The sequence below is a fragment of the Pseudomonas sp. Ost2 genome, assembly GCF_018326065.1.
In the GTDB taxonomy this organism is placed as follows: Bacteria; Pseudomonadota; Gammaproteobacteria; order Pseudomonadales; family Pseudomonadaceae; genus Aquipseudomonas; species Aquipseudomonas gingeri.
Map to the genome: position 1 here is coordinate 3,858,398 of NZ_AP021904.1, position 457,192 is coordinate 4,315,589.

General features: G+C 62.3%; 419 protein-coding genes and 8 pseudogenes (2 of these 427 cut by a window edge). 183 read left to right on the top strand and 244 right to left on the bottom strand.

What is annotated here, in order from left to right; all coding sequences use genetic code 11:
* Positions 1-1,605: the 5' portion of an efflux RND transporter permease subunit gene (locus KI243_RS16815; RefSeq protein WP_177082697.1), read on the bottom strand. 1,584 nt of this gene lie to the left of the window's left edge; the window shows 1,605 of its 3,189 coding nt (coding positions 1-1,605); its start codon is at positions 1,603-1,605; its stop codon lies beyond the left edge, outside the window.
* Positions 1,606-1,990: 385 nt separating this feature from the next.
* Between KI243_RS16815 and KI243_RS16820 the strand changes: the two genes are divergently transcribed.
* Complete coding sequence (locus KI243_RS16820; protein ID WP_017128522.1) at positions 1,991-2,464, top strand: MarR family winged helix-turn-helix transcriptional regulator; 474 nt, start codon at positions 1,991-1,993, stop codon at positions 2,462-2,464.
* A gap of 14 nt (positions 2,465-2,478) precedes the next feature.
* On the opposite strand, the gene KI243_RS16825 is transcribed toward KI243_RS16820, so the two are convergent.
* Together KI243_RS16825 and KI243_RS16830 are read right to left on the bottom strand one after the other, a co-directional pair.
* Positions 2,479-3,261, bottom strand: a complete 783-nt coding sequence (locus KI243_RS16825; protein ID WP_017128523.1) for an SDR family oxidoreductase — start codon at positions 3,259-3,261, stop codon at positions 2,479-2,481.
* A gap of 113 nt (positions 3,262-3,374) precedes the next feature.
* Positions 3,375-4,298 carry a LysR family transcriptional regulator gene (locus KI243_RS16830; protein WP_103032494.1) on the bottom strand — a complete coding sequence of 308 codons (924 nt, stop codon included), beginning with the start codon at positions 4,296-4,298 and terminating at the stop codon, positions 3,375-3,377.
* A 145-nt stretch (positions 4,299-4,443) separates the two neighbouring features.
* On the opposite strand from KI243_RS16830, the gene KI243_RS16835 reads away from it, so the two are divergent.
* Positions 4,444-5,349, top strand: coding sequence for an NAD-dependent epimerase/dehydratase family protein (locus KI243_RS16835; protein ID WP_042936587.1), 906 nt, complete (start codon positions 4,444-4,446; stop codon positions 5,347-5,349).
* Positions 5,350-5,407: 58 nt separating this feature from the next.
* On the opposite strand, the gene KI243_RS16840 is transcribed toward KI243_RS16835, so the two are convergent.
* The 8 genes from KI243_RS16840 to KI243_RS16875 all read right to left on the bottom strand — a co-directional run bounded on the left by KI243_RS16840 (position 5,408) and on the right by KI243_RS16875 (position 13,580).
* Positions 5,408-6,388: a transketolase C-terminal domain-containing protein gene (locus KI243_RS16840; protein WP_017128526.1), complete on the bottom strand. Its 981-nt coding sequence runs from the start codon at positions 6,386-6,388 to the stop codon at positions 5,408-5,410.
* A gap of 3 nt (positions 6,389-6,391) precedes the next feature.
* A complete protein-coding gene (locus tag KI243_RS16845) occupies positions 6,392-7,297 on the bottom strand; it encodes a transketolase (protein WP_103032493.1) in 906 nt (301 codons plus the stop codon).
* Between the two features lie 82 nt (positions 7,298-7,379).
* Positions 7,380-8,483: an LLM class flavin-dependent oxidoreductase gene (locus tag KI243_RS16850; protein ID WP_017128528.1), complete on the bottom strand. Its 1,104-nt coding sequence runs from the start codon at positions 8,481-8,483 to the stop codon at positions 7,380-7,382.
* Positions 8,484-8,671: 188 nt separating this feature from the next.
* Positions 8,672-9,469 (bottom strand): SDR family oxidoreductase, encoded by a 798-nt coding sequence (locus KI243_RS16855; protein WP_017128529.1) that lies wholly within the window; start codon positions 9,467-9,469, stop codon positions 8,672-8,674.
* Between the two features lie 13 nt (positions 9,470-9,482).
* On the bottom strand, positions 9,483-10,994 hold the full coding sequence (locus tag KI243_RS16860; RefSeq protein WP_177117944.1) for a sugar ABC transporter ATP-binding protein: 1,512 nt from the start codon (positions 10,992-10,994) through the stop codon (positions 9,483-9,485).
* A 21-nt stretch (positions 10,995-11,015) separates the two neighbouring features.
* The gene (locus KI243_RS16865; RefSeq protein WP_177131481.1) at positions 11,016-11,966 is read right to left on the bottom strand and encodes a sugar ABC transporter substrate-binding protein; all 951 of its coding nucleotides are present in this window, start codon (positions 11,964-11,966) and stop codon (positions 11,016-11,018) included.
* 58 nt (positions 11,967-12,024) lie between these two features.
* Entirely contained in the window at positions 12,025-13,011 is a 987-nt protein-coding gene (locus KI243_RS16870) for an ABC transporter permease (RefSeq protein ID WP_017128532.1), read from the bottom strand.
* Between the two features lie 53 nt (positions 13,012-13,064).
* On the bottom strand, positions 13,065-13,580 hold the full coding sequence (locus KI243_RS16875) for a flavin reductase family protein (protein WP_017128533.1): 516 nt from the start codon (positions 13,578-13,580) through the stop codon (positions 13,065-13,067).
* A gap of 289 nt (positions 13,581-13,869) precedes the next feature.
* Here KI243_RS16875 and KI243_RS16880 point away from each other — a divergent pair, with 289 nt between their 5' ends.
* Entirely contained in the window at positions 13,870-14,829 is a 960-nt protein-coding gene (locus KI243_RS16880; protein ID WP_017128534.1) for a LysR family transcriptional regulator, read from the top strand.
* 25 nt (positions 14,830-14,854) lie between these two features.
* On the opposite strand, the gene KI243_RS16885 is transcribed toward KI243_RS16880, so the two are convergent.
* The gene (locus KI243_RS16885) at positions 14,855-15,817 is read right to left on the bottom strand and encodes a LysR family transcriptional regulator (protein WP_042936491.1); all 963 of its coding nucleotides are present in this window, start codon (positions 15,815-15,817) and stop codon (positions 14,855-14,857) included.
* Between the two features lie 180 nt (positions 15,818-15,997).
* On the opposite strand from KI243_RS16885, the gene KI243_RS16890 reads away from it, so the two are divergent.
* Positions 15,998-17,536 (top strand): MFS transporter, encoded by a 1,539-nt coding sequence (locus KI243_RS16890; RefSeq protein WP_212809403.1) that lies wholly within the window; start codon positions 15,998-16,000, stop codon positions 17,534-17,536.
* 34 nt (positions 17,537-17,570) lie between these two features.
* Here the strand turns inward: KI243_RS16890 and KI243_RS16895 are convergent, their stop codons facing one another.
* A complete protein-coding gene (locus KI243_RS16895; RefSeq protein ID WP_177063900.1) occupies positions 17,571-18,023 on the bottom strand; it encodes an Lrp/AsnC family transcriptional regulator in 453 nt (150 codons plus the stop codon).
* Positions 18,024-18,279: 256 nt separating this feature from the next.
* Here KI243_RS16895 and KI243_RS16900 point away from each other — a divergent pair, with 256 nt between their 5' ends.
* Positions 18,280-18,897, top strand: a complete 618-nt coding sequence (locus tag KI243_RS16900; protein ID WP_017128539.1) for a LysE family translocator — start codon at positions 18,280-18,282, stop codon at positions 18,895-18,897.
* Positions 18,898-18,902: 5 nt separating this feature from the next.
* On the opposite strand, the gene KI243_RS16905 is transcribed toward KI243_RS16900, so the two are convergent.
* The gene (locus KI243_RS16905) at positions 18,903-19,535 is read right to left on the bottom strand and encodes a TetR family transcriptional regulator (RefSeq protein ID WP_177108234.1); all 633 of its coding nucleotides are present in this window, start codon (positions 19,533-19,535) and stop codon (positions 18,903-18,905) included.
* 81 nt (positions 19,536-19,616) lie between these two features.
* Between KI243_RS16905 and KI243_RS16910 the strand changes: the two genes are divergently transcribed.
* A complete protein-coding gene (locus KI243_RS16910; protein ID WP_177082713.1) occupies positions 19,617-20,276 on the top strand; it encodes an O-methyltransferase in 660 nt (219 codons plus the stop codon).
* A 70-nt stretch (positions 20,277-20,346) separates the two neighbouring features.
* Here the strand turns inward: KI243_RS16910 and KI243_RS16915 are convergent, their stop codons facing one another.
* The 9 genes from KI243_RS16915 to KI243_RS16955 all read right to left on the bottom strand — a co-directional run bounded on the left by KI243_RS16915 (position 20,347) and on the right by KI243_RS16955 (position 29,213).
* A complete protein-coding gene (locus KI243_RS16915) occupies positions 20,347-20,955 on the bottom strand; it encodes an ANTAR domain-containing protein (RefSeq protein ID WP_212809405.1) in 609 nt (202 codons plus the stop codon).
* 4 nt (positions 20,956-20,959) lie between these two features.
* Positions 20,960-22,111 carry a transporter substrate-binding domain-containing protein gene (locus tag KI243_RS16920; RefSeq protein ID WP_280529430.1) on the bottom strand — a complete coding sequence of 384 codons (1,152 nt, stop codon included), beginning with the start codon at positions 22,109-22,111 and terminating at the stop codon, positions 20,960-20,962.
* Between the two features lie 9 nt (positions 22,112-22,120).
* A complete protein-coding gene (locus tag KI243_RS16925; RefSeq protein WP_212809409.1) occupies positions 22,121-23,122 on the bottom strand; it encodes an asparaginase in 1,002 nt (333 codons plus the stop codon).
* Between the two features lie 5 nt (positions 23,123-23,127).
* Positions 23,128-23,835 (bottom strand): ABC transporter ATP-binding protein, encoded by a 708-nt coding sequence (locus KI243_RS16930; protein ID WP_177107978.1) that lies wholly within the window; start codon positions 23,833-23,835, stop codon positions 23,128-23,130.
* Complete coding sequence (locus KI243_RS16935) at positions 23,832-25,643, bottom strand: branched-chain amino acid ABC transporter ATP-binding protein/permease (protein WP_212809411.1); 1,812 nt, start codon at positions 25,641-25,643, stop codon at positions 23,832-23,834. Before KI243_RS16935 ends, KI243_RS16930 begins: the two co-directional genes overlap by 4 nt.
* Entirely contained in the window at positions 25,636-26,469 is an 834-nt protein-coding gene (locus KI243_RS16940; protein WP_042936495.1) for a branched-chain amino acid ABC transporter permease, read from the bottom strand. Before KI243_RS16940 ends, KI243_RS16935 begins: the two co-directional genes overlap by 8 nt.
* Positions 26,470-26,527: 58 nt before the next feature.
* Positions 26,528-27,691, bottom strand: coding sequence for a substrate-binding protein (locus KI243_RS16945; RefSeq protein ID WP_017128548.1), 1,164 nt, complete (start codon positions 27,689-27,691; stop codon positions 26,528-26,530).
* Positions 27,692-27,728: 37 nt separating this feature from the next.
* Positions 27,729-28,625, bottom strand: a complete 897-nt coding sequence (locus KI243_RS16950; RefSeq protein ID WP_212809413.1) for a nitrilase family protein — start codon at positions 28,623-28,625, stop codon at positions 27,729-27,731.
* A 243-nt stretch (positions 28,626-28,868) separates the two neighbouring features.
* Positions 28,869-29,213 (bottom strand): helix-turn-helix domain-containing protein, encoded by a 345-nt coding sequence (locus tag KI243_RS16955; protein ID WP_042936497.1) that lies wholly within the window; start codon positions 29,211-29,213, stop codon positions 28,869-28,871.
* A 94-nt stretch (positions 29,214-29,307) separates the two neighbouring features.
* Here KI243_RS16955 and KI243_RS16960 point away from each other — a divergent pair, with 94 nt between their 5' ends.
* On the top strand, positions 29,308-30,057 hold the full coding sequence (locus KI243_RS16960; protein ID WP_212809415.1) for an SDR family oxidoreductase: 750 nt from the start codon (positions 29,308-29,310) through the stop codon (positions 30,055-30,057).
* A 52-nt stretch (positions 30,058-30,109) separates the two neighbouring features.
* On the opposite strand, the gene KI243_RS16965 is transcribed toward KI243_RS16960, so the two are convergent.
* Positions 30,110-30,556 carry a GFA family protein gene (locus tag KI243_RS16965; RefSeq protein ID WP_212809417.1) on the bottom strand — a complete coding sequence of 149 codons (447 nt, stop codon included), beginning with the start codon at positions 30,554-30,556 and terminating at the stop codon, positions 30,110-30,112.
* A 192-nt stretch (positions 30,557-30,748) separates the two neighbouring features.
* A complete protein-coding gene (locus KI243_RS16970; protein ID WP_244861723.1) occupies positions 30,749-31,978 on the bottom strand; it encodes an MFS transporter in 1,230 nt (409 codons plus the stop codon).
* Positions 31,979-32,056: 78 nt separating this feature from the next.
* On the opposite strand from KI243_RS16970, the gene KI243_RS16975 reads away from it, so the two are divergent.
* Positions 32,057-32,872 carry a helix-turn-helix transcriptional regulator gene (locus KI243_RS16975; RefSeq protein WP_212809421.1) on the top strand — a complete coding sequence of 272 codons (816 nt, stop codon included), beginning with the start codon at positions 32,057-32,059 and terminating at the stop codon, positions 32,870-32,872.
* 29 nt (positions 32,873-32,901) lie between these two features.
* Here the strand turns inward: KI243_RS16975 and pip are convergent, their stop codons facing one another.
* The 5 genes from pip to KI243_RS17000 all read right to left on the bottom strand — a co-directional run bounded on the left by pip (position 32,902) and on the right by KI243_RS17000 (position 38,701).
* Positions 32,902-33,846, bottom strand: a complete 945-nt coding sequence (pip, locus tag KI243_RS16980; protein ID WP_177082732.1) for a prolyl aminopeptidase — start codon at positions 33,844-33,846, stop codon at positions 32,902-32,904.
* Positions 33,847-33,989: 143 nt separating this feature from the next.
* Positions 33,990-35,576 (bottom strand): GMC family oxidoreductase N-terminal domain-containing protein, encoded by a 1,587-nt coding sequence (locus KI243_RS16985; RefSeq protein WP_212809423.1) that lies wholly within the window; start codon positions 35,574-35,576, stop codon positions 33,990-33,992.
* Positions 35,577-35,639: 63 nt separating this feature from the next.
* Positions 35,640-36,521 carry a sugar phosphate isomerase/epimerase family protein gene (locus tag KI243_RS16990; RefSeq protein WP_212809425.1) on the bottom strand — a complete coding sequence of 294 codons (882 nt, stop codon included), beginning with the start codon at positions 36,519-36,521 and terminating at the stop codon, positions 35,640-35,642.
* A gap of 109 nt (positions 36,522-36,630) precedes the next feature.
* Positions 36,631-37,653 (bottom strand): glycoside hydrolase family 3 N-terminal domain-containing protein, encoded by a 1,023-nt coding sequence (locus KI243_RS16995; RefSeq protein ID WP_212809427.1) that lies wholly within the window; start codon positions 37,651-37,653, stop codon positions 36,631-36,633.
* A complete protein-coding gene (locus KI243_RS17000) occupies positions 37,640-38,701 on the bottom strand; it encodes a glycoside hydrolase family 3 protein (RefSeq protein ID WP_212809429.1) in 1,062 nt (353 codons plus the stop codon). The genes KI243_RS16995 and KI243_RS17000 overlap by 14 nt, the downstream gene beginning before the upstream one ends.
* A 476-nt stretch (positions 38,702-39,177) precedes the next feature.
* Here KI243_RS17000 and KI243_RS17005 point away from each other — a divergent pair, with 476 nt between their 5' ends.
* Positions 39,178-40,044 (top strand): helix-turn-helix transcriptional regulator, encoded by an 867-nt coding sequence (locus KI243_RS17005; protein WP_017128560.1) that lies wholly within the window; start codon positions 39,178-39,180, stop codon positions 40,042-40,044.
* Here KI243_RS17005 and KI243_RS17010 read toward each other — a convergent pair.
* Positions 40,035-41,135 (bottom strand): thiamine pyrophosphate-dependent enzyme, encoded by a 1,101-nt coding sequence (locus KI243_RS17010; protein WP_212809431.1) that lies wholly within the window; start codon positions 41,133-41,135, stop codon positions 40,035-40,037. The genes KI243_RS17005 and KI243_RS17010 overlap by 10 nt on opposite strands.
* A 560-nt stretch (positions 41,136-41,695) precedes the next feature.
* Here KI243_RS17010 and KI243_RS17015 point away from each other — a divergent pair.
* The 4 genes from KI243_RS17015 (at position 41,696) to KI243_RS17030 (ending at position 45,793) form a co-directional block, all read left to right on the top strand.
* Positions 41,696-42,856: an extracellular solute-binding protein gene (locus KI243_RS17015; RefSeq protein ID WP_017128562.1), complete on the top strand. Its 1,161-nt coding sequence runs from the start codon at positions 41,696-41,698 to the stop codon at positions 42,854-42,856.
* Positions 42,857-42,952: 96 nt separating this feature from the next.
* Positions 42,953-43,888 (top strand): ABC transporter permease, encoded by a 936-nt coding sequence (locus KI243_RS17020; RefSeq protein WP_017128563.1) that lies wholly within the window; start codon positions 42,953-42,955, stop codon positions 43,886-43,888.
* A gap of 28 nt (positions 43,889-43,916) precedes the next feature.
* A complete protein-coding gene (locus tag KI243_RS17025) occupies positions 43,917-44,708 on the top strand; it encodes an ABC transporter permease (protein WP_017128564.1) in 792 nt (263 codons plus the stop codon).
* Positions 44,709-44,713: 5 nt separating this feature from the next.
* Positions 44,714-45,793 carry an ABC transporter ATP-binding protein gene (locus tag KI243_RS17030; RefSeq protein WP_177082747.1) on the top strand — a complete coding sequence of 360 codons (1,080 nt, stop codon included), beginning with the start codon at positions 44,714-44,716 and terminating at the stop codon, positions 45,791-45,793.
* A gap of 168 nt (positions 45,794-45,961) precedes the next feature.
* Here the strand turns inward: KI243_RS17030 and hisD are convergent, their stop codons facing one another.
* The gene (gene hisD / locus KI243_RS17035) at positions 45,962-47,245 is read right to left on the bottom strand and encodes a histidinol dehydrogenase (protein WP_177082749.1); all 1,284 of its coding nucleotides are present in this window, start codon (positions 47,243-47,245) and stop codon (positions 45,962-45,964) included.
* A gap of 391 nt (positions 47,246-47,636) precedes the next feature.
* Between hisD and KI243_RS17040 the strand changes: the two genes are divergently transcribed.
* The 3 genes from KI243_RS17040 to KI243_RS17050 are packed head-to-tail and all read left to right on the top strand — an operon-like array spanning position 47,637 to position 51,762.
* On the top strand, positions 47,637-48,362 hold the full coding sequence (locus KI243_RS17040) for a ThuA domain-containing protein (RefSeq protein ID WP_042936501.1): 726 nt from the start codon (positions 47,637-47,639) through the stop codon (positions 48,360-48,362).
* Positions 48,359-50,146, top strand: coding sequence for a thiamine pyrophosphate-binding protein (locus KI243_RS17045; protein WP_177082751.1), 1,788 nt, complete (start codon positions 48,359-48,361; stop codon positions 50,144-50,146). The genes KI243_RS17040 and KI243_RS17045 overlap by 4 nt, the downstream gene beginning before the upstream one ends.
* A 17-nt stretch (positions 50,147-50,163) precedes the next feature.
* On the top strand, positions 50,164-51,762 hold the full coding sequence (locus tag KI243_RS17050; RefSeq protein ID WP_212809433.1) for a GMC family oxidoreductase: 1,599 nt from the start codon (positions 50,164-50,166) through the stop codon (positions 51,760-51,762).
* 39 nt (positions 51,763-51,801) lie between these two features.
* On the opposite strand, the gene KI243_RS17055 is transcribed toward KI243_RS17050, so the two are convergent.
* Positions 51,802-52,902, bottom strand: coding sequence for a LacI family DNA-binding transcriptional regulator (locus tag KI243_RS17055; protein WP_212809436.1), 1,101 nt, complete (start codon positions 52,900-52,902; stop codon positions 51,802-51,804).
* A 58-nt stretch (positions 52,903-52,960) separates the two neighbouring features.
* Complete coding sequence (locus KI243_RS17060; protein ID WP_212811217.1) at positions 52,961-54,088, bottom strand: MFS transporter; 1,128 nt, start codon at positions 54,086-54,088, stop codon at positions 52,961-52,963.
* Positions 54,089-54,346: 258 nt separating this feature from the next.
* On the opposite strand from KI243_RS17060, the gene KI243_RS17065 reads away from it, so the two are divergent.
* Complete coding sequence (locus KI243_RS17065; protein WP_212811218.1) at positions 54,347-55,606, top strand: MFS transporter; 1,260 nt, start codon at positions 54,347-54,349, stop codon at positions 55,604-55,606.
* Positions 55,607-55,608: 2 nt separating this feature from the next.
* Here the strand turns inward: KI243_RS17065 and KI243_RS17070 are convergent, their stop codons facing one another.
* The 4 genes from KI243_RS17070 to KI243_RS17085 all read right to left on the bottom strand — a co-directional run bounded on the left by KI243_RS17070 (position 55,609) and on the right by KI243_RS17085 (position 59,582).
* Positions 55,609-56,283 (bottom strand): GntR family transcriptional regulator, encoded by a 675-nt coding sequence (locus KI243_RS17070; protein WP_212809438.1) that lies wholly within the window; start codon positions 56,281-56,283, stop codon positions 55,609-55,611.
* 134 nt (positions 56,284-56,417) lie between these two features.
* Entirely contained in the window at positions 56,418-57,701 is a 1,284-nt protein-coding gene (locus KI243_RS17075) for an aspartate aminotransferase family protein (protein WP_178990651.1), read from the bottom strand.
* Entirely contained in the window at positions 57,691-58,701 is a 1,011-nt protein-coding gene (locus tag KI243_RS17080) for a transketolase C-terminal domain-containing protein (protein WP_212809440.1), read from the bottom strand. The genes KI243_RS17075 and KI243_RS17080 overlap by 11 nt, the downstream gene beginning before the upstream one ends.
* Positions 58,698-59,582 (bottom strand): transketolase, encoded by an 885-nt coding sequence (locus tag KI243_RS17085; protein WP_042936505.1) that lies wholly within the window; start codon positions 59,580-59,582, stop codon positions 58,698-58,700. The genes KI243_RS17080 and KI243_RS17085 overlap by 4 nt, the downstream gene beginning before the upstream one ends.
* A 187-nt stretch (positions 59,583-59,769) precedes the next feature.
* Here KI243_RS17085 and KI243_RS17090 point away from each other — a divergent pair, with 187 nt between their 5' ends.
* From KI243_RS17090 to KI243_RS17115, 6 genes are all read left to right on the top strand, one after another.
* On the top strand, positions 59,770-61,161 hold the full coding sequence (locus KI243_RS17090; protein WP_244861726.1) for an aminotransferase: 1,392 nt from the start codon (positions 59,770-59,772) through the stop codon (positions 61,159-61,161).
* The gene (locus KI243_RS17095; RefSeq protein WP_017128578.1) at positions 61,161-62,267 is read left to right on the top strand and encodes an ABC transporter ATP-binding protein; all 1,107 of its coding nucleotides are present in this window, start codon (positions 61,161-61,163) and stop codon (positions 62,265-62,267) included. The genes KI243_RS17090 and KI243_RS17095 overlap by 1 nt, the downstream gene beginning before the upstream one ends.
* A gap of 149 nt (positions 62,268-62,416) precedes the next feature.
* Positions 62,417-63,469: an ABC transporter substrate-binding protein gene (locus KI243_RS17100; RefSeq protein WP_177082763.1), complete on the top strand. Its 1,053-nt coding sequence runs from the start codon at positions 62,417-62,419 to the stop codon at positions 63,467-63,469.
* A 146-nt stretch (positions 63,470-63,615) separates the two neighbouring features.
* Complete coding sequence (locus KI243_RS17105; protein WP_244861727.1) at positions 63,616-64,794, top strand: ABC transporter permease; 1,179 nt, start codon at positions 63,616-63,618, stop codon at positions 64,792-64,794.
* A gap of 13 nt (positions 64,795-64,807) precedes the next feature.
* Positions 64,808-65,626, top strand: a complete 819-nt coding sequence (locus tag KI243_RS17110; RefSeq protein WP_212809444.1) for an ABC transporter permease — start codon at positions 64,808-64,810, stop codon at positions 65,624-65,626.
* A gap of 30 nt (positions 65,627-65,656) precedes the next feature.
* Positions 65,657-66,391 carry an SDR family oxidoreductase gene (locus KI243_RS17115; RefSeq protein WP_177108003.1) on the top strand — a complete coding sequence of 245 codons (735 nt, stop codon included), beginning with the start codon at positions 65,657-65,659 and terminating at the stop codon, positions 66,389-66,391.
* Positions 66,392-66,528: 137 nt separating this feature from the next.
* Here the strand turns inward: KI243_RS17115 and KI243_RS17120 are convergent, their stop codons facing one another.
* The 3 genes from KI243_RS17120 to KI243_RS17130 are packed head-to-tail and all read right to left on the bottom strand — an operon-like array spanning position 66,529 to position 71,356.
* Positions 66,529-68,376 carry a hypothetical protein gene (locus tag KI243_RS17120; protein WP_212809446.1) on the bottom strand — a complete coding sequence of 616 codons (1,848 nt, stop codon included), beginning with the start codon at positions 68,374-68,376 and terminating at the stop codon, positions 66,529-66,531.
* 2 nt (positions 68,377-68,378) lie between these two features.
* Entirely contained in the window at positions 68,379-70,520 is a 2,142-nt protein-coding gene (locus KI243_RS17125; protein ID WP_212809448.1) for a S8 family serine peptidase, read from the bottom strand.
* Complete coding sequence (locus tag KI243_RS17130; protein WP_177108006.1) at positions 70,499-71,356, bottom strand: trypsin-like serine protease; 858 nt, start codon at positions 71,354-71,356, stop codon at positions 70,499-70,501. Before KI243_RS17130 ends, KI243_RS17125 begins: the two co-directional genes overlap by 22 nt.
* Before the next feature lie 372 nt (positions 71,357-71,728).
* Here KI243_RS17130 and KI243_RS17135 point away from each other — a divergent pair, with 372 nt between their 5' ends.
* The 3 genes from KI243_RS17135 to KI243_RS17145 all read left to right on the top strand — a co-directional run bounded on the left by KI243_RS17135 (position 71,729) and on the right by KI243_RS17145 (position 74,269).
* The gene (locus KI243_RS17135) at positions 71,729-72,166 is read left to right on the top strand and encodes a DUF305 domain-containing protein (protein ID WP_177108007.1); all 438 of its coding nucleotides are present in this window, start codon (positions 71,729-71,731) and stop codon (positions 72,164-72,166) included.
* A gap of 40 nt (positions 72,167-72,206) precedes the next feature.
* Complete coding sequence (locus KI243_RS17140; protein WP_212809450.1) at positions 72,207-73,664, top strand: YncE family protein; 1,458 nt, start codon at positions 72,207-72,209, stop codon at positions 73,662-73,664.
* A gap of 107 nt (positions 73,665-73,771) precedes the next feature.
* The gene (locus KI243_RS17145) at positions 73,772-74,269 is read left to right on the top strand and encodes a GNAT family N-acetyltransferase (protein ID WP_212809452.1); all 498 of its coding nucleotides are present in this window, start codon (positions 73,772-73,774) and stop codon (positions 74,267-74,269) included.
* 69 nt (positions 74,270-74,338) lie between these two features.
* On the opposite strand, the gene KI243_RS17150 is transcribed toward KI243_RS17145, so the two are convergent.
* The 3 genes from KI243_RS17150 to KI243_RS17160 form a co-directional block, all read right to left on the bottom strand.
* Positions 74,339-74,560, bottom strand: coding sequence for a hypothetical protein (locus tag KI243_RS17150; RefSeq protein WP_244861728.1), 222 nt, complete (start codon positions 74,558-74,560; stop codon positions 74,339-74,341).
* A 409-nt stretch (positions 74,561-74,969) separates the two neighbouring features.
* Positions 74,970-75,164 carry a hypothetical protein gene (locus KI243_RS17155; RefSeq protein ID WP_177057164.1) on the bottom strand — a complete coding sequence of 65 codons (195 nt, stop codon included), beginning with the start codon at positions 75,162-75,164 and terminating at the stop codon, positions 74,970-74,972.
* A gap of 1 nt (position 75,165) precedes the next feature.
* On the bottom strand, positions 75,166-82,539 hold the full coding sequence (locus tag KI243_RS17160) for a DUF637 domain-containing protein (RefSeq protein ID WP_212809456.1): 7,374 nt from the start codon (positions 82,537-82,539) through the stop codon (positions 75,166-75,168).
* On the opposite strand from KI243_RS17160, the gene KI243_RS17165 reads away from it, so the two are divergent.
* From KI243_RS17165 to KI243_RS17190, 6 genes are all read left to right on the top strand, one after another.
* Positions 82,525-82,920, top strand: a complete 396-nt coding sequence (locus tag KI243_RS17165; protein WP_212809458.1) for a hypothetical protein — start codon at positions 82,525-82,527, stop codon at positions 82,918-82,920. The two genes, KI243_RS17160 and KI243_RS17165, sit on opposite strands and share 15 nt — an antisense overlap.
* A 787-nt stretch (positions 82,921-83,707) precedes the next feature.
* Positions 83,708-84,184: a hemerythrin domain-containing protein gene (locus KI243_RS17170; protein ID WP_212809460.1), complete on the top strand. Its 477-nt coding sequence runs from the start codon at positions 83,708-83,710 to the stop codon at positions 84,182-84,184.
* A gap of 151 nt (positions 84,185-84,335) precedes the next feature.
* The gene (locus KI243_RS17175; RefSeq protein WP_177082780.1) at positions 84,336-84,767 is read left to right on the top strand and encodes a low affinity iron permease family protein; all 432 of its coding nucleotides are present in this window, start codon (positions 84,336-84,338) and stop codon (positions 84,765-84,767) included.
* Positions 84,768-85,167: 400 nt separating this feature from the next.
* Positions 85,168-85,446 carry a DUF3077 domain-containing protein gene (locus KI243_RS17180; protein WP_177082782.1) on the top strand — a complete coding sequence of 93 codons (279 nt, stop codon included), beginning with the start codon at positions 85,168-85,170 and terminating at the stop codon, positions 85,444-85,446.
* Positions 85,447-85,606: 160 nt separating this feature from the next.
* Positions 85,607-86,980: an IS1182 family transposase gene (locus KI243_RS17185; RefSeq protein WP_212809462.1), complete on the top strand. Its 1,374-nt coding sequence runs from the start codon at positions 85,607-85,609 to the stop codon at positions 86,978-86,980.
* A gap of 383 nt (positions 86,981-87,363) precedes the next feature.
* On the top strand, positions 87,364-89,037 hold the full coding sequence (locus KI243_RS17190; RefSeq protein ID WP_212809464.1) for a methyl-accepting chemotaxis protein: 1,674 nt from the start codon (positions 87,364-87,366) through the stop codon (positions 89,035-89,037).
* A 21-nt stretch (positions 89,038-89,058) separates the two neighbouring features.
* Here KI243_RS17190 and KI243_RS17195 read toward each other — a convergent pair whose 3' ends face one another.
* The gene (locus KI243_RS17195) at positions 89,059-89,520 is read right to left on the bottom strand and encodes a tautomerase (protein WP_212809466.1); all 462 of its coding nucleotides are present in this window, start codon (positions 89,518-89,520) and stop codon (positions 89,059-89,061) included.
* Positions 89,521-89,614: 94 nt separating this feature from the next.
* Between KI243_RS17195 and KI243_RS17200 the strand changes: the two genes are divergently transcribed.
* From KI243_RS17200 to KI243_RS17210, 3 genes are all read left to right on the top strand, one after another.
* Positions 89,615-90,646, top strand: coding sequence for a helix-turn-helix domain-containing protein (locus tag KI243_RS17200; protein ID WP_212809468.1), 1,032 nt, complete (start codon positions 89,615-89,617; stop codon positions 90,644-90,646).
* Positions 90,647-90,739: 93 nt separating this feature from the next.
* Positions 90,740-90,934, top strand: a complete 195-nt coding sequence (locus KI243_RS17205) for a hypothetical protein (protein ID WP_177107655.1) — start codon at positions 90,740-90,742, stop codon at positions 90,932-90,934.
* Complete coding sequence (locus KI243_RS17210) at positions 90,931-91,425, top strand: DUF2878 domain-containing protein (protein WP_212809470.1); 495 nt, start codon at positions 90,931-90,933, stop codon at positions 91,423-91,425. The genes KI243_RS17205 and KI243_RS17210 overlap by 4 nt, the downstream gene beginning before the upstream one ends.
* A 19-nt stretch (positions 91,426-91,444) precedes the next feature.
* Here KI243_RS17210 and KI243_RS17215 read toward each other — a convergent pair whose 3' ends face one another.
* From KI243_RS17215 to KI243_RS17235, 5 genes are read right to left on the bottom strand one after another with little or no spacing between them, the layout of a single operon-like run.
* Positions 91,445-92,398, bottom strand: a complete 954-nt coding sequence (locus KI243_RS17215) for a PDR/VanB family oxidoreductase (protein ID WP_212809472.1) — start codon at positions 92,396-92,398, stop codon at positions 91,445-91,447.
* Between the two features lie 51 nt (positions 92,399-92,449).
* Positions 92,450-93,967 (bottom strand): histidine ammonia-lyase, encoded by a 1,518-nt coding sequence (gene hutH / locus KI243_RS17220; RefSeq protein WP_212809475.1) that lies wholly within the window; start codon positions 93,965-93,967, stop codon positions 92,450-92,452.
* Positions 93,964-95,004, bottom strand: a complete 1,041-nt coding sequence (locus KI243_RS17225; protein ID WP_178990116.1) for an Ldh family oxidoreductase — start codon at positions 95,002-95,004, stop codon at positions 93,964-93,966. The genes hutH and KI243_RS17225 overlap by 4 nt, the downstream gene beginning before the upstream one ends.
* Positions 95,001-96,260 carry an aromatic ring-hydroxylating dioxygenase subunit alpha gene (locus KI243_RS17230; RefSeq protein ID WP_017128602.1) on the bottom strand — a complete coding sequence of 420 codons (1,260 nt, stop codon included), beginning with the start codon at positions 96,258-96,260 and terminating at the stop codon, positions 95,001-95,003. Before KI243_RS17230 ends, KI243_RS17225 begins: the two co-directional genes overlap by 4 nt.
* Before the next feature lie 21 nt (positions 96,261-96,281).
* Positions 96,282-97,484: a mandelate racemase/muconate lactonizing enzyme family protein gene (locus tag KI243_RS17235; protein ID WP_017128603.1), complete on the bottom strand. Its 1,203-nt coding sequence runs from the start codon at positions 97,482-97,484 to the stop codon at positions 96,282-96,284.
* Positions 97,485-97,640: 156 nt separating this feature from the next.
* Here KI243_RS17235 and KI243_RS17240 point away from each other — a divergent pair, with 156 nt between their 5' ends.
* Entirely contained in the window at positions 97,641-98,570 is a 930-nt protein-coding gene (locus tag KI243_RS17240; protein WP_244861729.1) for a LysR substrate-binding domain-containing protein, read from the top strand.
* A gap of 64 nt (positions 98,571-98,634) precedes the next feature.
* Here KI243_RS17240 and KI243_RS17245 read toward each other — a convergent pair whose 3' ends face one another.
* A complete protein-coding gene (locus KI243_RS17245; RefSeq protein WP_177117988.1) occupies positions 98,635-99,630 on the bottom strand; it encodes an aldo/keto reductase in 996 nt (331 codons plus the stop codon).
* A 48-nt stretch (positions 99,631-99,678) separates the two neighbouring features.
* Positions 99,679-99,972 (bottom strand): hypothetical protein, encoded by a 294-nt coding sequence (locus KI243_RS17250; RefSeq protein ID WP_177082808.1) that lies wholly within the window; start codon positions 99,970-99,972, stop codon positions 99,679-99,681.
* 105 nt (positions 99,973-100,077) lie between these two features.
* Between KI243_RS17250 and KI243_RS17255 the strand changes: the two genes are divergently transcribed.
* From KI243_RS17255 to KI243_RS17265, 3 genes are all read left to right on the top strand, one after another.
* The gene (locus KI243_RS17255) at positions 100,078-100,968 is read left to right on the top strand and encodes a LysR family transcriptional regulator (RefSeq protein ID WP_212809477.1); all 891 of its coding nucleotides are present in this window, start codon (positions 100,078-100,080) and stop codon (positions 100,966-100,968) included.
* Positions 100,969-101,195: 227 nt separating this feature from the next.
* Positions 101,196-109,877, top strand: coding sequence for a glycoside hydrolase family 94 protein (locus KI243_RS17260; protein WP_244861730.1), 8,682 nt, complete (start codon positions 101,196-101,198; stop codon positions 109,875-109,877).
* 48 nt (positions 109,878-109,925) lie between these two features.
* Complete coding sequence (locus KI243_RS17265; protein ID WP_177082814.1) at positions 109,926-110,654, top strand: Crp/Fnr family transcriptional regulator; 729 nt, start codon at positions 109,926-109,928, stop codon at positions 110,652-110,654.
* 837 nt (positions 110,655-111,491) lie between these two features.
* On the opposite strand, the gene KI243_RS17275 is transcribed toward KI243_RS17265, so the two are convergent.
* Complete coding sequence (locus KI243_RS17275; protein WP_177082816.1) at positions 111,492-112,502, bottom strand: NAD(P)-dependent alcohol dehydrogenase; 1,011 nt, start codon at positions 112,500-112,502, stop codon at positions 111,492-111,494.
* Positions 112,503-112,667: 165 nt separating this feature from the next.
* Here KI243_RS17275 and KI243_RS17280 point away from each other — a divergent pair, with 165 nt between their 5' ends.
* Entirely contained in the window at positions 112,668-113,582 is a 915-nt protein-coding gene (locus KI243_RS17280; RefSeq protein ID WP_212811219.1) for a LysR family transcriptional regulator, read from the top strand.
* Between the two features lie 72 nt (positions 113,583-113,654).
* Here the strand turns inward: KI243_RS17280 and KI243_RS17285 are convergent, their stop codons facing one another.
* The 5 genes from KI243_RS17285 to KI243_RS17305 all read right to left on the bottom strand — a co-directional run bounded on the left by KI243_RS17285 (position 113,655) and on the right by KI243_RS17305 (position 119,381).
* Positions 113,655-114,722 carry a Rieske 2Fe-2S domain-containing protein gene (locus KI243_RS17285; protein ID WP_177082821.1) on the bottom strand — a complete coding sequence of 356 codons (1,068 nt, stop codon included), beginning with the start codon at positions 114,720-114,722 and terminating at the stop codon, positions 113,655-113,657.
* 39 nt (positions 114,723-114,761) lie between these two features.
* Positions 114,762-115,871, bottom strand: a complete 1,110-nt coding sequence (locus KI243_RS17290) for a terpene synthase family protein (RefSeq protein WP_177082823.1) — start codon at positions 115,869-115,871, stop codon at positions 114,762-114,764.
* Between the two features lie 51 nt (positions 115,872-115,922).
* Positions 115,923-116,861 (bottom strand): class I SAM-dependent methyltransferase, encoded by a 939-nt coding sequence (locus KI243_RS17295; protein WP_177082825.1) that lies wholly within the window; start codon positions 116,859-116,861, stop codon positions 115,923-115,925.
* A 682-nt stretch (positions 116,862-117,543) separates the two neighbouring features.
* Positions 117,544-118,491, bottom strand: a complete 948-nt coding sequence (locus KI243_RS17300; RefSeq protein WP_212809480.1) for an alpha/beta fold hydrolase — start codon at positions 118,489-118,491, stop codon at positions 117,544-117,546.
* Between the two features lie 20 nt (positions 118,492-118,511).
* A complete protein-coding gene (locus tag KI243_RS17305) occupies positions 118,512-119,381 on the bottom strand; it encodes an MBL fold metallo-hydrolase (protein WP_017128614.1) in 870 nt (289 codons plus the stop codon).
* 100 nt (positions 119,382-119,481) lie between these two features.
* On the opposite strand from KI243_RS17305, the gene KI243_RS17310 reads away from it, so the two are divergent.
* A complete protein-coding gene (locus KI243_RS17310) occupies positions 119,482-120,387 on the top strand; it encodes a LysR family transcriptional regulator (protein ID WP_177082827.1) in 906 nt (301 codons plus the stop codon).
* Positions 120,388-120,403: 16 nt separating this feature from the next.
* Here KI243_RS17310 and KI243_RS17315 read toward each other — a convergent pair whose 3' ends face one another.
* The 4 genes from KI243_RS17315 to KI243_RS17330 form a co-directional block, all read right to left on the bottom strand.
* The gene (locus KI243_RS17315; protein ID WP_017128616.1) at positions 120,404-120,748 is read right to left on the bottom strand and encodes a cupin domain-containing protein; all 345 of its coding nucleotides are present in this window, start codon (positions 120,746-120,748) and stop codon (positions 120,404-120,406) included.
* 176 nt (positions 120,749-120,924) lie between these two features.
* Entirely contained in the window at positions 120,925-122,676 is a 1,752-nt protein-coding gene (locus tag KI243_RS17320; protein WP_212809482.1) for a DUF4263 domain-containing protein, read from the bottom strand.
* 64 nt (positions 122,677-122,740) lie between these two features.
* Positions 122,741-123,295, bottom strand: a complete 555-nt coding sequence (locus tag KI243_RS17325; RefSeq protein ID WP_178990108.1) for a hypothetical protein — start codon at positions 123,293-123,295, stop codon at positions 122,741-122,743.
* Positions 123,296-123,420: 125 nt separating this feature from the next.
* Complete coding sequence (locus KI243_RS17330; protein WP_017128619.1) at positions 123,421-123,921, bottom strand: Lrp/AsnC family transcriptional regulator; 501 nt, start codon at positions 123,919-123,921, stop codon at positions 123,421-123,423.
* A gap of 119 nt (positions 123,922-124,040) precedes the next feature.
* Between KI243_RS17330 and KI243_RS17335 the strand changes: the two genes are divergently transcribed.
* The 3 genes from KI243_RS17335 to KI243_RS17345 all read left to right on the top strand — a co-directional run bounded on the left by KI243_RS17335 (position 124,041) and on the right by KI243_RS17345 (position 127,745).
* The gene (locus KI243_RS17335) at positions 124,041-125,075 is read left to right on the top strand and encodes a histone deacetylase family protein (protein ID WP_212809483.1); all 1,035 of its coding nucleotides are present in this window, start codon (positions 124,041-124,043) and stop codon (positions 125,073-125,075) included.
* A 50-nt stretch (positions 125,076-125,125) separates the two neighbouring features.
* Positions 125,126-126,178: an ornithine cyclodeaminase gene (locus KI243_RS17340; protein ID WP_212809485.1), complete on the top strand. Its 1,053-nt coding sequence runs from the start codon at positions 125,126-125,128 to the stop codon at positions 126,176-126,178.
* A gap of 151 nt (positions 126,179-126,329) precedes the next feature.
* Positions 126,330-127,745 (top strand): amino acid permease, encoded by a 1,416-nt coding sequence (locus KI243_RS17345; protein ID WP_017128622.1) that lies wholly within the window; start codon positions 126,330-126,332, stop codon positions 127,743-127,745.
* A gap of 656 nt (positions 127,746-128,401) precedes the next feature.
* Here KI243_RS17345 and KI243_RS17350 read toward each other — a convergent pair.
* The gene (locus tag KI243_RS17350) at positions 128,402-128,596 is read right to left on the bottom strand and encodes a hypothetical protein (protein ID WP_017128623.1); all 195 of its coding nucleotides are present in this window, start codon (positions 128,594-128,596) and stop codon (positions 128,402-128,404) included.
* A gap of 260 nt (positions 128,597-128,856) precedes the next feature.
* Between KI243_RS17350 and KI243_RS17355 the strand changes: the two genes are divergently transcribed.
* The 5 genes from KI243_RS17355 to KI243_RS17375 all read left to right on the top strand — a co-directional run bounded on the left by KI243_RS17355 (position 128,857) and on the right by KI243_RS17375 (position 133,012).
* Entirely contained in the window at positions 128,857-130,746 is a 1,890-nt protein-coding gene (locus KI243_RS17355; RefSeq protein ID WP_177082840.1) for an MAC/perforin domain-containing protein, read from the top strand.
* Between the two features lie 24 nt (positions 130,747-130,770).
* On the top strand, positions 130,771-130,971 hold the full coding sequence (locus KI243_RS17360) for a hypothetical protein (RefSeq protein ID WP_017128625.1): 201 nt from the start codon (positions 130,771-130,773) through the stop codon (positions 130,969-130,971).
* Positions 130,972-131,208: 237 nt separating this feature from the next.
* Positions 131,209-131,634, top strand: a complete 426-nt coding sequence (locus tag KI243_RS17365) for a MarR family winged helix-turn-helix transcriptional regulator (protein ID WP_244861731.1) — start codon at positions 131,209-131,211, stop codon at positions 131,632-131,634.
* A 63-nt stretch (positions 131,635-131,697) separates the two neighbouring features.
* Positions 131,698-132,246, top strand: a complete 549-nt coding sequence (locus KI243_RS17370; RefSeq protein ID WP_177131592.1) for a nuclear transport factor 2 family protein — start codon at positions 131,698-131,700, stop codon at positions 132,244-132,246.
* Positions 132,247-132,298: 52 nt separating this feature from the next.
* On the top strand, positions 132,299-133,012 hold the full coding sequence (locus tag KI243_RS17375) for an SDR family oxidoreductase (RefSeq protein ID WP_212809489.1): 714 nt from the start codon (positions 132,299-132,301) through the stop codon (positions 133,010-133,012).
* 32 nt (positions 133,013-133,044) lie between these two features.
* Here the strand turns inward: KI243_RS17375 and KI243_RS32895 are convergent.
* The 16 genes and pseudogenes from KI243_RS32895 to KI243_RS17450 form a co-directional block, all read right to left on the bottom strand.
* A pseudogene (locus KI243_RS32895) lies at positions 133,045-133,173 on the bottom strand (metallophosphoesterase); the annotation flags it as partial.
* Positions 133,174-133,200: 27 nt separating this feature from the next.
* On the bottom strand, positions 133,201-133,623 hold the full coding sequence (locus KI243_RS17380; RefSeq protein WP_017128630.1) for a RidA family protein: 423 nt from the start codon (positions 133,621-133,623) through the stop codon (positions 133,201-133,203).
* A 24-nt stretch (positions 133,624-133,647) separates the two neighbouring features.
* Entirely contained in the window at positions 133,648-134,838 is a 1,191-nt protein-coding gene (locus tag KI243_RS17385) for a DUF1116 domain-containing protein (RefSeq protein ID WP_212809491.1), read from the bottom strand.
* Entirely contained in the window at positions 134,831-135,631 is an 801-nt protein-coding gene (locus tag KI243_RS17390) for an amino acid ABC transporter ATP-binding protein (RefSeq protein ID WP_042936517.1), read from the bottom strand. The genes KI243_RS17385 and KI243_RS17390 overlap by 8 nt, the downstream gene beginning before the upstream one ends.
* The gene (locus KI243_RS17395; protein ID WP_212809492.1) at positions 135,628-136,287 is read right to left on the bottom strand and encodes an amino acid ABC transporter permease; all 660 of its coding nucleotides are present in this window, start codon (positions 136,285-136,287) and stop codon (positions 135,628-135,630) included. Before KI243_RS17395 ends, KI243_RS17390 begins: the two co-directional genes overlap by 4 nt.
* A complete protein-coding gene (locus tag KI243_RS17400) occupies positions 136,284-136,937 on the bottom strand; it encodes an amino acid ABC transporter permease (protein WP_212809496.1) in 654 nt (217 codons plus the stop codon). Before KI243_RS17400 ends, KI243_RS17395 begins: the two co-directional genes overlap by 4 nt.
* Positions 136,938-136,947: 10 nt before the next feature.
* Positions 136,948-137,748 (bottom strand): transporter substrate-binding domain-containing protein, encoded by an 801-nt coding sequence (locus KI243_RS17405; protein WP_177107259.1) that lies wholly within the window; start codon positions 137,746-137,748, stop codon positions 136,948-136,950.
* 345 nt (positions 137,749-138,093) lie between these two features.
* A complete protein-coding gene (locus KI243_RS17410; RefSeq protein WP_017128636.1) occupies positions 138,094-138,696 on the bottom strand; it encodes a hypothetical protein in 603 nt (200 codons plus the stop codon).
* Positions 138,697-138,969: 273 nt separating this feature from the next.
* A complete protein-coding gene (locus tag KI243_RS17415) occupies positions 138,970-139,323 on the bottom strand; it encodes a copper-binding protein (RefSeq protein ID WP_017128637.1) in 354 nt (117 codons plus the stop codon).
* A gap of 129 nt (positions 139,324-139,452) precedes the next feature.
* On the bottom strand, positions 139,453-139,797 hold the full coding sequence (locus KI243_RS17420) for a hypothetical protein (RefSeq protein WP_017128638.1): 345 nt from the start codon (positions 139,795-139,797) through the stop codon (positions 139,453-139,455).
* 173 nt (positions 139,798-139,970) lie between these two features.
* The gene (locus KI243_RS17425; RefSeq protein WP_017128639.1) at positions 139,971-140,882 is read right to left on the bottom strand and encodes a LysR family transcriptional regulator; all 912 of its coding nucleotides are present in this window, start codon (positions 140,880-140,882) and stop codon (positions 139,971-139,973) included.
* Between the two features lie 36 nt (positions 140,883-140,918).
* Positions 140,919-141,644, bottom strand: a complete 726-nt coding sequence (locus KI243_RS17430; protein WP_017128640.1) for an SDR family NAD(P)-dependent oxidoreductase — start codon at positions 141,642-141,644, stop codon at positions 140,919-140,921.
* A gap of 23 nt (positions 141,645-141,667) precedes the next feature.
* Positions 141,668-142,591, bottom strand: a complete 924-nt coding sequence (locus tag KI243_RS17435) for an NAD(P)-dependent oxidoreductase (RefSeq protein ID WP_017128641.1) — start codon at positions 142,589-142,591, stop codon at positions 141,668-141,670.
* A gap of 9 nt (positions 142,592-142,600) precedes the next feature.
* Positions 142,601-143,431 (bottom strand): polysaccharide deacetylase, encoded by an 831-nt coding sequence (locus KI243_RS17440; RefSeq protein ID WP_017128642.1) that lies wholly within the window; start codon positions 143,429-143,431, stop codon positions 142,601-142,603.
* Positions 143,432-143,445: 14 nt separating this feature from the next.
* Positions 143,446-144,402, bottom strand: a complete 957-nt coding sequence (speB, locus tag KI243_RS17445; protein WP_017128643.1) for an agmatinase — start codon at positions 144,400-144,402, stop codon at positions 143,446-143,448.
* 65 nt (positions 144,403-144,467) lie between these two features.
* Positions 144,468-145,892, bottom strand: a complete 1,425-nt coding sequence (locus tag KI243_RS17450) for an APC family permease (RefSeq protein ID WP_212809498.1) — start codon at positions 145,890-145,892, stop codon at positions 144,468-144,470.
* A 154-nt stretch (positions 145,893-146,046) separates the two neighbouring features.
* Here KI243_RS17450 and KI243_RS17455 point away from each other — a divergent pair, with 154 nt between their 5' ends.
* A complete protein-coding gene (locus tag KI243_RS17455; RefSeq protein ID WP_212809500.1) occupies positions 146,047-146,196 on the top strand; it encodes a hypothetical protein in 150 nt (49 codons plus the stop codon).
* Here KI243_RS17455 and KI243_RS17460 read toward each other — a convergent pair.
* Entirely contained in the window at positions 146,174-147,064 is an 891-nt protein-coding gene (locus KI243_RS17460) for a LysR substrate-binding domain-containing protein (RefSeq protein ID WP_177082867.1), read from the bottom strand. The genes KI243_RS17455 and KI243_RS17460 overlap by 23 nt on opposite strands.
* A gap of 119 nt (positions 147,065-147,183) precedes the next feature.
* Here KI243_RS17460 and speB (KI243_RS17465) point away from each other — a divergent pair, with 119 nt between their 5' ends.
* Positions 147,184-148,134 carry an agmatinase gene (gene speB, locus KI243_RS17465; RefSeq protein WP_212809502.1) on the top strand — a complete coding sequence of 317 codons (951 nt, stop codon included), beginning with the start codon at positions 147,184-147,186 and terminating at the stop codon, positions 148,132-148,134.
* A 98-nt stretch (positions 148,135-148,232) separates the two neighbouring features.
* On the opposite strand, the gene KI243_RS17470 is transcribed toward speB (KI243_RS17465), so the two are convergent.
* Positions 148,233-149,372 carry an extracellular solute-binding protein gene (locus KI243_RS17470; RefSeq protein WP_212809503.1) on the bottom strand — a complete coding sequence of 380 codons (1,140 nt, stop codon included), beginning with the start codon at positions 149,370-149,372 and terminating at the stop codon, positions 148,233-148,235.
* Positions 149,373-149,759: 387 nt separating this feature from the next.
* Between KI243_RS17470 and KI243_RS17475 the strand changes: the two genes are divergently transcribed.
* The 3 genes from KI243_RS17475 to KI243_RS17485 all read left to right on the top strand — a co-directional run bounded on the left by KI243_RS17475 (position 149,760) and on the right by KI243_RS17485 (position 152,165).
* Positions 149,760-150,479, top strand: a complete 720-nt coding sequence (locus KI243_RS17475) for an IclR family transcriptional regulator (RefSeq protein ID WP_212809505.1) — start codon at positions 149,760-149,762, stop codon at positions 150,477-150,479.
* An 85-nt stretch (positions 150,480-150,564) separates the two neighbouring features.
* Complete coding sequence (locus tag KI243_RS17480) at positions 150,565-150,957, top strand: heme-binding protein (protein WP_177082875.1); 393 nt, start codon at positions 150,565-150,567, stop codon at positions 150,955-150,957.
* The gene (locus KI243_RS17485; RefSeq protein ID WP_212809507.1) at positions 150,954-152,165 is read left to right on the top strand and encodes an MFS transporter; all 1,212 of its coding nucleotides are present in this window, start codon (positions 150,954-150,956) and stop codon (positions 152,163-152,165) included. The genes KI243_RS17480 and KI243_RS17485 overlap by 4 nt, the downstream gene beginning before the upstream one ends.
* A gap of 186 nt (positions 152,166-152,351) precedes the next feature.
* On the opposite strand, the gene KI243_RS17490 is transcribed toward KI243_RS17485, so the two are convergent.
* Both KI243_RS17490 and KI243_RS32900 read right to left on the bottom strand, forming a co-directional pair.
* Positions 152,352-152,975 (bottom strand): hypothetical protein, encoded by a 624-nt coding sequence (locus tag KI243_RS17490; RefSeq protein ID WP_212809509.1) that lies wholly within the window; start codon positions 152,973-152,975, stop codon positions 152,352-152,354.
* 54 nt (positions 152,976-153,029) lie between these two features.
* Positions 153,030-153,223, bottom strand: a pseudogene (locus KI243_RS32900) (hypothetical protein).
* Between the two features lie 226 nt (positions 153,224-153,449).
* On the opposite strand from KI243_RS32900, the gene KI243_RS17495 reads away from it, so the two are divergent.
* Together KI243_RS17495 and KI243_RS17500 are read left to right on the top strand one after the other, a co-directional pair.
* Positions 153,450-153,836 carry a hypothetical protein gene (locus KI243_RS17495; protein ID WP_212809511.1) on the top strand — a complete coding sequence of 129 codons (387 nt, stop codon included), beginning with the start codon at positions 153,450-153,452 and terminating at the stop codon, positions 153,834-153,836.
* Position 153,837: 1 nt separating this feature from the next.
* Complete coding sequence (locus tag KI243_RS17500; RefSeq protein WP_212809513.1) at positions 153,838-155,355, top strand: conjugal transfer protein TraG N-terminal domain-containing protein; 1,518 nt, start codon at positions 153,838-153,840, stop codon at positions 155,353-155,355.
* Between the two features lie 5 nt (positions 155,356-155,360).
* On the opposite strand, the gene KI243_RS17505 is transcribed toward KI243_RS17500, so the two are convergent.
* Complete coding sequence (locus KI243_RS17505) at positions 155,361-155,726, bottom strand: DUF3742 family protein (protein WP_212809515.1); 366 nt, start codon at positions 155,724-155,726, stop codon at positions 155,361-155,363.
* Positions 155,727-155,865: 139 nt separating this feature from the next.
* Here KI243_RS17505 and KI243_RS17510 point away from each other — a divergent pair, with 139 nt between their 5' ends.
* Positions 155,866-156,138 carry a hypothetical protein gene (locus KI243_RS17510; RefSeq protein WP_244861732.1) on the top strand — a complete coding sequence of 91 codons (273 nt, stop codon included), beginning with the start codon at positions 155,866-155,868 and terminating at the stop codon, positions 156,136-156,138.
* 135 nt (positions 156,139-156,273) lie between these two features.
* Here the strand turns inward: KI243_RS17510 and KI243_RS17515 are convergent, their stop codons facing one another.
* Complete coding sequence (locus KI243_RS17515; RefSeq protein ID WP_212809517.1) at positions 156,274-156,852, bottom strand: hypothetical protein; 579 nt, start codon at positions 156,850-156,852, stop codon at positions 156,274-156,276.
* A 251-nt stretch (positions 156,853-157,103) separates the two neighbouring features.
* Between KI243_RS17515 and KI243_RS17520 the strand changes: the two genes are divergently transcribed.
* Positions 157,104-158,738, top strand: a complete 1,635-nt coding sequence (locus KI243_RS17520) for a hypothetical protein (RefSeq protein ID WP_212809519.1) — start codon at positions 157,104-157,106, stop codon at positions 158,736-158,738.
* Between the two features lie 16 nt (positions 158,739-158,754).
* Here KI243_RS17520 and KI243_RS33085 read toward each other — a convergent pair.
* Positions 158,755-159,018 (bottom strand): annotated as a pseudogene (locus tag KI243_RS33085) (ATP-binding protein); the annotation flags it as partial.
* 108 nt (positions 159,019-159,126) lie between these two features.
* Here KI243_RS33085 and KI243_RS17530 point away from each other — a divergent pair.
* Both KI243_RS17530 and KI243_RS17535 read left to right on the top strand, forming a co-directional pair.
* On the top strand, positions 159,127-160,023 hold the full coding sequence (locus KI243_RS17530; RefSeq protein ID WP_177131619.1) for a DUF6216 family protein: 897 nt from the start codon (positions 159,127-159,129) through the stop codon (positions 160,021-160,023).
* Positions 160,024-160,245: 222 nt separating this feature from the next.
* Positions 160,246-160,449, top strand: coding sequence for a hypothetical protein (locus tag KI243_RS17535; RefSeq protein WP_244861733.1), 204 nt, complete (start codon positions 160,246-160,248; stop codon positions 160,447-160,449).
* A 156-nt stretch (positions 160,450-160,605) separates the two neighbouring features.
* On the opposite strand, the gene KI243_RS17540 is transcribed toward KI243_RS17535, so the two are convergent.
* The 3 genes from KI243_RS17540 to KI243_RS17550 form a co-directional block, all read right to left on the bottom strand.
* Positions 160,606-161,631: a hypothetical protein gene (locus KI243_RS17540; RefSeq protein ID WP_212809521.1), complete on the bottom strand. Its 1,026-nt coding sequence runs from the start codon at positions 161,629-161,631 to the stop codon at positions 160,606-160,608.
* 78 nt (positions 161,632-161,709) lie between these two features.
* The gene (locus KI243_RS17545; RefSeq protein WP_212809523.1) at positions 161,710-162,066 is read right to left on the bottom strand and encodes a TfoX/Sxy family protein; all 357 of its coding nucleotides are present in this window, start codon (positions 162,064-162,066) and stop codon (positions 161,710-161,712) included.
* A 20-nt stretch (positions 162,067-162,086) separates the two neighbouring features.
* Positions 162,087-162,776 (bottom strand): YafY family protein, encoded by a 690-nt coding sequence (locus tag KI243_RS17550; protein ID WP_212809525.1) that lies wholly within the window; start codon positions 162,774-162,776, stop codon positions 162,087-162,089.
* A 131-nt stretch (positions 162,777-162,907) separates the two neighbouring features.
* On the opposite strand from KI243_RS17550, the gene KI243_RS17555 reads away from it, so the two are divergent.
* Positions 162,908-164,413, top strand: a complete 1,506-nt coding sequence (locus tag KI243_RS17555; protein ID WP_212809527.1) for a DUF1214 domain-containing protein — start codon at positions 162,908-162,910, stop codon at positions 164,411-164,413.
* Positions 164,414-164,439: 26 nt separating this feature from the next.
* On the opposite strand, the pseudogene KI243_RS17560 reads toward KI243_RS17555, so the two are convergent.
* A pseudogene (locus KI243_RS17560) lies at positions 164,440-164,541 on the bottom strand (transposase); the annotation flags it as partial.
* Positions 164,542-164,644: 103 nt separating this feature from the next.
* Complete coding sequence (locus tag KI243_RS17565; protein WP_212809529.1) at positions 164,645-165,571, bottom strand: LysR family transcriptional regulator; 927 nt, start codon at positions 165,569-165,571, stop codon at positions 164,645-164,647.
* A gap of 116 nt (positions 165,572-165,687) precedes the next feature.
* Between KI243_RS17565 and KI243_RS17570 the strand changes: the two genes are divergently transcribed.
* Entirely contained in the window at positions 165,688-166,083 is a 396-nt protein-coding gene (locus KI243_RS17570; protein ID WP_212809531.1) for a RidA family protein, read from the top strand.
* Between the two features lie 32 nt (positions 166,084-166,115).
* Here KI243_RS17570 and KI243_RS17575 read toward each other — a convergent pair.
* Positions 166,116-166,285 (bottom strand): annotated as a pseudogene (locus tag KI243_RS17575) (transposase domain-containing protein); the annotation flags it as partial.
* A gap of 310 nt (positions 166,286-166,595) precedes the next feature.
* Here KI243_RS17575 and KI243_RS17580 point away from each other — a divergent pair.
* Entirely contained in the window at positions 166,596-166,799 is a 204-nt protein-coding gene (locus tag KI243_RS17580) for a hypothetical protein (protein WP_244861734.1), read from the top strand.
* Positions 166,800-167,068: 269 nt separating this feature from the next.
* Here KI243_RS17580 and KI243_RS17585 read toward each other — a convergent pair.
* Both KI243_RS17585 and KI243_RS17590 read right to left on the bottom strand, forming a co-directional pair.
* Positions 167,069-167,209 (bottom strand): annotated as a pseudogene (locus tag KI243_RS17585) (IS5/IS1182 family transposase); the annotation flags it as partial.
* Positions 167,210-167,218: 9 nt separating this feature from the next.
* The gene (locus tag KI243_RS17590; RefSeq protein ID WP_017125934.1) at positions 167,219-167,611 is read right to left on the bottom strand and encodes a tautomerase family protein; all 393 of its coding nucleotides are present in this window, start codon (positions 167,609-167,611) and stop codon (positions 167,219-167,221) included.
* Between the two features lie 107 nt (positions 167,612-167,718).
* Between KI243_RS17590 and KI243_RS17595 the strand changes: the two genes are divergently transcribed.
* Positions 167,719-168,582: a LysR family transcriptional regulator gene (locus KI243_RS17595; protein WP_177062968.1), complete on the top strand. Its 864-nt coding sequence runs from the start codon at positions 167,719-167,721 to the stop codon at positions 168,580-168,582.
* A gap of 90 nt (positions 168,583-168,672) precedes the next feature.
* On the opposite strand, the gene KI243_RS17600 is transcribed toward KI243_RS17595, so the two are convergent.
* Positions 168,673-168,891, bottom strand: coding sequence for a transposase (locus KI243_RS17600; RefSeq protein ID WP_212809533.1), 219 nt, complete (start codon positions 168,889-168,891; stop codon positions 168,673-168,675).
* Positions 168,870-169,766, bottom strand: a complete 897-nt coding sequence (locus KI243_RS17605) for a glycine betaine ABC transporter substrate-binding protein (RefSeq protein ID WP_212809535.1) — start codon at positions 169,764-169,766, stop codon at positions 168,870-168,872. Before KI243_RS17605 ends, KI243_RS17600 begins: the two co-directional genes overlap by 22 nt.
* 430 nt (positions 169,767-170,196) lie before the next feature.
* Between KI243_RS17605 and KI243_RS17610 the strand changes: the two genes are divergently transcribed.
* The gene (locus KI243_RS17610) at positions 170,197-170,601 is read left to right on the top strand and encodes a helix-turn-helix transcriptional regulator (protein ID WP_177082969.1); all 405 of its coding nucleotides are present in this window, start codon (positions 170,197-170,199) and stop codon (positions 170,599-170,601) included.
* A gap of 101 nt (positions 170,602-170,702) precedes the next feature.
* Here KI243_RS17610 and KI243_RS17615 read toward each other — a convergent pair whose 3' ends face one another.
* Entirely contained in the window at positions 170,703-171,314 is a 612-nt protein-coding gene (locus KI243_RS17615) for a hypothetical protein (protein WP_177082971.1), read from the bottom strand.
* A gap of 545 nt (positions 171,315-171,859) precedes the next feature.
* Here KI243_RS17615 and KI243_RS17620 point away from each other — a divergent pair.
* Entirely contained in the window at positions 171,860-173,047 is a 1,188-nt protein-coding gene (locus KI243_RS17620) for a hypothetical protein (RefSeq protein WP_212809537.1), read from the top strand.
* 55 nt (positions 173,048-173,102) lie between these two features.
* Here the strand turns inward: KI243_RS17620 and KI243_RS17625 are convergent, their stop codons facing one another.
* Complete coding sequence (locus tag KI243_RS17625) at positions 173,103-173,972, bottom strand: AraC family transcriptional regulator (protein ID WP_212809539.1); 870 nt, start codon at positions 173,970-173,972, stop codon at positions 173,103-173,105.
* Positions 173,973-174,293: 321 nt separating this feature from the next.
* Here KI243_RS17625 and KI243_RS17630 point away from each other — a divergent pair, with 321 nt between their 5' ends.
* Together KI243_RS17630 and KI243_RS17635 are read left to right on the top strand one after the other, a co-directional pair.
* The gene (locus KI243_RS17630) at positions 174,294-175,058 is read left to right on the top strand and encodes an SDR family oxidoreductase (protein WP_177082977.1); all 765 of its coding nucleotides are present in this window, start codon (positions 174,294-174,296) and stop codon (positions 175,056-175,058) included.
* Between the two features lie 163 nt (positions 175,059-175,221).
* Positions 175,222-175,536 carry a hypothetical protein gene (locus KI243_RS17635; RefSeq protein WP_177064010.1) on the top strand — a complete coding sequence of 105 codons (315 nt, stop codon included), beginning with the start codon at positions 175,222-175,224 and terminating at the stop codon, positions 175,534-175,536.
* A 9-nt stretch (positions 175,537-175,545) separates the two neighbouring features.
* Here the strand turns inward: KI243_RS17635 and KI243_RS17640 are convergent, their stop codons facing one another.
* Positions 175,546-176,151: a TetR/AcrR family transcriptional regulator gene (locus KI243_RS17640; RefSeq protein ID WP_212809541.1), complete on the bottom strand. Its 606-nt coding sequence runs from the start codon at positions 176,149-176,151 to the stop codon at positions 175,546-175,548.
* 109 nt (positions 176,152-176,260) lie between these two features.
* On the opposite strand from KI243_RS17640, the gene KI243_RS17645 reads away from it, so the two are divergent.
* From KI243_RS17645 to KI243_RS17670, 6 genes are all read left to right on the top strand, one after another.
* Entirely contained in the window at positions 176,261-177,373 is a 1,113-nt protein-coding gene (locus KI243_RS17645; RefSeq protein WP_212809543.1) for an AbrB family transcriptional regulator, read from the top strand.
* Between the two features lie 40 nt (positions 177,374-177,413).
* Positions 177,414-177,722: a hypothetical protein gene (locus KI243_RS17650; RefSeq protein WP_017125946.1), complete on the top strand. Its 309-nt coding sequence runs from the start codon at positions 177,414-177,416 to the stop codon at positions 177,720-177,722.
* 306 nt (positions 177,723-178,028) lie between these two features.
* On the top strand, positions 178,029-178,778 hold the full coding sequence (locus tag KI243_RS17655; protein ID WP_212809545.1) for a DJ-1/PfpI family protein: 750 nt from the start codon (positions 178,029-178,031) through the stop codon (positions 178,776-178,778).
* Positions 178,779-178,890: 112 nt separating this feature from the next.
* Positions 178,891-181,089, top strand: coding sequence for a multicopper oxidase domain-containing protein (locus tag KI243_RS17660; RefSeq protein WP_212809547.1), 2,199 nt, complete (start codon positions 178,891-178,893; stop codon positions 181,087-181,089).
* 22 nt (positions 181,090-181,111) lie between these two features.
* Positions 181,112-181,534, top strand: a complete 423-nt coding sequence (locus KI243_RS17665; protein ID WP_017125949.1) for a hypothetical protein — start codon at positions 181,112-181,114, stop codon at positions 181,532-181,534.
* A gap of 99 nt (positions 181,535-181,633) precedes the next feature.
* Positions 181,634-183,169, top strand: coding sequence for a tyrosinase family protein (locus KI243_RS17670; RefSeq protein ID WP_212809549.1), 1,536 nt, complete (start codon positions 181,634-181,636; stop codon positions 183,167-183,169).
* A gap of 53 nt (positions 183,170-183,222) precedes the next feature.
* Here KI243_RS17670 and KI243_RS17675 read toward each other — a convergent pair whose 3' ends face one another.
* Together KI243_RS17675 and KI243_RS17680 are read right to left on the bottom strand one after the other, a co-directional pair.
* Positions 183,223-183,603 (bottom strand): hypothetical protein, encoded by a 381-nt coding sequence (locus KI243_RS17675; RefSeq protein WP_017125951.1) that lies wholly within the window; start codon positions 183,601-183,603, stop codon positions 183,223-183,225.
* A 109-nt stretch (positions 183,604-183,712) separates the two neighbouring features.
* A complete protein-coding gene (locus KI243_RS17680) occupies positions 183,713-184,453 on the bottom strand; it encodes a GntR family transcriptional regulator (RefSeq protein WP_017125952.1) in 741 nt (246 codons plus the stop codon).
* A 105-nt stretch (positions 184,454-184,558) separates the two neighbouring features.
* Here KI243_RS17680 and KI243_RS17685 point away from each other — a divergent pair, with 105 nt between their 5' ends.
* The 3 genes from KI243_RS17685 (at position 184,559) to KI243_RS17695 (ending at position 188,744) form a co-directional block, all read left to right on the top strand.
* Positions 184,559-185,914: an adenylosuccinate lyase family protein gene (locus tag KI243_RS17685; protein WP_212809551.1), complete on the top strand. Its 1,356-nt coding sequence runs from the start codon at positions 184,559-184,561 to the stop codon at positions 185,912-185,914.
* A 68-nt stretch (positions 185,915-185,982) separates the two neighbouring features.
* Positions 185,983-187,284: a cation:dicarboxylase symporter family transporter gene (locus tag KI243_RS17690; protein WP_212809553.1), complete on the top strand. Its 1,302-nt coding sequence runs from the start codon at positions 185,983-185,985 to the stop codon at positions 187,282-187,284.
* Between the two features lie 68 nt (positions 187,285-187,352).
* A complete protein-coding gene (locus tag KI243_RS17695; RefSeq protein ID WP_212809555.1) occupies positions 187,353-188,744 on the top strand; it encodes a class II fumarate hydratase in 1,392 nt (463 codons plus the stop codon).
* A 97-nt stretch (positions 188,745-188,841) separates the two neighbouring features.
* On the opposite strand, the pseudogene KI243_RS17700 reads toward KI243_RS17695, so the two are convergent.
* Positions 188,842-189,773 (bottom strand): annotated as a pseudogene (locus tag KI243_RS17700) (alpha/beta fold hydrolase).
* Positions 189,774-189,969: 196 nt separating this feature from the next.
* Between KI243_RS17700 and KI243_RS17705 the strand changes: the two are divergent.
* A complete protein-coding gene (locus tag KI243_RS17705) occupies positions 189,970-190,404 on the top strand; it encodes a GNAT family N-acetyltransferase (RefSeq protein WP_017125957.1) in 435 nt (144 codons plus the stop codon).
* Between the two features lie 15 nt (positions 190,405-190,419).
* Here the strand turns inward: KI243_RS17705 and KI243_RS17710 are convergent, their stop codons facing one another.
* Together KI243_RS17710 and KI243_RS17715 are read right to left on the bottom strand one after the other, a co-directional pair.
* Positions 190,420-191,316, bottom strand: a complete 897-nt coding sequence (locus tag KI243_RS17710) for a LysR family transcriptional regulator (protein ID WP_212809557.1) — start codon at positions 191,314-191,316, stop codon at positions 190,420-190,422.
* A gap of 53 nt (positions 191,317-191,369) precedes the next feature.
* On the bottom strand, positions 191,370-192,245 hold the full coding sequence (locus tag KI243_RS17715) for a DNA/RNA non-specific endonuclease (protein ID WP_177108597.1): 876 nt from the start codon (positions 192,243-192,245) through the stop codon (positions 191,370-191,372).
* Between the two features lie 171 nt (positions 192,246-192,416).
* Between KI243_RS17715 and KI243_RS17720 the strand changes: the two genes are divergently transcribed.
* The 3 genes from KI243_RS17720 to KI243_RS17730 all read left to right on the top strand — a co-directional run bounded on the left by KI243_RS17720 (position 192,417) and on the right by KI243_RS17730 (position 198,730).
* Entirely contained in the window at positions 192,417-193,379 is a 963-nt protein-coding gene (locus tag KI243_RS17720) for a class I SAM-dependent methyltransferase (protein ID WP_212809559.1), read from the top strand.
* 117 nt (positions 193,380-193,496) lie between these two features.
* Entirely contained in the window at positions 193,497-194,381 is an 885-nt protein-coding gene (gene rarD / locus KI243_RS17725; RefSeq protein WP_042935272.1) for an EamA family transporter RarD, read from the top strand.
* A gap of 266 nt (positions 194,382-194,647) precedes the next feature.
* Positions 194,648-198,730, top strand: a complete 4,083-nt coding sequence (locus tag KI243_RS17730; protein ID WP_212809561.1) for an Ig-like domain-containing protein — start codon at positions 194,648-194,650, stop codon at positions 198,728-198,730.
* Positions 198,731-198,954: 224 nt separating this feature from the next.
* On the opposite strand, the gene metC is transcribed toward KI243_RS17730, so the two are convergent.
* From metC to KI243_RS17780, 10 genes are all read right to left on the bottom strand, one after another.
* Positions 198,955-201,696, bottom strand: a complete 2,742-nt coding sequence (gene metC / locus KI243_RS17735) for a cystathionine beta-lyase (protein WP_212809563.1) — start codon at positions 201,694-201,696, stop codon at positions 198,955-198,957.
* A gap of 26 nt (positions 201,697-201,722) precedes the next feature.
* Entirely contained in the window at positions 201,723-202,379 is a 657-nt protein-coding gene (locus KI243_RS17740; protein ID WP_017125983.1) for a glutathione binding-like protein, read from the bottom strand.
* On the bottom strand, positions 202,376-202,972 hold the full coding sequence (locus KI243_RS17745) for a cysteine dioxygenase (RefSeq protein ID WP_177083015.1): 597 nt from the start codon (positions 202,970-202,972) through the stop codon (positions 202,376-202,378). Before KI243_RS17745 ends, KI243_RS17740 begins: the two co-directional genes overlap by 4 nt.
* A 29-nt stretch (positions 202,973-203,001) precedes the next feature.
* Positions 203,002-203,823, bottom strand: coding sequence for an amino acid ABC transporter ATP-binding protein (locus tag KI243_RS17750; RefSeq protein ID WP_017125985.1), 822 nt, complete (start codon positions 203,821-203,823; stop codon positions 203,002-203,004).
* On the bottom strand, positions 203,810-204,499 hold the full coding sequence (locus KI243_RS17755; RefSeq protein WP_017125986.1) for an amino acid ABC transporter permease: 690 nt from the start codon (positions 204,497-204,499) through the stop codon (positions 203,810-203,812). The genes KI243_RS17750 and KI243_RS17755 overlap by 14 nt, the downstream gene beginning before the upstream one ends.
* On the bottom strand, positions 204,489-205,211 hold the full coding sequence (locus KI243_RS17760) for an amino acid ABC transporter permease (protein WP_017125987.1): 723 nt from the start codon (positions 205,209-205,211) through the stop codon (positions 204,489-204,491). Before KI243_RS17760 ends, KI243_RS17755 begins: the two co-directional genes overlap by 11 nt.
* Positions 205,211-206,425 carry an aminotransferase class I/II-fold pyridoxal phosphate-dependent enzyme gene (locus tag KI243_RS17765; protein ID WP_017125988.1) on the bottom strand — a complete coding sequence of 405 codons (1,215 nt, stop codon included), beginning with the start codon at positions 206,423-206,425 and terminating at the stop codon, positions 205,211-205,213. The genes KI243_RS17760 and KI243_RS17765 overlap by 1 nt, the downstream gene beginning before the upstream one ends.
* Complete coding sequence (locus KI243_RS17770) at positions 206,422-207,831, bottom strand: FAD-binding oxidoreductase (protein WP_103032686.1); 1,410 nt, start codon at positions 207,829-207,831, stop codon at positions 206,422-206,424. Before KI243_RS17770 ends, KI243_RS17765 begins: the two co-directional genes overlap by 4 nt.
* Positions 207,828-208,649, bottom strand: a complete 822-nt coding sequence (locus KI243_RS17775; protein ID WP_017125991.1) for a transporter substrate-binding domain-containing protein — start codon at positions 208,647-208,649, stop codon at positions 207,828-207,830. Before KI243_RS17775 ends, KI243_RS17770 begins: the two co-directional genes overlap by 4 nt.
* A gap of 138 nt (positions 208,650-208,787) precedes the next feature.
* A complete protein-coding gene (locus tag KI243_RS17780; protein ID WP_017125993.1) occupies positions 208,788-209,621 on the bottom strand; it encodes a transporter substrate-binding domain-containing protein in 834 nt (277 codons plus the stop codon).
* Positions 209,622-209,863: 242 nt separating this feature from the next.
* Between KI243_RS17780 and KI243_RS17785 the strand changes: the two genes are divergently transcribed.
* On the top strand, positions 209,864-210,721 hold the full coding sequence (locus KI243_RS17785; protein WP_017125994.1) for a LysR substrate-binding domain-containing protein: 858 nt from the start codon (positions 209,864-209,866) through the stop codon (positions 210,719-210,721).
* Between the two features lie 321 nt (positions 210,722-211,042).
* On the opposite strand, the gene KI243_RS17790 is transcribed toward KI243_RS17785, so the two are convergent.
* Together KI243_RS17790 and KI243_RS17795 are read right to left on the bottom strand one after the other, a co-directional pair.
* Entirely contained in the window at positions 211,043-212,341 is a 1,299-nt protein-coding gene (locus KI243_RS17790; RefSeq protein ID WP_017125995.1) for an ATP-binding protein, read from the bottom strand.
* 4 nt (positions 212,342-212,345) lie between these two features.
* A complete protein-coding gene (locus KI243_RS17795) occupies positions 212,346-213,047 on the bottom strand; it encodes a response regulator transcription factor (protein ID WP_177063752.1) in 702 nt (233 codons plus the stop codon).
* A 155-nt stretch (positions 213,048-213,202) separates the two neighbouring features.
* On the opposite strand from KI243_RS17795, the gene KI243_RS17800 reads away from it, so the two are divergent.
* Both KI243_RS17800 and KI243_RS17805 read left to right on the top strand, forming a co-directional pair.
* Positions 213,203-214,360, top strand: coding sequence for an efflux RND transporter periplasmic adaptor subunit (locus KI243_RS17800; RefSeq protein WP_017125997.1), 1,158 nt, complete (start codon positions 213,203-213,205; stop codon positions 214,358-214,360).
* A 2-nt stretch (positions 214,361-214,362) separates the two neighbouring features.
* Complete coding sequence (locus KI243_RS17805; protein ID WP_017125998.1) at positions 214,363-217,455, top strand: efflux RND transporter permease subunit; 3,093 nt, start codon at positions 214,363-214,365, stop codon at positions 217,453-217,455.
* A gap of 219 nt (positions 217,456-217,674) precedes the next feature.
* Here KI243_RS17805 and gspF read toward each other — a convergent pair whose 3' ends face one another.
* The 7 genes from gspF to gspG all read right to left on the bottom strand — a co-directional run bounded on the left by gspF (position 217,675) and on the right by gspG (position 225,943).
* On the bottom strand, positions 217,675-218,886 hold the full coding sequence (gspF, locus tag KI243_RS17810) for a type II secretion system inner membrane protein GspF (RefSeq protein ID WP_103032685.1): 1,212 nt from the start codon (positions 218,884-218,886) through the stop codon (positions 217,675-217,677).
* On the bottom strand, positions 218,886-220,292 hold the full coding sequence (gene gspE / locus KI243_RS17815; RefSeq protein WP_177118032.1) for a type II secretion system ATPase GspE: 1,407 nt from the start codon (positions 220,290-220,292) through the stop codon (positions 218,886-218,888). Before gspE ends, gspF begins: the two co-directional genes overlap by 1 nt.
* Positions 220,293-220,404: 112 nt before the next feature.
* Positions 220,405-222,810, bottom strand: a complete 2,406-nt coding sequence (gene gspD, locus KI243_RS17820) for a type II secretion system secretin GspD (RefSeq protein WP_212809565.1) — start codon at positions 222,808-222,810, stop codon at positions 220,405-220,407.
* A complete protein-coding gene (gene gspM / locus KI243_RS17825; RefSeq protein ID WP_177106864.1) occupies positions 222,807-223,349 on the bottom strand; it encodes a type II secretion system protein GspM in 543 nt (180 codons plus the stop codon). Before gspM ends, gspD begins: the two co-directional genes overlap by 4 nt.
* Positions 223,342-224,502 carry a type II secretion system protein GspL gene (gspL, locus tag KI243_RS17830; RefSeq protein WP_017126003.1) on the bottom strand — a complete coding sequence of 387 codons (1,161 nt, stop codon included), beginning with the start codon at positions 224,500-224,502 and terminating at the stop codon, positions 223,342-223,344. The genes gspM and gspL overlap by 8 nt, the downstream gene beginning before the upstream one ends.
* Entirely contained in the window at positions 224,499-225,485 is a 987-nt protein-coding gene (gene gspK, locus KI243_RS17835) for a type II secretion system minor pseudopilin GspK (RefSeq protein WP_177106866.1), read from the bottom strand. The genes gspL and gspK overlap by 4 nt, the downstream gene beginning before the upstream one ends.
* Before the next feature lie 8 nt (positions 225,486-225,493).
* On the bottom strand, positions 225,494-225,943 hold the full coding sequence (gene gspG, locus KI243_RS17840; RefSeq protein ID WP_212809568.1) for a type II secretion system major pseudopilin GspG: 450 nt from the start codon (positions 225,941-225,943) through the stop codon (positions 225,494-225,496).
* A 369-nt stretch (positions 225,944-226,312) separates the two neighbouring features.
* Between gspG and gspI the strand changes: the two genes are divergently transcribed.
* Positions 226,313-226,738 (top strand): type II secretion system minor pseudopilin GspI, encoded by a 426-nt coding sequence (gspI, locus tag KI243_RS17845; protein ID WP_212809571.1) that lies wholly within the window; start codon positions 226,313-226,315, stop codon positions 226,736-226,738.
* Here gspI and KI243_RS17850 read toward each other — a convergent pair.
* On the bottom strand, positions 226,698-227,129 hold the full coding sequence (locus tag KI243_RS17850; RefSeq protein ID WP_017126007.1) for a hypothetical protein: 432 nt from the start codon (positions 227,127-227,129) through the stop codon (positions 226,698-226,700). The two genes, gspI and KI243_RS17850, sit on opposite strands and share 41 nt — an antisense overlap.
* A 128-nt stretch (positions 227,130-227,257) precedes the next feature.
* On the opposite strand from KI243_RS17850, the gene gspH reads away from it, so the two are divergent.
* Both gspH and KI243_RS17860 read left to right on the top strand, forming a co-directional pair.
* Positions 227,258-227,713: a type II secretion system minor pseudopilin GspH gene (gene gspH, locus KI243_RS17855; protein WP_177083039.1), complete on the top strand. Its 456-nt coding sequence runs from the start codon at positions 227,258-227,260 to the stop codon at positions 227,711-227,713.
* Entirely contained in the window at positions 227,710-228,318 is a 609-nt protein-coding gene (locus KI243_RS17860) for a prepilin-type N-terminal cleavage/methylation domain-containing protein (protein ID WP_017126009.1), read from the top strand. The genes gspH and KI243_RS17860 overlap by 4 nt, the downstream gene beginning before the upstream one ends.
* A gap of 168 nt (positions 228,319-228,486) precedes the next feature.
* On the opposite strand, the gene KI243_RS17865 is transcribed toward KI243_RS17860, so the two are convergent.
* From KI243_RS17865 to KI243_RS17880, 4 genes are all read right to left on the bottom strand, one after another.
* The gene (locus KI243_RS17865; protein WP_177083041.1) at positions 228,487-229,437 is read right to left on the bottom strand and encodes a FecR family protein; all 951 of its coding nucleotides are present in this window, start codon (positions 229,435-229,437) and stop codon (positions 228,487-228,489) included.
* Positions 229,438-229,474: 37 nt separating this feature from the next.
* Positions 229,475-230,020: a sigma-70 family RNA polymerase sigma factor gene (locus tag KI243_RS17870; RefSeq protein ID WP_103032684.1), complete on the bottom strand. Its 546-nt coding sequence runs from the start codon at positions 230,018-230,020 to the stop codon at positions 229,475-229,477.
* Entirely contained in the window at positions 230,017-230,727 is a 711-nt protein-coding gene (locus KI243_RS17875; RefSeq protein WP_244861735.1) for a TonB-dependent outer membrane receptor, read from the bottom strand. Before KI243_RS17875 ends, KI243_RS17870 begins: the two co-directional genes overlap by 4 nt.
* Before the next feature lie 173 nt (positions 230,728-230,900).
* Entirely contained in the window at positions 230,901-231,365 is a 465-nt protein-coding gene (locus KI243_RS17880) for a hypothetical protein (protein ID WP_212809576.1), read from the bottom strand.
* Positions 231,366-231,683: 318 nt separating this feature from the next.
* Between KI243_RS17880 and KI243_RS17885 the strand changes: the two genes are divergently transcribed.
* On the top strand, positions 231,684-232,010 hold the full coding sequence (locus KI243_RS17885) for a hypothetical protein (protein WP_017126014.1): 327 nt from the start codon (positions 231,684-231,686) through the stop codon (positions 232,008-232,010).
* A 14-nt stretch (positions 232,011-232,024) separates the two neighbouring features.
* On the opposite strand, the gene KI243_RS17890 is transcribed toward KI243_RS17885, so the two are convergent.
* Both KI243_RS17890 and KI243_RS17895 read right to left on the bottom strand, forming a co-directional pair.
* Positions 232,025-232,660, bottom strand: coding sequence for an NAD(P)H-dependent oxidoreductase (locus KI243_RS17890; RefSeq protein WP_017126015.1), 636 nt, complete (start codon positions 232,658-232,660; stop codon positions 232,025-232,027).
* A gap of 44 nt (positions 232,661-232,704) precedes the next feature.
* On the bottom strand, positions 232,705-233,145 hold the full coding sequence (locus tag KI243_RS17895; RefSeq protein WP_177061674.1) for a carboxymuconolactone decarboxylase family protein: 441 nt from the start codon (positions 233,143-233,145) through the stop codon (positions 232,705-232,707).
* A gap of 228 nt (positions 233,146-233,373) precedes the next feature.
* Here KI243_RS17895 and KI243_RS17900 point away from each other — a divergent pair, with 228 nt between their 5' ends.
* From KI243_RS17900 to KI243_RS17910, 3 genes are all read left to right on the top strand, one after another.
* Positions 233,374-233,649, top strand: a complete 276-nt coding sequence (locus tag KI243_RS17900) for a putative quinol monooxygenase (protein ID WP_178989715.1) — start codon at positions 233,374-233,376, stop codon at positions 233,647-233,649.
* Positions 233,650-233,730: 81 nt separating this feature from the next.
* Positions 233,731-234,150, top strand: coding sequence for a cupin domain-containing protein (locus KI243_RS17905; protein WP_017126018.1), 420 nt, complete (start codon positions 233,731-233,733; stop codon positions 234,148-234,150).
* A 137-nt stretch (positions 234,151-234,287) separates the two neighbouring features.
* Complete coding sequence (locus KI243_RS17910) at positions 234,288-235,214, top strand: transglycosylase SLT domain-containing protein (protein WP_083875316.1); 927 nt, start codon at positions 234,288-234,290, stop codon at positions 235,212-235,214.
* A gap of 67 nt (positions 235,215-235,281) precedes the next feature.
* Here the strand turns inward: KI243_RS17910 and KI243_RS17915 are convergent, their stop codons facing one another.
* From KI243_RS17915 to KI243_RS17925, 3 genes are all read right to left on the bottom strand, one after another.
* The gene (locus KI243_RS17915) at positions 235,282-236,439 is read right to left on the bottom strand and encodes an NnrS family protein (RefSeq protein WP_212809578.1); all 1,158 of its coding nucleotides are present in this window, start codon (positions 236,437-236,439) and stop codon (positions 235,282-235,284) included.
* A complete protein-coding gene (locus KI243_RS17920) occupies positions 236,436-236,687 on the bottom strand; it encodes a transmembrane sensor/regulator PpyR (protein WP_177127486.1) in 252 nt (83 codons plus the stop codon). Before KI243_RS17920 ends, KI243_RS17915 begins: the two co-directional genes overlap by 4 nt.
* A 191-nt stretch (positions 236,688-236,878) precedes the next feature.
* Positions 236,879-237,973, bottom strand: coding sequence for an NmrA family NAD(P)-binding protein (locus tag KI243_RS17925; RefSeq protein WP_212809580.1), 1,095 nt, complete (start codon positions 237,971-237,973; stop codon positions 236,879-236,881).
* Between the two features lie 244 nt (positions 237,974-238,217).
* Between KI243_RS17925 and KI243_RS17930 the strand changes: the two genes are divergently transcribed.
* Together KI243_RS17930 and KI243_RS17935 are read left to right on the top strand one after the other, a co-directional pair.
* Positions 238,218-238,748, top strand: coding sequence for a helix-turn-helix domain-containing protein (locus KI243_RS17930; protein WP_212809582.1), 531 nt, complete (start codon positions 238,218-238,220; stop codon positions 238,746-238,748).
* A 183-nt stretch (positions 238,749-238,931) separates the two neighbouring features.
* Positions 238,932-239,369 (top strand): hypothetical protein, encoded by a 438-nt coding sequence (locus KI243_RS17935; protein ID WP_017126025.1) that lies wholly within the window; start codon positions 238,932-238,934, stop codon positions 239,367-239,369.
* A gap of 138 nt (positions 239,370-239,507) precedes the next feature.
* On the opposite strand, the gene dctM is transcribed toward KI243_RS17935, so the two are convergent.
* From dctM to KI243_RS17975, 8 genes are all read right to left on the bottom strand, one after another.
* Positions 239,508-240,791, bottom strand: a complete 1,284-nt coding sequence (dctM, locus tag KI243_RS17940) for a C4-dicarboxylate TRAP transporter large permease protein DctM (protein WP_017126026.1) — start codon at positions 240,789-240,791, stop codon at positions 239,508-239,510.
* On the bottom strand, positions 240,791-241,429 hold the full coding sequence (locus tag KI243_RS17945) for a TRAP transporter small permease (RefSeq protein WP_017126027.1): 639 nt from the start codon (positions 241,427-241,429) through the stop codon (positions 240,791-240,793). The genes dctM and KI243_RS17945 overlap by 1 nt, the downstream gene beginning before the upstream one ends.
* 189 nt (positions 241,430-241,618) lie before the next feature.
* On the bottom strand, positions 241,619-242,605 hold the full coding sequence (locus KI243_RS17950) for a TRAP transporter substrate-binding protein (RefSeq protein WP_177106875.1): 987 nt from the start codon (positions 242,603-242,605) through the stop codon (positions 241,619-241,621).
* Positions 242,606-242,695: 90 nt separating this feature from the next.
* A complete protein-coding gene (locus tag KI243_RS17955) occupies positions 242,696-243,508 on the bottom strand; it encodes a CoA ester lyase (RefSeq protein WP_017126029.1) in 813 nt (270 codons plus the stop codon).
* A 172-nt stretch (positions 243,509-243,680) separates the two neighbouring features.
* Complete coding sequence (locus tag KI243_RS17960) at positions 243,681-244,895, bottom strand: CaiB/BaiF CoA-transferase family protein (protein ID WP_177118046.1); 1,215 nt, start codon at positions 244,893-244,895, stop codon at positions 243,681-243,683.
* Complete coding sequence (locus KI243_RS17965) at positions 244,895-246,244, bottom strand: MmgE/PrpD family protein (protein ID WP_212809585.1); 1,350 nt, start codon at positions 246,242-246,244, stop codon at positions 244,895-244,897. The genes KI243_RS17960 and KI243_RS17965 overlap by 1 nt, the downstream gene beginning before the upstream one ends.
* A 10-nt stretch (positions 246,245-246,254) precedes the next feature.
* Positions 246,255-247,418, bottom strand: coding sequence for an acyl-CoA dehydrogenase family protein (locus KI243_RS17970; protein ID WP_177108543.1), 1,164 nt, complete (start codon positions 247,416-247,418; stop codon positions 246,255-246,257).
* A 21-nt stretch (positions 247,419-247,439) separates the two neighbouring features.
* Positions 247,440-248,267, bottom strand: a complete 828-nt coding sequence (locus tag KI243_RS17975; RefSeq protein ID WP_212809587.1) for a MaoC family dehydratase N-terminal domain-containing protein — start codon at positions 248,265-248,267, stop codon at positions 247,440-247,442.
* Between the two features lie 129 nt (positions 248,268-248,396).
* On the opposite strand from KI243_RS17975, the gene KI243_RS17980 reads away from it, so the two are divergent.
* From KI243_RS17980 to KI243_RS17990, 3 genes are all read left to right on the top strand, one after another.
* Positions 248,397-249,290, top strand: a complete 894-nt coding sequence (locus KI243_RS17980; RefSeq protein WP_017126034.1) for a LysR family transcriptional regulator — start codon at positions 248,397-248,399, stop codon at positions 249,288-249,290.
* Positions 249,291-249,421: 131 nt separating this feature from the next.
* A complete protein-coding gene (gene tal / locus KI243_RS17985; protein ID WP_017126035.1) occupies positions 249,422-250,342 on the top strand; it encodes a transaldolase in 921 nt (306 codons plus the stop codon).
* Between the two features lie 230 nt (positions 250,343-250,572).
* The gene (locus KI243_RS17990) at positions 250,573-251,505 is read left to right on the top strand and encodes an LLM class oxidoreductase (protein WP_212809589.1); all 933 of its coding nucleotides are present in this window, start codon (positions 250,573-250,575) and stop codon (positions 251,503-251,505) included.
* 16 nt (positions 251,506-251,521) lie between these two features.
* Here the strand turns inward: KI243_RS17990 and KI243_RS17995 are convergent, their stop codons facing one another.
* Entirely contained in the window at positions 251,522-252,376 is an 855-nt protein-coding gene (locus KI243_RS17995; protein WP_212809591.1) for a LysR substrate-binding domain-containing protein, read from the bottom strand.
* A 97-nt stretch (positions 252,377-252,473) separates the two neighbouring features.
* On the opposite strand from KI243_RS17995, the gene KI243_RS18000 reads away from it, so the two are divergent.
* Positions 252,474-253,121: an NAD(P)H-dependent oxidoreductase gene (locus tag KI243_RS18000; protein ID WP_177083065.1), complete on the top strand. Its 648-nt coding sequence runs from the start codon at positions 252,474-252,476 to the stop codon at positions 253,119-253,121.
* A 161-nt stretch (positions 253,122-253,282) separates the two neighbouring features.
* Positions 253,283-254,743, top strand: coding sequence for a DHA2 family efflux MFS transporter permease subunit (locus KI243_RS18005; RefSeq protein ID WP_177083066.1), 1,461 nt, complete (start codon positions 253,283-253,285; stop codon positions 254,741-254,743).
* Here KI243_RS18005 and KI243_RS18010 read toward each other — a convergent pair.
* Together KI243_RS18010 and rpiB are read right to left on the bottom strand one after the other, a co-directional pair.
* Complete coding sequence (locus KI243_RS18010) at positions 254,740-256,824, bottom strand: EAL domain-containing protein (protein ID WP_177083068.1); 2,085 nt, start codon at positions 256,822-256,824, stop codon at positions 254,740-254,742. The two genes, KI243_RS18005 and KI243_RS18010, sit on opposite strands and share 4 nt — an antisense overlap.
* Positions 256,825-256,972: 148 nt before the next feature.
* Positions 256,973-257,434, bottom strand: coding sequence for a ribose 5-phosphate isomerase B (rpiB, locus tag KI243_RS18015; RefSeq protein ID WP_017126041.1), 462 nt, complete (start codon positions 257,432-257,434; stop codon positions 256,973-256,975).
* Between the two features lie 338 nt (positions 257,435-257,772).
* On the opposite strand from rpiB, the gene KI243_RS18020 reads away from it, so the two are divergent.
* Positions 257,773-258,783: a substrate-binding domain-containing protein gene (locus KI243_RS18020; protein ID WP_017126042.1), complete on the top strand. Its 1,011-nt coding sequence runs from the start codon at positions 257,773-257,775 to the stop codon at positions 258,781-258,783.
* A gap of 150 nt (positions 258,784-258,933) precedes the next feature.
* The gene (locus KI243_RS18025; RefSeq protein WP_017126043.1) at positions 258,934-260,049 is read left to right on the top strand and encodes an alcohol dehydrogenase catalytic domain-containing protein; all 1,116 of its coding nucleotides are present in this window, start codon (positions 258,934-258,936) and stop codon (positions 260,047-260,049) included.
* A gap of 64 nt (positions 260,050-260,113) precedes the next feature.
* Here KI243_RS18025 and KI243_RS18030 read toward each other — a convergent pair whose 3' ends face one another.
* The 7 genes from KI243_RS18030 to KI243_RS18060 form a co-directional block, all read right to left on the bottom strand.
* Positions 260,114-261,445: a dicarboxylate/amino acid:cation symporter gene (locus KI243_RS18030; RefSeq protein ID WP_017126044.1), complete on the bottom strand. Its 1,332-nt coding sequence runs from the start codon at positions 261,443-261,445 to the stop codon at positions 260,114-260,116.
* A 116-nt stretch (positions 261,446-261,561) separates the two neighbouring features.
* A complete protein-coding gene (locus tag KI243_RS18035) occupies positions 261,562-262,503 on the bottom strand; it encodes a D-2-hydroxyacid dehydrogenase (protein WP_017126045.1) in 942 nt (313 codons plus the stop codon).
* Complete coding sequence (locus KI243_RS18040; protein ID WP_017126046.1) at positions 262,500-262,895, bottom strand: VOC family protein; 396 nt, start codon at positions 262,893-262,895, stop codon at positions 262,500-262,502. Before KI243_RS18040 ends, KI243_RS18035 begins: the two co-directional genes overlap by 4 nt.
* Entirely contained in the window at positions 262,892-263,866 is a 975-nt protein-coding gene (locus KI243_RS18045) for a hydroxymethylglutaryl-CoA lyase (RefSeq protein WP_017126047.1), read from the bottom strand. The genes KI243_RS18040 and KI243_RS18045 overlap by 4 nt, the downstream gene beginning before the upstream one ends.
* Before the next feature lie 19 nt (positions 263,867-263,885).
* The gene (locus KI243_RS18050; protein WP_177083074.1) at positions 263,886-265,076 is read right to left on the bottom strand and encodes a CoA transferase; all 1,191 of its coding nucleotides are present in this window, start codon (positions 265,074-265,076) and stop codon (positions 263,886-263,888) included.
* A gap of 120 nt (positions 265,077-265,196) precedes the next feature.
* Entirely contained in the window at positions 265,197-266,096 is a 900-nt protein-coding gene (locus KI243_RS18055) for a LysR family transcriptional regulator (RefSeq protein ID WP_177118052.1), read from the bottom strand.
* The gene (locus KI243_RS18060) at positions 266,089-266,976 is read right to left on the bottom strand and encodes a LysR family transcriptional regulator (protein ID WP_212809594.1); all 888 of its coding nucleotides are present in this window, start codon (positions 266,974-266,976) and stop codon (positions 266,089-266,091) included. Before KI243_RS18060 ends, KI243_RS18055 begins: the two co-directional genes overlap by 8 nt.
* 269 nt (positions 266,977-267,245) lie before the next feature.
* On the opposite strand from KI243_RS18060, the gene KI243_RS18065 reads away from it, so the two are divergent.
* A complete protein-coding gene (locus KI243_RS18065) occupies positions 267,246-268,784 on the top strand; it encodes an MFS transporter (protein WP_212809596.1) in 1,539 nt (512 codons plus the stop codon).
* Between the two features lie 36 nt (positions 268,785-268,820).
* Here KI243_RS18065 and KI243_RS18070 read toward each other — a convergent pair whose 3' ends face one another.
* Entirely contained in the window at positions 268,821-269,261 is a 441-nt protein-coding gene (locus KI243_RS18070; protein WP_017126052.1) for a MerR family transcriptional regulator, read from the bottom strand.
* A gap of 78 nt (positions 269,262-269,339) precedes the next feature.
* Between KI243_RS18070 and KI243_RS18075 the strand changes: the two genes are divergently transcribed.
* Complete coding sequence (locus KI243_RS18075; RefSeq protein WP_212809598.1) at positions 269,340-270,572, top strand: NADH:flavin oxidoreductase/NADH oxidase family protein; 1,233 nt, start codon at positions 269,340-269,342, stop codon at positions 270,570-270,572.
* A 520-nt stretch (positions 270,573-271,092) separates the two neighbouring features.
* Here the strand turns inward: KI243_RS18075 and KI243_RS18080 are convergent.
* Both KI243_RS18080 and KI243_RS18085 read right to left on the bottom strand, forming a co-directional pair.
* Positions 271,093-272,739, bottom strand: coding sequence for a phospholipase D-like domain-containing protein (locus KI243_RS18080; protein WP_212809600.1), 1,647 nt, complete (start codon positions 272,737-272,739; stop codon positions 271,093-271,095).
* A gap of 66 nt (positions 272,740-272,805) precedes the next feature.
* The gene (locus KI243_RS18085) at positions 272,806-273,456 is read right to left on the bottom strand and encodes an HD domain-containing protein (protein ID WP_177083087.1); all 651 of its coding nucleotides are present in this window, start codon (positions 273,454-273,456) and stop codon (positions 272,806-272,808) included.
* Between the two features lie 130 nt (positions 273,457-273,586).
* Here KI243_RS18085 and KI243_RS18090 point away from each other — a divergent pair, with 130 nt between their 5' ends.
* The 4 genes from KI243_RS18090 (at position 273,587) to KI243_RS18105 (ending at position 280,078) form a co-directional block, all read left to right on the top strand.
* Positions 273,587-274,285 carry a YoaK family protein gene (locus tag KI243_RS18090; protein WP_212809602.1) on the top strand — a complete coding sequence of 233 codons (699 nt, stop codon included), beginning with the start codon at positions 273,587-273,589 and terminating at the stop codon, positions 274,283-274,285.
* A 197-nt stretch (positions 274,286-274,482) separates the two neighbouring features.
* Positions 274,483-276,240 (top strand): FAD-dependent oxidoreductase, encoded by a 1,758-nt coding sequence (locus KI243_RS18095; protein WP_017126058.1) that lies wholly within the window; start codon positions 274,483-274,485, stop codon positions 276,238-276,240.
* A complete protein-coding gene (locus KI243_RS18100; protein ID WP_212809604.1) occupies positions 276,227-277,909 on the top strand; it encodes a thiamine pyrophosphate-binding protein in 1,683 nt (560 codons plus the stop codon). Before KI243_RS18095 ends, KI243_RS18100 begins: the two co-directional genes overlap by 14 nt.
* A gap of 153 nt (positions 277,910-278,062) precedes the next feature.
* Positions 278,063-280,078: a hypothetical protein gene (locus KI243_RS18105; RefSeq protein WP_017126061.1), complete on the top strand. Its 2,016-nt coding sequence runs from the start codon at positions 278,063-278,065 to the stop codon at positions 280,076-280,078.
* Here the strand turns inward: KI243_RS18105 and KI243_RS18110 are convergent, their stop codons facing one another.
* The 5 genes from KI243_RS18110 to KI243_RS18130 form a co-directional block, all read right to left on the bottom strand.
* Positions 280,079-280,411, bottom strand: coding sequence for a hypothetical protein (locus KI243_RS18110; protein WP_103032978.1), 333 nt, complete (start codon positions 280,409-280,411; stop codon positions 280,079-280,081). It abuts the gene before it with no gap.
* A 59-nt stretch (positions 280,412-280,470) separates the two neighbouring features.
* Positions 280,471-281,178, bottom strand: coding sequence for a DUF2182 domain-containing protein (locus KI243_RS18115; RefSeq protein ID WP_177083093.1), 708 nt, complete (start codon positions 281,176-281,178; stop codon positions 280,471-280,473).
* Positions 281,179-281,234: 56 nt separating this feature from the next.
* The gene (locus KI243_RS18120; RefSeq protein WP_158683231.1) at positions 281,235-282,719 is read right to left on the bottom strand and encodes a tyrosinase family protein; all 1,485 of its coding nucleotides are present in this window, start codon (positions 282,717-282,719) and stop codon (positions 281,235-281,237) included.
* 193 nt (positions 282,720-282,912) lie between these two features.
* Positions 282,913-283,323, bottom strand: coding sequence for a hypothetical protein (locus KI243_RS18125; protein WP_017126065.1), 411 nt, complete (start codon positions 283,321-283,323; stop codon positions 282,913-282,915).
* A gap of 31 nt (positions 283,324-283,354) precedes the next feature.
* On the bottom strand, positions 283,355-283,759 hold the full coding sequence (locus tag KI243_RS18130) for a hypothetical protein (RefSeq protein ID WP_017126066.1): 405 nt from the start codon (positions 283,757-283,759) through the stop codon (positions 283,355-283,357).
* A 220-nt stretch (positions 283,760-283,979) separates the two neighbouring features.
* On the opposite strand from KI243_RS18130, the gene KI243_RS18135 reads away from it, so the two are divergent.
* From KI243_RS18135 to KI243_RS18145, 3 genes are read left to right on the top strand one after another with little or no spacing between them, the layout of a single operon-like run.
* Positions 283,980-287,198: an efflux RND transporter permease subunit gene (locus KI243_RS18135; RefSeq protein ID WP_212809606.1), complete on the top strand. Its 3,219-nt coding sequence runs from the start codon at positions 283,980-283,982 to the stop codon at positions 287,196-287,198.
* Positions 287,191-288,354, top strand: coding sequence for an efflux RND transporter periplasmic adaptor subunit (locus tag KI243_RS18140; protein ID WP_177083099.1), 1,164 nt, complete (start codon positions 287,191-287,193; stop codon positions 288,352-288,354). The genes KI243_RS18135 and KI243_RS18140 overlap by 8 nt, the downstream gene beginning before the upstream one ends.
* On the top strand, positions 288,338-289,759 hold the full coding sequence (locus KI243_RS18145) for an efflux transporter outer membrane subunit (protein ID WP_103032472.1): 1,422 nt from the start codon (positions 288,338-288,340) through the stop codon (positions 289,757-289,759). The genes KI243_RS18140 and KI243_RS18145 overlap by 17 nt, the downstream gene beginning before the upstream one ends.
* Positions 289,760-289,849: 90 nt before the next feature.
* On the opposite strand, the gene KI243_RS18150 is transcribed toward KI243_RS18145, so the two are convergent.
* The gene (locus KI243_RS18150) at positions 289,850-290,284 is read right to left on the bottom strand and encodes a rhodanese-like domain-containing protein (RefSeq protein ID WP_017126068.1); all 435 of its coding nucleotides are present in this window, start codon (positions 290,282-290,284) and stop codon (positions 289,850-289,852) included.
* A gap of 100 nt (positions 290,285-290,384) precedes the next feature.
* Between KI243_RS18150 and ftrA the strand changes: the two genes are divergently transcribed.
* The gene (ftrA, locus tag KI243_RS18155; RefSeq protein WP_212809608.1) at positions 290,385-291,353 is read left to right on the top strand and encodes a transcriptional regulator FtrA; all 969 of its coding nucleotides are present in this window, start codon (positions 290,385-290,387) and stop codon (positions 291,351-291,353) included.
* A gap of 22 nt (positions 291,354-291,375) precedes the next feature.
* Positions 291,376-292,017: a LysE family transporter gene (locus tag KI243_RS18160; protein WP_177083103.1), complete on the top strand. Its 642-nt coding sequence runs from the start codon at positions 291,376-291,378 to the stop codon at positions 292,015-292,017.
* Position 292,018: 1 nt separating this feature from the next.
* Here KI243_RS18160 and KI243_RS18165 read toward each other — a convergent pair whose 3' ends face one another.
* Together KI243_RS18165 and KI243_RS18170 are read right to left on the bottom strand one after the other, a co-directional pair.
* Complete coding sequence (locus KI243_RS18165; RefSeq protein ID WP_177083105.1) at positions 292,019-292,618, bottom strand: flavin reductase family protein; 600 nt, start codon at positions 292,616-292,618, stop codon at positions 292,019-292,021.
* 140 nt (positions 292,619-292,758) lie between these two features.
* Positions 292,759-293,277 (bottom strand): RICIN domain-containing protein, encoded by a 519-nt coding sequence (locus KI243_RS18170; protein ID WP_177083107.1) that lies wholly within the window; start codon positions 293,275-293,277, stop codon positions 292,759-292,761.
* Between the two features lie 233 nt (positions 293,278-293,510).
* Between KI243_RS18170 and KI243_RS18175 the strand changes: the two genes are divergently transcribed.
* The 3 genes from KI243_RS18175 (at position 293,511) to KI243_RS18185 (ending at position 296,471) form a co-directional block, all read left to right on the top strand.
* The gene (locus tag KI243_RS18175) at positions 293,511-294,212 is read left to right on the top strand and encodes a 2OG-Fe(II) oxygenase (RefSeq protein WP_177083109.1); all 702 of its coding nucleotides are present in this window, start codon (positions 293,511-293,513) and stop codon (positions 294,210-294,212) included.
* Positions 294,213-294,317: 105 nt separating this feature from the next.
* The gene (gene ada, locus KI243_RS18180) at positions 294,318-295,382 is read left to right on the top strand and encodes a bifunctional DNA-binding transcriptional regulator/O6-methylguanine-DNA methyltransferase Ada (RefSeq protein ID WP_212809610.1); all 1,065 of its coding nucleotides are present in this window, start codon (positions 294,318-294,320) and stop codon (positions 295,380-295,382) included.
* 159 nt (positions 295,383-295,541) lie between these two features.
* Positions 295,542-296,471 (top strand): AEC family transporter, encoded by a 930-nt coding sequence (locus tag KI243_RS18185; RefSeq protein ID WP_177118061.1) that lies wholly within the window; start codon positions 295,542-295,544, stop codon positions 296,469-296,471.
* A gap of 40 nt (positions 296,472-296,511) precedes the next feature.
* Here the strand turns inward: KI243_RS18185 and KI243_RS18190 are convergent, their stop codons facing one another.
* Positions 296,512-297,453 (bottom strand): LysR substrate-binding domain-containing protein, encoded by a 942-nt coding sequence (locus KI243_RS18190; RefSeq protein ID WP_177127456.1) that lies wholly within the window; start codon positions 297,451-297,453, stop codon positions 296,512-296,514.
* Between the two features lie 97 nt (positions 297,454-297,550).
* Here KI243_RS18190 and KI243_RS18195 point away from each other — a divergent pair, with 97 nt between their 5' ends.
* The 3 genes from KI243_RS18195 (at position 297,551) to KI243_RS18205 (ending at position 300,430) form a co-directional block, all read left to right on the top strand.
* A complete protein-coding gene (locus KI243_RS18195) occupies positions 297,551-297,952 on the top strand; it encodes a hypothetical protein (RefSeq protein WP_017126076.1) in 402 nt (133 codons plus the stop codon).
* Between the two features lie 103 nt (positions 297,953-298,055).
* Entirely contained in the window at positions 298,056-299,366 is a 1,311-nt protein-coding gene (locus KI243_RS18200; RefSeq protein ID WP_244861736.1) for an MFS transporter, read from the top strand.
* Between the two features lie 35 nt (positions 299,367-299,401).
* Positions 299,402-300,430: a polysaccharide deacetylase family protein gene (locus tag KI243_RS18205; RefSeq protein ID WP_212809614.1), complete on the top strand. Its 1,029-nt coding sequence runs from the start codon at positions 299,402-299,404 to the stop codon at positions 300,428-300,430.
* 29 nt (positions 300,431-300,459) lie between these two features.
* Here KI243_RS18205 and KI243_RS18210 read toward each other — a convergent pair whose 3' ends face one another.
* Positions 300,460-301,371, bottom strand: coding sequence for a LysR substrate-binding domain-containing protein (locus KI243_RS18210; RefSeq protein WP_103032468.1), 912 nt, complete (start codon positions 301,369-301,371; stop codon positions 300,460-300,462).
* A gap of 281 nt (positions 301,372-301,652) precedes the next feature.
* Between KI243_RS18210 and KI243_RS18215 the strand changes: the two genes are divergently transcribed.
* A complete protein-coding gene (locus tag KI243_RS18215; protein WP_017126080.1) occupies positions 301,653-302,939 on the top strand; it encodes a dicarboxylate/amino acid:cation symporter in 1,287 nt (428 codons plus the stop codon).
* An 11-nt stretch (positions 302,940-302,950) separates the two neighbouring features.
* Positions 302,951-304,426, top strand: coding sequence for an amino acid racemase (locus KI243_RS18220; protein ID WP_017126081.1), 1,476 nt, complete (start codon positions 302,951-302,953; stop codon positions 304,424-304,426).
* Positions 304,427-304,430: 4 nt separating this feature from the next.
* On the opposite strand, the gene KI243_RS18225 is transcribed toward KI243_RS18220, so the two are convergent.
* Positions 304,431-304,985 (bottom strand): TetR/AcrR family transcriptional regulator, encoded by a 555-nt coding sequence (locus KI243_RS18225; protein ID WP_103032467.1) that lies wholly within the window; start codon positions 304,983-304,985, stop codon positions 304,431-304,433.
* Between the two features lie 102 nt (positions 304,986-305,087).
* Between KI243_RS18225 and KI243_RS18230 the strand changes: the two genes are divergently transcribed.
* A complete protein-coding gene (locus KI243_RS18230; protein ID WP_017126082.1) occupies positions 305,088-305,870 on the top strand; it encodes an SDR family oxidoreductase in 783 nt (260 codons plus the stop codon).
* A 142-nt stretch (positions 305,871-306,012) separates the two neighbouring features.
* Here the strand turns inward: KI243_RS18230 and KI243_RS18235 are convergent, their stop codons facing one another.
* Positions 306,013-306,909 carry a DMT family transporter gene (locus tag KI243_RS18235; RefSeq protein WP_212809616.1) on the bottom strand — a complete coding sequence of 299 codons (897 nt, stop codon included), beginning with the start codon at positions 306,907-306,909 and terminating at the stop codon, positions 306,013-306,015.
* Between the two features lie 132 nt (positions 306,910-307,041).
* On the opposite strand from KI243_RS18235, the gene KI243_RS18240 reads away from it, so the two are divergent.
* Both KI243_RS18240 and KI243_RS18245 read left to right on the top strand, forming a co-directional pair.
* Positions 307,042-307,479 carry an Lrp/AsnC family transcriptional regulator gene (locus tag KI243_RS18240; protein WP_017126084.1) on the top strand — a complete coding sequence of 146 codons (438 nt, stop codon included), beginning with the start codon at positions 307,042-307,044 and terminating at the stop codon, positions 307,477-307,479.
* Between the two features lie 218 nt (positions 307,480-307,697).
* On the top strand, positions 307,698-308,753 hold the full coding sequence (locus tag KI243_RS18245; RefSeq protein ID WP_212809618.1) for a permease: 1,056 nt from the start codon (positions 307,698-307,700) through the stop codon (positions 308,751-308,753).
* A 138-nt stretch (positions 308,754-308,891) separates the two neighbouring features.
* On the opposite strand, the gene mnmH is transcribed toward KI243_RS18245, so the two are convergent.
* Both mnmH and selD read right to left on the bottom strand, forming a co-directional pair.
* On the bottom strand, positions 308,892-309,986 hold the full coding sequence (gene mnmH, locus KI243_RS18250) for a tRNA 2-selenouridine(34) synthase MnmH (RefSeq protein ID WP_212809620.1): 1,095 nt from the start codon (positions 309,984-309,986) through the stop codon (positions 308,892-308,894).
* Positions 309,986-311,020 (bottom strand): selenide, water dikinase SelD, encoded by a 1,035-nt coding sequence (gene selD / locus KI243_RS18255; RefSeq protein WP_017126087.1) that lies wholly within the window; start codon positions 311,018-311,020, stop codon positions 309,986-309,988. The genes mnmH and selD overlap by 1 nt, the downstream gene beginning before the upstream one ends.
* 225 nt (positions 311,021-311,245) lie before the next feature.
* On the opposite strand from selD, the gene gltP reads away from it, so the two are divergent.
* The 6 genes from gltP to KI243_RS18285 all read left to right on the top strand — a co-directional run bounded on the left by gltP (position 311,246) and on the right by KI243_RS18285 (position 316,586).
* The gene (gene gltP, locus KI243_RS18260) at positions 311,246-312,571 is read left to right on the top strand and encodes a glutamate/aspartate:proton symporter GltP (RefSeq protein WP_212809622.1); all 1,326 of its coding nucleotides are present in this window, start codon (positions 311,246-311,248) and stop codon (positions 312,569-312,571) included.
* Between the two features lie 260 nt (positions 312,572-312,831).
* Positions 312,832-313,671 (top strand): helix-turn-helix domain-containing protein, encoded by an 840-nt coding sequence (locus KI243_RS18265; RefSeq protein ID WP_177107962.1) that lies wholly within the window; start codon positions 312,832-312,834, stop codon positions 313,669-313,671.
* 99 nt (positions 313,672-313,770) lie between these two features.
* Positions 313,771-314,679: a PhzF family phenazine biosynthesis protein gene (locus KI243_RS18270; RefSeq protein ID WP_212809624.1), complete on the top strand. Its 909-nt coding sequence runs from the start codon at positions 313,771-313,773 to the stop codon at positions 314,677-314,679.
* A complete protein-coding gene (locus KI243_RS18275) occupies positions 314,669-315,181 on the top strand; it encodes a RidA family protein (RefSeq protein WP_212809626.1) in 513 nt (170 codons plus the stop codon). Before KI243_RS18270 ends, KI243_RS18275 begins: the two co-directional genes overlap by 11 nt.
* A 120-nt stretch (positions 315,182-315,301) precedes the next feature.
* Entirely contained in the window at positions 315,302-316,129 is an 828-nt protein-coding gene (locus KI243_RS18280) for an AraC family transcriptional regulator (protein WP_212809628.1), read from the top strand.
* A 79-nt stretch (positions 316,130-316,208) separates the two neighbouring features.
* Positions 316,209-316,586: a cupin domain-containing protein gene (locus KI243_RS18285; RefSeq protein WP_212809629.1), complete on the top strand. Its 378-nt coding sequence runs from the start codon at positions 316,209-316,211 to the stop codon at positions 316,584-316,586.
* A 63-nt stretch (positions 316,587-316,649) separates the two neighbouring features.
* On the opposite strand, the gene fabV is transcribed toward KI243_RS18285, so the two are convergent.
* Positions 316,650-317,846: an enoyl-ACP reductase FabV gene (fabV, locus tag KI243_RS18290; RefSeq protein ID WP_212809631.1), complete on the bottom strand. Its 1,197-nt coding sequence runs from the start codon at positions 317,844-317,846 to the stop codon at positions 316,650-316,652.
* 217 nt (positions 317,847-318,063) lie between these two features.
* Here fabV and KI243_RS18295 point away from each other — a divergent pair, with 217 nt between their 5' ends.
* Positions 318,064-319,008: a sensor domain-containing diguanylate cyclase gene (locus KI243_RS18295; RefSeq protein WP_017126095.1), complete on the top strand. Its 945-nt coding sequence runs from the start codon at positions 318,064-318,066 to the stop codon at positions 319,006-319,008.
* Between the two features lie 150 nt (positions 319,009-319,158).
* Here KI243_RS18295 and KI243_RS18300 read toward each other — a convergent pair whose 3' ends face one another.
* The gene (locus KI243_RS18300) at positions 319,159-320,487 is read right to left on the bottom strand and encodes an OprD family porin (protein ID WP_212811223.1); all 1,329 of its coding nucleotides are present in this window, start codon (positions 320,485-320,487) and stop codon (positions 319,159-319,161) included.
* Positions 320,488-320,743: 256 nt separating this feature from the next.
* Between KI243_RS18300 and KI243_RS18305 the strand changes: the two genes are divergently transcribed.
* Positions 320,744-320,938, top strand: coding sequence for a hypothetical protein (locus KI243_RS18305; RefSeq protein WP_146049170.1), 195 nt, complete (start codon positions 320,744-320,746; stop codon positions 320,936-320,938).
* A 78-nt stretch (positions 320,939-321,016) separates the two neighbouring features.
* Here KI243_RS18305 and KI243_RS18310 read toward each other — a convergent pair whose 3' ends face one another.
* From KI243_RS18310 to KI243_RS18325, 4 genes are all read right to left on the bottom strand, one after another.
* Positions 321,017-321,784 carry an ABC transporter permease subunit gene (locus KI243_RS18310; RefSeq protein ID WP_177118072.1) on the bottom strand — a complete coding sequence of 256 codons (768 nt, stop codon included), beginning with the start codon at positions 321,782-321,784 and terminating at the stop codon, positions 321,017-321,019.
* 2 nt (positions 321,785-321,786) lie between these two features.
* Positions 321,787-322,713, bottom strand: a complete 927-nt coding sequence (locus KI243_RS18315; protein WP_177118073.1) for an extracellular solute-binding protein — start codon at positions 322,711-322,713, stop codon at positions 321,787-321,789.
* A gap of 189 nt (positions 322,714-322,902) precedes the next feature.
* Complete coding sequence (locus KI243_RS18320; protein ID WP_212809633.1) at positions 322,903-323,127, bottom strand: hypothetical protein; 225 nt, start codon at positions 323,125-323,127, stop codon at positions 322,903-322,905.
* 62 nt (positions 323,128-323,189) lie between these two features.
* A complete protein-coding gene (locus KI243_RS18325; protein ID WP_212809635.1) occupies positions 323,190-323,453 on the bottom strand; it encodes a DUF2790 domain-containing protein in 264 nt (87 codons plus the stop codon).
* 257 nt (positions 323,454-323,710) lie between these two features.
* Here KI243_RS18325 and KI243_RS18330 point away from each other — a divergent pair, with 257 nt between their 5' ends.
* The 7 genes and pseudogenes from KI243_RS18330 (at position 323,711) to KI243_RS18360 (ending at position 329,638) form a co-directional block, all read left to right on the top strand.
* On the top strand, positions 323,711-324,682 hold the full coding sequence (locus KI243_RS18330) for an MBL fold metallo-hydrolase (protein WP_177118076.1): 972 nt from the start codon (positions 323,711-323,713) through the stop codon (positions 324,680-324,682).
* Between the two features lie 126 nt (positions 324,683-324,808).
* Entirely contained in the window at positions 324,809-325,549 is a 741-nt protein-coding gene (locus KI243_RS18335) for a response regulator (protein WP_017126102.1), read from the top strand.
* Positions 325,546-326,858, top strand: a pseudogene (locus KI243_RS18340) (HAMP domain-containing sensor histidine kinase). The gene KI243_RS18335 and the pseudogene KI243_RS18340 overlap by 4 nt, the downstream one beginning before the upstream one ends.
* 112 nt (positions 326,859-326,970) lie before the next feature.
* Complete coding sequence (locus KI243_RS18345; protein WP_017126104.1) at positions 326,971-327,369, top strand: RidA family protein; 399 nt, start codon at positions 326,971-326,973, stop codon at positions 327,367-327,369.
* A gap of 103 nt (positions 327,370-327,472) precedes the next feature.
* The gene (ppnN, locus tag KI243_RS18350) at positions 327,473-328,846 is read left to right on the top strand and encodes a nucleotide 5'-monophosphate nucleosidase PpnN (RefSeq protein ID WP_017126105.1); all 1,374 of its coding nucleotides are present in this window, start codon (positions 327,473-327,475) and stop codon (positions 328,844-328,846) included.
* A 202-nt stretch (positions 328,847-329,048) separates the two neighbouring features.
* On the top strand, positions 329,049-329,300 hold the full coding sequence (locus tag KI243_RS18355) for a type II toxin-antitoxin system HicA family toxin (RefSeq protein ID WP_017126106.1): 252 nt from the start codon (positions 329,049-329,051) through the stop codon (positions 329,298-329,300).
* Complete coding sequence (locus KI243_RS18360; RefSeq protein ID WP_212809636.1) at positions 329,297-329,638, top strand: type II toxin-antitoxin system HicB family antitoxin; 342 nt, start codon at positions 329,297-329,299, stop codon at positions 329,636-329,638. Before KI243_RS18355 ends, KI243_RS18360 begins: the two co-directional genes overlap by 4 nt.
* A 1-nt stretch (position 329,639) precedes the next feature.
* On the opposite strand, the gene KI243_RS18365 is transcribed toward KI243_RS18360, so the two are convergent.
* The 4 genes from KI243_RS18365 to tam form a co-directional block, all read right to left on the bottom strand.
* A complete protein-coding gene (locus KI243_RS18365) occupies positions 329,640-330,275 on the bottom strand; it encodes a DNA-3-methyladenine glycosylase I (protein WP_177083157.1) in 636 nt (211 codons plus the stop codon).
* A gap of 129 nt (positions 330,276-330,404) precedes the next feature.
* Positions 330,405-331,193 carry an outer membrane protein gene (locus KI243_RS18370; RefSeq protein ID WP_017126109.1) on the bottom strand — a complete coding sequence of 263 codons (789 nt, stop codon included), beginning with the start codon at positions 331,191-331,193 and terminating at the stop codon, positions 330,405-330,407.
* Positions 331,194-331,342: 149 nt separating this feature from the next.
* Entirely contained in the window at positions 331,343-331,897 is a 555-nt protein-coding gene (locus KI243_RS18375; RefSeq protein WP_017126110.1) for a DUF3455 domain-containing protein, read from the bottom strand.
* Positions 331,898-332,000: 103 nt separating this feature from the next.
* Positions 332,001-332,765, bottom strand: coding sequence for a trans-aconitate 2-methyltransferase (tam, locus tag KI243_RS18380; protein WP_212809638.1), 765 nt, complete (start codon positions 332,763-332,765; stop codon positions 332,001-332,003).
* A 101-nt stretch (positions 332,766-332,866) separates the two neighbouring features.
* On the opposite strand from tam, the gene KI243_RS18385 reads away from it, so the two are divergent.
* Positions 332,867-333,775, top strand: coding sequence for a LysR family transcriptional regulator (locus tag KI243_RS18385; protein ID WP_212809640.1), 909 nt, complete (start codon positions 332,867-332,869; stop codon positions 333,773-333,775).
* Positions 333,776-333,894: 119 nt separating this feature from the next.
* Here the strand turns inward: KI243_RS18385 and KI243_RS18390 are convergent, their stop codons facing one another.
* A complete protein-coding gene (locus tag KI243_RS18390; RefSeq protein WP_177083159.1) occupies positions 333,895-334,269 on the bottom strand; it encodes a tautomerase family protein in 375 nt (124 codons plus the stop codon).
* A gap of 110 nt (positions 334,270-334,379) precedes the next feature.
* Here KI243_RS18390 and KI243_RS18395 point away from each other — a divergent pair, with 110 nt between their 5' ends.
* On the top strand, positions 334,380-335,282 hold the full coding sequence (locus tag KI243_RS18395; RefSeq protein WP_212809642.1) for a LysR substrate-binding domain-containing protein: 903 nt from the start codon (positions 334,380-334,382) through the stop codon (positions 335,280-335,282).
* A gap of 73 nt (positions 335,283-335,355) precedes the next feature.
* Here KI243_RS18395 and KI243_RS18400 read toward each other — a convergent pair whose 3' ends face one another.
* Positions 335,356-335,793, bottom strand: a complete 438-nt coding sequence (locus tag KI243_RS18400) for a MarR family transcriptional regulator (protein WP_017126115.1) — start codon at positions 335,791-335,793, stop codon at positions 335,356-335,358.
* Between the two features lie 77 nt (positions 335,794-335,870).
* Between KI243_RS18400 and KI243_RS18405 the strand changes: the two genes are divergently transcribed.
* The 4 genes from KI243_RS18405 (at position 335,871) to KI243_RS18420 (ending at position 340,123) form a co-directional block, all read left to right on the top strand.
* A complete protein-coding gene (locus KI243_RS18405) occupies positions 335,871-337,019 on the top strand; it encodes an NAD(P)/FAD-dependent oxidoreductase (RefSeq protein ID WP_177109747.1) in 1,149 nt (382 codons plus the stop codon).
* Between the two features lie 262 nt (positions 337,020-337,281).
* Positions 337,282-338,157, top strand: a complete 876-nt coding sequence (gene dapA / locus KI243_RS18410; RefSeq protein WP_212809643.1) for a 4-hydroxy-tetrahydrodipicolinate synthase — start codon at positions 337,282-337,284, stop codon at positions 338,155-338,157.
* Positions 338,158-338,222: 65 nt separating this feature from the next.
* Entirely contained in the window at positions 338,223-338,597 is a 375-nt protein-coding gene (locus tag KI243_RS18415) for a DUF2784 domain-containing protein (RefSeq protein WP_103032773.1), read from the top strand.
* A gap of 278 nt (positions 338,598-338,875) precedes the next feature.
* Positions 338,876-340,123, top strand: a complete 1,248-nt coding sequence (locus tag KI243_RS18420) for a ribonucleotide-diphosphate reductase subunit beta (protein ID WP_212809649.1) — start codon at positions 338,876-338,878, stop codon at positions 340,121-340,123.
* A gap of 312 nt (positions 340,124-340,435) precedes the next feature.
* On the opposite strand, the gene KI243_RS18425 is transcribed toward KI243_RS18420, so the two are convergent.
* Positions 340,436-340,696, bottom strand: a complete 261-nt coding sequence (locus KI243_RS18425; protein WP_212809651.1) for a type II toxin-antitoxin system RelB/DinJ family antitoxin — start codon at positions 340,694-340,696, stop codon at positions 340,436-340,438.
* Positions 340,697-340,891: 195 nt separating this feature from the next.
* On the opposite strand from KI243_RS18425, the gene KI243_RS18430 reads away from it, so the two are divergent.
* The 3 genes from KI243_RS18430 to KI243_RS18440 all read left to right on the top strand — a co-directional run bounded on the left by KI243_RS18430 (position 340,892) and on the right by KI243_RS18440 (position 343,525).
* A complete protein-coding gene (locus KI243_RS18430; protein ID WP_212809653.1) occupies positions 340,892-341,080 on the top strand; it encodes a hypothetical protein in 189 nt (62 codons plus the stop codon).
* Positions 341,081-341,217: 137 nt separating this feature from the next.
* Positions 341,218-343,014, top strand: a complete 1,797-nt coding sequence (locus KI243_RS18435; protein WP_212809655.1) for a hypothetical protein — start codon at positions 341,218-341,220, stop codon at positions 343,012-343,014.
* A gap of 319 nt (positions 343,015-343,333) precedes the next feature.
* Positions 343,334-343,525: a hypothetical protein gene (locus KI243_RS18440; protein ID WP_177119526.1), complete on the top strand. Its 192-nt coding sequence runs from the start codon at positions 343,334-343,336 to the stop codon at positions 343,523-343,525.
* A gap of 311 nt (positions 343,526-343,836) precedes the next feature.
* Here KI243_RS18440 and KI243_RS18445 read toward each other — a convergent pair whose 3' ends face one another.
* On the bottom strand, positions 343,837-344,334 hold the full coding sequence (locus KI243_RS18445; protein WP_177119525.1) for a helix-turn-helix domain-containing protein: 498 nt from the start codon (positions 344,332-344,334) through the stop codon (positions 343,837-343,839).
* A gap of 99 nt (positions 344,335-344,433) precedes the next feature.
* On the opposite strand from KI243_RS18445, the gene KI243_RS18450 reads away from it, so the two are divergent.
* Entirely contained in the window at positions 344,434-345,060 is a 627-nt protein-coding gene (locus KI243_RS18450; RefSeq protein ID WP_212809657.1) for an isochorismatase family cysteine hydrolase, read from the top strand.
* The gene (locus tag KI243_RS18455) at positions 345,061-346,626 is read left to right on the top strand and encodes an aldehyde dehydrogenase (NADP(+)) (protein WP_212809659.1); all 1,566 of its coding nucleotides are present in this window, start codon (positions 345,061-345,063) and stop codon (positions 346,624-346,626) included.
* A gap of 50 nt (positions 346,627-346,676) precedes the next feature.
* Here the strand turns inward: KI243_RS18455 and KI243_RS18460 are convergent, their stop codons facing one another.
* Both KI243_RS18460 and KI243_RS18465 read right to left on the bottom strand, forming a co-directional pair.
* On the bottom strand, positions 346,677-347,009 hold the full coding sequence (locus KI243_RS18460) for a hypothetical protein (RefSeq protein ID WP_017126625.1): 333 nt from the start codon (positions 347,007-347,009) through the stop codon (positions 346,677-346,679).
* Between the two features lie 125 nt (positions 347,010-347,134).
* The gene (locus tag KI243_RS18465) at positions 347,135-348,916 is read right to left on the bottom strand and encodes a helix-turn-helix domain-containing protein (protein WP_244861737.1); all 1,782 of its coding nucleotides are present in this window, start codon (positions 348,914-348,916) and stop codon (positions 347,135-347,137) included.
* Between the two features lie 167 nt (positions 348,917-349,083).
* On the opposite strand from KI243_RS18465, the gene KI243_RS18470 reads away from it, so the two are divergent.
* The 12 genes from KI243_RS18470 (at position 349,084) to KI243_RS18525 (ending at position 361,802) form a co-directional block, all read left to right on the top strand.
* Complete coding sequence (locus KI243_RS18470) at positions 349,084-349,683, top strand: amino acid synthesis family protein (RefSeq protein WP_017126627.1); 600 nt, start codon at positions 349,084-349,086, stop codon at positions 349,681-349,683.
* A gap of 127 nt (positions 349,684-349,810) precedes the next feature.
* Complete coding sequence (locus KI243_RS18475) at positions 349,811-350,773, top strand: flavin reductase (RefSeq protein ID WP_017126628.1); 963 nt, start codon at positions 349,811-349,813, stop codon at positions 350,771-350,773.
* Between the two features lie 22 nt (positions 350,774-350,795).
* Complete coding sequence (locus KI243_RS18480; protein WP_212809661.1) at positions 350,796-352,307, top strand: aldehyde dehydrogenase; 1,512 nt, start codon at positions 350,796-350,798, stop codon at positions 352,305-352,307.
* Positions 352,308-352,325: 18 nt separating this feature from the next.
* Positions 352,326-353,402: an LLM class flavin-dependent oxidoreductase gene (locus tag KI243_RS18485; RefSeq protein ID WP_177119521.1), complete on the top strand. Its 1,077-nt coding sequence runs from the start codon at positions 352,326-352,328 to the stop codon at positions 353,400-353,402.
* 5 nt (positions 353,403-353,407) lie between these two features.
* Entirely contained in the window at positions 353,408-354,220 is an 813-nt protein-coding gene (locus KI243_RS18490; RefSeq protein ID WP_212809663.1) for an alpha/beta hydrolase, read from the top strand.
* The gene (locus KI243_RS18495; protein WP_017126632.1) at positions 354,213-354,608 is read left to right on the top strand and encodes a carboxymuconolactone decarboxylase family protein; all 396 of its coding nucleotides are present in this window, start codon (positions 354,213-354,215) and stop codon (positions 354,606-354,608) included. The genes KI243_RS18490 and KI243_RS18495 overlap by 8 nt, the downstream gene beginning before the upstream one ends.
* 180 nt (positions 354,609-354,788) lie before the next feature.
* Positions 354,789-355,985: a glycine betaine/L-proline ABC transporter ATP-binding protein gene (locus KI243_RS18500; protein ID WP_244861738.1), complete on the top strand. Its 1,197-nt coding sequence runs from the start codon at positions 354,789-354,791 to the stop codon at positions 355,983-355,985.
* Positions 355,978-356,874, top strand: coding sequence for a proline/glycine betaine ABC transporter permease (locus KI243_RS18505; RefSeq protein WP_042935489.1), 897 nt, complete (start codon positions 355,978-355,980; stop codon positions 356,872-356,874). The genes KI243_RS18500 and KI243_RS18505 overlap by 8 nt, the downstream gene beginning before the upstream one ends.
* A 91-nt stretch (positions 356,875-356,965) precedes the next feature.
* On the top strand, positions 356,966-358,000 hold the full coding sequence (gene proX, locus KI243_RS18510; protein ID WP_017126635.1) for a glycine betaine/L-proline ABC transporter substrate-binding protein ProX: 1,035 nt from the start codon (positions 356,966-356,968) through the stop codon (positions 357,998-358,000).
* A gap of 305 nt (positions 358,001-358,305) precedes the next feature.
* Positions 358,306-359,772: an NAD-dependent succinate-semialdehyde dehydrogenase gene (locus KI243_RS18515; protein ID WP_017126636.1), complete on the top strand. Its 1,467-nt coding sequence runs from the start codon at positions 358,306-358,308 to the stop codon at positions 359,770-359,772.
* A 17-nt stretch (positions 359,773-359,789) separates the two neighbouring features.
* Positions 359,790-361,175: an aspartate aminotransferase family protein gene (locus KI243_RS18520; protein ID WP_017126637.1), complete on the top strand. Its 1,386-nt coding sequence runs from the start codon at positions 359,790-359,792 to the stop codon at positions 361,173-361,175.
* A gap of 135 nt (positions 361,176-361,310) precedes the next feature.
* A complete protein-coding gene (locus tag KI243_RS18525) occupies positions 361,311-361,802 on the top strand; it encodes an Lrp/AsnC family transcriptional regulator (protein WP_017126638.1) in 492 nt (163 codons plus the stop codon).
* Here KI243_RS18525 and KI243_RS18530 read toward each other — a convergent pair.
* Positions 361,799-362,650: a PFL_4669 family integrating conjugative element protein gene (locus tag KI243_RS18530; RefSeq protein ID WP_244861739.1), complete on the bottom strand. Its 852-nt coding sequence runs from the start codon at positions 362,648-362,650 to the stop codon at positions 361,799-361,801. The two genes, KI243_RS18525 and KI243_RS18530, sit on opposite strands and share 4 nt — an antisense overlap.
* A 114-nt stretch (positions 362,651-362,764) precedes the next feature.
* On the opposite strand from KI243_RS18530, the gene KI243_RS18535 reads away from it, so the two are divergent.
* Complete coding sequence (locus KI243_RS18535; protein ID WP_017126640.1) at positions 362,765-362,965, top strand: hypothetical protein; 201 nt, start codon at positions 362,765-362,767, stop codon at positions 362,963-362,965.
* A 4-nt stretch (positions 362,966-362,969) separates the two neighbouring features.
* Here KI243_RS18535 and KI243_RS18540 read toward each other — a convergent pair whose 3' ends face one another.
* Both KI243_RS18540 and KI243_RS18545 read right to left on the bottom strand, forming a co-directional pair.
* The gene (locus tag KI243_RS18540) at positions 362,970-363,377 is read right to left on the bottom strand and encodes a VOC family protein (protein WP_177119322.1); all 408 of its coding nucleotides are present in this window, start codon (positions 363,375-363,377) and stop codon (positions 362,970-362,972) included.
* Positions 363,378-363,400: 23 nt separating this feature from the next.
* Positions 363,401-363,826, bottom strand: coding sequence for a YciI family protein (locus KI243_RS18545; protein WP_177119323.1), 426 nt, complete (start codon positions 363,824-363,826; stop codon positions 363,401-363,403).
* A gap of 240 nt (positions 363,827-364,066) precedes the next feature.
* Between KI243_RS18545 and KI243_RS18550 the strand changes: the two genes are divergently transcribed.
* Positions 364,067-364,822 (top strand): thioredoxin family protein, encoded by a 756-nt coding sequence (locus KI243_RS18550; RefSeq protein WP_017126643.1) that lies wholly within the window; start codon positions 364,067-364,069, stop codon positions 364,820-364,822.
* 221 nt (positions 364,823-365,043) lie between these two features.
* The gene (locus tag KI243_RS18555) at positions 365,044-366,174 is read left to right on the top strand and encodes a patatin-like phospholipase family protein (protein WP_212809665.1); all 1,131 of its coding nucleotides are present in this window, start codon (positions 365,044-365,046) and stop codon (positions 366,172-366,174) included.
* Positions 366,175-366,180: 6 nt separating this feature from the next.
* On the opposite strand, the gene KI243_RS18560 is transcribed toward KI243_RS18555, so the two are convergent.
* A complete protein-coding gene (locus tag KI243_RS18560) occupies positions 366,181-367,062 on the bottom strand; it encodes an EamA family transporter (RefSeq protein ID WP_177109458.1) in 882 nt (293 codons plus the stop codon).
* Positions 367,063-367,156: 94 nt separating this feature from the next.
* On the opposite strand from KI243_RS18560, the gene KI243_RS18565 reads away from it, so the two are divergent.
* Complete coding sequence (locus KI243_RS18565; protein WP_017126646.1) at positions 367,157-368,080, top strand: LysR substrate-binding domain-containing protein; 924 nt, start codon at positions 367,157-367,159, stop codon at positions 368,078-368,080.
* Between the two features lie 70 nt (positions 368,081-368,150).
* On the top strand, positions 368,151-368,738 hold the full coding sequence (locus KI243_RS18570) for a TetR family transcriptional regulator (RefSeq protein ID WP_017126647.1): 588 nt from the start codon (positions 368,151-368,153) through the stop codon (positions 368,736-368,738).
* A gap of 1 nt (position 368,739) precedes the next feature.
* Here the strand turns inward: KI243_RS18570 and KI243_RS18575 are convergent, their stop codons facing one another.
* Entirely contained in the window at positions 368,740-370,203 is a 1,464-nt protein-coding gene (locus tag KI243_RS18575) for a HAMP domain-containing sensor histidine kinase (RefSeq protein ID WP_017126648.1), read from the bottom strand.
* Positions 370,200-370,916: a response regulator transcription factor gene (locus KI243_RS18580; RefSeq protein ID WP_017126649.1), complete on the bottom strand. Its 717-nt coding sequence runs from the start codon at positions 370,914-370,916 to the stop codon at positions 370,200-370,202. Before KI243_RS18580 ends, KI243_RS18575 begins: the two co-directional genes overlap by 4 nt.
* 170 nt (positions 370,917-371,086) lie before the next feature.
* On the opposite strand from KI243_RS18580, the gene msrB reads away from it, so the two are divergent.
* The 3 genes from msrB to msrA all read left to right on the top strand — a co-directional run bounded on the left by msrB (position 371,087) and on the right by msrA (position 374,196).
* The gene (msrB, locus tag KI243_RS18585; protein WP_177088048.1) at positions 371,087-371,605 is read left to right on the top strand and encodes a peptide-methionine (R)-S-oxide reductase MsrB; all 519 of its coding nucleotides are present in this window, start codon (positions 371,087-371,089) and stop codon (positions 371,603-371,605) included.
* Between the two features lie 36 nt (positions 371,606-371,641).
* Positions 371,642-373,450: a cytochrome c biogenesis protein DipZ gene (locus KI243_RS18590; protein ID WP_017126651.1), complete on the top strand. Its 1,809-nt coding sequence runs from the start codon at positions 371,642-371,644 to the stop codon at positions 373,448-373,450.
* Positions 373,451-373,515: 65 nt separating this feature from the next.
* Positions 373,516-374,196, top strand: a complete 681-nt coding sequence (msrA, locus tag KI243_RS18595) for a peptide-methionine (S)-S-oxide reductase MsrA (protein WP_244861904.1) — start codon at positions 373,516-373,518, stop codon at positions 374,194-374,196.
* Positions 374,197-374,325: 129 nt separating this feature from the next.
* Here the strand turns inward: msrA and KI243_RS18600 are convergent, their stop codons facing one another.
* Positions 374,326-375,945 carry a glucan biosynthesis protein D gene (locus KI243_RS18600; protein WP_212809667.1) on the bottom strand — a complete coding sequence of 540 codons (1,620 nt, stop codon included), beginning with the start codon at positions 375,943-375,945 and terminating at the stop codon, positions 374,326-374,328.
* 322 nt (positions 375,946-376,267) lie between these two features.
* Between KI243_RS18600 and KI243_RS18605 the strand changes: the two genes are divergently transcribed.
* Positions 376,268-376,951, top strand: a complete 684-nt coding sequence (locus KI243_RS18605; protein WP_017126654.1) for a response regulator transcription factor — start codon at positions 376,268-376,270, stop codon at positions 376,949-376,951.
* Positions 376,929-378,323: a HAMP domain-containing sensor histidine kinase gene (locus tag KI243_RS18610; protein WP_177066085.1), complete on the top strand. Its 1,395-nt coding sequence runs from the start codon at positions 376,929-376,931 to the stop codon at positions 378,321-378,323. The genes KI243_RS18605 and KI243_RS18610 overlap by 23 nt, the downstream gene beginning before the upstream one ends.
* Positions 378,324-378,381: 58 nt before the next feature.
* Here the strand turns inward: KI243_RS18610 and KI243_RS18615 are convergent, their stop codons facing one another.
* The 3 genes from KI243_RS18615 to KI243_RS18625 all read right to left on the bottom strand — a co-directional run bounded on the left by KI243_RS18615 (position 378,382) and on the right by KI243_RS18625 (position 379,873).
* Positions 378,382-378,543, bottom strand: a complete 162-nt coding sequence (locus KI243_RS18615; RefSeq protein ID WP_017126656.1) for a DUF2986 domain-containing protein — start codon at positions 378,541-378,543, stop codon at positions 378,382-378,384.
* A 106-nt stretch (positions 378,544-378,649) separates the two neighbouring features.
* Positions 378,650-379,159 carry a transporter suffix domain-containing protein gene (locus KI243_RS18620; protein ID WP_212809669.1) on the bottom strand — a complete coding sequence of 170 codons (510 nt, stop codon included), beginning with the start codon at positions 379,157-379,159 and terminating at the stop codon, positions 378,650-378,652.
* A 123-nt stretch (positions 379,160-379,282) separates the two neighbouring features.
* The gene (locus KI243_RS18625) at positions 379,283-379,873 is read right to left on the bottom strand and encodes a hypothetical protein (RefSeq protein WP_244861740.1); all 591 of its coding nucleotides are present in this window, start codon (positions 379,871-379,873) and stop codon (positions 379,283-379,285) included.
* A 769-nt stretch (positions 379,874-380,642) separates the two neighbouring features.
* Between KI243_RS18625 and KI243_RS18630 the strand changes: the two genes are divergently transcribed.
* Both KI243_RS18630 and KI243_RS18635 read left to right on the top strand, forming a co-directional pair.
* A complete protein-coding gene (locus tag KI243_RS18630; protein ID WP_212809671.1) occupies positions 380,643-383,684 on the top strand; it encodes an SIR2 family protein in 3,042 nt (1,013 codons plus the stop codon).
* A 540-nt stretch (positions 383,685-384,224) separates the two neighbouring features.
* Positions 384,225-384,569 carry a hypothetical protein gene (locus KI243_RS18635; protein ID WP_212809673.1) on the top strand — a complete coding sequence of 115 codons (345 nt, stop codon included), beginning with the start codon at positions 384,225-384,227 and terminating at the stop codon, positions 384,567-384,569.
* Positions 384,570-384,964: 395 nt separating this feature from the next.
* Here KI243_RS18635 and KI243_RS18640 read toward each other — a convergent pair whose 3' ends face one another.
* The 8 genes from KI243_RS18640 to KI243_RS18675 all read right to left on the bottom strand — a co-directional run bounded on the left by KI243_RS18640 (position 384,965) and on the right by KI243_RS18675 (position 394,749).
* A complete protein-coding gene (locus KI243_RS18640; protein WP_042935759.1) occupies positions 384,965-385,429 on the bottom strand; it encodes a hypothetical protein in 465 nt (154 codons plus the stop codon).
* Between the two features lie 176 nt (positions 385,430-385,605).
* Positions 385,606-387,810, bottom strand: a complete 2,205-nt coding sequence (locus tag KI243_RS18645; RefSeq protein ID WP_212809675.1) for an OsmC domain/YcaO domain-containing protein — start codon at positions 387,808-387,810, stop codon at positions 385,606-385,608.
* 122 nt (positions 387,811-387,932) lie between these two features.
* The gene (locus tag KI243_RS18650; protein WP_042935755.1) at positions 387,933-389,012 is read right to left on the bottom strand and encodes a lipocalin-like domain-containing protein; all 1,080 of its coding nucleotides are present in this window, start codon (positions 389,010-389,012) and stop codon (positions 387,933-387,935) included.
* The gene (locus KI243_RS18655; RefSeq protein ID WP_212809677.1) at positions 389,002-391,491 is read right to left on the bottom strand and encodes an FtsX-like permease family protein; all 2,490 of its coding nucleotides are present in this window, start codon (positions 391,489-391,491) and stop codon (positions 389,002-389,004) included. Before KI243_RS18655 ends, KI243_RS18650 begins: the two co-directional genes overlap by 11 nt.
* Positions 391,488-392,156 carry an ABC transporter ATP-binding protein gene (locus tag KI243_RS18660; RefSeq protein WP_212809679.1) on the bottom strand — a complete coding sequence of 223 codons (669 nt, stop codon included), beginning with the start codon at positions 392,154-392,156 and terminating at the stop codon, positions 391,488-391,490. Before KI243_RS18660 ends, KI243_RS18655 begins: the two co-directional genes overlap by 4 nt.
* Before the next feature lie 100 nt (positions 392,157-392,256).
* On the bottom strand, positions 392,257-392,673 hold the full coding sequence (locus tag KI243_RS18665; RefSeq protein WP_212809681.1) for an SRPBCC family protein: 417 nt from the start codon (positions 392,671-392,673) through the stop codon (positions 392,257-392,259).
* Positions 392,674-392,693: 20 nt separating this feature from the next.
* Positions 392,694-393,491, bottom strand: coding sequence for an SDR family oxidoreductase (locus tag KI243_RS18670; protein ID WP_017127189.1), 798 nt, complete (start codon positions 393,489-393,491; stop codon positions 392,694-392,696).
* A gap of 247 nt (positions 393,492-393,738) precedes the next feature.
* Positions 393,739-394,749, bottom strand: a complete 1,011-nt coding sequence (locus tag KI243_RS18675; protein ID WP_177108027.1) for an aldo/keto reductase — start codon at positions 394,747-394,749, stop codon at positions 393,739-393,741.
* A gap of 167 nt (positions 394,750-394,916) precedes the next feature.
* On the opposite strand from KI243_RS18675, the gene KI243_RS18680 reads away from it, so the two are divergent.
* Positions 394,917-395,861 (top strand): LysR substrate-binding domain-containing protein, encoded by a 945-nt coding sequence (locus tag KI243_RS18680; protein ID WP_212809683.1) that lies wholly within the window; start codon positions 394,917-394,919, stop codon positions 395,859-395,861.
* Here KI243_RS18680 and phnP read toward each other — a convergent pair.
* From phnP to KI243_RS18760, 16 genes are all read right to left on the bottom strand, one after another.
* On the bottom strand, positions 395,804-396,553 hold the full coding sequence (gene phnP / locus KI243_RS18685; protein ID WP_103032875.1) for a phosphonate metabolism protein PhnP: 750 nt from the start codon (positions 396,551-396,553) through the stop codon (positions 395,804-395,806). The two genes, KI243_RS18680 and phnP, sit on opposite strands and share 58 nt — an antisense overlap.
* Positions 396,554-396,555: 2 nt before the next feature.
* Complete coding sequence (gene phnN / locus KI243_RS18690) at positions 396,556-397,119, bottom strand: phosphonate metabolism protein/1,5-bisphosphokinase (PRPP-forming) PhnN (RefSeq protein WP_017127185.1); 564 nt, start codon at positions 397,117-397,119, stop codon at positions 396,556-396,558.
* The gene (locus tag KI243_RS18695) at positions 397,119-398,264 is read right to left on the bottom strand and encodes an alpha-D-ribose 1-methylphosphonate 5-triphosphate diphosphatase (protein WP_212809685.1); all 1,146 of its coding nucleotides are present in this window, start codon (positions 398,262-398,264) and stop codon (positions 397,119-397,121) included. The genes phnN and KI243_RS18695 overlap by 1 nt, the downstream gene beginning before the upstream one ends.
* Complete coding sequence (gene phnL / locus KI243_RS18700; protein ID WP_103032876.1) at positions 398,258-398,974, bottom strand: phosphonate C-P lyase system protein PhnL; 717 nt, start codon at positions 398,972-398,974, stop codon at positions 398,258-398,260. Before phnL ends, KI243_RS18695 begins: the two co-directional genes overlap by 7 nt.
* 26 nt (positions 398,975-399,000) lie before the next feature.
* The gene (phnK, locus tag KI243_RS18705; RefSeq protein WP_017127182.1) at positions 399,001-399,822 is read right to left on the bottom strand and encodes a phosphonate C-P lyase system protein PhnK; all 822 of its coding nucleotides are present in this window, start codon (positions 399,820-399,822) and stop codon (positions 399,001-399,003) included.
* On the bottom strand, positions 399,819-400,685 hold the full coding sequence (locus tag KI243_RS18710) for an alpha-D-ribose 1-methylphosphonate 5-phosphate C-P-lyase PhnJ (RefSeq protein ID WP_017127181.1): 867 nt from the start codon (positions 400,683-400,685) through the stop codon (positions 399,819-399,821). Before KI243_RS18710 ends, phnK begins: the two co-directional genes overlap by 4 nt.
* Positions 400,685-401,752 (bottom strand): carbon-phosphorus lyase complex subunit PhnI, encoded by a 1,068-nt coding sequence (locus KI243_RS18715; protein WP_212809687.1) that lies wholly within the window; start codon positions 401,750-401,752, stop codon positions 400,685-400,687. Before KI243_RS18715 ends, KI243_RS18710 begins: the two co-directional genes overlap by 1 nt.
* Positions 401,752-402,351, bottom strand: a complete 600-nt coding sequence (gene phnH, locus KI243_RS18720; RefSeq protein ID WP_212809689.1) for a phosphonate C-P lyase system protein PhnH — start codon at positions 402,349-402,351, stop codon at positions 401,752-401,754. Before phnH ends, KI243_RS18715 begins: the two co-directional genes overlap by 1 nt.
* The gene (gene phnG / locus KI243_RS18725; RefSeq protein ID WP_177088015.1) at positions 402,351-402,800 is read right to left on the bottom strand and encodes a phosphonate C-P lyase system protein PhnG; all 450 of its coding nucleotides are present in this window, start codon (positions 402,798-402,800) and stop codon (positions 402,351-402,353) included. The genes phnH and phnG overlap by 1 nt, the downstream gene beginning before the upstream one ends.
* 14 nt (positions 402,801-402,814) lie before the next feature.
* Entirely contained in the window at positions 402,815-403,519 is a 705-nt protein-coding gene (gene phnF, locus KI243_RS18730) for a phosphonate metabolism transcriptional regulator PhnF (RefSeq protein ID WP_017127178.1), read from the bottom strand.
* Positions 403,520-403,553: 34 nt separating this feature from the next.
* On the bottom strand, positions 403,554-404,342 hold the full coding sequence (gene phnE / locus KI243_RS18735) for a phosphonate ABC transporter, permease protein PhnE (RefSeq protein WP_017127177.1): 789 nt from the start codon (positions 404,340-404,342) through the stop codon (positions 403,554-403,556).
* 70 nt (positions 404,343-404,412) lie between these two features.
* Positions 404,413-405,417 (bottom strand): phosphonate ABC transporter substrate-binding protein, encoded by a 1,005-nt coding sequence (gene phnD / locus KI243_RS18740; protein ID WP_177063608.1) that lies wholly within the window; start codon positions 405,415-405,417, stop codon positions 404,413-404,415.
* A 48-nt stretch (positions 405,418-405,465) separates the two neighbouring features.
* Complete coding sequence (gene phnC, locus KI243_RS18745; protein WP_017127175.1) at positions 405,466-406,293, bottom strand: phosphonate ABC transporter ATP-binding protein; 828 nt, start codon at positions 406,291-406,293, stop codon at positions 405,466-405,468.
* Positions 406,294-406,480: 187 nt separating this feature from the next.
* Positions 406,481-407,656, bottom strand: a complete 1,176-nt coding sequence (locus KI243_RS18750) for an MFS transporter (RefSeq protein WP_042935777.1) — start codon at positions 407,654-407,656, stop codon at positions 406,481-406,483.
* 79 nt (positions 407,657-407,735) lie between these two features.
* Positions 407,736-408,521 carry an aldolase gene (locus KI243_RS18755; RefSeq protein WP_212809691.1) on the bottom strand — a complete coding sequence of 262 codons (786 nt, stop codon included), beginning with the start codon at positions 408,519-408,521 and terminating at the stop codon, positions 407,736-407,738.
* Between the two features lie 4 nt (positions 408,522-408,525).
* Complete coding sequence (locus KI243_RS18760; protein ID WP_212809693.1) at positions 408,526-409,233, bottom strand: HAD family hydrolase; 708 nt, start codon at positions 409,231-409,233, stop codon at positions 408,526-408,528.
* Positions 409,234-409,336: 103 nt separating this feature from the next.
* Between KI243_RS18760 and KI243_RS18765 the strand changes: the two genes are divergently transcribed.
* Positions 409,337-410,185 (top strand): LysR family transcriptional regulator, encoded by an 849-nt coding sequence (locus tag KI243_RS18765; protein ID WP_212809695.1) that lies wholly within the window; start codon positions 409,337-409,339, stop codon positions 410,183-410,185.
* Positions 410,186-410,367: 182 nt separating this feature from the next.
* Here the strand turns inward: KI243_RS18765 and KI243_RS18770 are convergent, their stop codons facing one another.
* A complete protein-coding gene (locus KI243_RS18770; protein WP_017127170.1) occupies positions 410,368-411,681 on the bottom strand; it encodes an MFS transporter in 1,314 nt (437 codons plus the stop codon).
* Between the two features lie 244 nt (positions 411,682-411,925).
* Here KI243_RS18770 and KI243_RS18775 point away from each other — a divergent pair, with 244 nt between their 5' ends.
* Positions 411,926-412,804 carry a LysR family transcriptional regulator gene (locus tag KI243_RS18775; protein WP_212809697.1) on the top strand — a complete coding sequence of 293 codons (879 nt, stop codon included), beginning with the start codon at positions 411,926-411,928 and terminating at the stop codon, positions 412,802-412,804.
* A 264-nt stretch (positions 412,805-413,068) separates the two neighbouring features.
* On the opposite strand, the gene KI243_RS18780 is transcribed toward KI243_RS18775, so the two are convergent.
* The 12 genes from KI243_RS18780 to KI243_RS18840 form a co-directional block, all read right to left on the bottom strand.
* On the bottom strand, positions 413,069-413,695 hold the full coding sequence (locus KI243_RS18780; RefSeq protein ID WP_212809699.1) for a hypothetical protein: 627 nt from the start codon (positions 413,693-413,695) through the stop codon (positions 413,069-413,071).
* A 10-nt stretch (positions 413,696-413,705) separates the two neighbouring features.
* Entirely contained in the window at positions 413,706-425,666 is an 11,961-nt protein-coding gene (locus KI243_RS32905) for a filamentous hemagglutinin N-terminal domain-containing protein (protein WP_244861741.1), read from the bottom strand.
* 464 nt (positions 425,667-426,130) lie between these two features.
* Positions 426,131-427,483, bottom strand: coding sequence for an OprD family porin (locus KI243_RS18795; RefSeq protein WP_177118411.1), 1,353 nt, complete (start codon positions 427,481-427,483; stop codon positions 426,131-426,133).
* A gap of 180 nt (positions 427,484-427,663) precedes the next feature.
* Entirely contained in the window at positions 427,664-429,016 is a 1,353-nt protein-coding gene (locus KI243_RS18800) for an aromatic acid/H+ symport family MFS transporter (RefSeq protein WP_103032878.1), read from the bottom strand.
* 54 nt (positions 429,017-429,070) lie between these two features.
* The gene (dmpG, locus tag KI243_RS18805; RefSeq protein ID WP_017125324.1) at positions 429,071-430,108 is read right to left on the bottom strand and encodes a 4-hydroxy-2-oxovalerate aldolase; all 1,038 of its coding nucleotides are present in this window, start codon (positions 430,106-430,108) and stop codon (positions 429,071-429,073) included.
* 10 nt (positions 430,109-430,118) lie between these two features.
* Positions 430,119-431,057, bottom strand: coding sequence for an acetaldehyde dehydrogenase (acetylating) (locus tag KI243_RS18810; RefSeq protein ID WP_017125323.1), 939 nt, complete (start codon positions 431,055-431,057; stop codon positions 430,119-430,121).
* Between the two features lie 16 nt (positions 431,058-431,073).
* Positions 431,074-431,265, bottom strand: a complete 192-nt coding sequence (locus tag KI243_RS18815) for a 2-hydroxymuconate tautomerase (RefSeq protein ID WP_103032879.1) — start codon at positions 431,263-431,265, stop codon at positions 431,074-431,076.
* An 11-nt stretch (positions 431,266-431,276) separates the two neighbouring features.
* On the bottom strand, positions 431,277-432,077 hold the full coding sequence (dmpH, locus tag KI243_RS18820; protein ID WP_017125321.1) for a 2-oxo-3-hexenedioate decarboxylase: 801 nt from the start codon (positions 432,075-432,077) through the stop codon (positions 431,277-431,279).
* A gap of 10 nt (positions 432,078-432,087) precedes the next feature.
* The gene (dmpE, locus tag KI243_RS18825; RefSeq protein ID WP_017125320.1) at positions 432,088-432,870 is read right to left on the bottom strand and encodes a 2-oxopent-4-enoate hydratase; all 783 of its coding nucleotides are present in this window, start codon (positions 432,868-432,870) and stop codon (positions 432,088-432,090) included.
* A gap of 8 nt (positions 432,871-432,878) precedes the next feature.
* Positions 432,879-434,333, bottom strand: a complete 1,455-nt coding sequence (locus tag KI243_RS18830; protein WP_244861905.1) for a 2-hydroxymuconic semialdehyde dehydrogenase — start codon at positions 434,331-434,333, stop codon at positions 432,879-432,881.
* A 17-nt stretch (positions 434,334-434,350) separates the two neighbouring features.
* Positions 434,351-435,070: a class II aldolase/adducin family protein gene (locus KI243_RS18835; protein WP_017125318.1), complete on the bottom strand. Its 720-nt coding sequence runs from the start codon at positions 435,068-435,070 to the stop codon at positions 434,351-434,353.
* Entirely contained in the window at positions 435,067-435,930 is an 864-nt protein-coding gene (locus KI243_RS18840) for a VOC family protein (RefSeq protein WP_017125317.1), read from the bottom strand. The genes KI243_RS18835 and KI243_RS18840 overlap by 4 nt, the downstream gene beginning before the upstream one ends.
* Positions 435,931-436,036: 106 nt before the next feature.
* Between KI243_RS18840 and KI243_RS18845 the strand changes: the two genes are divergently transcribed.
* The 3 genes from KI243_RS18845 (at position 436,037) to KI243_RS18855 (ending at position 439,219) form a co-directional block, all read left to right on the top strand.
* The gene (locus tag KI243_RS18845) at positions 436,037-436,939 is read left to right on the top strand and encodes a LysR family transcriptional regulator (protein ID WP_017125316.1); all 903 of its coding nucleotides are present in this window, start codon (positions 436,037-436,039) and stop codon (positions 436,937-436,939) included.
* A 164-nt stretch (positions 436,940-437,103) separates the two neighbouring features.
* Entirely contained in the window at positions 437,104-438,402 is a 1,299-nt protein-coding gene (locus KI243_RS18850) for an MFS transporter (RefSeq protein ID WP_017125315.1), read from the top strand.
* A 46-nt stretch (positions 438,403-438,448) separates the two neighbouring features.
* A complete protein-coding gene (locus KI243_RS18855) occupies positions 438,449-439,219 on the top strand; it encodes a substrate-binding domain-containing protein (RefSeq protein WP_212809703.1) in 771 nt (256 codons plus the stop codon).
* Positions 439,220-439,244: 25 nt separating this feature from the next.
* On the opposite strand, the gene KI243_RS18860 is transcribed toward KI243_RS18855, so the two are convergent.
* The 6 genes from KI243_RS18860 to KI243_RS18885 all read right to left on the bottom strand — a co-directional run bounded on the left by KI243_RS18860 (position 439,245) and on the right by KI243_RS18885 (position 445,636).
* Positions 439,245-440,150, bottom strand: coding sequence for a LysR family transcriptional regulator (locus KI243_RS18860; protein WP_017125313.1), 906 nt, complete (start codon positions 440,148-440,150; stop codon positions 439,245-439,247).
* Between the two features lie 188 nt (positions 440,151-440,338).
* The gene (locus KI243_RS18865) at positions 440,339-440,845 is read right to left on the bottom strand and encodes a GNAT family N-acetyltransferase (protein WP_212809705.1); all 507 of its coding nucleotides are present in this window, start codon (positions 440,843-440,845) and stop codon (positions 440,339-440,341) included.
* Complete coding sequence (locus KI243_RS18870) at positions 440,842-442,755, bottom strand: M48 family metallopeptidase (protein WP_212809707.1); 1,914 nt, start codon at positions 442,753-442,755, stop codon at positions 440,842-440,844. Before KI243_RS18870 ends, KI243_RS18865 begins: the two co-directional genes overlap by 4 nt.
* Positions 442,756-442,779: 24 nt before the next feature.
* Positions 442,780-443,373, bottom strand: a complete 594-nt coding sequence (locus KI243_RS18875; protein ID WP_017125311.1) for a LemA family protein — start codon at positions 443,371-443,373, stop codon at positions 442,780-442,782.
* A 210-nt stretch (positions 443,374-443,583) separates the two neighbouring features.
* Positions 443,584-444,603 carry a branched-chain amino acid aminotransferase gene (locus tag KI243_RS18880; RefSeq protein ID WP_177118405.1) on the bottom strand — a complete coding sequence of 340 codons (1,020 nt, stop codon included), beginning with the start codon at positions 444,601-444,603 and terminating at the stop codon, positions 443,584-443,586.
* 127 nt (positions 444,604-444,730) lie between these two features.
* Positions 444,731-445,636, bottom strand: coding sequence for an NAD(P)/FAD-dependent oxidoreductase (locus KI243_RS18885; RefSeq protein ID WP_212809709.1), 906 nt, complete (start codon positions 445,634-445,636; stop codon positions 444,731-444,733).
* A gap of 141 nt (positions 445,637-445,777) precedes the next feature.
* On the opposite strand from KI243_RS18885, the gene KI243_RS18890 reads away from it, so the two are divergent.
* Together KI243_RS18890 and KI243_RS18895 are read left to right on the top strand one after the other, a co-directional pair.
* Positions 445,778-446,263, top strand: a complete 486-nt coding sequence (locus KI243_RS18890) for an Rrf2 family transcriptional regulator (RefSeq protein WP_017125308.1) — start codon at positions 445,778-445,780, stop codon at positions 446,261-446,263.
* A complete protein-coding gene (locus KI243_RS18895) occupies positions 446,260-446,604 on the top strand; it encodes an FKBP-type peptidyl-prolyl cis-trans isomerase (RefSeq protein ID WP_017125307.1) in 345 nt (114 codons plus the stop codon). The genes KI243_RS18890 and KI243_RS18895 overlap by 4 nt, the downstream gene beginning before the upstream one ends.
* Positions 446,605-446,615: 11 nt before the next feature.
* Here the strand turns inward: KI243_RS18895 and KI243_RS18900 are convergent, their stop codons facing one another.
* Entirely contained in the window at positions 446,616-447,074 is a 459-nt protein-coding gene (locus tag KI243_RS18900; protein ID WP_178991380.1) for a GNAT family N-acetyltransferase, read from the bottom strand.
* A 189-nt stretch (positions 447,075-447,263) separates the two neighbouring features.
* Here KI243_RS18900 and KI243_RS18905 point away from each other — a divergent pair, with 189 nt between their 5' ends.
* On the top strand, positions 447,264-448,103 hold the full coding sequence (locus KI243_RS18905; RefSeq protein ID WP_017125305.1) for an NAD-dependent protein deacetylase: 840 nt from the start codon (positions 447,264-447,266) through the stop codon (positions 448,101-448,103).
* Here KI243_RS18905 and KI243_RS18910 read toward each other — a convergent pair whose 3' ends face one another.
* Together KI243_RS18910 and KI243_RS18915 are read right to left on the bottom strand one after the other, a co-directional pair.
* Positions 448,104-448,691, bottom strand: coding sequence for a hydrolase (locus tag KI243_RS18910; RefSeq protein ID WP_212809711.1), 588 nt, complete (start codon positions 448,689-448,691; stop codon positions 448,104-448,106).
* 212 nt (positions 448,692-448,903) lie between these two features.
* The gene (locus KI243_RS18915) at positions 448,904-449,602 is read right to left on the bottom strand and encodes a glutathione S-transferase N-terminal domain-containing protein (RefSeq protein WP_017125303.1); all 699 of its coding nucleotides are present in this window, start codon (positions 449,600-449,602) and stop codon (positions 448,904-448,906) included.
* 158 nt (positions 449,603-449,760) lie between these two features.
* On the opposite strand from KI243_RS18915, the gene KI243_RS18920 reads away from it, so the two are divergent.
* Positions 449,761-449,985: a YgdI/YgdR family lipoprotein gene (locus tag KI243_RS18920; protein ID WP_017125301.1), complete on the top strand. Its 225-nt coding sequence runs from the start codon at positions 449,761-449,763 to the stop codon at positions 449,983-449,985.
* 16 nt (positions 449,986-450,001) lie between these two features.
* Here the strand turns inward: KI243_RS18920 and KI243_RS18925 are convergent, their stop codons facing one another.
* The 4 genes from KI243_RS18925 to lexA are packed head-to-tail and all read right to left on the bottom strand — an operon-like array spanning position 450,002 to position 455,742.
* A complete protein-coding gene (locus tag KI243_RS18925; protein ID WP_212809713.1) occupies positions 450,002-453,082 on the bottom strand; it encodes an error-prone DNA polymerase in 3,081 nt (1,026 codons plus the stop codon).
* Positions 453,079-454,497 (bottom strand): DNA polymerase Y family protein, encoded by a 1,419-nt coding sequence (locus KI243_RS18930; protein WP_212809715.1) that lies wholly within the window; start codon positions 454,495-454,497, stop codon positions 453,079-453,081. The genes KI243_RS18925 and KI243_RS18930 overlap by 4 nt, the downstream gene beginning before the upstream one ends.
* 7 nt (positions 454,498-454,504) lie before the next feature.
* Entirely contained in the window at positions 454,505-455,122 is a 618-nt protein-coding gene (gene imuA, locus KI243_RS18935; protein ID WP_177128834.1) for a translesion DNA synthesis-associated protein ImuA, read from the bottom strand.
* Positions 455,122-455,742 carry a transcriptional repressor LexA gene (gene lexA, locus KI243_RS18940; RefSeq protein ID WP_212809717.1) on the bottom strand — a complete coding sequence of 207 codons (621 nt, stop codon included), beginning with the start codon at positions 455,740-455,742 and terminating at the stop codon, positions 455,122-455,124. The genes imuA and lexA overlap by 1 nt, the downstream gene beginning before the upstream one ends.
* Before the next feature lie 382 nt (positions 455,743-456,124).
* Between lexA and KI243_RS18945 the strand changes: the two genes are divergently transcribed.
* On the top strand, positions 456,125-457,192 hold the 5' portion of the coding sequence (locus KI243_RS18945; protein WP_212809719.1) for an HEXXH motif-containing putative peptide modification protein. Its footprint extends 69 nt past the window's final position; only the first 1,068 of its 1,137 coding nucleotides appear in the window; it begins with the start codon at positions 456,125-456,127; its stop codon lies off the right edge, out of view.

The following is a 457,192-nucleotide window of genomic DNA, read 5'->3' on the forward strand; positions in this document are numbered from 1 at the left end:
GCTGTCCAGTACGCCGTGGTAATGCCCGCGCAGGGTTTCGAAACACGCCTCGAAGCCGCGCTGGAAACGCACCAGCGGATTGTTCGAGGGGGCCACGTGCGGCTGCCCGTCATCCCCGTGGACATGGGGCTTGAGCAGGTAGTTGGCCATGGTCGGCACCAGGGTCCGCGACAGGATGAACGAGGCGATCATGGCAAAGATCACCGCCTCGGCCATCGGCACGAAGAGGAACCGTGCGACACCGTCGAGGAAGAACATCGGCACGAACACGATGCAGATACACAGCAGCGAGACAAAGGCCGGCGTGACGATCTGCGCGGCCCCGTCGAGTATCGCCTGCTCCACCGGCTTGCCCTGCTCCAGGTGCCAGTTGATGTTCTCGATGGTCACCGTGGCATCGTCCACCAGGATCCCCACCGCCAGCGCCAGGCCGCCCAGGGTCATGATGTTCAGGGTCTCGCCGAGCACCGACAAGGTGACAATCGACGACAGGATCGCCAGTGGAATCGACACCGCGATAATCACCGTCGAGCGCCAGCTGCCGAGGAACAGCAGGATCATCAGGCTGGTCAGCGCCGCCGCGATCAGGCCCTCGCGGGCCACGCCGCTGATGGCCGAACGGACGAACAGCGACTGGTCGCCGATCAGGTCGATATTCAGGTTCGGCGGCAAGGCGGCCTTGTTGTCGGCCAGCTTGTCCTTGATCCCGGCGATCACCCCGAGGGTCGAGGCCGAACCGGTCTTGAGCACCGGAATCAGCACCGACCGGTTGCCGTTGACGTGGACGATGTTGCTCTGCGGCGGGTTGCCGTCACGCACCGTCGCCACGTCACGAATCAGCACCGTGGTGCCATCGGCGGTCTTGATCGGCAGGTTCTCCAGATCATGGAAATCCGTGGGCGAGTTGTTCAGTTGCAGCGTGTATTCATAGCTGCCGATCTTCTGCGTGCCCACCGGGGTGATCACGTTCTGCGTCGCCAGGGCCGTGGCGACATCCTGCGCCGAAAGCCCCCGCGCCTGCATCCGCGCCGAGTCCAGGTCGATCTGCACCTGGCGGCTCTTGCCGCCGAACGGGTAAGGCACGGCCGCGCCGGGAACCGTGGTCAGCATCAATCGCACGGTGTTGAGGCCCAGGTCGCCCAGTTTCTGCTCGCTGAAACCATTGCCCGACAGCGCCAATTGCACGATCGGCACCGTCGAGGCGCTGTAGTTGAGGATCAGCGGCGGCACCGTGCCCGGCGGCAGGTTGCGCAGGATGGCCTGGGACACCGAAGTCAGTTGCGCGTTGGCGGTACTGATATTGACCCCGGGCTGGAAGAACACCTTGACGATCCCGTAGCCGGTCATCGACTGCGCCTCGATATGGCGGATGTCGTTGACCGTGGTGGTCAGCACCCGTTCGAAAGGCGAAGTGATCCGACCGGCCATCTGGTCCGGCGGCAAGCCGGTGTACTGCCAGATCACGGCGATCACCGGTATGCGGATTTCCGGAAAGATATCGGTGGGCGTGCGCCAGGCCGCGAGCGGTCCGACGATCAGGATGAGGATTGCCAGTACAACAAAGGTATAGGGGCGCCGCAAAGCAATGCGCACAAGGCTCAGCATGGAGGTGATCCAGACAAGGGGTTGGACAGTGAAGAAGGCGCATGACGCAGGCTCGCGGGGCGCTTCATACGGCGCTCTACTCCCGTCCCGCGCCCTCCTCAACCCGGGCAAACAGCACTGACATCCTGGTCATAAAGAGGCATATGCCACGATATAGATTTTAGTGGCATACGCAAGTATATTTCTTGCAGAACGCAGTCGAAGATCCAGTGTCAGAGGTGAAGGAGCCCTTCCGTCATCTGTGCAGTGATCTTTAAGCATCCATGGATTATGGAATCATTACGTGATCGGCCAGATCGCCGCCTCGGGAATGAAAGACCTTGTTCTCGAGACGGTCGCAGGCATAATTACCCCATCGACCCAGCCTTAAGAGAGTGATCAGCCCTTGAAATGTGCACCACCCGGTCCCGACAGCCCACAGGCCAGCAGTTGCGCGAACGGTGCCGTACGCCGCGCGTCCCGGCGCCTGGGGCAAATCTACGACGAGGCGTTCGCACCCTGCGGCCTGAAAGCCACCCAGTACTCCCTGCTGTCGCATATCGCCCGCTCCGACGAACCGCGCATGCGCGATCTGGCCCAGTCCCTGGTCATGGACCTGTCGGCGCTGGGTCATACCCTCAAGCCGCTGGTGCGCGACGGCTTGGTGCTGTTGCAGGTGGATGAACTCGACCGCCGCGGTCGTCGCGTGCTGCTGACCGAGGAAGGCCGACGCAAGTACGAAGAGGCGCTGCTGGTCTCCCGGCAGATGTCGAGCCGCTTCGAACAGGCCTTCGGCGCGGAGGAAACCCTCCAGTTGCGCAAGACCATGGACTTCATTTCCTCGGACGACTTCGCCCAGGCCCTGCTCGGCAGAGCCTGAACCCCGCGCGACCGTCAGAGAATCGAGCGAATGGTCCCGCCTTCCACGCGCATCGCCATGCCATTGAGCGCCGGCGAGGCCGCCAGGTGCAGAACGCTGCGGGCGACTTCCTCGGGCTCGATCATCCGCCGGATCAGCGACGTCGGCTCGGTTTCGTCGAAGTAGTCGGCCACCACCTGTTGCGGGCTGATCCCCTTCTCTTCGGCAATCTCCCGGTGATAACGACGCACCGCCTCGGTGGCGGTCGGGCCCGGTAATATCGAATTGACCCGCACCGCCGTGCCCCTGGTCAGTTCGGCCAGGGCCCGGGACAAGCCCAGCAGGCAGGCTTTCATCGCGCCGTAGTGAACCATCCAGGGTTGCGGCTTGACCGCCGACTCACTGCTGATGAACACCACCGAACCCTCGCCGCGGCTGAGCATGTCGTTCATCACCAGGCGGCTCATGCGCACGCCGCTCATGACATTGACGTTGAAGTAGTGCAGCCAGCGGGCATCATCGGTGTCGAAAAAATCCCGTACCTCGAAGATACCGACGTTGTTGATCAGGAAGTCGATGGGCCCGAACTCCCGGGCCAGGGCCACCAGTCGCTCGGGCACGCCGGCCTGGGTCAGGTCGCCGGCCAGCCCCTTGCTGCGCGGCCCCAGTTCTTCGAGGGCCTGGGTGACCTCTTCTTCCAGCAGACCGCTGATGACTACGTTGGCCCCTTCAAGCAGGAAGCCGTGGGCGATGGCCTTGCCGATCCCCGTGGCGCCGCCGGTGATCAGCGCCGTCTTGCCGGTCAGTTGATAATCCATGAAATCCGCCTGGGTTGTTCTTGTGCGGATCATCATGCCCCAGGCCCGGGCGAAGGATTTTCAAGAATTGTCGAAGACTGAATTAAGCCTTTTTGCAAAACCGCGTTGCCCGCTCAGTCCTGGGACAGGCGCGGGGCGATCCGTTCCAGCAGGAAGTCGATAAACACCCGCACCCGATGGGGCAGTTGCCGTCCGGGGCCGATGAAGACCGCGTGGATCGCCTCGCTTTCCCCGCTGTCCCAGGTTTCCAGTAACGGCACCAGGCGCCCGGCCTCGATATCGGCGCCGATATGGAAGTTGGCCAGCCGGGCGATACCCAGTCCGGCCAGTGCCGACTGGCGCATGCTCTCGCCGTCGCTGAGGAGGATATTGCCCTGGGGCTCGATCTCGATGCGCTGGCCCTCGTCGCCGCGAAACACCCAGGCCTGGGAGTAGCGGTGGAAACCGAAGCTGAGGCGGTTGTGCCCATGCAACGCCTCCAGTGACTCGGGCTTGCCGAAACGGGCGATATAGCTCGGCGCCGCCACGGTGATCAGACGGCTTTCGCCGAGCCGGCGCTGGACCAGGCTCGACTCCTTCATCGGTCCGGTGCGGATCGCCACATCCGCGCGACGTTCTAGCAGGTCGACCACGGTATCGGTCAGTTCGACATTGAGGGTGATGTCCGGATAGGCGGCGAGGAAGTCCGGCAGCAACGGCAACAGGCAATGCAGGCCGAACGGCAGGTTGGCGTTGACCTGGATCAGCCCGCTGGGCCGGGTGACATTCGCCACGTCGCGCTCGGCGTTATCGATCTGCTCGAGAATGCGCAGGCACTCGCTGTTGAAACGCTCGCCCTCGGCGGTGAGCTCCAGGCGCCGGGTCGAGCGATGCAGCAGGCGCGCGCCGAGCCGTTGCTCCAGGCGGGCGATCAACTTGCTCACCGCCGAAGGCGACATGTCCAGCTGGCGGGCTGCCTCGGAAAAGGTGCCGGCCGCAACCACCCGGGTGAACACTTCCATTTCGCCGGAGCGATTGATGTCTTTGATATTGAGCATGAATCGAGTTCACAGATGATTGGAGTTTCAGCAGTCTAGCTCATACCTGGGGTGGATCGTATCGTGAATGGATTCCAGCACCTGGAATACCTGCGCCTGCGCTTTTTTCCCGCGCCAGGCCCCACGACAAGAAGAGGACATCTCAGTGAAAATTTTCGTTACCGGCGCGACCGGCTATATCGGCGGCTCGGTGGCCAGCTACCTGGTCAAGGCCGGCCATCAGGTCAGCGGGCTGCTGCGCAATCCGGATCAGCGCAACGCCCTGCTGGAACTCGGTATCACCCCCGTGCTCGGCACCCTGGACGATGCCTTTATCCTCACCGAGCAGGCGCGTGCCGCCGATGTGGTGGTCAACGCCGCCAACTCCGACCACCTGGGGTCGGTACAGACCTTTATCGACGCCCTGCGCGGCAGCGGCAAGGTCCTGCTGCACACCTCGGGTTCCAGCGTGGTGGGTGACGATGCCCGGGGCGCCTACGAGCGCGCCGAGATTTTTACCGATGAAACACCGTTCACGCCGATGGACATCCGCAAGGACCGGGTCGAAATCAACCAGTTGGTACGGCGCGCCGGCGTCGAGGACGGTATTCGCAGCATCGTGTTCTGCCCGACCATGATCTATGGCGAGTCCCTCGGGCTGCCGGTCAAGAGCGACCAGTTGCCCAAGCTCTATGCCAAGTCCCGTGAATATGGTGCCGGCGCCTACATGGGCGCCGGGCTGCATCGCTGGTCCAACGTGCATATCGAGGACCTGGCCGAGCTCTATCGCCTGGCGATCGAAAAGGCACCCTCGGCTTCGCTGTTCTTCGCGGAAAACGGCGAGGCCTCGTTTATCGAGATCGCCACGGCCATCAGCAAGGCCCTGGGTTATGGCGGACGGATCCAGAGCTGGCCGGCCGACGAGGCCATTGCCCAACTGGGTGACTGGGCGCGCTTCGCCATCGGTTCCAACAGTCGTGTGCGGGCGGTGAATGCGCGGGTATTGCTCGGCTGGCAGCCCAAGCGCGAATCGATCCTGGAGTGGATCGAAAGCACGGACGTGCAGTGGTAAACCCCCGGCCGTATTGAGGTGATCGTTCCCACGCCGCGGCGTGGGAACGATCGGATGATCAGCCCAGCACTTCCCGCGCCACGCTCTCGATACCCGCCGCGTCCAGGCGATAGTGCCGGTACAGGTGCGTCGGCGGCGCGATCAGGCTGTACTCGTCGTAGATCCCGTGACGGCGCACCTTGACGCCGATGCCCTCCTCGGCAATCACCTCGCACACCGCCCCACCCAGCCCGCCGATGATGTTGTGTTCCTCGACGGTGAGAATTGCCCGGCTGTTGCGCGCCGCGGTCAATACCGCCTCGCGGTCCAGCGGCTTGATGGTGGTCATGTCGATCACGCCAACCGAACGCCCCGCCGTATTCAGTGCCCGCGCCGCTTCCAGCGCCGGGTGCACGGTGGAACCGGTGGCGATGATGGTCAGCTCGGCACCGGTGAGGTGCACCGTGGCCTTGCCGAAGACGAACGCAGGCACTTCTTCGTACACCACGGGGTCGCGCCCGCGCTGGATGCGGAAGTAGATCGGCTGCGGATGATGCACCGAGGCCAGGATTGCCGCCTTGAGCTGGTTGCCATCGGCTGGCGCGACGATAGTGAGATCGGCGATCGCACGCATGATCGCCAGGTCTTCGGTGGCGTGGTGGGAGGTGCCATAGAAGCCCAGGGAAATCCCCGCATGGTGGCCGATCAGGCGCACCGGCAGCGCCGAATAGGCGACGTCCATGCGAATCTGCTCGCAGCACAGCAACGGCAGGAACGAAGCGAAGGTGGCGACAAACGGCTGCATGCCGACCGCTGCCATCCCCGCCGCCGCCGAGACCATGTTCTGCTCGGAAATGCCGAACTGGACGAAACGTTCGGGGTGCAGTCCGGCGAATTTCGACAAGCCGTTGGAGTACTGCAGGTCGGCGGTACCGGCGACCACCGGATGGCCCTGATCGAGCAGTTCGATCAGCGCATCGGACAAGGCATTGAGGCTGGGGGTCTGCTCGTTGAGTTCACGGTACTGCCAGGAGTTGCTCGACTGAGGTGCGTTGTTCATGGCTTAGATGACCTTGCTTTTGATTTCTTCGACGGCACGTTGTGCATCTTCGGGATCGAGATAGCCCAGGTGCCAGCCCGGCTCGGTTTCCATGTAGGACACGCCCTTGCCCTTGACCGTATTGGCGATGATGCATACCGGTCGGGTACGCTGGGTGTCGGCTTTCAGCCGGCGCAACAGCGGGGTCAGGGTCGCCAGGTCATGGCCGTCCACCACATGGGTTTCCCAGCCGAAGGCGATCCACTTGTCCGCCAGCGGCTCGATGCCGATCACGTCGTCGACGCTGCCGTCGAGCTGGAAGCCGTTGCGGTCGATGATCGCGAACAGGTTGTGGACCTTGTGGTGGGCCGCGCCCAGGGCCGCCTCCCAGACCTGCCCTTCCTGCATCTCGCCGTCGCCGAGCATGACGAAGGTGTTGAACGACTGGCCCAGCATGCGCCCGGCCAGGGCCATGCCCAGGCCACCGGACAAGGCATGGCCGATGGAACCGGAAGAAAAATCCACGCCCGGCACCTTGCGCATGTCCGGGTGGTCGCCCAGGGGATTGCCCAGGCGGGTGTAGTTATCGAGGATCGACTTGTCGAAGAAGCCCCACTCCACCAGCACCGGGAACAGCCCGACGGCGGCGTGGCCCTTGCCCATCATGAAGCGGTCGCGATCCGGCCATTTCGGTTCGCCATGGCGCAGGTCCATCACGTCGTAATACAGCGCGGCGAACAGCTCGGCGGCGGAAAACACCGAGGTGTAGTGGCCGACCTTGGCGATCTCGATCAGGCGGATGGTTTCCAGGCGAATGAATTGCGCCTTGTCCCGCAAGCGGGCCAGTTCCTGCGCGGTCAGTTGGAAAGCCGCGTCGTCCTGCACGGACGATGGCCGCGGGTCGAGGCCTTGTCTTGTCAAATCAGTCATGGGTAGTGTCCAGACATATCACGGAAAAATCGGCCGCGGCGCTCAGGCGCGCGGCCGCACACGGACTCCGGCAGCCGGCCGGTTACTGCGCTTTCAGGCGCGGGGTCATGTAGTCGTTCAGGCGCTGCATGACCTGCTGCGCCGTCAGTTCCATCGAGCGCCGCCACAGCGCCTCGTCATCCCACTCGTGGAAAGTGGTCATCAAGGTGCCGAACGGCCCGGTCTGCTCGCTGAACGCCACCAGTTGCTCGGTGACCGAGTTCACGTCGCCGTAGATCACCATCTCGCGGATGCAGTGATCCACCGTCACTTCCTCGTCGGTCATGTCCGGGCGGGTCTTGAAGATCTTCGTGTAGTTGTTGCTCGACAGGTTATCGATCATGTAGTCGAAGTAGCGGCGCAGGGTGCAGCTGTCCTGGGCCAGGTAGTCTTCGGCCTGGGCCTGGGAGTCGGCGACGAACACCGAGCGCGCCACCCGCCAGTTGTTGGCATCGGCCTTGACCCCGGCCTCCTCGGCCCCCTTGCAGTAGGCCTGCCAATGCGAAGCGACGGTGGCCGTGGGGTTGAAGTTGGCCGACATCAGGTCCCAGTCCTTGCTTCCGGCCAGCTTCGCGGTGCTGGAGAACGGGCTCATGGCGGTAGTGGCGACCCGCGGGAAGGGCTTCTGGAATGGCGTCGGCATGTAACCGATTTCCAGTTCATGGTTCACCGAATCCTTGAGGCTGACCTGGAAGTGTTCGCCGGTAAACGCATATGGCGCGTTGCTGCCCCAGATGGCCCGGATCATCTCGTAGCATTCGACCATCATCTGCCCACGGTCCTTGCCGTTGCTGCCGAAGACCTCGAAGTCCGAGGCCAGGCCGCCCGGGCCGATGCCCATGATGAAACGCCCCTTGGCCATGTGGTCGAACATCGCGGCATCAGCAGCGATGCGTGCCGGGAAGTGATGCGGCAGATTCAGCACGCCGGTGCACAGCTTCATGCGCCGGGTCAGCGGAATCAGGGTGGAAAGGAACTGCAGGGCGTTGGTCACCGGCTCCGTGCGCTGCGAGGTGTGCTCGCCCACCCACAGCTCGTCGAAACCGACGGCGTCGGCATGCACGGCGCAGGCGATATCCTGGTCGTACATCTCGTGATAGTCCCAGCCCTTGTGGTGTAGCGGCTGCATGAACATGGCAAGTTTCATGTCGTTCTCCTGCGGTTTTCAATGAGCGCCACGGGACGAACCGGGGTTCGCGCCATGACGTTTTTCACACCGGGACGGTTTTGCGGGCATGCAAAGCCCCGCACCGCCCGGCGCGGTGTTCAAGCAATGAAGCGAATCGGGGCTGGCGCGACGGCCTCAGGTGTCGCACCGCCATGCTTGCGGGGCGGTCAACTGCCGTGCAGCAGCCACCCGCCGTCGACCAGCAGGTCGACTCCGGTCAGGTACGACGCCATGGGCGACGCGAGGAACAGCGCCGCATTGGCGATCTCGAAAGGCTCGGCCGGACGCCCCAGGGGAATGTTCCCCAGGACGTTGTTCTGCCGATGCTGTTCCAGCAGTTCCGGCTCCAGGTTGCCAGGCGTGGCGGTCAGCCCCGGCGACAATGAATTGACCCGGATGCCGAACGCACTGAGGTCCTTCGCCAGGCTGCGGGTCATGGCCAGTACCGCGCCCTTGGACGTGTCATAGGCGCAGTGATTGGCCATGGGTCGATGGCCGCAGATCGAGGACAGGTTGATGATGCTGCCGCCCCTCGCCTGCTTGCGCATCTGCCGCTGTGCCGCCTGCGCGCCCTGGAACACCGCACGGGTATTGATCGCCTGCAACTGGTCCCAGAAGGTCACGTCGATCTCGTCGATGTTCCTGAGCGGGTAGATACCGGCGTTGTTCACCCAGATATCCAGGCTGCCGTAGCGCTCGACCGCGGCATCGGCCAGGCGCTGGATATCGTGCGGGTAGCGCACGTCGCAGGCCATGAACGACACCGCCAGGCCCGCCTCCGTCAGCTCTTCGCTGCGCTCGGGCGCCAGGCTGCCGATCAGCACGCTGGCCCCGGCTTCGGCCAGGCGCCGGCTGATGGCAAAGCCGATACCGTTGCTGCCGCCAGTGACCACCGCGGTCTTGCCGCGCAGATCGAGCAGCTCGGCGAAGGGCGGGTAAGGCAAGGCTTGATAAGGATGGGACATGCTGAAACCTCCTCTAGGCGGTGGCCAGGGTCATGATGCGGTCGGGGGCGATCTGTCGGCCCTGCAGGACACCCTGGGCACGCCCGCGGGCCATGACCATGACCCGATGGGACAGGCCGATCACTTCGTCCAGGTCGGAACTGACCACGATCACCGACACGCCGGTTCTCGCCAGTGCGACGATCAGTTCATAGATCGCCGCGCGGGCGCCCATGTCGATGCCCCGGGTCGGCTCGTCGAGAATGATCACCTTCGGACCCCGCGCCACCCACTTGGCGATCACCACCTTCTGCTGGTTGCCGCCCGAGAGTTTGTCCAGGGTCTGCCGTGCCTGGCCCTTTATACCCAGGGCGGCAATTCGCTCCAGGGCAAAGGCCATGACCCGACCGTTGTCCATGACCCCACAGGCACTGAGGCGGTCCAGGTTGCAGTAGGCCAGGTTCTCGGCGATGGTCTGGCCAAGCACCACGCCTTCGGCCTTGCGGTCCTCGGGAATCAGCACCACCCCGGCGCGGATTGCCGCCGCCACATCGTTGCCCGGCAAGACCTGCTCAGCGACCCGGACACTGCCGGCGGCCAGTGGGCTCAGTCCGGCAATCGCCTGGACCACCTCCGTGCGCCCGGCCCCGACGATACCGGCAATCCCGAAGATCTCCCCGGCACGTACCGCGAACGAAATATCGGCGAAGCGCCCTGCCCGGTCCGACAGCCGCTCGACCCGCAGCACCAGCTCTTCCGTCGGCTCGGGCAGCGCCGGAAACAGCCGCTCGATGGAACGCCCGACCATCTGCGAGACCAGCAGGCCGACATCCGCCGCGCCGCTGTCATGACGGGCGATCAGGCAGCCGTCGCGCATGACCACCACCTTGTCGGCGATCCGGGCGATTTCATCCATGCGGTGGCTGATATAGATAAACGACACGCCCTGGCCCTTGAGCGTCTCGATCTGCCGGAACAGCAGGTCGGTTTCCTCCTTGCCCAGGGCCGCGGTCGGCTCGTCGAGAATCAGCAGGCGCGAGTTCAAGGTCAGCGCCCGGGCGATTTCCACCAGTTGCTGCGCGGCAATCTTCAGCTGGCCGACCAGGGTATCCGGGGAAATATCCAGGCCCAGGCGTTGCAGCTGCTTTTCCGTCTCGCGGTACATGTGCCCACGGTCGACCAGCCCGCCACGGGTCGGCAGGTGGCCGAGAAACACGTTCTCCGCCACGCTGAGTTCCGGCAACAGGTGGATCTCCTGGTGGATCATATTGACCCCCAGCGCCATGGCCTCGGCCGGCCCACCCGGGGCATAGGGTTGGCCAGCGAGGAACATGCTGCCCTTCGACGGTCCCTGGGCGCCGGCGACGATGGAGGAAAAGGTCGATTTGCCGGCCCCGTTCTCCCCCAGCAGAGCGACCACTTCGCCGTAACCGATAGCGAGGCTGATGTCTTCCAGCACCCGCACCCCATGAAATGACTTGCCGATGTTGCAGGCCCTGAACAGCGGCTCCTGAACGGCTTGGCCCGAAGGCTCGATCGCGTGCATCACAAGCTCTCCTCCGGCAGTTCAAGGGTGCTTTTCAAGAAAGGCGGCCGCGTTTTCACGGGTGGTGACAAAGGCCGGCAGCAACTGGGTTTTCTCCACGCTCTTGCCCTGCTGCAGATCCACGGCGGTGCGCAGCGCGGTGCGCCCCATCTCCACCGCCTGCTGGGTGATGGTCAGGTCCATCTTGCCGTCGCGCACCGCTTCCAGGGCCGAAGGCAGGCCGTCATAACCGAACACCCAGATCTTGTGATCGATATTGGCGACCTTGACCGCCTGGGCGGCGCCGAGGGCCGGGGCATCGGAACGGCCGAGGAACACGTCGATCCGTGGATTCTTCTGCAACATGTCCTGGGCCACCTTGAAGCCGTTGTCCTGCAGCCAGTCGGTGGGCTTGCTGTCGACGATCTTCATCTGCGGCGCCTGCGTCAGCACCGCGTCGAGGCCCTTGGCACGGGTGACTTCGGTGGAGTCGCCGAGGGTGCCCTGGAGCAGGCCGATCTGTGCCTTGCCACCGGTGAGCTTGATCATCTGCCGGGCCAGTTCGCCGGACGCCGCGAGGTTGTCGGTGGAGATATAGGCATCGCACTCGACGTTTTTCGGAAAGTTGTCGACGCACACCACCGGCACGCCCTGTTGCCGCGCCAGGCGTACCGGTACGGCCGAGGCGGCGCTGCCGGTGGCGGTGTACAGCAGCACATCGATACCCTTGCTGAGCATGTCCTGGATCTGGCTGACCTGCCGCGCCGGATCGGCCTGGGCATCGGAGACCAGCACCTTCTTGATCCCCATACCGCTGGCCTGCTCCATCACGCCGTCACGCACCATCAGGTAGAACACCCATTGCAGGCTCGGGATCGACATCCCCACGGTGATCTGGTCCACGGCCTTGCCCTGGGCGTGAGCGCCACTGGACAGCAGGCAGGCGAACAGCGGCAACCACAGGGAACGCAGCACAAACGCGGAACGATTCATGTCTTTATCCTTCTTGTTATCGGCTCTGGAGAAAATCGGGAAGAGCGGCGACATCGCCTCAATCGCCCTTGCGCTTGAGCAGGTCGAGCATCACCGCGAAGGCGATCACCGCGCCGATCACCACCTGCTGCACAAAGGGTGAAATGCCCGCCAGGTTCAGGCCGTTGCGCAGCACGCCGATGATCAGCACCCCGACCAGGGTCCCGACCACGCTGCCCGCGCCGCCCTTGAGGCTGCCGCCGCCGATCACCACGGCGGCGATCACGTCCAGCTCATAGCCGACGCCCGCACCGGCGCCGGCAGTGTCCAGGCGCGAGGTCATGATGATTCCGCCCAGTGCCGCGCAGATGCCGGAGAGGATGTACACGGCGCTGGTGTAGCCCTTGACCCGGATGCCCGCGAGTCGCGCCACCTTGGCGCTGCCGCCGATGGCGTAGAGGCTGCGGCCGGCCACGGTGAAACGCAGCACGAACCAGAACAACAGGGCCAGCAGCAGGAAACACAGCACCGTCAGCGACAGCACGCCGCCATAGCGGATCACCGAGAGATTGCTGAACCATTCGGGAAAACCACTGACCTGGGCGCCATCGGTGACCATATAGGCCAGGCCGCGGGCCACCGACATCATCGCCAGCGTCGCGATAAACGACGGCAGCCCGGCTCTTACCACCAGCAACGCGGTGGTGGCGCCGCAAGCCGCGCCGACCACCAGGGCCGCGAGCATCGCCAGCCACATCGGCACGCCGAGAGCCTGGCCGAGCCAGCTCATGACCATGATCGCCACCGCCAGCACCGCGCCCACCGACAGGTCGATACCGCCGATGAGGATCACCAGGGTCATGCCCAGGGCCATGATGCCGAGCACCGTGACCTGGTCCAGTACATTGAGCAGGTTGCTCACACTCAGGAAGTTGTCTGTGAAGACCGTCAACACCACGCATAACAACAACAGTCCGAGCAAGGGGCCGGCGACACTGCTGTCCACACCGATCCACTTGGGCAGCACACCGCCAAGGCGTGTTTTCGCCAGCAACTGATTATTCATACCCACATCCGCTTATTATTTGATTGTTATAAGATCGAGCATCATTCTGACAACTAACCGCGCAACTCCCGATAGCGTCCGCCCATATACAGCAGCGGTTGTTCCAATGGCTGGGTCATGACATCGATGACATTGCCGATCATCACCGTATGAGTGCCGTGTTCGATTTCCCGCACCACTTCGCAGAAGATCGCCGCCTGGGCGTCGGCCAGATAGCGGATACCATGGATACCGGTCTTCCATTCACCCTCGACAAAGCGCCGTTCGCGCAAGTCGGGCTGGCTGAAGATCCGGCAGATCGGTTCATGCTGGCTTTGCAGCATGTTCACGCAGAACAGCCCGGAACGCTTGATGATCGGCGAGGCACTGGCGTTGCGATTGACACAGATCAGCGCCGAGGCCGGATCCATGGACACCGAGGAAAACGCCGTGGCGGCGAGGCCGTGGGGCAGCCCTTCGGCATCGATCGTGGTGACCAGGGTGATCGACGCGGCGAAGCGCCCCATGGCCGATTTGAACTCGCCCGCCAGGTTGGCCGAATGGGCGACTTCCTGATAATGCACACGCATACATAAACCCTCTTTCTTATGTTTTTGTCATCAGCCCGGGTCTCCATTATTAACAATCAGCCGTGCTTTTCTATTCATCTTTGAAAAATTGACTTTTCAACTTCAGCGAAAGGTGAAGCCAACAAAAAACACATTTGAATTACATTCACCAATGCCCAGACAGCCCATTTCACGGGGCCGCGCAACAAATACGATTTATTCGGACAACATAAAGACAATAGCGTCACTTGAATAAACAGCCGATACTTCATCCACAACAAGAAACATTCATCGAGCAGTGGATTCAGTCATGGTTGATCGCTTGCAGGACATGCGACTGTTTCGCCTGGTGGTGCAGACAGGCTCCCTTTCCACCGCGGGTCGGCAGATGGGCCTGTCGCCTGCCGCCATGAGCGGTCGACTCAAGGCCATGGAAGAGTTTTATGGGCTGCGCCTGCTCAAGCGCAATACCCGTTGCCTGAGCCCCACGCCCGAGGGGCAGCTCCTGTTCGAGAATGCGCTGAAGATCCTCGAAGAGGTCGATGCCCTCGACAGCATCATCAAGAGCGGCCATAGCGACCTGCTGGGCACCATCGGCCTGACCTGCCCCACCGACCTGGGCCGCCAGCGGATCAGCCAGTTGGTCGACGCCTTTATCGGCGAGAACCCCAATGTCAGCATTCGCCTGTTCTTCACCGACCGGCTGCTGGACTTTGTCGAGTCGGGCTCGGATATCGCCATTCGCTTCGGCGACCTGCCGGACAGCTCGCTGATCGCCCGCCCCCTGGGGTTCGACCGGCAGATGGTCTGTTGCTCTCCGGCGTACCTGGCGCGTTTCGGCACCCCGCGTACTCCCGAGGACCTGCTGGAACACAATTGCCTAGTGCAACTGCGCGCCGACTTCGCCCTGGATCGCTGGCGCTTCTTCGAGAAAGGCGCCGCCACCACGGTGCAGGTCAAGGGCAATCGCCTGGCCAATGACGGCTTCACCCTGCGCCAGTGGGCGGTGCAAGGCCTGGGCGTCATCTGGAAGTCGGCCTGGGAAGTGGCCGAGGATATCCAGTCAAACCGCCTGGTGGCGGTGCTGGAGGATTACCAGTGTCCGACCACCGAGTTCCACCTGCTCACCGAAGGCGGCAAGAAGCTCCCGCGCCGGGTGAAGTTGTTCGTCGATTTCGCCGTGGACTACTTCAAGCACCTGGACACTCCGGCCCGGCACCTGCTCACTCCGCCCGTCCATGGACGCCCGATGCCCGTCTGCCTGTCCTGACGTGGCGCGCAGGTACGCATCGGCCCTAACGGGCCAGCTCGCTGGCGCTCCTGAGCGAGTAAAGACATTCCTGCTCGATGGTCGCCCGTAACTGTGCAGCCTCCTGTTCCAGGCGCTCGCACATGAAGTCGACAAACACGCGAATCTTGCGCGACAACTGGCGGCTCGAGGGCCAGACGATGTTCATGGTGTCCGGTGGGATCAGATAACCATGCAGCAGGCAGCGCAGCGAGCCATCAGCCAATGCTTCGCGGGCCAGGAAGTCGGGGATGGTCCCCAGGCCGAAGCCTTTGAGCAGCGCCCCCCGGACCATTTCCATGTTGTTGCTGACCATCACCGTGCGGGTCCGCGGCTCGCGCGTGCCTTCCTCGCGCAGCAGGGGGAAATCCAGCAGCTTGCCATTCTTGAAGTAGCGGAAACGCACCGCCAGGTGATCGTCCAGGTCAGCCGGTGTCAGTGGCGTGCCGTGACGCTCCAGGTAGGACGGCGCGGCGCACAGCACCGGTTGCACGCCGGGCAAGGTGCGGCGCATCAAACGCGAGTCCGGCAGTTCGCCGCTGCGAATGGCGATGTCCACGCCTTCCTCGATCAGGTCCACCAGCTTGTCGCTGAAGTCGAGGTCCAGTTCGATATCGGGATACAGTTCCATGAACGCGATCAGCACCGATTCGAACAACGCATAGCTGGCCGCCGGCATGCTGATCCGCAAGCGCCCGCGGGGAACCTCCGTGGACTGCGACAGGGTCGCCTGGGCGTCGTCCAGGTCATCGAGAATGCGCCGGCAACGCTCCTGGAACACCCGCCCCTCGTCGGTCAGGCTGAGGCTGCGGGTCGAGCGCTGGAACAGCCGCACACCCAATTGTTGCTCGAGCCGGGTCACCCCCTTGCCGACCGCCGACGCCGACAGTCCCAGCGCCCTGCCCGCGGCAACGAAACTGCCCAACTCTGCCGTTCGGATAAAGGGCATCAAGCCACTGAGTCGATCCACCTGCGTCTCCCATTCGATCCTTTTATTCCGATATAGGCGGAATATTTACCGTTTTTAACTCGATTACTCGCTCTTTAAGATCCTTGCATGTTCTGCCGGCCCCGGTAAACCACCGGATCGTCGGCGCTGTCACGCTCACTTCCCGGGTGCGGTACTCGCCCGACGCAAGGATCTCGACCGATGTCCACTCCGCTTCTGCAACAACGCCTGATCTTGCTGGCCGTGTGCATCACGGCCATCACCATGCCCTTCAACTTCACCGCTGCCGCCGTGGCCCTGCCGGCCATAGGCCGGGCCTTCGGCGGCTCGCCCATGGAACTGAGCTGGGTCACCAACGCCTTCATGCTGACCTTCGGCAGTTGCCTGATGCTCGCCGGCGCCCTGGCCGACAGCTATGGCCGCAAGAAGGTCTTTATCGGCGGCGCCAGCGCCTTTGCCGTGCTCGCGGCGGCACTGCCCTTCGCCCCCGACCTGGTGGTGTTCGACATACTGCGGGCAGCCCAGGGCCTGGCCGCGGCGGCCGCTTTCTCCGGCGGCATGTCGGCGCTGGCGCAGGTGTTCGACGGGCCGGGACGCATCCGGGCCTTCAGTTTCGTCGGTGCCAGCTTCGGTATCGGCCTGGCCTTCGGCCCTGTGCTGGCCGGGGCGATCATCGAGGCCTTCGACTGGCACCTGATCTTCCTGCTGATCACTGTGCTGGCAGCCATCTCGCTGGTCCTGGCCGCGCGCTGCATGCAAGAGTCACGCAATCCAGAGGCCGCCGGGATCGATTGGCCGGGGGCGATAACCTTCACCTGGGCGCTGGGCATCTTCACCTTCGCCATCCTCAAGGTGCCGGAAAGCGGCTGGACCGACCCGCTGTCACTGGGCCTGTTCGTCGTCGCGTTGCTGTCCTTTGTCGCCTTTGTGCTGATCGAGCAGCGTGTCGCGCAACCGATGCTCGACCTGTCGCTGTTCCGTTTCCCGCGTTTTGTCGGCGTGCAACTGCTGGCGGCGGCCCCGGCCTACTCCTTTGTGGTGCTGCTGATCCTGCTGCCGATCCGCTTCGTCGGCATCGAAGGCATGAGCGAAATCGCCGCCGGCTGGTTGCTGATCGCCCTGTCGGCGCCACTGCTGGTGTTGCCGATTGTCGCCGGTTACCTGACCCGCTGGCTGTCGCCCTCCACCTTGTGCGGCAGCGGCTTGCTGGTCTGTGCGGCGGGACTGTATTGGCTGAGTCACGTCCCGGTGGGCAGCGGCGCCTGGCAGTTGGCCTGGCCGATGCTGGTGATCGGTGTCGGCATCAGCCTGCCCTGGGGCTTGATGGATGGCATGGCGGTCAGTGTGGTGCCCAAGGAACGCGCAGGCATGGCCACCGGCATTTTCAGCACCACACGCGTGGCCGGTGAAGGCGTGGCGATTGCCGTGGTGACCGCATTGCTCTCGGCCTTCACGGCCGGCAACCTGGCCGCGCTGCCTGCCGACGCCCTGCCGAATATCGTCGCCGCCGCGCAACACCTGGCGACCGGCGACCTGAGCGGCGCCGAACACCTGCTGCCCGCCGCCGGACGCACCGCATTGGCCCAGGGCTACAGTGCCGCTTTCAGTACCCTGCTGCTGGTATTGACCGCCATCACCGTACTGACGGCCGCCGTGGTATTCCTGTTCCTCGATCGCGGCTCGGTCGAGGACGATAGCGATGATGAGGTGTGTGAGAGGACTTTGGACCAGGCAGCCTGAGAAGAACGAATCCGGCCACAATGCGAGTGGCCGGTTACAAAGGCAACGAGCGATCCTGAATCACGTTCTTCATCACCAGGGTCGATGTCAGGCGCTGGACATTCGGAAGCCTCGACAGGCGCTCGTCATAAAGCACCTGGAATGCCGGCAGGTCCCGGGTGATGACATGGAGCAGAAAGTCCGGCTCGCCAAACAGCCGTTGCGCTTCGACGATCTGCGGTATCTGGGTCAACGCCTGTTCGAAGGCCTCCACTGCCCGGTGGTCGCCTTCACGCAGGGTCACGAAGACCATCGCCGAGAAATTCAGGCCCAGCGCGCGTGGATCCAGCTGCGCGCGATACCCCAGGATCACCCCCGACTCCTCCAGGGCCCGCACCCGCCGATGACACGGCGACAGGCTCAGGCCAACCCGATCGGCCAACTCGGTCACCGACAGGCGCCCGTCCATTTGCAGCTCGGCAAGAATCTTCTGGTCAATCCTGTCCACTCGGAAAAATCTCCCCAAAACCGTCAGGCACATTGGAATAATAGAGAAAATATTCTAACCGACTTTAATTATTCTTTTCGTGGGTTTCAGAGCTTCCCGGCCACCCGCGCGGGTTGAATCAGACGAGCTGCCTTCCCGCCATCCACGAGAAAGAACCATGCGAATCCCCCCTGAAAGTGCCTGCAACAATGGCTTGAAAACACTGCCCGACTGTCATCGGCAATCCACCCCACGCAATTCTCACAGGTAGGCGAACATGACTCCCAGTGTTCTGGCCGCCTTCTGGGCGGTGTCGTTTCTGTTCGTGGTCACCCCGGGGGCGGATTGGGCCTATGCGATATCGGCGGGGTTGTTCGGTCGTGTGGTGATGCCCGCCGTGGCCGGTCTGTTGATCGGGCATCTGCTGGCGACGCTGATCGTGGCCGCCGGTGTCGGAGGGCTGGTGGCCAACCATCCTGTCGCCCTGTCCGTGCTGACCGTCGCCGGAGCCGGTTATCTGCTCTGGCTGGGCATCAACATGCTCCTGCATCCTTCCGTGCCCAGTGCCGCAGAGGGCCAGGTGTCGGGCTCCTGGGCGCGCTGGACCGTCAAGGGCGCCTGCGTCAGCGGCCTCAATCCCAAGGTCTTCCTGCTGTTCCTGGCCTTGCTGCCGCAATTCACCGATCCGAGCGCCGCCTGGCCGGTGCCGCTGCAGATCATGGCGCTGGGGCTGCTGCACACCTTCAGTTGCGCGGTGATCTATCTGCTGGTGGGATTCGGCTCCCGCGTGGTGCTGCAGGCACGTCCCGTCGCCGCCAGGAGGGTCAGCCGCCTGTCGGGGGCGATCATGGTCCTGATCGCCGTGATCCTGTTGATGGAGCAACTGTCGCGCTGAGGGCTTCAGGCACCCTCGAGTCGATCGAGATAGGCACAAAACATATCCGCCATGGCCTCGGCATAAGCCTCGATTTCAGCGCCGGTGCGCGGGGTTTCCGAAAAGGACTTGCCCACCGAGCTGAGGGTCGTGGTGATCAGGTCGCAAGCCAACGCCCGTGTCGTCGGCGAGGCACCGGGCAGCACCTCGTGCATGAAAACCTGGAAAATACCGCGCCCGCGGGCCCTGACCTCCCGGGCCTCGGGTGCATCGCGATACAGCGGCGCCGCATCATTGAGGGCGACACGGACCTCGGCCTCGTCGCACTCGGACTGGATGAACACATGGACCAGCCTGCGCAGCCTCGCCAATGGCGGGTGCCGCGAATCTTCAAGAATGCTGCCCAGCATATCGCTGGTCTGGCGCCATTCATCGCTCTGCAGGCGAAAGAGGATCGCCGCCTTGTTCGGAAAATACTGGTACACCGAACCGACACTGACGCCGGCCCGCTCGGCCACCCGCGTAGTGGTAAAACGGCGCATGCCCTCCTTCGCCAAAACCTGAACAGCCGCCTCCAGAATGGCCGTGACCAGGTCATTGGAACGAACCTGCCGTGGCTGTTTACGTGAGGCAATCTGCGGGGTTGGGCGCTCGGTCATGGGCAAGGCTCGCAATGCGAATAGAAAACATGAAGGTTTGTTCGCATTATAACCCCTCACCGACTTGCCAAGGAAACCCCCATGACCACCCTGACCCGCGCGCCTCTCGCGCCCCTGCTGGATCGCCTGTTCGCCCAGACGCAGTCGCCGATGACCAGCAGCGTCTTCTCGGATATCTCGAATGAAGAGCGCACGCGCCTGATGCGCAGCAAGACCGAATACCTGGACCTCTATACGCAACTGAAGGAATTCCCGCTGGCCGTTTCCCGGGAGACCGGCACCCTGCTCTACATGCTGGCCCGCGGTTGCAATGCCCGGAACATCGTCGAATTCGGCACCTCGTTCGGTATCTCCACCCTGCACCTGGCCGCGGCACTGCGCGACAACGGCGGTGGTCGGCTGATCACCAGCGAGTTCGAACCGTCCAAGGTGGAGCGAGCGCGCGCGAACCTGGAGGCCGGCGAGTTGCTCGACCTGGTGGAGATTCGCGTGGGGGACGCCCTGCAGACCCTGGCCAGGGACCTTCCCGACAGCATCGACCTGGTCCTGCTCGATGGCGCCAAGGCGCTGTATCCGGACATCCTGAACCTGCTGGAGAGCCGCCTGAAACCCGGGGCGTTGATCATTGCCGATAACGCCGACTACAGCCCCGAGTACCTGGAGCGGGTGCGTGCGCCTGGGGCGGGGTATCTGTCCGTGCCGTTCGCCGAGGATGTCGAGCTGTCCATGCGCCTGGGTTGAACGACTGGCAGCATCTATCCGTATTGCCCTGACCGCCGGCTGTTGCCGGCGGTGCCGCAACGTCCCCTGGTCAAGGCTTCAATCCCAGCCGCTCCATGGCCTCATGGGCCTCGATGATCATCCCGGAGACCTCGGCGACCGTGACATGCAGGCTGGTGGCCCGTGAGCGCATATGTTCGTAGGCCTGTGTCTCGGTCAGATTCTGGCGTTCGACCAGCACCCGAATGGCCTTTTCAATCTGCCGACGCGACTTGATCGTCAGTTCAAGCTTGTCGATCTTGCCCTGCAACTTTTCCTGGTAGCTGTACGAAGCCCTCGCCAGCACCAGCGTGCTGAGAATCCCGGATGAACGAAAGGGTTTCGAAATCACCCCGTGAGCACGGGTATCGAGGAGCAACTTGAGGATGGTCGGGCTTTCGTAGTCGCTGAGGGCGATCAGCGCCGCATTGACCGAGGCGCCCGACCAGATCCGGTTGCCTTCCAGCTCCTGCATGATCTGAAAGAGAATGACATCGACGTCCGCGGGCGGCTCCGAGGGAAATGGCCATACGACCTTGACCCGGCAACCAATGCGTTTCAACTGCTGCATGACAATATCGCGGTCGTCCCCGGGCGGATAGACGAGGGCAACGCAGATACTGCGCAGATCTTCATAGAGACGGCGAAGACTGGAACTCATGGCGTTACCTCAACCAAAACTCGGAGAAGCCGAAAGTGGAGAGGTAAGGATCGGGTTTCACCGGGCCTGAACCTTCCCATACGACGTCGAACTGTCCGTCACTGCGACAGATACCGATCCGGGGAGTCAGGGCGCAATGGTTGTTTTCAGCATCAATGGTGATCGGTCCTTCCGGGGAGGCGAACTTGACCTTGTGCACGGCATCGACCAGTTTGCGCCGGTCCAGGCTGCCGGCGCGCTCCAGGGCCCGTGCAAACAAGTGGACCTGAGAATACGCCATTTCCGACCAGGTGCTGGTCGGGCGGTCGCCGAAGCGCTGGCGCCACAGTTCGATGAAGCGTTGATTACTGTCGTTGGGCAACGAACCGAAATAGGTCGCCGCCGTGATGTGGCCCTCGCACAACGGCGGGCCGATCAGGCGGATTTCTTCCTCGGCCATGGACAGGCTGGCGATGGGGATCTTCTTCGGATCCAGTCCATGCTCGCCATAGTGCTGGTAGAAAGAACGGGCCGACTGCCCGACCAGGGTCGAGAACACCACATCCGGCTGCGCGTCGCGGATTTCGTTGAGGACGTCCTTGAGCTGCTCCAGCCCCGCGTCGATGGGCAGGTAGACCTCATCGACGATTTCACCGCCGTATTGTTCAACCACGTCCCTCATGATGCGATTGGATTCGCGCGGATAGATATAGTCTGCGCCCACCAGAAAGAACCGGGTGCCCTTGTTCTGCAACAGGTAGGCGGCGAGCTGGATGCTGTTCTGATTGGGCACGGCGCCGGTGTAGATGATGTTCGGCGAGTATTCGAAGCCTTCATAGAAGGAGCAATACCAGAGCAATGCATTATGGCGCTCGACCAGCGGCAACACGGCCTTGCGGCTGGAGGAACGGGAGCAGCCGAAAATGACGTTGATCTCGTCTTCGATGAGCAGTTTGCCCGTCAGGCGCCGGTACTCCTCCGGTGATCCCTTGGGGTCATACGCGGTGGGGATCAACGGCAGATTCAGCACGCCACCGAGCGCATTGATTTCCTCGATGGCCAGCGCGGTGCCGAAAAAATGCTCGGATTCGGTGACCGCGGTAGCCCCCGAGCGCGAGTACAAGATGCCAACCGGCCATCCCTGATCCCTGGTGACTGCTGTCCTGGTGCTGGGCATGGCGCTCACCTATCGATCAAAAATGGCTTGTAGTTCGGTCGAAGACCGGGGGACCTGCATAGCCAGCATCAACAGGATCCTGGCTTTCTGCGGGCTGAGGTCATTGGCGAAGATCACACCGGCCTCTTTCAGCGTCACACCGCCCCCTGTAAAGCCATATATGGGCCTTACCCGCCCGCGCGGCACACGGCTGGCGATGATAACCGCGATGCCCGCTGCGATGGCTTCGAGAATGGCGGCATACATCGCGGCATTCACATTGCCCGCCCCCAGGGCCTGGATGACCAGGCCCCGGGCACCCGCCTGCACGGCGGCGCCGAGCAGCGCCCCGTCCGCGCCGGCGTACATCGGCACGATATCGACCCGCGGCAGCTCGGCATCCCCCAGCGGCAGAGACTGCCGGCGGCAGGAGGTGCGATAAAAGGTGACACGATCGCCGTCCACCCTTCCGAGCAGGCCGGCGTCGCCGGAATTGAATGACTCGACGTCCGAGGTGTGGGTCTTGCTGACCTCCCGGGCGGCATTGATCTGATCGTTGAGGACGACCATCACGCCCTTGCCCGTTGATTCAGGCGCAATGCATACCCGTGTGCCGCTCTTCAGGTTGCGCGGTCCGTCGAAGTCGGCCTCGGAGGCATTGCGCTGGGCACCGATAAGCACCACCGGCTTGTCGGACGTCAAGGTCAGGTCGAGAAACCAGGCGGTCTCTTCCAGGGTATCGGTGCCATGGGATACCAGTACCCCGACGATCGCCTCGCGCGCCAGCGCGGCCTCGATCTCCCGATGCAGCCGCCGCCAACGCAGCGGCCCCATTTCGACTGACGGCACATTGGACAGGTTGTTGACTTCCAGTCGCGCCATCGTCGCCAGCTCAGGCACCGCCTTGAGCAAGTCGCTGCCTGACAACGCCGGAATGGGCGCCGACGTCGAAGGGTCGACTTGCATGGCGATGGTGCCGCCCGTGGCGATGAACAGGCACGCCGGCAGCTCGCCAGAACTTGACAGGACCATGAGCGTCACACCCTCAGATGGTTGAAAATGGCTTCGGTGGCACCCGGCGCATTGGCATCGCCCTCCTCCTCGATTTCACCTTGCTTGAGTACAAGGTAGCGATCCGCGACCTTCAAGGCGAACGGCACATTCTGCTCGATCAGCAGCAGGGTCGTGCCATGAGCCTCTCGCTCGTGCACCAGGGCCACGGCAATCCGCTCAATCACCGAAGGCTGCAGGCCCTCGGTGATTTCGTCCAGCAAAATAATCGCGGGACGCATCATCAGGGCCCGCGCCACCAGGAGCATTTTCTGCTCGCCGCCCGACAGTGTGCCGGCGTACTGCTTCAAGCGGTCCTTGAACACCGGGAACACCGGCTCGATCGCCGCGAAGCGCTCATCGAACAACGAATCCTTGTCGAGCCCCATGCGCAGGTTGTCGCGGATGCTCAGTTCGGTGAACAGGGCCTTTTCCTGGGCGGCATAGGCCACGCCGACCCGGGCGACATGATGCGGCGACAACCCGGTGATGTCGCCATCATTGATCCGCACGGTGCCCTGCTGCTTCGGCAGGTAGCCCATGATGGTCTTGAGCAATGTCGTCTTGCCCATGCCGTTCTTGCCGAGCAAGGCCACAGCTTCGCCGGCGCGGACCTTGAACGACAAATCGCGGATGACCACCGAAGCCCTGTAGCCACTGGTGACCGCATCGAGTTCCAACGTAGCACCGTTCATACGACCTCCCGTGGGACGATTGCGGATCCGGCATAGATCGTCTTGACCAGCTCGGAGTTGACGACTTCCTCGAAAGTCCCCTGCATGACCATCCTCCCCTGGTGCAAGACCACGATCCGGGTAGCGATCTGTTCGACGAAATCCAGGTCGTGTTCAACCAGCAGGCAACACAACTTGTAGCGGTTGGCGAGCAAGGACAGCACGACACCGATTTGCGTGCGCTCGGTCTTCGTCAGTCCCGCGGTCGGCTCGTCGAGAAGCACGATGCGCGGCTCAAGGGCCAGCACCATGGCCAGCTCCAGCGCCTGCTGCTCGCCGTGGGACAAATCGCGCGCGACCACGTCGAGCAGGGTATCCAGCCCGGTGACCCGCAGGACATCGAGGGCATAGGACGGCAAGGCCAGGGTATCGGCCCGACGGAACAACAAGGGGCGCCCGTGAAGGAGGCTCGCCATGCGCAGGCACTCGGCCACGGTCAGCGACTCGAAGATATTGGCATTCTGGAACTTGCGCCCGAGGCCGAAACGGACGCAGGCCTCGGCCGGAAGCCGGCGGATATCGTTGCCACACAGATGCACCGTCCCCGAAGTACGATCGGCGCCGTCGCTCATGCAACGCATCAGGGTGGTCTTGCCGGCACCATTGGGTCCGATCAGGCCGACCAGGTCACCGGCCTGCGCCGTGAGATTGATGCCTTGCAATACCTTGAGCGAACCATAGCTCTTGGTGACTTCGTCCATGACCAGGGCGGGAGCACCGCCCGACCCGGGCGCCTCTCGGGTGGCGCGCTCGACCAGCGTGGGGGCCTGCCGCGCACGAGCGCCGAAGCCGAAGGGCTTGAGCAATACCGGGACGATGCCCTGCGGGAGCAGGACGATCACCAGCACAAAGGACAGGCCGAGGATCAACTGCCACAGGAACGGCATCCGACTGCCCAGGTAGGCCGTGGCGACGTTGATCAGGATCGCCCCCGCCATGGGTCCCCACAATGTCCCGCGCCCGCCCAGCGCGACCCAGATGATCAGCTCGGTGCCCAGGACGAAACCGGATAACTCGGGGGCCACCACGCCGCTGAAGGCGCCGTAGCCAAAGCCGGCGATCCCGCTGATCGCAGCCGTCACGATCAGCAGAACGATCTTGATGGACGGGACATTGATGCCCAGGTACGCACACCTGGATTCGTTGTCACGTATCGACGCCAGCACCCGCCCCGCGTCACTGCGCACGAAGAGCCAGGCGACGATACCGGTCAGCGCGGCACCGCCACCGGCGATCCAGTACCAGGCCGGCAGCGACAGATCGAAGGTGTCATAGCCGGTCAGCCCCGAACTGGAACCGGTCCACTCGCCGCCGGAAAGCAGCAACTGCGTCATGACGATGGGCAACACCAGGGAAATCACCGTGGCAAAGAACGGCGATGCCCCCCGGTAGAACGACAACCAGCCGACCAGGCCGGCCACCGCCATGGGGACGACAATCGCCAGCCCGATGGCGATGGCAATGGTGCCGGGCGAAAAACCGAAGTGCGTGAACACCAGCCCCGCGGCATAGGCCCCGATGCCGAAGAATGCCGACTGGCCGAAGGTCAGGTAGCCGGTATAGCCCCACAGCACATCCACCGTGATGACCACGATCGCAAACAGAAAGGCCTTGATCAGCAGGTTGAGGACGTAGCTGTCGAAAATCCAGGGACCCACGGCCAGCAATACGAGACCGACCAGGGCCAATGCACCTGAGCGTCCCCATGCCCCCTGGCGAACGGATCGCGTGGATGGGCGATTCGCCGCCTGCAACGTGGTGTTAGTCATGTGCGAACCCCTTTGGACGAATACGCAAGGTCAAGGCCGCCAGTACGGCAATCGTCAGCCCGCCGAGTACCGGGCTGGCGTAGGTGCTGACGATGACCTGGCACGCCCCGAAGACCGCACAGGTAGCAATCAGGCTGAGCATCGAATGCCCGGAGACCATGACCAGCATGAAGGCGGACACCAGCCAGGTGATGCCCATGCCCGGATCGATGCTCGACAGCGGACTGATCAGGGCACCGGCCAGGGTACCCAGGCCCGCCCCCAGGCTGAACGTGATGAAACGTATGCGCCCGGCGTGAATGCCCAGGCCACTGGCCAGTTCCTCGTTCATGATCACTGCCCGGGTCTTGACCCCGAAACGCGTGCCGTTGAGCAGCGCCGTCAGCAGTGCGCACAAACCCAGTGCCAGGGGAATCAGCAGCAACCGATACGAGGAGTATTGCGTGCCACCGAACGACCAGGTGCCTGTCAGCGGCACGTCCGCGAATTTCACATCCCGACCGAAGCCGATGATGATCAATTGACCGATGACGATACCCAGGCCCCAGGTTGCCAGGATGGCGTCCAGGGGCCGCTTGTACAGTGGCCGGACAATCAGGTATTCGATGACCGCGCCGACCAGCATCCCGGTCGCCAGGGCCAACGGCCAACCCAGCCAGGGGCTCCAGCCCAGTTGAGTGACGACAAAAGCCGCATAGCCGCCCATGGTCAGTAACGCACCGTGGGCAAAATTGACGATTTTCATGATGCCGAAAATCATCATCAGGCCGGCTGTCACAATGAACAGCATGGCGATAGTTGTTGTTATATCGAGCATCAGAACCATGACGTCTCCCTCCGGGGAGAATGCAACGCGAAGCAATGCCTGGTGATCAGGCCCTTGATCATTTCAGGCCCGGACATTGGTCACCCGGACTGACACCCTCCTGGGTTGCCAGGATGCGAATCGAGCCATCGGCCTGGATCTGGCCCAGGCGCATCGCCAGCGGGGTATGACGGCTGGCGTTCATCCGCACGACGCCACGGGGCCCGACCACCGATACCTCCTTCAGCGCCTCGACGACCGCGGCGGAGTCGGTGGAACCGGCTTTCTCAACCGCGGCCTTGTAGAGGAAAAACGCTTCGTATTGCGGTTCGGAAAGCTCGTTGGGCGTCGACAGGTTGCCGGCGAATTTCTGCCCCAGGTCCGCGAGGAATTTCTTGTTTTCCGGCGTGTCGATACTGGTCAGGTACGAGGCCGACATATACATGCCCGTCGCGACGTCGCCCATGGTCTTGCCCGTGCCTTCGTCGATGGCCAGGTTGCCGTAGGGCAGCGTCAAGGCAGCCGCCTTGAGCTGTTTGGCCAGCGACACGTTCGGCGCGCCACCGGCCGTGGCACTGATCAGGGCATCAGGTTGCAGCGAGCGGATCTTGGAAATGACCGCGGTCCAGTCACTGCCATCCATCGGCAGGTATTCTTCGCCGATGACCTTGCCACCGTGCTGCTCGATATAGGCCTTGGTGAACTTGAGCATGCCGCGGCCGAAGGCGTAGTCATTGCCCACCAGGAAGTAGTTTTTCGCGCCGAGCTTCTGGCTGAAGTAATCCACCACCGGCGCTACCTGCTGCTCCGGCACCCAGCCGTTGACATACATCCACTTGTTGCAGGAACGCCCCTCATAGAACGAGGTGTAGATGTATGGCACGCGACCGCGGGAAACGATCGGCAACGCGGCATTGCGCGCAGCGCTATTTTCCATCGCGATGATTGCGTCGACTTTCTTTTCCAGGACCAGCGTATCGAAAGCCTTCTGCGCCCCGATGGCACCGGACGCATCATCGACAATCTCCAATTGCACGGGACGGCCGAGTATTCCTCCGCTGGCATTGATCTGCTCAACGGCGAGCTGCGAGGACTGCACGACGGCAGGCGCCACGACGCTGTTGGCGCCTGACAGCCCGACTGCCACACCTATCTTGACAGGCTCTGCGGCCTGGCCCTGGGCTGTCAGCAACGCAGTGGCGGCCAGAACAGCGATGCGGATGAGCGACTGAGTGGATTTCATCTGAATATCCTCGGTTGATTTTTATTGTAGGTAGGGGTTAGTAGCGAGGGAGTTGCCAGCCCGTGCCGAGCATGGGGTCGTAGATGTCGCTGCGTCGGTCACGCAGGACCGTGTTGAACAGGGTCAGGTGCCGGGATTGGCGGGACGCCTTGAGATTGATCTCGGCGTAGAGTATTTGCTGCTGGTCCGCACTGCCCGGGTCGGTCAATGGCCAACCGTCGGCCCCGACGATGAGACTGTTGCCGATAAAGCGCTGGCCCCGTTCGGTGCCCACGCGGTTGGCGCAGATAATGTTCAGGCTGTTGGCGTGAGCATTGGCCATGGCCAGGGTATTGGCCATGATCATGGCGTCATCGCGCTGCCCCGCCATGGGCACCCAGTTGGTGGGCATGCAGACGATATCCGCGCCTTGCATGGCCAGCAGTCGATAGACTTCGGGGAACCAGCCGTCATAACAGATGATCATCGCCAGGCGGCCAAAGGGCGTATGGAAAACCGGCAGGCCAAGATCCCCGGCCTCGAAGTACAGGTGTTCGTCGCCCCACAGATGGAGCTTGCGATAAGTGCCGACGTAACCTTGCGGCCCGACCATCACGGCGGAGTTGTAGAGTTTGTTGCCCAAGCGTTCCACAAGGCCGGCGATCACGTAGATATCGCGTTGCCGGGCGATGTCTGCCCAGGCCTGGGTGCTGGCTCCTGCCGGTACCGGCTCCGCCAGGTCGAACGCTTCTTCGCGACTGGAAAAGACGTAACCGCTGCTGGCCAGTTCAGGCAAGACAACGACCCGCGCACCGGCGCTCGCCGCCTCATCGATCAGGCGCAATGACACTTCCAGGTTGTGCGCCTTGCAGCCCACGCGGGGCTCCATTTGCACGGCGGCCACGCTGAGGCCGGGAAATTCCTGGGGTGAATCGGAGGGTTGCAAGGTCGACATATAAAATTTTTCCAAAAAAAAAAGCCCCCGAATGCGCTGTTAACGCAAATCAGGGGCTTCTATAGCCGGTATGTACTCAGCACTATTGCTGAGGGTCTGCGATCTCTTGAAAAGAAAAGGCGACCTGTGAAATCAAATTACACAGGTCCATCGAATACTGTCAACGCATTTCAATCGACGGCCATCAAGCCCGCGAAGTACCCGTCGACAGCGTCGGCACCTGCGTGTCACGGACGGAACCCTTCAGGGAAGAACGCTATCGAGTAATTCACGGACTCTTGCGCGATTGGCACTGCCCCACTCACACAACGGCACCAACGCCGCCGCCAGGGATTGACCAAACGCCGTCATCTCGTAATCCACTCTGGGCGGAACCTCCTGATAGTCACGACGCACAATGATCCCGTCGCGAGCCAGTTCGCGCAGTTGTTGAATCAGCACCTTTTCGCTGATCCCGGTCACCAGTCGCTTCAACTCGCCATAGCGTCGAGGCCCACCGTTCAGGTGGAACAACACGATCGGCTTCCACTTGCCACCGATCACAGCCAGGGCCACTTCCAACCCGCAATCACGTTCAGTCGTGCTCATGAATTTTTCTGCCTACGCACCTTTTGGTAGGTACTACCATATCAGAATGTATCCATGCACACTCATCCCGAACCTACCCACCGGGAGAAAAAACATGAGCAAGCTCGCAGGAAAAGTCGCGGTCATCACCGGCGCCAACAGCGGTATCGGCCTGGCCAGCGCCAAGCGTTTTGCGGCAGAAGGCGCGACGGTATTCATGTGTGGCCGTCGGCAGAAAGAACTGGATGCGGCGGTCGCGCAAGTCGGCGCAAATGCCCGGGGTATCCAGGCTGACGTATCGAGCCTTGCCGACCTGGATCGCCTTTTCGACATCGTCAAACAGGAAGCCGGGTTGATCGATATCCTGTTCGCCAATGCTGGCGGTGGTAGTTTCGCCCCCCTGGGTGAGATCACCGAAGCACAGTTCGATGCCACCTTCGCCACCAACGTCAAAGGCACCCTGTTCACCGTGCAAAAGGCCCTGCCGCTACTCAAGGATGGCGCTTCGGTCATCCTCACGGGCTCAACCACGCAAATCACCGGCACGCCTGCGTTCAGTGTCTACAGCGCCTCCAAGGCAGCCATCCGCAACTTCGCCCGTAGTTGGATACTGGACCTGGCGCCACGCAAGATCCGCGTCAACGTGCTGGTGCCCGGCGCTACCTCGACTCCCGGCTGGCACGCACTGGCAGACAATGACGAAGCGCATCGGGAAATGGTCCGATTTGTCGAAACCACCACCCCCCTGGGGCGCCTGGCGGAAGCCGAAGAGTCCGCGAACGCGGCACTGTTCCTGGCCTCGGACGAAAGCTCGTACGTCAACGGTAGCGAGCTGTTCGTCGATGGCGGTGCGGCGCAGGTCTAGATATCCAGGGCCGGTATGGGGAGACGCGAGGGTGGCGCAGCCTGCCGCCAGCTCAATGCTGACTGTATTTTTCGGCCAACGCCGCGTACTCATGGGGCTCGGGAAATCGCTCGAAACTGTGAGCCGCCCCGGTGGCGGCCCACGACAGTTTTTCGCTCGTCCAGGTTTCCATGAATGGCCTGAAGCGCTCGGGGTTTTCCAGCAAGGTACTGCGCACACCGATCACCGCATCGTTGCCGTCGGGGCGGGTGAACACCCAGGTCAGGCAATCGGGGCAAAACAGATGTCGTGTCGCGCCTCGCAAACCGCCGGTCACCGGGGTGCCCCGGGTGAGCACAAAATGCTCCGCCAACACCAGCGCAGTGAGGGAGAACGCGCTGGCCGTCATCTTCTGGCAGCCCGTGCAATGACAGGCAGTGGTAATGATCGGCTCGGCGCGCAGTTCGAAAGCGACTGCCCCGCAACGGCAACTGCCTGTGGTGGTGATTGACTGGGTCATGCTGTCTCCGATTCGTGATGCTGCCAACGCCTGCGGATGAGTCCCTCCTCCCGGCACCTGCAAACAGCATGGCGCAGATACTCAGACAAGCCTATTGGACAAAACTGACCTGCTGCTCGTCAGGAATGTATGAGCCTCTCCCAACCCAGGCGAAGGAACCACCCCTCAGCTCTGCGAAGCCGCGTCAGATCCCTACTGCGTGCGAAGCACTGCGCCCTGACGACTGTTCGCCTCCTGTGCGCGTGGTTTGAGCATGGGTGTCAGGAGCAGCAGCGCCAGGGACGCGGCCACGAGCACGCCATAGGAGGCTTCGAAGGTGCCTGTCCGGTCACGCAGGAAGCCAAAGGCAAAGGGCCCCAGCGCTGCCGTGAGGTAGCCGACAAACAGCATGAAGGCCGTCCACTGGCTGGCCTCTTCCTGGGAAGTGGTGTTGTCCAGCGGCAGCGTCATGGCCAGGGAGAAACACGTGCCCTGCCCCAACGCGATGACCATCACCGGTATCGCACCCAGTGCGTGCGGTGACAGCCAGAGCAACGCCGCCCCCACCGTGGACAGGACCGCGGCCCCGGTCAGCCACCCGCGACGATCCGGCGTGTTGCGGGTCATGATCCCCGACACGAGGCTGCTGGCCGCGACAATGGCGGTGAACAGGCCCAGGTTGCTACCGGGGCCCAGGCTGTTGATCGCCAGCTCCCGACTGCTTTCACCCACCCAGGCAAAGCAGGCGTAGCACACAAACTGGCTCAAGCCGAAGTACACCGCGATCAACCAGGCCCGACCAGTACGGGCCGGAGACTGGCTGACAACGGCTGTCGAAGCGCGTTCAGCGTGAGGCCGGGAGGGAAAGATCGAGGCCAGCCGTTGCCAACTGACAATGGCGAACACACAGAGGATCGCCCAGACACCCGCCGCCAGGCGCCAGCCACCCTCGGCGAGCGCCACGTACTCGCTGCCTACGGCCGCCATCGTGGCACCGACACCCAGCCCGGCGGCATAGATGCCCATCAGCAATGCTGCCCGGCTCGCAAAGTGGCTCTTGATCCAGCCACCGATAAGCGGTCCCGAGATAGCGACCCCGACGCCCACCAGGAAGGTCGACAGCAGGAGACTGCTCGACGAGCCCGCCAGTGCCCGCAGCACCAGCGCCAATCCGAGCAGTACCAGGGAGAAAAGAATCACGCGATCGTTGCCGAAGCGACGACCGATGCGCGGGATAAAGATCGCGAAGAACCCCATGCACACATCCGGTATCGCGGTGAGCAACGCCGCCTGGGCATGACGCAGGGCAAACTCGACCTGAATGGCGTGAACCAGCGGACCGACCGAGACAATACCTGGCCGCAGGGCCAGGGCCATGATGAACAGGCCCAGGCCCGCTACCGATGCAACGGCCTTCGATTTTCGATTGACTTGGACTGACACGTGATACCCCCGGGGCTCTTTCGCTGAGTGCATTTGTGTGGCAAATACTAAGCTCGCCCCAGGACTGGACGGTTTTTCATGAATGCCAAGATTCGTCGCCAAAGTGACACCCTCAACGCACACGGCAAAAGCGACGACTACAACGACTACCAAGACGTGCCACGGCTGATCACCGCCTTCTCCCGAGACCAGAAGGCGGGCAGCTACAACGCGCCGCACAGCCACCCGAGGGGGCAGTTTCTCTACGCGAGCGAAGGTTTGATGCGGGTCGCCAGCGGCAATGGCATCTGGTCCATTCCACCGCAGCGGGGGTTATGGATTCCGGCGGGTATCGTGCATGACCAGATCATGCTCACCGACACGCGGATGCGCACCCTCTACATCGAACGCAGCCAGGCCGACCAATTGGGTACGCGGGTCAAGGTGATCGAGGTCGATACGCTGTTGCGCGAGCTGATACTGGCGCTGGCCGAGCAACCCATGGTTTATCCGGACGATGTGCACAACACAAGCCTGGTCGCGCTGATCCTGCACAAGCTCGAACACTCGCGAACCGTCCCGCTGGAAATTCCCTGGCCGCAGGACCGCCGCCTGGTCTCGATCTGCCAGCAGATCCTCGAGTCCCCGGCCATGCCCCAAACCATCGAGCAATGGTCCGAAGTGGTCGGGGCGAGCACTCGAACCCTGATCCGACTCTTCATCAAGGAAACCGGGATCACCTACCGCCAATGGGTACAGCAAGTGCGCCTGGCCCAGGCCCTCATCATGCTCGAGGCCGGCGAGCCCATCAATCGCATCGCCGACAGCCTGGGGTTTGCCAGCCCGAGCGCTTTCTCGGCCATGTTCAAGCGCATACTGGGCGAGTCGCCACGGGACTATCTGGATCGGGGCTGAGCGCACGGCAGGTGCTGCTCGCCCCTGAATCAGACCGGCTGGCTGTCCATCGCCTCGATCAGCGCGGACCTTATCTCCGGATCATTCGCGGTATGTCCGGCCTGTACGATCCTCAACTGCGCCTGCGGCCATGCGCAGGCCAGGTCATAGGCACTCTTCACCGGGCATATGAGATCGTATCGACCATGCACGATCACCGCCGGGATGTGCCTGATGCGGTCGACGTTGGCGAGTAACTGACCAGGCTCCAAAAAGAACCGGTTGCGGAAATAATGCGCCTCGGCCCGGGCGATGCTGATGGCTATCTCGGGTGTCTCGAACAACCCCGCGCCGTCGGGCTCGTGCACCAGGGTCATGATGCCGCCTTCCCAGTTCCCCCACGCCAGGGCAGCTTCCAGGCGCACCGCCGCGTCCGGGCTGTCCAGCCGACGCCAGTAGGCCTCGACCATATTGCCCCGCTCCTGCGCAGGGATGAAATCCCGGTATCGCGCCCAGCGCTCGGGAAATACCCAGGCAGCACCGGAATCCATTTCATTCAACCAGTTCACTTCCTCCTGCCGCGCCAGGAAAATGCCGCGCAACACCAGGCTGGCGACTCGCTCGGGGTGCGTCTGCGCATAGGTCAGCGCCAGGGTCGAACCCCAGGAACCGCCAAAGACAATCCAGCGCTCAATCCCCAGATGCGTGCGCAGGGCCTCGATGTCGGCGACCAGGTGCCAGGTCGTGTTATCGGTCAACTCCGCGGGCGGCAACGACTGACCTGCACCGCGCTGATCGAAGAGGATGACCCGGTAGCGCTCGGGGTCGAAAAAACGCCGGGCCGTCGGCGCCACACCTGCTCCCGGACCGCCATGCAAAAACACGACAGGCTGTCCGTCGGGGTTACCGACTTCTTCGACATAGAGCCGATGCAGGGCATCCACGGGCAGGTGATAGCTTTTGTAGGGAGTAATTTCGGGATAAAAATCACGCATGGGCGACCTCGCGATGGGCTGGAAAGCATGGCTTGACCAATATGTCGACGGCCATGGCTGCGCATGCATCATACTGCGCGCAAGCCATTGGCCGTCGATAAAGCCATATCAGGCCGCTATCACCACCAGCGCAACGGGATGACCTAGCGGGCACCTCTGATCAGGTCCGCCGCTTTTTCGCCGATCATGATGCACACCGAGTTGGGGTTGCCCGAGATCAGCGTCGGCATGATCGACGCATCGGCTACCCGCAGCCCGTCGATGCCATGCACCTTGAGGTCGGGCCCGACCACAGCCAGCTCATCCACGCCCATGCGGCAGGTCCCCGAAGGGTGTAGCGCGGCGTGGGCTTCCCGATGGCAGAACTGCTTCATGGCTTCGCGCGAACGGATGCCGGAGTCCGGCACATGACGCCGGGCCACATAGGGCTTGAAGGCCGCCTGGGCCATGATCTCGTCGCCCACGAGACAGCCATCCACCAGGCTTTCAATGTCGTAGGGGTCGGAAAAATAGTTGGGCACGATGCGCGGTGGCGACATCGGATCGGCCGAATACAGCCCGACATGACCTCTGGACCGTGGCCGGATCTGCCCCAGGTTGAGGGTGCAACCATTGCCGCCGGGCACGGACTCCACCCCCTCCTCGATGCCGGCGCCCACCACCATGAAGTACTGGATATCGGGATGGCTGGCGGCCTTGTCGCCCCACCAGAAGGCCCCGCCCTCGATCAGGTTGGAGGCGGCCGGGCCCTGCCTGAACAGCGCGTACTGCAACCCCGCGAGCATTTTCCAGAACGGCTTCTTGTACTTGTCATAGCTGTGGGGACCGGTCAGTTCATAGACCAGCGACACTTCGATATGGTCCTGCAGGTTCTGCCCCACGCCAGGCAAATCCTGGATTACCTGGATGCCATGCTCTTGCAACTGCGCCGCGGGCCCGATACCGGACAACATCAACAACCGCGGAGAGTTGATCGCGCCGGAGGACAGCACGATCTCCTTGTCGGCATGCATCACCTGGCGCACGCCCTTCTCGATGTACTCGACGCCGACGGCCTTGTTGCCCTGCATCAGAATGCGGATCACCCGGCAACCGGTCTTGACCGTGAGATTCCCCCGCCGCCTGGCCGGTGCCAGGTAGGCCACCGCCGCGCTGCTGCGAAAACCGTTTTTGGCGGTGATCTGGTACAACCCGCAGCCCTCGGGCGTGCCCGAGTTGAAATCTTCGTTGTAGGGCAGCCCGTACTGCTGGCAGGCCCGCAGCCAGACTTTGGTCAGCGGGTGGATATTGATCGGATCGGACACCCCCAGCGGCCCGCCGACGCCATGCACGTCATTGCAGAAACGCTCGTTGTCCTCGGCCTTCTTGAAGTAAGGCAGCACGTCGTTGTAAGACCAGCCGGCAGCGCCCTGCTCCGCCCAGCCATCATAGTCGGCGGGCACGCCGCGGATATAGATCATGGCGTTGACCGAACTGCCTCCACCCAGCACGCTGGCCTGGACCATGGTCGGCGTTTCGCTGCGCTGCTGGTCCGCGGTGGGCTCCCAGGCATAGCGTTTGAGCAACGGGCCCTGGGCGGTCTTGTAGTAGGCCCCGGGAATATGGATATAGGGGCTGCGATCGCGAGGCCCCTCCTCGAAAAGGACAACGGATGCCGCCGCGTCCTCGCTCAGACGCGATGCGATCGTGCAGCCCGTGGAGCCGCCCCCGATTACGATGAAATCCACCATGACGACCTCAGATCTTTTTAGTATTGAGCCGAATGTTGAAACCTGACCGATCAACCCGTCCGATCAAAGCACCAGGCGGGTCAGCAGCGCCTTCAGCTCCCGGGCGACGGCATAGCTGTTCTGTTGCTGCTGCTTCTTGCAGAACAACTCACAGCTCCACCAGCCGACGTAACCGGTGGCCTTGACCGCCGAGGTCCATTCGGCCAGATCCAGGACCCCGCTGCCCGTGGGAACATCCCTGAGGACTTCTTCATTGGGAATGCCGCCCTCGAAGGGCAACGAATCGCAGACATGCACGCCGTAGATCACGTCCTTGTTCATCCTGGCGACGTCATTGGGGGTGACGCCCGAGGTAAAGCAATGCCAGTAGTCGATCACCATCCTGACGTTGCCGCGCCCGGTGCGATCAATCAGCCGCAGTTGATGCTCCAGGCTGTTGAGAGGCGTCCAGGACAAGGCTTCCAGGTAGAGCAGCAGATTGTATTGCCCGGCCAGGTCGGCCAGGGCGGCGAGGTTTTTCGCGGTCAAGGCGTACTGCTCGGCCTGATCGAATCCCAGCAGGCCCGAGTAATGGGCGCTCTTGCCAAACCGCTGGAAATCAAGCACCGCCTGGACATTGATGGGACCGGTAAGCACCTGCACGCCCTTGGCCCCCGCCAGGTTGGCCAGTTGAAACAGCCGCTCAGCTTCCTTCATCAGTTCATCGCGCTCGGCGCCCTGGCGTTCGATATCGCGCAGGTAACCGATGCCGGGCACCCGGACGTGCCTGAGTACTTCCTGAAGCTGCGACTCGGTATAACCGGCCTGCAGATACGCTTCCAGTTTGCTGCTGTTGATTTCCAGCGCGTCGAAACCCACCGTCTGTGCGATGTCGATATCCATGGCCAGGGTCGAGTGTTTCGCGACGGTGGAATGCAGGGTCAGGATGTTGTTCTGGGTTGTCATATGACACTCCTACCATTGCCGTTGATTGTAGGGAGATGAGGTCCACCTGGAGATTTCGCAGTCCCGCCAAATACGCCGCAACCTGACGCAGAAGCTGCGTCAGGCAGGATCATCTGGCGCCGAGCGGCAGGCGATTGGCCAAGCCGGAGACTGTCCGCGCCGCGGCATCCAGGCGCTCCTGCGACAAGGAGCCGTCGGCGACGGCCGCGACAATCGTCCGCACGACCTGCGCCATCTGCGGCATCGCCCCGGCGGAAATCAGCAGCAGGTCCGCCCCGGCCTTCAACGCCGCCACGGCCACCTCGCCGAGGGACAACTGCCCCTGGGTGGAGCGATGGTCCAGGTCGATGGTCATGACCAGCCCCTTGAAACCCAACTCCTGGCGCAACACACCGATCAGTTCGGGTGAAACCGATGCGGCCACCGGCGGGGTGCAGGCGGCAAATATCGCCGGCCCCATCATCACCGCATCCGCCCCGGCGTCGATCCCGGCCTGAAAGGCCGGCCAGTAACGACGCAGTTGCGCCATGGACTCGCCGACCAGCGCTTCTTCCGTCGCCGGCTGCCGCAACAACACCGGATGCCCGGGAAAGTGCTTGAGCGTGCTCGCCAGCCCGGCCCGGCGCACACCCCGGACATAGGCCGCCACCATCGCCGCGGCCTGCGGGACATCGTCGGATAACGTACGGCCCGCCAGCCAGACATTGGTACCGCCGACCACATCGGCGGTCGGTGACAGCAGCAGGTTCACGCCGGTATTGCGCACCGCCGTCGCGACCTGAAAGCAAGCCTCCTCCAGCTCGGCGCTGTCCATGGCCCGAGCCACGTCCGGCTCGGGCAACGCCGGGGTGATCCCCTGCAAGCGGTGAACAGCGGAGATATCGGCATCGGCGGCCAGCAGCAGTGGCCCAGCCAGCTCGGTGGCCGTGCCGGTGAAGCGCTGCCATTTATCCAGGGTTTCCGACTGCAGGCGGTCCGCGCTCATTTTTCCGCTGACATACTCCTGGGCAGTCTCGCCAAACAACAGGCTACGCCCGCCCTCGCCGAGAAAGCGGCGCACGTCATCCGTCATCCGCAGATCCAGTACTACCGGAAACAGGACGCCGTAGGCCTTGCGTTCATTGCTGTTCATGGCCCGCTCCGTCGCTGTCAGCATCGCGGGTGTCGGCAGCGTGAGTGGCGATGGCCAGTTGGCGAACCCTGGCGGCAGCGTCCAGCAACACCTGGCGCTCCAGCGTGCCCTCATGCACGGCGGCAACAATGGCCTCGGCGATGGCTTCCAGGCCCGACTCACTGGAGACGAGCAGCAAATGCGCCCCGGCCAGCAGCGACGCGACGGCGGTCTCGGTGATGCCGTTGCCCCGCAGGATGGACACCGCGTCCAGGTCGTCGGAAATGATCAGGCCCTTGAAGCCGAGGGTATCGCGCAGCACCGCGATCACCCTGGACGAGGTCGAGGCGGAGTGATCGGGGTCGATGGACGGGATCACTGCCGGCCCGGGCATAACGGCTTTCACGCCACTGGCGATGACCGTCTTGAAGACGTCGAGGTTGTCATGGAGCAATTCCAGCGGTCCCGGCACCGTGGCCTCGGCAATGGCCGGGTCCTGCTCGGTGACAGGGTGTCCGGGAAAATGCTTGGCCGTGGCAATGACACCTGCCCGTTGCACGCCACGGATAAAGGCACAGGACACCCGGCTGACCTCAACCGGATCGGCTCCCAGGTGTCGGTTGAGCAACCACGGGTTGGCCCCGGTGACCACATCGACGATGGGCGCCAGGAACAGATTGACGCCCAGGTCGCGGGCCGCGCTGGCCATCTCGAAACAGCGCTGCTCGATTTCCCCGGCAGCGAGGCTCCGCAGCTGTGCCCGGGAAGCGACGGCGGGCACCAATTGGTGCAGGCGTTCGATGCCGCCCAGTTCCTGGTCCACCGCGATCAGTAGCGGCGCACCGGCAATTGCCGTGGCCTCCCGCACGATATCGATAAAATCGGCACGGGACTCGCTGGCCTTGCGCTCCGCGCTCATGTCGCGGCCGACATATTCTTCCCGGGTTTCACCCAACAACAGGGAGACACCGCCCCGGCTCAGGTACCGGCGCAGATTGTCGTCCAGTCGCAGATCCCCGAATGCGGGAAGCAGCACCGAATACGCGGCGCGATGCAGTTCGCTTGACATTGTTTTTCCTCAGCAGCGTTAGGGAGAGCCTGCCACCGAGTATCACGGGGGGTGTTTTCTTTCTCCATTTCGCACCCGATCGATACCTGACGCGAACTGAAGCACCCCGCGCCGCCAAGCAGTGTTACCCGCGCAAATTCAATGTGTTACCCACTCACCTCAGGCGTAACCCAATCATCAATAAATAAAAGTTTTTTCGCCCTGGCGCGGCAACTTCGCGCAGATTGCCAATGCCGCAGGACGATACAAACCGCTTACAATCTGACGCAGGCATTTATTCATGAAGCGCCCCGTTTCAATCGAACAAAGCGGCATGGAACATGCTTTATCCAATACCAGGACATTCAAATGCTTGAAGAGGTTATGTCGGTTAAGCAAAAGGTTATTCGATAACTGAGCTATAACTTTCATAACTTGCGTCTTAACCGAGCCGACCCGTCGAGAGAATCATGCCCAGTCGAGGAGAGACCCCCACCATGTCGTTAGCGGCCGCCACTTCGCACCCTGAGCGCCAGCAGGTACGCAGCGACTTGCAAGCCAATGTGCAAAAGAACCTGAGTACGCTCGTCGAGTCCTGCCGGTCGGTTGCCGATATGTGTCGAAAAGTTGATGTGAACCGCCAGCAGTTCAATAAGTACCTGGTGGGCCAGCACGTGCCTTCACAGAAGATCCTGCAGAAGATCGGCCGTTATTTCATGATGGAAGCGGAAGATCTTTTTCGCCCGCCCGCCGAGTTCAAGAAGTTCTATGAAGGTTATGAAAACGAATTGCCGACGGACTTGCGCGCCTCGGAGCAGTTCAATCATTTCCTGCCGCTGGCCAAGCAGTCGGCGGACTTGCTCGAAGACTATCTGGGCGTCTATTACCGCTACCACAACTCATCGATCTACAAGGGCCGGATCCTGCGTTCGGTCACCTGCCTGTATCGCGCCGACTCGATGGTGCAATATGTCACGATCGAACGTTTTCCGTTGCGCGATGGCAGCGGCAAGATCGGCTACTCCTTCACCTACCACGGGTTTTGCCTGCTGCTTGGCGACCGCCTGTTCATGGTCGACTTCGAGGGCAAGCAACGCAACGAGATGACCTTCTCGATCCTGACGCCCCAGCATCGCCGGCCGATCCGCTTCCTCTACGGGCTGGTCACCGGCGTGGCCTCGTCCTCGTTCCGCCAGCCCTTCTCCACCCGCATGGCCTTGGGGCTCGTGGACAAGGGCAAGATCCGCAAGCATCACTTGCGCAACGCTACCGTGGTGCTGCCCAGCGACCAGTCGATTCCCCTGGAGGTGCGCGAATACATGACCGGCGACAACGCCACCATCGTCTGGGGCGGTCAGGACTGAGCCGGCAGGGGCGCGTCGTGGCCCTCGCGCACCACCATCACCTCGACCAGCGAGGGCCCCTTGCTGTTCAGTGCCTTGACCAGGGTGGGATTGAGCTGTGAAGCGTGCTCGACCCGCCAGGCTTCAAGGCCGAAGTTGCGGGCGATGCCGGCGAAATCCGGGGCGTATGGCTTGCCGTCCGGCAAGTTGAACTCACCGGCCCGATGCTGCTCGACAGGCGAGGCCTGCCTGCCGCCCACGGGACCGTCGGCACTGTTGTTGAAGACCAGGAACACCACCGGAATGCTGTGCATCACACACACGGCCATCTCCTGCATCGACTGCAACAGATCGCCATTGCCCACCGCGCACACTACCTGGCGGGCCGGCATGGCGAGCTTCGCCCCGATCGCTGCGGGGACGGCCCAGCCCAGGGTGCCCAGGGGACCGGCGCACAAGTGACTGTGGGGATAGTGGACCGGGAACATCGCGCCGACCCGGGCCTGGATACGCCCTGCCCCGACCACCAGGATCGCGTCTTTTTCCAGGACCGAACGCGACGTTCGCTCATCGCGCAACACGGCTTTCCTGCGTGGGATCACCGGCGGTTCCGCGCGCAGGGTGGCCGGCGGCAGGCTGGCATCGATCGCGGCGTTCTGCACGGCGTTTTCAATCGCCAGACTGACCGGGCCGACGCGCCCGCTGAACATGGTATCGAAGGCCTGGCGCAGGGCCTGGGGCAGTTGCTCGATCGCGGACACCGCCACCTGCTCCCGGGTGACGCCGCCCGTCACCGCTTCGCCACGGCCACCACTGATCACCAGCAGCGCCGAGGACTGCTCGCGCGCGGCCGCCACGGCGCCCAGGGCCTTGGAAATACCCAGCGCGCCGGCCAGCACCACGGCCATGGGCCGCCCGCACGCGCGAAAGTAACCGTCGGCAAGGTGCACCGCGCTGTGCTCCTGCATGACGTGGATGAACGGAATATCCGTCCCCGGCGCCAGCAAGGCTTCCACCAGCGCCCATGAACCGTCGCCCGGTATCCCGGCCACATAGTCGACACCGTTCGCTTTCAACGCTTTCGCAACAATCTGGCCACCAGTGAGCTTCACGCAATACTCCAGTCAAACAGGCGCGGGCGTCGGCGCGAATGCGCCGCGCCTCGCCCGAGGATCACCCCTGGAGTATTCGCCCAGCCAGGGCCCGGCTCAATTTCGCAGCGCACGCAAAAGAGACGCAGGTTGACGCAAATGATCGCCCCCGGCGCCGGCCAGGGTGAGAACTATCCTCAAGAGAGCCGCCTGCGCCGATTAGGTCACTTTGATGCGTCAGAGTGCGTCGCTTTTAAAAGGGCTGCGAAATTGAGTGCCTTGCCTGCCCGGCCAATACTCGATCCATGAAAACAAAAAGCCGAGTCTATCAAGCGCTGGGCGCGCCGCCTCCAGGCCTTATCCCGTAAACCGGGAAAAGCGCGCGTCGCCCAGCCAGGGAAGAGTCAATCGGTCCAGTAGAGGCCTTACCAACCTCTCCAGCTGCAGGGAATCAATGCTGGTCATAACACTGCCGATCCAACTGACTGCAGGAAAAGGGAGACGTCCGGCGACCACCGCCGGGCGCTCGCCTTGCCAGTCGCTCAACGTTTGCACACAACCACCCTAGGCAGGAACTCGAAATGAAAAAAGAAACAGAGACGGGTTATGGTTTGACCGGCATTGACCTCAACTCCATCAGCTTGAAACGGCGCTCGTTCCTGCTGGGCGCCGCCGCCTCTGCCGCGGGCTTGTATATCGGATCGTTCGTGCCCAGCGCCTTCGCCGCGAGCACAGGCCACCTGGAAATCCTCGGCTGGGAAGGTGAAACCGGCGAAGCGGAACTGGCCGATTGGCGCAAGCAGCGTGGCGTCACCGTCCGCTCCAGCTACGCCAGCAACCAGGACGACATTACCGCACGGCTGGCCGGCACCGATCCGGTGCAGCTCGACCTGACCATGTACGCACTGGGCTACGAGAAGATCTACAAGGAGATGGGCCTGCTCAAGGCCATCGACACCGCGAAGATCCCCAACTACTCGGCCGACAATACCCTGCCACTGTTCTACAAGGGCAGCCGCTGGTACTGGGATGGCAAGCAGTGGGGCATCCCGCTGCTGTGGGGGATGAACACCATCGTCTACAACCCCGGGAAAGTGAGCAAACCTGCCGAGTACAAGGATCTGCTGGACCCGAAACTCAAGGGCCGGCTGACCTTCGTCGACGACGGCACCTCGAACTGGTCCCTGATCGCAGCCATTGGCGGCTACGCCGACAAATACCCGAACCTGACCCATGCCGAGTTCAACGACGCCTTCGAGAAACTCAAGCCTTACCGTGATCAGTGCCGCGTGTTCGCCGCCTCCTCGGGCGACGCCGTGTCCCTGCTGGTCTCGGGCGAAGTGGACGTCGTGTTCTCGGCCTCTGCCAACACCCCGAGTGAAACCATCAAGCGTGGCATCACCACCGCCCTCTCCGTCCCCCAGGAAGGCGCTGCGCTCTGGTGCGACGCCCTGTTCATTCCCAAGACCGCCAAGGACATACCCCTGGCCCTGGAGTTCATCAACAAGACCCTGGAAGCTGAAACCCAGGCCAAGATGGCGACCACCATGTTCTCCGGCGTGGTCAACCCCAAGGCCATTCCCCTGCTGCCCAGCGACTTGAGGAACACCTTCGACTACGAGCACCTGGATAGCTTCTTCGAGAAATCCAAACTCTACGGCCAACCGCCGCTGAGTTCCGACCAGTACGTGACCTACGCCGAATGGATCGACCAGTGGGCGAACTTCAAAGGCTCGTTCTAAAGCGTTTGGCAAGCCGTCGCAGGGGGGCGTGTCCACGAACACGCGCTCTCTGACCCAAGCGCCACGTCATCGAAAAAAAAGCACAGGCAACTCATCATGACCGTAGTCAACAACAGCGAGCCCATCACCCTGGACGACCGGGATGCGAAAGCTGGCAAACGCGTGAAAATCGACCGGAAAACCCTCAGCGGATACTGGCTGGCATCGCCTCCGCTGTTCTTCCTGGTGGTGTTCTTTCTCATTCCATCGGTGCTGCTGCTGATCGCCAGCTTCTGGACGGCCAAGACCTTCAGCATGGAACCCGCCGCCACCCTGGCCAACTATGCCAAGGCGCTGAATGCCAGCGGCTTCTATGAATCACTCTGGATCGCCCTGCAAAACGGCTTCTGGACCGCCCTGCTGTCGACGGTGATCAGTGCGCCGGTGGCCTACTACATCGTCTACCGCACACGCTCCAACGCCGTGCTGTACCTGGCCCTGGTGTCGTGGTTCTCCAGCTACCTGGTGCGGGTCTATGCCTGGCGCTCGATCCTGGGCACCAACGGCGTGATCAACTCCACCCTGCAGCACTTCGGCCTGATCGACCAGCCACTGGAATGGCTGGTGTTCAGCAAGTTCTCGGTGGTGCTGACCCTGGTGCACATCATGCTGCCCTTTACCCTGTTGTTGCTGGTATCGGGCCTGCGCGACATCAAGCGCGACTACCTGGAAGCCGCCGCCGACCTGGGCGCCGGCGGCACCACCATCCTGTGGCGGGTGATCATGCCGATGGCGCACAAGAGCATCGTCAGCTCGTTCATGTTCACCTTCGTCCTGGCCGCCAGTGACTACGTCACCCCGCAATTGCTCGGGGGCCGGGATGCGATGACCACCGGCCTGGTGATCGCCAACCAGTTCCGCTCGGTCGGCAACTGGCCGCTGGGGGCGGCGATGGCCTATCTGCTGCTGATCGTCTTCATGCTGGTGTACGCGCTGTTGCTGGGCGTATTGCGCGCTGCAAACCTGGCACCCGGCAAGCGCTACCACGACTGATGGCCGTCCACAAAAAAGGTAACCTGCCATGATCCGGCTATTCACTTACGTCTACATGTTGTTTCTCTACGCCCCCATCGCGATTATCGCGTTGTTCAGCTTTCACTCGTCCGCATCGCTGTCGTTCCCGTTCGAAGGCTTCTCCACCCAATGGTACGAGGCGCTGTTCAACAGTTCGGACTTCATGACGGCCCTGACCAACAGCGCCATCGTGGCCGCCGGTTCGGCCATCCTCACCACGTTGCTGGGCACGTTCTCGGCACTGGCGCTGATGCGCATGAAAGGGCGCGTGAAGGCCGTGTTCGCCTTCATGAACTTCGCCCCCATCGCCCTGCCCGGTTTGTTCCTGGGCATTGCCCTGGTGATTTTCTTCTCGCTGGTCGGCCTGCCCCGTTCACTGCTGACGGTGATCATCGGCCACACGCTGTTCACCTTTCCGTTTTTCGTCGAGTCGGTGCGTTCGCGACTGGAGTACTTCGACCTGTCGTTCGAAGAGGCCGCGCGCGACCTCGGTGCCTCGCCCCTCAAGGCATTCTGGCTGGTGACGCTGCCGATCATCGGTCCGACCATCGCCGGTGCCGCGATCCTGGCCGTGGCCCTGTCCATGGACGAGTTCCTGATCACCGTCTTCGTCACCGGCAGCGACACCACCCTGCCGCTGATGATTCTTTCGATGATGCGTCGCGCAGTCAGCCCCACCATCAATGCCGCCTCGGTGTTCATGCTGGTCGTGACCATCGCCATCATCGCCATCGCCGGCCTGGTCATGACCCTGCGTCGTCGCCGCCTTGAACTTGAACGTGCTGAAATTGCAGAGTAATCGCCATGACCAACAGTATTGAACTGACCGGAATCTCCAAGAGCTACGGCAACCTGACCGCCCTGGGCAAAGTCGACCTGACGGTCAAGCGCAATGAAATCCTGACCCTGCTCGGCCCCAGCGGCTGCGGCAAGACCACCCTGATGCGCATCATCGCCGGCTTCGAGGAACCGACCACCGGCAAGGTGGTGATCGATGGCAAGGATTCCACGGCCCTGGCACCCGAACATCGTCCGGTGAACATGGTGTTCCAGAAATATGCGCTGTTCCCGCACCTGGATGTATTCGACAACGTGGCCTTCGGCCTGCGCCTGAAGAAGAAGCCCAAGGACGAAATCAAGCGTGAAGTGACCAAGGCCCTGGAGCTGGTGCAACTGGACAGCTTCAAGAACCGCTGGATCTCCGAACTCAGCGGCGGGCAGGCGCAGCGCGTGGCCCTGGCCCGCGCCCTGGTGAATCGTCCGGCGGTACTGCTGCTGGACGAACCGCTGGCGGCCCTGGACCTGAAGATTCGCCACCATATGCTCAACGAGATCAAGCGGATCCACGAAGAGACCTCGACCACTTTTGTCTATGTCACCCACGATCAGGACGAAGCGATGATCCTGTCCGACCGCGTGGTGCTGCTGAACAAGGGCGGTATCGAACAGATCGGCGGGCCGCAGGAGATGTACTGGTCGCCCCGTACGTTGTTCGCCGCGAAGTTCTTCGGCGATACCAATATCATCAATGGCACCTACGGCCTCGGCGACAGCCGTGACGGCTATGTGGAGCTGCCGTTCGGGCGCTACGCCCATGCGGCCAAGAGCGGCGTGGGGGCCGGACCGGTGAATGTCTCGATCCGTCCGGAAACCATCGGCCTGGAGCCGGCGCTGGGTGAGGCCCTGGCCAACGGTGCCTTCGCCGGCAAGGTCAAGGACACCTCCTTCATCGGCAACCGGGTGATCTACCGCGTCGCGGTGGCCGGCGGCACCCTGGACCTCAAGTGCCAGCAACTGCCGACACCCGGCAGCCATGCCCTGCCGCCGGGCACGGATGTGGCACTGACCTGCAAACCCGAGAGCTTCGTGGTGATCCCGGCCTGAATGACCAGGCGCTGAACGACAAGTTTGCGAACCTCTCCCTGACGCTGGCTCATGACCTCTTTGATGAGAGCATGATCCGGCGTTTTTTTGCGCCGGCGTTTCGTGTATTCCCGAAGGCAAAAAAAAGCTCCCCGAAGTGGGGAGCCTGGTGCTACCGAGTGACAAGCCTCAAGCGGGTTTCCGGTAGCGACGAATGCGGATATCGGCCTGCTCCTTGTGCCCGGCGAAACCTTCCATGCCGCACAGGCGCGAGCAGTACTCGCCCACCAGCACCGAAGCTTCATCCGTCAGCACACGCTGATAGGTGCAGGTCTTGATGAACTTGCCGACCCACAGGCCGCCGGTGTAGCGCGCGGTTCCGGTGGTGGGCAGGGTGTGGTTGGTGCCGATGACCTTGTCGCCGTAGGAGACGTTGGTACGCTCGCCGAGGAACAGCGCGCCGTAGTTGGTCATGTGCTCGAGGAAGTACAACGGGTCCTCGGTCATCACCTGCACATGCTCGGAGGCTATGCGGTCGGCTTCCTGCACCAGCTCGTCGACGGTGTCGCAGAGAATGATCTCGCCGTAGTCACGCCAGGCGACCGAGGCCACGGGCGCAGTGGACAGGAGGGTCAGTTGGCGTTCGATTTCCGCCGGCAGGGTTTCCGCCAGCCCGGCGCTGTTGGTGAGAAACACCGCGGGCGAGTTGATACCGTGCTCGGCCTGGCCCAGCAGGTCGGCGGCGATGATTTCGACATCGCTGCTGTCATCGGCGATCACCAGGGTCTCGGTAGGGCCGGCGATCAGGTCGATGCCGATCTTGCCGAACAGTTGCCGCTTGGCTTCGGCGACATAGGCGTTGCCCGGGCCGACGATCATGTCCACCGGTTTGAAGGTGTCGGTGCCCAGGGCAAACGCGGCAATCGCCTGTACACCGCCCACGCAATAGATTTCATCGGCACCGGCCAGGTACATGGCGGTCACGATGGCCGGATGGGGCTTGCCATCGAAGGGCGGCGCCGCGGCAACCACGCGCTTCACCCCCGCCACCTTGGCCGTCAGCACGCTCATATGCGCCGACGCCAGCAACGGATACTTGCCGCCCGGGATATAGCAGGCCACCGAGTTCACCGGAATATTGCGGTGCCCGAGGATCACACCTGGCAGGGTTTCGACCTCGACATCATGCATGGATGCCTTCTGCACTTCGGCAAAACGGCGTACCTGGGCCTGGGCAAAGGTGATATCGCCGATTTCCTGTTCGGACAGACTCGCTACACACGCCGCGATTTCTTCGTCGGTCAATCGAAAGGACACCGGCGACCACTTATCGAACTTGCGCGAGTACTCACGCACGGCGGCGTCACCGTTGCGGGCGACGTCGGCGATGATCTGCTCAACGGTATCGCGGACTTGGGCGGCGATCTCGGCTTGGGCTTCGACCGGTTTGCTTTTTTTCAGATAGCGAATCATCAACGTACTCCAGGTGGTTCTGAGTGCATGCCAGACGCACTCGGCGTCAGCGATCATCTTTTCCCACCCCCCTGCCCCGGGCAATTTCGCAGCGCTCTTATTGATGACGCAACCTGACGCAGCACAGACGCACAGTTGAAGCACATCCAATGACCAATAAGTTATTCGTATAACTTTTTCTTTTAAAAACGCCAGGCTCCCCATGCCAGCGGCATGATCCCCCGCCCTTATTTAGTGCTAAACCCCAGCAAACAGGGCTATTCGTAGCACAGAACGGTGCCTTCACGAAAAATATGCAAGAGCCATTGACTTAGAAATTCGGAGTGATAGTTTAAATAAACAGTTATACGTATAACCTAATAATCACACCCACTTGAAGAGGTGACCAACCGTGAGTCGAGTCTTGTATTTGTTCGGTGGCTGGCCCGGCCATTACCCCTATGAAATCGCGGCATGGGCACGGACCGTTTTCCAGGAGCTGGATTTCGAGGTCGAGGAGTCGACCGATATCTTCACCCTGGACAGGGACTTGACCGGTTATGACCTGATCGTGATCGGCTGGAACAACGCCGTCACCACCGAGACGCTGACCGCCTCCCAGGAAAACCGCCTGCTCCAGGCGATCGAGAGCGGCACCGGGCTGGTGGGTTGGCACGGTGCGGGCGCGGCCTTTCGCGCCAGCCTCAAGTACCACTGGGTCCTGGGCGGCTCGTTTCTCGAGCATCCGATGGGCGAAGGCTTTCCCCATCCGTACCAGGTCAACTTCATCGATCGCAGCCATGAGGTCACTCAAGGCGTCGAGGACTTCGAGGTGCGTTCCGAGCAGTACTACATGCAGGTCGATCCGAACATCCACGTGCTAGCCGAAACCACCTTCGACGGCAACCCGTTCCCCTGGCTGGAGGGCCACCGCAGCCCCGTGGCCTGGGTGCGCCAGTGGGGCGAAGGCCGGGTGTTCTATCACTCCATCGGGCACGACACCAGCAACCTGGCCGACCCGAATATCCGCCGCCTGACCAAGCAGGGCCTGAACTGGGCGACCCGCGGACGCGCCGCCGGCACTGACATCCCCAATGCATCCCACCCGACTTCATCAACCCAAGGAGTCCTGTCATGACCAAATTGACCGGCAGCCAGATCGTGGCGCAAACCCTGAAAAACTATGGTGTCGAATACGTCGCCGGTATCCCTGGCCACGGTATCTGGACCCTCACCGATGCCTTCCTCGAGGAAGACTCGAAGCTCAAGTTCATCCAGGTCTTCCATGAACAGAGCGCGGTACACCTCGCCGACGGCTACTACCGGGTGTGCGGCAAGCCGATGGCGGCCGTCACCTCCATCGGTGCCGGTGCGGCCAACACAGTGATCGGCATGGCCACGGCGTTCACCGACTCCACCAGCCTGATGCTGATCACCGGCGGGCCACCCACCCACATGCGCGGCCACGGTTTGCTGCAGGAGCTGGAGCGCTACACCGATAACGACTTCCCGAAAATCGCCGAAGCCGTGACCAAGCGCCATTGGGTGGCGACCCGCGTCGAAGAACTGCCGTTCATGATGCACCGGGCCTGGAGCGCGATGGTCACCGGCCGTCCCGGTCCGGTCCATCTGGAAATCCCGATGGATGTCCAGGCCGAGGCCGCGGAGGTGACCCTCCACGCCCTGGAAGAGCGTACTCCCATCGGCAAATGCTTCCCCGACCCGGCCGCCACGGCACGGGCGGTGCAAGAGCTGCAGGCCTGCCAGCGCCCGGTACTGGTCATCGGTGGTGGTGTCATCACCGGCGAAGCCAGCGCCGAAGTGTTCGCCCTTGCCGAAGCCTGGAAAATCCCGGTGGTCACCACCTGGAACGGCAAGAGCGGCTTCCCGGAAGATCATCCGTTGTTCGCCGGCAGCGTCGGCCAGACCGGCACCCTGTGCGGCAACAAGGTCGCCTCCACCGCCGATGTGATCATCGCCGTGGGCTGTCGCTTCACCGACTGGTCGTCGTCCAGTTATGCCAAGGGCGTGACCTTTGCCATTCCGCCGTCGAAGCTGATCCACATCGACATCGACCCCCACGAAATCGGCAAGAACTACCCGGTGACCGTCGGTATCTGCGCCGATGCCAGGTATGCCCTGGCCGCTATCGTCGAAGGCCTGAAAGGCCAGACCGTCGAACGCGAGGCGTACCTGAGCGATCTGCGTGGCTACCAGGACGAATGGGAAACCAAGCTGGCGGGCCGACGCGATTCCGAGCGTTTCCCGTTTACCTCGCAACGCCCGCTGGGCGCGCTGCGCAAGGTCTTCCCCCGCGACACCATCGTGGTCGTCGGTTCCGGCAACACCCAGGGCGCGGTCAAGCAGACCTTCCCGGTGTACACCCCGCGCACGCACCTGACTTCCGGCGGTTTCTCCTCCATGGGCTGGGCCGTGCCCGCCGCCATCGGCGCCAAGCTGGCCGCGCCGGATCAGCCGGTGGTGTGCATCCTGGGCGACGGTGACTTCCTGATGACTTCCCAGGAAATCGCGATCTGCGTGACCAACAACATCCCGGTGGTGTTCATGATCCAGAACAACGCCGGCTACATGTCGATCCGCGGTGGCCAGCGCAAGCAGACCAGTCGCCATATCGGCACCGAGTTCAACCACCCGGACGGTACGCCCTACAGCCCGGACTTCAAGGCGGTGGGCGAAGCCTTCGGCCTCAAGTCCTACCGTGTGGAGCGCCCGGAAGACCTCGAGCCGATCCTGCAGGAAGCCCTGGACCTCAACGTGCCCGTGCTGATCGAAGTCCCGACCGACCGCGATGCCGCAGGCCCTTGGGTGCCCGGCTGGTGGGACTTCCCGATTCCGGAGTACATCACCGACGAACGCCAGGATGAATACTGGGAAATCCGCAACTCCGAACAACACCTGTAAGCGCTGGAGCGGCTCAAATGAGTGATGCATTGATTTCGCATCATGCAGAGCTGAAGCCACAAACGAGGGCGCCCCGCGCCCTCGACGTGGTGACACCTGATGCAGATGGCACGGTCAATTGTGATGTGGTGATTATCGGCTCGGGCATGGGCGGTTCGACGTTCGCCCATGCCCTGCGCGATAGCGGGCTGGACGTCGTGGTGGTCGAGCGAGGTGACTTCCTGCCCCGCGAGATCCAAAACTGGAGCGCCGAATCGGTGTTCGGCCAAGGCCGTTACCGCAACGCCGAGCCCTGGCTGGACCGGGACAACCAGGCATTTTCGCCGGGCGTGTTCTACTACGTCGGCGGCAATACCAAGTTCTACGGCGCCATGCTGCCGCGATTTCGCGAGGCGGACTTTGGCGAAATCCAGCACGCCGAGGGCGTGTCCCCGGCATGGCCCATCAGTTACGCCGAGTTCGAACCCTGGTACGCCGAAGCGGAAAGGCTTTACCGCGTCCACGGCCAGGCCGGCATCGACCCCAGCGAACCCTGGCGTTCGGGCCCCTACCCGCAACCGGCGCTGCGACACGACCCGGCCCTGCTCGCGCTGGAGCAGAGCATGCGGCGCTCGGGGCTCAAGCCCTTCGTGATGCCAGCGGCGGTGGACCATGGCGATGGCGGTGGCTGCGTGCTGTGCTCCACCTGCGACGGCTACCCCTGCCTGGTGGAGGCCAAGGCCGATGCCGAAGTGTCGGCCCTGAGGCCCGCGTTAGCGGGTGCAAGCATCCGACTGATGACGCGCACCACGATCAGGCAGTTGAATACCAGCGCCGATGGCCGGACCGTCACCGAGGCACAAGGGGTGATGGATGGCCGCGAGGTGACCTTGCGCGCCAGGCGCTTTGTCCTGGCGTGCGGTGCGGTGAACAGTGCCGCGCTGTTGTTCAAGTCGGCCAACGCCAGGCATCCGGATGGCCTGGGCAACAGCTCCGGGCAACTGGGCCGCAACTACATGGTCCACAACAGCACCTTCATGCTCGCGGTGGACCCGCGGCGCAAGAACAAGGTGACCTTCCAGAAGACCCTGGCCATCAACGACTGGTACAGCGCCAGCCCTCACAATGCGTTCCCCCTGGGTAACGTGCAGATGCTGGGGAAGATCCGCGAGCCGATGATCACCGCGATGCGCCCCTGGCTGCCCAGGTTCGCCTCACGCTACATCACCGACCACAGCGTCGACCTGTACCTGACCTCGGAGGATCTGCCGACCCCGGACAACCGCGTCACCTACGACAAGGCGCGCGGCGCGATCAAGGTCCACTGGACGCCGAACAACCTGCTGGCGCATGAAGGCCTGGTCGACAAGACCAGCAAGATCATGCGCGCGGCGGGTTACCCGGTGATCCTGAAGGCACGCATGGGCATCGCCACCAACTCGCACCAATGCGGCACCGCCGTCATGGGCCGCGACCCGGCCACCAGCGTACTGGACCTGAACTGCAAGTTGCATGACCTGGACAACGCCTGGGTGGTGGACAGCTCGTTCTTCCCGTCATCCGCGGCGGTCAACCCGGCGCTGACCATCGCCGCCAATGCCCTGAGGGTGGCGGCGCATTTCAAGACAGGGCAATAGGAAAAGGCGGTGTGAACTTCACACCGCCGCTTTCAGGGCTCAGGCGCCGGACGGCTGCACGCTGAGGGTCGACGTGCGCACCACCAGGCGGGTGGCGAATATCTTCTGCTGCGGTTGCAGCGGTGCATCGGCCGGCGCATTCAATTGCTCGGTCAACAGCCGGGCGGCGTGGAGGCCCTTCTCCACCATGGGCTGGGCGATGGTGGTCAGGCCAAGCTGCACCGCTTCGGGAATATCGTCGAAACCGATCACCGAAAGCGTCTGCGGGACCGGCCGATTGAGGGCGTGGGCCGTCTTCATGCAGGCGATCGCCATGACATCCGAACAGGCGACCACCGCGGTGACGTCGTTGGACGTCAGCAGCGTGAAGGCCGCCGTCTGCCCCGATGTCGAATCCAGCCCACCGGCCTCGATCACGCTCAGGTCCTCGAAAGCCAGCCCGGCGGCGCTGGCTGCCTCCACATAACCGGTGAGACGTTCGCGGACAATACGCTCGCTGGCGCTCTTGAAGCGTTGCCGATCGATAGGGCCGCGATAACCGTCCGGATTGAGGCGATCGATGATGACGCCGATCTTGCGATGGCCCAGGTCCAGCAGGTGTTGCATCTGAGTGCGGGCCGCGCCGCGATCGTCGATGCCGACAAAAAACGAATTCTCCACCAGCGGCGAGTCGATCACCACGAACGGAATACTCTGCTTCACCACCGCCAGCACCGCCGGATGATCATCGGGCAGGGTCGAGATGATCAGCCCGTCCACCAGACCGCGCAGCGCCAGGCTGCTGTGACTGGCGGCCTGGGCACGCCCGACCAGGCGGTTGTTGTTGAGGGGGAACAACGTCAGCGCGACGTTCTCCAGCTCCCCCACTTCGCTGATACCCCGCAACAGGGCGATGGTGCACGGGTCGGCAAACGCCAGGGACAACTTGTCCATCATCATCAGCCCGATGGCCCCGATCTTGCCCGAGCGCAGGCTGCGCCCGAGGACATTCGGGCCCGGGTAGCCGAGTGACGCGGCGACCTGGAGGATGTGCTCGCGTTGCGCCGGGGACAACTTCGAGGGGCGATTGTAGGCGTAGGACACCGCAGGCTGGGACACCCCTGCCGCCAGTGCTACGTCTTTCATTGAAACGGCTGCCATCGCTTGCTTCCCACTCTCTCTGAATACCTCTGACGAGGTCCTTGAACTGTAACTGCGCTCAGTGTAACCGCTGCGGGGAACCCTTCGGAACCAGTCGCGTGGCACTGCCCATGATAGCGAACATCAACGAGGCCACGGCCAGCAGCGCCCAGGACAGGTTGGTCGCGTGGGCGAACAGGCCGATGACCGCCGGCCCCATGAGGATGCCGAGGTAGCCGAGGCTGGTGGCGGCGGCAATGGCCAACTCGCCCGGCATCGTCCGTTGCGCGCCGGCCAGGGACAGGTAGACCGGCGCGATGTTGGCAAGGCCGGTGCCGATGACCGCGAACCCCACCAGGTTGACCAGCCAGTTCGGCGCCAGCACCACCACCAGGAACCCGAGGATCACGATCAGGCCGCCGCCGACCAGCACCGTCCGCGGACCGAGCCTGAGCAGGATGCGGTCACCATTCAAGCGCCCCAGTGCCATCATCACGGCAAAGACCGCGTAGCCGAGGCCGCCAATGGAATGTTCGACGCCGCGCACCTGGGTGAGAAACACCGCGCTCCAGTCGAGAATCGCGCCCTCCGCCAGAAAGGCGAACAGGCACAACACCCCCAGCACCAGGACTTTCGCGCTGGGCCTGAGAAAAGCCGGACCGCCCTCGTCGCCACTGTGCCCGAGCATTTGCCGCCCGCAGGTCAGGACAAAGGCCGCCAGTGCCGCCATCACTGCGGCGCTGGCCTGCAATGGCGTGGCGCCCAGCCAGAGCAAGGCGGTGATTCCCGCCGCACTGACAATCGTGCCCAGGCTGAACAAGCCATGAAAGCCCGACATCAAAGTGCGACCAGTGGCGCGCTCGACCATCACTCCCTGGACATTCATTGTCACGTCGACCGCGCCACAGCCGGCACCGAACACTGTCAGGGCGAACATCAGGCCGACGAATGAATCGATCGTGGCGAGGATGGGCAACGTCAGCAGCACCAGGGCGATGCCGACGTGCATGGTGAAGCGGCAACCCCTGCGTGCGTTGAGGATGCCGGCCAGCGGCATCATCACCAGCGAGCCCAGGCCCAGGCACAGCAACAGGATGCCCAGCGCGCCATCATCGACCCCGGCGCGGCTGCGCGCATAGGGCACCAGTGGCGCCCAGGCGCCCATGCACAGACCCGATATCAGAAACGTCAGCCGGTAGGCCGACATATGCGGCGTGGCGCACGGGACAACCAATTCTTGAGATGACACGCAACCCCCTGCGCTTGAACGACTTGAGTTATACGTATAACTCAAAACGATTCATTAGGCCAATAGCCCAGTGCAGAGGTTATGCAGGCCGTCCAAAAAGCGTTGACAGGTCATGATCCACACGTTTTACTTTTCGAAAGGTTATTCGTATAACTTTAATGACAAACCTGCAATCGCATCATCACCCAACAACAATAAAAGGGACCCTGCAGCGTGATAAACCGTATCCAGAAGACCGCCGTTCCCCCGCGTATCCGCAAGGCACGTATCGCCACGTTTCTCGGTTTCATGATGATCGGCGCCATGATGTACATCTGGTCCACGGGCGTGAGCGTATTCCGGGCCCAGCTGGGGCTCACCGGGGAACTGGGTGACAGCGACTTCGGCCTGATCGCCCTGGGCGTCGGCGTCGGTTCCGCGGCCGGCGCCCTGCTGGTGGGCCGCCTGCTCGACACCTTTGGCGCCAAACCGGTCATCACCGTGGGCGCCCTGGCCTATCCCCTTTCGATCATCCCGCTGGGGTATGTCAACGGCTTCTGGTTCGCCCTGTGTTTCGGCACGCTGCTCGGGCTGTTGCGAGGCGCCCTGGACACCGCCCTGAATGCCCATGGCGTGCAGGTCGAGCGGTTTTACCAACGCTCGATCATGTCCGGTTTCCACGCGTTCTATTCATTGGGCGGCTTCCTGCTGGGCATGGCCTGCAGTGGGTTGACCGGTTTCTACACCGACAGCGTACAAGTCCCCTACACCTTGCTGGGCATCGCCATGCTGGTGCTGGGATGTGTATTGAGTCGCTGGCTGCTGGGCAAGCATGATGTGCCCGACCCGCAGGCCGCCGAATGGCACAACGCCGGGGTGGCCGATGAGTCCGGCAAAGGGCCCTCGACCAGGACCCTGCTGGTCATGATCGCCCTCGGCACGCTGCTGCTGGGCAGCATGATGGGCGAGAACGCCATTGCCGACTGGGGTCAGGAATACATTCGCCGCGAGTTCTCGACGACCACTTCCACGGCGGGCATGGCTGTCTCCATCTTCGTCGGCGCCGCCTTTGTCGGGCGTCTTTTCGGTGACCGGCTGGCGGCGGCGTTCGGCAATGCGCAAGTGGTTTTCGCCTGCGGAACGCTGTGCGTCCTCGGCATGATCATCACCCTCGTCGGCGGCAGCGCCACGACCGGCATTATCGGCTTCGCCCTGTTTGGCCTGGGTCTTTCCTGCATTGCCCCGCTGATGATCTCCGCCGCCGGGCGCAGGGATCCCCAGCATGCCGGGCGCAACATCGGCATCGTCAACTGCATCGGCTTTTCCGGGATGCTGGTGGGGCCTGCGGTGATCACCCTGATCGTCAGCCATCTTGGCCTGGGTCGGTTGATGTTCTTCCCGTTGATCATGCTCGGCCTGCTGGCGACATTCGGCCCGCTGCTGATGCGCAAGCCGAAAGCCGTCGCCTGTGCAAAGGCGCAAACCAATGCCTTGTAAGGTCAGGCCGGTCTTTTTTCCTTTTCATCAATGAACTTCAAGATGCTGACCCCGCCCCGCAAGATGTCATCGGCAATGGCCTTGCGGGCCTTGGCCGGTTTCTTGTCCCGCAGCGCTTCCATCAGCACCAGGTGCTCGTCGGCACCGATGTAGGAGTTGTGGCCGAAGATGTAGAACAGATTCAGTATCGGCCCCATGGAAACCCACAGCCCTTCGATCTGGGCGGTGAGCATGTCCATTCCGGACAGGCGATACAGGGTGAAGTGGAACTCGCGGTTGTGATGCATCGCCGCGAGACCGTCGTTCTTGCGGTCGGCCTCTTCGAACAGACTGTGCAGTTGCGCGAGCTTCTGCAGGTCGGCCTCGGTGACATGCTGGGTGGCCATTTCCGCCGCCAGCCCTTCCAGGGCGATACGGATGGTACGCACTTCCAGGTAGCGCTCGCGAGTCAGCGCCGGCACTGTCGCGAACCGGCCGGAGCGTAGTTCCAGGCCGCGCTCGCTGACCAGGCGCAGGCAGGCTTCCCTGACGGGCGTGACACTGGTACCCAGTCGCTCGGCCAGGTCCTGCATGACCAACCGTTCCCCCGGTTGGAAATTTCCGGCGATCAAGCCTTCACGTAGCGAGTAGTAGGCCCGGGCTGAAAGATTGCCTTGCTCCAAGGGTTGAATCTGCACACTTGACTCCTGATAGCTGCGGTCTTGGGTCGCGATAAGACACCACTTATAACATATAAGCCATGCAGTCCTGCCAGAGACGAGGCAACAAATGCGCCGTGTTTCGCGCACGTGCCGCCTCGCCGAAGCAACGGTCAGGCCAACGAGGCCAGGACACTCTCGATCACATCCAGCGACTCATCGAGGATCTCGCGGGTGTGTGCCGTCGAGAGATACAGGCGCTTGAGTTGCAGCGGCTGAAAGATGTGGTGCCGCTCGATCAGGCGCCGACGAAACGCCATGTCGCGCCTGTCGTCGTTGCGCAGCAGGTCGGTGTACTGACTGTAGGGCCCTTCGAAAAAATACAGCAGCCAGGCCGAACCATAACCGGCGCTCTGCGCGGGAATGCCCAGCCGTTGCACGATGGCGTTCAACTGCGCGCGCATGTAGTCGCCCAGGGCAAACAGCTTTTCATAGGTTCCCGGACGCGCCAACTCCTCGAGGGTCGCTTGGACCGCGGCCAGCGTCGATGGCGTGCCGTTGCAGGTGCCGCCCATGAACACGCCCCTGGCGCCGCTCTCGCCGATCAGGTGCATCAGTTCGCGCTTGCCGGCGATAAAGCCGACCGGATACCCCGACGAGGCGGCTTTGCCAAAGGTCGCCAGGTCGGGCGTGACCCCGACGATCGACTGATAACCGCCCAGCGCATGACGAAAACCGGTGATGACCTCGTCGAAAACGAGGACCACGCCATGATCCGTGGTCAGCCTGCGCAGATCCTTGAGGAAGGCGTCCGTGGCCGCTACCGAGCCCATGTTGTGAGCGATAGGCTCGACGATGATGGCGGCCACCTCCCCGGGGTGGGCCTTGAGAAACCGCTCGACCGCCTCGGCGTCGTTGTACGGCAGGACCGTGGTGAAGTCGGCGGCGGCCTGCAGGATCCCGTCGGACATGGGATCGAACTGGCCGATCCGTTCCCTGGCGGTCTGGCCGTTCATCGCCACGTAGTCGTGCCAGCCGTGATAACCGCCCTGGAACTTGATGATGCGCTTTCTGCCCGTGGCCGCTCGCGCAAGCCGCAAAGCATGGTAGGTCGCCTCGGAACCGCTGTTGCAGAAGGCAATCTGTTCGGCGCAGGGGATGTAGCGGACCAGGGCCTCGGCCACCTCGACTTCAAGGTCGGTGATCCCCGCGCCGATCAGGTCGATACGCTGCGTGACCTCATACACACGCTCGCGAATCGCCGGGTGCCCATGCCCGAGAACGTGGGCACCGAACCCGCAGTGGAAATCGGTATGGCGCTGGCCGTCGGCGTCAAACAGATAGGCACCTTCGGCCCGCACAAATGCATAGGGCTGGCCCAGCTTGCGGCTTGGACTCAGATGCCCTCCGGGCAGCACTTTTTCCGCACGGGCATACAACGATTGATTAACCGACATGACGGCCCCCTGCGCTCTTCACTTTCGCCAGCGCTTCACGCGCGACGCCCTCGATGCCGGTGGCGTCCAGGCGGTAGTGCCGATAAAGGTGCGTCGGCGGTGCGATCAAACTGTATTCGTCATAAATACCGTGGCGCACCAGACGGACCCCGGCCCCTTCCTCCGTCAGCACTTCCGCGACAGCACCACCCAATCCGCCGATCACATTGTGTTCCTCGACCGTGATCAGCAGGTTCGAGCCTTCGGCAGCGCTCAAGATGGCGTCCCGGTCGATCGGCTTGAGCGTGTGCATGTCGATGACCCCGACGGAAACGCCACTCGCCGTCAGCGCCTTGGCGGCCTGCAGCGTGGGGTGAAGCATGGAGCCGGTGGCAATCAGGGTCACGTCGCGACCGGTGGAATGAACGATGGCTTTGCCGAACTCGAAAGTGACATCGTCCGGATAGACGTTGGGTTCCTGACCACGGCCTATGCGGAAATAGATCGGCTGCGGATGATCAATCGAGGCACGGATCGCCGCGGCCAACTGCGGGCCATCGGCCGGCGCGACCACCGTCAGGTCGGCGATGCTGCGCATGATCGCGATGTCTTCCGTCGCGTGGTGCGAGGTGCCGTAGAAACCGAGGCTGATGCCGGCGTGGTGACCGATCAGGCGCACCGGCAGGGCCGAATAAGCGACATCCATGCGGATCTGCTCGCAGCACAACAACGCCAGGAACGACGCGAAGGTGGCCACGAACGGCATGGTGTCGGTGGTGGCGATCCCCGCCGCGGCGGACACCATGTTCTGCTCGGCGATACCGAACTGGATGAACAGTTCCGGGTGCTTCTCGACAAACCGGTTGAGGCCGTTGGAGTACTGGAGATCCGCCGTGCCGACGGCAATCGCATGCCCTTGGGCAACCAGATCGATCAGGCCTTCGGAAAGGTAGTTGAGCCCCGGATTGATTGCGTTCAGTTGGCGGTATTGCCAACTGTTGGGGTTGATGGGCGCACTCATTGGACACCTCCTTTGGCTTTGATTTCTTCGATGGCAAGCGCTTCATCTTCTGGCGCGAGCCAGCCCAGGTGCCATCCGGGTTCGGTTTCCATGTACTCCACGCCTTTGCCCTTGGATGTCAGCGCGATCACGCAGACGGGGCGCTCGCGTTCAGGCTCGGCCTTCAGTTCGCGCAACAGCAGGGCAACGGCGGCGACGTCATGGCCGTCCACCTCGCGCACGTCCCAGCCAAACGCCCGCCATTTGTCGGCGAGCGGTTCGATGCCGACCACGTCATCGACCTTGCCATCGAGCTGATAGCCGTTGCGGTCGACAATGGCGATCAGGTTGCCGGTCTTGTGGTGCGCGGCGGCCAGGGCGGCCTCCCAGACCTGCCCCTCCTGCATCTCGCCGTCGCCCAGCAACACATAGACATCGAATGCCCTGCCCCGCAGCCGTCCACCCAGGGCCATGCCCAGACCGCCAGACAAGGCGTGACCGATGGAGCCGGAACTGAAATCCACGCCCGGCACCTTGCGCATGTCCGGGTGATCTCCCAGCGGACTGCCCAGCCGGGTGTAGTCATCGAGCCAGGACTTGTCGAAGAAATCCCAGTCGGCCAGCAACGGGTAGAGCCCCACGGCAGCGTGGCCCTTGCCCATCAGGAAGCGGTCCCGCTCAGGCCATTTCGGCTCGCCGCGCTTGAGGCGCATGGCGTCGTAGTACAGCGCGGAAAAAATCTCGGCACAGGAAAACACCGAGGTGTAGTGGCCGACCTTGGCGATGGAAATCAGCCGCACCGTTTCCAGGCGCACGAACAATGCGCGCTCCTTCAAGTGAGCAATCTGCTCGGGCGTCAACGGCGTTACGGGATCACGAACCGCAAGATTTGCAGCGGGCATGAGGGCACTCCTGAGTGGGTTGATCGAGGCCTGAAATGGCCTTCTTCTTACAACTTATAAGTTATATTTTGTAGAATCAACCACCGCCTGGCGTTTTTATTTTTTCTCGCCGAGGGCTTGCGCGACATCCATTTCAGTGCCAATCATATAAGTTATAAGTGATCAGTAACGCCAAACGAGGCTTGTCATGATGCAGGAAACCACCCTCCCCCTAACCGAACTGGCCCGCACGGACGTGCGCTTCCACCTGCATTCGCAGACCAATCTGCGGGCGCATCAGCAACAAGGCCCACTGGTTATCGAGCGTGGATCAGGGATTCATGTGATCGATGAACAGGGCCGCGACTACATCGAAGGGATGTCGGGACTCTGGTGTGCCGGGCTTGGATTCTCCAATGCGCGGCTGGTGCGGGCGGCACAGCGACAGATGGAAGTCCTGCCCTACTACCACACCTTCAACCACCGGGTGCCGAACGTGGTCGCGCAGCTGGCCGAACGTATCGCCGGCCTGGTTCCCTTCGAACAGCCCAAGGTGTTCTTTGCCTGTTCGGGCTCGGAAGCCAACGACTCGATGATCAAGCTGGCCTGGGCCTACCACCGCGCACGGGGCAATAGCCGCAAGCGCCTGATCATTGCCCATCAAAAGGGTTTCCACGGATCGACGGTCATGGGGGCCAGCCTGTCCGGGCTGCCCAACATGCACGCAGCCTTCGGCCTGCCCCTGGAAAACAGCGTGCTGCACGTGCAGTGCCCGCATTTCTATCGCCACGGGGTCGAGGGTGAAAGCGAAGCGCAGTTCACCCAACGCTTGCTGCTGGAACTGGAACAGCGCATCGAAGCCGCTGGCCCGGAAAACATTGCCGCCTTCATTTCCGAGCCGGTCATGGGCGCCGGCGGAGTGATCGTGCCGCCACCCGGTTATTTCGCCGGCGTGCAGGCCCTGCTGAAAAAGCACGACATCCTGTTCCTGGCCGACGAAATCATCTGCGGCTTCGGGCGTACGGGGCAGTGGTTCGGCCATCAGACCCTGGGGTTCGCCCCCGACATGATGGCCTGTGCCAAAAGCCTGTCGTCCGGTTATCAGCCCATCTCCTGCGTCGTCGTCGCGGGCCACGTCTACCAGGCCGTCGAGGAACAGAGCCAGCAACTGGGCGGCTTCGGCCATGGTTTCACCTATTCCGGGCACCCGGTGGCAGCGGCAGTAGCCCTGGAAACCCTGACGATCTATCAGGAAATGGACCTGCCGCAGCACACCCGGGAGATGGGGCGCGTCCTGCACCAGCAGTTGGCACCGCTGCTACAGCACCCGCTGATCGGTGAAATCCGTGGAATCGGCCTGGTGGCCGGGCTGGAACTGGTCGCCGACCAACACACCCGCGCCTCCTTCGCCGCCTCCGTCAACATAGGCGCCCAGGTCGAACGGGCCACCCGCGAACAGGGACTGATCGTGCGCAACATGGGCGACTCGATTGCCCTGGCCCCGCCCTTCATCATCGAAGCCGAGGAAATTGTCGAACTGGTGGCACGCCTGACCCGCGCGCTGGATGTCGTCGCTGTCGCCAACGGGTTGTCGCTGTGATGAACGCCAAGGCCGATGTACCTCATACCACCGAACCGCTGATCGAATTCAAGGGCGTGCAGAAAAGCTATGACGGCAAGTCCCTGGTCATCAAGGACCTCAACCTGGGCATCAGTCGTGGCGAGTTCCTGACCTTGCTGGGCGCCTCGGGCTCCGGCAAGACCACGACGCTGATGATGCTCGCCGGTTTCGAAACCCCGACCCGTGGCGAAATCCGCATGGGCGGCACGCCGATCCAGAAAAAGCCGGCCCATCAACGCGGCATGGGCATGGTGTTCCAGAACTACGCCCTGTTCCCCCATATGAGCGTCGAAGAAAACCTGGCCTACCCGCTGAGGATGCGCGGCCTGAACCGCAGCGACCTGCAAGCCAAGGTCAAGCGCGCCATCGACATGGTGCAACTGCATGGCATGCAGCAGCGGCGCATCACCGAACTCTCCGGCGGCCAGCAACAACGCGTGGCGCTGGCCAGGGCCATGGTCTTCGAACCGGAAATCATCCTGATGGACGAACCCCTCGGCGCCCTGGACAAGAACCTGCGCGAGCACATGCAGTACGAGATCAAGCAACTGCACAAGTCCCTGGGCGTCACCATCGTCTACGTGACCCACGACCAGAGCGAAGCGCTGACCATGTCGGATCGGGTGGCCGTCTTCCACCAGGGCGATATCGCGCAGATCGGCTCGCCGACCGCCCTGTACGAACATCCGGAAAACGCCTATGTCGCCAACTTCATCGGCGAAAACAACGTCCTGGTCGGAACCGCCCGCAGCCTCGACAACCAGGTCTGCCAGGTGACCCTGGAGAACGGCCTGCAGGTCAGCGGCTCGGCGAAAGCCCTGAACGGTCGCCGGCCGGAGCGCGTGGAACTGGTCATCCGCCCCGAGAACATCCGCCTGGGCCCCGCCGCGGCCATGCCCTGGCAAGCCACCGTGACCGACAGCGTCTATCTGGGCGATCACCTGCGGGTGCATCTGCGCCTGGACAACCAGCAGCCGCTGATTGTGAAAGTCGCCAACAATCTCGCTTCCAAACAACTGCAACCCGGCCAGATCACTGGCTTTGACTGGAGTACCGAAGACGCCCATCTATTCGAACTGACCTGATCCCGCGCACGCCCCCAAACCCAAAGTCTCGAAAATAACAATGACCCGAGAGGCAACCATGCAAACCACTTCCGACACCGTTTAGTTCGCTACTGCCCCGTTTGAACCTGGCTAATCCCTTACATCCTCAAACAGCAGGAGGGACAGACATGTCCTCGATATTCAGCCGTACCGTCCTTGTATGTTCGATTTGCGCCGCGACCTTTCTCACCAGCGAGGCCACCCTGGCCCGCGACCTGACGGTGGTGGGATTCGGCGGTGCCACCCAGGAAGCCTTCGACAAGGCCTATTTCAAGCCCTATGCCGCGCAAAGCGGCAAGCCTGTGGTGCAGGACACCTACGACGGCGGCATCGCCAAACAGAAAGCCATGGTCCAGGCCGGCAACCCGACGTGGGACGTGGTGCAGATGGACGAAAACGAGATGGCCCTGGCCTGTGAGCAAGGCCTGCTGGAGCCCCTCGACCAGAGCAAGCTGAGCAGCGCGGCGGATATCCCGCCGGACAAGTTCGCGCCCTGCGGCGTGGGCGCTATCGTCTGGTCGGAAGTCATGACCTATGACAACCGGAAATTCGCCAGCGACGGTCCGCAAACCTGGGCGGATTTCTGGAACGTGAAGAAATGGCCAGGCAAGCGTGGCCTGCGCAAACAGGCACGGATGACCCTGGAAATCGCCCTGATGGCCGATGGCGTCAAGCCTGCCGAGGTCTACAGCGTACTGGCCACCAAGGCCGGGCAGGATCGCGCATTCGCCAAGCTGGATGAGATCAAGCCCTACATCCAATGGTGGGAAACCGGCGCCCAGCCGCTTGAATGGCTGTCATCCGGCAGTGTCGCGGTGACCGCCGCCTACAACGGCCGGATCGCCATCGCCAACCAGCAGGGCGCGCACTTCCCGCTGATCTGGAACCAGCAGCTCTACAGCATGGATTACTGGACGATCATCAAGGGCACGCCCAACCTCAAGGAGAGCTACTCGATACTCGACTACATGCTCAGTCCCAAGGCGCAGGGCGCCTTTGCCCAGGCCATTCCGTACGGCATCGTCAACGACAAGGCCCAGGCGGCACTGGACAAGCAGACCCTGGGCAGCCTGCCCACCGCCCCGGCCAACCTGGAACACGCGTTGTTGCTCAATACCCCGTTCTGGGTCAATTACGAAGAAGACCTGATGGCCCGCTTCACCAACTGGGCGGCGAAGTAAGTCACCCCCTGCTTGAACGGCGGCTTCGTGCGTGACGAAGCCGCCGACAGAGAATTTCGAGGTCTGTCGATATGTCCGCCATGGCGCTGGATTCACTTGCAAGCGCGCATCAGAAGTCGAGTCGGCAAAAACGACTGGTTTCCGTGATGCTGCTTTTACCCCTACTGATCTACACCGCGGTGTTCTTTGTCCTGCCCATCGGGATGATGCTCTATCGCGCGGTCAGCAATCCCGAGATGGTCCAGGCCTTTCCCCGGACCGTACAGGCGCTGGACCAGGAAAAACGCAGCGACCCCCTGAGCGTACCCGGTGACGCCGTGTTTGCGGCCCTGGAACAGGATCTTGTCCATGTCGAGAACCTGGGTGCGGTCGGCGAAGCCGCCCGGCGCATGAACTACGAAAACAGCGGTTATCGTTTTCTCATCACCACCACCGCCCGCCGCTACCAGTGGCCGGCCAATCAACAGCCCGTCGCCGGCGACTCCGCACGTGCCCGCCTGACCGCCATCGACCCGCGTTGGGCCACGCCCGAACTGTGGGATGCCTTCGAACGGGCCTCCCCGGCCTATACCGCCTACTACTTGCTCAGCGCCCTGGATCTGGAGCGCACCGCCCACGGTATCCAGCGGGTCGAGCCGGACAAGCGGGTGTACCTGGACCTCACCTTCAAGACACTGAAGATCGCCTTCGTGGTCTCGCTGTTGTGCCTGGTGCTGGGGTTTCCATTTGCCGTGCTGCTGGTCAAGGCATCGCGGCCCTTCCAGATGGTGCTGATCCTGGCGGTCATGCTGCCGTTCTGGACGTCCCTGCTGGCCAGGACCACCGCCTGGATTGTGGTGCTGCAAGAGAAAGGCATCGTCAACACCTTCCTGATGAACCTGGGCCTGATCGATCATCCGCTACCGATGATCTTCGACGCGCTGGGGGTCTACATCGTGATGGTGCATATCCTGCTGCCCTTCACCGTACTGCCGCTGTACAGCGTGATGAAAGGCATTCCGGCGCACTACATGCGCGCCTCGGGCTCCCTGGGGGCTCATCCGGTGCGGGGCTTCTTCCACGTCTACCTGCCCATGACGCTGACCGGAATCGGCTCCGGCACCCTGCTGACCTTTATCGTCGCGGCGGGCTACTACGTCACGCCGACCCTGGTCGGCAGCGCGCGCGAACAGATGCTGGGCTACTTCATCGCCTTCTATACCAACACCACCGTGAACTGGGGGATGGCCTCGGCGCTGGGCCTGGTGTTGATACTCTGTGTAATGGCTATCTATCTGCTCGCGGCCCGACTGGTGGGTATCCGCCAGATCGCCGGGATCAGGTAATCGGGGAACGTCCATGAATCATTTCACCCTCTGTTTCATCAGCCGCAACCTGCTGCGCCTCTTCGGCATCGCCATGATCGTGTTCATGATCATGCCCTTGCTGGCGGTGGTGCCCATTTCCTTCAGCAGCGGCACGTTCCTGTCTTATCCGCTGCCGGGCCTGTCCCTGCGCTGGTACGAAAAAGTCTTCAGTGCCGGACCGTGGATGCAGGCGCTGCGCAACAGCCTGGTCGTCGGAGTCGCCGCGACCGCGCTGGCGACCCTGCTGGGGACATTGGCTGCGCTCGCGTTCGCCCGTCGCAACCTGCCGGGCGCGACCAACCTGCTGGTGCTGCTGATTTCCCCCATGATCATTCCACCGGTGATTTCCGGCCTGGGCATGTACTTCCTGTTCGGCCAACTGGGCCTGACCGGCACCCTCAGCGGAATGATCCTCGCCCATACCGTGCTCGCCACGCCCTTTGTCCTGATCAACGTCGCCGCCAGCCTGCAGGGCCTGGACATGAGCCTGCTGCGCGCGGCGGCGATGTCGGGCGCGGCGCCGGTTCGGGCGTTCGTCACCATCGCCTTGCCGATCATTGCCCCCGGCGTGGTCTCCGGCGCCCTCTTCGCCTTCATGACCTCGTTCGATGAAATCGTCGTCGTGCTGTTTATCGGCGGCCCCGGCCAACGCACCTTGCCACGGCAGATGTTCGACGGCATTCGTGACACCATCGATCCGTCGATTGTCGCGATGTCATCGTTCCTGCTGGTAGTCGGCCTCGCAGGTTTGCTGACCACCACCTGGCTTTCCCTGCGTTCGAGCAGAACCCTCAAACAACCGGCGGCGTAACCCAGCCCCATCCAGAACAGGAGCAACCCTATGTATATCGTCACAGGCGGGACCCAAGGCATCGGCGCCGCGACCGTGGCCAAACTCGCCGGCCTCGGCCATCCGGTGGTCTTCAGCGGGCGCGACCAGGCATCCGGCGAGCAACTGGCCGCCAGCCTGCCCGGCTGTACCTTCGTGGCCGGGGATGTGCTGAGCGAAAGCGATTGCCAGAACGTCGTCGCCACCGCCCTGCAACTGAGTGACGGAAAGCTCTCCGGGCTGGTCAACAATGCCGGCATGTCCGGACGCAAGGCCTTTGTCGAAACCACGCAGCAGGAGTGGGACACGCTGTTCGCGGTCAACACCCGTTCGGTATTCTTCTACACCAAGCATGCGCTGCCGGGGCTGATAGCAGGCAAAGGCGCGGTGGTGAACGTTTCCTCGATCGCCGGCAAGACCGGCGAACAAGGGTTGGCCACCTACTGTGCGAGCAAGGCCGCCCTCCTCGGGCTGACCCAGGCCCTGGCCCTGGAATATGGCGGGCAGGTACGCTTCAACGCCGTCTGCCCGGGCCAGATCGCCACCCGCATGATGGACAAGGTGGTCAACGACGCCCCGCGGCTGGCCGCCCTGACAGCCCGAATCCCCGAGGGGCGCCTCGCCAGTCCGCAAGAGGTGGCCGAGGCCATCTACTGGCTGCTGTCACCCGCTTCCAGCTACGTGAACGGCACGACACTCACCGTGGACGGTGGGGAGACGGCAGGATTGTTGACTCCCCGGTCCTAGTCTTCGGTGGGCCTGGTGCTTGCCGCGGCGCTTGATGGATTCGTATTGGCTCAACAAGTGACTGTGGTCGGCCCAGGTAATGATGCCGCCGCCAATACTGCCTTTAACGCGGGCGTAGGCGAAGGATGGTGGTTCCCCTATGACCCATCATCCACGACTGATTCGTTCAGAGCATCCAATTCCGCCTGTTTCTTGCGCAATTGAATCTGTGCATCAATCAACGCACTTTGTGCCTTGACCAGACCGGCCTGGTTTTCAAGCGAGGTTATTTCTCTTGGCTGCACAAGGGCTTTCTGTGAGTTGAGCAGAGCAACCTGCGCATCGTTGAGTGCCTTTTGATCCCCCAGATCCCGCAGCTCTTTTCCATTCGAATAGAGCTTCAGTGCAGTCAATGAGTCGATTCCGGCATTGATTGTTTCACCGAGAGCAACCGCTTCGGCACGCGGTTTTTTGTACCCCATTTTAATCAAGGTACCGTCCTCGCTGAACGACGCCGAAAGCTCGTTGTTGGTGAAGGGACCATTACGCAAGCCCAACGACGCCAGATGCCCCAACTGTGGAATAGAACGCTCATCAGTAAACAACACCGCGGGATCACTGCTACTCAGGCCATGACATTGCTCAGGGTTGGCAATATCTTCCCCTTCCGAGATGAAGCGACAGATGCGTAACCGACCCGGCATCTTGGTCCTATAGAGAATTCCGCATTGCCGATCCCCCGTGGCAACGCACTGCTCACTAGCCCCGGGAATGATCGATGTATGCGCAGGAGACAGTGAATGAGTCGTTACAAGAACTCCGGTCACTTGTAGACGCTTGGTGGTCTCCTCGATCTCCTTCAGAGCATTTCCATAGCCTGCCGCCCAGGTCGCCCTGGCACTGGCGATGGCATCTTCGACATCTTCACTCTTCGGTTTCCCGTTGGCATCACTCCAGCGTGCCTTGCTTACGATTGAATCATCACAATCGAGCATCAGATCAGGACCCAGGGTGTGAATCAACCAGCGACCGTTCTGATTTTTATCGATGTGGAGGGCGCGTAATTGCACAATCGACTCAGGTGACGTCGTCCCCACGACCTCATCCGCAAGGCTGCTATAGATACCGTTGACCTCTGGCTCGACCGGTGGCGGACTTTTGGGTTGTCCTGCACATGCCTGAAACCTCGCCTTGCGCTGAGAGGCCAAAACGTTCTGACCGGGCGAACTCTGTCCCGGGACATAGGTGAACCGGGATATAACGGTGATCTCGCTCAGGCTCTTGGCAAGCTCTTCGTTTGCAGCTTCCAGGGCCTCCTGGGCTTGCAACTTGCTGCGTCTATATGCCGCTGCCTGTGCCTCCACGCCGGCCTCTCGTGGCGACTCGGGGTGGGCCGCCTCGAAATCGGCAAGCGCTTTAGTTGCCTTTTTCAGCTCGGCGTCCTGACTTCTGACGGATTTACGCAGATCCGGTATAGCCCCCAGTGTGTCTCTGGCCTCAGCACTGCATGCCAGGAAATAATAAGTAGGGGCCCCGCCTTCCGATACCCCGCTAAAATTCGGCAAACCAATCGCAATCTTGCCCACACTGACGATGGCCTTGAATGCTTGCTGGGCGACATCGGCTGTCCGATCATCCACCGTAGCGTTGAACGACTTGAGAATACCGCTGGGATATCGCTCCAGGCTGAAATCGGTGGTTTTGGTGAACGCCGAGAGTGACTCATAATCGATCACCACTTCCGGACCGGCGACGGTGCGTGGTGTAGCCGTCGCACTGACCTGAAACTCGATCTTCCCGGCCGGCTGGGGATGGTGCTGATCCGGAAGTTCAGGACATCGGGTCAGGGTACGCTTGACCTCGACATCGTAATGAAGCTCAGGCAAGTGATAGATCGCACCTTGCGTGATACCCGTCTCGGCGGGTTTGCGCGATTGAAGAAACGTAGTGCAACCGGCGGTCACGATGCATGCCGCAACAGCTATGACAGTACTGAGATGGCGCATTATTATTGTTCCCCCTGGATCTCTTGCATGTATGTATCCGAGCGAATGAACTCCTGCAGCTCATCAAGTGCGACCGCAACAGTTTGTCCCTTCACGTAAACAGGTGCTTCGCCAGTCGCCGAAGTGAGTTCATCCTGGATTTCGAGAACCATCTGGAAGTCATCACCGGGTGATGCCAAGTAAGGTTTGAGTTCATCGTGGGGGAAGCACCAGAGCCCTCCCGAAGCACTGCGTTTGAGCGCGAACACATGCTGCCCATCCGTTGGAGCACTGCATTCGATGGCGCCCTGTACTTGCAGGTTGCCTAACAGCTCCACCATTCTGCGCGGTGAACCAACCTTGTCGCTGTCCTTGGCCAGGATGCGCACATAGTCTTTATGAAACAGCAGCGACTTTTCGATATTGATCCGGGACCGCGAATAGATCTGCAAGGATTGCTTGTCACTCATGCCGAGCGCTTGCAGTTTTCCCTGATTGAGCGAGAGCATTCCTTCAAGAATGTCTCCGCTGGTGAGCAAACGACGCTTTATGCTGATTGCGTCCAGTCCGTAACGCGCCAACAAGGTCGCGACAAAACTCACCATGCCGGTTGCCTGCGATGTGCCACTGAGCAGGTCCACCTGTTCACCGTCCAGCCAGGAGGCAACATTACAGCCCAGAGCAGCGATATCGACCCGTGTGGCGCTGTAGTTGCTGAATGGGGTCAGGTAGCCGCTACCATTCTCGGCGGCCACGGAAATCACGTTCTCGTTGCTATTTCCACCCAAGCTGGCGGGCATGAGTGTGCGTTCATTGCCCCGCCTCCCGATAACGTCACGGGCATCGTTACCCGCAGCCACAATAAACAGAATGTCCGGGTTATCGGTAATGACTCGTGTCAGTTTCAAGTCCAGGCCCAATCCGTAACGAACACTCATGTTGACTATCTCAGGACGACTCAGCCCCACCCGAAGCATGGCCTCGTTAACAGCCATGCGGGAAATCCGTTTCCTGCCGGCGGACAAGGGAATAATTCGCAGGTGAAGCCAGCTTTGTTCGTCATCGACTGCAAAAAGTGAAAGCGCCGGATCCATCCATTGTCCGCCCATGATGGTTCCAACCACGTGCGTACCGTGTCCCGCGATGTAGCGCGGCTCTTGAACCGTATCCAAGCTGATCAACGGCTCCAGGGATACGCTATCGGAAATGAACACAGGGCTTTCCAGAGCCTCTTCCTGTCCAGGCTTGCTGCTTAATTTGAATAGCTGCTTGGGAAATTTGCTGGCGAAGGAGAGTTGGCCGTGCTCCATGTGCGCGGCGCTGAAGCCGTTGTCCAGAACCATGACCGTCACCTCTTTCCGGGTACTTTTGTAGTCCCGGCGCAACATCGATAGCACGTGGCGAATACGAGCAGCATCGAAAGGCGCGGAGAAATTCCCAAGACAATCAGGGGGCGTTTCCCCTGAATCATTCACAGCCGTAACGATCTCATCGAAAACCTGGGGTTTAGCGCCGACCATCAATGCGGCCGTCTTTGTGACTCCGTTTGGCTTGACCGCCAGAGCAGCAACCTTAAGGTCGAAAACAGCCTTATCGACCGTGGGGGTGAATGTCACGGGCTGAGTAGCGAACGACAAGGGCACTTTGCGCCCCGGCTTTACGTCATTCACGTTGCTCAGTTGGAAATATTCTCGCATTTCGGCCTCAGTACCTGCCCGGCCTGTCTGTTCGAGAAACGTCTTGCCGAGAGGAAGGTCAGGCTTGACGGTGAATTCACCTGCCCCTTCACTGATGTAGAAACAAGCAGGCCAGCTCAGCCCATACACTTTCTCCCCAATAGGCCTGCTCATGTCGAACGTATTCGCCAAGTGATTCTGCTTTCGCCAGACAGCCTCATATTCGGCCTGACTTTTGCCACAAATCATCTCAATGATGCTCTGTGCGCTGACGTGGTGGGCAGCCGGGTAGGTCGCGCGATCCAGTTGCCTGGGTTGGGCATGAGTCGCGACATAGTTGATCAGCGCTTCAGGCAACTCCAGACGGGTTGCCCGAAACGTCGAGGAGGCTTCTGCCGGATCGACTGACGGTGAATTCGCTTGAGTCCCTGACGAAACAGTTAGCATCATCAAGGTATAGAGGGCTGTCACCAAGTGCCGGCAGCGCATGCCTGGCCCTCCAGAGGTTTTCCGTCAGACGTCTGAATCATCAGATACGCATCCGGATTGTCCCCTTTCCAGCACGTCAGGAACCGACGAAAACGGGATGTCGACAGCGACGCGAAATGCGAGACCACTTTGTTATCTTCTACGACTTTTCTAGAGGCAATACCGCGGATGGTGCGCGCACCATCCGGGTTCATGACACTCACGCCATTGAACGCGGGTCCGCCGGAATCACCAGAACACAACGCGCTCTGGGTCTTACCATCCGACTCACTGGAGAATGAGTCCTCCTCCAGATCGGCCACCTTGAAATCACCGACGACCAGCTTTTTTTCGACCGGATGAACGGTGATGTTTCCTGTAGAGGGGTTAAACGTCCATGAAACACAACCGAAGCCGGCGACCAGCAATCGATCGTTCCTGGCAACCGCTCGTAGATCCAGGGAATCCCAGCGCAAGTGCTTGAAGTCGGACGGTGTCGGGCCTGAATAAGGCTCGGCAACGCAAAGGGCATAGTCCGCAGGATGACGAACGCTGGACAAAATTGTCGTCGACAGATAAGCCCGATCCACAGTGCATCGGTATTTGAAGGGGCCAATGGTAATGGGCGAGGCAAAATTATTTGCGCCTACTACTACACAATGTGCGGCTGTCAGCAGCACATGCTGCCCGATAAAGGTCGCGGTACAGGTTGACTTTACGCCCGCGTTGTCGGTTTGACTGATCGCGATAGAGCGCCAGTCTCCCTTCTGGGCCGGCGCACCATGGAAAATCTGAATGTCATCGTTTTTAAGTGTCTGGGACGGTAGTGTGAAAGTGACCGGTTTGTCTTTATCCACTGCACCGACAAGGTCGGAACCGTGTTCAGCAAATGCAGGCAGGCTCCCGCAAACAGTTAGAAAGGCTGCACAGAACAGGGCTCCAGGCCACCGGTCATGAAGACGGCACCTCAGACGCAATCCACATTTACGAGAACCATATCCATCCATGCCGGCGGCCTGTGATTGCGTCCTGACATCATGAATATAGATGCCCTTTCATCTAAGTCAACAAACGCCTGTGTGCCGTGGCGCACATCGGCGTAGTTCCCGTATTCCCCCACGGATCAGTCTCTCCAACTGAAGCCTCACCGCGAAATTAAATACCGGTCCCAATGGAATAACCCCTCTCACCAAGCGTCCTGCCTGTGGGTCCAACCACAGGAAACGCTCATGCCGATATTCACGCCTCACCCGCTACGCGACCTCGCGATGCTTGCCCTGATTGCCGTGACGTCTTCAGCCATGGCCCACGACGGCCAGGACCATACGGGAATGTCCGGCCCATCCAGCGCCGAAGCGCCCTTCCTCAGCGAAAACGATGCCGCCATGGCCAAGATGATGGCTGGCATGGACACCAAGCCCACCGGCGACATCGACCGCGACTTTGTCGCCATGATGAGTCCCCACCATCAGGGTGCCATTGACATGGCCATGACCCTGCTCAAGTACGGCCACAACGAGCAGCTCAAGCGCCTGGCCCAGGAAATCATCGTCGAACAGCAGCAGGAAATCGCCGCCATGCAACTGGCCATCGGCGCCCCGCTACCGCCCTCCACCGCCGCACCCACACAGATCCCCGCGCAGATTTCCAGCGCAACCCAACCCTGATCGACACACGCCTGACTTTACAAAAAGAAGGATGCATTTCATGAAGATAACAACATTCCCCCTGACCCTGCTGACCCTGGCCCTGTTGTCTGGTAGCGCCGCCAGCTTCGCCGGGCAGATTCCCGGCAAGGCCTCGGCCAAGGACATTCCCATCTCGCACCAGGACCGCCTGTATGCGGCGGAACAGTTTTCCAACACCGTGTCGGTGACCGATCCGGTCGACAACAAGCTGCTCGGGGTGATTGCCCTGGGCGACCCGCAACCGGGCAACCTGAGCCCGCTGTACCGTGGTGAAGTGCTGGTGCATGGCCTGGGCTTCTCGCCGGATCACAAGACCCTGGCGGCGGTGTCCATCGGCACCAACTCGGTGTCCTTCATCGATACCGAAACCAACACCGTCAAGCACAAGACCTACGTCGGTCGCGCGCCCCACGAAGCCTTCTTCACGCCCAACGGCAAGGAAGTCTGGGTGACCGTGCGTGGCGAAGACTATGTCTCGGTGATCGATGCCCATACCTACCAGGAAAAAACCCGCATCAAGACCCCGGCAGGCCCGGGCATGCAGATCTTTTCCCCGGACGGCAAGTACGGCTACGTCTGCTCCTCGTTCAATCCGGAAACCGTGGTGATTTCCGTGGCCGACCACAAGATCGTCGGCCATGTCGCGCAAGCCAGTCCGTTCTGCCCGAACATCGCCGCCTCCGCCGATGGCAAGCAGGTCTGGTTCACCCTGAAGGACGTGGGCAAGGCCCAGGTGTTCGAGGCCACGCCGCCGTTCAAGCTGCTCAAGACCCTGGACATCGGCCCGATCGCCAACCACGTCAACCTGGTCAACAACGCCAACGGCTCGTTTGCCTATATCACCGTCGGCGGCTTGAACCAGGTGCAGGTCTATCGTACCGACACCTTCGAGAAGGTCGCGACGATTGCCGTCGGCAACCTGCCCCACGGCATCTGGCCGTCCGGTGATGGCAGCCGGGTCTACGTCGGCCTGGAGAATGCCGACGCCTTCGCGGTGATCGACACCCTGAGCAACCAGGTCATCGCCACCATCCCCATCGGCCAGGCACCACAGGCCATCGCCTACGTACCCAACGCGGTCACCCAGGGTCCGGGCACCGACAACCTCAAGCCCCTGGGCGTGGCCGGGCAAGCGGTCCACCTGACCCTGCAGGCCACCGGTAAATCGGTCGATCCGGCACCGACCAGCGTGACGCTGTTCAACCAGGGCCTGACGCAGGTGCTGCAAGCCGCCGTGACCGGGTTGGAAGCGAAGCAGCCCTACCTGCTGGCCTTGGCCGACAAACCCGATGGCAGCGGCACCTTGCAACCCCTGGCGGCCTTTATGAGCAACCCGGCGGGCTCGGCCATCGTCAATGCAATCGGGCCTATCCGCCAGATCGTGCAGAACGATGCACCGGAGCAGAATCGCTACCTGGTGATCGCGGCCGGCAAGCCTGACCAGCCTGGCGTCGTGGTCCAGACCCAGGCGAAGTAAGCCTCACCCGAGTGTGCAGCGGACCTCGCTGCGCACTCGGCGCTTGCAGACACCCCATCAGGAGGGATACAAAACCAGGATATTTTGCAGTCAGGGAGAGATATCCAGTGAAACCGTTCAGCGTTCGCAAACTGGAGAGCACGGACGTTGAAGCCTTGCTGGCATTCGAATCGCGCAACCGTGAATGGTTCGAATCGCAGATTGAACCCCGCGCCCCTTCGTTTTACTCCTTGCAGGGTGTCGCCGATCATATCGAATCCTACTTGTCCGGTTTCGCCGCCGGGACCTGGCATCCCTTTGTCATCGAAGACGCCAGCGCGAGAATCGTCGGTCGGGCGAACCTGAAAAGCATCCACTCACCCAAGGGCTCGGCAGAGGTCGGCTATCGGATCGATCAGCAGGCGTGCGGACAAGGCCTGGCCACCCTGGCGCTGAAGCATCTGATCCATGTGGCACAGACCCATTGGCAACTGACGCAGTTGGTGGCCACGGTGTACAAGGAAAACATCGGCTCGCAAAAAGTCCTGGCGCGCTGTGGGTTTCTGGCTGAAGGTGTTTCGGTGAAAGACCGGGAAGAGGAATATCGGCTCGCTCTTCCGGTCTAAACAAAGTGCGCGAGTCTCACGCGATGACCGCAGAACACTTTCGAGAAATCAAACATTTCGGGTGTTCTTCTATGTCAGCCTTTCGACCAAAACTGTTGTGACCTCAATAGCCATGTCCCCAAAATACCCCTCAAGGAACAAAACATTATCAACAATGCTTATGCCTTCGAGCTCAGCGAACATGCTGGAGTTTTGAACGTGAGACGCACCAGGTCGGATCGCCAGTTCAGCCACCTCGGCGTTCCATGCCATCAGCATGTAGCGTGGCTGGTCATCCAGACTGACAACCATATCAAGTATCAGAAAGTACTTTGCGCAGATCATCCGTCAGGATTCTGGAAAAATTTTTAGCATCAGACTCTGTTGCAATCAATTCCTTTTCTCGATTCAGGAGTGCAAGCATTTTTTGTGCAGGCAGAAGATTACCCCCCCAATATTTTAACGATAGCAGACGAACTCCCGAAAACAACTCATGAAAGACGGAGGCAGCCAGGTGCCCGAATCAATAAAAACTGAAAGCATCAAAAATCGGTGAGTATTTCAGACCCTTCCCAAGAATTCCCATCAGGCGGACATTTAACTCCCAGGCTTTCGGGTAGGGTACGAGCCGTTTTTTCCATAGGCCTGTACCCCCCAAAGCTTACCCAATAAAAATTCAGAAAAAACCGATGAAGACTCCTTCCATGCCTCAAAACACAGATTACTCTTCGCAGTTCAACAATACACAAACCCCGTCCGAACGAATAACGAGGCTTATCGGTTTTTGTGTGTCACCACCGTCAACAGATATTTCAACAGGAATGTCCAGATCATCAAATGTCTGAAGCTCCTCAATCAACTCACGGATTGTTTTCCCACGAGTGACCCAACTTGGGTTTTTCTCCACATCATCCATTTCAATCACCAATTTTCCTCAAACTAGCATCAAAAGTGCCGGCACGACCAGTCTTCGATGCAAGATCCTCAATAGACTTCGCCATTTTCCAAGCCCCACCAATATGCCCATCTACATCTCGAGTGATGTAGAAATTACCCTTTTTGAAAACAGTTTGTCCATGAACTGTCTCATTAACCTTCCTGAAGCCTAGAGCCTTTGCTGCTTGTGCTGCTTCTGAGTTAGTCTTATAGACCGGCTCAGCAAGCTTCCTTCCCGAATTAGCCAGAGCCTCGCCGAACTTCTTATCAAGATGTTCAAGCGCTTCCTTGGTGAGTTTCTCACCAGCAGTGGCGGCCCCCTTGACAGCATTTGCCTTGCCTGCGGGAGAGGGGAAGAAAATCTCAATTCCGAGCATTGCCAACCGTTCTTTTTCGGTCGGCTCGAAAAAGGTGTCACGCAGCATGGCGGGAGGGTACTCGTTCAGGAACTGAACGACACGCGGATTCAGCTTCGATGGGTCTTTTTCGCCATCCACGATTTTCTGTAGATCAACCAGAACATCTTCCGGTTGCACGTCAAGGTATCGACCTTCCGCATGAATGCTATCGAGGCCCCTAGCCAACCGTTCGGAAGCCTCACGATGCAGTCGGGCGTTATACCTCTCGGCATTGCCCGCCACCCAGGACGCGATATCAGGGTCGCCATTACCCGCAGCAGCGGCCATGATGCCAATGACCTGCGCGGTCGCGACTTTGAAGTCGTCCTCAGTCGCGAATCTGGAGTCCAGGTACTTGCCCAGGTTCTCCGTGGCAATCGCCGTCAGGCCTTCAGCGGCAGCCCCTGCCAACGCGCCCGTGTTGAAGTCCCCTCCTCTGGCGACCGAAAGCGCACCACCCAAAATGGCATGCATCAGAATCTTCTGAGCAGACCCTGGACTCACGTTCAGGTAGTCAGCCAGATCACCGATCTTTTTGTTTCCGTAGGCCGCCGTCATGTCAAAGCCTTCAGAGACGAGGGCCGATCCAAGGTTATCTTTCAGGCTGCCGCCGTTGATGGCGGTGGAGATCCCACTGCTGATGACCGCATGTGTACCGCCACGCAGCACCGTCTGCTGGGCTTTATCCCAACTCAACAGCTCTTCAGAGTAACCAGGGTTCTGGACAGGCCCGGCCTTGGTTACCTGACCGCTGCTACCGCTGGCCGAGGTCGGGCCCTGGAACCAGTTATGATCGACATAACTCAATGCGCCGGCGGTAAAGCCGCCAATGGCCGCATTTTTCAAACTGTTGCTGCTAAAAGTGTCCTTGAAAGTCGAGCCCAGGTTGCCTTTGTTATTGATCAGGCTGACTGCGCCCGTACTTGCTATCGACGTGACGGCCGCCGTGGCCATGGCATTACCCCAGCCTGCGGCCACGTATTGAGCCCCGGCTGCAACAGCCTCGGTGGTGGTCGCCGCCGCCATGGCCGAAGTCGCCCCCGTGCCCGCGGTCGCGCCCGCCGCAGAGCCGATCGCCGCGCTGGCCGCGCCTGCCGTCAATACCGTCACAATGATGATGATTGCCAGCATCGCCCCCTGGCCGAGGCTGGAGTTGCTGTACTTGAAGGAGTCATGCACCTCCTTCACTTGCCGCCAGTCCACGTCGCCACGTTGCTCGGCGTCTTTGAGCCAGGCGAGTTGTGGGTCGGCCTTCACCATGGCATCGATGGTCTGGCTGACCGATTGCTGGTTGACCTGTTTGACGTCGATCTTAAGGCCATCAACGGCCTTGATGATGATCTCGCCAGAGGCTGCCATCTGAGTCTGACGCAAGGTTTCGTCGGTATGCCCTTTGCCCTTCATCGAGTTCCAGGCCAGGCTGCTCTTGCTCTTCTCGTGACTCTCCTGTTCGAGATCCTTCACCCCTTCAAAGGTGATGGCGCCACCGCTATCCAGGATCAGGTCACGTCCACTGTTGAGCTTGGCCACCTGATAACGCTGATCGTCACCACTCTTGAGTATCAGGTCTCCACCGGTTGTGATCTCACTCCCGACATGGGTGACTTTTGTCACCTCGTCGCGCTTGGTCGCCTTGCTGCCCCAACTCCCCTTTTTCTTCATGTCGTGCAGGGAGTAATCTCGGTCCTGCTCGGCCAGCAGGCTCAACTGATTACCCGCGACCAGATAAGCCTCATTCCCGGCAGCAATCTTGCTGGAGATCATCGCCAGATCGTGGGACGCAGAGATATAGACATCGCCGCCCGCTTTGAGGGTCGTTGCTTGCTGCCGGACGTGCTCCTCTTCGTTGCTGACCTTCTTACCGCTACGTTTGTAGCGATATTCGCTGGCTTCCTCGTTGGCTGCGGACATGAGGGTCACGTCCTTGCCCAAGAGATCGATATCCCCTTTGGCTTCCAGATGACTGGCGACAATGGTCAGGTCATTCGCGGCCGTGACCGCCAGATCACCGCCCACCTTGATCTCGCTGGCATGTTGAACGGTCTGGCTCTGTTCCCAGAAATGGCGCTTGTCCTGGCGCATCGAGCCATTTTCTTCACGAGCGGCGGAGATGACGATGTCCTTTCCCGCGCTCAAATCGGCATGCTTGCCGGCGGTCATCACGGCGCCGACGTTCAGCAAGTCGCCTGCAGCGTGCACCGTCAGGTTATTGCCAGCCTCGATACGGGCTGCGCTGTCGACAATCGAGGTCTTCGAGCTGAATCCCTTCCCGCTGGTTTCCACGACCGAGACCGTCCGCTCGTTACGGATATCACCCAGCAAGGTGGTCAACTCAACGTCGTTACCCTTGAGAATACCGCCCTGCACATTGATCAGGTCTTTGCCCGCCACCGCGCTGAGCTTCTGCCCCGCCTCAACCAGACGACGGTTGACCAGATCACCTCCCGCCATCATTCCAAGCCCTTCGCTGGCTCGTAACGTCCCGGAGTTCTTCAGGTCGGCCCCCGAAATAAGCGTGACATCCTTGCCCTGGATCAGCGCTCCATCGGCCATCAGGCGGTTATTGGCCTGGGCCAGATACAGCACCGGCACCAGCACCTGCTCACCGTTGATGATCTGGTCTTCCATCCACACGATGTCATGGGTCAGCGCAGCGACCTGCTGCGGAGTCAGCGTTACACCAACAGACAGATTCAACTGATCCTTGCTGGCGATGGCGTTGTTCATAAGGTACTTGAACATGCCCTCATCCGTGGTCTGGCCGCCGAGAAAACGTTGGCCGGTACGTGCGACCACAGCCTGCTGAATCAGACGCTGCTCGTACAAACCGTCGCCAAGTCGCTTCCAACTGGTATCAGGGTCATAGCCCAGATTGCCCAACAGGTAGTCCGAACTCATGAACTGCTTGAGATCGGTCAGCACGGGATTGGTTTCGATCAGGTACTTGGGCCCCACGATGACCCGGCTGGCTCCAGAACCCTGAACGTTAGCCTGACTCTGGTCATGGCTACCCTGTGCCGCGCCAGCGCTGTCGACCACCCGGAACAAGCCGTTCTGCCCACTGGGCAACGTGAAACCGGGCATGGTAGTCGGGTTGACCTGCTGCTGCGCCAGATCCGGCGGCAGTTGCGGGTTGAGCACGACGACGGCCGGCCGAGCGCCAGCCACAACTCCCGTTCCGGTTGTTTTTTCAGCTCCTGGCATCGGGGGCATAAACTGCACAATGCTGCTGTTTTCCAGCTGCCGCGTGGCCTGGATGCTGATATTTCCACCGGCCTGAAGCACCGCCGCTGCCATGGGAGCGCCTGGCGTCACGGTCGTGATGTCGCCGATCAGATTGAACGAGTTGAGCGCCCCGACAGGCAGTACCTTCGGGTTGGGCTGGGCGTTGTAGGGATAGATGTAGTTGGCCCGGAAACGCTCATCCGTGCCGTCAGTCACTCGGCCGGTGTTCCAGGTGCGGGTCCGTACGCTGGAGCCGGACGAGGCTCCCTTGTTGGTGAAGCTGTCCGCCACGATCAGCAGATCGGCACCCGAAGCCATCACGCTGTACTGGTTGGCAACGGTGGAGCCTTCGATTCTCAGCTTGCCCCCACTCTGAATGGAACCCGCCGCCGAATCCGCCAACACGACACTCTTGTAGGACTCCTGGGCAACGTAATCGACGTTGTGGTGGTCACCACTGCAGTCGTGACAGGTCACGCTGATCGATCCCGACACCAACTCATCGGTGGTACGGAAGACATCCTTGCGGTTGATCAGGACGTCGCTGCGCAGCGACATATCGGTGGCGGACTCGATCGTGCCGGAGATGTTCTCCAGCACCACGCTACGGGCAATGCCATCGCGTGCGCTCAGGCTCAACCCACCCAGGCTATAGATGTCCGCGTAGTAGTTGGTCAGGCTCTTGAAACGCAACGCCATGTCCGCGCCGCTGAAGATCAGACCGCGATCATTGCGCGCATCGTCAGCCATCAATTCGACGGATCCGGCACCGCCGAGCGTGCCGGTGTTGTTCAGACTGGCAGCCGCCAGGGAGAACTTGCCAGCACCGGTGATGCGTCCGGCATTGTTCAAGGTACCGAGGCTGGTCACGGTCGTCGCGCCACCACCCGTCAATCGGGAGTCGCTCGAGACCACAATGCTGGCAGCGCTCAAGTCGAATTGACCGACACTACCAACCCGGCTGCTTGCGCTCCCGACGTAGGCTCCGTCCAGTTTCATCTCAAGAGCGCCGTCGCTACTGATTGTGCCTGCGTTGGTCCAGGTGCCGCCCTTGGCAATCAGGTTCTGGGCTGCAACCAGTTTGCCATTGGCGGTCTGGCTCAGGCGCGCAACGTTCAGATTCAGGATATCCGCCTGAATATCCGAGCTGTTGTCCCAGTTGGCTCCATCCACGGTCAATGTGCCTGAAGTCATCAGGCTGCCCGCGACATTGCTGAATTTCGCCAGCTCGACATCGAAGGTGCCAGCACCGACGTGGCGAACATTACCGTCAGCGTTCCTGAAGCTGGCCATGCGCAGGGAGACGTCGTGGTTGGCGGCTTCGATGGTCCCGCGCTGGTTGTCCAGCAGTTGATCAATGGTCAGCGTCGCAAAACCCAGCGTGCCCAGAGAGCGCAACTTGCCACCCTGGTTATCAATGGACGTCGCTCGAATCAACAGGCCATTGCTGCCCTCCACCAGACCGGTCTGGTTGTTAAGAGCCCCAGTGAGCCCGAAGTCGATAATGTCAGCAGCAACCCGCCCACGGCTGTTATCCAGGCCTTGGGAATGAACAGTCAGGCTCTGCTTGGCGAGCAAGGAGCCGTTGCGGTTTTCAAGGGTGGTGGTGGTAATCGCGACATCGCCCGACAAGGCTGAAACTTGCCCGCCGTTGTTCAGTACCTGCTGTTCGGCCCCGAGGTTGATGGACTGCGCCTGAATCAGGCCTTCCTCGCCGCTGCCGCTGAGTGACGTACCGTTGTCCAGTACGGCGCCCAGCGTGGCTTTCAGCCATCCGCCCACGCTCGCCAGCACACCCCCACGGTTATCGAGATGACGCGATTCGACTTCAAGATTTCCCGCCTGGGTGATGATGCTGCCGTCCTGGTTGATCAGGTCGTCATTGAGTGTGACCGAAAGACCGGTCTGACTGATCAGGCTACCCGTCGAGTTATCGAGGCCGCCGCCGTTGATCGTCAGGCCTTCCTGCGTACTGATCAGGCCTTTCTCGGTATTGATCAGGCGCTGATAGACAGTCAGGCTCATGGCATTGGCCGAAGCCATGTAGCCGTCGCGGCTGTTATCGATATTGTCCGCCGTAAGGGTCAACTTTCCCTGGCCGACCAGCTTGCCGCCCTGTTGCTTGAAGGTATTTGCCGTGACAACGATGTCGCTCTGGCTGGTGATTTGTCCCTTGCCGTTTTCGACGTTATTGCCCTTCAGGGTCAGCGCACCGTCGGAAGCAATCTTCCCGCTCTGATTATCGAGGCCGGCCACTTCCAGCTTGAGGCTGTTTTTGCTGCTGATAACACCGTCGGTATTCTTCAGGCTTGCCGCCGCCAACGTCTGCTTGGCATCACTGGCAATCGTACCTTTTTCACGATTGTCGAGCGTTGCCGCGACAACCGCTTTCAACTCACCCTCGCTGGCGACGATACCGGCACGGTTATCCAGGTCCTGGGCCGTGAGGGTCAGGGTGTTCTTCGCCGTCAACGTTCCGGAGCGGTTATCCAGCGTCTGGCTGGTGGTGACTGTCAGGTCACGACTGGCAATCACGCTCTGCCCACGGTTGTCGATACTCCCGGCGGTCAGCGACACGTCGCCTTCCTGGTTGCGGGTATTATCGGCGTTGACCCCGGCGGCGATGATGCCGAGGTTATTGAGCTGGCCGTCGGTCGTCAGCACCACGCTGTCGCGCGCAGCAATGGAACGCTGGTTGGTGATCGGCCCCTTGATCGTTGCCTCGGCATGGGTTCCAGCGTACACAGCACCTTGAGCATCCAGGCTCTCGGCTTTGACGGCAACCGCCCCCGCCGCCGTGGTTTGCGCCAAGCTCAAATGGCCGTTGGCATCGAGCTGGATATCGCCACCGCTGGCGACCATCTTGCCGTCGAGCTTGACCCCGACACCGGCTTCGGTGCCCACCAGCTTGATCGCCCCGGCGTACATGCCGCCCAGCGCCGAGGAATCGATCGCCAGTTGCGGGGCATTGGCGGGATTGGCCGTGCGGGCGGTGGCCTTGAGGGTCTTGGCATCGACATCGTTGGCGCCGGCAATGATCGCCAGGTTCTTCGCCTGGATCTCGGCATTGAGCCGGGCCGAACGGGTGATGATTTCGAACTGGTCGATATTGTTGGCGTTGAGCCCGGCGCCTTCGATAGAGACGCTGCCCTGATCGACCTGATAACCCGACACCTGGCCGTTGGTGATCACCGGTTTACCGGTGGTGAGCGTTGCCTGCGGCGTGTTGATAAAGCCGCAGCCGCTGCAACTGATGCCATAGGGGTTGGCGACGATCACATGGGCCGACTGCCCCGCCACTTCGGTGTAGCCACGCAGTTGGCTGGGGCTGCCGCCGTTGACTTCGTTGAGGATGGTGGTGGCGGCACGGCCGTTGAGGTTGCTGTTGCCGAGGATGATCCCGCCCAGTTGCGTGGACTCGGTCCGATTCGTCGAGTTGTTGAGGATGACCCCGTTGGCGCCAACGTTGTAGTCCTTGAACTGGTTGTGCGACAGGCCACTGCCGTTGGGCGCGGCGATATTGACGATGGGCACGCCATTGCCCGCCTGGCCCAGGGTCGTCCCCGGCGCGCTGACCACGATCCCGTCCGCCTGCGCCCACAACGGCTGCCAGAACATCACGTTCGCCAACAGGAACGCCAGGCCACGCTTGGGCAGTCCCAGGAAGTGCCCGCGGGTTTTCAGGGCAGCAGAAGGTTGGCGCGCAAGGAAGGCGAAGTGGCGAACGTCCATGTCAGAAAATCTCGAATCAGATGCAGCGGAAAATTAAAGAAAGAAATCCAGGAAAAAACAGATCGGCACTTCACACTCGATGATCGTGCCCGGTCTTTCCCGGGAATGGGCGAAAGTAACGGTGGCAGCCTTATGCTGTCCGCGAGCAAACAACTCTCCAGAGTCGCAGGTTATGCGCCCTGGCTGTTTGACGTTATCGTCGAGACGACGGTGTTGTTCTTCGAGGAAGCGATTCTGGTGATCGCGAATAAGAGCGCAGATACCAGGGTTATCAAGGGAAGCAGCTTGAACGACACTCAGGAAAAAACAGACCACAACACAAGCCGTAATCTCGCTCCAAAGGCGAGCGGAGACATGTTCAATCCCTCGAGATCCAGCTAATGCCAAAATGATGGCGCAATATAATTTGACACTATCCCAGCGTCAACCCAGTCGGTATGACTGAAAGACAAGGTTCATGGCGAAAGATGCAGGAGAACGGGGGCCAATAGGGAGTATGGAAACATTTTGTATAAAACTACCCATTCAAATGCAATTTGAATCGTGGATGCTTTTCCAACCCACTGCTTGATGGCAGCTGTGTACACTACTCGGTCCAAGCAATTCTTGAAACGGCATTCAGCCACTGCTATCAAGAACCCACGTGATTTCAAGATCCCTCTCAACAAGCTCTGTTGAGACAGTTGAAAGTGCCTGTTATTCAACCCTCCACTTATTGAAACCGCGAGTAAATCCAGGGCCTGACTTATCGATCCGTGCTTACAAGGACGAACTGCTTCTCATGAAGCCATACAGGGAAGTGACGATATGGGTACGCCACAGACGAGAGCGCCAGCATCCGGAACCCCCGGAATACAGGCCGCCACCCGGGATGACTTCAACATCTATAAAGAGGGCCGCTATCGTGTGGATGCGGATTCCTGCTTGAAACGCCCTCCTCGCCGGACAGGGCCGCAGACGCGTATCGACTTGCTGATTTGCAATGCCTGGTGACGCAGGCCGTGCAGTCTGCATGACATCTTCCATCCACGTCTTTTTCAGACCCTTGATAAACAAGGTAAATCTCGGCCCGATGGCCTGGCACGAGTAGTGCTGCCTTCAACGGGAGAACACAGCGGCGCAGCCATCGAGCTGCCCGTGCCCTTCCGTGACAGCAGAGGCAATAACAATGAACGCCATCGACCTTCTGAAATCCGATCACGAACGTGTAAAAGCCATTCTGGCGCAACTGAGTGAGTCCACCGACCGGGCCTTGAAAAAGCGCATGGACCTGGTAGCAAAGCTCGAAATGGAAATCTCCATCCATACCCGCCTGGAAGAAGAAATCCTCTATCCGGCGTTCAAGAAAGCCGGTGGCAAAGAGCAGGATGAAATGTATTACGAAGCCAAGGAAGAGCATCGTACGGTTGACTCGCTGGTACTGCCCGACCTCAAGACCACTGACCCCAGCAGCCCCGAGTTCGCCGGCCGGGCCAAGGTGGTCAAGGAATTGCTGGAGCACCATATTGAAGAGGAGGAAACCGAGATGTTTCCCCAAGCGAAAAAACTGCTGGGCAAGAAAACCCTGGATGCCCTGGGCGAGCAGATGGAGGCCATGAAGGCGCAGCACAAGAAAGAGCTGAATGCCGCACAGATAGCCGCCTGATGCGTGCAACCCACCGAGAGCCCGGCCGCGTGCCGAGCTCTCGGTACCCATCGGACAAGCGCCAGAAAATGACCGCACGCGGCAGGATGTAACAAAGAATTTCACGAATGAGTTGATGTCCATATCTGGACACACAACAAGGAATCCCATCATGAAATTCGCCAAGTTTTGCCAACAGCTTTCAAAATGGGCGGGGAACTCGAAGACCTTCATGATCGCCGTGGTGCTGATCATCATCTGGGCCGCCACGGGCCCCTATTTCCACTACAACGATACGTGGCAGCTGATCATCAACACCTCGACCACCATCATCACCTTTCTGATGGTTTTCCTGATCCAGAACACCCAGAACCGTGACAATGACATTCTGCATATCAAGATAGATGAGCTGCTGCGAGTGACCAAGGACGCGCAAAACGCCGCCTTGTGCCTCGACAAACTGGAGAACCGCGAGCTGCGTGAGTTGCGCAAGGAGTACAGCGAAATCGGTTCCGGTGAAGAGGCGGATCAGACGCTGCTCCCTAATCCGGTTTCCTCTTCGTCCGCGGAGGAAATGGCGGAAAAAAAGCCATCTGACTCATAGCGCCAGGATGCTTTACGCCAATGAAATTCTGTCGCCACAATCGGTAATAATCCTGGCCTTGTCGCTGTTCAGCCTGGGCACTAGGCTTCGGATGTCGCTGCTCATTCAGCGACCGGGCCTGGAAACCCGGCAAGAAATCAGGCGCTCGACGCCTCCATAGATTACGATTGCAGGCGTTTTTTTGTGCCCGCTAATCTGTCATGGCGGCTGTGCGCGGGAGGCCTTCGGGTCTGCCGGGGTCCTGATTTCCCGGTTTCCAGCCCGCGTACAGCTGCCACCCTTCGCCTGGAAACGAACTGTTGCAGCTCCTTGAAATCAGGAGTCATGCCATGGAAGTTTGTATTTTCTCGTTGTTTCGCACCAATGCTCGTTCTGCCTCCACCACTTCTGGAGGCTTCCAATGACCGACCATCCTCCCATCAAGACCCTCGGCGTCATTACCTTTGCCTCCTGCGGCGCGGGTGATCAGCAGTTGTTTCGGGTCAACGCCGATATCCCGATCAAGGACGCCATGGAGCACGCCTCCAACCTGTTTTACTGCGCCAAGCATCTGGCCCTGGACGCTGCCATGGAAAAAGATGGAGAGCGTTATGCCTGGGCGTCTCATTACCTTTGCGAAATGGGTAAGGCGGTGGTTGATGATCTGAATCAGAGAATATTGTCCGGCCAAAAGGTCTAGCCTAGGCAGTTACGGGCCGGCCGCAATGGCTGGCCCATACAAAACAGGTGCTGTGGAGCATCCCTTCCAGCGGCAGCAACCGGCCGATTCTGTTGAAAAAGTAGCTCCCCTGGCTGGCCTCCGGCAAAATCTCAGCATTGGCCGGAGGGGATCACACAGCATGATGGGACAGTTATCGAGTGGGCAGGAGCGACTGTTTTACTCGTTCAACCTTGAAGACCACATCCCAAAAAATCATCTTCTGCGCAGCATTGATCGGTGTCTCGATCTGAGCGACCTGCGCCACTACCTCTCCGATTTCTATAGCCCAATTGGACGTCCGTCGATTGATCCTGAACTGATGATCCGCATGCTGATCGTCGGCTACTGCTACGGCATCCGCTCCGAACGGCGGTTGTGCGAAGAGGCCCATTTGAACTTGGCATATCGCTGGTTCTGCCGGTTGAGCCTTGAAGATGAAGTCCCCAACCACTCAACCTTTTCGAAAAATCGACACGGCCGTTTTCGAGAGAGTGATCTGTTTCGCTGGTTGTTCAATGAAGTGCTGCGTCGCTGCATGGACGCCGGCCTGGTCAAGGGCGAAGGCTTTGCCGTGGACGCCAGCATCATCAAAGCGGATGCGAGTCGGCAGCGCGGCGTACCGGGTGATGAACCGGTCAACTGGAGCGATCCGGCCCTGAGCACCCGCGCCGTGCGTGAGTACCTTGAAGGCCTCGATGAAGAGGCTTTGGCCGAAACGCTACCGAAGCGCCTGTCGCTGACGGATCCTCAAGCCCGCTGGACCGCTGCGCCAGGCGGCCCAGCTTTCTACGCTTACTCCACGAATTATCTGATCGATACCGACCACGGCGTGATCATGGATGTGGAACCCACACCCGCTCATCGAACCGCAGAAGTCGAGAGCACCAAGACCATGATCGATCGGGTCGAAGCGCAATTCGACATCAAGCCGGAGCGTCTCATTGGCGACACCGCTTACGGTACCGCGCCGATGCTGGCCTGGATGGTGGAGGAAAAAGACATCGAACCGCATGTGCCGGTGTGGGACAAAACCGAGCGCAAGAACGACAGTTTTTCGAGCAACGATTTCCACTGGAATGAAGAGGCTGAGGAATACCGCTGCCCGGCCGGAAACCCATTGCGCAGCGAATGGCGAGCCTTCAAGAATGAGCGTTCACATGTCACCAAAGCCAACACCATCATCTTCCGATCCCGGCAGACCGACTGCGCTACGTGTCCGATGAAAGCCAAGTGCTGCCCAAACACAGCGTTCCGCAAGATCGCTCGCAGCGTCCATGAAGCCGCTCGCGATGTGGCTCGGCGCATTGCAGCAACGCCGGCATATCAGCGGTCTCGCCACAAACGTAAAAAGGTCGAAATGTTGTTTGCCCACCTCAAGCGCATCCTGAAATTGGATCGGCTGCGGCTACGTGGCATGAGTGGCGCGACGGATGAATTCACGCTGGCCGCTGCGGTGCAGAACCTGCGACGGCTTGCCAAATTTTCATCTCAAGGGCCACCAGTCACGGGATAGGTGCGCCTGCACCAAGCAAAAAACCTCAAATTAACCCAATAACAGAGCGGCAAAGGTCATCGAAGGACCGAAAAACCACTCAATGTGGTGAGTAGGTTCTCCAGTGGTGGTCGTGCCTGAGTTCAGGCCGTTTGAAAATCCGACTTTTTCAACAGAATCGGCCGAAAGCAGACCTTTGCCCAATGCCTTCGCCAGACTGAATCGCCCGCTCGGCTGGACACAGCCCCCTGCCACCGACTCCCAACAACACTAGCCCTCCCCCCAGCCATGGCACTCATTACCAGACACCAAACATTAAATTTTCTACATCCACATTAATGACATAAAGCCATCACGCAGCCCTGCTACAACCGCTGGCGTAGTTCTCATAAGAGCCCGCGCCCGTGAACCTTCGTTTTTCCTTTCTCCGCAAGCCGTCCCACCGCCCCGCCCTGCTGCGTCGCCTGAGCATCGGCAAGCGCCTGCTGGCCAGTTTCGGCCTGTGCGCCCTGTTGCTGGCCGCCATCGGCGGATTGTGCCTGGTGGCGATGCAGCATATTCGCCATGAGGGCGAGTTGATCGAGCAAGGACCGCTGTCGAGTATCGCCCAGGCCGACGCCATCGCCATCGACCTGGCCAAGATGCGCACCGAGGCCGCGCTGTTGCTGGTGTATGCCAACGACCCGGCCGAACTGGTCAACCGCAAGATCAACCTGCAACAGCTCAGCGCCGAGGTGGATCAGGGGTTCACCGAGTACCTGGCCAAGGTCCCGGAAGGCACGGAGCGGGACTCGATCAAGTTGCTGCAGGACGCCGCGCAGCAGTTTGTCACGCTGTTCAGGCAGGCCGTCGATCTGGTCGAACAGAAGAAGATCAGCGAGGCCACCACCCTCTCCAACAACGACCTGTCCAACCAGGGTTCGCTGATGGACATGCAGGTGCAGTTGCTCCGTGAACTGAACAAGCAGACCACCGCCCAGGCCCTGGAAAGCACCGCCAGCACCTTCCATCAGGTGCAGTTGTTGCTGCCCATCGTCATTGGCGTGGCGCTGGCCCTGATGCTGTTGCAGGCCTGGCGACTGAGCGTGAGCATCACCCGGCCGCTCCGCCAGGCCTTGCAGGTAGCCAAGACCGTCGCCGCCGGCGATCTCAGTCAGGTGGTGGTCGCCCATGGCCAGGACGAAGTGGCGCAACTGCTGCAGATGCTCGGGCATATGCGCGACCAGCTGCACGCGGTGATCCAGCAGATCGGTGGCGCCGTTGGCCGCCTGAATGCGGCAACCCAGGAGATGGGCGCGATCATGCATGACAGCGCCCAGGACTTGCAGCAGCAATGCGGCGAGATCGAACAGGCCGCCACGGCGGTCACGCAGATGAGCCAGGTGGTCGAGGAAGTGGCCCGCAACGCCCTGGAAACCTCCACCGAGTCGCGCGACTCAAGCACCGCCGTGCGCGAGGGCCAGCAACAACTGGACGAAACCATGACCGACATCGGCGCCCTGGCCGATCAGGTCGAACAGGCCAGCCTGCGTGCCCAGGCCCTGGCGACGGAGACCCAGGGCATCAGCAAGGTGCTGGAGGTAATCCGCAGCGTGGCCGCGCAGACCAACCTGCTGGCCCTCAATGCCGCCATCGAAGCGGCCCGGGCCGGTGACGCGGGGCGCGGTTTTGCCGTGGTGGCCGATGAAGTGCGCGGCCTGGCGCACCGTACCGATGCCTCGACGCGGGAGATCGAGCAGATGATGGACGGTATTCACCTGGGCACCGGCCAGACCGTCCAGGCCCTGGCCGAAAGCGCCGCCCAGGCAGGCCGCACGCGTGAACGGGCGCAGGTGGCGAAGGACGTGCTGGGGAGCATTTCCCGCTCGGTGGCCGGCATTGACGAGCGCAACCAGGTGATCGCCACCGCTGCCGAGCAGCAGGCCCAGGTGGCCCGTGAAGTGGACCGCAACCTGGTGCTGATTCGTGATCTGTCCATGCAGACGGCCAGCGGCGCCGCCCAGACCAGCACCGCCAGCCAGGAACTGGGGCGTCTGGCGGCGGAGCTGGATGGGATGCTGGCGCGCTTTTCGCTGTAACGCCCGGGTTTTCCTGCTGCGTCAGCCCTGCCCCGTCACCAGGTGCTGCAGGTGCTCGAAACCTGCCGCCCTGGCGAAGGCCGGCAGGTTCCAGATCGCGCCGTTGGCGCCCCAGGCTCCGTCGGCCACCTCGTGCAGCATCACCGACGTCATCAGTCGTCGCGGATCATCGGCGGGCTGTGCCGCGATGAAAGCCTGCTGTATCAACTCAACATAACGGCCCCTCGACGTTTCGTCGAGGACGCCGGCCGGCACATGAACCCTGGCAATGCACGGTACCAACTGCGCGGTCATGTCGACCGAGCCGCAGGTCCAGTTGCCCGGCTCGACCTCCTCGATAACGATCCAGCACAAGAAACGCTTGGCGGGATCCGCCGGAATCCGTTCGGCAATGGCGGCGGCTTCGTTGATGCCACGCACCAGGTTGGTACGGGCTGCGCCGGGAAAAGCGCCCTTGGGGATTTTCAACAGGATATTAGGCATGGACGGCTCCAGTGGATGAGAGGCCATGCATTAGGCGGCGCAAACCTGTAGGCTGCCAGTGTCCGTTATGACACCTTTACGGCGGTTTATGACAATGCATGATTTCACCCTCCTGGTCCTGCCCGGCAGCTACGCCAGCAGCGTGGCGGCCACCCTGGATATCCTCGGTGCCGCGGTTGCAGTGGCGCCGCGCCTGAAGGCGGCGCGTCCCACCTGGCGCATCGTTTCCCCCGACGGGAAGTCGGTGGCCTTGAGTGGCGGCCTGAGCCTCGAAACCACAATGCTGCCCGACAGCACCGCCGACGATCAGTCCACCTGGATCATTCCGGGCCTGGGGCTTGAGAGCTCCGGGGACATCGACGCAAGAATGGCGAGCGCCGATGCGCAACAGGCGATCCAGGCCATTCGGGCCCACGGCGCGCACGGGGGTTCGTTCGCGGCATCGTGCACCGGGGTGTTCCTGCTGCAGGCGGCCCAGTTGCTGGCCGGGCGTCGGGCGACAACCTCCTGGTGGCTGGCCGGCGAGTTGCGCCGACTGGAGTCGCACTGTGTGGTCGACGCCGACCGCATGGTGTGCACCGACGGCCCGGTGACCACGGCGGGCGCGGCCTTTGCACAGACAGACCTGATGCTCCACCTGCTGCGCTCGCGGTTTGGTGCGCCGCTGGCCGATGAGGTGAGTCGGCTGCTGCTGATCGACGGGCGCCAGGCCCAGTCGCCATTTATCGTCCCGATGATGCTGTCCAACGGCAATGACCTGGTGACCCGCCTGACACAGCGCATCGAATCGGCCCTGCCGGACCTGCCCAGCGTGGTGGAGCTGGCGGATGAACTGGCGATGTCCACGCGCACCCTCTCCCGCCACGTCCAGGCCGCCACGGGCAAGAGCACCCTGGCGCTCCTGCAGAGCGTACGACTCAACCGCGCCCGGCAATTGATCGAGAGCAGCCGGATGACCATCGAGCAAGTCGCGGCGCACGTGGGTTATGAAGACGCGACTGCCTTGCGGCGGTTGATGCTGAGAGTGTTTGGGGCCAATCCGAGCCGGTTTCGGGCATCGCGGCCGAAAGCACCGCCAACACCCTCGGATGATGGGTATGGCAAAGCATCGCCTGCTCCGGCATAAAACCACTACCGCCTCGAGTCGAGTCATCTTATGCCGCACCATCCTGAAGAATGCCCACGCTGTGGATCTGCCCAACACGTCCGGGAGAAGAAAATGCTGATCGGCGCGGCCAGCCCCAGGAAGCGTTTCAACGGCGAGGAGAAGGCAGGCTTTCGACGTGTGGATCAGTTGGCTGTTGATGAGTGCAAACCAGAGCTGCTGAAAGAGCCCCCATTGCAACAACTGGTGGAGGGCTTTTACTGCGATCACTGCGGCATCGGCTTTGTAGCCCGCGGTCTTTCGGTGTGAGCAAGCAGGGGCGGCTGTTGCTGAACGCCGGATTGTTCCAGCTCGGCTGGTTTGCCTGCGTGCTGGGCGCGCAACGGCCGTGGCTGCTTTTGATTGCCATGGCCTGCCTGGCTGCCCATCTGCTGTGGATTGCCGACGACCGCAACGAGTGGCGCCTGTTGTTGCAAGTGGCGACCTGCGGCTGGGTCCTGGACAGCGCCCTGCTGCACCTTGGGCTGTTTGATTTCCCCGGTTCCCAGGTGGTGCTACCCCTCTGGTTGGCCATCCTTTGGCTGCTGTTTGCCAGTACCTTGCGTCACAGCCTGAGGTGGACCGCCCGCCCCTGGTGGCTGGGCAGCCTGTTGGGCGCCTGTGCCGGGCCGCTGTCCTATCTGGCTGGCGCCAAACTGGCAGGCATCGGCCTGCCGTTCGGGGTGTGGCCCAGTGCGATGCTGCTGGCCTTGATATGGGCGATCTTGTTGCCGTTACTCCACCGGCTGGCCGGACGCTAGGCCGCAGAACGTCGGCCTGCTAAAGCGCCAGCACCAGTCGTGGGGTTTTCGAGCGCGAACAACACGGCGTGAACTGGTCGTTCAACGCATGCTCCTTATCGCTCATGAAGACATCCCGGTGATCCGGAACGCCGTCAATGACCGGTGTCATGCAGGCACCGCAGACCCCTTGCCGGCACGAAGCAGGCAATTCGATGCCAGAGGCACACAGCACTTCAAGCACGCTCTTGTCCGCCGGCACCTGGAGCACCAACCCCGATTCCGCCAGCTCGACTTCGAAGGCCTGATCGACAGCGTGCGCCACGACCGGCGCCGCAAAATACTCCCGGTGAATCTGCTCGGTCGGCCAACCCAGGCGGTGCGCGGTGTTTATCACATGGTCCATGAAACCCTTCGGTCCGCAGACGTACAGGTGCGTATCAGCCTGGGGCGCAGCCAGCACCTGGTTGACGTCCAGCCATTGATCCCGCTCACCACTGTCGAAGTGCAGATGCACGCTTCTGGCAAAAGCGGACGCGGCAATCTGCTGCAGGAATGCCGCGCGTCGAGGCTCACGTACGCAGTAATGCAGTTCGAACTCAGCCTCCAGATGGGCAAGCTGAAATGCCATCGCCAGCATCGGCGTAATGCCGATACCACCGCCCAGCAGCACTGATTTACGCGCGCCCGCGGTGAGCGGGAAGTGGTTTCTCGGCGCACTGATCGACAGCCGATCCCCCACGCCAATCCCCTCGTGCATGCCACGCGATCCGCCTCGTGACATCGGTTCATGCAACACACCGATCAAATAGCGATCACGCTCCAACGGGCTGTTGCACAGGGAGTACTGGCGGGTGATCCCGGCACTCACGCACACATCGATGTGCGCGCCCGCCGTGAAGTCTGGCAAGGGCTGCCCGTCTTCACGACGCAACTCGAAACTGCAAACACCTTCGGCCTCCTGGCGTTTTTCTACGACGATGACTTCAAACATCAATGCCCTCTCCTATCGGCTTGGCCTTCTGCGGGGTTCTCTGACCCGTGTTCATTGCACCCGGCAAAGAAACAGCGTGTCGTCGGGGCTGTAGCGGGCAATGAGTCGACTGATCGTGGCAACGTCTTCGCCCAGCGGACGGTCATCGGCGTAGCGCGTCACGCGTGTGCGCACCGCCTGATAAATGGCCAGCGTCGCGGGCGCCGGTTTCAGGTCTGGCTCCAGGAGGTCATAGCTTTGGCAGGCCGCCAGCAGTTCAATGGCCAACAGGCTTTCGAGGTTGTCGAGGATCTTGTGGGCTTTCAGCGCGGCCGGCGTCGGGTGGCACAGGATGTCTTCCTGCAATCCGGAAGTGACACCCCCATCGAGACTGGCCGGGGCGGCAAGGCGGCGATTCTGGGCCACCAGCGACGCGGCGGTGTATTGCGCGATCATGAACCCCGATTCCTCTCCGCTGCTGCCCGCCAGGAAAGGCGACAGGCCGCTCACCAGCGGATTCACCATGCGATCGATCCGCCGCTCGCAGATGGCCCCCAGTTGCGCCGCCGCAATGGCGATCTGGTCCATGGCCAGGCCAATGCCCGCCCCCACGGCATGGGCCTGGGAGTAGATCTCGGGTGCTTCGGGGCTGCCGCAAACCACCGGATTGTCGGTGACGCTGGCCAATTCACGCTCGACCACCGTCAGCGCCTGGGCCCACACGTCATGCACCGCGCCATGGACGTGCGGAATGCTGCGCAGGCTCAAGGGGTCCTGCGTCTTGCGTCCGGTGGCGGCCAGCAGAATGCCCGAACCGGCGAGCAAGGTGGTCAGCCGCTGGCTGACCTGCATCAGTCCCGGCGATTGGCGCAAGGCCATGGATACAGGGTGCAAGGCGCGGATCTGGCAACGCTGGGTCTCGAAGCTGAGCGCGGCCACGGTATCCGCCCAGGTCAACAGTCGACGCGTGCGCTCCAACAGCAAACTGCCCAATCCCGTGACACAGGGCGAACCGTTCACCAGACACAAGCCCTCCTTCGCTTCCAGTACCAGGGGCTTGACCCCCAGTCGATCGAGCGCGACCGCGGCGGACATCCGCGCACCATCCAGCACGCATTGGCCCTGACCGATCAACAGCAAGCCGATATGCGCCATGTGACTGATGTAGCCGACCGAGCCGTGACGCGGTACTTGCGGGGTGCAACCGGCGTTGAGCAGCAGGACCAGACGCTCGACCACCGCCAGCCGCAAGCCGGAATATCCGTGCGCATAGTTGTTGATGGCGGCGACCATGATCGCCCGTGTTTCACTGACACCCAGTGGCCTGCCAACCCCCACGGCGTGACTCATCAGGATATTGCGCGACAAGGCCTTCTGCTGCGCGGGCGGCACCACCGTATCGGACAGTGCACCGACGCCGGTATTGACCCCGTAGGCCCGCAGGTTGTTGTTCACCACGCTGCGCACGATGGCATGGGCGTTGTCGATACGCGTTCTGGCGGCATTCGACAACTCCAGTACCGCTTGCCGGGTGGCAATCTCGGCCACCTGCGCGACGCTCAAGGGCTGGTCAAGCAGAACCAGGCTCATCGGGCACCTCCTGCACGCGCAACGGGCGATCCCTGGTCGGCATACCGGCCGATCAATTCCCAGAGTTCAACAGGCACTTCGATGCCATTTTCGTTGTGTTGGCGAGCTTGCAGTCGACGCTCACCGGGCAGGCGTACCTGGGGTTCGGCCTGCAGCGCACTGAACAGGGCTTCGGTACGCGCCACGAAAGCCGCCCCACCGAAGACCGCGGGATCAAAAGCGATCACCAGTTGCCCGGTGCGTGGCGGCCCACCGTCGCAATCACCGAAAGAAGACGCCTCGAAGGAAAAGTTGGAACCGCTCAATCCACCGGCCAGGATGTCGATCAGCAAGGCCAGGCTGGCGCCTTTGTACCCGCCGATCGGGCTCAGGCTACCGGCCATTGCCGCCGCCGCATCGGTGGTCGGTCGCCCCTCGGCATCCAATGCCCAGCCAGCCGGCAACGCGACACCCCGGCGGTGCGCATCAATCACCGCCACCTTGGCCACCACACTTGAGGATTGATCGATCACCAGTGGCGGGCGCCCTTCCCGCGGGGTCGCAAAGGCCAACGGGTTGGTCCCGAAAAATGCGCGCTTGCCGCCATGGGGGGCAATCGACGGCGAGGCGTTGGCAACCATCAGGGCGACCAGCCCCTGCTCGGCCAATGCTTCGACAAAATAACCCAGCGAACCGCAGGCGTAGGACTGCCCTACCGCCAGCGCCGCGATACCCTGGCGCCGTGCGGACTCGACTAGCAAGGGCATACCCGCCGCCAACGCCGGGTGGGCGAAACCGGTGCGGGCATCGACGCGAATCAGCGAGGGCGTCAGCGCCTCGACACTCGGTAGCGCACTGCCATCAACCTTGCCGCACGCGGCGTGGTCGCAATAGGTAGGCAGGTAGGACAAGCCGACTATCTGCTGCCCGTCACGCTCGGCAAAGGCAATCGAGCGCGCCACCGCCCGCGCATTGCCGGGGCTGACATGGCTGGCAACCAGCGCGGCGGTGGCACGGTTTTCGATATCAGCCAGGCTGACAATCAACGTAGGGGTCATGCTGCACTCTCCCGATGAATAAGTTGCGTTTGAGCCAGCGGTGCCAGCTCGGCCAGGAACTGCTCGGCGTACCAGCGGATGAAGTCGCGTGTACCGCCTTCGATCAACTCGGAGTACGGACCGGGGCGATAGGCACTGCCACGAATCCCCAGGTGGTTGTTTTCGGCCAGAAGACGGTCCTGGTCATTGGTCACGGCCCAGATTTCCCTGAGCCGATCGACCTGATAATCCACGCCCTCGCGGGCATCCTTGTGCACCAGCCAGTGAGTGGTCACCAAGGTTTCTTCCGGGCCGATCGGCAGCACGCGGAAGGTCACGGCGTGGTCTGCCTGGATATGGTTCCAGGTGTTGGGCAGGCTCATCAGGCGCACCGAGCCCAGGTCAGGGTCGGTCAGGTCGCCCAGCAGGCGCGAGCATCCCGGTTTGCCGTCGGCCGTCATCGACACACGACCATCGGTGAAAGGCAGGCGCACGGCGCGGTAGCGGTCGTTACCCTGGGTATGGGCATGAGCAATACCCAGGCGGTCCCAGTCCGCCGCCTTGCGCTCGACCAACGCCTTGTATTCGGGCCTGATGCGCGGGTCGTTCGGATCGTCGAACTCGGTGATGATGTGCATCAGCTCCGGGTGTGAACCGACACAGTGGTAGCACTCGCGGTTGTTCTCGATCACCAGCTTCCAGTTGGCCTTTTCCACCAGTGTCTGGGTGCAGGCCACCTTGGCATCGTCCAGGCCGTGCGGCAGCAGGTAGGGTTCGACGTCCTGGCGAAACGGCTCGAAGTCGCTCGGCTCATCCGCGAAATTGATGAAGATGTAGCCACCGGCAACGCCCACCGCCACCGGCGCCAGCTGGAAGTCGCCACGGTCGAAATCATCGCCCATCAGGCGCGTGCCGATCAGTTGCCCGTCCAGGTCGTAGGACCATTGGTGATAGGGGCAGACCAGTCGCTTGGTACTGCCGCGCTCCTCCAGGCATATCCGTGAACCACGATGGCGGCAGGTGTTATGAAATGCCTTCACCTCGCCGTCCTTGCCCCGAATGACAATCACCGAGTCACGCCCCACTTCCACCCGCAGCCAGTCACCCGGCCTGGGGATCTCGCAGGTCATGGCCGCGAACAGCCACTGGCGACGGAAAAACACCTGCATTTCCAGTTCGAAGAAATCCCGGTCCACATAGAAAGGCTGCTCCAGCCCCCAGTCAGGGCGACGCTCGGACAGCAGCGCATAAGCACGATCAATCACATTCTGATGCATGGCGATACCTCGCAAAAAAGATCAAACGAGCGGCAGGCGGCGGAAGGTGCCGGGCTTTTCCGGGTCGTGGTATTTGTTCATCGGACCGTGTTCGAGGAAATGTTTATGGCCGTGCGCCAGGCGCTCCTGGGACAGCGTCACACCCAGCCCATGGCCTTCTGGCACGCGTACGGTGTTGTTGCGTGGCACGAACGGCCCCTCTTCGATCACGTCGGTCACCTGCATGCGGAACAGCGACTGATTCGGCTCGCGAATCCAGCCCAATGCGGCGCACAGATGCAGGTACACCGCGCTGCCCACCCCCGAATCGCCGCTGTAGCACCAGAAGTCGATGCCGGCGTGCTCGCAGGCGCCGATGAAGCGCAGCAGTCGGCCGATACCACCAAGGACCGCCGGGTTGCCGACAATCGCATCGGGCACCTTGTGCACCATCGCCCGGGCGATGTCGGTGTTATGGGTGGAAAACGGAATCGAGCAATGGCGGCGCAGCTCGATCATTTCGTCGAGGGTCGAGACCGGGTCCTCCCAGTTGCGCACGCCCAGTTCTTCCAGGGGACGGATCAGCCGGCGCGCCGTGGCCAGCGAGTAGGCCTGGTTCGAATCGATGCGCAGCATCACGTCATCCCCCAGGCGCTGACGAATCAGCTCCAGCATGCGCAGGGAGACTTTCGGGTCATGGGTGGAGAACTTGCCCTCGAAAAACGTCGTGCCGTAGGTCTCGTTGAGCATCACGCAGTAGTCGGCCACCGCCTCCGGGGTCTGCTCGCCGCGCACCCGGCTTCCATCCCTTTGCAACGGGCCATCGTTGCGCAGGGAGAAGTAGTCGGTGAAGGGAATGTCCTTGCGCACCGCACCGCCCAGCAACTGGTACAGCGGCTGCTTCCAGGCCTTGCCGCGCAGGTCCCACAGGGCCATTTCCACGGCACCGAAGGCAGTGATCCGGGCGTTGTCGTTGATGCTCTGGACACCCGCGAAGTAAGGCAGGCAGAGGAACTCGGCACCGGCGATATCAAAGGCATCATGACCCATCAGTTTCGGTGCGATCTGATCGCGAATGATCGCCGCGGCCTGCCAGGAAGGTGCCTCGCCCAGACCGACCAGGCCGTCTTCGGTTTCGACTTCGACAATGGTCGTGGAAAAGCCTGGCAGCTCACCGAAAACCCAGACGTAGGGTGCGTCCAGCGGCAGGTTGATGGGCGTGGCCTTGATGCTTTTGATCTTCATCGCGTAGCGGCTCCAGGGAATGAAAAGAGAAGCGGACTCACCAGGCTATCCATGCGATAAACAGCGTTATGTGAGTCGACCCAACTAAGCTAAGCTGCGCAGATACAAGAGTAAACGCGGTAAATTCTCATGCGATCCATGCTTTCAGATCATGTATTGGACAGTCCCGTCTTCAACCGTCGCCTGCCGCCCATGCACGCCCTGGAAGTGTTTGCCGCGGCAGCTCGTTGCGGCACCTTCAGTCGCGCCGCCAAGGCGCTGTTCGTCACCCAGAGTGCGATCAGCCGCCAGGTGCAACAGCTCGAGGAACACCTGGGCGTCGTGCTGTTCATCCGCCACAAGACCGGCCTGCGGCTGACGCCTGAAGCCGAAGCGCTGCTGCCCGTGGTCGAAGACGCCTTCGCGCGCCTGACCACCCTGTGCAACAGCCTGCGCAACGCCGGCCAGGTACTGACCCTGCGAATGCCGCCCACCCTGGCGACGCGCTGGTTCCTTCCCCTCTTGCCGGGGTTGCGCGCGGTGATGCCGGACATGGATGTGCGGGTGACGACCTACGATGCGTGGGAGCCGCGGTTCGAGGACAGCGACGTGGATGCCGCGATCATTCAGGGTCGCGGGGATTGGCAGGATGTCGAGGCCATCCCCTTGATGCCAGAGCGCCTGACGCCGGTCTGCTCGGCGGAACTGGGCAAACGCCTGGCCGTGCCCGCCGACCTGAAGCACTTGCCGCTGCTGCATTGCTTTCCCGTCCAGGGGTGGAGTCGCTGGCTGGAAGCGGCTGGCGTGGAGGGCGTGGCGGCCCATCGGGGGCAATCGTTCGACACCCTGGATCTTGCGCTGTCGGCCGCGACGCGGGGACACGGCGTGGCACTGGGGGATCTGAATCTGGTGCGCGAAAGCCTGAACGATGGCGTACTGGTCGCGCCGTTCGATATCGAGCTCAACCAGGGTATTTCCTACTTCTTGATTTACCCGGCGCACCGGGCGCAGTTGCCTAAGATTCGTGCACTGCGAGAGTGGCTGCAAGCGGCGGCGACCGGCAGCACTCCGACGTTGCATGAGCCGTTCGTTGCCCCGATGACGTAACGAAAGTCATCTGCCATCAGGGGGTATGAGCGCCGGAGTGCCGTGCAAGGACGCTATCGTTTTCTCAAACGAACCCGGTCACCGCATGAGGAACGTAGAAGTGCTCCATTCGCGCCCTCTCCTCTTGCGACAGCACGATATCGAGCGCCGCCACCGCATCGTCGATCTGGGCGGCCTTCGACGCGCCCACGATGGGGGTGGGTGCCCCGCGATGGCCCAGTACCCAGGCCATGGCGATCTGGGCCATCGACACCCCGCGCTCCCGGGCAATCTCCTGCACGACGCCGATGACTTTGCTGTCGACCAGGTCGGTCTTGTCCAGCACTGACTTGCCAAAGACGTCGGTTCTGCTCCGTTCGGTCTCTTGCCCATGAGGCCGGGTCAGTCGCCCTCGTGCCAGCGGGCTCCAGGGCATCAGGGCAATCCCCTGATCCATGCAAAGCGGGATCATCTCCCGCTCCTCTTCCCGATAAATCAGGTTGAGATAGTTCTGCATGGAGACGAACCGGCTCCAGTTGTTGCGCCTGGCAACCTCCTGGGCCTTGGCGAACTGCCAGGCAAACATGGACGAGGCGCCGATGTAGCGGGCCTTGCCGGCTTTCACCACATCGTGCAGCGCCTCCATGGTCTCTTCGATCGGCGTGGTGTAATCCCAGCGATGGATCTGATAGAGATCCACGTAGTCCAACCCCAGGCGGGTCAAGCTCGCGTCAATACTCGACAGGATCGCCTTGCGGGAAAGGCCCTTGTCGTTGGGTCTGTCCGAGCCCTGGCCCATGTTGGGCGGGTAGAACACCTTGGTCGCGACAACGGTTTCATCGCGACGGGTGAACGCCTTGAGCAGCTTGCCGACGATGATTTCCGAGGTTCCCGCCGAATAGCTGTTTGCCGTATCGAAGAAGTTGATGCCCCGGTCCACGGCATGTTTGAAGATGGGCCGGCTCGCCCCTTCGTCCAGTGTCCAGGAATGGGTGCCGGACCCGGCATCGCCGAAGGTCATGCAACCAAGACAAATGCGCGATACATCCAGTCCTGTCTTACCTAGTTTGACGAATTGCATCGAGTGCCTCCTCGGGCTTGGTACGAACTAATATCGGGCGAAGAGCGGTTACCGGGTTCTCGGGCCAAATCCCGCGTAGGGCTTCAACGGTACGACCGACATGACTTCCAGCATCCCGGAATTGACCAGCGGCAGGGTTGCCAGCTTTTCCCGAACGGCGGCTTCGTTCTCGGCTTCCACCAACAGGCAAGCGCCGCCCATATCGCCACGGTGCCAGATGGTGCGGATGAAACCCTCCAGATACAGCGCCCGGGCCTGCTGTGCTTCGGCCTCGAGATGGGGGGCGAAGTCCGCATCGGAAAAACGTTCCGAGACACGGCGTGACAGCGTGATGAACTGCATGTCTGTTTCCTTCAAGATGTCGGTGGTTTAAATCGCTCACCGATAGTTGCAAAAAACATTACTCTGGTCCAAGACGCGTTCTGCATGACTTGAGACAAGATTTACATGACCCTGGATATTCGTTTACTGACTGCTTTTATCGCTGTCGCGGAAACCGAAAATGTCGGGCAGGCCGCCAGTCACCTGCATATCTCGCAGTCGCCGTTGAGTCGGCAAATCATGCAGTTGGAAGCACAGTTGGGCCTGAAATTGTTCGAACGCACGCGCCAGCGAATGCGCCTGACCGACGAAGGACGGCTTTTCCTGCAAGAGGCCTACAGCCTGGTCGCCCATGCCTCTGAAGTCGAAGCGACGGCACGCAGAATTGCCCTTGGCCAGACCGGCCATATCGCCGTGGGCTATGTTGAGGCCGCCATGCACTCCAGTGTATTGCCGCAGGCCCTGGCCGGCCTGCAATCAGGCCACCCTGGCGCCACCTTCGAACTCCATCCCCTGAGCTCCGCGGAGCAGGCCGAGGCCCTGCTGGGCCGAACCCTCGATTTCGGATTGGTGTATTCAGTGCCTGAGCGCGCGGACATAGCGTCGATGGCGATCTCGACCGAAGCCTTGTTGCTGGCCCTGGGCAAACGACACCCGTTGGCCGCGCAAGCGAACCTCGAACCCCAGGACTTGAACGGCCAGCGCTGGGTGGCCTTGGCCGGCGCGAAAAACCCGGCGGCCCGCCAGCGTTTTCTCGAGAACTGCTCGGCGTGCGGTTTCTTGCCCGACATCCAGGTCGAAGCCGATGACCTGCTGGCCGCCTTGCGGCTGGTGGCCTCGGGGTTGGGCATTACCTTTGTCCAGGCGAGTCTCAGGGATTGCCTGGTCGACAGCGTCATCTTTCGCGAACTGCCCTGGTACCCGTCACAGGTCAGGGTCCATGCCATCTGGCGCAAGGACGACCCCAAGCCACTGGTGGCGATGTTCCGGCGAGCGCTCATGGCCGTCGAGCGTTAATTCGGCCTCTGAATCGTCCTGACGGCCCTGCGGACGCTGAGCTCTTATGTTCGCTAGCGCACAGACATCCGCCTGCCTCAACGACGACACTTGAAGCCTGCGCCCAAGCCCATCATTGAGAGCTTTCGCCTGACCACCCCATGGCCGGCGATGCCTGCCTGCCCTTGGCTAATCAGCATTTGTCTAGGGCATGTCATGCCAAGGAAATCATGGACAGTCATTGGCCCATGCGACTGCTTCAGTTGTGGCGCTTCCCTGCCGTTCGCCTGCAACACTGGATCGAGTCCCGCCGTACCTTCGCCTACGAGCCACTGTTGCGCTCGGAGCTGTTCAGCGCCGAACAGATGGCCAGTCATGGCACCCTGCTCGCCCAACAACACCATCTCAACCGGCGTTCATCGAAAGACGCCCTGCTCGCTCGACTGGCCGACAACGAAGCCACCCTGGCCAGCAGTTGCCGAGCACTCACCACGGCCCCCGCATCCACTCGCAGAGCCACACCGGCGGCAGAATGGTTGCTGGACAATTACTACCTGGTGGAAGAGCAGATACGCACCACCAAGACTCACCTGCCGCGCGGTTACAGCCGCGAGCTGCCGTGCCTGGCCGCGGGCCCGTCGGCCGGCCTGCCACGGGTCTACGATATCGCCCTGGAAACCATCTCCCACGGCGACGGGCGTGTCGATGCCGAGAGCCTGAGCCGGTTCGTCGGCTGTTATCAGCAGGTCACCCCCCTGACCCTCGGCGAACTCTGGGCCATCCCGATCATGCTGCGCCTGGCACTGATCGAAAACCTGCGACGGGTGGCTTCACGGCTGATGGCCAACTGGGTGGACCGCAACCTGGCCAATGACTGGGCCGATCACCTGATCGAGACTGCCGAGCGCGATGCCAAGAGTGTCGTGCTGACCGTGGCGGACATGGCCCGTTCCGCCCCGCCCATGACGTCTCCCTTCGTTGCCGAACTGGCACGCCGCCTACAGGGGCAGAACGCTGCGCTGATCCTGCCATTGGCCTGGGTCGAGCAGATGCTCGGCGAGTCGGGACTTAACATTGAGCGCCAGGTGCAGGTCGATGCCCAGCAACAGGCAGCGGACCAGGTGTCGATCAGCAACAGCATCACCAGCTTGCGATTGCTCGCCGCGACCGATTGGAAGGCATTCGTCGAAAGCCTGAGTCATGTGGAGCAGCACCTGCTCACTGACCCTTGCGGTGTGTATCCGCAAATGGATTTCCCGACCCGCGACCACTACCGGCATGTCATCGAACGCCTGGCCAAAAGGGCTGACCAGACACAGGAAAGTATTGCCCAGGCGGCCATCGCCCTGACCCGCGAACGTGCCTTGCCGCCGCTTCAGGATGACGTCGCCGGCCATGTGGGGTACTACCTGGTCGGGCCGGGGCTCGAGACTCTGGAGCGGCACATCGGCGCCAGCATGCCTTGGAGCGTGCGCTGCCAACGATGGCTGCTCAGTGCACCGCTGACCTTTTTCCTCGGACCGGTCGCCGCGGTGAGCGCACTGTTGGCCTGGCCGTTCTTCACGGAGCTGTATCGCGATCACCTGCCCGGTTACGCACTGGCGTTGCTGGCCCTGCCCGTCCTGCTGATCTGCAGTCGACTGGCAATCGACCTGGTCAACGCCTGGATCACACTCACCTTGCGCCCCAGCGTTCTGCCCCGGCTGGACTACAGCACGGGTATTCCTGCACGGGCACGTACGTTGGTGGTCATTCCCACCCTGATAGCCAGCGCCGGCGATATCGACGAACTGGTGGACAACCTGGAGGTGCGCTTCCTGGCCAACCGCGACGCCCATCTGCATTTTGCGCTGCTGACAGACTTCATGGATTGCACGACGCAGACAACCCCCCAGGACGATGCGCTCCTCGACCAGGCCCAGGGCTTGATCGAGGCGCTGAACCGCAAATACCCGCATCCCGATGAAGACAGGTTCTTTCTGCTCCACCGCCCCAGGCGCTGGAACAGCGTCGATCAGGTCTGGATGGGACACGAGCGCAAGCGCGGCAAACTCGCGGAACTCAATGCTTTGCTGCGCGGCCATGGTCGCGACCGGTTTTCCCTGATCGTCGGTGATATCCAGGTCCTGCAATCGGTACGCTACGTGATCACGCTCGATACCGACACCCAGCTGCCTCGTGATGTCGCCCGCCAATGCGTCGGTGCGATGGAGCATCCGCTGAACCATCCGCGGTTCGACTCGCGGGACGGACACATTGTCAGTGGTTATGCGATTCTCCAGCCTCGGGTCGGCATCAGCCTGCCGAGTACCGCCCGTTCCCCCTATGCCCGCCTGTTCGGCAGCGAAGCCGGGGTCGATCCCTATACCCGTGCGGTTTCAGACGTCTATCAGGACCTCTTTCTGCACGGTTCATTCATCGGCAAAGGCATCTATGCCGTCGATGCTTTCGAGCATGCGCTGCAGGATCGCTTCCCGGATAACCATATCCTCAGCCACGACTTGATCGAGGGGTGTTATGCCCGCTCGGGATTGCTCAGTGATGTGCAACTGTTCGAGGAGTACCCGGCCCGTTACACCGCCGACGTCAAACGCCGCCATCGCTGGATTCGCGGCGACTGGCAATTGTTGCCCTGGCTGATGCCCTGGACCCCGAAGGCCCCCGGTGGGAACGAGCGCAATCGCCTGTGTGCGGTAGCGCGCTGGAAGATCTTTGACAACCTGCGGCGCAGCCTGGAGCCGGCCGCCTTACTCACCCTGCTGCTATGGGGCTGGTCCGGCTCGACTCAACCGCTGTCCTGGACACTGGCCCTGTTGATGCTTGTTCTGATTCAACCGCTGTCGAGTTCGCTGCGAGAGCTGATCAATAAAACCGTCGATGTGCCAGTGGAACAGCATCTGATAGCGGCCATGAGGCTCTGCGGCCAACATCTGACCCGAGCCCTGCTACCCCTGCTCTGGCTGCCCTTCGAGGCTTTCTACAGCCTGGATGCCGTGGCGCGCACCCTATGGCGCATGACCGTCAGCCAACGCAGGCTGTTGCAATGGCAGCCATCCCGCGAGGTCGAGCGCAACGGTCAAAACCGCTTGCAGGATCTTTATCGGGAAATGTGGATTGCGCCGGTGTTCGCGATCGGACTCCTGGTCTTCTTGCTGATGACGCCGACGACACTCGCCCTGGCGGCGCCCTTTATCCTCGCCTGGCTAGCAGGTCCGGCCGTGGCCTGGTGGATCAGCCGCCCGTCGTCCCGTGCACAGCTGCAACCTTCGCATCAGCAGTTGCGCCTGCTACGTGCTTTGGCCCGCAGAACCTGGGCGTTCTTCGATCAATACGTCGGTCCGGCGGACAACTGGCTGCCACCTGACAACATTCAGGAGGCGCCACGTTTTCTCATTGCCCACCGCACCTCACCAACGAACATGGGCATGGCGTTGCTGTCCCATCTGGCGGCCCACGACTTCGGCTACCTGAGCTGCACCCGACTGCTTGAGCGGCTGGAGCAGTCACTGAGCACCATGAGCGGCCTGGAGCGTTATCAGCGGCACTTCTACAACTGGTACGACACCCAGACATTGAAGCCCCTGCCAGCGCTGTACGTCTCGACCGTCGATAGCGGCAACCTGGCAGCACTGCTGCTGACGCTACGCCCGGGGTTGTTGGAACTGCTCGGTGCGCCGCTGCTTCACCAGCGGCTGTTCAATGGCCTGAACGATACCCTGGAGGTACTGCAAGACACCCTGGTCAACGCCGGACTCGATGATCCTTCGGTCAACACCCTGAGGGAACACACCCTGTTGACCATGGCGCGGGCGACGGCCCATCCAGAGCAGTTACGCAGCCTGCTGCAGGAAACGCTGGAACAGATCATCGAGGTGGTTGCCACACCGCGCTCGGTGACCACCGATGAGTGCGAGTTCTGGTATGAGGCGACGCTCGCCCAATGCGTGGACCTGCTCGCCGAGAGTCGGCGCTTCGAGCTTCCCGACACCCAGGCAAATGACTGCCTGGCGAAGAACAGCCTGGACGAACTGGCCCAACTCGACGTGACGCGGTGGCTACCCGAACAGCGCAATCAGGTCGGCGCGGTACGCTCTCTGGCGGCGGCACGTATCGCCACGTTGACACGGCTGGCCGAGAGCGCCGCGCAGATGGCGGACATGGACTTCCGTTTCCTCTACGACACGCGCCGTGATCTGTTCGTCATCGGCTACAACGTCGATGAACACAGGCTCGATACGGGCTATTACGACTTGCTGGCCTCGGAAGTACGGCTGACCAATTTCGTTGCCATCGCCCAAGGGCAGATCCCACAAGAAGGCTGGTTTACCCTGGGTCGCCTGCTCACCAGCAACGGTGGCGTACCCGTGCTCCTGTCCTGGTCCGGGTCGATGTTCGAGTATTTGATGCCCATGCTGGTGATGCCCAATTATGAGGGCACGCTACTCGACCAGACCTGCCGTGCAGCAGTGGCCTTGCAGATCCAGCACGGCCATCACCAGGGCATTCCCTGGGGCGTATCCGAGTCGGGCTACAACACGCTCGACGCTCATTTCAACTACCAGTACCGGGCCTTCGGGGTGCCGGGACTGGGACTCAAGCGCGGCCTGGGTGAAGATTCGGTGGTTGCCCCCTATGCCACGGTGCTGGCGTTGATGGTCGACCCCATCGCGGCCTGCCGGAACCTGCAACGGCTCACCGAACTGGGCCTGACCGGACGCTTTGGCCTGCATGAGGCGGTCGACTTCACCGAAGCACGCCTGCCACGCGGACAGGACTTTGCTATCGTCCAGTCCTTCATGGCCCACCATCAGGGCATGAGCCTGCTGGCCTTGACCAGTGTGTTGCTCGATAGACCCATGCAGCGCCGCTTTGAATCCGATCCACAGTTCCAGGCCACGGCCCTGCTCCTTCAGGAACGGGTACCGAAAACCGCCGCCCAGTACCTGCACGCTTCCAATGCGCCGGCGGCCGATGAAGCGGCACGCATCAATGAAACCAAGCTGCGGGTCTTCACCGACCTCGATCGCAAGCGCCCAGCCGTGCAGTTGCTGTCCAACGGCCGCTACCATGTGATGGTCAGCAGTGGCGGCGGCGGTTACAGCCGATGCAACGAGCTGTCCATTACCCGTTGGCACGAGGATGTGACCTGTGACAACTGGGGGATGTTCTGTTACCTGCGCAATGTCGAGAATAACGTGTTCTGGTCGGCGGCCCATCAGCCGAGCCTGAGCAGGACACAGAGCCAGGAAGCGATTTTCACCGATGCCCGCGCCGAATTCAGGGTGCGTGAGCAGGACTTCGACAGCCATACCGAAATCGTCGTGTCACCCGAGGACGATATCGAGTTGCGGCGACTGCACATCACCAACCGTGCACGGGTACGTCGCAGCATCGAGCTCACCAGCTATGCCGAGGTGGTGCTGGCACCCGCCATCAGTGATGCCGTGCATCCGGCCTTCAGCAACCTGTTCGTGCAGACAGAACTGTTGCAACCGCTACAGGCCATCCTGTGTACGCGCCGCCCACGCTCCACCCAGGAATCCACCCCCTGGATGTGCCATCTGCTGGCAGCCCATGGCGCGGACATCGATGAGATTTCCTACGAAACCGACCGTGCCCGCTTTATCGGCCGAGGCCGGTCGGTGGTTCGGCCCGCGGTCATGGAGCCCGCGGTGCCGCAGCTTTCCGGCACGGCCGGATCGGTGCTCGATCCCATCGTCGCCATTCGCTGTCGCATCAGCCTGGAACCGGGCCAGACCGCAACCATCGATCTGGTGACCGGGGTGGCCGACAGCCGCGAGCACTGTGTGCAGTTGATCAACAAATACCGTGACCGGCACCTGGCGGATCGGGTCTTTGACCTGGCCTGGACCCACAGCCAGGTGCTGTTGCGACAGTTGAATGCCACCCTTGCCGATGCTCGCCTGTTCGAGCAGATGGCCGCGTCGGTCATTTACGCCAGCCCTTCGTTGCGGGCGCAAAGCACGGTACTGCTCGCCAATCGCCGGAGTCAGTCCGGGCTGTGGGGGCAAGCCATTTCCGGCGACCTGCCGATTGTCCTGCTGCAGATCTCGGAATTGGCCAACATCGAGCTGGTACACCAGTTGATCAAGGCGCACGCCTATTGGCGGCAGAAAGGCCTGGCAGTAGACCTGGTGATATGGAATGAAGACCAGGTGGGGTACCGTCAGCAACTGCAGGACCTGATCATGGGGCTGGTGACCTCCGGCAGCGAAGCGAGCCTGGTTGATCGCCCTGGGGGAGTTTTCGTGCGACCGGCTCAACAGTTGTCCAGCGAAGACCGCACCTTGATGCTCTCGGTTGCCCGGCTGGTGCTGAACGACGACAAGGGCAGCCTGGTCGAACAGGTCCAGCGCCGCCACGCAGATCCCCTGCTGCCTCAACTCGAGCCTCGGCTGCCACGGATCGCGCCCCCACCTTCAGCCGAGGCGGATCCGACAGACGATTCGTTGATCCTGCGCACGCCCTACGGCGGGTTCTCCCCCGAAGGAAATGAGTACGTGATGACGTTGCTGCCCGGCAAACCGACACCCGCCCCCTGGGCCAACGTGTTGGCCAACAGTCAGTTCGGCACGGTGATCTCCGAAAGTGGCAGCGCCTACACCTGGAGCGAAAACGCCCACGAATATCGCCTGACTCCCTGGAACAACGACCCGGTCACCGACGCCAGCGGCGAAGCCCTCTACCTGCGCGACGAAGAAACCGGGCACTTCTGGTCGGCGACGTCACTGCCCTGCCCCGGCCGAGGCGCTTATCGCACCCGGCACGGCTTTGGCTACAGCGTTTTCGAACACGAGGAAGACGGCATCTGCTCCGAGTTGTGGGTCTATGTGGCGCTGGATGCACCGATAAAGTTCTCGCGACTGAAAATTCGCAACACCAGTGGCCGGCCACGCAGGATATCGGCGACGTGTTACGTGGAATGGGTGCTCGGGGACCTGCGCAGCAAGTCGGCGATGCACGTAGCGACCGAAATGGATCCTTTCAGCGGTGCCCTTCTTGCCCGCAACGCTTATTCCATCGATTTTTCCAGTCGAGTGGCGTTTCTTGACTGCGATTCGCCACAGAGCAGTTTTACTGCCGACCGCGCGGAGTTTATTGGACGCAACGGCACACTGAGCGCACCTGCCGGCTTGAAACGGGCGCGCCTGTCCGGACGCTGTGGCGGTGGTTTTGATCCCTGCGGGGCGATTCAGGCAGGGTTGGCGTTGGCGGACGGGGAAACCCAGGAGGTGGTCTTCCGCCTGGGAGCCGAACAGGACGAAAAGTCGGCCTCCCGACTGGTGCAGAAGTACCGTGGCCTGAGGGCTGCGGTCAACGAACTGGACGCCGTGATCACGCATTGGCGCAAGACCCTGGAGGTCATCCAGATCCAGACACCGGATCCGGGCATCGATGTCCTGGTCAACGGGTGGCTGATGTACCAAGTGATCGCCTGCCGGTTTCAGGCACGCAGTGGTTACTACCAGTCCGGCGGCGCCATCGGCTTTCGCGACCAGTTGCAGGACAGTATGGCGATGATCCATGCGGACCCGGCGGCGGCACGCCGGCATCTGCTGCTCTGCGCCGCTCATCAATACCCCGAAGGCGATGTTCAGCACTGGTGGCACCCACCGCACAATCGCGGGGTACGCACGGCCTGCTCCGACGATTTCCTGTGGCTGGCACTGGCAACCAGTCGTTATGTCCTGATCACCGGGGACAACGGTGTGCTTGATGAGAGCATCGGCTACCTCGAAGGCCGGGCACTGAATCCTGGTGAAGAGTCCTACTACGATTTGCCAGGCAGCTCTCCACTCAGGGGGAGCCTCTACCAGCACTGTGTGCAAGCCATCGAAAAGAGCCTCGGACGTGGCGCTCACGGCCTGCCCCTGATCGGCACAGGCGACTGGAACGACGGCCTCAATCGTGTCGGGGAAAAAGGCTTGGGGGAAAGTGTCTGGCTGGGGTTCTTCTGTTGCGAGGTGCTGCAGCAATTTGCCGAGACGGCACGGATCCACGAGGATGCCGATTTTTCCCGTCGTTGCCGGGAGCATGCGGCCATTCTCGCGGCGAACCTGGACAGTCAGGGCTGGGATGGCGCCTGGTACCGTCGCGCGTACTTCGACGATGGCCAGGTCCTGGGTTCGAGCAGCAATGACGAATGCCGGATCGACTCCATCGCCCAAAGCTGGTCGGTGCTCTGCGGTGCCACCGACACGTCTCGGCAACACGCGGCGATTGCCGCCCTCAACCACTATCTGGTCAAACGTGACACGGGGGTGGTGCTGTTGCTGGACCCTCCCTTCGACAAGGGCGGGCTCGACCCCGGATACATCAAGGGCTACGTTCCCGGGATCCGCGAGAACGGCGGCCAATACACGCACGCTGCGGTGTGGGCTAGCATGGCCTTTGCACGCCTGGGAGACGCCGGCAAGGCCTGGGAGTTGCTGGGCATGATCAACCCGGTCAACCGCCGAAGCGCCGCTCAAATCAACACCTACAAGGTCGAACCCTATGTGATGGCCGCTGATGTCTATGGCACCGCCCCCCATGTCGGTCGAGGTGGATGGAGCTGGTATACTGGTGCGGCGGGCTGGATGTACCGGCTGATCGTCGAGTCACTGCTGGGACTGGTGCGCACAAGCCAGCAATTGCGTATCGAGCCTGTACTGCCGTCGGCATGGCCCGGCTACACCTTGCAGTACCGGTTCGGCACGACGCTCTACCACATTGAGGTCCGCAGGCAGGACACCGGGGCAAGCAGCCTCAGCCTCAACGGCCAAACACAGGCCGATGCCAGGCTGGCGTTGCAGGACGACGGTGGCGAACACCAGGTCCTGGTCCAGTTTTGCAGTCCCGCAGTGTATGTTCCCCCGCGAGTTGAGCGGCCCGTTCTGAGCGATCACGTACGGAACGAGCCTTTCTAAACTATGCTCGTCGGACGTTGGTTCATTCAGTCGATGGTGGCTTTTTAAATGGTCGTTGTACCCAAGCCACAACATAACCTTCTGCTGGCAGCGCTCTCCGAGGCCGTCCAGAATCGCCTTGTACCCGATCTTGAGCCGGTGCATCTCCCTCTCGGAGAGGTGCTCTATGAGTCGGGAGACACCTTGCGTCACGTCTATTTCCCCATCGACAGCATCGTTTCGCTGCTCTACGTCATGGAAAGCGGCGCTTCGGCGGAAATCTCGGTGGTGGGCAATGAAGGCCTGGTCGGTGTTGCCGTCTTCATGGGCGGTGAAAGCACACCAAGCCGGGCCGTTGTGCAAAGTGCCGGAAACGCGTTTCGTCTTCCCGGACAGCGACTCAAGGACGAATTCAATCGTCACGGCGAGTTGCTGTTGCTGATGCTGCGCTACACCCAGTCGCTGATTACCCAGATGGCCCAGACCGCTGTGTGTAACCGACATCATTCGATCGATCAACAGCTCTGCCGCTGGTTATTGCTGTCGTTGGACCGCCTGCCCGGTAACACACTGACCATGACCCAGGAGTTGATCGCCAACATGCTGGGCGTGCGTCGCGAAGGTGTCACCGAGGCCGCCGGCAAATTGCAGCGCCAGGGAGTCATTGAATACAGCCGTGGGCACATCAAGGTGATCGATCGTCCCAAGCTCGAGCAACTGAGTTGCGAATGCTATGCGGTGGTCAGGCAGGAAACCGATCGTCTGCTGCCCTACCTGCCCCAGCACAGGCATGAGTGAGCACGGTCCCTGCGGTTCTATACTGCAACATGCCAGTTCGGCCTGTTTACCCGAACTCGAATCCATCCTACCCCTCCCTGAACGCCGCTCCGGCCTCCTGTATCAATCTACGCCACTCATCGCTGCTAATGAGCTGCGCAAGTTCCATCGCGTCGGCCGCTCGTAGTAATGCGTCATAACGCTCTTCGGCATTCATAAGAGCTCGGGGTTGTGTCAATAACCTTCGCCAATTTGCCATCGCCTGCTGTCGTTGCTCATCGCTCATACAGAATCAGTACCGTTAGACTTTATATATTCAGGGCAAAGATCAGCCCGCTCGTGAGTCAATCTCAAATCTTCCTTGATTTCCTCAACCAGCTTTCCGATTTCTCTCACACCAATGAGCTCAGCCACGAACCCCACACTGACCAACAACTCAATCCGACCGGAATCAGGGTCGACTATTCTCACGGTCAGAGACCGGGAAGAGTCGATCTGGCATCGGCAAGAAAGAGGGAGGAAAGAGGGAGGAAAGAAGACTCAACAAGATGACGTAGCTGAATATCCGAAAGCATTTCGACTCCTGAAAAACAGGAGTCAGCCAAAATACTCATGCAAAATGTGATGATCAGAGAATAAAGAAATAGCCTGACCGCTTGATCTCAAAACACTTGGCGAGATGTCGGCACATATAATTATACTCCACATATAAGAGCGCCTAAGATCGTTTTGAACTAGGGGAGTGAGCATCTTCAGCTGCTTGCCGATGGGCCTCTTCCTGACGCCCCTCTGGCTTGACCGAGGCGCGTGATCATTTCACGCCCTCGGGCATTACCAGCACCCTGCTATTGTTTTTCGCTACGAAACCTTGATGACCACCTTGCCGAATGCGCCCTTGCCCAGGTGCTCATAGGCCTGGCGTGCCTCTTCGAATGAATAGACATGGTCAATGACAGGACGAATCCGGTTTTTCTCGAGGAACGCATTCATGCGATCAAAGGATGAGCGCGGAGCCACGGCGATACCCCGCAGAGTCGTCTGACGGAAGATCAGGGGCATCAGGCTCAACGCTGTCGTTTGTCCGGTCAGAAAGCCGATCTGGGCGATCTTGCCGGCGGCTTTCGTTGCGGCGATCGACTGGTTGAGACCATTGCCGCCGGCGACATCCAGAAGCAGATCCACGCCCTTGCCGTCCGTGAGTTTCAGGACTTCTTCCGCCCATTTTTCGTGGGTTCGGTAGTTCACACCCGCGACCGCACCGAGCTTCTTCACGGCCTCCAGGTTTTCATCGCGGCTCGACGTGACGATGACCTTGGCACCCAGCGCCGTGGCGAGTTGCACGGCGAAGATCGAGACGCCGCCGGTGCCCTGCACGAGCACGCTTTCACCCGGCTTGATCTGCCCGAAATCCACCAGCGAGTACCAGGCCGTCAGTGCCGCGATAGGCAGTGTCGAAGCCTCTTCGTCGGACAGGTTGTCAGGCGCGCGCACGGCGCTTTCCTGATGGATGATCATGTACTCGGCAAGGCCACCGGGCAGCGGCGAGCCGAAGCAATAGTCGGGTTCGTCCGGGCCTGGCGCACCGTCCAGCCACCGCGAATAGAGATGCGAGTTGACGCGGTCGCCGATCTTGAATCGGTCGACGCCTTCGCCTACCGCCACGACGCTGCCCGCTACGTCGCTCACGGGTATCAGCGGTTTCGGCACCTTGTGCGGCTCGTAGATGCCATCGACGATTGCCTTGTCACGGAAGTTCAGCGAAACCGCACCGACCTTCACCAGCAGCTCCCCGGCCTGGGGTACTGGTGCGGGGGTTTCGCCGAGGATCAGGTTGTCGAGTCCGAAATCGTTGAGAAGCCAGGCTTTCATTGTGTTTCTCCGAAGGACACCAGGGATCTGGTGGAATGCCGCCATTGTTTACCCACTACCGGACTCGATAAATGCGTCGGCCATGACGAGACTGTTATGCTATTGAGCAACAATCATCTTCGGATGGAGATGATGATTGGCAACAAGCAACCCGTCCGAGGCGCCATGGAACTGTTCCAGTCAATGCAGGTATTTGCCCGGGTAGCCGAGCTGGGCAGTTTCACCAAAGCGGCGGATTCCATTCAGTTGGGGCGGCCCCAGGTCACCAGGGCCATTCAGGAACTGGAGGCCTCGCTGGGCGTCAGGCTTTTCCAGCGCACGACGCGGCGAGTGAGGTTGACCACCGAGGGGGAACAGTTCTACGAGCGGGTGAAAGACATCCTTGGCAATGTCGCCGCCGCCACCTCCATGTTCGATCTGACCGGCGCCTCCATGCGCGGCAAGTTGCGCGTCGACATTCCCAGCGCCTTTTCCCGGCCCGCCTTCATCGCCAGCTTGCAGGAGTTCACCCACCGCCATCCGGATATCGAAATGACCCTGGGTGTCACCGACAGAACCGTGGACCTGGTGGCCGAAGGCGTGGATTGTGTGCTGCGTATCGGCGAACTTCCGGATTCAAGCCTGATCGCGCGGCGCATAGGCTTGGCCACCATGGTGACGTGTGCCGCACCTTCCTACCTGCAGGCGTTTGGCAGCCCACAGACACCGGATGACTTGGGTGCTCACCGCGGTGTCAGTTTTCTCTCCGGACAAAACCATCGACCGCTGCCGTGGCATTTCCTGCAGGAGGGAACCGAAAGGAGCTACGTCAATCGACGCGGCATCATCGTCAACGAGTCCAACGCCTACGTCCAATCCGGCGTCGCGGGATTCGGTATCCTGCAGGCGCCCGGCATCACGCTGGACAGCTGTCTGGCCGATGGGTCACTGGTCGAAGTGCTCAAGTCATTCAGGCCACGGCCACGCCCCGTGTCGCTGCTGTATCCAAGCCGCTCGCATCTTGCCCCCCAAGTGCAGGCGTTTATCGACTGGGTCAGCCGGAAATTCCCGAGTCTTTATGCCGATTGGCTGGAGCAATGAACGGCCCCTGACTCAATACGGGGCGCGCTCATCAAGGAGCGCCTGCACGGCCCCGATCACCTGCCATAGGGTTCAATTACCGATGCGTTGGTTACCGCAATGGATATTCGCATCAGAGATATCCGCTCCGAATCTTCCGGCTTCAGGGCTGGCGGAACGTTTACTTTTTTCCACCGGATAGAATTGTGCCGCCCAACGACGATATGTGAGTAGCGGCGCATCGGTAGCTGATGGCTTCGGGTATAGGGGGTAATTTCGTTTTTCCCAGATATCCATGTCTTGTTTCAGCTGTGGGAGATACCAAAGATGGAAAAGAGCAACAGAGAACACTCCGTATACAAGTTTCTGTAAAAACGCCGGCCATTTCACAAGCCAAGCGATACGCAGCCTCATGCTTTCCCGATATGTCCATTTCAAAGGACCAATCTGGGCGGGCACCACCAGGAATGTAGCGCGCACGTCGGCACGCTTCAGGCTCATTTCCACACGCATCAAGCCGAGGCCGTACAACTTGAAATCCAGGATGACCGGAAGCCCTCTTGCGGTTAAGCGAGTAAGCATATCCATGCGATGGCCATTGGCTGTCGGCTGTTGCGACACGGTGTTGCTCTCCCAGCGATGCAGCGTGTGCTGGTGAGCAGTGTCAAAGGCATTTTCGGTCGCATTCTGAAGACTGCCGGGGTGGGTACGCAGGCCTTTTATCGCCGGGCCGTAACCCGTCCAGTCGAACTCTGGTAGTTCCCACTCCGGAGGCAGCCCGTGTGCACTTTGCCAAACAGCAATGAAGCCATTCCAATCCCTTACGTGTCTGTTCTCCAACCGGGCTTGTGGGGGCTTGTCGCCGCAGCCAGTACGCACGCAGCGACCATCGGGCGCAAAGGCGAATTTATGATAAGGGCAAACAATATCCTCGCCTTCTACCTTGCCATCGCCGAGATGCGCACCCAGATGAGGGCAATAGGGGCCAACAGCGCACAAGACACCAGAATTTGTTCTATAGAGCACAACATCCCGCCCCATGAAAGGTTTGGTAATGACTGCACCAGGCTTGAGCTCATCAGTGGTGGCAATCACAAACCAGCCGTCTGGATAAGGAAATGATGAGAGATCGGTTTCGTTGGTGTGATCCGGAGCGTACATGACATCTACCCTCGAGGTTGATAGCAGTCCTGGTGACAATCACTTCATGCGGCCGGCCTGCTTTTCTGCAATATCCGCAGCGGCGATCTCATCGGTAGAGGGCAATGGTTTGATGGTCACTTCCCCGCAGATAAATCGTTTACCTTTGAAATCACTTCCGTGGTAACGCGTGCTGACCGCATGGAACTCCGCATTTCCCGAGCAGAGATGTTCCAGTTCCGTAAGGTATTCACGTACGTCGTTGCGCTCTCCGAGCGGTCCGGCAAGGACCTTGTCGCGAGAGGCAATAAGTTTCTTCTCATTTTCCAGTACGATGCCGGCTAATTTATCGAGTGCTTGCTGGAGAGTGATCCCTTCCAAGCGCATAAACAGCCAGACGGAGTTGACAGAATCGGCGATGTGTATTTCTTTTCGAAACGAATAAGGATCGTTCACCAACGTGATCGAGTCGATAGCAGCTGTTCTTACGGCAACGAGCGACTCATCGGCAGCCAAGGTGTCAGTCATATCCACATCAATCGCATATTCAGTCATCATGGCAGCCCACTCTCCATAATTATCCACGCGCCGTAGCTCCAGGTAGCGCTCAAAGGTCAGCGTGTCCATTTCCAAAGCCAGGGAGTTGGTTTGCCTGGCGATCAAGGTGTTCAATGACTCTTCCAATCGCCTCCATACTCGTGGCGTCGAAGACAGTTGCTGCTTGATGGGAAGCAAACCCTCATACAATAGCTGGGCAATTGGGAACGCTTCAGGAGGCCTGATACCTGCTATCGCATCGCAATAGTGCTGGCGAAGCTCGGCCTGCCGCTGTTGATCTGCGAGTATTCCGGGATTTGTAGTGGTGTCATCAATGAGCGTCGTGATGCTCATCATTCTTTCCAAGTTATAGATCCTGTCCTTTTTAGTGTGTGGATAGGCGAGGCCGCCATAGGCAGTCATCTCCATGGATAAATAATGGTCAACTGCCTTCTGGCTACCATAGTGAGCCAGGATATAGGGGCTGTCAGTGAGCGCGACCTGCCTGTTCGTCTCCTCGTGATCCGGATGCCACATAGGCTGTAGCGTCAAATTGAAATCAGGGTGATATATTTTATCTCCAGGCTTTGGCAGATTGGTTAGAGCATGCACAAAATTAGATGAATCACTCATGGACTTATCCCTCACGACAATCACACTTTCCTGGATGACTGATACAACAACTCAGCAACGCTTCAATATTGCGCTATAAACAGAAAATTTATTCTTGACTATCGCGACCGCCAAGCTTTCGCACATTACACGTAACTCTTCCAGCGCACCGGTGACACCGCTCGGAAAATTTCTTTCTATATTCGACCTTATGGCAAGCAACCAACGTATTGCGTCGGCATTGCTCGGCAAGACACGCATGTCCTGGGTGGAAAATCCGCTTTGCTTTATTACACTTAAAAAATATTCAGGAGTTTTCCGGTATTTACAGGCCAGTCTGTCAATGGTATCAGGGATGTCGGATGTATACCTTTCAAGCTCTCCACTGTAGAGATTTTCAGAAATAACAATCGTGCCACCTGTGGCGACGCGCCGCCATAGTTTTTCCATTACTGTTTTATACAAATCATCAGGAAAGTGTGATATCACCCCGCGTATGACTACCAAATCATAGGGCTCATCTGCCGCGGGCAACAAGTCAATATCTTGGGCATTGCACTGGTACAAGTTAATACGATCTGACAGGCCGTGCTCCATATGGAGTTTTGCTGCGTGCTCCAGCTGACGCCCGCTGATATTGATGCCATCCAGATGTGGGCAATCAGGAAAATATTCGGCCAGATACTTCAGGACCGAACCCCAGCCACAGCCAACATCGAGAATACGCTTGATTTCTTGGTTGCCGCCTTGTTCAAGGCCAGCCAGTTTCAGTTGCCTTTCGAAGTAACGAATACCAGATTCATCAAGTGTGACCGGCTGCGCAGAGCGTGGGTCATCATAGACACCGAACTGGAACCATAAGGCGTTGCCAATTGCTTTTCGCCAATTTTCAGGACTATCGCTATAGGCACATACAACTCTTTCCTGGTAGGGATTGATGTTCGCCCCCTGTATGACTCTATAAGGCGGGTGAAACTCATCGACGAGTGTTCTTGCAGTCTGTTTGTTCACTGGATTATTTCCTCATGGGTATTCTGCTCAGGTTCGTGTCCGGACTGAAGCGTTACCCGCCACGGCGCCGGGGACGCAGGCGGCCGCAACAGGCGTTGATCCACAAACCTTGAGAAGGGTATTTGCCAAAGGAGCGTTGTTGCAGAAACAAACGACCTGCGCCTTCGAGAATGCAGTTCGAAAACGCTCGATGCGACTGGCCTTTTGGTGGGGCACTGTTTTTTTGAGGAGGCGGCGCAGCTTTTTTGCGGGCGGATTGGGCCCCGAACAAGTAACCCTGCCATAATGAAGACTCCATCCGTTGTGTCTTCGCTACTTGGTTACTGCTGACCAGACGACGTAGGAAAAATCAGACATTTACATTGCCAAGGCGAAAATCTAGTTGGCAACTTCAGGGTTTTCAAGTTTTTAATAGAATCAATTTTATGTTTTTTTTGCTGATTAATACTGAAAGGCTATATATTGGCCTGTCCCGCTGCGCAGGCTTGAGCAGCGACAGCGGGACTTACCCCAGCCTGACGATATCCACCGAGATCTCCACCGCGATGACGGTTCCACGGTTTTCGAGCCAGTGTGGGCTACTCGGGCTACAGCCACGAAGTCGGCACAGACCACGGCGAAGGCTACAACCTGAATTATCCGCTGCCCAGAAACACCACCTGGGCAATGAACGGCCCCTGACTCAATACGGGGCGCGCTCATCAAGGAACCCCTGCACGGCCCCGATCACTTGCCAGCGGTTGCGTTCCATGAACACGCTGTGCGTACCCTCGCCGATCTCCACCCAGCGTCGGTAGGCGGCATTGGTCAGCTTCGAAAACACCGCACGAGACAGCTCCAGCGGGCAGTCACGATCGCCGTCTGCGTGCACGATAAGCACCGGTACACGGATCAGTGAAGGATCATAAAGGGACCGGCCGGCCGCCCAGAATTCCCGGGTGTCCTGCACGGTGCCATTGGGTGCATCGAGTTGGCTTTCACCTGGCCCGAATGTCGCGTCGGCCCAGGCTTCGAACCAGGCCTCGGGCAGCACCGCTGTCTGTCGTTCGGCCGGTACGCCATTGAGCCAGCGGGCCTTGGCATCGGTGCGTTTCACTACGCGGTAGGCGCCCAGCGTGCCGCCGCTGTCTGCCAGGCTCGGCGTATCACGAGTCCACTGTGGCGCGACCAATACCAACTTGACCACGGCATCATTGTGCTCGGCGGTGTACCTCGCCATCAGCGATGTGCCCCACGACCAGCCGATCAGGTTGATGCGACTGACGCCGCGACGCTGGCGCACGAATGCCGCGGCAGTGGCCACATCGCGGGTGGCGACGGGAGCACGCACCACCGGCGGATTGTGCTCTGCCGGCTGCAACATTTCCGGCGGTTTGCTTGAGCGGCCATACCCGCGGACATCGACCAGATAGGTGTCATAACCCTGTTGGGCCAGTTGGTCCATCCATGACAGGCCGTCAAGCGGCAGGTCAAAGGTGCTGGAGGCCGGGTAAGTCGAGCCGGCCACGAACAGCACGGTTTTCTCACCCGTCCAGGTCTCCCTGTCCGCTCGATGTTTATTGCGTACATACAGCTCGATCCCGGGCGTATCGCTGGGAATCCTGAATTCGCTGCAGATGATGGTGGACATTCAAAAGCTCTCCCGTGGATTCAGATAAACCGCCAGTCAAACTGACCGCCCGCCTCGCTCACAAGACCGGCGGAGGTGTGGGCGAAGTGGCTGGTGAACACCGTCAAGCCACGTTCTGCCGCCTGTTCCAGCAGCCAGCGGCGTGAGGCCCGGGCCTGTTCCGGGTGGCTGCAAAAGCAGCTGTTCCACTCGGGCCGAAACACCTGCAGGGGCTGGTGCATGATGTCGCCGCTGAACAGCCCGCCCTGGGTGTGATGCAACAACTCGATGGCCAGGTGGCCGACGCTGTGTCCCGGCGTCGGGTGAATCAGCAACGTGTCGCTGATCAGGCCTTCGTTATCGACGATCAGCGCCTGGCCCTTGCCTATCACGGGTAGCACGCTGTCTTCGAACACATTCGCGTTGAAGCCCTCCTGGCCTATCTGGTTGAGCCAGTATTCATGTTCGGCCCTGGAAAAAACGTACTTCGCATTGGGGAAGGTCGGCACCCAGCGTCCGTCCACCAGCCGGGTATTCCAGCCGCAGTGGTCGGCGTGCAGGTGGGTGCACATCACGTAATCCACCGACTCGGGCGTCACGCCGGCTTCGGCCAGTCGCTCCAGGAACGGCAGTTCCTGCTGATGAAAGCGCGGCATGCCGGGCCGCTCCTTGTGGTTGCCGGCACAGCTGTCGATCAGGATCGTGTGGTGTGGTGTCTTGACCACCCAGGTGTGAATACTGGCGATAAAGCGGTTCAACACGGGATCGAAGCAGTCCGGCACCATCAAGGTTCGGTGCCGTTCCAGCTCCAGGGAGTCCCAGTCGGGGTACAACACCTGTGGCGTAAATCCGGGGCCACGCTGCTCGGTCACCCGAGTCACCGAAACGTTGCCAAATGGGTAGGTATGCATGCGGTTGATTCTCCAAGCCGTTACCGGTCGATTGGGGAAAATGTTATATAGCCGCCCCTTGTTGGTGAAATCGACTCTCAGGATACGAGGCATAAGCACGATGAATATCACCGGTCATAACCTGGCGTTGCTGGCCTCCCTCAGTACCCTGCTGGACGAACGCAATGTCACTCGCGCGGCGGCTCGCCTGGCCATCAGCCAACCGGCGCTCTCGGCCCAACTGTCGCGACTGCGCGACCTGTTTGGCGACCCCCTGCTCACCCCGGCGCTCTCGGGCAAAGGCATGATCCTCACCCCTCATGGCGCCCGCTTGCAGGAGCCTTTGCGCCTGGCGTTACAAGCGCTGGAAGACGTGATCAACCATACGCCCGAGTTCGATCCCCACACCGCGCAGCGGACATTTTCGATTGCCGCCAACGACAATGCCGGCGCCATCATCGGTCCGCGCTTGATCCAGTTGACCCGTGAGGCGGGTTGTGCGGACATTCGTTTTGCGTTTCGCGGCCTCGACAAGAGCAAGCTGGCCGAACAACTGGAAAACGGAGAAATCGACGTGGCCCTGACCTCCAGGGACGCCGTCGCCAAAGCCTCTCAGCAATCGTTGCTGGAAGAGGAATTCCGGATGGCGCAACGCATCGGTCACTCCCGTGGCACCCACCCGCCGTCGCTGGCGGAATACACGCAGCTCGAACACGTGATCGTGTCGGGCGACGGTGGCGGCTTTCACGGATTCGTGGATGACGCGCTGTCGGAACAAGGCCTCAGCCGGCGTGTGGGCGTTTCCGTGCAGTACTACAGCCTGGTGCCGGTGATGTTGCAGGCGACCGACCTGGTCTGCACCTTGCCAGCACAGTTCCTGGCACGCTATGCCGAAACCCTGGAGTCATTCCCCCTGCCCGTGCAGGTGCGGCGCTACAACCTGTATGCCACCTGGCACTCACGCTTCGACAAGGACGCTGCCCACTGCTGGCTGCGCAAGATGCTGGGGGCCGCTGCACAGGCTTGAGCAGCGGCAGCAGGACTTACCCCAGCCTGACGATATCTACCGAGATCTCCACCGCAGTGACGGTTCCGCGGTTTTCGAGCCAGTGCGTGGTGTGCCTGTCCTCGGGCCAACCCACGCCCGGGCCGTAGTCCGTGGCGATGCCATCGCGATGATCGGTGAGCGTGCCTTGCAGGATGTAGACGGTGCCGGGCCGGTCCTTGTGATCATGGACGGGCCCGAAGACTCCTCCCGGCTCGATGGTCACCTTGCGCATGCGCAACTGGCGCCCGTCCATGCCTTCGATCTCGGGCCCCAGGTCAACCATTGTCAGTAACTCCACCGTGACGCCGCGCGTCGCGGGTATCGCCTGCTCATTGTTCATCGTCGTCTGCTCGCCGTGAGGGCAGCGTCTGATCGTGAGGGGGAAAGCCGGGCGCTGTCTCTATCAGTGAAGCCCCACTTTTGCACTCGGGACAGCGATACATCACTTGTCAGGCCCGGAAGCGACAAAAGGTCGGGCCGGTAAGGCTCAACCTGCCGGTACGGCGATCCGGCACCTCAGCAAGACGTCTTTGCTTTATCAGCATAACGCTGCAAGTTTTCCGCATCCATTTTAAATAGCGCAGTCAGTGCAAAGCTATAATGATCTGGATAGCGATCATAAAGATGGCGCATTGCCGCATCACCAAACAGACTGGGAAACCACCATGAATTCCCTTTGACATCCTGCAAAAGCCTGATCTGCTTCATCCGCAGAAGTTGCTGATAATCGGGAAGGGTTTCATGTTGAGCGTGTAGATAACGGCTCCCACGAAAATTGGAAATATAGATATCATGGCTACGAAGCACATAGGGTAGCCAATCATTAATAATATTCAGCAGTGTATTCCGCGCCCGATACTCTAGCGAAGGCAATAAGCATATCAACGTTTCGATATCACGCCGCATATGAGTATCAGGATGCCCGACCAAACCCATTGCTTGCGATATTTCCTGAGTGCAGCCCAACGTCTCATTAAGCTCAAACTGGTTCCATAGCTGGTCTACAGCATGATCGTAACGTGGCGCCAAATTGATGCAAGCCTCGTAGCCATGAGGTGTTTTTGGGCTTGTCAGAGGTGATTTGGCAATAAATTCAGCATGTGTCCTGCAGAGCAGGCCGGTATTATTCTCGGTGAACAGCAAAGCCAGGTCTTTACCACAGTGTGCATTGTAGAAGCTGCGCATCACTAGAGAATTATTATCCTTCGGATCATATCTTTCATCACAACCCGGGTACTCGCAACGGGCTCGTGCTCGCTGAAACACACCAAGTCGACGCAACGGATGGACGATGAATTGCGTGCAGTCCTGGTTAACGAATTTATGACCCAAACCACCCAGTTTTATCCCATGAGGATCAAAAGCCTGCGCTTGCATCGGATCAAAAACATCCACCAGAGCCGGCAGCTTGGCCTGCAACATAGCAGGCGCATGCAAACTTAAAGCCTCGACCTTTCGAAGGGTGATCTTGAGAGTATTTTTTTGTCTAGGATTACCCTCCACCTGCTCGATCATCATTGGATAGGTCAATAAAATAATTCCATGCTCAGCGTAAACCCTATCAATCAATTGCCAATGCTGTTCGTGCAAGGGCATCTCGTTGCCAACCACCAGCAAATAGTCGACATCAAAAACAATGCAGTCACGCACATCACCGTTATTATCAAATACCTGCAGGGGGTATTTTTCAAACAGCGGACTGAGCAGTGCCAATAGAGCCTTGCGCGCATGGACGCTCGCCAGATAGGTTTTCCATTCCAGCACTTGATCGAGGGCTTTCTGCGCGCCGGCCTTCAGTCTGGAGCGCTGAGAAAAACTATTGCCAAACACACTGTGTGAAGACCGTTCTATCTCAACCAGTGTCAATTTCAGGGTGTTACCTGAGCAGGTCAGGTACATAAAGTCTGGAATAAGGCCGTTGGGCAATGGTCGCTGGCTGATGATGGAGTCAAGAAATACCCCACCCAGATAAAGCTTCGGAGTGTGCAGCAATACAGGGTCATCTTCTATGATCTGCTGCAACACTCGCTCATGAGGCAGTTCATCGAAACGGGCAAACCCGCGAGGTTTTTTCTTCTCGGTCGGTGCACCCACAGCCTTGCCTTTTTTGAAGCTCGCGCCTTGCACTTTATATTTGTTGGTAACGACAGGTTCACTCCCAACTGCGGTGTCAGCGAGTACCCGCTTCAAGCTTTGGCTATCCTTACTGATAGCTTGGCGAAATAGATCGACAAGATCTTCGAACTGAGCGCCGCTGGAATGGTCCATCAAGAAATCCCTGTACGATGAAGAAGTTCGTGCCTGGTGGTAATAGGATCGATGTAGCCTCGGCCTAGGCCCAGCGCGTACCTGGCACATCCCACGCCAGGGCTCGCTGTTCGCGCAGCAACTGCCAGGTACCGTCGTGCAGGCGATGCATGGACATGCCCTTGAAGAATCGCTTGCTAGTGCCCTCGAACTCAACCAGCGATACCAGCAACGGCACGTCTGCTTGCCAGTGTCCTGAAATGTAGTCCAACTGTCTTTCGATAGTCCCCGTCGGCGCATAGCTGAACAGGAAACAGAACCGGGGGTTTTCTGTCATGGCGGCGTCGGAGAGTTTCTTCGGCTCATTGATTCTATTTTCACAGGGGCTCAACCACTCCCACTCGGCAAAAACCACAGCGGCTCGCAGTGTGTCGCGTATCACCGCATCGGTGCGGTTGCTGGACTCGAAGTGAGCGAAATACCCCATCAGATCAGCGACTCGCCGCACGGTATAGCCGGTATGGATATTCCAATCAGAAGTCGAGCCCATGTCGCGGCTATAGCCATCCATGGGAAAGTCGCGGTACCAGCTGTAGGCAAACAAAGTTGCGAAATCGTTCAACAGACTCGTGTCAGGCATGCCTTGTATGATCCATGGTGAGTGAGACGCTGAAAGGCCCCATCACTGTCTGGCACCCGTGTGCAGGCAGTGGCCCCCTCCCACCATGATACCGCTCTGGCGGTTCATCAGCATCGCCCTGCCCCTCAGTCCTTGCCTGGCGTGGGTATCGCAATACGGCTGCTGGCCTTGACCTCGCGCAGGGCCAGGCTGGACTGGATGGATGCAATGCCCATCTGGCGCCTGAGCACCTGCTCGATAAAGTCACTGTAACTATCAAGATCCTCTGCCAACACTTGCAGCACATAATCGGCATCCCCGGTGATCTTGTGGCAGGACAACACTTCGGGCAACTGCGCGATCACCGCCTCGAAGGCGTCCGGAGCATGATCGGCGTGGGTGGAGAAGCGGATGTGCACGAACGCCATGATATCCAACCCCAGCATGCGTCGATCGAGGTTGGCCTGGTAGCCCTTGATGACGCCCGCCTCTTCCATTCTCTTACGCCGCCGCCAGCAAGGCGTCAGGCTCAACGACAAGCGCTCGCTGAGCTCGGCGTTGGAAATGCTCGCATCCTCCTGCAGCAACGTGAGTATCGCCAGGTCGGTCTCGTCGAGACTGATACGCCTGGATATTTTTTTCTGCATTGCACCACTCCTGGGTAAAAAAGCCCGAAAAACCTGGAAAACCACGAACATAAAGCAAAGAAATCGCACCCGGACCGGAACAAAATATTTGCACCGGCCTACATTAACGGATGCGCAGAATGTTTACAGTTTTCAGTGATTCACACCGCTTGCATCACGGCACCGAATTGAAGGATGGCGCGCTCAAGCCGTCGTTCGAACAGCCCAGCCGCGCCGACACTGTCCATGACCGAGTCAAGCAGGTAGGCCTTGGTCAGATCGTCGAGCCGCGTGCGTTCGACCGCGCGTGTTATGTCAACGCGCACAGCGAGCGCTACGTCAGCTTTCTGGAAAGCGCCTGGACAGAATGGTGTGCCATCGGCCGGACTCATGACGCCCTGCCACTGGTTTGGCCAGTGCGGGATCTGGCCAACGAGCAGGTGCCGACGTTCATCGACGGCAAGCTCGGTTTCTATGCCATGGACGCCGGCTCGCCCATTACCGCCACGACGTGGCAAGCGGTAAAAACCAGTGCCGATATCGCCCTCACCGGCCTGGCCCTGATCGATGAAGGCCACGACAGCGCCTTCGCCCTGTGCCGCCCGCCCGGTCATCACGCCGCGCGTGAATACATGGGCGGCTACTGCTACCTGAACAACGCCGCCATTGCCGCACAGCAGGCCATTACCCGAGGCGCCCGGCGTGTCGCGGTACTGGACGTCGACTTTCATCATGGCAACGGCACGCAGAACATTTTCTACGGACGCAGCGACGTCATGTTTGTCTCGCTGCACGGTGAACCGTCAGTGTCCTATCCGTACTACTCGGGCTACAGCCACGAAGTCGGCACAGGCCACGGCGAAGGTTACAACCTGAACTATCCGTTGCCCAGGAACACCACCTGGGAAAGCTACCGCGACGCCTTGCTCCACGCCTGCAAGAAACTCCAGCAATTCGCCCCTGAAGTGCTGGTCATTTCACTGGGCGTCGACACGTTCAAGGACGACCCCATCAGCCACTTCCTGCTGGAAAGCGACGACTTCATCGGTATCGGCGAACTGATAGCGGGTGTGGGCTGCCCCACCCTGTTCGTGATGGAAGGCGGCTACATGGTCGATGAGATCGGGATCAACGCGGTCAACGTGCTGCATGGCTACGAAAGCAAGCGCGCCTGAGCCATCGCCTGAGTCGCAGCGTTTCACCCCCTGAACCGGAGAATAAGAACATGACTCTTTTTATCGATGTCGATCATGCCGCGCGCCTGTTCGCCAGCGTCGGAATCCGCCGGGCCATCCGCGAGATGGCCACCTATATCCACGCCGACTACTCACGCTGGGCGCAGTTTGATAAGTCGCCTCGCACCGCCAATCATTCGGCCAACGGCGTGATTGAGTTGATGCCGACCGACGATGGTCGGCAATACTCGTTCAAGTACGTGAACGGTCACCCGGACAACGGTCAAAGCGACCTGCTGACGGTCATGGCCTTCGGTGTCCTGGCCGATGTCCACAGTGGCTATCCCACCCTGCTCAGCGAACTGACCCTGACCACGGCCTTACGCACCGCGGCGACCTCCGCCCTGGTCGCACAGTCCCTGGCGCGGCCGGGGGCCAGCACCATGGCAATCATCGGCAATGGTGCCCAGAGCGAATTTCAGGCCCTCGCCTTCCATGAAATGCTCTCCATCAGGGAGATCCGCATTTTCGATATCGATCGTGACGCTTCACTCAAGCTCAAGCACAACCTGTCGGCATTCCCGGCCATCGAGGTGATCCTGGCCGACTCGGTACAGGAAGCGGTCAAGGGCGCGCACATCGTCACCACGGTCACGGCGGACAAGGCCTATGCGACGATTCTGACGCCCGAGATGATCGAGCCCGGCATGCACATCAACGCCGTCGGCGGTGACTGCCCGGGGAAAACCGAACTGCATGCCGACATCCTGCGCAAGGCCCGGGTCATCGTCGAATTTGAATCTCAAACCCGGATTGAAGGCGATATTCAACAACTGGAGCCCGACTCTCCCGTCGTCGAGTTCTTCCGGATTGTTCAGGGCGAAGTCCCGGGCCGCGAAAACGACGCTCAGGTCACCGTTTTCGATTCGGTGGGGTTTGCCCTGGAAGACTTTTCGTCACTGCGCTACGTACACGACCTGGCGCGCGAGCATGCCATCGGTGAGCGCATCCATCTGGTGCCGACGCCGGCCAACATCAAAAACCTCTACCAGTTGCTCGACCAGCACCCCGAGGTTCCTTCACGCCTGCGCACCGTCAGTTGATCGCCACCGGTGAGAGCTTCCGAGCCCAGCGCCGAGGGGCGGCTCGCCGTGCAGCAACCATCACCGTCAGTAGCCGTTGCATCTCTGACAAGAACGCTGGACATCCACTTTTCTGCCAAAACTCGAAAACATAAAATCAAGAGGGTTTGCAATGAAATCGACTTCTTCCGGGCGGGTTGAACAGCCCGCGCTGCAGCGCACGCTCAGCAATCGTCACATTCAGTTGATGGCCATCGGAGGCGCCATCGGCACCGGTCTGTTCATGGGTTCCGGGAAGATCATCGCCCTCTCCGGCACGTCGATCATCCTCATCTACATGATCATCGGTCTGTTCGTCTACTTCGTCATGCGGGCCATGGGCGAACTGTTGCTCTCCAATTTGAACTTCAAAAGCTTCGCGGATTTTGCCGGTGCCTACCTCGGCCCAAGAGCGGCATTTTTCCTCGGCTGGTCGTACTGGCTGAGCTGGAGCGTCGCCGTGGTGGGCGATGCGGTGGTGGTCGGTGGATTCTTCCAGTACTGGTTCCCCGATGTACCCGCCTGGATCCCGGCCATCGCGATGCTCCTGACGCTGTTCGCCTTGAACGTGCTGACCGTCAGGCTTTTCGGTGAAGTGGAATTCTGGTTCGCGATCATCAAGATCATCGCGGTCGTCACCCTGATCGGCGTCAGCATGGTGCTGATTGCCAGTTCCTTCGTCTCCCCCAGCGGCGTCACTGCATCCCTGAACCACCTGCTGGATAAACAGGCAGCCTTCCCCAACGGTCTGTTCGGTTTCTTTGCCGGTTTCCAGATGGCCATCTTCTCCTTTGCCGGCACCGAACTGATCGGCACCGCAGCCGCCGAGACCCGCGCCCCCGAGAAGACCCTGCCCAAAGCCATCAACTCGATTCCGCTGAGAATCATCCTGTTTTATGTACTGGCACTGGCCTGCATCATTGCCGTGACGTCTTGGCAACAGGTGTCGCCCAGCAAGAGCCCCTTCGTCGAACTGTTCCTGGTTGCCGGGTTTCCCGCGGCTGCCGGTATCGTCAACTTTGTGGTGCTGACATCTGCCGCCTCATCGGCCAACAGTGGCGTCTTTTCCTCCAGCCGCATGCTGTTCGGACTGGCCAGCCACAACAATGCGCCGGGGGCTTTTCGGCGACTGTCGGGAAATAGCGTGCCTCTGCTGAGCCTGGGGTTCACTACGTTGTTGATGCTGGTGGGCGTGCTGTTGCTGTTCATCGTTCCGGAAGTCATGACCGCGTTCACCATCGTATCTACCGTGTCGGCGATCCTGGTGATCTTCACGTGGTCGACCATCCTCGCGTCGTACATCGCCTATCGCAAACGCCGGCCCGACCTGCATGCGCAATCGACCTACAAGATGCCGGGTGGCGTGCCGATGGCCTGGTTCTCCCTGGCGTTCCTGGGTTTTGTCCTGTGCCTGCTGGCGTTGAGACCTGACACCCGTATTGCCTTGATGGTCATGCCGGGGTGGTTCATCTGGCTGGCAATTGCGTTCCAGATCACCCGCGCCAGGATGCCCGAACTCGCTGGCGGTTCGACCGGCCAATACAGCTGATCCAGAACAGCGCCTGTCAGTGGCCAGCGAGACTGAATGCAGTATCGCGGTCCTGTGGATGCGGCAACGCCACGGAGGGCGTGCATGCCCCTGATGGCGCACCAGAAAAATATCGAGCTTTGTGCTGTGGACTACTTACCCAGATTTTGATTCATCAGATTATCCAGGACAGGGAATTCGTTGGCGGCCTGCCATTCATGCAAATGCTTGCAACCTTCAGCATTGACTTCTGCGAGGTTGCTGCGCCGGTCACATACCGTCGACCATTTTTGTCGCAGAGACGGGTACTTTATGAAGTCTTCCCGAGTAGGCGGTTGGTAGCCGGATAAACGCAGGACTGACAACACCAAAAGTGCGGACGCCCCAACGCCAATAGAGCACTTTTTATAATTCATATATCGGCTTTCCGTGAAGTGGGAACTCCTGGCACCTTGAGTGGCAATCACAACCGCCACTCACTGCTCAGGACACAGAGCGACTATATGAGTTGAATGGATCGACAAGAAGATCCACTTCCGATGCATTTCATGGAGCCATTTACCCTGGCTCGATGTCCGGAACAGAAACGCCCATCTGTTTCGGCTGCCCGTCTTTTCCTCGGATGACTGCAGCTGTCACTCATCCAGGAATATCCCCGGGTCAAGCAGCGAGCGCTTTCAGTCCTGGAGGTTTTCAGCCAGGAAGGCCACCAGTTCCATGGGGCTGCGGCTGTTGATCACGTTGTAGATCAGGTCGCGCTTGCCCCGCGGCAGTTTCTTCACACAGCTCTTGGCGGAGGCCCGCACGGCTTCGTCCGTACCGTGGATACGGGCGGCCAGCAGCAGGATGAGGACAGCGTCGGTGAGGTTCATGAATCAGTGGCTCGGTCGATCTGGACGAGAGTGTATCGGCACCTCGATGGTTTTCTCCAGGCGCGGGCCGGGATTGTCACAGCGCCTCCCCGGGCCAGCAGATCGGCGCGAAACCTCTGATACCGAACTGATCCCGAACTGATACCCCTGTGGCCTGTCGCCATCAGCGACGCAGCCCCATATTGGCTCGCCCCGATAAGGCCAAGAACACACTCAATAACGCAATTATCTACCCACCCACTATTGGGCAGGAGCAAACCATGAATGGCGAAATGGACATAACCCACGTCATCAAATCCGCGGACCACAACGGCGATCTCGGCTACGGTCGAAACCGCCTCAGCGCAGCCCGGGCACCGGATGAGCGCGTTTTTGACCCTGCCTCCGGCACAGGCATCCAGCGGCACGCGGATACACGACGCGAAGATTACTCATCGTTCTTCAGATCGATTCTGGATTATCGCCACACCACAAAGGCCGAATTCAATACCACGGCCAGCTATGGTGAGTTCTCCGCCGAATTTCACCTCAACTTCGAAAAGAAATACACCTCCCATCAAGACAACACGGCCGCCGTACGGACCCTGCGTCTGGTCTTCGGCGGCGCGAAGCTCGATGCGGTTTCGGCCGCGGTGCTCTCGCCCAAGTTCAACGCAGAAGTCGAACGCCTGCCCACGGCGTTCAGCCACGAGGAGGCGCATAAGTTCTATCGGTTCTTCGACCTGTTCGGCACCGATGTGGTGACCTCGATCACCCTGGGCGGCAATCTGTACTTCCAGACCCTGGTGCAGAAATCCAAGGTGACGGAGCTCGAAAAGATCAAGATCGAACTGGAGGCCGAGTACGGCACCTTCTTCACGGCTGACGGTTCGATCGATGATACGGTCGAGCGCAAGCAGTACATGGAAAGCCGCGACGCCTCGGTCACCACCGAGGGCGGCGACAACAACATCTTCTCCGGCGTCATCTTCACAAAGCCGAAGAAATATGACGACAAGACCAACCAGTGGATCACCTCCGTCGGGAAAAAGCCGGTCGTCGTGGGGCGCGAATTCAAGCCTGTCCACGCCTTCATTGCCGACGACAAACGACGCATCGCCGCGCAGACGGCCCTCGATCATTACATGGGCCGCTATCTGAACGTCCATTCGACCTGGGTCCACAGCAGCCTCGTCGTTGGCAACACGGCACGGCGAGAGCTGAAAAGCGATGCCGCCGGCGGGCCCGGTATCAAGGTGCGCGTGATTGACCGCAAGACGCTGGAAGGACGCGAAGAGCATTTCCCGGCCCCCGCTATCGGTAGTGCCGCCGCCGACATCAGCCAGTTCTGGAACGGGTTCAAGTCAGGTGTCGAAGCCATGGGACTCGAACGCGCCATCGTACTGCTGGCGACGGAGTTCTGGCCGCGGGAAAGCCGCTACAGCCCGCCGGATCACATCATCGCATTCCTGAAGAACAAATGCGGCGGCTCGGAGGCGACACTGCATCGCTGGCGCGATGATTCCCTGCGCTGCGTGCCGTGCCCCTATGCCGGCGTCAGCTACGGGCTGATCGGCTACGGCAGCGGCACCTCACAGGACAAGGGTGGGGATGTCTACGTGATCGGCTTCGGCGATCCGCAGCGCACGCTGCGGCCAGAGCTCGAGATTTTCGCTGACATCTACACCACTGAAGACGGCACGGCGAAGTTCACTTGCAATGACATCTTCAAGGGGGAAGCCATCCCCTTCCTGAAGTTCCGCAGCCATCACTGGAACACCTGGCAGATGGCCGCCGATCCCCGTGTCCCGGAGCGCGTGATACTCGAGGACGATAGCGCGGGCGATGCCGCCAAGGCGCTGTGGTACGCGCAGCCGGCGGGGCCAAAATACGACATGCACCCCTCCTATTTGATCAACGCCCAGACCTGCGGCGTCCTGCAATGGGACAGCGGCGGCTCGGCCCTGGAGAGGGAAGCCGTGCTGCGGCCCTACGCTCCCAATCTCGACATCAACCTGTGGGACCTGCGCTACCCCTACATTTTGTGCCTGTCTTACAACCCCAACTGGGACCTGCGCGCCTTTGAAGATCGGCGCGTGAAAGTGGCGGAGTACCGTTCCAGGGACACGGAAATGCGCTGGTCGCCCATTAACGTCAGCCGTGTGATCTGACCCCTATCCGAAAGGAGTATTGAAATGCCCAAGGGATACCAATCGTTTCTGCAGAAATCGACCCGCATGACCTTCTGCAGCAAAGAGAAACTCGCCAATCACGACCTCTCCGCAGCCTGGGTTGCCAGTGCGTTGAGCCACTTCAAAATAGAGGCCTCGGACACCAAGGACTACAAATACCCTCTCGACCGCCAGCCGGCCCGGGCCAGGATCTGGCCGGAGTGACTGCAAGCGTTCCAGGCGCCTGAAACAGCACCTCGTCGCCAGACGGGGACGTAAAGAACCTGGTGGTCCATGCCGGTCAACCTGACTGGCATGGGCCGACGCGATACCGCATTTCCCTCCTCGCCCATGTGCAGGTTCAGCATCGGCAGGTTATCGAGGTGCTGAATCCTGCTGCGGGACGCAGAAAAAAATCAAAGATCGATTGACTGATGTGCATATACACATATTATGTTCGTCATGAATAAAATTACCGGCCCAGATCTTTGCCATTGCCTTGCCGCACGGCGCAATGCGAGATACCTCACTCGTCTCTACGACCGACACATGGCGGCGGCGCATCTGTCGGTGTCGCAATTTTCGCTGCTTGCAATGCTGGCCGAACATCCGGACATCTCAATCTCGGAGCTCACCGAAATCATGGTGATGGAGCGAACCACGTTGGTAAGGGCACTCAAGCCACTCCAGACCGCAGACTTCATACACAGTCGCGCAGAGGGGCCACGCTCGGCATTACGGTTATCGCTCTCTTCCGAGGGGCAAGCCAGACTCAAGGAAGCGGAACCCTACTGGCATTTGGCTCAGCAAGAGCTTGAGGCGCAGGTCGGAGCGGATCGGGCCATATCCATTCGAGCGTCGTTGTTGGCGGTCATACCTGACACCTGAGGTTTTTTTTCAATCAATGTGTGTAATTGCACACATGATCATCTGTTACTGAGGAGACTGAAGATGAAGGCTTTTCCAAGAGTTGGGACGGGTGCGGGTGTTGACCCCGCCGATAGAATCAGCGCCATCGATTTTGTGAACCGGGTGAACTGGTGGTTCGAAACCTGGGACGTGGAGTCCATGCTCGATGCGTTTCTGCCTGATGCAGTGGCTTATCATTTTCATGGCACGATCAGCGGGCATGAGGAAATGAGGCATTTCTTCGCCCATGACTACCCCTACCTGATCCCTGGAGTGAGTCGTCATGCCACCAACCACATCGTCGATCAGGACGAGGACGGCGTGGTGGTGCGCTATCAGAACCTGCTGGTGCGCTACGCCTCCCCCGAGTCCGCTGCCGCGCTTCAAGCTGGCCATGTCATGAACAGTCCCGACGATCTGCCCGCCATCTGGCTCTACTCGCCCATGATGGACCGCCTGCGCCGTACTCACGACGGCTGGAAAATCACGGAACGCTACATCGGTGGCTCGACAACCAATACCCGCCTGGATCCTCCAGTCAAATCCGCGAACGAGATCGCTCCCTACCTTCCACGGGTCGCGAGCATTTAGCCCTTCCGGTCGGGGCAAATGCCACGACCTTTCTGAAACAAAGGAGCATTCAATGAATATCGCAGGATCCGTTGTTTTTGTGACCGGCGCCAGCCGCGGACTCGGCCTGGCCTTTGCCAAGGTCGCGTTGGCTCAAGGTGCGTCCAAAGTCTATGCCGGCGTTCGCAACGTCGAAGGATTCAATGTCCCCGGTATTGTTCCAGTGCAGATCGATGTCACCGATGAAGCGTCGGTCCTTGCCGCTGCCGAGCGATGCCAGGACACGACCGTACTGATCAACAACGCCGGCATCGCCATCCTTCAGGACGGTGCGTTGGGGGCGAACATGATCGAACTATCCCGACACCTGATGGATACCAACACCTTCGGCATCGTTCGCACCGCGCAAGCCTTCGCCCCGATTCTGTCGAGCAATGGCGGCGGTGCAATGATCAATGTGTTGTCGGATGTCACCTGGTTGAGCCCGCCGATGCTGGCGGCCTATGCGGCGTCCAAGTCGGCGGCGTGGAGCGTGACCAACGCATTGCGTCTGGAGCTGAGTGCGCAAAATACCCAGGTCGTCGCCGTGCATGTGGGCTTCGTGGACACGGATCTGACAAAAGGCTTCGACGTACCGAAAACCGATCCGCAAGTGGTCGCGCAGGTCGTGTTCGACGGCCTGAACAATGGTTCGCTCGAAGTCCTGGTGGACGAAGGCACCCGGTTCATCAAGTCCACCCTGTCGCAGGCCGATGCGGCCTATTTCAATCCACCACAGTCCGCCTGAGGCGCATGAGCGACGGTCCTGATGGGCCGCTGTCACGGGACCAAGAGGATCAGGCGAGGCTCGAGGGCAGTTTCAAGCACCTCGAGCAACGCCAGTGTGACCGGCAACTTGAAGCGACGCGGGCCGGCGCTGCCGGGATTCAGGTACAAAAGCTCATAACGGACAGCGCTTGCGAACTGTAGCCCAGGTCAAACCGTCTTGTGCTTGCGGTTGAAACACACCAGATCAATCTCTACCAGCGCCTTGCGTCCCAACCGGGTGACACCCACGGTGGTGCGTGACGGTAGTTTTTGCGGATTATTGAAATGCTCCACGTACACCCGGTTGAACGCCGCGAAGTCGTTGTCGTAGTCGCTCAGGTAGATGCGCACGAACAGCGTGTCATCCAGGCTGTAACCGGCATGATCGACGATGCGGCGCAGGTTCTCGAAACACAGTTGCGCCTGCGCCTCGATCCCCTCTCGCAGCTCGGCGGTGGGGTCGTCAGGGTCGGTGGGCAATTGCCCGGTGACGTACAGCCAGCCGTCGGCCTGGACCGCATGGGAATACATCGCCGAGGGCGGCGGTGGGCTGGCATTGGGCACAAAGTGGTGCAGCGTGTCCTGGGTCATTCGTAGGGTCCTCAAGCAAAAAAGTCAGAGCGCCTCTAGCGCGGCCTGAAAGCATTCCACCGGCGCCAGTGCCACGCCGATGCCAATCCAGCCCGTTACGCCGTCGCGGTGGGCGATGCCGGTATGAATCCGGATGGGCTCCGCCGCCGCGACCACCGCCCGGGCATCCAGCCCCGTCCCCACGCCCTCAGGACCGGCCAGCGCCGGGGCTAGCAGTGGGTGCTGGCCGACAAACAGCTGGCGCATGCGTCGCCCGCAGTCCCGGGCCTGTACCCAGTCCTGGCCCATCAAGCGCGCCAGTTCGGGGGCGGCATGGGCGATGGTACCGCCCAGTCCGTAGGCTTCGACGATGGCGCTGTCGCCCAGGTCGGGCTGGCCGTCGCGGGGCCGGTGCGGTGGAAAAAAATACCCCTGCGGCTCGCTGGCTGCATGGGTGAACCAGCGCTGCCCTGCCCCGGCGATGCGCACGCCACAGTGCACGCCATTTCGCGCAATCGCCGTGATGATCGACGAACCCGCGATGCCGCTGGCCCGGTCCAGGGCCAGCTTGGCTGCCGCCATGGCATAGTTCAGAAAGTGCTGCGGGTTGCCCAGCAGCCATTGCCGGCTTTCGGCTTCGAGGCCCGGCAACTGAGCCGCGAAGGCGTACATCGCGCCGACATTGCGTTGATGGGTGTCATCCCCCAATGCGATGCCCTGGGCAATCAGCGGCAACAGCGATAATCCTCCAGCGGGCAACGCCTTGATGATACTCGGACCGATCACCCGATCCAGGTAATCGAGTTGCTCGGCGACCACGCCATCGTAGCAACCAAAGCGCAACGCCCGGCGCCCGGACTCGGCGAGGGTGGCATGCACCACCTCGCTGCCCGCGCGGTTCTCGATGCGCATCAGCAACTGACCGGGACGCACCACGCCGGCCATGGGCGAAACGGTGCCGAGATCGTGGTTGGCATGCAGGGTGATTTCGCCGTCGAGAATCAGCCGCCTGGCGCTATCGACGTCACCCGCCCAGCCCTCGTGCAAGGTCGCACCGGCCAGGGCGTTGAGCACCACCGCCGGAATCTCCCCGGCATGTGCAAACGGTGGGCCGGCATGCCCCAGGTGGCCGGTTTCGAGACCCAGGGCCGAGGATGCCGGTTCAGACCCGACCAGCACCGGCTCGGTGGCGAGAATACGTTGCACGGCCAACGCATTGGCGTGAGCTTCAGACATGTTGGGCAACCGCCTCCGGGCGATGCTGGTGGGACAGAAACTCCTGCGCCCGACGGGTTTGTGGCGCACTGAAAAACGCGTCCGGGGTAGCGGTCTCGACAATCCGTCCATGGTCCATGAACACGATACGATCGGCGCTGCGCCGGGCGAATTCCATTTCATGGGTGACCACGATCATGGTCATGCCCGCCTGGGCCAGGGACTGCATGATCGCCAGCACCTCGCTGACGCGCTCGGGGTCGAGGGCGCTGGTGGGCTCGTCGAACAACAGCAATTGCGGGCGACTGGCCAATGCACGGGCTATCCCCACCCGCTGTTTCTGCCCCCCGGACAGGGTGGCCGGGTAGACATCCGCCTTGTCGCTCAGGCCGACCCTGGCCAGCAGTTCGAGGGCTTCGGCCTGTACTTCCAGCCTGGGACGGCGCTGTACGTGCAGCGGTGCCTCCATGATGTTCTGCAGCACCGTCAAGTGCGGCCACAGGGCAAAATTCTGGAACACCATGCCGGTTCGGGTGCGGATACTGGCGATATTGCGTTCCGACATCTTGCTGCCGTCTTCATTGAAGCCAATGCGCTGGCCGGCGACATGGATGCTGCCGTTATCGGGCACCTCCAGCCAGTTCAGGCAGCGCAGCAGGGTCGATTTGCCGGCACCGGAAGGACCGAGCAGGCATACGGTCTCACCCACCGCCACGTGCAGGTCGATGCCCTGCAGTACCGGGCGCCCAGCGAAGCTTTTGTTCAGCCCCGCCACCTGCAAGGCAACGGGAGTGGGGTTATTCAAGGAAGTCATTGATAACGCTCCGCCTTGCGCCGCAGCATCGAAACGCCCAGCTCGATGACAACGCAGATCAACCAGTAGAAAAACACCGCCGAGAACAACGCGGCGAAGGGAATGTAGTAGTTCGATTGCAGGCTGTTGGCCGCCGAGGTCAGCTCGGGCACGGCGATGATGGTCAGGAACGAGGTGTCCTTGACCACCTGGATCATCTGGTTGCCCAGGGCCGGCGCACTGCTGGTCCACAGGTTCGGCAGGATCAGCCGCCGCGCCAGCAGCACACCGCGAAAGCCGAACGCCAACCCGGCCTCGATCTCTTCACGGGGTCGCGCCAGCCAGCCGGCGCGCAGAATCTCGGCGATATAGGCGCTGTGGTACAGCAACAACGCCAGCAACCCGGACTGGATGTTGCCCAGGCGCAGCCCGAAGGATGGCAGGCCGTAGTAAACCAGGTACGCCAGCAACAGGAACGGCGTGCAGCGCATCAACTCGATAAAGCCGCGCAACACCGACGCCAGCCAATGCTGACGGCCCATCAGCAGCAAGGTCAGGCCACAGCCGGCCAGCAACGACAAGGCCCCCGCCACTACTGACAACGCCACCGTCAGTCCGGCCCCTTCGAGCAAGTCGCCCAGGTGCTCCCAGACCACCGCAAACTCATGGGCGATCATGCGAGGCGCGCCTTGTAGTGACGTTCAAGATAACGCTGCGCCGCCACCACCAGCCAGATGATCACGATGTACAGCAGCAGCGCCGCAATCAAGGGAGGCAACGGCCGGTAGGTATTGGCACCGATGCGTACCGCAGTGCGGGTCAGCTCGACAATGCCGATCACCGCCACCGCGGGGCTGTTCTTGATCAGGATCGTCATCTCGTTCACCAGCAGCGGCAACACCTGGCGTCCGACCTGTGGCAGCACGATGCGCCGAAGACGCAATGCCGCACCCATGCCACCGGCCTTGGCGGCATCGAGTTGATCGCGGGGAAACTGCGCAAAGCCACCGCGCCAGATTTCGCAGTTGAACGCCGAGGTGTTGAGGGTCATGGCAAGGACCGCTGCCGCCGGTGCCGAGATGTCATACCCCAACGCCGGGGTGATGAAGAACACGGCCAGCGCCAGGGTCAGCAACGGTGTGGCGCGCAGCACGCTGATATACGCCGCCAGCAGCGGACCGAGCAACGGCCATCGCTGGCGCCGCAACAGCGCCAGAACCAGGCCGACCACCTGGCCGAGGGCGATCGATACCGCCGTCAGTCCCAGGGTCACCAGCGCCCCCATCAACAAGGGGCCTGGCTCCAGGCCCCATTGAGTGAAGTTCATGTGGACTCAATCAGTATTCGGAGACGAAATGCGCTGGCGGTTCAGGGAATACCGTGCCAAACCACTTCTGCTGGAGTTGCGCGATATCGCCGTTCTTGCGTTCCTGGTCGAGGAAGTTGTTGAGGTAGTCGAGCACGCTCTGATTACCCTTGGCCACACCCCAGGCCACGTAGGTCTTGCTCGACACCGCCTGGCCCAGTTCGAACACACCAGGCTTTTCCTTGAGCAAGGCGTTCAGGCCCACGATGTTGTTGACCACGTAGTCGGTACGGCCCAACGCGAGGTCCTGGTACGCCTCGGGGTACGAGGTGTACTGCACGATCTTGCCCAGTTTGCCACCGCTGGCCGCCAGCAGTTTTTCCAGCTCCGGCAAGCGCTGATACATCGCACTGCCCGCCTGGATGCCCAAGGTCAGGCCATTGAGATCGGCGACGCTTTTGATCCGGTCATCGCCCTGGCGCTTGAGGTAAAACACCGTGGCTTCGGCAATCGGCGTGGTGAAATCCAGCGACTGCTGGCGTTCACGGGTGATCAGCAAACCGGTGATGGCGGCGTCGTACTTGCCACTGACCACACCCGCCAGCAGCCCGGTGAACGGCATGATCTGCTGGTGTACATCCAGCGGCCCGGCGGCCTTGAGCTTTTGCACCAGTTCGTTATCGAAGCCTGTGGGCTTGCCGTTGTCCACAAACTCGAAGGGACGGAATTCATCTTCCGTGGCCACCGACAGGTAGCCGCGTTGCTTGACCTCGTCCAGCGTCGCCGCCTGCGTCAGGAAGGGAGTCAGAAGAGTGGTGAGCGCCAAAGCCATGCGCAAGGAACGTCCATGACCAGGCTTGCGTACTGTCGGTGCAAAGCGAAACGCTGTCATGAGGGATCGACCTGTGGAGGATGCTGCGATGTTGGGGAATGGCAGCGAGCGTAGCGGCGTTTTGTAAGTCCTGAAAAGAATATTGAAATCTATTGATATTCTAAAAATATATATCCAAGTCGAGCGAGGGATCGCGGTGGACGCGCCATGAGCACCAACGGGAAGCCTCGCTTCCCGTTGGTGCTTTTACGGTTCACATCACTCGCGGCATGATGATGCTTGGGGCCGGCGCCAATCCGATACCCGCGGGATCCGCGCTCTTGCAAGTGACCCTCGGCGCACCGTTCAACCTTGCCGCCAGACGTTGTCCATCCCCAGGCTCAACGCCACTTCATAGACGTTGACCGGGAAGATCACTTCGAAACTCTGATTGACGTCTGTGGCATCCAGGACAGTTCCGGCGTGCACACCTGTCCCGGCGGCAACCCAGTAGCGCGGTGTCGACGGCGGCGTGAAGACAGAGGTCAGATTCGGGCCGGCTTGCGTGACGAAGGTCCCGGCGCCGCTCATGCTGATACCGACGGAAAATACCTGGTTGGGCACCGTCTGGTCGGTACTGATGACCAGTGAGCCGGCAGGGTTGCCCGTGAGTGCCGCCTCAAATCTGGGCGTATTGTTGCTGCAACTGAACTTGATGGTGTTGTTTTCCAGCAGCCCGCCCGGAACGCATTCGGAGGCCGAGAACGTCACCCCCGGCATGACCACCCCGACCTCATCCCATATGAAACCGTAGTCCGTGTTCCAGTTGAAAGTGATCTGCGCACTTGGCGCTATGCTGTAGGGGCTGGCGAGCCAGGCCAGGGGAAAAACATTATCGATCCCTGCGTTGGGCTGCACCTGGTAAACATAAAAGGTCCATGCCCTGCTGGAGTTATTTTTCAGGCTCAAGCTGTACGACCTTGCCATGTCTGTCGCTCTCCAATTGCGCAAATAAGGGTGTGGTCCCAGGTCAGGAAAGGCTCCGTCCGTTAACGCCACCAGCCGACAGAATCCTGTGCTCCGGGAACTTGCGAACACTAGTCGGTATTTGAGGACATTGCACTGACAAGCCGTGCCAGGTTTCAGGTCTGAAGCGCCTTCGGCCCCGTGAGCAAGGCGATAGCGGTTTGATTTAGCATGGGCTACCGACCCGACTCATCGAGCCGGTAGCCCCTCCCCGCGTTACTTCATTTTTTCAATGGACTCGATCTTTGCCACAGTGCCCGAGAGACCGAAGCTGAAGGTGACAGGGTCGTCTTTGCGAAGTCCCGCCAGTTGCGCCGGTGTCGCAGAAAACGCCATGGTCATGGCCGGCCATTGGATGGACGCGATGGCGCCGTGGGCAATGGTCACCGTGTGCTTTTCGGCATCTATCGCCTTGATCACACCTTCTGCCTTGGCCACGGCCACCTGATTGGGCGCCCGGTTCCTGGTCATGGTTTGCATCGACTCTCCGCCCATATTCATCTCTTCCGCATAGGCATTCAAAGAGAGCACGGCCATGGCGGTTACAACGGTAATCAGAGTACGTTTCATCGGTTTTTCCTTCAAAACAGGTAGGTTCGGCAATTTGTTGTTCCTGTGTTCTTCCATTGCGCGAGCCAAAAGACAGGCGCAACAGTCCTCTTGCGCAAACGCGGCATGAGGCTCAATGAGAGACAGGAATCAAACCCGTGGCGGGCGCCACACCCCGGACGGGGTCTGCAGGGGCAGCAAATCGCTGGAGAAGGAAATGACGGCAGGGAGGGATAAGCTGATCGGCGGCTTGATCACCGAGACTTGCAGCATGCTTGCGGTCTTGCACTCCTGGCCGGGCTTGCACAACTTGCCGTGCTCGATGGCGCCGTTCTTCGCCTCCTGACAGCAGTCCGGGCCCATGCCATCCATCGTCGTCTTGCCCGCCATCTCCATCGGGCACGGTTCTGCCGATACGCGAACGCCCGCCATCCCGCTGAGGGGGAGCGCCAAGCTGATCACGAGCAGGAGACAAAACCGCAGATAACGCTTCATGGAGTGCCGGGCAATCTCGCAAAAGGCCGTTCAACGTCATGGACAGACATCACCCATACCCCATCAAGGGTGTTGAGTGAAGGCCATATCGCCAAACCTGCATTAAGCCAGTGTTATCAGTCCGGTTTTTTTCACGATGCTGCGCGACTTCCACCCTGCCCTGCACCTGGAGTCTAAGGCAGATGCAGCCTGGCATGGGCGGTGAGCCTGTCGAGAAAGCGGCTTACCGTACTCTTCTGCTCAACCCCTTGGCGGGTGATGCAATGAAAGGCCGAGCGATAAGCTAGGCGCTGCGGCATGATCGATCGCAGCCGGCCTCGCTCGACCCAGCTCGCTGCGTAGTGCGTGGGCAAGTAACCGATGTAGGTATCGGAAAAAATCAGCAGTGCGATAGCCTCCATCGAAAAAGCGCTGACCGCGCTGGCGAACCGGAGCTCGCACGGCCGTTTGTTCTCGGCGACATAGCCTCGGTCGACATAATCCGCCGCGCTCAGCTCTTCATACGTCAGATCCTGATCGGACCGCTGGAAAAACGGATGGCCGCGACCGCAATACAGATGCTGTTCCTCTTCAAACAACGCCTGGTAGTGAAGCCCGGACAAGCGGTGGTGAAAGGCACCGACGGCCACCTGGATGCGCTCTTCGAGGACCGCCTGTTCAAGCTCGTCGGGCCGCATGACCTGCAAATCGATATGAACGCCGGGATGCCCCGCACGCAACTGGGCAATGGCCGCCGGTACCGGACTGTGTTCGAGGGTAATCAGGCTGTCGACCGTGCCGATGCGCAACAACTCCCGATGGCGCCCGCTGAGCACCGCCGTGCGCTGGCGGAAATGGCCGATATTGGCGAACAGTTCCTGCGCTGCCGCGTAGGTTTCTTCACCTTCTTCGGTCAACTGGAAACCGCTTTTCCCGCGTTTGCACAACGAGTAGCCAAGCCTGACCTCAAGGTCGCGAACAAGCACGCTGAGACGCGACAGACTGGTGTTCAACGGGACCTGCGCCGCCGTAAAACCACCGGCATCCACGATCGCGCAGAAAATCCGCAGCATGCGCAGATCCACATCCGTCAGGTTCACCAGCATGCCGCCCTCTCCTCGTGTTTTTGCGTACGAGCACAATCAGCCGTTCATTACACCGCCGCCATTGACCCCCAGAATCTGCCCGGTCATGAAACTGGCCTGCGCCGAGGCCAGGAAGATCACCGCGGCGGCGATTTCCTGTGCCGTGCCCAGTCGCAGCATCGGGTAACGTAACGCTTCCTCGCGAATATAAGCCTCGCCCAGGCGTTCGACCATCGGTGTCAACGTGCCGCCGGGGGCAACACCATTTACCCGTATACCATGGGCCGCCAACTCTCGCGCCAGCGATTTGGTCAGGGCAATGATTCCACCTTTCGCAGCCGAGTAATGGCAGAGATTGGCGCACCCGAGTTGCCCGAGATCGGAGGCGATATTGACGATAGCGCCGCTGCCCTGGTGGATCATCAGGACCGCCGCCGGTTTGCAGAACAGGAACGCCCCATACAGATGCACGCGGATCATCCGGTCCCAGGCCTCGAAGCTGAGCTCGCTCAGCGGCGCTTCCTGCAAGAACCCCGCGTTGTTGACCAGCACATCCAGGCGTTGCAGACCGGAAAATGCACGTTCCGCCGTTGCCGGATCCGACACATCGCCCAGGGCAAGACGCACCTCCACCCCTCGCGCCTTCAGCTCATCAGCCAGGGCCAGCAGCGCCGGACTTTCCTGCAGGTCGTTAAGCACGGCAAGACTGCCCTGTTCACCGAGCGCAAGCGCGACCGCGCGGCCGATGCCTTGTGCAGCACCGGTTACCAGATAGGTTTTCATCAATCACCTCGGCTTTCAGGCCATTAGTAGGGATGCTGTTCCAGCCACTGCGCATACATGGCAATGCCTTCCTCCAGGGAGAACCGGGGGCGGTAGCCCAGTTGCCCACCCGCCGCCGAAATATCGAAGCGCGCATTGTCATCGAGCACGCTCAAGCTACCGGGGCCGATGCTGAGTTGGGCCTGGGGGTAGACCTTGCGAATCCGTGCCGCGACGGCCCGGTAACTGTCCTGCTCGCCGGCCGTCACATTGAACACCCGTTGCTGCAAGCGCTCTTCCTGAACATTGGCCGCCAGGACACAGGCGTGGGCGACGTCCACCACGTGCACGTACTGAAAGCGGTAATCGCCACCTTCCTCCTCATGCCACGGCTCGTTGTCGATCGCGCTTCTGAGCATGCTCTTGAGGTAGCACTGCATGAACTGCCCGGGACCGTAGATCCAGCCCGGACGCAGCGACACCACGCTGACCTGATACAGGTCGCTGTAGACCTGGCCGAGCTTTTCGGTGAACACCTTGGTACAGCCATACGGCGTGGTCGGCTCAAGGGGCGCGCGCTCGTCGATCACGTCCATTTCCCGATTGGGTCCGTAGGCGCATTCGGAACTGAGATTGACCACCCGGGCAATACCGCTGAGCCGGGCGCATTCGAAGACATGGGTGGTGCCCAGGGCATTGGTCAGCACCGTTTGCAGCGGAATGCGCCGCGAGTCCACCGGGTGCGAGATCGCCGCGGTATGAATGATCACGTCGACCGGGCGGCTGCGGCAGCTCTCCAGCAAACTCGCCAGGTCGGCCAGGTCACCTTGCACGTAGCGATACGCCGCGTGCTCGATGGCGCACACCAGGCTGCGGTCGTAGCCCACCACCTCGTCTCCCCGGGCCAGTAACTGACGCACCACTTCCTGACCAAGAAACCCGTTGGCCCCGGTTACCAGTATGTTCATGATCCGTCCTCAGTAAGGGTACAGCGGCAGCACCAAGTCGCCCGCCTGCCAGCGAGCGTAGACATCATCAGGCGTACAGATCCAGGCATCGTCATAACGCTGAATCTGCTGGATCAGACGCTCCAGCATCGCGATGCGCGAGGCGCGACCGATCAGTTGCGGGTGCATGGTCAGAATGAAATGGCTGGCGTAGTGACGCATGCCTTCCAGCTCCGCCGACCAGAGTCGCAAGACCTTGTCCGGGTCTTCGATCACACTGCCCACCGCCGGCTCCGCCGAGTAGGCGAACTGCTCCCAATCGTCCAGCAGCCAACTGACGGGCAGCTCCAGCAGGCTCTTTTCAGGACTGCCGACACGATACGGCCGGTCATCGCCCATCAGGCTGCTGTCACTGTGGAAACCCAGGGCGAGAAGTGAATCGACGACGTCCGGAGTCAGCTCCCACAAGGGGGCGCGGTAATGGGTGACCGGACGGTCGATGGTGGCTTCCAGGAGGGCCTTGGAGTCTTTGAGAATCTGCAGGTTCTGCTCGGGCGTCTGCTCGTCGACACGCTCATGGAAGTAGCCATGGCAGCCAATCCCGTGCCCGGCAGCGGCAATGCTGCGCACCCCCTCGGGGTCGATCTCGGCCACTCGGGCGGGAATATAAAACTGCGCGCGGATACCGTAGCGGGCAAGCAGCTCCAATAGGCGCGGCACTCCGACACGGCGGCCATAGGCCCCCATCGACAGCAGGGAGAGCCGGCGCCCGGACAGGCTGGATGGTTCCCAGGCGCTTTCTGCATCCAGGTCGAAACTCAAGGTCACGGCGAAGCGTTTGTTCTCAGGCCAGGCGATCATCGATGCGATTCCTTCTACGAGCGACGCTTGATCGAGTCGGCGAGAATGCACAGCAACTCGAACATCATGGTTGCCCCCACCAGCGCCGTGGCCCCGCCCACGTCAAAGGGCGGCGACACTTCCACGACATCGGCACCGACCAGGTTCAGGCCTTGCAGGCCTCGAATCAGTTGCTGCGCCTGCAAGGTGGTGACGCCACCGATCTCGGGGGTGCCCGTCCCCGGGGCAAAGGCCGGGTCCAGCACATCGACATCGAAGGTGACATAGGTGGGCTCGTCACCCACGATGCGCCGCGCCTCGGCAATGGTTGCGGCAACGCCGATGTCGGCGAACTCCTCCATGTGGATCACCCGGATGCCGCAGTCCCTGGCGAAATCTTCGTCTTCTGCGGAATAGATCGAACCGCGGATACCAATCTGCACCGTGCGCTTGGGGTCCAGCAGCCCTTCCTCGATCGCACGGCGAAACGGCGTGCCGTGAGTGTAGAGGTTGTCGCCGAAATAACGGTCATTGGTGTCGGAGTGAGCGTCAAAATGGACCATGCCGATCGGCCGGTCCCGGGCGATGGCGCGGAAGATCGGCAACGTCACCAGATGATCGCCACCGACGGACAGCGGCACGGTGCCGACCTCATGGACCTGCCGATAGAACGCTTCGATACGCTTGAGCGAGTCGAGCAGATCAATGGGATTGACCGGCGCATCCCCCAGGTCGCCAACCCGCACCAGGTCATAGGGGGCAATATGACTGACGTGGTGCACCTTGCGCATCATGCTCGACTGGTTGCGCACCTCCCGCGGACCATGCCGGGCGCCTGCGCGGTTGGTGGTGCCGCCATCCCAGGGGATGCCCAGCAAGGCGATCTGCACGTCGGCCGGGTCGGTGAATATCGGCAAGCGCATAAAGCTCGGCATACCGGCAAAACGGGGGATGACGGCAGCGTCCAGAGGTTGCGGAAAATCATTGGCCATCAATATTGCTCCTGGTTGTCAGCAGATGAATGGGCGATAAGAAAGGGAAAGCTCAGGGAACGGCTTCACGCCTTCGCCGGTATCGCTCCGGCCACTTTGCGGCGGCGCTTGCCCGAGACCACGATCAGCACGCCGGTCACCAGTGACAGCGCACCCAGGTACCAGGCGGTATGGAGATCTTCCGGGGACACGGGATTGGCCCCGGCGGTGTAGCCGATATAGGCGAGCACAAACAGCGCCAGCAACGCGGGGATCGAAAGCAGGATTGCGGTGGGCGCCTTGTGCTGTTTCCAGGTCATGACCATGAAGGCCGCCAGCGCCGAAATGTAGGACATCACCAGGGTGATGGTGACCACGTCGTAATACCAGACGATCTTGTCCAGCGGCTTCCACCAGACCAGGGCGATACCGGCAAGCGACACCAGGCCCAGGGTGAACCACGGCGCCTTGAAGCGGTTGACCGCGCGCAACGTACCGGGAAGATGACCCTCTTCGCTCATCCGATACAGCGTGCGCGCCGATGAATTGGACGAAATCTGCAGGCCGGCACAGGCCGAGGTAATCACCACGAACAGCGCCAGCCAGGCCATGGCCGGTGGCAGGTAGACATTGGCGACCGCGGCGATGGGCCCGCCGTTGCCGTTTTCAACAATCGCGGCCAATTGCTCCACCGGAACCGCGTACTGCCAGCCGATGGCCGCCAGGCTGTAGATCACGAACGCCGAGGTCAGGACGATCAGCAGCGAGCGCTGCACGGTACGCACCGGCACACGCGCCTCTTCGATGTAGTTGATGGCCGAATCGAAGTTCGCCAGCATCCACACGCCAAACAGCACGCCCGGGCCGATCGCCGCCAGACCGCCGGCGCCTTGCAGCGAATACATCGAGGCAAAGGACAGGTTCTCGACCTGGGGATGGATCAACCCCATGAAACCGAGGCCGGCGACCACGGCTATCTCGAAAACCAGAAAGGTACTGGCGAGCTTCGCGGTCACTCCGACCCCGCGCACCGACACCGCGAAGAAGGTCGCGATCAGCAACGTACCGATGATCTTCGCGTTGAGCTCGCCGGCCAGCGAAGGAATCAGCGCCTGGATGTATTCGGAGCCGATCAGCGCGCACATCGGCGTGACGGCAATGCAGGCGACGGCGTAGGTCCAGCCCAGGATACAGCCGACGTCCGGGTGCAAAAAGCGCGAGCAGAAGGTGAAGATGCCCCCCGCCGACGGTGCCTGGCGTGTCAGCGACACCATGCACACGGCCAGTACCAGCATGGGAAAGAAGAAGGCGATCAGGATCGCCAGGGGCGCTTGATGGCCGGAGATCGAATAGAGGATCGACATCGAGGATGCGGCCACCCAGGCCGGCGCGTTGAAGCCCAAAGCAGAAAAGCTGACGTCCTTGGTATTGAGTTTTCCTTTACTGAGCGCGGTATCGAGTTCGCTGACAACACCGTGGCGGTCATAACCGAAAAGTTCGTAGAGTTTCATGATTCATCCCAGGCTCGTTTTTTATTGGCAGGTAGCGAAAACGCTTCTTGTAGGACGGAGCTCTTGAGCAATACCCGATGCATGCCGGGCATTTACATCGATTCAAGATAGGGAGTCGGCTGCGCAGCAACAATTACCAAAGACGAAAGCTGACTTGCGCAAATCCGCACGGATGCCGCGCGACGTCATCTCGACGGCCAGCGGTGCGGTCGTGGCCTGGCTGGCAGGCCTGTCAGGGAAAAGGAAGCAGGCATGCGCGGTGGAGCAGCGCTATGAAACACTCAAACGTTTCGAGCCTGATTGACGATCCAGTCGATGAACAGCATGACTTCGGGCTCAGCGCTGCGCTCTTCGTTGCAGACGCAAAAGTAGTCCATTGCGGTCGGCACCTTGAGCGCAAAAGGCTGCACGAGCGTGCCGTCGCGCAGATCCCGCGACGAGCAGATTTCATCGCTCAGGGCAACGCCGAAACCGTCCCTGGCCGCCTGCAACGCCATGCCGAAGTCCTCCAGGTGCACATCCGCATCACCCGGGTACGGTATACGCGCCTCAACCAGCCAGCGGCGCCACTGGGAACCATCGTCCTCGTGCAAGAGACGGTGGTGCATGAGGTCTGCGGGATGCTTCAGCCCATTGCGTCCATGCAGCAGTTGTGGGCAGCAGACCGGGAACATATGGAGGTTGATCAGGGGCCTCCACCAGAACCCTTCCCAAGGGGGCGCGCCGTAAAGAATGGCGACGTCTGCCCTCTTCCAATCCACGTTTGTCAGGCCATCGGCGGCGAGAAGCCTCAGGCGGATCTGCGGGTGTTCCGCCCTGAAGGCAAACAGTTTGGGCATCAGCCAGGAAGCCCCGAAGATCGGCTCGGTCGATACCGTCAAGACGGCAGGCGCAGGCAGGGAATGCGCAGGGTCACTAGCCAGACGAACACCCTCGGCGAACTCGGTCAGTCCGCGGGCCACCGCCTGCTGAAGTGCCAACCCCCTTGGAGTCAGTACCAATGACCGACCTTGCTTGACCAGCAGCTTTGTTCCCAGGGCATCGGTCAGTGCCCGTAACTGCTGGCTGACAGCACCGGGGGTGACATGCAGTTCAGCGGCGGCGGCGCCGACATGACCCAGTCTGGCCACACATTCAAATACGCGCAGCGCCTTGAGTGGAGGAAGGTTCATGAGCTTACCGTTTAGTTTTTTTATCGATTTTTCCAACACTTTATATCAATTTACTATCAATCATACGGCGTTCAACAATCGTAGTCCTGAATGACCCCACCCCTCAGGAAGGTACGTCCATGGAACACCCCGTCATTGATCAGGCCATCACCCGCGCAAGCCTCTATGGAACCCACGCGGAAAGTACATTCGGCGGTATCACCAGCTTCATGCGGCGCCGTTACAGCAAAGACTTGTCCGGCGTCGACCTCGTCGTCTCCGGCGTTCCCTTCGATACCGCCACGAGTAATCGGCCAGGCAGTCGGTTTGGCCCCCGTGCAATTCGCCAGGCCTCGGTCCAGTCTGCATGGGCGCGCCATTGGCCCTGGAAAGTCGACCCTTTCGATGTCCTGGCCTGTATCGACTATGGCGATTGCGATTTTGACTACGGCACCCCGCAAGACACACCGGAAGACATCAGGGCCCACGCGGAGCATATCCTCGCCGCGGGTGCGGGCATGCTGACGTTGGGTGGAGACCACTTCATCACCTACCCGCTTTTGCAAGCCCATGCGGCCAGGCACGGGCCGTTGTCCCTGATCCATTTTGATGCGCATCACGACACCGAGTCAGACGGCGTCAACAAGCGTATCGATCACGGCTCGATGTTCTACCACGCGGTGCGCGAAGGGCTGGTTGATCCCTCCCGTTCCACGCAGATCGGACTTCGTGTCAGCAACGATGAACCGATGGGGTTCCAAGTCATCAATGCGCGCCAGGTACACACGCTGTCGCCCTCTGAGATTGCCACCGCCATCTGCGCGCGCGTTGGAAATCACCCCGTCTACCTGACCTTTGATATCGATTGCCTGGACCCGGCGTTTGCACCGGGAACAGGTACTCCGGTCTGTGGCGGTCTTTCCACGCACCAGGCCTTCGAAATTCTGCGTGGGTTGCAAGGCATCAACCTGATCGGCATGGATATCGTCGAGGTAGCGCCTCCCTACGATCACGCCGAGATCACCGCGCTGGCCGGGGCGGCGATCGCGATGGAGATGGTGTGCCTGTACGCGGCAAATCCCAACCGCTGAAAGCACGGACAGCCAGTCGGACCCAGGCCCCGGCCAGTTGACCCTGGGTCCAGACGGCACACTCTGATGTCGATCAACAGCGCCTTTTCTCTTTCCCGTCAACGCTGGGTCCGGAACGAGGACCAGATCCGAGTGCGCTCACGCATGAGTCGTAACGTCATCGGCTCCTCCGCAAAGAGCTTGTCGCGCACGGCGGCCAAGGGATAGATGGCCAGGTTTTCAGCGATGTTCTTGTCGACATACCGGGTCGCGGCAGTGTTGGCGTTGGCAAAGAAGAAGTTGTTCGTGAGTTCTGCAAGTGATTGCGCGCGCGTAATGAACTCGATAAAGAGTTTGGCCTCTTCGGGATGCGGTGCATCGACCGGGATGGCCAGTGTATCAATCCAGGTGAGCGTACCTTCTTTGGGAGAGACGTACTCCACCCTGGCGGATGACTTTGCGCCTTCAGCCATGGCCTCGGCCAGGACGGCATCACCGCTGTAGGTAAGCGCCACACACAGATCGCCGTTGGCCAGATCACTGGGTTGGGTACCCGAGCCAATGTAGCGGACCGATGGTCGTAGCTGATCCAGTAGTAGCTGGACAGCCTTCAGGTCTGCCGGGGCCTGGCTATGTGGCGGTTTTCCCAGATAGTTCAAGGCGATACTGATCACTTCCTGGGGAGCGTCGAGGATCGAAATGCCGCAGTCCTTCAGTTTGCTCGCGAACTGTGGCTTGAACAGCAGATCAAAACTGTCCAGGGGGGCATCGGCAATACGCTTCTCGATTTCCTTGCGGTTGATCGCCAGGCCTGTGGTGCCCCAGGTATAGGGGACCGCGTAGACATTGCCTTTGTCCAGCGCCGCCAGTTGTGACAGCAGCACAGGATCAAGTTCACTCAATCGATCCATCTGTTGCAGGCCGCTGGGCTGAAGTGCGTTTGCTTTCAACAAGCGGTCCAGCATGGCGATGCCGGGAACCACGACATCATAGCCACTGCGTCCGGCCAGCAGCTTTGCCTCTAGAATATCGGCACTGTCGAAGACGTCGTACTGGACCCGGATCCCGGTTTGCGCTTCAAAATCCTTCAGGGTCTTCAGACCGATGTATTCCGCCCACCCGTACACCCGCACGACCCTTTCCGTAGCAGATACAGGCACTGAGAAAATCGCAAGCACAACGACAAAAACAATCGCCCTGAGCCAACCGCCAAAGGCAGATAGCAGGCTTTCCAAGCGAGTCGTATTCAGCGCGTTCATGAAACCTGATTGAGTGGCTATCATCCAACTTACCCTTATCATTATTCTAATCACGCAGTAAGTCTGTTTGTCGCGTCCGCCATACATTCAAGTACCTGCTCATAAAGTACTCTCTTGATTTGAAGACAAATAACCCCCTTGAACAATTGACATTGTTCAATAGAATGTTTTATCAACTTCACTGGCACAACGTTTCAATGTACTGACTGCATTGCCCCTCCGATTATTCAGCGACCCCACACATCAATCAATTGATATAAAATCGCTGACGATCGATTAACAAAACTAAACGATGCAATCATTTCACCCGTAAAAAACCAAAGCCACCAAACGCTTCGGCGGTTTGCTGGCCTTCGCTACGGCCTTATTTCAACGAACCTTCCTCACATGATTAACGAGAACAAAGGCATACAGTCCGTCGAGCGCGCGATGATGATCCTTGAAACCCTCGCGGCGGCAGGGGGCGAAATCCGGTTGGTGGACCTTGCGATGCAATCCGGTTTGCACAAGAGCACCTTGCACGGTTTGCTCAATACCCTGGCCGCCATAGGCTACATTTCCCGCCGCGGCACCCACTACGCCCTGGGGTTGCGCTTGCGTGAGATCGCCCAGCCGTTGAACGACACGGATGCGATGCTGCGTGAAACCTTTGCCCCCGCATTGCGTGCGCTGGCCGAACTCAGTGGCGAAACGTGTTTTCTGGCGGTGCCCTGCGGTACGCGCGAGTACCTGTATATGGATGCCCTGGAGGGCAGCGGTACCTTGCGCGTCGCCAGTCCACGAGGGCGTCGCGCGGGACTCACCACTTCGGCCATCGGCAAGGTATTCCTGGCGTTCGACGAGGACCTGCGCCGCAGCCTGCGCCGATCGGATCTGCTGCCCGCGGAACTGGAGACCGAGTTGGGCGGCATCGTCCGCGAGGGTTACGCGCTCGATCTCGAAGAGGCCGAGCCAGGCTTGAACTGCGTGGCGCTGCCCTTGCGCTTGCAAGGTCGCGTAGTCGCGGCACTGGGTGTCGCCGCCCCTGCGCCACGCTTGCCCGAAGCAGAGCTGCGCAAGCTGGCGACCCTCGCCATGAGGAAAATGTTCGACATGCTCAAACTTTAGCCGCCAGTGGGTGTGACCGTGTTCCCTTGAAAAGCAATCGCCGGGATCATCTGGATTCTGTCGTTTGATTCAAAGGAATTTGCGAATGTTTGAGCAACTGTCCCAGCAAGTCATCAATCGTGCAAAAGCATTGGCGAGCGATCAAGGTTTCGCCGTCTGCATCAGCGTCGTGGACGATGCCGGGCTTCTACGTCACTTTATCCGCATGGATGAGGCGGTGCCCGGCGCCATCGATGTCTCGCTCAAGAAAGCGCGCACCGCGGCATTGTTTCGTACCGACAGCGCCCAACTCGGTGCCGAAGCACAACCCGGTGGCGCCATTTACTCGCTGGAGGCCACGAATGGCGGGCTGATCAGCTTCGGTGGCGGCGTGGTGCTGTGCGATGAGCACGGCAAGGTCATCGGTGCCGTGGGCGTTGCGGGAGCCACCGTTGAGGCCGATCAGTGGATCGCCCTGCAGGCGGCAGGTCGTCCATGAACCGAACCACGCCACGTATTCATCCAGGCGTGCTGGCGCTGGCGGTGACGGCCTTCGCCATTGGCATGGCCGAGTTCATTGTCGTCGGCATTCTCCCGGCGATCGCCTCTGACCTGGACATTCCCCTGGCGCGCGCTGGAAGCCTGGTGGGGCTGTATGCCTTGGCGCTGGCGCTCGGTACACCCCTCACCGTCCTGGCTCTGGCCCGCCTGCCGCGCAAGCCGGTACTGCTGACCCTGGTGGCCGTGTTTCTGGGCGGGAACCTGATGGCTGCGCTCTCCACCGATTACCCCTCGTTACTGGCTGGACGCCTCATCACCGCGCTCGCCCATGGCAGTTTTTTCGCCATCGGCGCCACCGTTGCCGCCAGCCTGGCACCGAAGGGGCAGGCCAGCAAAGCCATCGCGGTGATGTTCGCCGGCCTGACACTGGCGATGGTCATCGGTGTACCGATTGGCAGCTTCCTGGGCAATGCGCTGGGCTGGCGGTTGCCGTTTTATGCGGTGGCGCTGTTGGCCGCATTGGCCTGGATGGCGACCGCCCGGTGGCTCCCCCCTGCACCGACGCCATCGTCGGGCAAAGCGAGCGCTCAATGGGCGGCACTCAGGCATCCGGCGATTCTGGCAATGATGGCCGTGACAGTACTGGGTTTCGGCTCAAGCTTTGCCGCCTTCACCTTCATTACGCCCCTCCTCACAGGCATCAGTGGCTTCTCCAGCGCGAGCGCCAGCCTCCTGTTGATCGTCTTCGGCCTGGCGACCCTGGCGGGCAATCTCGCCGGGGGTCGACTCGCCAGTTCGATGGGTTGGCAAGCGGCGCTGCGAACGATCTTCATGCTGCTGACACTGGTGCTGGCCGCGCTTGCGCTGCTCCTGCCCTATCAGTTGCCAACGGTGGTCATGCTGTTTTTCTGGGGGGCGTTGGCGTTCGGCCTCTCCCCTGCGGCCCAGGCCGGCATGCTGGCGACCGCCGAGCGCTACACCCCGCAGGCGGTGGCCTTCGCCTCGGCACTGAACATTTCGGCCTTCAACCTGGGCATTGCCCTGGGAGAAACCAGCGGTAGTGCCCTGGTCGATCACGGGCAAATCGCCCTTACCCCTTGGGCGGGCGTCGTGACAGTGATCATTGCCCAGTTGCCATTGGCCTGGCTGGTGTCGCTCGACCGAAAGGACCAGCGCCTGCATCGTCCCCACACGACTGCCGGTTGAGGCTATTACCGCAGGGGGTACGCAAGGCCGCCCTGCACGACCAGGCTCTATGCCGATCCCTCCCTGCGCACCTTGCAGTGGAAGCGGGACCTGCCCGGCATCTCGCAGAAAATGCTGACGCAGCCTCTTTTTCCCGTGCCCTCGAAGAAACGCACGGCAGCAACCAAGCGCCGCCGTGCGCCAGGATCATTTGGCCAGGAAGTCAAAACGCCACAGGCCATTCTCCCGGGTCAGGATGACATCCACCTCCGTGGCGGTGATGGGTAGGACGTACTGGGTCGTATCAGAGAAGTTCTGCATGATATAGGTCTGCCCAACCCTCGGTGGTGTCGCCACCATGAAGTAGAAGTTCGGCAAGTATTCGAAGCTCACTGTCATCATCACATCCACCTTGGGCATGGTCACCACCGGGCTTCCGTTGACGTACCAGTTGCAGTCAAACTGGAAGTAGGGGTTGGTCTTGTTGATTACCCCGCACTGCTGGGGGGTCAATTTCTCCATCGCCAGCGAGGTCGGGGCCGGTTGCAAAAGCGGCGACAGTCCGTTCGGACTGATCGCCTGCAACAGCGCGCCAGGAGTCATAACCCGGCGCTCCGAGACAATCCTCTTGTCATCCCTTCCGCCGAATGTAGTCACATCGGTTTCGATGATCGCCTCGTAGTTGAACGATTCGGTAGCGCCCGGCGCCCCCTCCAGTACCTGCCAAGCATGAATCTGGTAGTCGCGCTGCGGTTGTTGCGGCTTGAGGAAGACCAATACAGTCCGGCCTTCCATGTCGTCGACAGCGAAGTTCACGTTAAAAATGGTCATGGTCCCTCTCTTTTTATTCCGTTGGTTGGACTTTCCTCTGTACTGTAGAACAGTTCAGTCACTGAGATTTTCAGCCAGAAAGGCCACCAGTTCCATGGGGCTGCGGCTGTTGATCACGTTGTAGATCAGGTCGCGCTGCCCCGCGGCAGCCTCTTCACGCAGCTCTTGGCGGAGGCCCGCACGGCTTCGTCCGTACCGTGGATACGGGCGGCCAGTAGCAGGATGAGGACAGCGTCGGTGAGGTTCATGAATCAGTGGCTCGGTCGATCTGGACGAAACGCTATCGGCGCCCTCGGGGTTTTCTCCAGAGGCCGGGCGGATCGTCCCTCGGCCGGCAGGCGGGATCAGCGCAGAAGCTAAACCAACTCTTGCGCCATCACCATAAGCAAAGACTCCCTTCGCATATCAGTTTTCCGGCTGTGATCCCGCGACGTCTTGAGGAGGATTCGAGGCTTCTTTCTCAGGAGCCTCACCATGCACTTCTCTCGCAATGATCCCCCCCGCCTCAATCATTATCCCGATGAAAGCACCTCCCCACGAGGCTCAAAACGACTGCCTACGGGGCCGATTGCGGTCACCTTGCTGGTCATCTTCATTGCTGCTGTGTTCAACATCGGCGGTATCCACATCATGCAGGGACTACCCGCCTGGCAGGCCTGGAGAGAGGACACCTACTGGTATTTCGTGACCTGGAGAGCCCTGTTGTACAGCCTGCTGGTCTGGGGCTGCCTGCGCTTCAGAAAACGGCTGCTGGTCGACCGACCTGCACTTGCCCAGGGGCTTGTACGATCCGCCAAGGGCCTGGCCCTGCTGGTGCTGCTGATGGAACTGCTACGGGCGTATGCGCGCTGGGGAGCCTGACATGACGCTCTACGCCAATGATTACCTGGAGTATTACCTGACGCTGGTGGGTTGGCTGGTCGGCAACGGAATCTGGGAGGTGCTCACGGACTCCGGCCTGTTCGCACTGCCGTTTATGGTCATCGTGCTTCAGGAGTGGTTCAAGGGACGTGAGAAAGGACCCGATGGCAACAGTGTGCTGGCGGCCAGCGCCAGCATCGAAACCCGTCTATGGCTGGCGACGGCGGTGATCATGTTCGCCGGGATTCCCTTCATCCACCTGGATCTCGGCACCCTGCAGTTCGATCAAAGTCGCTCGGAACAATGCCAGGTTCTTCAGCCTATTCCCCAGGACACCGGCTGGGGACGATCCTTCACCACACTGAATGGTCAGACGGCGCTGGTGCCGGTCTGGTGGTTCTTCGTGCACTCGATGTCCAAGGCCGTGACCGGCGCCGCCGTGGCCGCCATCCCCTGTGGGACCGATCTACGGCAGATGCGCATGCAGGTATACAACACTCGCCTGCACGATCCCTTGCTGGGTCAGGAGGTCGCCGATTTCACCAACGATTGCTACGGCTACTCGCGGGCGAAGCTGTTCATGAATCGACCCACCCTGAGCCTGGAGCAAACCCACGACATCAACTGGATCGGCTCCAGGTACTTCAGGGAGCAGTCCGGGTACTACGACACCTATCACTCCAGGTCGCCGCGGAGCGAATGGCCCTATGATCCTGATCGGGACATGGGCCTGGCCCAGGTGGCAAACGGTGGTGGGTACCCGACCTGCAATCAGTGGTGGAACGATGGGGACAAAGGGCTGCGCTCACGCTTGCTGGCCGAGGTGGAAAGCAGCCTGATCGAGCGCTTCGCGCGATGGGCAAACTTTGTCAGCCAGGAGGAAGTGAACGACGCGATCGTTCGGCAGATCGTCTCGCCGAGCAGCCAGACCATGACACAGGGCCGGGCCTACAGCGATTATGGCGGACAGGTCGGCGGTTCGATGTTCAACGACGTGAGCCGCGTGACGGGGGCTGTCGGCCTCACCGTGGGTACAGCGGCCTACTTTCCGGCCATGGATGTCATGCGCCAGGCGTTGCCGATGGTGACAGCGGCGCTGAAGATGGCGCTGGTGATCTGCATTCCCCTGGTGCTGATGTTCAGCACCTACGATTTGAAGGCAACCATCACCGTTTCAGTGGTGCAGTTCGCGATCATCTTTGTGGACTTCTGGTTTCAGCTTGCCCGCTGGCTCGACACCACCATTCTCGATGCGCTTTATGGATGGGACTCGCCGCATTCGAACCTGAACCTGCTGCTCGGGATGAACAACACACAGGCTGATATGTTGTTGAATTTTGTGATGGGCATGCTATTCATCATTCTGCCGACATTTTGGTTGGCTTCATTAACTTGGGCAGGAATCCGCGTAGGAACAGTTCTCCAAGGACTGTCAGAAGGAACCAACAACGCCAAGCAACAAGGAGGTAGCGGAGCAAGCTTAATAACTAGCCAACTGAAAGGCCCTCTAAGAAAATAGACGGCCTATTCCCAGAGATCATGATAAAAAGCTGGATTGTTCATATTTTCCAATGAATAAGGATCGGGGCACAGCTTATCGCCGTCAGAGGCAACTATTTTTCCGTCAGAATTCAAATTGCTTACCGGGATTATCGTCAAGAAAAACAGCCCCATCGCAATAACCGCAACCCAGAACGCCAGATACAAAAAACCACCTATCAACCCCAACCTCACACACCACCCCAGCATGCCCGCAAAAACAGCGGGCATGCCTTTCCTCGTCATCCATCCCAGAAGCACTTTCTCGTACCCGAAATAACGACGAGAAAGCCAACCAACCCCATAGCCCAAACGGTAGATGAGTCCTTTCTTCCTTGCTTCAGCAACCATGCTTCTGACCTCGCAGTTGAGTTTTCGCGCTCGGCACGGCCCAGTCAGCCGACGCACGATTCAGCTTTGCAGGCGGCCAGTAAAAGCATCCATAGGACTTTTCTCGATAAGAGACGGATTTTTCAGCAGAGAGCTGGCGTTGTCCAACTATGACCTTGGACCCAAGGCTGGTTCGAAGTCCCTCCCTGTCACCGTGCTGCTGGAGGACTTGCCTCTGCCCAGGGATCGGGAAACCATCCTGCTCGACGTCTACTCGATTCTGCAGTCCGCGGCAGCCACGGCCTATGAAAACGCCGACAACCAGACCGGCACGAATCGCAAGGTCGCGATGGGTGTGGTGCACCTGATCGAGTTGGCGCAGCAGAAGATAGATTCAGTGCTGGATATGCAGGAAGCCCGCGTCAGAGGTTGATGCGCCAGAAGCACAAACGGGAAGCCTCGCTTCCCGTTTTGCTGAACGCTCTACAAATCCTCACTCGCAGCTCGGCGTTGTGACTGGGCTGTTTCGGGTGCGCCCTGGAGCTGTTTGGTGGGTGCGCAGAATGCTTCAGTGACGCAACGCAGCCGTAGGTGCCTTGAGGGGCTCAAGGAAGCCGGAGATGCTCACAGCCACCAATGGCAACAGCGTGGGCAGCAGCAGCGTGTGGTGGAACGCCCCAAACAGGACACTGAAGCGGTACAGCTTGTTGCTGAAAACACCTCGAGTGGATTGCTCGATATCCGGCCCCAGGATAGCGGCGCTGATCACATAGGCAGCCCCCAGTACCATGAGCAGCCCAAGGTAGCTTTTCTTGTAGTTGTCCACCCTGAAGAAACCAAGAAAGCTCATGCGTAGCGAGAACCGACAAAACAGCCCTCCCCAGATCAGCATAAGTGCCAGCAGCACGAGATCCTTTTCATAAATCCAGGCGGTTTTCTTCAGGAAATCGAGTTGACCCTGCGCGATGAAATAGTCTTCGGCCCGCGCGATCACAGGCAGCCAGCGATGTAGATCGCTGCTGAGTGCAATATCACTGTAAAAAATGCCAAGGCTGGTCAACCACGACACAACCAGGTAGGTGCCCCAACCGTACACCAATGCTTTCACTGCCATCCCTGAATCCCTTGTGCTGTAATTTTCAATCACCAGCGTAGCTCCTGGCCCACAGTAATTGCGCCGTATTAGACCACGCCAACAAAACCCTCTCGCGCCTCCGTAACGATAATCATTATTGACAATATGCCATCATCTTGGCATATATGCACGCTTTTCGCCGCTGTTCCTTCCGACGCTGACTGCATCTGCAGAGGATCTGGCTTGGCATCTGAGACGTCGTGACGAATTTCGTATCACGAGCGCGCACCATCCTGCGCATGGATGAGTACAAGGAGTACACCGTGAGCTTCACACCCGACCAAATCGAACAAGCCAAGTCAATCTCGGACCTCATGGGCGCGCTGGGGAAAGCCCTGGAAAACAGCCCGAACGCGAAAGCGAAACTACTGGGTGAAGCACTCTCTCATTCGGGTGACATCAGCTCTGTGTTATCCGATATGGCGAAGCTTGAAGCCACTTCAGATGACTTCCTGAAAATGCTCGACAGCGCCGCTGAAGTTGCCGCGGGCATGCTAGGCGGTGCTGGTGGTATCGCCGCGCTGGACAGCTTCATTATCGGCAGTGTGACTCGTGCTCTGGCAGTCGGTGCACTGGCCTCCGCCTTCCCTATCATGGGGACACTGGCGCTGGGGGCTGCTTTCTTGGGAGCGGCCTATGTCGGCGGTACGTTGCTTGAAGGCGCTTATGGTTGGGCCAAGGACGCGGCACAAACGTTGTCCTCTCAGCTCCCTTCTGGCGTGATTGAGTTGCCAGAAACCTTCGTCGCCGGCCAATATCCAGACGCACTGGTACTTGACCCTACTTACGTTAACGGTGTGTATGACGGCTATCCGCTCGAGGCTGACACGCAGCAGTTCCTCAACAACTATGAGCGAGGCCTGGAGCGCGGCTTCCTCGAGCAAATGCAAAAGGAAATCAACGAATTCAACTTCTCGTTGTCCAGCCTGGTCAAGCCCGGCAATGGTTTCCTCTATCGCGACGGCAACGGCATGCTCGGCTGGGACGGAGGCTACGGCGCACTTCAGGACTATGCCTTTAACAGCGGTGGCCTTGATCTTTCGGGCGCCAGTTGGCAAAGCGCTTTTAATGAAAAAATGACCCGCCTGATCGACTCGGCCAACAGCATGGAGGCTTTCATCAACAGCAATTTCGGCCGGGCCAACGAGGCGCTGGGCGGTCAAGCCTCCGCGATCTCCAACAAGGCCGTGGAAGCGGCGCAGACTGCTGACGAGGCTTTTGCCGAATTGACGCCGCTGGCGTTTGACCTCAGTGGCAAAGGCATCGAAACCCGCTCGATATTCGATGGCATCAAAGGCTTCGAGTTTATCCCGGGAGAAAAAGGCGCTTACCATGGTTGGCTGGACCGCAATAGCGGGTTCCTGGCCCTTGACCGCAATGGCAACGGTATCATTGACGATGGAAGTGAGCTGTTCGGCGGGCCGATGGAAGATGGTTTCACTGCGCTGCGCCGACTCGACTCCAACGGTGACGGACGCATCGATTCAGCCGATGCGTTATATGACAAATTGCTGGTCTGGCAAGACAAGAACCAGAACACCGTGTCCGACGCAGACGAATTGATGAGCTTGCAGGAGGCAGGTATCAAGTCAATCTCACTCGATAAGGTTGAGAGCGTCTATCGACCTGACAAGAGCGGCAACACCATCAAGTGGATCTCCGAATACACCTTGGAATCAGGTGAAACCCAGGAGATCGCGGATGTCTATTTCCGCTACAGCAAACCAGCTTCGGCGGTTTCTGAAAAGCCGACTACCAGTACGGTCGACCCGGCTCTGGAGCAGCAAACGCAGCTATTGGTCAACAGCATGGCGGCGTTCAACCCGCCAGCCAGCGGTGACATGCTGCAACCGGCCCATACAACTGACCTGCTCAACGTCCCGCTGGCCGTCAACTAGACATCTCGATCGTTGCTCACCCTACCCCGCCCACACGCGGGGTTTTCATTGGCTGGAAGCATCTCGACCCAACCCTACGAGAGCATTCGGCTTGGCTCAAGCCCTCTAGGTGCAACATCAATCGGCAGTCTCCGTTTTTTGTTCGCACCCCCTGGTGCAGAAACCGATCCAGCCGCGCTGCGGTCAGGGTCGAGTCATCGGCAAACGTCGTTGTCCGCTGGCTGAACGGCAAGTTGCTGGTCAACACCACGCTGCCACGCTCGTAGCGTTTGGCGATGACCTGAACTCGCGGGACATACAAGGCAGAGAACAAGGTTATTGCTCTAAATGACGTAGTTAATCAGGGACTGTAGGATGCTAGCCTTCTTCCTCTCAGAGCTACTCCACCTTGACCGACCAAACTTTCACCGCTGCCATGCATTTGCTCGATGTGCTTTATAAGCTATGGCCCATAGTCTGCGGCCTAGTGGTCGTATCTATCGTTTACTATCGAACGAGATCATTTTTTTTCATTTTTCATCAGATACTGAAATGGCTCGGGCTGGAAGGAAAATATACAAACCCGAAAGATCAGAAAGTCGCAGATGATTATCTAGACCTCAACAAATTTAACCTAAAAACGGGTTTTCGACTGAACTCAGTGAAAGCCAAATCAAGACTACATGAGTGGCTACACGACAACGATTTTGAGTTTGCAGAGCTACGTCACGCAGGCTGGTACTTCAAAGCCAATCAACTGAAATTCGACCTTCCAGGCAGAGCACAACTCTGGCTTTCTCGAAGCTGCTTCATATTGATTGGATTATATCTTATTTCGATGAGTGTATTTATTCAAAAGCCTGGTTACGCCTTGCTGACCGTCACCGCAACCGGGACAGAATTCTGGGTCGGCAAGAATGAGGCTTTTAGCCCGCGATACGATTTCCCGGCTCTGCTGCGAGGGAATCCCTGGAAAATCCAGCAGGGCGACTGTCGGTATCTCCAAGATTCTACACCAATTGAAAATAGCTGGGACAAAGACGTAATATGTGGCTTGGTTTTAGGATTCGCTGATGAGTACTTAACCGAAGCCATAGACTCACAGAAGAAAATTGGAGCGCTGATGGGGTTGGCAGGACTTATATGCTTCGGCCTATGCGTACTATTCATATTTTGGCAGCTTACAGCAGTCAAGCTTTCCAAACGCCTACTCTCAGATGATCAAACCCCAACGACGAGTTCCACTCCTATTACCTGCTCACCAAACCCTAGCAGCATCAGCAATACATCAAACGAATTGGATTGAAGGGGCCTGAGACAGACAAAGGCGGTAAGGATGTGCGACGGCTTACGTTGTGCCAGTGCATAGTTACCTGCGTCAGCTTGAACAGGACGTCATCAGCAGCTAGGACAATGAGCCCATCGCCCGCTACAACATCGTGCCACTATACGGCCCATCTTGTCTCACTACGTCCTCGGCCCCCGGACAGGTTCGAACCCCGCCCCTGTCACCGTGCTGCTTGAGGATTTGCCTCTGCCCAGGAACCGAGAAACCACCCTGCTCGACGTCTACTCGATTCTGCAATCGGCAGCGGCCACGGCCTATGAAAACACCGACAACCAGACCGGTCCAAATCGCAAGGTGGCGATGGGTGTGGTGCACCTGATTGAGCTGGCACAGCTGAGAATGGATGCGATGCTCAATGAGTTGAGCGTCAGCGCCAACGGCTGACAAGGTACTGCACCGAACGGGAGGCCTGGCTTCCCGTTTTGCTTATCGCCCAACGCTGGGCGCGCCCTGGCGCCGAGCAGCCGGTAATCGCGCCCCTCCCCCGGTCTATCCGTGAGCAAGGAAACTGTCTCACCGCGTTCTACAATGGGAGACGACCTAGTGAAAACTCGGCTTGATCGTACGAGGGCGTCCAGGTGGGCGTGGTCGGTTCAGGAGCATGGCCGTGTGCGCCTGCATATGCTGTAACTGCCACGCAGCCAGGTAGGCGGGAATGTCATGATCCCATTGAGGCACCCAGGTGCCGGCCTGGAGCACGCTCTTGCAGATCTCGAACTGCTCGTCAGGTGTCAACCCGTAGGGTGTCAGCAGGGGTCTTATTCGTGCCATACCGTCGGCAAGGATCTTGACCTCATGAGGCTGAACCGCCCCATAATTCAGGGAAAGAAAGTCATAGGTGTCCTCATACTCCGCAAAAAACGCATCGGCGGCGCGCTTGAGTTGATCAGCGAATTCACTCACGCCCTGAAGAATACCCACATCCAAATCGCGCACTTTATGCGCCACGACCGTATCCCCATACCCGACCCCGACCAGACTGACCAGTCGTCTGAGACCATACAGTTGAATGTGCAGAATGGTTTCGTTGGTTACGAACAGTCCGTGCAGATGCAGGCACGGTAGCGCCATCTCGCAGGAGACCGTGGAGGTGGTTCCGCCCAGGTCCTTGACGAAAACCACATGGCATCGAAAGCCGCCATTGTCGGTAAAGAAGCGTTCCAACGAGGTTCGCAAGAACAGCAGCCGCCTGGCCCTGCCCTTGAACATGAACTGGAAGGCCAGCATCGGACAGGCAGAGGCGATATTGATCTGGGTTGCGAACGCCCGCACATCCTCAGCGGCAAGCGGTTCGGGAGTAGCATCATCAGGGATGGCTTTGCGCAAGGCTTCAGCAATTTTCTCAAACGCGACCTCGACACCGCCGCCACCTTGCCAATTGTCCACAAAGACAAAAGTGTCGATCCGGCTGGCTGAGGAGAACAATGCGTTGGCGATGTCAGCGCCCGAGCCCGGATACAGGAGAGTGCCACCCTGCGCCGGAGCACACGTGCAAAGGTCATTGACGTAGGTATCAATGACATCCAGCACCGCGACCCTGACTTCGTTAAGCCCCCAACTGCACATTGAACTCCCTCCCCAACAGCGTCCATGGTGACGCCCCGGGGCGCCCTGTCGAGTGGAGCGTAGTTGACGGCAGGCGTATCAGCTGCCTGAAAGGCGACCTTTCTGTGAGGCACGGAGCGCAGCCTCCACGCCGCGCCGCGCCCACAGCAGCAGCTCATCGCGGTCATCCAGCGCACTATGGGGAATGGACCAATACGACAAAGCCACCTCGCGACCGCGTGACTGATAGGTAAAGGGATAACACTGCGCGGCCTCGAAAAAACCTACGCTGTCGGCGTCGGATTTGACATACACACCGTCGTCGCCATCAATGAGTGCGAACATCAGGCCGTTCAGGTAAATGCCCATGCATCCAAACATGCGCTTGCTGGCCACCGAGCCCAGAGGCTCCAGTTGTTCCAGGACAAAATTCAGATATTGGCGAGAACTGGACATGACGGTGCCTCCCTGTGGCCTCACTGATGCTTGTACCCGGCGTCTTGCTTGAGGAAGTCGGCCGCCGTTTTTCCGCGCTCTTGTCGGAATGGCTCATCGAGCACTGACATCTCGGTCATGCGATCCAGGCGGAACACCCTGAATGCGTCCCTCATTTCACACCAGGCCGCCAACAGCCAAACGGGACCATAGAAGGCCATGATGAGCGGGCGAACGGTGCGAACAGAAGCGACGTCTTGCAGATCGATGTAAGCGAAGTTGATCTTGCGCTGGTATCGAATGGCCGCTCTCAGCGCCGCACGGTCGATGGAAATCGATTCCTGTTGAGGATCGCCAGGCGCCCACAACGACAGCGCGTCGATATGCGGCCGCAACTTCTGTGGCAATACTGCGCGTATCTTGGCGATCACGTCGTCCGCAGCCCTTCCCAATTGCGGGTCCGCACAGGATTGGAGAATTCGAGCGCCCAGCACCAACGCTTCCAGCTCCTGCTCGTTGAACATCAACGGCGGCAAATCATACCCAGCGCGCAACGCGAAACCGATGCCGGCTTCGCCCACGATAGGCACACCATTGGCCATCATGTCCTGGATATCCCGATAGACGGTTCGGCGCGACACCTCAAGCTCTTCGGCGATGCCCGCAGCCGTTACCGTTCCTCGCCTGCGCAATATCTGGATGACCTGAAATAAACGATCTGCTCGACGCATGACACTCCTTATACGCGATGACTGCGCTGAACATGAACCCGCGCTGACACGGGTTATCGACACTGTTGCCACAAGGGTGGCAACAGGCCAATGCTAGGATTTTATCCAGTTTGAAAAATAGAGATTGGGTAATGTCGATCAACAGAAGAGACGCGTTAAAAATGACGGCTGGCTTGGCTGTCCTGAGCGCCATCAGAACCACGATGGGCGCCGAGCATGCAACCCACATCGAAGACCATCTGAAGACTCGAGATGAGTTTATGACATTCAACCTCGACATGCCGACACCCGATGCCGTTGAGCACCTGTACGACGAGATGGATTTCCAACGGGCCACCCAGTGCTACCTGTGGAGCGTGCCCATCGTCGGCATGGAGAGCGCGCGTCAAATGCTCGTCGACAATGCAGACGCCCAGAGCGGTGATCTTGTGCTCGTCCATGGTTATCGTGAGGTCAGCGTGATGCTGGGCTCGAACGTCACAACCCCCTATGTCTTCGCCTACTTCGATCTGTCCCACGGGCCGATGATGCTTCATTACCCGCCCGGCGCCACGGCGGGCTCGCTGATTGACTGGTGGGATCGCCCACTGACCGATGTCGGCATGACCGGCCCGGATGCTGGCAACGGCGCGGTGTATGTCCTGGTCGGGCCGGGCCATGTTGCTCCCGCTGCCGTTCCTGCCGACGCACATATCCTGCACTCACGCACCTGCAAGGTAATGATGTTCTGCCGTGGTCTGGATACCGACCCCGACAAGGTGGCGACGGTGTTCTCAACCACGAAAGTGGCCTTCTGCAACAGCGGCCAGGTGCCGCAGTCCGCACGCCTGCTGCGTTTCAAGCCTGAAGGCGAACTCACCAGCATGGCCCATCCTGGCGGCATTGCTTACTGGTCCAGACTGACGAACGCGCTGCGGGACGAGCCCGTGGAGGAACGCGACCGCTTCTTCGCGGCCATGCTCAGACCTCTGGGTATCGAAATGAACCGCGTCTTTGCGCCGGACGAACGCCAGCGGCTTATCCTGGAAAAAGCCGCATCGATGGGCGAGGCCATGGCCAAGGTGACAGCTTTCAGCAAGCGCCTGGCCGGTATCCACTATCGAGAGGACACTCGCTGGGAGTACCTCATCGCCCCCCATTACGACAATGAGCAAGACGGGCCCACAGGAGCGCTGCTGGAGGAACGGACGGCATTCTTTTACGAAGTCACCGGGACATCGGCCGCAGTCCTCACCCAGACGCCAGGGGTGGGCTCCGCGTACCTCGCCGCTTATCAGGACAAATCAGGAGCAGCGTTCGACGGCGGCAGAACCTATCGCCTGCGGGTACCGGCGCACGTCCCGGCAAAACTGTTCTGGTCCGTCACGCTGTACGACACTCGGACGCGCGGCCTGATTGGAAACACCCGGGAGATCGCCGATCGTTCTTCACGCCAGGACCTGCTCAAGAACCCCGATGGGTCCATAGACATCATCCTTGGCCCTACTGCGCCGGCCGGCTATGAAAGAAACTGGATTCCGACGACACCGGCCAAGTCCTGGTACACCTACTTTCGCCTCTTCGGCCCACTCGAACCTTATTTCGAACGATCATGGGTACTGGCGGATATTGAGCCCGTGCTTCAGATACAGGCTTAGGTCACTGCTCACAAACCCACAGTTCTGAGGGGGCGGCTGGCTTCGATATGGCTATAGCCTTGATCGAGCACGAGGCCTGCGGCCTCGCGTTTGAATTCAGCGGAAAAGGAACGACATTGCTTGGTCATCAGACACCTCTATCTGGCGAGTATTTTCGCCTGAATGGGTGGCCGGTTTCATTGGACCACTACACTGCAACCAGGCGCGGCGGTGTCAGAGATCTATGGAGTGTCAGCGCGTGGGCGGAGCAATCTCCGGCCCATGCTTGATCATCAACTCCATTACCCAGTCCATGAACACACGTAATTTTCGGCTAACATGGCGGTTCGGTGCATATGCCATATATAGCGGCATCGACGCGATGTCCCAATCCTCGAACAGCGGCACAAGTTCGCCACTCGCCACTGGTTGCAAAGCCATATATCGCGGTAGCCATAGTACCCCCAGGCCAGCCTGTCCGGCTGCTAGATAGGCATTGCCATCGTCTACGGCCAGCACATGTCGGCCGTGCACTTCCAGCTGTTCGCCCATGCGCCGCAAGGTGTAAGGGAGCGCTTTGCCTGTTCGCGCCCATCGATACCCCACGACACGATGCTCGCCTTCCTGCAATTCGCGTGGATGTGCCGGCACGCCATAGAGAGCCAGGTATGAGGGTGCTGCGTACACTCCCAGCAGCAGGTCGCCGATGTGCCGCGCGACCAGGGAGGTGTCGGTGATCTCTCCGCCGCGAATCACACAATCGACGCTCTCATCTATCAGGCTCACATGACGGTCGCTCACGCCCAGATCTAGCTGGATATCCGGGTAGAGCTCATGGAATGCCGGTAGCGCCGGAATCAGTAGCAACCGGGCCAGCGGACTGGGCACATCCACCCGCAAGCGCCCACGCGGCGCAGTTGCGGCACTGGATAGCGCGGTTTCAGCATCATCTAGCGCCGCCAACAAGAATTGCACCCGCTCGTAGTAGACGGTGCCATCGGCGGTCATTTTCACCTTGCGCGTGGTGCGATTGAGCAGCTTCACGCGCAAGCGCGCCTCCAGTTGCTGGACAAGTTGGCTCACTGTGGTTTTGCTCATATGCAAAGTGTGGGCGGCCCGAGTAAAGCTGCCGGTTTCTACCACCCGCGCGAAGGCTTGCATGGCATCGAAACGATCCATGGGGGCTCCATATTGTTTGGATATTACAAACAGTGATGGCCAGCATTACCTGTTTATTGCACCCGAGCAAGCTCCGTAAAGTGTTCATGTCGTTTCCCAACTGCTGGAGTTTTCTGATGAACCAACGAGATGTTGTATTCCCCGCCCGCCGTCAGGCCCTTTACGAGCGCAACCGTTATTCAGCTGCGGTACGTGCCAATGGCTTGCTCTTCGTTTCCGGGCAAGTGGGCAGCCGTGAAGATGGGTCACCAGAGCCAGAGCTCAAAGCACAAGTTCGACGCGCTTTCGAGAATCTCAACGCGGTGCTGGCCTCAGCAGGTTGCAGCTTTGATGATGTCCAAGACGTTACCATCTTCATGGTTGAGCCGCAGAAGATTTTCGAACAGGTGTGGGAGGTCGTGCCGGAGTATTGGGGCGAGGCGCCTTTCCCCACCGTAACGGCGGTAGGGGTCACTTGGCTGTACGGTTTCGATGTTGAGATCAAGGTTGTCGCTAAACTCCCTAACGACTGAGTCTACGCCTGCTCCCCTTAAGCGAGCGGGCATCACTCAACGACTTCAATCGCGCGCTGCGTTGGCAGTCGCTCCAGAACGCCCTTCAAGTAGTCATACGGGTCATGCCTACTAAGCTTGGCCGACTGAATCAGGCTCATTAGCGCGGCAGCAAGTTTGCCGCTGCGCAACGCCCGAGTAAGAGCCAATCTTGGCGCCCCAGTGTAAGCGTCCCGGTATCCCACCTTGCGCTGAGATGTCGACGATTTACTGATCGTTTTGATCCATAGCGGACAAGGAGTGCTGTTGTGGCCGGACCTCGCGCTGCAAAGCCACCCTCGTTTCGCAGCGATGATGATAACCTCCCAAGCACTTGGAGTTATCGAATCGCGTTCAAACCTACTCCCAATCCGCCTGCATCACCCAACGCCGTAAACATCGACTCTCGTATCGCCGACCGGGCGTTATCACACTATGACCTTGGGCCCAAGGCAGGTTCGAAGCCTCTCCCTGTCTCCGTGCTGCTGGAGAACTTGCCTCTGCCCAAGGACCGGGAAACCATCCTGCTCGATGCCTACTCGATTCTGCAATCGGCAGCGGCTACGGCCTATGAAAACGCCGACAACCAGACCGGCACGAATCGCAAGGTCGCGATGGGTGTGGTGCACTTGATCGAGTTGGCGCAGCAGAAGATAGATTCAGTGCTGGATATGCAGGAAGCCCGCGTCAGAGGTTGACGCGCCAGAAGCACAAACGGGAAGCCTCGCTTCCCGTTTTTTGGAATGACCAACAGTTTTTAGTCGATGAAGCGAGTATCCGGCCTATCACTATCGACTTCGTATATCAGCTCACTCACTCCATTCAGTGCGGTTGTTGAACGTCAGAAAAATACATCCTTGCTCACAAACCGGTGCGCAACATCTGACTGTGCTGCATTACCATTGCTGTGCCCTCCCCGGGCACAGCCGAATCGGCTATCGCACGTCAAACCATGGAGCAGCACCCATCTGCGATTGGCCTTGTAGAGCACGCCGCGTTTATTCAGCTTGGAGTAAGTGCTGCAGCGAGCCGCCACTTGCCAGATCACATTAAGATTTTCGTGCTCTTCACGCTTCTCGACACCGGTGTATCCAGCGTCCGCATACAACGCCTGCTCTTAAGCATGCTGATATCGGTACTCCTGGGTAACCCCTTCATAACCATAGGCACTGGCTCGGCAGTCGATGATGTGCACATTGGAGTGCGGATGCAGGTTGCCTATCAACTCGGCTAATAGCACGTAGGCTTCACGATGGAAGCGCGCTTTTTGCGCTTTGGTGTTGGTCTCATCGGTGACGGTCACTTCCAGGCGGAATGCATTACGTCCATGTTCGGCCAGCGAGCGGTCATGAATGAACCACTGCTCATGAGGCACAAAATCGAGAATCAGCAAGGTCTGTTCCGGACGCTTCTCAAGCACTTCGCACGTCAGCGCGGTGAGCTGCGGGACGAGTTGGCGGACAAGCTCGGGATTGCGCTCGCCGGAGATTTTCAGGGTGATGCCTGGCATGGGGAATTCCTCGTAAGGATAGGGTGAGGCGCCAGAGTAAAAAAATTATCCAGTTCTGAAAAACGGGAAGATATAATGGTATCTATCGGAAAAAACGCAGGATAGATATGCGCCCGTTTGATCTCGAGCAACTGCGCTCCTTCGTCACGATCCTGGAGTGCGGCAGCCTGTCGGCGGCCGCACCCAAGCTATGCCGCTCGCAGTCAGCACTCAGTGAACAACTTCGCAAGCTGGAAACATTTACCGGTGTGACGCTGCTGGAGCGCGGGAAAAAAGGCGTGAGTCCCACACCCGCCGGAGAGCGGTTGTTGGTACATGCGCTTGAATTGCTCGCTTTGAGTGATTGTGTGCTGGAGGACATGCGCGGTGTGACCCTGACCGGGGAACTGCGCCTGGCCATCACCGACTATTTTTTGCCGAGCGCCATCGCTGGTATGTTGAAGGGGTTGCGCACGCGCTATCCGCAGCTTCGGTTGCATGTTTCGGTGCGCAAAAGCCTGCAAATCGAAAATGGCTCCAACAGCGGCGAATTCGATATCGGCCTGTCGATGCGCATCCTTGACGGGCGCAGCCTTCCCGAAGGCATCCCCGTGCGACGAGAGGCCCTGCGGTGGGTGGCACTCAGTGGGTTTGACGCGCAGCGCGAGCACCTGGCGCCGCTGCCGTTGGTGGTGCTTCCCCAGGATTGTAGTTTGCAGCGATTCACCATCGATCTACTGGATGCGCGTGGGATACCGTATGTCATTGCGCATTCAGCGTCGGGTGTCGGGGGCCTGCAATCGGCGCTGATGGCAGGGCTGGGAGTGGCGTGCCTGAACAGCTCAGCGGTGCCTGCTGGAGCCGAAGTCTACCGGTCGACTCAATCGCTTCCGGCGCTGCCCGATGTTGAGTTCAGCCTGTTACCGCCGCGCCCTGGTGAGGCGCCGCTGGTCAGCGCGGTTCGAGAGATGTTGGTCACGCACTTCTCCTAGGGGCTCAGCACCCGCCAGTGTGCTCCCGGCGGCTGCCCAGAGACTAGGTTCCTGTCTGAGTCGGTGGCATGACCTTGTTTTTCCAGTGGTTCACAGCGGCATGGCTAACGGAGCAAATGCAGGTGGCTGCGCCAGGCTGTTCTGCGCATGCAGCTGAATCCATTTGTGGACGAGGTTCGCGTTGAGGCAATGGCCGAGCGCGATGTTGGCAATCGAAGTGCCGGGCTGGGCACACTCTTGAATGACTTGGGCCTTGAAGGACTTGGAAAACGGGAAGTTATTACCTTTTAGAACAAAGGGGCTTTCCATTTAAGGAGTGCTTCAGGGTGCGCCTCCAACCAGTCGTGGGCAGCCTGATCGGGGCTTTTTCCCTGACGGTTAATGGCGTAATCGAGTTCTGCAACAATGACGTTGGAGAGACGGATATTGTCCAGCACGTCAAGCTCAGCATCGGTAAAGATGTCCAGGCGATCAGTACGCGCCAATAAAACCGCCTTATCAATTTCGCCCAGCAGCCCCTTGGGATCTTTGAGATCGCGGATCCGATGGCGATGGTGGAGGAATTGGGGCTGCCAAAGAGGTACTACCCCCCAGCGTTGCGCATCCACCAAGTCTTCAAATGCCGCAATGCATTCGTCCTGCGTACCCGTGCGGAACGAATAGCCCGCGGCTTTCAAGCCGTAGTCATCCATCATTCGCAGGGAAAATCGAGTAATACCCGCACCAGGACCAATGCCCTGGATAGTGGTACAGATGCGAGCAAGAACCTGCGGCTTGAGCAGATCCTCAATCGTTGAAAGCTCTTCCTGTGGAACGTAATCCGGTACTCCCCACAGTGCGTATGGCTGATAGTGAAGACCGAGTTCGCGGGTCAAAACCACCTCCTCCACCCGCGCCTTGTAGATCCCATGACTTGAGGGTATCCACGCGGAGGCGACCATATCGATCTCCCCTGTACGGAGTTGTTCGAAATTGGCCTCATGCAAGGCGAAGCTGCGTTTTACCGTAAACCCCATCTGCTGTAAAACCACCGCAACGAGTGCCGCGGTTGCTCGATGAAACGATAAATCCGTAACCCCCAACCGGACCGTGCGGCGTTTGGGCGTCCCGTGATCGAAAAACGGAGTCGCAAGGGCTGCACCGTTAGCGATCCGTGCGCTGTTCGTTGCATTTAATTTTGGCATAGCTGGCCTCTAGATGGCTGATATGTAACCCGCTCATACATAATTTGCCCAGCAGCTTGAATGTTTATTTTTACGAGAAAAAGCACGCTTGGGAGCGATTTAGTTTCTTCAAAAAATTGATAATCGCCAGTTGCAAAAAGAGATTAGGGTACGTTCGAAGGCAAGCAGCCCAAGCCCCCCACCGTTCTCTAGTGGATCCAAGGCCAACCAGTGCGATTATCTAAGGACCCGCAGGAGCTTAGAGCCGACAACCCCTCTCACAAGTCGGCCTGGCGTATTTCCATTGCCGCCTAGAGGAAAATCATGATGTCCTGAAACCATGAGACAACGACGCCCGGTGCTGTGGTAGCCTCACGGCTCTGGAACGTCGATTTACATCTGGACAAGTCGCCCGATGGGTACAGAAGTGCACCACTGTCAGGAACGTTTTATGTCGCTCAAAACAGCCTTTGCCACCGTGCTCAAAGCCATGCGCGCCGCTCGAGGTCTTTCACAGAAGAATCTCGCCGAGGTCAGCAGTCGGACCTACATCTCGAAGTTGGAACGTGGCCAGTGCTGTCCGACGATGGAGATGATCAGCGCCCTGAGTGTCCCCCTCAACGTGAGCCCGCTGACATTGGTCGCTATCACACTGGGGGCAGAGACCGGACAGTCCATCAAGATGTTGGCCAGTCGCATGGAACGGGAAGCCGCCGAGTTGGCAGAGTCGGGCGTACTCAAGAAACTGCAGATCCCGTTCAACGAGGAACCACCGATGCCACAGCGTCGCCCTCAACCCCGCAGCAGAAGCTCGGCAATAACCCTTCAGCAGATTGAGTTCAGCTTTGCCGAGTAACCTCTTTGCCAGTCCAGAGAGCGGTTTTCCCTCAGTGCGCTGACCCTTCAAGCGCACTGGGAGGGCTGCCTACATTCACGACGCAACCGGACACTTACGTCTCACAGCAGCTGGGAATACCCTTGCGCTCTACTGTCAGCGTTGTGCTCGTCTCCACGCGCGACACTGCAACACAGGCAAATCACCAATAAATCAGAATACTGCCCCCCATGTGGAGCCTTGTTCAGGCTACTCAATACCTCGCTTAATTTTTTATCTCCAGTCAGGCACACAATCCCCACATCGTCCAAACCGCCGCCATCAAGGTAATACTTGGCCAGCATTCTTTCGCAGAACGCCACGTTGAGGTCCTTTGGCGTCAGGCTGATATCAGGGATTACACTCTTTCGCGTGGAGAGCAATGGCGTTTCATTGGAAGCCCCTTTGGAGGGAGTCGCCACTTTCTGGATATCGTAGCTAGAGCTAGGCGTACGCCCCATTTGGCCGCGTCGGCGGTAGCAGTTGTAAATCTCGAGTAGTGGAAAACCAGTATCCGACTCATACCATCCATAGTTGTCTATTCCCCATGGAAAATACACACTCATGTCGGCAATGAATCTTTTATCAATTTTTGTCCCATGCCCGACAATATAAAAAATGGACACCGTGTCAAAATCAACGCCATCCATTATCAGAGCCATGACATTTTTATCGATGGATATTCTTTGAGGCATCGAATCGCTCCTTGAGATTTGACCTGCTTCATTAGCGCCAGCGCCACTGACTGACAGGTGTTCGAATGAACCCAGCCTGCTCATCAGCACGACAAACCGGTATGAGGCAAGGCAGGAACACTACTCTCCTGGTCGATGCCTTCCGAGAGCGTAGATCAATAGCCAAATGCCATGATGTAACAAACGAAGATTTCTTGAGAACTCAGGTTGATTCATCGTGCAGCAGCCAGGCGACTACCCAATGTGTGCCCTTTGGCACCAGGCGAGATGTTGACCAAAGTTTCTGAGCTGCCTACACCACAGTGAACTAGAACAATCAGAAGATAACCCATCGTCCACAAAGACAAATGACCCGCGACACCGCCTCCCCTCTTTTCTGCTCCGCTATAACCAACTGATTTTTCAAGGTCGTGTTTCACATTGAAAAAAGAAGATCTGCGCCCTGGAGAGATGGCCAGTTGCAACTAAACTCGAACGAACACCATGACCACGGATCGGAGGCTGCTATGGCACATCATTCTTGGCTCTCAACCACGGTATGGGGAATGACCTCTGCGATGTGCCTGATGGGCTGCACGACTCCCTATAAACATCCGATATTGCTCACCCACGACGACTCAAAACCCAGTATTCAGGGCATCAAGCAAATTCTGGCCAGCCAGCATAAAGACCGGCCGGAGATGGACATTATCGCCGTCCATGGCATGTGCACCCACGATTCATCCTGGGCGATAGAGTCCATCAACGCCCTTTCGGAACAGTTGGGCGCCGCTCCTGTTGAATCCATCGCCCCTACCCAGGTAGAAGCATCGGATGCCCTGATCTACAAACGGTCCCTCAACCTCAGCGAGGGAACGGTCAATATCGCCGCCCTGGTGTGGTCACCGGTGCTGACGCCCCTCAAGGCCCAGTTGTGCTATGACCAATCGAATAAAACCGGCGTGTGCGGCCGTGGCTCTGACAAGCCTGACTTTTTGCCCAAGGAGATCACCTCACCCGACTTCAAAGAGACCCGCGCACTGGTCAATCGCCTGGGCAAGGACCGGTTGATGGACGACTGCCTGGCAGATGCCGTGGCCTATCAGGGGCGTGCCCGTGAAGGCATCAGCCTGCAAGTCCAGGAAGCAATCCTGGCTGCTGCAGTGCCCGGCAAACACACCCGCAAGCATGATGAACTGAGAACTGAAGTCGCTGCCCGCCACACGCCACTCGTCATCTTCACTTCAAGCCTGGGTAGCAAAGTGGGGTTCGATGCCATCGACGCCCTCAGGGCCCATGGCGGAGCAGATAACGCCGCAGCTGAAGCGCTTTTCACACGCGTGCAGAGTATCTTCATGTCGGCCAACCAGATCCCCATCCTGCAACTTGCCGATCAAACACTCGAAGAGGCCGGCGATCTGAACGTGAGGCAGCAGCCAGTGGCCGACGATTCACTGGCCAGACTTCTCAGTACCTATGCACCGCGGATGAGACTGACCACTGAAGGCACCGACCTGAAAAGCAATACGCCGCTGGTGGTTTTCCTGTCAGATCCCAACGATCTTCTTTCCTATTCGCTTCGAAACTCACCACGACGGCCAGCCTATGCCACCGTGGACGTCGTGGTCTCGAATGCCCGGACCTGGTTTGGGCTTCTGGAGAACCCACTGGTAGCCCATACGGGATACCTGGCACAGCCAGAAATCGCGGAGATCGTCGTGAACGGCTACAAGCCGGATGCAGACGACCATTGAGTTCTGCCTCCGCGACGGCGATGGCAGAATCACGACAGCTCTCGACCAATCGGCTTCAAGCCTGGCGAAACTCGCTGGGCGTGACGCCTGCTTCGCGGCGAAACACCTGCGAAAAATGACTGGGGCTGGAATAGCCGACCTCCAGCCCTACATCGATGACGCTGCGGTGGGTCTCGAGCAACAGATGCCTTGCACGGGCCATGCGCAGGCGGATGAAGTACTGCGAAGGCGACAGCCCCGTCGCACGTTTGAACATTCGGCTGAAGTGGTACGCGCTGAGTTCGGCAAGCCCCGCCAGTCGGGCCAGGCTGAAGTCGTCAGCCAACTGCGCGTTCATCGCGTCGATGACCCGGCGCAACTTGTAAGCCTGCAACGCGTTCACACGCCGCCCCGGACGACGCGCAACGAGATAAGTACGCACCAGATGGACAGCCAATGCCTGTGCCAGGCTCTGGGCGAACAGTGGGCTCGGTGAACGCTCATCTACCAGTTCGGTGCGCAGCTGTTCCATGACAAACGCCACGCGAGCGTCTCGTGCACCCGATAGATCGCGAAAGGCCACGGGAGCAGCCCGTTCTCCCAACAACTCGCGCGCGGCATGGTCGATCAGCGGCAATCCCAGGTACAGGTGCATGACTTCGAATGTATCGCCGCCCAGGGTCTGCCAGCGCATCTCATAAGGTTCAGCCGAACTGGTGAGGAAAAAGTCGCCGGCACTGACTTCAGCCACGTCCCAGTCCCCGCCGAAGGCGCGCTCCTCCACCCTCGCCGCCCCGGCAAGAACAAGCACCAGCAACGGCTCAACTACGGCGGGCACCAGAATGGGCTCGACGATGCTGTGATGGCTGAACAGCTGTATCACAACGTCCTGGATCTGTGGTCGCGACGGCTGATCCCTGGACTCTCCCGGCAGATAGTCGCGCATCGACTCCCCGGTAATGCGTTGATCCGCACAGGGAGTCGCAGTCTGTGTCGTGCCTTGTCGCCTGGCTTGCACCATCAGAGCCTGCCCTCGTTGCACATGCCGATCCATGTGATTGGACAGACAGTATGGGGCTTTCGCCAATCGACAAGCGAGGGACAAGCGTCCCCCCAACGACATCCGGCGCAAAACCCCGACAGTCTCGGCAAGTCGGCGAAAGCCCCCTCTCCAGCGTTGCGAGACAGTAGGCCTGTCGCTGACGACAGCACCTTGCAGGTGCCGATCGGGTGAATATCTCGCCGGATCACAACGCTGGAGAACAGCATGATCGATATCAAGCACAACATGCCTCGGGAAGTGGAAGGCAAAGTCGCCCTGGTGACCGGTGCCGCCAGCGGGATCGGCAGGGCCATCGCACTGTTGCTGCACGCCCGTGGCGCGAAAGTGATTGCCGAGGACCTGAACCCCGCGGTCGAGGAACTCGCCCTCCCGGGCCTGGTGCCACTGGTTGCCGACATCACCCGGGACGGCGCCGCCGAGCGTGCCGTCGCCCTGGCCGTCGAGCAGTTCGGCCGGCTGGACATTCTGGTCAACAACGCCGGCATCATCCTCAACAAACTCGTCATCGACATGACCCGTGAAGACTGGGAGCGCATTCAGGCGGTCAATGTCACGGCGGCGTTCCTGCACAGCCGCGAAGCGGTCAAGGCGATGATGCCCAACCAATCCGGGGCGATCGTCAACATCGCGTCTTATGCATCCTATTTCGCCTTCCCGACCATCGCGGCCTATACGGCCTCCAAGGGCGCACTCGCCCAATTGACCCGAACCCTGGCCCTGGAAGTCATCGAACATGGCATTCGGGTCAACGCCATCGGCGTCGGTGACGTGGTGACCAACATCCTCAACGATGTCGTCGATGACGGCCCGGCCTTCCTTGCCAAACACGGCGAAGCCGCGCCGATCGGCCGCGCGGCACAACCCGGGGAAATCGCCGAGGTGGTCGCCTTTATCGCATCGGATCGCGCCAGCTTCATGGTCGGCTCTGTGGTCATGGTCGACGGCGGCATGACCGTCACTGCCGGGTAGTCAACCTGCATTCCAACGGATCAGGGCGCAAACGGGTAAGGTCAGCAACTTCTGGCGCGTATCCGATTCGACTCCAGCCAACGCACTGAATCAATCACCGCACTCGACGCCCTGAACAACCTTGGCTATACATGACCCGCATATCCCGACAGGAGCTTCCCGCATGAGCATCATCACCACCGAAGTGGAATTCACCCTGCCCATCGGCTACCGCGACGGCGACGGCAATCTGCACAAGAACGGTGTCATGCGCCTGGCCACGGCAGGCGATGAAATCCTGCCGCTGAAAGACCACCGGGTCCAGGCCAACCCGGCCTACCTGCCGATCATCGTGCTGTCGCGGGTGATCGTGCGGCTGGGCAGTCTCGAGATGATCAATACCAGGGTGATCGAAGAGCTGTTTTCCGCCGACTTTGCCTATCTGCAAAACCTGTACAACCGCATCAACCAGGTCGACGCCGATGACAAACCGATATAGCGCGGGCCCTTATCCAACCAGCGACAGCAGATAAAGCCGCAGCATCTCCCGGGCTTCCGCCAACAACACCCGCTGCCGGGCCGGCGCTTCCTGACTGATCAGACCCACCCCCTTGAACTGGATCAGCAGCGTCCCGGCCACGGCCTTCAACCTGGCGGCGGACAGGGCCGGGAGCACCTCGCGTACCACCGCCTCGATCCCTTCCAGCATGGCCTTGCGAAAACGCTGGCGCTCGCTGTCACTGGCCCCGCCGATATCGGCCAGGTTGATGGCGAAGCGACGCTGGGACTGCAAGCCGAGGCTGAAATCGATAAACGCCGTCGCCAGTTCGTCCGGGGTCATTTCGCGTGCCTGCATGGCCAGCGCTTCAAGGGACGTCAGGGCGTGCTCGACATAGTTCAGCAACAGCGCTTCGGCAACGGCTTGCTTGGTCGGAAAGAACCGGTACAGCGAGGCGATCGCCGTTCCCGAGCGGGCAGCGATCTCGGTCATGGTCGTCGCGTCGAAACCCTTCTGCGTGAACAGTTCGACGCCGGCCTCGAGGATCGCCGCCACGCGCAAGTGCCCCCGGGCACGCTGTGGCTCCTGGCCCTTGGCGGGTGGTTTTGTTGACATATGAGAGGATGCCCTTCACTATCTTAATAGAGGATATCCTCTCATATTAGCACTCCTCCAACCCGAAGCAACGCCCGGCAACCACGCCGGCTCAATCAAGGGGCCTATCATGTCCAACGCGGATAATCATGCCGCCAGTGCCGGAGCCGGCAAGTACGTCTCGGTCTGGCAGTGGGCGGTATTGCTGGGATTGTCGGCGTTGCTGGCCATGTTCCTGACCTGGAGCGGTATTCCGGCGGCACTGCTGCTGGGACCGATGCTTGGCGCAATCATCGTGGCGATCACCTTTATCGAGAACCGGGTACGGATTGCCCGGTCAGCCTCGGCCTTCGCCCAAGGCATCCTGGGTTGCATGATCGGGAAAACCCTGGTGCAGTCGCTGTCCGGCGCGGCCATCGGCAACTGGCCGTTGTTTATCGTCGGTGTACTGGCGGTGATCGCCATCAGCGCCGCGCTGGGCTGGCTGCTGACCCGACTGCGGGTGCTGCCGGGGACCACCGCCATCTGGGGCCTGAGCCCGGGGGCCGCCACGGTGATGATCCTGATGGCCGAGAATGCCGGCGCCGACGCGCAACTGGTCGCCTGCATGCAGTACACACGGGTGATCCTGGTCGCAGTGATCGCCACGCTGATTACCCATTTCACCGGTGCCGGCGTGGTGCATGCGGTGCACACCCTCATCTGGTTCCCGGCCATCGACTGGCTGGCGCTGGCCCAGACTCTGGCACTGGTAGCCGCCGGCCCGCTGGTGGCGCGCCTGAGCAAGATCCCGGTCGCCTCGCTGCTGGTGCCGCTGCTGGGCGCAATTGCCCTCACCCACTTCGGTTTGATCACCCTGGAGATGCCGCACTGGCTGCTGGCACTCGGTTATGCCGTGATCGGCTGGCGGATCGGCATGCCCTTCACCCGGCCCCTGGTGAAATATGCCCTGAAGGCCTTTCCGGCGATTCTCGCCAGCACCCTCGCATTGATCGCCGCCTGTGCCGCCCTGGCTGCGGTGTTCGTCTTTGCCGCCGGTATCGATCCTCTCACCGCCTACCTGGCCACCAGCCCCGGCGGCGCCGATTCCGTCGCGATCATCGCCGCCTCCAGCCAGGTCGACATGCCTTTTGTCATGACCATGCAGATGGCCCGCTTTGCCGTCGTGTTGCTGGCGGGTCCGGCGATGGCAGCGTTTATCTCCCGACGCCTCGCCCCGCCAGGCAGTCGTGTGGATACCTGAAAACCCAGTCGCTACCTACTCTCGTTACGGAAGGTGATCCATGTACATTCCAGCATTCCTTGCCGGCGTATTCATCTGCAACGCCCTGCCACACCTCGCCGCCGGATTGCGCGGTGAAATCTTCCCCACGCCCTTTGCCAGGCCGCGCGGGAAAGGTCCCTCCTCGCCGCTGGTGAACTTTCTCTGGGGCATGTTCAACCTGCTGGTGGGTCTGGTGCTGTTGTCGAGGCAACCGGTGACGATCGGTGACGACCCGGCGTTTATCGCGCTGATGGCGGGAGCACTGGCGATCGGGACCTACCTGTCGATCCATTTCGGCAAGCAGCGGCGCCCTTCTGCCCCGGACTGATGACCCAGGGCCCGTGGTCGGCTTCACGCCAGTGGCGATAAACGAGCGATGCCCCTGCGCCTCATCGCCCACCGACAGACCGCAAACCGGCGACAACCTCGACGGCCTACCACTCGGCGGCTGCCGACGAAACGCCTTGCACTCGATAGGCCACCGACTATGCTCCAGCCGCTGCCCCCCAGGATATTGATCCCGGCAGCAAGGCCTGCGGCTTGCCCATCCCGGAAACCGCCTCGCTGATCAGCAGGAAGTTCACCCTGACGACGCCCATGCGTTCGCCGCGCGGTGTTCCCCAAGGAGGGAGCCATGCCAGTACCAGGACGGTACCTGATCGCAATCCCGGTCTATAACGGCGTCGATCTGCTCGACGTCTCCGTGCCCTATGAGCTGTTCAACTGGATGGCTCTGCTCGAACCGCAACTGCCCGATACACCGCCCCGAGAGGTGCGGCTGGTCTCCCTCGACGGGCCGGCCATCACGACTCGCGATGGCCTGACCCTGGGCGGCAACTTGCCGAGTTTCGTCGATACCCACGAACAGATCGACCTGCTATGGATTCCCGGCGGCGATCCCCGGGACTTGCAACGCCTGATGCTCGATCAACCGCGCATGGACTGGCTGCTGCGCCAGGGCCAGGCCGCGCAGTTGGCCGCCTCGGTCTGCGAAGGCGCCCTGCTGGCCGCCGCCGCGGGACTGCTCGATGGCTACCAGGCCACCACCCACTGGGCCTTTATCGCCTGCCTGAAACTGTTCCCGGAGATCGAGGTGGTGCCCGGCTATCCGCGTTACAAGCGCGACAGGCAGCGCATCACCGGTGGCGGCATTTCGTCGGGACTCGACGAGGCGCTGGAAATCATCGCGAAAATTTCCAGCGACACCGTGGCGCAAAAGGTCCAGCTGAACATCCAGTACAACCCCTGCCCGCCCTTCAACAGCGGCGATCCCTCGGTTGCCGAACCGCCGGTCTACACCCCTGGGGACGCCAGCCGCTGTGATATTTCCGGCATGGCCGGAACCATCGCCCAGGTCCTCCGACGCAGAGGCCACGCCCCGTGAACCGCTGGTAATCCGGAACCTGATGTCGGCTCCGATAACACTCGAATGATCAAGGGACACGCGGCCGCGATGGTCGTCGCCGTTACTCGCGCATTGGCGCAGGGAGAACAACATGGCTTCACTTCGCAGGGTCCTGGCTGGACTGTTGGTGTGTGCAAGCTCTTCGGCGGCACTCGCCGACCTGACGTCCCAAGCCTTCCTCACACCGCCCAGGCTCCTTGAAAAAGGGGCGCCGGGCCCCCTGAAGACCACCGAACTGGAACTGGCGGGCACAGGGTGCAACCCGGCGGGCGATATCACCCGCGATGGCCAGACCGTCGAGCTGAACCTGCAAGTGCAGAAGCGCGAGAACCAGATCAACAACCCGAACAATCCCGGCGGCGCGAAAGACACCGTCAAGCTGCGCTCCTACGGCGGCTGCCTGGGCGGCCCACAGATCGACGTGCGGCCGGGCAATACCTTGCGCGTGCACCTGGACAACCAATTGACCAAGGACGATCCCAGCTGTCCGAACGGCGGCGATCCGGCGGATGGCTCGCCGGGCTGTTTCAACACCATCAACCTGCATTATCACGGGCTGCACGTCTCGCCGGCGGGCAACAGCGACAACGTGCTGCTCAATATCGGCCCGCAAACCCGTTTCGAGTACGAGATCAATATCCCCACCGACCACCCTTCCGGCACGTTCTGGTACCACGCCCACCGCCACGGTTCCACCGCGCTGCAAGTCGCCAGCGGCGCTGCCGGCCCCCTGATCATTCGCGGCGACCGCCCCTACACCGGAGGCAAGCCGGGAGACATCGATACCATTCTCAAGGATGCGGCAGGCCAGCCCATTCCCGAGCAGGTGCTGCTGTTCCAGCAGATCCCCTATGCCTGCTTCGATGACCAGGGAAACATTATCCAGGATGAACTCGGCACCTGGATCTGCCCCAACGGGAAAACCGGCGTGATAGAGAACTTCGACGCGCAGCTCTCCTCACCCACCGTGTGGGACAACAGCGGGCGATTCACCAGCATCAACGGTGTGGTGCAGCCGACCATCACGCAGACATCTGCCGGGAAAAACATCCAGGCCGGCGAGATAGTGCACTGGCGCTTCATTCACGGCGGCATCCACGACACGGTGAACCTGCAGATCGTCCCCCTCGACACCACCAGCCCGAAGGCCAAGCTCGCAAACGCCCTGGCTCCCCTGGTCGGCACCCCGAAAGAACAGGCACAGCGGATTGCCGATCTCTGTCCGATTACCGTTGCGGACAGCAAGGCGCCCGTCGAACTGGTGCCGCAGTTCGAAATCGCCGCCGATGGACTTACCCGTACCTCGATCCGCCCCATCGGCGTGAACAGGAAAAGCGTGAGCGGCGGCATCGGCAGCAACTTCCTGCAGCCGGGCTACCGCAGCGATGTCCTGCTGATGTTTCCCCGCGAGGGCACCTACTGTGTGCTGAACCAGGCGGCGACCCCCGCCGAGCGCGCCAATGCCGGTGGCCCTGGCAAGGGCCCGGGCGGCCAGGGGCCGAACGAAACCCAGTTGCTGGCGACGGTCGTGGTCAAAGGTGGCAAGGTCGTGACGAGCGATCCCCAGGCGTACATCCAGCAGGCGCTCTACGACGCCAACAAGGCCGACAAGGATCTTCCCGCCGCCGCCCTGGAAGGCCTGCGTAGCGGCAACCTGTCGCCCTGGCGCGGGATGCCGGACCTCAAGGACGAGACGCCCGACAAAGAGCTGCAACTCGCCCATTTCTTCATCGGCAACCCGCCCTCGCCACCGTCGCCGGCTGCCACACCACCGGCCAAGCCGGGCGATCCATGGACCGGAGCATTTGGTTTCTACATCAACCACAAATCCTATGATCCGGATCGCATCGACTTCACCCGCCAGGTCAACACCACGGACGATTGGAAGCTGACCTCAGGGGGTGAGCCCCATATCTTCCATATTCATGTGAACCCGTTCCAGGTGATGGATGTGCTCTACGGCAAGCCCGGCGAGACGGCCAGGAGCATCTTCGGCCCCAACGGCGAATGCCTGGTGCCCGCCGACGAACTGGGCCTGCAGAACCAGTACTGCGGCATGTGGCACGAGTTCAAGGACACCATCTTCGTCCAGAACGACTATCAGGTTCTGGTACGCACCCACTACGACCGCTATATCGGCGAGTTCGTCATCCACTGCCACATCCTCGACCACGAGGACGGCGGCATGATGACCAACATCCAGATCGTCCCGGACCTCAGTGCCGCCGGCGGCGGCATCGGGATGGCCGGCATGAAGCACACCGCGCATCAACACCCGGACAAACCGTAGCACTGATAAGGAGATGTCACGCATGAGCAATCCCTTTGCTGGAAAATGGACCTACAGAAGCTTCCTCAACAACCCGGCGCTCACCGACGGCGACCCGGCCAAACTCATCAAGTTGCTGTTCGCCGAAGGCGTGTGGAACGTGGAGAACACCGCCGACAATACCTTTATCGGCGTCCTCAGCTTCGGCACCGACGCCATGGACCTGAAAGGCGTCATCACCCCGGCCCACGGCAATGTGGCCGCCCACGTGCATATCCAGGGCAGCGGACGCCCCGGCACCGCGACGAAAGATTACTTCTACGACTATGACGGCTCGCTGACCGAACACTGGCCGAATGGCGTGAACCAGGTCGCGGCCATCACCGGCTCGGTCATCCGCGTGAAGCCGCATGATGGCGCACCAGCGGGGTTGGTGGCCTCGTTCATCAGCGTCAAGGCTGGCTAGACACCCTCTGCGCTCCCCACTCCCGGATCGCCAGGGCACTGGCCTCCGGGATTCGTGCCACGGGAGCGCCCGAATGCTGTTGACGACAAGGAGTTGGACATGCCATCGACCACCAAGACCGCCCCGATCGCGAACCCGACCTGGTACGGGCAGATCCGCGATATGTTTACCTCGGTAGACAGGAACCATATGGCCGCGCAAGGCCTCGACCTCGCCAGCTACGACGCCGTGATGACCCATGCCGGCGACATCTACCAGCAGGTCGCCGGCGGCAACATGCCACCGCACAATCCCTGGCCCGCCGACTGGGTCGGTACCTTTCTCAACTGGATGAACAACGGTTACCCGAAAGGCACGCCTCCGGCGAAGTCCGGCGTGACGAACTTCACCGCCCGCGCCTGGTTGAGCGCCGCGGCTCCGGCCGGTCGGATCCGCAAGGACATCACCACGTTATCCAGCAAGGAACTCGACCTGCTCAAGAAGGCGTTTTCCGCCATGGTCGCCAAGGACCCCAGCGACCCCAACAGCTTTTTCGTCCAGGCCGCCTACCACTGGTTTCCGGCGCCCAACACCTATTGCATGCACCATGTCCCGGGCTACAACCCCTGGCACCGGGCCTATCTGGTCAGCTTCGAAAATGCCATGAGGTCGATACCCGGTTGCGAGAACGTGACCCTGCCGTACTGGGATATCACCACGCCCTTTCCCGACGTGCTCAAGAGCGCCCCCTTCGACCGCTATGTGCTGCAGAAGGACGCCAGCCCCAAATACCCGCAGGGCTACACCACCCAGCGATTCGCCTATGACGAGATTGCCCGGAATCTTGTGACGTATGACGTTACTGGCGACGTCAACCGCGCCATGAGCAAGACCGACTGGGAAGACTTCCACGGCTTCTGGTCCGGCGCCGCCTACAACACCATCATTGCCGCCCACGACGCCGGCCACAACTCGATCGGCCCGACCATGCAGGACCAGGGGATAGCGGCCTTCGACCCGGTGTTCTGGTTCTTCCATTGCAACTGGGACCGGCTGTTCTGGGAATGGCAGAAGAAGATGGAGGCCACCGACCTGCATGGCCTGCTCACCACCATCAACGAAGCGACCGACCCGGTCAGCTACCAGATTTTCACCGTTCCGGCGCTGCAGTTGCTTAACCCGTTCACCAACGATCCGCCGAAACTGAACACCGTGACGATCATCGATTCGGTGGCTCAGCTCGACATCGACTACCACTCACCGGCGGTGGCGTCGAAGGTGGCTTTCCTGACCAAGACTCAGCGCACGTTGCCCGCGTCAAAACGTTTCACCGTCGCGGCCGATCGGGTCAATGTGCGGGTCAGCGGCATCAACCGCCTGAAAATTCCGGGCAGCTTCTCGGTGCACTTGCAGAAAGACGGCAAGACCATCGCCTCCAAGGCCTTGTTTCAGCCGGAGGAAGCCCAGACCTGTGCCAATTGCGTGGCCAATGCCCTGGCCCATTTCGACTTCGAACTGCCGTTGGCCACGGTGCAGGGTGGCAAGCTCAGTGTCTGGGTGGAACCGGTGAACCAGGACTTCGTCGGCGACCGGTTTCCGCAGAAGCTGATGGGTGACCCCACCATCGACGTGACCCTGCTGCTGCAAACCGAGTGAGCGTGCCGCCGGGCCCGCACGATGACGACTTGCGGGCCCGGCACACCCTTCAATCAGGGCTTGGCGACATGCCAGACCTGGTTGACGCCGTCACCACTGGTGTCGCCCGGTTTGCTGTCCTTGACCCAGCTGTACAGCGGCATGTTCTTGTAGGCCCACTGCTGGCTGCCGTCATCACGGGTGACAATGCTGTAGCCATCGGAGGCCTTGGCACCGGCAGCGGCTGGCAGCGGCGGCCAGTTGCTCGCGCAAGGACCGTTGCAGGCGGACTTGCCCGCGCTGTCCTTGGAGAAGGTGTACAGGGTCATGCCCTTGGCATCGACCAGAACCTTGCCCGCTGCGGTGTCGGCGACCTTGGCCGGTGCATCGGCAAAGGCCACGCCGGAAAGACAGGTCATGGCGACAGCAGCAGCGAGGGTGATTTTCTTCAGCATGGGAAGCTCTCTGTTTTCAGGTTAAGTGGCCGTATCGAGGTGGCGCAGGCAGGCGCCACATACGGCAAACACATCACCCGGCGTTTTATTCGCCCCCTCTGGAAAATATTTACACCCGGTCGCGCTTCATCTGCATGACCAGGGTGAAACGATCGCTGGGATAGACCGTCTCGGACACGGCAATCAGCGCCCCGTCCTGGTCCCGGTACTGGCGAATGATGTTCAGCCCGAGGGAGCCCGCCTGGGCCTTGAGGCTGCCCGCCAGCTCGGCGCCCAACTGCACCGGTCGCACTTGCTGGTCGACCACATCGATCTGCCGTGCGAACGCCTTGCCGATCAGCGCGGCGATCAGCTCGTCGGGATGTTCCCTGGCCTGGGGGATCACTTCGGCGAAGGCCTGCTCGGCATAGACGTCGGTCCAGCACAGCGGCGCATGGGCCTCGCTGTTGTCGACCTTGATGCTCGACACACAGAAATAGTGCCCGCCCGGCTCCAGGCCCAGTCGCCGCGCCAGCGCGATATCGGCGACGAAGTGCCGGACATCCTGGATATCCCGGACATGGGTTTCCGCCACCTGCACCAGGTCGGCCACCGAGGCCAGGGCCTGGGAATAACCGCCCTGGGGCGATGCCGCCTCCACCCGCGTCCCCACCCGCTTGCGCCGGGACACCATGCCCTGCCCCTGCAACTGATCGATGGCCGCGCGCACCGTCTGCCGGCTCACCTGATACAGCGCACAGAGCTCGAACTCTGTCGGCAGCAACGAGCCGACGGGGTAACGGCCATTGCCGATACCGTCGATCAGATCCCGGGCCACCACCGCATAACGCCTCTGATTCACGCCTTCCATTGGTACCTCGCTATCGAGTTGACAGTGTATCAGCAGTCAGGCAATCATAATGTACGGACATAATATATATGTACTTAATAAAACATACAAATCAGGATTGCCGCCATGTCGAGTACCGTCTTTGATTCCGCCCTCTTTCGCGACATGTTCGGCACGGCCGAAATGCGCGGTGTGTTCTCTGATCGCGCACTGATCGAACGCTACATCGAAGTGGAAGTCGCCCTGGCCCGAGCCGAAGCTCGCTGTGGAGTGATTCCCGCCGAGGCCGCCGAACAGATCGCCGCCCTCTCCACCTACGACGCCCTCGACCTGGCCCTGATGCAGCACGAGACCGAGATCGTCGGCTACCCGATCCTGCCGCTGGTGGAGCAACTGTCGAAGATCTGCGGCGACGCCGGTCGCTACGTGCATTGGGGCGCCACCACCCAGGACATCATGGACACCGCCGTGGTCCTGCAAGTCCGCGCCGCCCTGGCTATCGTCGAGCGCGATATCCAGGCGGTGCGCGGACTGCTGGCCGAACTGGCGCTGCGTTATCGCGACACGCCCATGGCCGGCCGTACCCACCTGCAACATGCCCTGCCGATCACCTTCGGCTACAAGTGCGCGGTCTGGCTGAGCATGTTCGACCGCCATGCCGAACGCCTGGTGGAGCTGCGTCCACGGGTGGAAATCGGCCAGTTCGCCGGCGCCGCGGGCACCCTCGCCTCGCTGGGCGACAAGGGCCTGGACGTCCAGCACGCATTGATGGCCGAGCTCGGTCTGGGAATCCCGCAGGCCACCTGGCACGTGGCCCGCGACGGCCTGGCCGAAACCCTGAACTTCCTCGGCCTGGTCACCGGGTCCCTGGGCAAGATCGCCCTCGACGTCATGATGATGATGACCAGCGAGCTGGGTGAAGTGTACGAACCCTTCGTCAAGGGTCGCGGCGCCAGCAGCACCATGCCGCAGAAACGCAACCCGATTTCCTGCGAGCTGATGTACGCCGCCGCCAAGGGCGTGCGCCAGCACGCGGGCCTGATGCTCGACGCGATGATCCAGGACTTCGAGCGCTCCACCGGTCCCTGGCAGGCGGAGTGGATCGCCATTCCGGAAGCCTTCGCCCTGAGCGCCGCCTCCCTCGGCCAGGCCCGGTTCATGCTCGCGGGACTGGAAGTGCGCACCGAGCGCATGCGCAAGAACCTCGACATGACTCAGGGCCTGATCGTCGCCGAAGCCGTGATGATGGGCATGGCCCCGGCACTCGGACGCCAGGTCGCCCACGACGTGGTCTATGCCGCCTGCCGCCTGGCCAACGACCAGGGCACCAGCCTGCTCGATGCGCTGCTCGCCCAGGGCGAAGCCACCGCGCAGCTGGACATCGAGGAACTCAAGCGCCTGACCGATCCGGCCAACTACCTGGGCCTGGCCCCACGGATGGTGGATATCGCCCTGGCGCGCGAAGGCTCCGTCAGACGCTGATCGTCAGGGGCTCATGACGAGCGAGCCCCCGCCCCGACTCTCGCCAATAACAACAATGAGATCGCGACATGACTACTCTGAGCAAAAAACCGTTCTACAAGGACCTGACCTTCCAGGTCGTCGCCGCCATGGCCCTGGGTATCGCCTTCGGCTTCCTCGCCCCGGAGCTGGCCGCCAAGTTCAAGATCCTCGGCGATATCTTCCTCAAGCTGATCAAGACCGCCGTGGCCCCGCTGGTATTCTTCACCGTGGGCCACGGTATCGCCTCGGCCGGTGATATCAAGCGGGTCGGCAAGGTCGGCCTGCGGGCGCTGATCTACTTCGAGGTGGTGTCGACCGTGGCCCTGGCCATCGGACTGCTGTGGGGCAACCTGCTGGAGATCGGCGCGGGCATGCACAACGCCCATCCCAGCACGGCCACCGCCGCCGCGGCCTCGGCGGCCGTCGCCAAAGGCCATGCCCCGGCATCGACCCTGGAATTCATCTACGAGATCTTCCCCGACAACTTCGTCGGCGCCTTTGCCGGTGGTCAGCTGTTGCAGGTACTGGTGATCTCGGTGCTGTTCGGTTTCGCCTTGCTGGCGCTCAAGACCGAACGCCGTGCCGTGATCGAGGACGGCCTGAGCCGGATCTCCGAATGCTTCTTCGAGTTCATCAACCTGATCATGAAGTTCGCCCCGCTCGGGGCCTTCGGCTCGGTGGCCTACGCCGTGGGCAGCAACGGCACGGCAGTGCTGATGTCGCTGGCGAACCTGGTGCTGATGTTCTACGTGGCGATCCTGTTCTTCATCTTCGTGGTACTGGGGCTGGTGTGTCGCCTGTGGGGGTTCAGCCTGTGGCGTTTCCTCCAGTACATCAAGGACGAGATCTTCATCGTCCTCGGCACCGCCTCCTCGGAAAGCGCCTTGCCGCGACTGCTGCAGAAACTGGAGAAGTTCGGCTGCTCCAAGCAGAGCGTCGGCCTGGTGCTGCCCACCGGCTACGCCTTCAACCTCGACGGCACCTCGATCTACATGTCCCTGAGCGTGCTGTTTATCGCCAACGCCTATGGCGTACCCATGAGCTGGGAACAACAGTTGGGCGTCATCGCCATCATGCTGCTGACCTCCAAGGGCGCGGCGGCGGTCTCGGGCGGCAGCTTCGTGGTGTTCGCGGCCACGGTGACCGCCATCGGCGTGCTGCCGGTGGAAGGCCTGGCGTTGCTGTTCGGCGTGTATCGCTTCATGTCCATGGCCATCGCCACCTGTAACACCATCGGCAACAGCGTGGCGACGGTGGTGGTGTCGAAATGGTCCGGCGAGTTCTCCGAGCAGGCGGCCCAGGTCGAGTATGAGCGCACCCTCGGCCGAGCGCCCGGCGCCGCGCTCTGACCTTTTGCGGCGCGGGTCGGTTCGGCCCGCGCGATCTCCTTCGAAACCCTTTTCCCGGAGTCATCTTCATGTCCAGCATGCGCATCGAACACGACGCGTTCGGGCCCGTATCCATCCCCGCCGACCGTTACTGGGGCGCCCAGACCCAACGCGCCCTGGCCGTTTTCGGCAGCGGCAGGGAGCAGTTTCCAGCGTGTCTGGTACGCGCCTTCGGCCAGCAGAAACTGGCCGCCCTGCGCGCCAACGTGCAACTCGGCGCGCTCCCGGCCGACATGGCGGCGGCCATCGAGCAGGCGGCCGGAGAACTGATCGATGGCCGGTTCGACGAGCACTTCCCGTTGTCTATCTGGCAGACCGGGTCGGGCACCCAGACCAACATGAACGCCAACGAGGTCATTGCCAATCGGGCCAACGAGATACTGGGCAACGCCCTCGGCAGCAAGTCCCCGGTGCACCCCAATGACCACGTGAACCGCTCGCAGTCCTCCAACGACAGCTTCCCGACCATCATGCACCTGACCACCCTGCTGGAACTGCGCGGCCGCCTGCTGCCGGCGCTGGCGAGCCTGCGTGACGGACTGGACGAAAAGGCCGTGGCCTGGCGTGACGTGCTGAAGATCGGCCGTACCCACCTGATGGATGCGGTGCCCATGAGCCAGGGCCAGGCCTTCGACAGCTTCGCCCGGCAGATCGGCCATGGCATCGCCCGCGTCGAAGCCTGCCTGCCCAGGTTGCGCAGCCTGCCCCAGGGTGGCACCGCCGTCGGCACCGGGCTCAATACCCCGGTCGGTTTCGATGTGGCGTTCTGCAAGGCATTGAGCGAAATAAGCGCTGAGCAGTTCGAGCCGAACCCGTGCAAGTTCGAGGGCATGGGCACCCATGATGCGCTGGTGGAAGTCTCCGGGGCCTTGAATGTGCTGGCCGTGTCCCTGACGAAAATCGCCAACGATATCCGTCTGCTGGGTTCCGGTCCGCGCTGCGGATTCGGCGAACTGCTGGTGCCTGACGACGGCCTCACCTCCTCGATCATGCCCGGCAAGCGCAACCCGACCATCGCCGAAGTGCTGGTCCAGGCGGCCATGCAGGTCATGGGCAACCACACCACCATCACCATTGCCGGCGCCTCGAGCACCTTCGAACTGAATGTGGCCAAGCCGGTGTTGATCCACAACCTGCTGCAGTCCATCGACGTGCTGTCCAACAGTGTCAGTATCTTCACCGAGAAACTGATCAAGGGCCTGGAAGTCGATCGTGAACGGCTGGCCGGCAATGTCGACAGCTCGTTGCTGCTGGCAACGGCACTCAACCCGGTGCTGGGTTATGACAAGGTGGCGCGGATCACGCGAAAGGCCGCCGAGGAAGGGCTGACGCCGAGGGAGGCTGCCGTGCGGTTGGGCTTCATGACGGCGCAGGAATACAACCAGTGGGTACGCCCCGAAACGATGATCGCCCCCACGTGATCGTTCCCACGCTCTGCGTGGGCATGCATCATGGGACGCTCTGCGTCCGCTATCGAGGCACTGCGCAGCTGGGCGCAGGGAGCCTGAGCGCCATGGCTCAGACCGACCGCGCCTCGCCGAGGAACTGACGGTACTGTGCCACCGTCTGCTCCGTGCGCTCGACCATCGGCAGATGGCCCACGCCGTCCCAGCACTCCAGGCGGGCATGGGGAATCCCGGCGATCCAGGTCTGTGCGCTGGCCAGCGGCACCATGCGGTCCTCGCGTCCCCATAGCAGGAGGGTCGGCACCTGGATATGGCCCAACCAGGGCTCCATGCGCGGGCTGTCATGGAAGTCATCGAAGATTTCCGCCAGCTCGCTGCGTCGATCCATATAGAGCTGCGCCTCCGACGCCAGCAACACCCCGGAATCCACGGCGGCGAAGCCATGGTCATGGCGAAGAAACGGTCGAACTCCGCCCGCGAGCGGATCAGGAACGGGTTGCGACCCTGCTTGACCAGCTCTTCCACTTCATTGGGCTGCGGCAGGTTGACCCCCACCGGCCCCATCAACGCCAGGGACAGCACCCGCTGCGGGTAATGCGCCGCCAGCCAGGTAGCGACATACGCGCCCATGGAGCTGCCGACCGCATGCACCTGGTCGATCCCGCAGGCGTCCAGCATTTCGACCATGCGCTTTGCCTGGGCGGCGATACTGTAGTCGCCGCCGGCCTTGAAGCCGCTTTTGCCGTGGCCGGCCAGGTCGGGAATGATTACCTGGTGGTCGGCGACAAAACCGCGGGCGAAGCGGATCCACAGGTTCTTGTCGGCACTGAAGCCGTGGATCAACAGCAAGGGCGCCGTATTGCCCGGGGTGCCGCCCTGGAAGGTCGCCAGGGTCATCGAGTCGATCGACACCGGGATCTGTGTCAGGCGTGAAAGCCGCGCCTCGATCGCGGTAATCAGGTCGAACAGCAGCCCTCCTACACGGGGATAGGTCCACCACGCCCAGGCAACGGCCAGAGCGATGAGGGCAAGGATCAAGAGCATCAAGGCTTCTCCGGGGCTGGATTCGCGGCAGCATGTTCACCACTGCCGACTCATGGCAGCAGTCTCCCCGCTGGCGTGCCGGCAACACAAGCAGAACCGCCTGCGGCCCCGCAAGATTCATGTTCGGCACAACAACCGTCATAGCGCTTCTGCTAGGCTGCCAGGCCGGACCCTCAACCCCACCAGGCCCCCTCCGATGTTCACTATCCGTACCATGACCCTGGACGATTACCCGGCCGTCATCGACCTGATGCGCAGTACCCCCGGCATTTCCCTGCGCGAGGCGGACTCCCGCGAGTCGACCGCCCGCTACCTGGAACGTAATCCCGGGATGAGTTTTGTTGCTGAAATCGACGGCGAACCCGCTGGCTGCATCATGTCCGGCCATGACGGGCGCCGGGGCTACCTGCAGCACCTGGTGGTACTGCCGCGTCACCGCCGCCAGGGCATCGCCAATGCCCTGGTGCAGCGCTGCCTGTCGACACTGGAGTCCCACGGCATCCTCAAGTGCCATCTCGATGTGATCAAGACCAACACCAGCGCCGCCGAGTATTGGCACAGCCAGGGCTGGCAACTGCGCCAGGATATCGACCGCTACTCGTTTACCCGCTCGGACAATCACAACGTCTAGGTGCACGGCCCACGGTCAGTTGCCCAGCTTGTCCACCATCAGGTCGATAAAGCGCCGCACACGCGGTTCGAGGAAACGTCTGGTCGGGTAAATCACCAGGATCTCGACCTCGCCGGCATCCACCGCCGGCAACACCGGCACCAGGCGTCCCGACGCCAGGTCCGCGGCCACCAGGAAATCCGGCAGTTGGGCAATACCCAATCCGGCGAGGGCGGCTTCACGTAGCGCCTCGGCGCTGTCCAGGCGCATGCGGCTGCGGCCCTGGGCCTTGACCCAGGTACCGTCGCTGTCCCGCAGGCGCCAGCTTTGCTTGCGCGTGCGGCTGCTGAAGAACAGGCAGTCGTGGCCGACCAGCGAATCGATGTGCGACGGCTGTCCGTGCCTGGCGATATAGCCCGGTGCGGCGCACAGCACGGCCTTGTAGCGGGTAACCACCCGTGACACCAGTTGCCGGTCCAGGTTGGCACCGCCGACCCGTACCGCCAGGTCGAAGCCCTCCTCGACAATATCGGCCATGCGATCGCTGAAGCTCACCTCGACCTGCACCTCGGGCCATTGCTCCAGGTACTGCTGCAACAACGGCAGCAGCACCAGCCGGCCAAAGGCATCGGGTACGGTCAGGCGCAACAGGCCCCGTGGCGTGCCCGTCGCCCCGCCGACGCTGGTCTGGGCGTTATCGACCGCCGCGAGTATCTGCAAGCCCTGCTCGTAGAAGACCCGCCCTTCCTCGGTCAGGCTCAGCGTCCGGGTGGTGCGGTTGAGCAGGCGCACACCGAGGGTTTCCTCGAGGCGCGTCACGGCCTTGCCGGCCGCCGAACGGGTCAGCCCCATCGCCTGCCCGCCACCGACGAAGCTGCCGGCATCGACCACCGCCATGAAGATCAGGATTTCATTCAGGTTGGTGCGCAACATCGAAACGCCCTCCTCTGTAAGCAACGGGTGGCCGGGCACCCACCCGGCACCGACTACCCCTTGGCCAGCGAACCCGACACCGGCAGGCTGTCCAGCAGCCGCAGGCCGGTGGTCTTGACGAAGGTGGCGTAGTCCATCGGCCGCTCGATGGCGGTTTCGGCGTTCGGCAGCACATAGGCCCAGGCCCGCCCGGACGCACTGTCATAGACCAGCTTGAACAGTCGGGTCGGCACCCAGACCCGGTTGTCGCCGATGGTGCCGTGGCCCTCGTCGAACAACGGGCCGGTAAACACATAGACATTACCATTGGCGCGCATGGCGAATTTGCGCACATCCGCCTCGACCTTGCTCCAGATCTTGCGGTTGTTGGTCGGGTCCTGCGGCACCATGTTCGACAACGCGAAGGACTGGGCCATGGCATTGGGGCTCGGCGCATCGGCCGCCGGCGACTGATGCCCGCGGTCCACCGCCGGATGCTGGCCACGATAGTCACTCAGTTCGGCCCGGCCGCCCTTGGGAATACGCGGGTCCGGGTAGAACTGGTTGGTGCGCTCCTCGCCCTTGGCGTCCTTCAGTTGCGCCGAACTCAGGCGTTCGACCACCACCAGCGGGGTCTTGCTGGTTTGCGAATAGAGCACGGCAAAGTTGTCGGAACACAGGGCCAGGGGCTTCATGGTCGCCGGCACGCTGCCGGTATTGATCGGCCTGGCGTTCGGGAACAACTGCGCACAACCGTCGAACGAGGGCTGGCGCTCCTGGCTGGAATACAGGTCGAGCGCCGCGTCCTGGCTGATGGAGCCGGAACGGTGTGCCTGTTTCTCGTGCTGGGCCGGTGGAGCGATGAGATCCAGCAGGCTGCGCGCTTGCGCCGTGCCGCTGGTGAACAACAAAAGGGCTGACAACCCCACTGCGATCTTGCCTGGGTGCATGCTTGAAATCTTCGAATTGGATGGCCGGAAACTAACGAAAAAGCCCTCTGGATCGGGGCTCGGAGGGGCTTTTACCATCTACCGCAGGCAAATGACAGCGATTCCTCGATGCCGTTTTTTCGCGGGAATGGGGTTAAAATACTGGCCCTTTCAGATTGCCGACCCTGCCCGATGAATCCCCAAGCCCTTTCCACCCTCCACGCTCACCTGCTCGACGCCCTGGCGGCGGCCCCGGCCGAAACCCGGCGCCTGTTCCACGGGCGCGGACGCTGCTGGCCGGGACTGGAGCAACTGACGGTGGACTGGCTTCAGGGCGTGGTCATGGTTTCGCTGTTCAAGGAACCGGAGCCCGAGCAGTTGGCGGAACTCAAGCGTGTGCTGGGCGAACTGAGCCAGTCCGCGGCCTGGACCGGCAGTGGCGCCCATACCCTGCTGCTGCAACACCGCTACTTGCCATTGAGCCCGGCCGAATGGCTGCTCGGCGAAGCCATCGACGAATGGACCCTGACCGAAGGCGGCCTGCGCTATCGGGTGGACCTGGGCAAGAAGCAGAACAACGGCCTGTTCCTCGACATGCGTTACGGCCGCGACTGGGTGCGGGCCAATGCCGGGGGCAAGCGCGTGCTCAACCTGTTCGCCTACACCTGCGGCTTCTCGGTGGCGGCCATCGCCGGCGGCGCGCAGCATGTGGTGAACCTGGACATGTCCCGCGCAGCCCTCAGCCGTGGCCGCGACAATCATCGCCTGAACGGCCACGACCTGGGCAAGGTGAGCTTTCTCGGCCACGACCTGTTCAAGTCCTGGGGCAAAGTGATCAACAGCGGGCCTTATGACCTGGTGATCATCGATCCACCCTCGTTCCAGAAAGGCAGCTTCCTGCTGAGCAAGGATTACCAGCGGGTCCTGCGTCGCCTGCCGGAACTGCTGACGGCCCAGGGCACGGTTCTGGCCTGCATGAACGACCCGTCCACGGGTTCGGACTTCCTGATCGACGGCGTCACCCGCGAGGCGCCGAGCCTGCGCTTCGAACAGCGCCTGGACAACCCGCCGGAGTTTCCCGACAGCGATGTCGAAAGCGGCTTGAAGGCCCTGGTGTTCCGTCAGCACAAGACGGGCGACACGCCTTCACACTGAAAGCGACGCCGATCCCTGGCCGCGCCTGGAAAATGGCCGGCCGGTTTGCCTCGACCGCTACAAAGTATCAAGCTGTCGACTATAAGAAACCCATGTTCGCCCACCCGTGAGGCTGTTGTGTCCAGAGGCATTGTTCTATCGGTATTGGCGTCCTGCCTGTTCGCCATCATGTATTTCTACACGTCCTTGCTCGAGCCCCTGAACGGCGAGGACATCTTCGGCTGGCGCATGCTGCTGACCGTGCCCTGCATGACGGTGTTCATGCTGCTGTCCGGTGACTGGAAACTGGTGCCGGCGATCTTCATCCGCATTCGCCAGCAGCCGATGCTGCTGGCCAAGTTGCTGCTGTCCTCGGCGATGCTCGGCGTACAGTTGTGGATATTCCTCTGGGCGCCGCTCAACGGCCACAGCCTGGACGTGTCCCTCGGTTACTTCCTGCTGCCCCTGACCATGGTCCTGACCGGGCGTATCGTCTACGGCGAAAAGCTCTCGCGGCTACAGACCATCGCCGCCCTGCTGGCCCTCTGCGGCGTACTCAACGAGTTGTACCAGGTGGGCAGTTTCTCCTGGACCACCTTGCTGGTGGCCCTCGGTTATCCGGTGTACTTCGTGCTGCGCCGGCGCAACGGCACCGACAACCTGGGCGGGCTGTGGCTCGACATGGCGTTGCTGTTGCCGGTGGCCTGGTGGTTCGTGCAGCACGGCGAACAGGGTTTTGCCGTGCTCGACCGACGACCTTCGCTGTACGTGCTGATTCCGTTGCTGGGAGTGATCAGTGCGGCGGCATTGATCTGCTACCTGCTGGCAAGCCGCTTGCTGGCGTTCGGCTTGTTCGGCCTGCTGGGGTATGTCGAACCGGTGTTGCTGGTGATCGTCGCCCTGCTGCTGGGCGAAAGCATCCGCGCGGGGGAATGGCTGACCTATATCCCGATCTGGCTGGCGGTGGTGGTACTGGTGCTCGAAGGCGTCAAGCGCCTGCTGGGACAGCGCCGCTCACACTGACCACAGCCCGATCAGGCTCAAGACCAAGGGGCTGGCCTTGGCGAACGCGAACGGCAGCAGCACACGGCTGCCGTTGAAACCCGCGCCCCCTGACTCGTCGTACTGTCGAGGCTTTGTGCGCACCTTCCACCGAGGGCTGACCACTCGTCGCCACTGTCATTTCTGACAGCTAGCCAGCCACTGCCTCCCGGCGTTGAATGGTCTTTACGACTCGCCATCCGGGCTTTCGGGTCGCCTTTTTCCGTGACCTGTCAGGAACCCCGACCATGAACGACAGCCTCGATCCCACACGCCTCGCCGACAACCCGCTGCCCGTGCGCACCTTCGATCTGAGCCAGCCAGAACCTATCACCCCCGTGCCCTTCAACGAGCTCGATCTCTACATCCCCAACATGACCGCGCCCGTGGTCGGCTTCGACGGCGGCATCAACCGGGCGGCCCTCGATGCCCACCGGGACAAGGGTCTGCAGTGCATCCTGCTGCCCTACCGGCCCATGGCCGAAAACGACTTTATCGAGTTGTTCTGCCGTGACACCGTCACTCCTGTGGCCTTTCATACCGTCAGCGATATCGAGGCCGCCAACAACGCGCAGATATCACTGTTCATCCCCCGCGCACGCCTGCCCGACGGCCCTGCCGATCCGGTGTTCTTTCACCTGACCCGGGTGAGTGGCAACGACGATGAAACCGCGCGCTTTCGCCTCAAGGTCGATACCGTCTCCCCCGGTGGCCGCAACCCCATCGCCAGTACCTACTACAACGAAAACCTGGCCATGCCGGTCTTTCCCCAGGACCTGATCGATTTTGGGGTCGGCGAGGGTGATATCGAGGCTCCGGTACCGGTCCGCATCGACTTCTATCCTGCAATCAGTCCCCCGGCGACGGACATAAACCGCGCCGTACGAGATCGCATCCGCCTGAGCATCGGCGGCTATATCATCGAGCACCGGGTCACCGAGGGCGAATTCGAAAGCACCGACCCGATCACCCTCCGGGTCAACACCGGCGACTGGCAAAAGATCGGCAGCGGCGAGCATGTCTGTGAATACGAGGTGGTCGACGAGGTCGGCAACTACTCCGATGGCTGGTCACCGGCGCAGCTACTTGAAGTGCGTCTGGACGATCAGGCCGAGCCCTTGCTCTACGAGCCTTATGTGGAAGAGTCAGACGAGCACAATGAACTCGATGCCGATGCCCTCGAAGGAGCGGATGCCACCATCGTCGTGGTGGTGCACCGGGATGATTTCGCGGTTGGCGATACGATCCAGATAAAGCTCAATAGCAAGACTTCGACGGGGCTGCCTGTCATCCGCTATATCGATCATCCCGTCGCGGCCAACGAAGTGGGACGCAGCGCGAGAATTCCCTGGGACAACGCCGAGATCAGGTCGCTGATCAAGGGCCGGGTACAGATTTCCTATAAACGTATCCGCCCCTCCGCGCCGGAGCGCGGGTCGCGTAGCGTCATCGTCTATATCACCGGCACCCAGGTCGGTACCGGCCTGCCCGCCCCCACGGTCGAGGGCGCGCCCGGCGATGTATTACCGCCGGATATCGCCTTCCTGATCGTCAATATCAAGGAATATGTGGGCCAGGATCCTTTCGACCGGGTCATCCTGGTACTCGACGGCACCTATGCCAATGGCCGGTCGTACTACAAGGAAGTCGACGATATCGCCGGCACCGGCGATATCGTCTTCCACTTGCAGAACGGCCCCAATGGCGATATCGCCCGGCTCGAAGGCGGGACCTTGCGCCTCTACTACTGGGTGGAAAACGAGAGGGGGAAATTCCCTTCCGAGGACCTGCTGCTCGATGTCGGCCAGCCCCAGGCTTCGCTGCCGCCGGTAGAGGTGGATGAGGCGCCACCGCCCGATCACATTTTCGACCCCGAGGTGTCGCCGTTCGATGCCAGGGTACTGGTCAAGGCGAACGTGGACATCATCGAGAACGACATCATCAACCTCCACGCCGAGGGCAGCGTCGCCGGGGGCAGCGCGCCGGTATTCGTCTTCCCTGTCACCGCGACCTGGGTCGGTCGGGACCTGCCCTTCACCCTCAAGCGCGAGTACATCCTGCCCAACCTCGACCGCTCGATGCACCTGTACTACACCCTCGCCCGGGCTGGCGCACGGCCCCGTTTTTCCCATCCCTTCATCATGAAGGTCGGCGGTGCGCTGGACCTGCCGATGCCCCATGTCCTGGAAACCACCGAGCCGGGTGGTCATCTGCTCAACCCGATCCATGCCCAGCACGGGGCGACAATACGGGTTCGCTATGACGGCATGAAGAACTCAGACAATATCCAGGCATTCTGGAAAGGGGTTGCGGGATCGATAGGCAGCCCGGACATTGTTCCCAAGCCGGGGAACGAGAGCCAGCAATACGTCGACTTTGACGTCCCGGACACGACCGTCGCGATCAATATCGGCAAGCAGGTGGAAGTCAGCTACGCCATGACCCGCGCCGGTACCACCACGCCTTCGGCTCCGCTGAACCTGACCCTCCAAAGCCTACCGGGCTCAGGACTGCCGCCCTTGCAGATACTGGAGGCTGGCTCAGGCCAGGTGGATGTCAACGGCACCGTGACGTTCCGGGTCGATGCCTGGCCGTTCTATCGCCAGGGTGACCGGGTCTGGCTGGCCCTGGAAAGCGACAACCCGGATGGCACGCTCAATCGGTTACCGATCTGGACCGCTTCGCCGATCAGTGCCGCGGAATTCGGTCAGAAATTCCTGACCCGGGTCATTACCAGCAATCCCGACTACGCGACATGGTTGCGAGCTCTGGCGCATGGCAGCAAATTGCGCGTCACGTTCAAGGTCGTCTTTGGCGGCGGCTCGAATGAAGCCGATGCGCTGACTTTCCCGGTGCGCAGCTATATCGTCCGTAACGCGGTGCAGGTAGAGGCCCCGACCATCACCTCCGTCAAGAACGCCGCTAACGGTGAAATCACCAATGGCTCCACGGTGGTCACCACAACAGTGACGGTCACAGGCACCGCCCCCAATGGGCAACAAGTGCAAATTCGAGACGTCAATAACGTGATGGGCACCGCCAACGCCAACGGCAGCGGTGTCTGGACCTCATCCGCATTGACGGTGACGAACAAGGCCTACAGCATCAACGCGCGCGGCGTCTATGACAGCAACCCGGTGTCCACGCCGCCGCGCACCTTTACCGTCACGGCGCTGGTGGCCCCTAGCTTGACTTCCGTGAAAGATCCCAAGGGGGCTGAAGTCGAGCAAGGGACTACTACCCGGGAAAGGGTTTTCACCCTGACAGGGGTCGCCAGCAATCTTCAACGCGTCCAGATCGAAGACGGCAACGGCCCCTCAGCTCAAGTCCTGGGCACCGCGGCTGCCAACGCCTCGGGTATATGGACCTTCACCACATCCACCCGACCAACCGGTGAAAGAAGGTTTTATGTCCGGTCGCTCTATCACCCCTCCACGGTTTTTTCGAACGTACGCACCTTTAACGTCACCGACGAGGTGAAACCGAATATCACCGGCGTACATACTTCCTCAGGACTTTCAGTCCCCCACAATGGCACCACGAACCAGACGAGCCTGACACTCTCTGGCACCGCAACGCCCAACTCCACGATAGAAGTACGAAATGGTGGGGATATCCTCTTGAGCACCGGTGTCAACGGTTCCAACGCCTGGAGCGACCATATCCATAACTTATCGGAAAAGAAATACGATCTTGTCGCTAAAATAGTGGGTGGGACACTTTCATCGGATATCAGGACTTTTACGGTGCAATTACACCCGCCCCTGGCCATGAACACCTCACCGATGGTTCTGAATGGGAAAGCCATCCGTACCAGCCTCGGTTGGCCGCAGACCGGAAACGATTTTCTCAACAACACGGCTACCCGCACCCCGACGGCAGGTTCCGGCTCATACACCTACAGCTCGAACAACATCAGCATCGCCCCCGTATCGGAAACAGGCAAAGTCGTAGGCCTGAGAAACGGCAGTGCACGGATCACCGTCCGGGACGAACGGACCGGGCAAACCCTGGGATATGACGTGACGGTCAGCAATGTGTGGGAATTGAATATCAACAACTCACGACTGGCATCTTATGAAGCGAATACCTGGAGAATCAACAGGAGAGGAAGCAATTTACCTCAGAGTGATATGGACTTATTGAAAAGGTATTACACCAGCCCATTTCCACGGAGTAATTTACTGCAGAATGCATATTGGTGCGACACCTCAGGCGCCGGCTGTAGCCTGGGCCAGAATCTGATCTACTCATCGACCACTGGAAATGTTTCCTGCAGCCCGACATCTGCCAGCTCGTGGGGAGCATTTTGCATAACTGAATATAATTGACAAACCATCCGTGACTCTTTTGAAACGGATTTAAAACCTTGTAAAAAGGGGAGCCCCGCTCCCCTTTTTGGTATCAGCCCCGCGCCAGGCAACCTCAACCACTCGTCGCCACTGTCATTGCTGACAGCTAGCCAACCCCTCACGGCGTTGAATGACCGTCACGACTCGCCATCCGGACTTTCGGGTCGTTACCTGAATGCGCAAAAGGTTGCCTGCCCCCCGACTCAGAGCGCGGCAAATCCGCGTTGCAGATCCTCGATCAACGACGCCACGGCCTCCAGGCCGATATGCAGGCGGATCACCGGGTTGCGCGACGGTACCGGGAACTCGCGATCTTCCAGGTCGGCCAGCGTCACCAGGCTTTCATAGCCGCCCCACGACGCCCCCAGCCCGAACAGGTTCAAGGCGCCGATAAAGCGCTCGGCCTGCTGCGGATCGGCCTCGGCGAACTCGAACGACACCAGTCCGTTGCTGCCGGTGAAATCGCGCTGCCACACCTCATGCCCCGGATGCTCCGGCAACGCCGGATGAAAGACCTGCCGGACCTGCGGTTGTGCCTGCAACCAGCGGGCGATTTCCAGGCCCTGGCGCTGGTGCACTTCCAACCGCGCCGCCAGGGTCCGCGCACCGCGCAGCACCAGGAAAGCATCGTCGGGACTGACCGTGTTGCCAAAGCTGTCGCTCATGCGCGCCAACGGTTGCCAGGCGGCCTCGTTGGTGCAGACGCTGCCCATCACCACATCGCTGTGGCCGGCCAGGTACTTGGTCAGGGCCATGATCGAGATATCCGCGCCCAGTGCCAGCGGCCGGTACTGGTACGCCGAACCCCAGGTGTTGTCGACCGCCACCAGGATATCGCGCGGCTTGCACAAGGCGACGATCGCCGGCAGATCGCTCAACTCATACAGCAGCGAACCCGGCACCTCGCAGTAGACCATCCGTGTCGTCGCCCGCAACCGGGATTCGAGATCCCGGCCATCCGCCGGGAAATACTCGACCTCGATGCCGAACGGCGCGAGAAACTCTTTCGCCAGCCGGCGTACCGGTCCGTACACGCCATCGGTGATCAGTACATGATCGCCCGGGCGCAGGTACGCCAGCAGCGTCTGCGCCACCGCCGCCAGGCCGGTGCCGAACAGCCGCGTGCGATAACCGCCTTCCAGCTCGGTCACCAGGTCTTCCAGGGCAAAGGCCGTCGGATTGCCACGGGCGCCGTAGCTCAGCACCCGCTCGCTGTCGCGTCGGGTACGGGCGTCGCGCATCTGCGCCAGGTTGTCGAACAGCACCGTGCTCAGACGCGTCACCGGCACATTCACCGCCCGCGCCCCGCTACCCTCGCGGGTCCGCGCGGCGTGGACCAGGCGGGTGCGCACATCGACCGGCGCGCTGGCCGGTGCCAATGGACTCAGGCTGGCGATCTCGGCCTCGGTCATCTGCCCCAGCAGGCCGGTTTCCCAGGCCAGGTACTGGCGCGCCGCGTCCTTGTTGCCGGAGTGACGGTCATGGGTGAAGAACAGGAAGTCGATGCACTGCTCATCCGGCAAGGCCGACGCATCGGTGATCAGCTTCAGGCCGTTGTCCTGCCAGGACTGGATATCTCCCGACAGCACACGGGCCTGGGCGCTCTGAGCCGGCGGCAATTCCAGCAACGCCAGTTGCGCCACCGCCAGATCGTCAGCGACCAGCACCAGCGGCCGTGTCTCGGCGGCCACTTGCGCCGCCAGCAGCGAGCGGATTGACCATTGCGAACCGGCCAGATGGCTCTTGCGGAAGGTCATGCCCGGACGCAGGTCGATCAGCGCCACGCTGTCTTCGGCCAAGGCCCGCGCCAGGCTCGCCGCGTCGATGGCGGGCAGTTCGGAGAATGCCGGCAAGGTCGCCACCGGCAAATGCAGGCCGCTGTGCAGGCCTTCGTCGAGGACTCGCGCATCGTGACCCAACTGGCGCAACCAGCTGGCCACGATCGGTGCACGCACGCCATCGCCGTCGAACACCACCACCCGCGCCTTGCGCACGCCGATATACAGGTCGGTGGCCTGGATCAACTGACCGCCGGGAGTGTGTTGCGCACCGGGCAGGCTGCCCAGGGCGAACTCCTCGGCACTGCGCACGTCGCAGAGAAACAGGCTGCCCTCGCCGCTTGCGGCCCAGGCACTGACCTGCGCCGCGCTGACGCTGGGCACGCCGGCACGCCGCGCCAGTTGCCGGGCCGCTTCGCGCTGCTGCTCCAGCCCGGTCGGCGCCACCTCGTCGCGATAACGCCGGCTGCTGCCGTGCTCCAGTTGCAGGTCGGCGAGAAACCAGCCCTGGGTACCGTTCTCCAGGGCATAGACCGGGTTCTTCACCCCCAGATTGATCAGGGTCTGCGCGCCGATAATGCTGCGGGTACGCCCGGCGCAGTTGATCACCACCGGCGTCGACTCATCCGGCACCAGGTCGTGCAGGCGATAGCCCAGCTCACCGTTCGGGCAGCAGATCGAACCGGGAATGGTCATCTTGCGGTATTCGTCGAACGGCCGACCGTCGAGCAGCACCAGAGGCTTGCCCTCGGCCTGCCAGGCCGCCAGCTCGCCGGCACTGATATGCGGTGTGTGACAGGCTTCCTCCACCAGCTCGCCAAAGGCCTTGGACGGCACATGGACGCCGGCGAACAGCTGCAGACCGGCAGCCTGCCAACCCTCGGCGCCACCTTCGAGGCGGTGCACCTGGCTGTAGCCGAGTTCGGCCAGCCGCCGGGCGGCCCGCAATGACAGATCGCCGCCGTCCTGGTCGTAGACCACCAGGCGTACCGCCGGATTCGGCGCCAGGCGCCGGGCTTCCAGCTCCAGGCGGCTATAGGGCAGGTGCACGCCGTGGAACAGGTGCGCCGAGCCGTATTGCCCGTGCTCGCGAATGTCGAACAGGGCGATTTCCCGGCCATCGAACAGCCACGTCTGCAACTGTGCCGGGGTAATGGTTGTGCTCACGAAAGCCTCGCCTCGGGATAAAGAAGTCATTCCAGCACCAGTGAACGTTCAGCCGGTGCCAGCTCGCGGCCGCGGGCATAGGCCCGCTGCACGGCCGGACGGGCCTTGATCCGCTCGCGCCAGGCACTGATCGCCGGGTAGTCGAGCAAGTCGAAACCCTGGCGTTGCGGCTGGATCCACGGAAAGATCGCCATGTCGGCGATGCTGTAGTCACCGGCCACGAACGTCCGTTGGGACAGACGCCGCTCCAGCACCTCATACAAACGGGTGGCCTCGCCCTGCAACAGGTCGAGGGCAAAGGGAATCGGCTCGGGGGCCTTTTCCCGGAACAGTTGCCACTGGCTCAGGTACGGCGTGATATGCCCGACCTGCCAGAACAGCCACTCCTGCACCCGCTGGCGCTCGACACTGCCGGCCGCCGGCACGAAGCGCCCGCTCTTGTCCGCCAGGTAAGTGAGGATAGCCCCGGATTCGAACAGGCTCAGCGGTTCGCTGCCGGTGTTCGGGGCATGGTCGACAATCGCCGGGATCCGGCCATTGGCGCTGATCTGCTGGAAAGCCGCGTCACGCTGCTGCCCGGTGCGGATATTCACCGCCTGCAGGCGATACTCCAGCCCCAGTTCCTCAAGCAGGATGCCGACCTTCAAGCCATTGGCCGTCGGCCAGTAGTGGAAGTCGATCATGCGTAGGCCTTGATCGAAGGCGCCATCTGCGACTTGTTGTAGTTCAGGACGGTGCCATCGTCCTGCACGCCGTAGCGGCCTTCGAGGGACTCCAGCGGACGACCGTAGAGGTGGAAGTGCAAGGTGGCCTGTTCGCCATCGACGCGGATGCTGTGCAGGTCTTCGCCGAGGAAGGCGATCGAGGTGCCGGGCTGCACCACCACTTCACGTTCGAGCGCCAGTACCGCGCGCTTCGGGTCGGAGCCATCGTCGCTGCGGGTGTACACGCGGTTCAGTTCCTGGCCTTCGATGGCGCTGATCACCGCCCAGGTCTCGTGGTTGTGGGCGATGGTGTTCTTGCCCGGCAGCAACGAGTTGAGGTACAGGGTCGGGGTCTCGCCGTCATCGTTCAGGCGGTAGCGGAAGGCGGTGTTGCCCTCGCCCGCCACAGGTGCCGGAAAATACTCGAAGTTGAACAGGTCGCGGCGCTCGGCCAGCTCTTCCAGCAAGGCGACGATGTGCTCCAGGGCCGCGCGATCGACGCCGCGCTGATGGATGGCGCGGATCTTCACCAGGAAAGATTCGATCACGTTGGCGCGTTCGGTGGTGCTCATGGGCAGGCTCCTTATCAGGTGAATCACGGTCAGATGGACAGGCTAAAGGGACTGATATTGCTCAGCCGGAACGGGTCGGCCTGCACCGGGCGGCGGTTGGCGTCGCCCAGGGCATGCCGGAGGAACTCGCGGGTGCGTTCGCTCTGCGGCTCCTGGAAAATCTGGTAGGCACTGCCGGACTCGACGATCCGGCCGTTCTCGGTGAAATACACCACGTCGCTGATGTCCTCGGCGAAACGCATTTCGTGGGTCACCAGTACGCAGGTCATGCCCTCCTCGGTCAGTTCGCGAATCACTGTCAGCACTTCGCCGACGGTTTCCGGATCGAGGGCCGAGGTCACTTCGTCGAACAGGATCAGTTCCGGACGCATCGCCAGCGCCCGGGCAATCGCCACCCGTTGCTGCTGGCCGCCGGACAGCTGGCCGGGAAAGGCCTCGGCCTTGTGCTCCATGCGCACCTTGGCCAGCAGCTGCCGGGCTTGCTGCTCGGCGTCCGCGCGGCTGCGCCCGAGCACCTTGCACGGAGCGATCAGCAGGTTTTCCAGGACCGACAGGTGCGGGAACAGGTTGTATTGCTGGAACACGAAGCCGACCCGCTTGCGCAGCTCGATCAGTTCGGCCTCGCGCTGCAACTGGTGCACCTCGGTGCTGCCGACACGGATGCTGCCGCGCTGGGGCTTGAGCAACCCGGTGATGCACCGCAGGATGGTCGACTTGCCCGAGCCGGACGGGCCGATGATCGATACCGCCTGGCCGCGCTGGACATCCAGGTCGATGCCCTTGAGCACCGGGTTGGCACCGAACGACAGGTGCAGGTCGCGCAGGCTGACGAGCGTTTCAGTAGAAGGCATAACGTCGCTCCAGGCGTTGGGTCAGACGGGAAATCGGGTAGCAATAGGCGAAGAACAACGCCAGTACGCTGAAGTAGATCAGGACGGTGAATCCGGTGCGGTTGACGGTGTTGCTGGCGATCTGCGCGGTGTCGATCAGGTCATGCACGCCCACCAGCGACGCCAGGGCGGTGCCCATGGTGATCACCGCATAGAGGTTCATCCACGGTGGCAGCATGCGCTTGAAGCACTGCGGCAGGATGATCGAGCGAAACAGCTGGCCGCGACTGAAGGCCAGGGAACGCGCGGCTTCCCACTGGGTGGCGGGAATCGAGCCGATCGCCCCGCGAAAGATCTCGGCGACGTTGGCACTGGCCGGCAAGGCCAGGCCGATGGTGACTTTCAGCCAGTCGGGAAACGGCAGGTAGTGGCTGCCGACATGGATTTCGAACGGGAATACATAAGTGGTGAAGTAGATCAGTACCAGCCACGGCGCGTTGCGGAACACCTGCACCCACAGCCGCGCCGGCAAGCGCAACAGGCGCAGTGGCGACAGGCCCAGGGCGCCGATCAGCAGGCCCAGGAGCGAGCCGATGGCGATCGCCAGCAGGCTGATCAGGATATTCTGGCCAAAGCCCACCGCCAACGCCGGGGACCAGCGCAGCAGCGATTCGATAACCGGCAATTCAATGGCCATAGCCGGGCATCCTCAGGCGCGCTTCGAGATAGCGGCCGACACAGTTGACGATAAAACTCAGCAGGCCGAAGAAGCTCAGGATCAGGATCATCAGCTCCAGCACGTTGTCGCTCTGGGTCCAGATCATGATCGAGGCGTAGGTGATATCACCGACGGCGATGGCCGAGGCCACGGCAGTCATCTTCACCAGGTCGATCAGGTTGTTGACCAGGGACGGCAAGGCAAAGCGCAAGGCCAGCGGCAGTTGCACGTTCCACAGCAACTGGCGGCTGCTGAAGGCCAGGGAACTGGCGGCCTCCAGGGTCACCGCCGGTACCGCCTCGATCCCGGCCCGCAGCGCTTCGGCGTGAAACGCGCCCTTGTGCAGGGAAATCACGATCACCACCCAGGCGAACGGCGTCAGCGGGTTGGCCGCGCCGACGGCCTGGGTCAGCAGCATGTTCAGCACCAGGAACGCACAGTACAGCTGTACCAGCGTCGGCGTGTTGCGGGTCACTTCGACAAACACCCGCGCCGGGCGCGCCAGCCAGTTGTTGCCGCTGGTGAGCATCGCCGCCAGGGCCAGTCCCGCCAGGAGGCTGCCGACAATGGTCAGCAGGCACAGGAGGATGGTGGTCCAGGCGCCGTCGACCAGGCTGCCACGCTGATAGGCATCCAGCAGGAACCGGTAGTTGAGGCCCAGGTGCGCCGCCCATTGCACAAAGCTTTCCATCAGCCGTGGTCCTCGACCAGCCTGGCACAGGCCGCGGCGATACGCCGGCCGGCCTCGCGGACACTGTCGGTGGCGGTGGCGATCGACAGGCGGAACCATGGCGACAAACCATAGGCGCTACCCGCGACACCGGCCACGCCCTCTTCCAGCAGGTAATCCACCAGGTCATTGTCGCTGCCGATCAGGCGCCCGTCCGGACGCCGCCGACCGATCAGCCCGGCACAGCGGACAAAGACAAAGAAACCGCCCTCGGGGGTCAGCACTTCCAGGCCGTTAACGTCCTTCAGCGCCGCCAACAGCAGGTCGCGACGCTCGCGATAGGCCGCCACCTGCGGTTGCAGAAACGCCAGGCCACCTTCATAGGCGGCCAGGGCCGCGGCCTGGCTGACCGACGAGGCTCCGGACGCCGACTGCGACTGCACGACCGCCATGGCACTGGTCAGCACCTGCGGACCGGCACCGAAGCCGATGCGCCAGCCGGTCATGGCGTAGGTCTTGGATACCCCGCCCACCAGCAGGCAGCGCTCCTGCAGGTCCGGCGCGACATTCAGCAGGTTGAGCGGCGACTGGCCGTCGAAGCGGATATGTTCGTAGAGCTCGTCCAGCAGTACCAGCACCTTGGGATGGCGACGCAGCACCTCGGCCAGGGCCAGCAGCTCGGCCGCGCTGTACACCGCGCCACTGGGGTTGCCCGGACTGTTGAGGATCAGCCAGCGGGTGCGCTCGCCGATCAGCGCCTCCAGTTGCGCCGGTTGCAGCTTGCAGCCCTGCTCCAGGCCCGACTGCACGAACACCGGCTCGCCGCCGTTGATCCGCACACTGTCGGGAAACGACGGCCAGTACGGCACCGGCACCAGCACCTCGTCGCCTTCGTCAAGGGTCGCGGCGAAGGCATTGAAGATGATCTGTTTCGCGCCATTGGCGATGACGATGCCGGACAACGGATAGTCCAGCCGGTTTTCGCCCTTGAGCTTGCGTTGCACCGCTTCGCGCAGGGCCCGCACGCCCGGGGTGGCGGTGTATTTGGTGGCGCCGCCGGCGATGGCCGCGTAGGCCGCCTGCTTGATGTGTTCAGGGGTGTCGAAATCCGGCTCGCCGGTGGTCAGGTCGAGAATGTCCCGTCCGGCCTCGCGCAGTGCAGTGGCCTGGGACTTGGCGGCGGCATTGGCCGACAGCGAGACTTTCTGCACCCGCCGGGAAAGTTGAACGGTCATGGCAGCACCTTGCCTGGGTTGAGCAGCCCGCGAGGATCGAGGGCCTGTTTGATCCGGCGCATCAGGTCCAGCTCCACCGGGCTCTTGACCTCGGCAAGCAACGCGCGCTTGCGCTGGCCGATGCCGTGCTCGGCGCTGATGGAACCGCCGAAGGCGTGGGTATTGCGATGGACCAGGGCGCTCAAGGCGCCATAGTTGGCCATGTGCGCCTCGACCGACTGGCCGATGGGCGCCGCGACGTTGTAGTGCAGGTTGCCGTCGCCCAGGTGGCCGAAGGTCAGGTTGCGCACGCCGGGGAAGTGTTCTTGCAGCAAGACATCGGTGCGGCTGACAAACTCGGCGATCCGCGAGATCGGCAGCGAAATATCGTGCTTCATGTTGCGCCCTTCGCGGGCCTGGGCTTCGCTCATGTTCTCCCGCAGCTGCCACAGCGCGTCGCTCTGGGCGAGGCTTTCGGCGATCAGCGCATTGGCCAGCAGGCCCGCCTCGAACGCTTCGCCCAGCACCCGTTCGAACGACTCGCGGGCATGTTCGGCGCTGTGGTTGTCGGAGAGTTCAAGCAAGGCGTACCAGGGCTGTGCGGCCCCGGCAAACGGCTGCGGGCCGTCCGGGAACTGCTCGCGCAGCAATACCAGGCAAGCCGCGGACATCAGTTCGAAAGCCGTCAGGTCGGCGCCGAACCCGCCTCGGGCATGGGACAGGAAACCGACCGCCTGCTCCAGCGAATCGAATGCCAGCAACGCTGTGCTCTGGGCCCTGGGCAGGGGAAACAGCTTGAGGGTCGCGGCGGTGATGATGCCCAGGGTGCCTTCGCTGCCGACGAACAGGTCGCGCAGATCGTAGCCGGTATTGTCCTTGCGCAAGCCGCGCAGGCCGTTCCAGATTTCACCGTCGGCGGTGACTACTTCCAGGCCGAGGGTCAGCTCGCGGGTATTGCCATAACGCAACACGCCGGTGCCGCCGGCATTGGTGCCGAGGTTGCCGCCGATGGTGCAACTGCCCTCGGCCCCCAGGCTCAGGGGAAACAGGCGTCCGGCCTGGCGCGCGGCGTCCTGCAGGTTCTGCAGGATGCAGCCGGCCTCGACGGTGAAGGTGTCATTGTCGGTGTCGATCTGGCGGATGCGGTTCATCCGGTCCAGCCGTACCAGCACGCTGCGACCGCTGTCATCCGGGGTGGCCGCGCCCATCAGGCCGGTATTGCCGCCCTGCACCACCAGCGGCGCGCCATGGTGGGCACAGACGCGGACCAGCGCGGCGACTTCCTCGGTGCTGGCCGGATGCACCACGGCGACCACCTTGCCGTGGTAGACCCGGTGCTTGTCGCTCAGCCAAGCGGCCGCGTCGGCACCCTCATGGACATGGGCGGCGCCCAGCAATTGCTGCAACTGCGTGAACAAAGCACTCATTGCGCGGCCGCCAGGGGTGCTGCGCCACGGTATTGCTCATGCAGCTTGAGCAGGGCCTGGGACGGCGGCATGCCGGTACGCTTGCCCAGCTCGATCAGCCAGCCGCTGCGGTGCCAGTCACGCACGATGGCGTCGAGACGGGCCTGGGTGTCCTTCTCGCCCTTGCGCACCCAGATCACCGACGGCGACGGGATCAGGTCGTCGGGCAAGGGGATCTCATAGCCGCTCCACTCCGCTTCGTCGAGCAGGCTGTGCATGGTCGGGCTGACGTGCACAGCCGCCACGCAGCCGTTGCCGCGCAGCGACAGCAGCGATTCGGACTGGCTGCGGAAGGCCTTGATCTGCGCGCCATAGGTTTCCTGCAGCGGCTTGATGAAGTTGCTGCCCTGGGAAACGCAGACCGGCTTGCCCTTGAGGTCTTCCCAACGGCTGATACCGGCGCCCTTGCGGATCAGCGCGGCGCCGCCGACTTCCTCGTAGGGGGTCGGCACGTAGTCGAGGATCTCGGCGCGTTCTTCGGTCAACTGCATATTGGCGATCAGCACATCGACCTTGCCCTGCTGCAGGAACTGCACGCGGTTGGGCGCCAGCACCGAGACGGTTTCCAGCTCGACGCCGAGGCGTTCGGCGAGGCCCTTGGCGAGTTCGACGTTATAGCCCTGGTGGGCACCGGTGGCCGGGTCGATGGTGCCGAACGGCGGACCACTGAGGATCACGCCGACACTGATCTTGTGGCGCTGCTGGATCTTGTCCAGGGTGGCATCGGCGTGGGCCAGGCCGGTCAGGAGGGCCAGGGCGACGGGGAGGTATCTGAACATGTGGAATATTCCTTGATGATCGTTCCCACGCTCTGCGTGGGAATGCCTCACTGGACGCTCTGCGTCCTTGTTGTGACGCCGGGCCTCAGGGGCTGCGCGCCGTTGCTGCGCGTGGGAACGATCGAAGTGAGGTAAGGGTCAGCCCTTGAACTGGTTATGCAATTCAACCAGCGCAGGCGATGCCGGGGTGATGTGATTGCGGCTCTCGGCCTCGATCAGCCAGCCACTGCGATGCCATCCCTGGACCACGCTATCGAGGCGCTTCTGGGTGTCGGTTTCGCCGAGACGGGTCCAGATCACCGACGGCGCCGGGTTGAGTTCCGGCGTCAGGGCACGGTAGTCCTTCCACTCCGGGTTGCCGGCGAGCAACGGATTGATCAGCGTCGCGTCATGGACCGCCGCCACGCAGTTGTTGCCACGCAGCGCCAGCAGGGATTCCGACGAACTCTTGAAGGCCTTGAGGTCGGCACCCAGTTCGCTCAGCGGCTTGACGTAGCTGCTGCCCTGGGAGGTGCACACCGGCTGGCCCTTGAGGTCTTCCCAGCGGGTGATCTTGCTGTCCTTCGGCACTGCCGCGGTGCCACCGACCTTGTAGAACGGCGTCGGCACATGCCCCAGCAGGGTGTCGCGCTCGGCGGTCCACTCCATATTGGCGATCAGCAGGTCGACCTTGCCCTGTTGCAGGAATTGCACCCGGTTGGCCGGCAATACCGCGACCAGCTCCACCGCCACATCGAGGTCCTTGCCCAGGGCATTGGCCAGGTCGACGTTGAGGCCCTTGGGGTCCTGGGTTGCAGGGTCGATGGAACCGAACGGCCCGCCGGACAGCAGCACGCCGACCACCAGCTTGTGCCGCTGCTGGATCTTGTCGAGGGTGGCATCGGCCTGGGCGGCACCGGCCGCGCCCAAGGCGAGCACCGTTCCGAGCACGGCGGGTAGGAAACGTTGGATCGATGTGCGCGTGAACTGCATGAATATCCCCTCGGTGGCGATCGGCGTCTCCCGACCTCTTTGCCCGCATGCTAGGGAGCGCTCCACCGGAACGGAAATGCAAATATCTAATATTGTTATAACTTTCTGGTTATTAGCTTTTGAGAAAAACGGCATAACCCCTGTTTACTGGGACTTTTCAAGCCACCTGTAATTTCCTCTCGCCAAATACATAAGAATCCGTAATCTATTGAGGATCGCCCTTGATATGAATTCGAGCCGCCATGCCCTCCCCGACCCTGGACCTGGAACTGCTGCGCACCTTCGTCGCGGTGGTTGACCATCACAGTTTTGCCGAAGCCGGCCAGCACCTGGCCCGTACCCAATCGTCGGTGACCCAGCAGATGCAACGCCTGGAACATCAGGTCGGGGTCAGTCTGTTCCAGAAACAGGGCCGGCAGAAACAGCTCACCGAGCCCGGCCGGCAACTGCTGCGCCATGCCCGGCAGATGCTCTCGCTGAACGATGAAGCCCTGAACTCGCTGCACGAAAGCCACCTGAGCGGCGTGCTGCGCATCGGCTCGCCCCACGATATCGCCGACACCATCCTGCCGCCGATCCTCAGCCACATCGCCCGCTCGGCGCCACGGCTGCGCCTGGAAATCGATGTGGGACGCAGCCCCTACCTGATGGACGACCTGCACCGGGGCAAGATCGACATGGTCATCTCCACCCGCGAGGACTCGCGCCTGCAAGGCTTTGCCCTGCGCACCTCGCCGGTGTGGTGGATCTGTTCGGCACAGTACATCCATGTGCCCAGCGAGCCGCTGCCGTTGATCCTGGTGGAGGAACCGAGCATCTATCGGCGTTATGCCATGGAGGCGCTGGAGCGGGAGGGCATCGCCTGGCGCCAGGCGTACCTGGCGTCAAACCTGATCGGCATCAAGGCGGCGATTCGTGCCGGCCTCGGAGTGACGCCCCGCAGCATGGAGCTGCTGGGCCCGGATATGCGCGTGCTGGGGGAGAATGACGGCCTGCCGCGGCTGCCGGACGTCACCTATCACCTGTGGATCCGGCCCAACACGGTCAATCCGCTGGTGCGCCGGGCCTATGACCTGATCCGCGCCAGCCAGGGGCTCTAGGAAGATGGATGCCGCCCTCCAGGGCCTCTTCGGGGGCAAGCCCCCTCCCACAGTATCCGATCAACCTTTTGGGAGGGGGCTTCTTCCACATGGCTACTCAACCTTGTGGCAGGAGACTGCCTCCCTTCCACATAGCCACTCAACCTTGTGGCAGGAGACTGCCTCCCTTCCACATAGCCACTCAACCTTGTGGCAGGAGACTGTCTCCCTTCCACATAGCCACTCAACCTTGTGGCAGGAGACTGCCTCCCTTCCATGTAGCCACTCAACCTTGTGGGAGGGGGCTTGCCCCCGAAGGCGGGCTTGAGGTTGCCAACGACTTCAGACCGCCGGCAACCAGAGGCGGAAACGCGCGCCGCCCAGCGGCGAGGGTTCGGCGGTCAGGGTCCCGCCCTGGGCCTCGGCCGCCCGGCGGCTGATGGCCAACCCCAGGCCAAAGCCGCCGGTGGAACGGTCACGGCTGCGATCCAGGCGGTAGAACGGCTCGAAGACCCGCTCGCGCTCCTGCTCGGGAATGCCGATGCCATCGTCGTCGACCCACAGTTCGCAGCCTTCGGCATTGGCGCGGATACCGATCTGGATCCGCCGCTCGCAATACCGGGTGGCATTGCGCAACAGGTTCTGCACGGCCCGCGCGGTCAGTCGCGGATCGAGGGAAAAGCGTTCCAGGGAGCCGTGCATCAGCACATCGATAACGATGTCCGGAGCCTCCAGTTCTTCGTCGAAACTGCCGAGGATGCTGTCGACAAACTCGTCGAGCGACACCATCACCCGCTCCGGCGCCCGCCCCGGGTTCTGCAGCCGACTGTAGGACAGCAGTTCCAGCACCAGCTCGTCCAGTTCGCGGATATGTCCCACCAGCCCTTGCAGGCGCTCGCGCGAAGGCTGCGGCAAGTCATCCGACAGCGCCAGGGCCAGGCCGAAATCCAGCCGGGTCAGGGGCGTGCGCAGTTCATGGGAGACGGCATTGAGCAGGTCGCGCTGCTGGTTGAGCAGGCATTCGATATCGCCGGCCATGGTGTCGAAGACCGACGCCAGCTCGCCGATATTGGAGCGCGGCGAAATATGCGTGCGTTCGCTCAACTGGCCCTGGCCGATGCGCCGGGCGGTCTGCTTGAGGCGTTCCAGGTCGCGCCAGTGCGGGCGCAGCCAGAACAGCAGGCAGGCCAGCAACGCCGCGCCGATCAGCACGTTCATGCTCCAGTACAACAGGTTCACGTCCAGCGGATCGGGCGGCACCACCAGTTCCACCGCCAGTTGCCCGTCCAGCGGCGAGGCCACCAGGTTCGGCGCTCCCCAGTCGCCCAGGCGGATCACGTTCTCGCCGCGGCGCAGGCGCTTCTGCTCGGGCTCGCTGAAGCTGATGTCGTCGATACGGATCAGCGCCACCCGCAGCGGCGCGAAACGCTTGTCCAGCTCGATCGCCAGGGCCGGCCACTGGCCGTTGGGCACCTCGTGGAACTGCTTGACCAACAGCCCCTGCATGCCCCGGGACTGGTCGATGTTGTAGCTCATGAAGCGCTCGCGAAAGAGCCCGATCACCAGGTCGGGCACCAGGTAGATCGCCGCGCTGAAGGTCACGATGGTCACCAGGTAGAGGCGGATCAGAATCTTCAGCATCGACTCAGCATTCCCACTCGGAACGGCTGAACAGGTAGCCCTTGCCCCACACGGTCTTGATCTTGCGCGCCTCGCCGGCATGGTCGTCGAACTTGCGCCGCAGCTTGGAGATCGCCACGTCCACCGAGCGGTCGGTGCCGTTGAACTCGATGCCGCGCAGGCGCTGCAGGATCTGGTCGCGGCTGAGCACCTCGCCGGCATGCCGGGCCAGCACCACCAGCAGGTTGTATTCGCCGCTGGACAGTTCCACCGGCTGCTCGCGCCAGGTCACGGTGCGCTCGGACAGGTCGATGCACAGGTTGCCCATCAGGATCTGGTCGCTGGCCACCTGCGGCTCGCTGAGGCTGCTGCGGCGCAACAGGGTCCGCACCCGGGCCAGCAGCACCCGCGGCTCGCAGGGCTTGGTCACGTAGTCGTCGGCGCCCATTTCCAGGCCCAGCACCTGGTCGTGGCTGTCGTCACGGGCGGTGAGCATGAGGATCGGCAGCGTCGCCGAATCGGCCCGCAACAGGCGGCACACCTGCAAACCGTCGAGGCCCGGCAGCATCAGGTCGAGGATCACCAGGTCCGGCGGATTCTGCCGGGCCCGCTCGCGCACCTGGTCGCCACGGGCCAGCACATTGACCTGATAGCCGTTGCGCTCCAGGTAGCTGGCGATCAGTTCGGAAAGTGCGGTGTCGTCTTCGACCAGGAGAATCGTCGGCATAAATAACTACAGGTAGGTGGAAAACCGTGAAGGATATACGCCCTTTCGCGTGCGCGAGCACAAGCTTCACACTTTTTCACCAACGACCTACATAGCTTCACAGCACCGCTTGACAGCCACCCTTAGCATGCCCGGGTCATTACTGGGACTCGATTATGTTGAAGAAGCTGTTTGCCCCGCTCTGCCTGTCGGCCCTGGCCCTGGCGTTGAGCGCCTGTGACAAGTCCGCGGGTCCGCCCGAGGCCCCGCCCGCGCCCAAGGTCCGGATCGAGACCATCCGGACCCAAGCCCTGTCGATCAGCAGCGAACTGAGCGGGCGCATTGCCGCGCCACGGATCGCCGAAGTCCGCGCGCGGGTCGCCGGCGTGGTGCTCAAGCGCCTGTTCCACGAAGGCAGCGACGTCAAGCAGGGCGATGTGCTGTTCCTGATCGATCCGGCACCGTTCAAGGCCGACCTCGACAGCGCCGTCGCCAGCCTGCAGAAAGCCGAGGCCAATGCGTTCCAGGCGAAACTGCAGCACCAGCGCTACCGCGAACTGGTGGACAGCAACGCCATCAGCCGCCAGGACTACGACAACGCCCAGGCCGCCGCGCGCCAGAGCGCCGCCGATGTCGCCGCCAACCAGGCCGCGGTACAGCGGGCGAAGCTCAACCTGGGCTACGCCACCGTCATCGCGCCGATCTCCGGGCGCATCGGCCGGGCGCTGGTCACCGAGGGTGCGCTGGTCGGCCAGAACGAAACCACCGCCCTGGCCCTGATTCAGCAACTGAACCCGATCCACGCCGACCTGACCCAGTCCACCCGCGAGTTGAACGACCTGCGCCGGGCCTTCCGCGCCGGCCAGTTGCAACAGGTCGGGCAGAACCAGGCCAAGGCCACGCTGATCCAGGACGACGGCAGCGCCTACCCGCTGCCGGGCAAGCTGCTGTTCACCGATATCAGCGTCGACCCGAGCACCGGGCAGATCATCCTGCGCAGCGAGTTCCCCAACCCGGACCTCGACCTGCTGCCGGGCAGCTTCGTGCGGGTCAAGGTCGAGCAGGCCTTCAACCGCGAAGGCATCAGCGTGCCGCAACGGGCGATCCTGCGCGACAGCGCGGGGATTCCCCAGGTGCTGCTGGTGGACGCCGAACAGCGCGTGAGCCAGCACCCGGTCAGCCTCGGCGCGGTGCAGAACGACCGCTGGATCGTCAACGACGGCCTCAAGCCCGGCGACCGCATCGTCGTCGAAGGCCTGCAGCACGCCCGTCCCGGCGAGCTGGTGCAGGTCGATGACAGCCCTGTTTCCCTTGCCCAGTCCAAAGGACAGTGAGCATGCCGCACTTCTTTATCGACCGCCCGATCTTCGCCTGGGTGGTCGCGCTGTTTATTCTCCTCGCCGGTGTCCTCGCCATCCCGCAATTGCCGGTGGCGCAGTACCCCAACGTCGCCCCGCCCAAGGTGGAAATCTACGCGGTGTATCCCGGCGCCTCGGCACAGACCCTCGACGAAAGCGTGGTCAGCCTGATCGAGCAGGAACTCAACGGTGCCGACCACCTGCTGTATTTCGAATCCCAGAGCAGCCTGGGCAGCGCCACCATCACCGCGACCTTCCAGCCCGGGACCAACCCGGAGATGGCCCAGGTCGACGTGCAGAACCGCCTCAAGGCGGTGGAGCCACGCCTGCCCGCCGCCGTCACCCAGCAAGGCCTGCAGGTGGAGAAGGTCTCCGCCGGCTTCCTGCTGCTGGCGACCCTCACCTCCAATGACGGCCAGTACGACGACACCGCGCTCAGCGACTACCTGGCGCGCAACGTGATGAACGAGATCAAGCGCCTCGACGGTGTCGGCAAGGCTCAGCTGTACGGTGCCGAGCGCGCCCTGCGGATCTGGATCGATCCGCAGAAGCTGGTGGGTTTCAACCTCACCGCCGCCGATGTCAGCGCCGCCGTGGCCGCGCAGAACGCCCAGGTCTCGGCCGGCAGCATCGGCGACCTGCCGGGACCGTCGACCCAGGAAATCACCGCGGCGGTGCTGGTCAAGGGCCAGCTGTCGACGCCCCAGGAATTCGCCGACATTGTCCTGCGGGCCAATCCGGACGGCTCCAGCGTACGTATCGGCGATGTCGCCCGGGTCGAGGTCGGCAGTCAGGAATACCAGTACTCGACGCGCCTGAACGGCAAGCCGTCGACCGCCTTCAGCGTGCAACTGGCCCCCGGCGCCAATGCCCTGAAGACCGCGACGCTGGTACGGGCGAAGATGGATGAGCTGTCGCGCTACTTCCCGGCGAACGTGGAATACAAGATCCCCTACGACACCTCGCCGTTCGTCAAGGTCTCGATCACCAAGGTGGTCTACACCCTCGGCGAAGCGATGCTGCTGGTGTTCGCGGTGATGTTCCTGTTCCTGCAGAACATCCGCTACACGCTGATTCCGACGCTGGTGGTGCCGGTGGCGCTGATGGGGACCTTTGCCACCATGCTGGCCCTGGGGTTCTCGATCAACGTGCTGACCATGTTCGGCATGGTGCTGGCCATCGGTATCCTGGTGGACGACGCCATCGTGGTGGTGGAGAACGTCGAGCGGATCATGGTCAATGAAGGCCTGTCGCCGAAGGAAGCGACGCGCAAGGCCATGGGCCAGATCAGCGGCGCGATCATCGGCATCACCCTGGTGCTGGTGGCGGTGTTCATTCCCATGGCGTTCATGCAGGGCTCGGTGGGCGTGATCTACCAGCAGTTCTCGTTGTCCATGGCGACCTCGATCCTGTTCTCGGCGTTCCTCGCCCTGACCCTGACGCCCGCCCTGTGCGCCACCCTGCTCAAGCCGATCGCCAAGGGCGAACACCATGCCAAGGGCGGCTTCTTCGGCTGGTTCAACCGCCGCTTCGAACAGATGAGCGCCGGCTACGAACGCTGGGTGGTCCAGGCCCTGAAACGCAGCGGCCGCTACCTGCTGCTCTACGGCGTGCTGGTGGTGGTCCTCGGCCTGCTGTTCAGCCGCCTGCCGGCCTCGTTCCTGCCGGTGGAAGACCAGGGCTACACCATCACCGATATCCAGCTGCCGCCTGGGGCGAGCAAGAACCGCACGGTCAAGGTGGTGGAACAGATCGAGGCCAATAACGCCACGGAGCCCGGTGTCGGCGATACCACGATGATCCTCGGTTTCAGCTTCTCCGGCAGCGGCCAGAACGCCGCGCTGGCCTTCACCACGCTCAAGGACTGGTCGCAGCGCAGTGCCCAGGACTCGGCGGCGGCCATCGCCGAACGGGCGAATATCGCCTTCGGCGACCTCAAGGATGCGGTGGCCTACGCCATCCTGCCGCCACCGGTGGATGGCCTGGGCACCTCCAGCGGATTCGAGTTCCGCCTGCAGGACCGTGGCGGCGTCGGCCACGAAGCCTTGATGCAGGCCCGTACCGAGCTGCTGGCGGCGGCGGCAAAGAGCAAGGTACTGGCCAATGTCCGCGAAAGCGCCCTGGCCGAGGCGCCGCAGGTGCAGCTGGAAGTCGACCGCAAGCAGGCCAACGCCCTGGGCGTGTCGTTTGCCGATATCGGCAATATCCTCTCCACCGCGGTGGGTTCGTCGTATATCAACGACTTCCCCAACCAGGGACGCATGCAACGGGTGGTGATCCAGGCCGAGGGCGACCAGCGCGCTCAGGTCGCGGACCTGCTGAAGATCCATGTGCGCAACAGCAACGGCAAGATGGTCCCGCTGTCGGCCTTTGTCGAAGCCCGCTGGACCCAGGGCCCGGCGCAGTTGACCCGCTACAACGGCTACCCGGCGATTGCCATTTCCGGCGAGTCGGCGCCCGGCTACAGCACCGGCCAGGCCATGGAGGAAATGCAGCGCCTGGTGACGCAACTGCCGGCGGGCCTGGGCCTGGAATGGACCGGGCTGTCGTTGCAGGAGCGCTTGTCCGGCTCCCAGGCACCGATCCTGCTCGGCCTGTCGCTGCTGGTGGTGTTCCTCTGCCTGGCGGCGCTGTACGAGAGCTGGTCGATTCCGACCTCGGTGCTGCTGGTGGTGCCGCTGGGCGTGCTCGGCGCGGTGCTGGCGGTGACCTTGCGCGGGATGCCCAACGATGTGTTCTTCAAGGTCGGCTTGATCACTATCATCGGTCTGTCGGCGAAGAATGCGATCCTGATCATCGAGTTCGCCAAGAGCCTGTACGACGAAGGCCATGACCTGCTGGACGCGACGGTACAGGCCGCGCGGCTGCGCTTGCGGCCGATCATCATGACCTCGCTGGCGTTCATTCTCGGCGTGGTGCCCCTGGCGATCGCCACCGGGGCCAGCTCGGCGAGCCAGCAGGCCATCGGTACCGGGGTGATCGGCGGGATGATCAGCGCGACCCTGGCCGTGGTGTTCGTGCCGGTGTTCTTTGTGGTGGTGATGAAGCTGGTCAAGTGCAAGGAGCCTTGATCAGGGAGTGATCCCGAGGGCCCCTTCGCTGGCAAGCCAGCTCCCACAGGGAATCGGGTCGTGCCCATTGTTTGTGTCCGACTCGGGCACTTATGGGAGCTGGCACAAGCCAGCTCTCACAGGAAATCGGGTCGTGCACCTCATTTGTCTTCGACTCGGACACTTGTGGGAGCTGGCTTGCCAGCGAAGAGGCCGGCACAGGCAACACTCCTGTCTCGGCTATTGCACCAGCTGGTTGATCTCGATGATCGGCAGCAATACCGCCATCACGATCACCAGCACCACCCCGCCCATCACCACGATCATCAGCGGTTCGAGCAGCGCGGTCATGCCCATGGCCCGCCGCTCGATGTCCCGTGACAGGGTCTGTGCCGCGCGTTCCAGCATCGGCGGCAACGAACCGGTTTTCTCGCCACTGGCAATCAGGTGGATCAATACCGGCGGAAAGACCTTCTCGACCTTCAGCGCCGCTGCCAGGTTCACCCCTTCCCTGACCCGCGCCGTGGCCTCGCTCACACTCAGGCTCAGGCGATCGTTCGACACCGTCTGCCGCGCCGCTTCCAATGCCCGCAGCAACGGCACCCCGGCACCGCCGAGAATCGCCAGGGTCGAGGCGAACCGGGCGGTATTGAGTCCCAGCACAAAACGCCCGATCAGCGGCAGGCGCAGGATCCGGCTGTGCCAGCCCAGACGTGCCGCGGGTTTGCGCAGGTACAGGCGCCAACCCCAGAAACCACCGGCCATGACGCTGAAACAGAGCCAGCCCCAGGCGCGGATGAAGTCACTGGCGTTGAGCATCACCAGGGTCAGCCCCGGCAGATCCTGGCGCGCCTGGGAAAACGCGCTGACCACCTGCGGCACCACATAGCTGAGCAGGAAGATCACGATGGCCACCGACACCAGCCCGACCACGCCCGGATAGATAAAGGCGGTGAGGATCTTGCCCCGCAGGTTGTTGCGTTCCTCGATGTAGTCGGCCAGTCGCTCCATGACCTGGGCCAGGTCGCCGGACTCCTCGCCCGCGGCTATCAGCGCCCGGTAGATCTCCGGAAAGTCCCTGGGGCGCTTGGCCAGGGCTTCGGCCAGGCGCATGCCGCCCCGGACATCGGCGCGCACCGCGCTCAGGGTCTGGGCGATATGCTTGCGTTCGGCCTGTTCCACCGTGGCGCTCAGCGCCGCCTCCAGTGGCAGGCTGGCACCCAGCAGGCTCGCCAGCTGGCGGGTGGCCCAGGCCAGGTCGTTGTCCGACAGCTTGGCGCTGAACAGACCGCCGCCCGCCCCGCCACTCTCGCCCCCGTCGGCCTTGACCGACAAGGCGGTCAGGCCGCGACTGCGCAGCACGCCCATCGCCGCACTCTGGCTGTCCGCCTCCAGATGGCCGGATTCGATCTTGCCGAGAGCGTCGGCGGCTTCGAAGCGATAGCGATTCATCAGGCGTCCCGTGTCACGCGAAGGATTTCTTCCGGCGCCGTGGCACCGCTGCGCACCCAGCGTTCACCGTCCTCGCGCATGCTCAGCATGCCGGCCGCGCGAGCGGCCAGGCGCAGGGCCTGTTCCCCGGCTCCCTGGTGGATCAGGGTGCGGACGTCATCGTCGATGCAGAACAGTTCGTGGATGCCGGTACGGCCGCTGTAGCCGGTGTGATTGCAGGCGCTGCAGCCCACCGGACGCCAGGTGCCCGGCGTGGCCGGGTCCTCCTCGCGACAGTGCTGGCACAGCCGTCGCACCAGCCGCTGGGCCAGTACCCCGAGCATCGACGACGCCAGCAGGAACGGCTCCACGCCCATGTCGATCAGGCGGTTGACCGCCGACACCGCGTCATTGGTGTGCAGCGTCGCCAGCACCAGGTGACCGGTGAGCGAGGCCTGCACGGCGATCTGCGCGGTTTCCAGGTCGCGGATCTCGCCGATCATGATGATGTCAGGGTCCTGGCGCAGGATCGCCCGCAGGGCCAGGGCAAAGGTCATGTCGATCTTGGCGTTGACCTGGATCTGGCTGATGCCCGGCAGGTCGTATTCCACCGGATCCTCGACGGTGAGGATATTGCTGGTACTGGCGTCGAGCCGGGCCAGCGCGGCATAGAGGCTGGTGGTCTTGCCGCTGCCCGTGGGACCGGTGACCAGGACGATGCCGTGGGGCTGGCGGATCAGGTGATCGAGCCGGGCCAGCACGTCGGGGTCCATGCCCAGGGTTTCCAGTTGCAGGCGCCCGGCCTGCTTGTCCAGCAGCCGCATCACCACCCGCTCGCCATGCCCGGTGGGCACGGTGGAGACGCGAATATCGATCGGACGCCCGGCCACCCGCAGGGCAATCCGACCGTCCTGGGGCAGGCGTTTTTCGGCGATGTCCAACTGCGCCATGATCTTGATCCGCGACACCAGCGCGCCATGCAGCGCCTTGCGTGGCGACACCACGTCGCGCAGCGTGCCGTCGACCCGGTAGCGCACCACCGAATGGGTCTCGAACGGCTCGATATGGATGTCGCTGGCCTCGTCCCGTGCCGCCTGGGTCAGCAAGGCATTGATCATGCGGATCACCGGCGCGCCGTCCTGGGTGTCCAGCAGGTCGGTGATTTCCGGAATGTCCTGCATCAGCCGGTCGAGGTCCACCTCGTTTTCCGCCGCGCCGACCACCGCCGCCGCGCTGCCGGTATCGGCGTAGGCGCTGGCGAGCAGGCCATCGAGTTCTTCGTCGCGCACCCGCTCCAGGCGCGCCGGACCGAACTGGCGGCGCACCTCGCTGATGGCCCAGCCCGGTGTCGAGGGACAGGCACTCAGCACACCGTCGCACAACACCACCCGCTGCGCCTTGGCCCAGGCATACGGCAACGCGCTCATGGTGAACACTCCCTTCGCGCCGCTTGCGCCCTACCTGTGGGAGCGGGCTTGCCCGCGAAGCTTCTGGCGTCCTCGAGGTCCCGTTCGCGGGCAAGCCCGCTCCCACAGGGTTTCATGGCTGCGACCTGTCATTGAGCAACACCGGCACCGCGCGGATCGGCGCCCGTGGCGTCTGCGGCACGGGCGACGGCTGCGAACCGGGGATCGCCTCGGCGGCATTCGGCAACTGCGGCGCCTGCATGTCCGGCATGGCCCAGTTGCGACCCGGCTGCAGGCTGCCCTGGGCGCGGCGGATAAAGTCGTAGCGATTCAAGGTGATCGCCCGCCCCGCTGCACCATCGCGAATGATGTAGGGCCGCAGGAACACCATCAGGTTGGTCTTGTTGGTGGTACGTCGTTCGTGGCGAAACAGCGCGCCGATGCCGGGGATGTCCGACAGGAACGGCACGCCGTCGTTGCTCTGGGTGTAGCCGTCCTGCAACAGGCCGCCGAGGACCATGATCTGCCCGTCGTCGAGCAGGATGCTGGTGTCGATCGCGCGCTTGTTGGTCACGGTGCCGGCGGCCGTCGCGGTGGCGCGATCATCGACGCTGCTGACTTCCTGGTAGATGTCCAGCTTGACCGTGCCGCCCTCGGAGATCTGCGGCCGGACATTGAGCTTGAGACCGACTTCCTCGCGCTGGATGGTCTGGAATGGGTTGTTGCTCGAGTTGCTGCCGTTGGTCACGTACTGGCCGCTGACAAAGGGAATGGTCTGGCCGACGAAGATGCTCGCTACTTCGTTGTCCAGGGTCAGCAGGTTCGGCGTTGACAGCACATTGGAGCCGCCCTTGCTTTTCAGGGCCTTGGCCAGCACCTTGAGGTCCATCACCCGGCCGATCCCGGGAATGTCCACGGCGCCGCGGACCACGCCGACACTCAGGCCCTGGGGCAAGGCATCGATGCTGTTCTTGGCGGTGGTGACCAGCCCGGTGCCGCCGAGGTTGACGCCACCGATCACACCGTTGCCACCGAGGTTGCCGCTCTGCCATTGCACGCCGAACTCATTGGCGTCGTCTTCGCTGACTTCGACGATCAGGCTTTCGATCACCACCTGGGCGCGACGCTGGTCGAGCAGGTCGATGACCTCGCGCAGGTTGCGGTACAACGGCTCCGGTGCGGAGATCAGCAAGGTGTTGGTGGTGGCATCGGCCTGGATGGTCACACCACCGGCGGAAAACGCCACGTTCTGCTCGCCGGACGCGGCCGCGCCACCGGCCTGGCTGGCGCCGGAGCGGGCGCCCTGGCCGTAGACCGAGCCGCTGCTGCCGCTGGTGGCGGTGCTGCCCTGGGTGCTGCCATTGGCCTGGCTGCTGTTCTGGTTGTTCTGACTGCTGCTGTTGCTCCCGCCACCACTGAGCATCGCCCGGGTCGGGTCGCCCTGCCCTTCGCCGCTGTCGCTTTCACCGGTGAGCAGGCCGCGCAGGGCCTGGGCCAGCTTGCCGGCCTGGGCGTTGCGCAGGTACACCACATGCAGGTTGCTCGGATTGCTCTGGGCATTGTCGAGCTTGTAGATCAACTCCCGCGCCAGTTGCGTACGCTCCGGGCTGCTGGCGCGGATGATGATCGAGTTGGAGCGCGGATCGCCGAGCACGCTGATCTTCTGGGTCGGGTCGTTGCCCGGGTTCTCCAGCAGCTCGGCGACCATGCTGGCGATATCGCTGGCGATGCCGTTCTGGATGGTCACCACGTCGGTGTCGATGGCGCTCGGCGTATCGATGCTGGCGATCAGGCTCGCCACCCGTTGCAGGTTCTCCGCATAGTCGGTGATGACCACGGTGTTGTTGCCCGGATAGGCATTGATCGGGTTGTTCGGCGAAACGATCGGCCGCAGCACCGGGATCAGGTTGACCGCATTCTCGTATTGCAGGCGGAAGGTGCGGGTCAGCATGCCGTTTTCCGCCGGGCGATCGGCACTGTAGATCGGTCCGCCGAGCAGCTTGGCGTCCGCTTCCGGCACCACCTGGCTGACACCGCCGACATCGACCACGCTGAAACCCTGCATGCGCAAGGCCGCCAGCAACATGTCATAGGCCCGGTGGGCCGGCACTTCGCCCTCGGAAACCAGGGTCAGGTTGCCCTTGACCCGCGGATCGACCAGGAACTGCCGGCCGGTGGAGCGCGACAAGGCGCGGACCACCGCCTGGATATCGGCGTCGACAAAATTCAGTTGCACGGGCTGGTCACCCAGGGGATTGCTCGCCGGCAGGCTTTTACCGGCAGCACCCTTGCCTTTCCCCGTGGTGTTCAGCGGATGTTGCACGCGCCGTTGCTGTTCGACCTGGGCCTGGACCCGCTGCCGATCCGCCACGGCGTCGCCGCTCTTGACCGTCGAGCCCAGTGGCCGGCCCAGCTCGCTTTCCACCAGCAGCGGAGCCTGCGGTGTCGTGCCGCTGCTGCACGCCGTCAACGCCAGCAGCAACCACGGGGCCGCCGCTTGCCGGCAACGCAACCCATACAAAGAACCTGACCACTTCATGAAGCTTCCTTAGCGCCACGCGCCTGATCCATGCGAACGGTTCCGGACAATCGGCCGGCCGAGCCATCGGGTTCGGTCGTACCCGTGCGTTGCAGACGGGCCTCGACCACTTCCAGGGTGAAAGAACGGGGGTTGCCCAGCAGCCAGCCCACCAGCGCATCGGCCGGGGCGTCGTCAAAGGTCAGCAGCCAGCCTTCGGCACTGCCCTGCAATTGGTAATGCCCGGCCAGCCCGCTGGCTTCGAGGCTGGCGCGCAGGCCCGGCTCGACACCGTCGACGCCCGGCATCGCGAGGCCTTGCAGCAAGCTGTCGAGGGTCTGGGCCTGGGTGCGCAGCCTGGGAGTTTCCAGCGCCCAGAAATCGATTTTCTTCAGCGGCGGCTGGATCAGTACCAACCAGACGAACAGCGCCGAGACACCGAGGGCCATGCCGCTGACCAGGCGTTTTTCCCGCAACGCCAGGCCGCTCCAGTACGCCTGTGCCTGACTTGCCAGGACCTGCCAGCGGGCCCGGTACCGGTTCAACCAGGGGTTATTCATTTTCCGCCTCCGCCACCGGTTGTATCGGTTCGGCCTGGACCCTGAGGGTCCAGCCTTCGGGCGCCGGCGTGGACAGCACGCCAGCCTGGACCAGCGTGGCCTGCCAGGTACCGCCGTTGCCCGGCTTGCGCATGTCCGGCAGGGTATTGAGGTGCAGTTCACCGTTGTCGAACACCAGGCTTTGCACGCCACCGACCATGAACGGCATGGCCAGGCCGGCCTGCTGGACCAGTCGGGAGAAATCGCTGTCGCCGTCACCGGCCGTCTGCCGCTGGGTCAGTTGCTGACGGGCCTGCTGCAGGGGATTGAGCACCATCGGCAGCGCCGGAAAGGCCTGCTTGACCCGCTGCACCATCCACGACTTGAGCTGCTGGCCCTGCTCGACCTGCCGCGCCGCATAGAGGTTCAGGCCCACCGCCCAGACCACCACGGCCAGCGCACAGCAGGCCAGCGCCCGGCCCCAGTGACCGCCTTCGGCTCCCGGCTGACGCAACGCGCCGTGCAAGCCCCAGGTCGGTGTCGGGCCGCTCCAGCGCCGATTGGCGGGCAATGCCTGGACCAGGGCATGGCTCAGCGGCGGCTCGCCCAGCCAGTGCAGCACCTCGCCCCGTCCGAGCAGTTGCGCCAGCGCCTGATCGATATCCGGATGCACCTCGGCCCGGTCGGTGCCCAGGCGGATCAGCAGGTGTTCATCCAGGGCCTCCACCACCGGCTCGCCGGCAATCACCGGCAGGCAACCGGCGGCCGGATACAGGCCGCGCAGCTTGATCCCGGCCTGTCGCAACAACGCGCCGAAGCGTTCCAGCGCAGCGCGTTGCAGCCAGGCGATCTGGACCTGGCCCTCGGTGTCCCGTGGGCCATGGACGATATGCATCGACTCGCAGCCGCCGAGGATCAACGCCTGGGCAGCACAGTCGACCGCCGCGCGAACCTTCGCCGGCGCCAGGACCGGCAGTTCGAGACTGGCCAGCAGGCTGTCCCGTGGATGCAGGTAACACTCCACGGCCAGGCCTTTATGCGCCTGGGCCAGGTGCGCCAGGCTGGCCTCGCCGGTTGCTTCGACCTGGCCCTGGCGATCCAGCCGGGCAAAGGCCAGCGGACTGTCGAGGCCCAGGCTGTCCAAGGGCGACAGCGCCACGCGGAGCAACGTCATACGCCCACCCGCGACCAGATCACCTGGGGCATCTGCTCCTGGCTGCGGTGCAACAGCGCCGCCAGGCTGACGCGACGCCGCTCGCCACGCGATTGCCCGGTGAGCAGGAACCAGTCGCTGGTGATCCCGACCTTGATATCGGTGACGATCAGTTGCGGCATGCGCAGGCGATTGACGAAGTCGCCGCGGTTGATGAACCACTGCCCCGCATCGCGCTCGTTGATCAGGCCACGGGCACGTTGCGGTGACAGTCCCGGGACCTGGGACGCCAGCACCTCGGCGGTCGCGGTATTGCCGTTGACCCAGGTGTTGGCCGGCAGAATGGTCACATGGGGCGCGAGCAAGGCCAGGGTCTGCTCATCCACACCCTCGACGCTCCTGAGGTCCTGCAGGCTGCGCAGCATCGGCCGGGTCGCCGGCAGTGGCTTGAGGGCGGCTCCGGGCGAGGTCAGCCGGCCGCTGTCGAAACTGCCGCGCACGGTCGTCGCCGGCACGCGGTCGGGGTCCGACACCCGTGGATAGGAGGCGATCACCCGCTGGGCGATACGCTGGCCCACCGCCGCCTTGACGCCGAGCAACTCGCACAGGCGGGCAAAGCCCTGCATCTGTTCGGCGTCGACCCGCTCGTCCTGCACCAGGTTGCGCAGGTTGAACTTGCCCTGCTCGTCCTCCAGGCGGCCGTCGAACTGGCTGCCACGCTCGCCCGATGGCGAGGCGACGAAGGGTTGGGCCCAGGCTTGCGCCAGATGGGTCAACGGATCGCGCTGGCGGGCTTCCCACAACAATTGGCGACTGAGCTCAAGGCCGCCGCGCAACTGCCAGGAGCCCTGGACCCGCAGTTGCTCGGCCTCCAGGCCACGGGTAAAGACCGTCTCGCGGGTGAGCATGCCGCCGGCGATCACCGCCACCACGGCGGCGATCAGCAAGGCGCTGATGATCGCCATGCCCTGTTGCTTCGCCGCTGTCAGCGAATAGGCGTTCATGGCTGGCGCTACAGTTGCCAGGAGCCGATATCGGCATTGACCCCGTCACCGTCCGGCTTGCCGTCGGCACCCAGGGAAAACACGTCGACTTCGCCATTGGCGCCGGGATTGAGGTACTGGTAAGGACGCCCCCACGGATCGTTGGGCAGGCGCTCCAGGTAGGAACGCCAGTTGCTGTCCTTGGCGTTCGCCGGACGATCGGCGAGGATCTTCAAGCCCTGATTCTGGCTCGGATAGCCGCCGTGATCGAGGCGATAGAGCTTGAGCGCCTGCATCAATCCGCCGATGTCCTGCCTGGCCGCGGTGGCCCGGGCCTGGTCGGGACGATCGAGGACCTTGGGTACAACCATGGCGGCGAGAATCCCGAGGATCACCACCACCACCATGATCTCGATCAGCGTGAATCCCTGCTGTGCCCGACGAGTGCTGGAACGGGAATTGATGCGCGCGATATCCATCTCGACAATCCTTGGCTTGATTCGATTCGCGGCGGATTGTTGCAAGAAGATATGTCACTGGTATTGAAAATCCTCGGGTGAACAGGGCCTTGGTTTCTGTACCGGGCCAGGTGGGTCTGTGGGCCTCTGGATCTGTGGGAGCGGGCTTGCCCGCGAATGGGGCAACGCGGTGCCCCAGGTTCTCCATATCGCTTTCTTCGTGGGCAAGCTCCGCTCCCACACAGGCCACCATTCCCATGCAGATCCACTCAGCGCAGCACGACCTACGCCCGCAGACAGCCCCGGGAGAAAAAGCTCGGGAGCTTTGGTCAGCAAGCGGTCAAACAAGCGCGATAGGCTCCTGCCTCGGTTTCCCGTTCCGAGACGCCCATGCAACGCCCTTCCCGCCAACGCGGCTTTACCCTGATCGAAGTGCTAGTGGCCCTGGCAATCATTGCCGTGGCGATGGCCGCGGCGATCCGCGTGGCCGGTCTGATGACCCAGAGCAACGGCCTGTTGCGCGACCGTTCCATGGCCCTGCTGGCGGCACAGAGTCGCCTGGCCGAGCTACGCCTGGAGGGCCGCCTGCCCCTTGGGCGCAAATCCTTTGAATGCGATCAGGGCCGCATGGCCCTGCGCTGCGACCAGACCATCGGGCCGGGGGACGGTCCGCGGCTGTTCAGGGTCGAGGTCCTGGTGCTCGATCGACGCCACGAGGCGCCGCCGCTGGCGCGGCTGGAGACCCTGTTGAGTCCGCCGCCGGCGGTGTCGGACCTCAGGGTCGGGTCAGTTTCGGCAGGAACGGCGCCTCGCTGAGACGGGTCACGGTCAGGTGCAGTTTTTCCGTGCCACGCTCGATCAGAATGCCGTCGCCCTCGATTGCCAGCAGCTTCACCCCCTGCCCCAGGCGCTCGCCGGCCAGAAAGCTGCGGGGCGGACCGTCGTTCAGGCTGAGAATCGCCACCGCGCCGCGCACGCCGGCCATCACTCCGGAAACCTTGATATCGAGCTGCGCCGGCTGATTGGAAAACCACTGCAGCGCCGGATTGTCACTGCGCGCGACCGCGCCCGGCGACTGGCCCTCGGGCACCTGGGACACGGCCGGGGTCAGCAGCAGCGTCGTCCAGACCACCGCGCCCGCCAGGGCCGCGAGCAGGCCCACCGATTGGACAATCTGGGGCTGGGAAAAACGCGGGGTCCATTGCATCGTCGAGGCTCCTTTTCCGTGGGTGATCCGAAACCTTTTCAGCCTAACAGGCAATTCTCACGTTTTTATTTCACACGCCCATCATCTTTGCCGCGCAGCATGCAAGGAGACTCAAGGAGCCTTGTCGAATGGATGCCCCATACCCTGCCCAGGCGGGTTTTACCCTGATCGAACTGATGGTCGTGCTGGTGATCATCGGCATCGCCAGCGCGGCCATCAGCCTGAGCATCAAGCCCGATCCGCTGCAATTGCTGCGCAAGGACGCCGAGCGCCTGGCCCAGGCCCTGCAGGTGGCCCAGGCCGAAGCCCGCGCCGATGGTCGGCCGATCCGCTGGCTGAGCGACGCCAGGGGCTATCGCTTCAGTCGCGCGGATATCCAGGGCGGCCTCGAACAATTCAACGGCGACCCGCAACTGCGCCCGACCCGCTGGCAAAGCACACCGATGCAGGTGCAACTCGACCGTGGCAAGAGCCTGGTGCTGGACGCCGAATGGATCGCACCACCGCTACGCGTCTCGCTTTCCGACGGCCAGCACAGCATCGGCGTGGTGCGCGCTGCCAATGGCGAGATTCGCGTGCAATGAAGCGCCAGGCCGGCTTTACCCTGATCGAAGTGATGATCGCGATCATGCTCATGGCGGTGGTCAGCATCATTGCCTGGCGTGGCCTGGACAGCGTCAATCGCGCCGACGAACACCTCAAGGCCAGCGCCGGACAGACCCGTCAACTGCTGGCGGCGCTGGGCCAACTGGAGCGTGACGTGGCCTTGCGTGCCGGTATCGAACTGGTGGAACCGCCGATTGCCGACAAGGAGCCGCCACCGTCGCAGGCACCCGCAGCCCTGACGGTACGCAGCCCGGAGGGCAAGGGCTTTCGCCTCGACCTGATTCGCACGGCCGCGGAACAGGACGGCAGCCTGCAGCGGGTGCGCTGGTGGTTGCAAGGCGGCACGCTGTATCGAGCGGTGGCGCCTGCCCGTACGCGCTTCCCGTTGCCGGCGCCCAAGGACGGCGTGGCGGTACTGGAGCAGGTGACGTCGATGGAACTGCGGGTATGGCAGCCCGGCAAGGGCTGGCGGCGACTGACCGGCACTCAGCAGGACAACCCGACGGGACTGGAGATCAGCCTGGTGCGCAATACACCGCAAGGGCTGGAGCGCTATCGGCAGGTGCTGGGGCCGCTGGAGTAAACTCGGGAATGGGTGGCAAACCTTGAGAGCCCTTTCGCGGGCAAGCCCGCTCCCACAAGGGAACACGGGTGAATCAGGGATTTTCAGGGGCGCGAGCCCCCGCAATGGGAGTTTTAACCGTGGGAGCGGGCTTGCCCGCGAAGAGGCCCCACAGGCACTACAAGAACATCAACTGAGCAACACCACCCCGCCCGGCAATTCGGTGCACTTGGCACCGTAGGCATCGCGGATCAGCAAGGCCACGCCCGCCAGTTGATCGAGACTGAAACGCGCCTGCACCTTGCGCTTGCCCAGCTCGCTGTTGAGCAACACCAGCATGCCCGGCCGGTAGCGGTTGATCTCGCTGATCACGCTGGCCAGGGTAGCGTCGTTGAACACCAGCATCTTGTTGCGCCAGGCGATCACCGCCGACGGATCGGCATTCTGCAGCTCGCCGACCTGATGGGCGTCGTACACCAGTTGGCGACCGCTCTCCAGACGGAACCGGCGCCCCTGCACGTCGACCGTCAACAGGCCTTCGATACAGGTGACGCAGACGCTCTGGTCGAGATTGCGCAGGTTGAACCGCGCCCGTTCCGCCGTCAGCAGGCCGCTGCCGGCCTGGACCTTGACCGGCGCCTGGGTCCGCGCCAGCACTTCCACTTCACCGCTGACCAGTTCGATCTGCGAGTCACCGTTGACCGAAGGCAGGCGATTGATCCGGGTCTGGGTATTGAGCTCCAGGCTGATGCCATCGGCCAGGTCGACCCGCCGTTGCTCGCCGACCTCGGTGGTGTAGTCGGCGCCCAGGCCGGAGAAACCGCCCGGCACCGTGGCGCGCACCAGGAAAAAAGCCGCCGACGCGGCAATCGCCCCGCCGAGAAACGCCCGGCGCCCGAAATGTCGGGCCCGCGGCGGATGCTGCAACTGTTCGAGGGCCGGCTTGAGGGACTGCCACAACACCTTGGCCTGTTCAAAGGCCCGGGCATGCTCGGGGCTTTGTTCGCACCATTGGCGCAGGGCGCGCGCATCGGCGCCGGTGGCCTGGCCGGAGGTCAGAAGAATCAGCCAATCCTGGGCTTCGCTCTGCAATCGGGCGGTCTGGCCGCCCGGCAATTCGGTGATGGAAGTCGTGTTCAAGCGCACAGGTACTCACGAAGATTTCGCTGATGTATTACTAAGACGGTTTTCCCGCCCCGGGACCGAACCGCTGAATCACTTTTCTTTCCAGGCGGGCCGCGCAATGGCCCAGCGCGGCCTTCAACTCCTTCTCGACCATGCGCGTGGAGATGCCGAAACGCTGGGAGATCTCCAGGTGCGGCGCCTCTTCCAGGCGGGCGGCGATAAAGATCCGCCGGCGCCGCGGGGGCAATTCATACAAGGCCTTGAGCAGCGACTGGATTTCCTTCTGGCCCCCCACCACCCGCTCCGGGTCGAGGGCTTCGTCGCTGAGCTGCAACAGTTCCTCCACTTCCTCGCCGGTCAGCAACCGGGCATCGGCCTGGCGCCGGTCCGCGGCGATATTCAGGGCCATGCGGTACAAATAGGCATTGGGTTGGGTCAGGTTCAGCGGTGCCTCCATGCGGTCGACCCGCAGGTAGGTTTCATGCAGGACGTCATTGGCCAGATCCTCCGAACCCAGGCGGCGCCGCAGGCGCACCTTGAAGTCGTCGTAGGAGGTCAGGAACAACCGGACCATCGGACTGTGCCCGATATTCTTCATACTCCGGCGGCTCCTTTGCGTTCTGTGCAATCCATGCTTGTTCCTGCTGAATCCGGCATTAAAAGTAGGGTCACGGGCTGGCGCAGCGACGACGGTGCCGGACGCTCTACCCGGACCGTGCGCAAGCGCTCCACCAGCGCCCCGTCGCGCTGAACATCTCCGGTCGAACTGACCAGGCGGCTGTGCTGCAACTCGCCGCCCTGGCCGATCCACACCTGCAACACCGCCCGGTAGGTCCCCGGCCGGGTCAACGGCAAGGCACACAGCGCCTGCTCAATCGCCAGCTGGATCGCCCGGGCATAACTGCTGGCCAGTGCCGCTCCCTTGCTGCCGCCAGGATCCCGGGGCGACGGTACATCGCTGACCTGCGCCACCTGCAAGGTAAAGGCATCGGCCCGGGCATAACGCGCCATCAGTCCGCTGCCGGTGAGCAACAGGCTCAAGGCCTCGCTGGCGCGATAACGCCCGTGAACCGCCAGCGAACGCCGTGCGCGGGTCAGGTCGCGATCCACCAGCACTGCCATCCCGGTCTGGCGACTGAAGGAATCCAGTGCGCCAGCCAGGTCCTGGGCGGCAATATCCAGTTCGACGCGGGCCTGGGGATCGACCATGAGCGGCTCGGCGGCCAGGCAGGCGGACAACCCGCCACCGACCAGCCAGGCCAGGACGACGGTCACCAGGCTCAAGCGAAAAAACGACAGACGCATGGCCACGGATCGAAGTCCCTGCACTGCTGACGTGTCCCTCAAAACCGCTATCCTGAGGGCTGTTTATGAACCTGTTGTTACGGCGTCTCGGGTGGCCGTTGCGGTTTGCCGATATCCGAAGCACGGCAAAGTGCCGAGGTTACTGCCCCTGCCGATGCCTGGTGGATGTATCGTCAATTTTGTCCCTTGATTTCAAATCGATGAACCGCAACCCGATAGGCCAGGTTTTCGACTGGATGGGTTTCAAATCTGAAGTGGCCCGCCAGGTACAATTCTGGCGCGCGATTGACCAGTACGAACTCGCCACTCTTGACGGGGTAGGTCTTGATTGCACCTTCATTATTCGGTTGCGTTGCGTAGAGGACGTTTTTTATTTTTTCGCTGGGAAGGGGGTAGGTGCCCGACGGCAGGTCCGCTTCAGACAGGGTGAATTCCAGTTTACGCCTACCCGTACCCGCGTCACCGATATCCACCAGTACGCGAGTGCCGCCCGATACGACTGTGCCCCGATACATTGACGTGGTCTCAAAATCCAGGCTGATGCCCAAGGAGGTGAGCGTACCGACCAGTTCCCCGGTGGTTGCCTGCGGTGTATTCGCCGCGCTTTCTCCCGTTTCAAAATCCTCGATGTCTGCCATGTGGATTCACCCTTGCGTTTAAATCGTGAAAATGCGGATTTTCAGTCCTGGCTGATGTGCAGGGGAAAGAGCCCACGACTTTGCACGTCGGACCGATAAATCAGTCTCTACCTACCTGGAGAGTGATGCCTACTGTCAGAAATGACAGTTCGAAGGACCTTTGATCGGAAACCGGCCGTGGAGCCGGTGTCATCGGCAGGGCCTGGACAGGCTATCTGGCATTCGGCTACTGCAAAAAAACCATCACCCAACCGGTGCGGCCTTTGCACTAGACTCAGGGCTCCAGGACCCCACTTCGGGGTCGGCCAGGAGGGCCTTATGAAGTACCTGTCGAGTTGTGCCTGCATCCTTCTGCTCGCCGCCGGTGTATCCGGCCCGGGCCAGGCCGCGGAGGCCACGCCGGTCGGCTGCGTCGAAGTCAGTGTCGGTGGCTACAAGGCGCCGGACTACAACTGCCTGAGTCAGCAGATGAGCAGCCCGGAGAGTGCCGAAGCCAATCAGAAAAACCAGGAAGCCCTGAAGGCCGGCATCAGCAAAAAAGCGCCGAACCAGGTCGGCCTGGCCACCCCGGCGGCGACCAGTATCCGCATGGGCAATACCTTCGGTACCTCGGTAAAGCCACAGCGGCCGCCATCGGGGCAGTAGGCCCGGCGACCTGATCAGGCGGCCTGCAGCGCCCACTGCCGGGCCACGACCGCCAGCTCTGCCTTGGCCCGCTCCAGGGCTTCAAGACGAGCCTCGGCATCGGAAAACTGCAATGGCTGCGCGTCGACGAACTGCGGGTCCCGCACACCGATAAAGGCAAACGCCGCTTTCAGCGCCGGGGTCAGCGCATCCATCCAGGCCATGGGATTGCCCGGCCGCAGGTCGGCGCCGCGACTGGTCAGGAACAGCACCTTCTGCCGGGTCAACTGGCCGACGATGCCTTCCGGGGTATTCAGGTAGGTCAGTTCGGTACGGGTGATGCTGTCGATAAAGGCCTTGAAGGTCGAAGGCATCGACCAGTTGTACATCGGCATCGCGAACAGACAAGCATCGGCCGCCATGACCCGCTTGCACAGGGCATCGGAGGACGCCAGCGTCTGCTTCATCGCCTCCGTGCGAGCCTGCGGATGGGTATAGGTCGCCACCGCGAATGCCTCGGTGACATGGGGCGGGGTTTCGACGCTCAGGTCCAGGTAATCGACTTCCAGCTCGACCCCCAGCTCGCGCAACTGCTCGATAAAGTGCCGGGACAACGCCCGGGAGTTGGACCATTCACCTTTCGCGCTGGCGTCGACGTGCATCAGTTTCATTGCAGATAACCTCTTTGGTACAGATGTAAGAGAAGAAGGTGACTTCAGACCGCCAGCGGTTGGCGAAACGCCACGGCCAGGCGGTTCCAGCAATTGATCGCGGCAATCGCCATGCTCAGGTCCACCAGTTCGCGCTCGCTGAACTGCAGGCGGGCCTGGGCATACAACTCGTCACTGACCGGATCGTGGGCCAGCAGGGTCAGGGCCTCGCTCCAGGCCAGCGCGGCCTGCTCGCGGGCGCTGTACAGCGGCGAGTCGCGCCAGGCCGGGATGCCGTACAGGCGCCGTTCGCTCTCGCCCCCGCCGCGGGCCTCCTGGCTGTGCAGGTCGGCGCAGAACGCGCAATGGTTGAGTTGCGAGACCCGCAGCTTCACCAGGTCCAGCAGCGGCTTTTCGATGGACAGGCCGAAGGTGGCCTCTTCCAGCAACAGCAACCCCTTGAGAGCCTGGGGTGACGCGGTATAGAAATCCAGGCGTGGCTCCAAGGCGCGACTCCCTCGTGGTTCGTTGACGTGATTCAGTGACGCCCAGCCTAAGGCCCGGACGCCAAATGACGGATAGCCAATCCCGGCTTTTTTGCGGAGGCCAACTGCGCCTCCGGATTGGCCCGTGGGATTTGCCGGGAATTGGCTATAGGTCCGGCCGGCCCCGCGCCCTACTCTTTGTCGACACCGCCCTGCCGTCGGGTCGGCCGTCACACAGGAGAATCCAGAATGCCCGCTCACGTGATCAACATTGTCCGGTTCAAGGCGGTCCCGGGGCATAGCGAAGCGCTCGGACAGCAGTTGAACGCCCTGGTCGAAACACTGCGCTCGGCACCCGGCTGCCTGGACTATTCGGTGGTGTGCGGCGCTGAGGCGGGCGACTGGACCGTGACCGGGCACTGGCACTCTCCCGCGGCGCTGCAAGCGCATTTCCAGTTGCCGGCGTTGCAGGGCTTTATCGACCTGCTGGGCAGCCTGGCTTGCGGCATCGATTTCCAGCACTGAGCGCTTGATTTCCGAGTGCCTGATTTCCGAGCGCTCAGGTCATGAGCGCTCCAGCATTCACTTCCCACGCGAGAACACATCATGAAAACCCTGAAGTTCGTCACCTCGACCCTGATCGCCGCGACCCTGCTCGCCAGCACCGGCGCCTTTGCCCATGAAGCCGGTTCCAGTCAGGAAAAGATCACCGTGCTGCAGGAACACCCGCTGCTCAATGCGCCGGGCAAGAAAGCCATGATGCTGACGGTCGACTACCTGCCGGGACAGTCCTCGATTGCCCACAAGCACCAGGGCACGGCCATGGCCTATGTGCTGGAAGGCGAGATCACCTCCCAGGTCAAGGGTGAACAGGCGATCACCTACAAGGCCGGGCAATCCTGGTACGAACCGGCCGGCTCCGAACACCTGGTATCGAAGAACGCCAGCGACAAGAAGCCCGCCAGGTTGCTGGTGTTCATGTTCATGGACGAGAAGGACGCGGTGCTGATTCCGCTGAATCAGTAAGGAACCTGATTCACGCTCCCGACCACTCACCGATACGCAAGCGGTATTTCTACAGGCTCTGACCTCGTTCCGATGAGCCTTTCAGATCCGCTTGCGTGACGGGTATCTCACCACTGCGATAACAAGGGAGCACACATATGTCGTTATCCGTAAATGGAGGATCTGCGTTCATTCCGCAGAACCTCACGCCACACGAACACTCCGCAACGGCTGGCCACAACGGACAGAACAACCTTGCCGCCTCCTTGCTGTTCGGCAGTGGCAACGGTGGTGCGGTGAACTTTGCCCCGCCCTCGTCGCGAATCGAGGGCACACATGACGCCTCACACGCCTCGGCAGCCCATAACCGCTCGGTGCAATCGCCCGGCAACGAGGGCGAAGCCGGTGGCATGGACGAAGTCATCAAGCTGCTGCAGTCCCTGTTGCAAGCCTTGATGAAAATGATGGGCGGTAGCAACGCGGACGATAGCGACAGCGACTCGGACAAAGCCGGGGGCGCTGCCGGAGCCGGCAACAGCCGTCCATCAGGCAGCGGCGCTTCGCCCGCGCCGCAGAACCTCGCGGCTCAACCCGGCAACAGCCCGCAGAAAGCGCAAGGTGCCGACGGCGCCGCCAGTACGGCCGATGTCGGCAACGCCCCCAAAGGCATGCCCCAGAGCCTCTGGAAAGATTGCGTGGAGTCCGGCAAGAAATTCGGCGTCGATCCCTACGTGCTGGCGGCGCAGTCGAAGCAGGAAAGCAACTTCGGCAAGGATCTTTCCGGCCCCAGCGGCGGCGACGGCGTCATGCAGGTGGAACCGAGCACACGGGCCGCCTACGCCAGCCAGTTCCAGGAAAAGACCGGGCACGCCTACAACCATGGCAGCCAGTCGGATCAGGTGGCAATGGCCGCGCTGATCATGGGCAGCAAAGGGGGCGACACGACCTCCCAACTGCAGAAGTACAACGGCGGTGATAACTGGAAGCCGGGCGCGACGGACTCCTATGGCCGGGTGATCAAGGCCGACGAGTACGCCGCCAGTGTAGAAAAGATTGCCCAGCAGTTGCGCAACAACGTAGCTTGAGGATGCCCGCCGTCCTATAGGTTAGGTCCTGCCGGCATTTCGAGCCCGTTGAAGTGCCGGCGTGGCGCTACGCCCGGGACGCGATCCGTGGCTGCAGCAGCATGCCCGTGTAATGGATCAGGAACAGCGCGAACGACAGGCTCCAGAGCGCTGCGGCGATCCCCAGGCCGAGATCGAGGAACGGCACCAGGACAATGCGGCACAGCGCCCCCAGTTGCAACGCGGCAAATGCCCAGCCCAGCGCCCGAGGCGGCTGCAGGGCACGTCCGGTATGCCCCAGGCTGACCCGGGCGATCATCGCCAGGATCATCCCACCGATACCGCCAACCGCCAGGCCATGACTGACCAGGCTCTGTTGCACCAGCAAGCCCAGATGCCAGGCGGCCATGCCCAGCGTGGCCATCAACAGCCAGCCATAGGCCAGGTACAGCGACCAGAGCAGCGGCACCCGCCAGAGTCCGCGATCATGCCAGCGCCACAGGCGCAGGCCATGCAACCCAGCCAACGGCAGGTAGAGCGCCGCCAACCATGGATGGGCAGACTCGCCGAGACCACAGGCCGTCAACAAGGCCACCAGCAACGTGCCGAACAACAGCACCTTGTCCTCATGGGCCAGGGCCACGAACGGCACGCTGCTACCGAGCCCGCGCTGGATGAAGAACGGTATGACCCGCCCGCCGATCACGCTCATCAGGGCGGCAACCAACCATATTCCGGCCAGTACCCCACGACGCTGCAAGCCGTCGTCCTGCTGCACGATGCCCCACAGCGTCAGTCCCTGACAGACAGCCAACAAGCCCAGCACCGCGACAATGGGATAGTTGTTGCGCTTCTTCGCCGCCAGCAACTGCTGCCCGAGCAACCAGGCCAGCATGGGCAGGAACGGCAGTTGCAGGGCAATCACCCAGGTACCGGGCAGCGGCAACCACCAGGTGATACGCGCCAACGACCAGAGCGCGAACAAGCCGATCAACGGCCAGCCATGGGTACCGGGGCCTCCGGTCCAGTTGGGCACGGCGGTCAGCAGAAAGCCCGCAATCAGCGCGCTGGCGAAACCGAACGGCATCTCGTGCCGGTGCCAGGCCAGTCCGCCGGCGAACGGCTGCCAGTCGCCGAAACCGCCGTACAGCCAGACACCCCAGCCCGCCAGGGCGATACAGGCGAACAGCGCCCCACCGAGAAAGAATGGTCGAAAGCCCAGGCTCCAGAGCGGTAGCGACTTCATGCCATTTGCAGCCGCTGGCCGGCAAGACCCAACTGGCGCTGGGCGAGCAGGCGCATCACATAGCCGATCTTCAACAGGGTCGGGCCGAGAATCACCATGGCGTGCATCGACACCAGCACCGGCAGGCCGAGATGACCGTCGTAGAGGTAGGCACCATAGATGCCCAGGCTTAAGAGGAGCAGCCCGAGGACAAGGATACGAGTGGACAGGTGCAGGACATTCAGCGGGGATTCGAGAAAGGCGAACATGACATGGCACTCCCGGTGCAGTTCAGTGACACCTGAACTGCATCACGAATCGTGCCAGCCATATAATCAATTAAAATCAAACAGTTATAGGCATACAAGTCAATTTGACCACAACCAAAGCATAGTCATAAAGACACGCAAAGAGGTCACTATGACTCTACCCGTTCGGCCGCCGCGACCGAATCCGGCGATTACAAGCGACCCTGCCGCTTGTCCTCGGCCAGCTTGAGCAGCGGTGGCGCGGTGTACAGGTTTTCCGGCTGGAGCCGTTCCCAGAGGCCGCCCTTGCCCAAAGCCCTGCCCGCCTGATCTTCGCGCTGGAGCCATTGCTCGACGCTCTTGATGCGGTTGGGATGGATTTCATCCAGCAGCGCGTAGTCGCGCTCGACGATTCCATGCTTCCAGACATTCCAGAAGCCGGTGAAGTTGTCGCGGAAACTCATGGTGCTTTTGTCGTTGGGATCGGCGTTGTAACCGGCAGGCAACTGGGCGGCCATCTTCAGCGGACCGTTCCAGTAGGTTTCCAGCTCCGTGTCGATGTAGCGCGCCGGATGCCCGGTGACCTTCTCGAACGCCGCGGCCAGGGCGTGATAGTCGACATGTTCGATGGCAACCTCCAGGTTCATGCCGTTCGCCCGCTGCTGATTGTCGAACAACCAGCGGGCGTAATACCCGCAGTCCTCGAGTGCTACATGGGGTATGGCACCGGTGCCGAGCGGCACCCGCCAGGTCACCACACCGTCTTCTACCGAAGGCGTCATGGGTGTCATCGCCGAGATCGCCATTTCCATGTAGGGCCCCGTGGTGAACACGGCCGCCCCCATCCGGTCCCTGTTGAGCTGGTTCTGGAACAGGATCCACTCACCGATTCGCCCCTTGCCGTCGTAGTGACCGGTCCGGAACCTGGAGTCATAACCGGCCTTCTTGAGCGCGTAGTCGAGATTGCCGTAGACGAAGAAGCGGACGCCTTCTTCGATGGCGATCTCATAGCTGCGGATGGCCCAGTAGATCTCGGTCTTCTCGCCGGTGTTGAACCCGTCGATGTTGATATAGGCGCCGTCGCACCCGCGAAAGCCTTCCCGCAGGGTGGCCTCATCGGCAAACGTGCCCTCGAGGATCGAAACATTACCCAGCGCGAGCAAGGCCTTGGCCCGACGCGAGTTGGCATCGCGACTGAGGGCCCGGACGGTGTACTTACCGTCGGCGACCAGGGCACGGATGACAGGCAAGCCCTGGGCACCGGTACCGCCGACAACAAAGATCCTGGAAGGGGTTTGGGAAGGCATCGATATCTCCTTGAACATGACGAAAAGGGGCATCCGGGCATTCGCGGCGAGGGTTTCATCGGTAACGGCCCAAGTCGATCTTATAATAAGAGTTACTAGATGAACAAGCACCCTTTCTGCTCGAAGAAACTCGAACACGATCCACGTCCTGGGCCGGCATGCCTGTGTCGGCACCGCGAATCAGTTAGACTCTTATGAAGAGAGTGATGCACCGAACCTCCCCTGCCCCCCGAGGAAATGACTTATGCGTTCGAAAGGTTTCGACGGAATGGTATGTCCGATCGCCGGCGTGATGGCCGCGATCGGTGATCGCTGGGGCCTGCTCATCCTGCGCGATCTGGTTCTCGGTCTCAGCCGCTATGACGACTTTCGCCAGTCATCCGGCGTGACCAACGCGACGCTCAGCGACCGCCTCAAGCACCTTGAGGCTCACGATCTGGTCGAGCGGCAGCGTTACCAGACGAATCCCGAGCGCTTCGAATATCTGCTGACCGCAAAGGGCCGGCAGATCGCCGTGATCCTGCCGATACTCGCGCAGATCGGCGATCGCCTGGGAGTCTCGGGCGCTTCGACACCGCCGCTGAAGGTCGTGAATCGAAAGACCGGGGGCGATGTGGGGTGGAGTTTCATCGACCAGGATACCGGCGAGCCCATCAGCCCCAGGGACCTGGCTATCGAGGCAGGCCCGGGAGCGGACGAACTGATCCGCTGGAGGCTGTCCCATGCCGAACGCCGCCACAAGGTCGACGACACGCCGCTCTCGCCAAGCGTTTGACCCGTGGAGCCCGGCCGGTTTCCGACCGGCGGCCTTTTGAACTGTCATTTCTGACAGTAGCCCTTGCGCCGGAACGGGAAGAAGCTGGGCTTCTCGGCTCGAAGCAGAAAAAACACTTCGCCGTTCTTCAGACATGAGCCGGGCATCAACATCATCAATATTTCAATTGAAGGGTGAAACGACATGTCTGACTTCCAGAACGCCAAGCACAAAAAGGGCTCCGCCAAGGCAGAAGGCGTCATGATCGGGGTGATCGAAAATCTGTTTGTAAGCGACGAAAAGAACTTTGTCGCTGACGATGTCTTTCGCGACACGCAAGGAACACGCATCCTCGGCGTCATGCTGGAGGGGGGTGTCCGGCACTCGGTAAGCTTCACACTCGGCAACGGACAACTGCCACCGGGTGAGTATGAGTTTCCCGGCGACGAAGTGGATCACATCTACTACATGATGGTGCAGCCAGGTTTTCCCGAGCTGATCTACCGGGCCGAACGCGCCAGATTGACCATCAGGGAAAACGACTCGAGGCCCTACATCTCGGGCGACTTGATCTTCGATACCGAAACGGTTGATTCCTTTCATTATCAGGTAAGGATCAACAATTTCGAAATCACCGGGTAACTCCGAAAGCCCGGTAATACAGCTGTCGCAAAACGCAACCTTGCGCCATGCCTGTCGGCATACCAGGCAAAATCGCCGCCAGCAGAGCCTGGCACTCTGCTGGCGGCGGTTTCGATCAGCCGATAAAGCGCGACTCTCTCACGGCATCCCCAACCAGTGCGGCAGGGCCAGCGAGATGATCGGCACGTAGGTCACCAGGATCAGGAACGCCAGCAGGATCATCAGCCACGGCAGCGCCGCGCGGATGGTCTGGCCGAGGGTCAGGCCGGTCACCGCCGAGGTCACGAACAGGTTCAGGCCCACCGGTGGATGCACCAGGCCGATCTCCATGTTGACCACCATGACGATGCCCAGGTGGATCGGGTCGATGCCCAGCTTCATGGCGATCGGGAAGAAGATCGGCGCAAGGATCAGCACGATGGCCGACGGCTCCATGAAGCTGCCCGCCACCAGCAGCACGACGTTGACCATCAGCAGGAAGCCGATGGGCGTCAGGCCTTCGGAGATCACCCAGTTGGTGATCTGTTGCGGGATCTGCTCGGTGGTCAGCACGTGGGCGAAGAGGATCGCGTTGGCGATGATGAACATCAGCATGATCGCCAGGCGACCGGACTCCATCAGCACTTTCGGGCAATCGCGGATCTTCATGTCCTTGTAGATGAACAGCGCGACAAACGCCGAATACACCGCCGCCACTGCCGCCGCTTCGGTCGGGGTGAACAGGCCGCTGTAGATCCCGCCCAGGATGATCACCAGCAACAGCAGGCCCCAGAACGCCCGGCGCGCCGCCGACAGCCATTCACGGAAGGTCGCCCGCGGTTGCGCCGGCAGCTTCTTGATGCGCGCGACGATATAGATCGCGACCATCAGCATCAGGCCCAGCAGCAGCCCGGGAATCACCCCGGCCATGAACAGCTTGCCCACCGAGGTTTCGGTCGCCGCCGAGTACACCACCATCACGATCGACGGCGGAATCAGGATACCCAGGGTGCCGGCGTTGCAGATGATCCCGGCGCCGAATTCCTTCGGGTAACCGGAACGCACCATGCCCGCCACGGCAATCGACCCCACCGCCGCCACGGTCGCCGGCGACGAACCGGACAAGGCCGCGAACAGCATGCACGCCAGCACCGCGGCAATCGCCAGGCCGCCGCGAATATGCCCGACGCAGGCGTTGGCAAAATCGATCAGGCGCTTGGCCACGCCGCCGGTGGTCATGAAGGCCCCGGACAGCAGGAAGAACGGAATCGCCAGGAAGGTGTAGGCGTCGGAGGTTTCGAACAGCTTGATCGCCAGGGAACTGAGGGAGTCCTGGCTGAAGATCAGGATCGATACCGCCCCGGACAGGCCCAGGGAAATCGCGATGGGCACCCCGAGGAACATGAAGGTGAACAACAGCAGGAACAGACAGAGTACGGCCATCAGTGCTGCTCCTTGTGCTCGCCGGCAAGCTTGCTGGCTTCGCCGGCTTCATCGGCCAGGCCGAGACCGCTCTGGCGACGGGTAAAGATGCGATAGAAGATTTCCAGGTAGCGGATCAGCACCAGGGCAAAGCCGATGGGCACGATCACCACGATGTAGCCGACCTTGACCCCGAACTGATCGAGGTCCTCGGCACCGATACCGGCAGTGAGGACCGCGCTCAGCCACTTGTAGCTGGCCACCATGAACAACCCGGCGTAAGCCAGGCAGCAGGTGCAGGCCAGCAGCGCCAGGTAGCGTTGCACCGGGCGCGGGGTGAGCTTGACCAGCGCATCCACGCCGAGGTGACCGGCGGTGCGCACGCCATAGGAGATACCGAAGAAGATCAGCCAGCCGAACATGGCCTTGGTCAGCGCCACGCTCCAGGTCATGTCCTGGGCCACGGTCATGGTCGCGTCGCCCAGGGTGTTGAAGAAGCCGCTGCTCCAGGCCCAGCGGTCGGCCAGGCTGAAGAACAGGGTGTAGACGTTGTTGGCCATCACGTAGACGAAAGTCACCAACGTCATGGCGGCCAGGAGAAAGGCGATCAGGCCTTCCTCGAAATGTTCCCAGATGCGTCGCAAGGATTGCGCTTGCATGGACAGGACTCCGCGAGAGAGAAAAGGAGGTACCGGGCGTGAGCCGCGATGCCGATCAATCAAGGCCGGACACGATCCCTTGTGGGAGCCGGCTTGCCGGCGATGGGGCCCGTGAGCCTTGCGGCCCATGATCGGCCGCCATCGCCGGCAAGCCGGCTCCTGCAGGTATTCGGTGTTCGCAACTGCGTATCAAGGCTGGTTGGACTTGTCCGCCGCATTGATCAGGTCGGCACCGATTTCACCCTCGAACTTCTTCCACACCGGTTTCATCGCTTCGCGCCATTGCCCGCGCTCCTGCGCTGTCAGCGGAATGATCTCGCTGGTCTTGGAGTCGATGATTTTCTGCCGGGCGGTCTGGTTCAGTTCTTCGGCCTGCTTGTTCACCTCGACGGTGACTTCAGCCATGGTCTTTTCCAGCACGCCGCGGACATCCGGTGGCAGGCCGTCCCAGAACTTGCTGTTGGTGATCACCATGTAGTCGATCAGGCCGTGGTTGGTCTCGGTGAAGTACTTCTGCACTTCGTTGACCTTCTGGCTCTCATAGTTCGACCAGGTGTTCTCGGTGCCGTTGACGGTACCGGTCTGCAGGCCCTGGTAGACCTCGGCGAAGCTCATCTTGCGCGGGTTGGCGCGGATCGCCTTGAACTGCTCTTCGAGCACGCTGGAAGCCTGCACGCGGAACTTCAGGCCACGGGCATCGCCCGGCACCCGCAGCGCCTTGTTCGCCGACAGTTGCTTGAGACCGTTGTGCCAATAGGCCAGGCCGAGAATGCCCTTGTCCGTCATCGAGGTCAGCAGCGCCTTGCCCTGGGCGGCCTGGAAGCGGTCGACGGCGGCCAGGTCGTTGAACAGGAACGGCAGGTCATAGATCTGCACCTGCTTGGTGTACTGCTCGAACTTGGCCAGGGACGGTGCCAGCATCTGCACGTCGCCGAGCAGCAGGGCCTCCATTTCCTTGCCGTCGCCGAACAACGAGGAGTTCGGGTAGACCTCGACCTTGACCCGACCCGGCAGGCGTTCTTCGGCGAGCTTCTTGAACAGCAGCGCGCCCTGCCCCTTCGGGGTGTTTTCCGCAACCACATGGGCGAACTTGATAACGATGGGATCGGCCGCCTGCGCGAGGCTGGCGGTGATCAAGGTGGCGGCGCAGAACAGCGCCCGGGTCAGCTTGAGCATGGAAATCACCTTCTTATTGTTGTGTTGTCAGGCAGGTTGCCTAAAGCAATGCGTGTAGTGAATTTCGAATTTTGAGTACCTGCGTTCGGTTCAGACGAACGCCAGCAAACGACGCGCCCGCAGCAGCACCGGCGCGTCGACCATCTGCCCGTCGACCTGATAGGCGCCGGCGCCGTGACTGCCGGCATCCACCACCCGTTGCGCCCAGGCCAGGTCCTCGGCGCTGGGGGCCAGGGCGGCATGAATCACCGGGACCTGGCGGGGATGAATGCACAAGGCCCCGGCAAAACCCATCTCGTAGGCGTGACGAATCGACTGGCGCAGGCCCTCGGGATCATCGATCGCCGGATGCACGCCGTCCAGCGGCGCCACCAGGCCAGCGACCCGCGAGTGGACGATCAGCGCCATGCGCGCCTGGTCGAGGGCGAATTGCGCGGCGGCCGAACCGCTGCTCAGGTTGAGGTCCAGGGCCAGGTCGAGACCGCCGAAGGACAGGCGCTCGACCCCTGGTGCCGCGGCGATCTGCGCCAGGGCCAACAGTCCACGGGCGCTTTCGATGATCGGCCAGACCGCCTTGCCGGTATCTGCCACGGCCTGGACCTGGGCGGCGCTTTCCACCTTGGGCAGCAGCACGCCGGCCACACCGGGATGCTGTTTGCAGAAGGCCAGGTCGGCCCTGTGTTCGGCATGATCCGGAGCATTCACGCGCACCAGGACCCGGGCCTGGGGGTTGGCCGTGAGGAACTGCCCGAGGTGATCGCGGGCGATGCGCTTGAGCGGTTCCTCGACGGCATCCTCGAAGTCGACGATCACCGCATCGGCGCCACTGGCCAGGGCCTTGGCAAAACGCTCGGGACGGCTGCCGGGCACGAAAAGCGCGGAGCGGGCAATGGATGAAGACATGTCATGGTCCTTGTTGTTCGGTTGTGCGGGGTATCCGGGAGGCCGCGTTATCGTTCTTCGCGGGCAGGCCCGGCGCCTACAAGGTTCGAGTCGGACTCAAATCCTGCGAACGGCATAAAACCTGTGGGAGCCGGGCTCGCCCGCGAAGAGGCCAGTGAGAGCAGCACATCAATCAGACCACCCCACCCGCCCGCAACTGCTCCACCGCCTCGGCGGAGAAACCCAGTTCGCCGAGAATCGCCTCGGTGTGCTGGCCCAGCCCCGGCACCGCGTCCATCCGCGGCACGAAGGCGGCATTGCGCGCCGGCGGCAGCAGCGACGGCAGTTTCCCCGAAGGGCTGTCGACTTCACGCCAGCCATCGCGCGCCTTGAGCTGCGGGTGATCCCATACGCCTTGCATGTCGTTGACCCGGGCATTGGCGATCTGCGCCTCTTCCAGCCGGGCGATCAGTTGCTCGACGCTGAGCCGGGCAAAGCTGTCGACGATGATCTGGCGCAGCACTTCACGATTGGCCGAGCGCTTGAAGTTGGCCGAGAAGCGCTCATCCACCGCCAGTTCCGGCATCAGCAGCACCTTGTCGCAGAACGCCGCCCATTCGCGCTCGTTCTGCAGGCCGAGCATCACCGTGCCGCCATCGCCCGCCGGGAACGGGCCGTAGGGATAGATCGTCGAATGCGCCGCGCCGGCCCGTGGTGGCTGCGCCGCGCCATCGAAGGCGTAGTACATCGGGTAGCCCATCCACTCCACCAGGCTTTCCAGCATGCTGACGTCGACCCGACTGCCCTCTCCGGTCTTGCCCCGCAGCAACAGCGCCGAGAGGATGCCGCTGTAGGCATACATGCCGGCGGCGATATCGGCGATGGAGCAGCCGGCCTTGGCCAGTTGGTCGTCACCCGGACCGCCGGTCACCGACAGGAAGCCGCCTTCGCTCTGGATCAGCAGGTCGTAGGCCTTTTTCTTTTCATAGGGACCGCCTTCGCCATAACCGGAGATATCGCAGACGATCAGCCGCGGAAAACGCTCGTGCAGCGCCTCGAAGGACAGGCCCATGCGCGCGGCCGCCCCCGGTGCGAGGTTCTGTACCAGCACGTCGGCCTGGCCCAGCAGGTCTTCGAGAATGTCGCCGGCCTGGTCCTGCTTGAGATCCAGGGTCAGGCTTTCCTTCGAGCGGTTGGTCCAGACGAAATGCGAGGCCAGGCCGCGCACCCGCTGGTCGTAGCCACGGGCGAAGTCACCGCTGCCGGGACGTTCGATCTTCACCACCCGCGCACCGAGGTCCGCCAGTTGCCGGGTACAGAACGGCGCGGCGATGGCATGTTCCAGGCTGATGACGGTGATGCCGTCCAGCGGACGGGGGGCCGGGGTGTTGCCTGCTGCCGTGTTCATCAGCGCAGCTCCTTCAGATCAGTGGTGTTGCGCAGGTCCCAGACCTGGCGGATCAGGGCTTCGCCCTGCTCGGGTGTGCGCGCGCCGGAGAACTGCAGCAGGCGGCGGAACTTGTCTTCCAGTTCGGTCCGCGACAGGCTGTTGCCCGGATCGCCCTTGGGTTCGTCGATCGCCCCGTGCAGCGTGCGGCCGTCGATCGTGGTGACCCGCACCCGGCCCAACCAGCGCTGGGGATAGGCACCGTCGACCTCGGGGTCGAGCGTCATGCTGACCTTGTCGCGAAAGGCCGAGACAGCCGGATCGGTCAGGGACAACTGGTGGAATTCCGGCAAGCCGGCCTTGCCATGCACGGCGATCAGGCCGAGCACGGTGCCCATGGAGAACTTGGCCTGGTGCACGGTCTGCGGCACCTTGACCCGTCCCAGGACGTCGATGGCGCCCTGGTGCACGCGGGTTTCCACGTGCCGGATCTGCTGGTGCTCCAGGCCTTGCTGCCACATCAGGTCCAGCAGCGCATCGGCGGCCGGATGGGTATGGCGGCAGGAAGCGTGGAACTTGAACGAGGTTTCCACCAGCGCCCAGCGACTGCCCAGGCGGTCGGACAACCGGGTCGGGTCGGCATCGCTGGACATCCCGGCGGCCATGCCCTGGTCGCCTTCGAGGATATTGCGCGCACCGGTCAGGCCGTCCGCGGTCAGGTAGGCGGCCAGCAGGCCATCGGCGGCGGCCTTGGCGGTGTGCAGTTGCTTGGAGTCGGCGGCATCGCGCAGGAACTCCCAGAGCCCGGCGGCCTGGGTGCCGGCGCTGCCGAGCAGGTTGATGAATTGTTCCTCGTCGAAGTCCATCAGCTTGCCCACGGCCACGGCGGCTGCCAGGGTGCCAACGGTGGCCGTGGTGTGGAAGATCCGGTAGTGGGAACGCCCCAGGAACTCGCCGATGCGAATCCCCGCCTCGTAGCCGGCAACCGATGCCAGCAGCAGTTCGCGACCGGACTTGCCAAGGTCCTGGGCTGCCGCCAGGGCGGCCGGGAAGACCACGGTGGCCGGGTGCAGCACGGAGCTGTTGTGCAGGTCGTCCTGCTCCACCAGATGGGACGAGGCGGCATTGACCAGGGCGGCGAAGTACGCCGAACTGCTCTGGCCGTTGACCAGGATCCGCGCCGGACCGCAGACCGGGCCCATCTTGCGCGCATAGGCCTCGAACAGCGGGATCGGATGGGCGCCCTGGCTGGCCAGGGCCGAGGCCAGCCAGTCGAGGAACAGGTCTTCAGTGCGCTCGAACACGGCCTCGGGCACCTGCTCGTAACGCAGCTCGGCGAGGAAGGCGGCCAGGACTCGGGTATGGCTCATGGCGTGCTCCTCAGAAGCTGCGTGGCAGTTCAAGCAGGTGCTCGGCCACGTAGGACAGGATCAGGTTGGTGGAGATCGGCGCCACCTGGTACAGGCGGGTCTCGCGGAATTTGCGCTCGACGTCGTACTCGCAGGCGAAGCCGAAACCGCCGTGGGTCTGCAGGCAGGCATTGGCGGCTTCCCAGGAGGCCTTGGCCGCCAGGTACTTGGCCATGTTGGCGCTGGCCCCGGCGTTCTGGCCCGAGTCGTACTCCTCGCAGGCGCGCCAGCGCATCAGGTCGGCGGCCTCGATCTCGATATGCGCCTCGGCAATCGGGAACTGCACGCCCTGGTTCTGGCCGATGGGCCGGCCGAACACCACGCGGTCGCGGGCATAGGCGCTGGCCTTCTCGATAAACCAGCGACCGTCGCCGATGCATTCGGCGGCAATCAGCGTGCGCTCGGCATTGAGGCCGTCGAGGATGTACTTGAAGCCCTTGCCTTCCTCGCCGATCAGGCTGTCGGCCGGCAGTTCGAGGTTGTCGAAGAACAGTTCGTTGGTCTCGTGGTTGACCATGTTGGCGATCGGCTGCACGGTCAGGCCGTTGCCGATGGCTTCGCGCAGGTCGACGAGGAAGATCGACATGCCTTCGGACTTCTTCTTGACCTCGGCCAGGGGCGTGGTGCGGGCCAGCAGGATCATCAGGTCGGAGTGCTGGATCCGCGAGATCCATACCTTCTGGCCGTTGATCACGTACTTGTCGCCGCGCTTGATCGCGGTGGTCTTGATCTTGGTGGTGTCGGTGCCCGTGGTCGGCTCGGTCACCCCCATCGATTGCAGGCGCAACTCGCCGCTGGCCAGCTTCGGCAGGTAGAAACGTTTCTGTGCCTCGCTGCCGTGGCGCAACAGGGTGAACATGTTGTACATCTGGCCGTGCACGGTGCCGGAGTTGCCGCCGCAGCGGTTGACTTCCTCGAGGATCACCGAGGCTTCGGCCAGGCCCAGGCCGGAGCCGCCGTACTCTTCGGGAATCATTGCCGACAGCCAGCCGGCGTCGGTCAGGGCCTTGACGAAGGCTTCGGGAAACCCCTTCTCTTCATCAATCCTGCGCCAGTAGGCGGCATCGAATTCGGCGCACAGGGCGCGCACGCCCTCGCGGATGGCATTGAGTTCTTCGTTGTGATTCGGATTCATCGGTGGATGTCCTTTTTCTTGTCAGTCGAAGTGCACTTCGGCGCGCTGGGCGATACCGCCGGCATTGCCGGCCCAGAGTTCGGCGACGCCGGGGCTGACGATCCGCCCGCCGACCTCGAAGGGCTGCGGAGCGATCAGGGGGCGCAAGCCGCGATAGGCGAAGCGCCGCAGGTTCGCCTCGGGATGGGCCTGGCAGAAGGCCCGCAGGTTCAGGGTGGCGATCATCGGCCCGTGTACCACCAGGCCCGGATAACCTTCGGTGGCGGTGACGTAGGGGTAGTCGTAGTGGATGCGATGGCCGTTGAAGGTCACGGCGCTGTAGCGGAACAGCAGGGTCGGTGTCGGCTCGATGGCTTCGCGCCACTCGCCTTCGACCAGCGCCTCGCCGCTGCCCTGCTTGGGCGGCGTGGGTTCGCGGTAGACGATGTCCTGTTCCTCGCGGATCGCCAGCCGGCCATCCTGGGAATACTCATGCTGCACGGTGACGAACAGCAGCGAACCGGTACGTCCCTGCTTTTCCTCGATCCGGGTGATGGTCGAGACCCGGGTAGCATCGTGACCGGCGCGCAGGTCGTGGAAGAACTCCAGGCGACCACCGGCCCACATGCGGTTGCGATTGTCCGCCGGCGGCAGGAAGCCACCGCGGGCCGGGTGACCGTCGCCGCCCAACTGGCTCTCGGCCACCGGATCCTGGAAAAAGCACCACTGCCAGAGCGGCGGCAGGGCTTCGCCGTGGGAAGGCGCGCTTTCACCAAAGGTCGCGGCAATCCGCTTGAGCAGGTTGCGACTCAGTTGGTCGTGGGCTTCTTCGGTCCGTCCCAGCCAGGCACTCAGATCCGTCACACTCATTGGAAGGTTTCCCCTTACCGATTGTCGTTGTGTGCCGATGATGCAAGTTGATCGCCGTTCCGAGAATTTGCATTTCAATAAGCCGGCGTTCAGTTATGCTGAACGCCTAGCCGTTGACTGGAGTCGCCCATGCATTTCGACCTGGCGGATTTGCGTCTCTTCATCCATATCGCCGAATCGCCGAGCCTGACCCAGGGCGCCAGGCGTGCCTTTCTTTCGCCGGCCGCCGCCAGCGCGCGGATCAAGGCCCTGGAAGCGCAGCTCGACACCCGCCTGCTGTACCGCGACAGTCGCGGCGTCGAAGTGACCCCGGCGGGCCAGCGGCTGCTGCAACATGCGCGGCTGATCATGCGCCAGGTCGACTACCTGAAAAGCGAGTTCACCAGCTATGGCGGCGATTCCGCCGGACATATCCGGATCTTCGCCAACACCACGGCGGTCACCGAATTCCTGCCGGAGGTGCTCGCCGGGTTCCTCTCGAAACGCCCCGGGGTGACGGTGGACCTGCAGGAGCGCCTGTCGCGGGATATCGTGCGCGGCGTGCTCGACGGCACCAGCGACATGGGCATCATCGCCGGCCCCGTGGAGGCCAGCGGCTTGCAGGTGATGCATTTCAGCACCGACCGCCTGGTGCTGATCGTGCCGGTGGATCATCCGCTGGCGACCCAGCAATCGGTGACACTGGGCAAGACCCTGGCCTACCAGCATATCGGCCTGCATGAAGGCAGCACCCTGCTGAGTTTCCTGCGCGAACACGTCGAGCGACTGGGCAAGACGCTGTCGCTGCGGATCCAGGTCTCCAGCTTCGAAGCGATCTGCCGGATGGTCGAGGCCGGCGTGGGCATCGGCATCATTCCCGAGTCCGCCGCCCTGCGGCACAGCCGGACCATGCAACTGGTGACAGTGGCCCTCGACGAACCCTGGGCGATCCGCGAACGCAGCATTCTGGTGCGTGAACTGGAGGCCCTGCCCGGCACCATCCGGGCCCTGATCGCGACCCTGATGCCGACGACGCCCGCATGAATTGTCCGACGTTTTGGGTTGCACAACACCTGCGTTCGGCGGCATTCTTGGGATATTCCCCCGACAGAACTTTTTACGCCACAGGCACTCAATCAGTGCATTGATCCACGCCCTTCCCGACAGAGACGCTCATGACTTCGAAGCTGGAACAACTCAAGCAGTTCACCACCGTGGTCGCGGACACCGGCGACCTCGACGCCATCACCCGCCTCAAGCCGGTCGACGCCACCACCAACCCGTCCCTGCTGCTCAAGGCCGCGGCGCTGCCGGGTTACGCCGAGCTGCTGAAAAGCGCCGTGGCCCACGCCAAGGGCGATGTCGGCCTGGCCTGCGATCACTTTGCCGTGTCGGTCGGCAGCGGCATCCTGAAGGCGATTCCGGGGCGCATCTCCACCGAGGTCGATGCCCGCCTGTCGTTCGACGAAGCCGCCCTGCTGAGCAAGGCCAACCAGCTGATCGAGCTGTATGACAAGGCCGGCGTCGGCCGTGACCGCGTGCTGATCAAGCTGGCGTCCACCTGGGAAGGCATCCGTGCCGCCGAGAAACTGGAAAAGGCCGGTATCCAGACCAACCTGACCCTGCTGTTCTCCTTCGCCCAGGCCGCCGCCTGCGCCGATGCCGGGGTGTTCCTGATCTCGCCGTTCGTGGGCCGCATCTACGACTGGTACAAGAAGTCCACCGGCAACGAATACACCGGTGCCGACGATCCGGGCGTGCAGTCGGTGACCCGCATCTACAACTACTACAAGTCCAATGACTACAAGACCGTGGTCATGGGCGCCAGCTTCCGCAATATCAACCAGATCGAACAACTGGCCGGTTGCGACCGCCTGACCATCAGCCCGGACCTGCTGGAGAAGCTGGCCCAGGACCAGGGCACCCTGGCCCGCAAGCTGGCTCCGGGCAATGCCGGCGAAGCGCGCCTGAACCTGAGCGAGGCGCAATTCCGCTGGGCCTCCAACGAAGACGCCATGGCCACCGAGAAACTGGCCGAAGGCATTCGCCAGTTCGCCCGCGACCAGGAAAAACTGGAAGCCCTGCTCTCCAGGTAATCCCTGCCACTGATGATCGTTCCCACGCTCCGCGTGGGAATACCTTTGTGCACGCTTTGCGTCCGCTCTTGTGACGCAGAGCGTCACGGGCTGCGTTACCACGCGGAGCGTGGGAACGATCTATGGTGCTTTGCCCTGAACGCAAAAGCGTTGTTCCTGTTCCTGCATTTTTCTCACAAACGAGCCCTGTGATACTGGCTGTCATCTCCAGTCACCTACAGGCCCGTGTCATGCAACCTCGCTTTCAACGACTGCTCGGCAGCCAGCAATTCTCCATCGGTCTCGAACTGCCCCTGGACAATGACTGGTCCAGTCACGGCCAGCGCTCGCGCAACGAACAGCAACGCCCCTTCGGCGTTCCCGACCTGGCCCTCCATGCCCAGCTCGCCCGTGCGGCGGACCAGGCCGGCTTCCGCGCCCTGTGGGTACGCGACGTGCCGGTCTACGACCCGAATTTCGGCGACGCGGCCCAGGTTTTCGAAACCTTCTCCTACCTCGGCTACCTGGCCGGCATCACCGACAAGATCATGCTCGGCACCGCCGCCGTGGTCCTGCCGCTGCGCCAGCCCTGGCTGACCCTCAAGGCCGCCAACAGCATCGACCACCTGAGCGGCGGCCGCTTGTTGCTGGGTGTCGCCAGCGGCGACCGGCCGATGGAATACCCGCTGTTCGGTGTCGATTACCAGCAGCGTGGCGAATCGTTCCGCGACACCGTCGAACTGCTCCGCAGCCAGGGCCGGGAACGCCTGCCCGAGGGTGCACAATTGCTGCCACGACCCGAGCAAGCCCTGCCGCTGCTGGTGGCGGGTCTCGGCCAGCAATCGCCGGCCTGGATCGGCGAGCATATGGACGGCTGGCTGAGCTACCCGGGCACCCCGGAAGACCATCGTCGGCGCGTCGGCCTGTGGCGCGAAGTCGGCGACGACAAACCCTATGTCACCTTCTTCCACCTCGACCTGGCGGCCAATCCCCACGCGCCGATGCAGCGCCTGCGGTTTGGCGGGCGCGCCGGACGACTGGCCCTGATCGATGAATTGCAGGCACTGCGCGAGGTCGGCGTGCAGCATGTCGGACTGCATCTGCGCTACAGCGAACGCCCCCTGGACGAGGTGATCGAGGAACTGGCGGAACACGTGCTGCCGATGTTTCACGACCCGCGTTGAGTCCCACCTGCCCCGATCAGCTCCGTCGTGCCGTGCAGTACGCCACGATCACTTCGCCGAGGGCCGCGATAATGGCCTGATCGGCCTGCGGCGAGGCGAACAGGCGAAACTCCGCGTCAGGCAACGCCGGCAGTCCTGATTCGGGGCCCAGTATCGACAAGCCCGGACCGAGTTGGCTCAAGGCCATCGGGGCCACGGCGAATCCCGATACGGCAGCGGCGCGCAAGGCATTGTTGCTGGTGCAGAGCATCGCGGTGCGCTGGGCGATGCCGGCCTGGGCCAGCCGGGTCAGCGCCACCTCGCGATACGGACAGGGCTCGGGGAACAGCGCCAGCGGCAAGGGCGTGGGCAAGGTCGTCGACGCCTGGGCGGAAGCGGCCCAGACCAGGGGTTCCTGCCAGAGCAGTTGCCCGGCCTGGCGGGTTTCGCACAAGGAGCCGATGACCAGCTCCAGCTCCCCCTGCGCCATCAGCCCCAGTAGCGTGCCCGGAATATTCACCTGCACTTCGATGTCGATGCCCGGGTACTGCGCGGCAAACTCCTGCACCGCGCGCAACAACCGGGGTTCGGCAAAATCTTCCGAGACGCCAATCCGCACCCGGCCCTGGAACGGCGAGCGCGTGAGTTCGGCCCAGGCATCGCGATTGAGGGAAAGAATGCTCCGCGCATAGGTCATCAGCCGCTCCCCCTCCCCGGTCATCTGCTGGGAACGGGTGGTGCGCTTGAGCAGAGGCTTGCCGACCTGGCCTTCCAGGCGACGCAGGTGCCCGCTGACCGCCGACTGGGTCAGGTGCAGCTTCTCCGCGGCGCGGGTGAAACCGCCTTCATCCACCACGGCGACGAAGGTGCGCAACAGCAAGGGGTCAAACATAGTGATAACTGTGATCAATCATTCATATATTTACGATTTATAGAATGAAAACAACTATGTTGCAATGTCCGCCTCCTCCCACCGAACCGAGGCCGTCATGACCACCCTGCTGCATATCGAATGCTCGCCGCGCAAACACCGCTCCGCCTCCCTCGAAGCGGCCCACGGCTTTATCGAACGCTACCGGCACCACCGCCCCGCAACCGAAGTGATGACCCTGGACCTGTGGAGCGAGCCGTTGCCGGACCTCGACCAGCCCGCCATGGACGCCAAGTACGCCGCCCTTGCCGGCCTCGCCCTGAGCCCGGAACAGGCCGAAGCGTGGCAACGACTGGAGGCACTCGGCGCGCCCCTGCTCAAGGCCGATCTGATCGTATTGTCGGTGCCGCTGTGGAATTTCGGCATTCCCTACAAGCTCAAGCACTTTATCGACCTGGTGTCCCACAAGGGCATCCTGTTCGAATTCGGTCCCGAGCGCGGGCTCGAAGGCCTGCTCGGCGGCAGGATCGCCGTGGTCACCTACGCCCGCGGCCTGGACTTTTCCGCGCAATCGGCCACCCCCGCCGAACGCTTCGATTTCCAGAAACCCTATGTCGAGGCATGGCTGCAATTCGTCGGGATTACCGAGGTGCATTCGGTGACGGTCGAAAAGACCCTGCTCGGCCAGGACATGGATGAAGCATCACGCCGCGCGGGCGCGGAACAGGCGCATGCCCTGGCGGACAGGCTGGCCGGACAACGCTGATGAACTCACCCCGGCGTCATCGGCAGATCCTTGCACTGACGCCCCCGGGTGATGCGCTTACATCCTTGCAACAACCCTTCACAACCCCACTACAATCTCACCATTGAGCCCGGCACCCGCGGGTGCCTACACTCTCGCGCCTGCCCCAGTGAGAGATCATCATGACTGCCCCCGATACCCCTGCCCACGACGCCCGACAACGCTGGATCGCCCTGATCGTGCTGTGCCTCGGGGTCCTGATGATTGTGCTCGACACCACCATCGTCAACGTCGCCCTGCCGTCGATCAAGACCGACCTGCAGTTTTCCGAAACCTCCCTGGCCTGGGTGGTGAACGCCTATATGCTGACCTTCGGCGGCTTCCTGCTGCTCGGAGGACGCCTGGGCGACCTGTACGGGCATCGCCGGCTGTTCCTGCTGGGGATCGGCTTCTTCACCCTGGCCTCCCTGGCCTGCGGCATCGCCCAGACCCAGGCGGTGCTGGTCTGGGCCCGCGCCTTCCAGGGCCTGGCCGCTGCCGTGGTCACCGCCGTGGCCCTGTCGCTGATCATGGACCTGTTCAGCGAACCGGCCGACCGCGCCAAGGCCATGGGTGTCTATGGTTTTGTCTGTGCCGGCGGCGGCAGCCTGGGCGCGATGCTCGGCGGGGTCCTGACCAGTACCTTGAGCTGGCACTGGATTTTCCTGGTCAACCTGCCGATCGGCGTGGCGGTGATCCTGCTGTCCCTGCGCCTGCTGTCGAAAACCCTCAACGAACATCCCTCCCGCGACCTCGACGTGGCCGGCGCCCTGACGGTGACCGCCGCGCTGATGCTGGCGGTGTACGCCATCGTCAATGGCAACGAGATGGGCTGGGGCTCGACCCGCACCGTCGGGCAACTGGTCCTGGCCGCCGGCCTGCTGGTGGCCTTCCTGGTGATCGAAACCCGGGTCAGGGTGCCGCTGATGCCGTTGCGCCTGTTTCGCCTGCGCAACCTGGCCATCGCCAATGTCGTCGGCGTGCTCTGGGCCGCGGCGATGTTTGCCTGGTTCTTCCTCTCGGCCTTGTACATGCAACTGGTGCTGGGCTACACGCCGCTGGAAGTCGGCCTGGCCTTCCTGCCGGCGAACCTGATCATGGCGGTTTTCTCGCTGGGTATCTCGGCCAGGCTGGTGATGCGCTTCGGTATCCGCCTGCCCCTCGCGGCAGGGCTGGCACTGGCGACCATCGGCCTGCTGCTGTTTGCCCAGGCGCCTGTGAACGGCACCTTCATGCACCATATCCTGCCGGGCATGGTGCTGCTGGGGCTGGGGGCCGGCATTGCGTTCAACCCGCTGCTGCTGGCAGCGATGAACGATGTCGCGCCATCCGAATCAGGCCTGGCGTCCGGAGTGGTCAATACCGCGTTCATGATGGGCGGCGCACTGGGCCTGGCCGCGCTCGCCAGTCTCGCGGCGGCGCGCACCCACTTGCACCTGAGTGCCGGGTTGCCGCCCCTGGATGCCCTCAATGACGGCTATCAGGCAGCCTTCCTGGCGGGCGCGCTGTTTTCCGCGCTGGGCGCCGGCATCGCCGCGACCCTGATGCGCACGAAAACCGGCAGCAGCCTTGGCGGCGAGGCGCCGCTGGTCAGCGGTCATTAACCCAGCACCTTCTGCTGCTCGGCCCGGCTGATATCCGCCATGAAGCGATCGGCCGGCAACGGGTGCCCCAGCAGATAACCCTGCAGGGAATCGCAGCCCAGCCGGGTCAGGAAGTCCTGCTGCATGTCGGTCTCGACACCTTCGGCGACAATCCGCAAGCCCAGCGCCTGACCCAGCGCGACAATCGCCGAAACGATCGCCGCGTCGTCGGTGTCGTGCTCCAGGTCGCGGACAAAACCGCGGTCGATCTTCAGCTCGTTGGCCGGCAGCCGCTTGAGGTACATCAGGCTCGAATAGCCAGTGCCGAAGTCATCGATGGACAGGTCCACGCCCATGTCCGACAGTTGCTGCAACACCGTCATGCTCGCGTCGGCATCGCTCATGGCGGTGGTTTCGGTGATTTCCAGGGTCAGGCTGTTGGCCGGCAACCGGTGCCGCTCCAGGGCGCCGGCAACGCTGGCGACCAGGCCGCCATGACAGAACTGCAAGGCCGAGAGGTTCACCGCGATACGCCAGTGCTGGTAGCCCTGTTCGTACCAGAGCCGCATCTGCCGGCAAGCCTCGTTCAACACCCACTCGCCGATGGGGATGATCAGGCCACTCTTTTCCGCCAGGGTGATAAAGGTGTCGGGTGGCAACAGGCCCTGCTCGGGATGCTCCCAGCGCAACAGGGCTTCGGCACCGATGGGCAAGCCGCCCCGCGCATCGAACTTGGGTTGGTAGTGCAGGCGGAACTGATCGCACTCCAGCGCCTGGCGCAGATCCTGGAGCAATTGCAGTTGCTTGCGTGCATTACCGTTCATCGAGGCATCGAAGAAACTGTGGCCGTTCTTGCCCGCGCCCTTGGCGTGATACATCGCCGCGTCGGCGTTCATCAGCAATTCTTCGGCGGTCTGGCCGTTGCCGGGGTACATCACGATGCCGATGCTGGCGGAGATCTGCAGGTCATGACCGGATACCCGGAACGCCTGGGACAGCAGATTGACCTGGCGTGACGCCACCTGCAGCGCATCGTCCGGTTCCGCCAGCTGCGCCAGCAGGACGAATTCATCGCCGCCGATCCGCGCCAGGGTGTCCTGGGTCCGCAGGTCCTCACGCAGGCGCAGCGCGACTTCACGCAACAACTGATCGCCCATGTGGTGGCCGAAGGCATCGTTCACCGGCTTGAAGCCATCCAGGTCGATAAACATCAGGGCAAAACAGCCGCCATCGGCGCTCACCTTGTGCATCGCCTGGTCGATGCGGTCCGCCAGCAACACCCGGTTCGGCAGGCCGGTCAGGGTGTCATGCAGCGCCAACTGGGTCAGTTCCTGGTTGGCCAGGGTCAGCGAATCGGCCAGATCGGCGGTGCGCGCCTCCAGCCGGGCATCGAGGATCGAGGTCAACAAGGCGATCGACAGCACCGCCAGACTGGTCACCAACACCAGCAGGTCCAGGCCCTTCAGCGCCAGGCCGCTGGCAGCCGCGCCACAGAAGCTGCCTTCGGCGAAATTCGCCGCCGCCATGCCGGTGTAATGCATGCCGACAATCGCAATCCCCATGACCACCGCCGCCCCGCTGCGCGCCAGGCGTACATGGGGAGTGTTGTGCCGCAGGTGGAAGGCAATCCACAGTGCCGCCGCGGAGGCCACCACCGCAATCACCAGCGACGCACTGAACAGGGTCGGGTCGTAGTCGATGCCGGGCTGCATCTTCAATGCCGCCATGCCGCAGTAATGCATGGCACTGATACCGGCACCCATGACCAGCGCGCCAAATGCCAGCTGCCACAACGGCAGGCGCGGCTGGCTGACCAGCCACAGGGCAAAACCGCAGGACAGGATCGCGATCAGCAGCGACAGCGCGGTGAGCGGCGCGTCGTAGCCGAGCTCGATCGGCAGGCGGAATGCGAGCATGCCGATGAAGTGCATCGACCAGACCCCGACGCCCATCGCCAGGGCGCCGCCGGCCATCCACAGATAGACGGCGCGGCCACGGGCGGTGGCAATGCGCCCGGTCAGGTCCAGGGCGGTATAGGAGGCCAGGATCGCCACACAGAGCGAGATGAAGACCAGCGCGGGGGAATAACTACCAATGAGCATCGAAATTCTCTGGAGCAGCGGACCGGACGGCATATCAGCCCGTTAAAACCCCGGATTGTACCTGCTTCATTTACGAACGCACGGGTTTAGAAATTCGCTGCGACGTGCTGCATCATCCGGTGCGAGCCCGCAGGCCGGGGAATGCCGGCTAGGGGTGCCCGTCGCGCTCGATGGCATTGATGCGCTCGACCTTGGCTCCGGACCGCGCCGCCTCGAACTCCGATTCCAGGAACGACTTGACCACGCTCTTGGCCAGCTCGGCGCCCACCACCCGCGCGCCGATGGACAGGATCTGCGCATCGTTGCTCTTGCGCGCGCGCTCGGCGGAATAGGTGTCATGGGCCTGGGCCGCGCGGATTCCGAACACCTTGTTGGCGGAAATGGCCATGCCGATTCCCGTGCCACAGACCAGCACTCCCAGTCGATGGGCGCCGCCCTTGATCGCATTGGCCACGGCCAGGGCGATGTCCGGATAGAGCACCGGGTCGAGCGAATGGGTGCCGAAGTCTTCAACCGGATGCCCCAGGGTCTCGATATACCGCTTGAGCACCTCCTTGAGCTCATAACCCGCTTCGTCACACCCGATGGCCACCGAGAATGCTGTATTCATGGCGTTTCACTCCGCTGCCGTGATGAGGCAAAAACTGATCATATGATCTTCATATGAGAATTTGATCAGTCATTTCTCAGGCATTACACCCCCTACTGTCAAGCATGATTTGCTTTAGCCACTAGAAAACAGGGCAAACCATCGACATACCGCCTTTGGCAGCCCTTCATAATTTTTTGAACAAAAACCCATTGACTGATCAGAATTTCATTTGATACACATAGATTCACAGCGAGACATGACGCTGCGACCCACAGGAATTTCACAGCAAGAGAAAACGCTGACCCGCCATTTGCCTTCGCCAAAAACGAACGACAACAACAATAAAGGTGTTCTCCATGAAGTCAGGTAAAACAGTACTCGCCCTGCTGGCCGTCTCCCTGCTCGCCAGCAGCGTCAGCTTCGCCCAGGGCAAGACCTACAAGATCGGTGCCGCCGTCTATGGCCTCAAGGGTCAGTTCATGCAGAACTGGGTCCGCGAATTGAAGGAGCACCCGGCGGTCAAGGACGGCACGGTGCAGATCACCGTGTTCGACGGCAACTACGACGCCCTGACCCAGAACAACCAGATCGAGACCATGGTCACCCAGCACTACGACGCGATCATCTTCGTGCCGATCGACACCAAGGCCGGGGTTGCCACCGTGGCCCGCGCCCAGGAAAGCGACGTGCCGGTGATCGCCTCCAACACCAAGGTCGCCAGCGCCAATGTTCCCTACATCGGCAACGACGATATCGAGGGCGGGCGCCTCCAGGCCCAGGCCATGGTCGACAAGCTCAAGGGCAAGGGTAACGTGGTGATCATCCAGGGCCCGATCGGCCAGTCGGCGCAGATCGATCGGCAAAAGGGCGAAGTCGAAGTGTTGCTGAAGAACCCGGGCATCAAGGTCATCGAGATGAAGACCGCCAACTGGTCGCGCGCCGAAGCCCTTTCGTTGACCGAGGACTGGCTCAACGCCCACCCCAACGGCGGCATCTCCGGCATCATCGCGCAGAACGACGACATGGCCCTGGGTGCCCTGCAAGCGGTGAAATCCCGTGGCCTGTCGCCAAACGACGTCCCCATCACCGCGATCGACGGCATGCCCGATGCCATCCAGGCGGCGAAGAAAGACGAAGTCACCACCTTCCTGCAGGATGCCCAGGCGCAGTCTCAGGGCGCTCTCGACGTGGCCCTGCGAACCCTCGTCGGCAAGGACTACAAGCCGCAGTCAGTGATCTGGCAGCGCTACGCCAAGGACCTGAAGTGGGGTGACGGCACCGACAAGACCTACATCCTGCCATGGGTGCCGGTCACCAACGCCAATGCCGACGCGCTGTACCTGCAGGTTTCCGGCACCGCCAAGTAGCCCCGAGCCATCAGGAACCACCGAGCCCAGCCCCGCGCAGTCACCGGGCTGGTGCCACCCCCGCGTCGCGGCGCCGGTGATCGCCCGTGCATATCGGCCGATCGACCACTGCCGCACGCCGTCACCCCGCGTTTTCCGAGGTCCACTGCCATGACCCGTGTTATCGAGCAACCTTCCCGCCACGACCAGCCGGTCATCCCCGCCACCATGCAGGCCGTGGTCTGCTACGGCCCCGAGGACTACCGCCTGGAAGAAGTCGCGGTGCCGACACCCGGCCCCGACGAGATTCTCACCAAGGTCGAGCTGTGCGGCATCTGCATGGGCGACATCAAGACCTTTCGCGGCGCGCCGTCGTTCTGGGGCGACGCCGAACAACCGCGCTACGTCAAGCCGCCGATGATCCCCGGCCATGAGTTCGTCTGCCGCGTGGTCGCCCTCGGCCCGGGTGCGGAAAAACGTGGCGTGAAGATCGGCGACCGGGTGATTTCCGAACAGATCGTGCCGTGCTGGGGCTGCCGCTTCTGCAACCACGGCCAGTACTGGATGTGCCAGAAACACGACCTGTACGGTTTCCAGAACAACGTCCAGGGCGCCATGGCCCAGTACATGATCTTCACCAGGGAAGGCATCGTGCACAAGGTGCCGGACAGCATCCCGCCGGACGAGGCGATCCTGATCGAACCCCTCGCCTGTTCGCTGCATGCCGCCGATCGTGCGGATGTCGGTTTCGACGATATCGTCGTCGTGGCCGGTGCCGGGACCCTCGGCCTGGGCATCATCGGCGCGGTGCGTCTGCGCAACCCCAAGCGCCTGATCGTCCTCGACATGAAGCCCGAACGCGCCGAACTGGCCTTGCGCATGGGCGCCGACGAAGTGTGGAACCCGGCCCGTGAGGACGTCCTGGAAAAGATCCGCGCCATTACCGACGGCTACGGCTGCGATATCTATATCGAAGCCACCGGCCATCACAAGGCGGTCAACCAGGGCCTGGCGATGCTGCGCAAGCTCGGACGCTTCGTCGAATTCAGCGTGTTCAACGACGAGGCCACGGTGGACTGGTCGATCATCGGCGACCGCAAGGAACTGGATGTGCTCGGCTCGCACCTGGGGCCCTACATGTACCCGCGGGCCATCGACTTTATCGGCCAACGCAAGATCGACATGCGCGACGTGGTGACCCACAAGTTCGCCCTGGCGGACTTCATGGATGCCTTCGCGGTGATGGAGCGCGGCGATCGCTCCCTGAAAGTCGTACTGGAACCCTGAGCCGTGCTCGACCACCCGGCTTTCGTGGACCGGGTGGTCGCGGGACCGCCCTTGGACGATTCGGTCAAGGCTGTGCATCCACCTCGTGGGGCGCTCCCTTGCACAACTCCGAGGCCAGCTGTTGCTTATCCAGAGCGCCTTCCCACCTGGCGATAAACAAAGTCGCAATGCCATTACCTATCACATTGATCAGCGCGCCACCTTCGGAAATGAACCGGTAGATCCCCAATACCAGCACCAACCCCGCCGCCGGGATCACCCCCAGGCTGCCGAGGGTCGCCGCCAGCGTGATAAACGCGCCACCGGTGACGCTGGCCGCGCCCTTGGAGGTCAACAACAGGATCAGCAACAGCGTGACCTGCTGCCCGAGGGACAACTGGATGTCCAGGGCCTGAGCAATGAAGATCGCCAGCACCGTCATGTTGATGCAACTGCCATCCAGGTTGAAGCAGTAGCCCGACGGCACCACCAGGCCCACCACTGACTTCTCACAGCCCAGGCGTTCCAGCTTGCCCATCAGACGTGGCAACGCCGACTCCGATGAAGAGGTGCCCAGCACCAGGAACAACTCGTCGCGAATGTACTTCAGGAAACTCCAGAGGCTGAAGCCGGCGAGTCGCGCGACGAGATTCAGAATCACGAACACGAAAAACAGAGCCGTCAGGTAATAGCAGAGCAGCAAGCTGCCGTAGTGGCCGAGGGAACCAACCCCATACTGGCCGATGGTAAACGCCATACCGCCGAAGGCTCCCAATGGCGAGACATACATCACGATCCTGACCATGCGAAAGAACGCCTGGGCGATCAGGTCGATCAACTCCAGCACAGGCTTGCCGGCTGCCCCCAGCATCTGCAGGGCAAAGGCGAAGAGGATCGAGATGAATAGCACTTGCAGGATGTCACCCTCGGCAAAGGCACCGAACACCGTGGCAGGGATGATGTGGGTGAGAAAGCCCACCACGGATTGTTCATGGGCCACCTTGCTGTAGGACTCGATGGCATGGACATCGAGACTGGCCGGATCGATATGCAGGCCGACACCGGGCTTGAGCAGGTTGACACCTATCAGGCCGACCACCAGGGCCAGGGTCGTCAGTACTTCGAAGTACAGCAGTGACTTGAACCCGACCCGACCGATGCGCTTGAGACTCTGCATGCTGGCGATCCCACTGACCACGGTGCAGAAAATGATCGGCGCGATCAGCATCTTGATCAGCTTGATGAACGAGTCGCCCAGGGGTTTCATGTCGGCCCCCAATTGCGGATAGAAGTGCCCGAAGAGGATACCCAGGACAATGGCGACGAGCACCTGCACATAGAGATGACGCAGGATCGACAGCCAGCGGAGTCGACGGGGTGTGGCGGCAGTCAGCGAGGGAGCGATTGTTTTTGTCATGGTAGGTCCTCGTCAGCATGGGCGTTCCCCGGGCAGCAGGGGGCCGGGCCCTGAATCGGCCAACCCCGTAGGGAGCACGCTTGTTATTGTTTTGAAGACGGGTGCCGCCGGGCCACTCAGGCCACTCGGTTGATCGGCGCTCCCGCCTGGAAGGCTTCCAGGTTGGCGACAATCGCCTGGGCCAGGCGTCGCAGACTGCTCTGGCTGGCCCAGGCGACATGAGGGGTGATGATCAGGTTCGGGTGCCGGCAGGCGAGCAGCGCATGATTGGCCTCCGGCGGTTCGACCGCCAGCACATCCAGCGCCGCACCGCCCAACCGGCCGCTGCGCAAGCTTTCCAGCAGTGCCGCTTCGTCCACCAACGGCCCTCGTGCGGTATTGATCAGCAAGGCCGTGGGTTTCATCTGCCGCAGTTCGGCGGCCCCGATCAGATGGCGGGTGTGCTCGGTCAGCGGGCAATGCAGGGAAATCACATCGCTTTGCTCCAGCACCGCCTCGAACGGTAGATAGCCCTGGCGGACCTGGCTCGCGCCACGATGCTCGGCAAAGATCACGCGCATGCCCACCGCCTCGGCGATACGTGCGGTCAACGAACCGATGCCGCCCTTGCCGACGACGCCCAGCACACTGCCACGCACATCCAGGACCGACTGGTCGTGCACGCAGAAGTGACGGGACTCCGGCCATTGCCGCAGGGCCGCCTCACGGTAGGCGAACAGCTGTCGACGCAGGGCGAATATCGAGGCAATCACCGCCTCGGCGACACTCTGCGCCGAATAGGCCGGCACATTGGAGACCATCACGCCACGATCCCGACAGGCCGCCAGGTCGATACAGTCATAGCCGGTCGCGGCGACACAGATAAAGCGCAGCTTCGGCAGGCGCTCCAGTTCCGCGGCGCCCAGACGGACCTTGTTGGTAATCAGTATTTCGGCGTCGGCCGCCACCCGCGCCAGGAGGTCCGGGGCGGTATCGGGCCGATCGATCCAGGAGGTGACCCAGGCCGGACGAGCGATACTCGACGGCAAGCTGGCACTGTCGAGAAAGACGATGTTCATCGGGCGTCACTCTCCCCGGCCAGTTCGGAAATCTCGATCAGGTTCAGGTCCGGATCGCGTACATACACCGAGCGTATCGGCGCGGTGGCGCCCGTGCGCATCACCGGCCCCTCGATGATCGGCCAGTCGGCCTGGCGCAACCGTTCGATCACCGCCTCCAGGGGAATCGCGGCGATAAAGCACAGGTCCAGCGCACCCGGTACCGGCAGGTGGGCCTTGGGCTCGAACTCATGGCCACGCACATGCAGGTTGATCTTCTGGTTACCGAAGCGGAACGCCTTGCGTCCTCCGGCGAAGGTTTCCAACTGCATGCCCAATACCCGGACATAGAAGTCCTCGGCGGCAACGGGATCGATGGTGGTCAGCACCAGGTGGTCGAGATGGTCGATCATGGGTTCAACTCCTGAAGGCGGTTGGAAGGCAGTTGTTTATCGAGGCTGGCGACGTGGGCCGGAATCGGATGCAGGTCCAGGCGCTTGCCAGCCTTGAGTATCTGACTGGGAACTTCATGACCCACCAGTCCGGGCAGACGGGCCGCGGCCGCCAGGACCCGGTCCAGGTCGAGACCGGTGTCGAAGCCCATCAGTTGCAGCATGTGCGCCAGGTCCTCGGTACAGACATTGCCGCTGGCCCCCGGGGCATAGGGACAACCGCCAAGGCCGCCGAGGGATGCATCGAAGCGGTCGATACCGGCCGCAATCGCCGCCAGGGCGTTGGCCTGGGCCATGCCCCGGGTGTTGTGGAAATGCAGGGTCAGCTGCAGGTCGGAAAAACGCTCGCGCACCACCCGGCACAGCGCCTCGACCTGGCTCGGATAGGCCATGCCCGTGGTGTCGCAGAGCGTCACGCCACGCACTCCGAGACGGGCAAAACGTTCGACCCAGCGCAGCACCTCGTCGATCTCGATATCGCCCTGCATCGGGCAGCCGAAGACCGTCGACAACGACACATTGACCGCCACCGGCCCCGCGCCGATCACCTGGACCACTTCGCACAACTGGCTGAAAGACTGCTCGCGACTCATGCGCAGGTTCGAACGGTTATGCGCCTCGCTCACCGACATCACCAGGTTGGCCTCGTCGATGGCGCACGCCAGGGCCCGCTCGGCGCCCCGCACATTGGGCACCAGCACGGTGTATTCGACCCCGGGCCGGCGCTGGATACCGGCCATCAGCGCCTCGGCGTCGCGCAACACCGGTATGGCCTTGGGCGAGGTGAACGAGGTGACTTCGATCTTGGCGTAGCCACACAGGCCCAGGGCGTCGACCAGGGCGATCTTGTCGGCGGTGTCGATGAAGCGGGCTTCGTTCTGGAAGCCGTCGCGGGGCGCGACCTCCTGCAAGTACAGGCGTTGCGGATGCATGGGATGGGGCTCCTTGTGATCAGATGATACCGCGCTGGCGCCAGTCGGCCTGCCGGTCCGGTTCGATGCCGAGTGCGTCGAGAATCTGCGTGGTGTGCTCGCCGAGTCTCGGTGCCGGACGGCTGACCTCCCCCGGCGTAAGGCTGAGCTTGGGCACGATGCCCGGCAGGGTCACCGGCGTGCCGTCATCGAGGTGGCTGTCGAGCAGCATGTTCCGCGCCCGATAATGCGGATCCTGGGCGATGTCGGCGGCGTTGTAGATCTTGCCGGCGGGAATCCGTGCCTCGGTGAGAATCGACAGCACCTCGTCGAGGGGCAGTCGCGCGGTCCATTGGGAGATCGCCGTATCGATGCGTTCCACGTGAAGTACACGACCGTCGTTCTGCGCCAAGCGCGGATCGGCGGCCAGGTCGGGACGCCGGATCACCTCCATCAACCGCTGGTAAATGCTGTCGCCATTGCCGGCGATCAGCGCAAACCCGCCATCGCGACAACGATAGGCGTTGGTCGGCGCGATCCCCGGCAGGCTGCTGCCGGCCGGTTCGCGCACGGCGTTGAACACCGAGTATTCCGGCAACAGGCTTTCCATCATGTTGAACACCGACTCGTAGAGGGCGACGTCGATCTGTTGCCCTTCCCCGTCCTGCTGATCGCGGTGACGCAAGGCCAGCAGGATACCGATCACTCCGTGCAGCGCCGCCAGTGAATCGCCGATGGAGACGCCCACCCGCACCGGGGTCCGCCCCGGCTCGCCGGACAAATGGCGCAAGCCGCCCATGGCTTCACCGATCACGCCGAAGCCGGGACGGTCGCGATAAGGTCCGGTCTGGCCGTAGCCGGAGACCCGCAGCATCACCAGGCGCGGGTTCAAGGCATGTAGCGCATCCCAGCCGAGCCCCCAGCCTTCCAGGGTGCCGGGGCGAAAGTTCTCGATCAGGACATCGGCGTCGGCGATCAGGCGCCGGACCAGTTCCTGGCCCTCGGGCTGGCGCAGATCGAGGGTCAGCGAGCGTTTGTTGCGCGATTGCGCGGCCCACCACACCGAAGTGCCGTCGTGCAGCAGGCGCCATTTGCGCAGGGGATCGCCGGTGACCGGCGGTTCGATCTTGATCACCTCGGCACCGAACTCGCCGAGTATCCTGGCGGCGAACGGCCCGGCGATCAGTTGCCCGAGTTCGATCACCCGGATCCCCTGCAACGGCTTTTGCATGGCGCCCCCTTTAACCTGTTCCTGAAGAAGTGAGGGCGATTGTCAGCGGGGACAGGCGACATGAAAATCCGTGATTGATCCATGACCCTTTCCATTCAGGAAAGGGTCATCGGCCACCCGCTATGGCGGTGTGCGCAGGAACTCGAACAGGCGCAGGGCCTCCGGCGCCAGACCGGCCCGGGACTTCACCCCCAGGTACAAGGTCCGTCGCGCCCAGGCATCGCTCAATTCGATCGCGTGCAAACCCGCGCCCAGCAGTTCGGCACGCACCGCGGCCCGGGGCAGGATGCCGATGCCCAACCCGGCCTCGATCATCCGGCAGATGCCGTCGAAGCTGCTGACCTGGATTCGCACGTTGAGCACCCTGCTCGCCCGATGGGCCGCATCGGTAATCCGGCGCAGCAATGAACTGCCCTGGTTCAGCGCTACATAGTCGAAGTCCAGGGTGTCGACGAAGGCGATGCTGTCCAGGCCGGCCAGCGGATGAGCCGAGGGCACCAGCAGCACCAACTGGTCGGTGCGGTAGGCAAAGGTCTCCAGCCCCGGGGACGGGACATTGTCGGCAAACACGCCGATATCGGCCCGGCCGGTTTCCACCGCGTCGATGGTCGCCTCGCTCAGCGCTTCCTCCAGGCTGATGCGCACCTGCCGGTTGTGGGACAGGAACCGGGCCAGGTCCTGGGGCAGGAACTGCACCACCGCGGAGGTGTTGGCCCAGACCTTGATATGCCCGCGCACGCCGACGGCGAAATCGCCGACCTCCACGGCCATGCGGTTGACTCCGTCGAGAATGCTGCGCACATGGACCAGCAATCCGTGCCCCGCCGAGGTCAGCTCCAGCCCCCGGGGCAAACGGGTAAACAACGGGCAGTCGGTGGTGCGCTCCAGTTCGGCGATCCGCTTGCTCAGGGCCGACAGGGTCATGTTGGCGTGTTCGGCCGCCTTGGTCAGGCTGCCGTGCTCGGCGGCCAGCAGGAATACCCGCAGGGACTGCAGGTCGAAATGCGCGGGATTAATCATGCTGCCTCTCCGGGAATTCACGTTTGACCCGCTCGATGTAGCAGGCCACGGCCGGTGCCTTCTCGAAGCGGCGATGGATCAGCGACAACCAGGACGTGGCCTGGCAACCCTCGATGGGCCGATAGACCACATTCGGCAGGTTGATATGGCCGATCACCGATTCCGGCACCACCGCCACACCCTGGCCCAGGGATATCGCGGCGATCACCGCCACCAGCCCGCCGGGCTGCGGCCCCAGCTTCGGCGCGTAACCGCCCTGGGCGGCGACCTGCAGGGTACCGCTGATCTGCTCCGGCAGCACGAAGGTCTCGTTCTGCAGGTGCTCGGCGCCGATATTTTTCAGGCGGCACAACCAGCTGTCGTCGGCCATCGCCAGCACAAAGCCCTCGGTATTCAGACGCACGGCGTCCACGCCCTCGGGCAGGGACATCGGCGAGCGCACGTAACCGATATCGAAACGTCCTTCGGCGATCAGCCCGGGCAATGTCGCCATGGGGGTTTCCCGCACATTGAGGCTGACATCGGTAAAGGCCCGGACAAAGGCCTTGACCTGGCGCTGCAACACCCCGGAATACACCGCCCCGGCGACATAGCGCAGTTCGATATGACCGATCTCGCCGCGCCCGGCCCGCTGGGCATTGCGCTGCGCATGCTCGAACTGGCGCACGGTCGCCTCGGCCTCCGGCAGCAGCGCCGCGCCCGCCTCGGTCAGGCTGACCTCGCGCTGCCCCCGCAGGAACAACCGGGTGCCCAGGGCATTTTCCATGTCCTGGATCTGCCGGCTCAGGGTTGGCGGGGCGATATCCAGCTGTTCCGCCGCGCGGGTGAAATTGCGCTGCTGGGCAACGGCCAGGAAATAACGGAAATGACGGATCTCCATACGGGCATTAGCTCAAAGGTAATGAAGTGCCAAGGCTGGCCTAACAAAGCCGGGCCGACCCCGCGTTAAGCTGTCTTACCGTCACAGTAGAGAGCCTTGAGCATGTCCGTCAAATTCCTTGCGCCGTTGCCTTGTACCTGTTCGGGCATACCGTTGGTCGAGGCGGCTGGTCCGACGCCCATCGTTGCCCCCGAGGCAATCTTCGGGCGGCAACCGGACCGCCGTCAGGTCGGGACAGCCACGACCAGGCTGCCGGCGCAGGTACGCCCATGAGCCGGGTCAGCCCGCGCCTGACGCTGCTGACGGCGTCCGGCGTCTGCTCGCTGATTGTCCTCGACACCAATATCGTCGCCGTCACCCTGCCGAGCATCGCCCGTGACCTAGTGGCGAACTTTGCCGATATCGAGTGGGTGGTCAGCGCCTATATGCTGGCGTTCGCCGCCCTGCTGCTGCCCGCCGGCAGCATCGCCGACCGCTTCGGCCGCAAGAATACCCTGCTCTGGGGCCTGAGCCTGTTCATTCTCGCCTCCCTCAGTTGCGGCGCCGCGCCCAGCAGCCTGTTCCTCGATATCGCCCGGGCGATCAAGGGCGTCGGGGCCGCGCTGCTGCTGACTTCCGCCCTCGCCTCCATCGGCCACACTTTCCACGATGAAGTCGAGCGGGCCAAGGCCTGGGCCTTCTGGGGCGCCTGTATGGGCGTGGCGATGACCGCCGCGCCAACGGTTGGTGGACTGATCACCCAGTACCTGGGCTGGCGCTGGATCTTCTTTATCAACCTGCCCATCGGCCTGCTGCTGATGGCGATGGTCCGGCATGCGGTACCCGAGTCCCGCGACAGCCAGTCGGCCCGTCTCGATCCCTGGGGCAGCCTGGCCTTCAGCGGCGCGCTGCTGTGCCTGATCTGGGGCCTGATCGAAGCGAACCAGATTGGCTGGAGCCATCCGCTGACCTACGCCCGACTGCTGGGAGGGGTCGCTTTGCTCGGTGTGTTCGTGGTGGTCGAGCGGGTGCAGCAACGCCCCATGGTCGACTTGCAGTTGTTCCGTCATCCGCGCTTTATCGGGGCCTTGCTGGGGATGTTCGCCTACGCCGGCTGCGCCCAGGTGATGATGACGCTGCTGCCGTTCTACCTGCAGAACGGCCTGGGCCTGTCGGCCATCGCCTCTGGCCTGGGCATGCTGCCCTTTGCCCTGACCATGCTGATCTGCCCGCGTATCGGCGTGCGACTGGCCTCGCGCCTGGAGCCCGCGACCGTGATGGCCAGCGGGCTGACCCTGGTCGGCTGCGGTAATCTGCTCAGTGCCTGGGCGGTCAGCAGCGGCGGCTACCTGGCCTTCGGCCTGGCGATTGCCGTGACGGGCGCCGGTGCCGGACTGCTCAATGGCGATACCCAGAAAAACATCATGGCCTGCGTCCCCCGGGAGCGCGCCGGCATGGCCTCGGGCATGAGCACCACCATGCGCTTCAGCGCGATCATGCTGGCCATCGGCGTGTTCGGTGCGTTGCTCGCCGGCCATACCCAGGACCTGCTCCAGGCCAGTCTCGGCGCGCAGGCCGCACCGTGGCGCGATCAGGCCCAGGCCATTGCTTCGCGGGTGGTGGCCGGCGATATGCCGGCGGCGATGGCCGTACTGCCGGAGTCGGCACGCGCCGTGGTGCAGCCACTGGCCCGCCAGGCTTTCGTCGGCGGCTTTGGCACGGTGCTCTGGGTCGCGGGTCTGCTGGCGCTGTTCGGCGCGCTGGTGGTGGGTACATTGATGCGCAATCCGCTCCCCGGAGCGCAACCATTTTCCCTGGCCAGGGAATAACCCCGGCGCGCTGAGGGAGAGGCGCGGTTCGACGAGCTACTGCTCGACGCCGCGCCCCTTGGCGTTTACCTGCGGCACATTCAGCGACGCCATCAAGCGCTCGGCGTTTTCCGCGCACGGCATGTCCGCCGGCTTGCTCCTGATACTGTTCACCACCCCGAGCAGTTGCAGCTTGCTCTGGGCCAGACGGGCCTGCATGGCCTCGATCTGAGCGATCTTGCGTTCCAGGCTCTCGATCATTTCCGCATGATCCCAGACTCCCGGTTCGGAAGCCGGCACCAGCGCCCGCAGCTCCTCCAGGCTGAAGCCAGCCTGCTGGGCGCACTGGATGATCGACAAGGTCTGCAACACCTCAGACGGATACTCCCGATAGCCATTGGCCTGGCGATGCACCTTGCGGATCAGGCCCTGGGCTTCATAGAACCTGATCTTCGAGGCCGCCAGGCCACTGCGTTGAGCCAGTTCACCGATCTTCATGGAAATCCTCGTATCGGGGCTTGACATTAAAGTTTACTTTAAGCTTAGCCTGAACTCCCCACTACCCCGGAGTCAAGCATGTCACCCTTCCAAGCATTGCCGCTACCCAACGGCGTACAGATCCCGAATCGCATTGCCAAGGCTGCCATGGAAGAGAACATGGCCGACCTGGACAACGCTCCTTCGTCACACCTGATGGAACTCTACCGCGCCTGGGCCGATGGCGAGCCCGGACTGCTGCTGACCGGCAACGTGATGATCGACCGGCGCGCCATGACCGGCCCCGGCGGCGTGGTGCTGGAAGATGAGCGGCATCTGCGCAAGTTCCGCCAGTGGGCTGAGATCGGCCGGGCCAAGGGCGCGCAGTTCTGGATGCAGATCAACCATCCCGGGCGCCAGACCATGGCCAATCTCGGCCAGATCGCCTGGGCTCCCTCGGCGGTTCCGCTGGAGCTGGGTGGATTCTCGAAGATGTTCGCCGAGCCGCGCCCCATGAGTGAAGCGGATATCGAGGACGTCATCGGACGCTTTGCCCGCAGCGCCCGGCTTGCCGAACAGGCGGGTTTTACCGGCGTGCAGATTCATGCGGCCCACGGCTATCTGCTGAGCCAGTTCCTCTCGCCGCTGAGCAATCAACGTACCGATCGCTGGGGCGGCTCCCTGGAAAACCGCGCCCGGTTGCTATTGTCGGTGGTCAAGGCCGTTCGGGCCGAGGTTGCGCCGACCTTCTGTGTGGCGGTCAAGCTCAACTCGGCGGACTTCCAGCGCGGCGGCTTCGATGCCGACGATGCGCGCCAGGTGATCGAATGGCTCAATGAGCTGCCGGTGGACCTGGTCGAACTCTCCGGCGGCAGCTACGAGGCCCCGGCCATGCAAGGCGAAGCCCGGGATGGCCGGACGCTGGCGCGGGAAGCCTACTTCATGGAAATGGCCGGCGAACTGGCGAAGGTGGCGACGATGCCAGTGATGGTCACCGGCGGCATCCGCCGCCTGCCCGTTGTCGAGCAGGTGCTGGACAGCGGCATCGCCATGGCCGGTATCGGTACCGCCCTGGCGCTGGAACCGCACCTGCCCCGGCACTGGCGCGAAGGCCGTGACACCCATCCGCAGTTGCAGCCGATCCGCTGGAAGCAAAAACCGCTGGCCTCGCTGGCGAGCATGGCGGTGGTCAAGTTCCAGTTGAAACGCCTGAGCAAGGGTCGCCGTCCGCAGCCCGAGGTTTCGGCGGTGTGGGCTTTGGTGCTGGATCGGTTGTTTATCGGACGGCGGACCCGGCAGTATCGGGCGGCGATGAAGCATCTGGCCTCCTGACCAAGTGCCCCTGCAGGAGCCGGCTTGCTGGCGATGAGGCCCGTGAGCCTTGCATCGCCCGATCAGACGCTATCGCCGGCAAGCCGGCTCCCACAGGATGGGGGCTCACCACGGACTGTGGTCTAGCCTGGAACCTTGTAGGAGCTGGCTTGCCAGCGATGGGGCCAGCAAGCCTTGCAGCGCCCGAGCAGACGCTATCGCCGGCAAGCCGGCTCCCACAGGATGGGGGCTCACCACGGACTGTGGTCCAGCCTGGAACCTTGTAGGAGCTGGCTTGCCAGCGATGGGGCCAGCAAGCCTTGCAGCGCCCGAGCAGACGCTATCGCCGGCAAGCCGGCTCCCACAGGATGGGGGCTCACCACGGACTGTGGTCTAGCCTGGAACCTTGTAGGAGCTGGCTTGCCAGCGATGGGGCCAGCAAGCCTTGCAGCGCCGATAAAGAACGCTATCGCCGGCAAGCCGGCTCCCACAGGTAACGCAGCTTTATCAAGGCCTTGTACCCGGCTTGCCGGACGGGATTTCAACGCCCCGCAAACCGCAACCGCGACAGCATCTTCAAATCCCCGTCCTTGTAGTACCCATCGCTCCAGCTGTTATCCGGCGACAGGGGCTGGACCTGCTTGAGCGCCAGTTTCTTCGCGTAATAGCGAAACCGGTAATGCTCGTAGAAACGCAGGATCTCCAGGCCATAACGGTCCGCCAGGTCGACATCGCCACGTATCACCAGGAAATTCTCGTCATTGCCGTCACTGGCGCCGACGCTGAGGTTGTGGCTGCCGCTGATGATGGTCGGCGAGTCGGTGGTGAAGTCGGTGACGATGGCCTTGGTGTGCACCAGCAGCCGACCCTTCTGACCGTTGAGCCCTTCCTTGATCCAGCCTTCCAGGCCGGTATTGAGCAGCGCCGTGGCGACAAAGTCGTCGGTGCGGTCGGCGTGGATGCCGGAAATACTGCTGGCAGTGTTCTGCAGACCATAACGCAAGACATCGTCATGGGGCTGGCCGAGCAAGGCATCGAGAATCTGCTGGGGCAAAGCGAAGGCCGTGGCGAACAGCAGGTCCTTGCGCGCCGCGGTGATGATCTGCTCGAATTCCTTCAGGTCGCCCTGGCCGGTGCGCGGGGAAAACCCGGCGAACAAGGGTTGGGCCGGGTCCATCGGATTGTTCTGGGTAATCCACTTGCGGGTCGCCGCCACATTCGCCGGCGCCGCCCAGATCTGTTCGAAGACCTGGATGTACTCGCCGGCCAGGCGACTGTCGTCGAGTATGTGCACAACGTTGGCCTGGCGGTAGACGCCATTGGCGGTGAAGTTGGTACTGCCGCACAGTACCGCTTCGGGCCGATACTCGCCGGCGGCATCGCGCTGGCTGAGGACGATGAACTTGTCGTGGAAGATATTGCTGGTCACCCGCCCGCGCTTGCCCTCGGCGGGAATCGCCGCCAGGTTCTGTTCGTTCAGGGTGGTGTCGTCGTCACCGACCTTGGCGTGGTACAGCACACGGATCCGCGCGCCGCGCTGTTGGGCGGCGTTGACGGCATCGACAATCGCCTTCAACTGGTACTCGTAGATGGCGATATCCAGCCCCCACTGTGCATCCGTGGCCCGGGCGATAAAACCGAGCAGTTCTTCCAGCAGGCCATTCTCCAGCCACAGGCGCGCGGCGTCGGGCCAGGCCTCGATGGGCAGGTCTTTCTGGGTGGTGAGCTGCTTGTCCAGGTCGGGAAACTTGCGTTCGAAACCCTGGCTCGCCGCCACCGCGCGATTGAAGATCACCCGCTGGTTTTTCGGCAGGCCGTTGTCGGTGGTTACCGTGACCGCCAGCGACTCGCCCAGTTGTGGCGCATCGGGCGTGCCGTAGGCCAGGTGCACGCGGTAATTGCAGGTGGTGCCGGGCTCGACGTTGTAGTCGGCCCAGCGGAATTTCTGCAACGGCGCCAGATCGCTGGGGGTGGCGTGGTACTGGGGAAAGGTGTGCTCCTTGCCGGGAAAGGTCAGGCTGTTGAAGAGAAACAGCCAGGGCTTGGTCCCCACCTGGCGCTCGATGGCAAAACCCAGCAGGCCAGCCCGCTTCGACTCCGCCAGGTCCATTGCCAGCAGCACCCCGCTGGTGCCGGCATACGCCTTGACCCGGAAATCGTCCTGGGCGTTGGTTTGCAGTACGCGCATGAATCACATCCTTGAGCCGTTTGCTGTGGCCATCGAGCGTAGCGAATTTTCATAGCGCCAGGCAGTTCACACGCCTATTTCTTCCATGAAATCTTCCATGAAACGCTGCAGACGCTCATGCCTGATCGCCGCCAAGCGTGCCCCCGTGGCGGTCTGGAAACCCGAGGCCAGGTGCAGCAGCTTGGTCTGGAAATGATCGAGGCTGAAGCGTTGATCGTCATACCCACGGTGTTGCGCCAGCGGATCCGCCGGATCGTACAGGCTGAGCCCAAGGCGCCCGCCGACATGGAAACAGCGCGCCACGCCGATCATGCCAAGCGCGTCCAGTCGGTCGGCATCCTGCAGGATCCGGGCTTCGAGGGTGGTCGGGGCGATCGCCGCCGAGAAGCTGTGGGCTTCGATGGCATGGGCGGTGGCGGCTATCTTCGGTTCCGGCCAGTCCAGTTGCGTCAACAGGGTCGAGGCTTTTTCCGCCGACAGGCGCGAAGCACGGGCCCGCAGCGGCGAGTCCTTCTCCACCGCCACGCAATCATGCAACAGCGTCGCGGCGATCAGGATGTCCAGGTCACCGCCTTCCTCGCGCTGGATCGCACAGACGTTTTTCCATACCCGATGGATATGCGACAGGTCATGGGAACCGTCCCCCTGGACCACGGGCAACAGTTCCAGCAAGCGCCCGGCCAAGGAGTGGCAGGGAGCAAAACACACGGCAGTCATTCACGGGCCTCGAAGTGGCAACGACACAGGAGCCGGACTCTACCTTGATCGACGACCAGCGGCGAGTTACCGTCTGCTGCCACCCGGCAACCCCGATCAATCCTGCGTCACCCAAACCCGAGGACAGGCCATGGAATCCCCCTTGCACCCCAGTGTGGGCCCGGCCCTCAGTTTCAACGGCGGCTTTGTCGACACCCTGGGCTTCCTCGCCCTGCAGGGTCTGTTTACCGCCCATGTCACCGGCAACTTCGTGACCCTGGGAGTGAGTATCGTCCATGGCACTTCCGGCGCCTTGCCCAAGCTGATCGCCCTGCCAGTGTTCGTCCTGGTGGTGGGACTGACCCACCTGGCCGCCGTGGCGATCCATCGGCGCGGATGGGTACCGCTGCGCCTGTTGCTGATCGCCCACACCCTGATGCTTGCGGCCTTTGCCCTGCTGGCGATTGTCTGGGGGCCGTTTACCGATGGCGACAGCGCCACGGCGCTGGTCACCGGCATGGCCGGGGTCACCGCCATGGCGATCCAGAACGCCATTTCTCGCCAGCACATGAAAGGCACGCCACCGACCACATTGATGACCGGCAATGTCACCCAGTTCGCCGTCGATGTGTTCGCCCTGTGGACCGAGCATGATGACGCCCAGCGGCTCGTCATCAAGCAACGCCTCAAGCCGATCTGCACCACCCTGCTGGGTTTTGCCTTCGGCTGTATCGGTGCGGCCCTGCTCTACCTGGCCTGTGGCTTGTGGGCGCTGATCCTGCCGGTACTGGTCGCCACCGGCGTCTGCCTGCGGGTTTACCGCAGCGACCGGCGCCAGCCCCAGGCGTAACGGCTGCAAAGGTCCTTTCAACGCATCGAAAGGACCTGATTCCCCTCTCTCTCCCAGCCTTTTTTCGTCCATCGACGGACAGGTCACCCGCCGCCTCGAAACCCCGATGATGGCAAACTGGCATTCCGCCAAAACTCGACGATACTAGGTCGCGACCGGAAAACGCGGTCCCTCTCCTTCCCGAAATGGAGTTCGTCATGAAGTCGCAAGAACTGGAACTGGACGTTGCCGTGATCGGCGGCGGAGTGTCAGGCACCTACAGCGCCTGGCGTCTGCAACAGACCCATGGCGATACGCAGGACATTGCCCTGTTCGAATACAGCGACCGCATCGGCGGCCGGCTCTTCAGCATCAATCTACCGGGCCTGCCGAACGTGGTCGCCGAGGTCGGCGGCATGCGTTACATCCCCGGCAAGGACGGCCACGTACTGGTGGACAACCTGGTCAAGCACCTCAAGCTGCCAAGCCAGGACTTCCCCATGGGCGCGCCCAAGCCGGTGTATTCGAAGAACAACCTGTTCTACCTGCGGGGCAAGCGTTTCCGTTATCGCGACTTCGTCGAGGCGCCGGAAAAAATCCCCTATGACCTGGCCTGGTCGGAGCGCGGCTTCTGCCCCGAGGACCTGCAGGTCAAGGTGATGAACTACGTCTATCCCGGTTTCGACAAGCTCAGCCTCTGCCAGCAGATGCAGGTCAAGGTGTTCGGCAAGGAGATCTGGAAGTACGGCTTCTGGGACCTGCTTTACCGGGTGATGAGCAACGAGGGCTACCAGTTCATGAAGGACGCCGGCGGTTATGACGCCAACGTCGCCAATGCCAGCGCCGTGACCCAGTTGCCGGCCACCGAATACAGCGACACCACCGAGTTCCTGACCCTGACCAAGGGGTTCCAGAGCCTGCCGCTGACCCTCGCTGCCAAGTTCGCCAAACTGCCGGGCAAGCTGCCGGGCCAGCAGCGGGTGCAGATGAACCAGCGCCTGGCCAGTATCCTCTACGCCAAGGACGCCGAATTCCCCTATCGCCTGCATTTCCAGAACACCGTCAGCGTCGACGGTGCCACTCGCGACAGCAGCGGCGGCCAGGTGGTCAAGGCGAAGAAAATCATCCTCGCCATGCCGCGCCGCGCACTGGAGTTGATCGACTCGCCCTTCTTCAGCGACCCGTGGCTCAAGGAAAACCTCGGCTCGGTGCTGGTGCAATCGGCCTTCAAGCTGTTCCTGGCCTACGAACAACCCTGGTGGCGCGCCCTCGGCCTGGTGGCCGGGCGTTCGGTCACCGACCTGCCGGTGCGGCAGATCTACTATATGGGCACCGAGTGCGAGCAGAAAGGCGGCGAGCACACGCTCAACTCGCTGCTGATGGCCTCCTACAACGACATCGGGACCGTACCGTTCTGGAAAGGCCTGGAGGATGGCGCCCCCTTTGTCGGCTTCACTCCGGCCAGCCTGGCCGGCAAGCTCAAGGCCGAACCCGTGGTGCCCAGGACCCAGTTCCCGGTCAGCGACGAAATGGTCCGCGTCGCGCAGATGCAGGTGACCCAGGTCCACGACCAGGTCGAGCTGCCGCGGCCCTATTCGGCGGTCTACCACGCCTGGGACAGCGATCCGTATGGCGGCGGCTGGCACGAGTGGAAGGCCAACTACCGGATCGACCGGATCATCTGTCGCATGCGCCACCCGGTGGAACAACAGCAGATCTATATCGTCGGCGAAGCCTATTCCATCGGCCAGGGCTGGGTCGAAGGCGCGGTCACCGTGGCCGAATCGACGCTGCAGGATTTCTTCGGTCTCAAGCGTCCGGCCTGGCTGCCCAAGGACTATGCCCTGCTGCCGGTGCCGACACCCGATGGCTGCAACCTCGACCCGGACCACCGTCCGCCCTGCAAGGATTGCGCGAAGACGCTCAATGACGTGACCGAGTTCGCGTACAAGGGGATCGATCATGGAAAAGACTGATGATTTCAGCGTCGCCGACTACCTGCTGGCCCGCCTCAAGGAACTGGGGGTGGACAAGGTCTTCCAGGTGCCGGGCGACTATGTCTCGAAATTCATGGATGCCCTGGAGCGCGATCCGGATATCCACCCCGTGGGCGAAATCAATGAAATGAGCGCCGCCTATGCCGCCGATGGCTATGCCCGCTACACGGGGATTGGCGCAGTCTCGCTGCAGTATGGCGTCGGCACGTTCAGTGCAGTGAACGCCATTGCCGGCGCCTATGTGGAACGCAACCCGGTGGTGGTGATCAGCGCCAGCCCCAATGCGAAGAATCGCCAGCGGATCTGGTCCGAGGATGTCCTGTTCCATCACTCCACCGGCGATCTCGAGGTGGGGCGCAAGGTCTTCGAAAACATCACCGTCGCCTGCGAGTTGCTCAGTGACAGAAAGACCGCCCCGGCCCTGATCGACAAGGCCCTGGTCGCCGCCATCAGCGAGCGGCGGCCGGTCTACCTGGAAGCCTGGCAGGATGTCTGGGGCGGCTGTTGCGAGCGCCCGGTCGGCAGCCTGCTGCCGCTACCGACGCGGTGCAACGAGACGTCCCTGAAAGCCGCCGTGGAAACCTCGGTGGAACGCCTGCGGGCAGCCGGCAAACCGATCATCATGCTCGGCATCGAGATCGCTCGCTTCGGCCTGCAGCAACAGGCCCTGCACCTGATCGAAGCCAGCGGCCTGCCGTTTACCACGTCGCTGGAAGCCAAGACCGTTCTCGACGAAAGCCATCCGCAATTCATCGGCACCTATGCCGGCACGGCGTCACTGCCGCAGACCCAGGCCCTGATGGAGCAGACCGACTGCATCCTCGCCCTGGGGGTGATTTTCACCGACGACTACCTGCAACTGCTGGACAACAAGTTCGACAAGATCACGCTGGTCAATACCCAATTGGCCCGTACCGGCTTGCAGTACTACCCCCATGTGCCGCTGCCCCAGTACCTGACGGCCCTGACCCGGGCCCTGGGCCTGGATGACGAGTTCCCGCAACCACCCGTGCTCCGTGAGCCCGTGCCATCCTTGTTGAAAGCCGCCCACGGCGATGACCCGCTGCTGGGCTACACGCGCTTTCTCGAAACCCTGGACGGCTTCGCCCGTGCCCATGGCTGGTGGAAAAACGGCAGCCTGATCCTCGGCGAGAGTTCGTCGCTCTATGCCGCCAGCAACCTGATGGACATGCCCCGGGACAGCTTTGTCGCCGATGCGATCTGGGGCTCCCTCGGCCATGAGACCGGTTGTGCGCTGGGCGTGGCCATGGGCAGCGGCCGCCGGCCGTTCGTGGTGGCCGGTGACGGCGGCTTCATGATGATGTGCCAGTCGCTCTCGACCCTGGTGCGCAACCAGGTGAATGCCGTGGTGTTTGTCATGAGCAATGAGGTCTATGCCATCGAACAGGCATTCGTGAATATCGATGCGTTCAAGGAGGACGGCGAGTTCGCCCCGTTCGATATCCTGCCGACCTGGGACTACCTGGCGCTGGCCAAGGGATTCGGCGCCGAGGGCCATCGGATCTCGACCCAGGGCGAGCTGGACGAGTTGTTGCCGAAGCTGCTCGACAACCGCAAGACCGTGCTGGTACAGGTAGTCATTCCACAGAAGGACCTGGCGCCGCAGATTGCCCGTCTGGCCGGTTAGACAGTGTCCACCTTGCGGGCCCTTTCGCGGGCAAGCCCGCTCCCACAGTGTCCGAGCCCGTACAACCGGGCACTGGTGGGAGCTGGCTTGCCAGCGAAGAGGCCGGCAACCCTCTGCATACACAACTGACACCCCGTTCGGAGTAATTGCTGCATGGACGTCCGCAACCTGATCCACCCGCCACTGATGGCCCTGCTCCTGCTGGCCGGCACGGCCCAGGCCCACACCCTGGGTCATGAGGCCCCCGCAGAACCGAAAAGCTTCATCCCGGCGACGCCGGACGAACCCTACCTCGATGTGCTGCACGAGTGTGTCAGCGAGCAGGACACCGCCAAGGATCACCTGCTCTCGGGCCTGGGCGGCACCCGTTATCCGTTGGTCAGCTTCAAGGACGCCGACCAGGTCGAGGCGTTCTACAGCCAGGGCATTGCCTTGCAATATGGTTTCAACTTTTCCGAAGCCATTCGGGCCTTCTACCAGGCCAGTCGCTTCGACGAAGGCGCGGCGATGCCCTACTGGGGGATCGCCTTGTCGGCCAACTCCAATATCAACAGCGATGCCACCACCGGCTGCGATCGCCTGGCCTATCGCTCGGCGCAGATCGCCCGGGACAACGCCAGGGCCCGCCTCAAGGACCCGGCCGGCAAAGAGCGTTTCAGCGACCGGCAATTGCAGCGCGAGGTCGACTACGCCGATGCCTTCCTGACCCTGTACACGGCCAGGGACGGCAAGGTATTCCTGAGCAAGGAAGGCAACCAGCGCTATGCCGATGCCATGAAGAACCTGTCGCAGACCTATTTCGACGATCTCGACGCCGCCACGCTGTATGCCGACGCCCTGCTCAACCTCACCCCGTGGAAATGGTGGCAAGGCGCCGAAGCGATCTCCGATGAAGTGCGTCCCACTCCCGCGGCCTACGAGGCCTTGCAGGTGCTCAACCGGGTACTGGTGCAGGACCAGTTCCATACCGGCGCCAACCACTTCTATATCCATGCCATAGAAGAGTCGCCCTTCCCCACCAGCGGCCTGCCCATGGCCGACCGCTTCCGCGACCAGAACCCGGCGATCGGCCACCTGGTGCACATGGCCTCGCACATCTACCAGCGCACCGGCAACAATGCCCTGGCCAGCGTCGCCAACTACACCGCGGTCTCGGTGGACCGTGCCTACACCCACCAGGTCAACCCGCAGAGCCCCTACCCGCTGCATTACCTGGGGCACAACATCCACTTCCTGGTCTGGACCCTGTCCATCGAAGGCCGGCAGAACGAAGCCATGAACATGGCCGAGGAACTGGTGGAAAACACCACCCGCTACGCGGCGCTGGATTTCCTCTGCAAACAGTATCCCGATGAGATCCGCGTCAAGTCCGACTACTTCTATGCGGTGCCCTATTACTTCGCCGTGCGCTTCCAGGACTGGGACACGCTGCAGCGTATCGAGCCGAAGATCAAGGCCGGCCTGCAGACCATCAACGACACCTGTACCGCGGCCAACAAGGACAGCAAGACGTCCTGGAAAGCCTTGACCAATCCCTACACCCAGGCCATGGCCGCCTATGCCGAAGCCTATCGGCAAGTGGCGAAGCCGGGGCTCGACACCGCCGCCGCGCGCGACGCGCTCAAGGGTTACTGGCAGGCGGTCAATGCCAGCCTCAAGGACACCCCGGACTTGAACTACGGCAGCAACAAGGCCATCGAGCTGTTTCGCATTGCCGACCTGATCCTTCTGAACAAGGCCCAGGACAGCAGCCAGGGCAAGCTGGACCTGATGGCGCTCAAGGAGGCCGCCGTGCAAGTGTTCACCAAGGATTCGCCACAGGCGCTGCTCACCGACCTCAAGGCCCTGCAGGGGGACAACAAGGCCCAGGTGATCGACGCCTGGCGCAAGGCCGTCGAGATCCAGGACAACCTCAGCTACAACGAGCCACCGGACTGGTACTACACCCTGCGTGAATCCCTCGGCTACGCATTGCTCGACCAGGGCCAGTATGCCGACGCGGAGCGGGTGTTCCGCGAGGACCTGGCGGGCAATCGTCTCAGCGGTCGTTCGCTCAATGGCTTGAAACTCAGCCTGGAGAAGCAGCCGGGGAAAAGCGTTCCGCCCCTGCTGAATGAACAACTGCAGACCGCCTGGCGCAACGCGACCATCAGTGCCGCGCCCTACTGACTATTTGCGCTTGTAGCTTTTACTGCCACCGGGCGTCAGGCAATAGACCCCACCCCGGGGCCCGGTGCAGTAACTGCCGCTGCCACACTGGCAACCCTCGGCGCCCTGCAGCAAGCCCTGCGGGCGCGCCGGCCGGGCGTCCTCGCGGATACCCAGCACCGCCGAGCAGTTCTTCTTCGAGCCACTGATCGAGCCGTCATTGCACAGGAAGGTCTCGCCATCGCACCCGGCGATCCCGCCCTTGCTGCCGGAACAGGGTGTATTGGCGGCCAGCACGGCGCTGCTGCCCAGCAGCAGCGCTACCAGGGTCAGGTGACGCAGTCGGGAAAACATTCGGGAACGAGAAGGACAGTTCATGGCGGCGCATCCGTGCAATAGATGGCCTTACGATATCATCTCTGCTTCAACGCTCGCGCCCTCAACGCATCGATCTCGGCCAGAAAAGGCCAGCGCCAGTGTGGAGGTCGATTTCTCAGGAAACGCTCCAGCAGCATCCAGACCATGACGAACGCCATCAAGACCAGATGCCCTTGTTCCATCAACATCGGCAGCAGCATCAACGCCCAGCACGAACTCACACACCAGACACCACTGACAACTCCGAACCTCAGGCAGTCCGTGACGAAACCAAAACCGAAGGCCGAAATGCGGGGTTGATGATGGCAACGATTCAGGCTGTGCTGCTTGACGGGAGAGGCCTGCCATAACAGGCAGATCGACAAACCAAGCAGAAAAACGCCTGAGGGCTCGATACCCAGCAGCACCCGCACGCTCACCACCAGGCTCAACAGCCCCACCCCCGCCAGGACCCAGACGCTGCCGAAACCGATCACGAACAGGCCCAGCGCCTGCCAGCGCTTTCTCGACAGACTGGTCCGCCATAGATACTCCAGCGGATGCACCATCAACAAGGGCATCATCGCCACCAGCATCAGGCTCCAGCCGCCCAGCAGTTGCCCTGGCGGGTTGAACAGCAGCGCCTGTTCAATACCTTGCCAGCTTGCTGCATAACCCAGGGTAGGCCAGGTCCCGCAGAACGCCGGGACCGAAAGCCTCTGTACGCCCCCCACCAGCCAGCCCCAACCGGCCAGGCTGATCACTATCAGCCACGGCCGGCTGCCCCGGGTCAGGAAAAGCAGCAGATACCGTCCCATGCTCAATCGCCTTGACGGTAGAGACTCACTCGACCGATCGTGATCTTGTCGTCGGGACCGACAGGCGTGACGGGCACAAAACGTACATTCAGCTTGCTCAGGTCCTGGATTCCGCCGAGATGCAGGGCATCCACCACTTCAGTGATATCCAATACCTGGCTGACACCATTGCCAGCATGGTGACCATCGGCCTGGCTGGCCTGCTCGACACCGAAGAGCGAGATCGTCCCGACATGCAACTCCGGATGCTCGTCGGGAACGGCCTCCGGAGCGAGATTGACGTAGACCTCAAACAGCGCCGAATCCTTGTTGCCGCGGATATGCTCCAGGTTCAGGAACACCCGATCCGGCAACGTCGGAACCGCCAGGGAAAAATTCGCGACCGATCTCAGGCTGTTCAGCACTTTCTGCGAGCCTGGTTTGTCCAGGTGCACGGAGGTGTCGACGCTGCCGCCCGAGAGGTTGAGCACCGAGGAATTGGCACCGATCAGTTCGACATCGGTATCACGGGTCATCAGCACCTCCGGGATCGGCGCTGCGATTATGGCTCCAAGATTCAACAGACGGCGCTGGAGCAGGGGGTGTTTATCCTGCGGCGCGGTCGTGTCTTCATAGGTGTAGTCCAACTTGGGCACACGTGTATCCAATACATCGCGCACCTTGTATTTCCAGGGCGCGGCGCCACCGGCCTGCGGCATGATGAACGGTGGTCCGGCATCCAGGGGACCGTCCACCCAGTCCGGATTCGGGGGGTTGTGATTACCACCATAGGCTTTGAGCCAGACCTCCCAGAGACGATCGATATTGGCGTGGTGCAACCAGAAAATCGGGTCCAGCGCCGCGGTATTGGGATTGCTCATCAAACCACTGGTTTTGCCTGAACTGCCGCCCACGACACCGTGGACGTTGTTATGGGGCTCGGACTCGAGCAGTCCGTTGGCGACGCCATGCTGGATAAAGAGCGATTCCGGCCCACCAAAACCGGGAGGAACGCCGGTTTCAGAGCCGGCAAAGGTGTGATCGCGCAGTGCTTTCAGCCGGATGTACTGCGCAGGGATGACAATCGGGGTCTTGTTCAACCCATAACGACGCTCGACATACAACGGATTATGCGCACCGTCCGGCCAGTTCTGCTGTGCAAAGCACTTCGGCAACTCCTGTGCCTGGGTACTGCCGTTGTAGTTCCAGTAAGGTAGCGACCAGCCTGGCGGGCCTCCGAGATCAACGATAGTGGCGCGCACGATCTGCTCGAACGCACCGAGGTACCCTCGGTGCCAGGGAAAGAAGTACCAGTTCTGATGCTGGCACTGGTTCCAGTAGAGCTTCTGCTGCGCTGGCGGCGGAAACGGCGTCTGCGCGGTCACATAACCGGCATTTTCCCAGAGCGGCCGGGTAATGCCATGTATCGCCGCCAGGAACAGCCAGCTGGCAGGATCGGTGATCGGTTTTTTACGCAGTGCTTCAACCGCACGGGCATACCACAACAAGGTGTCGTTCCAGCCCGGCTCCAGCTTCCATACATCGCGACGTACATGTGCCATGATCGATCTCCCTGAACCTCCATCGGGCCGGGGACTGGCTGGCCCGAGAGCAACAGTAGATCAGGTGATGTCAATCTGCCTTGAGCGCGCCCATGAACCAGACCGGCGGTCCCCGCGGCACATCAGGCGCCCGACGACCTCAGCCCGGCATGCACTGGAAGTCGCCGGTGTCCGCCACTTCCTTGCCATGGGAATCCATCAGCCGTGCGCTGACTTCCTGGCCCAGACTTGATTCCACCAGTTTGTAGTGCTCACCGGCCTTGAACTGGTTATAGGACACCTGCCCCGAGCAGTCTTCCTGGTTGGCGTCGCCCGTGGGGATTTCCACCAGCATCACATCGAGCTTGTGCGCCCCCGGACTCACCTCGAAAAAGCGCCCGTCATCGATCGACTTGCCATCGACCTTTTCCGCCAGCAGATCATTCGGTGTCTCCTGCTGCAGCCCGATCCAGGCCTGGTTCGGATCGGCCTTGGGCATGGGGCCGGCACAGGCCGACAGGAGAAAAGCCAGACCCAGGGTTGGCAGCAACATCAGGGGTTTGAGTGTCATGACGCATTACCTCGAATGGAAAATTCGTTGCTCAGATACAGGAGAAGAGATGGGACTCGGCCACTTGCTTGCCGTGGTCATTCATCAGCACCGCGCCGACATCGGTGCCCGAGCCCGACTCCACCAGGTGGTACTGCCGACCCGCCTTGAACTGGTCGTACACCACATGCCCGGAACACTCGGGCTGGTCGTCGTCACCGTTGGCGCCCTGGATCAGGGTCACTTCCAGGTTGTGCTTGCCCGGTGTCACTTCGAAGTAGCGGCCATCATCCACACGCTTGCCATCCACACGCTCGGCCAGCAAGTCGTCGCTGGACTCGCCCTGCAGGCCGATCCAGGCCTGGCTCGGGTCGGCCTTGGGAACGGGACCGGCACAGGCGGACAGCAGGCAAACCAGGCCGAGGGTCGGGATCAGCATCAGCGGCTTAAGTGTCATCGTATGAATTCCTCTCACATTGATCTGTTGTTTTCGTGGACGGACCAGCCGTCGAATCGAGGTCAAGAGTGGCGAGGCAGAGCGTTTTGAACAAATGAATAGAGATGAAGGGAATTTCAGTCCTTATCTAAAAGATCCTTCATGTTGGTGAAAGCCAAACGTTAAGTTCCAGCGGCAAGACTGCCGGGGTCTGCAATTCCACTCTCCGGAGGTTCAACGCATGCTCGGGCTGGTAAAGACCGCATTGCTCAAGCCGTACACATTTATCGTGTTGGCGATTTTCATCTGCATCATCGGGCCACTGGCGGCCCTGCGTACCCCCACCGACGTGTTTCCCGACATCGGCATCCCGGTGGTCGCGGTGGTCTGGCAGTACAACGGCCTGTCCCCCGAGGACATGGCCGGCCGGGTGATCTACACCTACGAACGCTCCCTGAGCACCACGGTCAACGACATCGAACATATCGAGTCGCAATCGCTGCCCGGCATGGGCATCGTCAAGATCTTCTTTCAACCGGGAGTGGACATCCGCACCGCCAACGCCCAGGTGACGGCGGTCTCGCAGACCGTGCTGAAACAGATGCCACCGGGTATCACCCCGCCGCTGATCCTCAACTACAGCGCCTCGACGGTGCCGATCCTGCAGATGGCGTTTTCCAGCCCGACCCTGTCGGAAGCGAAGATCCGCGACCTGGTACAGAACAACATCCGTCTGCCGCTGACCGCCGTTCCCGGCCTGGCGATACCCACGCCGATGGGCGGCAAGCAACGCCAGATCACCCTTGACCTCGATCCCCAGGCGCTGGCCGCCAAGGGTCTGTCGGCCCAGGACGTGGGCAATGCCCTGGCGGCGCAGAACCAGATCATTCCGGTGGGCACCGCCAAACTCGGCCCCTACGAATACACGGTGCTGCTGAACAACAGCCCGAAAGTCATCGAAGAACTCAACGACCTGCCGATCAAGACCGTCGACGGCGCCCTGATCACCATCGGCCAGGTCGCCCACGTGCGTGACGGCTCGCCGCCGCAGACCAATATCGTGCGGGTCGATGGTCGCCGCGCAGTACTGATGCCGGCGATGAAGAACGGCAATATCTCCACCCTGTCGATCGTCGACGGCATCCGCAACATGCTGCCGCTGATCAACGAAACCCTGCCGCCGGAACTCAAGACCTCGCTGCTGGGCGACGCCTCGGTGTTCGTCAAGCAGTCGGTGGGCAGCGTCGCCCGCGAAGGGATCATCGCCGCCCTGCTGACCAGTGCGATGATCCTGCTGTTCCTCGGCAGCTGGCGCTCGACCCTGATCATCGCCGCCTCGATTCCCCTGGCGGTGCTCTCGGCCATCGCCCTGCTCGCGGCCACCGGCCAGACCCTCAACGTCATGACCCTGGGCGGGCTGGCGCTGGCGGTGGGGATCCTGGTGGACGATGCCACGGTGACTATCGAGAACATCAACTGGCACCTGGAACAAGGCAAGGCGGTGAAGGACGCGATCCTCGACGGCGCCAGGCAGATCGTCGGCCCGGCCTTTGTCTCGCTGCTGTGTATCTGCATCGTGTTCGTGCCGATGTTCATGCTCCAGGGCATTGCCGGCTTCCTGTTCCGGCCGATGGCCCTGGCGGTGATCTTCGCCATGGCCTCCTCTTTCATCCTCTCGCGGACCCTGGTCCCGACCCTGGCGATGTTCCTGCTCAAGCCCCATGTCGTCGAAGGCGGTGCCGGCCATCATCCCGAGGATGAATTCATCAACCATCACGAAGGCGAGCAGCACGCCCGCCCGCGCAATGCGCTGCTGCAGGGCGTATTGAATTTCCAGCAGGGTTTCGAACGCGGCTTCTCCAGCGTGCGGGACGTCTATCATGGCCTGCTGACCCTCGCCCTGGGCTGCCGCAAACGTTTCCTGCTGGGTTTCCTGGCCTGCGTGCTGGCGTCCTTCGCCTTGTTGCCGAGCCTGGGCCAGGACTTCTTCCCGGCCACCGACGCCGGCGCCCTGGCCTTGCATGTGCGCCTGCCGCTGGGCACGCGGATCGAGGAAAGCGCGGCGGCCTTCGACCGCATCGAAGCACGCATCCGCGAGATCATTCCCGCCGAGGAACTGGACAATATCGTCGACAACATCGGTATCCCGCTGAGCGGCATCGACATGGCCTATAGCAGCAGCGGCACCATCGGCCCGCAGGACGGCGATATCCAGGTCACCCTCAAGGCGGACCACCAGCCGACCGCCGACTACGTGAAGAAACTGCGCAGCGCCCTGCCGGAAAGCTTCCCCGGCAGCCACTTCGCCTTCCTCCCGGCAGACATCAGCAGCCAGATCCTCAACTTCGGTGCCCCGGCGCCGCTGGATGTGAAGATCTCCGGACGCAGTGCCGAGGAGAACCGCGTGTTCGCCCTCGAACTGCAACGACGCCTGCAACATGTGCCGGGCATCGCCGACCTGCGAATCCAGCAGTCGGTGGGTTATCCATCGTTGCAGGTCAAGGTCGACCGGATGCGCGCCAAGGGCCTGGGCATCACCGAGCGTGACGTGACCAACAGCATGGTCGCCTCCCTGGCCGGCAGTTCCCAGGTAGCGCCGACCTTCTGGCTCAACCCGGCCAACGGCGTGTCCTACGGCGTGGTCGCGGCCACCCCGCAATACCGTCTCGACAGCCTGCCGTCGCTGGAAGCCTTGCCGGTCACCGGCAGTAACGGCCAGTCGCAGATCCTCGGCGGCCTGGCAACCATCAGCCGGGTGCAGAGCCCGGCGGTGGTCACCCACTACAACATCCAGCCGACCCTGGATATCTACGCCAGCGTCCAGGAACGCGACCTCGGCTCGGTGGCCCATGACATTCAGAAGATCCTCGACGATGCCTCGTCGCTCCGGCCCAAGGGCGCGATTGTCAGCCTGCATGGCCAGATCGATGCCCTGCATGAAGCCTTCAGTGGCCTGAGCTTCGGCCTGCTCGGCGCCGTGGTGCTGATCTACCTGCTGATCGTGGTCAACTTCCAGTCCTGGGTCGACCCGTTCGTGATCATCACCGCCCTGCCCGCGGCCCTGGCCGGGATCGTCTGGATGCTGTTCCTCAGCGGCACCTCGCTGTCGGTCCCGGCATTGACCGGGGCCATCCTGTGCATGGGCGTGGCCACCGCCAACTCGATCCTGGTGGTGAGTTTCTGTCGCGAACGCCTGGCCGAGCACGGCGATGCCCTCAAGGCCGCGCTGGAAGCCGGCTATACCCGTTTCCGCCCGGTGTGCATGACCGCCCTGGCGATGATCATCGGCATGTTGCCGCTGGCCATTTCCGAAGAACAGAACGCCCCCCTCGGACGAGCCGTGATCGGCGGTCTGATCCTGGCGACCACTGCCACTCTATTGTTCGTCCCCGTGGTGTTCAGCCTGGTGCACGGACGTCACCCTACTCGCGCCGTTGCTGGAGAAAGTACCCATGACTGATCGCAAACCCTCAGGCAAACGCCTGCTCTACATGGGCGTTGGCGGCCTGACCCTGGCCGCCCTGCTGGTGGCCAACGGGATTGCCGCGCGAACCCGCCATGAACAGGCGGTGACCGCCTGGACCGAAACCGCCGCAGTGCCCCTGGTCAGTGTGTTCCAGCCCAGGCAGAACGCCGCCGGCGACACCCTGCGCTTGCCCGCCCACCTCGAGGCCTGGAGCAAGGCACCGATCCATGCACGGGTCAGCGGTTACCTGAAGGAGTGGAACAGCGATATCGGCAGCCAGGTCCAGGCCGGCCAGGTGCTGGCCCGGATCGACAGCCCGGACCTCGACCAGCAGGTCGCCCAGGCCCATGCCCATATGCTCCAGGAACAGGCCAATGCGCGCCTGGCGCAAACCACCGCGACCCGTTGGAAAAACCTGGTGAGCACCCACTCGGTCTCGCAACAGGAAGCCGATGAGAAGAGCTCCAACGCTGCGGCCGCCCAGGCCAATGCCGAAGCTGCCCAGGCCGACTACGCTCGACTGTCGGCGCTGGAGGCCTACAAGACCATCCGCGCGCCGTTTGCCGGCACCATTACCGCGCGCAACACCGATATCGGCCAGTTGATCAAGGCCGACAGTGACAGCGACCCGGAACTGTTCGATATCGCCGACACCCACCAGTTGCGTCTCTACGTGCCGATCCCGCAGAACTACGCCAGCGTGATCCGTCCCGGCCTGCAGGTGCGGTTGAGCGTGCCGGAGCATCCGGGCAAGACTTTTACCGCGCGCCTGGTGGGCAACTCGACCGCCGTCGATTCGCGCTCCGGCACCCTGCTGGCGCAGTTCGTCGCCGACAACCCGGACAACGCCCTGCTGCCCGGCGACTACGCCGAGGCAACCATCCCGATCCCCGCCGACACCCATGGGGTGAGCATCCCCGCCAGCGCCCTGATCTTTCGATCCGCCGGTACCCAGGTGGCGGTCATGGACACGCAGCAGCATGTGCACCTGCGTGATATCCATATCGGCCTCGACCTCGGTGAACGGCTAGTGATCGACCAGGGGCTGAAGCCGGCCGATACCGTGATCGACAACCCGCCGGATGCGTTGCGCGAAGGCGACCAGGTCAAGCTTGCCGACGCCGGAGGCCAGCATGTCCCCAAGGCTTAAGCGCAGCGCCTGGCTGCTGTTGATCGCCAGCTTGCAGGGCTGCTCGCTGGCGCCGACCTACAAGCCACCGCGGATCGACCTGCCGGAGCACTACCGCGAGCAGACCAGCGACGGCCCGTGGCACCTGGCCAGGCCCGGCAATCAGTTGTCCGGGCAATGGTGGCTGCTGTTCCAGGATGAGCACCTGAACGACCTGCAACAGAGGCTGCTCAAGGCCAACCCGGACCTCGCCGCCGCCCTCGCCCACTATGACGGCGCCCAGGCCTTCGCCAGCCAGTTGCATGCCGGGCTGTTCCCGCAGATCACCGCCAGCGCGCAACCCGAACGCCAGCGACAGTCGGACACGCGACCGCTGCGCGGCAGTACCCAGCCGTCGGTGTACAACAGCAACACGGCGGGTTTCGCCCTGAACTTCGACCTCGACCTGTGGGGCCGGATCCGCAATCAGGTCGCCGCCGGCGATGCCCAGGCCCAGGCTTCGGGCGACGACCTGGCGGTGGCCCGACTGAGCCTGCAACAGCAACTGGCGACCTTGTATATCCAACTCAACGGCCTGGATGCCCAGAGCCGGATTCTCTCCAGTTCGCTGGACGACTACAGCCAGGCCCTGCAACTGACCCGTGACCGGTATGAAGGCAAGATCGCGTCCGAACTGGACCTGACCCGCGCCCAGAGCCAACTGGCCGAGGCCGAGGCCCAGCTGGATGAAGTGCGCGGTCAGCGCAACCTGGCCGAGCATGCGATTGCCGAATTGGTGGGTGAGTCGGCGAGCGATTTCCAACTGGCGCCGACCGTGCAGATCCTGGCGATTCCCAAAGTGCCGGCTGCCTTGCCCAGTAACCTGCTGCAACGCCGTGCGGATATCGCCGCCGCCGAGCGCCGGGTGTTTGCCGCCAACGCCGGGATCGGCGTGGCCAAGGCAGCCTGGTACCCGGACTTCAGCCTGACCGGCCTGCTCGGCGGACAGACCCAGGGGGTCGGCAACCTGCTCTCGGCCGGCAATCGCTATTGGGCGCTGGGGCCGCTGGTCAACCTGCCGATCTTTGACGGCGGTCGGCTCGATGCCCAGGAACAGCAGGCCAGGGCCGAGTTCGAGGAAGCTTCGGCGCAGTACCGCAGCCATGTGCTGCGGGCCGTGCGGGAAGTCGAGGACAACCTGGCGCAACTGCGCGACCTGCAACAGGAGGCGCAGGATGAACAGGCCGCCGTGAACGCCGCGCAGCATACCCAGACCCTGGCGATGAACAGCTACCAGGCCGGAGCCGTGAACTACCTCGACGTGGTCACCGCGCAGACCGCCGCCTTGCAGGCGCAGCGGCAGTTACAGGCCTTGCAGACCCGGCAGTTGCAGGCCAGCGTGGGGTTGATGGCGGCGCTGGGAGGTGGCTGGCAACCGGACGCCTGAGTTGAGCGTTCCCACGTTCGCGGCGTGGGAACGCCCATCACCCATGCCGGGTACACGGCAGAGCATCTGGGGATCTGCCTGCGGACGACCTCAACAGGCGCAGGCAATCCCGTCCCGGGGTTGCGCCGGCGCTTCTCCCGCCAGGGCAAAGCCCTCGTCCAGCCAACCGGTCAGCCCGCCGATCATCTCTTTCACGGAATACTCCAGCGCGGCCAGCTTCAGCGCCGCACGCTGGGCGCCGTTGCAATGAGGCCCCGCGCAATACACCACGAACAGGGTGCCTTTCGGATAGTGCGCGAGGAACCCGGCGGTCATCAGCCGGTGCGGGATATTGATCGCCCCCGGCACATGCCCACGGGCGAAGGCGGCTTCGCCGCGCACATCCACCAGGACAAAATCGACCTCGCCGCCTTGCTGGCTGGCCTGTACGTCAGAGCAATCGGTTTCGAACGTCAGGCGACTGCTGAAATGCATCAGGGCAATCGCCGAAGGCGCCGCGGGGATACTGCGAACCAGGCTGGTCATGGTGTGAACCTTTTCAATCGGTGGGTGTGGAAACACTTTATCCAGCCCGGTGTTATCGCTACAGTGGCGGACAAGACACTCACTGGTAAGTTTCCGCCAAATGCCTGTTTTCCCCGGTCTGGTTGCGATCCTGGCCTACGATGGCCTCTGCACCTTCGAATTCGGTATCGCCGTGGAGATCTTCGGCCTGCCGCGTCCGGAGTTCGACTTCCCCTGGTATGAGCACCGGATCGTCGGTGTCGACCCCGGCCCGATGCGCGCCATGGGCGGCATCCAGGTGCTCGCCGATGGCGGCCTGGAAACGCTGGAAGATGCCCGCACGCTGATCGTGCCCGGCTGGCGCAGCCGCAGCGAGCCGCCGCCGGCCGCACTGCTCGAAGCCCTGCAACGGGCCCATGCCCGTGGCACGCGGATCGTCTCGATCTGTTCCGGGGTCTTCGTGCTGGCCGCCGCCGGGTTGTTGAATGGCCGCCAGGCGACCACCCACTGGCGATACACGCAGGAGCTCGCCGAGCGCTTCCCCGCCATCGAAGTGAATCCCGACGTGCTTTACGTCGATGCCGGGCAGGTCATCACCTCGGCCGGCAGCGCGGCCGGTATCGACGCCTGCCTGCACCTGGTGGCCCGGGATTTCGGCACCCAGGTGGCCAATACCGTGGCCCGGCGCCTGGTGATGTCGCCCCAGCGCAGCGGAGGCCAGGCGCAGTTCATTCCCGCGCCGGTCGGCCGGACCCCGCGCAATGATCTGTCGTTGATCATGCAGTGGGCCCGCGAACGTCTGCATGAACCACTGGAAGTGCGCCAGCTCGCCAGCCAGGCGGCCATGAGCGAACGCACCTTCCTGCGCCGCTTCAGCGAAGCCACTGGCATCACCCCAAAGACCTGGCTGCAGCAGGAACGGCTGGCCAGGGCCCGGGAATTGCTGGAAAGTGGCGACGAAAGCAGCGATCGTATCGCCGAGCGATGCGGTTATCGCTCCGTCGAGAGTTTCCGCGTGGCCTTTCGCAGCGTGGTGGGCCTGCCCCCATCGGTTTATCGCGAACGCTTCGGGCGGGCGCAAAAATCTTGAACAGCACCGAGATCCCTACCCCATGGATACCCAGCACCTGATGTATGCCGGCCCCCTGATTTCCCTCGCCCTGCTCTGGGCGGTCGCCGTGGTGACGCCCGGCCCGAACTTCTTCACCACCGCCCAGCTCGCCGCCGGCAATTCGCGCAAGCATGGCGTGGCCTGTGCCCTTGGCGTCGCCACCGGCACGGTGCTCTGGGGGCTGGCCGGTGGCCTGGGTATCAAGTCGTTGTTTACCGCGGCGCCGGCCCTGTACCTGATCCTGAAGATCGCCGGCGGCGCTTACCTGGTCTATCTCGGCGTGAAGCTGTTCCTGCGCCGGCAACCGACCGTGGCCGGGCAGCAACCGACCCTCGGCGAACCGCGCCGCAGCCTGGGTTACGCCTACATGCGCGGTCTGCTGGGCAACATGACCAACCCCAAGTCGGCGCTGTTCGTCGCGACGATCTTCGCCACCACCATGCCCAGCTCCCCCCCGGCGCCGTTGCTGGCGATGGCCGTCGCGACCATGGCGAGCCTGTCCTTCTGCTGGTATTGCAGCGTCGCCCTGGTGTTTGCCAGCACGCGTATGTCGGCGTTCTACAGTCGCTGCCGCAAGGGTCTGGACCGCTTCGCCGGCACCTGCTACCTGCTGTTCGGCGCCCACCTGATGGCCAATCGCTGAATCAGGATTGCAGCAACTCGCCGTCCACCGCGTCGCCGATCTTCAGGAAATGTCCGCCGGCGACATGGTGCAAGGTCCGCAAGGCGTCATGCCCTTCGAAATGCCAACGGCCCTCGCTGAACACCCGTGAGTCGGCCTGGGCCGCGATCACTTCGGCGAGGAACAGGTCGTACTGTTCATGGTTGCGTGGCTCCGGCAACAACCGGCACTCCAGCCAGGCCACGCAGCCCTCCAGCATCGGTGCAGCGATTTTCTCGCCGGTAAAGGTTTCCAGGCCGTAGGCATCGAACTTGTCGCGACTGTGACTCTGGGTCAGCTCAAGGCCGGAAGTGGTGCCCACGGTCTGAACGATATCGGCCTGGGCGACACAGGGCACGTTCACCACGAAGGTTCCCGAAGCTTCCAGCAGGCGTCGGGTCCAGGTCGATTTGTCGACCACCACCGCGATCTTCGGTGGCTCGAAATCCAGCGGCATGGCCCAGGCGGCCGCCATGATATTGCGCTGGCCGTCGTGGGCGGCGCTGACCAGTACGGTCGGGCCGTGATTGAGCAGGCGGTAGGCTTTGGACAACGGCACGGCAAGACGATGGGCGGCGGACATGGACGAGGATTCCTGGCAAGGGTACAGAGCGAGCATCCTAGGCGAGCGCGCCGGGGAAGCACAGCCCCCCTCGATCCAGACGCCCTGACATTCATCTTGCGCCGATATCCCTGCGTCACCACCACAGCGTCAACATGACGTTAAAGATCTCCGATTTTTACCAACCTGAACTTCTGGCTTGCCGTTCCAGCATAGGGCCAGCCGATAATGTCGGTATTATCGGCCGTATTCGACCCTTTCACCTCCATTACATGGCCATAGGATCTATTTTCGATATACATATAACCATTACCCGCATTCTTGAAAAACCAATAAAAGGCAGAAAAACTGATGGGGGATGCCTGATATTCAGCATATATATTATTTCCGCTGACCTGGCGGATCGCCAACTGAGGCATTTTTCCGTTGCGCATCAAATAGGCATCGTTGCTCAGGGGGCTGATACTCCAGGTGGACTCCGCAGCGCTGCTATCCTGATACAACCTGACATTACGAGAATCCGGGTCGTTTCCGCTCAAAGACATGCTAACTAGCTTGCTGCCACTTAAATGGGTGTAAATCTTGTAGACGCCCTGCTGGATTTTTACAGGCGACCCTGGGGCGCCCTGAATTGCCTGCTCAGGGTTTTCACGATCATCTGGGGTATGTTCATCTTGCATGACAGTGCTCCTTGTTATTGTGCCCGAGAGATAGTTACTGAATATCTTGGTCACGAGTTACAAGTCGATCTACTGTCAGAAATGACAGGTTTATAGACAGTTTCCGAATAGCACGTAGTATCTTTCCCTATAACTGGCCCACTCCTGCCCATTCGACCGCAAGAGTCGGAGTGTTCGCGCCCCGTCAGCTCGCCAGACTGCCGGTTCCGCAGACAGTTCGAGGCCACCTCATCATGCACAGCCGAATACGCGCCCTGGATTGGCAGGCGATCCGCGACGACCTGGACCAGCAAGGCAACGCGCTGCTGCCCAGCCTGCTCAGTCCCGAAGAATGCCAGGAACTGGCGGCCCTTTACCCGCGCAAGGAGGTATTTCGTTCGCGGGTAGTCATGGCCCGCCACGGTTTCGGCCAGGGTGAATACCAGTATTTCGCCTACCCGTTGCCGGACCCCGTGCAGCAACTGCGCACGGCGCTTTATCCGCCGCTGGCGCTGATCGCCAATGACTGGAACCAGCGCATGCAGGTCGCCACTATCTTTCCCGTGACCCACCCGGCGCTGCTCCAGCATTGCCATGAAGCCGGCCAGCAACGTCCTACACCGCTACTGCTGCAATATGACGCCGGGGACTACAACTGCCTGCATCAGGACCTGTATGGCGAGCAGGTGTTTCCCTTGCAGGTGGCGATACTGCTGTCGCGTCCGGGAGATGACTTCAGTGGCGGCGAGTTCGTCCTGACCGAACAACGTCCGCGCATGCAGAGCCGCCCACAGGTGGCACCGCTGAAACAGGGCGACGCACTGATCTTTGCCGTGTCGCAACGACCGGTGCAGGGCAGTCGCGGTTCCTATCGGGTCAACATGCGCCATGGTGTCAGCCGCGTGCACACGGGTCGACGGCATACCCTGGGCATCATCTTTCATGACGCCACCTGACATCCTGCTCACAAACAGTAGAATTCAACCGCAAGACTCGGAGTTTTCCGGTCTCGTAGCGCCCTTAAGCTGAGCGAGAACTGAATCTTCCGATAGGAGAGCACCATGAATACTTCGATCCAGGCAACCCCGGTGGAACGCGATCCACGCTGGCAGGCCGTGCTGACGCGCGACGCCAGTGCCGATGGCGACTTTGTCTATGGCGTGCGCACCACGGGCGTGTATTGCCGGCCCAGCAGTGGCGCCCGCCGGCCCCGGCCGGAGAATGTCGAATTCTTCGACACGGCCGAGCAGGCCGAGGCCGCCGGCTACCGGCCCAGCCGCCGCGCCGCCGCCGACCAGACCTCGGCCAATGAGCAGCACGTGGCCCTGGTGACCCGTGCCTGCCAGTTGATCGAGGCGTCGGACAGCACGCCTTCGCTCAATCCCCTGGCGGAACAACTGGGCCTGAGTCCGTTTCACTTCCACCGGGTGTTCAAGTCGGTCACCGGCCTGACGCCCAAGGCCTACGCAGCGGCCCACCGGGCTGGCAAGCTGCGGGCGCAACTGGCCCGCGGCGGTTCGGTCACCGAGGCCCTGTACGAGGCCGGCTTCAATGCCAGCAGCCGTTTCTACGAAGCTTCCAACGGCGTGCTCGGCATGAAACCCTCCGACTACCGCGCCGGCGGCGCCAATACCGCCATCCGCTTTGCCATCGGCCAGTGCTCCCTCGGCGCGATCCTGGTGGCACAGAGCGAACGCGGCGTTTGCGCGATCCTCCTCGGCGATGATCCGGATGCTCTGGCCAGGGATCTGCAGGACAAGTTCCCCCAGGCCCATTTCATCGGCGGCGACAGCGAGTTCGAGCAACTGGTGGCCAAGGTGGTGGGCTTTATCGAGGCGCCAGCCATCGGCCTCGACCTGCCACTGGACCTGCGCGGCACAGCCTTCCAGGAACGGGTCTGGCAGGCATTGCGCAGCATTCCGGTGGGCAGTACCGCGAGTTATGCCGAGATCGCCCGGATGATCGGCGCGCCGACCTCCTTTCGCGCCGTGGCCCAGGCCTGCGGCGCCAACAACCTGGCGGTGGCGATCCCCTGCCATCGGGTGGTGCGCAGCGATGGCGAGTTGTCCGGTTATCGCTGGGGGGTGGAACGCAAGCGGCAGTTGCTGGACCGCGAAGCCCGTTGACACGACAAGGTCGCGCCGCCGACCCGGCGCGACCGGCCCGGGAACCGCGATTGCGCCGGGTCGCTTTCTCATGAAACATCGCGGATAAAGATTGCAAGCTAACGATTTCCCCCTTTACCCTTCCCCACCCACCCGCGCATGTCCAAGGCTCCCGCTTCAATGTCTTCCGTATTAAGCGTTCTGCTGCCCATCTTTGCCCTGATCCTGGTCGGTTTCATCTGCCGTCGCACCAATCGCCTGGGGCCCAACGCAGCCTCCGAGATCAATCGCATGGTGGTCTGGCTGTGCCTACCGGCTTTGCTGTTCAAGGCCACGGCAACGGCCACCTGGGAGCAGATCTGGCACCCGGGTTTTGTCCTCGCATTCACTCTCAGTACGCTGGCGATGTTTGTCCTGACCCTGTTGCTGCGCTGGCGCAAGGCCGGGCATTTCGCCGATGCGAGCATCGACGCCCTCAGTGCGTCCTATGCCAATACCGGCTATATCGGCATTCCGCTGTGCGTGATGGTGCTGGGTCAGAATGGCCTGGAACCGGCATTGATCGCCTCCCTGCTGGTGGTCTGCGTGCTGTTCGGACTGGCCCTGGTGTGTATCGAGATCGGCCTGCAGACCGAGCGCCAGGTGCATCGGATCATCTTCAAGGTACTGCTGGCCCTGGCGAAAAACCCGCTGGTGGTGTCGCCGCTGCTCGGCGCGCTGTGGGCCTGGGGCGGTGCGCCGTTGCCGGCACCGTTCGAGAAGTTCCTCGGCCTGCTGGGCGCCGCGACCATTCCGTGCGCGCTGATTTCCCTCGGGCTGTTCCTCGCCCACAAGCAACAGGGCCCGCGTCAGGGCGTGACACTGCTGGTGCTGATCAAGCTGATCGCCCACCCGCTGCTGACCTGGTTCCTTGCCTTCAAGGTTTTCCACCTGCCACCGCTGTGGGCCAATTCGGCCCTGCTGCTGAGCGCCCTGCCCACCGGCACCGGGCCGTTCATGCTGGCCGAGTACTACAAGCGCGAAGCCTCGGTGGTGTCGAGCGCGATCCTGATTTCCACCCTGGGATCGCTGGTGACCCTGTCGATCTGCCTCTACCTGATCGGCAACTGACGACCGCGTCCCGGCCACTGTCGAGACTGAACAAGGCGCATCAGGCTTGCGACATCGCTTGCGCCTCATCGGACAAGCGGATGCCTGGCAATCGCTGGAGTCGCCCCATCAGCACGTGATTGAACGCCAGAGTGGCGGCGGAGAAAGAGCGACCGCGGCGCCAGCGCAATGCCGCGATACGACTCAGGTCGCCGTGGTCGATTTGCCGCACCTCAAATCGCTCGACGTCATCGATGGCCAGCGGACTGGCAATGATCGCCCAATCGCCTCGGTCAACCAGTCGCACCAGTGAATCGACGTTGGCCGCTTCTACACGTACATCCAACGGCAGTCCGGCTCGCGAGAACGCCGAGTCGATTTGCCGTCGCATGGCAAAGTTGCGATTGAGCAAGGCCAACCGCATGCCTGCCAACTCTTGCATCGAAACGCGCGCACCGCCACTGTCGTCATCCGCGCGCAGGCGGATCAGCGCCAGGACCTCTTCGAACAGCGTGCACTGGTTGATGTCGGGACTGGACAGGTTGGAAAACGCCAGACCAATGTCGATCTCGTTTTCAATCAGCGCCCTGTCGATCTGCGCAGCGGGCATTTCTTCAATCGAGACTTTCAGTTCCGGGTGAGCGACCAGCAGTTCGGCGACCGCCGGAATCACCAGCGCCCGTGAGTAGGTGTCGATGGCCCCGATCCGCAACCGTCCCTTCACTTCCCTCGATAACCCGTGCACCGAAGCCAGGGCCGTGTCCAGATCCTCGAGCAACGGCTCCACCAGGCCAAACAGCTCGATACCCGCCGGCGTCAGGGCCACGCCGCGCCCGACCCGATCCAGCAGCTGCACGCCCATCAAGCCCCTCAATTCACGTAGATGCTGCGACAGCGCCGGCTGGGTCAGATGCAGCAGGTCGGCGGCCCGGGTCACGCTGCCCAGGCGGGCGGTGGCAATAAAACTGCGCAGCAGGCGAAGGTCGATAGCGGCGGTATTCATAAGGCAGCCTTATATTTCAGCAAGACAGACATAATTTTATTATGCGGTGCACGCTTGCTTAAATGAAGCCTCACCTGCCGTTCGAGAGAAAGTCGCCATGCCCCACATCGTCGTTGAAAGCACGGCCGGACTTTTAAGCCGCCTGGATTTCATGCAGATCATGCACACGATCCATATCGACCTCGCCGCGACCGGCCATGCGCAGTTGGGCGATTTCAAGAGTCGCGTTCATGCCTGCCACGCGGCACTGGCCGGCAACGATCCGCACGCGGAATTCGTGATTGCCAGGCTGATCACCACCAACCCCCGCCCCAGGGAAGTCCAGCGGCAAATGGCGCAGATCATCCACGACCGCCTGGTGGCGGCGATCAACGCATTCGATAGCCCTTTCTGGTGGCAATGCTGCGTATTCATCGAAAGTGCCGAGCGCTCTTCCTACCTGAAAACCGATTCGCGACAACAGAGCGGCCTGACATTCAACGCCGCGCCGATTTCCTGACCTACCCCCCTCTTGGAAAGTCGTCATGACATACAACTCGAATAATTCGTCATTCTCCAGCGATCCCTTGCTCCCACCCCAAGACGGCAGCCCGGATACCGTCTTGCCTCCCAGCGAGCCGTCCCGGCGACTGGACCCGGTGTACCTGCGTATCACCTGGCGCTTGATGCCGGTGTTGCTGCTGGCCCAGGTCCTGGCGTTTCTCGATCGGGTCAACGTCGGCACGGCAAAATTGCAGATGGCGACCGACCTGCAACTCAGTGCCAGTGCCTATGGACTCGGCGCCGGGATTTTTTTCCTCGGTTACTTCCTCTTCGAAGTGCCGAGCAATCTGCTGTTGCACCGCCTGGGCGCGCGGGGATGGATCGCCCGCATCATGCTGACCTGGGGACTGGTCTCGGCCGCTGCCATGTTTATCCAGACACCGACAGCTTTCTATCTCCAGCGTTTCTTTCTCGGTGTGGCCGAGGCCGGTTTCTTTCCTGGGGTGATCCTGTACCTGACCTATTGGTTTCCGGCACAGCGGCGTGGCCGCATGACCACCCTGTTCATGACAGCCAGCGCGCTGGCGGGAGTGATCAGTGGCCCGGTCTCGGGTTGGATCATGTCGGTGACGGACGGAGCCCACAGCCTGGCAGGCTGGCGCTGGATGTTCCTGGTCGAGGGGCTGCCATCGGTACTGGTGGCGGGCCTGGTCTACTGGCTGCTGCCAAGCACGCCCAAGCAGGCCGCCTGGTTGTCGAGTGAGGAAAAAGCCCTGCTGCTGAACGACCTGGCCACGCCCGACCGCCAACCACATACCCATCGCTTCAAGGAACTGCTCAACCCCATCACCCTGATGTTTTCGCTGATCTATTTTCTGCTGCTGATGGGGTTGTACGGGATCAATTTCTGGCTGCCCACGATCATCAAGGGCGCTGGCGTCAATGACACGCTGACCATCGGCTGGCTATCGGCAATCCCCTACCTATGCGCGGCAGTGGCGATGAACCTGGTGGCACGCAGTGCCGACAGGACCCGCCGCTGGGGCCTGCATGTGGGACTCGCGGCATTGGTCGCCAGCGCGGGCTTTCTCGTCACGGTCCTGAGCGACCAGCAGATGGTCCTGTCGCTGTTCGGCCTGACGCTGGCCAGCGCAGGCATCCTGTCCGCATTGCCGCTGTTCTGGAACCTGCCCACCCAACGCCTGAACGGTGTGGCGGCCGCAGCCGGCATCGCGTTCATCAACTCCGTCGGCAACCTTTCCGGGTTTGTCGGCCCCAGCGTCATGGGCTGGCTGATCGACCGGAGCCAACACACCGGCACCGCCATCGTGTTCCTGAGTGTCACGGCCCTGCTGGCGGGGCTGCTGACGCTGGGCCACGGCGCGAACAACAGGCCCGCACGCACCCCAGCATTCAAACCGATGTCGTGACAGTGCCTTGTCACGCCCAACCCCGAGGCAACCCCATGAAACCGAACGACTCGACCACCGACGCCCAGCACCTGCCCGAAAATCCCCAGCGGCGGACCTTCATCCAGCAGGCCGGGGCCGGGGCGGCCATTCTCGCGGCCGGCACGTTGATATCTCCGGCAATGGCGGCGACGGGCAGCACCGCCGCCGGCAAGGCGCGAAGCGGCGAAGGCCGGTTCTGGCCCGCCGATGCCCGCCTGGTGGTGTCGGTGTCCATGCAGTTCGAAGCCGGTGGCCAACCGCCCAAAGGCACTGACAGCCCCTTCCCCCATGTCGACTTTCCCGACAGCGTCCCCTCGGACGCAGCCACCAATACCTGGTTCGCCTACGGCTACCGGGAGGGTATCCCACGGATGCTGGACCTCTGGGATCGTCATGGGGTCAAGGTCACCTGCCACATGATCGGCGAGGCCGCCCGACATCATCCCGAACTGGCCCGGGAGATCGTCAGGCGCGGTCACGAAGCGGCGGGGCACGGGCCACGCTGGAGTTCGCAATACGCCATGAGCCGTGACGAAGAGCGACTGTTCCTGCAACAGGCGCGGGACATGATCGAAGAGGTCACCGGCCAGAAACCCGTCGGCTACAACTGCAACTGGCTGCGACGCGGCCCGAACACCCTGGCGCTGCTCCAGGAACTCGGCTACCTCTACCATATCGACGATCTCAGTCGCGACGAACCCTTTATAGAGCCCGTGAACGACAAGGATTTCGTGGTGGTGCCCTATACCCTGCGCAACAACGACATCCTCCTGATCGAAGGTCGCAACTACTCGCCGAGCCAGTTCCTGGAACAGGTCAAGCTCGACTTCGACCAGCTTTACGAAGAAGGCAGCACGCGCCGTCGGATGATGTCCATCAGCGCCCACGACCGCATCAGCGGCTCACCCCAGATGGTCAGGGTCTGGGATGAGTTCCTGAAATACGCCAACAGTCATCATGGGGTGAAGTTCATGCGCAAGGATGAAATCGCTCGCTACACCCTGGGCAGCCCGCTTTCGTTCAGGGAAACCGAGACGATCTGAGGCTTGCGCGCGGCAACGGGCGAGCGCGTTCAGATCGGGCGCCGCTCGGCCTCCAGGGATTTCCACAACTCGCGCATGGTCGGGTTGGCATTGGCCACCGAACAATAGGAACGGATTTCCAGGTCGGCGCTCCAGGCCGGGCCGCCGGCGCGGACCAGCGTGCCCTTGTGCAACTCGTCGAGCACCGCACTCTCGGGCAGCCAGGTGATGCCGTAGCCTTCCTGGGCCATCTTCATCAGCAGCATGGCCATGTCGGCTTCATAGCAGCGGTTCAGTTCGCAGGGGCTGTCGGCGTTTTTCAGGATCACCTCCACCACCCGCCCGAGAAAGGTCGTGGCGGTGTAGGCCAGGTAAGGCAACGGTGCGCTCTTCTTGCCGGGCAAGGCATACAGCGGCGCCCCGCGCTTGTCCGGCGCCGACACCGGGATGAACGAGTCATGCCCGAGGGTCAGGCTGATGAACTTCTCCGGGTCGAGCAGGATCGGTGCCTGGGGATGGTGATACCCGATCATCAGGTCGCAGCCGCCTTCCGCCAGCGCGATGACCGCGTCATGGATATTGGCCGCCACGACCCGGGCATTGAAGCCGGCGTTGCCGCGCTGGAAGCGCATCAGCCACTTGGGCAGGAAGGTCATCGACAGGCTGTGCCCGGCCGCGACCTGGATCGACCGTCCGGGCATGCGGTCGCCATGGCGCAGGGTCGAGCGCAGTTCCATGAGGTCGGCGAGGGTTTCCCGGCCCTGCTCGCAAAAAGTCCGGCCCGCCGGGGTCAGTTGCACCGGATAGGTGCCGCGATCCACCAGTTCCACCCCGACCCACTCCTCCAGGGAACGAATCCGCCGCGACAGCGCTGACTGGGTGATGCAGCGCACTTCAGCCGCGCGGGAAAAGTTCTTCAGTTCGGCAACCGCGAGGATGTCGTCTATCCACTTGATCTGCATGGTGGCTCCCGACAATGGCTATTGGGCGATGATGAGGACGGGTAGTCGGAGACAGGCGCCAGTGTCGGGCAATCAGCGCCGGCAAACTATTCCGATTACGCATGAGTGTATGGCATTTACTCATCATCGAGTCCCGCGGTCGCTCATAGACTGGCGACATCGGCCCTTGCCACACACGACAAGAACAAGCGGCCGCTGCTTCGACTTGCCCCTGCTGAAACCCCATCCAACGTGTCGCCACGTGATGAAAAAAACAACGATCTGTCCTTGAGGGTGTTCCTGTGAACAGCAAACGACTTCCAAAACAAATCGCTCTGGCGATTGTCCTCGGCATCCTGGTGGGCTGGGCGTGCCACCGCTACGCCGGCGACGCCAGGGCCGCCAGGGAACTGGCCGGCTATTTCAGCCTGGTGACCGATATCTTCCTGCGCATGATCAAGATGATCATCGCCCCGCTGGTATTCGCCACCCTGGTGGGTGGGATCGCCAGCATGGGCAGCTCGCGCTCCGTGGGCCGGATCGGCCTGAAGGCGATGACCTGGTTTGTCAGCGCCTCGGTGCTGTCCCTGCTGATCGGCATGTTGCTGGTGAATCTGTTCCAGCCCGGTGCGGGCCTCAACCTGCAAGTACAGGCCGGCGCGGCCGCGGTACCGGTGAATATCGGCGACTTCAGCCTCAAGACCTTTATCGGCCACGTGTTTCCCCGCAGCATCGCCGAAGCCATGGCCAACAACGAGATCCTGCAGATCGTGATCTTCTCGCTGTTCTTCGGCTTTGCCCTGTCCTTCCTCAAGAAACAGGGCTACAGCGGCATCGGCAACCTGGTGGATGAACTGGCGAAAATCATGTTCCGCATCACCGACTATGTGATGTGTTTCGCGCCCATCGGCGTGTTCTGCGCCATCGCCGCCGCAATCACCACCGAGGGTCTTGGCCTGTTGCTGGACTACGGCAAGCTGATCGGTGAGTTCTACCTCGGCATCCTGCTGCTCTGGGCCCTGCTGTTCGGCGCCGGCTACCTGTTCCTCGGCCGTTCGGTATGGCGCCTGGGCAAGCTGATCCGCGAACCGGTCTTGCTGGCCTTCTCCACCGCCAGCAGCGAATCGGCCTATCCCAAGACCATCGAGGCCCTGGAGAAATTCGGCACGCCCAAGCGCGTCTCCAGCTTTGTATTGCCCCTGGGTTATTCGTTCAACCTCGACGGTTCGATGATGTACCAGGCCTTCGCGATCATGTTTATCGCCCAGGCCTACAACATCGACCTGAGCTTCACCCAGCAGGCACTGATCCTGTTGACCCTGATGGTCACCAGCAAGGGCATGGCCGGCGTGGCCCGGGCCTCGGTAGTGGTGGTTGCCGCGACCCTGCCGATGTTCAACCTGCCCGAGGCCGGCCTGTTGCTAATCATCGGCATCGACCAGTTCCTCGACATGGGCCGTACCGCGACCAACATCGTCGGCAACAGCATCGCCACCGCCGTGGTGGCGAAGATGGAAGACGGTGTGCAAACGGACACGCCCGCCGATGCCCCCGTTCGCAGCGCACCCACCGTATCGTCCCTGGCTTGAGTCTGGTCATCATGAAAGCAAACAACCCCAGCACACCCGGCAAGACCTTCGGCATCGTCGGGGGCCTCGGCTCGCTGGCCGGAGGCGACCTGTTCTTCAAGCTGATCAGGAGCCGTTCGGTACTGGCCGATCAGGGCCGCTATCACTTTCTGTTCGAGCAACACCCATTCAAGGATGTGCTGCTGCCACTGGACCGCGACGCCAGCATGAGCTCACGCAAGTTCTATGCGTTCCAGATGTGCCAGTCCCTGGAGAGTGGCGGTGCCGATGCCATTCTGCTGCCGTGCTTTGCCAGCCATACCTTTCGCGAGGAGATCCAGGCCGAGCTGGACATCCCGGTATTCGACCTGCTCGGCGCGTTGCGCCAGCAGGTCGAGCGGACATTGCCCCGGGGCAGCCGGCTGGGCGTGCTGACCTCGGACTATGTGCGCCATGGCGGGTTGTTCGAGCGCTACTTCGGCGCCGACCATGAACTGGTCTATCCCGGCGATGCCACTCAGGCCCGCCTGATGGACGCCATGTACGGTGTCGACGGGATCAAGGATGGCTGTTTCGACGGACCGCCCCTGGAACACCTGCACCAGGCCTGCCTGGAACTGCTGGAGCAGGACGTGGCGCTGATCCTGCCAGGCATGACCGAGCTGTCGCTGGTCAGCCTCGATCTGCAACGCCGCGGCGTTCCGTTGCTCGATGCCAACCAGCTCTACGCCGACTACGCGACCCGGGCCAGCGACCAGCGTCCGCCGCCGCGGTTCAAGCTGGGCATCGTCGGCGGTGTCGGCCCGGCGGCGACGGTCGACTTCATGGCCAAGGTGATCCGGCACACACCGGCGGACAAGGATCAGGACCATATCAGGATGGTGGTCGAGCAGAACCCGCAGATTCCCGACCGCACCGCCAACCTGCTGCACCAGGCCACCGACCCGAGCATGGCGCTGTACGCCACCTGCAAACGCCTGGAGCAGGAAGGCGCCCACGCCATCGCCATTCCCTGCAACACCGCCCATGCCTTTGTCGAGCGCATCCAGCCTTACCTGCGCACGCCGATCATCAATATGCTCAGCGAGACCGTCCGCCATATCGCCGATCGGCATGGCGCGGGGAAAATCGTCGGCTTGCTCGCCACTTCGGGCACCCTGCAGAGTCGTGTCTACCATGAGGTTGCGCAGCAGCTGGGACTGCGGCTGATCGAGCCCGAACCGGCGGTGCAGGCGCTGGTCATGGCGGCCATCTATGGCGAACGGGGCGTCAAGGCCGGGTACACCGACGGCCTTTGCCGCGAGCAGTTGCTCGAAGCCGCCGACCATTTGTGCCAGGCCGGGGCATCGGTGCTGATCCTCGGGTGCACCGAACTGCCCCTGATCCTGCCCCATGCCGAGCGGTTTGCCCTGGACAGCGGCGTGGTCAGCCTGATCGACCCGACCACCCTGCTCGCCCGATGCTGCGTGCGCCAGGCGCTGGCCTGCGAGCCGCAACCCGGCGCCTGAGCCGTCAGGCGGGCCGGTCTTTCTCCAGCAACCAGTCGCGGGTGTCCTTGAGTAGTTCATCGGCCATCAGCGGATCGTCACACACCCGCGCCAGCACCATGGCACCGACCATCGCCGCCCAGTTGCCGGTGGCGGCGCGGCGTTTTTCCCCGGCGGTGGCACCGGGCAAGCCTTCGCTCAGGCGGGCGATCTGGCGCCGGATGCTGCTGCTCATCTGCGCCCGCGCCTCGGGGGCCTGGCGGCTGGTTTCCGAGGCCAGGCCGGCCATCGGACAACCGCCGGCACAGTCTTCGCGGTGCGCGGTACTCAGGTACTGCGTGACATAAGCCGCCACATCGGCTCCCGCCGGCGGCGCCGTGGAAAACACATGGGCCAGGGACTGGGCCACCAGATCGTCCTTCGAGGCGAAATACCCGTAGAAACCACCATGGGTCAAGCCCGCGGCCTTCATCACCTGCGCAACCGTGACCGCCTCATAGCCGTGGGCCCGAAACAGCCGGCTGGCGGCCTCGAGGATATTCACGCGGTTTTGCGCAACCTGCTCGCGACTGACTTTCATCCGAACCTCCGCTGATAGGCTTGACAGTATACATGACAGCGATCATATTTACTAAACATGACATACATCATGATTAAATCAACGCAACGAGGATTACTTGCCATGACCGTCAAACCTGCCGTCCTGATCACAGGCGCCTCCACCGGTATCGGCGCCGTCTATGCCGACCGTTTCGCCAAGCGTGGACACAATCTGGTCCTGGTTGCCCGGGACAAGGCCCGCATGGATGTGCTGGCCGAGCGCCTGCGCGGCGAAACCGGCGTGACGGTGGACGTGCTGCAGGCCGACCTGACCGATGCCAACGACCTGGCCCGCATCGAAACACGGGTCAAGGACGATGCCAGCATCGGTATCCTGATCAACAACGCCGGCATGAACGGCACCGGTACCTTTATCGAGCAGACGCCGGACGTGGTGAGCCAGATCATCAACCTCAACATCACCGCCCTCGCCCGTCTGACCAGCGCCATCACCCCACGCCTGGTCAAGGCCGGTGGCGGCTCGATCATCAACGTGGCGTCGGTGGTCGGCCTGGCCCCGGAAATCCAGTTGACGGTCTACGGGGCGACCAAGGCCTTCGTGCTGTTCCTCAGCCAGGGGCTGAATATCGAACTGGGCGCCCAGGGGCTGTATGTGCAGGCGGTGTTGCCGTCGGCCACCCGCACCGAGATCTGGGAGCGTTCCGGCAAGCGGGTCGAGGATCTGTCAGCCGTGATGGAGGTCGATGACCTGGTGGATGCGGCGCTGGTGGGCTTTGATCGCCGCGAAACCGTGACCATTCCGCCACTGCCGGATGAAGGCCAGTGGCAAGCCCTGGAAGCCGCGCGCCTGGCGATGTTGCCGAACTACATGCAGGTGCTGCCGGCGGCGCGTTATCGCAACTGATTCAGGGGCATGATCGTTCCCACGCTCCAGCGGGGGAATGCCTTTGCGGACGCTCTGCGTCCGCTCTTGTGACGCAGAGCGTCACGGGCTGCATTCCCACGCGGAGCGTGGGAACGATCAGTACGATCAGTGGGAACGATCATTATCCGCGCGCTGCAACCCGGCGTGCCCAGGGCGTCCAGCCCTGTTGCATTCCCGCGGCCGCCAGCAGGATCGCGATCACGCCGAGCCACTGCAACAGCTCCAGGCGATGGCCGAAGGCGAACCAGTCGACGAAGATCGCCGCAATCGGATAGATGAACGACAGCGCTCCGGTCAGGGCCGTCGGCAACTTCTGGATCGCCCCATACAACAGCACATACATCACGCCGGTATGGACGATACCCAGGGTCAGCAGGCTACCCCAGGCACTGGCCTGCGCCGGCAGTCCTGACACATTCGCCCATGGCGCCAGCAACAGCACGCCGGTACAGACCTGGATCAGTGCGATCAGATGCGGCGGCGTCCCCGCCAGGCGCTTGATGATCAGCGCGGCAAATGCATACAACAGCGCCGCCCCCAGGGCCATGCCGATGCCCAGCAGGTAGTCGCCGCCACTTTCCCCCTGTTGCCCATGGGCACTGACAATCGCCAGCATTCCGGCAAAGGCCAGGGTCAGCCAGAACAGTTTCTGCACGGTGATCTTCTCGCCGAGAAACAGCGCGGCCAGCCCCACCAGCATGAAGGGCTGGACGTTGTAGACCGCCGTGCCGATGGCAATCGAGGCCCGCGAGTAGGAAGCGAACAACAGCACCCAGTTGCCGACGATCGCCACCCCGCTGAGCACCGCCAGCAGGAAGGTGGTCCGGGTCAGCATGCCCGGCCGCAAAAAGCCCATGGCGGCGCAGATCGCCAGCAGGGTCAGCGCGCCGAACAGGCAACGCCAGAACACCACGTCCAGTACCGGCTGGCCGGACACCAGCACGAACCAGCCGATGGTTCCCGAGATCAACATGGCCGCGACCATTTCCAGCGACCCGCGATGCAGTGATTGATGCATGATTCGACTCCTTGGCAGATGACAAAAGTATGCCAAGCGGGCCTGGCGCTTCTCCAGCGTCTATGACAGGCTGAATATCGAACTTGCCTTTTTTATCAAGGCAGAATCTTCATATCACCTTACGAGGTCAGTATGACTGACGCGATTGACCAACTCTTGCTCACGGCGCTGATGGAAGACTCGCGGCGCTCCCTCAAGGCCCTGGCGCAGATCAGCGGGCTGTCCTCGCCCAGCGTCGCCGAACGCCTGCGTCGCCTGGAGGAACGCGGGGTGATCAGGGGCTACACCGTCGAAGTCGAGCCCAAGTCCTTCGGTTACCTGTTGCAGGCCATCGTGCGTATCCGGCCGCTGCCCGGGCAGTTGCAGGTGGTGGAGCGACAGATCCAGGCCATCCCGGAATTCACCGAATGCGACAAGGTCACCGGCGACGACTGCTTTATCGCCCGCCTGCATGTGCGTGACATGGAACAGCTGGATACCCTGCTCGACCGCCTCAACAGCCATGCCGAGACCAACACCGCCATCGTCAAGAAAACCCCGGTCAAGCGGCGCCTGCCACCGATGACCTGATCCCGCACAGGTTTTGATCGTGGCCATGCTCCGGCGTGGGCATGCCTTATGGGACGCTTCGCGTCCGCTCAAAAGCTTCGCGGGCAAGCCCGCTCCCACGGTGTCAAGCCGGCAAGCCCGCTCCTACAAGGCTTTCGGCGGGGAATGACGTGGCGAAGGCCAGGGCCTGGGTTATCATTCACCCATCATCCTTCACTCGCTTCCGGACACCGCGCCCCATGACTTCACTTACCTCCACCACCCCTGCCCGGGGTTGGTCGCTCTGGTGGAAACCGTTGCTGTTTCTCGCCATCGCCGCCATCGGCCTGTACTACGTCAAGTGGTCGCCCTATTACGCCAAGGCCTTTGTCGCCGCCGACAGCCACAGCATCGGCGCGTCGATCATCAATGACAATCCGGCCTCGCCGGTCGCCGCCGCGCTGGCCTATGCCCAGGTGTATTTCCTGGCGATCTGGAAAGCCGCGGTCCTGGCGGTGATCCTCGGCTCGTTGCTGCAGGTGCTGATTCCCAAGGACTGGCTGCTGCGCCTGTTCGGTCGCGCCGGCTTCGGTTCGACCCTGCGCGGCGGGCTGTTCGCCCTGCCCGGCATGATGTGCTCGTGCTGCGCGGCCCCGGTGGCCGCGGGGATGCGCCGGCAGAATGTCTCGGTCGGCGCGGCACTGGCATTCTGGATCGCCAACCCGGTGCTCAACCCGGCCACGTTGGTGTTCATGGGCTTTGTACTGGGCTGGGGCTTCAGTGCGATCCGCCTGGTGGCCGGCCTGGTGCTGGTGCTCGTGGTATCACTGATCGCCCAGCGCATTTCGCGCCCGCAAACCCTGCCCGAACCGGCCGTGGAAGCGGTGGCCGAAGCCAGCAACGCGGACACCCGGGGCTTCTTCGCCCGCTGGGGCAAGACCCTCTGGCAATTGTTCTGGAGCACCATTCCGATCTATATCCTGGCGGTCCTGCTGCTGGGCGCGGCACGGGTCTGGCTGTTTCCCCATGTCGACGGGGCGATGGGCAACAGCCTGCTGTGGCTGGTGCCGCTGGCGATCATCGGGACATTGTTCGTGATTCCGACGGCAGCGGAAATCCCTATCGTGCAGACCATGATGACCCTGGGCCTGGGCACCGCCCCCGCTGTCGCGCTGCTGATGACCCTGCCGAGCATCAGCCTGCCGTCGCTGCTGATGCTGCGCAAGGACTTCGATGCCCGGGTCCTGGTTACCGTGGCCGTGCTGACCATGCTGGTGGGGGTCGTCAGCGGCCTGGTGGCGGTGGTGATTCTCTAGACCCACCGAGGCCCCGTATGGGAGCGGTGCCTGCCCGCGAAGCTTCTGGCGGCCTCCAGGCCCTCTTCGCGGGCAAGCCCGCTCCCACAGGTTCTGCTCCGACACAAGCCCGTTCCCATAGGCGGCATCTTCAGACTCTCAGGTGCGCCGACGGGCGCTGAGGTACTCCAGCACCGCCGCCTGCTCGCCGGCAAACTCGATGCGCGCACCTTTGCTTTCCCGCTGGAAGGCATACATCGGGTCGTAGTATTCGTTGAGCAGGCCCTGGATCCAGGCGCGGTGCAGGTCGACACTGCCGCTGCGCTCCTGCTCCGCCAGGGCATCGGCCATCAACCCGCGCATGCGCTGATGACGCTCGCCGCCCAGGCGCTTGTGGATGTTGTCGAGGCTCGCCAGCAACCGCTCGGCGAACAGCTTGAACCCCTGCTCCCCATGCACCTCGACAAATTCCGCGCAGAGCTGCACCACATAGTCGCGCAGGATCCGCTCGACCCGGCTTTCCAGGGTGTCTTCGAGCCAGACCATGGAGAACTGCTGCATGCCCTGGTACAGCGCCAGCGGCAAGGCACAACGTCCGACCATGCGGCTCTCGTCTTCCAGCACGAACTGCCCGATACCCCGGGCACGCTTCTTCAGCAGGTCCACGGCCAGGCGGTTTTCGAAGTCGATATTGGATGGCTGCCCGGTGGCGCGCTTGCCGAAACTGGAACCGCGATGATTGGCGTGTCCCTCCAGGTCCAGGCTGTTGTCCAACTGGACGATCACATCGGTCTTGCCGGTCCCGGTCATGCCGCCCAACAGCAGGAAGTCGGCTTGCGCCACCGCCTGCTCGATACTCTGCAGCAGGAAGGTACGCATGGCCTTGTAGCCGCCGGTCACACGCGGATAGTCGATCCCGGCTTCCTTGAGCCATTGCTGGACGATCTGCGAGCGCAGGCCGCCACGGAAGCAATACAGCACGCCATCGGGATGGGCCCGGGTGAAATCGGCCCAGGCCTGCAGCCGGTCCGCCTTGATATCGCCGGACACCAGCTGGTGACCGAGGACAATGGCCGCCTGCTGGCCGTGCTGCTTGTAGCAGGTGCCGACCCGCTGGCGTTCCAGGTCGGTCATCAGCGGCAGGTTGATCACGCCGGGAAAGGAGCCCTTGGCGAATTCGACCGGGGCCCGGGTGTCCATCATCGGCACATCGTTGAGAAACAGTTCGCGGTAGTCGGTGATATCGCCGGACATCAGAGCACCTCTACCGCGTGGCTCTGTCGCTCCACCAACTGGCCGATGGGCTCCAGGGCCAGGCCCAGTTCGGCGGCGACGGCAAGAAACTCCGCCTGGCCTTCGGTCGTGACCGCCACCAGCAGGCCGCCGCTGGTCTGCGGGTCGCACAGCACGCGCTTGTGCAGTTCGCGCAGGGGGCCGACCTTGCTCGCATAGCTGTCGAAATTGCGCAGCGTACCGCCGGGCACGCAACCCTGGTCCAGGTAGTACTCCACCGCCGGCAGGCGCGGCACCTGTTCATACACGATGCGCGCGGTGAGACCGCTGCCGTCGGCCATCTCCACCAGATGCCCCAACAGGCCGAAGCCGGTGACATCGGTCATCGCGGTCACGCCCGCCAGCTTGCCGAAGCGGCTGCCAGGCTTGTTCAGGGTGCACATCCAGTCGCGGGCCACGCCGACGTCCTCGTTGCGCAGCTTGCCCTTCTTTTCCGCGGTGGTCAGCACGCCGATGCCCAGGGGCTTGGTCAGGTACAGGGTGCAACCGGCGGTGGCGGTGTCGTTGCGCTTCATATGGCGCTTGTCCACCAGGCCGGTGACGGCCAGGCCGAAGATCGGCTCGGGGGCATCGATCGAGTGCCCGCCGGCCAGCGGGATACCGGCGGCGTCGCAGACGGCGCGGCCGCCACGGATCACTTCACGGGCGATTTCCGGCGCCAGGACATTCACCGGCCAGCCGAGAATGGCGATGGCCATCAGCGGGTCGCCGCCCATGGCGTAGATGTCGCTGATGGCATTGGTGGCGGCAATCCGACCGAAATCGAAGGGATCGTCGACGATCGGCATGAAAAAGTCGGTGGTCGAGACCACCCCACGTTCCTCATCAATGGCATACACCGCCGCGTCGTCGCGGGAGGCGTTGCCGACCCAGAGCTTCGGGTCCAGGTTCTGGGCGCCACTGCCGGCGAGGATCACTTCCAGCACCTGGGGCGAAATCTTGCAACCACAGCCTGCGCCGTGGCTGTACTGGGTCAGGCGAATCGGTTCGCTCATCGGTACACCTCGCGATCTCAAATTCACCGAGTCTAACAGAGCCGCCGTCGCTCAGCCCGTACGAGCCATGGCCCAATCGTGAGCATGGCCGGCCCGATCGGCATCCATGAGTGCCGATCCGAAGCTCAACATCGAACTGCGCTACCGCTGCACGGCACAAGCGGCGAGCCTCTGCTCACCCCGGCGCCCCGCATCTACATCTAACAACATGGGAACCCACCTACTATGACCAAGGCAAAACTGAGCCTCGCCTGGCAGATCGTGATCGGTCTGATCCTGGGCATCGCCGTCGGCGCGCTACTCCATCACGCAGGCAGCGACAAGACCTGGTGGATCGGCACGATCCTGCAACCGGCGGGCGACCTGTTTATCCGCCTGATCAAGATGATCGTCATCCCGATCGTCATTTCCTCGCTGATCGTCGGCATCGCCGGGGTCGGCGACGGCAAGAAGCTCGGACGCATCGGCTTCAAGACCATGGTCTATTTCGAGATCATCACCACCCTGGCGATCATTGTCGGGCTGGTCCTGGCCAACCTGTTCCAGCCGGGCCATGGCATCGACATGAGCCTGCTGGGCACCACCGATATCTCGCAGTACGAGAAGACCACCAACGAGGTCCAGGCAAACCACGCCTTTATCACCACCCTGCTGAACCTGGTGCCGTCCAATGTCTTCGCGGCCATCGTGCGCGGCGACATGTTGCCGATCATCTTTTTCTCGGTGATGTTCGGCCTGGGCCTGTCGAGCCTCAAGGACGAGTTGCGCCTGCCGCTGGTGAGTGTGCTGGAAGGGGTGTCCCAGAGCATGTTCAAGGTCACCCACATGATCATGCGTTATGCCCCGCTGGGGGTGTTCGCGCTGATTTCGGTGACGGTCGCCAACTTCGGCTTCGCCTCGCTGTGGCCGCTGGCGCGCCTGGTCAGTCTGGTCTATGCCGCCATCGCCTTTTTTGGCGTGGTGGTGTTCGGCCTGGTGGCCCGCGCCTGCGGCTTCTCGGTATTCAAGCTGATGCGGATCCTCAAGGCCGAGATGATCCTCGGCTATTCCACCGCCAGTTCGGAAACCGTGTTGCCACGGATCATCGAGAAGATGGAAGCCTACGGTGCACCGCGAGCCATCAGCCGCTTCGTGGTGCCGACCGGCTACTCGTTCAACCTCGACGGTTCGACCCTGTACCAGAGCATCGCGGCGGTCTTTATCGCGCAGTTGTACGGCATCGACTTGTCCCTGGGGCAACAGGTCACCCTGGTGCTGACGCTGATGGTCACGTCCAAGGGTATTGCCGGGGTGCCGGGGGTATCCTTCGTGGTGCTGCTGGCGACGCTGGGCAGCGTCGGGATTCCCCTGGAAGGACTGGCCTTTATCGCCGGTGTCGACCGGATCATGGACATGGCCCGCACCGCCCTGAACATCGTCGGCAATGCCCTGGCGGTGCTGGTGGTGGCCCGCTGGGAAGGCATGTACGACGATGCCGTTGGCGAGCGCTACTGGAAATCGCTGTCGAAGCCACAACCAGACGACGAGCAGGCGTTTGTCCCGGTGCGTTAACGGATAGACTAGGCTCGCCACAGAGGCCTTCGGTGTTCTGGCGGGCCCTATCGCCAGCAAGCCGGCTCCTACAAGTTTTGCGCACGACACTATCTTCGTAGTGGAACGCCAGCCTGTAGGAGCCGGCTTGCTGGCTCCTGCAAGTTTTGCGCACGACACTATCTTCGTGGTGGAACGCCAGCCTGTAGGAGCCGGCTTGCTGGCGATGGACGTGAACGATGACGCGATCCCCCTGAATGACCACCCTGGAGGTCAATCCCATGGCCCATTTATCGCCCAAGCTCAGCGGCATGTCGCCCGATGTGTTCCGTTTCGAGATCAGCGAAAGCACCGGCTATGCCCAGGACTGGCACGCCCACGACTGTCATATGCTGCTGTTGCCGCGTCAGGGCGGGTTGTTCCTGTCCACCGAAAGCACGAGCAACGCGGTGCACGTCTCGCGCCAGGCGTTTTCCCTGGTGCCGGCGGACTTCGCCCACTCGACCCAGGCCGCCCCCGGCCGGGAAAGGCACATCACGCTGTATATCGACTCGAACTACATCGCCCACCATGGGCAGCTCGCCGGCTACGACCGCTTCGCCACCCAGGCCACGCGCTCCGGGATCTGGCAGGGCAGCGAAGCACTGGACAGCATCCTGCGCCTGCACGACCAGCTCGCCCGGGCCTCGTCCGCCGAAGCCTTCAATCGCCAGTTGCCGCATCTCAATCACCTGCTGTTCGAGGAGTGCGCACGACTGATCGCGCGCCAGCAGCCGACGCTGCAAGGCACCGAGAGCCATCGCAACGCCTTGCTGGTGCGCGACATCCAGATGTACGTGCGCGATCACCTGCAGGACAACCTCGATGTCGACACCATCGGCTACCAGTTCCACTTGTCGCGCCGCCACCTGACCCGTCTGTTCAAGGCCTTTGCCGAGGAAACCCTGGTGGACTTCACCAACCGCACGCGGGTGGAGACCGCCGCCCGGCTGATTTCCAGCACCTCGCTGTCGATCCTGGAAGTCAGCCTGGCGGTAGGCATCGATTCACCCTCCTACCTGGCCCGCCTGTTCAAGCGTTACCTGGGGCGGGTGCCCAGCGACCTGCGCAAGCCTCATTGAGGCATGGCCCAAATGTCCGCATCGTCGACCCGATCGACCTAGAGCCGTCCCGGCGCCATTGCCACAATCGACCTCGTCTCCCGTCTTTCGAGGTCTGGTATGAGTGATGTACAGGTTGTAGAAGTGTTCAAGTCCAAGCGCGGCGGCGGCAACCCGGCGCCCATCGTCGTCGATGCCGAAGGCCTCGCGGCCGAGCAGATGACCGCCATCGCCCGCGCCTACGGTCATGAAAGCGGTTTTGCGTTCAACCCCGAACAACCCGGCGCCAACGACTACCGCTTCCGCTTTTTCGTCCCGCTGCACGAAATGAACATGTGCGGCCACGCCACCATCGGCACGGTCTGGCTGCTGCACAAGCTCGGCAAGCTGGACCGCAGCCGGCTGTCCATCGAGACCCTCAGCGGCACCGTGACCGCCCATGTCCAGGACGGCGGACTCGAAGACCCGTTTATCGAGATTTCCCAGCCCCTGGGCACCGTGGAAACGCTGAAGCGTCCGGAGCTGCGCGGGCAGATCATTGAAGCCATCGGCCTGCAGCCCGCCGATATCCTCGATCTGCCGTTCCTCAACGCCGCCACCAGCCGGGTCAAGACCCTGATTCCGGTGAGAAGCCCCGAGTTGCTGGACGCCGCCCGGCCCGACTCGCCACGGATCGAAGCCTTGTGCGAGCTGCTGGACTCCACCGGTTTCTACCTGTTCTGCCCGCACCCTGGCGTCGAGCGCCAGTTCGACAGCCGCCAGTTCCCCAAGGCCTCGGGTTACCCCGAAGACGCCGCCACCGGCATCGCCGCGACGGCCCTGGCCTTCGGCCTGCTGGAGTACGGGATGATCGAGGCCGGTGAAACGCCGATCCTGGTGCATCAGGGCCGCGCCATGGGGCGTCCTTCGGATATCTACGTACGCTTCGACCTGGGCCACGGCGGCACCACACCGACCGGCTGTTTTGTCGGCGGCTACAGCGCCTTTGCCACCGAGCAACAGCCGGCGGGAGACGTTCATGGCGCCTGATCCGAAGCCCCAGTGGCTGCCGTTCAGTGACCTCCTGCCGCCGTTCAAGGCCCGGCTGGAGGCACTCTACCCCGATCCGCCGCAGCGTTTCGTGGCCCCCCTGCACTTCCAGCTGGGCCTGCGCGACGGCAACCTGCTGTGGGTGTCCGGCCAGGTGCCGCGCTACAACGAGGAAATCCGCCATACCGGGATCGTCGGCCAGCAACTGTCGATCGAGCAGGCCCGGGAAGCCGCGCGCCTGTGCCTGGCGAACTTCCTGTCGATTGTCGCGGCGGCCTGTGACGGTGACCTGGAACGGGTCGGGCAGGTGGTGCGGATCACCGGTTACGTGCGTGCCCAGGCCGAGTTCGGTGCCCAGTCCGACGTGATCAATGCCGCTTCCGAGGTGCTGACCCAGGTATTCGGCGAGCGCGGCCGGCACGCCCGTTCGGCCATCGGCGTGCATTCCCTGCCCGGTGGCGCGGCAGTCGAGATCGAGGGGGTGGTGCGCCTGCGGGACTAGAGGGCGGCACTGGAGCTTGGCGCCAAGCAGAGCCCGGCATTTTCCTTTACTATCCGAGGACGCGGACATTCGGCCAGGCCGGTGCCGCGTATCTCGGTCAGGAAAAGGGCAGGCAGGGCCATGGGCAAGCAAACGCCGAATGTCGACTGGGTGCAGCGCGCACCGCAGTCCAACCAGATGGAACGCTTCGAAGCGTTCTTTTCCGGGCACGGCTTCACGCTCCACCGCCACGACACCTACGCCATCGGCCGCACCCTGAGCGGCGTGCAGAGTTTCAAGTATCGCGGCAGCCAGCGTCACAGCCTGCCCGGCGGCACCATGGTGCTGCACCCGGACGAGGTGCACGACGGCGAGGCCGGAACCCGCGACGGCTTCAAGTACCGGATGATCTACCTGCAGCCTTCGCTGATCCAGTCGGCCCTCGGCGGCCAGCCCCTGCCCTTCGTGCCCGGCGGGCTGAGTGCCGATCCGCGTCTGCGGGTCGCCACCGAAGCCTTGCTGCAGAGCATGGACAACGCCCTCGACCCGCTGGAAGAACAGGATGCGATCTTCGACCTGGCCCAGGCCCTGAACGCGGTCTGCGGTGCGCCGGGCAAACGTCGCAGCTTCGACTACCAGGCGGCGGAGCGGGCCCGCGAGTTCATTCACAGCGCGCTGGACCGCACCGTAACCCTCGATGAACTGGCCGAGCACAGCGGTCGCGACCGCTGGAACCTGTGCCGCGACTTCCGCCTGCTGTTCGGCACCAGCCCCTATCGCTACCTGAGCATGCGCCGGCTGGACCTGGTCCGTTCGCTGCTGGTGCAGGGCCACTCGCTGAGCGAGGCCGCGCTGATGGCCGGGTTCACCGACCAGAGCCACATGACCCGCCAGTTCCGTACCACCTTCGGCCTGGCCCCGGGACACTGGCAGAAAATGCAGCGACTGGCCGGCAACCCACGCCGCTGAGGCGTTGCACGATCGTACAATAATCCCCGGGTGGACGGCGCTAGGCTGGCGGTTCGTGATTTCCCCGGAGGCCGGTCCCATGAATACCCCGCAGACACTCTTACCCGTCAACTTCGCCGAAAAACTTGGCCTGTTCACTGATCAATGGCAGCCCAGGGTCGTCGCCGAAATGAACGACTATCAGTTCAAGGTGGTGAAGATCGAGGGGGACTTTCTCTGGCATGCCCATGCCGAGACCGATGAAACCTTTATCGTGCTGGAAGGCGTACTGCGCATCGATTTTCGCGACGGCCAGGTAACCCTGGGACAGGGAGAGATGGTGGTAGTGCCCAAGGGCGTCGAGCACAAGCCTTACGCGGAAAAGGAAGTGAAGATGCTACTGGTGGAACCTCGTGGCGTATTGAACACCGGGACCGAGGGCGGCGAGCGCACTGCTGTCAACGACCTGTGGATCTGAGACGCCAGGACTGACGCCACAACCTCCTGCGGGGCGAACTCAAGTCCGCCCCGCAGGCCTTTCTCAAGCCTGGATCACGTTGGGGATAGCCACGTCCGGGCTGGTGTCCGCCTCGTAGTCCACGCCTTCGATACCGAAGCCGAACAGACGCAGGAACTCGGCCTTGTAGCCGGCGAAGTCGGTCAGTTCATTGAGGTTTTCGGTGGTCACCTGGTCCCACAGCTTGCCGACCAGATCCTGCACTTCAGGCGCCAGTTCCTTGTAGTCGGCACGCAGGCGACCGTCTTCGTCGAGAATCGGCGTCGGCGAGTACAGGCTGTCCTTGTACAGGCCATAGACCTGCTCGATGCAGCCTTCGTGGACGCCCTGCTCCTTCATCACCTTGAACAGCAGCGACAGGTACAGCGGCATGATCGGGATCGCCGAGCTGGCCTGGGTCACCACGGCCTTGAGTACCGATACCCGTGCGTCGCCGCCCTTGGCCGCCAGACGCTCGCGAATCTTCAGGACCTTCTGGTCCAGGTCCTTCTTGGCCGCGCCAATGGAACCGTTCCAGTAGATGTCGTGGGTCAGCTTTTCGCCCAGGTAGGTGAAGGCGGTGGTTTTTGCGCCGTCAGCCAGCACGTCGGCTTCGTCCAGGGCATCGATCCACAGTTGCCAGTCTTCGCCACCCATGACCTTGACGGTGCCGTCGATTTCTTCCTGGGTCGCCTGCTCCAGGGTGGTCTCGACAACCACTTCCTTGTCAGTGTTCAGGCCACGCTGGGTGATCGACTTGCCGATCGGCTTGAGTGTCGAGCTGTAGACTTCGCCGGTCTTCGGGTCGGTACGGCGTGGTGCCGCCAGGCTGTAGACCACCAGGTCGATCTTGCCCAGGTCGCGCTTGATGGTTTCGATGGTCAGGCGCTTGACCTCGTCAGAGAAGGCGTCGCCATTGATACTCTTGGCGTACAGGCCCTCGGCGTCGGCGAACTTGTGGAACGCCGCGCTGTTGTACCAGCCGGCGGTGCCGAGCTTGCCTTCATCGCCTTCACGCTCGAAGAACACCCCGAGGGTCTTGGCGCCGCAACCGAACGCGGCGGTAATGCGTGCGGCCAGGCCATAGCCGGTGGAGGCGCCGAGCACCAGGACGTTCTTCGGTCCATCATTGACCGGGCCTTGCTGGGTGACGTAGTCAATCTGTTGCTTGACGTTGGCTTCGCAGCCCACCGGATGGGTGGTCACACAGATAAAGCCACGAACGCGTGGTTTGATGATCATAAGGTCCCCTTTTCTCTTAGGCCGATATCGACACTGACGATTGCAGCGTCGCGGATTCTAGTCATAGACGTTCAAAAAGCCGATGCGTCACTGCTTTTACAACACAGGCCCGCGCGGGGAAAGCAAAATCCCTTGCCTTGCATCGCCTGGATCTTGATTCCGCGCCGTGTGCGCAACATTCTAGCGCCCATCTCCGCCAGCGAAGCCTGACCCGACCATGAGCGCCACGCCTTCCGCCGAAACCGATAGTGACGTGTACAAGACCCTGCTTGAATCCACCAAGGCGATTCCCTGGCGAATCGACTGGCGGACCATGACCTTCAGCTATATCGGCCCGCAGATCGAGACCTTGCTGGGCTGGACCCCGGACAGCTGGGTCGGGGTCGATGACTGGGTGGCGCGCATGCACCCGGATGATCGCGAATACGTGGTGAACTTCTGTGTGTCGCAATCCAAGGCCGGCGTCGACCACGAGGCCGATTATCGCGCGCTGACCAGCGGCGGCGACTACGTGTGGATCCGTGACGTGGTGCATGTGGTGCGCAAGGACGGCGAAGTCGAGGCGCTGATCGGCTTCATGTTCGATATCAGCGAGCGCAAGAAGACCGAGGAACACCTGATCCGCCTGCAGAAGCAACTGGAGGAATACTCGTTCCAGGACGGCCTGACCGGCATCGCCAACCGCCGCATGTTCGACACCGTGCTCGCCCGCGAGTGGGAGTATGCCCAGAACAACCAGTTGCCGCTGTCGCTGATCATCCTCGATATCGATTTCTTCAAGCAGTACAACGACCACTACGGGCATATCAAGGGTGACGAAGCCCTGCGCCAGGTGGCACAGACACTGTCCCTGGCGACCAATCGACCACGGGACTTCATTGCCCGGATCGGCGGCGAGGAGTTCATCTGGCTGTTGCCGGAAACGCCAGCGGACAAGGCCCGGCAAGTGGCGGAGAAATGCCTGCAACTGGTGCGCCAGCAGCAGATCGAGCACGAGAAGTCAGCGGTTTCCGGGCTGTTGAGCCTCAGCCTCGGGGTGGGCACCATCCGCCCCGCGGTCGATGAGGCGGCACTGAGCTTTGTCGAGAAGGTCGACGAACTGCTGTACCGGGTCAAGCGCAACGGCCGGATGGGTGCCGAGTACGGCAATTTCAGCGACTGATGGGCATGCCTGGAATGCAGAACATGTAGGAGCCGGCTTGCCGGCGATGGCGGCCGCAAGAACGATACGGAATTCAAGGGCCTCATCGCCGGCAAGCCGGCTCCTGCAGGGACGTGTCGGGCGCGCGAGCGGTGCGCGCCCGTCAATCCATCACAGAATGGAGATCGGATAGTCGAGGATCAGGCGGAACTCCTTCACGTCGCCCTCGGCCTGGTCGTTATTGGCGGTATGCCAGGCCTGGCGCATGCGCACCGAGAGATCCTTGAGCGGCCCGGCCTGGACGATGTACTTGGCTTCCAGGTTGGTTTCGTGATGGCTGCCGTCCTCACCGTACTGGTAGTTGCGATACGGGCTGTCGGCGGCCATCTTCGTACCGTCGATATCATCGCCGTAGACATAACGGACCATGAAACTCAGGCCCGGCACACCGTAGCTGGCCATGTTCAGGTCATAACGTCCCTGCCAGGACTTTTCCCCCGGACCGTTGAAGTCCGAATACTGCACGGAGTTGGCAAGGAAGATCGAATCGCCCGTATCGCCAGGGCCGTTAGTGCCAAAGGCCACATAATCGAAAGGTGTATTGCCATGCACTTTCTGATAGGCCACGGTCACTGTATGGGCCGTCAGGAAAGTATAAGCGGCCGCCAGCGACCAAGTAGTGTTATTGATACTGCCGGCCTTGGCCTGGCCTTCGTCATTGGTGCGGTAGATATTGAAATCGAAGTTCAGCGAGTTGCCTTCGGAGAATGGCAGGGTGTAGTTGGCGTTCGCGTAGTACTGGCGCCAGATATCTTCCAGTTCGGAGCCGTAGAGACTGAACAGCAGATTGTCATTGACCGTGTACTTGCCGCCGACATAATCGATGCTCTTGGCGGCTATATTGGCGTAGGAAGCAAACAGGTCATGGTCGTGGTTGGTGGTGACCGGACCATTGCCTCCGGTGAAGTGCCCGGCATCCAGGTCCAGCCCGGCGATCTCGCTGCTCAGCAGGTTGAAGCCGGTGGCGGTCTGCGGCATCAGGCGCGTGCCGCCGGCGGCGAACACCGGCGCGGTGGGTTGCAGGTCGCCGAAACGCAATTCGGTCTTGGAGATCCGCACCTTGAGTGCGCCACCCGCCGTACTGTAGTCATCTTCCGGCGAACCGTCGCGTCGTACCGGCAGGTTGCCCGTGCCAGAGGTCCCGGCGCCCCCGTCGAGCTTGATGCCCCAGAAGCCGTAGGCGTCCACGCCAAAGCCGACCGTGCCCTGGGTGAAGCCGGAACTGAAGTTGCCGAGCACGCCCTGGGTCCAGTCCTTGCGGTCCGCGTTGCCGTTCTTGCGATCGCTGTTGTAGTAGTAGTTCTTGAGATGAAGATTGAGGCTGCTGTCTTCCACCAACCCCTTGCTATCGGCCTGATCGCTGACCGCGGCGGCGCTCGCCATCTGGCTCAGCCCCAGTGAAACCGCCAGTGTGACCAGGTTCCATTTTGCCGACTTGATTGCGCTCCTCATTACACTTCCCCTTGGTTCTATCAATAAGGCATCCAGCGCCAACCGTGGGCTGCGCAAGAAGGTTGCGGGTCCGGGCGGATGGTCGAAGGAAACCGGGTAATGGCAGGCGAGCTAATACAGCGATGTCGTGCTCGATGGTCACGACGCAATGACAGGCTCATGCCCTTCTTGTTGTATCGGGTGCTCCCCGAGTGGCGATTTTTTAGCATGAGCGCCGATACAATCCGGCAGGTTTGTATCAATAGTGACTATTGATACGGGTGATAAGCGATCATCGAACGACAGTGGTACTGTTCTCGCCGATGGCAAAGTTATGCCTCAATTATTTTCCGGTGCGTTGCTGGAACAGTTATTGGGCCATACTCTTCTTCATCATCCTTTGGTTAAGACTTTAGCTACTGTACCTGGTGCAGTAGCTTTTTTTAACCGGAAACAATAATTCATAACTTGATCAATTCAAGGAACTTGTCGTGGACGCTATTCCTGGTTGCCATGCAAATAACAACATTTGCCCGCGCTACCCTCTGGTCGTCCGACCAAACGCCGACAGGCACCACAGCGGAAACGGCAAGGTCACCAGCAGCAGCAACCAGAGCAAGGCATAGACCGCGTCGACCCCGTCGTTCTGCAGGTTGACGAACAGTTTGACCGGAATGCCCTGGGGGAAATAGGCAAAGACCATGACGATGCCGAACTCGCCGATCACCCGGACCCAGACAATCGCCAGCCCGGCGGCCAGCGCCCGCGCCGCCAGAGGCAAGGTAACGCGCCACAGCACCTGGACACTGGAGCAACCCAGGCCACGCGCGGCCTCTTCCAGGGACAACGGCACCGCCTCGAACGCCCCACGGGCCGCCAGGACAAAATAGGACAGGCCGCCATACAACTGGGCCAGGATAAACGCCGGTGCATTGTTGGTCAGCGATACGCCCAGTCGCGCCAGCGGCCCGCCGAGGGTGCCATAGGGCCCATAGGCCGAGACCAGCAGGATGCCCATGGCCAGCGGCGGGGTCAGCAGCGCCATCAGCACCAATGATTCCACACCCCGCTTGAACGCCGAGCGGGTCCGCGCCAGCCAGTGGGCCAGGGGCAGGCCCAGCAGCACGATCAATGCGCTGGATACCAGACTCAGCCCCAGCGACACACCCAGCGCACTCCAGTCGCCATAGGCGAGTTGCAGATGACTCCAGGCGGTTTCCCGTACCAGCGCCAGAAACGGCAGGCCCAGCAGCAGGACCGCCGGCACGCACAGCCAGGTCGACAGCCGCAGGCCCAGGATCGACATCGTCAATTGACCAGCGCATCGCCCTTGGGCCGGCCATAACCATCATGGGCAAACAGCGCCTGGCCTTCGGCCGACTGCATGAAAGCGACAAAGGCCTTGGCCTGCGCGGGATTCGGCGCATTCTTCAGGACCGCCGCGTAGAACACCAGCGGTTGCGGACGCAGGACCTGATCCTTGCCGGCCTTGTCCTTGAGACTGAGGCTGACCGTGTCATACCAGTCCTTGGCGAACGCCGGGTTGCTCAGGTTGATCTCGTCCGGCAACGCCACATAGGGCAGGCCCGCCGACAAGGTCGCACTCTCGTAGCCCGAAGCCGCGTCGACCTGCCCGGCCTCCAGGCGCGTCAGCAAGCCACCTTCGCCAAACACCTGGGCCGGGTTCTGTACATCGCCGAGCACCCGCTGCGCCAGGCCCGGCTGCCGGTAGTATTTTTCCGCCAGTTGCATGGCGAACACGATGTTCTGGCCTTGGGGATCGGTCGCCGCGTCGGTCCGGCCAAAACGCAGCCCCGGCTGCTGCAGCACCTGCCACCAGGATTGCTCGGCATTCGCCGCCTTGCTCGCCTCTAACGCCTTGGCGAACGAACTCCTGGGGTTATAGGCGATCACCATGCGTGTGCTGGCCACCGGCACCGCCTCATCCACCAGCCCGGCCTGGCGAAGAATCTCGATGGGCCCCGGGGTGATCGAGACGAACACATCCGCCACCACCTTTTTCGAGGCGAGCATGCGCGCCAGGCCATAGGCGCCCTCGCCCTGCCCCTGGTAAGTCAGCTGGTGCTGCCGGGCAAACGCCGGCCCCAGGGACTTGTCCATGACCACGCCCATGGAGCCGGCATAGGTGACGTGCAGGGTCTCGGCTGCCTGGACGACCAGGGACATCGACAACGCCAATCCGCCCAGGGCCATTTTCCACAGATGCTTGCTCATGCTGTCGCTCCACCGCTATAGGGTCATGTATATAGCGGCGCAGCCTAACGCCCCGCACAAAGGCAGGGAACGGGGCTGGCGCGGGAAAGCACGATATTGAGACTTGGGCGCTATCTTTTGTCCGTTAGCCTTGGCCGGCGACCCGGGCGCCCGGCACTCGGGCCGGGACGCTGGGTCAGCGGGAGCCGTTCAGGCCTGGGCACTGGTCTGTTGTTCCTCCAGATAACGGCCTTGCGGCGTACGGCTGGAACCGTTCTCGCCCAGCAAGGGCGCAGACGGCTGGGCGGCCACGGGTGTCAGCTGGAAACATACGCCGTCCGGGCATTGGCGCTTTTCGGTAGCGGCATCGGCGTGCACCGCGGCACCGGCCAGGGAGAAAGCAATCGCGCTCAGGTAGGTTTTAATGGGGTTCATGGCATGCACTCTCGTATCAGGAATAGAAGGCAAAACAGGGCAAAGGCAAAACGACGCAAGGCTTATCCCCCTTCGTGGCAGATATCGGAAAACTTGCGGTAGTCGAGGATGTGCGGCTGGCCCTGGGAGTCGAGGTAGCTCATCTGGGCATTGACCACGCCGCATTCCGGACCGGCTTCCTGGGTCAGGGACAGCACCTTGCGTACATCCAGGTGAGTGCCGTAGCTGTAGGTTTGCGGCTGCACCTGGGCTTCGGCCCGGGCAGACAGGGTGCAGATGTTCAGGGCGGCAAACAGGCAGGCGGCGTAGATGACTTTGGTGTTCATGAGGGACTCCCGTCGGTAGTTGGATTCAGTGGGCCGAGCGCTGTTGTCTCGATGGGGCCCATTGAATGCCCGGCAGGTATCCCGAGTGTGTCGCGAACCGGTGGCTGTTAAACCTCAAGTGTCTGGAGCCGCCTGGGATACACAGCGATACACACCAACGAAAAAAGTACGGCGAACAACATGCGCGCTGGAAATATCCTGGATACATGACTGCGGTGAACTGCATCACCGACATGATCGACGCAAGGAATCAGACAATGCCTTTCCCGAAAAACCTGCTGCTGGGCGCGACCCTGCTCAGCCTGCTACTGGGCAGCGGCGGCCTGCTGGCCGCACAGGAAACACCCGCCCCCGCCGCGCTGGAAATGCTGGTACTGGGTTCCGGCGGCCCCGGTGCCAACGGCCGGGCAGGCGCGGGTTATGCCCTGCTGCTGGATGGCACGCCACGCATCCTGGTGGATGCCGGCCCCGGCACCTTCGCCCGGATCGGCGAGGCCAGGCTCGACCTGCGCAAGCTGGATATCGTGCTGCTGACCCACCTGCACGTCGATCACGCCGCCGAGCTGCCGGGCATCATCAAGGCCCGCGCCGTGAGCACTCGCACCGATATCGACTTCCGGATCTTCGGCCCCGGCGCCAGTACACCCACCACCGCCGGCAACGGCAAGCCCGGCGCGCGCTTCCCCGCCACCAGCCAGTTTGTCGACCTGCTCTTCGGTACCTTCGGCGCCTTCAGTTACCTGGAGGATTTTGCCGGGCATGTCAATTTCGACGTCACCGACCTGTCCGCCCCGACCAGTACCGACGACGATACACCCCAGGTCATCCTCGACCAGGACGGCCTGCTGATCAGCGCAACGATCGGCCATCACGGCGACGCGCCAGCCGTGATCTACCGGGTCGACTACAAGGGCAAGAGCATCACGTTCAGCGGCGATATCGACACCCACGGCCATGCCGCGCTGGCCCGCATCGCCAAGGGCTCGCAACTGCTGGTGTTCAACGATCCGGTGCTCGACCCGCCCAGCGCCCCGCCGATTCTCTACACCCTGCACAGCGCCCCCGTCGATATCGGCAGGATCAGCCATCTGGCCGGGATAACGCACCTGCTGCTCAGCCACCTGCCCAACGACACCGACGAGTTCCGTGACGCCGCCAGCCGCTCCATTCGCCAGAACTATCGCGGCCCGCTGGATTTCGCCGAGGATGGGCAGCGAATCCGTCCCTGAGCCGGCTTTTTTGAATATCCATGTATCCGCCGCCCACCAGATACACTGCAATACAAAGCACCGCAGGCAAGCACCACGGCCCCGGTTAGACTGGGCCATGACTCATTTTTGACAGAGGTTGAAACGATGGAACATGTCGATCACATTCTGATCGTGGACGATGACCGGGAGATCAGGGAGCTGGTGGGCAACTACCTGAAGAAAAACGGCCTGCGCACCACCGTCGTCGCCGACGGCCGGCAGATGCGCGCCTTTCTCGAAACCACCCCGGTCGACCTGATCGTGCTGGACATCATGATGCCCGGCGACGACGGCCTGCTGCTGTGCCGTGAGCTGCGCGCCGGCAAGCACAAGACCACCCCGGTCCTGATGCTGACCGCTCGCAACGATGAGACCGACCGCATCATCGGCCTGGAAATGGGGGCCGACGACTACCTGGTCAAGCCGTTCGCCGCCCGCGAACTGCTGGCCCGGATCAATGCCGTGCTGCGCCGCACACGGATGCTGCCGCCCAACCTGGTGGTGACCGAAAGCGGTCGCCTGCTGGGCTTCGGCCGCTGGAAACTGGACACCACAGCCCGTCACCTGCTGGACGAGGACGGCACCCTGGTGGCCCTCAGCGGCGCCGAGTATCGCCTGTTGCGGGTGTTTCTCGACCACCCGCAGCGGGTGCTCAATCGCGACCAGTTGCTCAACCTGACCCAGGGCCGTGACGCCGACCTGTTCGACCGCTCCATCGACCTGCTGGTCAGCCGCCTGCGCCAGCGCCTGCTGGATGATGCGCGGGAACCGGCCTATATCAAGACCGTGCGCAGCGAAGGCTATGTGTTCTCCCTGCCGGTGGAAATCCTCGGTGCCGAGTCATGAAACGCGTCCTGCACTGGCCGCGAACACTGGCGTCGCGGCTGTCGCTGATTTTCCTGATCTGCCTGATCCTGGCCCAGGCGCTGTCCTTCGCCGCACAAGCCTATGAGCGCTACGAAAGCGCGAAGAACGCCATGCTCGGCAATCTGGAAACCGATGTGTCGACATCCATCGCCATTCTCGAGCGCCTGCCGGCGGTGGAGCGCGACAGCTGGCTGCCCCGCCTGGCGCGGCACAACTACAGCTACCTGCTGGACGAAGGAACCCAGGGCGTGCCCATGAGCGCAGGCGACCTGCCGGTTGCCGTGCCCTCGATCGAGGACGCCCTGGGCCCGGACTACCCGGTGACCTTCAACGATATCCCGGCCCGCAGAAACACTTCCAGGCGCACCTGACGCTCAAGGATGGCAGTCCGGTGACCATCGACGTACGGCCGGCGATCATGCCCATGCTGCCCTGGCTACCGGTGGTCCTGCTCGGGCAATTGCTGCTGATGCTCGCCTGCACCTGGCTCGCCGTACGCATCGCCGTGCGTCCGCTGACCCGCCTGGCCCAGGCCGTGGAAAACCTCGACCCCAATACCCACGGCGTGCACCTGGACGAAGCCGGCCCTTCCGAGGTCGCCCATGCCGCCGCCGCGTTCAACGCCATGCAAAAACGAATCGCCGACTACCTCAAGGAACGCATGCAACTGCTGGCGGCGATTTCCCATGACCTGCAGACCCCCATCACCCGCATGAAACTGCGCGCCGAGTTCATGGACGAGTCCACGGAAAAGGACAAGCTCTGGCAGGACCTGGGTGAAATCGAACACCTGGTGCGCGAAGGCGTCGCCTATGCCCGCAGCGTGCACGGCGCCACCGAAGTCAGTTGCCGTATCGACCTGGATTCTTTCCTCGACAGCCTGGTATTCGACTACCAGGACACCGGGCAGGCAGTGGAATTGATAGGCAAGAACGGCGCGCTGATCGACATTCGCCCCCATGCCCTGCGCCGGGTGCTGGTCAACCTGGTGGACAACGCCCTGAAGTTCGCCGGTTCCGCCCAACTGGTGGTGACTTCGAAGGACAACCAGGGCCTGTCGATCCTGGTGCTCGACCGCGGTCCGGGAATTGCCGAGGACGAACTGCAGGAAGTGCTCAAGCCTTTCTACCGTGTGGAAAGCTCGCGCAATCGCAGCACCGGCGGCACCGGCCTGGGGCTGGCAATCGCCCAGCAACTGGCGGTCGCCCTCGGCGGTGCGCTGACCCTGAGCAACCGCGAAGGCGGCGGCCTGTGCGCGGAACTGCAACTGGGGACGGCTCAGCACTGACCGTTCCCGCGACGGCGTGTCTCGGACCGGCGAGGCACACCTGGGCGCCTGATTTAGCTATGCTAGGGCACTTTTTGAGTGCCCGCTTCCAGCATTATCAGGAAAACGCCCCATGACAGACCGCGAGATCATCATTCCAGAATCCATGCGTCCGATCGTCGAACGCGCCGGCTACGCGCCCGCCGTCAAGGTCGGGGCGACGCTGTACTGTGCCGGCCAGGTGGGCCGTACCGCACAACTGGAAGTGATCGCCGATCCCGAGGCGCAGTTCGTCGCCTGCTGGGAAAACCTGCGCCTGGTCCTCGCCGCCGGCGGCTGTACATTTGACGACGTGGTCGAGATGACCACCTATCATGTCAATATGAGCCAGCACATGGCAGTCTTTCGCGAGGTCAAGAATCGTGTGTTTCCACGCGGGCACTGTGCCTGGACGTCCATCGGCGTCGCGGAACTGGCACACCCCGGCCTGCTGGCGGAGATCAAGTGCGTGGCGGTACAACGCAGCGCATGATCGCGCCTTGCCTCACCCCTGGCGCACGACCACGGTCGACGCCGGCCTTTCTGATGCCGCCGGCACCTTGTCGCCCGGCCGCGTCGCTTTCATGGAATAGAGAATGACCCAACGATCCGTAATCAATGCTTCGGTCAGCCCCAAGGGCAGCCTTGAAACCCTTTCCCAACGTGAAGTGCAACAACTGAGCGAGGCCGGCTCCGGCAGCATCTACACCTTGTTCCGCCAGTGCGCCCTGGCCATCCTCAATACCGGCGCGCATGTCGACAACGCCAAGACCATCCTCGAAGCCTACAAGGATTTCGAGATCCGCATTCACCAGCAGGACCGCGGCGTACGCCTGGAGCTGCTGAACGCCCCGGCCGATGCCTTCGTCGACGGCGAGATGATCGCCAGCACCCGGGAAATGCTCTTCAGCGCCCTGCGCGATATCGTCTACACCGAGAACGAGCTGGAGAGCCAGCGCATCGACCTGGACAGTTCCCAGGGCATCACCGACTACGTCTTCCACCTGCTGCGCAACGCCCGCACCCTGCGTCCCGGCCTGGAGCCGAAGATGGTGGTGTGCTGGGGCGGTCATTCGATCAGCAGCGAGGAGTACCAGTACACCAAGAAAGTCGGTCACGAACTGGGCCTGCGCAGCCTGGACATCTGCACCGGCTGCGGTCCCGGCGTGATGAAGGGACCGATGAAGGGCGCGACCATTTCCCACGCCAAGCAACGCATCACCACCGGCCGCTACCTGGGCCTGACCGAACCGGGCATCATCGCCGCCGAGGCGCCGAATCCGATCGTCAACGAACTGGTGATCATGCCCGACATCGAGAAGCGCCTGGAGGCGTTCGTGCGGGTCGGCCATGGCATCATCATCTTCCCGGGCGGTGCCGGTACGGCCGAGGAATTCCTCTACCTGCTGGGCATCCTGATGCACCCGGACAACCGTGACCTGCCGTTCCCGGTGATCCTCACCGGACCGAAAAGCGCGGAAGCCTACCTGCAGCAACTGCACGCCTTTGTCGGCGCCACCCTGGGCGAAGCGGCGCACCAGCACTACCAGATCATCATCGACGATCCGGCCCAGGTCGCCCGGCAGATGGCCCTGGGCCTCAAGGCCGTCAAGCAGTTCCGCCGGGAACGCAACGACGCCTTTCACTTCAACTGGCTGTTGAAGATCGACGAGGGTTTCCAGCGTCCGTTCGACCCGACCCACGCCAACATGGCCAGCCTGAAACTGAACCGCAACCAGCCGGCGCACCAGTTGGCGGCCAACCTGCGCCGGGCGTTTTCCGGGATCGTCGCCGGCAACGTCAAGGACAAGGGCATTCGCCTGATCGAGGAACACGGCCCATACGAAATCCACGGCGATGCCGAAGTCATGCGGCCGCTGGATAAACTGCTCCAGGCCTTCGTCGCACAACACCGGATGAAACTGCCGGGCGGCGCAGCCTACGAGCCTTGCTATCGGGTCGTTACCTGAAATCGGCTGATCCGCCAGGATCATTCTGGCGGCTGCTCCAGCCGCCAGCTCCCCATCCCCGCGAACGCTCGCAGCACCCTTTCCTCAAGGCCTGTAGGAAACGTAAACAGCGCCTGATCCCCTCTTGATCGCCTGGGCAAACCCACTCATTCTTGACCCTCAACATCAGTGCAACTATATTTAGTTGCAGGCAGGAGGCCCGGTGTCCAGGAATGAAAAGCTGCTCGCAAAACTGCTCAACCCATGGATGGCCTTCACATGGCCGGAACTGGTCACGCTGCTGGGCCATTTCGGCTACCGCCGGCTTGAAGGTTCAGGCAGCCGGGTCAAGTTCGACAACGGCGATCCGCTTGCAGCGATCAGCCTGCATAAACCTCATCCAGGCAATGAGCTGAGAACCTATATCAGGCGTCAGGTGATCGACCATCTACGCTCAGGAGGACTGATTCCGTGACCAATCAGATGCACTACAAGGGCTATTTCGGCTCCATCGAAGCCAGCGTCGAGGACAACTGCCTGTTCGGCAAACTTCAGTTCATCCGGGCGCTGGTGAGCTATGAGGGGCAGACCGTGGCGGAGCTGGAAACAGCCTTCAAGGAGGCGGTGGAGGACTATCTCGACAACTGCCAGCGCCTCAAGCAGTCTCCCGAAGTACCGTGCAAGGGTTCGTTCAACGTCCGTGTCGGCCATGACCTGCACCTGGCCGCCGCCCTCAGCGCCACGCGCCAGAAACTGACATTGAACGACCTGACCCGCCAGGCACTGAGCGAATACCTGCTGCGCCACGCCTGACTCAGGGACGCCTCAGGCCCTGGCGCAGTTGCTCGATTTCAGCCCGGCAGGCACAGTCGGCGAGGTGGTCGTTGACCATGCCCGTGGCCTGCATCAGGGCATATATCGTGGTTGGGCCGACAAAGGTCCAGCCGCGTTGCTTCAGGGCCCTGGACAAGCGGACGGAGGCCGGCGACGTCGGGTTGGCCTTCCAGTAGTCGAAGTCCACCACGGCGGGCCGCTCATCCGCCGAAGGCTCGAACGACCACATCCAGGCCGCCAGCGACCCGCTCTCCTCCACCAGTTCGCAGGCGCGGCGGGCATTGTTGAGAACCGAAAGGATCTTGCTGCGATTGCGCACGATACCGGGGTTATCCATCAGCCGGGCCACGTCGGCGTCGGTGTAGCGGGCCACACGCCGGAAATCGAATCCCTCGAAGGCTTCACGGAAGTTCTCGCGCTTGCGCAGAATGGTGATCCAGGCCATGCCCGCCTGGAAACCTTCCAGGCAGATTTTCTCGAACAGGCGAATATCGTCGGTGACGGGACGCCCCCACTCCGCATCGTGGTAATGGACATACTCCGGCATGGAAGAACGCCAGAGGCATCGGGTGATACCCGACTCGTCGACCATCAGGCCCGGGGAAATCGTGTCCATGCACTGCCTTTGCTTGCCAATGGTAGTGGTCAATCCTGACACGACGGGCAACGCCGTTGCGAGGATCTTGTGCGACAACGGCCCGCCTTGTTGCCAGGGCGGGCCGCAGCACGAACGCACTCGCGGGGATCAGAAGCGGTAGTTCAAGCCCACTCGCAGCATCTGTCCGTCGTTCTTGAACCTGGAATCATAACCGGTGCCGGCACCACCGCTGCCCGGGATGACCTTGACGTTGAGCTTGTCTTCACCCAGGTCGTAGTAGAGGTATTCGGTCTTGAGCGACAGCTGGCTGGTCAGCATCTGCTCGATACCGGCACCGACGGTGTAGCCGACCTTGAACCGGCTCTGGCTGCCGCTGAACTGGGTGTTGCCGGTCGGACCGAACATATCGACGCTCTGGCTGGTTTCGCCATAGGCCAGACCGGCGGTGCCGTAGACCAGGGTACGGTCGAAGGCATAGCCGAAACGCCCACGCAGGGTACCGAGGTACTTGATCTTCGATTCGAACTTGTTGTTCAGCGCGGCGCCGGTGTTCAACTGGCGGGTGCCGATATTGCGGCTGTCATTCAGGTCGGTATAGGACAGGTCGGTCTCGACACCGGCCACCCACTGGCCGAATTGGTAGTTGTAGCCCAGTTGCGCGCCACCGACAAAACCGTTGCGATCCAGGTCCACCGAGCCCGGACGGGCACCACCGGCAATATTGGCGATGTTCGGTGCCGCCTGCCCCTTGGTGTGCACGCTGGTGTCGCCGCCGAAACCGGCGCCTGCGTTGACGCCGCCGTAGAAACCGGTCCAGTCCACGGCAGCGTTGGACGATGCATGGCTAGACGGGGCCGAGGTCGGCAGATCGGCGGCCTGGGCGGCCAGGCTGCCCAGCAGGGTCACGGTCGTGGCAACGAGAAGACGATTGATCATGTGAAAGCTCCTGGTGTGTCGGTCAAGTGTTTTTTGGGCACAGCGTTGCCCGCACACAGGCCTGGGCCCGCATGTGGGGATTGAACAAAGGGGGTGTTTTGCCGGCCCGTGCCTGAGCGGCGCGGACCACGGCTATTCAGCGGTAAGGGTTATTCGGCGGTAAACAGGTAGTCCGCGCTGTAGGGTTCGACATGGATAGCCCCGGCCTGGGTGCAGGCCCCGGAGAAGACTCCGCCACGGGTGTTGAGGCGCTGGACCGAGACCACTTTCGACAAGGCACCGCTGCCCTGGTGATCGACCACCTCCAGCTTGAGCAGCGCCAGGTCTTTCTTCGTCGCGCCAGGTTGCTGGGACACCACCTTGGCGACCACCGCGCTGCGGTCGGCAAACTCCCAGGTCGGCCCGGCGAAGTGCCGTCCGACGGTCTTGCCGTTGAAGATCAGGGTGGCGAGAGGTTCGCGAAACTGCCAGGTGAGTTTGCCCGAGGTGTCCGCGGCGCAGTTGTAGAGCTGCACGCCTTCACCCCGCACCGAGAGCACCGTGGCATCACCGGCTGTCAGCAGATTGGGCGCGGCATCCGCCGCGCAGGTGGTGCCGGTAATGAACCCACAGAGCAGCAGCCCCAGGATGGCCAGCACCCGGACAGCCCCTGAAGGACCATGGCTGCGCTTGTGAGCGAGTTGCATCGGGACGGTGTCGTGCATGAGTGAGAGTTCCACTTGTCAGGATCGCGGTCAGTGTGGCGGCGTCTGGAAGGAGAACAACTCACTCGTGATTTTTATTCGCGACTTTTTCCGCAATCGATGCTCAACGGGTCGCGACCACGAACAACCGAGGGAACGGCAACAGCACCGTACCGTCGGCCAGCGCCGGATAAGCCTCACTGATCGCCGCCAGGTAACGTTGCAGGTAAGCGGCCTTTTCCGCCTCGTCGAGCGGTGCCAGGTAAGGTCGCAAGGCGGAGCCCTTGAACCATTCGACCACCGCCGCATGCCCACCCGCCAGTGGATGGTGATACGTGGTGCGCCAGACATCCACCGTCGTGCAGTGCGGCCGCAGCAGCTCATAGTAGAACGTCGCGTCGTGCCGTGGTGGATGGCGCACCGTCCCGATCCTGGCTGCCCACGGCCCGTCCGCGGCCACTTCGCGGGCCAGCCGGTGGGACGGCTCCTGCATATTGTCCGGGGTCTGCACCGCCAGACTGCCACCGGCGACCAGCTTGCTCACCAGATGGGGGTAAAGGGTGGCGTGATTCGGCAGCCATTGCAGCGAGGCATTGGCCAGGATCACATCGAAAGCCTGGTCCGGGTTCCAGGTCGCGATATCCGCCAGTTCGAAATTCAGCGCGGGCAAACGCTCCCGGGCACTGACCAGCATGTCATCGGAACTGTCCATGCCAGTAACCCGTGCCTCGCTGAAACGCTGGGCCAGGACCTCGGTGGAATTGCCCGGACCGCAACCCAGATCGACGGCCACCTGCACCGAACGCGTCGGGATGGCAGTCACCAGATCACGGACGGGACGGGTTCGTTCTGCTTCAAAGGTCGAATATTGCTTGGCTGACCAGGTCATCACGCTTCCTCTTGTGTGTGGGAGTGAGCACAGCGTAGGTTTTGCAAACCATGATGACAAATGCCAATAATGACAAGCTGCCATACTCCAAAGGTATTGAAATGCTTGAGCTGCGTCGTTTGCACGCGTTTGTCGTGATCGCCGAGGAAGGACATATCACCCGGGCGGCGGAGCGTCTGCATATGCAGCAACCGCCGCTTACCCGCCTGTTGCAGAAGCTCGAAGCCGAAATGGGCGTGGCGCTGATGGAGCGCCTTCCCCGCGGCGTGCGCCCGACCACCGCCGGCCTGGCGCTGCTGGAGGAGGCCCGCGCCGTGCTGGCCAGGGCCGAGGGCGTGACCGAAGTGGTGCGCCGCGCCGCCCGTGGCGAACAGGGGCGGCTCGGCGTCGGCTTCACCAGTTCGGCGGCCTTGCATCCGTTTGTACCGGGGGTGCTGCGGCACTTTCGCGAAACCTTTTCCGGCGTCTCGGTGGCCCTGGAAGAAGCCGGTACCGGCGAGCTGATGGACGCCCTGGTACACGAGCGACTGGATGCGGCCTTCGTGCGTTCGCCATTGAGCGGCACGCCGACCCTGCAGGCCGAACCGATCCTGATCGAACCGATGCTGCTGGCGCTGCCGATGGATCATCCCCTGGCCCGGGACAGCGCAACCGCCCTGCCCTTGTCCGCCCTCGCCGGCGAAGCCTTTGTCCTGTATCGGCGCCGGGTCGGCCTGGGCCTCTATGACGCCATCCTGGTGGCGTGCCGCGAAGCCGGCTTCAGCCCGCGGGTGATCCAGGAAGCACCGCGCATGGCCGCGACCCTGAGCCTGGTGGCGGCGGGACTCGGCGTATCGATCGTACCGGCCTCGATGCAGCGCCTGCGGGGCGACGGTATCGCCTATCGCGTCCTGACGGAGTGCCCGGGGCTGATTGCGCCCTTGCACCTGGCGACCCGCGTGGGTGACAGCTCGTCAGTGTTGCAGCGTTTTCGTGAAATGGTCATCCAGGCTGCAACCACCGAGTGCTGAACAGCTTGCAGGAGCGGGCTTGGTCCGAGCGGCAGTGCGACGAAGATTTCAGCGATCTTGCGGGCCTCTTCGGGGGCAAGCCCCCTCCCACACAGGCAACGCCCATCCAGGAAATGTGTTCAATTGCCCCGACCGCCGGCAAACGACCAGTCATCCGAAGCGGTGGTGGTGATCACCACCATCACATCCTCCGGGTCCAGCCCCGGCGCCGCTTGCAGACGCTCCACCAGCGTGCGGTAGAACGCCTGCTTGACCGAAGTCTGCCGCTGTCGGCCGGCGGTAATGGCGATCAGCACATAGTCCTGGCTGCGCGGACCGCCAAGGTAGTGTGGGTCGAAGATCAGCTCTCCCACCTCATGCTGGTGAATGACCTGGAAGCGATCGGCGGGCGGCACCTCGAAACGCTCCACCAGGGCATCGTGGACACTTTGGGAAAGCTGTTTCAGGTACTCGGGCGACTTGCCCCGGTGCAGTGAAATACGGGTGAAAGGCATGACAGACAGCTCCGCTGATCGGGTTGACGGAGAGAAATTAACAAGCGAGGATCGTTCCGAATATCAGATTAAACAGAACCCATCATCCCGATTTAATGGACATTCAAAGCATGCGCCGTCCGACCTTCGACCTTGATGTCCTGCGCACTTTTGTCACCGGCATCGAGTTCAACAGCTTCGCCAAGGCCGCCGAACGGCTTGGCCGCTCGACCTCGGCGGTCAGTGCCCAGTTGAAGAAACTCGAAGAACAGGTGGGCAGCGCAGTGCTGGCGAAATCCGGACGCGGGCTGGTGCTGACGCCCCAGGGTGAAGCCCTGCTCAGCCACGCCCGGCGTTTGCTGGAACTCAACGACGAGATCTTCGCAAGCCTGCACGAAGCCCAGGTCGAAGGTTGCGTGCGCCTGGGCCTGCAAGAGGACTTCGGCGAGCATCTGCTCAGTGAGATCCTGCGGCGTTTCGCCAGGGCTCATCCGCGGATCAGCCTTGAAGTACGGATCGGCCGCAATGCCGAGCTGCTGGGGCTGATCGAGCGCGGTCAGCTGGATCTCGCGCTGGCCTGGGAAACAGCGGCCGACACGCCCTACTCCAGGCGGATCGGCATGACGCCGATGCAATGGATCGGCCCGAGGGACATGCCCTTTTCCACGGACCAGGACAGCACGCCGCTGCCCCTGGTGATGTTCGAAGCACCCTGCGTGCTGCGCAGCGCCGCCACCCTGGCGCTGGACCAGGCACGCATCCCCTGGCGGGTGGCACTGACCAGCCCGAGCGTCGGCGGGATCTGGGCAGCGGTCACGGCCGGCCTGGGCATCACCCTGCGCACCCGCATCGGCCTGCCCGCCCAGCTGGCGGTGCTGCAGGGACTACCGGAGGTGCCGAGCCTGGGTTATGTCTTGCATCGTGCCGTGGAGGAACCAGCGGCAGCGGTCCGGCAGTTGGCGGCGGCGATTCAGGCAAGCCTGGAGGAACAGGCATTCCATACCCTTGCCCAACCCTGGAAGCCAACCCTGTAGGAACCGGCTTGCCGACGATGACGATCGAAGAGCCGACGCACGACTTAACGCCCTCGTCGCCGGTTCTCGAGCCTCAGTCTTCCTTGCGCAGATTGGCATTGGCCCGCTGCAGGAAGTCCACGAACAACGCCACCTCTTCGGCACTGAAACCCACCAGCGCCTTGTCGTTGCCGTCGCAAAGGATGTCCTTGGCCTGCGGTATCCGGGCCAGCCCCAGTTCAGTCAGTTCGACGATCTGAATACGCTTGTGCTGCGGATCGGGCCTGCGCCGAATCAGGCCGTCACGCTCCAGACGGGCCAGGGTCTGGGCCATGGACGGCTGCTCGACCTGCATCAACCGCGCGAGCTCGGCCTGGGTCCGCGCCTCTCCCCGCTTCAACGCGCCCAGCACCGGCATGCTGGCCATGCCGATGGCCAAAGGCCGCAAGCGTATTTCAGCCTGACGAATCAGTTCCTGCGACACGCGCTTGATCAGGAAAGAAGGCACCTGATACAGATCCACATCATTCATGTTTCGACCCCTTGTCATAGGCACCTATGCTAATACATCATAGGTGCCTATGACAAATAACGCTCCGGAATGACACCATGGTATCGAATCCGCGTATCGCCATCGTCGGCGCCGGTCTCGGCGGCTTGATGCTGGCTCGGATGCTGTATCTCAAGGACGTGCCCTTTCTGATTTTCGACCGTGACGAATCCGCCTCGCACCGCCCCCAGGGCGGCATGCTCGATTTGCACGTGGAGACCGGCCAGTACGCGCTCCGCCGTGGCGGCCTGTTCGAGGTGTTCCTGCAGTTTGCCCGCTACGAGGACCAGGGATTTCGCCTGTTCGACAAGCACGGTGCGCTGTTGCTGGAAAAACCCGATGCTGCCAGCGGCGACCGTCCGGAGATCGATCGTGGCCAGCTCAGGGAACTGCTGCTGGAGTCGATCCCGGAAGACGCCCTGCGCTGGGGCCATACCCTCAGGGACGCGGAGCAACAGGGCGATGGCTACACCGAACTGCGCTTTGACAACGGCCTGAGGCAGCGCTTCGAGCTGGTGGTCGGCGCTGACGGAGCCTGGTCCCGGGTACGCCCACTGGTTTCGGCGGCAGTGCCCGACTTCACCGGACTGACCTTGCATGAGCTGTCGATTCCCGACGCCGATACCCGGTATCCCGACGTCGCACAAAAGGTCGGGCACGGCATGCTGGTGGCCAAGGGCGGGCAGCAGACGATCTTCGCGCAACGCAATGCCAACGCCCATATCCGCGTGTATGCAGCCTTGCACCAGCAGGCAACCCATCATGGGGAAAAAACCAAAGCCGACCTGCTCCACGACTTCGACGGCTGGGACGCTTCATTGCTGCAACTGCTCCAGGTCGCGCAAGAGCCGGTCAGACCCTGGCCGATTCACATCCTGCCGGTCGGCCATCGCTGGGCGCACCGGGATGGCGTCACCTTGCTGGGCGATGCCGCGCACCTGATGCCGCCCGCCGGCGAAGGCGCCAACCTGGCCTTGCGCGACGCGGTGGACCTGGCTGAAGCGCTGCTGGACGACGAGGACTGGAAAGCCGCGGTACGCGCCCATGAGCAGGTGATGTTCGAGCGCGCCGCCTTCTCGGCCGCCGAAGCTCACAAGATGCTGCTGGGGGACTCGGCCGAGCAGGTCCAGGAGCTGATGCAAGGCCACCTGGGTGCCGAGGCAGAAGAAAACCTGTCGAAGATTGACAAACCTGGCGCCAGCTTTTAAAACTGGAGGCCTGATCCAGGGTGTAAACAGATATGTCCGCAACGCTCAACCTCATCACTGTCGCGATTGGCTTGAATGCCAAGGCATCGGTGTGCGTTGCGTTTGCCCCTAAATCGAAGAAACAGTCGCTCATGTGACCGGGGCGCGCTGTCCCGTCAGATGAGCTGACAGGACATTGAGCGCGACGGATCACCCTCCCTCCTCCCAACTTCCTTCTACGCTTCTGACGGTGACGAAACGGTCAACCATCAGGAGAAAGTGCATGTCATCGTTTCAAGGTATCTGGGTTCCCATCGTCACGCCATTTATCAACCAGGCCATCGACTTCGTCGGCCTGCGCCGCCTGGTCGGCCATCTGCTGGAAAGCGGTGTCGACGGTATCGTGGTCTGCGGCACCACCGGGGAAGCCGCCGCGCTGGGCAAGCATGAACAACTGGCGGTGCTCGACGCAGTGCTGGAACGGGTCCCACCGCAGCAGGTGGTGATGGGCCTGGCGGGCAACAACCTGACCGAACTGCTGCAGTTCCAGAGCGAGATACTCAAGCGTCCCCTGGCCGGCCTGCTGGTGCCGGCGCCCTACTACATCCGCCCCTCCCAGGCCGGTCTGGAAGCGTTTTTCAAGACGGTCGCCGACGCCTCCAGCGTGCCGGTCATTCTCTACGACATTCCCTATCGCACCGGGGTGAGCTTCGAGCAGGCGACCCTGCTGAATATCGTCGCCCACGAGAATATCGTCGCCATCAAGGACTGTGGCGGCAACCTGAACAACACCCTGGCACTGCTGGCCAGCGGCCAGGTCGATGTCTTGTGTGGCGAGGACAACCAGATCTTCAACGCCCTGTGCCTCGGGGCTACCGGGGTGATTGCCGCCTCGGCCCATGTCCATCCCGAGCTGTTCGTGCAGTTGTATCGTCAGCTGCGGGAGCAGCAACTCACTGCCGCCAGAACGACGTTTTTCCGCCTGACACCGCTGATCCAGGCCCTGTTCGTCGAGCCCAACCCCGGCCCGGTGAAAGCCGCCCTGGCCCTGCAGGGACTGATCCGCGACGAACTGCGCGCGCCCATGCAGGCCAGCGGCGAAAGCACCACGCGGCGCCTGCGGGAGATCCTGGCGGCACTCAGGCATTCTTCCCGGTAGAGGCCGAGGCAGCCACCCGGGTAGGATGTCCGGACTGACACCATGGATCAGCAGAGGGAATCGCGATGTTCTACCGGATAGCGGCCGACGGGCTGGTGTCGTTTCACCTGCTGTTCATCCTGTTCGTGCTGTTTGGCGGGCTGCTGGTGCTCAGGTGGCGCTGGTTGATCTGGTTGCACCTGCCCGCCGCCACCTGGGGCGTGGCGGTCGAAGTCCTGCATCTGGAGTGCCCGCTGACCCGCTGGGAAAACCTCTTTCGCCAGGCCGCCGGACAAGGCGGTTATGGCGAGGGGTTTATCGAGCACTACCTGATTCCGCTGATTTATCCCGCCGGGCTGACCCCCACCCTGCAACTGGGCCTGGGCGCCCTGGTGTTACTGCTCAACCTCACGATCTACCTGCGCGTGTTCAAGACCCGACGCCTGAGAGCCGCCTTCTGAACGACTGGCCGAGGGAACTGCGACGAAACAGCACTGTTGCCTTTTCCCGGATTGACCCTCTGAAAAAACCACCATATAGTGTGCCAACACCAAAGAAAAACACTACATGATGTGCCATGCTTCTCCTACGGCACCTCTCATCCCCCTGGAAAACCAGGGTTTTCCGATGCCTGCTTGTGCTGTGAATCCTGTTGACCGGGAGTTGCAAACGCGCGTCTACCTGCCTGACAGAACGGCAGTGAATCAGGCCTACAAACACCCCATACAAGGAATATCCGATGCTCAGCTGGGACGAATTCGACAAGGAAGAAGGCGAAGTAGCGATCAAGGGCGCCAACGCCGGCCATGCCGCCGAAGCCTACATGGACCGCCTGGACAGCGCCGGTGGTGCCGCCGCCCTCGAGGCCCGTGCCGTGACCGCGTCCGATTCGGCCGCCATCGCCCGTGCCAAGGCTGCTCTCGACGCCCTCGACGTTGCCGAAGGCCTGGCCGAACTCGAAGGCGCCTCGGCCCGTGTCGCAGTCGATGAAAAGCGCATGATCAACTGCCGCGCCGACCTCAACCAGCTCGTCCCCTTCAAGTACGACTGGGCCTGGCAGAAATACCTCGACGGTTGTGCCAACCACTGGATGCCGCAAGAGGTCAACATGACCGCCGACATCTCTCTGTGGAAAAACCCGGAAGGCCTGACCGACGACGAGCGCCGCATCGTCATGCGCAACCTCGGCTTCTTCTCCACCGCCGACTCCCTGGTGGCGAACAACCTGGTGCTGGCCGTCTACCGCCTGATCACCAACCCCGAGTGCCGCCAGTACATCCTGCGCCAGGCCTTCGAAGAGGCGATCCACACCCACGCCTACCAGTACTGCATCGAATCGCTGGCCATGGATGAAGGCGAGATCTTCAACATGTACCACGAGATCCCTTCGGTGGCGAAAAAGGCCGCCTGGGGCCTGAAGTACACCCGCTCGATCTCCGATCCGAAGTTCGAGACCGGCACCGTCGACACCGACAAGGAACTGCTGCGCAACCTGATCGCCTACTACTGCGTGCTGGAAGGCATCTTCTTCTACTGCGGCTTCACCCAGATCCTGTCCATGGGTCGGCGCAACAAGATGACCGGCGTCGCCGAGCAGTTCCAGTACATCCTGCGCGACGAATCCATGCACCTGAACTTCGGCATCGATGTGATCAACCAGATCAAGATCGAGAACCCGCACCTGTGGGATACCGAGATGAAGGAAGAAGCCACGCAGATGATCCTGCAGGGCACCCAGCTGGAAATCGAATACGCCCGTGACACCATGCCCCGAGGCGTACTGGGCATGAACGCGGCGATGATGGAGGACTACCTCAAGTTCATCGCCAACCGTCGCCTGTCGCAGATCGGCCTGAAGGAAGAGTACCCGGGGACCACCAACCCGTTCCCCTGGATGAGCGAGATCATGGACCTGAAGAAAGAGAAGAACTTCTTCGAGACCCGCGTGATCGAGTACCAGACTGGCGGCGCGTTGAGCTGGGATTGATCTTCGTCCTGCACGAATAGTCCGGAAAACTGAAAGCCCTGAACCTGTTCAGGGCTTTTTGTTGACAGGCGGCCCTATTCTGCTCGATAACGCCGAGGCGACGCTGGAACAGACAGGAGTCGCACCGTGAGGCTGACACGCCCCCCCGTAGGAGCCTGGCTTGTCGGGACGCCCCATCGCAGCGAAGAGGCCCTCAAGACCGCTAAAAGCTTCGCGGGCAAGCCGGGACGCCGGCTCCTACAGGCTACGTGGCATATTCAAGGTCTCATTTCCTTGACTGTTCGGCATTAACCACAAGGCGCCCTTCCAGCGTCAGATCCCCAGATCCGTGTGCAAAGCATCTGTGCTTTCGTACTCACAAAGGTTTTCGCCGCGATCAGTGGCCTCCATCACCGCCCGCGTCTTGGCGTTAGGAGCCTTCACCTTGGAGGGAAGCTCCTTATCCTGAACGATCTGAACCAAAAGCATACGCATTGCCTGAGAAACCGTCATGCCCATCCCATCGAGGATTTCCGTGGCATTTGCTTTCAATTCACTGTCAATTCGGGTACGTACCACTTCGGTATGTGTCATGGCTCACTTCAAGCTCGTTATAGCTATAATCGGCAAACTATAGTGCCAACTACGTCTAGCGTCGAACACGCCCGTTGAAAATTTTGCTACATCCTGTGCAACGAATTCTACACCTAAACCTCGGCATCAACGAATCAGTTCAAGATCGAAACCTCGCACTTGTGGAATGCCGAGATAAAAGAATGAGCGATCCGGATGATCCTGAAAGACCCACAGCAGAAAATCGAATACGCTCGTGACACAGTGCCACTCAGCGTACTAAACATGGGTGCGATGATGATGAATGACTACCTCAAACTATCGCCTATCACGGGTCCAACCCAAGCACTACTGATCCGCTCCGCGGGCCTGAAAAAAGCAAGGACCGTCTTCAATCACGTGTGATCGAGCATCAGCTGAGAGATGCGTTAAACCGGGATTGATGATGGCGCAACGCCATGAGACAATCACCTGACTAACACGGATGTCGGGAGTATAAATCCAACCGCCCATTCGGATTGTATTTTAAATTAAGGATTTCCATGAGAGCTCAAAAAACAAAACTCCGTGACATCGTCAAAGATCCAGAGCTGGTAAAAAAAATAACACAATCCTTTTCCGACTTGAGGGCCGATTTCGATTTAGGGCTGGAGGCATCCGCCGAAAAAATCATTGAACTCGCAGAAACACACGTCGACATAAAGGACAATCTTAACAAATTAATATCTCATACCGGCTCATCTAGCGGCGTACTACAAGGGCTTAGAGGTACGGGAAAAACACACCTCCTACTGCTTGCAAGGCACAAAATAAATCAAGATATATTAAAAAATGGCCATTTCGCCATTTATTTAAACTCAAAAAAACTAACCACTCCCGAAAACTGCACTCAAGAAATATTTAACAGACTATTCTCCAGCTTTCTCCTAACAAGCATAATCGAGCACCTGCAGAAAATCCTTGTAAATGCATCTAAAAAAGGTTTCTGGGATAAAATCCTAGACACATTAACGCCTGCAACCGCCTCAAATAGAATCATCGATACAATCGACATCTTAATATCAAAACAGACAGCACTTTTGTCTGGAACAAGAATCATCGAAAATTACGAAGCCGGAGAGCAAAAAATAAACTCTCAGCTCAAAGAACTTATAGAAGCATTCGAAGAAATGTCAGCCTCGGTAGGCATCAGCACTTCGTCTTTCAACCTCGCAGCAAAAAAGAAACAAATTGAAGAAAAAAGCATAGACAAAGAACAATCATCAAAATATATAAGCTTTCTAGATATCGCACACGTCTCCACAACTCTTAAAGAAATTATCAGCAAGCTAAAAATAAAATCAATAACATTCTATGTGGATGAATGGGAAAAACTCTATTACGACGGAAGCTCTCAAAAACATCTAGCAACGTACATAAATAAAATCATCGACAATCCGATTTACTTCTGGATAGCATATGTCCCATACCGAGGTAGCCTGCACCCACTATCGGTAGGCAACGACTTGCAACACCGGATCGACTTAGATGAATCGCTGATTTACGAAACCGACCAGCAATCTTGTATAAAATACTTTCAGGACTTCATAGATAAAAGACTTCAACACCATCTTTCAAGGCGCGACATATCAAACTCCGTCCTCATCAACAACAGGAAAAATTTTGAACTACTAATAATGGGATCAATGGGAAACCCAAGAGACTTCGGCACGATCCTAGTACATGCATGGAATGACTTTGTAACGTACAGAAATATGCCTCTAAAAAGAGGTGGTGCATTCCAGTATGTTTCAGCCTCAATGATAAAAGGCGCTATCAAATCAGACGGAGAGAAAAAACTACTAAATTTTGAATCAAGCTCACACGCTATGTCTGCATGGAGAGATCTGGAGGATTTCGCCATAAAAAACAAAACAAGTCATATTGCAATTGAGGAGTGCCCAGAAAATCATTCCGCTCTCGCAGAAAATGACTTTTCAGAGCTAATTTACCAGCGACTACTGCACAAACGCACAGACAGAGTCAGCGCGAAAGAAAGCTCAATCTCTAACAAACTTTCAATATTCGCTTTAAGTTATTCGTGCACGTACGATCACCACCAAAAAGATAAAAAATTCCAATTCATAACAAAATATGAAGACATTCACAATAGAGTTCGTCGATACATCTACGACCCATGCAAGCTCATCAAGACAAGAAAACTGAAAGGTGGTGAAATGTTTCCTTGCCCATCGTGCACATTTGAAATAACTCCCAATATGAAATTTGCCTGGGAAAAAAATATTTGCCCGGCCTGCGGCAACCCGATCATAAAACCCATCACCCAACCACACACCTAATATAAAAAATCTGTAGGTTGGCAAAAAGACTTCACAAAACGCGCACCTTCAATTGAAAATCACGATTCAATTGAAGGTGCGCATAAAAAATCAAGATTGAGAATTCTCACACTATCAAAGCAATCCAGCAAAGCCATCAGATACCTGTCGAACTTTCCGATCATCGAGTAGGACCATTGCTGAGCACTTGAACCTCGACAGCACATCGAAATAGTCATGCGTTGAAACATCGCCGAGCTTCAAAAATGTACCCCAAGGGTACAAAATCTGCCTGTCAGCACCATAAACACGCACCTCTGCCCCGCCGACGGATAGCTTCATGTTGAGAGAAGATCGCGAGCACCTCGAACTGGAAAATCTTTCGGTGGAGAGCCACAAGCTCATGGCAGAGGCGCGCAAGCTGGACATCGAGAAGGAGAAAATAAAGCTTGAAGCAATGCTTTACCCCTTTGTCGTTGGGGCAGGCCTGATTACCGCGTTGGTCGCACTTCTCACATTCATGGAGAGGTAGTCGCCGGATTGTGCCTTCGCTGATATCAATTACAGTTATTCGAAGGGCTACATGATGGGACAACCATCCCCGGCCCATCACCTTGAAAAAGGACGGTCACCATGCCTCTACGACCAACCGATGTATCCCAAAGCCTGTCTGAAGACCTGATACAGCTACGCGCCGATGTAGCCGCGTTCCACAAGGAAATGAGACATAGACCCCCCTCCAGCCCTTACAAGGTATGGCTGTCGTTCGGGTTGGGAGCCGGTACGGCGCTGGCCCTGTATTTCATCGTCTCACTGATAAAGCACCTGGGCTGACTATTCGTTTCAATTCCCTTTCGACACCTCACGCCGCACCTTGCGCTCCATGGCATAGGCCGCGCCGGGCTCGCTGATCAACTCTTCCCGACGCAGCGGTTGCGCGCAATGCTCGCAAAGCGGCCCCAGGCCCGCTGGCTGGCCGCAGAGTTTGTGCGTATAGCGCACCGCCAATTCTTCCTCTTCCGATTTGCACCAGGTCTCGCCCCACGCCCGTAGCGCCAGGACCACGGAATAGAACGCCTCGCCTTTTGGCGTCAGGTGGTATTCGTGGCGCAGCGGACGCTCGCTGTAGGGGCGCCGCTCAACCAGTCCGTCAGCCTCCAGGCTTTTCAGGCGACCGGCAATCATCTGCGGCGTTCCGCCCGTCTGGATCTGGATCTCGTCGAAGCGACGATTGCCCATGAACAGCTCGCGCAAAACCAGCAGCGTCCAGCGGCCACCTATAATTTCCTCAGCCCGCGCGATCGGGCACAACGTCTCAGGCGCGCTTTCTTTCACCGACATACCACCTTGCCTCTCAGTAGATACTATGATTATCATAGTAACGTAATACCAAGGCAACCCCCGCTGCCCTGGCTATCCAAAAAACGCTGGAGATCCCCTATGTCGACTATCACCTACCCTATCGATCGGACCGCCTATCTGCTGGTCGATCCCTACAATGACTTTCTCTCCGAAGGCGGCAAGGTCTACCCCTTCATCGAACCCGTCGCCAACGAGGTTCACCTGCTCGACAACCTGCGCGCCCTTGACCGGACCGTACGGGCCCAGGGCATCCAGGTGGTGATTGTACCGCACCGCCGCTGGGAAAAAGGCGACTACGAGAGCTGGGACCATCCGAGTCCGACCCAATGCAAGGTCATGCATCTGCATCACTTCGCACGCGGGGAATGGGGTGGGGAATGGCACCCCGATTTCGCGCCGAAGGACGGTGACATCGTCGTTCAGGAACACTGGGGCTCCAGCGGATTCGCCAATACCGACCTGGATTTCCGCCTCAAGCAGCAGGGCATCACCCACGTGATCATCGTCGGCCTGCTGGCCAACACCTGCATCGAGGCGACCGCCCGCTACGCGGTGGAACTGGGCTACCACGTCACCCTGGTACGGGACGCCACCGCAGCGCTCAAATCGGAAATGATGCACGCCGCGCACGAACTCAACGGCCCGACATTTGCCCATTCGATCGTCGCCACTGGCGAGCTCATCGCCACGCTGGAGGGCAAGTAAATGCAATTGACTGGCAAGCTCTTTATCGGCGCAGGTGATCTCTCCATCCCCGAGGCGACCATGAAGGCCCTCAACCCGGCGACCAACCAGACGATAGAACCCGCTTTTGCGTTGGGCGACGCAGCTGCCGTCGATGCCGCTGCCGTTCTCGCCGACGAGGCATTCGACAGCTACAGCCATACCCCGCTCTCCCGGCGGGCCGCGTTCCTGGAAAGCATCGCCGACAACCTCGACGCTGTCCGCCTGGAACTGGCTGCCAGGGCAGCGCTCGAAACCGGCATCCCCCAGGCCCAGCTCGAAGGTGAAGCGGCCAAGGCGGCGACCCAGTTCCGTCAGTTCGCCGACGTCGTGCGCAAAGGGCGTTTCCTGCAGTTGTCCATCGACCCTGAGCAACCTGATCGTCAGCCGCGCCCCCGCATGGACCACCGGCTACAGAAAATGGCGATCGGCCCGGTCGCCATCTTCGGCGCCAGCAACTTTCCGATTGCCTACTCGATTGCCGGCGGTGACACCGCGTCCGCCCTGGCGGCGGGCGCGCCGGTCATCCTGAAGGCCCATAACGCCCATCCCGGAGCCTCGGAGATTCAGGCCAGGGCGATTCGCAAGGCGGTGCAAGAACACGGCCTGCACCTGGGCGTATTTTCAATGGTACGCGGCGAAGGCAACACCCTTGGTGAGGCGCTGGTCGATCACCCACTGGTCAAGGCCGTCACCTTCACCGGTTCGGAACAGGGCGGCATGGCGCTCTATCGCCGGGCCCAGCAACGCCCCGACCCTATCCCGGTATTCACCGAAATGACCAGCGTCAATCCCACCTTCGTCCTTGCGCACACCCTCGCCAGCAAAGGCGCAGGCATCGGTGATGGTTTCGTCGAGCGCATGCTGGTCAATGTCGGCCAGGCCTGCCTGAAACCCGCCCTCCTCATTGCCATTGACGGCCCCGGCTTCGAGCCGCTGCGCACGGCGATGATCGAGCGCGTGGCACAGGCGGCGGCGCGGACCATGCTCACCCCCGGCATCCATGGGGCCTATATGAAATCCTTGGCAAGCGTGCAAAACGCCGGTGCGGCCGCCATCGCCCATGGACGGGCATCTGAAGCCGCGGTCGATGGGCAATCGATGCTGCTGGAAGTGGATGGCGAGCAGTTCCTGCGTGAAACAGCACTGTCGCAAGAAGTGTTCGGCCCGGCGGCATTGCTGGTCAGGGTCCGGGATGAAGAGCAACTGCTTGCGGTCGCCCGCTCGCTGCGCGGCCAACTCAGCGCCGCCATTCACCTGGAGGCCGATGACCTGCCGACGGCCCGGCGCCTGCTGCCGATCCTGGAGAGACGCACCGGGCGTATCGTCGTCAATGCCTTTGCCCATCCCCAGGAAGTGTCATTCGCGGCGATCCATGGCGGTCCCTATCCGGCCACCTCGGACAGCCGCTTCACGTCCGTCGGCATGACCTCCATCGAGCGCTTCCTGCGGCCGGTGTGCTACCAGGGATTTCCCGATGAGCTCCTGCCCGAGGCCCTGCGCGACAGCAATCCGCTGGGGCTGCCTCGCCTCCTGGATGGCCAGTGACAGCTACGGCACTCACTGGTCATCGGCGCACGCGCTGAAGCCTTCCGCTACTAGATGGGTTTGACCGACACCACATCGAAGTAGCGGAACTTCTTCTTTTTCGCTTCGTTCTTGGCTTCCTGTTCCGCAACGAAGGTGCTCAGGGTATTGGCGTCATAAGTGAGCACCTCGATCTCGCCTTCAAACTCCCGCGTAGCGTGCAACGTGACCCTCAATTTCGGCGAGAGCGCCTTGGCGACAGGACGACGCCTGGGGGCTGCTGACGGAGCCGGGACAAACGTCGGCTCAGGCGGTGGCGCGGGGATCGGTACCGGTTCGGCGTTTGGGCTGGAGGTACCAAACAGCGCCAGGCGCATCTCCTCCTCGCTCAGTTCATTACTCATTATCGATGTCTCATTTACAGATAGGCAGTTTGATATTTAGGAAGCTAACGGATTTTACCAGTCTTGGTCGCCGGTTGCTCTAATCAGTATCAATCCGCACCGGGACAACAGTCCGGGCAGGCATCCTAGCTATCGATCACCCGCTGCAAATGAATCGCCAACTCCGTGGCAAACCGTCGCTCCGGCGTCTCCACGTCGATGCCGAACAGCTCCTGGATCCGCGACAACCGATACCTCAGCGTCGTCACATGGACCCCCATTGCATCGGCGCACGCCTGGCTGCGGCAGCTCTCGCGCAGATAGGCCGTCAGTGTTTCCAGGTAAGGCGTGTGGTGCTTGCGGTCGTGGGCCAGCATGGCGCCGACGCTTTCGTTGACGAAGGTGCGGATATCCTCCCCACCCACCGCCGCCACGAAAATGGGAATCGGCCCGAAGTCCTGATCGGAAATCGGGCCGCTGCGACCGAACGAACGGGCGATGTCGATCAACCGCCGGCAGCGCTCCCAGGCGGCGGGGTAGTCGCCGAGCGCCCGGCACACGCCACTGGCCAGCAGGATCGGCTCGCCGCCCAGGTAGTGCGCCAGGTCATCGGCAATCTGGCGCTTGACCTTGACCAGACGCTCGCGGCCCTTCTCGCCCTCCGAGGGCACCAGGCACACCAGGCCGTTGTCGACGATGATCACCGTGGCCTGGATCGATGCCCGCGCCAGGATACGCGCGACGTTGTGATGCAGGTTCTTCGACTCGCGGGCCTTGCCGCCGTAATCGACGATGATCATCTGCTGCGCGCTGTGGAAATGGATGCCCAGGCGTCGGGCCCGTTGCAGGATGTCGTCGGCGTCGCGCCAGCGGCCTTCGAGGACTTCGAACAGCAGTTCGGTCTGGGTCCGGGTTTCGAAGCGAAACCGGATAAAGCTGCGCATCATCTGCACGCTCAAGGCGAACTTGGCACTTTCCAGCATCAGCAGGTCCAGTTCGTTCATCGGCAGCGCCACCGGGAACAGCACCAGTGCCCCCACCAGTTCGTGATCGACCATCAGCGGTTCGATCTGTGCCCGCAGGGTGAACTGGCGCCGGCCGTCGTCGAGAAACAGATTCACCGTGTTCCTCAGCGCGCTGCGCAGGCTTTCCTGGGCCGCCCTGGAAATCTGCACGCTCAGTACCCCGGCAGCGGCCGCCTGCCAGGCGCTGTCATCGAACAGCATGGTGTCCGGGGAGCGCCCGGCCACCACCTGGTTGGCGGTGAAGTCGACGGCGATCACCGGATTGGGCAACTGATCGCCGACCATCAGCGACAGCGACGTCACCGAACCACCGTCCAGTACGTGTTCCAGCAAGGTCGTGTGCACATGCAAGGCCTGCTGCATGCGCTCGGCGGCCCGGCGCTCGGCTTCCAGCTGGCGCTGGCGCTCCACGGCAATGGCACCGAGGTGAATGATCATGCCAAGGAATACCCGATCCTCTTCCGAGACATCCATGATCGTGCGGGAAATGACACTGAGCACCATGGGGCGACCGTCGAAATCGGTGCAGTTCATGGGCATCACCATCACCGTGCGGTAGTCGCGCTCCACGGATTCACGGCGATAGCCGGGGTACTCGCATTCGCGCACATCACGGATGAATACCGGCTCGTTGCGCTGCAAGGCGGTCATCACCGGGCTCGACGACAACTCCCAGCAATCCACCAGTGGCCGCTGCACCAGCGTCGGGTCATGACGGGCAATCACATGGCCGAAACCGGCCTCCATATCAATGGCCATGATCGAACTCATGGTCCAGTGGGTGTGCCGGCAACTGGCGTAGACCAGCTGATGCAGCATCGACTGCAGATCACCACCGGAGTTGATCTGGCTGGCGACATCGCGCAACGAGAGTATCTGCATTTCTCGATTCAAGGCATTCACCTGGACATGGAGGACATGGCAGTCAAGTTGCCTGCCCGGCCCGCCTGATACTTGCTCCGGTCAAGAGCAATGTCCAGCGTATTTGTACTGCGTAACCAAGGAAGACGGGTTTTGCCTTTGCCCATAGCCTTGGGCAAAACCAACAGCCACAAGGGCGATGAGTCATCATGAATCTGGAAAATCTGGGCGTCAGGAAGTACTGCACCTTTATCGAGGAAACCTATATCGAGGGCGGCAAGGACGCCGGCCAACCGATCACCCTGATCGTTGTCGCCGCGGTGCTGAAAAACCCCTGGGCCGGCCAGGGCTTCGTCGAAAACCTGCGGCCGGAAATCCTGCGCCTGGCCCCGGGCCTGGGGTACGAGATGACCCGTCGCCTGACCGCCCTGATGCCGGGCGACAAGGTCGAGGCCTTTGGCAAGGCCGCTGCCGTCGGGGTCAACGGCGAGATCGAGCACGCCTCGGGGCTGATCCACACCCTGCGCTTCGGCAACCTGTTCCGCGAAGCGGTGCAAGGCACGGCCTACCTCAGCTTCACCAACACCCGCAATGCGCCGGGCGCCCTGCTTGCCCTGCCGATGGTGCACAAAAGCGAAACCGGCAAGCGCTCGCACTTCCTCACCGCCAATTTCCAGATCGCCGATGCGCCGGGCCCGGATGAAGTGCTGATCGCTATCGGCGCCTCCGATGGCTCGCGGGCGCACCCACGGATCGCCGACCGCTATCAGGACATGGCGGAGATGGAAGCGGAACAGCCCAGGGACTGATCGTCCCTCGCAATCGCAGCAAAAAAACCACACAGCTTCCTCTTGATCGACGCAAGCCCGCGGTTTTCCTTCCCCGTAGGCTTGCTTCACACCACAAGAACATGCCCTTGCACACAGGAGCACTGCGATGCCGAGCACCATGGTCAACGCCAACGCCGCAGCCGTCGATCCCGGCGCCCTGCGCCAGGCCTTCGGCACCTTCGTGACCGGAGTCACCGTCATCACCACCCATGACGCCGATGGCAATCCCCGGGGCATGACGGCCAATTCGTTCACCTCGGTCTCCCTCGACCCGCCGTTGCTGCTGGTGTGCGTCGGCAAATCGGCGGCCAGCTACACCGCGTTCGCCAGCACCGAACATTTCGCCGTCAACTTGCTGCATGAAGGGCAAGTGGACGTTTCCGGGACCTTCGCCTCGAAGTCGCCGGACAAGTTCCAGACCGTCAATCACGACACGGTCCATACCGGCGCGCCGATCCTCACCGACAGCCTGACCTGGTTCGACTGCACCGTGGACCAGCGCATTGAAGCCGGCGACCACCTGGTGCTGATCGGCCAGGTCCGTGCGTTCGGCACCAGCCCCAAGCTGCCGCTGTGTTTCTGCCGGGGCCGCTACGCGAACATCCAGGACCCGCTGCCGGCCAGCTGGCTGGACTCCCACAAGATGATCATCGGCTACCTGATCGAAGCCGGTGACGCGATCCTGTTCCGCGCCGACGGCCAGGGCGGCTGGACCTTGCCCGTGGCCGGCAAGCGCAAGGGTTTTATCGATGCCGGGCACTGCTCCCTGCCGGTGGAACTGGAGTCGACCTTCCTGTACTCGGCCTTCGATGTCGACGATACCGACCCCGGCTACCTGATCTACCGCGCCCAGCTCGGAGCGCTGGATACCGAGCTGCCCGACACCCTGCGCTTCTTCCCGCTGGACGAACTGCCCATCGAACTGATGCCGGTCAACGAGCTGCGTTCGGTGGTCCGCCGCTATGCCCGCGAGCGCCAGAACCAGCAGTTCGGCATCTACACCGGTTCCGCCGCCAGCGGGCGGATAGCGATGCTCGAGAACGCCGCGCTGGCGCCCGAATCCCTTTGACACGCACCTACAGGACACTCGCATGAAAACCACGGTCAGCGCCCTCGAGGGCAATCGCCTCAACCTGTTTATCGACGGCCGCTTCGTCGCGCCCGCCAGCGACACCTACATCGACAGCTTCGACCCCACCACCGGCCGCTCCTGGTACCAGTTCGCCCAGGCCGACGCCAGTGACGTCGAGCGCGCGGTCGCTTCGGCCCAGCGCGCCTTCCATGATCCGCAATGGCGCAACCAGACACCCACCGCCCGGGGCAAACTGCTCTATCGCCTGGCACAACTGGTGGCCGAACACGCCGAGGAACTGGCCCTGCTGGAAACCCGCGACAACGGCAAGCTGCTGCGGGAAATGCAGGCGCAGATGAGTGCCCTGCCCGACGCCTACACCTACTTCGCCGGCATGGCCGACAAGCTGCAGGGCGAAACCATTCCGGTCAACAAGCTCAACCAGCTCAACTACAGCACCCGCGAGCCCCTGGGCGTGATCGGCATGATCACCCCGTGGAACTCGCCGCTGATGCTGCTCACCGGCACCCTGGCGCCCTGCCTGGCCATCGGCAACACCGTGGTGATCAAGCCATCCGAGCATGCCAGTGCCTCCACCCTGGCCCTGGCCGAACTGATCATCGAGGCCGGCTTCCCCGCCGGCGTGGTCAACGTCATCACTGGCAACGGTCCGGTGACCGGTGATGCCCTGACCCGTCATCCGGACATCGCCAAATACGTGTTCACCGGCAGCACCGACACCGGCCGGCGCATCGCCGGCAACGCGGCGAACAACCTGGTGCCGTGCCAGATGGAACTGGGCGGCAAATCACCCCACGTGGTGTTCGCCGACGTCGACATCGACAAAGCCGTCAACGGCGTGGTCTCCGGTATCTTCGCCGCCGCCGGGCAAAGCTGCGTCGCCGGTTCGCGCTGCTTCGTCGAGGCAGCGATCTACGACCGTTTCGTCGAGGCCCTGGTGGCCCGCACCGGGAACATCACCGTCGGCCATCCCATGGAAGAACACACCGATATCGGCCCGCTGGCCTTGCAGGCCCAGTTGCAGAAAATCGAAGGCTACATCGCCAGCGGCGTGCAACAGGGTGCCCGGGCGGCCATCGGCGGCAAGCGCCCGAGCAGCTCGCACCTGGCCGAAGGCTGGTATTTCGAACCGACGGTGATGACCAACGCCAGCAACGACATGCCGTTCATGCGTGACGAGTTGTTCGGGCCGGTAATCGGCGTCATGCCCTTCACTTCGGAAGAACAGATGATCGGCCTGGCCAACGACACCCACTACGGCCTCGCCTCGGGCATCTGGACCCAGAACATCGACCGCGCCATGCGCTTCGCCAACCGTATCGACGCCGGCACGGTGTGGATCAACACCTACCGCAGTTCCGCCTACATGTCCGCCAATGGCGGCTTCAAGCAGAGCGGTTATGGCCGTCGCGGCGGCTTTGACGTGATGCGTGAGTTTTCCCGGGCCAAAAACGTGGTCATCGATTACTCCGGCGAGATGCAGGACCCGTTTGTCATCCGCCTGCGCTGATTATCCAAGGAGCACCTCATGAAATTTGCCGTATCCCTGAGCATGGAACGCTTCTCCCCCGACGTGCCCATGCAGACCGTCATGGCCAACCTGCTGGAACTGGCGCAAATCGCCGATGAAGGCGGCTTCGAAACCCTGTGGACCTCGGAGCACCACACCCTCGAATGCACCATCGCGCCCAACCCGTTCCAGACCCTGGTATGGCTGGCCCAGCACACCCAGCGCATTCGCCTGGGTACCGCGACCCTGGCGGCCGCCTACTGGCATCCGATCCGCCTGGCCGGCGAAGCCGCGTTGTGCGACCACCTGACCAAGGGCCGCCTGGAGTTCGGCATCGCCCGCGGCTCCTACCAGTACGAGTTCGATCGCATGACCCCCGGCCTGCAGCAGCAGGAAGGCGTCGGCTACATGAAGGAACTGGTGCCGGCGGTACAGAAGCTCTGGGCCGGGGATTACGCCCATGATGGCCACTACTGGAAATTCCCGCGGACGGCGGCCGTGCCCAAGCCGTTGCAGAAGGATCACCCGCGTATCTGGGTGGCCGCGCGGGACCCGGGCACCTTCGACTGGGCGGTGGGCATCGGCGCCAACATCCTCTCCACCCCGCTCTCGCTGCCGGCGGCTGAAATCGCCGTGCTGGGTGAGAAATTCAACAAGGCCGTCGCCGACAATCCCCATGTGCCGCGTCCGCGTTTCATGATGCAGCGCCGTACCTGCGTGTACGCCAGGGCGCAAGACTGGGAACTGCCGGTCAGGCACAGCATGGACTTCGGCCGGGCCTTCGAGAACCTGATGCAGAACATCGGCACCGTGCACAACGGCTTCCCCGAGCCGGTGTCCTTTGAAAGTGTCCGGGGCAAGGACAACTACAACCCGGAGAACCTGCGGCGCAACCTGATGTTCGGCACCCCTGAGGAAATCATCGAGAAGCTGCTCGACTACGAAGCCGCCGGCGTCGACCAGTATTGCCTGGGCCTGACCTTCAACCTGCCGTTCGAGCTGCAGAAGCAGACCCTGCGCCTGTTTATCGACGAGGTGATGCCGGTGTTCGCCGAGCGTGAGCGCGCCAAACGCCGCGACAAGGCCACGGAGTGACCGCCATGAGCGAAGCACAACGCTTCAGCGTGGCCAATGTCACGCTCAACTATCGCCTCGACGGCCAGGGGCCGCTTCCGCTGCTGTGCATCCATGGCGTCGGCTCCAGCCTGGAGGCCTGGGGCGAGGTGGTGGACCGCCTGCAAGAGCAGTTCACCCTCCTGACCTTCGACCTGCGCGGCCACGGCCAGTCATCCCGTACGCCGGGCCGCTATGAAATCGATCACCTGGTGGGCGAAGCCCTGGCCCTGGCCGATCATGTCGGCTTCAAGGACTTCGACCTCGCCGGCTTCTCGCTGGGCGGACTGATCGCCCAGCGCATGGCCCTGACCCACCCGGCGCGGGTCCGGCGCCTGGTATTGCTGTCGACGGTCGCCGGACGCAACGCCGAGGAACGCGAACGGGTGCAGGCGCGCCTGGCGGCCCTGCAGGCCGGCGAGCCCGTGGCCCATTACGAAGCGTCGCTGTCACGCTGGCTGACCGAGGATTTCCAGGCCCGCCACCCGCAGGCCGTCAGCCGGCTGCGGCAACAGAACGCCGCTAACGATCCCGGCTGTTACGCCGCGGCGTATCGGGTGCTGGCGGAGTCGGACTTCGGCGACCAGCTCCAGCAGATTCGCTGCCCGACACTGATCGCCACCGGCGCCGAGGATGCCGGCTCGAACCCGAGGATGGCGGCCTTCATGCACGAACGCATCCGGGGCTCGCAGTTGAAGATCCTGCCGGGGTTGCGCCACTGCATTCTGATCGAGGCCCCGGAACAGGTGGCAACGCTCATGCGCGAATTTCTTTCCGATTCGGAGGTACACCATGGATAAGTCACTGCAGGCTCAAGGCGAAACAGTTCGCCGCCAGGTCCTGGGCAATGCCTACGTCGACCAGGCGCTGGGCAAGGCCGACGATTTCTCGCGGCCGTTCCAGGCCGTGCTCAACGAATACTGCTGGGGCATGGTCTGGACCGACGAGTCCCTCGACCTCAAGCAACGCAGCCTGCTGAACCTCGGCATGCTCGCAGCGCTGGGCCGGATGGACGAGTTCGGCACGCACTTCTGCGGCGCGATCCGCAACGGTCTCACGGACGAGGAACTGCGCGCCGCCCTGGTCCAGATCGCGGTGTACTGCGGCGTGCCGGCGGGTGTCGAAGCCTTCCGCGTCGCCCGCAAGGCGCGGGAAAGCATGGACCCGACGCAATCCACTACCGGCTGACGTCTCACCCTTGCACTCGCCACACCGCTCATGCTGTAAGTGCCCTCGCACAACAACAAGAAATTTTTGAGACTGCACCCTTGCGCCCGCGACACCGAAGGACCTTTGACTGCCAGTAGCCCAAAAATTTCTATTGATGAAGTTTTCCGCAGATTGCAAAACAACAATTGGAGGCAATTGGTGAGCGAACGACTGAAGATTGAGAACCTCTACAAGGTCTTCTCCTCGACCCCCGACAGAGCCATGCAGCTCTTGACCGCCGGGGCCAGCAAAGACCGGATCCTGGCCGAGACCGCCACCGTGGTCGGCCTGAACAACGTATCGCTGTCCATTCCCAGTGGCGCGATCTACATGATCATGGGTTTGTCCGGCTCGGGAAAATCCACCCTGGCCCGTTGCATCAACCGTTTGAACGAACCGACCGCGGGCAGGATCCTGCTGGACGGCACGGACCTGGTGGCCTTGAACGAAAGCGACTTGCGCGAGGTGCGCCGCACGCGCATCTCCATGGTGTTCCAGCATTTCGCCCTGCTGCCGAACAAGACCGTGATCGAAAACACCGAGTTCGGCCTCAAGTTGCGTGGCGTCGGTGCCGCCGAACGCCGCAAGCGCGCCGAGGAAGTCCTGGCCATCGTCGGCCTGGCCAAGTGGGCCGAGCACCACCCCCATGAACTGTCCGGCGGCATGCGCCAGCGGGTCGGCCTGGCCCGGGCCCTGGCCACCGATGCCGACGTGCTGATCATGGACGAGGCCTTCAGCGCCCTCGACCCGTTGATCCGCACGGAAATGCAGGACGAATTGCTGCGCCTGCAACGCACCCTGAAAAAAACCATCCTGTTCATCACCCACGATTTCCAGGAGGCCCTGAAGCTGGGCACCCGTATCGCGATCATGGCCGACGGCCAGGTGGTGCGCGAGGGCACGCCCCAGGAAATCGTCATGGACCCCGGCAGCGACTATGTCGCCTCGTTCACCCGCGAGGTGGACCGCTCGCGCCTGTTCGACGCGCGCTCGGTCATGCAGGTCGCCGACACCTTGCTGGTCCAGGGCGATACCCGCGTGGTCGGCAATGACAACGCCGGTGCCTTTGTCCTCAACACCGGCGGCAAGCCGGTGGGCGTGCTCGATGCCGCGGCGCTGCTGGCCGTTGGCGGCGGCAGCGATGCCCTGCAACGCCTGTCGACCCAGTTTGTCAGCGTGCCGGCCAACGCCAAGCTGGTGGAAGTGGCGCGCCTGCTCAAGCCGGGCCTGCCGATAGCCGTGGTCGATGGCGAGGGGCTGTTTGTCGGCACCCTGAACAGCGCCCATATCCTTGATTGCATTGCCAGCGTCCCGCCCCCTCGCGCCAACGCTGCGGAGGTTGCCCAGCATGCTTAGTTCAGAAGACCTTGCCGTTTTTCCCGTGGACCAGTGGATCAGCCAGGGCGTCGAGTGGCTGGGCATTCACCTGCGGCCGATATTCCTCGCCATCCGCTGGCCGGTGGAACACCTGCTGGCGCTGAGCGACTCACTGATCCATGCCATCCCGTTCCCGGTGATGGTGCTGCTGATGTTCCTCATCGCCTACCGCGCCGCGAGCCTGGGCGTGGCCCTGTTCAGCGCCGTCGCCCTGGTGGCCATCGCCGCGCTGGGGGTGTGGGACGAGGCCATGACCACCTTGTCGCTGATCACCACGGCGATTGTCATCTGCATGCTCGTCGGGATTCCCGTGGGGGTGTGGTGCGCCCGCAGCGAACGGGTCTGGCAGATCATGCGGCCGATCCTCGACATCATGCAGACCACGCCGACCTTCGTGTACCTGGTGCCGGTGGTGATGCTGTTCGGCGTGGGCACCGTGTCGGGTGAAGTCGCGGTGGTGATCTCCGCCTGTCCGCCCCTGATCCGCTTCACCTACCTGGGCATCCGCATGGTGGAAACCGAACTCGTCGAAGCCGGCCACGCCTTCGGTGCCGACAGCCGCCAGTTGCTCTGGGAAATCCAGTTGCCGCTGGCGATACCGACCATTCTCGGCGGCCTCAACCAGACCGTGCTGACCGCCATGGTGATGTCGGTGGTGGTGGCGATGATCGGCGCCGAGGGCCTGGGCCTGGTGGTCTTGCAAGGTCTCGGGCGGATGGACGTGGGCCGCGCCGCGGTAGGCGGTATCGCCATCGTGCTGCTGGCGATGATGCTCGACCGGATCACCCAGAAACTGGCGCAGCCGTCGGTACGCAAGCGCAAGTCGCTGTTCAAGCGCCTGTTCAACCCGCGTCCGCTGAATGCCTAGGAAGCATCCCCAACAACAATCATGAATGCCAGTTGTCGAGCCTTTTCTTCACTGCCACCCCTTAACCATAACGAGAAAAAAAGAGGAAATCATGATGCGTCCATTCAAAGCCTTGCTTGGATTTGCAACCGCGTTGTCCCTGGCCGGGCTGGCCTGCACCTCGGTGCTGGCCGACGACCTGCCGGGCAACGGCAAGACCATCCGCTTCGTGCAATCGGAAAGCACCGGCGGCAACTATGTCCTGACGAAAATCGCCATCGAGGCCAGCAAGCGCCTGGGCTACGACACCAAGTTGAGCACCGTCAACACCACGCTGTTTTTCCCGGCGGCGGCCCAGGGCGACCTGGACCTGTCGATGGACGTGACCCTGCCGCAACTGCAACCCAGCTTTGACAAGGTCAAGGACCGCACCGAGGTGGTCGGCACAGGCTTCATTACCGGCGCGGGCTACAACGGCTACATGATCGACAAGAAAACCGCCGACGTCTACGGGATCACCAGCCTGGAACAAATGAAGGACCCGAAGATCGCCGGGCTCTTCGGCAAGAACGGCAAGGCCAGCCTGATCAGTTGCGATCCGGGCTGGGGCTGCGGGGATGTGGTCGACTACCAGCTCGACAAGTTCGGCCTCAAGGACACGGTCAACCCGGTACGCGGCAAGTATGAAGCGCTGATGTTCGAAAACGTCGCCCGCCTCAAGCGCGGCGAGCCGGTGTTCTTCTATGCCTGGGCACCGTCCTGGATGACCAACACCATGGTGCCGGGCAAGGACGTGGTGTGGTTGCCGACGCCGTTCGACGCCTTGCCGGGCAATGTCCCGAGCGCGGTCTCGGCGCTGACCCCGGGCGTGGCCGGCTGTGCCGGTGGCGCCGATCCGTGCCGCATGGCGATGGCGGCCTGGAACTGGTACGCGATCGGCAACAAGAAATTCATCGCCGCCAACCCGGCGATCAAGACGCTGGTGGAGCAGATGGCCTTCTCCCAGGCGACCTGGAGCTACTGGGAAAAGACCATCAGCCAGGACGGTTCGAGCGAACGCAATATTCGCAAGCTGGCGGATGACTGGATGAGTGAAAACAAGGCCACGTTCGATGGCTGGATCGCCACGGCGAAAGCGGTCAAGTGACCTGACCGATCGTTCCCACGCTCCGCGTGGGAACGCATCCGATGACGCTCCGCGTCGCGTTGCACAGGCATCGAGCCTTGCGCCGACTACTGGACGCGGAGCGTCCGGGGCGGCATTCCCACGCAGAGCGTGGGAACGATCAAAAGCCGGCCTCCGCACGGGACGTATTTATCTTCACCAGAGAAACCCCTGTTTGACGGTCCGCAATCAGAAAAAACCCACTGTCCCACCCCCTCCAAACCGCCAATCCCGTGCAGCACCCTGCCCTAGCATTGGTTCCACTCAGACGATCCGGAGTGAACACCATGACCTATAAACATCCGCTGCTGTTCAAGGCCCTGTGCTACGTCGACGGGCACTGGATCCACAGCGACAGTGCCAGCACCATCGCCGTGCATGATCCGGCGAACCAGCAGTTGATCGGCCATGTGCCGATGCTGGAAAAACCTCAGATTGTCGCGGCGGTGGAGGCCGCGCATCGGGCGTTCGCCAGTTGGCGTGAACTGAGCCTCGATGCCCGCGCCACTGTCCTGCGGCGCTGGGCGGCGTTGATCCTGGAGCATCAGGAGGACCTCGCGCGCATTCTCAGCCTGGAACAAGGCAAGTCCCTGGCCGAGTCCCGCGGCGAGATCGCCTATGCCGCCAGTTTCATTCCCTGGTTCGCCGAGGAAGCCCGGCGCCTCTATGGGCAGAACATCCCCAGCCATATCCCCGGCGCCCACCTGGGCACGGTCAAGGAACCGGTGGGTGTCTGCGCGCTGCTGACCCCCTGGAATTTCCCCTCGGCGATGATCACCCGCAAGGCCGCCGCCGCACTTGCCGCCGGTTGCACGGTGGTGATCAAGCCGGCCCATGAAACGCCGTATTCGGCCTTTGCCCTCGCCCAGCTGGCGGAAGAAGCCGGTTTCCCCGCAGGGGTGTTCAACGTGGTGCTGGGCGAGCCGCAAATGACCATGCAGACCCTGGTGCAGGACAGCCGCGTGCGCGCGGTCAGCTTCACCGGCTCGACCCGGGTCGGCAAACTGGTCCTGCAGGCGGCGGCACGGGATGTGAAGAAGGTTTCACTGGAACTGGGCGGCAACGCGCCCTTCATTGTCTGCGCCGATGCCGACCTGGAACTGGCGGTGAGGGTCGCGGTAGAAGCCAAGTTCCAGACCTCCGGCCAGGACTGTTGCGCGGCCAACCGCATCATGGTCGAGCGCTCCCTCTACCCGGCCTTCCTCGACCGCTTCGCCGCGGCCGTGCGTGCACTGCGTGTCGGACCGGCCCTGCTGGGCGACCAGGAGCAGGCCGTCGACGTCGGTCCGTTGATGCACCAGGCCGCGTTCGACGCAACCGCCGAACGCGTGGCCGACGCCTTGCACCTCGGCGCGCAACGCCTGGCCGGCGGTGAGGCGCACGCCCTCGGCGGACTGTTCTACCAGCCGACAGTGTTGGCCGACGTCACACCGCAGATGCGCATCTACCGCGAAGAAAACTTCGCTCCCATCGCCGGGGTGATGCCCTTCGACACCCTCGAACAGGCCATCGAAATGGCCAACGACACCGAATACGGCCTGGCCGCCTATGTCTGCTCCAACCGCCTGGACCTGATCTACCCGCTGATCCGCCGCCTCGACCACGCCATGGTCGCGGTCAACGGCGTGAAGTTCACCGGCCACCCCATCCCCTTCGGCGGCATGAAGGCCTCGGGGCTGGGCCGTGAAGGCGGCACCGAGGGCTTCGAAGCCTTTGTCGAAACCAAATATTTTTGCCTGCACCACCAAGGCTGATTCCAAGGAGAGCCACCATGAACCCGACACCCGAAGCGCTGTTCGAACAAGACCGTGCCTACTTCATGCACCCCTCGACCCACGCCCATGACCACGCCAGTGGCGCGCTCAAGGGACGCATCATCAAGAGTGCCGCGGGTATCCGTATCCGTGACCACGAAGGGCGGGAATTCATCGATGCCTTTGCCGGGCTGTATTGCGTGAACATCGGCTATGGCCGCACCGAAGTCGCCGACGCCATCTACAAACAGGCCAAGGAACTGGCCTACTACCACACCTATGTCGGCCACTCGACCGAGGCCATCATCGAGCTGTCGAGTCGCATCATGGACTGGGCGCCCGAAGGTATGAAAAAGGTCTACTACGGCCTGTCCGGCTCCGATGCCAACGAAACACAGATCAAGCTGGTGCGCTACTACAACAATGTGCTGGGCCGCCCGCGGAAGAAGAAAATCATTTCCCGGGATCGTGGCTATCACGGCTCGGGCATCATGACCGGCAGCCTCACCGGGCTGGCTGCGTTCCACCAACATTTCGACCTGCCGGAACAAGGCATCAGCCACACCGTCTGCCCGCACTGGTACCGCAAGGCACCGACCGGCATGGATGAAGCGGCCTTTGTCCGCTACTGCGCCGACGAGCTGGAGAAAATGATCCTCGCCGAAGGCCCCGATACCGTCGCCGCGTTCATTGGCGAACCGGTGATGGGCACCGGTGGCATCGTCGTGCCCCCGGCCGGTTACTGGGCCGCGATCCAGGCCGTGCTGAACAAGTACGACGTGCTGCTGATCGCCGACGAAGTGGTCTGTGCCTTTGGTCGCCTGGGTTCGAAGATGGGCAGCCAGCGCTATGGCATGCGTCCGGACCTGATCACCACCGCCAAGGGCCTGACCAGCGCCTATGCGCCGCTGTCGGCGGTAATCATCGGCGAGAAGGTGTGGAGCGTGATTGAAACGGCCTCGACCCGGGAAGGCGCCATGGGCCACGGCTGGACCTACTCCGGTCATCCGATCTGCGCGGCGGCGGCCCTGGCCAACCTCGATATCCTCGAACGCGAGAACCTCACGGCCAATGCCGAGCAGGTCGGCGGCTACCTCAACCGCCGTTTGCGCGAAACCCTGGAAGGTCACCCGCTGGTGGGCGAAGTGCGTGGCGATGGCATGCTTGCCGCTGTCGAATTCATGGCCGACCGTGAGCAACGCACGCCGTTTGACGCCGCCTTGAAAGTCGGTCCGAAAGTCTCGGCCGCCTGCCTCGAACGCGGCATGATCGCCCGGGCCATGCCTCACGGCGATATCCTCGGCTTCGCCCCGCCGCTGATCCTGACCGAGCAGGAGGCGGACCTGATCGTCGACATCACACGGCAGGCGATCGATCAGGTCGCCGGTGAAGTCCTCGGTTGAGACCTGCTCCCCGCAGGCGCGCTTGCTCGCGAAGGTCGGCAACGATAACGTGTCCATCCCGGATGAATGCATCGTCTACCCGTCCTTCGCGAGCCTGCTCGCGCCTGCACATGTCGCCTGCGGAGTTCGTTACTGATGCACAAGCTTGACCGTTATGACCTGAATATCCTGCGCATCCTCTCGGAGGACGGGCGCATCACCAAGTCGAACCTCGCCGAGGCGATCAACCTCTCGGTAACACCGGCCTGGGAGCGTGTGCGCAAGCTGGAGAGCGCCGGCCTGGTAAAGGGCTACCGCGCCCTGATCGATTGGAACCAGGTGTTCAAGAGCCAGCAACTGCTGGTGGAAATCACCCTGGCCCGGCACACGGCCCAGGACATGCGCCGCTTCGAGCAACGGATGAGCGATGCCAGGGAAGTGCAGTTCTGTTATGCCACTGGTGGCGGCGTCGACTACATCGCCATGATCCAGGCCGCGGACATCGATCAGTACCAGCGCTTCATCGATCAGTTGTTGCTGGAAGACCTGGGCATCGAGCGCTACTTCACCTATATCGTCACCAAGACCATCAAGACCGGCGGCGCGCCACCGGCCCAGGCATTGAACGCGTTACTCGCCACGGACTAACCCCAGCCGCCAGCCTCTTCGGCAACCCCTTGCCGGACCTCGCCGTCGCTGCGCGGCAGGATGATCCTGGGCGCGAACTCCGAGCGCCGCGTTCCTTCGAGAACGTCCGCCGGCAGCTCGCCGAAACGTTCCTCGGCCTCACGCGCCACGGCGTTGCCAACAATGAAATCCGCGCGCGTCGCCCCGGAAAACCGGTACTGGCGAGCCAATCCGAAAAGGCTGCGAAACACCTGCCCACTGGCGCTGATCCAGCGCTCCATGGTGCGCCGGTCGATCAATGCCGTTCTATGGGCCAGCAGCAGTTGGCGAACGATGCTGTCGTAATCGATCAACAGATACACTGCCAGGAAACCCAACCGGGACCTGACGACCAGCGGCAAGGTGACAGGCTGGATGCTGAGGTTTTCGCCGAGGCTGATCTCCGCGGGCAAGCGGCTCATGAGTGGCTCCAGTTGTTCCCGGATCTGCGCCAGTTCGGCTTTCGAGCCTTGCAGTTTTTCCTGAAGACGGATGATCCAGAAGTCGGAATAAGGATCATCCAGGGCCGCGCCGCGCGCGACCCTGCTGATCAGGCCGAGAAATCCGACAAGGCCCATGATGCGTTTTTTCTCTTCGCTCGCGGGCCGGCCTTGCCAGACCTGAGTCGCATGCCAGGTGTGCAGCGTAAAGCTCATGGCGCTGCGTAGCGGGCCGATTTCGAGAGGGGAAAAGCTGGACATCGCATACTCCTGATGAGTGAAGGTCAGGGCAGCAGTGTCATCGGCAAGGCGTCGTTCGTCAGTCGGGAAACAGGTTGGCGACCGATCTGTTTTTATCCGCCGGCCCTCCCCCCGCAACCGTCTTTGCACATAGCAACATGTTCTAACAAGACGGTTAGCGGCAGCCGCTTTTATCTACTAGGCTTTTGCGCTCATGGAACCGGTCCGGCTTGGTCATCGGGCCTATTGCTCAGGGAGACATTGATGACCCCCGTACGTATCGCCGAACGCACCTACCGCACCTGGTCCAGCCCGATCCTGCTGGAACTCAAGGAGCGCGCCCACCAACTGGACACGCCCTCGCGCGAAGCCTTGCTGAATGTGCTGGTCGAGCGCCGCCTGATCGATATCGGCAGCCCGACCGGGGAGGAACGACGCAAGGCCGGACAGTCCGGCCTGCGTTAGCGGACTACTTCTTCCCCTCGTAATTGACCATCCAGGCAATGCCGAAACGGTCTTCGAACATGGCGAAGCTTTCCGCCCAGAAGGTTTTCTCCAGTGGCATGAAGACCTTGCCGCCCGTGCTCAAGCCATCGAACAAGCGCCGGGCCTCGGCTGCGCTGTCGACATTCAGCGACACCGACACGCCCTGTGGCTTGTGGTATGGCTGGCCCGGCGGGCAATCGGAGGCCATCAGGCTGAAGCCGCCCACGGTCAGGCAGGCGTGCAGGATCAGGTTCGCATCCTTGGGCATGCCCACCTCGGCAGGCGCCTCGGCAAAGGACATGGAAAACACCTCGCCACCGAGCACCTTCTTGTACAACGCAAAGGCTTCCTTGCAGTGGCCGTTGAAGGTCAGGTAGGGAATGATTCTCATGGTGGATCTCCTGTTGTCAGGTTTCACGATTGACCGGACATCTGCGTCCGCAGGCGTTCTTCCTGCTCGCGCAACTCGGGGGTAAAGGCCTCGCCAAAATCCTCGGCCTCGAAGATCTGGCGGATTTCGATTTCGCTGTCGCCGGCCATCGGGTTGGGACAGCGCTTGACCCAGTCGATGGCTTCCTGCAACGACTGCACCTGGAAAATCCAGAAGCCGGCGATCAGCTCCTTGGTTTCGATAAAGGGCCCGTCGACAACGCTGCGGTGCGTGCCGGAGAACTGCACGCGGGCCCCCTTGGCGCTGGGGTGCAGGCCCTCGCCGGCGAGCATCACGCCGGCCTTGACCAGCTCTTCATTGTAGGCGCCCATGGCGGCCAGCAGTTCTTCACTGGGCATTTGCCCGGCTTCCGATTCCGGGGTGGCCTTGACGATCACCATAAATCGCATGGTCTTTTCTCCTGATAGTGGGTGAACCGCCCCGCTGGCGGTTCTACGGGTTAATCGAACGGCCATCGGCGTAATCGACACCGCGCTGAAATTATTTTTCCGCCGGGCCGCCGGTCCGTTTTTTCCGTTTGCCGGGGGAGAGTGTCGAGAACGCTCGCGGTCAATCGACTAAGCATAGAAGTACCCCATCCGCCACTCGACAAACCCGCCGGGCGGCGACGCCGTCAAGGAGATCTCGTGATGAACGAGCGCACTGTTGAACAGCATCCCGTGGTATCGCGCCAGGAATGGCTGGCTGCACGCCAGCAGCATCTGGCCCGTGAAAAGGCCTTCAGCCACCAGCGCGACCAGCTCAGCGCCGAACGCCGCGCCCTGCCCTGGGTACGGATCGACAAGGACTACCACTTCGAGGGCCCCCACGGTCGGCAACGACTGGCCGATCTGTTCGGCGACAACAGCCAGTTGATCGTCTACCACTTCATGTTCGCCGACGGCTGGACGGAAGGTTGCACGGGCTGCTCGTTCCTCGCCGATCACTTCGACGGCGCGAACCTGCACCTGGCCCATCATGACGTCTCGTTTGTCGCCGTATCCCACGCCCCGTGGGCGCAGTTCCAGGCCTTCAAGCAGCGCATGGGCTGGCACTTCGACTGGTTGTCGTCGGCCGGCAGCGATTTCAACCATGACTTCGGTGTCAGTCCTTCGCCGGCGGAAAAAGCGGCCGGCAAGACCCGGTACAACTACGAACTGATCGACAGCAGCGAGGAGGAGTTGCCCGGCCTCAGCGTGTTCTACCGCAACCCCGAGGGTGAGATTTTCCATACTTATTCGACCTATGCACGGGGCCTGGACATCCTGGTGGGCACCTACAACTTCCTCGACCTGATGCCCAAGGGCCGTAACGAAACCGGGACCATGAACTGGGTCAGGCACCATGACCGCTATGAACATGCCGGGCAATCTGCCTGCTGCGGCTCCCACGCCGATAAAAAGTGAGATCGCCCGGGGTTCGTCATAAGATCCCCGGACCGCGACAAGTTCATGCCCTCTGGTGCCCCGACCGGCAATTCAGAGGGTTCCTACAAAACCCGCTGACACCGCTCCAGCAGCACCCGGCCGAAAGACCGGGTGCCGACACACTGCGCGCAACGATTCCCCGATAAAATAGTTAATATCGAAAAGCCATATCCCGTATCGCCCCCATATAGAGAGGAAAAATGGATTCTCCTGCAGTCTCGATCGGTCAATCTCCGGATTTCGCCCTAGCCCTGTCCGGCGGCGGTGTCCGGGCCATGGTGTTTCATCTGGGCGTGCTCAAGTACCTGGCCGAGCAAGAAGCCCTGGAACGGGTCAGCCAGCTCTCGACCGTCTCCGGCGGTAGCCTGCTGGTGGGCCTGATGCTGCATGAGAACGGCGGGCAATGGCCCGCTTCGGTGGACTTCCTGGAGAAGATCTATCCGCGCCTGCGCCACCAGCTCTGCTCGCGCAGCCTGCTCTGGAGCGCCCTGCGCCAGCTGCTCAACCCGCTGAACTGGCGCTTCATCATGTCCCGGGCCAATCTGCTGGAGCTGGGCTTGCGCAACGAATGGGGCGTGAATGGCCTGCTGGCGGACATCGGTGCGAGGCCGGACTGGTCGATCAATGGCACCACCGCCGAGAACGGCAAGCGCTTTCGCTTCAAGCGGAGCAATATGGGTGACTACTCCATCGGCTATGCCAGCACCCTCGGCGTTCCCCTCGCCAAGGCCCTGTCAGTGTCGGCGGCGTTCCCCGGTGGCATCGGTCCGCTGGCCCTCGACAGTCGTCGTTTCAAATGGATGCAACGGGGCTGGAATGCGCCGCTCGACAGCGCGGTCGAGGCGACATTGCCTTTCCCCACGCTGCACCTGTATGACGGCGGGGTCTATGACAACCTCGGCCTGGAGCCGTTCTTCGACGCTGCCACCGGACGCAGCAAGCGCTACGAATACCCCATTGTCGTGTCCGATGCCGGTGCCCCGCTCAAGCCCGGGTTCCAGGCCGGCATGCTCAGCCCCTGGCGACTCAAGCGCCTGTCGGACATCATGTCCGACCAGTCGCGGGCCCTGCGCACGCGAACCTTTGTCGAATACCTCAACCAGGCGCCGGGACGCGGCGGCTACCTGGGCATCGCCAGCGCGCTGATCGAGGCTCCGGCCGGCAGCGACGCGGCATTTGCCGCGAGCTTCGCCACCAGCCTGGATCGCCTCGAACCCGAGGTGTTCGATCGTATCGCCCGGCATGGCCATGCCGTCGCCCAGACGACCGACCGGCACTACGCTGTCCTGCTGCCGCCCGCCGTCACCGCCAGGCCCACCGCGCCGGCCTGATACGACTCAAGGCACCATCAGTACCCCGAGACTGGCGCTGACCACCAGCGCGGTGCCGGCAAACTGCAGCGGCACCATCGGCTGGCTCAGTACCATGTAACCGGCCAGGGCGCCGACCGCCGGCTCGACGCTCATCAGGATGCCGAACGAAGACGCCGGCATCCGCCGCAGGGCGATCATCTCCAGGCCGTAGGGCAGCAACGGCACGAACAGCGCGAGCCCGGCGCAACTGGCGAGCTGCAACCACGGCAGGTGCCCGCCGCTTTGCCACAATCCCAGGGGCGCGGTTATCACTGCCGCCGCGAGCAACGACACCGACAAGCCTTCAAACCCCGGAAACAGCGTGCCGACCCGCTTCATCAGCAGGATATAGGCGCCCCAGCCGGCTGCCGAGCCGAACGCCAGGGCCAGTCCCAGCGGTTCGCCGATCCAGCCCTGGTCGTTGCGCGCCAGCAGCAGCACACCGGCCATCGCCAGCAGCGGCCAGATCAGCGCCCGCCAGCGGCGTATGGCCAGGCTCGCCAGCAGCAGCGGGCCCAGAAACTCGATGGCGATTGCCAGTCCCAGGGGAATGCGCTGGATTGATGCGAAAAAGCAGCTGGTCATCACCGCCATCGCCAGGCCCAGGCTGGCCGCGGCCCCCCAGCGCGACAGGGAATAGGTGCGCAGTGGAGGCCGCACCACCAGCATCAGAAGGGTCGCGGCCCAGCACAGGCGCAGCCAGGTGGTGCTGAGGGAGCCGTAGGTGTCCATGGTCGGTGACGACAAGGCGGCACCGAACTGGACCAGACACATCGACAGCACGCACAACGACGCCGCCAGCAACAACGCCCGACGGGGTGTCCGCGGTGCGGCGGCCACGGGGAGCACGACGGTATTTTCCTGCATGACAAAACCTCCGGTGAACGTCAGGCCATCCTAGCCAGTCACCCGGACTTCAAATAAGCTGATATTTCTTATCCCCACTTAACGGATATTGATAATGCGCGACCTCGACAGCAACCTGTTGCGAACCTTTGTCACTGTCGCCGAAACCGGGGCGGTCGGCACCGCCGCCCAGCGCCTGGCCCGGACCCAGGCCGCCGTGAGCATGCAACTGCGCCGTCTGGAAGAGGACCTGGAGCGACGCCTGTTCGACCGCTCCCCGCGCGGCCTGCGCCTGACCGAGGCCGGTCATCTGCTGCTGCCCTACGCCCACGGCATTCTCGGCGCCGGTGCCGATGCGCGGCGGGCGCTGTCCATCAGCCAGGTGGCGGGAACGGTGCGCCTCGGCCTGCTGGAGGACATTGCAGTGGGCAGCCTGCCGCGGGCCTTGCATCGGTTTTCCGCGGCGTACCCGCATATCACCCTGGAGATCACCATCGACAGCAGCGCGGCAATGTCCGCCAGGCTGCTGGACGGTGCGCTGGATATCGTCATCGGCGACTCCCAGGGCATCGACGCCCAACCCCAGGTGAGCTGGAACCAGCCGTTGTTCTGGGTCGGCGCCCGTGGCCTGGTGCTGGACCCCGACCTGTCCAGCCGGATCGTGCCGCTGGTGACCTTCGGTGGCACCTGCCTGTGGCAACCGCGGGTCGCGCAGACGCTGAAACAGGCCGGTATCGCCTGGCGCGTGGTGTGCAGCAGCACCAGCCTGCCGGCGGTGCAGTCGGCGGTCGAGGCCGGCCTGGGCATCGCCGTGCTGCTGGAAAGCAATGTCCACCCGCAGAGCATGCGTGTACTGGGTCCCCTCGATGGCCTGCCGCCGGCGCCAACCGTCGATTTCGGTCTTTACGTGCGTCGTGTTCCCGCGGCCCAGGCGGCCGCGGTCCGGGCCTTGCAGCGCTTCCTGGAAGAAGAACTGAATATCGCCGCCACCCTGCCCCTCGACCCGAAAACGGCAGACGCCCTTCCCGAAAGTCTATGAAGACCAGCAGCTTGGCTGCCTGTGATAGAATAGAATAGATGTTTACGTGAATCTATTAACAGGAGCCCTCATGCCTCGCGTCTCGCGCAAACAGGCCGAACTCAACCGCGAAATCATCACGGATGCCGCCGCGCGGCTGTTCCGTGAGCGTGGCCTCAAGGGCCTGAGCGTGATCGAGGTCATGGGCGCGGCCGGGCTGACCCATGGCGGCTTCTATGGTCACTTCGATTCCAAGGAGGCCCTGGCGGCCGAAGCCTGTGCGCGCAGCTTCGCGCAATCGACCGAACGCTGGCAGCAGCGTACGGCCGAAGCCCTCAGCCCGGAGGCGGCACGCCAGGCCATTGTCGAGCATTACCTGAGCACGGCCCACCGCGACAACCCCGGCGAAGGCTGCCCGGTGGTGGCCTTCTGCGGCGACCTGGCCCACGAAGACGCCGACAGCGCCGTGCGCCAAAGTTACGTCGAGGGCCTGGAAAAACTCCTGAGTGCCTACGCCGCCTTGCTCGACAGCGCCGAGCCCGAGGCGCGCAAAGCCGCCCTGGTGCAATACTCCTTGCTGGTCGGTGCCCTGGCCCTGGCGCGTTCGACCCGTGGCCAGGCGATCTCCGATGAAATCCTCGAAGCCACTCGCGCCGCCCTGCTGCCGGCCAACGGCTGAATCAGTCGCCTGCCGCCGTCAGCTCGAAATAGAACACCGCGCCCTTCTCCGGGATCGACAGCAGACGGATCTGGCTGTCATGCAGTTGCAGGATGCGGCGCACGATCAATAACCCGAGGCCGCCGGAGCGGCGGTCGCCGTCATGGTTGAAGGGACGGCGAAAGAGGTTTTCCAGCAGCTTGGCCGGAATCCCCGGCCCGGTATCGCTGACCGTCACCTGCACTTTCCCCGCCTCATGCACCAGCGCCACCTCGATGGTTCCGCCTTCGGGGGTATGGCGCAGCGCATTGTCGATCAGGTTGGTCAGCACCCGCTCGATCATGCCCAGGTCGGCGGTCACCATCGATGCGCCCCGCGGCAGTACCGCCAGCAGTTTCGACTGGCGGGTCTCGGCCATCAGCTCGAACTTCTGGAACACGTCCTGGATCAGGTCGCTGAGGGAAAAGTCCTCGCGTTCCAGGCGCACCGCGCCGTGCTCCAGGCGCGCCAGCTCGAACAACGCCTGGGCCAGTTTGCCAACCTTGTTGCTCTGGGCCAAGGCGATCCCCAGGTAACGCCGGCGCTCGTCGGCCGCCAGCACCCCGTCCTTGAGCGAGAGGGTTTCCAGGTAGCCGTGCAGCGAGGCCAGCGGCGTGCGCAGGTCATGGGAGATATTCGCCACCAACTCGCGGCGGTCCTGGTCGAGCTGGGTCAGGGTCCGCCATTGCTCGCCGATACGCGTGGCCATTTGCGCAAAGCTGGCTTCCAGCACTTCGATTTCGTCACGGCTGCCAAACCCCGCGGTCGACAGCGCCGGCAAACGGGCCGGCGGCACGTCGGTGTCGAAATCGCGCATGGTGTCGGTCAGGCGGCGCAATGGCCGGGTGATCAGGCGGAAAGCGATCAGGCCGGCGATCAGCCCGAGCAACGCCACCAGGGTCATGGCCCACAAGGTGGTCCGCAGCACCGAACTGGCCGAGACCCGCGCGGCCAGGCGGTCATGCTCCTCGCCCTGCAGCACCACGTAGAGATAGCCCAGGTCCTTGCCGCCGCCCTGCAACGCGGCGGCACTGAACACCTTGCGCCCGTCATTGCTGCGCGGATCGTCACCGAGGATCGGCAAGGGCTGGTCCTCGAGCAGGCGCCGGATCGGCCGCAGGTCGACATGGTCGCGCTTGAGATGCCCCTGCGGCGCCGCATCGCCGGTGATCCGTCCGCTCGGGTCGAGCAGATAGACCTCGACGCTCGGATTGACGTTCATCAACTGGCCGAACAGCGCCCGCACCCCCTCCATGGTCAGGCCTTCGGTGCCCACCAGGCGGTTTTCCAGGGCGATGCTGCGGGCCAGGTCGCGGGACAACCCCTGCACCACTTCCTTCTCGTGCATGTCGCTGGCCCGTACCTGCAACCATACCGACGCGCCGCAGCAGGCCAGCAACAGGATCGAAAAGACCACGGACAAGCGCTGGGACAGGGTCAGGTTCATTCGGCACGTCCCGAAGGGGCGAAGCGATAACCCCGGCCCCAGACCGTGAGAATCCGCTCGGGTTGCGCCGGGTCGACCTCGATCTTCGCCCGCAGGCGATTGATATGGGTGTTGACCGTGTGTTCGTAGCCATCGTGCTGGTAGCCCCAGACCTGGTTCAGCAGGTCCATGCGCGAGTAGACCGTGCCGGGGTTCTTCATGAAGAAGTGCAGCAGGTCGAATTCCCTCGGCGTCAGTTCCAGGTACTGGCCGTTGACCTCGGCCTGGCGGGTCAGCGGATCGAGGCTCAGGCCGTTGAGTTCGAGACTGCCGGCATCGACCTTGAGGCTCTTGGCCAGGGCATCGACCCGACGCAGCAGCGCCTTGACCCGCGCCGCCAGCTCGAGCATGGAAAACGGCTTGGCGAGGTAATCGTCGGCGCCCAGTTCGAGACCGAGCACCCGGTGCATTTCACTGGAACGGGCGCTGGTGATGATGATCGGTGTATAGCGCGCCATGGCCCGCGCCTGGCGACAGATCTCCAGGCCGTCGACGCCCGGCAGCATCAGGTCGAGGATCAGGGCATCCCACGAGCCCTTTTCCAGTTGTGCCAGCCCCAGGTTGCCGTCGGCGCAATGGGTGACCTCATAACCTTCGTCACGCAGGTGCAGGCTCAACAGCCCGGCCAGGTGCAGGTCATCCTCGACGATCAGTATGCGTTTGGGTGAATCCATGGGCAGCGTTCCTGCAAGAAAATCCGGGGCCGGCACGGCCAGCAAAGCCTGATTCATTGTGCCGGATCGGTACGCGGAAATATTCACAATTAATTTAACTTTACGGGAGGATTTGGCGACCGTTACCCGCCGACACTGCAAGCCTGATCAATTGCCGTGGAAGTGACGCCATGTCCTCCAGAAGACGCTTTCTTTTCTCCAGTGCCGCCGCCCTGCTTGCCGCCGGCTTCGTCGACTGGCGCGCCGTGGCCGCCACCCTGGGTGCAAATGCTGCCCCCGCCACCCCGGACGAGACCTTCGAAGTCACCCACAGCGATGCCGAATGGCGCACGCTGCTGGACGCCAACCAGTACCAGGTACTGCGCCATGAAGGCACCGAGCGACCTTACAGCAGCCCCCTCAACGACGAGCACCGCGACGGCGTGTTTGCCTGTGCCGGCTGCCAGCTGACGCTGTTCTCCTCCGCCGCCAAGTTCGACAGCCACACCGGCTGGCCGAGCTTCACCGCGCCGCTGGAAAGCGCCGTGGCGACCCGCCGCGACACGTCGCTGGGGGTTTCCCGCACCGAAGTGCACTGCCACCGCTGCGGCGGACACCTGGGCCATGTGTTCCCCGATGGCCCGCGGCCGACCGGATTGCGCTACTGCATGAACGGCGTGGCCATGACCTTCGCCCCGAGTGCCGCCTGACCGCTCCATCACGATTTATCACAAGGATCTGCAACCATGTTTCTACTTGTCCTGGCGTACCTGGGCGGTCTGCTGACCATCCTCAGCCCGTGCATCCTGCCGGTGCTGCCGTTTGTCTTCGCCCGCTCCGGCGAACCGTTCCGCCGCAGCGGCCTGCCCCTGCTTTGCGGCATGGCCCTGACCTTCGCCCTGGTCGCCACCCTGGCGGCCGTCGGCGGTGGCTGGGTGGTCCAGGCCAACCAGTACGGTCGTTGGCTGGCCATGGCGCTGATGGCGTTCTTCGCCATTACCCTGCTGTTCCCGCATCTCGCCGATCGCCTGGCCCAGCCACTGGTATCGGCCGGTGATCGCCTGTCGCGTTCGGCCCAGGACGGCAGCGGCCAGCCAAGCGTCAAGTCGTCCTTCCTGCTGGGGATCGCCACCGGCCTGCTGTGGGCACCCTGCGCCGGACCGATCCTCGGCCTGATCCTCACCGGTGCCGCGCTGCAAGGCGCCAATATCGGCACCACGCTGTTGCTGCTGGCCTATGCCGCCGGTGCCGCCACGTCGCTGGCCGGCGCGCTGCTGGTGGGTGGCCGGCTGTTCACGGCGATGAAACGCAACCTCGGCACCGGCGAATGGCTGCGCCGGGGCCTGGGCGCGGCGATGCTGGCCGGCGTGGTGGCGATTGCCCTGGGCCTGGACACCGGCCTGCTGACCAAGGTTTCCACGGTCGCCACCTCCGGTATCGAACAGAAGTTGCTCGACACCTTGACCCCGGTCGTGCAGAAGGACGCCCCGGCGCAAGGCGGCGCGATGATGGCCGCGGTCAACAGCGACCAACCCGGCGGCAGCATGATGGCGATGGCCGCCAAGACCGGCGGCAACGAACGCGCCCTGCCGGTGGAAGGCACCCTGCCCGACCTTTCGGGCGCCGTGCAGTGGCTCAACTCGGCCCCGCTGAGCGCCGCCGACCTCAAGGGCAAGGTGGTGCTGATCGACTTCTGGACCTACTCCTGCATCAACTGCCTGCGCAGCCTGCCCTACGTCAACGCCTGGGCACAGAAGTACCACGACCAGGGTCTGGTGGTGATCGGCGTGCACGCCCCGGAGTTCGCCTTCGAGCGAGATATCGACAACGTGCGCCAGGCCGTCGCCAAGCTGGGCATCCAGTACCCGGTAGCCATCGACAACAACTACGCGATCTGGCGCGGGTTCAACAACCAGTACTGGCCAGCGCATTACTTTGTCGACGCCCAGGGTCGCGTGCGCTACCACCACTTCGGCGAAGGCGACTATGCCGGCTCCGAGCAGGTCATCCAGCAACTGCTGGCCGAAGCCGGTAACAAGAACGTCTCCGGCGGCATGGTCAGCACCCAGGCCCAGGGCGTGATGCAGGCCGCCGACGAGTCGGAAGTGAAGTCGCCGGAAACCTACGTCGGTTATGACCGCGCCGAGAACTTCGCCTCCCCTGGCGAGCAGGTCGCCGACAAGCCGAAGAACTATGCCGCGCCGCAGCAACCGGCCCTGAACCAGTGGGGCCTGGAAGGCAACTGGACCGTTCACTCGGAACAGGCCGCCCTCAACCAGGCCTCGGGCAAGGTCATCTACCGCTTCCACGCCCGTGACCTGCACCTTGTGCTCGGCCCGGCGAGCGACGGCAAGCCGGTGCGCTTCAAGGTGCTGATCGACGGCAAGGCCCCCGGCGCCAACCACGGCACCGACACCGACGCCAACGGCGCGGGCAGCGTGACCGAGCAGCGCCTCTACCAACTGGTGCGCCAGGCCGGCGATATCGGCGACCACACCTTCTCCATCGAGTTTCTTGACCCGGGTGTCCAGGCCTACGCCTTCACCTTCGGTTGATAGCCAAGAGGATAAACAGCATGAACAAGTCCGTGAGTCAGAAGAAACCCAGGTCGCCGCTGCTGATGATCGCCGGGATTGCCGGCGTGGCGCTGTCGGTGCTGATGATCCAGCGTTTTGCCGGGGCCGCCGAGACCGCAGTGCAGATCGCCCCGCCCGCGTTGGATGAACCGGCAAAGGCCGGCCAGGCCACGGCGGTGTTTGCTGGCGGCTGTTTCTGGGGCGTCCAGGGGGTGTTCCAGCATGTGCGCGGAGTGCAGAACGTGGTCTCCGGCTATACCGGCGGCGCGGCGGGCACCGCGCATTACGAGGATGTCGGCGAAGGCACCACCGGCCATGCCGAGTCGGTACAGATCACCTACGATCCGGGCCAGATCAGCTACGGCAAGCTGTTGCAGGTGTTCTTCTCGGTGGCCCATGACCCGACCGAACTCAATCGCCAGGGCCCGGACAGCGGCACGCAATACCGTTCGGCGATCTTCCCGGTGAATGCCGACCAGGAAAAGGTCGCCCAGGCGTATATCGAGCAGTTGAACGCGGCCAAGGTGTTTCCGTCGGCGATTGTCACCCGGATCGAGGACAACAAGGTCTTCTACCCGGCCGAGGGCTATCACCAGAACTACCTGACGCTGCACCCGTATGCGCCGTATATCGCCATCAACGACATGCCGAAGGTGGAGAACCTCAAGCGCATGGATCCGGACCTCTACCGGGCCGATCCGGTACTGGTGCCGGACGTGCAGTGAGTTCGATGGCCTCTTCGCGGGCAAGCCCGCTCCCACATGGACCGAGTTGCGCAGGCCCCTGAGGGAGCGGGCTTGCCCGCGAAAGGGCCCTAACAGGCACCCCCTTGTTCAAGGGATGCCTGGCGTCCTTCAGGGATAACGGCGCTTATCCGGTGCCGGCGGGAAATACTGATACAACCAGGTCTCGCTCAGCGTCCGGTCCTGGGTGCGGATAAACAGCCGCAGCTCCACCGGATCGACGCTGTCATTGGTCGGGAACCAGTCGAACGTCACGCGATAACCGCCGATCTCGTCCAGCTTGAGGACATTGAAATCCTTCACCTGCCCATTCGACGTAGTGACCACCGGCTCGATCCCGGTGCCCTCCGGCAACCGCTCCAGCCCGCCACCGTTGAAATCCACGGCAAAGCGCCGCGCCCAGACCTCCGGATAATGCTCGCCCGGCGCCCAGCCCTCGATAAAGCCCCCCATGCCCGAACGGGTCGCATGCACCCGCGCCAGGGGCGTGCCCACCGGCGGCAAGGCACTCCAGTACAATTTGTAGCCGTAGTTCAGCGAATCGCCGGCCTTGACCGGCTGCTTCGGCGTCCAGAAGGCGACGATATTGTCCAGGGTCTCGCCCGTGGTCGGGATCTCCAGCAGGTCCACCGAGCCCTCGCCCCAGGGGGTGGTCGGCTCGACCCACAGGCTCGGCCGACGACTGTACCAGTCGACCGTGTCCTGGTAGCTGGCGAACTCATGGTCGGTCTGCACCAGGCCGAATCCCTTCGGGTCCTTGTCGGCGAAGGCATTGAACTGCAGTTTCGCCGGGTTGTTCAGCGGTCGGCAGATCCACTCGCCATTGCCTCGCCACATCGCCAGGCGGTCGGAATCGTGGATCTGCGGGTGGATGGTGTCGCACATGCGCCGCTCGTGGGTGCCGCAACTGAACATGCTGGTCATCGGCGCGATACCCAGTTGCTCGATGGCGACCCGGGCGTTGACATGGGCATCGACCGCCATCACCACCTGTTCGGCCTGGCAATCGATATCAAACCGATAGGCACCGGTGGCGCTCGGCGAATCGAGCAGGGCATAGACCACGAAGCGGGTGCTTTCCTTGCCCGGCGTCTCGAACCAGAACTTGGTGAAGTCCGGGAACTCCTCGCGCTTCTGCGCATAGGTATCAATGGCCAGTCCGCGGGCCGAGAGGCCGTACTGGCCGGTCTTGTCCACCGCGCGGAAATAGCTGGCGCCGAGAAACGAGAGGATATCGTGCTTGTCGATCTCCGGGGCCTTGAACAGCTTGAAGCCGGAGAAACCCAGGTCGCCCTTGAGCTGGGACTGATCGACACCACTGTTGGCGTAGTTGAACAGCGGCGGACGGAAGTGCACCTCCCGCGCCTGGCGGGTCTGGGCATCGACGCTGTACATGCGCACCGGTTGCTTGAAACCCATGCCGACGTGGAAGAACTGCACGTCCAACTGGCCCTTGAGTTCGTTCCACAACGAATGCTTCGCGTCGTACTGGATGGCATTGAACTGCTGCGGGGTCATGTTCGCCAGGGTCGGCGGCAGCACCTGCCGGGTGCTGACATAAGGATTGCTCGCGAGTTTCTTCGCGTGGGTCTGCAACGCCTCGAAATCAAAGTGTTCGATGTCACCGTCCGCGGTGGCGGCAAGCGCCCGGGCCGCGAACAAACCGCTGGCCGACAGGCCGGTATAGGCCGCCAGGGCCATGGAAGCTTTCAGGAGATTGCGGCGATGCATAAAGAGACCTGTACTGGGGACATTCCGGATGCCTGGCGGCTGCACGGCACCGGACTAAAGAAGCATTCGCTCATGACGGCGAGCAAACGCGGCTACCGACAAACAGATACCAAATCCTGATGAACGTTCGCAATGGCTTTGCAAAACTTGACGACAGCCTCCATTCAGCAAAGGTGTGGCTAGATGTTTCTAGCCCTGATCCGATTTCGGGGCGCCCCCTTAGCGACCGCCAGGACCGACATGAAGATTTATTCAGAAAGTCTTCACCTCTTTCTTGGCAAAATCCCACACCTGCTGTGAAGGTTCGTACGAGGCAACTGCAATGACCCGCATCCTGACCATCGAAGATGATGCTGTAACCGCCAAGGAAATCGTGGCCGAGCTGAGCAGCCACGGGCTTGAAGTGGATTGGGTGGACAATGGCCGTGAGGGCCTGGTGCGCGCCGTGAGCGGCGACTATGACCTGATCACCCTCGATCGCATGCTGCCGGAGCTCGACGGCCTGGCCATCGTCACGACCCTGCGGACCATCGGCGTCGCCACGCCGATCCTGATGATCAGCGCCCTGTCCGATGTCGACGAGCGCGTCCGCGGACTGCGGGCCGGCGGCGACGACTACCTGACCAAGCCGTTCGCCTCGGACGAAATGGCCGCGCGGGTGGAAGTACTGCTGCGGCGCAAGAGCCCGGCGCGGGAATTCGAAACCTCGCTGCGGGTCGCCGACCTGGAACTCAACCTGATCAGCCGCGAAGCCTCCCGGGCCGAGCAACTGCTGAGCCTGCTGCCCACCGAGTACAAGCTGCTGGAATTCCTGATGCGCAACACCGGGCAGATCCTGTCGCGGATGATGATCTTCGAGGAAGTCTGGGGTTATCATTTCGACCCGGGCACCAACCTCATTGACGTGCATATCGGTCGCCTGCGCAAGAAAATCGACGGTCCGGGCCTGGCGCCACTGATCCGCACCGTGCGAGGCTCGGGTTATGTCATTGCCGAACCCCTCTAAGGGCTGGCGCTCATCCACCAGCCGTATGCTGGCGCTGTACAGTTTTCTCTTCGTGGCCTGGAGCTGCAGCCTGATGGGCGTGCTCTACTACGAGGTTTCCGGCTACCTCAACACCCTGGCGCGGCATTCGCTGATGCAGCGCCAGCATCTGTTCTCACGCTTCCAGGGCCAGCAGTTGGTCGACGCCCTGACCACCAGCATGACCTTCGACATGCGTGGCGTGGACGCCTACGGCCTGTTCAATGCGCAGAAAATGCACCTCAGCGGGCCAATCCTGGAAATGCCACCGGACCTGATCATGGACGGCCGCATCCACGAACTGGCCAACTGCATCGACTCCGACGACCCCAACCTGCCCCAGGACAGCTGCGACGCCGTCGCCACCCAGACCCATGACGGCAGCTGGTTGCTGCTGGTGCGCGACAACGGCTCGTTGTTCGGCGTGACCCGGATCATCCTGCACGCGCTGTTCTGGGCGGTGTCGCTGACCATCCTGCCCGGCGTGGCCGGCTGGCACCTGCTCAGGCGGCAACCGATCCGCCGGATCCGGGCGATCCAGGCCAGCGCCGAGGCCATCGTCGCCGGCGACCTCGGTCATCGCCTGCCGCTGTCCAACCGACGGGACGAGCTGGACATGCTGGCGGCCATCGTCAACGCCATGCTCGATCGTATCGAACGGCTGATGAACGAGGTCAAGGGCGTCTGCGACAACATCGCCCACGACCTGCGCACGCCCCTCACCCGCCTGCGTGCCCAGCTCTACCGCATCCAGCAACAGGCCCCGGAAGACTCGCCCGAGGCCCTGCAACTGGACGGCGTGATCGCCGAAACCGACACCCTGATGGCCCGCTTCAAGGGACTGTTGCGGATTTCCGAGCTGGAAGACCATCAACGCCGCTCGGGTTTTGTCGTGCTCGACCCGTTGCCTTTGCTACGCGAGTTGTACGACTTCTACCTGCCACTGGCCGAAGAGGCGGAAATCAGCATGCGCCTGGACCTGCCGGAGGCGCTGCCGTTTATCACCGGCGACCGCGCCCTGCTGTTCGAGGCACTGGCGAACCTGCTCAGCAACTCGATCAAGTTCACGCCACCGGGCGGTGAAGTGGTGTTGCTGGCGGCCAATGACGGCGGCAGTACGCGGATCGAAGTGATGGACTCGGGTCCCGGCATACCGCCATCCGAGCGCGACGCGGTGTTCCAGCGCTTCTATCGCTGCGACGACGGTAGCCAGCACAGCGGCTTTGGCCTCGGGTTATCGATTGTCGCGGCGATCATCAACCTGCACGGCTTCAGCCTGGAGATCGGTACCAGTGACCGGGCCGGAGCGCGGTTGATTCTGGAGTGCAAGGACAGTTTGATTGCGGTGGATTGAGTTCTGCGTGGTCAGCGATATCAGTGCTCAGTGAGCGATGGCGCTTGAAATACATGGATCAGCTTTCAGAGGAAATGATCGAGTCCTGACTGGACTCAGCATCCAGTTTCAAGCGATCAGCCTTGCTGATGTATTTAGGCTTGTTCTTCGGTGCCAGCTTGGCACTGGCCTTTTTGGCGTGAGCATCCAGAAGCTGCTTTATTTTTTTACGGCGATTCATGTATTTCTACTCGGTTTGCAGAGGCTGGAATGATACCAGACTCAAATATTGAACCAGACTTTCTGGGTCACGGCCTCGCCATGGACCACGCTTGCCAGGAGGCAGGTCACGCCGCTTCGGTAGTGGCCACTCGCGCGGTGCGAATGAACAAGGCTCGCACCTTGTCCCAGAAATTGCCCCCCAGCACAAAAAAACTGCCGATCAGCATGAGATCGCCCAACAGCTGAAACTGCCAGAGGTTTGGCCGCAGCCCCGGCCAGATAATATCGACGTAGGGTTCAAGAAGGGCCGCGATCAGCGGCAGGCAAAACATGACGAGACCGATGCGATGCCGCACCGGGCCAACTTCAGTGTCCAGGCTCGGTGCCAGTGACGTCACGTAGCCGAACACGCTGCGCTTCAACTGCTGGAACCCGGCCTTGCCCATGACAGCGATAACCAGGATCAGCAGGACCTTGTTACTGATAAACAGGATACCCGTCAGCGCGGCAATTCTTGACCCCGACATACCCAAGGCAGCCACCAGTGGAACCATCAGCCACGATCCCAGCATGAGACAAAGAATCACGATACCCAGCTTGAAACGCCAGCCAGCCGAATGGGGTTGGGTCGTCATGATGATGCACCTTTGTAATGGGTCGCTGCAGAGTGTTGGCACGCTGAAAAGCGTAGCAGCTGATATAGCATGCCAAGCTGTCTTCGTCAGGCAGTGACGAGGCCGATTGAGAACACCGGGCGTTTAGAGCAGTCTGTTGCGAATGGCCTTGAGCACGGCATCGATGTGCCAATGTTCGACCCCTATGCATATCGCTCCAGCCGCGTCGGGTAACAGTTCGACATTTGTCGCTACCCCGTGGTCCGCCAGCAGTCGCTGTGCATCTTGAAGGTGCCTGCGCCTACCGGTGAGCCATTGCCGGCGCTCTCCTGAAAGCAGAGTCAGCGTTTGCGGATAGGTGCGCGCCAGTTTTTGCCGCAAGTTGATCATCGCGGGTTTATCGTCGACGAAAAATGCTGGGGTCAGCACATACAAATGACCTGCCGCCGCACGCAGGTCATACAGGTCTTGCAGGTATTCCTCAACACTGCCACCACTGGCGACCGTCTCAATCGCTCCGCTAATGACGTCGACCAAGTGGGCGTCGACGCCGACGTAGCAATATTCCGTCATACCGCGCACGACACAATCTTCGCTATTGCTACGAACCACCCAATAGTCGCCATTCGCGGACAGCTCACAAGACTGAATGACAAAACGCTCAGGTTCCCCATCCCTGAGAACGCCGTCGTATAGGGCGAGCACGATAGTGCAGGCCTGTTGTGCAGATAACATGGGATCGCTCTCTTGCTCAGTGAATGCAGGTCCTTTTCCATTCGCCGTATTCGCGATGAAGTCTTGCTGCGGACCGCCAGTATAAGGCTTCTTCGAACTGCGGGCTCAAGCGGTAGAGCCATCAAGAGTGCGGCCCTGGAAAGTCATGACGTCATGCCTCTCCATGAGGAAGCGCCTGGCGTGGCCGGCACGTACGGCGTCTCCGGTGTCGGTCTCTATCCCGACGAGCGCCATCGCCACCTCGGCGGATGCACAGGCGCTCGACTTCACCTCGATGTATGCCGCACGAGGCTGGCTCAAGATGCAACCTCTACGAGGACTGGACTCCCAGCGCGACCGACACGCGATAGCCATACCAGGGGATCTCTGGCTGTTTTCTATCGGTCGTAACCGGCAGCAATCGGCCATGAGCGGACGTAGCTTCAGACGGTGGCGGAAATTAGTTCACCCCTCCAATGGCTATGCTTACCAAGCCCGTCTACGCTTCCTACGCGATCGAGGCCCCATCAAGTAGGGCGCTGATTTGCGTCTGCCGAGGTAACGAAGGTCAACAGAAGCTCATGATTTCACTTGAGCATCAGCGTGCCGACGGGATTTCTTAATCTATAAAATCTGAATTGGTGCCATATCGACTGGAAAATTTTCTGATATCGCTCATGCGCGCCCTATAAATGATAAGCGTCAACTTCACCACTTAATGCTAAAAAGCACTGCTGCGCCCAGCTCTGCTACGTGAGCACCTCAGCATTTCCACTTGGAAGCTTTGACAATGGATATGAACAACACAGCTGTCGATCTGGAACACGCAAGCAATCGCATCAAGCCGAGCAAAGACACCATACTTGTTGTCGGCACAGGCATGAGTATGGGGTTGACCAATGGAAATTACTCTCAGCTCGCCTGGACTGGGCTGATTCGATCCGGGTTTCTTTACGCAGTCGAGATTGGGAAAATCCCACAGTCCAAGGCGGACACCTGGCTTACGCTTTTGGACGGATCACCGAACACCTCCGAGATATTGCATGTGGCAGGTTTCCTTTCGGATCGCCTGTCCGACGGTGATGGTTTCGATTACACCAAGTGGCTGAAAAAAGAGTTCGGTGAGGTTCAAGTTCACAATCAGGCACTTGCCAATACCGTCAAGGCTTTGGCAGACGCAGGCGTAAAAATTTGCACTCTCAACTATGACTCACTGCTAGAGAATGTCACCAATCTCTCGCCCGTGTACTTGACTGAGTCAGACGAAGTCATCGAGTGGTTCAAAGGCGAGCGTAAAGGAATTCTCCATCTGCATGGCCACTGGAAGAAACCCGACACCTGCATCCTGAGCAGCCAAGATTATCGAACCACTATACAAAGCAGCACCCGCAACTTCTTCCAACAGCATCTGACAGTTTTTGAAAATTTGGTATTTGTAGGTTGCGGTGGCACATTTGAAGATCCCAATTTCGACAAAACACTGAGCTGGCTGAGAGAAGAACTTAAAACTACCCAGCTCTCAACTTTTGCTTTGGTCAAAGACTCAGATGTAACTGCCCGTAAAACGGACCCGGCATGGAAAAATATCGTAGAACCAATCGGCTTCGGTACAGACAATGCTTCTTTGGGCCCGTTTCTTGATGGACTGTTCCGCGAAGTTATAAGTCAGAACCCTGAGGCGTACCCAGACCTGCTAGGTAGCCCCACTATTCAGCGCATGGAGCAAGGACAAAAGACCGCTGCTCTGGATGGTATTCACAACCCTCTACCCCCAGCCCCTCAAGCTCACGGTGTCAGGCATGCTCAGTCATTTCAGGCTGAGCAGATCCTTAAGCTTCATAGACGCTTGTGGTTGGCGGCTGACTGGGGAATGGGTGAAGACGAATTTATGTCGGCGCTAATCGCGCGGGTATCGAACAACACCAACAAAGTCTATTCGGTCAATATTAGCAACTACACCGACAAAGCGTCCTTTTATAGTCAGATTGAAGAGCTTCTGGGCGCTTCGTTCGAGTCTTTCTGTAGCAGCTTATCGCTCATCGACAATTCTTACCTGATACTCCGAGACGTTCCGCTTGACACTTGTCAAGACAAGGAAAGCCTTCACACTGATCTGCTCAGCCTAACGGACATTCTGACGTCCTTTTGCCCGAATTTGCGGGTGATTCTGACGAGCCGTAATCTGCCTGTTTGGAGAAATGAGGCGCTGGAACTAACGGCTCTGGATGGTGCTGATACTAGAGCGTATATTGAATCACATCCCCTCTATCAAGGCGGTCTGGGTAACGATGATTTCAATCAGCTTTTTGAACACACCAACGGCGTCCCTCGGATTATCAAGGTGGCGCTTGAAAAGCTAGTGGTCGCCTCTTTGGAAGAAATTATTAGTGAACGTGGCAGCTCACGGATCAACCTGACAGGTCGCTTCGGTGATTCCATCAAAGCGCTGTCGGCAGCGAAGGAAATCGAAAAGCGCTATGCGTTTTCGCTGCTCAAAAGCCTTTCCGCGTTCCCCTACGGCGAATACCTAGACAATATCAAACGCGTTGACAAATCGAAGAAATATACGATTGATCACGTGGTAATCCTTCAACGCGAGGGGTTCATTTACGTAGAGGATCAGGATAGCTTCGGTCACACCGGTACTAGAGGGTCTAAAAAACGGCTCATTGTCACACGCCCTGTGAGGCAGTGGCTCGCCCAGGAGACTAAGCCCAAAGAAATCGCGAAAATCAAGACACAGGCCTACCAGCTTTATTTCGGTGACGATTGGGAAACTCAGGAGCCGAAGCTTCACCACGTTTTTAAGGCTAACGACATCAGCGAGAAATCGTCGGAGATCAATAACGCCAAATACTTCATAGTTGAAATCTTTGCGGAAAGTAGGACCAACGAAAGGTGGCGGGCCGTTGGGATGGAACTGGCGTCGCAATTCAGCGCAACAGTAAGTAAAAAATCTTATTACAAGGTTGTGCAGGATTTATACATCGCACTAAAGTCGACACTTGGAAGCCGGGATAAAGACGAAAAGTATTGGTTCTTCATTTACCTGTGCGCGCAATCAATACGGATGGTCGGTGACAAAGCCACCAAAGACGAAGCACTACAGATGTTACTGGACTGCCTAGACCACATTAAACAGCCCAAGCTGGTAGGTTCGATCAAGCTACAGATTGCGATGATCTATTCGTCGAGAAAAGACCACACCCGAGCGCTGGAGTACGCTACCCAAGCACAAAAAGTGACAAAGGGCAGCGTCGCGATGCAAGCCTCCCACATCGCACTCAAACACGGTGATCTAGCAACCAAAGAAGCTGAGATTTCAAAGATCCAGGCGAAAGCAAAGAGCAAAGCCAGCACGCTGTATTCCAACATCGAGCTAGATCGCGCCGATGAGATCGAGGAAGACTCTGCGAAGGTCGACATGCTTAAGGAGCTTGTCGAGTACTGTCACGAGAATAAGGATCTATACAATCAAATCCGGGCGACACTAGGCTACGCAGATTCACTACTGAAAGTCCGTGGGTTACTCGAACCCGTGGAAATCTCCGCGCTAATCAGCATCTACCATCATCTGTATCACGACAACTTAACGAGTCTTCATTCGAAATGTCATCGTATCCTCTGGGCAGCTTTCGAGCAAAATAACGACTATATCAACCTGCTTCAGCTGTTCAAATATAGCTCTCTCTACTGGAGGCTGCGCGACGATCAGAAACCAGAGCTTGAAGCTGTTAAGAAATTCCAGACCCTCGGCATGCCTGAGACCATCCCCGAGCGTGATCCTGCGGTATCGTATTATTACGGGAGACTCGCAACGATCGAGAGCTAAACTTATCTTGTGTCGGCGAATGAGTTCCGTCTGACTCATTCGCAAAATGTCATGCTACGGTGTCCTTATCGCGATAGGCCGTCAACCTGAATCGCCCAGGGTTTCATAGGCGCTGCGAACGGCCGGTTTGGGATAATGAAGAAAGTTCATTAGAGTCTGCTCTTGGCCGAAATCGGGGCTTGAGAACGCCCATTCCTGCTCCCCAATTCGCGAAACCGCAAGACAACTCCCTTTCCCTCGCCTGAAATTTCCTAGAAAATCCCGAGCGCTTGTTTGCGCCTGATCACACCGCTAGGCTTCGACTCGTCACTGCACATCAGTGACAGGGTTTGGTAGCCCTCGGTGTAACTAGGCGCAAAGCGCCACCTTGAGCAAGGCGCTTTTTTTCGGCCTAGGCTTTATGGTGGCCGTGCGCAGGGCGTCCTCGGACGCGCCGGGTTCCTAGTGCACCGGTCTACCAACCTGCGTACGGCCGCCACCCCTGAATCGTTTGGTAGCGATGGTGACGGCTCCTTAACTTGCACTAGGAGTATCGAAACCATGTTCAAACCCACCCCCAACCCGCCTGCAACGCCCAGCACCAACATCGACGCTCGGCTTGCCGACCGCGCCCTCTCCCACTACAACCTCGGGCCGAAGGCCATATCGAAACCCGTACCTATCACACCACCCTCCAATCAGCTCTCCGCCCTGGCAACCCAGGAAGACGCCCTGGTAAACGCCTATTCACTCCTGCAATCCGCCGCGGCCACCGCCTATGAAAACGCCGACAACCAGACCGGGGCAAACCGCAAGGTGGCGATGGGTGTGGTGCATTTGATCGAGATGGCGCAGGTGTGGATCGATGCGGTGCTGGATAAGCAGCCCGCCAGCATCGGTGGCTGACAGCGCTCAGGGATGAACGGGAAGCAAGGCTTCCCGTTTCTTTTGCCGACATGTGTGATGTGACGCAGAGCGTCACGGGCTGCATTCCCACGCGGAGCGTGGGAACAATCGGCAAAGGCTTCCCGTTTCTTTTGCCGGCATCTGTGATGTGACGCTGAGCGTCACGGGCTGCATTCCCACGCGGAGCGTGGGAACGATCGGCAAAGGCTTCCCGTTCTTTTTGCCGGTATGTGTGAGGTGACGCAGAGCGTCACGGGCTGCATTCCCACGCAGAGCGTGGGAACGATCGGTAAAGGCTTCCCGTTTCTTTTGCCGGTATGTGTGATGTGACGCAGAGCGTCACGGGTTGCGTTACCACGCGGAGCGTGGGAACGATCAGCGCAGCAAGCCAGGACTCAGTTACTGGGCCGTTGCTTGGTCGCATCCAGCTCAGCCTTTTTGGCCGTGCTGAGTTCGGTGATTTTCGCCGACTTGGCGATCGCCATATCGAAGGTGTCCTGCATCTTGGCGATGGCGTCGGTCGCCGTGCCCTTGAGCCCACCGTTGGCGGCCCAGTCGAAGTTCCAGACGCCGGACAGGTTGTCGGCCCCGGCCACGTCATGGGTTTCGATGGCGGTAAAGACGTCGGGATGGCGCTCCATGTACTTGGCCGCTTCGGAGACGTTGGCGGGAACCTTGCCCGAGGTGTCGTTGGCCAGTTGAGAAAGCTCCTGCTTGGTGATCGCCGACTTGCCATTCTTGCGCATGTAGTCGGCAATGACCTGGCTGGACTTGGCCGTGTCCAGCGTGCTGTCAAACACGGAACTTGACGCTTTCGGACTGCTCGGCCCGCTACCAGCGGGTGATACGGTAGTAGACATCGGCGCTGCTCCCTCGATGGAATGACTGATATCGCCGCAATGACGATCACGAGTCACAGACGGTAGCATGGGCCAATGGCCACTCCTCGGCGCCTTCACAACAATTCACAACGTTTCTCATCTGAAGACGCCAGACACAAAAAAAGCACCCGCAGGTGCTTTTCTTGTCAGCGCTGTCAGCTCGCCAGACCCGCCGCCCGGGCCCGCGCCGCGTGCAGTTTCTTGTAGCTGTCGATCAGCCGCTGATGCCGGTCGAGCCCTTCCAGTTTCATACTGGTCGGCGTCAGGCCATGGAAGCGCACACTGCCGTTCACCGAGCCGATCACCGTGTCCATACGCTCGTTGCCGAACATGCGACGGAAGTTGGCTTCGTAGTCTTCCAGCTGCAGATCCTCGTCCAGGTGCATTTCCAGCACCGCATTCACGGCCTGGTAAAACAGCCCGCGCTCGACGGTGTTGTCGTTGTACTGCAGGAAGGTTTCCACCAGCTCCTTCGCCTCGTCGTAATGCTGCAAGGCGAGATGGATCAGCAGCTTCAACTCCAGGATGGTCAACTGGCCCCAGGCGGTGTTGTCGTCGAACTCGATGCCGATCAGGGTGGTGATGTCGGTGTAGTCGTCCAGCTCGCTCTCTTCCAGCAGCCCGACCAGCGCTTGCAGGCCGTCATCGTCCAGGCTGTGCAGGTTGAGGATATCCTCGCGGAAGAACAGGGCCTTGTTGGTGTTGTCCCAGATCAGGTCGTCGACCGGATAGATCTCCGAATAGTCCGGTACCAGGATGCGGCAGGCCGTTGCACCGAGGTCGTCGTACACCGCCATGTACACTTCCTTGCCCATTGCTTCGAGGATGCCGAACAGCGTTGCGGCCTCTTCGGCATTGGAGTCTTCACCCTGGCCGGAGAAGTCCCATTCGACAAACTCGTAATCGGACCTGGCGCTGAAGAAGCGCCACGACACCACGCCGCTGGAGTCGATAAAGTGCTCGACGAAGTTGTTCGGCTCGGTCACCGCGTGGCCTTCGAAGGTCGGCTGCGGCAGATCGTTCAGGCCTTCGAAACTGCGGCCCTGGAGCAACTCGGTCAGACTGCGTTCCAGCGCCACCTCGAAGCTCGGATGCGCGCCGAACGAGGCAAATACACCGCCGGTCCGTGGGTTCATCAAGGTCACGCACATCACCGGGAATTCACCACCCAGCGACGCATCCTTGACCAGCACCGGGAAGCCCTGCTCTTCCAGGCCCTGGATGCCGGCCAGGATGCCAGGGTACTTCGCCAGCACCTCCTGCGGCACATCCGGCAGGGCCATTTCACCTTCGAGGATTTCGCGTTTCACCGCCCGCTCGAAGATTTCCGACAGGCACTGCACCTGCGCTTCGGCCAGGGTATTGCCGGCACTCATGCCATTGCTGAGGAACAGGTTCTCGATCAGGTTGGACGGGAAGTACACCACTTCGCCGTCCGACTGGCGCACATAGGGCAACGAGCAGATGCCGCGCTCGGTATTGCCGGAGTTGGTGTCGTACAGGTGCGAGCCGCGCAGTTCGCCATCGGGGTTGTAGATCTTCAGGCAGTACTCGTCGAGGATCTCGGTCGGCAGCGCGTCTTTACGACCGGGCTTGAACCAGCGCTCGTTCGGGTAGTGCACAAACGCCGCGTTGGCGATGTCTTCGCCCCAGAACTGATCGTTGTAGAAGAAGTTGCAGTTGAGCCGCTCGATAAACTCGCCCAGCGCCGACGCCAGCGCGCCTTCCTTGGTCGAGCCCTTGCCGTTGGTGAAGCACATCGGCGAGTGGGCATCGCGAATATGCAGCGACCAGACGTTGGGCACGATATTGCGCCACGAAGCGATCTCGATCTTCATGCCCAGGTCCGCCAGGAGGCCGGACATGTTGGCGATGGTCTGCTCCAGCGGCAGGTCCTTGCCAGCGATGTAGGTCAGCGCCTCGGCGTCGGAGTTGAGCATCAGCAACGCCTGGGCATCGGCGTCGAGGTTGTCCACTTCCTCGATCACGAACTCGGGGCCGGTCTGCACCACCTTTTTCACCGTGCAACGGTCGATGGAACGCAGGATGCCCTGGCGGTCCTTGGCCGAGATATCCGCCGGCAACTCGACCTGGATCTTGAAGATCTGGTTGTAGCGGTTTTCCGGATCGACGATGTTGTTCTGCGAGAGGCGGATGTTCTCGGTGGGAATATTGCGCGTCTGGCAGTACAGCTTGACGAAATAGGCGGCGCACAACGCCGAAGAAGCCAGGAAATAATCGAACGGACCCGGGGCCGAGCCGTCGCCCTTATAGCGGATAGGTTGATCGGCCACCACCGTGAAGTCATCGAACTTGGCTTCAAGTCGAAGGTTGTCGAGAAAATTAACCTTGATTTCCATGCGGGAATTACCACTATAACGAGCTAAATAATTTGGCCGGCATTATCCGGTTTTTCCACCAGAAGAGCACGTTGTCACGGCATCTCTCGCTCGTTTGCCGGCCTTTCCGGCTGTTTGGCCCCTCAATACCCGGTCATTTCCAGATACCCCACGCCCGTCTGGCTGCCGGTGAAACTGATCGGACCTTCCCAGTAGGGAAACGCGGTGCCCATCCAGGCATCGTCCCGCAGAGGACGGGTGTCGATGCGCAACTGTTTGCCCGGGATCTCCAGTCGCCACTCCACCGGTAAACGGCGTCCGGCCACCTCGGCGATCCGTCCCGGCGTCAGGATGATCTCGTCGCCCCGCAATGCCTGGGCCTGGCCATCGGCACTGATCCAGGTGCCGGCACGGTAGCGCTGGCCGTCCGTCTGCCGGACCTGGAACAGCATGACTTTGGCACCATCGGCCAGGTGCAGGGAGAACCAGTCCCAGCCCGACTGGTCGGCGGCCAGCGGCTGGCTGCTCCATTCGCGGTCGAGCCAGGCCTGCCCCTTCACCCGGACTTCACGGCCGTCGACCTGCAGGCTGCCGCTCACCTGGAAATACGGTTGGCTGTAGTACCACGACGCCTGTCCCTTGCCGGACTTGAGGCTGTAGCCGTGATCGCCCTGCAAGACCAATGGGCGCTCGCTGCGCAGGTTCAGCCGGTAGGCGAAGTCACTGCCACGGGCCGTCATCTGCATATCGCCCAGGCCCTGGTTGGCCGGGGACAGAGCGTGAAACTGCCAGTCGTCGATCCAGGCTTTCAAGGGCTCGGCCTCCACCCCGGCGGTACCTACCCCGCCCCGGGCCAGAGCCTGGGCGTAGTGATGGCCGTGCTCGCTGGTCAGGGCCGCATGACCCATCCACAAGGTCGGTTCGCTCCAGCCGGTCAACTGGCCGGGCACCTGCAAGGCATTGCGGAACAGGGTCCATTGCACGCCGTAGGAATGGCCCTCGGCATCCTCGAGATTGGCGGTGACATACCACCACTCGATGCGGTAGTCGCCGTGCGCACCGTGATCACGGGGAAACACCAGCGGTTGACCGGGCACCACCTGGGCATACCCGGCGGCGGTCGCACCGAGCCCGGCAAAGCCTTCGGACCCGGCCGGCGGTGCCTGATCGCAGGCCCCCAGCAACAGGCCGAACAACAGTGGCAACAGACCCCTAGCGTTCATTGGCAAAGGTCCTCAACAATTCCACCGGCCGCACCCGCAGCAGTTTCCACAGGGGCCAGGCGGCAGCAACCAGGGTCACCAGCAGCGCCAGCACCGACAGTTGCAGCAACTGCCAGGGAAAGACCTGCATCGGCAGGCGCCAACCGAACGCCTGGACATTCACCACCGCCACCAGGCACCAGGCCAGCGCCAGCCCCAGGGGAATCGCCAGCAGCAAGGTGATCGAGGCCAGCAGCAGGGTCTGCCCCAGGCTCAGCAACAACAGCTGCCGGCGGGCGACGCCCAACGCCCACAGCGGCGCCAGTTGCCCCAGGCGACTTTCGCTCAGGCTCAGCAGGCTGATGAACAACGCCACGCCGGCCACGCCCAGGGTCAGGCTGTTGAGGGCCGCGGTCGCCGCGAAGGTGCGTTCGAAGACCTTGCCGGCGGCATCCTTGAGTTCGCTCTGGTCGATCAGATGGGTCTCGTCGAAGTGGAAGGCCTGCTGCAACTCGCGCTTGAGCGGCGCCACGGCCTCGGGCTCTGCCAGCAAGCTGTAGCGACTCGGTCGCAGCCCCGGCCAATAGGCCTGCAACGCCCGGCCTTCGAGCAGCAGATGGCCCTTGGGGTTGCCATAGTCGGCATACACGGCCAGCACCGGCAGCGACCAGTCGCCCCTCGGGGTCGGCAGCACCAGGGGCTGGCCGAGCGCCAGCTTGAGGTGCCGCGCCAGTTGCTCGCTGATCATCACACCCTCGCCCGCCGCCCAACGCTGCCAGGCATCGTCACGCGCCTCCAGCAAAGGCCAGTGCTGGCGATAGATGGGCACATCGGGTATCCCGCGCACCTGGATCGGCCAGCCCTGCAGGCTGATCTCGACGTCCCAGCCGGGCAGCAGCGCCTGAACGTCGCGACGCTCGGCCAGCCAGCGCTCCAGTTGCGCGTCCTGCTCGGGTCCTTGCGGGGTGATATACAACTGCGCGGCCAAACGCTGGTCGAGCCAGCTGGTGAAGGTCTGGCGAAACCCCGAGGTCATGCTGCCCACGCCGATGTTCGCGGCCAAGGCCAGCAGCAACGCCATCAGCGCCAGGCTCAGGGCCGGCAATTGCTGGCGGCTGTCGGCGACAAACCACTGGCTCAAGGGCCGGCGACAGGCCGGCAGCACGCTGCCGAGAATGGCGTTCAGGCACACCGGCAGCAGCAAGGCCGCCGCCATCAACAACGCGGCCATCAGGACAAAGCCGCTGGCCAGGCTGTCACCCCAGGCAATACAGGCCAGCACCACCATTGCCAGCAACCCGGCCAGCCAGGCCTGCTGGCGCAGGCGCCGGGCCTGTGCCGACCGCCAGGCTTCGGCCTGGGCCAGCGCCAGCAACGGCAGGCGCGCGGCGCGCCAGACACTGCCGGCCCCCGCGAGCAAGGCACCGCCCAGGGACAGGCCCAGGCCCGCCAACCAGTCGCTCGGCGGCAGGTTCAGGCTGCCCGCCACTTCGGCGCCATAAAGGCCGCGCAGACTGGCCGCCACATCCGGCAACAGCAGGCTCGCCAGGCCATAGCCACTGACCACGCCAAGCACACCGCCGACCAGGGCGAATCCCAGCAGTTCCACGGTCAAGGCACTGAGCAGGCAGCGGGCGCTGACGCCACACGAACGCAGGGTGCGCAGCAGGCCGCGACGCTGCTCCAGGGCCAGGCCGATAGCGCCGTGGACGATAAACAGTCCGACGATAAACGCCAGGAATCCCAGTGCGCTGAGATTGAGATGAAAGCTCTCGGTCAGGCGCGCCAAGTCACTTTCATCACCCGGCGCCTGCAACCGCAGGCGGCTCGCCAGATCCGCCGGCAAGGCCGGTTCACCGCGAGCGAAATCCGTCGCCAGCAACAACTGCGAGAGTTGCTCCGGCGCCTTCAGTACCCGTTGCGCGGCACCGATATCCATCAGCAACAGGCCCGGCGGCAGTTGCGGCCGCAAGGCCAACGGCGGCAGTAACTGCCCCTCGGGATCACGGGGACGCTCGCCGACCTTCAAGCCCAGGCGCTGCAAGGTATCGGGCGCGACCCAGGTTTGTCCGGGCACGCCGATAAACGCCAGCAGCTGCCCGCTGTCCACCGCCTGACCGGCCAGGGTGCTGCCCTGGGGCAGGCTGACCGGATCGATGCCCAGCACCTGCAGGCGCTGGACATGCCCGGGATGGCGGGGATCTTCCAGCTCCAGCCGGCCTTGCAACAGCGGCGAAACCGGCCAGCCCGCCAAACGCAACCGGACAAACAACTGCTGCTCGAAGCGCCCGCCATCACGGCTGACCAGACGATAAGGCGCCGTCCCGCCGATCAACTGGCTGGCCCGCGCATAACTCTCCCGGGCCTGGCTGTTGAGGGCCTGCACGCCGGTCAGTAACGCCGTCGCCAGCCACAGTCCGGCCAGCACGCTGCACAACTGCACCCGATGGCGCCACCAGTGGCTGAGCAACGCGCGCAAGGCCCAATAGAAGCTCCTCATGCCCCCGACAGCTCGCTCAGGCGGCCGCTGTGCAGGCGCACCCGGCGTTGCAGCCGGCTGGCCATGCGCTCGCTGTGGGTGACCATCAGCAGGCTGGTGCCGTTGTCGGCCAACAGGTCCAGCAACAGCCCCAGCACTTCGTCGCTGGTGCTCTCGTCGAGGCTGCCTGTGGGTTCGTCGGCGAGTATCAGCGGTGGCTTCGCCGCCAACGCCCGTCCCAGGGCCACCCGCTGTTGCTGGCCGCCGGACAGTTGCTCGGGGTAGCGCGACAGGGTCTGCGCCAGGCCGAGACGTTCCACCAGTTCGTCCTGCCAGCGCGGATCGTGCCGGCCGGCCAGACGCGCCTGGAAGGCCAGGTTGTCGGCCACGGTCAGGCTGGGAATCAGGTTGAACTGCTGGAAGATCAGGCCGATGTCGTGGCGCCGCCAGCTCGCCAGCTGGACTTCGTTCAACTGGCACAGATCGCGCCCGGCGATCTCGATCGCACCGGCATCGGCCCGATCCAGCCCGGCCACCAGGTGCAGCAAGGTGCTCTTGCCACTGCCGGACTCGCCCATCAGGGCCAGGCTCGCCCCCTGCTCCAGCTCCAGGTCGACGCCCTGCAGCACGGCCAACGGCCCCTGGGCGGTGGCATAGGCTTTACTCAGCCCGCGAATACGCAACATCGATAACCTCACTCAAGACAAAGCCCGACCGGCGAATCGCCGGATCGGGCTTCACGATGACTGCCGTTATAGGCCAGTGCGGACGTTTTTGCACCGTCGATCAATCGGGGAAGTTGGCTTTCAGTGCCGCCAGGCCACCGCTGTAGATGCCGTGGAACAGCGCCACCACTTCCTCTTCGCTGACCCCGACCGGGGTGAAGATACCGGCCCATTCGACAATGGCCGTCTGTGGGGTACTGCCCTCGCGGACCTGCAGGGTCGCCAGGTAGTCGGTGGCGGGGAACGGCGCCTGCTCGATGGAATAGCTGTAGCGCCGGGCCCGGTTGTCGAAGGCTTCCAGGCGCTCGACCACGGTGCCGCCATCGGCGGTCTGCAGGGTCCGCAGCCGCCCGCCTTCGCTCAGGCTGCTGCGGGGAATGAACGGCAGCCAGTCGGGCAGCGAATCGAAGCCGCCCATCAATTGCCAGACCTGCTCGGGTGTCGCGGGGATTTCAATCGTAACGGATGTTGCAGCCATGAAAATTCTCCGGAAAAACCTCAGATAGCCAGGCTATCGACAACACCACCGTCGACCCGCAGCGCGGCGCCGGTGGTGGCGGAAGACAGCGGTGACGCGAGGTACACGGCCAGGTTGGCCACTTCCTCGACATCCGCTGCCCGCTGGATGATAGAAGTCGGCCGGGCGGCCTTGACGAAAACGTCGGCCTCTTCCCGGGCACTGCGCCCCGACGCGGCGGTAGCGTCCTTGAGCATCTCTTCCAGGCCGTCGGTAAAGGTCGGCCCGGGGAGGATCGCGTTGACCGTCACGCCACTGCCCGCCAGGCGCTTGGCCAGGCCATGGGAGACGGCCAGGTTGGCGCTTTTGGTGACACCGTAGTTGATCATATCGGCGGGAGTGGCGATACCCGATTCGGAGGAGACGAACAGCACCCGTCCCCAGCCGCGCTTGACCATCGCCGGGGTGTAGTGCCGCGACAGGCGTACGCCGGAGATCACATTGACCTCGTAGAAACGCGTCCACTCTTCATCCGGGGTGTCGAAGAAATCGACATCGTTGAAGATCCCCAGGTTGTTGACCAGGATGTCGGCGTCCGGCTCGGCCCGGAACAGCGCCTCGGCGCCGGCGGCCGTGCCGAGGTCGGCGGCCAGGCCGCGGACCTTGGCCTCGGGATGCGCGGCGAGAATGACCGCGATGGCCTCGTCGACCTTGGCCTGCTGGCGGCCGACGATCACCACTGTCGCGCCGGCGCCCGCCAGGCCCTTGCCGATGCCCAGGCCGATACCGGCGGTGGAGCCGCTGACAATGGCGACCTTGTTGGAAAGATTGATCTGCATGAGAACCTCGATTGAATGAATAAAGCGGTATCAAGCCGGACACGGCCCCTGTAGGAGCCCGGCTTGCCGGCGAAGAGACCCGTGAAACCGCTGCAAGCTTCACAGGTTACCGATCGTTCCCACGCTCCGCGTGGGCATGCAGCCCGTGACGCTCTGCGTCACAAGAGCGGACGCGGAGCGTCCCTAGAGGCATTCCCACGCGGAGCGTGGGAACGATCCTCACGATCATCAGGGCTTTCCCGTGCTGTCAGCTCAGCGGCAACGGCGCGTTACCCGCCACCAGCCCCGCGCTGCGCAGGGCCTGCCAGAATTCGGCCGGGATCTTCACCTGCAACGCCGCCACATCCTCGACAATCCGCCCTGGCCGGCTCGACCCGGGAATCACCGCCGCCACTGCCGGGTTGGCCAGGGAGAACTGCAACGCCGCAGCCTTGATGTCCACGCCGAAGTCCCGGGCAATTGCCTTGATCCGTTCAACTTTAGCCAGAATCTGCGGCGACGCCGGCTGGTATTCGAAATTCGTGCCTCCGGCCAGCACACCGGAGCTGTAGGGACCGCCGACGACGATATCGACGTTCTGCGCCGCCGCTTCCGGCATCAGCCGCTGCAAGGCACGCTCATGGTCCAGCAGGGTGTAGCGGCCGGCGAGCAGGAAACCGTCCGGCTGCGCCTCGGCCAGTTGCAGGGTCAGCTCGCACGGCTCGACCTTGTTCACCCCCAGGCCCCAAGCCTTGATCACGCCTTCTTCGCGCAGCCGGCTCAGCACCCGGAATGCGCCCTTGCGGGCCACGTTGAAGTATTCCAGCCATTCGTCGCCATAGAAGTCCTGGGCGATATCGTGAACCCAGACGATATCCAGGCGATCGGTGCGCAGGCGCTTGAGGCTGTCCTCGATGGAACGCAGCGTGGCATCGGCGGAGTAGTCGTTGACGATCTTGTTCGGCCGGCCATGGGCGAACACCCCGGCCTTCTCGCCCAGATCACGGGCAGCGACGTCTTCGACTTCGTCGAGGATCACCCGGCCGACCTTGCTGCTCAGCACATACTGGTCCCGCGGATGCCTGGCCAGGGCCTCGCCGAGGCGGATCTCCGACAACCCGGAACCGTAGAACGGCGCGGTGTCGAAGTAACGCACACCCTGCTCCCAGGCGGCGTCGACGGTGGCGAGCGCTTCGTCCTCGGGAATGGCCCGGAACATGTTGCCCAGCGGGGCGGTACCAAAACCCAGGGGACCTTGCAGTTTGTCTCTGATACTCATGAATGGACTCCTTCAAGCTCGATAAAAGGGATCACGCCTTGCCCTCAGCAGGTGCCAGCTTGTTCGCGAGGGGCGGCATCGATCGCGGTGTCGGGACAAATACTAGGTTGCGAACTTTTGACCGTCCAAGACATAATTTGCGCCACTTGAGTCCTTCGAGGTCTGACATGATCGATCTACGCCAACTCCGCTACTTCGTCGTGGTCGCCGAAGAAGAGCACGTCGGCCGCGCCGCAGAGCGTCTGCACATCTCGCAATCGCCCCTCAGCCGGCAGATCGCCCAGCTGGAGGAACGCCTCGGGCTGACGCTGTTCGAGCGCAGCCAGCAGCGCATTCGCCTGACCGTCGACGGCCAGACCTTCCTCGCCGAGACCCGCGCCTTCCTGACCCACGCCAACCGCCTGGAGTCCCTGGGGCGGCGCCTGGGTCGGGGGGAAGAAGGCGGCCTGTGCATCGGCTATATCGAGAACGCCATGCACTCGGGGGTGCTGCCGGATGCCTTGCGGACCCTGCGCACGGCCCGGCCCGGGGTGCATATCGCGCTGTACAGCCTGAACTCGGCGGAACAATTGGAGGGCCTGCGCCAGCGCAGCCTGGATATTGCCCTGGCCAGCGAACCGCCGGTGGCGGACGACCCCGACCTGAACAGCGCCCGGGTGCTGGACGACCCGATGCTGCTGGCCCTGCCTGAACAGCACCCGCTGGCCCTGCTCGACGAACTGCGTCCGGAGGATTTCCCCGGCCAGGAATGGATTGCCGTGCAACATCGGCAAAATGCGGGTAAGCAGGATGACTTCGTCTCGGCCTGCATCAAGGCCGGTTTCAACCCGGATATCCGCCTGGAAGCCAGCGAGCCGCTGACCGCCCTCGGCCTGGTGGCGGCGGGCCTGGGCCTGACGATGATCCAGCGGAGCCTGCGCCACAACGCCCCGCAAGGCGTGGTGCTGCGGGAACTGCCGTGGCTGTTCTATACCACCCCGCTGTGGGCCGCCTGGCATCGGATCAACCTGCGACCACTGGTGGCGACCTTCCGCGAAGTCCTGGTCAACGACGCCTACAGCGTCATGCCATCCCTGGCGACCAGCACCGAGGCCGGCAACGTCCCGGCGTGATCCAGCAGCCAGGCATCCAGCGTGTGGCCGACATGGGTCAGCACCGCCTGCGCCGGGTTCAACGTCGCAATCGTCGCCAGCGCCAGGTTCAGGTCGTTGTGATTGCGCGGGGCCTGGGGCTGCGGCGGCATCGAGCAGTCCAGCACCAGCAGATCCAGCGGTCGCGCCTGCAGGAAGACCTCGGTCTCGGCGGGCAGGCCAACAGTGTCGGTGAGATAGGCAATGCGGCGGCCCTCGCCTTCCAGCAGATAACCCAGGGTCGGCCTGGAATGCACCAACGGTAGCGCCGTGACGCCCAGCGCCCCCAACTGGCGGGTTTCGAAGGCGGCGAACGGCTGGCTGAAATCGAGAATCCCCGGATGCTTGTAGAGGTCCGACAGCCCTTCCGGATCGGCCGGGCCGTGCACCGGGATCACCAGGCCCTGGCCCCAGCGCAGATGCAGCAGGCCCTGGGCGTGATCAGCGTGGTAATGGGTCTGCAGGATGCCGCTGAAACTGCGCGGCGCAAAACGCTCGGTGAGGTCCGGCAGGCCGCTGTCGATCAGCCAGCGCTGGTCGCCGCATTCCACCAGGGCGCTGCAGGGCAGGCGCCGCAGCGCCGGCTGTTGGCGGGCCGCGACGCAGGCCCGGCAGTCGCAGCCATACACCGGCACCTGGCGAGCATCGCCGGTGCCGAGCAAGGTCAGGCGCATGATCACTCCTTGCCGATCAGGGCAAACAACCGGGTCACGGTCTGGCGGATCGGCCCGGAGTTGTCGAGCAGCACCAGCGACGGATCATCCGCAGCCAGCACGCCGGCCCCGAGGGTGAAGTCGGCGTTGCGCGCCAGCCGCGCCTCGATCTCCGGCAACGACTCGCGGCCCCGGGCCAGCAGCCGCTCGCGCAATACCGACTGCTCCACCGTCAGCAGCACCACCAGCAGGTCGGGATAACGCTCGCGGGCCTGGGGCAGGTAGCCGCGCGAGCCGTTGACCAGCACATCCTGGCCTTCCTCCAGCCACTGGTCGATCTCCCGGGGAATCCCGTAGAACAGCCCGTTGGCCTTCCAGCTCAAGGCAAAGGCCCCCTGCACCTGCATCGCCGCGAACTGCTCGGCGCTGACGCCATGGGCGGCCTCGCCGACCGCCTCGGCGGAACGGGTGATGACCCGCCGCACGATGCGGCAGCCCCGTTGCGCCAGAGGTTCGCGGGCGGCATCGAGCAGGCTGTCCTTGCCGGAGCCCGAAGGCCCGATGAGATAGATCAACCTGCCCGCCATCAGAACACCCTCTTCGCTTGTCGCCACACTTGCTGGATCACCGGCAGGCCACCCTGGTTGCGGGCATGGATCACGTCGGCACGCAGGCCGACGCGGATTTCCCCGCGGTCGTCGAGTCCCGCCGCGCGGGCCGGGGCCCGGCTGACCATGGCCACGGTCCGTGGCAGGTCGCAGTCGTTGTCCTGGGCGGCCAGCAGAAAGGCCGCCTGCAACAGGCTGGCCGGATAGTAATCGCTGGACAGGATATCCAATAACCCGTCTTTTGCCAGTGCCGCCGCCGCCACGTTGCCCGAATGCGAGCCGCCGCGCACCACGTTCGGCGCGCCCATCAGCACGGCCATGCCCAAGCGGTTGCAGGCATTGGCCGCCTCCATCGTGGTGGGAAACTCGGCGATGCTCATGCCGAACGCCGCCGATTCCTCGACATGGGCCAGGGTCGCGTCGTCATGGCTGGCCACCGACAGGCCACGGGCCAGGCAATCCTCGACAATCGCGCCACGATAACGGTTGCTGTACTGCGCCGAGTTGGCGATCTGCAGGACGATGAACTCGTCCATCTGCTGGTCGCTCAGGTGGTACTTGCCCATATAGTACTCGCGGTACTTGGACTCCAGGGCGAACTGGCGCTGGCCCGGCGAATGGTCCATGACCGAGACCAGTTGCACCAGCGGGTTTTCCACCAGGTCGCGGAACACCGCCAGGGTCTCGGGGTGGCAGACCTCGCAGCGCAGGTGCAGGCGGTGCTCGGCGCGGGTCAGGCCGGCGGCGCTGGCGGTGGCGATGGCATCGAGCATGCCCGGCAGTTGCTGCATGCGCTTGCCCTTGGGGTTGACGTCACCGATGGACAAGGCGTCGAACACCGTGGTGATCCCCGCCGCGATGATCTGCGCGTCATGGCTGAGTACCGCCGATACCGACGGCCAATCCACGCCGGGACGCGGGGTCATGTGCTTTTCCAGGTTGTCGGTGTGCAGCTCGATCAACCCCGGCAGCAGGTAGTCGCCCTGCAGGTCCTGGGCCTGGGGCAACTGGCTGCGGCCCTCGCCGATCTCGGCGATCAGGCCGTCGCGCAGGACCAGGGTGCCGGTGATTTCCTGGTCGGCGAGGACCAGTCGGGCGTTGCTGAGAATCTGTTCGTTCAGCATGGCGTGGCTTCCTTGGGCATCGAGGCAGTCGGGGTCATGTCGAGATGGCGATCGGCAACCGCCTCGCGGGCGGCGCGGTCGTGGAAAATGCCGATCAGCGCGGTACCGGCGGCTTTCGCCTCGCCGATCAGTTCCAGCACCACCTGGCGATTGGCGTCGTCGAGGGACGCCGTCGGTTCGTCGAGCAGCATCAGCGGCCAATCCACCATGAAGCCCCGGGCGATGTTGACCCGCTGCTGCTCGCCGCCGGAGAAGGTCCCCGGCGCCAGTTGCCAGAGCCGCCGCGGGATATTCAGGCGGCTCAGCAACGCTTCGGCGCGGGCCTGGGCAACGCCGCGCTCCCAGCCACGGGCCAGGGCCGGCTCCATGACCACGTCCAGGCAGGCGACCCGTGGGATCACCCGCAGGAACTGGCTGACATAACCCAGGGTGCGCTGGCGCACGTCCAGCAGTTCCCGCGGTTCGGCGCCGACCAGTTCCAGCCAGTCGCCGGCATGGCGCACGCGGATGCTGCCGCCGGCCGGCAGGTAGTTGCCATACAGGGTGCGCAGCAAGGTACTTTTGCCGGCGCCGGACTGGCCGTGGAGTACCAGGCACTCGCCGGCATCGACGCTGAAGGCCAGGCCGTCCAGCACATTGAGCACCACACCGTGTTGCTGGTGCAGGGTGAAGGTTTTCGAGAGGTCGCGGACCTCGAGCAGCGTTGTCATCGGAGACACCTCAGGCGGAACGCGAATCAGGGTTGCAGGACGGAAGACACCAGCAGTTGCGAGTAGGCATCCTGGGGATCGTCGAGGATCTGGTCGGTGAGCCCCGACTCGACCACTCGCGAGCGGCGCATGACCATCAGCCGGTCCGCCAGCAGGCGGGCCACGGCCAGGTCATGGGTGACGATCACCACCGCCAGGTCCAGCTCGCGCACCAGGCCGCGCAGCAAATCGAGCAGGCGTGCCTGCACCGACACGTCGAGGCCGCCGGTAGGCTCGTCCATGAACACCAGGCGCGGCCCCGAGACCAGGTTGCGGGCGATCTGCAGGCGCTGCTGCATGCCGCCGGAAAAGGTCCGTGGCAGGTCGTCGATACGCAGCGGATCGATCTCCACCTGGCTCAGCCAGTCCAGCCCGGCGGCGCGCAGTTGCGCATAATTGCGGATGCCCTGGGCCATCAGCCGCTCGCCGATATTGGCCCCGGCGGAAACCCCCATGCGCAGGCCGTCGCGGGGGTTCTGCTCGACGAAACCCCATTCGGTGCGCAGCAGCGTGCGGCGCTCGGCCTCGCTGGCGCTGTAGAGGTCCAGCCAGCGGTCCTGCTTGTCGCGGTAGGCGATCGCCCCGCTGTCCGGCGGGCAGCGGCCGCTGAGCAGCGACAGCAGGGTCGACTTGCCCGAGCCGGACTCGCCGACGATACCCAGCACTTCGCCGGGATAGAGGTCGAAGCTGACGTCCTGGCAGCCCTTCTCCGGGCCATACAACTTGCCCAGGCCACGCACTTGCAGCAAGGGCTTGGCGCGTTCGTTGCGGCGTGCCTGCACGGCCGGGTTCAGTAAGGCGGCGTTCATTGGCCTTGCTCCTGTTCGCTGACGCGCTGGGCGCAGTAATCGGTGTCCGAGCAGACAAACTGCTGGGTGCCGGCGTCGTCGACGATCAACTCGTCGAGGAACGAATCGTGGCTGCCGCAGATCGCGCAGCTCTGTTCCCAACGCTGGACCTCGAAGGGGTGATCCTCGAAGTCGAGGCTGGTCACGCGGGTGTACGGCGGCACTGCATACAGGCGCTTCTCGCGCCCGGCGCCGAACAGCATCAGCGCCGGACTCATGTCGAGTTTCGGGTTGTCGAACTTGGGAATCGGCGACGGGTCCATCACATAGCGGTCGTCGACCGTCACCGGGTAGGCGTAGCTGGTCTCGATATGCCCGTAGGTGGCGATGTCCTCGTACAGCTTGACGTGCATGACCCCGTAGTCGTTGAGGGCATGCATGGTCCGGGTCTCGGTTTCCGACGGTTCGATAAACCGCAGCGGCTCGGGATTGGGCACCTGGTAGACCATGATCTGGCCTTCGCGCAGGGCGATTTCCGGAATCCGGTGACGGGTCTGGATCAACGTCGCCTCGGGCGTGCGTTCGGTGGTGGCGACACCGGCGGTACGGGCGAAGAAACGGCGGATCGACACCGCGTTGGTGGTGTCGTCGGCGCCCTGGTCGATGACCTTGAGCACGTCGTCGGCACCGAGGATCGCCGCGGTCAGCTGCATGCCGCCGGTGCCCCAGCCGTAGGGCAGCGGCATCTCGCGGCCACCGAACGGCACCTGGTAGCCGGGAATCGCCACGGCCTTGAGCAGGCCGCGACGGATCATGCGTTTGGTCTGTTCGTCGAGGTAGGCGAAGTTGTAGGCCTCGTCGCGAATCGGGGTCTGGCCGTTCATCAACGGTTCTCCTCGGGGTTGCGCAGTTTGCGGATCAGTTCCAGTTCGGACTGGAAGTCGACGTAGTGCGGCAGCTTGAGGTGCGAGACGAAGCCGGCGGCCTCGACGTTGTCACAGTGGGCCAGCACGAACTCTTCCTGCTGGGCCGGTGACACCACCTCTTCATTGAATTCCTCGGCCCGTAGCGAGCGGTCGATCAGGGCCATGCCCATGGCCTTGCGCTCGGCATGACCGAAGGCCAGGCCATAGCCACGGGTAAACTGCGCCGGCTCGGTTTTCGAGCCGACGAACTGGTTGACCATCTCGCACTCGGTCACTTCGATCGAGCCGATGGCGATCGGGAAACCCAGTTCCGCCGGTTCGATCCAGACTTCCACCGCGCCGATACGGATCTCCCCGGCAAAGGGGTGATTGCGTCCGTAGCCGCGCTGGGTCGAATACCCCAGGGCCAGCAGGAAACCTTCATCGCCACGGGCCAGTGCCTGCAGGCGCTCGGCACGCGTGGCCGGGTACTCCAGGGGTTTGCGGGTGATATCGTCGACCGCGGCACCCTGGTCGCTTTCGGACTTGATCAGCCCTTCCCTGGCCAGCAGTTCCAGGACTCGCGGACACGGCGCCAGGCCGGCGTCCTCTGCCACCTGCGGCCCCGGATGCTCGCCCTCGGCCAGCAGCGCGAAATCCAGCAGGCGGTGGGTGTAGTCGAAGGTCGGGCCGAGCAGCTGACCGCCCGGTACGTCCTTGAAGGTCGCCGACAGGCGCCGGTCAAGCTGCATGTCCGAGGTATCGATGGGCAGGCTGTCATTGAAGCGCGGCAGCGTCGTGCGGTAGGCCCGCAGCAGGAAGATCGCTTCCACCAGGTCCCCCGCCGCCTGCTTGATCGCCAGCGCGGCCAGTTGTTCGTCGTACAGCGAGCCCTCGGTCATCACCCGGGCCACCGCCAGCGGCAGTTGCTGGCGGACCTGCTCGACGTCGAGTTCGGCGATGGCGGTGTCGCCACGGCGTTTTTTCGCCAGCAGGCGGTGGGCATTGTCGATGGCTCTCTCGCCACCCTTGACGGCTACATACATCAGGCAAGCTCCTCGGACAGGTGGCTGACACGGGTACTGCGCGGCAGGCCGAGCACGTCGCCGGCGGCCAGGAAAAACACATCCAGCCCACGGGGAAACGCACTGTGGCGTTCGCGCTGGTGCCAGAACGCCGCGGCCAGCGGCAGGCCGACCCGCTGTTCGTCGCGGATACCCGGACCACGCCAGGCCAGGGAGCGCCCGCTCTCCAGTTGCGGCAACTGGACCAGCAAGGTGCAGGACTGGTCCGGGTAACGTTCGTTGCCCAGGTCGAAGCCGGCGAGGTCATGCAGATCCTCGGCCGCGAGCAGGGCAAAGCGCGCCTCCTCGCGTTGATGGGTCAGCGGGCAGCCACAATGGAACGCCAGGTTGGCGCGGATCAGCGGGGTATCGAAGGACGGCGCCAGCCACAGCGGGGTATCGCCGTCGAGCAGCGCCAGGCACAGCGCGTAGGTCGCCGGCGCCAGGCCGTCGAGGCTCGGCAGCGTGGGCATGGCCTGGGCCACGCCGGGATTGGCCAAGGCGTCGAGGGCCGCGCGGAAACTGCGCTGGGCATCCAGCACCGGGTCGGCGAAAGCGCCTTGCAGAAGACTTGCACTCATCAGTTTTCTCCTCGCACCAGGGTGAAGAACTCGACCTTGGTCGCGGCGGTATCGGCGGCTTTCGCGGCCCGACGCAGGGCCTCGGCATGGGCCAGGGGTTCGATCAGTTCACTGAGCCAGCGCGCCTGCTGGCTGCCTTGCAGATGGGCGTCGGCCAATGCGGCCAGCTCGGCATGCCGCTTGTCGCGTCCGGCCAGGTAGCTGTAGCCGACCCGACCATCGGCCAGGCGCACCACGCAGCGGGTGACGGTCATTTCGCCGACGTTGAAGGGCGCACCGGTGCCGCCCATGCGGCCACGCACCAGGGTCATGCCGACTTCCGGGGCGCGGATCAGCTGGTAGTCAGTGTCGCGCAGGGCCTCTTCATGGGCGTGCAGCTCGACGCCCTGGGCGCGGGCCAGGACGCCGATCCAGCGTTGCCGTGCAGCGTGTGTTTCGGGAGCAGTCATCTTGAGGTTCTCCATCAGGTCACGACCTGGTACTGAAAGCGGTCCGAGCGGCTGGTGGACAGCGCCAGCTCCACCGGCCGTCCGGCGGGGTCACGGGAAACGGTCAGCACCGTCAGCACCGGCATATGCCGGGGCATCAGCAACAGGCCGGCCTCGTCGCGGCTGGGCAGGCGCGCGCCGATCAGGCTGAAGGTGCGGGTCAGGGGCAGCTTGCGGTCGGCGAAGAACTGCCGCAGCGAACCGCCGTTGTAAGGGTCCAGCCAGCGCGCGCGGCTGGCGCAGTAGCGGTGACGGATCAGGCTCACCGGTTGTTCGTCGAGCAGGCGCAGGGTCTGCAGCTCGATCAGCGGTGCCTGCTCCTGCAACTCCAGGTGGCGGGCGTCCTCGCGGCTCGCCGGGCAGTGCCGGCGGCGCAGCAGCAGCGCCTGGACGCCGACGCCCTGGGCCGACAGCGACTGGCTGTAGGCGCTGTCCGCCGCCATCGGGTAGATCAGCGGACGTTCCAGCACCTGGGTGCCCTTGCCCTGCAGGCGCAGCAGGCAGCCCTCGGCCACCAGTTCGTCGATGGCGCGGCGGATGGTGTGGCGGTTCACCGAGAAGCGCGAGGCCAGCTGGACTTCCGGCGGCAGGTAGTCCCCCGCGCGGTAACCGGACAGCTCGCGGCGCAGCGTGTCGGCCAGCTCGCGGTATATCGGCTCTACTTGTCTAGACAATGTCATGGCTAAAAAAAGCGCCCTCAGGCACCCTCTCCGATCAGATGAATTGTTTGCGCAGGCGTTGCGACAGGATGTCGATCACGCTCACCACGAAGATGATCACCAGCAGCACCGCGCAGGTCTGGACGAACTGGAAGGCGCGGATGTTTTCCCAGAGGATCACGCCGATACCGCCGGCACCGACCATCCCCACCACCGTGGCGGAACGCACGTTGGACTCGAAGCGGTACAGCGCGTAGGAGATCCACAGCGGCATGACCTGCGGGATCACTCCGTAGATCACTTCCTGCAAGGCACTGGCACCGGTGGCACGCACACCTTCCACGGGCCCCGGATCAATCGCCTCGACCGCTTCGGCGAACAGCTTGGCGAGAACCCCGGTGGTGCTGATCCACAGCGCCAGGACACCGGCGAACGGCCCCAGGCCGACCGCCACCACGAACAACATGGCGAACACCATTTCGTTGATCGAGCGGAACGAGTCCATGACCCGGCGCAGTGGCTGGTGAATCCACCAGGGGGTGATGTTGTCGGCGCAGAGAATGCCCAGCGGCACCGAGCAGACAATCGCCAGCAGCGTGCCCCAGAGGGCGATATGCACGGTGACGATCATTTCCTTGAGGTACGAGCGCCATTCGTGGAAGTCCGGCGGGAAGAAGTCGGCGGCGAAGGTCGCCATGTTTCCCGAATCGCGGTACAGCTGCAGCGGGTTCATTTCCGCGCCATGCCAGGCCCAGGCGAACATCGCCAGTACCAGGGCCCAGCCGATGTAACGGCTCCAGGAACGTTTGCCGACAATATCGGCGTGTGCAGCGTGAGTATTCATGAGCGGCTCTCGTCGACGGAGGATGACGCGCTGCCTGGCGGGTACGACCCGGGCAGCGCGGCCCGGTGCCTCAACCCGCCTTGGCGGCGGTCTGCTTGTCCAGTTCGCTGATGCGGTCCTGCAACTTCGCAAGGCCGGCATCGATGTCTTTCAGGCGAGTGGTTTTTTCCTCGGCGCTCAGGGTGGTGCTGGCGCTCACTTCGGTGCGCTGCTTGAACAGTTCGAGCTGGCGGATGGTCAGCAGCTGGTCGTCGCTGGACTTGAGAAACTTGCCCAACTGCATGTTGGTCAGCACCGCCTTCTCTTCCGGCGTATCGCCATAGGTGGCGAAGAACTCGCGGATCTTGGCCTTGTTGGCGTCCGACAGGTTCTTGTTCCATACCATCGGGTCGGCCGGGATCAGCGGCGAGCGCCAGATTTCCTTGAGCAGCGCGGCGTTTTCCGGCTGGGTCACTTGCAGGCGGTCCCAGCTTTCGGTGTTGAAGGTGGCGACGTCGATCTGGCCCTTGGCAACGCTCAAGGCGTTCACTTCATGGCTGGAGTTGAGGGTGCGCTTGAACGCGGTGGCGGCATCGACATGGTTCTTGGCGAACACGTAATAGCCGGGTACCAGATAGCCGGAGGTGGAGTTCGGGTCGCCGTTGCCGAAGGTCAGGCTCTTGGCGTTCTTGAGCATGTCGGCAACGGAGTTGATCGGGCTGTCCTTGCGCACGATCAGCACGCTCCAGTAACCCGGATTGCCATTGGCCGCAGCGGTCTGGGCGAAGATCTCTCCGTTGGAGCGGTCCACGGCTTCCATCGCGCCCTTGTTGCCGAGCCACGCCACGTCCACCTTGTTGAAGCGCATCCCCTGGATCAGGCCGGCGTAGTCGGAAGCAAAGGTGGCTTTGACGGTGAGGCCGGTTTTCTTCGACATGTCGTCGAGGAACGGCTGCCAGACACTCTTGAGGTTCTGCGACGACTCGGTGGACATGAGACCGAAGTTGATGACTTGTTCCTGTGCCTGGGCGGTGCCCAGGACGCAGCTTGCCAGCAGAGCGGCAGACGCGAAGACGCGACCGATACGGTTCAACATGGAATGGATTCCTGCAGGTGCGTTAAGGGTTCGAGAGGTTGTCTGGGTTCAGGCCAGGACCAGCCGGGGCGCGTTGTCCATGCGCCGGGCCTGATCGGAAAACATCAGGCTGGTGTCCAGGTCGGCGCCATACAGGCCGTTGAGCAGCGGCCCGGTCAGTTCCGAAGCGGCGCCGTCGTAGTGGATCCGGCCGCCCTTGAGCGCCACGGCGCGGGGGCAATAGCGAACGGCGTAATCCACTTGATGCAGGGTCACCACGACGGTCTTGCCGTCGCGGCGGTTGATGTCGGCGAGGATTTCCATGACCTTGCGCGCCGACTCCGGATCGAGGGAGGCGATCGGCTCGTCGGCCAGGATCACGTCGGCGCGCTGGGTCAGGGTGCGGGCAATGGCGACCCGTTGCTGCTGGCCGCCGGACAGGGTCGAGGCACGCTGGCCGGCCAGGTCGAGCAGGCCGACGCGCTCCAGGGACTCATGGGCCCGATGTCGCTCCTCGGCGTTGAACAGGCCGAAATTGCCGCGAAAGCGCGGCATGCGACCTAGACAACCGAGAAGTACGTTGTCTAGAACACTCAGCCGGTTGACAAGGTTGAACTGCTGGAAGATATAACCGATGTCGGCCCGCAGACGGCGCACGTTGCCGTTGAGCCGGCCGCTGGACTGCACGTCGCGCCCCAGCACCCGGACCCGCCCACCGTTGTCGCGGTCGCACACGGCAAGGCCGGCGAGGTGGCGTAACAGGGTCGACTTGCCGGACCCGGAAGCGCCGATCAGCGCGACCATCTCGCCGGTCTGGATGGACAATTCGAGATCGACCAGGGCGGTCTTGCGCGAAAAGGTCTTGTTCAAACGATCGACATGGATGGCTACGGTCATGGGAGCTCTCTGTCTGGTTATAGAGGCCGTCCATGGCCGCATTGGGATGACCAGACGTTAGAGCGCGCGTGTTGCGGTCCTGCGAACAGAACATGACCGTGAAGTCACGGTTTGATGACGTTTGTGTTGATGTTTTCCCACAGGCCGCGCAATAGAAGGATCACCCTCCGGCACCGGGTGATCGCCGTCAGACGGCTGGTCTGCGCAAAACCACCCCGGCCCCGATCAGCGCACTGGCGACGGCCAGTACCAGGATCACCCCCTGGGTACCCAGGGAGCCGGCCAACACCCCCACCAGCAAACCGGCCAAAGGTTGCGACAGGTTGTTGAGCAAGGTGATCACCCCCACCGTCTTGCCGAAGTCCTGCACCGGAATCACCTGCTGGCGGACACTGCGCATATAGACATTGAACATCTTGTCGAAGCCGACGATCAGCAGGAAGCCGACGACATAGCCCGCCGTCGAAGGACTACACGCGGTGACAAAGGCACCGAGCAGGATCAACCCATAGGACAGTCCACCGAGCAGCCGCAACGGCAGGCTGAGCCGTGCCAGCAGGAACAGGATCGCGATGGTCACCCCGGCCCCGACCGCCTGCAGCCCGGCGTAATAGTCCTTGCCCTGTTCGTGGACGCCAATCACCAGCGCCGCCGAGGTGGCCAGGGTCACGCCGATGATCAGGTTGACCCCGACCGCCAGGCAGATGATCTTGCGCAACGGCGCCAATGCGCGGATATGGCCGAAGGCGATGCGCAGCGGTTGCAGCCAGAGCCCCGGATGCTGCTCGAAGGTTTCCAGGCTGATCACGCTGCTGCGCTGCCAGGCCCGCATCGCCAGGTCGGCCAGCACGAACAATCCCGCCACGCCGAGCACCACCCAGGGCCAGGCCATGGCCTCCAGCAGCAGCGCCGCCAGCAAGGGCCCGAGCACGAGGCCGCTCTGGTCGGCGATCTGCGAATAGGACAAGGTCCTGGTATAGCTGTAACGGGCGAAGATATGCGGCAGCAGCACTTCGCGGGCCATGATGCCCTGGGTGGTCAGCACCCCGCACAGGGCCGAGAGTGCCACCAGCCAGTAGATACCGTCGAACAGCCCATGACAGGCGACGGCGACCACACAGGCCAGTGCCCGGTAGACCTGGCTGATGTGCAGGATGCGCACGGGCGAAAAACGGTCGCAGAGGGCCCCGCAGACCGGGAACGCCAGGAAGCGCGGCAACGCCTCGACGAAAAACGCCAGGCCGGCCCAGGAGGCACTGTTGGTGGTCTGGAACACCAGCAGCGGGACGATGAACAACAGGATCTGGTCAGCCAGTCGTGAAAGAAACAGCGAAGCGAAAAACGCCAGGTAGTCCCTGCCCATCGTTTCCTCTTTGTCCAACGGCACGAGGCCGAAAGCGCGAGGATAGACCATTCGTCACGCTTTCGGACAGCGCTGTCTTTCAGTCGAGGAAATCCGCTTCCCCAGTGATCAGGCGGCGTTTCACACTCTCCAGATGGCTGCGGGCGCTGTCCGCCTCGCCGACCCGCATCTGTCGCGCCGTCGCCGCAATGATCCCGGGGGCAATGGCCTGCAACTTGCGCCCCGTGCTCAGCGCCCGGATCTGCACTTCGGCGGCGCGCTCCAGGTAATAGAGATCGTCCCAGGCTTCGGCGATGCTGGCCCCGATCACCATCACCCCATGGTTTTTCATGAACAGCACCGCCGCCTCGCCCATGGCCGCGGCGATACGATCGCCTTCGCGGCTGTCCAGGGCCAGGCCGTTGAAGTGTTCGTCCACCGCCACTCGACCATAGAACTTCAGGGCCGTCTGTCCGGCATACAACAACGGCTCGCCCTCGCACATGGCCAGGGCCGTGGCATTGGGCATGTGGGTGTGAAAGGCCGCGACGGCCTTCGGGTTGGCCCGGTGCAAACGGGCATGGATATAGAACGCCGTGGCTTCCGGCTGACCGTCACCGGCCAGGACATTGCCCTGAAAATCACAGATCAGCAGGCTCGACGCCGTGACCTCGGCAAAGGCCAGGCCATAGGGATTGACCAGGAACAGTCCCGGCTCTCCCGGCACCAGCGCCGAAAAGTGATTGCAGATGCCCTCGGCCAGCCCGAGCCGAGCCGCCATGCGCAGGCAGGCAGCCAGGTCGATACGGGCCTGGCGGATCGCCGGGCTGTCGAGATCGCCGTGATCGGCGCAACCGGGAACGATGTCTTGCAGTTGATGAGCCATGGCGTCAGACCCAATCCAGGGAAGTGAACAACTCTTTCAGCCCCGCCAGGTCCGGCAGGATCGCGTCGGGGGTGTAGTCGGCCAGCAGTCGGCGCCGGGTGCCACGGTCGATCCATACGCAGCGAAAGCCCATGTCCCGGGCCGCGGCATGATCCAGGTGCGGACTGGCGCAGATATGCAGCACCTCTTCCTTGCTCACCCCGAGTTGCTGATGGGCATGACGGAACAGTTGCAGGTCGGGCTTGTAGGCCCCGGCCTGCTGGGCGGTGATCACTCGGTCGATATGCCCGTTCAGTTGCGCCACATTGCCGGCGATGATGTCGTCATCGGTATTGGAGACGATGGCGATGCGAAACCCCTGGGCCTTCAGCCAGCCCAGGGTCGGCACCACTTCGGGAAACGGCGGCATGGCGGAGATCCGCGCGTTGAGCTGCTCCGAATCGCGGTCCTGGTAGCCCAGGTCCAGGTCTTCCAGCACCAGGCGCAGGGACTGGCGGGAAACCTCCTTGAACGAGCGATGGGGCGGCTCCTGTTCCAGGCGGTGTTCGTGGTGATCGTAGATACGGATGAACTCGTCCGGGTCGATACCCGACTGGCCCTTGGCTTCAAGCAATGCGTGGACATGGGCCAGCAAGCCCTCGTCCCACTGGATCAGGGTGCCGTAGCAGTCGAAGGTCAGCCAGAGCGGGCGTGGCGTGTGGGTCAGGGACATAGCGGTGATTCCATCGAATTGACGCTTTGAGCCTATAACCCCTGCCATGAATTGGAAAATTAAATTATTATCCAATCTTAATTCCATTTACAAATGTATAGCCATGTACGACCTCGACCTGCTCAAGACCTTCGTTTGCGTGATCGATGCCGGCGGCTTCACCAAGGGCGGCGAGCGGGTCAATCGCACCCAGTCCACGGTCAGCCAGCAGATTCGCAAGCTGGAAGACCAGGTCGGGCGCGCCCTGCTGGTCCGCCATCGGGCGTGCAAGGAAGTGCAACTGACCGAGGATGGCGAACGCCTGATGAGCTATGCCCGGCGCCTGGTGCTGCTGGCGAGCGAGGCCCAGGCAGTGATGCAGTCGGGGGATGGTGCCGGCCTGGTGCGCCTGGGTGTGCCGGAGGATTTCGATGTGCAGCGCATGATGCAGTTGCTCTCGGGCTTTGCCGGCCGCCATCCACGGATTCGTCTCGATACCGTCAATGGCCTGAGCCTGGACCTGAAAAGCCGCCTGGCCAACGACGACCTCGACCTGGCACTGATCAAGCGCAATGCCGGCGAAGGCACGGCGCTCGCCAGTTGGCCGGAGGAACTGGTGTGGGTCAGCGGCACGCAGGTCGATGTGTACCAGACACCGCTGCCCCTGGTGGTTTACGCCCAGGGCTGTATCTACCGCAACCGGCTGATCCACACCCTGGAAAGCCAGGGGCGAGCGTGGCGGATCGCATTCTCCAGTCAGAGCCTGGCGGGTATCCAGGCAGCGGTATCGGCCAATCTGGGGATCAGCCTGTTGCCGCGCACGGCGGTACTGGCCGGCCATCGCGAGCTGTCCAGCACCGAAGGTTTCGGTCTACCGCCGGCCTCGGAGCTGGCGCTGGTGAGCGCCGACAGGACACAGTCCCAGCCCCAGCGCCTGCTGATTGAATATCTGCTGGAGCAGTTGCACCCCTAAGTGCGATAGAAATCCGTGCCTCGCTTGTCAACGACGAGGCCCGCGAGCATGCCAGAAGCTTCGCGGGCAAGCCCGCTCCCACAGGATCGAGCCTTATCCACACATGATGAGTCTGCTCGATTATTGTGGGAGTTGGCTTGCCAACGAACCGCCGCGGGCGGCCATCCACCTCAATCGATGCATCAGACCTCGTTGCGCGCCACCAGCCGCGAGAAGCTGGCCAGGCAAGCGGCTGTTGCAAACCCCGCGCCGATGTACAGCGCAATGACCGGTCCATGTGTGGCCGACAAACCGAAACTCAACGCCACCAGCGCGGCACCGGTCGACTGGCCGATCAGGCGCGCGGTGGCAATCATGCCGCTGGCACCGCTGCTGCGTTCCCGCGGGGCGCTGGTCATCAGGGCCTTCTGGTTCGGCGACTGGAAAAAACCGAAGCCCAGGCCGCAGATCACCATGCGGATGCCGATATCCAGCGCGCTCGGATCGCTGGGCAGCAAGGCCAGGGACAACATGCCCAGGGCCAGCACCCCCAAGCCGATACCGCCGAGCAGGCCTGGTGGGTAACGGTCCGATAGCCGTCCGGCAAAGGGCGCGATCAAGGCCACCACCACCGACCAGGGCGTCATCAGGTAGCCGGTCTGCACCGGGTCGCGGCCCAGCACCGTTTCGAAAAAGAATGGCAGCGAGACAAAGGCCAGGCCCTGGGTGGCAAAGGAACAGACCGCCGTCAGCGCCGACAATGCGAACATCGGGCGCTTGAGCAGATCGATGGGGAACATCGGTGCCGGATGCCCGGCTTCACGGCGGATCATCACAAAACCCGCCGTCAGGCACACCAGCAACGCCAGGCAGATAGGCAAGGTGCCCGCAAACTGCGCGCCCTCCCCCAAGGCATAGATCAGCGAGCCAAAGGTGACGATGCTCAGGCCGGCCGTGATCCAGGCAAAGCGCTGGCCGTTGGGCGGCGTGTGGGGCAGCGAAGGAATGGCCATCGCCAGGGCGATCAGGCCGATGGGGATGTTCACCCCGAACAGCCACGGCCAATTGGCCACGGACAGGATCAGCGAGGCCACGGTTGGTCCGGCGGCGAACGACATGCCCACCACCAGCGCATTGAGGCCCATGCCCTTGCCGAGCTTTTCCGGCGGGAACAGGCTGAAGATCAGCGCCGCGTTGACGCTCATGATCGCGCTCGCCCCGACGCCCTGGAGGACGCGGGCCATGGTCAGCTGGGTCAGGGTGGTCGACATCGCGCACAGCGCCGAAGACACCGTGAACAGCACCAGGCCGAACAGATAGATCTTGCGATGCCCGACCACGCCACCGAACGAGGCGAAGGCGAGGATGGTCGCGACCGCCGACAGCTGGTAGGCGTTGATGATCCACACCGAGGCGGCCGGCGTGGTGTGCAGGCTGGTGGCGATGGCCGGCAGCGCCGTGTTGGCGATGGCGGTGTCCAGTGAAGCCAGGGCGATGGAGATCAGGATCGCCAACATGCCACTGACCTGACGCGATAGACGCGGCCTGAAAATTCCCGATAACCCGCTGATCGCACACCCCCGAAACCCGCTGCACAGAGCGGATCATAACTTTTTGCCAAATACCGATGACGACGTTTTGCTGAACCGCGGCTGTACGACAGCGAGCACAGGTCCGGCTGGTGTCGCTGCCCATGGTGATCCCCTAGCCTCACTTGATAAACTAGCGACTTCTTGGATCACTCCCAATAAAAGGTTGGCAATGGACGTTCTGGCAAGCATGAAGGTCTTCGTCAAGGTCGTCGATCACGGCAGTTTCAGCGCGGCGGCGCAGTCCATCGGGATTTCCTCGACCATGGTCGGCAATCATATCCAGGGCCTGGAGAAACACCTGGGCACCCGCCTGCTGCACCGCACCACCCGCCGCCAGAGCCTGACCGAGATCGGCCAGGGCTACTACAGCCAATGCCTGGCAATCCTCGGACAGATCGAACACGCCGAACTGGTCGCCCGCGAACAACGTGCCCATCCCCGCGGCCGCCTGCGGGTCAGTGCCTCGGCGACCCTGGCCTCGGACCGGTTGATCCCGGCAATCGCCGCCTACCTCAAGACCTACCCGGAAGTGGATATCGAATTGCAGTTCAACGACCGGGTGGTGGACCTGGTGGAAGACGGCTTCGACGTGGTGTTCCGCTACGGCGAACTGCCCAGCAGCGCACTGGTGGGACGCCTGCTGAGCAAGAACCGCCGCATCGCCTGCGCCTCGCCCGCATACCTGAAGGCCCATGGCACGCCACGCGTGCCGGCGGATCTGCAGCAGCACAACTGCCTGGTGTTCCTGCGGGCCACGCCGCAGCGCGAATGGTTGTTCCGTGGCGTGAGCAGCGAAAGCGTGCGGGTGCACGGGCAACTGTCGGCCAACAACGGCACGGCCCTGATGAATGCGGCGCTGGAAGGCATCGGTATCGTCCTGCTCCCGCAGACACTGGTGGAAGACGCCCTGAAGGATGGGCGCCTGGTCCACCTGCTGCCGGACCACGAGACCCTGGACCGGCCGCTGCACCTGGTCTATCTGCCGGACAAGCACATGACGCCGAAGTTGAGCAGTTTTATCGAGTTCATGGTGGGACGGTTTGCGTAGTCGCTACATAAGTTTCGATCGTCCCCACGCTCTGCGTGGGCATGCAGCCCGTGACGCTCCGCGTCACAAAGGACGGACGCAGAGCGTCCAGTGAGACACACCCACGCTGGAGCGTGGGAGCGATCAAAATATTACAGATCATCACTGTACTTATATTTAATGTTCAGCTTCGCATGAGCGTTACCCCACCACCAATCCTTTTATTGGGATCATCGCGCAGCGGTTTGTACCTGAGCAGCAGAAACTGGCAATCCACTCACAAACCTAAAAATCAAAATCACCTAGCGTCTTTCCTTTTCGCCGCAAGATAGAAGACACAAATTCAGCATCCACCTTGAGCAAAAGCGCTATAACATCGCGAATCCTCCATCGATATCTATCTGGAAAATCGATGATTTTCTCCAGATACTCCTCGAACAATGGAACATATTCAACAAACCCTTCACGCTCCACCAACCAAAAGATATCAGACACTTCAAAAGGCGCAGTACCCGCGAGAGCAACTACCTTGGAAATTGGCGAGAATATTTGCAATCGCGCCTCATCACGCCGCCCGCTCTCAATACACTTTATATAATAATTGCTTAGCGCAAATAATATATGTTTAAACGTATCATCATATCCATGCAAATTCTGGGATATGCCACCAGCAATGGACTCAGGCCTATCCACAAACGCCTCAAGGGAAATCAACCCCTCTTCGTATCCCCAGGCAGCCAGCAGTTTCGCCGACAAAAAGCGCTCCCAGGAATCGGTAGAGTCGCGCAAGAGCTCCCTCACTGCATCAACCCTTGATGAAGGAATGTCCTCGGCGTCCAAATCTATAGCCTCGACGGCGTAGTCCGCCCCCTCCGGGATGCCAAAAAGCAATTTATTTTTTTGCGCATCCATAACCAATAACCTATTTTTTTACCGGGGTAATATATTTTCCTGGCACACATCCCTTGATCAGGCACTCACCATCTCGAATAACATTCGACAAGTCTCCTTGCGCCCTTTCCACCGCTTTTAAATTAGCCGGACTAGGGTTGGAGAAACTGCGTATACGTGCAGCATCCAGCTTGGACTGAAGCTCATCGATGACCTGTTGGTTTGTGAAAATCTTGGTGTCAGTCAATTTACCCGCATCAATATCCTTCTGCAATTGCTTGACATCAATCGAAATTTTGTCACCCCCATAATCCTTGGGGTTATTTGCCGCTCGAGGATCAGTCGTGGAAATATACGGTGACTCCTGAGAGTTCCCGCCTCTGACATGAGTCTGAATACTGCCATTACCCTCAGCGTTAGCGGGAACCAGATCACCGTTGTCATTGATGTAGGCCTTGGGATTGCCCTTTTGATTTGTGGGCGAAGAGAAGTCGTTGTCACTGCGGAAAACAACTGTCGGCCCATCAGCACTCCTGCCTTTGATAATGCTTAGAATTTTATTCCCAACTACCGCAGCTCCGGCACCCGTAGCAAGAGCCAGCATTGGCAGGCTGTCCCTTAGCTCAGCAGTCTGCTCGTTGGTAAGATTGAACTTTGCCTGAAGAGCACCTGCCAGGGCGTCGGTGGTATGCCCACCGGAGGCCATTGCAAGCATTTGTTGAAAATCATGATTTTCATTGATCAGCGACTGCAGTGCAGTTTTGGCGTATGTCGTGCCATCCCCAAGGGAATCCCAAACCTTGTTGAGGTCGGACATTGTATTCTGAACCTCCCTGGAATGGGGTCCACACAACTCGACCGCAAAGAGGCAGTTTTTGAGCGCATCGATATCCTGTTCTTTACTGAGCTCTTTAAATTTAACAAGGACCTTTTCGCACTCTGGGGTTGCTGAAGAACAGGTGCTGAGTTCTCTAGCCGCCCTCTCCAACTGACTGTGGCTTAGGTAATTGTTTTGAACGGTATTGGATCCGACTGATGCCGCAATACCGGCATCGCCCCCCGTGATCGCCGCCGAAAGCACACCGATCAACTGCGACGCCGCTAGCAGATGGGTGACACCTTGTTGATATTCAAGGCTGTTTTCCGCAACCCCTTTTGGCAGGAGCTTGTCGGCCAGGAAATCGACCATCGCCTCGTTGGCACCGGCCGCCAGGGCCCCAGTGCGGAAATCGCCGCCCATGGCTTTCGCCAACAGCCCACCAACACCGGCGTGCAAGGCGATCTTGGACAAACTGCCGTCCGCCAGGACCATGCCGCCGACCTTGTTCGCCCCGACTGCGCCGCCGATGCTCACCGCTGAACTGATTGCCGTGTTGAGCAGGTTGTCCCCCAGGCTTCCACCATAGACCGCTGTCTTGATCAGTGAGTCCGCAGCGACTTTCTTCGCGACGAGAGCAAAGCTTGGCGCATCGAGCCCAAGCTTGGTCGGGTCGTAGTTCAAGCCAAACTGGGCGCCTATCCCCGCCGTGATCCCGGCAAACGCATAGCCTTTGAGACTGTCCGAGGAGGTCACGTCCTTGAGCGTCGCCCCCAGGTTGCCTTTGTTGTTGATCGTGCTGACTGCGGCGCTACTGGCCATGGAGGTCATGACGGCCGAGGCGACGATATTGCCCAGGCCTGCCGAAGTCGTCGCCGTCGCGGCAGCCATGGTCGTGCCCGCCCCGAAGCCGGCGGCACTACCTGCCGAGGCGGCCAGGGTACTTGCCGCTCCCGCGGTCAGCACCGTGACGACGATGATGATCGCCAGCATCGCTCCTTGTCCAAGGCTGGAGCTGCTGTATTTGAAGGAGTCATGCACCTCCTTGATCTGTCGCCAGTCCACATCGCCGCGTTTCTCGGCCTCCTTGAGCCAAGCCAGTTGCGGGTCGGCCTGAACCATCGCATCAATGGCCTGGCTGACGGACTTCTGGTCAATCTGCTTGACGTCGATGTGCAACCCTTCAACAGCCTTGATGGCCAGTTCACCCTTGGCAACAATCTGGCTCTGGCGAAGGGTTTCATCCGTATGGCCCTTACCCTTCATGGACGTCCAGGCCATGCTGCTGTTACTTTTCTCGTGACTCTCCTGGTCGAGGTCCTTGACGCCCTCGAAAGTAATAGCTCCACCACTGTCGATGGTCAGGTCGTTGCCGCTGTCGAGCTTGGCCACCTGATAGCGCTGATCACCGCCACTTTTCAGAGTCAGATCACCACCGGTCTGAATCGCGCTGCCGATATTGGTGACCTTGGTGACCTCATCACGCTTGGTCTGCTTTTTCCCCCAACTGCCCTTTTTCTTCTTGTCATACAGCGAGTAATCGCTGTCCTGCGCGGCGAGCAGGTCAAGATCGCCGCCTGCTACAAGGTAGGCCTCGTTGCCCGCATTGATCCGACTGGACACCAATGCCATGTCCTTCCCAGCAGTAAGAGCAACATCTCCCCCCGCTGTCACGGTGCTGGCGATCTGCTTGACGTGGTCTTCCTGAGTCGTGAGCTTCTTCGACTTGGAGTACGAGTGGCTTTCGTCAGCCGCAGAACCGAGGGTCAAGTTCTCCACGGCAGCCATGCCGATATCGCGCTGGACATCGATCTGGCTACCAATGACCGATATATCTCGAGCGGCCGTCAGTTTGAGGTCGCGACCGGCTCCCACGACCGATCCAGACTGGGTAATGGAACTGCTGTTGTTCTTCGGACCGTAGTCATCCTTGTCGATACGCGCGGTACTCACGATATCGATATCGCGCCCGGCCTTGACCGCGGTATCAGCGCCGCTGTGCAGCACGCTGCCCGCATTGATGACATCCTGTCCGGCATCGATGCTCAGGTTGTTGGCGGCCTCGATACGAGCGGCGTTATCCAGGAAGCTGCGCTGGCGGTCATAGATATTGCCGCCGGCCTTTTCGGTCGTCACCGTCCGTTCGTTGACCACGTCACCGCTGATGGTGGTCAGGTTGACGTCACGCCCACTGATGATCCCACCGGACTTGTTGGCCAGGTTGTTGACCGCCAGCAGATCCAGGCGATTACCGGCTTCGATCAGGCCGCTGTTGACGATGTCGTTACCCGCCGTCGCCGACAGATTATTGCTGGCCCGCAACGTCCCCGCGTTGTTCAGGTCCTTGCCGGCGATCAGCGTAACGTCCGAACCCTGGATCAACGCCCCGTTCGGTGCCAGGCGGTTGGTGGCCTGGGCCAGGTACAGCACCGGCACCAGGACCTTCTCGCCATTCACTTCGTGCTCTTCGAGCCAGACGATATCGTGGGTCAGCGCCGCCACCTGCTCGGAGGTCAGGCTGACCCCCACCGACAGATCGAGCTGCTGCTTGCTCTTGACGGCGTTGTCCATCAGGTACTTGTACAGCGCTTCGTCGGAAGTCTGGCCGTCGATAAAACGTTGACCGGTTCGCGCCACGACCGCCTGCTGGATCAGCTTCTGCTCATAGAAACCGTCGCCCAGGCGCTTGGCGCTTTCATCGGGGTTGTAGCCGAGGTTGGACAGCAAGTAGTCCGAACTCATGAACTGCCGGAGATCGGTCAGCACCGGGTTGGTTTCGATCAGGTACTTCTGCGGATTGGAACGGCCCGAGGTGTCCGGCAGGCCCTGCACACGATTGATGACTTGACCGCCGACCGGCGTGACCAAGCCACCTTGCCCCGCAAGCTGGAGACTGCTGGCCTCTCCTGGCGTTGCAACACTGATCACGCTGCCACTGATGCTGCTGTTCGTGCTCTGGCGTGCAATCGGGTCAAGCTGGAGGTCGCTGGCCGCTACCCGAGCGGAATCGCTGAACGAGAGGTTACGCGCCGCAACATCGTCCCCAGCCGATTGCCGTTGACTGCCAGTGACCGTCGCACTGCCCATGCTCCACGCTTGTGGACCCTGATCGGTGCTCGCCATCGATCGGCCAGAGCCGGCCTGACCGCTGAGACGGAACAGGCCATTCTCCCCGGTTGGCAAGCTAAAGCCCGGCAGTGCCAGCGGGTTGACCTGCTGTTGCGCGACATCAGGTGCCAATTGAGCATTGAGCCTGATGTTGACGGGTGCACCAGCAGCGCTGACCTGGGTCGCCTGAACTTTGTTCGCCCCGGAAGTAACAGCGTGATCCTGGTGAATGACGCTATTTTCCAGGTTCTGGGTCGCCGTGATCGCAACCTTGCCAGCCGCCTGGATGACGGCACTACGACCGGTGCCGCTTCCGTCCCGTGAGACTTCGACATCACTGGTCAGCGAGTACTGCTGCAACTGCCCCGGCAAGGCGACCAGGTTATTGCGGTCATACTGGGAGGTTGGAATGCTCCTGTAGCCATAGCCGATCAGGGTGTTGGTGATTTCATCACCCGTGACCATGTTCACCAGGCCGAGGTAGGTTGACGAGCTATCACCATCGTTGCTGGTGATGAACTCGGGCCTCCCCAGGCTCAGCCCCCCGGCCGCATTGACGTAGTAGACGTTCGGAAAGTCAGGGTTATTGCGCTGATTGTAGCCGACCACCCAAGGCATCGAGCGGTTCGCGGTACCGTCGGTAATCCTCCCCGTTCGATAGATACGGGTACGCTCGATGGTGCCCCCGACCGCACCGATATTTTTCAGGTTATCGGCCTGGATGGTGATATTGCCGCCTGCGCTGACAGTGCTTTTGCTGTTGAGGAAATTACCGCCCTTGAAGGCGAAATCCCCGCCGGCGATGAGCGAAGCGGCGGCGCTGGTGTCCGTGTCCTGCCCTTCGAAGACCTCCCGAGCAATATAGTTGAGGTCGTAGTGGTCGCCCGAGCAGTCCAGGCACTGAACGGCAATGGCGCCCGAGACCAGCGTACGCCCTACACTGAAGCTTTCCGTGCGGTTCTCGAAGTTTGCCGCGTTGAGGGTGAATTTGCCGGTACTCTCCAACGCTCCGGAGATATTGAGTACCTGAGTAGCCTGGGCCGCACCGCCATAACCACCGATATTGACGGCGCCCAGCGAGTACACCTGGGCCGAATGGTTGGTGAAACTGTTGACTTGCAGTGTGCTATCGCCACCGCTGAAGATCAGGCCCTTTTCGTTCAGCAGGACAGGAGTGTTGACACTCAACGTACCGGTGCTGCCCAGGGTTCCATAATTGTTCAAGGTGCCCGCTGTAACACTGAGCCCAGCCGCAGAGGTGAGGCGGCCGTAGTTGCTCAGGCCACCGGCACTGATCGTGGTATCAGCGCCACCGGCAATGCTCGTCGCGCTCCCCAGGTTCACCTGTGCCGCATTCAGGCCCAGAGTGCCCACGCTGCTGTAGCGTCCATTGCCGCCGTAGGTGCCGGCGAGCGTCAGGTTGGCCGAGCCATCACTGGCGATCAACCCATCGTTGTTCCAGTTGCCGCCGTTGCCGGTCAGGCTGTCGGAGGCCAGCAATTGCCCGCTAGCGGTCTGGTTGAGGGTGTTGACGTTCACCGTCAGGCGCCCGGCCTGGATCACGCTGCTGTTGGTCCAGCTGTCCGCCGTCAGGGTCAGGCCGCCACGGGTCAGCAGGCTGCCGCCGGCATTGGTGATATTGGCGGTGCTGATATCAAAGGTGCCGCTGCCCACATGCAGCAGGTTGCCGCCCAGGTTCTGGAAGCCGACGGCATTGAGGGTCAGGTCGCTGTTGGCGGTTTCCAGCTTGCCATTGCGGTTGTCGAACAGGCCGCCGATCTGGAAATCGGTCTTGCCGCTGGTGCCCAGCGCACGGATCTGGCCGGTCTGGTTGTCGAGGCTGGCCGCACGGACGCGTAGCGTGCTGTCGCTTTCAATCACGCCCAGGCGATTGTTCAGCGCGCCGTTGAGGCTGAGGTCGATGCGCTGGCCGGCGATCTGTCCGTCGTTGTCACCGCTGTTGTCGAAGTTGTTGCCACTGACCTGCACCAGGCCCTTGGCGTAGAGACCGCCATTGCGGTTGTCGAAGTCGGCGGTGGTGACCAGGGCATCGCCACTCTGCGCCGCGATCCGCCCGCCATAGTTGTCGATACCGCCCAGGGCGCCGAGGGTCAGGCGCTGGGCCTGGATGATGCCGCCCTGACGGTTGTTGCCCAGGTCATAGCCGTTTTTCAGCACGCCGACGATACGGGCTTCGAGGGCGCCCTTGACGCTGGCCAGGGTGCCGCCACGGTTGTCGAGGTTGGCCGCGCTGACGGTCAGGTCGCCATTCTGGGCAATCAGCCTGCCGCTCTGGTTGTCGATATCGCCGCTGACCGTCAGGTTCAGCGCGCCCTGCCCTTGCAGCGAGCCCTTGCCGTTGGCGAGACTCGCGGCACCGAGGCGGACGTCGCCGTTCTGGCTGTAGATCAGGCCGTCGCTGTTGTTCTGGACGGCGCCGCTGCTGCTGATGACGAGATTGTCATTGGCCGCGACCGTACCGCGATTTCGGTTGTCCAGGCTGCCGGTGAGCAAGCTCAGCAAGCCCTGGCTGACCAGTTGGCCGCCCTGGTTGCTAATCTGGCTGCTGCGGCTGATCACCAGCGGCCCGGCGCTGGCGAGCTTGCCGTTGGTGTTGGTCAGGGCACCGAGCAGATCGAGGCTGACCGCGCCCTTGCCGGTCAGGGTGCCGTTGCTGTTATCCAGGGTGGTGCCGGTGAAGCCGATGTTCTGCTGCGCGCTGAGGGTGCCGCTGTTGTTCAGGGCCATGGCTTGCAGGGTCAGGGCCGCACCACTGTCGATGGAGCCGCCCTGGGCGTTGTTCAACAGGCCGCTGATGGTCAACTGCTGGGCGCCGCCACTGGACAGAATACCGGCGCTGTTGTCGAGGCTGGCGGCGTTGACGGTCAAGGCCTGCTGGCTGACCAGCGCACCGGCATTGCTGTTGAGCAATGCGCCGCTGACGTTGACACCCAGGTTGCCGTTGCGGCTGGACAGGGTGCCGCTGTTGCGGTTGTCCAGGCTCGCGCCGTTGACGGCCAGTCCCTGCCATCCGGACATCAGGCCGCCCTGGTTGATCAGGCTGCTGCCGGTCACGCCCAACTGGTTGTTGCTGATCAGCTTGCCGCCGCTGTTGTCCAGCGTACGTCCGACGAGGTTGAAGCTCTGGTTGCTGGAAAGCTCACCGCCCTGGTTGCTCAGGTCGCGCAGACGATCGAGGGTCAGGGGGCCCTTGGCGTTGAGCAGGCCGTTGCGGTTGTCGAGATCGCCACCCGCCAGGTCGAGGCGGATGGCCTGGTCGCCGAGCAGGCGACCACCGTTCTGGGCCAGGGCGCCGAGGGCCAGGTCGATATCGCCCTTGGCCGAGACTTCACCGCCATTGCCGGAGTCCAGGCTGCTGGCATTGATCGTCAGACCGCCCTGGCTGTTGATCAGGCCCTTGCCACTGTTGTTCAGGGCCATGGCGTTGAGGGTCACGGCGCCGGCACCGAGCAAGGTGCCGCCCTGGTTGTCGAGGTCGGCGCTGCTGAGCTTCAAGGCTTGCGCGGCGTTGATCAGACCCTGGCTGCGATTGCTCAGTTGACCACGGATGGTCAGGTCGAGGTCGCCACGGCTGGTAACGGTACCGCCACTGTTGTCGAGGCTGGCGGCGCGGATATCGAGCGCGGCGGCGGCGATCTGGCCCTTGAGGTTGGCCAGCGCCTGGTTGACCTGCAAGGTCACGGCCTGGTTGCTCAGCAACTTGCCGTTGCTGTTATCCAGGCTGTCGGCGGTCAGTGCGAAGGCCTGGGCACTGGAGATTTCACCCCCCTGGTTGTTCACGCCCTTGAGGTTGTCGAGCACCAGTGACGGTGCGTTGATCAGACCGTTCTGGTTGTTCAGCTGGCCATTGTTCAGGTCCAGGGTCAGTGCCGTGTTGCTGAAGAGCTTGCCGTCCTGCTGGTCCAGGCCGGTGACGCTGGCGACCAGGGCCTTGTCGCTGCCGATGCGGCCGTTCTGGTTGCTGACCTGCCCCGCCGTCAGGGTGAGGCTGTCGCTGCTGCTCAGGCTGCCGGTGCGATTGTCATAGGCGCCGGTACTGACAGTGACCGCACCTTTACCGCTGATCACTCCCGCCTGGGCGTTGTCGAGACGGCTGCTGGTCAGGTCGATGCGGCTGTCACTGACCAGGCGTCCGCCCTGGTTGCCCAGTGCCCCGCTGGCCTTGACCTTGAGGGCCCCGGCACTCGACAGGCTGCCGGCAGTGTTGGTCAGCCCGACGCTGCTGACATCCAGCCGGCCTTCACTGCTGATCAGGCCAGCGCTGTTGTCGAGTTCAGCCCCGAGGGTAAGTCGAGCATCCTGGTCGCTGAGCAGTTGGCCGCCGGTATTGTCGAGGGTCTGGCCGTCCAGCGTGACGCCGGTCTTGCCCTTGAGCAGCCCCAGGTTGCGGTTGAGTACCTGAGCCATTTCAAGTGCCAGCGTCGTATCGGCAAGGAGCTTGCCGCTGTCGCTATTGTCCAGGCGGTTGCCGGTCAGGCGGATATCGGCACTGCTGGAGAGTTCGCCGCCGCGGTTGTCGATGGCGCCGACATCGAGTTTCAGCGCTTTTGTCGCCCCTACCAGGCCGTTCTGGCGGTTATCCAGGGAGGCGCCGCCCAGGGCCAGTGCACCGCTGGCGATCAGCTTGCCGTTGCGGTTGTCCAGGACGGCAATGTTCGCCGTGACATCGGCCTTGCCGGAGATGGCGCCATTGCTGTTATCCAGGCTGCTGGCCGTCAACAGGATCGCGCCATCGCCCACCAGGGTACCGCCCTGGTTGATCAAGGTCCCGGTCACGCCCAGGTCGATAGCACCCCGGCTGCTGATCAGGCCCTGGCTGTTGTCCAGGCTGATACTACGGCTGTCGAGCGACGCGGCGGCAATCAGGCCCTTGATGTTGCTCAGCGCCTGATCGATGCGCAGGGTCAGGCCCTGGCTGCCGAGCAGTTTGCCGCTGCTGTTGTCGAGGCTTTTCGCGATGAGGGCGAAGGCTTGGGCGCTGGAGATCTCACCGCCCTGGTTGACCACCTCGTCGAGGTTCTTGAGCACCAGCAGCGGGCCGTTGATCAGGCCATTGCTGTTGTCCAGACGGCCGTTGTGCAGGTCGAGGCTCAGCTGGGTCTTGCTGAACAGTTCGCCGCCCTGCTGGTCGAGGCCGGTGATGCGGGCGGTCAGGTCCCCGGCACTGGCGATACGGCCGGACGCGCCGTTGTTGACCCGGGTCGCCGTCAGGTCCAGGCGGTCGTCGCTGGTCAGCCGTCCTGCCTGACTGTTGTCGAGAGTGCCGGTGGTGACGCGGGTGGCGCCCTTGCCGCTGATCAGGCCCTTGCGGCTGTTGTCGAGGCTGCTGCTGACGAGTACCAGGCCCTGGTCCGAGAGGATCGAACCGCCCTGGTTGAGCAACGCCCCCTGGCTCTCGATCGACAGATCGGCGGCACTGCCGAGCTTGCCGGCCGTGTTGTCCAGGCTACCGACCTTGAGGTCCAGGGCACCTTCGCTGCTGAGCAGGCCGGTGTTGTTGAGCAGCGCGCCATCAAGGCGGATATCCAGGCCCTGGAGGGCGGAGATGTTCCCGCCGCTGTTATCCAGGCTCGTGCCGCTCAGGTTGACGCTGCCCCTGGCGAACAGTCGGCCCTTGTTCTGGTTGATCACTTGCGCCACGACAAGGCCGAGGTCGGTCTCGGTCAGCAGCTTGCCGCCATCGCTGTTATCCAGGCGCTGTCCGCTGACACTGACGCTGCCGCGGGTGCTGGACAGCTCGCCGGCGCGGTTGTCGATCTGCTCGACATTGACGGTCAGGCCCTGGGTGCTGGCGAGCGTACCGCCATTGCGGTTGTCGAGGCTCTTGCCGGTCAGCAGCAGGGAGCCCTGGGCCACCAGCGCTCCACCTTGCTGGCTCAGGCTGTCGATATTGGCGTCGAGGTCGCCCTGGCTGGCAATGCGGCCCTGGGTGTTGGCAACTTCCCTGGCCTTGAGACTGACCGGGCCGACCGCGCTGAGCAGGCCGCCGCTGTTGTCCAGGCGAGTGCCTTCGAAGCCGATGGCCGCCTTGGCGACAAGATTGCCCTTGTCGCGGTTGTCCAACTGATCGACCAGCAGCTTGAGGTCCTTGTCGGCCTGGATCAGGCCGCCACGGTTGTCCGCCGAAGCGCCGCGCAAGGTCAGGTGATCCTTGCCCGCCAGGCTGCCGCCGCGGTTGTCCAGGCTGCCGGTGTTCAGCTCGATATTGCCCGTGGCGCGCAGCTTGCCCTGCTCACGGTTATCAAATGCGCCGCTGACGGTAGCGGTCAGATTGCCGTCCGCCGCCAGCACGGTGCCTGCCGCACGGTTGTCGAGGCTGGCAGCGGTCAGGCTCAAGGCCTTGCCGGAACCCAGGGTTCCCCCGTGGTTATCCAACGCGCCGCTGAGGTCGATGCTCAACCCCAGGTCGCCGGTGATCTGCCCCTGGGTATTGTCCAGACTCGCGCCCTTAAGGGTGACCAGGGTTGAACCTGACAAGGCGCCGCCACGGTTATTGGCAGCGCCACTGGCCGTGAGATTCAGGCTCTTGTCGGACGCGATCAGGCCAGCGCTGTTGTCCAGGGTGGCGACGTTGAGGGTGACATCGGCCAGGCTGGAAATCTCCCCGCCGCGATTGCCTAGCGCGCCGACGTTGACCACCAGATCGCCGTTGCTGGAGATCAGGCCGCCCTTGCCGTTGATGGCCTTGTCGGCGGTCAGGTTCAGGCGATCGGCACTGAGTACCCGGCCCTTGTTCTGGTTGTCGAGGGTGCCGGCGGTGACCGTGGTCTGGCGCTGGCCGCTCAGGGTGCCGCCCTGGTTGTTCAGGGTTTGTGTGGTGGTAATCGACAGGTCACGGCTGGCAAGGATGGTCTTGCCGGCGTTGCTGAGGTTCTGCGCCGTGACGCTGACGTCGCCTTCGCTGTTACGGGTGTTGTCGAGATTGACACCGGCTTCGATGATGCCGTTGTTGCTCAGCTGGCCGCCGCTGTTCAGGGTGATGCGGTCCTTGGCGACCAGGTTGTTCTGGCTGCTCAGGTCGCCTTGGGTTTGCATGTCCAGGGTGGTGCCGGCGTAGACCGGGCCCTTGGCTTCCAGGCTCTGGGCCTTGACGTTGACCGCACCGGTCGCCGCCGTGTCGACCATGCTCAGATGGCCGTTGGCATCAAGCTGGATATCGCCACCACTGGCGACCATCTTGCCGTCGAGCTTGACCCCGACACCGGCCTCGGTGCCCACCAGCTTGATCGCCCCGGCGTACATGCCGCCCAGCGCCGAGGAGTCGATGGCCAGTTGCGGGGCATTGGCCGGGTTGGCCGTGCGGGCGGTGGCCTTGAGGGTCTTGGCATCGACATCGTTGGCGCCGGCAATGATCGCCAGGTTCTTCGCCTGGATCTCGGCATTGAGCCGGGCCGAACGGGTGATGATTTCGAACTGGTCGATATTGTTGGCGTTGAGCCCGGCGCCTTCGATGGAGACGCTGCCCTGATCGACCTGGTAACCCGACACCTGGCCGTTGCTGATCACCGCCTTGCCGGTGGTCAGGGTCGCCTGCGGCGTGTTGATAAAGCCGCAGCCGTTGCAACTGATGCCGTAAGGGTTGGCGACGATCACATGGGCCGACTGCCCCGCCACTTCGGTGTAGCCGCGCAACTGGCTGGGGCTGCCGCCATTGACTTCGTTGAGGATGGTGGTGGCGGCCCGGCCGTTGAGGTTGCTGTTGCCGAGGATGATCCCACCCAGTTGGGTGGACTGGGTCCGGTCGGTGGCATTGTTGAGGATGACGCCGTTGGTCCCGACGTTGTAGTCGTGGAACTGGTTGTGGGACAGCCCGTTGGCATTCGGTGCAGCGATATTGACGATGGGCACGCCATTGCCCGCCTGACCGAGCGTGGTCCCCGGCGCGCTGACCACGATACCGTCCGCCTGGGCCCACAGCGGCTGCCAGAACATCACGTTCGCCAACAGGAACGCCAGGCCACGCTTGGGCAGTCCCAGGAAGTGCTCACGGTTTTTCAGGGCAGCAGAAGGTTGGCGCGCAAGAAGCGCGAACTGGCGGACGTCCATGTCTGGAATCTCGAATCAGATGAAACGCAGGATGAGAAGACGCTCAACTGCAAGGAGATCGTGTACGGCGGCCCCCTGGCCCGCTCTCGGCGACAGGTGGAGCCCGCCGGTTCAATCCCTTGAAACAAGCAGTAACATCAAAATGACATCGCGATGCTAAAGAGACAAAACAATGGCGTCAATGAACGCACGGAAAATATTTCAGTCTCGATACATGGCGGAAAATGCCGTTGCCGGGAGTCGATCTGCATCGATCCGGCGCAAGACACAGCGCTGGGCGGGTTTGTTTTTTTCTTCAGAAAACCGACGCGGAGCGTCTAGTCCGGCACTCCCACGCAGGCGCGTTCGATCGTTCCCACGCTCCGGCGTGGGAACGCCTCTCTGGAGGCTCTGCGTCCGCTCTTTGTGACGAGGGCGTCACGGGCTGCATGCCCACGCCGGAGCGCGGGCACGAGCGGTAGAGCTCAGAACAGATCCACGGTATACGTCAGGTAGACCCGGTTCTCGTCCAGGTCACGCTGGCTGGCGACGGTGCTGCGCAGCATCGCGTTGCGCCATTGCATGCCGAAGCCACGCAACATCGGGCTCTGGAACGCATAGCTGACCATCAGGTCACGCTCCCACTCGTGCTGGTCGCCCTGGTCCGACTTGATCTGCCCGCCGCGCTGGTAGGTCACCTGGGTGGTCAACCCCTGCAGGCCCAGGCTTGCAAAGTTATAGCCATACTGCGCGACCCAGGTGTTCTCCCCCGCACGCTGGAAGCGCGCGCCGGTCTGGCGGTCGGTGATCAGGTAGGTGGCCGAGCCGTCGCCCTGGTTGAGAAACGGAAAATCGCTGGAACCGTTGAGGTGCTGATAGCCGAGACTCACCGCATGCCCGCCCAGGCTGTAGGTGAACAGGCCGGCCAAGGCGCGGTTATCGACCTCGCCGTTGTTGTGATAGCCGCTGCTCAGGTAGCCCTCCTGGCGGCCGGCACGGGTGCCGTTGAGGCCGTCGGACGAACTGTCGAAGAAACGCAGGTCGGTCTTCAGGCTCCCCACCGGCAGTTGCCGGGTATGCACCAGCCCGAGGAAATGCTGCTGGTAGAAGTCCTCCAGGTTGCCGTAGTAGTACTGCAGCAGCAGGCTCGGATCGACCTGATAGTCGACCCCGGCAAAGTTGAATTTGTTGCTGCGTTGTCCGGCCGGTCCGCCGGCTCCGGCAATCGCCAGGTTCTCATTGTTCGACGAGTTGCGGCTCTTGACCTGGCTGACCTGGCCGCCGGTCAGGGTGAAGTGGTCGAAGTCCCGGGAGGTCACCTGCACGCCCTGGAAGGTTTCCGGCAACAGGCGTCCGTCGTTGTAGACCAGGATCGGCATCTTCGGCAGCAAGGTACCGGCCTTGAGTTCGGTCTTGGCGATGCGCACCTTGCCGGTCAGGCCCAGGGTGGCGAAGTCATCCACCGCCCGACCGCTGCTGTCGGTGGGGAACACGAAACCGCCCTGGGTGACGCTGTTCGGGTTGCCATGGGTGCCGCGCCCCGAGTCCAGGCGCACGCCGAGCATGCCCAGTGCATCCACGCCAAAGCCCACCGGTCCCTGGGTGTAGCCGGAAGTGAAGTTGAGGATAAAGCCCTGCCCCCACTCTTCCAGCTTCGAAGGCGCCGCCGGGCCGCTGCGGTTGTCCTGGTTGAAGTAGACGTTGCGCAGGTCGAGCCTGGCCTTGGCATCGTCGATAAAGCCTTCGGCACGAACCGGCTGCGCGACGGCCAGGCTCAGCAACGAAAGGCCAAACAGGGTTGGTTGCAAAGCACGCGAGATCTTGTTGTGTTGACGCATGGTAGTTACACCCTTGGTTTTTTTATTGTCGGGAGCTCGAGGTCCGCCTGCCTTTTCCTGCCTGAACACCGACTCCTGCAAAAAAGCGGTGTTCATGGCCATATTTCAGGCAAAGCGCGGCCCCTCCTGCCGCGCACGGCAGGATTGGTGATGTCATGTCAGTGGGGAGGCGTCAGTGCCTCAGTGGCTCGTGGAGACCTGCGGGCCGCTCAGGTCTTCCCGTACCGCGAAACGCTGCAACGAGAAGATCGCGATGGAACCGAGCAATGCCGGTACCGCCAGGGCGATAAAGAACAGCGTGGGCTGGCCCAGTTGGGCGATCAGCCAGGCGCCGAGCATCGAGCCGATGATCGAACCGACCCGGCCGTTGGCCATGGCCCAGCTCACGCCGGTGGCCCGCGCCGTGGTCGGGTAGATGCTTGCCGAAAGCAGGTTCAGGCCGTTCTGCGCACCGGCCACGCCAAAGCCGACGAAGAACACCGCGACGGTCAGCCAGGTCGCCTGGCCGAGGGCAAAGCCCACCAGGGCGATCACCAGCGCCGCACCGAGGTAGGCCAGACCCAGCACCTTGTACTGACTGACCCTGTCCATCAGCAGCGCCATGAATATCGCCCCGAGGGTTCCGCCCAGCGGCACCATGGCACCGATCCGCGCGGAGCTGGCGATGTCGTAGCCGGCGTCCTTGAGGATGCTCGGCAACCAGCTGGTCAGGAGGTAGAAGACAAACAGCGAGCAGAAGAAGGTGCCCCACAGCAGCACCGTGCGCAATGCCCGGCCTTCGATGAAGAGTTGCGAGATCGGCGAACGTTCGACCGCCGGCCGCTGGTCTTCGACGAAGGTTACCTCATCCCAGTCGCGACGCCCGCTGATCTTCTCCACCACCTTGCGCAAGGCCGCTGCATAACGCGGGTGCGCCGCCATGTAGCGCACCGATTCCGGCAGGTACCAGGCCAGCACGGGCAGTAACAGCAGCGGTGCGAGCCCACCGATCAGCAGCACGCCGCGCCAGCCGAAGGCCGGGATGATCTGGCTCGCCACCGCCCCGCCCAGGGCCAGGCCGGTGGTGAAACCGCTGTAGCTGAGGGTCACCATGATCATCCGCCGGCGCAGCGGCGAATACTCGGAACTCAGGGTGATACAGGTCGGCATCGCCCCGCCCAGGCCGATCCCGGTGAGGAAGCGCAAGGCCGTGAGGCTGTCGATGGAATGAGCCCAGGCCGAGGCCAGGGTGCCGAGGCTGAAGATCAGCACCGACACCAGCAGGACCTTCTTGCGCCCGTACTTGTCGGCGATGGGACCGAACAGAAAGGCCCCGCACATCAGACCGAACAGGCCGGCACCGAAGGCCGGCGACAGCTGGCTCGGTTGCAGTCCCCATTCCTGGCGCAGGGACGGCGCGATATAGCCGATCACGGCCGTATCGAAACCATCCACCAGCACCACCAGGAAGCACAGCAGCAGGACAATGATCTGGTAACGGGATATCGCACAGGCATCGATGATTGCGCCAATGGAGGCGGTCTTGTGGTTCATGGTGTTTCCCCTGTTATTGGATTTGTCAGTGGGGTGAAACAGGTTTCAGCGCGTTCAGGTCGGGTAGATTTTCGACCTCTGCAGCAGGTCCAGTGCCACGTCGACGATCATGTCTTCCTGGCCGCCGACCATACGCCGCTGGCCCAGCTCGACAAGGATGTCCACGGCCTTGAGTCCGTAGCGTCGCGCGGCGATCTCGGCATGGCGCAGGAAGCTCGAGTAGACCCCGGCGTAACCCAGGGCCAGGGTTTCGCGGTCGACCCGCACCGGCCGGTCCTGCAAGGGGCGGACGATGTCGTCGGCGGCATCCATCAGGGTGTAGAGATCGGTGCCGTGGTTCCAACCGAGGCGTTCGGCGGCGGCGATAAATACCTCCAGCGGCGCGTTACCGGCGCCGGCGCCCATGCCGGCGAGGCTGGCGTCGATGCGGTCGCAACCCTCCTCCACGGCAACGATGGAGTTGGCCACACCGAGCGACAGGTTATGGTGGGCATGCATGCCGGTCTCGGTTTCGGCCCTGAGCACGGCCTTCACCGCCCGGAAGCGCTCGCGGATATCCTGCATGTTCATCGCCCCGCCGGAGTCCACCACGTAGATACAGGTGGCGCCGTAGCTTTCCATTTTCTTCGCCTCCAGCGCCAGGTTCTGCGGGCTGGTCAGGTGGCTCATCATCAGGAAGCCGACGGTGTCCATGCCCAGTTCGCGGGCGTATTCGATGTGCTGGCGCGAGACATCCGCCTCGGTACAGTGGGTCGCGACCCGCACCACCCGGGCCCCGGCGTGGTAGGCGGCCTTGAGATCATGCACGGTGCCGATGCCGGGCAGCAACAGGGTGGCGACCTTGGCATGGCTGATCACATCGCTGACCGCCTCGATCCACTCCAGGTCGGTGTGGGCGCCAAAACCGTAGTTGAAGCTGGAGCCCTGCAGGCCATCGCCGTGGGCGACCTCGATGCTGTCGACGCGGGCCTTGTCCAGGGCGCGGGCGATGGCCTGCACATTGTCGATGGAATACTGATGCCGCACCGCGTGGCTGCCGTCGCGCAGGGTCACGTCGGAGATATAGAGTTTCTTGCCGGGATTGAAGGTCATGGGAGGCTCCTCAGTGGGCCATGGACTGGGCCATGCGCTCGGCGGTGGCCAACGCGGCACTGGTCATGATGTCGAGGTTGCCGGCATAGGTCGGCAGGTAGTGGGCGGCGCCTTCGACTTCGAGAAACACCGTGGTCTTCAGGCCGCTGAACTGTCCGAGCCCCGGAATATGCAGCGGTGCCTCGGCGGCAATCACCTCGAACTGCACTTTCTGCTTGAGCCGATAGCCCGGCACATAGGCCTTCACCGCCAGGGCCATGGCCTCGATGGACGCCTCGACTTCAGCCTGGTCGGCCGCCTGCGACAGCACGTAGACCGTGTCGCGCATCATCAGCGGCGGCTCGGCCGGATTGAGCACGATGATCGCCTTGCCCTTCCCCGCGCCGCCGACCGCCTGGATGGCATGGGCGGTGGTTTCGGTGAACTCGTCGATATTGGCCCGTGTCCCCGGACCGGCCGACTTGCTGCTGATGGAAGCGATGATCTCGGCGTAGTGCACCTTCGCCACCCGCGATACCGCCGCCACCATGGGAATGGTGGCCTGGCCGCCACAGGTGACCATATTGACGTTGGTCGCCTGCAGGTTCGCTTCCAGGTTCACCACCGGCACGCAGTACGGACCGATGGCCGCCGGGGTCAGGTCGATCAGGCGGATGCCTGGTTTGTGCCGGCGCAGCAGTGCATCGTTGTTGACGTGGGCACTGGCCGAGGTGGCATCGAAGACAAAATCGATGTCGGCGAATTCGGCCATGCGCACCAGGCCCTCGACGCCCTCGTGGGTGGTCGCCACACCCAGGCGCCGGGCCCGGGCCAGGCCGTCGGAGGCCGCATCGATACCGACCATCACGGCCATTTCCAGATGCCTGGCATTGCGCAGGATCTTGATCATCAGATCGGTGCCGATATTGCCGGAGCCAATGATGGCGACTTTTTTCTTGTGTTCGCTCATGTCGTGTTCCTCGCGGTCAGCGGCCCAGGGCCTTGGCGGTCTTGCCGGCGATGCCGAAGTCGGTCCGGGGCATCTCGGTGATGATCACCCGCACCGATTCGCGAGGGGCCTGGATCGACTCCACCGCTGCCTCGGTCAAGGCCGCGATCAAGCGGGCCTTCTGTTCTTCGTCACGGCCTTCGATCAGGAAAACCTGCATGATGGGCATGGTCCGACTCCTCAGGATGATTGCGACTGGAAGCGCATCGAGACGCTGCCCAGGTGCTGGTAACGCACGGTGATCTGGTCGCCCGCGGCCACCGCGATGGCTTCGGTGACACCGCCGGTCATGATGAAGCAGCCGGCCGGCAACTCACGGCCCTGGGCCGCGAGCATATTGGCGAGCATCGCCACGCTCTGCGCCGGGTGTCCGAGTACCGCCGCGCCCGCCGCGGTGGCGACCACTTCGCCGTTCTTCTCCAGCACCACCCCCAGGCACTTGAGGTCGATGCCGTTGACACTGCGCGACTGGCCGCCGGTGACAAAGCGTGCCGACGAGGTGTTGTCGGCGATCACGCTCTTGAGGTCGAAGCGGAAATTCTCGTAGCGCGAGTCGATCACCTCCACCGCCGGCAGGATGAAATCGGTGGCCGCCAGCACATCGCCGACATGACAACCCGGCCCCTTGAGCGGGTGCTTGAGGACAAAGGCGATCTCCGCCTCGACCTTGGGATGGATCAGCGAATCGACATCGATCACCGCCCCGTCCATGCACGAGCCGTAGTCGGTTAGGAAGCCGTGGATCGGATCGGTGACGCCCATCTGCTTCATCTTGGCAAACGAGGTCAGGCCCATTTTCAGGCCGACGATGCGCACACCCCGGGCCTCCTTGCGCTGGCGGATCGCATCCTGGATCGCATAGGCGTCTTCCCAGTCCATCTCCGGGTGGGTGTCAGTGATCTTGGCCACCGCTTCGCGGTTCAGCTCGGCGTTTTCCAGATGCTCGGCCAGGCCGGCAATGGTCTCTGCTGTCAGGTTCATCTGTTTTTCCCTATACGAAACGCACGGACGCCGAGCCGATACCGCCGAGGCTCATGCGCAATTGGTCGCCGGGCTTGACCGGCACCATGGCCGCCAGCGAACCGGAGAGAATCACCTCGCCGCGCTTGAGGCCGATGCCCAGGCGTCCGAGGGTGTTGGCCAGCCAGACCACGGCATTGGCCGGGTGCCCGAGCGCGGCGGCACCGGCGCCGGTGGCGACGATTTCACCGTTCTTTTCCAGGGTCATGCCGACACAGGCCAGGTCGATCTCATGGGGCGCGACACCGGCATCGCCCAGGACAAAGGCCCCGGCCGAAGCGTTGTCGGCGACGGTGTCCTGGATACGGATCTTCCAGTCGCGAATCCGCGAGTCGACGATCTCGAAACAGGGCATCACATAGGCCGTGGCCCGCAGCACATCGGCCAGGGTCACTCCGGGACCGACCAAGTCGTCCTTGAGCACGAAGGCGATTTCGCCCTCGGCCCTGGGCGCGATCAGGCCGGCGCAGGCGATGGATGCGCCATCGCCGTGGAGCATGCCGCTGAGCAGATGGCCGAAGTCCGGCTGGTCCACTCCGAGCATGTCCATCACCACTTGGCTGGTGACCCCGATTTTCTTGCCGATGACCCGCTCGCCCGCGTCCAGCCGGGGCTGGATCATCGCCAGCTGGATCTGGTAGGCCTCCTCGATGGTCAGTTGCGGATGGCGCTCGGTCAGCGGGGCAATCGCCTCACGCTCGCTCAAGGCACGGTGCAGCTCGGTACCGAGTTGCTGGATAGACAGGGAATTCATGGCCGGCCTCACAAGCGAACGCAGATATTGCGAAGTTCGGTGTAGAACTCCAGGGAGTGCACACCCCCCTCGCGACCGATGCCCGACTGCTTGGCGCCGCCGAAGGCGGTGCGCAGGTCGCGCAGGAACCACGAGTTGATCCAGCAGATGCCGACATCCAGGGCCGCGCCCATGCGGTGGGCGACTTGCAGGTTGCTGGTCCAGACGCTGGCGGCGAGGCCGTATCGGGTGGCGTTGACCAGCCGCACCACTTCTTCCTCATCGTCGAACGGCGCGATATGGCAGCACGGGCCGAAGATTTCTTCGCGGATCACCGCCGAGTCTTCCGCCAGGCCGGTCCAGATGGTTGGCTGGATCCAGGCGCCTTCAGCCAGTTCCGCCGGCATCGGCGGGATCCCGCCGCCGCTGACCACGGTTGCGCCGTCCTGCACCGCCTGGCGGTAGTAGCCGAGGACCTTTTCCCGATGCCCGAGGGACACCAGCGGGCCCAGGGTGGTGCCTTCGGCATGGGGGGCGCCGATGCGCAGGGTCTCGACCTTGGCCTTGAGCGCCTGGACAAAGCGTTCGAACAACGACCGCTGGACATACACACGCTCGGTGCCGAGGCAGACCTGGCCGCTGTTTTCAAAGGCCGAGCGGGCAATACCGGCCACCGCCTTGTCCAGGTCGGCATCGGCGAAGACCACACCGGCGTTCTTGCCGCCCAGCTCCAGCGACACCGGGCGCAGGCCCCTGGCCGCGGCCTTCATGATGATTTCGCCGGTGCCGGTTTCGCCGGTAAAGGTGATGCCATTGACCTCTGGATGGGCCGTCAGGAAGGCCCCGGCCGAGTTCTCGCCAAAGCCATGGACCACGTTGTAGACCCCGGCCGGCACGCCGGCATCGCGCATCACTTCACCGAGCAGGGTCGCGGTGGCCGGGGTTTCTTCCGATGGCTTGACCACCACGGTGTTGCCACAGGCCAGGGCCGGGCCGACCTTCCAGGTCATCAGCAGCAGCGGCAGGTTCCACGGGCAGACCACCGCGATCACGCCCCTCGGCGCACGCACCGCGTAGTTGACCGCCTTGCCGCCGTCCGGGGTATCCATGGTGAAGCTTTCGGTGGGCACGTTCTTGATCAGGTCGGCGAACACCTTGAAGTTCGCCGCGCCACGGGGAATATCCAGGTGGCTGGCCAGCCCGTAGGGCTTGCCGGTGTCGGCGATTTCCGCGGCAATGAATTCTTCGGCACGCCGCTCGATGCCTTCGGCGACCTTGTGCAGCAAGGCCACGCGCTGGGCCACGCTCAATTTGCCCCAGGGCCCGGTCAATGCCGCCCGGGCAGCCTTGACCGCCGCATCCACCTGGGCCTGGCCGGCTTCATGCACCGGGCCGATCAGGCTGTTGTCGGCCGGGTTGCGGTTGTCGAAGGTGCGCACACCCTCGACCCACTGGTTGCCGATGAAATTGTGAAACTCGCGCAGAGGCAGTTTGGACATGATCAGTTTCCTTCTTGTAAGCCATCTTGTAGGTACACGGCCGCCTCGGCATCGCCGGCGGTGAGGTGGTCCCACATGCGTTCGAAAATTCGTCCCGAGTTGGTGGCCCGGCGCGCGGTTTCCCCAGCACTCAGCAGCGGCCCCGCGAGCCCTGCGGCCAGCAGTTGCAGCTCGATACGGGCGGCGTCCTCCAGGTACCAGTTGAGGGTCAGTGCCTCCACCAGCGAAGCGCCGACCACGATCGCGCCGTTGCCGCGCATCACCAGCGCGGCATGGCCGGCCAGTTGCTCGGCCAGGGCCGCGGCCTGGGAGTCGTCACGCAGCAGTTGCGGGTCGTCCCACAATGGAATCGAGGAATGGAAATACGCGCCCATGCCGTGCCGCGATTGCGGGGTCAGGCGGGCGCAGGACAAGGTCATCACCTGGGCCGGCATGCTGCGGATCACTGCGCCGACCTCGGCCCGACGCCGATAGATCTGCTGGTGAATGCGCACTTCCCCCAACACCCCGGCGGGCAGTTCGGCGTCGATGGCGACCACCACGCCGTCCTCGCCCGGCTCGATCAGGCCCATGGGCTTGGCGGCGCAGACCAGGAAGTGCCCGGCATCCAGGCGCAGGCTGCAGTGCCCGTAGGCATGGGCCAGGCCGGCCCGGGACAGGGCCCGGGCGGCCATGCGCAGTTCGATCTGCTGGGCGCGGGTGGCGACAGGCGGCCGGCTCATGACTTGAACTCCGGGATATCCGGCTTCGAGCCCCAGGCGCAGAACGAGCTCAGGGCCAGCGGGAATTGCCGTGGGTGGTGAGTGGCCTCCTGCTCGGGGGCGATGTGGCTGACCCCGGTGGAGTACTCGTAGGTCATGCCGTCCGGCCCCTCGAAGTAGAGGAACACCGCGCCGGAAGTCGGATGCCGGCCCGGTCCGAAGAGGATCTTGATGCCGCGCTCGCGCAGGAAGTAATAGGCGCGCATCACGTCGTCGATGGTCTCGACCTGATGATTGATGTGCTGAACCCCTGGATGCGCCGAGGGAAACAGGGCGATCTTGTGGTGCACTTCATCGATGCGCAGCAGCGGCGCATCGCCAATCCGGTCGCTGACCCGGGCATTCGCCAACTGGGTCCAGAACGCTTCGTCGCGCCTGGCGTTGGTGGTGCGCAGGCCGATATGGCTGAAACCGGTGATCCCGGCGTCCCGAGAGGGGAAATAGCGTCCGCCATAGGCATGGGGCGCCAGCACCAGTTCGATCTGGTTGCCGCTGGGATCGCGGAAGTGAATCAGCTCGGCGACCGCGCGCAACTCGGCTTCTTCGCGGCTGCCATGGCGGACGGCAAAGCCGTTGTCTTCCAGCAGTTGCGCGGCGTGGTCGAGTTCGGCGCTGGAGTTGATTTCAAAGGCGGTAGTGGTTTCGGTGGGATCACCCTCGTAGTAGCACAGGGTGTGGTCGCGGCTGTCGGAGCGGAAGTACACCGCCCCATTGGCGCTGCGAGCGACCTGCAAGCCGAGCACCTGTGTGGCGTACTGGCGAGCCTGGTCGATATCCGCCGTGCCCAGACGCACGTAGCGGATGTCATGCAGATTGATCATGAGGGATGCCTCGGTATTATTTTTGTCTGGACACAATCCTCGCGCCCCGGCTTAAATAATCGAAGCTAATTCTGTTTATTCAGACTATTTGATTTGGTTATAGAGCATGCGCACCGACCTCAACCTGCTTCGCGTCCTGCTGGCGATCCACGAAGCCGGCAATGTCACCATCGCCGCCCAGCACCTGGGCATGAGCCAGCCGGCAGTCAGCGCCGCCCTCTCGCGCCTGCGCCATTCCCTCGGCGATGCGCTGTTCGTTCGCTCCGGCAGCCGCATGGAAGCCACGCCACGGGCCCAGAGCATCATCGAGCGGACCCGCGAAGTGATCGATATCATCGACCGCGATATCCTCAGCAACCCGACCTTCGACCCGTCCCGCAGCAGCGACGAGTTCACCTTCTGCCTCAGCGAAATCGGCGAAGTGGTGTTCCTGCCGACCCTGTTCGAGCACCTGCGCAAGGTCGCCCCGAAGGCGCGGATCCGCACCTTCGGCCTGTCGCCCAGGGACCTTGCCGAACACCTGCGCGAAGGCCGGGTGGACATGGTGCTGGGCTATTTCCCCGACCTCGACGCACCGAACATCTACCAGCAGCGATTGTTCTCCCACGACCTGGTGTGCCTGATCCGCCGCGACCATCCGATCAAGGACGAGCGCCTGTCGCTGGAGGACTTCTGCGCCCTCGAACACCTGCAGGTACGCGACGGCAGCCGCAGCCAGGAAATGTACGAAAGTCACCTGGCGGCGCTCGGAGTGGAACGCAATATCGTGCTGCAGATGTCCCACTACATGAGCACCTCGGCCATCATCGAGCGCTCGGACCTGGTGGTGGTGCTGCCGCGCACGGTGGCCCGGCTGTATGCCGAGGATTCGGCGGTCAGGACCATCGAGCCGCCGGTCGACTTTCCCAGCTACGACCTCAAGCAGCACTGGCATGCACGGTTCCAGAAAGACCCGCGGCATATGTGGTTGCGGCAGACGGTTCGCGAACTGTTCGTGCCCGGGGAGTAGTCTTTCCGCGGCCGGGCGGCCGCAGAAACATTTGGTATTAATTTGCCGTGCGCATCAATCCATTCTAAAAATGCACTTATCAAATCTATAAGGCTGCTCCAGTATCCCCGCCAATAAAAATCTGCACTGCGATGCAGGCCATAAAAGCGCTGGAGACCTTCAAGATGCACGCCTCAACACCGACCGCCAGTTCTGCCCGTGCCAAGGCGGGCGCGGTATTTCGCGTTACCTCGGGTAACTTCCTCGAACAATTCGACTTCTTCCTGTTCGGCTTCTACGCCACCTATATCGCCGCCGCCTTCTTCCCCGCCAGCAGTGAGTTCGCCTCGCTGATGATGACCTTCGCCGTGTTCGGCGCCGGCTTCCTGATGCGCCCGCTGGGCGCGGTGATCCTCGGTGCCTATATCGACGACGTCGGCCGGCGCAAGGGCCTGATCGTCACCCTGTCGATCATGGCCAGCGGCACCATCCTCATCGTCCTGGTGCCCGGCTACGAGAGCATCGGCCTGCTGGCCCCGGCCCTGGTCCTGATCGGCCGCCTGCTCCAGGGTTTCTCCGCCGGTGCCGAACTGGGCGGCGTCTCGGTCTATCTGTCGGAAATCGCCACGCCAGGTCGCAAGGGCTTCTTCACCGCCTGGCAGTCCTGCAGCCAGCAAGTCGCCGTGGTCATCGCCGCCGCCCTGGGTTACGGCCTGAACCAGTGGATGTCGGCCAGCACGGTCGCCGACTGGGGCTGGCGCATCCCGTTCCTGGTCGGCTGCATGATCGTGCCGTTCATCTTCCTGCTGCGGCGCAACCTGGCGGAAACCGAAGAGTTCGCCAAGCGCAAGCACCGTCCGGGCATGCGCGAGGTGTTCAACACCCTGGCGCAGAACTGGGTGATCGTGGTCGCCGGGATGCTGATGGTCGCGCTGACCACCACCGCCTTCTACCTGATCACCGTATACGCGCCGACCTTCGGCAAGACCGTGCTGCACCTGAGCACCGCCGACAGCCTGCTGGTGACCTTGCTGGTGGGTGTCTCGAACTTCTGCTGGCTGCCCCTGGGCGGTGCCCTCTCCGACCGTATCGGCCGCCGTCCGGTGCTGCTGACCATGTCCGGCCTGACCCTGGCCACGGCCTATCCGGCCTTGTCGCTGCTGGTCCAGGCACCGACCTTCACCAGCATGCTGCTGGTGCTGCTGTGGTTCTCGTTCCTCTACGGCATGTACAACGGCGCGATGGTCGCGGCCCTGACCGAGATCATGCCGGCGGAAGTCCGCGTGGCCGGTTTCTCCCTGGCCTACAGCCTGGCCACGGCGGTATTCGGTGGCTTCACCCCGGCGATCTCCACCGCGCTGATCCAGTACACCGGAGACAAGGCCGCGCCGGGCTACTGGATGAGCTTCGCCGCGCTCTGTGCGCTGTGCGCGACGCTGTTTCTCTATCGCAAGGCCAGGATGCAGCTCCAGCCGGCGCTGTAAGTCCTGAATCCAATCCCGCCCTTTCGATACCCATAAGAGAAATCCGATGAAAGCAGTGTTTCTGAAACTCGCCCTGATCGGCAGCCTGGCCCTCGGCAGCGTGGCCCAGGCCGAGGAAATCCGCGTGATGACGTCCGGCGGCTTTACCGCCGCCTACAAGCTGCTCGGCCCGAAATTCGCCGCCGACACCGGCAACACTCTCGACACCATCCTCGGCCCGTCCATGGGCAAGGCCCCGGAAGCCATCCCCAATCGCCTGGAACGCGGTGAAAAGGCCGATGTGCTGATCATGGTCGGCTACGCCCTCGACGAGTTGATCAGGCAAGGCAAGGTCGTGCCCGGTTCGCGGGTCGAACTGGCGGATTCGCGGATCGGCCTGGTGGTGCGCGAAGGTAGCGCCAAGCCGGCCATCGGCACTGAGCAGGAACTCAAGGACAGCCTGCTCAAGGCCAGCTCCGTGGCCTACTCCGACAGTGCCAGCGGCGTGTATATCCAGGACCAGTTGTTCAAGCGCCTGGGCATCGAGGCGCAGCTCAAGCCCAAGGCGACCATGGTGCCGAAGATCCCGGTGGCCTCGGTGGTCGCGACCGGCGACTATCAACTGGGCTTCCAGCAGGTCAGCGAACTGTTGCCGGTGCCGGGGGTGACCTATGTCGGCAAGATCCCGGAATCGGTGCAGTCGGTGACGCGGTTTGCCGCCGGTATTCCGGTAGGCGCCGAGCATCCCGCCCAGGCCAAGGCCCTGCTGGACTACCTCGCCGCGCCCGCGGCCCAGGCCACCGTGAAGGCCACCGGCCTGGACTCCATTGCGCATTGACAAGTGGGCGCCGGCTTGCCGGCACCTACACGTGCGAGACCTTCATCTCGACGATCAGCCGCTCCAGCTCCAGCGCCGCCGGGGTCAGCACCCGGCCCCGGCGCTTGAGCAGGCCGACCTTGCGCATCACTTCCGGCTCGACCAGCGGCACGCTGGTGAGAATCGGATGCTCGCCGGCCACCGGCATCGCCATGGTCGGCACCGCCGCGATCCCCAACCCGGCCTCCACCAGGCCGATCATGGTGGTGACATGCCGGGTCTCGCACACTCCGGGCTTTTGCGCCTCGATACCCACCAGCGCCTGGTCGAGCAGGAAACGATTGCCCGAGGTCTTGTCGAGGCTGATGTAGTCCTGCTGGTACAACTCGGTCCAGGTCACACTGGCCCGCCCGGCCAACGGATGATCGCGGCGACAGGCAACGACATAGCGTTCCTCGACCAATAACTCGAATTCGATTTCCGGTTGCAGGTTGCCGGTGAAGCTCAGGCCGAAATCCGCCTCGCCGCTGAGCACGGCGGCATGTACGTCGTTGGCGCTGGAGTCGAGGACCTTGACCTTGATCTTCGGGTATTGCCGATGATAGTGCGCCACCACCTTCGGCATGAAGTAATAGGCGGCCGAGGGTACGCAAGCCACGGTGACATGGCCGAGCCGGGTCGAGGCCACATCGGTGATGCCCAGCAGCGCGACATCGAGGTCGTCCAGCAGCCGCTCCACCGTCGGCGCGAAGGCCCGACCGACCTGGGTCAGGCTGACCCGGCGGGTGGTACGCTCGAACAGGCGCACCCCGAGAGCCTCTTCGAGCTTGTCCACGCGTCGGCTCAGGGCCGGTTGGGAGATATTGATGGCCTGGGCCGCCTTGCGAAAACTGCCCTGCTCGACCACGGCGCGAAAGGCCTGCAGGTCGTTCAAATCGAAGTTGATGGCCACGGGACTTACTCATCGGATGCTGATTGATCAGTTTAACGCATGAGTAGTCGTTATAGATGCAGAGAACACCAGCGATCGTTCCCTTGCGCCAGCGTGGGAACACCTCACTGGACGCTCTGCATCCGCTTTGTGACGCAGAGCGTCACCGGCTGCGTTCCCACGCAGAGCGTGGGAACGATCGTTCGTCATCAGCTCCGAAGCATCAGCCAATCCCGTTGCACATCGTCCCCGCACTGGAAGGTGGTCCGGCCGACAATGCGGAAACCGTGGCGCTCGTAGAAGCGGATCGCCCGCGGGTTTTCTTCGCTGACGCTCAGGCGCACCGGCCCCGACAGCAGCTTCAGGGATTCGCTCATGAGGAACCCGGCAGCGCCCGACCCGTGTTGTTCCGGCACCACGTAGCAGCGCGTGAACTCCTGTGCCCCATCGGCCACATCGATACCAACGGGCCCGGGTTCGGGAGTCAGCAGGCTATAGCCGATCAACTGGCCGTCCAGTTCGAGCACCAGGAGGATTTTTCCCGGCTGTTGCAGCAACTGGTGAAAATGCACCGGCTGCAATTGTTCTTCGATATGCCGGGCGATTGCCTGCGCCGGCGTGCTGGCCGGACAGGCCAGGGCAAAGGTCCGGCCGGCGATGTGACTGAGGGGGTCGCAGTCCGCGGCAGTGGCGGAACGTATCCGCAAGGCCGTCATGGATGCCTCGCTTGCGCCGCCAGCAACGGCGGCATCGGGCAATCGAGGATATCGGCCACCGCGCGCATCAACTCGGCTTCGGCGGCCGTGACCTGGCCGTCATGGCCGATGCAGCGGGCCATGGCCTTGAGCAACTGCGGTTTCTGCAGCGGCAGCAACTGGGTGAGGCGGCGCAGGGCCGCTTCCAGCGCCTTCAGGTCGCTTGTGCTGTCGAACACCGGTGCGGCGAACGGCAACCCGGTGCAGCCATGGGCATAGGCCAGGCCCGCTTGCCGGGGATCGGCCTGCCCTGCCCGGCTGAGAAACGACAGCAGCACCGCCACTTCATCGACCAATGACTCCATGCGGTATTTGCCGGTCACCGAACGCAGCCCTTCGACATTGCGCTCGACGATGCGCAGCAGCGTCCACTCCAGCAGCTCAACGCGGTCATCGGCGCGGATCAGCAACGCCATATTCTGCTTCACCGCGGCAAACTCGCCCTTGCCCAGTTGCTTGAGCGCCGGGATCGCCAGGTCGATCAGCGCCAGCCGCTGGCCCTGGGGCAGTTCACGCAAGGGAGCGCGCAGGGACTCGAGGTGGCTCGCCAGCATCGGGCTCAGATGTTTGCGCAACAGATCGAGTTGCTGTTGTTGCAGGAATTCCACCGGGTCCAGCAGCAGGCCGTAGACCAGGGCCTGGGCCCCTTCGCTGCTGTGGGCCGCTTGTTTCAGCGACTCGGGCAAGGCCTGCAGGGTGTCCTGGGCCACTTGCAGATGCGCCAGGCCCGGGTCGCCGATCGCCGCGATCGACTCGGTCACGGCGCCGCCGCTGAAGGCTGCGGCGGCAGTCGAGCGGGAAGACTGCATCCACTGGGCGGTCGGGTCCGCTGCCGTGCTGTCGGCTACCGGCAATGCTCCCACCTCGGGGTAGCGCCCGTCCCAACCCGGCTCAACCCGACGAATGCGCTCCGCCAGCGGCGGATGGGTGGCGAACAGGCCATCCAGGGTCGCCTTGATCCCCGCACCGAAATACAGATGGCTGAATTCGGCGGCGTTCGAGGCCTGCAACTGCGAACCGGCCGCATGGCCGCCGATCTTCTTCAGGGCCCCGCCGATACTGTCGGGGTTGCGAGTGAACTGCACCGCCGAGGCATCGGCCAGGAACTCCCGCTGGCGACTGACCGCGGCCTTGATCAGATTGCCAAAAAACGTCCCGGCATAACCGAGCACCAGCAATGTCAGGCCGAGGACATACTTGAGCATCACGCCCTTGCTGCTGTCCGAGGAAGAACTGCGCGAGCTCGAATCGCTGCGCAACACCCAGTGCCCGATCAGGCCGATCAGCAGGATGCCGTGGAGCAAGGCGATCAGGCGCATGTTGAGGCGCATGTCGCCGTTGTAGATATGACTGAACTCATGGGCGATCACGCCCTGCAACTCTTCACGGCTGAGCAGGCCGATGGCGCCGCGGGTCACGCCGATCACCGCGTCCTTGGGGCTCAGGCCGGCGGCGAAGGCGTTGATGCCGATATCGTCGAGGACATACACCGAGGGCACCGGCGTGCCCGAGGCCAGGGCCATTTCCTCGACGACATTGAGCAGGCGGCGCTCCTCGAAGTTCTGCGGCGAGAGGTTGATCAGGCGACCGCCCAGGCTCTCGGCGACCACCTTGCCGCCGGCGTTCAACTGCACGCGCTTGTACAGGCTGCCGCCCAGCACCACGGCGATCACCACCAGCGCCACGACGCCGACCAGCGAAGTATCCAGCAGCGGCGTGCCACGCCGGCTCGAAGGCTCGCCATAGAAATGCCAGATCAGCGTCAGGGCGAGGCTGGTCAGGGCAACCAGGCAGGTGACCGCCAGCGCCATCAGCAGGACCAGGCGTCCGGTCTGACGCCGGGCGCGGTCCTGGTGTTCAAAGAAATTCATCGGGTCGTCCGTGGGTAAAACTGATTAGAACGACACCTTGGGGGCGGCCTGGATCTCGGCGCTGTCGGCAAACTCCAGCAGGCTGGCGTCGGCCCCATGACCAAACTTCGCGGCGAAGAATACCGGCGGGAAGGTCTGCTTGTAGGTGTTGTATTCCATCACCGAGTCATTGAAGGCCTGGCGGGCGAAGGCCACCTTGTTCTCGGTGCTGCTCAGCTCTTCGCTGAGTTGTTGCATGTTCTCGGAAGCCTTGAGGTCCGGGTAGGCTTCGAGGGTCACGTTCAGGCGTCCCAGGGCGCTGTTGAGCAGGCCTTCGGCGCTGCCCAGCCGGGCCATGCTGCCCGCGTCGCCCGGCTGGGCCGCGGCGGCCTTGAGACCGGTCACGGCCTGGTTGCGCGCATTGATCACCGCTTCCAGGGTGTCACGCTCGTGGGCCATGTAGCCCTTGGCGGTTTCCACCAGGTTGGGGATCAGGTCGTGGCGGCGCTTGAGCTGGACTTCGATCTGGGCGAAGGCGTTCTTGAAGCGGTTACGCAGGGTCACCAGCTTGTTGTAGATGCCGATGACGTAGAAGACCACGATGGCGATGATGGCCAGGAGGATCAGGGTGGAGACCATGGCGATGTCCTTATCTGCATTTGCGGGGTAGTGGGCGATGTTAGCGTAAAACGCCCGATGGAGCGCACACAAACCCTGTGGGAGCGGGCTCGCCCACGAAGGCGGCCGGCAGCACAACGCTGAATCCGGATATCCCCCCGACCATCGTTCAAACAAAAGGCCCGGGACGATCGCTCATCCCGGGCCTTGCCTGAAGCCGCTGTCAGCCGATCAGACCTTGACGATCCAGCCTGCCGGCGCCTCGACGTCACCGGTCTGCACGCCCGTCAGCTCCTTGTACAGGCGCTGGGTCACAGGCCCGACTTCGGTCTCGCTGTGGAACACGTGCAGCTTGCCGTTGTACTCGATCCCGCCGATCGGCGTGATCACCGCGGCGGTACCGCAGGCACCGGCTTCGGTAAAATCGGCGATCTTGTCGATCAGCACGTCGCCTTCGACCACCTTCAGGCCCAGGCGCGATTGCGCCAGCTCGATCAACGACAGGCGGGTAATGCCTGGCAGCACCGAAGGCGACTTCGGCGTGACGAATTCATTGTTGGCGGTGATGCCGAAGAAGTTGGCCGAACCCACTTCCTCGATCTTCGAATGAGTCAACGGGTCCAGGTAGATACTGTCGGCAAAGCCGCGCTTCTTGGCTTCAGCACCCGGCATCAGGCTGGCCGCGTAGTTGCCACCGACCTTGGCCGCGCCGGTACCCTGGGGCGCCGCGCGGTCATAGCTGGAAATCGCGAAGTTGTGCGGCTTCATGCCGCCCTTGAAGTAAGGGCCCACCGGGATGCAGAACACCGAGAAGATGAACTCCGGCGCGGTACGCACGCCGATATTGTCGCCTACGCCGATCACGAACGGACGCAGGTACAGGGCACCGCCGGTGCCGTAGGGAGGAATGAAGCGCTCGTTGGCCTTGACCACCTGCTTGCAGGCTTCGATAAAGGCTTCGGTCGACGGCGCCGGCATCAGCAGGCGGGTACAGCTGCGCTGCATGCGCGCGGCGTTCTGGTCAGGCCGGAACAGGTTGATCGAGCCATCCTTGCAACGGTAGGCCTTCAAGCCTTCGAAACATTGCTGGCCGTAATGCAGCGCGGTCGAGCCTTCGCTGATGTGCAGGACGTTGTCTTCGGTCAGCGAACCGTTGTCCCACTCGCCGTTACGGAAATACGACAGATAGCGCTTGTCGGTCTTGATGTAATCGAAACCCAGCTTGTCCCAGTTAATGCTTTCCTGACCCATGGCACCCTCTAATCATCTGATAACCGCCCGGATATCCCGGGCTTATGACATTTTTTTCGCAGGTAACCACAATACTCTATTCGGGCAGGAAATCGCAGCCTGGACGACGTGCATGTCCTACATGCGTTTATGCGCGGTCCTCGCCCAGCAAGGACTGGTGGGCACAGACACCGGCCATGACCCCGGCCGCCGAAGCGAACGTCGCATTGTGCATCGGGCTGGCGGCGTCGCCGGCGGCGAACACGCCCGGCACCGTGGTCTGCTGACGTTCGTCGACCCGCAGATAAGGGCCGCTCGGTCCTTCGTCGAACTGGCAACCCAGTTGCTCGGCCAAGGGGCTGGCCATCCGGGTTTTCGGCCCGGTGAACAATGCCTGCACCTCGATCAGCCGCCCGTCGCTCAAGCGTACCGCCTCCAGGGCCGGTGCCTGGCCGAGCAGCTCGACCACCGGGGTCCGCTCGATCGCCACGCCGCGCGCCTGCAGCAGGGCCAGTTGCCCGGCATCCGGCTCGTGGAGGCCCTGGGTGAAATACACCGTCGGTCCCCAGTCCGGGATCATGCTCGCCTGGTGCGCGGAGAGCGGCATGGTGGCCAGTACCCCCAGGGTACGGTCACGCACTTCATAGCCATGGCAGTACGGGCAATGCAGCACGGTCTTGCCCCAACGCTCCGGCAAGCCGGGAATCGCCGGCAACTCGTCGTGCAGACCGGTGGCCAGGACCAGCCGCGCCGCCCTCTCCTCCCGGCCATCGGCCAGCACCACGGCAAATCCGCTATCGACCTGCCGGGCCGAGACCACCTCGCCTTCGACGAACTCGACAGTCGGGTAACGCAGCAGTTGCCGCAGCGCCTCATCGCGAATCGCCCGGGGTGACTGGCCATCCTGGCCAAGAAAACCGTGGGCCGTCGTCGCGAACCGGTTACGCGGCCGGCCCGAATCCACCAGCAATACCCGCTGACGGGCCCGGGCCAGCTGCATGGCCGCCGACAATCCGGCAAAGCTGGCCCCCACCACCACGATGAAATGAGACATGGGCAGAACTCCTCGTCGATTGAACTCACGAAACTTTATAAGTTACGTAACGAGCGTTCGTCAACTCCTGTAACTCGTCTTGTTACAGACGGTGGTTTTTGCTATACGTGCGCGGTGTTTTTTCCCCAGCGAAACGCTCCCATGCGCAACGACAGCCGCCTTTCCCGCATGCTCCACGTACTGATCCACATGGACCAGCACGACCAGCGCACCACCTCCGAGACCATCGCGCAGATGCTGCGCACCAATCCGGTGGTGGTACGCCGGACCATGGCCGGACTGCGCGATCACGGTTACGTGCATTCGGAAAAGGGTCACGGCGGCGGCTGGACCCTGGCCCGGCCCCTGAGCGAAATCACCCTGCTCGACATCCACCGCGCCCTCGGCGCACCCGAGGTGTTCGCCATGGGCCTGGCGAAGGAAGAGCCGCAGTGCCTGGTGGAACAGGCGGTCAATGCGCGGCTGACCGATGTGCTGCAGGAAGCCGAGGCGCTGCTGGTCCAACGCCTCGGGCAAGTGACCCTGGCCGAGCTGGCGAGCGATTTCGAACGGCGCCTGGCGCAGAAACGCCTGGAAAACCCCGACCTGGAAATCATTCATGGGCTACCGGCCCTGGAGAAGTCATGACAGACACTCAATTGCAGGTGACCGACCTGCTGGAAGGCGACGGCAAGGCCGTGGTCAAGGGCGCGTTGATCACGACCCACTATCGCGGCACGCTCGCCGATGGCAGCGAGTTCGATTCGTCCCATTCCCGTGGCAAGCCGTTCCAGTGCGTGATCGGCACCGGACGGGTGATCAAGGGCTGGGATATCGGCCTGATGGGCATGAAAGTCGGCGGCAAGCGCCAACTGTTCGTGCCGGCGCACCTGGCCTACGGTGAACGCGGCATGGGCTCGCGCGTCGCCCCCGGCGCCGACCTGACCTTTGAGATCGAGTTGCTGGAAGTGCTGACCCGGGATGACTGAGCCGGTCTGACCTAGGACGCCGCCAACCGCCGCTCCATGACGATGGTGCGCTCCTCGCCGTGCCAGGTATCGCCCACGGCCTGGAATCCCAGCCGCGCATAAAAGCCTTCGGCGGTCACGGTCGAAGGCACCTTCAACAGGCTCACACCTGCTTCCACGGCATAGCGGACCACCTCGTCCATCAAGGCCTGGCCCACTCCGCGGCCCTGGAGATCGGGCGCCACGAACACCGTGCGCACCACCTCGCCATCGAGACTGGCGGTACCGACGATCCGCTCTCCCGCCTGCGCCACCAGTACCGTGCGCATGCCCAGCAGGCTGCGCACATCCTGCGGGCCGAAGTTCAGCTCGACCCGGGCGATCACCTGCGCCGGGTAGTCCGCGGCGTTGCTCTGGCGTAGCGCCTGGATAATCACCTGGCTGATGGCTTCGGCATCCTCGTCACGGGCAAGGCGGATGCTGCATGGCATGGGGCTGGCCTCGAGTCCTTTCGTCAAGGTCCTATCCTACGTGTCTGCGGTGCGGCTGCAAGGGTGCCGATCGAAAGCGACCTTGTTCCTGGAGAAATCCTGTGGCTATCCTTGGGCTGCACATATGCAGAGGCCCGGGATCCCCGTGATGCCCCCAGCGTGCCAACCTTTCGATAGCGGAGATCTCCCATGCCCGACCCACAGGTCAGCGCGGCCCTGGAAACGCTTTTGCCGCTGATGGCCGAACAACCGTTGCTGGTGCTGACCGGTGCCGGTATCAGTACCTCTTCCGGCATCCCGGACTACCGCGACAGCGACGGCGTGCGCCGTGGCAAGGCGCCGATGATGATCCAGGAGTTCCTCGGCTCGCCCCAGGCCCGCCGCCGTTACTGGGCCCGGGCCATGCTCGGTTGGCCACGGGTGCGCATGGCCCGGCCGAATGCCGCCCACCGGGCCCTCGCCAGCCTGCAGGGACAACGCCATCTCAGCGGCCTGATCACGCAGAATGTCGACACCCTGCATGACCAGGCCGGCAGTCACGAGGTGATCGAGTTGCATGGCAGCCTGCACAAGGTGCTCTGCCTGGATTGCGGCAACCGTCTGGAGCGCGATGCCGTCCAGCTCACCCTGGAAGCCCAGAACCCTTACCTGGCGCAGGTCGAGGCGGTCCAGGCGCCCGATGGCGACACCCTGCTGGACGCCGCCTTCGAATCGCGTTTCCAGGTGCCCCACTGCCCGCAATGCGGCGGCGACCGGCTGAAACCCGACGTGGTGTTCTTTGGTGAAAACGTCGCCCCGCTCACCGCCGCCCGGGCCCTGGCGAGCGCCGAACAGGCCGCCGGCCTGCTGGTGATCGGTTCGTCGCTGATGGCCTATTCGGCCTTCCGCCTGTGCAAGCTGATCGCCGAGCGTGGTAAGCCGCTGATCGCCATCAACCTGGGCAAGACCCGCGCCGACGACCTGCTCGACTTCAAGTTCGAAGCCTCCTGCGAACAGTTGCTGCCACTGCTGGCCGAGCGCCTGGGCTGATCAGCAACGGATCGGCAGCGCCTCGATCAGCGCCTGGGTCGAACGGACCCGGGCAATGCGCGGCATGACCTTCTCCATGGAGAACCTGTGGGTGTCCTCGCCCAGGCCGGCGCAGGCATCCTCGGCCACCAGCACCGCATAGTTGTGGTGCCAGGCATCGCGGGCAGTGGACTCGACGCCGGAGTTGCTGGCGATCCCGCAGACGATCACCGTGCTGATCCCGCGACGGCGCAGTTGCAGGTCCAGTTCGGTGCCATAGAAAGCGCTCCAGCTGTGCTTGGTGATCTGTACCGGGGCGTTCAAGGCGGCAATCGACGGGTCGAGGACGGCCCACTGCTCGGGCAGGCCACCGGGCGGCACGGCCATCGGCATGTCCACCGGCTGGTTGGGCTTGTCGGCGTAGTCGCTGGCGAACGCCACGCGCACGGCGACCACCAGGCCACCGGCCTGGGTCAGGTGCTCGCCGAACCGCGCCGCGCGTTCGGCAACGGCCTGCGGAGCATGGGGCGCAACGGGCAAGGCCATGATGCCCTGCTGCAGATCGATGATCACAAGGGCGCAGGTACGGGGATCGAGATCGAGCGACATGAGTAGTTCCTGATGAGTTTCCTGATGCCCGGACGCCGGATCGCGGGCGGCACCAGCGCGAAAGTCGGGGAGACAGGCGCAATGAGGCGGGTATCCCCCTCAGGATGCGAGAGCGCTCGCGCCGTTCGCAAGTAAAAAAAATTTCATTATTCGCCCGGCGCAATCAGCCACAAGGCCCCGGCAGCAAGGCCGGAGCCCCCCGTACTCCTCGGTCAGCCCGGAATGGTCAACCCTTTCACCACCGCCGGCCGGGCAAGGAATTGCTCCAGCGCGCGGGTGACATGGGTGAAGTCCTGGATGCCCACCAGGTCGCCGGCCTCGTAGAAACCGATCAGGTTGCGGATCCACGGGAAGGTGGCGATATCGGCGATGCTGTAGTCGTCGCCCATGATCCAGCGACGGCTCTCCAGGCGCTGGTCGAGTACCGCCAGCAGGCGCTTGCTCTCGGCCACATAGCGATCGCGCGGGCGCTTGTCCTCGTAATCCTTGCCGGCAAACTTGTTGAAGAAACCGAGCTGGCCGAACATCGGCCCGATCCCGCCCATCTGGAACATCACCCACTGGATGGTTTCATAACGGGTGGCCGGATCCAGGGACATGAACTTCCCGGTCTTTTCGGCCAGGTAGATCAGGATCGCGCCGGACTCGAACAACGGCAGCGGCTGGCCGCCGGGGCCGTTCGGATCGATGATCGCCGGAATCTTGTTGTTGGGGTTCAGCGCGATGAATTCCGGGCTCAACTGGTCATTGGTGGAAAAACTCACCAGGTGCGGTTCGTAGGGCAGGCCCAGCTCTTCGAGCAGGATCGACACCTTGACGCCGTTGGGCGTAGGCAACGAATACAGCTGGAGACGGTCTGGATGTTGAGCGGGCCATTTTTGCGTGATGGCAAACGACGAAAGATCGGTCATGGAAAGCTTCCAGCAAGCGGCAGGGAATGCGGCAACGGGTCAGGACAAGCCCCCCCGTCCGGGCCCTGATTATAGGCATAGCCAACGAGCGTGCTCACCTCGTTTGACACGACACTTTTGCCATACGGACAATAAACCATTGTTTCAAGGAGACTGACATGAACCTGAAATTGTTCGGCCTGCCGCTACTGGCAGCCACCTTCCTGGCCCTGGCGGGCTGTTCGACACCCACCGTGGTGACCTTGCAGAACGGCACCCAGTACGTGACCAAGGACACCCCGAAAACCCACTCCGCCGATGGCTTCTACGAGTTCGAGGATATTTCCGGCAAGGTGATTCGGGTCAAGGCATCCGAGGTCGCGACGGTCAAGCCGCAAGACTGACCCCGAGTCCCGGGCCTCAGCGAAAGTCCCGACTGCGCACGGTAATGTCCGCCAGCATCGGACTCAGGTCGCTCAGGCGTCCGGCAATCACATGGCGCACCTCGCCTTCGGTTTCCAGGCGCCCGTCGACCCTCAGCAGTTGTGAGCCCACCAGCACCTGCCGCTGGCGTTCGGCCAGGTCGCGCCAGACCACCACATTGACGTTGCCGAACTCGTCTTCGAGAGTCACGAAGGTCACGCCACTGGCGGTGCCCGGTCGCTGGCGGCCGGTGACCAGGCCGACGATGCTCACCGGCCGGCCGTGCCCGAGCGCCTGCAACTCCCGCGAACTGCGACAGCGCAGGGCCTGCAGTTGCCCACGCAACAGTGCCAGCGGATGCGGCCCGAGGGTGGTGCCCAGGCTGGCGTAATCGGCTTGCAGGTCCTCGCCGACACTCGGACACGGCAAGGCCACCGGGCTTTCGGCGGTCCTCGACACCCCGGCGAACAACCCCAGTTGCACCTCGACCCCGGCCACTTCCCAGCGCGCCCGATAACGGTTGCCCGCCAGGCCACGCAAGGCGCCGGCATCGGCCAGCAGTTCCTGGGCGCGGGTATCGAGCCGGGCCCGCTCGCCGAGGTCGGCGATATCCGCGAAAGCCCCCAGGCAGCGAGCCGCTTCGATCCGCTGCGCATCCTCCGCGCGAAACCCGCGAATCATCCGCAGGCCCAGGCGCAACGCCGGCTGCGTACCTTCAGCCGGTTCCAGGCTACAGTCCCAGGTACTGGCGCGGACATCCACCGGGCGGATCTGCAACTGGTGACGGCGGGCATCCTGGAGGATCTGGTCCGGGCTGTAGAACCCCATCGGCCAGCTGTTGATCAACGCACAGGCGAAGGCTGCCGGCTCATGGCACTTGAGCCAGCAACTGGCGTAGGTCAGCAAGGCAAAGCTGGCGGCGTGGGATTCGGGAAAACCGTAACTGCCAAAGCCCTTGATCTGTTCGAAGATCTGCGCGGCGAATTCCGGCGGATAACCATTGCTTGCCATGCCCTCGGCCAGCCGCTGGCGATGCGGCTCAAGCCCGCCATGGCGCTTCCATGCCGCCATGGAACGGCGCAACTGATCGGCCTCGCCCGGCGTGTAGTTCGCCGCCACCACCGCGATCTGCATCACCTGTTCCTGGAACAGCGGCACCCCCAGGGTTCGCTCCAGCACTTCCTTGAGCTCCGGCGACGGATAGGTCGTGGGCTCCTTCTCGTCCCGCCGGCGCAGGTACGGATGCACCATACCGCCCTGGATCGGCCCCGGACGGACAATCGCCACTTCGATCACCAGGTCGTAGAAATTCTTCGGTTTCAGGCGCGGCAGCATCGACATCTGCGCCCGCGACTCGATCTGGAACACGCCGATGGTGTCGGCCCGGCCGATCATCGCGTAGGTCGACGGGTCGTCCGCCGGGATGCTCGCCAGGGTCCAGCGCGGCCCGCCACGGTACTGCTGTACCAGGTCGAAGCAGCGGCGCAGCGCGCTGAGCATGCCCAGGGCGAGGACATCGACCTTGAGCAGCCCGACCTTGTCCAGGTCATCCTTGTCCCACTGGATAATCGTCCGCTCGGCCATGGCGGCGTTTTCCACCGGCACCAGGGTGTCCAGGGGCCGCTCGGAAATCACGAAACCGCCCGGATGCTGGGACAGGTGCCGGGGAAAGCCGATCAGTTGCCGGGTCAGCGCCAGCACCCGGCGCAGCACCGGACTGTCCGGATCGAAACCGCTTTCGCGCAGGCGCTCGGCTGCCGGTGGCTCATCGCTCCAGTGGCCGCAGGCATCGGCCAGGGCATTGACCTGGTCCGGCGGCAGCCCCAGGGCCTTGGCCACATCGCGCACCGCACCGGCGCCATGGTAGGTGCTGACCACCGCGGTCAGGGCCGCGCGGCCACGGCCATAACGGCGGAACACGTATTGCAGCACTTCTTCGCGGCGATCGTGTTCGAAATCGATATCGATATCCGGCGGTTCGTTGCGCTCACGGGACAGAAAGCGCTCGAACAGCATGTTGGTGCGATCCGGGTTCAGCTCGGTGACGCCCAGGGCATAACACACCACCGAGTTCGCCGCCGAACCGCGCCCCTGGCAGAGAATGCCCTGGTCGCGGGCGAAGCGGACGATATCCGCCACCGTGAGGAAATAACTGTCGTACTCCAGTTCGGCGATCAGCTTCAGCTCTTTCTCGATCAGCGCTCGGCCCTGGTCGCTGATACCTTCGGACCAACGGCGCTGGATGCCCTCCTCCGTCAGTTGGCGCAGCCAGGTGGTCGGGGTCTGCCCCTTCGGCACCAGCTCACGGGGATACTGGTACTGCAACTGACCCAGGTCGAAGCCGCAACGCCGGGCAATGACCCCGGTTTCGGCCAGCAGAGCCGGCGGATAAATCCCCCGCAGGACCTCGAGGCTGCGCAGGTGGCGCTCGCCATTGGGATGCAGTTGCTGCCCGGCATCGGCGACCCGGGTATGCAGGCGAATGGCGGTCATGGTGTCCTGCAGGGCACGACGGGCCCGCACATGCATATGCACATCGCCACTGGCCACGGCGGGAATCGCCAGCTCGGCGGCCACCGCCAGCAGCCGCGCCAGGTAGCGCTCATCATCCTGGCCGCAATGCAGTTCCACGGCCAGCCACAGGCGCTCGGGAAAACGTTCGCGCAACCAGCGGCCATCGCTTTCGGCGATGCCCCGTCCGGGTAGCCACAACGCCAGCAATCCCGGCAGTTCCTCTTCGAAATCCGTCCGCAGCAGGCGATAGCTCCCTTTTTCCGCGCGACGCCGGGCCAGGGTGATCAGTCGACACAGGGCCTGGTAGCCCGCCAGGTTCTCCACCAGCAGTACCACCCGTGGCCCGTTGTCGATCTGCAACTCGCTGCCGATGATCAACGGCAGCTCGCACGCCTGCGCGGCCTGCCAGGCCCGGACGATCCCCGCCAGGGTGCATTCGTCGGTGATCGCCAGGGCTTGATAACCCTGCTCCCTGGCCCGTTCGAACAACTCCCGGGCACTGGAAGCGCCGCGCTGGAAAGTGAAGTTCGACAGGCAATGCAGCTCGGCGTAGGCCTCACTCATGCGAACCAGCCCTGCAGCAGCAACGGGCCGCTGTCACCCACCGGGCGATAGGCCCAGGCGTGTCGCCCGGTCCGGGTCTCGATCAGGTAGTAGTCGCGACGCACATCGGCGCCGTCCCACCAGCCCGACTCGATCCGTTCCGGCCCCAGCAGGACCCTCGCCGCCTGCTCGGGCAGTGGCATCGGCTCCTTGAGCAACCAGCCGGGACGCAGCGGCCCGGTCGCGGCCAACGGTCCCGGTGTGGTCGCCGCCAGCGGCTGCCAGGCGCACTCGGGGCGGTGATCGGCATGGAAGCGCAGGCCCTGCACCGCCTCGTCGCCAAGCCGGGCGCGCAGGCGTTCGCGCAATTGCTCCCAGGGCAAGGATTGCTGCGCGCGCTCATCGAAGAGTTCGCGGTGCTGCGGGACAAAGGCCGGCAGGTCTTCGGCCTCCAGACGAAAGCCGCGCACCGGCGACTCCACCTGGACCTGCTCCAGCCGCCCGCGGGCCAGTTCGAACAGCATCGCCGGGTCACGTTCGGCACTCAGCAGGCCGACCTTGATCCGCGTGTCCGCCACCCCGGCATGCTCCAGGATCAGTTCGAAACGCTGCACACCGCTGTCACGCCCGCAGAGAAACGCCGCCAGATCGCCGGTCAGACGGCGCAGGGGAAACAGCAACGCCTGGTGCGAGGTCACGTCGAAATTCAGCTCGATCCGCGCTGCGAAGCGATCCGGCGGCAGGTAGAACGCCAGGGCCAGCGGTCGCTCGCCGAGCAAGGTATCGAGGTGCTTGAGCAATGCCGCGTCGAAGCGCCGGGCCAGACTGTGCCGGGGCAAGGCCAGGACCTGGTCCAGGGTGCGCAGGCCCATGCGCGTCAGGGCCGTGGCCGCCTCCTTCGCCAGCCCGACCCGGTCGATGGGCATCGGACCCAGGGCCCGGCGCAAGGCGCTGTCGTCCGCCAGGGCCAGGCCATCGTAGGCATTGGCCAGGACCCGGGCCGCCGCCGGATGGGGCGCGACCACGATCCGGTGACGAAACCCCAGCGCCGTCAATTCCTCGCGCAAGCGCGCTTCCAGGCGCGGCCAGGGCCCGAACAGGCCAAGGCTGGACTCGATTTCGAACAACAGGGCACGGGGATAACGCAGGCTGACCTGGGAGCTGAAGCGATAGGCCCAGGCAGCGAGCAACTGTTGCCACTGCTCGATTTGCGCGGGGTCGTATTCAGCGCTGGCAAAGGCCTTGGTCAGGGCATGGGCGGCGGTCAGCGACTGGCCCGGACGCAGACCCAGGGCCCGGGCCGAGGCGTTCACCGCCTGCACGATCCGTCGTTGCGGCGAACCGCTCAGCAGCGCCAGCGGTGCATCGGGCTCGGCGGTCCGCCGTAGCACACCGTCCAGGGCCAATTGCGGAAATACGATGCAAACCCAGCGCATGCCAACCTCAATGCCCTGCGCTGAAGGCGATCGGCGCCGCATGGGCCAGGCCGCCACGGCACTTGAGCACCCGCAGTTGCGCGGGCCGGCCATCGATGGCCAGCCGCAGGGCCGCCGGCGAAGGGTTGAGCGCCGCCTCCAGCGAGCGGTAGGCAAACGCCAGGGTCTGGCCGGTTTCCGCCGCCACCTGCAAACGGCGCAGGGCGCGGTCATCGACCTGTTGCGGCCAGCACAGGACCGCCCCGCAGCTACCGGAGCGCAGGCACTGTTCCGCCGCCCACAAGGCGTCCCGAGGTGCCGCCTGGATCACCGACAACTGTCGCAGGTCCACGCCCGCGCTCAACCACGCCTGGGGATAGGGCACATGGGGCGGAGCCACCAGGACGATACGTTCGCCCTTCGCCGACAGCCGCGCCAGGGTCGGCCAGACCAGTTGCAACTCGCCCACGCCCTCACCGGCGATGAGGATTTCCGTCAGCGCCGATTCCGGCCAACCGCCGCCGGGCAGCACCGCGTCCAGCGCGGCATGCCCGGTCGCGTGCAGGCTCGGTGCCTGTGCCGTCGGCCGGCCCTTCCAGACCCGGCGCTCGTCCAGCAGCGCGTCCAGCGCAACCACGGCGCCCATCAACCTTGCCTCACCAGGCCGCAGAACACCCCTTCGATGGCCAGTTCCTGGTGTTCCGGGTCGACAACGATGGGGGCATAGGCCGGGTTGCGGGCCAGCAGGCGGACCCCGCTCGCCGTGCGCTCGAAACGCTTGATGGTGACCTCGCCGTCGAGCCGGGCCACGACGATCTGGCCGTTGCGTACTTCGACATTGCGCCGCACCGCCACCAGGTCGCCATCGAGGATGCCGTCGCCGACCATCGAGTCGCCCTGTACCCGCAGGAGGAAATCCGGGGTCCGGGAAAACAGCCCCGGATCGAGCCACAGGCGGCTGTGGACCTCGGCATCGACATCGATCGGCACGCCGGCCGCCACCCTTCCGAGCAATGGGATTTCCAGCAGGGTCGGACGCGCGGGCTGATTCAGCAGGCGGATACCCCGTGCCTGATGGGCATTGACCTCGATGAAACCGGCTTCGGTCAGCGCCACCACGTGCTTGCGCGCCACGCTGCGCGAGGCAAAACCAAAGGCCTCGGCGATCTCGGCGAGGCTCGGGGGCTGGCCGTTTTCCGCGATACGGTCGCGGATAAAGGTCAGGATGGCGGAACGGCGGGGGCTTAAAGTCGTCATGGAGTACATTTGTACTCTTGTGGGATTTTCCTGACAAGCACCACCAGTCGGTCACCGGTCGCGAGGCTCGAATCCGGCCTCCCGCGCCCCAGCGTCCCAAGCGAAAAGCCCCCGCCGCTCAGGTCGCCGAACAAATACAAACAACAATAATGGAATTGACCTACAGAACTATCCCGCACACTAAAACATGCCAGTAACTTCCCAGTCCTTAAAATAAAAAACAACGTTATAAAAACAACCATGAATATTGAAAAACAAAACCCGGTCGTTATAGCGTGAGCGTTTCAATCAATAATAAAAATTCTCCACGAAATACCCTGAACGCTGAACAAAGACCTGTAAATGGACTTTATCCCCCAGCACGGAAACTTGTATAAAAAGGTCAAGTATCATGCACCCAGCCCAGAACGCCCAACTTGACGATCTGTTCGAGCGCAATACATTCCTGCCCGACTCGACACCGGATCGTTTCTATCGCCTGCTGGACCAGATCAGCCAGGATCGCTACACCACCCTCGCCGCTTTGTATGCCGAGGCTTATCGACTGTTTCCCGGTTCCACCGAACTCGACGAGTTCTTTGCCAGTACCGCGAACCTGATCCTGCTGCCGGTGGCCCAGCGGCGGACAATCATCAATGAGTCGGTGTTCCAGATCTGGGCCCGGCGCGTCGTCCAGATGACCCGCGAAGTGCTCGATGGCTCGCGCCATGATCTTGCGCCGCTGCAGAGCGGCCTCCAGGAACTGCCGGATATTCTGCAACGGATTTCCCGCGCCGCCACCGACCATGCCTACACCCACCGTCCGCCCATCCAGCGGTTCGATATCGACCCGCTGATCGCCGGGGTGCTCGCGCCCTGCTACGACTTTCCCGAAGACGCCGCCACGCGCCAACACCTCGAAGACTGCGGTTACTCCATCCATTTCTTCAGCGATGTGGTGAATGTCGCCCTGTCCCGTATCGCCATGACCTGGCCCGGCTGCCACGAGCAGTTCCGCCATCTGGTCAAGCTGATCTGCTACCTGCCGGACGGCACCTTCCGCAGTGGCTCGGCCGCTCGCTACAGCGGCACGATCCTGCTGTCGGCCAAGGACCATTCGCTCCTCGATGTCGAAGAGTCGCTGGTGCGCGAAACCGCCCATCAACTGCTGTATTACATCGAGGAAGTCAGCCCGGTGATCGACCCGCAGGTGGCAGCGCAGGGATTGTATTTCCTGCCCTGGTCAAACCGGCCCTGTGCCCTGGACGAATACTTCCAGGCGTTCTTCGCCCAACTGATGCGGGCCAAGTACCTGGAGCACGTGCGCCAGCGCCCGGCCAGTGAAATGCAACGGGCCGAAGAACACCTGGTGTTCAGCCTGCGCGGCCTCGGCCGGGCCCTGCCGGAACTGGCCGGCAGTCGCGATTTCACGCCCCGCGGCCGGACCCTGCTGGATAACTTGGCCGAAGACGTGCGGGCG

Bases quoted from the DNA above. Each gene is read 5' to 3' on its own strand.
- KI243_RS18660 (WP_212809679.1), bottom strand. From the start codon at position 392,156: ATGTTGCGTATTCGCGGGCTGAGTAAAGCCTATGCCACCGCCCAGGGG.
- gspF (WP_103032685.1), bottom strand. From the start codon at position 218,886: ATGAATCGCTATCGCTTCGAAGCCGCCGACGCTCTCGGCAAGATCGAA.
- KI243_RS17785 (WP_017125994.1), top strand. From the start codon at position 209,864: ATGCCCTCCCCGACCCTGGACCTGGAACTGCTGCGCACCTTCGTCGCG.
- phnP (WP_103032875.1), bottom strand. From the start codon at position 396,553: ATGCGCCTGACCTTGCTCGGCACCGGCGATGCTCGCCAGGTGCCGGTG.
- KI243_RS17045 (WP_177082751.1), top strand. From the start codon at position 48,359: ATGACCAAATTGACCGGCAGCCAGATCGTGGCGCAAACCCTGAAAAAC.
- KI243_RS16900 (WP_017128539.1), top strand. From the start codon at position 18,280: ATGACTCCCAGTGTTCTGGCCGCCTTCTGGGCGGTGTCGTTTCTGTTC.
- KI243_RS17245 (WP_177117988.1), bottom strand. From the start codon at position 99,630: ATGCAATTCGTCAAACTAGGTAAGACAGGACTGGATGTATCGCGCATT.
- KI243_RS18030 (WP_017126044.1), bottom strand. From the start codon at position 261,445: ATGACAAAAACAATCGCTCCCTCGCTGACTGCCGCCACACCCCGTCGA.
- KI243_RS16940 (WP_042936495.1), bottom strand. From the start codon at position 26,469: ATGGTTCTGATGCTCGATATAACAACAACTATCGCCATGCTGTTCATT.
- KI243_RS16955 (WP_042936497.1), bottom strand. From the start codon at position 29,213: ATGAGCACGACTGAACGTGATTGCGGGTTGGAAGTGGCCCTGGCTGTG.
- KI243_RS17970 (WP_177108543.1), bottom strand. From the start codon at position 247,418: ATGAATCCGAATCACAACGAAGAACTCAATGCCATCCGCGAGGGCGTG.
- KI243_RS17160 (WP_212809456.1), bottom strand. From the start codon at position 82,539: ATGGACGTTCGCCACTTCGCCTTCCTTGCGCGCCAACCTTCTGCTGCC.
- KI243_RS17080 (WP_212809440.1), bottom strand. From the start codon at position 58,701: ATGAGTGCGCCCATCAACCCCAACAGTTGGCAATACCGCCAACTGAAC.
- KI243_RS17305 (WP_017128614.1), bottom strand. From the start codon at position 119,381: ATGCATACCTACCCATTTGGCAACGTTTCGGTGACTCGGGTGACCGAG.
- KI243_RS18375 (WP_017126110.1), bottom strand. From the start codon at position 331,897: ATGCACGACACCGTCCCGATGCAACTCGCTCACAAGCGCAGCCATGGT.
- KI243_RS17690 (WP_212809553.1), top strand. From the start codon at position 185,983: ATGACTACTCTGAGCAAAAAACCGTTCTACAAGGACCTGACCTTCCAG.
- KI243_RS18590 (WP_017126651.1), top strand. From the start codon at position 371,642: ATGTTTCTACTTGTCCTGGCGTACCTGGGCGGTCTGCTGACCATCCTC.
- tam (WP_212809638.1), bottom strand. From the start codon at position 332,765: ATGACCTGGTCAGCCAAGCAATATTCGACCTTTGAAGCAGAACGAACC.
- KI243_RS17075 (WP_178990651.1), bottom strand. From the start codon at position 57,701: ATGTCGGTTAATCAATCGTTGTATGCCCGTGCGGAAAAAGTGCTGCCC.
- phnK (WP_017127182.1), bottom strand. From the start codon at position 399,822: ATGAACGCCGCCTTACTGAACCCGGCCGTGCAGGCACGCCGCAACGAA.
- KI243_RS18000 (WP_177083065.1), top strand. From the start codon at position 252,474: ATGACCACCCTGCTGCATATCGAATGCTCGCCGCGCAAACACCGCTCC.
- KI243_RS17135 (WP_177108007.1), top strand. From the start codon at position 71,729: ATGCCGATATTCACGCCTCACCCGCTACGCGACCTCGCGATGCTTGCC.
- KI243_RS18430 (WP_212809653.1), top strand. From the start codon at position 340,892: ATGATCCTGAAAGACCCACAGCAGAAAATCGAATACGCTCGTGACACA.
- KI243_RS18875 (WP_017125311.1), bottom strand. From the start codon at position 443,373: ATGGTCTCCACCCTGATCCTCCTGGCCATCATCGCCATCGTGGTCTTC.
- KI243_RS18695 (WP_212809685.1), bottom strand. From the start codon at position 398,264: ATGCTGAACGAACAGATTCTCAGCAACGCCCGACTGGTCCTCGCCGAC.
- KI243_RS17965 (WP_212809585.1), bottom strand. From the start codon at position 246,244: ATGAGCCATACCCGAGTCCTGGCCGCCTTCCTCGCCGAGCTGCGTTAC.
- KI243_RS17185 (WP_212809462.1), top strand. From the start codon at position 85,607: ATGATGGGACAGTTATCGAGTGGGCAGGAGCGACTGTTTTACTCGTTC.
- KI243_RS18895 (WP_017125307.1), top strand. From the start codon at position 446,260: ATGACAGACACTCAATTGCAGGTGACCGACCTGCTGGAAGGCGACGGC.
- proX (WP_017126635.1), top strand. From the start codon at position 356,966: ATGATGCGTCCATTCAAAGCCTTGCTTGGATTTGCAACCGCGTTGTCC.
- KI243_RS17685 (WP_212809551.1), top strand. From the start codon at position 184,559: ATGTCGAGTACCGTCTTTGATTCCGCCCTCTTTCGCGACATGTTCGGC.
- KI243_RS17565 (WP_212809529.1), bottom strand. From the start codon at position 165,571: ATGGATCGTTTCGATGCCATGCAAGCCTTCGCGCGGGTGGTAGAAACC.
- phnH (WP_212809689.1), bottom strand. From the start codon at position 402,351: ATGAGTGCAAGTCTTCTGCAAGGCGCTTTCGCCGACCCGGTGCTGGAT.
- KI243_RS17665 (WP_017125949.1), top strand. From the start codon at position 181,112: ATGAGCAATCCCTTTGCTGGAAAATGGACCTACAGAAGCTTCCTCAAC.
- KI243_RS17085 (WP_042936505.1), bottom strand. From the start codon at position 59,582: ATGCCCGCTGCAAATCTTGCGGTTCGTGATCCCGTAACGCCGTTGACG.
- KI243_RS18550 (WP_017126643.1), top strand. From the start codon at position 364,067: ATGAACGAGCGCACTGTTGAACAGCATCCCGTGGTATCGCGCCAGGAA.
- dmpG (WP_017125324.1), bottom strand. From the start codon at position 430,108: ATGACCTTCAATCCCGGCAAGAAACTCTATATCTCCGACGTGACCCTG.
- KI243_RS17255 (WP_212809477.1), top strand. From the start codon at position 100,078: ATGACCCTGGATATTCGTTTACTGACTGCTTTTATCGCTGTCGCGGAA.
- KI243_RS17935 (WP_017126025.1), top strand. From the start codon at position 238,932: ATGTCTGACTTCCAGAACGCCAAGCACAAAAAGGGCTCCGCCAAGGCA.
- KI243_RS17710 (WP_212809557.1), bottom strand. From the start codon at position 191,316: ATGTTGCGCACCAACCTGAATGAAATCCTGATCTTCATGGCGGTGGTC.
- KI243_RS17695 (WP_212809555.1), top strand. From the start codon at position 187,353: ATGTCCAGCATGCGCATCGAACACGACGCGTTCGGGCCCGTATCCATC.
- dmpE (WP_017125320.1), bottom strand. From the start codon at position 432,870: ATGAATTCCCTGTCTATCCAGCAACTCGGTACCGAGCTGCACCGTGCC.
- KI243_RS18920 (WP_017125301.1), top strand. From the start codon at position 449,761: ATGAACCTGAAATTGTTCGGCCTGCCGCTACTGGCAGCCACCTTCCTG.
- KI243_RS17885 (WP_017126014.1), top strand. From the start codon at position 231,684: ATGAAGTACCTGTCGAGTTGTGCCTGCATCCTTCTGCTCGCCGCCGGT.
- KI243_RS17260 (WP_244861730.1), top strand. From the start codon at position 101,196: ATGCGACTGCTTCAGTTGTGGCGCTTCCCTGCCGTTCGCCTGCAACAC.
- KI243_RS17385 (WP_212809491.1), bottom strand. From the start codon at position 134,838: ATGTCTGAAGCTCACGCCAATGCGTTGGCCGTGCAACGTATTCTCGCC.
- KI243_RS18620 (WP_212809669.1), bottom strand. From the start codon at position 379,159: ATGACGACCCAACCCCATTCGGCTGGCTGGCGTTTCAAGCTGGGTATC.
- KI243_RS18865 (WP_212809705.1), bottom strand. From the start codon at position 440,845: ATGACGGCCTTGCGGATACGTTCCGCCACTGCCGCGGACTGCGACCCC.
- KI243_RS17615 (WP_177082971.1), bottom strand. From the start codon at position 171,314: ATGCCTCAAAGAATATCCATCGATAAAAATGTCATGGCTCTGATAATG.
- KI243_RS18870 (WP_212809707.1), bottom strand. From the start codon at position 442,755: ATGAATTTCTTTGAACACCAGGACCGCGCCCGGCGTCAGACCGGACGC.
- KI243_RS18630 (WP_212809671.1), top strand. From the start codon at position 380,643: ATGGATATGAACAACACAGCTGTCGATCTGGAACACGCAAGCAATCGC.
- KI243_RS17570 (WP_212809531.1), top strand. From the start codon at position 165,688: ATGAACCAACGAGATGTTGTATTCCCCGCCCGCCGTCAGGCCCTTTAC.
- phnC (WP_017127175.1), bottom strand. From the start codon at position 406,293: ATGACCGTAGCCATCCATGTCGATCGTTTGAACAAGACCTTTTCGCGC.
- KI243_RS16875 (WP_017128533.1), bottom strand. From the start codon at position 13,580: ATGCGTGTGCATTATCAGGAAGTCGCCCATTCGGCCAACCTGGCGGGC.
- KI243_RS17620 (WP_212809537.1), top strand. From the start codon at position 171,860: ATGACCTCTGCGATGTGCCTGATGGGCTGCACGACTCCCTATAAACAT.
- KI243_RS18245 (WP_212809618.1), top strand. From the start codon at position 307,698: ATGACTTCACTTACCTCCACCACCCCTGCCCGGGGTTGGTCGCTCTGG.
- KI243_RS18330 (WP_177118076.1), top strand. From the start codon at position 323,711: ATGCCTTTCCCGAAAAACCTGCTGCTGGGCGCGACCCTGCTCAGCCTG.
- gspD (WP_212809565.1), bottom strand. From the start codon at position 222,810: ATGAAGTGGTCAGGTTCTTTGTATGGGTTGCGTTGCCGGCAAGCGGCG.
- KI243_RS18535 (WP_017126640.1), top strand. From the start codon at position 362,765: ATGACCCCCGTACGTATCGCCGAACGCACCTACCGCACCTGGTCCAGC.
- KI243_RS18020 (WP_017126042.1), top strand. From the start codon at position 257,773: ATGAAGTCAGGTAAAACAGTACTCGCCCTGCTGGCCGTCTCCCTGCTC.
- KI243_RS18855 (WP_212809703.1), top strand. From the start codon at position 438,449: ATGAAAGCAGTGTTTCTGAAACTCGCCCTGATCGGCAGCCTGGCCCTC.
- KI243_RS18795 (WP_177118411.1), bottom strand. From the start codon at position 427,483: ATGCGTCAACACAACAAGATCTCGCGTGCTTTGCAACCAACCCTGTTT.
- KI243_RS18460 (WP_017126625.1), bottom strand. From the start codon at position 347,009: ATGAGTAATGAACTGAGCGAGGAGGAGATGCGCCTGGCGCTGTTTGGT.
- KI243_RS17060 (WP_212811217.1), bottom strand. From the start codon at position 54,088: ATGTCGGCCTACCGGCTGACGTTTCTGATATCGGGTCTGTGCATGGGC.
- KI243_RS18680 (WP_212809683.1), top strand. From the start codon at position 394,917: ATGATCGATCTACGCCAACTCCGCTACTTCGTCGTGGTCGCCGAAGAA.
- KI243_RS17800 (WP_017125997.1), top strand. From the start codon at position 213,203: ATGTTGAAGAAGCTGTTTGCCCCGCTCTGCCTGTCGGCCCTGGCCCTG.
- KI243_RS17110 (WP_212809444.1), top strand. From the start codon at position 64,808: ATGAATCATTTCACCCTCTGTTTCATCAGCCGCAACCTGCTGCGCCTC.
- KI243_RS18210 (WP_103032468.1), bottom strand. From the start codon at position 301,371: ATGCAGATCAAGTGGATAGACGACATCCTCGCGGTTGCCGAACTGAAG.
- KI243_RS18175 (WP_177083109.1), top strand. From the start codon at position 293,511: ATGCACAGCCGAATACGCGCCCTGGATTGGCAGGCGATCCGCGACGAC.
- KI243_RS17335 (WP_212809483.1), top strand. From the start codon at position 124,041: ATGTTTACAGTTTTCAGTGATTCACACCGCTTGCATCACGGCACCGAA.
- KI243_RS18605 (WP_017126654.1), top strand. From the start codon at position 376,268: ATGACCCGCATCCTGACCATCGAAGATGATGCTGTAACCGCCAAGGAA.
- KI243_RS17105 (WP_244861727.1), top strand. From the start codon at position 63,616: ATGCTGCTTTTACCCCTACTGATCTACACCGCGGTGTTCTTTGTCCTG.
- KI243_RS17250 (WP_177082808.1), bottom strand. From the start codon at position 99,972: ATGCAGTTCATCACGCTGTCACGCCGTGTCTCGGAACGTTTTTCCGAT.
- KI243_RS18485 (WP_177119521.1), top strand. From the start codon at position 352,326: ATGAAATTTGCCGTATCCCTGAGCATGGAACGCTTCTCCCCCGACGTG.
- KI243_RS17275 (WP_177082816.1), bottom strand. From the start codon at position 112,502: ATGAAAGCCTGGCTTCTCAACGATTTCGGACTCGACAACCTGATCCTC.
- KI243_RS17870 (WP_103032684.1), bottom strand. From the start codon at position 230,020: ATGAAGAATATCGGGCACAGTCCGATGGTCCGGTTGTTCCTGACCTCC.
- KI243_RS17150 (WP_244861728.1), bottom strand. From the start codon at position 74,560: ATGGTTGTCAGTCTGGATGACCAGCCACGCTACATGCTGATGGCATGG.
- KI243_RS16840 (WP_017128526.1), bottom strand. From the start codon at position 6,388: ATGAACAACGCACCTCAGTCGAGCAACTCCTGGCAGTACCGTGAACTC.
- KI243_RS16965 (WP_212809417.1), bottom strand. From the start codon at position 30,556: ATGACCCAGTCAATCACCACCACAGGCAGTTGCCGTTGCGGGGCAGTC.
- KI243_RS18110 (WP_103032978.1), bottom strand. From the start codon at position 280,411: ATGTTTTCCCGACTGCGTCACCTGACCCTGGTAGCGCTGCTGCTGGGC.
- KI243_RS17680 (WP_017125952.1), bottom strand. From the start codon at position 184,453: ATGGAAGGCGTGAATCAGAGGCGTTATGCGGTGGTGGCCCGGGATCTG.
- KI243_RS18065 (WP_212809596.1), top strand. From the start codon at position 267,246: ATGAGCCGGGTCAGCCCGCGCCTGACGCTGCTGACGGCGTCCGGCGTC.
- KI243_RS18800 (WP_103032878.1), bottom strand. From the start codon at position 429,016: ATGAACCACAAGACCGCCTCCATTGGCGCAATCATCGATGCCTGTGCG.
- KI243_RS18925 (WP_212809713.1), bottom strand. From the start codon at position 453,082: ATGAGTGAGGCCTACGCCGAGCTGCATTGCCTGTCGAACTTCACTTTC.
- KI243_RS17300 (WP_212809480.1), bottom strand. From the start codon at position 118,491: ATGTCCACCATCATCTGCAGCGAATTCAGGATTCCCAGCGATACGCCC.
- KI243_RS18850 (WP_017125315.1), top strand. From the start codon at position 437,104: ATGCACGCCTCAACACCGACCGCCAGTTCTGCCCGTGCCAAGGCGGGC.
- KI243_RS18035 (WP_017126045.1), bottom strand. From the start codon at position 262,503: ATGAACATCGTCTTTCTCGACAGTGCCAGCTTGCCGTCGAGTATCGCT.
- KI243_RS18135 (WP_212809606.1), top strand. From the start codon at position 283,980: ATGCTCGGGCTGGTAAAGACCGCATTGCTCAAGCCGTACACATTTATC.
- KI243_RS18310 (WP_177118072.1), bottom strand. From the start codon at position 321,784: ATGTCGATCCTGGGCCTGCGGCTGTCGACCTGGCTGTGCGTGCCGGCG.
- KI243_RS17590 (WP_017125934.1), bottom strand. From the start codon at position 167,611: ATGCCAGGCATCACCCTGAAAATCTCCGGCGAGCGCAATCCCGAGCTT.
- KI243_RS17320 (WP_212809482.1), bottom strand. From the start codon at position 122,676: ATGGACCATTCCAGCGGCGCTCAGTTCGAAGATCTTGTCGATCTATTT.
- KI243_RS18655 (WP_212809677.1), bottom strand. From the start codon at position 391,491: ATGAGGAGCTTCTATTGGGCCTTGCGCGCGTTGCTCAGCCACTGGTGG.
- KI243_RS17355 (WP_177082840.1), top strand. From the start codon at position 128,857: ATGAATGGCGAAATGGACATAACCCACGTCATCAAATCCGCGGACCAC.
- KI243_RS17670 (WP_212809549.1), top strand. From the start codon at position 181,634: ATGCCATCGACCACCAAGACCGCCCCGATCGCGAACCCGACCTGGTAC.
- KI243_RS18145 (WP_103032472.1), top strand. From the start codon at position 288,338: ATGTCCCCAAGGCTTAAGCGCAGCGCCTGGCTGCTGTTGATCGCCAGC.
- KI243_RS18195 (WP_017126076.1), top strand. From the start codon at position 297,551: ATGCCCCACATCGTCGTTGAAAGCACGGCCGGACTTTTAAGCCGCCTG.
- KI243_RS18275 (WP_212809626.1), top strand. From the start codon at position 314,669: ATGGCGCCTGATCCGAAGCCCCAGTGGCTGCCGTTCAGTGACCTCCTG.
- KI243_RS18140 (WP_177083099.1), top strand. From the start codon at position 287,191: ATGACTGATCGCAAACCCTCAGGCAAACGCCTGCTCTACATGGGCGTT.
- KI243_RS17640 (WP_212809541.1), bottom strand. From the start codon at position 176,151: ATGTCAACAAAACCACCCGCCAAGGGCCAGGAGCCACAGCGTGCCCGG.
- KI243_RS18555 (WP_212809665.1), top strand. From the start codon at position 365,044: ATGGATTCTCCTGCAGTCTCGATCGGTCAATCTCCGGATTTCGCCCTA.
- KI243_RS18325 (WP_212809635.1), bottom strand. From the start codon at position 323,453: ATGAACACCAAAGTCATCTACGCCGCCTGCCTGTTTGCCGCCCTGAAC.
- KI243_RS18885 (WP_212809709.1), bottom strand. From the start codon at position 445,636: ATGTCTCATTTCATCGTGGTGGTGGGGGCCAGCTTTGCCGGATTGTCG.
- KI243_RS17900 (WP_178989715.1), top strand. From the start codon at position 233,374: ATGCCCGCTCACGTGATCAACATTGTCCGGTTCAAGGCGGTCCCGGGG.
- KI243_RS16825 (WP_017128523.1), bottom strand. From the start codon at position 3,261: ATGGATTATCAACTGACCGGCAAGACGGCGCTGATCACCGGCGGCGCC.
- KI243_RS17925 (WP_212809580.1), bottom strand. From the start codon at position 237,973: ATGCCTTCCCAAACCCCTTCCAGGATCTTTGTTGTCGGCGGTACCGGT.
- KI243_RS18400 (WP_017126115.1), bottom strand. From the start codon at position 335,793: ATGAATGATGTGGATCTGTATCAGGTGCCTTCTTTCCTGATCAAGCGC.
- KI243_RS17345 (WP_017128622.1), top strand. From the start codon at position 126,330: ATGAAATCGACTTCTTCCGGGCGGGTTGAACAGCCCGCGCTGCAGCGC.
- KI243_RS16880 (WP_017128534.1), top strand. From the start codon at position 13,870: ATGGTTGATCGCTTGCAGGACATGCGACTGTTTCGCCTGGTGGTGCAG.
- KI243_RS17235 (WP_017128603.1), bottom strand. From the start codon at position 97,484: ATGAAGATCAAAAGCATCAAGGCCACGCCCATCAACCTGCCGCTGGAC.
- KI243_RS17490 (WP_212809509.1), bottom strand. From the start codon at position 152,975: ATGACCATTTTTAACGTGAACTTCGCTGTCGACGACATGGAAGGCCGG.
- KI243_RS18880 (WP_177118405.1), bottom strand. From the start codon at position 444,603: ATGGGTCAGGAAAGCATTAACTGGGACAAGCTGGGTTTCGATTACATC.
- phnG (WP_177088015.1), bottom strand. From the start codon at position 402,800: ATGACTGCTCCCGAAACACACGCTGCACGGCAACGCTGGATCGGCGTC.
- gspE (WP_177118032.1), bottom strand. From the start codon at position 220,292: ATGAGCGCGTTGCCGTATGCCTGGGCCAAGGCGCAGCGGGTGGTGTTG.
- KI243_RS17450 (WP_212809498.1), bottom strand. From the start codon at position 145,892: ATGAAACTCTACGAACTTTTCGGTTATGACCGCCACGGTGTTGTCAGC.
- KI243_RS18220 (WP_017126081.1), top strand. From the start codon at position 302,951: ATGAAAGCAAACAACCCCAGCACACCCGGCAAGACCTTCGGCATCGTC.
- tal (WP_017126035.1), top strand. From the start codon at position 249,422: ATGACTTCGAAGCTGGAACAACTCAAGCAGTTCACCACCGTGGTCGCG.
- KI243_RS17555 (WP_212809527.1), top strand. From the start codon at position 162,908: ATGTCGATCAACAGAAGAGACGCGTTAAAAATGACGGCTGGCTTGGCT.
- KI243_RS17055 (WP_212809436.1), bottom strand. From the start codon at position 52,902: ATGGCAGCCGTTTCAATGAAAGACGTAGCACTGGCGGCAGGGGTGTCC.
- KI243_RS17630 (WP_177082977.1), top strand. From the start codon at position 174,294: ATGATCGATATCAAGCACAACATGCCTCGGGAAGTGGAAGGCAAAGTC.
- KI243_RS17435 (WP_017128641.1), bottom strand. From the start codon at position 142,591: ATGAACATACTGGTAACCGGGGCCAACGGGTTTCTTGGTCAGGAAGTG.
- KI243_RS18150 (WP_017126068.1), bottom strand. From the start codon at position 290,284: ATGACCAGCCTGGTTCGCAGTATCCCCGCGGCGCCTTCGGCGATTGCC.
- KI243_RS17100 (WP_177082763.1), top strand. From the start codon at position 62,417: ATGTCCTCGATATTCAGCCGTACCGTCCTTGTATGTTCGATTTGCGCC.
- hisD (WP_177082749.1), bottom strand. From the start codon at position 47,245: ATGATTCGCTATCTGAAAAAAAGCAAACCGGTCGAAGCCCAAGCCGAG.
- KI243_RS17540 (WP_212809521.1), bottom strand. From the start codon at position 161,631: ATGTGCAGTTGGGGGCTTAACGAAGTCAGGGTCGCGGTGCTGGATGTC.
- KI243_RS16925 (WP_212809409.1), bottom strand. From the start codon at position 23,122: ATGGTCCTGTCAAGTTCTGGCGAGCTGCCGGCGTGCCTGTTCATCGCC.
- KI243_RS17370 (WP_177131592.1), top strand. From the start codon at position 131,698: ATGAAGGCTTTTCCAAGAGTTGGGACGGGTGCGGGTGTTGACCCCGCC.
- msrA (WP_244861904.1), top strand. From the start codon at position 373,516: ATGATCGCCGGGATTGCCGGCGTGGCGCTGTCGGTGCTGATGATCCAG.
- KI243_RS18505 (WP_042935489.1), top strand. From the start codon at position 355,978: ATGCTTAGTTCAGAAGACCTTGCCGTTTTTCCCGTGGACCAGTGGATC.
- dapA (WP_212809643.1), top strand. From the start codon at position 337,282: ATGTCATCGTTTCAAGGTATCTGGGTTCCCATCGTCACGCCATTTATC.
- phnD (WP_177063608.1), bottom strand. From the start codon at position 405,417: ATGTTGAACCGTATCGGTCGCGTCTTCGCGTCTGCCGCTCTGCTGGCA.
- KI243_RS17230 (WP_017128602.1), bottom strand. From the start codon at position 96,260: ATGCATCAGAATGTGATTGATCGTGCTTATGCGCTGCTGTCCGAGCGT.
- KI243_RS18425 (WP_212809651.1), bottom strand. From the start codon at position 340,696: ATGACACATACCGAAGTGGTACGTACCCGAATTGACAGTGAATTGAAA.
- KI243_RS16845 (WP_103032493.1), bottom strand. From the start codon at position 7,297: ATGACTGATTTGACAAGACAAGGCCTCGACCCGCGGCCATCGTCCGTG.
- KI243_RS17000 (WP_212809429.1), bottom strand. From the start codon at position 38,701: ATGTCAAGCGAACTGCATCGCGCCGCGTATTCGGTGCTGCTTCCCGCA.
- KI243_RS17015 (WP_017128562.1), top strand. From the start codon at position 41,696: ATGAAAAAAGAAACAGAGACGGGTTATGGTTTGACCGGCATTGACCTC.
- KI243_RS18320 (WP_212809633.1), bottom strand. From the start codon at position 323,127: ATGAACCCCATTAAAACCTACCTGAGCGCGATTGCTTTCTCCCTGGCC.
- KI243_RS18930 (WP_212809715.1), bottom strand. From the start codon at position 454,497: ATGCGCTGGGTTTGCATCGTATTTCCGCAATTGGCCCTGGACGGTGTG.
- KI243_RS18395 (WP_212809642.1), top strand. From the start codon at position 334,380: ATGCGCCGTCCGACCTTCGACCTTGATGTCCTGCGCACTTTTGTCACC.
- KI243_RS18645 (WP_212809675.1), bottom strand. From the start codon at position 387,810: ATGGAAATCAAGGTTAATTTTCTCGACAACCTTCGACTTGAAGCCAAG.
- KI243_RS16860 (WP_177117944.1), bottom strand. From the start codon at position 10,994: ATGCACGCGATCGAGCCTTCGGGCCAAGCCGTTCAGGAGCCGCTGTTC.
- KI243_RS18365 (WP_177083157.1), bottom strand. From the start codon at position 330,275: ATGGACACGATTTCCCCGGGCCTGATGGTCGACGAGTCGGGTATCACC.
- rpiB (WP_017126041.1), bottom strand. From the start codon at position 257,434: ATGAATACAGCATTCTCGGTGGCCATCGGGTGTGACGAAGCGGGTTAT.
- KI243_RS17650 (WP_017125946.1), top strand. From the start codon at position 177,414: ATGTACATTCCAGCATTCCTTGCCGGCGTATTCATCTGCAACGCCCTG.
- KI243_RS18570 (WP_017126647.1), top strand. From the start codon at position 368,151: ATGCCTCGCGTCTCGCGCAAACAGGCCGAACTCAACCGCGAAATCATC.
- speB (WP_212809502.1), top strand. From the start codon at position 147,184: ATGGAACACCCCGTCATTGATCAGGCCATCACCCGCGCAAGCCTCTAT.
- KI243_RS18335 (WP_017126102.1), top strand. From the start codon at position 324,809: ATGGAACATGTCGATCACATTCTGATCGTGGACGATGACCGGGAGATC.
- KI243_RS17175 (WP_177082780.1), top strand. From the start codon at position 84,336: ATGAAATTCGCCAAGTTTTGCCAACAGCTTTCAAAATGGGCGGGGAAC.
- KI243_RS18025 (WP_017126043.1), top strand. From the start codon at position 258,934: ATGACCCGTGTTATCGAGCAACCTTCCCGCCACGACCAGCCGGTCATC.
- KI243_RS17655 (WP_212809545.1), top strand. From the start codon at position 178,029: ATGCCAGTACCAGGACGGTACCTGATCGCAATCCCGGTCTATAACGGC.
- KI243_RS18265 (WP_177107962.1), top strand. From the start codon at position 312,832: ATGGCCCATTTATCGCCCAAGCTCAGCGGCATGTCGCCCGATGTGTTC.
- KI243_RS17705 (WP_017125957.1), top strand. From the start codon at position 189,970: ATGTTCACTATCCGTACCATGACCCTGGACGATTACCCGGCCGTCATC.
- KI243_RS17405 (WP_177107259.1), bottom strand. From the start codon at position 137,748: ATGGCTTTGGCGCTCACCACTCTTCTGACTCCCTTCCTGACGCAGGCG.
- phnN (WP_017127185.1), bottom strand. From the start codon at position 397,119: ATGGCGGGCAGGTTGATCTATCTCATCGGGCCTTCGGGCTCCGGCAAG.
- KI243_RS18600 (WP_212809667.1), bottom strand. From the start codon at position 375,945: ATGCATCGCCGCAATCTCCTGAAAGCTTCCATGGCCCTGGCGGCCTAT.
- KI243_RS18345 (WP_017126104.1), top strand. From the start codon at position 326,971: ATGACAGACCGCGAGATCATCATTCCAGAATCCATGCGTCCGATCGTC.
- KI243_RS17030 (WP_177082747.1), top strand. From the start codon at position 44,714: ATGACCAACAGTATTGAACTGACCGGAATCTCCAAGAGCTACGGCAAC.
- KI243_RS18815 (WP_103032879.1), bottom strand. From the start codon at position 431,265: ATGCCCATCATGCAGGTTTTCCTGATCGAAGGCCGTGACGAAGAACAG.
- KI243_RS17750 (WP_017125985.1), bottom strand. From the start codon at position 203,823: ATGCCTTCTACTGAAACGCTCGTCAGCCTGCGCGACCTGCACCTGTCG.
- KI243_RS18765 (WP_212809695.1), top strand. From the start codon at position 409,337: ATGTACGACCTCGACCTGCTCAAGACCTTCGTTTGCGTGATCGATGCC.
- KI243_RS18005 (WP_177083066.1), top strand. From the start codon at position 253,283: ATGACTGCCCCCGATACCCCTGCCCACGACGCCCGACAACGCTGGATC.
- KI243_RS18435 (WP_212809655.1), top strand. From the start codon at position 341,218: ATGAGAGCTCAAAAAACAAAACTCCGTGACATCGTCAAAGATCCAGAG.
- KI243_RS18910 (WP_212809711.1), bottom strand. From the start codon at position 448,691: ATGTCGCTCGATCTCGATCCCCGTACCTGCGCCCTTGTGATCATCGAT.
- KI243_RS17350 (WP_017128623.1), bottom strand. From the start codon at position 128,596: ATGAACCTCACCGACGCTGTCCTCATCCTGCTGCTGGCCGCCCGTATC.
- KI243_RS17990 (WP_212809589.1), top strand. From the start codon at position 250,573: ATGCAACCTCGCTTTCAACGACTGCTCGGCAGCCAGCAATTCTCCATC.
- KI243_RS16975 (WP_212809421.1), top strand. From the start codon at position 32,057: ATGAATGCCAAGATTCGTCGCCAAAGTGACACCCTCAACGCACACGGC.
- KI243_RS16930 (WP_177107978.1), bottom strand. From the start codon at position 23,835: ATGAACGGTGCTACGTTGGAACTCGATGCGGTCACCAGTGGCTACAGG.
- KI243_RS18130 (WP_017126066.1), bottom strand. From the start codon at position 283,759: ATGACACTTAAGCCGCTGATGCTGATCCCGACCCTCGGCCTGGTTTGC.
- KI243_RS17805 (WP_017125998.1), top strand. From the start codon at position 214,363: ATGCCGCACTTCTTTATCGACCGCCCGATCTTCGCCTGGGTGGTCGCG.
- KI243_RS17225 (WP_178990116.1), bottom strand. From the start codon at position 95,004: ATGACCCCTACGTTGATTGTCAGCCTGGCTGATATCGAAAACCGTGCC.
- KI243_RS18710 (WP_017127181.1), bottom strand. From the start codon at position 400,685: ATGAACGGCCAGACCCCGATTCGCGACGAGGCCTACAACTTCGCCTAC.
- KI243_RS18470 (WP_017126627.1), top strand. From the start codon at position 349,084: ATGAATCTGGAAAATCTGGGCGTCAGGAAGTACTGCACCTTTATCGAG.
- KI243_RS18480 (WP_212809661.1), top strand. From the start codon at position 350,796: ATGAAAACCACGGTCAGCGCCCTCGAGGGCAATCGCCTCAACCTGTTT.
- KI243_RS17675 (WP_017125951.1), bottom strand. From the start codon at position 183,603: ATGCTGAAGAAAATCACCCTCGCTGCTGCTGTCGCCATGACCTGTCTT.
- KI243_RS17200 (WP_212809468.1), top strand. From the start codon at position 89,615: ATGCATGATTTCACCCTCCTGGTCCTGCCCGGCAGCTACGCCAGCAGC.
- KI243_RS18185 (WP_177118061.1), top strand. From the start codon at position 295,542: ATGTCTTCCGTATTAAGCGTTCTGCTGCCCATCTTTGCCCTGATCCTG.
- KI243_RS18090 (WP_212809602.1), top strand. From the start codon at position 273,587: ATGGAATCCCCCTTGCACCCCAGTGTGGGCCCGGCCCTCAGTTTCAAC.
- KI243_RS18665 (WP_212809681.1), bottom strand. From the start codon at position 392,673: ATGGCTGCAACATCCGTTACGATTGAAATCCCCGCGACACCCGAGCAG.
- KI243_RS18280 (WP_212809628.1), top strand. From the start codon at position 315,302: ATGGGCAAGCAAACGCCGAATGTCGACTGGGTGCAGCGCGCACCGCAG.
- KI243_RS18240 (WP_017126084.1), top strand. From the start codon at position 307,042: ATGACTGACGCGATTGACCAACTCTTGCTCACGGCGCTGATGGAAGAC.
- KI243_RS16995 (WP_212809427.1), bottom strand. From the start codon at position 37,653: ATGAACAGCAATGAACGCAAGGCCTACGGCGTCCTGTTTCCGGTAGTA.
- KI243_RS18515 (WP_017126636.1), top strand. From the start codon at position 358,306: ATGACCTATAAACATCCGCTGCTGTTCAAGGCCCTGTGCTACGTCGAC.
- KI243_RS17715 (WP_177108597.1), bottom strand. From the start codon at position 192,245: ATGCACCCAGGCAAGATCGCAGTGGGGTTGTCAGCCCTTTTGTTGTTC.
- KI243_RS17180 (WP_177082782.1), top strand. From the start codon at position 85,168: ATGACCGACCATCCTCCCATCAAGACCCTCGGCGTCATTACCTTTGCC.
- KI243_RS17050 (WP_212809433.1), top strand. From the start codon at position 50,164: ATGAGTGATGCATTGATTTCGCATCATGCAGAGCTGAAGCCACAAACG.
- KI243_RS17745 (WP_177083015.1), bottom strand. From the start codon at position 202,972: ATGAGCACCACCGAACGCGCCAACGTGATCGAATCTTTCCTGGTGAAG.
- KI243_RS17265 (WP_177082814.1), top strand. From the start codon at position 109,926: ATGGTCGTTGTACCCAAGCCACAACATAACCTTCTGCTGGCAGCGCTC.
- KI243_RS18370 (WP_017126109.1), bottom strand. From the start codon at position 331,193: ATGATCAATCGTCTTCTCGTTGCCACGACCGTGACCCTGCTGGGCAGC.
- KI243_RS18780 (WP_212809699.1), bottom strand. From the start codon at position 413,695: ATGGATGCGCAAAAAAATAAATTGCTTTTTGGCATCCCGGAGGGGGCG.
- KI243_RS18170 (WP_177083107.1), bottom strand. From the start codon at position 293,277: ATGCAAGATGAACATACCCCAGATGATCGTGAAAACCCTGAGCAGGCA.
- KI243_RS17905 (WP_017126018.1), top strand. From the start codon at position 233,731: ATGAAAACCCTGAAGTTCGTCACCTCGACCCTGATCGCCGCGACCCTG.
- KI243_RS17375 (WP_212809489.1), top strand. From the start codon at position 132,299: ATGAATATCGCAGGATCCGTTGTTTTTGTGACCGGCGCCAGCCGCGGA.
- KI243_RS16990 (WP_212809425.1), bottom strand. From the start codon at position 36,521: ATGACAACCCAGAACAACATCCTGACCCTGCATTCCACCGTCGCGAAA.
- speB (WP_017128643.1), bottom strand. From the start codon at position 144,402: ATGGCCAATGATTTTCCGCAACCTCTGGACGCTGCCGTCATCCCCCGT.
- phnE (WP_017127177.1), bottom strand. From the start codon at position 404,342: ATGAATACTCACGCTGCACACGCCGATATTGTCGGCAAACGTTCCTGG.
- KI243_RS17755 (WP_017125986.1), bottom strand. From the start codon at position 204,499: ATGGCCATTGAATTGCCGGTTATCGAATCGCTGCTGCGCTGGTCCCCG.
- gltP (WP_212809622.1), top strand. From the start codon at position 311,246: ATGACCAAGGCAAAACTGAGCCTCGCCTGGCAGATCGTGATCGGTCTG.
- KI243_RS18640 (WP_042935759.1), bottom strand. From the start codon at position 385,429: ATGTCTACTACCGTATCACCCGCTGGTAGCGGGCCGAGCAGTCCGAAA.
- KI243_RS17625 (WP_212809539.1), bottom strand. From the start codon at position 173,972: ATGCGCGACTATCTGCCGGGAGAGTCCAGGGATCAGCCGTCGCGACCA.
- KI243_RS18770 (WP_017127170.1), bottom strand. From the start codon at position 411,681: ATGTTGGCGATCCTGATCTCCATCGCCCTGGCTTCACTGGACACCGCC.
- KI243_RS17790 (WP_017125995.1), bottom strand. From the start codon at position 212,341: ATGCTGAAGATTCTGATCCGCCTCTACCTGGTGACCATCGTGACCTTC.
- KI243_RS18450 (WP_212809657.1), top strand. From the start codon at position 344,434: ATGTCGACTATCACCTACCCTATCGATCGGACCGCCTATCTGCTGGTC.
- KI243_RS18615 (WP_017126656.1), bottom strand. From the start codon at position 378,543: ATGAATCGCCGTAAAAAAATAAAGCAGCTTCTGGATGCTCACGCCAAA.
- KI243_RS18755 (WP_212809691.1), bottom strand. From the start codon at position 408,521: ATGGCTCATCAACTGCAAGACATCGTTCCCGGTTGCGCCGATCACGGC.
- KI243_RS17760 (WP_017125987.1), bottom strand. From the start codon at position 205,211: ATGGAAAGCTTTGTGCAATGGGCGGCGCACCTGGGCCTCAACTACCGG.
- KI243_RS17440 (WP_017128642.1), bottom strand. From the start codon at position 143,431: ATGATCGCCTGGCCTGAGAACAAACGCTTCGCCGTGACCTTGAGTTTC.
- KI243_RS16855 (WP_017128529.1), bottom strand. From the start codon at position 9,469: ATGTCCCATCCTTATCAAGCCTTGCCTTACCCGCCCTTCGCCGAGCTG.
- KI243_RS17400 (WP_212809496.1), bottom strand. From the start codon at position 136,937: ATGAACTTCACTCAATGGGGCCTGGAGCCAGGCCCCTTGTTGATGGGG.
- KI243_RS17775 (WP_017125991.1), bottom strand. From the start codon at position 208,649: ATGTTCAGATACCTCCCCGTCGCCCTGGCCCTCCTGACCGGCCTGGCC.
- KI243_RS18295 (WP_017126095.1), top strand. From the start codon at position 318,064: ATGAGCGCCACGCCTTCCGCCGAAACCGATAGTGACGTGTACAAGACC.
- KI243_RS17890 (WP_017126015.1), bottom strand. From the start codon at position 232,660: ATGAAACTGATGCACGTCGACGCCAGCGCGAAAGGTGAATGGTCCAAC.
- KI243_RS16950 (WP_212809413.1), bottom strand. From the start codon at position 28,625: ATGTCGACCTTGCAACCCTCCGATTCACCCCAGGAATTTCCCGGCCTC.
- ppnN (WP_017126105.1), top strand. From the start codon at position 327,473: ATGACCCAACGATCCGTAATCAATGCTTCGGTCAGCCCCAAGGGCAGC.
- KI243_RS18670 (WP_017127189.1), bottom strand. From the start codon at position 393,491: ATGCAGATCAATCTTTCCAACAAGGTCGCCATTGTCAGCGGCTCCACC.
- KI243_RS17325 (WP_178990108.1), bottom strand. From the start codon at position 123,295: ATGCCTGACACGAGTCTGTTGAACGATTTCGCAACTTTGTTTGCCTAC.
- KI243_RS17995 (WP_212809591.1), bottom strand. From the start codon at position 252,376: ATGTTTGACCCCTTGCTGTTGCGCACCTTCGTCGCCGTGGTGGATGAA.
- pip (WP_177082732.1), bottom strand. From the start codon at position 33,846: ATGCGTGATTTTTATCCCGAAATTACTCCCTACAAAAGCTATCACCTG.
- KI243_RS17495 (WP_212809511.1), top strand. From the start codon at position 153,450: ATGCACTTCTCTCGCAATGATCCCCCCCGCCTCAATCATTATCCCGAT.
- KI243_RS18050 (WP_177083074.1), bottom strand. From the start codon at position 265,076: ATGCAAAAGCCGTTGCAGGGGATCCGGGTGATCGAACTCGGGCAACTG.
- KI243_RS18160 (WP_177083103.1), top strand. From the start codon at position 291,376: ATGGATACCCAGCACCTGATGTATGCCGGCCCCCTGATTTCCCTCGCC.
- KI243_RS18625 (WP_244861740.1), bottom strand. From the start codon at position 379,873: ATGTTATCTGCACAACAGGCCTGCACTATCGTGCTCGCCCTATACGAC.
- KI243_RS17850 (WP_017126007.1), bottom strand. From the start codon at position 227,129: ATGCAATGGACCCCGCGTTTTTCCCAGCCCCAGATTGTCCAATCGGTG.
- KI243_RS18905 (WP_017125305.1), top strand. From the start codon at position 447,264: ATGCCCGACCCACAGGTCAGCGCGGCCCTGGAAACGCTTTTGCCGCTG.
- KI243_RS17950 (WP_177106875.1), bottom strand. From the start codon at position 242,605: ATGCTCAAGCTGACCCGGGCGCTGTTCTGCGCCGCCACCTTGATCACC.
- KI243_RS16935 (WP_212809411.1), bottom strand. From the start codon at position 25,643: ATGACTAACACCACGTTGCAGGCGGCGAATCGCCCATCCACGCGATCC.
- phnF (WP_017127178.1), bottom strand. From the start codon at position 403,519: ATGACATTGTCTAGACAAGTAGAGCCGATATACCGCGAGCTGGCCGAC.
- KI243_RS17125 (WP_212809448.1), bottom strand. From the start codon at position 70,520: ATGCGCTGCCGGCACTTGGTGACAGCCCTCTATACCTTGATGATGCTA.
- KI243_RS17765 (WP_017125988.1), bottom strand. From the start codon at position 206,425: ATGACCGTTCAACTTTCCCGGCGGGTGCAGAAAGTCTCGCTGTCGGCC.
- KI243_RS32905 (WP_244861741.1), bottom strand. From the start codon at position 425,666: ATGGACGTCCGCCAGTTCGCGCTTCTTGCGCGCCAACCTTCTGCTGCC.
- KI243_RS18060 (WP_212809594.1), bottom strand. From the start codon at position 266,976: ATGGAGATCCGTCATTTCCGTTATTTCCTGGCCGTTGCCCAGCAGCGC.
- KI243_RS17610 (WP_177082969.1), top strand. From the start codon at position 170,197: ATGTCGCTCAAAACAGCCTTTGCCACCGTGCTCAAAGCCATGCGCGCC.
- KI243_RS16865 (WP_177131481.1), bottom strand. From the start codon at position 11,966: ATGAATCGTTCCGCGTTTGTGCTGCGTTCCCTGTGGTTGCCGCTGTTC.
- KI243_RS17470 (WP_212809503.1), bottom strand. From the start codon at position 149,372: ATGAACGCGCTGAATACGACTCGCTTGGAAAGCCTGCTATCTGCCTTT.
- KI243_RS18525 (WP_017126638.1), top strand. From the start codon at position 361,311: ATGCACAAGCTTGACCGTTATGACCTGAATATCCTGCGCATCCTCTCG.
- KI243_RS16850 (WP_017128528.1), bottom strand. From the start codon at position 8,483: ATGAAACTTGCCATGTTCATGCAGCCGCTACACCACAAGGGCTGGGAC.
- KI243_RS18010 (WP_177083068.1), bottom strand. From the start codon at position 256,824: ATGCTCATTGGTAGTTATTCCCCCGCGCTGGTCTTCATCTCGCTCTGT.
- KI243_RS17920 (WP_177127486.1), bottom strand. From the start codon at position 236,687: ATGTTCGCCTTTCTCGAATCCCCGCTGAATGTCCTGCACCTGTCCACT.
- selD (WP_017126087.1), bottom strand. From the start codon at position 311,020: ATGAGCGAACCGATTCGCCTGACCCAGTACAGCCACGGCGCAGGCTGT.
- KI243_RS18085 (WP_177083087.1), bottom strand. From the start codon at position 273,456: ATGACTGCCGTGTGTTTTGCTCCCTGCCACTCCTTGGCCGGGCGCTTG.
- KI243_RS17720 (WP_212809559.1), top strand. From the start codon at position 192,417: ATGAATCCCCAAGCCCTTTCCACCCTCCACGCTCACCTGCTCGACGCC.
- KI243_RS18545 (WP_177119323.1), bottom strand. From the start codon at position 363,826: ATGCGATTTATGGTGATCGTCAAGGCCACCCCGGAATCGGAAGCCGGG.
- msrB (WP_177088048.1), top strand. From the start codon at position 371,087: ATGTCCTCCAGAAGACGCTTTCTTTTCTCCAGTGCCGCCGCCCTGCTT.
- KI243_RS17155 (WP_177057164.1), bottom strand. From the start codon at position 75,164: ATGGATGATGTGGAGAAAAACCCAAGTTGGGTCACTCGTGGGAAAACA.
- KI243_RS18405 (WP_177109747.1), top strand. From the start codon at position 335,871: ATGGTATCGAATCCGCGTATCGCCATCGTCGGCGCCGGTCTCGGCGGC.
- KI243_RS17310 (WP_177082827.1), top strand. From the start codon at position 119,482: ATGAATATCACCGGTCATAACCTGGCGTTGCTGGCCTCCCTCAGTACC.
- gspG (WP_212809568.1), bottom strand. From the start codon at position 225,943: ATGGATATCGCGCGCATCAATTCCCGTTCCAGCACTCGTCGGGCACAG.
- gspH (WP_177083039.1), top strand. From the start codon at position 227,258: ATGGATGCCCCATACCCTGCCCAGGCGGGTTTTACCCTGATCGAACTG.
- hutH (WP_212809475.1), bottom strand. From the start codon at position 93,967: ATGAGCCTGGTTCTGCTTGACCAGCCCTTGAGCGTCGCGCAGGTGGCC.
- KI243_RS17215 (WP_212809472.1), bottom strand. From the start codon at position 92,398: ATGTTTGAAGTCATCGTCGTAGAAAAACGCCAGGAGGCCGAAGGTGTT.
- KI243_RS17635 (WP_177064010.1), top strand. From the start codon at position 175,222: ATGAGCATCATCACCACCGAAGTGGAATTCACCCTGCCCATCGGCTAC.
- KI243_RS17930 (WP_212809582.1), top strand. From the start codon at position 238,218: ATGCGTTCGAAAGGTTTCGACGGAATGGTATGTCCGATCGCCGGCGTG.
- mnmH (WP_212809620.1), bottom strand. From the start codon at position 309,986: ATGTCCGGCGATATCACCGACTACCGCGAACTGTTTCTCAACGATGTG.
- KI243_RS18900 (WP_178991380.1), bottom strand. From the start codon at position 447,074: ATGCCATGCAGCATCCGCCTTGCCCGTGACGAGGATGCCGAAGCCATC.
- KI243_RS18575 (WP_017126648.1), bottom strand. From the start codon at position 370,203: ATGAACCTGACCCTGTCCCAGCGCTTGTCCGTGGTCTTTTCGATCCTG.
- KI243_RS17545 (WP_212809523.1), bottom strand. From the start codon at position 162,066: ATGTCCAGTTCTCGCCAATATCTGAATTTTGTCCTGGAACAACTGGAG.
- KI243_RS17095 (WP_017128578.1), top strand. From the start codon at position 61,161: ATGAACGCCAAGGCCGATGTACCTCATACCACCGAACCGCTGATCGAA.
- KI243_RS18080 (WP_212809600.1), bottom strand. From the start codon at position 272,739: ATGCGCGTACTGCAAACCAACGCCCAGGACGATTTCCGGGTCAAGGCG.
- KI243_RS17020 (WP_017128563.1), top strand. From the start codon at position 42,953: ATGACCGTAGTCAACAACAGCGAGCCCATCACCCTGGACGACCGGGAT.
- KI243_RS17955 (WP_017126029.1), bottom strand. From the start codon at position 243,508: ATGTCTTCATCCATTGCCCGCTCCGCGCTTTTCGTGCCCGGCAGCCGT.
- KI243_RS17910 (WP_083875316.1), top strand. From the start codon at position 234,288: ATGTCGTTATCCGTAAATGGAGGATCTGCGTTCATTCCGCAGAACCTC.
- KI243_RS18440 (WP_177119526.1), top strand. From the start codon at position 343,334: ATGTTGAGAGAAGATCGCGAGCACCTCGAACTGGAAAATCTTTCGGTG.
- ada (WP_212809610.1), top strand. From the start codon at position 294,318: ATGAATACTTCGATCCAGGCAACCCCGGTGGAACGCGATCCACGCTGG.
- KI243_RS17500 (WP_212809513.1), top strand. From the start codon at position 153,838: ATGACGCTCTACGCCAATGATTACCTGGAGTATTACCTGACGCTGGTG.
- KI243_RS17415 (WP_017128637.1), bottom strand. From the start codon at position 139,323: ATGAAACGTACTCTGATTACCGTTGTAACCGCCATGGCCGTGCTCTCT.
- KI243_RS17945 (WP_017126027.1), bottom strand. From the start codon at position 241,429: ATGCAAGCGCAATCCTTGCGACGCATCTGGGAACATTTCGAGGAAGGC.
- KI243_RS18475 (WP_017126628.1), top strand. From the start codon at position 349,811: ATGCCGAGCACCATGGTCAACGCCAACGCCGCAGCCGTCGATCCCGGC.
- KI243_RS18070 (WP_017126052.1), bottom strand. From the start codon at position 269,261: ATGAAGATCGGTGAACTGGCTCAACGCAGTGGCCTGGCGGCCTCGAAG.
- KI243_RS17280 (WP_212811219.1), top strand. From the start codon at position 112,668: ATGGAACTGTTCCAGTCAATGCAGGTATTTGCCCGGGTAGCCGAGCTG.
- KI243_RS18095 (WP_017126058.1), top strand. From the start codon at position 274,483: ATGAAGTCGCAAGAACTGGAACTGGACGTTGCCGTGATCGGCGGCGGA.
- KI243_RS17330 (WP_017128619.1), bottom strand. From the start codon at position 123,921: ATGCAGAAAAAAATATCCAGGCGTATCAGTCTCGACGAGACCGACCTG.
- KI243_RS18890 (WP_017125308.1), top strand. From the start codon at position 445,778: ATGCGCAACGACAGCCGCCTTTCCCGCATGCTCCACGTACTGATCCAC.
- KI243_RS18715 (WP_212809687.1), bottom strand. From the start codon at position 401,752: ATGTATGTAGCCGTCAAGGGTGGCGAGAGAGCCATCGACAATGCCCAC.
- KI243_RS17005 (WP_017128560.1), top strand. From the start codon at position 39,178: ATGTCGTTAGCGGCCGCCACTTCGCACCCTGAGCGCCAGCAGGTACGC.
- KI243_RS17915 (WP_212809578.1), bottom strand. From the start codon at position 236,439: ATGAAGTCGCTACCGCTCTGGAGCCTGGGCTTTCGACCATTCTTTCTC.
- KI243_RS18760 (WP_212809693.1), bottom strand. From the start codon at position 409,233: ATGTCCCTGACCCACACGCCACGCCCGCTCTGGCTGACCTTCGACTGC.
- KI243_RS17605 (WP_212809535.1), bottom strand. From the start codon at position 169,766: ATGCCAAAATTAAATGCAACGAACAGCGCACGGATCGCTAACGGTGCA.
- lexA (WP_212809717.1), bottom strand. From the start codon at position 455,742: ATGTACTCCATGACGACTTTAAGCCCCCGCCGTTCCGCCATCCTGACC.
- KI243_RS17505 (WP_212809515.1), bottom strand. From the start codon at position 155,726: ATGGTTGCTGAAGCAAGGAAGAAAGGACTCATCTACCGTTTGGGCTAT.
- KI243_RS17115 (WP_177108003.1), top strand. From the start codon at position 65,657: ATGTATATCGTCACAGGCGGGACCCAAGGCATCGGCGCCGCGACCGTG.
- dmpH (WP_017125321.1), bottom strand. From the start codon at position 432,077: ATGAACCTGACAGCAGAGACCATTGCCGGCCTGGCCGAGCATCTGGAA.
- KI243_RS17860 (WP_017126009.1), top strand. From the start codon at position 227,710: ATGAAGCGCCAGGCCGGCTTTACCCTGATCGAAGTGATGATCGCGATC.
- KI243_RS16870 (WP_017128532.1), bottom strand. From the start codon at position 13,011: ATGAATAATCAGTTGCTGGCGAAAACACGCCTTGGCGGTGTGCTGCCC.
- KI243_RS16905 (WP_177108234.1), bottom strand. From the start codon at position 19,535: ATGACCGAGCGCCCAACCCCGCAGATTGCCTCACGTAAACAGCCACGG.
- KI243_RS18385 (WP_212809640.1), top strand. From the start codon at position 332,867: ATGCTTGAGCTGCGTCGTTTGCACGCGTTTGTCGTGATCGCCGAGGAA.
- KI243_RS18580 (WP_017126649.1), bottom strand. From the start codon at position 370,916: ATGGATTCACCCAAACGCATACTGATCGTCGAGGATGACCTGCACCTG.
- KI243_RS17390 (WP_042936517.1), bottom strand. From the start codon at position 135,631: ATGACTTCCTTGAATAACCCCACTCCCGTTGCCTTGCAGGTGGCGGGG.
- KI243_RS18845 (WP_017125316.1), top strand. From the start codon at position 436,037: ATGCGCACCGACCTCAACCTGCTTCGCGTCCTGCTGGCGATCCACGAA.
- KI243_RS18540 (WP_177119322.1), bottom strand. From the start codon at position 363,377: ATGAGAATCATTCCCTACCTGACCTTCAACGGCCACTGCAAGGAAGCC.
- KI243_RS17425 (WP_017128639.1), bottom strand. From the start codon at position 140,882: ATGCTGGTGAACCTGACGGATGTGGATCTGCGCATGCTGCGGATTTTC.
- KI243_RS17340 (WP_212809485.1), top strand. From the start codon at position 125,126: ATGACTCTTTTTATCGATGTCGATCATGCCGCGCGCCTGTTCGCCAGC.
- KI243_RS18835 (WP_017125318.1), bottom strand. From the start codon at position 435,070: ATGAGCCGGCCGCCTGTCGCCACCCGCGCCCAGCAGATCGAACTGCGC.
- KI243_RS17550 (WP_212809525.1), bottom strand. From the start codon at position 162,776: ATGCGTCGAGCAGATCGTTTATTTCAGGTCATCCAGATATTGCGCAGG.
- KI243_RS18040 (WP_017126046.1), bottom strand. From the start codon at position 262,895: ATGATCGACCATCTCGACCACCTGGTGCTGACCACCATCGATCCCGTT.
- KI243_RS18105 (WP_017126061.1), top strand. From the start codon at position 278,063: ATGGACGTCCGCAACCTGATCCACCCGCCACTGATGGCCCTGCTCCTG.
- KI243_RS18230 (WP_017126082.1), top strand. From the start codon at position 305,088: ATGACCGTCAAACCTGCCGTCCTGATCACAGGCGCCTCCACCGGTATC.
- KI243_RS18075 (WP_212809598.1), top strand. From the start codon at position 269,340: ATGTCACCCTTCCAAGCATTGCCGCTACCCAACGGCGTACAGATCCCG.
- KI243_RS17090 (WP_244861726.1), top strand. From the start codon at position 59,770: ATGATGCAGGAAACCACCCTCCCCCTAACCGAACTGGCCCGCACGGAC.
- KI243_RS18455 (WP_212809659.1), top strand. From the start codon at position 345,061: ATGCAATTGACTGGCAAGCTCTTTATCGGCGCAGGTGATCTCTCCATC.
- KI243_RS17430 (WP_017128640.1), bottom strand. From the start codon at position 141,644: ATGAAAACCTATCTGGTAACCGGTGCTGCACAAGGCATCGGCCGCGCG.
- gspM (WP_177106864.1), bottom strand. From the start codon at position 223,349: ATGAATAACCCCTGGTTGAACCGGTACCGGGCCCGCTGGCAGGTCCTG.
- KI243_RS18610 (WP_177066085.1), top strand. From the start codon at position 376,929: ATGTCATTGCCGAACCCCTCTAAGGGCTGGCGCTCATCCACCAGCCGT.
- KI243_RS16960 (WP_212809415.1), top strand. From the start codon at position 29,308: ATGAGCAAGCTCGCAGGAAAAGTCGCGGTCATCACCGGCGCCAACAGC.
- KI243_RS18520 (WP_017126637.1), top strand. From the start codon at position 359,790: ATGAACCCGACACCCGAAGCGCTGTTCGAACAAGACCGTGCCTACTTC.
- KI243_RS18125 (WP_017126065.1), bottom strand. From the start codon at position 283,323: ATGACACTCAAACCCCTGATGTTGCTGCCAACCCTGGGTCTGGCTTTT.
- KI243_RS17875 (WP_244861735.1), bottom strand. From the start codon at position 230,727: ATGCGTCTGTCGTTTTTTCGCTTGAGCCTGGTGACCGTCGTCCTGGCC.
- KI243_RS17395 (WP_212809492.1), bottom strand. From the start codon at position 136,287: ATGATCGCCCATGAGTTTGCGGTGGTCTGGGAGCACCTGGGCGACTTG.
- KI243_RS17025 (WP_017128564.1), top strand. From the start codon at position 43,917: ATGATCCGGCTATTCACTTACGTCTACATGTTGTTTCTCTACGCCCCC.
- KI243_RS16890 (WP_212809403.1), top strand. From the start codon at position 15,998: ATGTCCACTCCGCTTCTGCAACAACGCCTGATCTTGCTGGCCGTGTGC.
- KI243_RS17205 (WP_177107655.1), top strand. From the start codon at position 90,740: ATGCTGATCGGCGCGGCCAGCCCCAGGAAGCGTTTCAACGGCGAGGAG.
- KI243_RS17290 (WP_177082823.1), bottom strand. From the start codon at position 115,871: ATGAGTGATTCATCTAATTTTGTGCATGCTCTAACCAATCTGCCAAAG.
- imuA (WP_177128834.1), bottom strand. From the start codon at position 455,122: ATGGGCGCCGTGGTTGCGCTGGACGCGCTGCTGGACGAGCGCCGGGTC.
- KI243_RS18445 (WP_177119525.1), bottom strand. From the start codon at position 344,334: ATGTCGGTGAAAGAAAGCGCGCCTGAGACGTTGTGCCCGATCGCGCGG.
- KI243_RS18915 (WP_017125303.1), bottom strand. From the start codon at position 449,602: ATGACCGATCTTTCGTCGTTTGCCATCACGCAAAAATGGCCCGCTCAA.
- KI243_RS18205 (WP_212809614.1), top strand. From the start codon at position 299,402: ATGAAACCGAACGACTCGACCACCGACGCCCAGCACCTGCCCGAAAAT.
- KI243_RS17975 (WP_212809587.1), bottom strand. From the start codon at position 248,267: ATGAGTGTGACGGATCTGAGTGCCTGGCTGGGACGGACCGAAGAAGCC.
- KI243_RS18420 (WP_212809649.1), top strand. From the start codon at position 338,876: ATGCTCAGCTGGGACGAATTCGACAAGGAAGAAGGCGAAGTAGCGATC.
- gspI (WP_212809571.1), top strand. From the start codon at position 226,313: ATGCAACGCCCTTCCCGCCAACGCGGCTTTACCCTGATCGAAGTGCTA.
- KI243_RS17740 (WP_017125983.1), bottom strand. From the start codon at position 202,379: ATGATCGACTTCCACTACTGGCCGACGGCCAATGGCTTGAAGGTCGGC.
- KI243_RS17730 (WP_212809561.1), top strand. From the start codon at position 194,648: ATGAACGACAGCCTCGATCCCACACGCCTCGCCGACAACCCGCTGCCC.
- KI243_RS18565 (WP_017126646.1), top strand. From the start codon at position 367,157: ATGCGCGACCTCGACAGCAACCTGTTGCGAACCTTTGTCACTGTCGCC.
- KI243_RS18635 (WP_212809673.1), top strand. From the start codon at position 384,225: ATGTTCAAACCCACCCCCAACCCGCCTGCAACGCCCAGCACCAACATC.
- gspL (WP_017126003.1), bottom strand. From the start codon at position 224,502: ATGACGTTGCTCCGCGTGGCGCTGTCGCCCTTGGACAGCCTGGGCCTC.
- KI243_RS18775 (WP_212809697.1), top strand. From the start codon at position 411,926: ATGGACGTTCTGGCAAGCATGAAGGTCTTCGTCAAGGTCGTCGATCAC.
- dctM (WP_017126026.1), bottom strand. From the start codon at position 240,791: ATGGCCGTACTCTGTCTGTTCCTGCTGTTGTTCACCTTCATGTTCCTC.
- KI243_RS17645 (WP_212809543.1), top strand. From the start codon at position 176,261: ATGTCCAACGCGGATAATCATGCCGCCAGTGCCGGAGCCGGCAAGTAC.
- KI243_RS16830 (WP_103032494.1), bottom strand. From the start codon at position 4,298: ATGCTCAATATCAAAGACATCAATCGCTCCGGCGAAATGGAAGTGTTC.
- KI243_RS17360 (WP_017128625.1), top strand. From the start codon at position 130,771: ATGCCCAAGGGATACCAATCGTTTCTGCAGAAATCGACCCGCATGACC.
- fabV (WP_212809631.1), bottom strand. From the start codon at position 317,846: ATGATCATCAAACCACGCGTTCGTGGCTTTATCTGTGTGACCACCCAT.
- KI243_RS17880 (WP_212809576.1), bottom strand. From the start codon at position 231,365: ATGGCAGACATCGAGGATTTTGAAACGGGAGAAAGCGCGGCGAATACA.
- KI243_RS18810 (WP_017125323.1), bottom strand. From the start codon at position 431,057: ATGAGCGAACACAAGAAAAAAGTCGCCATCATTGGCTCCGGCAATATC.
- KI243_RS17660 (WP_212809547.1), top strand. From the start codon at position 178,891: ATGGCTTCACTTCGCAGGGTCCTGGCTGGACTGTTGGTGTGTGCAAGC.
- KI243_RS17980 (WP_017126034.1), top strand. From the start codon at position 248,397: ATGCATTTCGACCTGGCGGATTTGCGTCTCTTCATCCATATCGCCGAA.
- KI243_RS17460 (WP_177082867.1), bottom strand. From the start codon at position 147,064: ATGAACCTTCCTCCACTCAAGGCGCTGCGCGTATTTGAATGTGTGGCC.
- KI243_RS17595 (WP_177062968.1), top strand. From the start codon at position 167,719: ATGCGCCCGTTTGATCTCGAGCAACTGCGCTCCTTCGTCACGATCCTG.
- KI243_RS18225 (WP_103032467.1), bottom strand. From the start codon at position 304,985: ATGAAAGTCAGTCGCGAGCAGGTTGCGCAAAACCGCGTGAATATCCTC.
- KI243_RS17365 (WP_244861731.1), top strand. From the start codon at position 131,209: ATGAATAAAATTACCGGCCCAGATCTTTGCCATTGCCTTGCCGCACGG.
- KI243_RS17780 (WP_017125993.1), bottom strand. From the start codon at position 209,621: ATGCAGTTCACGCGCACATCGATCCAACGTTTCCTACCCGCCGTGCTC.
- KI243_RS17285 (WP_177082821.1), bottom strand. From the start codon at position 114,722: ATGTACGCTCCGGATCACACCAACGAAACCGATCTCTCATCATTTCCT.
- KI243_RS18840 (WP_017125317.1), bottom strand. From the start codon at position 435,930: ATGATCAATCTGCATGACATCCGCTACGTGCGTCTGGGCACGGCGGAT.
- KI243_RS17960 (WP_177118046.1), bottom strand. From the start codon at position 244,895: ATGAACACGGCAGCAGGCAACACCCCGGCCCCCCGTCCGCTGGACGGC.
- KI243_RS16920 (WP_280529430.1), bottom strand. From the start codon at position 22,111: ATGCCCAGCACCAGGACAGCAGTCACCAGGGATCAGGGATGGCCGGTT.
- KI243_RS18100 (WP_212809604.1), top strand. From the start codon at position 276,227: ATGGAAAAGACTGATGATTTCAGCGTCGCCGACTACCTGCTGGCCCGC.
- KI243_RS18285 (WP_212809629.1), top strand. From the start codon at position 316,209: ATGAATACCCCGCAGACACTCTTACCCGTCAACTTCGCCGAAAAACTT.
- KI243_RS17485 (WP_212809507.1), top strand. From the start codon at position 150,954: ATGAACCGAACCACGCCACGTATTCATCCAGGCGTGCTGGCGCTGGCG.
- KI243_RS18415 (WP_103032773.1), top strand. From the start codon at position 338,223: ATGTTCTACCGGATAGCGGCCGACGGGCTGGTGTCGTTTCACCTGCTG.
- gspK (WP_177106866.1), bottom strand. From the start codon at position 225,485: ATGAACGCCTATTCGCTGACAGCGGCGAAGCAACAGGGCATGGCGATC.
- KI243_RS17600 (WP_212809533.1), bottom strand. From the start codon at position 168,891: ATGGAAAGCCCCTTTGTTCTAAAAGGTAATAACTTCCCGTTTTCCAAG.
- KI243_RS18045 (WP_017126047.1), bottom strand. From the start codon at position 263,866: ATGCATCCGCAACGCCTGTACTTGCAGGAGGTCGCGCCCCGCGACGGC.
- KI243_RS18560 (WP_177109458.1), bottom strand. From the start codon at position 367,062: ATGCAGGAAAATACCGTCGTGCTCCCCGTGGCCGCCGCACCGCGGACA.
- KI243_RS18190 (WP_177127456.1), bottom strand. From the start codon at position 297,453: ATGAATACCGCCGCTATCGACCTTCGCCTGCTGCGCAGTTTTATTGCC.
- KI243_RS18495 (WP_017126632.1), top strand. From the start codon at position 354,213: ATGGATAAGTCACTGCAGGCTCAAGGCGAAACAGTTCGCCGCCAGGTC.
- KI243_RS17420 (WP_017128638.1), bottom strand. From the start codon at position 139,797: ATGAAGCGTTATCTGCGGTTTTGTCTCCTGCTCGTGATCAGCTTGGCG.
- KI243_RS18315 (WP_177118073.1), bottom strand. From the start codon at position 322,713: ATGAGCAAGCATCTGTGGAAAATGGCCCTGGGCGGATTGGCGTTGTCG.
- KI243_RS17195 (WP_212809466.1), bottom strand. From the start codon at position 89,520: ATGCCTAATATCCTGTTGAAAATCCCCAAGGGCGCTTTTCCCGGCGCA.
- KI243_RS17380 (WP_017128630.1), bottom strand. From the start codon at position 133,623: ATGACCCAGGACACGCTGCACCACTTTGTGCCCAATGCCAGCCCACCG.
- ftrA (WP_212809608.1), top strand. From the start codon at position 290,385: ATGCCTGTTTTCCCCGGTCTGGTTGCGATCCTGGCCTACGATGGCCTC.
- KI243_RS17170 (WP_212809460.1), top strand. From the start codon at position 83,708: ATGAACGCCATCGACCTTCTGAAATCCGATCACGAACGTGTAAAAGCC.
- KI243_RS16915 (WP_212809405.1), bottom strand. From the start codon at position 20,955: ATGAGTTCCAGTCTTCGCCGTCTCTATGAAGATCTGCGCAGTATCTGC.
- KI243_RS18235 (WP_212809616.1), bottom strand. From the start codon at position 306,909: ATGCATCAATCACTGCATCGCGGGTCGCTGGAAATGGTCGCGGCCATG.
- KI243_RS18270 (WP_212809624.1), top strand. From the start codon at position 313,771: ATGAGTGATGTACAGGTTGTAGAAGTGTTCAAGTCCAAGCGCGGCGGC.
- KI243_RS18650 (WP_042935755.1), bottom strand. From the start codon at position 389,012: ATGAACGCTAGGGGTCTGTTGCCACTGTTGTTCGGCCTGTTGCTGGGG.
- KI243_RS17120 (WP_212809446.1), bottom strand. From the start codon at position 68,376: ATGCGCCATCTCAGTACTGTCATAGCTGTTGCGGCATGCATCGTGACC.
- KI243_RS16945 (WP_017128548.1), bottom strand. From the start codon at position 27,691: ATGAAATCCACTCAGTCGCTCATCCGCATCGCTGTTCTGGCCGCCACT.
- KI243_RS18055 (WP_177118052.1), bottom strand. From the start codon at position 266,096: ATGATTAATCCCGCGCATTTCGACCTGCAGTCCCTGCGGGTATTCCTG.
- KI243_RS18165 (WP_177083105.1), bottom strand. From the start codon at position 292,618: ATGTCCGCCGCCCATCGTCTTGCCGTGCCGTTGTCCAAAGCCTACCGC.
- KI243_RS18675 (WP_177108027.1), bottom strand. From the start codon at position 394,749: ATGAGTATCAGAGACAAACTGCAAGGTCCCCTGGGTTTTGGTACCGCC.
- KI243_RS18750 (WP_042935777.1), bottom strand. From the start codon at position 407,656: ATGGGCAGGGACTACCTGGCGTTTTTCGCTTCGCTGTTTCTTTCACGA.
- phnL (WP_103032876.1), bottom strand. From the start codon at position 398,974: ATGACAACGCTGCTCGAGGTCCGCGACCTCTCGAAAACCTTCACCCTG.
- KI243_RS17475 (WP_212809505.1), top strand. From the start codon at position 149,760: ATGATTAACGAGAACAAAGGCATACAGTCCGTCGAGCGCGCGATGATG.
- KI243_RS17315 (WP_017128616.1), bottom strand. From the start codon at position 120,748: ATGAACAATGAGCAGGCGATACCCGCGACGCGCGGCGTCACGGTGGAG.
- KI243_RS16910 (WP_177082713.1), top strand. From the start codon at position 19,617: ATGACCACCCTGACCCGCGCGCCTCTCGCGCCCCTGCTGGATCGCCTG.
- KI243_RS17140 (WP_212809450.1), top strand. From the start codon at position 72,207: ATGAAGATAACAACATTCCCCCTGACCCTGCTGACCCTGGCCCTGTTG.
- KI243_RS16985 (WP_212809423.1), bottom strand. From the start codon at position 35,576: ATGGTGGATTTCATCGTAATCGGGGGCGGCTCCACGGGCTGCACGATC.
- KI243_RS18490 (WP_212809663.1), top strand. From the start codon at position 353,408: ATGAGCGAAGCACAACGCTTCAGCGTGGCCAATGTCACGCTCAACTAT.
- KI243_RS17480 (WP_177082875.1), top strand. From the start codon at position 150,565: ATGTTTGAGCAACTGTCCCAGCAAGTCATCAATCGTGCAAAAGCATTG.
- KI243_RS17770 (WP_103032686.1), bottom strand. From the start codon at position 207,831: ATGAGTGCTTTGTTCACGCAGTTGCAGCAATTGCTGGGCGCCGCCCAT.
- KI243_RS18390 (WP_177083159.1), bottom strand. From the start codon at position 334,269: ATGCCTTTCACCCGTATTTCACTGCACCGGGGCAAGTCGCCCGAGTAC.
- KI243_RS17795 (WP_177063752.1), bottom strand. From the start codon at position 213,047: ATGCCGACGATTCTCCTGGTCGAAGACGACACCGCACTTTCCGAACTG.